Source organism: Ectobacillus polymachus, from assembly GCF_048159605.1.
Lineage (GTDB): Bacteria > Bacillota > Bacilli > Bacillales > Bacillaceae_G > Ectobacillus > Ectobacillus polymachus.
On the sequence record NZ_JBLREB010000001.1, the window covers coordinates 863,045 to 1,324,417 of the forward strand.

442 protein-coding genes, 2 other RNA genes, 13 pseudogenes, 10 riboswitches and 2 other annotated features (1 of these 469 running past the window's edge) are annotated in these 461,373 nt (G+C 37.0%); of the genes and pseudogenes, 117 read left to right on the forward strand and 340 right to left on the reverse strand.

The features are described 5' to 3' along the window. Positions 1 to 589 precede the first annotated feature (589 nt). The 11 genes from ACM5BR_RS04450 (at position 590) to ACM5BR_RS04500 (ending at position 13,382) form a co-directional block, all read left to right on the forward strand. Complete coding sequence (locus ACM5BR_RS04450) at positions 590 to 865, forward strand: hypothetical protein (RefSeq protein WP_416826240.1); 276 nt, start codon at positions 590 to 592, stop codon at positions 863 to 865. A gap of 461 nt (positions 866 to 1,326) precedes the next feature. Beyond that, the gene (locus ACM5BR_RS04455; protein ID WP_416826241.1) at positions 1,327 to 3,837 is read left to right on the forward strand and encodes a sensor histidine kinase; all 2,511 of its coding nucleotides are present in this window, start codon (positions 1,327 to 1,329) and stop codon (positions 3,835 to 3,837) included. Beyond that, positions 3,818 to 4,465: a response regulator transcription factor gene (locus ACM5BR_RS04460; protein ID WP_416826243.1), complete on the forward strand. Its 648-nt coding sequence runs from the start codon at positions 3,818 to 3,820 to the stop codon at positions 4,463 to 4,465. The genes ACM5BR_RS04455 and ACM5BR_RS04460 overlap by 20 nt, the downstream gene beginning before the upstream one ends. Before the next feature lie 154 nt (positions 4,466 to 4,619). Then, positions 4,620 to 5,009, forward strand: coding sequence for a DUF6010 family protein (locus ACM5BR_RS04465; RefSeq protein WP_416826245.1), 390 nt, complete (start codon positions 4,620 to 4,622; stop codon positions 5,007 to 5,009). A gap of 19 nt (positions 5,010 to 5,028) precedes the next feature. Next, positions 5,029 to 5,544: a hypothetical protein gene (locus ACM5BR_RS04470; RefSeq protein WP_416826247.1), complete on the forward strand. Its 516-nt coding sequence runs from the start codon at positions 5,029 to 5,031 to the stop codon at positions 5,542 to 5,544. Positions 5,545 to 5,986: 442 nt separating this feature from the next. After that, on the forward strand, positions 5,987 to 7,366 hold the full coding sequence (locus ACM5BR_RS04475; RefSeq protein WP_416826249.1) for a DJ-1/PfpI family protein: 1,380 nt from the start codon (positions 5,987 to 5,989) through the stop codon (positions 7,364 to 7,366). A 691-nt stretch (positions 7,367 to 8,057) separates the two neighbouring features. Then, positions 8,058 to 8,204: a BH0509 family protein gene (locus tag ACM5BR_RS04480; protein WP_416826250.1), complete on the forward strand. Its 147-nt coding sequence runs from the start codon at positions 8,058 to 8,060 to the stop codon at positions 8,202 to 8,204. A gap of 227 nt (positions 8,205 to 8,431) precedes the next feature. After that, positions 8,432 to 8,540, forward strand: a riboswitch (TPP riboswitch). A 168-nt stretch (positions 8,541 to 8,708) separates the two neighbouring features. Continuing rightward, positions 8,709 to 10,022, forward strand: a complete 1,314-nt coding sequence (locus ACM5BR_RS04485) for a solute carrier family 23 protein (RefSeq protein ID WP_416826252.1) — start codon at positions 8,709 to 8,711, stop codon at positions 10,020 to 10,022. Continuing rightward, positions 10,019 to 11,128 (forward strand): LuxE/PaaK family acyltransferase, encoded by a 1,110-nt coding sequence (locus ACM5BR_RS04490; protein WP_416826254.1) that lies wholly within the window; start codon positions 10,019 to 10,021, stop codon positions 11,126 to 11,128. The genes ACM5BR_RS04485 and ACM5BR_RS04490 overlap by 4 nt, the downstream gene beginning before the upstream one ends. A gap of 14 nt (positions 11,129 to 11,142) precedes the next feature. After that, positions 11,143 to 12,600 (forward strand): acyl-CoA reductase, encoded by a 1,458-nt coding sequence (locus tag ACM5BR_RS04495; RefSeq protein ID WP_416826255.1) that lies wholly within the window; start codon positions 11,143 to 11,145, stop codon positions 12,598 to 12,600. Between the two features lie 14 nt (positions 12,601 to 12,614). Next, entirely contained in the window at positions 12,615 to 13,382 is a 768-nt protein-coding gene (locus ACM5BR_RS04500) for a 3-oxoacyl-ACP reductase (RefSeq protein WP_416826257.1), read from the forward strand. Positions 13,383 to 13,459: 77 nt separating this feature from the next. On the opposite strand, the pseudogene ACM5BR_RS04505 reads toward ACM5BR_RS04500, so the two are convergent. Continuing rightward, positions 13,460 to 14,013 (reverse strand): annotated as a pseudogene (locus tag ACM5BR_RS04505) (IS110 family RNA-guided transposase); the annotation flags it as partial. Between the two features lie 22 nt (positions 14,014 to 14,035). Here ACM5BR_RS04505 and ACM5BR_RS04510 point away from each other — a divergent pair. From ACM5BR_RS04510 to ACM5BR_RS04525, 3 genes are all read left to right on the forward strand, one after another. Continuing rightward, positions 14,036 to 14,176, forward strand: a complete 141-nt coding sequence (locus ACM5BR_RS04510; RefSeq protein WP_416826259.1) for a hypothetical protein — start codon at positions 14,036 to 14,038, stop codon at positions 14,174 to 14,176. Positions 14,177 to 15,432: 1,256 nt separating this feature from the next. Continuing rightward, complete coding sequence (locus ACM5BR_RS04520; RefSeq protein WP_416826260.1) at positions 15,433 to 16,206, forward strand: SDR family NAD(P)-dependent oxidoreductase; 774 nt, start codon at positions 15,433 to 15,435, stop codon at positions 16,204 to 16,206. Between the two features lie 377 nt (positions 16,207 to 16,583). Beyond that, complete coding sequence (locus tag ACM5BR_RS04525; protein ID WP_416826262.1) at positions 16,584 to 16,865, forward strand: hypothetical protein; 282 nt, start codon at positions 16,584 to 16,586, stop codon at positions 16,863 to 16,865. A 143-nt stretch (positions 16,866 to 17,008) separates the two neighbouring features. On the opposite strand, the gene ACM5BR_RS04530 is transcribed toward ACM5BR_RS04525, so the two are convergent. Further along, a complete protein-coding gene (locus tag ACM5BR_RS04530; RefSeq protein ID WP_416826264.1) occupies positions 17,009 to 17,425 on the reverse strand; it encodes a DUF6306 domain-containing protein in 417 nt (138 codons plus the stop codon). A gap of 1,196 nt (positions 17,426 to 18,621) precedes the next feature. Here ACM5BR_RS04530 and ACM5BR_RS04535 point away from each other — a divergent pair. Then, complete coding sequence (locus ACM5BR_RS04535; RefSeq protein WP_416826265.1) at positions 18,622 to 19,551, forward strand: DUF2971 domain-containing protein; 930 nt, start codon at positions 18,622 to 18,624, stop codon at positions 19,549 to 19,551. Between the two features lie 292 nt (positions 19,552 to 19,843). Here the strand turns inward: ACM5BR_RS04535 and ACM5BR_RS04540 are convergent, their stop codons facing one another. Then, positions 19,844 to 20,629: a hypothetical protein gene (locus tag ACM5BR_RS04540; RefSeq protein ID WP_416826267.1), complete on the reverse strand. Its 786-nt coding sequence runs from the start codon at positions 20,627 to 20,629 to the stop codon at positions 19,844 to 19,846. Positions 20,630 to 20,907: 278 nt separating this feature from the next. Then, positions 20,908 to 21,837 (reverse strand): annotated as a pseudogene (locus ACM5BR_RS18640) (site-specific integrase). Here ACM5BR_RS18640 and ACM5BR_RS04560 point away from each other — a divergent pair. The 5 genes and pseudogenes from ACM5BR_RS04560 to ACM5BR_RS04580 form a co-directional block, all read left to right on the forward strand. Beyond that, positions 21,831 to 22,379 (forward strand): annotated as a pseudogene (locus tag ACM5BR_RS04560) (recombinase RecT); the annotation flags it as partial. The pseudogenes ACM5BR_RS18640 and ACM5BR_RS04560 sit on opposite strands and share 7 nt — an antisense overlap. 172 nt (positions 22,380 to 22,551) lie before the next feature. Next, positions 22,552 to 23,424, forward strand: coding sequence for a hypothetical protein (locus ACM5BR_RS04565; RefSeq protein WP_416826272.1), 873 nt, complete (start codon positions 22,552 to 22,554; stop codon positions 23,422 to 23,424). Beyond that, positions 23,372 to 24,228, forward strand: a pseudogene (locus ACM5BR_RS04570) (DnaA ATPase domain-containing protein). Before ACM5BR_RS04565 ends, ACM5BR_RS04570 begins: the two are co-directional and overlap by 53 nt. A gap of 16 nt (positions 24,229 to 24,244) precedes the next feature. After that, on the forward strand, positions 24,245 to 24,415 hold the full coding sequence (locus ACM5BR_RS04575) for a hypothetical protein (protein ID WP_416826274.1): 171 nt from the start codon (positions 24,245 to 24,247) through the stop codon (positions 24,413 to 24,415). Positions 24,416 to 24,468: 53 nt separating this feature from the next. Next, entirely contained in the window at positions 24,469 to 24,603 is a 135-nt protein-coding gene (locus tag ACM5BR_RS04580) for a YgiT-type zinc finger protein (protein WP_416826276.1), read from the forward strand. A 93-nt stretch (positions 24,604 to 24,696) separates the two neighbouring features. On the opposite strand, the gene ACM5BR_RS04585 is transcribed toward ACM5BR_RS04580, so the two are convergent. Next, on the reverse strand, positions 24,697 to 24,906 hold the full coding sequence (locus tag ACM5BR_RS04585) for a hypothetical protein (RefSeq protein ID WP_416826278.1): 210 nt from the start codon (positions 24,904 to 24,906) through the stop codon (positions 24,697 to 24,699). 162 nt (positions 24,907 to 25,068) lie between these two features. Between ACM5BR_RS04585 and ACM5BR_RS04590 the strand changes: the two genes are divergently transcribed. The 6 genes from ACM5BR_RS04590 (at position 25,069) to ACM5BR_RS04615 (ending at position 27,493) form a co-directional block, all read left to right on the forward strand. Continuing rightward, positions 25,069 to 25,269: an XtrA/YqaO family protein gene (locus ACM5BR_RS04590; protein WP_416826279.1), complete on the forward strand. Its 201-nt coding sequence runs from the start codon at positions 25,069 to 25,071 to the stop codon at positions 25,267 to 25,269. Then, complete coding sequence (locus tag ACM5BR_RS04595; RefSeq protein ID WP_416826280.1) at positions 25,266 to 25,721, forward strand: hypothetical protein; 456 nt, start codon at positions 25,266 to 25,268, stop codon at positions 25,719 to 25,721. Before ACM5BR_RS04590 ends, ACM5BR_RS04595 begins: the two co-directional genes overlap by 4 nt. Before the next feature lie 84 nt (positions 25,722 to 25,805). After that, complete coding sequence (locus tag ACM5BR_RS04600; protein WP_416826282.1) at positions 25,806 to 25,991, forward strand: hypothetical protein; 186 nt, start codon at positions 25,806 to 25,808, stop codon at positions 25,989 to 25,991. 12 nt (positions 25,992 to 26,003) lie between these two features. Continuing rightward, the gene (locus ACM5BR_RS04605) at positions 26,004 to 26,483 is read left to right on the forward strand and encodes a sigma factor-like helix-turn-helix DNA-binding protein (RefSeq protein WP_416826284.1); all 480 of its coding nucleotides are present in this window, start codon (positions 26,004 to 26,006) and stop codon (positions 26,481 to 26,483) included. 155 nt (positions 26,484 to 26,638) lie between these two features. After that, positions 26,639 to 27,253: a hypothetical protein gene (locus ACM5BR_RS04610; RefSeq protein WP_416826286.1), complete on the forward strand. Its 615-nt coding sequence runs from the start codon at positions 26,639 to 26,641 to the stop codon at positions 27,251 to 27,253. 60 nt (positions 27,254 to 27,313) lie between these two features. Continuing rightward, the gene (locus ACM5BR_RS04615; RefSeq protein ID WP_416827835.1) at positions 27,314 to 27,493 is read left to right on the forward strand and encodes a sigma factor-like helix-turn-helix DNA-binding protein; all 180 of its coding nucleotides are present in this window, start codon (positions 27,314 to 27,316) and stop codon (positions 27,491 to 27,493) included. Between the two features lie 117 nt (positions 27,494 to 27,610). On the opposite strand, the gene ACM5BR_RS04620 is transcribed toward ACM5BR_RS04615, so the two are convergent. Both ACM5BR_RS04620 and ACM5BR_RS04625 read right to left on the reverse strand, forming a co-directional pair. Beyond that, complete coding sequence (locus ACM5BR_RS04620) at positions 27,611 to 27,763, reverse strand: hypothetical protein (RefSeq protein ID WP_416826287.1); 153 nt, start codon at positions 27,761 to 27,763, stop codon at positions 27,611 to 27,613. A gap of 221 nt (positions 27,764 to 27,984) precedes the next feature. Next, a complete protein-coding gene (locus ACM5BR_RS04625) occupies positions 27,985 to 28,797 on the reverse strand; it encodes a GIY-YIG nuclease family protein (RefSeq protein ID WP_416827836.1) in 813 nt (270 codons plus the stop codon). A gap of 214 nt (positions 28,798 to 29,011) precedes the next feature. On the opposite strand from ACM5BR_RS04625, the gene ACM5BR_RS04630 reads away from it, so the two are divergent. After that, a complete protein-coding gene (locus ACM5BR_RS04630; protein ID WP_416826289.1) occupies positions 29,012 to 29,584 on the forward strand; it encodes a hypothetical protein in 573 nt (190 codons plus the stop codon). A gap of 287 nt (positions 29,585 to 29,871) precedes the next feature. Next, on the forward strand, positions 29,872 to 30,963 hold the full coding sequence (gene xerS / locus ACM5BR_RS04635) for a tyrosine recombinase XerS (RefSeq protein WP_416826291.1): 1,092 nt from the start codon (positions 29,872 to 29,874) through the stop codon (positions 30,961 to 30,963). Between the two features lie 800 nt (positions 30,964 to 31,763). Here xerS and ACM5BR_RS04640 read toward each other — a convergent pair. From ACM5BR_RS04640 to ACM5BR_RS04660, 5 genes are all read right to left on the reverse strand, one after another. After that, on the reverse strand, positions 31,764 to 32,942 hold the full coding sequence (locus ACM5BR_RS04640; protein ID WP_416826293.1) for a thiolase family protein: 1,179 nt from the start codon (positions 32,940 to 32,942) through the stop codon (positions 31,764 to 31,766). A 24-nt stretch (positions 32,943 to 32,966) separates the two neighbouring features. Then, positions 32,967 to 33,821, reverse strand: coding sequence for a 3-hydroxybutyryl-CoA dehydrogenase (locus ACM5BR_RS04645; RefSeq protein WP_416826295.1), 855 nt, complete (start codon positions 33,819 to 33,821; stop codon positions 32,967 to 32,969). Positions 33,822 to 33,916: 95 nt separating this feature from the next. Continuing rightward, a complete protein-coding gene (locus tag ACM5BR_RS04650) occupies positions 33,917 to 35,422 on the reverse strand; it encodes a class I adenylate-forming enzyme family protein (protein WP_416827837.1) in 1,506 nt (501 codons plus the stop codon). Between the two features lie 27 nt (positions 35,423 to 35,449). Then, a complete protein-coding gene (locus ACM5BR_RS04655; RefSeq protein ID WP_416826297.1) occupies positions 35,450 to 36,031 on the reverse strand; it encodes a TetR/AcrR family transcriptional regulator in 582 nt (193 codons plus the stop codon). Between the two features lie 17 nt (positions 36,032 to 36,048). Next, the gene (locus ACM5BR_RS04660) at positions 36,049 to 37,191 is read right to left on the reverse strand and encodes an acyl-CoA dehydrogenase family protein (protein ID WP_416826299.1); all 1,143 of its coding nucleotides are present in this window, start codon (positions 37,189 to 37,191) and stop codon (positions 36,049 to 36,051) included. 446 nt (positions 37,192 to 37,637) lie between these two features. Here ACM5BR_RS04660 and ACM5BR_RS18645 point away from each other — a divergent pair, with 446 nt between their 5' ends. Then, positions 37,638 to 37,862: a hypothetical protein gene (locus tag ACM5BR_RS18645; protein ID WP_465245456.1), complete on the forward strand. Its 225-nt coding sequence runs from the start codon at positions 37,638 to 37,640 to the stop codon at positions 37,860 to 37,862. A gap of 17 nt (positions 37,863 to 37,879) precedes the next feature. Here ACM5BR_RS18645 and ACM5BR_RS04665 read toward each other — a convergent pair whose 3' ends face one another. From ACM5BR_RS04665 to ACM5BR_RS04705, 9 genes are all read right to left on the reverse strand, one after another. After that, the gene (locus ACM5BR_RS04665; protein WP_416826301.1) at positions 37,880 to 38,998 is read right to left on the reverse strand and encodes a GerAB/ArcD/ProY family transporter; all 1,119 of its coding nucleotides are present in this window, start codon (positions 38,996 to 38,998) and stop codon (positions 37,880 to 37,882) included. 24 nt (positions 38,999 to 39,022) lie between these two features. Continuing rightward, positions 39,023 to 39,250, reverse strand: a complete 228-nt coding sequence (locus ACM5BR_RS04670; protein WP_416826303.1) for a YczF family membrane protein — start codon at positions 39,248 to 39,250, stop codon at positions 39,023 to 39,025. A gap of 16 nt (positions 39,251 to 39,266) precedes the next feature. Beyond that, a complete protein-coding gene (locus tag ACM5BR_RS04675) occupies positions 39,267 to 40,400 on the reverse strand; it encodes a GerAB/ArcD/ProY family transporter (protein WP_416826305.1) in 1,134 nt (377 codons plus the stop codon). A 17-nt stretch (positions 40,401 to 40,417) separates the two neighbouring features. Beyond that, positions 40,418 to 41,638, reverse strand: coding sequence for a Ger(x)C family spore germination protein (locus tag ACM5BR_RS04680; protein WP_416826307.1), 1,221 nt, complete (start codon positions 41,636 to 41,638; stop codon positions 40,418 to 40,420). Continuing rightward, entirely contained in the window at positions 41,635 to 43,212 is a 1,578-nt protein-coding gene (locus ACM5BR_RS04685; protein ID WP_416826309.1) for a spore germination protein, read from the reverse strand. The genes ACM5BR_RS04680 and ACM5BR_RS04685 overlap by 4 nt, the downstream gene beginning before the upstream one ends. A 234-nt stretch (positions 43,213 to 43,446) precedes the next feature. Beyond that, positions 43,447 to 44,268, reverse strand: a complete 822-nt coding sequence (locus ACM5BR_RS04690) for a nucleotidyltransferase domain-containing protein (protein WP_416826311.1) — start codon at positions 44,266 to 44,268, stop codon at positions 43,447 to 43,449. A 66-nt stretch (positions 44,269 to 44,334) separates the two neighbouring features. Then, positions 44,335 to 45,297 (reverse strand): aromatic acid exporter family protein, encoded by a 963-nt coding sequence (locus tag ACM5BR_RS04695; protein ID WP_416826313.1) that lies wholly within the window; start codon positions 45,295 to 45,297, stop codon positions 44,335 to 44,337. A 505-nt stretch (positions 45,298 to 45,802) separates the two neighbouring features. After that, positions 45,803 to 46,033, reverse strand: a complete 231-nt coding sequence (locus ACM5BR_RS04700) for a hypothetical protein (protein ID WP_416826315.1) — start codon at positions 46,031 to 46,033, stop codon at positions 45,803 to 45,805. Between the two features lie 252 nt (positions 46,034 to 46,285). Continuing rightward, positions 46,286 to 46,879, reverse strand: coding sequence for a class I SAM-dependent methyltransferase (locus tag ACM5BR_RS04705; RefSeq protein ID WP_416826317.1), 594 nt, complete (start codon positions 46,877 to 46,879; stop codon positions 46,286 to 46,288). 229 nt (positions 46,880 to 47,108) lie between these two features. Further along, positions 47,109 to 47,293, forward strand: a riboswitch (cobalamin riboswitch). 150 nt (positions 47,294 to 47,443) lie between these two features. Here ACM5BR_RS04705 and ACM5BR_RS04710 point away from each other — a divergent pair. Then, entirely contained in the window at positions 47,444 to 48,244 is an 801-nt protein-coding gene (locus ACM5BR_RS04710) for a HoxN/HupN/NixA family nickel/cobalt transporter (RefSeq protein ID WP_416826319.1), read from the forward strand. A 267-nt stretch (positions 48,245 to 48,511) separates the two neighbouring features. Beyond that, positions 48,512 to 49,123 carry a YkoP family protein gene (locus ACM5BR_RS04715; protein ID WP_416826321.1) on the forward strand — a complete coding sequence of 204 codons (612 nt, stop codon included), beginning with the start codon at positions 48,512 to 48,514 and terminating at the stop codon, positions 49,121 to 49,123. Between the two features lie 120 nt (positions 49,124 to 49,243). Here ACM5BR_RS04715 and ACM5BR_RS04720 read toward each other — a convergent pair whose 3' ends face one another. The 4 genes from ACM5BR_RS04720 to ACM5BR_RS04735 form a co-directional block, all read right to left on the reverse strand. Continuing rightward, positions 49,244 to 50,317, reverse strand: coding sequence for an LLM class flavin-dependent oxidoreductase (locus tag ACM5BR_RS04720; RefSeq protein WP_416826323.1), 1,074 nt, complete (start codon positions 50,315 to 50,317; stop codon positions 49,244 to 49,246). A 197-nt stretch (positions 50,318 to 50,514) separates the two neighbouring features. Beyond that, positions 50,515 to 51,870 carry an aminotransferase class III-fold pyridoxal phosphate-dependent enzyme gene (locus ACM5BR_RS04725; RefSeq protein ID WP_416826325.1) on the reverse strand — a complete coding sequence of 452 codons (1,356 nt, stop codon included), beginning with the start codon at positions 51,868 to 51,870 and terminating at the stop codon, positions 50,515 to 50,517. Positions 51,871 to 52,006: 136 nt separating this feature from the next. Beyond that, the gene (locus ACM5BR_RS04730; protein WP_416826327.1) at positions 52,007 to 52,762 is read right to left on the reverse strand and encodes an exodeoxyribonuclease III; all 756 of its coding nucleotides are present in this window, start codon (positions 52,760 to 52,762) and stop codon (positions 52,007 to 52,009) included. 84 nt (positions 52,763 to 52,846) lie between these two features. Then, on the reverse strand, positions 52,847 to 53,152 hold the full coding sequence (locus ACM5BR_RS04735) for a cysteine-rich CWC family protein (RefSeq protein ID WP_416826329.1): 306 nt from the start codon (positions 53,150 to 53,152) through the stop codon (positions 52,847 to 52,849). A 160-nt stretch (positions 53,153 to 53,312) separates the two neighbouring features. On the opposite strand from ACM5BR_RS04735, the gene ACM5BR_RS04740 reads away from it, so the two are divergent. Continuing rightward, positions 53,313 to 53,507: an IDEAL domain-containing protein gene (locus ACM5BR_RS04740; protein ID WP_416826331.1), complete on the forward strand. Its 195-nt coding sequence runs from the start codon at positions 53,313 to 53,315 to the stop codon at positions 53,505 to 53,507. Between the two features lie 146 nt (positions 53,508 to 53,653). Here ACM5BR_RS04740 and ACM5BR_RS04745 read toward each other — a convergent pair whose 3' ends face one another. From ACM5BR_RS04745 to ACM5BR_RS04770, 6 genes are all read right to left on the reverse strand, one after another. Beyond that, the gene (locus ACM5BR_RS04745) at positions 53,654 to 54,574 is read right to left on the reverse strand and encodes a 3-hydroxyacyl-CoA dehydrogenase family protein (protein ID WP_416826333.1); all 921 of its coding nucleotides are present in this window, start codon (positions 54,572 to 54,574) and stop codon (positions 53,654 to 53,656) included. Between the two features lie 73 nt (positions 54,575 to 54,647). Next, positions 54,648 to 55,973 (reverse strand): TIGR00366 family protein, encoded by a 1,326-nt coding sequence (locus ACM5BR_RS04750; RefSeq protein ID WP_416826335.1) that lies wholly within the window; start codon positions 55,971 to 55,973, stop codon positions 54,648 to 54,650. Positions 55,974 to 56,254: 281 nt separating this feature from the next. Further along, positions 56,255 to 57,400, reverse strand: coding sequence for a Ger(x)C family spore germination protein (locus ACM5BR_RS04755; RefSeq protein WP_416826337.1), 1,146 nt, complete (start codon positions 57,398 to 57,400; stop codon positions 56,255 to 56,257). Next, the gene (locus ACM5BR_RS04760) at positions 57,397 to 58,836 is read right to left on the reverse strand and encodes a spore germination protein (RefSeq protein ID WP_416826338.1); all 1,440 of its coding nucleotides are present in this window, start codon (positions 58,834 to 58,836) and stop codon (positions 57,397 to 57,399) included. Before ACM5BR_RS04760 ends, ACM5BR_RS04755 begins: the two co-directional genes overlap by 4 nt. Continuing rightward, positions 58,829 to 59,926 carry an endospore germination permease gene (locus tag ACM5BR_RS04765; RefSeq protein ID WP_416826340.1) on the reverse strand — a complete coding sequence of 366 codons (1,098 nt, stop codon included), beginning with the start codon at positions 59,924 to 59,926 and terminating at the stop codon, positions 58,829 to 58,831. The genes ACM5BR_RS04760 and ACM5BR_RS04765 overlap by 8 nt, the downstream gene beginning before the upstream one ends. Before the next feature lie 139 nt (positions 59,927 to 60,065). Then, complete coding sequence (locus ACM5BR_RS04770) at positions 60,066 to 61,079, reverse strand: MerR family DNA-binding transcriptional regulator (RefSeq protein WP_416826342.1); 1,014 nt, start codon at positions 61,077 to 61,079, stop codon at positions 60,066 to 60,068. A gap of 317 nt (positions 61,080 to 61,396) precedes the next feature. Here ACM5BR_RS04770 and ACM5BR_RS04775 point away from each other — a divergent pair, with 317 nt between their 5' ends. Beyond that, positions 61,397 to 62,569 (forward strand): tyrosine-type recombinase/integrase, encoded by a 1,173-nt coding sequence (locus ACM5BR_RS04775; RefSeq protein ID WP_416826344.1) that lies wholly within the window; start codon positions 61,397 to 61,399, stop codon positions 62,567 to 62,569. Between the two features lie 184 nt (positions 62,570 to 62,753). On the opposite strand, the gene ACM5BR_RS04780 is transcribed toward ACM5BR_RS04775, so the two are convergent. Together ACM5BR_RS04780 and ACM5BR_RS04785 are read right to left on the reverse strand one after the other, a co-directional pair. Then, positions 62,754 to 62,945: a hypothetical protein gene (locus tag ACM5BR_RS04780; protein ID WP_416826346.1), complete on the reverse strand. Its 192-nt coding sequence runs from the start codon at positions 62,943 to 62,945 to the stop codon at positions 62,754 to 62,756. A gap of 293 nt (positions 62,946 to 63,238) precedes the next feature. Then, positions 63,239 to 63,838: a hypothetical protein gene (locus ACM5BR_RS04785; RefSeq protein ID WP_416826348.1), complete on the reverse strand. Its 600-nt coding sequence runs from the start codon at positions 63,836 to 63,838 to the stop codon at positions 63,239 to 63,241. Between the two features lie 216 nt (positions 63,839 to 64,054). Here ACM5BR_RS04785 and ACM5BR_RS04790 point away from each other — a divergent pair, with 216 nt between their 5' ends. Further along, on the forward strand, positions 64,055 to 65,506 hold the full coding sequence (locus ACM5BR_RS04790) for a L,D-transpeptidase family protein (RefSeq protein WP_416826350.1): 1,452 nt from the start codon (positions 64,055 to 64,057) through the stop codon (positions 65,504 to 65,506). Between the two features lie 445 nt (positions 65,507 to 65,951). Here the strand turns inward: ACM5BR_RS04790 and ACM5BR_RS04795 are convergent. Next, a pseudogene (locus tag ACM5BR_RS04795) lies at positions 65,952 to 66,122 on the reverse strand (iron chaperone); the annotation flags it as partial. A 440-nt stretch (positions 66,123 to 66,562) separates the two neighbouring features. On the opposite strand from ACM5BR_RS04795, the gene ACM5BR_RS04800 reads away from it, so the two are divergent. Continuing rightward, positions 66,563 to 67,135, forward strand: a complete 573-nt coding sequence (locus ACM5BR_RS04800; RefSeq protein ID WP_416826352.1) for a DUF7133 domain-containing protein — start codon at positions 66,563 to 66,565, stop codon at positions 67,133 to 67,135. A 96-nt stretch (positions 67,136 to 67,231) separates the two neighbouring features. Continuing rightward, the gene (locus ACM5BR_RS04805) at positions 67,232 to 67,672 is read left to right on the forward strand and encodes a YaiI/YqxD family protein (RefSeq protein ID WP_416826354.1); all 441 of its coding nucleotides are present in this window, start codon (positions 67,232 to 67,234) and stop codon (positions 67,670 to 67,672) included. Between the two features lie 435 nt (positions 67,673 to 68,107). Here the strand turns inward: ACM5BR_RS04805 and ACM5BR_RS04810 are convergent. Continuing rightward, positions 68,108 to 68,206, reverse strand: a pseudogene (locus ACM5BR_RS04810) (hypothetical protein); the annotation flags it as partial. Positions 68,207 to 68,574: 368 nt separating this feature from the next. On the opposite strand from ACM5BR_RS04810, the gene ACM5BR_RS04815 reads away from it, so the two are divergent. After that, positions 68,575 to 69,654 carry an acyltransferase family protein gene (locus ACM5BR_RS04815; RefSeq protein ID WP_416826356.1) on the forward strand — a complete coding sequence of 360 codons (1,080 nt, stop codon included), beginning with the start codon at positions 68,575 to 68,577 and terminating at the stop codon, positions 69,652 to 69,654. A gap of 72 nt (positions 69,655 to 69,726) precedes the next feature. Here the strand turns inward: ACM5BR_RS04815 and recQ are convergent, their stop codons facing one another. After that, entirely contained in the window at positions 69,727 to 71,841 is a 2,115-nt protein-coding gene (gene recQ, locus ACM5BR_RS04820) for a DNA helicase RecQ (RefSeq protein WP_416826358.1), read from the reverse strand. A gap of 260 nt (positions 71,842 to 72,101) precedes the next feature. After that, positions 72,102 to 72,179, forward strand: a riboswitch (glycine riboswitch). A 136-nt stretch (positions 72,180 to 72,315) separates the two neighbouring features. Here recQ and ACM5BR_RS04825 point away from each other — a divergent pair. Next, complete coding sequence (locus ACM5BR_RS04825; protein ID WP_416826360.1) at positions 72,316 to 72,591, forward strand: ACT domain-containing protein; 276 nt, start codon at positions 72,316 to 72,318, stop codon at positions 72,589 to 72,591. A gap of 91 nt (positions 72,592 to 72,682) precedes the next feature. After that, positions 72,683 to 74,044: a PFL family protein gene (locus ACM5BR_RS04830; protein WP_416826362.1), complete on the forward strand. Its 1,362-nt coding sequence runs from the start codon at positions 72,683 to 72,685 to the stop codon at positions 74,042 to 74,044. Positions 74,045 to 74,073: 29 nt separating this feature from the next. On the opposite strand, the gene ACM5BR_RS04835 is transcribed toward ACM5BR_RS04830, so the two are convergent. After that, positions 74,074 to 75,279 carry an MFS transporter gene (locus tag ACM5BR_RS04835; protein WP_416826365.1) on the reverse strand — a complete coding sequence of 402 codons (1,206 nt, stop codon included), beginning with the start codon at positions 75,277 to 75,279 and terminating at the stop codon, positions 74,074 to 74,076. Positions 75,280 to 75,410: 131 nt separating this feature from the next. Here ACM5BR_RS04835 and ACM5BR_RS04840 point away from each other — a divergent pair. Then, positions 75,411 to 76,293 (forward strand): annotated as a pseudogene (locus ACM5BR_RS04840) (LysR family transcriptional regulator). A 72-nt stretch (positions 76,294 to 76,365) separates the two neighbouring features. Here the strand turns inward: ACM5BR_RS04840 and ACM5BR_RS04845 are convergent. Beyond that, on the reverse strand, positions 76,366 to 76,896 hold the full coding sequence (locus tag ACM5BR_RS04845) for a CcdC protein domain-containing protein (RefSeq protein WP_416826367.1): 531 nt from the start codon (positions 76,894 to 76,896) through the stop codon (positions 76,366 to 76,368). 153 nt (positions 76,897 to 77,049) lie between these two features. Here ACM5BR_RS04845 and ACM5BR_RS04850 point away from each other — a divergent pair, with 153 nt between their 5' ends. Then, entirely contained in the window at positions 77,050 to 77,328 is a 279-nt protein-coding gene (locus ACM5BR_RS04850; RefSeq protein WP_416826369.1) for a hypothetical protein, read from the forward strand. 12 nt (positions 77,329 to 77,340) lie between these two features. Next, positions 77,341 to 77,652: a spore coat protein gene (locus ACM5BR_RS04855; RefSeq protein ID WP_416826370.1), complete on the forward strand. Its 312-nt coding sequence runs from the start codon at positions 77,341 to 77,343 to the stop codon at positions 77,650 to 77,652. A 56-nt stretch (positions 77,653 to 77,708) separates the two neighbouring features. On the opposite strand, the gene ACM5BR_RS04860 is transcribed toward ACM5BR_RS04855, so the two are convergent. Continuing rightward, positions 77,709 to 78,332 carry an NUDIX hydrolase gene (locus ACM5BR_RS04860; protein WP_416826372.1) on the reverse strand — a complete coding sequence of 208 codons (624 nt, stop codon included), beginning with the start codon at positions 78,330 to 78,332 and terminating at the stop codon, positions 77,709 to 77,711. A 178-nt stretch (positions 78,333 to 78,510) separates the two neighbouring features. Here ACM5BR_RS04860 and ACM5BR_RS04865 point away from each other — a divergent pair, with 178 nt between their 5' ends. Together ACM5BR_RS04865 and ACM5BR_RS04870 are read left to right on the forward strand one after the other, a co-directional pair. Then, positions 78,511 to 78,930 (forward strand): MarR family winged helix-turn-helix transcriptional regulator, encoded by a 420-nt coding sequence (locus tag ACM5BR_RS04865; RefSeq protein ID WP_416826374.1) that lies wholly within the window; start codon positions 78,511 to 78,513, stop codon positions 78,928 to 78,930. Positions 78,931 to 79,056: 126 nt separating this feature from the next. Continuing rightward, positions 79,057 to 80,253 carry an MFS transporter gene (locus tag ACM5BR_RS04870; RefSeq protein ID WP_416826375.1) on the forward strand — a complete coding sequence of 399 codons (1,197 nt, stop codon included), beginning with the start codon at positions 79,057 to 79,059 and terminating at the stop codon, positions 80,251 to 80,253. A gap of 215 nt (positions 80,254 to 80,468) precedes the next feature. On the opposite strand, the gene ACM5BR_RS04875 is transcribed toward ACM5BR_RS04870, so the two are convergent. From ACM5BR_RS04875 to ACM5BR_RS04910, 8 genes are all read right to left on the reverse strand, one after another. Then, entirely contained in the window at positions 80,469 to 81,557 is a 1,089-nt protein-coding gene (locus tag ACM5BR_RS04875; protein ID WP_416826377.1) for an AbrB family transcriptional regulator, read from the reverse strand. A gap of 76 nt (positions 81,558 to 81,633) precedes the next feature. Beyond that, on the reverse strand, positions 81,634 to 82,929 hold the full coding sequence (gene aroA, locus ACM5BR_RS04880; protein WP_416826378.1) for a 3-phosphoshikimate 1-carboxyvinyltransferase: 1,296 nt from the start codon (positions 82,927 to 82,929) through the stop codon (positions 81,634 to 81,636). Positions 82,930 to 82,943: 14 nt separating this feature from the next. Further along, positions 82,944 to 84,044: a prephenate dehydrogenase gene (locus ACM5BR_RS04885; protein WP_416826380.1), complete on the reverse strand. Its 1,101-nt coding sequence runs from the start codon at positions 84,042 to 84,044 to the stop codon at positions 82,944 to 82,946. A gap of 63 nt (positions 84,045 to 84,107) precedes the next feature. Beyond that, a complete protein-coding gene (gene aroC / locus ACM5BR_RS04890; protein WP_416826382.1) occupies positions 84,108 to 85,274 on the reverse strand; it encodes a chorismate synthase in 1,167 nt (388 codons plus the stop codon). A gap of 113 nt (positions 85,275 to 85,387) precedes the next feature. Continuing rightward, entirely contained in the window at positions 85,388 to 86,479 is a 1,092-nt protein-coding gene (locus ACM5BR_RS04895) for a bifunctional 3-deoxy-7-phosphoheptulonate synthase/chorismate mutase (RefSeq protein WP_416826383.1), read from the reverse strand. A gap of 271 nt (positions 86,480 to 86,750) precedes the next feature. Next, positions 86,751 to 86,979: a binding site (T-box leader), on the reverse strand. 43 nt (positions 86,980 to 87,022) lie between these two features. Then, positions 87,023 to 87,257 (reverse strand) — a binding site (T-box leader). Positions 87,258 to 87,403: 146 nt separating this feature from the next. Continuing rightward, on the reverse strand, positions 87,404 to 89,167 hold the full coding sequence (locus ACM5BR_RS04900; RefSeq protein WP_416826385.1) for an ATP-binding protein: 1,764 nt from the start codon (positions 89,165 to 89,167) through the stop codon (positions 87,404 to 87,406). A 155-nt stretch (positions 89,168 to 89,322) separates the two neighbouring features. Beyond that, positions 89,323 to 90,180, reverse strand: coding sequence for a DegV family protein (locus ACM5BR_RS04905; RefSeq protein ID WP_416826386.1), 858 nt, complete (start codon positions 90,178 to 90,180; stop codon positions 89,323 to 89,325). Between the two features lie 180 nt (positions 90,181 to 90,360). Beyond that, entirely contained in the window at positions 90,361 to 93,069 is a 2,709-nt protein-coding gene (locus ACM5BR_RS04910; protein ID WP_416826388.1) for a GTP-binding protein, read from the reverse strand. Positions 93,070 to 93,804: 735 nt separating this feature from the next. Between ACM5BR_RS04910 and ACM5BR_RS04915 the strand changes: the two genes are divergently transcribed. Further along, a complete protein-coding gene (locus ACM5BR_RS04915; RefSeq protein ID WP_416826390.1) occupies positions 93,805 to 94,314 on the forward strand; it encodes an acyl-CoA thioesterase in 510 nt (169 codons plus the stop codon). Positions 94,315 to 94,523: 209 nt separating this feature from the next. On the opposite strand, the gene ACM5BR_RS04920 is transcribed toward ACM5BR_RS04915, so the two are convergent. Continuing rightward, entirely contained in the window at positions 94,524 to 94,829 is a 306-nt protein-coding gene (locus tag ACM5BR_RS04920) for a YxcD family protein (RefSeq protein ID WP_416826391.1), read from the reverse strand. Further along, a complete protein-coding gene (locus tag ACM5BR_RS04925) occupies positions 94,817 to 95,233 on the reverse strand; it encodes a hypothetical protein (protein WP_416826393.1) in 417 nt (138 codons plus the stop codon). The genes ACM5BR_RS04920 and ACM5BR_RS04925 overlap by 13 nt, the downstream gene beginning before the upstream one ends. A gap of 201 nt (positions 95,234 to 95,434) precedes the next feature. Between ACM5BR_RS04925 and ACM5BR_RS04930 the strand changes: the two genes are divergently transcribed. Beyond that, positions 95,435 to 96,214, forward strand: coding sequence for a DUF1836 domain-containing protein (locus ACM5BR_RS04930; protein ID WP_416826395.1), 780 nt, complete (start codon positions 95,435 to 95,437; stop codon positions 96,212 to 96,214). A gap of 18 nt (positions 96,215 to 96,232) precedes the next feature. Here the strand turns inward: ACM5BR_RS04930 and ACM5BR_RS04935 are convergent, their stop codons facing one another. Next, positions 96,233 to 96,616: a thiol-disulfide oxidoreductase DCC family protein gene (locus tag ACM5BR_RS04935; RefSeq protein WP_416826396.1), complete on the reverse strand. Its 384-nt coding sequence runs from the start codon at positions 96,614 to 96,616 to the stop codon at positions 96,233 to 96,235. A 300-nt stretch (positions 96,617 to 96,916) separates the two neighbouring features. Between ACM5BR_RS04935 and ACM5BR_RS04940 the strand changes: the two genes are divergently transcribed. After that, positions 96,917 to 97,237 (forward strand): hypothetical protein, encoded by a 321-nt coding sequence (locus ACM5BR_RS04940; protein WP_416826398.1) that lies wholly within the window; start codon positions 96,917 to 96,919, stop codon positions 97,235 to 97,237. Positions 97,238 to 97,344: 107 nt separating this feature from the next. Here the strand turns inward: ACM5BR_RS04940 and ACM5BR_RS04945 are convergent, their stop codons facing one another. Further along, positions 97,345 to 97,530 (reverse strand): hypothetical protein, encoded by a 186-nt coding sequence (locus tag ACM5BR_RS04945; RefSeq protein WP_416826400.1) that lies wholly within the window; start codon positions 97,528 to 97,530, stop codon positions 97,345 to 97,347. Between the two features lie 225 nt (positions 97,531 to 97,755). Continuing rightward, on the reverse strand, positions 97,756 to 100,260 hold the full coding sequence (locus tag ACM5BR_RS04950; protein WP_416826401.1) for a U32 family peptidase: 2,505 nt from the start codon (positions 100,258 to 100,260) through the stop codon (positions 97,756 to 97,758). A gap of 261 nt (positions 100,261 to 100,521) precedes the next feature. Here ACM5BR_RS04950 and ACM5BR_RS04955 point away from each other — a divergent pair, with 261 nt between their 5' ends. Further along, positions 100,522 to 101,703, forward strand: a complete 1,182-nt coding sequence (locus tag ACM5BR_RS04955) for an LL-diaminopimelate aminotransferase (protein ID WP_416826403.1) — start codon at positions 100,522 to 100,524, stop codon at positions 101,701 to 101,703. Between the two features lie 102 nt (positions 101,704 to 101,805). On the opposite strand, the gene ACM5BR_RS04960 is transcribed toward ACM5BR_RS04955, so the two are convergent. Next, the gene (locus ACM5BR_RS04960; protein ID WP_416826404.1) at positions 101,806 to 102,198 is read right to left on the reverse strand and encodes a cytosolic protein; all 393 of its coding nucleotides are present in this window, start codon (positions 102,196 to 102,198) and stop codon (positions 101,806 to 101,808) included. Positions 102,199 to 102,417: 219 nt separating this feature from the next. On the opposite strand from ACM5BR_RS04960, the gene ACM5BR_RS04965 reads away from it, so the two are divergent. Further along, positions 102,418 to 102,720 carry a hypothetical protein gene (locus ACM5BR_RS04965; RefSeq protein ID WP_416826406.1) on the forward strand — a complete coding sequence of 101 codons (303 nt, stop codon included), beginning with the start codon at positions 102,418 to 102,420 and terminating at the stop codon, positions 102,718 to 102,720. Between the two features lie 39 nt (positions 102,721 to 102,759). Here ACM5BR_RS04965 and ACM5BR_RS04970 read toward each other — a convergent pair whose 3' ends face one another. From ACM5BR_RS04970 to ACM5BR_RS05020, 11 genes are all read right to left on the reverse strand, one after another. Continuing rightward, the gene (locus tag ACM5BR_RS04970; protein ID WP_416826408.1) at positions 102,760 to 103,008 is read right to left on the reverse strand and encodes a hypothetical protein; all 249 of its coding nucleotides are present in this window, start codon (positions 103,006 to 103,008) and stop codon (positions 102,760 to 102,762) included. A 173-nt stretch (positions 103,009 to 103,181) separates the two neighbouring features. Then, the gene (locus ACM5BR_RS04975) at positions 103,182 to 104,357 is read right to left on the reverse strand and encodes a phosphoglycerate dehydrogenase (RefSeq protein ID WP_416826410.1); all 1,176 of its coding nucleotides are present in this window, start codon (positions 104,355 to 104,357) and stop codon (positions 103,182 to 103,184) included. Between the two features lie 14 nt (positions 104,358 to 104,371). Then, positions 104,372 to 105,451, reverse strand: a complete 1,080-nt coding sequence (serC, locus tag ACM5BR_RS04980) for a 3-phosphoserine/phosphohydroxythreonine transaminase (protein WP_416826412.1) — start codon at positions 105,449 to 105,451, stop codon at positions 104,372 to 104,374. 299 nt (positions 105,452 to 105,750) lie between these two features. Next, positions 105,751 to 105,942 carry a DUF378 domain-containing protein gene (locus ACM5BR_RS04985; protein WP_416826414.1) on the reverse strand — a complete coding sequence of 64 codons (192 nt, stop codon included), beginning with the start codon at positions 105,940 to 105,942 and terminating at the stop codon, positions 105,751 to 105,753. Between the two features lie 130 nt (positions 105,943 to 106,072). Then, entirely contained in the window at positions 106,073 to 106,966 is an 894-nt protein-coding gene (gene phaZ, locus ACM5BR_RS04990; protein ID WP_416826415.1) for an intracellular short-chain-length polyhydroxyalkanoate depolymerase, read from the reverse strand. Positions 106,967 to 107,149: 183 nt separating this feature from the next. Then, positions 107,150 to 107,341 carry a hypothetical protein gene (locus ACM5BR_RS04995; RefSeq protein ID WP_416826417.1) on the reverse strand — a complete coding sequence of 64 codons (192 nt, stop codon included), beginning with the start codon at positions 107,339 to 107,341 and terminating at the stop codon, positions 107,150 to 107,152. A 250-nt stretch (positions 107,342 to 107,591) separates the two neighbouring features. Continuing rightward, complete coding sequence (locus tag ACM5BR_RS05000) at positions 107,592 to 108,305, reverse strand: ECF transporter S component (protein WP_416826419.1); 714 nt, start codon at positions 108,303 to 108,305, stop codon at positions 107,592 to 107,594. Then, the gene (locus ACM5BR_RS05005; RefSeq protein WP_416826421.1) at positions 108,275 to 109,927 is read right to left on the reverse strand and encodes an ABC transporter ATP-binding protein; all 1,653 of its coding nucleotides are present in this window, start codon (positions 109,925 to 109,927) and stop codon (positions 108,275 to 108,277) included. Before ACM5BR_RS05005 ends, ACM5BR_RS05000 begins: the two co-directional genes overlap by 31 nt. Further along, positions 109,900 to 110,772 (reverse strand): energy-coupling factor transporter transmembrane component T, encoded by an 873-nt coding sequence (locus ACM5BR_RS05010; protein ID WP_416826422.1) that lies wholly within the window; start codon positions 110,770 to 110,772, stop codon positions 109,900 to 109,902. Before ACM5BR_RS05010 ends, ACM5BR_RS05005 begins: the two co-directional genes overlap by 28 nt. After that, positions 110,769 to 111,479 carry a DUF4430 domain-containing protein gene (locus ACM5BR_RS05015; RefSeq protein WP_416826424.1) on the reverse strand — a complete coding sequence of 237 codons (711 nt, stop codon included), beginning with the start codon at positions 111,477 to 111,479 and terminating at the stop codon, positions 110,769 to 110,771. The genes ACM5BR_RS05010 and ACM5BR_RS05015 overlap by 4 nt, the downstream gene beginning before the upstream one ends. A gap of 48 nt (positions 111,480 to 111,527) precedes the next feature. Further along, positions 111,528 to 113,207: a DUF4430 domain-containing protein gene (locus tag ACM5BR_RS05020; protein WP_416826426.1), complete on the reverse strand. Its 1,680-nt coding sequence runs from the start codon at positions 113,205 to 113,207 to the stop codon at positions 111,528 to 111,530. 123 nt (positions 113,208 to 113,330) lie between these two features. Further along, a riboswitch (cobalamin riboswitch) is annotated at positions 113,331 to 113,516 on the reverse strand. Between the two features lie 194 nt (positions 113,517 to 113,710). Between ACM5BR_RS05020 and ybaK the strand changes: the two genes are divergently transcribed. Then, the gene (gene ybaK, locus ACM5BR_RS05025) at positions 113,711 to 114,196 is read left to right on the forward strand and encodes a Cys-tRNA(Pro) deacylase (RefSeq protein WP_416826428.1); all 486 of its coding nucleotides are present in this window, start codon (positions 113,711 to 113,713) and stop codon (positions 114,194 to 114,196) included. A 40-nt stretch (positions 114,197 to 114,236) separates the two neighbouring features. On the opposite strand, the gene ablB is transcribed toward ybaK, so the two are convergent. From ablB to ACM5BR_RS05045, 4 genes are all read right to left on the reverse strand, one after another. Then, positions 114,237 to 115,064: a putative beta-lysine N-acetyltransferase gene (gene ablB / locus ACM5BR_RS05030; protein WP_416827838.1), complete on the reverse strand. Its 828-nt coding sequence runs from the start codon at positions 115,062 to 115,064 to the stop codon at positions 114,237 to 114,239. Between the two features lie 110 nt (positions 115,065 to 115,174). Then, complete coding sequence (locus ACM5BR_RS05035; protein ID WP_416826430.1) at positions 115,175 to 117,385, reverse strand: EAL domain-containing protein; 2,211 nt, start codon at positions 117,383 to 117,385, stop codon at positions 115,175 to 115,177. A gap of 721 nt (positions 117,386 to 118,106) precedes the next feature. After that, positions 118,107 to 118,766, reverse strand: a complete 660-nt coding sequence (bshB2, locus tag ACM5BR_RS05040) for a bacillithiol biosynthesis deacetylase BshB2 (protein ID WP_416826432.1) — start codon at positions 118,764 to 118,766, stop codon at positions 118,107 to 118,109. A 12-nt stretch (positions 118,767 to 118,778) separates the two neighbouring features. Beyond that, on the reverse strand, positions 118,779 to 119,126 hold the full coding sequence (locus ACM5BR_RS05045; RefSeq protein WP_416826434.1) for a YojF family protein: 348 nt from the start codon (positions 119,124 to 119,126) through the stop codon (positions 118,779 to 118,781). Positions 119,127 to 119,339: 213 nt separating this feature from the next. On the opposite strand from ACM5BR_RS05045, the gene ACM5BR_RS05050 reads away from it, so the two are divergent. After that, the gene (locus ACM5BR_RS05050; RefSeq protein ID WP_416826436.1) at positions 119,340 to 120,665 is read left to right on the forward strand and encodes an ArsB/NhaD family transporter; all 1,326 of its coding nucleotides are present in this window, start codon (positions 119,340 to 119,342) and stop codon (positions 120,663 to 120,665) included. A gap of 182 nt (positions 120,666 to 120,847) precedes the next feature. Here ACM5BR_RS05050 and ACM5BR_RS05055 read toward each other — a convergent pair whose 3' ends face one another. The 8 genes from ACM5BR_RS05055 to ACM5BR_RS05090 all read right to left on the reverse strand — a co-directional run bounded on the left by ACM5BR_RS05055 (position 120,848) and on the right by ACM5BR_RS05090 (position 131,234). Next, complete coding sequence (locus tag ACM5BR_RS05055; RefSeq protein WP_416826437.1) at positions 120,848 to 121,060, reverse strand: hypothetical protein; 213 nt, start codon at positions 121,058 to 121,060, stop codon at positions 120,848 to 120,850. 83 nt (positions 121,061 to 121,143) lie between these two features. Continuing rightward, positions 121,144 to 122,403: a threonine ammonia-lyase IlvA gene (gene ilvA / locus ACM5BR_RS05060; RefSeq protein WP_416826438.1), complete on the reverse strand. Its 1,260-nt coding sequence runs from the start codon at positions 122,401 to 122,403 to the stop codon at positions 121,144 to 121,146. Between the two features lie 278 nt (positions 122,404 to 122,681). Beyond that, a complete protein-coding gene (locus ACM5BR_RS05065) occupies positions 122,682 to 123,233 on the reverse strand; it encodes a hypothetical protein (protein ID WP_416826440.1) in 552 nt (183 codons plus the stop codon). Positions 123,234 to 123,317: 84 nt separating this feature from the next. Next, a complete protein-coding gene (locus ACM5BR_RS05070) occupies positions 123,318 to 124,949 on the reverse strand; it encodes an acetolactate synthase large subunit (RefSeq protein ID WP_416826442.1) in 1,632 nt (543 codons plus the stop codon). Positions 124,950 to 125,282: 333 nt separating this feature from the next. Beyond that, the gene (locus ACM5BR_RS05075; RefSeq protein WP_416826444.1) at positions 125,283 to 125,885 is read right to left on the reverse strand and encodes a YcnI family copper-binding membrane protein; all 603 of its coding nucleotides are present in this window, start codon (positions 125,883 to 125,885) and stop codon (positions 125,283 to 125,285) included. A gap of 12 nt (positions 125,886 to 125,897) precedes the next feature. Further along, positions 125,898 to 127,532, reverse strand: coding sequence for a copper resistance CopC/CopD family protein (locus ACM5BR_RS05080; RefSeq protein WP_416826445.1), 1,635 nt, complete (start codon positions 127,530 to 127,532; stop codon positions 125,898 to 125,900). Positions 127,533 to 128,027: 495 nt separating this feature from the next. After that, positions 128,028 to 130,088 (reverse strand): thioredoxin domain-containing protein, encoded by a 2,061-nt coding sequence (locus tag ACM5BR_RS05085; RefSeq protein ID WP_416826447.1) that lies wholly within the window; start codon positions 130,086 to 130,088, stop codon positions 128,028 to 128,030. 222 nt (positions 130,089 to 130,310) lie between these two features. Then, positions 130,311 to 131,234 carry an NAD(P)H-dependent flavin oxidoreductase gene (locus ACM5BR_RS05090; protein WP_416827839.1) on the reverse strand — a complete coding sequence of 308 codons (924 nt, stop codon included), beginning with the start codon at positions 131,232 to 131,234 and terminating at the stop codon, positions 130,311 to 130,313. Positions 131,235 to 131,566: 332 nt separating this feature from the next. Between ACM5BR_RS05090 and ACM5BR_RS05095 the strand changes: the two genes are divergently transcribed. After that, a complete protein-coding gene (locus ACM5BR_RS05095) occupies positions 131,567 to 132,979 on the forward strand; it encodes a PQQ-dependent sugar dehydrogenase (RefSeq protein WP_416826449.1) in 1,413 nt (470 codons plus the stop codon). A gap of 132 nt (positions 132,980 to 133,111) precedes the next feature. On the opposite strand, the gene ACM5BR_RS05100 is transcribed toward ACM5BR_RS05095, so the two are convergent. The 3 genes from ACM5BR_RS05100 to ACM5BR_RS05110 all read right to left on the reverse strand — a co-directional run bounded on the left by ACM5BR_RS05100 (position 133,112) and on the right by ACM5BR_RS05110 (position 134,427). Then, a complete protein-coding gene (locus ACM5BR_RS05100; RefSeq protein ID WP_416826451.1) occupies positions 133,112 to 133,264 on the reverse strand; it encodes a DUF6241 domain-containing protein in 153 nt (50 codons plus the stop codon). Next, positions 133,236 to 133,616 carry a DUF6241 domain-containing protein gene (locus tag ACM5BR_RS05105; RefSeq protein WP_416826453.1) on the reverse strand — a complete coding sequence of 127 codons (381 nt, stop codon included), beginning with the start codon at positions 133,614 to 133,616 and terminating at the stop codon, positions 133,236 to 133,238. Before ACM5BR_RS05105 ends, ACM5BR_RS05100 begins: the two co-directional genes overlap by 29 nt. A gap of 241 nt (positions 133,617 to 133,857) precedes the next feature. Further along, complete coding sequence (locus ACM5BR_RS05110; RefSeq protein WP_416826455.1) at positions 133,858 to 134,427, reverse strand: hypothetical protein; 570 nt, start codon at positions 134,425 to 134,427, stop codon at positions 133,858 to 133,860. Between the two features lie 291 nt (positions 134,428 to 134,718). Between ACM5BR_RS05110 and ACM5BR_RS05115 the strand changes: the two genes are divergently transcribed. Further along, positions 134,719 to 135,645 (forward strand): patatin-like phospholipase family protein, encoded by a 927-nt coding sequence (locus ACM5BR_RS05115; RefSeq protein ID WP_416826458.1) that lies wholly within the window; start codon positions 134,719 to 134,721, stop codon positions 135,643 to 135,645. 117 nt (positions 135,646 to 135,762) lie between these two features. Here the strand turns inward: ACM5BR_RS05115 and nfsA are convergent, their stop codons facing one another. From nfsA to ACM5BR_RS05135, 4 genes are all read right to left on the reverse strand, one after another. Continuing rightward, positions 135,763 to 136,515 carry an oxygen-insensitive NADPH nitroreductase gene (gene nfsA / locus ACM5BR_RS05120; RefSeq protein ID WP_416826460.1) on the reverse strand — a complete coding sequence of 251 codons (753 nt, stop codon included), beginning with the start codon at positions 136,513 to 136,515 and terminating at the stop codon, positions 135,763 to 135,765. 79 nt (positions 136,516 to 136,594) lie between these two features. Then, positions 136,595 to 137,023, reverse strand: coding sequence for a DUF2383 domain-containing protein (locus tag ACM5BR_RS05125; RefSeq protein WP_416826462.1), 429 nt, complete (start codon positions 137,021 to 137,023; stop codon positions 136,595 to 136,597). Positions 137,024 to 137,111: 88 nt separating this feature from the next. Further along, positions 137,112 to 138,455, reverse strand: coding sequence for an MFS transporter (locus ACM5BR_RS05130; RefSeq protein WP_416826464.1), 1,344 nt, complete (start codon positions 138,453 to 138,455; stop codon positions 137,112 to 137,114). Positions 138,456 to 138,572: 117 nt separating this feature from the next. After that, the gene (locus ACM5BR_RS05135; protein ID WP_416826466.1) at positions 138,573 to 139,535 is read right to left on the reverse strand and encodes an NAD-dependent epimerase/dehydratase family protein; all 963 of its coding nucleotides are present in this window, start codon (positions 139,533 to 139,535) and stop codon (positions 138,573 to 138,575) included. A 249-nt stretch (positions 139,536 to 139,784) separates the two neighbouring features. Between ACM5BR_RS05135 and ACM5BR_RS05140 the strand changes: the two genes are divergently transcribed. Beyond that, positions 139,785 to 140,243: a staygreen family protein gene (locus tag ACM5BR_RS05140; protein ID WP_416826467.1), complete on the forward strand. Its 459-nt coding sequence runs from the start codon at positions 139,785 to 139,787 to the stop codon at positions 140,241 to 140,243. Between the two features lie 94 nt (positions 140,244 to 140,337). Next, positions 140,338 to 141,405 (forward strand): DUF3900 domain-containing protein, encoded by a 1,068-nt coding sequence (locus ACM5BR_RS05145; RefSeq protein WP_416826469.1) that lies wholly within the window; start codon positions 140,338 to 140,340, stop codon positions 141,403 to 141,405. Positions 141,406 to 142,209: 804 nt separating this feature from the next. On the opposite strand, the gene ACM5BR_RS05150 is transcribed toward ACM5BR_RS05145, so the two are convergent. Next, positions 142,210 to 142,758: a hypothetical protein gene (locus tag ACM5BR_RS05150; protein ID WP_416826471.1), complete on the reverse strand. Its 549-nt coding sequence runs from the start codon at positions 142,756 to 142,758 to the stop codon at positions 142,210 to 142,212. Positions 142,759 to 143,623: 865 nt separating this feature from the next. Here ACM5BR_RS05150 and ACM5BR_RS05155 point away from each other — a divergent pair. Continuing rightward, positions 143,624 to 144,034, forward strand: a complete 411-nt coding sequence (locus tag ACM5BR_RS05155; protein WP_416826473.1) for a ribosomal maturation YjgA family protein — start codon at positions 143,624 to 143,626, stop codon at positions 144,032 to 144,034. A gap of 150 nt (positions 144,035 to 144,184) precedes the next feature. Here ACM5BR_RS05155 and ACM5BR_RS05160 read toward each other — a convergent pair whose 3' ends face one another. From ACM5BR_RS05160 to ACM5BR_RS05300, 29 genes are all read right to left on the reverse strand, one after another. Further along, a complete protein-coding gene (locus ACM5BR_RS05160) occupies positions 144,185 to 144,865 on the reverse strand; it encodes a PIG-L deacetylase family protein (protein ID WP_416826475.1) in 681 nt (226 codons plus the stop codon). 48 nt (positions 144,866 to 144,913) lie between these two features. Beyond that, positions 144,914 to 145,624, reverse strand: a complete 711-nt coding sequence (locus ACM5BR_RS05165; RefSeq protein WP_416826477.1) for a WbqC family protein — start codon at positions 145,622 to 145,624, stop codon at positions 144,914 to 144,916. Between the two features lie 224 nt (positions 145,625 to 145,848). Beyond that, positions 145,849 to 146,454 (reverse strand): sugar transferase, encoded by a 606-nt coding sequence (locus ACM5BR_RS05170; RefSeq protein WP_416827840.1) that lies wholly within the window; start codon positions 146,452 to 146,454, stop codon positions 145,849 to 145,851. Positions 146,455 to 146,934: 480 nt separating this feature from the next. Further along, positions 146,935 to 147,840 (reverse strand): polysaccharide deacetylase family protein, encoded by a 906-nt coding sequence (locus tag ACM5BR_RS05175; protein WP_416826479.1) that lies wholly within the window; start codon positions 147,838 to 147,840, stop codon positions 146,935 to 146,937. A 260-nt stretch (positions 147,841 to 148,100) separates the two neighbouring features. Then, entirely contained in the window at positions 148,101 to 149,057 is a 957-nt protein-coding gene (locus ACM5BR_RS05180; RefSeq protein ID WP_416826481.1) for a beta-propeller fold lactonase family protein, read from the reverse strand. A gap of 353 nt (positions 149,058 to 149,410) precedes the next feature. Beyond that, complete coding sequence (locus tag ACM5BR_RS05185) at positions 149,411 to 150,070, reverse strand: acetyltransferase (RefSeq protein ID WP_416826483.1); 660 nt, start codon at positions 150,068 to 150,070, stop codon at positions 149,411 to 149,413. Positions 150,071 to 150,146: 76 nt separating this feature from the next. Continuing rightward, positions 150,147 to 150,848: an acylneuraminate cytidylyltransferase family protein gene (locus tag ACM5BR_RS05190; protein WP_416826485.1), complete on the reverse strand. Its 702-nt coding sequence runs from the start codon at positions 150,846 to 150,848 to the stop codon at positions 150,147 to 150,149. A gap of 30 nt (positions 150,849 to 150,878) precedes the next feature. Next, a complete protein-coding gene (locus ACM5BR_RS05195) occupies positions 150,879 to 151,499 on the reverse strand; it encodes an acetyltransferase (RefSeq protein ID WP_416826487.1) in 621 nt (206 codons plus the stop codon). Then, positions 151,496 to 152,575, reverse strand: a complete 1,080-nt coding sequence (gene neuB / locus ACM5BR_RS05200; protein ID WP_416826489.1) for an N-acetylneuraminate synthase — start codon at positions 152,573 to 152,575, stop codon at positions 151,496 to 151,498. Before neuB ends, ACM5BR_RS05195 begins: the two co-directional genes overlap by 4 nt. Beyond that, positions 152,576 to 153,244 (reverse strand): PIG-L deacetylase family protein, encoded by a 669-nt coding sequence (locus ACM5BR_RS05205; RefSeq protein WP_416826491.1) that lies wholly within the window; start codon positions 153,242 to 153,244, stop codon positions 152,576 to 152,578. After that, a complete protein-coding gene (locus ACM5BR_RS05210) occupies positions 153,241 to 154,146 on the reverse strand; it encodes a methionyl-tRNA formyltransferase (RefSeq protein ID WP_416826493.1) in 906 nt (301 codons plus the stop codon). The genes ACM5BR_RS05205 and ACM5BR_RS05210 overlap by 4 nt, the downstream gene beginning before the upstream one ends. Further along, positions 154,143 to 155,321, reverse strand: coding sequence for a UDP-N-acetylglucosamine 2-epimerase (neuC, locus tag ACM5BR_RS05215; protein WP_416826495.1), 1,179 nt, complete (start codon positions 155,319 to 155,321; stop codon positions 154,143 to 154,145). The genes ACM5BR_RS05210 and neuC overlap by 4 nt, the downstream gene beginning before the upstream one ends. A gap of 41 nt (positions 155,322 to 155,362) precedes the next feature. After that, positions 155,363 to 155,998, reverse strand: coding sequence for a YveK family protein (locus tag ACM5BR_RS05220; RefSeq protein ID WP_416826496.1), 636 nt, complete (start codon positions 155,996 to 155,998; stop codon positions 155,363 to 155,365). A 117-nt stretch (positions 155,999 to 156,115) separates the two neighbouring features. Continuing rightward, positions 156,116 to 157,708, reverse strand: a complete 1,593-nt coding sequence (locus ACM5BR_RS05225; RefSeq protein WP_416827841.1) for an ArnT family glycosyltransferase — start codon at positions 157,706 to 157,708, stop codon at positions 156,116 to 156,118. A 43-nt stretch (positions 157,709 to 157,751) separates the two neighbouring features. After that, the gene (locus ACM5BR_RS05230) at positions 157,752 to 158,183 is read right to left on the reverse strand and encodes a divergent PAP2 family protein (protein WP_416826498.1); all 432 of its coding nucleotides are present in this window, start codon (positions 158,181 to 158,183) and stop codon (positions 157,752 to 157,754) included. A 17-nt stretch (positions 158,184 to 158,200) separates the two neighbouring features. Continuing rightward, positions 158,201 to 159,163: a lysylphosphatidylglycerol synthase transmembrane domain-containing protein gene (locus ACM5BR_RS05235; protein WP_416826500.1), complete on the reverse strand. Its 963-nt coding sequence runs from the start codon at positions 159,161 to 159,163 to the stop codon at positions 158,201 to 158,203. Positions 159,164 to 159,175: 12 nt separating this feature from the next. Then, positions 159,176 to 159,910, reverse strand: a complete 735-nt coding sequence (locus tag ACM5BR_RS05240; protein WP_416826502.1) for an SDR family oxidoreductase — start codon at positions 159,908 to 159,910, stop codon at positions 159,176 to 159,178. Next, positions 159,907 to 161,271: an FAD-binding oxidoreductase gene (locus ACM5BR_RS05245; RefSeq protein WP_416826504.1), complete on the reverse strand. Its 1,365-nt coding sequence runs from the start codon at positions 161,269 to 161,271 to the stop codon at positions 159,907 to 159,909. The genes ACM5BR_RS05240 and ACM5BR_RS05245 overlap by 4 nt, the downstream gene beginning before the upstream one ends. Positions 161,272 to 161,388: 117 nt before the next feature. Then, positions 161,389 to 162,246: a decaprenyl-phosphate phosphoribosyltransferase gene (locus tag ACM5BR_RS05250; protein ID WP_416827842.1), complete on the reverse strand. Its 858-nt coding sequence runs from the start codon at positions 162,244 to 162,246 to the stop codon at positions 161,389 to 161,391. A 144-nt stretch (positions 162,247 to 162,390) separates the two neighbouring features. Continuing rightward, the gene (locus tag ACM5BR_RS05255; protein WP_416826506.1) at positions 162,391 to 163,860 is read right to left on the reverse strand and encodes an FAD-dependent oxidoreductase; all 1,470 of its coding nucleotides are present in this window, start codon (positions 163,858 to 163,860) and stop codon (positions 162,391 to 162,393) included. Beyond that, positions 163,853 to 164,224, reverse strand: coding sequence for a hypothetical protein (locus ACM5BR_RS05260; RefSeq protein WP_416826508.1), 372 nt, complete (start codon positions 164,222 to 164,224; stop codon positions 163,853 to 163,855). Before ACM5BR_RS05260 ends, ACM5BR_RS05255 begins: the two co-directional genes overlap by 8 nt. 40 nt (positions 164,225 to 164,264) lie before the next feature. Then, positions 164,265 to 165,041, reverse strand: a complete 777-nt coding sequence (locus ACM5BR_RS05265) for a metallophosphoesterase (protein ID WP_416826510.1) — start codon at positions 165,039 to 165,041, stop codon at positions 164,265 to 164,267. 41 nt (positions 165,042 to 165,082) lie between these two features. Continuing rightward, positions 165,083 to 166,207 carry a polysialyltransferase family glycosyltransferase gene (locus ACM5BR_RS05270; protein WP_416826512.1) on the reverse strand — a complete coding sequence of 375 codons (1,125 nt, stop codon included), beginning with the start codon at positions 166,205 to 166,207 and terminating at the stop codon, positions 165,083 to 165,085. Next, positions 166,207 to 167,496: a lipopolysaccharide biosynthesis protein gene (locus tag ACM5BR_RS05275; protein ID WP_416826514.1), complete on the reverse strand. Its 1,290-nt coding sequence runs from the start codon at positions 167,494 to 167,496 to the stop codon at positions 166,207 to 166,209. Before ACM5BR_RS05275 ends, ACM5BR_RS05270 begins: the two co-directional genes overlap by 1 nt. 39 nt (positions 167,497 to 167,535) lie before the next feature. Continuing rightward, positions 167,536 to 168,684 carry a DegT/DnrJ/EryC1/StrS family aminotransferase gene (locus ACM5BR_RS05280; RefSeq protein ID WP_416826516.1) on the reverse strand — a complete coding sequence of 383 codons (1,149 nt, stop codon included), beginning with the start codon at positions 168,682 to 168,684 and terminating at the stop codon, positions 167,536 to 167,538. Between the two features lie 128 nt (positions 168,685 to 168,812). Continuing rightward, entirely contained in the window at positions 168,813 to 170,030 is a 1,218-nt protein-coding gene (locus ACM5BR_RS05285; RefSeq protein ID WP_416826518.1) for an O-antigen ligase family protein, read from the reverse strand. 25 nt (positions 170,031 to 170,055) lie between these two features. Continuing rightward, a complete protein-coding gene (gene asnB, locus ACM5BR_RS05290; RefSeq protein ID WP_416826520.1) occupies positions 170,056 to 172,002 on the reverse strand; it encodes an asparagine synthase (glutamine-hydrolyzing) in 1,947 nt (648 codons plus the stop codon). A gap of 110 nt (positions 172,003 to 172,112) precedes the next feature. Next, entirely contained in the window at positions 172,113 to 173,261 is a 1,149-nt protein-coding gene (locus ACM5BR_RS05295) for a glycosyltransferase family 4 protein (protein ID WP_416826522.1), read from the reverse strand. Between the two features lies 1 nt (position 173,262). Next, complete coding sequence (locus tag ACM5BR_RS05300) at positions 173,263 to 175,548, reverse strand: nucleotide sugar dehydrogenase (RefSeq protein ID WP_416826524.1); 2,286 nt, start codon at positions 175,546 to 175,548, stop codon at positions 173,263 to 173,265. 600 nt (positions 175,549 to 176,148) lie between these two features. Here ACM5BR_RS05300 and ACM5BR_RS05305 point away from each other — a divergent pair. The 4 genes from ACM5BR_RS05305 to ACM5BR_RS05320 all read left to right on the forward strand — a co-directional run bounded on the left by ACM5BR_RS05305 (position 176,149) and on the right by ACM5BR_RS05320 (position 181,853). Then, on the forward strand, positions 176,149 to 178,020 hold the full coding sequence (locus ACM5BR_RS05305; RefSeq protein WP_416826526.1) for a polysaccharide biosynthesis protein: 1,872 nt from the start codon (positions 176,149 to 176,151) through the stop codon (positions 178,018 to 178,020). 191 nt (positions 178,021 to 178,211) lie between these two features. Further along, positions 178,212 to 179,597 carry a GNAT family N-acetyltransferase gene (locus tag ACM5BR_RS05310; RefSeq protein WP_416826528.1) on the forward strand — a complete coding sequence of 462 codons (1,386 nt, stop codon included), beginning with the start codon at positions 178,212 to 178,214 and terminating at the stop codon, positions 179,595 to 179,597. A gap of 121 nt (positions 179,598 to 179,718) precedes the next feature. Continuing rightward, positions 179,719 to 180,768, forward strand: a complete 1,050-nt coding sequence (locus tag ACM5BR_RS05315) for a nucleotidyltransferase family protein (protein ID WP_416826529.1) — start codon at positions 179,719 to 179,721, stop codon at positions 180,766 to 180,768. 74 nt (positions 180,769 to 180,842) lie between these two features. Beyond that, positions 180,843 to 181,853: an NAD-dependent 4,6-dehydratase LegB gene (locus tag ACM5BR_RS05320; protein WP_416826531.1), complete on the forward strand. Its 1,011-nt coding sequence runs from the start codon at positions 180,843 to 180,845 to the stop codon at positions 181,851 to 181,853. Positions 181,854 to 182,053: 200 nt separating this feature from the next. Here the strand turns inward: ACM5BR_RS05320 and ACM5BR_RS05325 are convergent, their stop codons facing one another. After that, positions 182,054 to 183,232, reverse strand: coding sequence for a redoxin domain-containing protein (locus ACM5BR_RS05325; protein ID WP_416826533.1), 1,179 nt, complete (start codon positions 183,230 to 183,232; stop codon positions 182,054 to 182,056). A gap of 174 nt (positions 183,233 to 183,406) precedes the next feature. Between ACM5BR_RS05325 and ACM5BR_RS05330 the strand changes: the two genes are divergently transcribed. The 3 genes from ACM5BR_RS05330 (at position 183,407) to ACM5BR_RS05340 (ending at position 186,313) form a co-directional block, all read left to right on the forward strand. Next, a complete protein-coding gene (locus ACM5BR_RS05330) occupies positions 183,407 to 184,165 on the forward strand; it encodes a TatD family hydrolase (RefSeq protein ID WP_416826535.1) in 759 nt (252 codons plus the stop codon). An 18-nt stretch (positions 184,166 to 184,183) separates the two neighbouring features. Beyond that, positions 184,184 to 184,690: a GNAT family N-acetyltransferase gene (locus tag ACM5BR_RS05335; RefSeq protein ID WP_416826537.1), complete on the forward strand. Its 507-nt coding sequence runs from the start codon at positions 184,184 to 184,186 to the stop codon at positions 184,688 to 184,690. Between the two features lie 210 nt (positions 184,691 to 184,900). Next, positions 184,901 to 186,313 carry an amino acid permease gene (locus tag ACM5BR_RS05340; RefSeq protein ID WP_416826539.1) on the forward strand — a complete coding sequence of 471 codons (1,413 nt, stop codon included), beginning with the start codon at positions 184,901 to 184,903 and terminating at the stop codon, positions 186,311 to 186,313. A 127-nt stretch (positions 186,314 to 186,440) separates the two neighbouring features. Here ACM5BR_RS05340 and ACM5BR_RS05345 read toward each other — a convergent pair. Next, positions 186,441 to 186,779, reverse strand: a pseudogene (locus ACM5BR_RS05345) (PhzF family phenazine biosynthesis protein); the annotation flags it as partial. Positions 186,780 to 187,099: 320 nt separating this feature from the next. Here ACM5BR_RS05345 and ACM5BR_RS05350 point away from each other — a divergent pair. Then, the gene (locus ACM5BR_RS05350) at positions 187,100 to 187,588 is read left to right on the forward strand and encodes a hemerythrin domain-containing protein (RefSeq protein WP_416826541.1); all 489 of its coding nucleotides are present in this window, start codon (positions 187,100 to 187,102) and stop codon (positions 187,586 to 187,588) included. Between the two features lie 159 nt (positions 187,589 to 187,747). Next, entirely contained in the window at positions 187,748 to 188,536 is a 789-nt protein-coding gene (locus ACM5BR_RS05355) for a (S)-benzoin forming benzil reductase (RefSeq protein ID WP_416826543.1), read from the forward strand. 21 nt (positions 188,537 to 188,557) lie between these two features. On the opposite strand, the gene ACM5BR_RS05360 is transcribed toward ACM5BR_RS05355, so the two are convergent. From ACM5BR_RS05360 to ACM5BR_RS05375, 4 genes are all read right to left on the reverse strand, one after another. Next, on the reverse strand, positions 188,558 to 190,219 hold the full coding sequence (locus ACM5BR_RS05360) for a glycoside hydrolase family 13 protein (RefSeq protein WP_416826545.1): 1,662 nt from the start codon (positions 190,217 to 190,219) through the stop codon (positions 188,558 to 188,560). A gap of 53 nt (positions 190,220 to 190,272) precedes the next feature. After that, positions 190,273 to 191,943, reverse strand: a complete 1,671-nt coding sequence (locus ACM5BR_RS05365) for a glycoside hydrolase family 13 protein (protein ID WP_416827843.1) — start codon at positions 191,941 to 191,943, stop codon at positions 190,273 to 190,275. A 431-nt stretch (positions 191,944 to 192,374) separates the two neighbouring features. Further along, positions 192,375 to 192,836: a DUF2231 domain-containing protein gene (locus tag ACM5BR_RS05370; protein ID WP_416826547.1), complete on the reverse strand. Its 462-nt coding sequence runs from the start codon at positions 192,834 to 192,836 to the stop codon at positions 192,375 to 192,377. A 257-nt stretch (positions 192,837 to 193,093) separates the two neighbouring features. Then, the gene (locus tag ACM5BR_RS05375) at positions 193,094 to 193,228 is read right to left on the reverse strand and encodes a YuzL family protein (protein ID WP_416826549.1); all 135 of its coding nucleotides are present in this window, start codon (positions 193,226 to 193,228) and stop codon (positions 193,094 to 193,096) included. 189 nt (positions 193,229 to 193,417) lie between these two features. Here ACM5BR_RS05375 and ACM5BR_RS05380 point away from each other — a divergent pair, with 189 nt between their 5' ends. Continuing rightward, entirely contained in the window at positions 193,418 to 194,902 is a 1,485-nt protein-coding gene (locus tag ACM5BR_RS05380) for an aldehyde dehydrogenase family protein (RefSeq protein WP_416826551.1), read from the forward strand. A 321-nt stretch (positions 194,903 to 195,223) separates the two neighbouring features. After that, positions 195,224 to 195,373: a YfhD family protein gene (locus ACM5BR_RS05385; RefSeq protein ID WP_416826552.1), complete on the forward strand. Its 150-nt coding sequence runs from the start codon at positions 195,224 to 195,226 to the stop codon at positions 195,371 to 195,373. A 38-nt stretch (positions 195,374 to 195,411) separates the two neighbouring features. On the opposite strand, the gene ACM5BR_RS05390 is transcribed toward ACM5BR_RS05385, so the two are convergent. The 6 genes from ACM5BR_RS05390 to ACM5BR_RS05415 all read right to left on the reverse strand — a co-directional run bounded on the left by ACM5BR_RS05390 (position 195,412) and on the right by ACM5BR_RS05415 (position 204,649). Next, entirely contained in the window at positions 195,412 to 195,837 is a 426-nt protein-coding gene (locus ACM5BR_RS05390; RefSeq protein ID WP_416826554.1) for a divergent PAP2 family protein, read from the reverse strand. Between the two features lie 90 nt (positions 195,838 to 195,927). Continuing rightward, positions 195,928 to 196,860: an EamA family transporter RarD gene (rarD, locus tag ACM5BR_RS05395; protein WP_416826556.1), complete on the reverse strand. Its 933-nt coding sequence runs from the start codon at positions 196,858 to 196,860 to the stop codon at positions 195,928 to 195,930. 256 nt (positions 196,861 to 197,116) lie between these two features. Then, positions 197,117 to 200,470, reverse strand: coding sequence for a tubulin-like doman-containing protein (locus ACM5BR_RS05400; RefSeq protein WP_416826558.1), 3,354 nt, complete (start codon positions 200,468 to 200,470; stop codon positions 197,117 to 197,119). Positions 200,471 to 200,482: 12 nt separating this feature from the next. Continuing rightward, positions 200,483 to 202,594 (reverse strand): vWA domain-containing protein, encoded by a 2,112-nt coding sequence (locus ACM5BR_RS05405; protein WP_416826560.1) that lies wholly within the window; start codon positions 202,592 to 202,594, stop codon positions 200,483 to 200,485. 274 nt (positions 202,595 to 202,868) lie between these two features. Then, a complete protein-coding gene (locus ACM5BR_RS05410) occupies positions 202,869 to 203,822 on the reverse strand; it encodes an ATP-grasp domain-containing protein (protein WP_416826562.1) in 954 nt (317 codons plus the stop codon). 62 nt (positions 203,823 to 203,884) lie between these two features. Further along, positions 203,885 to 204,649, reverse strand: a complete 765-nt coding sequence (locus ACM5BR_RS05415; RefSeq protein WP_416826564.1) for a hypothetical protein — start codon at positions 204,647 to 204,649, stop codon at positions 203,885 to 203,887. 155 nt (positions 204,650 to 204,804) lie between these two features. Between ACM5BR_RS05415 and ACM5BR_RS05420 the strand changes: the two genes are divergently transcribed. Continuing rightward, complete coding sequence (locus ACM5BR_RS05420) at positions 204,805 to 205,290, forward strand: hypothetical protein (RefSeq protein WP_416826565.1); 486 nt, start codon at positions 204,805 to 204,807, stop codon at positions 205,288 to 205,290. Positions 205,291 to 205,347: 57 nt separating this feature from the next. On the opposite strand, the gene ACM5BR_RS05425 is transcribed toward ACM5BR_RS05420, so the two are convergent. From ACM5BR_RS05425 to ACM5BR_RS05440, 4 genes are all read right to left on the reverse strand, one after another. Next, positions 205,348 to 206,061, reverse strand: a complete 714-nt coding sequence (locus ACM5BR_RS05425; RefSeq protein ID WP_416826567.1) for a class I SAM-dependent methyltransferase — start codon at positions 206,059 to 206,061, stop codon at positions 205,348 to 205,350. 109 nt (positions 206,062 to 206,170) lie between these two features. Continuing rightward, entirely contained in the window at positions 206,171 to 207,832 is a 1,662-nt protein-coding gene (locus ACM5BR_RS05430; RefSeq protein ID WP_416826569.1) for a peptide ABC transporter substrate-binding protein, read from the reverse strand. A gap of 484 nt (positions 207,833 to 208,316) precedes the next feature. Continuing rightward, entirely contained in the window at positions 208,317 to 209,936 is a 1,620-nt protein-coding gene (locus ACM5BR_RS05435) for an ABC-F family ATP-binding cassette domain-containing protein (protein ID WP_416826571.1), read from the reverse strand. Positions 209,937 to 210,116: 180 nt separating this feature from the next. Beyond that, positions 210,117 to 210,344, reverse strand: coding sequence for a helix-turn-helix domain-containing protein (locus tag ACM5BR_RS05440; RefSeq protein WP_416826572.1), 228 nt, complete (start codon positions 210,342 to 210,344; stop codon positions 210,117 to 210,119). Between the two features lie 260 nt (positions 210,345 to 210,604). Between ACM5BR_RS05440 and msrA the strand changes: the two genes are divergently transcribed. Continuing rightward, positions 210,605 to 211,138, forward strand: coding sequence for a peptide-methionine (S)-S-oxide reductase MsrA (gene msrA / locus ACM5BR_RS05445; protein WP_416826574.1), 534 nt, complete (start codon positions 210,605 to 210,607; stop codon positions 211,136 to 211,138). A 97-nt stretch (positions 211,139 to 211,235) separates the two neighbouring features. Here the strand turns inward: msrA and ACM5BR_RS05450 are convergent, their stop codons facing one another. Next, positions 211,236 to 211,589, reverse strand: coding sequence for a DUF4870 domain-containing protein (locus tag ACM5BR_RS05450; RefSeq protein ID WP_416826576.1), 354 nt, complete (start codon positions 211,587 to 211,589; stop codon positions 211,236 to 211,238). 204 nt (positions 211,590 to 211,793) lie between these two features. Between ACM5BR_RS05450 and ACM5BR_RS05455 the strand changes: the two genes are divergently transcribed. Next, complete coding sequence (locus ACM5BR_RS05455) at positions 211,794 to 213,014, forward strand: NAD(P)/FAD-dependent oxidoreductase (protein WP_416827844.1); 1,221 nt, start codon at positions 211,794 to 211,796, stop codon at positions 213,012 to 213,014. Between the two features lie 244 nt (positions 213,015 to 213,258). Further along, positions 213,259 to 213,549 (forward strand): SAV0927 family protein, encoded by a 291-nt coding sequence (locus tag ACM5BR_RS05460; protein ID WP_416826578.1) that lies wholly within the window; start codon positions 213,259 to 213,261, stop codon positions 213,547 to 213,549. A gap of 49 nt (positions 213,550 to 213,598) precedes the next feature. Here the strand turns inward: ACM5BR_RS05460 and ACM5BR_RS05465 are convergent, their stop codons facing one another. Next, complete coding sequence (locus tag ACM5BR_RS05465) at positions 213,599 to 213,913, reverse strand: YckD family protein (protein WP_416826580.1); 315 nt, start codon at positions 213,911 to 213,913, stop codon at positions 213,599 to 213,601. Between the two features lie 300 nt (positions 213,914 to 214,213). Between ACM5BR_RS05465 and ACM5BR_RS05470 the strand changes: the two genes are divergently transcribed. After that, a complete protein-coding gene (locus ACM5BR_RS05470) occupies positions 214,214 to 214,792 on the forward strand; it encodes an HD domain-containing protein (RefSeq protein WP_416826582.1) in 579 nt (192 codons plus the stop codon). A gap of 247 nt (positions 214,793 to 215,039) precedes the next feature. On the opposite strand, the gene ACM5BR_RS05475 is transcribed toward ACM5BR_RS05470, so the two are convergent. From ACM5BR_RS05475 to ACM5BR_RS05485, 3 genes are all read right to left on the reverse strand, one after another. Further along, positions 215,040 to 216,380, reverse strand: a complete 1,341-nt coding sequence (locus ACM5BR_RS05475; RefSeq protein WP_416826584.1) for an MFS transporter — start codon at positions 216,378 to 216,380, stop codon at positions 215,040 to 215,042. A gap of 425 nt (positions 216,381 to 216,805) precedes the next feature. Next, on the reverse strand, positions 216,806 to 218,017 hold the full coding sequence (locus tag ACM5BR_RS05480) for an acyl-CoA dehydrogenase family protein (RefSeq protein WP_416826585.1): 1,212 nt from the start codon (positions 218,015 to 218,017) through the stop codon (positions 216,806 to 216,808). Positions 218,018 to 218,029: 12 nt separating this feature from the next. Further along, positions 218,030 to 219,217, reverse strand: a complete 1,188-nt coding sequence (locus tag ACM5BR_RS05485) for a CaiB/BaiF CoA transferase family protein (RefSeq protein WP_416826587.1) — start codon at positions 219,215 to 219,217, stop codon at positions 218,030 to 218,032. 463 nt (positions 219,218 to 219,680) lie between these two features. Here ACM5BR_RS05485 and ACM5BR_RS05490 point away from each other — a divergent pair, with 463 nt between their 5' ends. The 3 genes from ACM5BR_RS05490 (at position 219,681) to lhgO (ending at position 222,557) form a co-directional block, all read left to right on the forward strand. Next, on the forward strand, positions 219,681 to 219,998 hold the full coding sequence (locus ACM5BR_RS05490; RefSeq protein ID WP_416826589.1) for a DUF3870 domain-containing protein: 318 nt from the start codon (positions 219,681 to 219,683) through the stop codon (positions 219,996 to 219,998). Positions 219,999 to 220,374: 376 nt separating this feature from the next. Next, on the forward strand, positions 220,375 to 221,310 hold the full coding sequence (glaH, locus tag ACM5BR_RS05495) for a glutarate dioxygenase GlaH (RefSeq protein WP_416826591.1): 936 nt from the start codon (positions 220,375 to 220,377) through the stop codon (positions 221,308 to 221,310). A 32-nt stretch (positions 221,311 to 221,342) separates the two neighbouring features. Further along, a complete protein-coding gene (gene lhgO, locus ACM5BR_RS05500) occupies positions 221,343 to 222,557 on the forward strand; it encodes an L-2-hydroxyglutarate oxidase (protein WP_416826593.1) in 1,215 nt (404 codons plus the stop codon). 93 nt (positions 222,558 to 222,650) lie between these two features. On the opposite strand, the gene ACM5BR_RS05505 is transcribed toward lhgO, so the two are convergent. Then, positions 222,651 to 223,466 (reverse strand): polysaccharide deacetylase family protein, encoded by an 816-nt coding sequence (locus ACM5BR_RS05505; RefSeq protein ID WP_416826595.1) that lies wholly within the window; start codon positions 223,464 to 223,466, stop codon positions 222,651 to 222,653. Positions 223,467 to 223,743: 277 nt separating this feature from the next. Here ACM5BR_RS05505 and ACM5BR_RS05510 point away from each other — a divergent pair, with 277 nt between their 5' ends. Continuing rightward, a complete protein-coding gene (locus ACM5BR_RS05510) occupies positions 223,744 to 224,592 on the forward strand; it encodes an alpha/beta hydrolase family protein (protein WP_416826597.1) in 849 nt (282 codons plus the stop codon). 29 nt (positions 224,593 to 224,621) lie between these two features. Here the strand turns inward: ACM5BR_RS05510 and ACM5BR_RS05515 are convergent, their stop codons facing one another. The 5 genes from ACM5BR_RS05515 to cspD all read right to left on the reverse strand — a co-directional run bounded on the left by ACM5BR_RS05515 (position 224,622) and on the right by cspD (position 228,361). Further along, positions 224,622 to 225,317 (reverse strand): ABC transporter ATP-binding protein, encoded by a 696-nt coding sequence (locus ACM5BR_RS05515; RefSeq protein WP_416826599.1) that lies wholly within the window; start codon positions 225,315 to 225,317, stop codon positions 224,622 to 224,624. Beyond that, positions 225,317 to 226,126, reverse strand: coding sequence for an ABC transporter permease (locus ACM5BR_RS05520; protein WP_416826601.1), 810 nt, complete (start codon positions 226,124 to 226,126; stop codon positions 225,317 to 225,319). Before ACM5BR_RS05520 ends, ACM5BR_RS05515 begins: the two co-directional genes overlap by 1 nt. Before the next feature lie 36 nt (positions 226,127 to 226,162). Continuing rightward, a complete protein-coding gene (locus tag ACM5BR_RS05525; RefSeq protein ID WP_416826603.1) occupies positions 226,163 to 226,669 on the reverse strand; it encodes a nitrous oxide reductase accessory protein NosL in 507 nt (168 codons plus the stop codon). 2 nt (positions 226,670 to 226,671) lie between these two features. Beyond that, positions 226,672 to 227,937 carry a right-handed parallel beta-helix repeat-containing protein gene (locus ACM5BR_RS05530; protein ID WP_416826605.1) on the reverse strand — a complete coding sequence of 422 codons (1,266 nt, stop codon included), beginning with the start codon at positions 227,935 to 227,937 and terminating at the stop codon, positions 226,672 to 226,674. 226 nt (positions 227,938 to 228,163) lie between these two features. Further along, entirely contained in the window at positions 228,164 to 228,361 is a 198-nt protein-coding gene (cspD, locus tag ACM5BR_RS05535; RefSeq protein WP_416826607.1) for a cold-shock protein CspD, read from the reverse strand. Positions 228,362 to 228,782: 421 nt separating this feature from the next. Here cspD and ACM5BR_RS05540 point away from each other — a divergent pair, with 421 nt between their 5' ends. After that, positions 228,783 to 229,946 (forward strand): amidohydrolase, encoded by a 1,164-nt coding sequence (locus tag ACM5BR_RS05540; protein WP_416826609.1) that lies wholly within the window; start codon positions 228,783 to 228,785, stop codon positions 229,944 to 229,946. A 120-nt stretch (positions 229,947 to 230,066) separates the two neighbouring features. On the opposite strand, the gene ACM5BR_RS05545 is transcribed toward ACM5BR_RS05540, so the two are convergent. Beyond that, entirely contained in the window at positions 230,067 to 230,330 is a 264-nt protein-coding gene (locus ACM5BR_RS05545) for a MutS N-terminal domain-containing protein (protein WP_416826611.1), read from the reverse strand. A 193-nt stretch (positions 230,331 to 230,523) separates the two neighbouring features. Between ACM5BR_RS05545 and ACM5BR_RS05550 the strand changes: the two genes are divergently transcribed. Together ACM5BR_RS05550 and ACM5BR_RS05555 are read left to right on the forward strand one after the other, a co-directional pair. After that, entirely contained in the window at positions 230,524 to 231,276 is a 753-nt protein-coding gene (locus ACM5BR_RS05550; protein ID WP_416826613.1) for a sulfite exporter TauE/SafE family protein, read from the forward strand. Positions 231,277 to 231,913: 637 nt separating this feature from the next. Beyond that, entirely contained in the window at positions 231,914 to 232,687 is a 774-nt protein-coding gene (locus tag ACM5BR_RS05555) for a CsxC family protein (protein WP_416826615.1), read from the forward strand. Between the two features lie 221 nt (positions 232,688 to 232,908). Here ACM5BR_RS05555 and ACM5BR_RS05560 read toward each other — a convergent pair whose 3' ends face one another. Continuing rightward, complete coding sequence (locus tag ACM5BR_RS05560; protein WP_416826617.1) at positions 232,909 to 233,490, reverse strand: O-methyltransferase; 582 nt, start codon at positions 233,488 to 233,490, stop codon at positions 232,909 to 232,911. A gap of 99 nt (positions 233,491 to 233,589) precedes the next feature. Continuing rightward, positions 233,590 to 233,696, reverse strand: a riboswitch (SAM riboswitch). 265 nt (positions 233,697 to 233,961) lie between these two features. On the opposite strand from ACM5BR_RS05560, the gene ACM5BR_RS05565 reads away from it, so the two are divergent. Beyond that, entirely contained in the window at positions 233,962 to 234,663 is a 702-nt protein-coding gene (locus ACM5BR_RS05565; protein ID WP_416826618.1) for an MgtC/SapB family protein, read from the forward strand. 175 nt (positions 234,664 to 234,838) lie between these two features. Here ACM5BR_RS05565 and ACM5BR_RS05570 read toward each other — a convergent pair whose 3' ends face one another. Then, complete coding sequence (locus ACM5BR_RS05570; RefSeq protein WP_416826620.1) at positions 234,839 to 234,997, reverse strand: hypothetical protein; 159 nt, start codon at positions 234,995 to 234,997, stop codon at positions 234,839 to 234,841. A 315-nt stretch (positions 234,998 to 235,312) separates the two neighbouring features. Here ACM5BR_RS05570 and ACM5BR_RS05575 point away from each other — a divergent pair, with 315 nt between their 5' ends. From ACM5BR_RS05575 to ACM5BR_RS05605, 7 genes are all read left to right on the forward strand, one after another. Continuing rightward, entirely contained in the window at positions 235,313 to 235,516 is a 204-nt protein-coding gene (locus ACM5BR_RS05575; protein ID WP_416826622.1) for a DUF1657 domain-containing protein, read from the forward strand. Between the two features lie 197 nt (positions 235,517 to 235,713). Then, on the forward strand, positions 235,714 to 236,106 hold the full coding sequence (locus tag ACM5BR_RS05580; RefSeq protein WP_416826624.1) for a YhcN/YlaJ family sporulation lipoprotein: 393 nt from the start codon (positions 235,714 to 235,716) through the stop codon (positions 236,104 to 236,106). Between the two features lie 22 nt (positions 236,107 to 236,128). Then, on the forward strand, positions 236,129 to 236,605 hold the full coding sequence (gene spoVAC, locus ACM5BR_RS05585; protein WP_416826626.1) for a stage V sporulation protein AC: 477 nt from the start codon (positions 236,129 to 236,131) through the stop codon (positions 236,603 to 236,605). Continuing rightward, positions 236,606 to 237,619, forward strand: coding sequence for a stage V sporulation protein AD (gene spoVAD / locus ACM5BR_RS05590; protein ID WP_416826628.1), 1,014 nt, complete (start codon positions 236,606 to 236,608; stop codon positions 237,617 to 237,619). 5 nt (positions 237,620 to 237,624) lie between these two features. Beyond that, on the forward strand, positions 237,625 to 237,972 hold the full coding sequence (gene spoVAE, locus ACM5BR_RS05595; protein ID WP_416827845.1) for a stage V sporulation protein AE: 348 nt from the start codon (positions 237,625 to 237,627) through the stop codon (positions 237,970 to 237,972). 11 nt (positions 237,973 to 237,983) lie between these two features. Continuing rightward, positions 237,984 to 238,190: a DUF1657 domain-containing protein gene (locus ACM5BR_RS05600; RefSeq protein ID WP_416826630.1), complete on the forward strand. Its 207-nt coding sequence runs from the start codon at positions 237,984 to 237,986 to the stop codon at positions 238,188 to 238,190. An 8-nt stretch (positions 238,191 to 238,198) separates the two neighbouring features. After that, positions 238,199 to 239,068, forward strand: a complete 870-nt coding sequence (locus tag ACM5BR_RS05605; RefSeq protein WP_416826632.1) for a DUF421 domain-containing protein — start codon at positions 238,199 to 238,201, stop codon at positions 239,066 to 239,068. A gap of 3 nt (positions 239,069 to 239,071) precedes the next feature. Here ACM5BR_RS05605 and ACM5BR_RS05610 read toward each other — a convergent pair whose 3' ends face one another. Beyond that, on the reverse strand, positions 239,072 to 239,398 hold the full coding sequence (locus ACM5BR_RS05610) for a thioredoxin family protein (protein ID WP_416826634.1): 327 nt from the start codon (positions 239,396 to 239,398) through the stop codon (positions 239,072 to 239,074). A 238-nt stretch (positions 239,399 to 239,636) separates the two neighbouring features. Here ACM5BR_RS05610 and ACM5BR_RS05615 point away from each other — a divergent pair, with 238 nt between their 5' ends. Then, positions 239,637 to 240,098 (forward strand): DinB family protein, encoded by a 462-nt coding sequence (locus ACM5BR_RS05615; protein WP_416826636.1) that lies wholly within the window; start codon positions 239,637 to 239,639, stop codon positions 240,096 to 240,098. Positions 240,099 to 240,289: 191 nt separating this feature from the next. Beyond that, complete coding sequence (locus tag ACM5BR_RS05620; RefSeq protein ID WP_416826638.1) at positions 240,290 to 241,807, forward strand: FAD-dependent oxidoreductase; 1,518 nt, start codon at positions 240,290 to 240,292, stop codon at positions 241,805 to 241,807. 94 nt (positions 241,808 to 241,901) lie between these two features. On the opposite strand, the gene pgmB is transcribed toward ACM5BR_RS05620, so the two are convergent. After that, the gene (gene pgmB / locus ACM5BR_RS05625; protein WP_416826640.1) at positions 241,902 to 242,570 is read right to left on the reverse strand and encodes a beta-phosphoglucomutase; all 669 of its coding nucleotides are present in this window, start codon (positions 242,568 to 242,570) and stop codon (positions 241,902 to 241,904) included. A 125-nt stretch (positions 242,571 to 242,695) separates the two neighbouring features. On the opposite strand from pgmB, the gene ACM5BR_RS05630 reads away from it, so the two are divergent. Next, entirely contained in the window at positions 242,696 to 243,022 is a 327-nt protein-coding gene (locus ACM5BR_RS05630) for a DMT family transporter (protein WP_416826642.1), read from the forward strand. A gap of 43 nt (positions 243,023 to 243,065) precedes the next feature. Here ACM5BR_RS05630 and ACM5BR_RS05635 read toward each other — a convergent pair whose 3' ends face one another. The 6 genes from ACM5BR_RS05635 to ACM5BR_RS05660 form a co-directional block, all read right to left on the reverse strand. Further along, positions 243,066 to 245,234 carry a DNA topoisomerase III gene (locus ACM5BR_RS05635; protein WP_416826644.1) on the reverse strand — a complete coding sequence of 723 codons (2,169 nt, stop codon included), beginning with the start codon at positions 245,232 to 245,234 and terminating at the stop codon, positions 243,066 to 243,068. Between the two features lie 546 nt (positions 245,235 to 245,780). Continuing rightward, a complete protein-coding gene (locus ACM5BR_RS05640; protein ID WP_416826646.1) occupies positions 245,781 to 246,875 on the reverse strand; it encodes a GerAB/ArcD/ProY family transporter in 1,095 nt (364 codons plus the stop codon). Positions 246,876 to 247,019: 144 nt separating this feature from the next. Continuing rightward, positions 247,020 to 248,141 (reverse strand): Ger(x)C family spore germination protein, encoded by a 1,122-nt coding sequence (locus ACM5BR_RS05645; RefSeq protein ID WP_416826648.1) that lies wholly within the window; start codon positions 248,139 to 248,141, stop codon positions 247,020 to 247,022. Next, on the reverse strand, positions 248,138 to 249,232 hold the full coding sequence (locus ACM5BR_RS05650) for a GerAB/ArcD/ProY family transporter (protein ID WP_416826649.1): 1,095 nt from the start codon (positions 249,230 to 249,232) through the stop codon (positions 248,138 to 248,140). The genes ACM5BR_RS05645 and ACM5BR_RS05650 overlap by 4 nt, the downstream gene beginning before the upstream one ends. Then, positions 249,213 to 250,736 (reverse strand): spore germination protein, encoded by a 1,524-nt coding sequence (locus ACM5BR_RS05655; RefSeq protein ID WP_416826651.1) that lies wholly within the window; start codon positions 250,734 to 250,736, stop codon positions 249,213 to 249,215. The genes ACM5BR_RS05650 and ACM5BR_RS05655 overlap by 20 nt, the downstream gene beginning before the upstream one ends. A gap of 197 nt (positions 250,737 to 250,933) precedes the next feature. Next, the gene (locus tag ACM5BR_RS05660) at positions 250,934 to 251,848 is read right to left on the reverse strand and encodes a DNA-binding domain-containing protein (RefSeq protein WP_416826652.1); all 915 of its coding nucleotides are present in this window, start codon (positions 251,846 to 251,848) and stop codon (positions 250,934 to 250,936) included. A 669-nt stretch (positions 251,849 to 252,517) separates the two neighbouring features. On the opposite strand from ACM5BR_RS05660, the gene ACM5BR_RS05665 reads away from it, so the two are divergent. Then, the gene (locus ACM5BR_RS05665; RefSeq protein WP_416826654.1) at positions 252,518 to 253,915 is read left to right on the forward strand and encodes an amino acid permease; all 1,398 of its coding nucleotides are present in this window, start codon (positions 252,518 to 252,520) and stop codon (positions 253,913 to 253,915) included. A 75-nt stretch (positions 253,916 to 253,990) separates the two neighbouring features. On the opposite strand, the gene ACM5BR_RS05670 is transcribed toward ACM5BR_RS05665, so the two are convergent. From ACM5BR_RS05670 to ACM5BR_RS05690, 5 genes are all read right to left on the reverse strand, one after another. Next, positions 253,991 to 255,541, reverse strand: coding sequence for a solute symporter family protein (locus tag ACM5BR_RS05670; protein WP_416826656.1), 1,551 nt, complete (start codon positions 255,539 to 255,541; stop codon positions 253,991 to 253,993). After that, positions 255,538 to 255,882, reverse strand: a complete 345-nt coding sequence (locus ACM5BR_RS05675) for a DUF485 domain-containing protein (RefSeq protein WP_416826658.1) — start codon at positions 255,880 to 255,882, stop codon at positions 255,538 to 255,540. Before ACM5BR_RS05675 ends, ACM5BR_RS05670 begins: the two co-directional genes overlap by 4 nt. A gap of 234 nt (positions 255,883 to 256,116) precedes the next feature. Continuing rightward, positions 256,117 to 256,401, reverse strand: a complete 285-nt coding sequence (locus ACM5BR_RS05680) for a hypothetical protein (protein WP_416826660.1) — start codon at positions 256,399 to 256,401, stop codon at positions 256,117 to 256,119. A 15-nt stretch (positions 256,402 to 256,416) separates the two neighbouring features. Beyond that, positions 256,417 to 257,046, reverse strand: a complete 630-nt coding sequence (locus ACM5BR_RS05685) for a LysE family transporter (RefSeq protein WP_416826662.1) — start codon at positions 257,044 to 257,046, stop codon at positions 256,417 to 256,419. Positions 257,047 to 257,222: 176 nt separating this feature from the next. Then, complete coding sequence (locus ACM5BR_RS05690) at positions 257,223 to 257,963, reverse strand: YqcI/YcgG family protein (RefSeq protein ID WP_416826663.1); 741 nt, start codon at positions 257,961 to 257,963, stop codon at positions 257,223 to 257,225. A gap of 159 nt (positions 257,964 to 258,122) precedes the next feature. Between ACM5BR_RS05690 and ACM5BR_RS05695 the strand changes: the two genes are divergently transcribed. Continuing rightward, on the forward strand, positions 258,123 to 258,371 hold the full coding sequence (locus ACM5BR_RS05695; RefSeq protein ID WP_416826665.1) for a DUF2564 family protein: 249 nt from the start codon (positions 258,123 to 258,125) through the stop codon (positions 258,369 to 258,371). 268 nt (positions 258,372 to 258,639) lie between these two features. Here ACM5BR_RS05695 and ACM5BR_RS05700 read toward each other — a convergent pair whose 3' ends face one another. Then, the gene (locus ACM5BR_RS05700; protein WP_416826667.1) at positions 258,640 to 258,816 is read right to left on the reverse strand and encodes a zinc-finger domain-containing protein; all 177 of its coding nucleotides are present in this window, start codon (positions 258,814 to 258,816) and stop codon (positions 258,640 to 258,642) included. Between the two features lie 6 nt (positions 258,817 to 258,822). Beyond that, positions 258,823 to 259,479: a reverse transcriptase-like protein gene (locus ACM5BR_RS05705; protein ID WP_416826669.1), complete on the reverse strand. Its 657-nt coding sequence runs from the start codon at positions 259,477 to 259,479 to the stop codon at positions 258,823 to 258,825. Between the two features lie 267 nt (positions 259,480 to 259,746). Between ACM5BR_RS05705 and ACM5BR_RS05710 the strand changes: the two genes are divergently transcribed. Both ACM5BR_RS05710 and ACM5BR_RS05715 read left to right on the forward strand, forming a co-directional pair. Further along, the gene (locus ACM5BR_RS05710; protein WP_416826671.1) at positions 259,747 to 260,154 is read left to right on the forward strand and encodes a reverse transcriptase-like protein; all 408 of its coding nucleotides are present in this window, start codon (positions 259,747 to 259,749) and stop codon (positions 260,152 to 260,154) included. Further along, on the forward strand, positions 260,147 to 261,028 hold the full coding sequence (locus tag ACM5BR_RS05715) for a DMT family transporter (protein WP_416826673.1): 882 nt from the start codon (positions 260,147 to 260,149) through the stop codon (positions 261,026 to 261,028). The genes ACM5BR_RS05710 and ACM5BR_RS05715 overlap by 8 nt, the downstream gene beginning before the upstream one ends. 2 nt (positions 261,029 to 261,030) lie before the next feature. On the opposite strand, the gene ACM5BR_RS05720 is transcribed toward ACM5BR_RS05715, so the two are convergent. From ACM5BR_RS05720 to ACM5BR_RS05815, 20 genes and pseudogenes are all read right to left on the reverse strand, one after another. Next, positions 261,031 to 261,288: a DUF6123 family protein gene (locus ACM5BR_RS05720; protein ID WP_416826675.1), complete on the reverse strand. Its 258-nt coding sequence runs from the start codon at positions 261,286 to 261,288 to the stop codon at positions 261,031 to 261,033. A 215-nt stretch (positions 261,289 to 261,503) separates the two neighbouring features. Further along, entirely contained in the window at positions 261,504 to 262,370 is an 867-nt protein-coding gene (locus ACM5BR_RS05725) for a 5'-3' exonuclease (protein ID WP_416826677.1), read from the reverse strand. A 46-nt stretch (positions 262,371 to 262,416) separates the two neighbouring features. Beyond that, positions 262,417 to 262,591: non-coding RNA, 6S RNA (gene ssrS, locus ACM5BR_RS05730), on the reverse strand. A 61-nt stretch (positions 262,592 to 262,652) separates the two neighbouring features. Beyond that, positions 262,653 to 263,492, reverse strand: a complete 840-nt coding sequence (locus tag ACM5BR_RS05735) for a sulfurtransferase (RefSeq protein ID WP_416826679.1) — start codon at positions 263,490 to 263,492, stop codon at positions 262,653 to 262,655. A 13-nt stretch (positions 263,493 to 263,505) separates the two neighbouring features. Then, entirely contained in the window at positions 263,506 to 263,769 is a 264-nt protein-coding gene (locus ACM5BR_RS05740) for a YpbS family protein (RefSeq protein WP_416826681.1), read from the reverse strand. 121 nt (positions 263,770 to 263,890) lie between these two features. After that, a complete protein-coding gene (locus tag ACM5BR_RS05745; RefSeq protein ID WP_416826683.1) occupies positions 263,891 to 267,538 on the reverse strand; it encodes a dynamin family protein in 3,648 nt (1,215 codons plus the stop codon). A 420-nt stretch (positions 267,539 to 267,958) separates the two neighbouring features. After that, complete coding sequence (locus ACM5BR_RS05750) at positions 267,959 to 268,504, reverse strand: isoprenylcysteine carboxyl methyltransferase family protein (protein ID WP_416826685.1); 546 nt, start codon at positions 268,502 to 268,504, stop codon at positions 267,959 to 267,961. After that, on the reverse strand, positions 268,501 to 269,592 hold the full coding sequence (locus ACM5BR_RS05755; RefSeq protein ID WP_416826687.1) for a type III polyketide synthase: 1,092 nt from the start codon (positions 269,590 to 269,592) through the stop codon (positions 268,501 to 268,503). The genes ACM5BR_RS05750 and ACM5BR_RS05755 overlap by 4 nt, the downstream gene beginning before the upstream one ends. Positions 269,593 to 269,778: 186 nt before the next feature. After that, positions 269,779 to 269,854 (reverse strand): annotated as a pseudogene (locus ACM5BR_RS05760). A 221-nt stretch (positions 269,855 to 270,075) separates the two neighbouring features. Then, positions 270,076 to 271,377, reverse strand: coding sequence for a xanthine permease PbuX (gene pbuX, locus ACM5BR_RS05765; protein ID WP_416826689.1), 1,302 nt, complete (start codon positions 271,375 to 271,377; stop codon positions 270,076 to 270,078). Then, the gene (locus tag ACM5BR_RS05770) at positions 271,367 to 271,969 is read right to left on the reverse strand and encodes a xanthine phosphoribosyltransferase (RefSeq protein ID WP_416826691.1); all 603 of its coding nucleotides are present in this window, start codon (positions 271,967 to 271,969) and stop codon (positions 271,367 to 271,369) included. The genes pbuX and ACM5BR_RS05770 overlap by 11 nt, the downstream gene beginning before the upstream one ends. 124 nt (positions 271,970 to 272,093) lie before the next feature. After that, positions 272,094 to 272,196: riboswitch (purine riboswitch) on the reverse strand. Between the two features lie 126 nt (positions 272,197 to 272,322). Next, positions 272,323 to 273,831 (reverse strand): carboxypeptidase M32, encoded by a 1,509-nt coding sequence (locus ACM5BR_RS05775; protein WP_416826693.1) that lies wholly within the window; start codon positions 273,829 to 273,831, stop codon positions 272,323 to 272,325. Between the two features lie 63 nt (positions 273,832 to 273,894). Further along, a complete protein-coding gene (locus tag ACM5BR_RS05780; RefSeq protein ID WP_416826694.1) occupies positions 273,895 to 275,826 on the reverse strand; it encodes an ATP-dependent DNA helicase in 1,932 nt (643 codons plus the stop codon). Between the two features lie 64 nt (positions 275,827 to 275,890). After that, positions 275,891 to 276,070, reverse strand: coding sequence for a hypothetical protein (locus ACM5BR_RS05785; protein ID WP_416826696.1), 180 nt, complete (start codon positions 276,068 to 276,070; stop codon positions 275,891 to 275,893). Positions 276,071 to 276,126: 56 nt separating this feature from the next. After that, the gene (locus ACM5BR_RS05790) at positions 276,127 to 277,269 is read right to left on the reverse strand and encodes a THUMP domain-containing class I SAM-dependent RNA methyltransferase (RefSeq protein WP_416826697.1); all 1,143 of its coding nucleotides are present in this window, start codon (positions 277,267 to 277,269) and stop codon (positions 276,127 to 276,129) included. Positions 277,270 to 277,378: 109 nt separating this feature from the next. Next, an RNA gene (rnpB, locus tag ACM5BR_RS05795) (RNase P RNA component class B) lies at positions 277,379 to 277,764 on the reverse strand. 62 nt (positions 277,765 to 277,826) lie between these two features. Beyond that, on the reverse strand, positions 277,827 to 278,153 hold the full coding sequence (gpsB, locus tag ACM5BR_RS05800) for a cell division regulator GpsB (RefSeq protein WP_416826698.1): 327 nt from the start codon (positions 278,151 to 278,153) through the stop codon (positions 277,827 to 277,829). Between the two features lie 123 nt (positions 278,154 to 278,276). Further along, entirely contained in the window at positions 278,277 to 278,828 is a 552-nt protein-coding gene (locus tag ACM5BR_RS05805) for an SLOG family protein (protein WP_416826699.1), read from the reverse strand. A gap of 91 nt (positions 278,829 to 278,919) precedes the next feature. Beyond that, entirely contained in the window at positions 278,920 to 279,441 is a 522-nt protein-coding gene (locus tag ACM5BR_RS05810) for a CotD family spore coat protein (protein WP_416826700.1), read from the reverse strand. A gap of 465 nt (positions 279,442 to 279,906) precedes the next feature. Beyond that, positions 279,907 to 280,278: a YppG family protein gene (locus ACM5BR_RS05815; RefSeq protein ID WP_416826701.1), complete on the reverse strand. Its 372-nt coding sequence runs from the start codon at positions 280,276 to 280,278 to the stop codon at positions 279,907 to 279,909. 193 nt (positions 280,279 to 280,471) lie between these two features. Between ACM5BR_RS05815 and ACM5BR_RS05820 the strand changes: the two genes are divergently transcribed. Beyond that, on the forward strand, positions 280,472 to 280,666 hold the full coding sequence (locus tag ACM5BR_RS05820) for a YppF family protein (protein ID WP_416826702.1): 195 nt from the start codon (positions 280,472 to 280,474) through the stop codon (positions 280,664 to 280,666). A gap of 83 nt (positions 280,667 to 280,749) precedes the next feature. Here the strand turns inward: ACM5BR_RS05820 and ACM5BR_RS05825 are convergent, their stop codons facing one another. Together ACM5BR_RS05825 and ACM5BR_RS05830 are read right to left on the reverse strand one after the other, a co-directional pair. Then, positions 280,750 to 280,983 (reverse strand): hypothetical protein, encoded by a 234-nt coding sequence (locus ACM5BR_RS05825; protein WP_416826703.1) that lies wholly within the window; start codon positions 280,981 to 280,983, stop codon positions 280,750 to 280,752. 383 nt (positions 280,984 to 281,366) lie between these two features. Then, on the reverse strand, positions 281,367 to 282,368 hold the full coding sequence (locus tag ACM5BR_RS05830) for a DUF2515 domain-containing protein (protein ID WP_416826704.1): 1,002 nt from the start codon (positions 282,366 to 282,368) through the stop codon (positions 281,367 to 281,369). A 107-nt stretch (positions 282,369 to 282,475) separates the two neighbouring features. Here ACM5BR_RS05830 and recU point away from each other — a divergent pair, with 107 nt between their 5' ends. After that, complete coding sequence (gene recU / locus ACM5BR_RS05835; RefSeq protein WP_416826705.1) at positions 282,476 to 283,072, forward strand: Holliday junction resolvase RecU; 597 nt, start codon at positions 282,476 to 282,478, stop codon at positions 283,070 to 283,072. A 64-nt stretch (positions 283,073 to 283,136) separates the two neighbouring features. Continuing rightward, a complete protein-coding gene (locus ACM5BR_RS05840; protein ID WP_416826706.1) occupies positions 283,137 to 285,707 on the forward strand; it encodes a PBP1A family penicillin-binding protein in 2,571 nt (856 codons plus the stop codon). A 17-nt stretch (positions 285,708 to 285,724) separates the two neighbouring features. On the opposite strand, the gene ACM5BR_RS05845 is transcribed toward ACM5BR_RS05840, so the two are convergent. The 17 genes from ACM5BR_RS05845 to ACM5BR_RS05925 form a co-directional block, all read right to left on the reverse strand. Further along, positions 285,725 to 286,243, reverse strand: coding sequence for a YpoC family protein (locus ACM5BR_RS05845; RefSeq protein ID WP_416826707.1), 519 nt, complete (start codon positions 286,241 to 286,243; stop codon positions 285,725 to 285,727). Beyond that, positions 286,240 to 286,896, reverse strand: coding sequence for an endonuclease III (nth, locus tag ACM5BR_RS05850; RefSeq protein WP_416826708.1), 657 nt, complete (start codon positions 286,894 to 286,896; stop codon positions 286,240 to 286,242). The genes ACM5BR_RS05845 and nth overlap by 4 nt, the downstream gene beginning before the upstream one ends. Before the next feature lie 76 nt (positions 286,897 to 286,972). After that, a complete protein-coding gene (locus ACM5BR_RS05855) occupies positions 286,973 to 287,677 on the reverse strand; it encodes a DnaD domain protein (RefSeq protein ID WP_416826709.1) in 705 nt (234 codons plus the stop codon). Between the two features lie 154 nt (positions 287,678 to 287,831). Then, the gene (gene asnS / locus ACM5BR_RS05860) at positions 287,832 to 289,124 is read right to left on the reverse strand and encodes an asparagine--tRNA ligase (protein ID WP_416826710.1); all 1,293 of its coding nucleotides are present in this window, start codon (positions 289,122 to 289,124) and stop codon (positions 287,832 to 287,834) included. Positions 289,125 to 289,225: 101 nt separating this feature from the next. Further along, entirely contained in the window at positions 289,226 to 289,696 is a 471-nt protein-coding gene (locus ACM5BR_RS05865; protein WP_416826711.1) for a cell wall elongation regulator TseB-like domain-containing protein, read from the reverse strand. Between the two features lie 7 nt (positions 289,697 to 289,703). Next, on the reverse strand, positions 289,704 to 289,856 hold the full coding sequence (locus ACM5BR_RS05870) for a DUF4264 family protein (protein WP_416826712.1): 153 nt from the start codon (positions 289,854 to 289,856) through the stop codon (positions 289,704 to 289,706). Positions 289,857 to 290,118: 262 nt separating this feature from the next. Next, on the reverse strand, positions 290,119 to 292,896 hold the full coding sequence (dinG, locus tag ACM5BR_RS05875) for an ATP-dependent DNA helicase DinG (protein ID WP_416826713.1): 2,778 nt from the start codon (positions 292,894 to 292,896) through the stop codon (positions 290,119 to 290,121). Positions 292,897 to 293,028: 132 nt separating this feature from the next. Beyond that, positions 293,029 to 293,412, reverse strand: coding sequence for an aspartate 1-decarboxylase (gene panD / locus ACM5BR_RS05880; RefSeq protein WP_416826714.1), 384 nt, complete (start codon positions 293,410 to 293,412; stop codon positions 293,029 to 293,031). An 11-nt stretch (positions 293,413 to 293,423) separates the two neighbouring features. Then, positions 293,424 to 294,269 carry a pantoate--beta-alanine ligase gene (gene panC / locus ACM5BR_RS05885; RefSeq protein WP_416826715.1) on the reverse strand — a complete coding sequence of 282 codons (846 nt, stop codon included), beginning with the start codon at positions 294,267 to 294,269 and terminating at the stop codon, positions 293,424 to 293,426. Further along, positions 294,260 to 295,105: a 3-methyl-2-oxobutanoate hydroxymethyltransferase gene (panB, locus tag ACM5BR_RS05890; protein ID WP_416826716.1), complete on the reverse strand. Its 846-nt coding sequence runs from the start codon at positions 295,103 to 295,105 to the stop codon at positions 294,260 to 294,262. The genes panC and panB overlap by 10 nt, the downstream gene beginning before the upstream one ends. A gap of 205 nt (positions 295,106 to 295,310) precedes the next feature. Further along, a complete protein-coding gene (locus ACM5BR_RS05895; RefSeq protein WP_416826717.1) occupies positions 295,311 to 296,288 on the reverse strand; it encodes a biotin--[acetyl-CoA-carboxylase] ligase in 978 nt (325 codons plus the stop codon). Continuing rightward, positions 296,273 to 297,457, reverse strand: coding sequence for a CCA tRNA nucleotidyltransferase (locus ACM5BR_RS05900; RefSeq protein ID WP_416826718.1), 1,185 nt, complete (start codon positions 297,455 to 297,457; stop codon positions 296,273 to 296,275). The genes ACM5BR_RS05895 and ACM5BR_RS05900 overlap by 16 nt, the downstream gene beginning before the upstream one ends. Beyond that, positions 297,444 to 298,586, reverse strand: coding sequence for an N-acetyl-alpha-D-glucosaminyl L-malate synthase BshA (bshA, locus tag ACM5BR_RS05905; protein ID WP_416827846.1), 1,143 nt, complete (start codon positions 298,584 to 298,586; stop codon positions 297,444 to 297,446). Before bshA ends, ACM5BR_RS05900 begins: the two co-directional genes overlap by 14 nt. Then, positions 298,583 to 299,284 (reverse strand): bacillithiol biosynthesis deacetylase BshB1, encoded by a 702-nt coding sequence (bshB1, locus tag ACM5BR_RS05910; protein ID WP_416827847.1) that lies wholly within the window; start codon positions 299,282 to 299,284, stop codon positions 298,583 to 298,585. Before bshB1 ends, bshA begins: the two co-directional genes overlap by 4 nt. Positions 299,285 to 299,291: 7 nt before the next feature. Continuing rightward, entirely contained in the window at positions 299,292 to 299,684 is a 393-nt protein-coding gene (gene mgsA / locus ACM5BR_RS05915; RefSeq protein ID WP_416826719.1) for a methylglyoxal synthase, read from the reverse strand. Positions 299,685 to 299,699: 15 nt separating this feature from the next. Continuing rightward, positions 299,700 to 300,500, reverse strand: coding sequence for a 4-hydroxy-tetrahydrodipicolinate reductase (dapB, locus tag ACM5BR_RS05920; RefSeq protein WP_416826720.1), 801 nt, complete (start codon positions 300,498 to 300,500; stop codon positions 299,700 to 299,702). A 2-nt stretch (positions 300,501 to 300,502) separates the two neighbouring features. Then, positions 300,503 to 300,835: a nucleotide pyrophosphohydrolase gene (locus tag ACM5BR_RS05925; protein WP_416826721.1), complete on the reverse strand. Its 333-nt coding sequence runs from the start codon at positions 300,833 to 300,835 to the stop codon at positions 300,503 to 300,505. Positions 300,836 to 301,107: 272 nt separating this feature from the next. Here ACM5BR_RS05925 and ACM5BR_RS05930 point away from each other — a divergent pair, with 272 nt between their 5' ends. Continuing rightward, positions 301,108 to 301,983, forward strand: a complete 876-nt coding sequence (locus tag ACM5BR_RS05930) for a YitT family protein (RefSeq protein WP_416826722.1) — start codon at positions 301,108 to 301,110, stop codon at positions 301,981 to 301,983. 54 nt (positions 301,984 to 302,037) lie between these two features. Here ACM5BR_RS05930 and ACM5BR_RS05935 read toward each other — a convergent pair whose 3' ends face one another. Beyond that, positions 302,038 to 302,958 carry a branched-chain amino acid transaminase gene (locus ACM5BR_RS05935; protein ID WP_416826723.1) on the reverse strand — a complete coding sequence of 307 codons (921 nt, stop codon included), beginning with the start codon at positions 302,956 to 302,958 and terminating at the stop codon, positions 302,038 to 302,040. Positions 302,959 to 303,280: 322 nt separating this feature from the next. Then, positions 303,281 to 303,988 carry a Crp/Fnr family transcriptional regulator gene (locus ACM5BR_RS05940; RefSeq protein WP_416826724.1) on the reverse strand — a complete coding sequence of 236 codons (708 nt, stop codon included), beginning with the start codon at positions 303,986 to 303,988 and terminating at the stop codon, positions 303,281 to 303,283. A 149-nt stretch (positions 303,989 to 304,137) separates the two neighbouring features. Here ACM5BR_RS05940 and ric point away from each other — a divergent pair, with 149 nt between their 5' ends. Further along, a complete protein-coding gene (gene ric, locus ACM5BR_RS05945; protein ID WP_416826725.1) occupies positions 304,138 to 304,836 on the forward strand; it encodes an iron-sulfur cluster repair di-iron protein in 699 nt (232 codons plus the stop codon). Between the two features lie 2 nt (positions 304,837 to 304,838). Then, on the forward strand, positions 304,839 to 305,150 hold the full coding sequence (locus ACM5BR_RS05950) for a metal-sulfur cluster assembly factor (RefSeq protein ID WP_416826726.1): 312 nt from the start codon (positions 304,839 to 304,841) through the stop codon (positions 305,148 to 305,150). Positions 305,151 to 305,381: 231 nt separating this feature from the next. Here the strand turns inward: ACM5BR_RS05950 and ACM5BR_RS05955 are convergent, their stop codons facing one another. From ACM5BR_RS05955 to ACM5BR_RS06070, 24 genes are all read right to left on the reverse strand, one after another. After that, on the reverse strand, positions 305,382 to 306,059 hold the full coding sequence (locus ACM5BR_RS05955) for a zinc metallopeptidase (protein WP_416826727.1): 678 nt from the start codon (positions 306,057 to 306,059) through the stop codon (positions 305,382 to 305,384). Between the two features lie 95 nt (positions 306,060 to 306,154). Beyond that, positions 306,155 to 306,904 (reverse strand): sporulation protein YpjB, encoded by a 750-nt coding sequence (locus ACM5BR_RS05960; protein ID WP_416826728.1) that lies wholly within the window; start codon positions 306,902 to 306,904, stop codon positions 306,155 to 306,157. A 66-nt stretch (positions 306,905 to 306,970) separates the two neighbouring features. Next, on the reverse strand, positions 306,971 to 307,564 hold the full coding sequence (lhaT, locus tag ACM5BR_RS05965) for a lipoprotein heptaprenylglyceryl N-acetyltransferase LhaT (protein ID WP_416826729.1): 594 nt from the start codon (positions 307,562 to 307,564) through the stop codon (positions 306,971 to 306,973). A 174-nt stretch (positions 307,565 to 307,738) separates the two neighbouring features. After that, entirely contained in the window at positions 307,739 to 308,506 is a 768-nt protein-coding gene (locus ACM5BR_RS05970; RefSeq protein WP_416826730.1) for a menaquinol-cytochrome c reductase cytochrome b/c subunit, read from the reverse strand. 34 nt (positions 308,507 to 308,540) lie between these two features. Next, positions 308,541 to 309,215 carry a menaquinol-cytochrome c reductase cytochrome b subunit gene (gene qcrB / locus ACM5BR_RS05975; RefSeq protein WP_416826731.1) on the reverse strand — a complete coding sequence of 225 codons (675 nt, stop codon included), beginning with the start codon at positions 309,213 to 309,215 and terminating at the stop codon, positions 308,541 to 308,543. Then, on the reverse strand, positions 309,205 to 309,726 hold the full coding sequence (locus ACM5BR_RS05980; protein WP_416826732.1) for a QcrA and Rieske domain-containing protein: 522 nt from the start codon (positions 309,724 to 309,726) through the stop codon (positions 309,205 to 309,207). The genes qcrB and ACM5BR_RS05980 overlap by 11 nt, the downstream gene beginning before the upstream one ends. A 194-nt stretch (positions 309,727 to 309,920) precedes the next feature. Next, a complete protein-coding gene (locus tag ACM5BR_RS05985) occupies positions 309,921 to 310,457 on the reverse strand; it encodes a ReoY family proteolytic degradation factor (protein WP_416826733.1) in 537 nt (178 codons plus the stop codon). 75 nt (positions 310,458 to 310,532) lie between these two features. After that, entirely contained in the window at positions 310,533 to 311,795 is a 1,263-nt protein-coding gene (locus tag ACM5BR_RS05990) for a tetratricopeptide repeat protein (RefSeq protein ID WP_416826734.1), read from the reverse strand. A 209-nt stretch (positions 311,796 to 312,004) separates the two neighbouring features. Further along, the gene (hisC, locus tag ACM5BR_RS05995) at positions 312,005 to 313,108 is read right to left on the reverse strand and encodes a histidinol-phosphate transaminase (RefSeq protein WP_416826735.1); all 1,104 of its coding nucleotides are present in this window, start codon (positions 313,106 to 313,108) and stop codon (positions 312,005 to 312,007) included. A gap of 112 nt (positions 313,109 to 313,220) precedes the next feature. Beyond that, positions 313,221 to 314,303, reverse strand: coding sequence for a 3-dehydroquinate synthase (aroB, locus tag ACM5BR_RS06000; protein ID WP_416826736.1), 1,083 nt, complete (start codon positions 314,301 to 314,303; stop codon positions 313,221 to 313,223). Between the two features lie 312 nt (positions 314,304 to 314,615). Next, complete coding sequence (ndk, locus tag ACM5BR_RS06005) at positions 314,616 to 315,062, reverse strand: nucleoside-diphosphate kinase (protein ID WP_416826737.1); 447 nt, start codon at positions 315,060 to 315,062, stop codon at positions 314,616 to 314,618. 91 nt (positions 315,063 to 315,153) lie between these two features. Beyond that, entirely contained in the window at positions 315,154 to 316,116 is a 963-nt protein-coding gene (gene hepT / locus ACM5BR_RS06010) for a heptaprenyl diphosphate synthase component II (RefSeq protein WP_416826738.1), read from the reverse strand. A gap of 29 nt (positions 316,117 to 316,145) precedes the next feature. Further along, positions 316,146 to 316,853 (reverse strand): demethylmenaquinone methyltransferase, encoded by a 708-nt coding sequence (locus tag ACM5BR_RS06015; RefSeq protein WP_416826739.1) that lies wholly within the window; start codon positions 316,851 to 316,853, stop codon positions 316,146 to 316,148. Positions 316,854 to 316,888: 35 nt separating this feature from the next. Further along, positions 316,889 to 317,623, reverse strand: a complete 735-nt coding sequence (locus tag ACM5BR_RS06020) for a heptaprenyl diphosphate synthase component 1 (protein ID WP_416826740.1) — start codon at positions 317,621 to 317,623, stop codon at positions 316,889 to 316,891. Positions 317,624 to 317,742: 119 nt separating this feature from the next. Next, entirely contained in the window at positions 317,743 to 318,306 is a 564-nt protein-coding gene (gene folE / locus ACM5BR_RS06025; RefSeq protein ID WP_416826741.1) for a GTP cyclohydrolase I FolE, read from the reverse strand. 231 nt (positions 318,307 to 318,537) lie between these two features. Beyond that, the gene (locus ACM5BR_RS06030) at positions 318,538 to 318,813 is read right to left on the reverse strand and encodes an HU family DNA-binding protein (protein WP_416826742.1); all 276 of its coding nucleotides are present in this window, start codon (positions 318,811 to 318,813) and stop codon (positions 318,538 to 318,540) included. Between the two features lie 407 nt (positions 318,814 to 319,220). Continuing rightward, complete coding sequence (spoIVA, locus tag ACM5BR_RS06035) at positions 319,221 to 320,699, reverse strand: stage IV sporulation protein A (protein WP_416826743.1); 1,479 nt, start codon at positions 320,697 to 320,699, stop codon at positions 319,221 to 319,223. Positions 320,700 to 320,961: 262 nt separating this feature from the next. Further along, positions 320,962 to 321,159 carry a DUF2768 domain-containing protein gene (locus ACM5BR_RS06040; RefSeq protein WP_416826744.1) on the reverse strand — a complete coding sequence of 66 codons (198 nt, stop codon included), beginning with the start codon at positions 321,157 to 321,159 and terminating at the stop codon, positions 320,962 to 320,964. 222 nt (positions 321,160 to 321,381) lie between these two features. Further along, positions 321,382 to 321,639, reverse strand: coding sequence for a stage VI sporulation protein F (locus ACM5BR_RS06045; RefSeq protein ID WP_416826745.1), 258 nt, complete (start codon positions 321,637 to 321,639; stop codon positions 321,382 to 321,384). Between the two features lie 305 nt (positions 321,640 to 321,944). Then, positions 321,945 to 322,979, reverse strand: coding sequence for an NAD(P)H-dependent glycerol-3-phosphate dehydrogenase (locus ACM5BR_RS06050; RefSeq protein ID WP_416826746.1), 1,035 nt, complete (start codon positions 322,977 to 322,979; stop codon positions 321,945 to 321,947). 19 nt (positions 322,980 to 322,998) lie between these two features. Continuing rightward, positions 322,999 to 324,309 (reverse strand): ribosome biogenesis GTPase Der, encoded by a 1,311-nt coding sequence (der, locus tag ACM5BR_RS06055; protein WP_416826747.1) that lies wholly within the window; start codon positions 324,307 to 324,309, stop codon positions 322,999 to 323,001. Between the two features lie 120 nt (positions 324,310 to 324,429). Further along, a complete protein-coding gene (locus tag ACM5BR_RS06060; RefSeq protein WP_416826748.1) occupies positions 324,430 to 324,615 on the reverse strand; it encodes a capping complex subunit for YIEGIA in 186 nt (61 codons plus the stop codon). Beyond that, on the reverse strand, positions 324,612 to 325,499 hold the full coding sequence (locus tag ACM5BR_RS06065) for a YIEGIA family protein (RefSeq protein WP_416826749.1): 888 nt from the start codon (positions 325,497 to 325,499) through the stop codon (positions 324,612 to 324,614). The genes ACM5BR_RS06060 and ACM5BR_RS06065 overlap by 4 nt, the downstream gene beginning before the upstream one ends. Next, complete coding sequence (locus ACM5BR_RS06070; protein WP_416826750.1) at positions 325,496 to 326,101, reverse strand: YphA family membrane protein; 606 nt, start codon at positions 326,099 to 326,101, stop codon at positions 325,496 to 325,498. Before ACM5BR_RS06070 ends, ACM5BR_RS06065 begins: the two co-directional genes overlap by 4 nt. Positions 326,102 to 326,208: 107 nt before the next feature. Between ACM5BR_RS06070 and ACM5BR_RS06075 the strand changes: the two genes are divergently transcribed. Next, a complete protein-coding gene (locus tag ACM5BR_RS06075) occupies positions 326,209 to 326,337 on the forward strand; it encodes a YpzI family protein (protein WP_416826751.1) in 129 nt (42 codons plus the stop codon). Positions 326,338 to 326,390: 53 nt separating this feature from the next. Here ACM5BR_RS06075 and fni read toward each other — a convergent pair whose 3' ends face one another. The 3 genes from fni to cmk form a co-directional block, all read right to left on the reverse strand. Beyond that, positions 326,391 to 327,452 carry a type 2 isopentenyl-diphosphate Delta-isomerase gene (fni, locus tag ACM5BR_RS06080; RefSeq protein ID WP_416826752.1) on the reverse strand — a complete coding sequence of 354 codons (1,062 nt, stop codon included), beginning with the start codon at positions 327,450 to 327,452 and terminating at the stop codon, positions 326,391 to 326,393. Between the two features lie 12 nt (positions 327,453 to 327,464). Next, on the reverse strand, positions 327,465 to 328,607 hold the full coding sequence (gene rpsA / locus ACM5BR_RS06085; RefSeq protein WP_416826753.1) for a 30S ribosomal protein S1: 1,143 nt from the start codon (positions 328,605 to 328,607) through the stop codon (positions 327,465 to 327,467). Between the two features lie 442 nt (positions 328,608 to 329,049). Further along, entirely contained in the window at positions 329,050 to 329,721 is a 672-nt protein-coding gene (gene cmk, locus ACM5BR_RS06090) for a (d)CMP kinase (protein WP_416826754.1), read from the reverse strand. Between the two features lie 306 nt (positions 329,722 to 330,027). Between cmk and ACM5BR_RS06095 the strand changes: the two genes are divergently transcribed. Next, positions 330,028 to 330,996: an asparaginase gene (locus ACM5BR_RS06095; RefSeq protein ID WP_416826755.1), complete on the forward strand. Its 969-nt coding sequence runs from the start codon at positions 330,028 to 330,030 to the stop codon at positions 330,994 to 330,996. A 116-nt stretch (positions 330,997 to 331,112) separates the two neighbouring features. Here the strand turns inward: ACM5BR_RS06095 and ACM5BR_RS06100 are convergent, their stop codons facing one another. The 10 genes from ACM5BR_RS06100 to ACM5BR_RS06145 all read right to left on the reverse strand — a co-directional run bounded on the left by ACM5BR_RS06100 (position 331,113) and on the right by ACM5BR_RS06145 (position 340,218). After that, complete coding sequence (locus ACM5BR_RS06100) at positions 331,113 to 332,087, reverse strand: YpdA family putative bacillithiol disulfide reductase (protein ID WP_416826756.1); 975 nt, start codon at positions 332,085 to 332,087, stop codon at positions 331,113 to 331,115. 132 nt (positions 332,088 to 332,219) lie between these two features. Next, complete coding sequence (locus ACM5BR_RS06105; protein ID WP_416826757.1) at positions 332,220 to 332,444, reverse strand: DUF3961 domain-containing protein; 225 nt, start codon at positions 332,442 to 332,444, stop codon at positions 332,220 to 332,222. A 186-nt stretch (positions 332,445 to 332,630) separates the two neighbouring features. Next, entirely contained in the window at positions 332,631 to 333,908 is a 1,278-nt protein-coding gene (locus tag ACM5BR_RS06110) for a Glu/Leu/Phe/Val family dehydrogenase (RefSeq protein WP_416826758.1), read from the reverse strand. Positions 333,909 to 334,132: 224 nt separating this feature from the next. Beyond that, positions 334,133 to 334,738, reverse strand: coding sequence for a genetic competence negative regulator (locus ACM5BR_RS06115; protein WP_416826759.1), 606 nt, complete (start codon positions 334,736 to 334,738; stop codon positions 334,133 to 334,135). A 70-nt stretch (positions 334,739 to 334,808) separates the two neighbouring features. Next, on the reverse strand, positions 334,809 to 335,702 hold the full coding sequence (locus tag ACM5BR_RS06120; protein ID WP_416826760.1) for a MerR family transcriptional regulator: 894 nt from the start codon (positions 335,700 to 335,702) through the stop codon (positions 334,809 to 334,811). Between the two features lie 26 nt (positions 335,703 to 335,728). After that, positions 335,729 to 336,475 (reverse strand): metallophosphoesterase, encoded by a 747-nt coding sequence (locus ACM5BR_RS06125; RefSeq protein WP_416826761.1) that lies wholly within the window; start codon positions 336,473 to 336,475, stop codon positions 335,729 to 335,731. 145 nt (positions 336,476 to 336,620) lie between these two features. After that, the gene (locus ACM5BR_RS06130) at positions 336,621 to 337,076 is read right to left on the reverse strand and encodes a LysM peptidoglycan-binding domain-containing protein (RefSeq protein WP_416826762.1); all 456 of its coding nucleotides are present in this window, start codon (positions 337,074 to 337,076) and stop codon (positions 336,621 to 336,623) included. Further along, the gene (locus ACM5BR_RS06135; RefSeq protein ID WP_416826763.1) at positions 337,069 to 337,650 is read right to left on the reverse strand and encodes a CPBP family intramembrane glutamic endopeptidase; all 582 of its coding nucleotides are present in this window, start codon (positions 337,648 to 337,650) and stop codon (positions 337,069 to 337,071) included. The genes ACM5BR_RS06130 and ACM5BR_RS06135 overlap by 8 nt, the downstream gene beginning before the upstream one ends. Next, positions 337,643 to 339,172 carry a RecQ family ATP-dependent DNA helicase gene (locus ACM5BR_RS06140; protein ID WP_416826764.1) on the reverse strand — a complete coding sequence of 510 codons (1,530 nt, stop codon included), beginning with the start codon at positions 339,170 to 339,172 and terminating at the stop codon, positions 337,643 to 337,645. Before ACM5BR_RS06140 ends, ACM5BR_RS06135 begins: the two co-directional genes overlap by 8 nt. Continuing rightward, entirely contained in the window at positions 339,169 to 340,218 is a 1,050-nt protein-coding gene (locus tag ACM5BR_RS06145) for a YpbB family protein (RefSeq protein ID WP_416826765.1), read from the reverse strand. The genes ACM5BR_RS06140 and ACM5BR_RS06145 overlap by 4 nt, the downstream gene beginning before the upstream one ends. A 233-nt stretch (positions 340,219 to 340,451) precedes the next feature. Here ACM5BR_RS06145 and ACM5BR_RS06150 point away from each other — a divergent pair, with 233 nt between their 5' ends. Beyond that, complete coding sequence (locus tag ACM5BR_RS06150) at positions 340,452 to 340,700, forward strand: ferredoxin (protein ID WP_416826766.1); 249 nt, start codon at positions 340,452 to 340,454, stop codon at positions 340,698 to 340,700. Between the two features lie 184 nt (positions 340,701 to 340,884). Here the strand turns inward: ACM5BR_RS06150 and ACM5BR_RS06155 are convergent, their stop codons facing one another. After that, entirely contained in the window at positions 340,885 to 341,460 is a 576-nt protein-coding gene (locus ACM5BR_RS06155; protein WP_416826767.1) for an ECF transporter S component, read from the reverse strand. Positions 341,461 to 341,605: 145 nt separating this feature from the next. Beyond that, positions 341,606 to 341,739: riboswitch (FMN riboswitch) on the reverse strand. 160 nt (positions 341,740 to 341,899) lie between these two features. Between ACM5BR_RS06155 and ACM5BR_RS06160 the strand changes: the two genes are divergently transcribed. After that, complete coding sequence (locus ACM5BR_RS06160) at positions 341,900 to 342,583, forward strand: hypothetical protein (RefSeq protein WP_416826768.1); 684 nt, start codon at positions 341,900 to 341,902, stop codon at positions 342,581 to 342,583. 108 nt (positions 342,584 to 342,691) lie between these two features. Here ACM5BR_RS06160 and ACM5BR_RS06165 read toward each other — a convergent pair whose 3' ends face one another. From ACM5BR_RS06165 to ACM5BR_RS06230, 14 genes are all read right to left on the reverse strand, one after another. Continuing rightward, entirely contained in the window at positions 342,692 to 343,297 is a 606-nt protein-coding gene (locus ACM5BR_RS06165; RefSeq protein ID WP_416827848.1) for a peptidoglycan DD-metalloendopeptidase family protein, read from the reverse strand. 99 nt (positions 343,298 to 343,396) lie between these two features. Further along, positions 343,397 to 343,984 carry a cob(I)yrinic acid a,c-diamide adenosyltransferase gene (locus ACM5BR_RS06170; RefSeq protein ID WP_416826769.1) on the reverse strand — a complete coding sequence of 196 codons (588 nt, stop codon included), beginning with the start codon at positions 343,982 to 343,984 and terminating at the stop codon, positions 343,397 to 343,399. Between the two features lie 186 nt (positions 343,985 to 344,170). Continuing rightward, positions 344,171 to 345,934, reverse strand: a complete 1,764-nt coding sequence (locus ACM5BR_RS06175) for an ATP-binding protein (RefSeq protein WP_416826770.1) — start codon at positions 345,932 to 345,934, stop codon at positions 344,171 to 344,173. Beyond that, positions 345,934 to 346,650, reverse strand: coding sequence for a response regulator transcription factor (locus tag ACM5BR_RS06180; protein WP_416827849.1), 717 nt, complete (start codon positions 346,648 to 346,650; stop codon positions 345,934 to 345,936). The genes ACM5BR_RS06175 and ACM5BR_RS06180 overlap by 1 nt, the downstream gene beginning before the upstream one ends. Before the next feature lie 270 nt (positions 346,651 to 346,920). Then, positions 346,921 to 348,078 carry a c-type cytochrome biogenesis protein CcsB gene (gene ccsB, locus ACM5BR_RS06185; RefSeq protein WP_416826771.1) on the reverse strand — a complete coding sequence of 386 codons (1,158 nt, stop codon included), beginning with the start codon at positions 348,076 to 348,078 and terminating at the stop codon, positions 346,921 to 346,923. Continuing rightward, entirely contained in the window at positions 348,062 to 349,705 is a 1,644-nt protein-coding gene (gene resB / locus ACM5BR_RS06190; RefSeq protein ID WP_416826772.1) for a cytochrome c biogenesis protein ResB, read from the reverse strand. Before resB ends, ccsB begins: the two co-directional genes overlap by 17 nt. 37 nt (positions 349,706 to 349,742) lie before the next feature. Then, the gene (gene resA / locus ACM5BR_RS06195) at positions 349,743 to 350,267 is read right to left on the reverse strand and encodes a thiol-disulfide oxidoreductase ResA (RefSeq protein ID WP_416826773.1); all 525 of its coding nucleotides are present in this window, start codon (positions 350,265 to 350,267) and stop codon (positions 349,743 to 349,745) included. Positions 350,268 to 350,400: 133 nt separating this feature from the next. Further along, the gene (rluB, locus tag ACM5BR_RS06200; protein WP_416826774.1) at positions 350,401 to 351,129 is read right to left on the reverse strand and encodes a 23S rRNA pseudouridine(2605) synthase RluB; all 729 of its coding nucleotides are present in this window, start codon (positions 351,127 to 351,129) and stop codon (positions 350,401 to 350,403) included. Positions 351,130 to 351,359: 230 nt separating this feature from the next. Continuing rightward, positions 351,360 to 351,890, reverse strand: a complete 531-nt coding sequence (locus ACM5BR_RS06205) for a spore maturation protein (RefSeq protein ID WP_416826775.1) — start codon at positions 351,888 to 351,890, stop codon at positions 351,360 to 351,362. Further along, positions 351,887 to 352,486 carry a nucleoside recognition domain-containing protein gene (locus ACM5BR_RS06210; protein ID WP_416826776.1) on the reverse strand — a complete coding sequence of 200 codons (600 nt, stop codon included), beginning with the start codon at positions 352,484 to 352,486 and terminating at the stop codon, positions 351,887 to 351,889. The genes ACM5BR_RS06205 and ACM5BR_RS06210 overlap by 4 nt, the downstream gene beginning before the upstream one ends. Then, on the reverse strand, positions 352,479 to 353,588 hold the full coding sequence (locus ACM5BR_RS06215) for a D-alanyl-D-alanine carboxypeptidase family protein (protein ID WP_416827850.1): 1,110 nt from the start codon (positions 353,586 to 353,588) through the stop codon (positions 352,479 to 352,481). The genes ACM5BR_RS06210 and ACM5BR_RS06215 overlap by 8 nt, the downstream gene beginning before the upstream one ends. Before the next feature lie 170 nt (positions 353,589 to 353,758). Further along, a complete protein-coding gene (locus tag ACM5BR_RS06220; RefSeq protein ID WP_416827851.1) occupies positions 353,759 to 354,673 on the reverse strand; it encodes a superoxide dismutase in 915 nt (304 codons plus the stop codon). Positions 354,674 to 354,860: 187 nt separating this feature from the next. Next, positions 354,861 to 355,364 carry a DUF3907 family protein gene (locus ACM5BR_RS06225; RefSeq protein WP_416826777.1) on the reverse strand — a complete coding sequence of 168 codons (504 nt, stop codon included), beginning with the start codon at positions 355,362 to 355,364 and terminating at the stop codon, positions 354,861 to 354,863. Positions 355,365 to 355,408: 44 nt separating this feature from the next. Next, positions 355,409 to 355,792: a hypothetical protein gene (locus ACM5BR_RS06230; RefSeq protein ID WP_416826778.1), complete on the reverse strand. Its 384-nt coding sequence runs from the start codon at positions 355,790 to 355,792 to the stop codon at positions 355,409 to 355,411. Between the two features lie 225 nt (positions 355,793 to 356,017). Here ACM5BR_RS06230 and mprF point away from each other — a divergent pair, with 225 nt between their 5' ends. Then, entirely contained in the window at positions 356,018 to 358,582 is a 2,565-nt protein-coding gene (mprF, locus tag ACM5BR_RS06235) for a bifunctional lysylphosphatidylglycerol flippase/synthetase MprF (protein ID WP_416826779.1), read from the forward strand. Between the two features lie 50 nt (positions 358,583 to 358,632). Here mprF and ACM5BR_RS06240 read toward each other — a convergent pair whose 3' ends face one another. Together ACM5BR_RS06240 and ACM5BR_RS06245 are read right to left on the reverse strand one after the other, a co-directional pair. Beyond that, positions 358,633 to 359,400, reverse strand: coding sequence for a hypothetical protein (locus tag ACM5BR_RS06240; RefSeq protein ID WP_416826780.1), 768 nt, complete (start codon positions 359,398 to 359,400; stop codon positions 358,633 to 358,635). 112 nt (positions 359,401 to 359,512) lie between these two features. Then, positions 359,513 to 359,650 (reverse strand): hypothetical protein, encoded by a 138-nt coding sequence (locus ACM5BR_RS06245; protein WP_416826781.1) that lies wholly within the window; start codon positions 359,648 to 359,650, stop codon positions 359,513 to 359,515. A gap of 153 nt (positions 359,651 to 359,803) precedes the next feature. Here ACM5BR_RS06245 and deoD point away from each other — a divergent pair, with 153 nt between their 5' ends. The 4 genes from deoD (at position 359,804) to ACM5BR_RS06265 (ending at position 363,435) form a co-directional block, all read left to right on the forward strand. Next, positions 359,804 to 360,508: a purine-nucleoside phosphorylase gene (deoD, locus tag ACM5BR_RS06250; protein WP_416826782.1), complete on the forward strand. Its 705-nt coding sequence runs from the start codon at positions 359,804 to 359,806 to the stop codon at positions 360,506 to 360,508. A gap of 190 nt (positions 360,509 to 360,698) precedes the next feature. After that, positions 360,699 to 362,507 carry a sensor histidine kinase gene (locus ACM5BR_RS06255; RefSeq protein WP_416826783.1) on the forward strand — a complete coding sequence of 603 codons (1,809 nt, stop codon included), beginning with the start codon at positions 360,699 to 360,701 and terminating at the stop codon, positions 362,505 to 362,507. A gap of 116 nt (positions 362,508 to 362,623) precedes the next feature. Beyond that, a complete protein-coding gene (locus ACM5BR_RS06260; RefSeq protein WP_416827852.1) occupies positions 362,624 to 363,154 on the forward strand; it encodes a tyrosine-type recombinase/integrase in 531 nt (176 codons plus the stop codon). Positions 363,155 to 363,240: 86 nt separating this feature from the next. Then, on the forward strand, positions 363,241 to 363,435 hold the full coding sequence (locus ACM5BR_RS06265; RefSeq protein WP_416827853.1) for a DUF3924 family protein: 195 nt from the start codon (positions 363,241 to 363,243) through the stop codon (positions 363,433 to 363,435). Positions 363,436 to 363,720: 285 nt separating this feature from the next. On the opposite strand, the gene ACM5BR_RS06270 is transcribed toward ACM5BR_RS06265, so the two are convergent. Then, positions 363,721 to 364,566 (reverse strand): DUF72 domain-containing protein, encoded by an 846-nt coding sequence (locus ACM5BR_RS06270; RefSeq protein WP_416826784.1) that lies wholly within the window; start codon positions 364,564 to 364,566, stop codon positions 363,721 to 363,723. Between the two features lie 392 nt (positions 364,567 to 364,958). Between ACM5BR_RS06270 and ACM5BR_RS06275 the strand changes: the two genes are divergently transcribed. From ACM5BR_RS06275 to ACM5BR_RS06285, 3 genes are all read left to right on the forward strand, one after another. Beyond that, positions 364,959 to 365,513, forward strand: a complete 555-nt coding sequence (locus ACM5BR_RS06275; RefSeq protein ID WP_416826785.1) for a hypothetical protein — start codon at positions 364,959 to 364,961, stop codon at positions 365,511 to 365,513. A gap of 284 nt (positions 365,514 to 365,797) precedes the next feature. After that, positions 365,798 to 366,418 (forward strand): DUF47 domain-containing protein, encoded by a 621-nt coding sequence (locus ACM5BR_RS06280; RefSeq protein ID WP_416826786.1) that lies wholly within the window; start codon positions 365,798 to 365,800, stop codon positions 366,416 to 366,418. A 20-nt stretch (positions 366,419 to 366,438) separates the two neighbouring features. Beyond that, the gene (locus ACM5BR_RS06285; protein WP_416826787.1) at positions 366,439 to 367,443 is read left to right on the forward strand and encodes an inorganic phosphate transporter; all 1,005 of its coding nucleotides are present in this window, start codon (positions 366,439 to 366,441) and stop codon (positions 367,441 to 367,443) included. 315 nt (positions 367,444 to 367,758) lie between these two features. Here the strand turns inward: ACM5BR_RS06285 and ACM5BR_RS06290 are convergent, their stop codons facing one another. Then, positions 367,759 to 367,983 carry a hypothetical protein gene (locus ACM5BR_RS06290; RefSeq protein WP_416826788.1) on the reverse strand — a complete coding sequence of 75 codons (225 nt, stop codon included), beginning with the start codon at positions 367,981 to 367,983 and terminating at the stop codon, positions 367,759 to 367,761. Between the two features lie 174 nt (positions 367,984 to 368,157). Between ACM5BR_RS06290 and ACM5BR_RS06295 the strand changes: the two genes are divergently transcribed. Next, positions 368,158 to 368,658: a Crp/Fnr family transcriptional regulator gene (locus ACM5BR_RS06295; protein WP_416826789.1), complete on the forward strand. Its 501-nt coding sequence runs from the start codon at positions 368,158 to 368,160 to the stop codon at positions 368,656 to 368,658. Positions 368,659 to 368,868: 210 nt separating this feature from the next. On the opposite strand, the gene ACM5BR_RS06300 is transcribed toward ACM5BR_RS06295, so the two are convergent. Beyond that, positions 368,869 to 369,393, reverse strand: coding sequence for a hypothetical protein (locus tag ACM5BR_RS06300; protein ID WP_416826790.1), 525 nt, complete (start codon positions 369,391 to 369,393; stop codon positions 368,869 to 368,871). A 332-nt stretch (positions 369,394 to 369,725) separates the two neighbouring features. On the opposite strand from ACM5BR_RS06300, the gene ACM5BR_RS06305 reads away from it, so the two are divergent. Continuing rightward, a complete protein-coding gene (locus ACM5BR_RS06305; protein ID WP_416826791.1) occupies positions 369,726 to 369,926 on the forward strand; it encodes a hypothetical protein in 201 nt (66 codons plus the stop codon). A 466-nt stretch (positions 369,927 to 370,392) separates the two neighbouring features. On the opposite strand, the gene ACM5BR_RS06310 is transcribed toward ACM5BR_RS06305, so the two are convergent. From ACM5BR_RS06310 to abc-f, 9 genes are all read right to left on the reverse strand, one after another. After that, complete coding sequence (locus tag ACM5BR_RS06310) at positions 370,393 to 370,806, reverse strand: transporter (protein ID WP_416826792.1); 414 nt, start codon at positions 370,804 to 370,806, stop codon at positions 370,393 to 370,395. A gap of 129 nt (positions 370,807 to 370,935) precedes the next feature. Next, the gene (locus tag ACM5BR_RS06315; RefSeq protein ID WP_416826793.1) at positions 370,936 to 371,568 is read right to left on the reverse strand and encodes a response regulator; all 633 of its coding nucleotides are present in this window, start codon (positions 371,566 to 371,568) and stop codon (positions 370,936 to 370,938) included. Further along, positions 371,565 to 372,620: a sensor histidine kinase gene (locus tag ACM5BR_RS06320; RefSeq protein WP_416827854.1), complete on the reverse strand. Its 1,056-nt coding sequence runs from the start codon at positions 372,618 to 372,620 to the stop codon at positions 371,565 to 371,567. The genes ACM5BR_RS06315 and ACM5BR_RS06320 overlap by 4 nt, the downstream gene beginning before the upstream one ends. Continuing rightward, positions 372,620 to 373,351: a cell wall-active antibiotics response protein LiaF gene (gene liaF / locus ACM5BR_RS06325; protein ID WP_416826794.1), complete on the reverse strand. Its 732-nt coding sequence runs from the start codon at positions 373,349 to 373,351 to the stop codon at positions 372,620 to 372,622. Before liaF ends, ACM5BR_RS06320 begins: the two co-directional genes overlap by 1 nt. Before the next feature lie 98 nt (positions 373,352 to 373,449). Next, positions 373,450 to 374,088, reverse strand: coding sequence for a PspA/IM30 family protein (locus ACM5BR_RS06330; RefSeq protein ID WP_416826795.1), 639 nt, complete (start codon positions 374,086 to 374,088; stop codon positions 373,450 to 373,452). A gap of 21 nt (positions 374,089 to 374,109) precedes the next feature. Further along, positions 374,110 to 374,454 (reverse strand): lmo0954 family membrane protein, encoded by a 345-nt coding sequence (locus ACM5BR_RS06335; RefSeq protein ID WP_416826796.1) that lies wholly within the window; start codon positions 374,452 to 374,454, stop codon positions 374,110 to 374,112. Positions 374,455 to 374,774: 320 nt separating this feature from the next. Beyond that, the gene (locus tag ACM5BR_RS06340) at positions 374,775 to 376,040 is read right to left on the reverse strand and encodes a cation:dicarboxylate symporter family transporter (protein WP_416826797.1); all 1,266 of its coding nucleotides are present in this window, start codon (positions 376,038 to 376,040) and stop codon (positions 374,775 to 374,777) included. A 447-nt stretch (positions 376,041 to 376,487) separates the two neighbouring features. Next, positions 376,488 to 376,952, reverse strand: a complete 465-nt coding sequence (locus ACM5BR_RS06345; protein WP_416826798.1) for a GNAT family N-acetyltransferase — start codon at positions 376,950 to 376,952, stop codon at positions 376,488 to 376,490. A gap of 80 nt (positions 376,953 to 377,032) precedes the next feature. After that, entirely contained in the window at positions 377,033 to 378,631 is a 1,599-nt protein-coding gene (abc-f, locus tag ACM5BR_RS06350) for a ribosomal protection-like ABC-F family protein (RefSeq protein WP_416826799.1), read from the reverse strand. Positions 378,632 to 379,157: 526 nt separating this feature from the next. Between abc-f and ACM5BR_RS06355 the strand changes: the two genes are divergently transcribed. After that, on the forward strand, positions 379,158 to 380,399 hold the full coding sequence (locus ACM5BR_RS06355) for a murein hydrolase activator EnvC family protein (protein ID WP_416826800.1): 1,242 nt from the start codon (positions 379,158 to 379,160) through the stop codon (positions 380,397 to 380,399). Between the two features lie 31 nt (positions 380,400 to 380,430). On the opposite strand, the gene ACM5BR_RS06360 is transcribed toward ACM5BR_RS06355, so the two are convergent. The 12 genes from ACM5BR_RS06360 to lysA form a co-directional block, all read right to left on the reverse strand. Beyond that, entirely contained in the window at positions 380,431 to 381,036 is a 606-nt protein-coding gene (locus tag ACM5BR_RS06360; RefSeq protein WP_416826801.1) for an NAD(P)-binding protein, read from the reverse strand. Continuing rightward, entirely contained in the window at positions 381,005 to 381,763 is a 759-nt protein-coding gene (locus ACM5BR_RS06365; protein WP_416826802.1) for a sirohydrochlorin chelatase, read from the reverse strand. The genes ACM5BR_RS06360 and ACM5BR_RS06365 overlap by 32 nt, the downstream gene beginning before the upstream one ends. 1 nt (position 381,764) lies before the next feature. After that, a complete protein-coding gene (cobA, locus tag ACM5BR_RS06370; RefSeq protein WP_416826803.1) occupies positions 381,765 to 382,541 on the reverse strand; it encodes a uroporphyrinogen-III C-methyltransferase in 777 nt (258 codons plus the stop codon). Between the two features lie 15 nt (positions 382,542 to 382,556). After that, on the reverse strand, positions 382,557 to 382,766 hold the full coding sequence (locus ACM5BR_RS06375) for a DUF3906 family protein (RefSeq protein WP_416826804.1): 210 nt from the start codon (positions 382,764 to 382,766) through the stop codon (positions 382,557 to 382,559). Between the two features lie 4 nt (positions 382,767 to 382,770). Beyond that, on the reverse strand, positions 382,771 to 384,387 hold the full coding sequence (locus ACM5BR_RS06380; protein WP_416826805.1) for a nitrite/sulfite reductase: 1,617 nt from the start codon (positions 384,385 to 384,387) through the stop codon (positions 382,771 to 382,773). Between the two features lie 38 nt (positions 384,388 to 384,425). Beyond that, complete coding sequence (gene cysC, locus ACM5BR_RS06385) at positions 384,426 to 385,016, reverse strand: adenylyl-sulfate kinase (protein WP_416826806.1); 591 nt, start codon at positions 385,014 to 385,016, stop codon at positions 384,426 to 384,428. Positions 385,017 to 385,028: 12 nt separating this feature from the next. Continuing rightward, entirely contained in the window at positions 385,029 to 386,177 is a 1,149-nt protein-coding gene (gene sat / locus ACM5BR_RS06390) for a sulfate adenylyltransferase (RefSeq protein ID WP_416826807.1), read from the reverse strand. Beyond that, positions 386,174 to 387,241 (reverse strand): inorganic phosphate transporter, encoded by a 1,068-nt coding sequence (locus tag ACM5BR_RS06395; RefSeq protein ID WP_416826808.1) that lies wholly within the window; start codon positions 387,239 to 387,241, stop codon positions 386,174 to 386,176. Before ACM5BR_RS06395 ends, sat begins: the two co-directional genes overlap by 4 nt. A gap of 2 nt (positions 387,242 to 387,243) precedes the next feature. Further along, a complete protein-coding gene (locus ACM5BR_RS06400) occupies positions 387,244 to 387,957 on the reverse strand; it encodes a phosphoadenylyl-sulfate reductase (RefSeq protein ID WP_416826809.1) in 714 nt (237 codons plus the stop codon). Positions 387,958 to 388,064: 107 nt separating this feature from the next. Further along, positions 388,065 to 388,181 carry a YezD family protein gene (locus ACM5BR_RS06405; protein ID WP_416827855.1) on the reverse strand — a complete coding sequence of 39 codons (117 nt, stop codon included), beginning with the start codon at positions 388,179 to 388,181 and terminating at the stop codon, positions 388,065 to 388,067. 105 nt (positions 388,182 to 388,286) lie between these two features. Then, a riboswitch (SAM riboswitch) is annotated at positions 388,287 to 388,391 on the reverse strand. Positions 388,392 to 388,477: 86 nt separating this feature from the next. Further along, entirely contained in the window at positions 388,478 to 388,999 is a 522-nt protein-coding gene (locus ACM5BR_RS06410) for a cysteine hydrolase family protein (protein ID WP_416826810.1), read from the reverse strand. A gap of 137 nt (positions 389,000 to 389,136) precedes the next feature. Continuing rightward, positions 389,137 to 390,468: a diaminopimelate decarboxylase gene (gene lysA, locus ACM5BR_RS06415; protein WP_416826812.1), complete on the reverse strand. Its 1,332-nt coding sequence runs from the start codon at positions 390,466 to 390,468 to the stop codon at positions 389,137 to 389,139. Positions 390,469 to 390,578: 110 nt separating this feature from the next. Then, positions 390,579 to 390,761, reverse strand: a riboswitch (Lysine riboswitch). Positions 390,762 to 391,122: 361 nt separating this feature from the next. Between lysA and pssA the strand changes: the two genes are divergently transcribed. Then, positions 391,123 to 391,830 carry a CDP-diacylglycerol--serine O-phosphatidyltransferase gene (gene pssA / locus ACM5BR_RS06420; RefSeq protein ID WP_416826813.1) on the forward strand — a complete coding sequence of 236 codons (708 nt, stop codon included), beginning with the start codon at positions 391,123 to 391,125 and terminating at the stop codon, positions 391,828 to 391,830. 64 nt (positions 391,831 to 391,894) lie between these two features. On the opposite strand, the pseudogene ACM5BR_RS06425 reads toward pssA, so the two are convergent. From ACM5BR_RS06425 to ACM5BR_RS06505, 17 genes and pseudogenes are all read right to left on the reverse strand, one after another. After that, a pseudogene (locus ACM5BR_RS06425) lies at positions 391,895 to 392,125 on the reverse strand (transposase); the annotation flags it as partial. 280 nt (positions 392,126 to 392,405) lie between these two features. Continuing rightward, the gene (gene yfmH / locus ACM5BR_RS06430; protein ID WP_416826814.1) at positions 392,406 to 393,689 is read right to left on the reverse strand and encodes an EF-P 5-aminopentanol modification-associated protein YfmH; all 1,284 of its coding nucleotides are present in this window, start codon (positions 393,687 to 393,689) and stop codon (positions 392,406 to 392,408) included. Position 393,690: 1 nt separating this feature from the next. Further along, entirely contained in the window at positions 393,691 to 394,953 is a 1,263-nt protein-coding gene (yfmF, locus tag ACM5BR_RS06435) for an EF-P 5-aminopentanol modification-associated protein YfmF (protein ID WP_416826816.1), read from the reverse strand. A gap of 137 nt (positions 394,954 to 395,090) precedes the next feature. After that, a pseudogene (locus tag ACM5BR_RS06440) lies at positions 395,091 to 395,304 on the reverse strand (ABC transporter permease); the annotation flags it as partial. 51 nt (positions 395,305 to 395,355) lie between these two features. Then, a complete protein-coding gene (locus ACM5BR_RS06445) occupies positions 395,356 to 396,417 on the reverse strand; it encodes a BMP family lipoprotein (RefSeq protein WP_416826817.1) in 1,062 nt (353 codons plus the stop codon). An 80-nt stretch (positions 396,418 to 396,497) separates the two neighbouring features. Beyond that, the gene (locus ACM5BR_RS06450) at positions 396,498 to 397,223 is read right to left on the reverse strand and encodes a GntR family transcriptional regulator (protein WP_416826818.1); all 726 of its coding nucleotides are present in this window, start codon (positions 397,221 to 397,223) and stop codon (positions 396,498 to 396,500) included. Positions 397,224 to 397,415: 192 nt separating this feature from the next. Then, positions 397,416 to 397,516, reverse strand: a riboswitch (purine riboswitch). A gap of 136 nt (positions 397,517 to 397,652) precedes the next feature. Next, positions 397,653 to 399,998, reverse strand: coding sequence for a DNA translocase FtsK (locus ACM5BR_RS06455; RefSeq protein ID WP_416826820.1), 2,346 nt, complete (start codon positions 399,996 to 399,998; stop codon positions 397,653 to 397,655). Between the two features lie 392 nt (positions 399,999 to 400,390). Further along, positions 400,391 to 400,597 (reverse strand): YlzJ-like family protein, encoded by a 207-nt coding sequence (locus tag ACM5BR_RS06460; protein ID WP_416826821.1) that lies wholly within the window; start codon positions 400,595 to 400,597, stop codon positions 400,391 to 400,393. Next, on the reverse strand, positions 400,594 to 401,322 hold the full coding sequence (locus ACM5BR_RS06465; protein ID WP_416826823.1) for a ClpP family protease: 729 nt from the start codon (positions 401,320 to 401,322) through the stop codon (positions 400,594 to 400,596). The genes ACM5BR_RS06460 and ACM5BR_RS06465 overlap by 4 nt, the downstream gene beginning before the upstream one ends. Before the next feature lie 140 nt (positions 401,323 to 401,462). Further along, on the reverse strand, positions 401,463 to 403,133 hold the full coding sequence (locus ACM5BR_RS06470; RefSeq protein WP_416826824.1) for a ribonuclease J: 1,671 nt from the start codon (positions 403,131 to 403,133) through the stop codon (positions 401,463 to 401,465). 191 nt (positions 403,134 to 403,324) lie between these two features. Continuing rightward, positions 403,325 to 404,203, reverse strand: coding sequence for a 4-hydroxy-tetrahydrodipicolinate synthase (gene dapA / locus ACM5BR_RS06475; RefSeq protein WP_416826826.1), 879 nt, complete (start codon positions 404,201 to 404,203; stop codon positions 403,325 to 403,327). Between the two features lie 17 nt (positions 404,204 to 404,220). Beyond that, entirely contained in the window at positions 404,221 to 405,441 is a 1,221-nt protein-coding gene (gene dapG, locus ACM5BR_RS06480; RefSeq protein ID WP_416826828.1) for an aspartate kinase, read from the reverse strand. Positions 405,442 to 405,462: 21 nt separating this feature from the next. Beyond that, the gene (gene asd / locus ACM5BR_RS06485) at positions 405,463 to 406,509 is read right to left on the reverse strand and encodes an aspartate-semialdehyde dehydrogenase (protein ID WP_416826829.1); all 1,047 of its coding nucleotides are present in this window, start codon (positions 406,507 to 406,509) and stop codon (positions 405,463 to 405,465) included. A gap of 133 nt (positions 406,510 to 406,642) precedes the next feature. Continuing rightward, positions 406,643 to 406,834: pseudogene (gene spoVFB / locus ACM5BR_RS06490) on the reverse strand (dipicolinate synthase subunit B); the annotation flags it as partial. Between the two features lie 159 nt (positions 406,835 to 406,993). Continuing rightward, the gene (locus tag ACM5BR_RS06495; protein WP_416826830.1) at positions 406,994 to 407,347 is read right to left on the reverse strand and encodes a YolD-like family protein; all 354 of its coding nucleotides are present in this window, start codon (positions 407,345 to 407,347) and stop codon (positions 406,994 to 406,996) included. Continuing rightward, positions 407,344 to 408,618, reverse strand: a complete 1,275-nt coding sequence (locus tag ACM5BR_RS06500; protein ID WP_416826831.1) for a Y-family DNA polymerase — start codon at positions 408,616 to 408,618, stop codon at positions 407,344 to 407,346. Before ACM5BR_RS06500 ends, ACM5BR_RS06495 begins: the two co-directional genes overlap by 4 nt. 529 nt (positions 408,619 to 409,147) lie before the next feature. Then, positions 409,148 to 409,330: a hypothetical protein gene (locus ACM5BR_RS06505; protein WP_416826832.1), complete on the reverse strand. Its 183-nt coding sequence runs from the start codon at positions 409,328 to 409,330 to the stop codon at positions 409,148 to 409,150. Positions 409,331 to 409,513: 183 nt separating this feature from the next. Here ACM5BR_RS06505 and ACM5BR_RS06510 point away from each other — a divergent pair, with 183 nt between their 5' ends. Beyond that, positions 409,514 to 411,025, forward strand: a complete 1,512-nt coding sequence (locus ACM5BR_RS06510) for a recombinase family protein (RefSeq protein ID WP_416826833.1) — start codon at positions 409,514 to 409,516, stop codon at positions 411,023 to 411,025. A 31-nt stretch (positions 411,026 to 411,056) separates the two neighbouring features. Here ACM5BR_RS06510 and ACM5BR_RS06515 read toward each other — a convergent pair. The 46 genes and pseudogenes from ACM5BR_RS06515 to rnc all read right to left on the reverse strand — a co-directional run. Continuing rightward, positions 411,057 to 411,482, reverse strand: a pseudogene (locus ACM5BR_RS06515) (dipicolinate synthase subunit B); the annotation flags it as partial. Then, positions 411,479 to 412,378, reverse strand: a complete 900-nt coding sequence (dpaA, locus tag ACM5BR_RS06520) for a dipicolinic acid synthetase subunit A (protein WP_416826834.1) — start codon at positions 412,376 to 412,378, stop codon at positions 411,479 to 411,481. The pseudogene ACM5BR_RS06515 and the gene dpaA, both read right to left, overlap by 4 nt. Positions 412,379 to 412,712: 334 nt before the next feature. Then, positions 412,713 to 412,964: a YlmC/YmxH family sporulation protein gene (locus ACM5BR_RS06525; protein WP_416826835.1), complete on the reverse strand. Its 252-nt coding sequence runs from the start codon at positions 412,962 to 412,964 to the stop codon at positions 412,713 to 412,715. Positions 412,965 to 413,023: 59 nt separating this feature from the next. Then, positions 413,024 to 414,268: a M16 family metallopeptidase gene (locus tag ACM5BR_RS06530; RefSeq protein WP_416826836.1), complete on the reverse strand. Its 1,245-nt coding sequence runs from the start codon at positions 414,266 to 414,268 to the stop codon at positions 413,024 to 413,026. A gap of 285 nt (positions 414,269 to 414,553) precedes the next feature. Next, entirely contained in the window at positions 414,554 to 415,408 is an 855-nt protein-coding gene (locus tag ACM5BR_RS06535) for a polysaccharide deacetylase family protein (protein ID WP_416827856.1), read from the reverse strand. Positions 415,409 to 415,619: 211 nt separating this feature from the next. Further along, positions 415,620 to 417,734, reverse strand: a complete 2,115-nt coding sequence (gene pnp / locus ACM5BR_RS06540; protein ID WP_416826837.1) for a polyribonucleotide nucleotidyltransferase — start codon at positions 417,732 to 417,734, stop codon at positions 415,620 to 415,622. Positions 417,735 to 417,897: 163 nt separating this feature from the next. Further along, complete coding sequence (rpsO, locus tag ACM5BR_RS06545; RefSeq protein ID WP_416826838.1) at positions 417,898 to 418,167, reverse strand: 30S ribosomal protein S15; 270 nt, start codon at positions 418,165 to 418,167, stop codon at positions 417,898 to 417,900. A gap of 129 nt (positions 418,168 to 418,296) precedes the next feature. Further along, positions 418,297 to 419,238, reverse strand: a complete 942-nt coding sequence (gene ribF / locus ACM5BR_RS06550) for a bifunctional riboflavin kinase/FAD synthetase (protein ID WP_416826839.1) — start codon at positions 419,236 to 419,238, stop codon at positions 418,297 to 418,299. A gap of 122 nt (positions 419,239 to 419,360) precedes the next feature. Next, on the reverse strand, positions 419,361 to 420,284 hold the full coding sequence (gene truB / locus ACM5BR_RS06555) for a tRNA pseudouridine(55) synthase TruB (RefSeq protein ID WP_416826840.1): 924 nt from the start codon (positions 420,282 to 420,284) through the stop codon (positions 419,361 to 419,363). Between the two features lie 50 nt (positions 420,285 to 420,334). Beyond that, entirely contained in the window at positions 420,335 to 420,691 is a 357-nt protein-coding gene (rbfA, locus tag ACM5BR_RS06560; protein ID WP_416826841.1) for a 30S ribosome-binding factor RbfA, read from the reverse strand. Between the two features lie 99 nt (positions 420,692 to 420,790). Beyond that, a complete protein-coding gene (gene infB / locus ACM5BR_RS06565; RefSeq protein WP_416826842.1) occupies positions 420,791 to 422,887 on the reverse strand; it encodes a translation initiation factor IF-2 in 2,097 nt (698 codons plus the stop codon). Between the two features lie 4 nt (positions 422,888 to 422,891). Beyond that, positions 422,892 to 423,203, reverse strand: coding sequence for a YlxQ family RNA-binding protein (locus tag ACM5BR_RS06570; RefSeq protein ID WP_416826843.1), 312 nt, complete (start codon positions 423,201 to 423,203; stop codon positions 422,892 to 422,894). After that, a complete protein-coding gene (gene rnpM / locus ACM5BR_RS06575; RefSeq protein WP_416826844.1) occupies positions 423,200 to 423,466 on the reverse strand; it encodes an RNase P modulator RnpM in 267 nt (88 codons plus the stop codon). The genes ACM5BR_RS06570 and rnpM overlap by 4 nt, the downstream gene beginning before the upstream one ends. A 12-nt stretch (positions 423,467 to 423,478) precedes the next feature. Then, complete coding sequence (nusA, locus tag ACM5BR_RS06580) at positions 423,479 to 424,561, reverse strand: transcription termination factor NusA (RefSeq protein WP_416826845.1); 1,083 nt, start codon at positions 424,559 to 424,561, stop codon at positions 423,479 to 423,481. An 18-nt stretch (positions 424,562 to 424,579) separates the two neighbouring features. Beyond that, positions 424,580 to 425,050, reverse strand: a complete 471-nt coding sequence (gene rimP / locus ACM5BR_RS06585) for a ribosome maturation factor RimP (RefSeq protein ID WP_416826846.1) — start codon at positions 425,048 to 425,050, stop codon at positions 424,580 to 424,582. Between the two features lie 251 nt (positions 425,051 to 425,301). Further along, positions 425,302 to 429,609 carry a PolC-type DNA polymerase III gene (locus ACM5BR_RS06590; protein ID WP_416826847.1) on the reverse strand — a complete coding sequence of 1,436 codons (4,308 nt, stop codon included), beginning with the start codon at positions 429,607 to 429,609 and terminating at the stop codon, positions 425,302 to 425,304. A gap of 178 nt (positions 429,610 to 429,787) precedes the next feature. Further along, positions 429,788 to 431,488 carry a proline--tRNA ligase gene (locus ACM5BR_RS06595; RefSeq protein ID WP_416826848.1) on the reverse strand — a complete coding sequence of 567 codons (1,701 nt, stop codon included), beginning with the start codon at positions 431,486 to 431,488 and terminating at the stop codon, positions 429,788 to 429,790. Positions 431,489 to 431,545: 57 nt separating this feature from the next. Then, positions 431,546 to 432,799 carry an RIP metalloprotease RseP gene (rseP, locus tag ACM5BR_RS06600; RefSeq protein ID WP_416826849.1) on the reverse strand — a complete coding sequence of 418 codons (1,254 nt, stop codon included), beginning with the start codon at positions 432,797 to 432,799 and terminating at the stop codon, positions 431,546 to 431,548. Positions 432,800 to 432,815: 16 nt separating this feature from the next. After that, positions 432,816 to 433,958 carry a 1-deoxy-D-xylulose-5-phosphate reductoisomerase gene (gene dxr / locus ACM5BR_RS06605; RefSeq protein ID WP_416826850.1) on the reverse strand — a complete coding sequence of 381 codons (1,143 nt, stop codon included), beginning with the start codon at positions 433,956 to 433,958 and terminating at the stop codon, positions 432,816 to 432,818. Positions 433,959 to 433,972: 14 nt separating this feature from the next. Continuing rightward, on the reverse strand, positions 433,973 to 434,761 hold the full coding sequence (locus ACM5BR_RS06610) for a phosphatidate cytidylyltransferase (RefSeq protein ID WP_416826851.1): 789 nt from the start codon (positions 434,759 to 434,761) through the stop codon (positions 433,973 to 433,975). 18 nt (positions 434,762 to 434,779) lie between these two features. Continuing rightward, positions 434,780 to 435,550: an isoprenyl transferase gene (locus ACM5BR_RS06615; RefSeq protein WP_416826852.1), complete on the reverse strand. Its 771-nt coding sequence runs from the start codon at positions 435,548 to 435,550 to the stop codon at positions 434,780 to 434,782. Between the two features lie 80 nt (positions 435,551 to 435,630). Then, complete coding sequence (gene frr, locus ACM5BR_RS06620; protein WP_416826853.1) at positions 435,631 to 436,188, reverse strand: ribosome recycling factor; 558 nt, start codon at positions 436,186 to 436,188, stop codon at positions 435,631 to 435,633. 2 nt (positions 436,189 to 436,190) lie between these two features. Beyond that, complete coding sequence (gene pyrH / locus ACM5BR_RS06625; protein ID WP_416826854.1) at positions 436,191 to 436,913, reverse strand: UMP kinase; 723 nt, start codon at positions 436,911 to 436,913, stop codon at positions 436,191 to 436,193. Positions 436,914 to 437,031: 118 nt separating this feature from the next. Next, positions 437,032 to 437,919 carry a translation elongation factor Ts gene (tsf, locus tag ACM5BR_RS06630; RefSeq protein WP_416826855.1) on the reverse strand — a complete coding sequence of 296 codons (888 nt, stop codon included), beginning with the start codon at positions 437,917 to 437,919 and terminating at the stop codon, positions 437,032 to 437,034. A gap of 265 nt (positions 437,920 to 438,184) precedes the next feature. Beyond that, complete coding sequence (rpsB, locus tag ACM5BR_RS06635; protein ID WP_416826856.1) at positions 438,185 to 438,886, reverse strand: 30S ribosomal protein S2; 702 nt, start codon at positions 438,884 to 438,886, stop codon at positions 438,185 to 438,187. Positions 438,887 to 439,421: 535 nt separating this feature from the next. Continuing rightward, positions 439,422 to 440,201, reverse strand: a complete 780-nt coding sequence (gene codY, locus ACM5BR_RS06640) for a GTP-sensing pleiotropic transcriptional regulator CodY (protein ID WP_416826857.1) — start codon at positions 440,199 to 440,201, stop codon at positions 439,422 to 439,424. A 72-nt stretch (positions 440,202 to 440,273) separates the two neighbouring features. Further along, complete coding sequence (hslU, locus tag ACM5BR_RS06645; RefSeq protein WP_416826858.1) at positions 440,274 to 441,668, reverse strand: HslU--HslV peptidase ATPase subunit; 1,395 nt, start codon at positions 441,666 to 441,668, stop codon at positions 440,274 to 440,276. 16 nt (positions 441,669 to 441,684) lie between these two features. After that, a complete protein-coding gene (gene hslV, locus ACM5BR_RS06650) occupies positions 441,685 to 442,227 on the reverse strand; it encodes an ATP-dependent protease subunit HslV (protein WP_416826859.1) in 543 nt (180 codons plus the stop codon). A gap of 145 nt (positions 442,228 to 442,372) precedes the next feature. Further along, on the reverse strand, positions 442,373 to 443,269 hold the full coding sequence (xerC, locus tag ACM5BR_RS06655; protein WP_416826860.1) for a tyrosine recombinase XerC: 897 nt from the start codon (positions 443,267 to 443,269) through the stop codon (positions 442,373 to 442,375). Between the two features lie 67 nt (positions 443,270 to 443,336). After that, the gene (trmFO, locus tag ACM5BR_RS06660; RefSeq protein ID WP_416827857.1) at positions 443,337 to 444,641 is read right to left on the reverse strand and encodes an FADH(2)-oxidizing methylenetetrahydrofolate--tRNA-(uracil(54)-C(5))-methyltransferase TrmFO; all 1,305 of its coding nucleotides are present in this window, start codon (positions 444,639 to 444,641) and stop codon (positions 443,337 to 443,339) included. A gap of 47 nt (positions 444,642 to 444,688) precedes the next feature. Next, positions 444,689 to 446,767 carry a type I DNA topoisomerase gene (topA, locus tag ACM5BR_RS06665; protein WP_416826861.1) on the reverse strand — a complete coding sequence of 693 codons (2,079 nt, stop codon included), beginning with the start codon at positions 446,765 to 446,767 and terminating at the stop codon, positions 444,689 to 444,691. A gap of 152 nt (positions 446,768 to 446,919) precedes the next feature. After that, positions 446,920 to 447,792: a DNA-processing protein DprA gene (gene dprA / locus ACM5BR_RS06670; protein ID WP_416826862.1), complete on the reverse strand. Its 873-nt coding sequence runs from the start codon at positions 447,790 to 447,792 to the stop codon at positions 446,920 to 446,922. Between the two features lie 71 nt (positions 447,793 to 447,863). After that, entirely contained in the window at positions 447,864 to 448,766 is a 903-nt protein-coding gene (gene sucD / locus ACM5BR_RS06675; protein WP_416826863.1) for a succinate--CoA ligase subunit alpha, read from the reverse strand. Between the two features lie 12 nt (positions 448,767 to 448,778). Next, on the reverse strand, positions 448,779 to 449,939 hold the full coding sequence (sucC, locus tag ACM5BR_RS06680) for an ADP-forming succinate--CoA ligase subunit beta (RefSeq protein ID WP_416826864.1): 1,161 nt from the start codon (positions 449,937 to 449,939) through the stop codon (positions 448,779 to 448,781). A 279-nt stretch (positions 449,940 to 450,218) separates the two neighbouring features. Continuing rightward, complete coding sequence (locus tag ACM5BR_RS06685) at positions 450,219 to 450,986, reverse strand: ribonuclease HII (protein WP_416826865.1); 768 nt, start codon at positions 450,984 to 450,986, stop codon at positions 450,219 to 450,221. A 95-nt stretch (positions 450,987 to 451,081) separates the two neighbouring features. Continuing rightward, complete coding sequence (gene ylqF / locus ACM5BR_RS06690) at positions 451,082 to 451,936, reverse strand: ribosome biogenesis GTPase YlqF (protein WP_416826866.1); 855 nt, start codon at positions 451,934 to 451,936, stop codon at positions 451,082 to 451,084. A 13-nt stretch (positions 451,937 to 451,949) separates the two neighbouring features. Next, on the reverse strand, positions 451,950 to 452,507 hold the full coding sequence (gene lepB / locus ACM5BR_RS06695) for a signal peptidase I (RefSeq protein ID WP_416826867.1): 558 nt from the start codon (positions 452,505 to 452,507) through the stop codon (positions 451,950 to 451,952). Between the two features lie 68 nt (positions 452,508 to 452,575). Then, a complete protein-coding gene (gene rplS, locus ACM5BR_RS06700; RefSeq protein ID WP_416826868.1) occupies positions 452,576 to 452,920 on the reverse strand; it encodes a 50S ribosomal protein L19 in 345 nt (114 codons plus the stop codon). 161 nt (positions 452,921 to 453,081) lie between these two features. After that, complete coding sequence (trmD, locus tag ACM5BR_RS06705) at positions 453,082 to 453,810, reverse strand: tRNA (guanosine(37)-N1)-methyltransferase TrmD (RefSeq protein ID WP_416826869.1); 729 nt, start codon at positions 453,808 to 453,810, stop codon at positions 453,082 to 453,084. Next, on the reverse strand, positions 453,807 to 454,325 hold the full coding sequence (gene rimM / locus ACM5BR_RS06710; RefSeq protein WP_416826871.1) for a ribosome maturation factor RimM: 519 nt from the start codon (positions 454,323 to 454,325) through the stop codon (positions 453,807 to 453,809). Before rimM ends, trmD begins: the two co-directional genes overlap by 4 nt. 171 nt (positions 454,326 to 454,496) lie before the next feature. After that, positions 454,497 to 454,769 carry a 30S ribosomal protein S16 gene (gene rpsP, locus ACM5BR_RS06715; protein WP_416826872.1) on the reverse strand — a complete coding sequence of 91 codons (273 nt, stop codon included), beginning with the start codon at positions 454,767 to 454,769 and terminating at the stop codon, positions 454,497 to 454,499. A 127-nt stretch (positions 454,770 to 454,896) separates the two neighbouring features. Beyond that, entirely contained in the window at positions 454,897 to 456,240 is a 1,344-nt protein-coding gene (ffh, locus tag ACM5BR_RS06720; protein ID WP_416826873.1) for a signal recognition particle protein, read from the reverse strand. Between the two features lie 12 nt (positions 456,241 to 456,252). After that, positions 456,253 to 456,582 carry a putative DNA-binding protein gene (locus ACM5BR_RS06725; protein WP_416826874.1) on the reverse strand — a complete coding sequence of 110 codons (330 nt, stop codon included), beginning with the start codon at positions 456,580 to 456,582 and terminating at the stop codon, positions 456,253 to 456,255. Between the two features lie 119 nt (positions 456,583 to 456,701). Then, complete coding sequence (gene ftsY / locus ACM5BR_RS06730; RefSeq protein ID WP_416826875.1) at positions 456,702 to 457,682, reverse strand: signal recognition particle-docking protein FtsY; 981 nt, start codon at positions 457,680 to 457,682, stop codon at positions 456,702 to 456,704. Between the two features lie 15 nt (positions 457,683 to 457,697). Continuing rightward, positions 457,698 to 461,261 (reverse strand): chromosome segregation protein SMC, encoded by a 3,564-nt coding sequence (gene smc / locus ACM5BR_RS06735; protein WP_416827858.1) that lies wholly within the window; start codon positions 461,259 to 461,261, stop codon positions 457,698 to 457,700. Between the two features lie 52 nt (positions 461,262 to 461,313). After that, positions 461,314 to 461,373 carry the final stretch of a ribonuclease III gene (gene rnc / locus ACM5BR_RS06740; RefSeq protein ID WP_416826876.1) on the reverse strand. Its footprint extends 678 nt past the window's final position, so 60 of the gene's 738 nt are visible here — the last part of the coding sequence; its start codon lies off the right edge, out of view; it ends in the stop codon at positions 461,314 to 461,316.

Sequence of the window (461,373 nt, forward strand, 5' to 3'; positions counted from 1 at the left end):
GTCGAAAAATACTACTAATAAACTATCTCATTTCTTCTCCTGCAAAAACGACCTTTAAACCTTGAAATTTGAAAGATAAATAGATATCTTGGAAATAAAATGCGATGGTAATTAGATTGAATGGCAAGGAAAATACGGTGAGCTCCTGGGCTGCCAGCAATTATCCCGAGTAGGGGTAGCGTCAGGAAAATGAGGATTTACAACGTTAGGTATCGATCCTTATTTCAATAGTGTTTACTCTATTGAGATTGTGAAGGTTTCTATTTAAACTAAAGAGCAGTTTAGTTTAACAAGCACACTGCAACCACACTTAATCATAGACGATTAAGAGAAAGTGTTTTACCGAAAAAATTGCTAAAACTCAGCTACCATTTTTTGTGTTATGTTAAAGCTATAAAAATACAAATGAGGTGGTAGCTTTGAAGATTACTATGGAGATGAGTAAAGGTGCTGCCCTTTTAATTTTTTGATAGAACAGAAAAAAATTTGTCGTTCAGGAGAAGAATTGACAAAATTTTTAACTATTGTTGTTTAGAATGGTATATATCAGCTTGAGAATTAGTGAAATAACAATATTAGGGGGATTACTATGTTTAAAATTATACAAACGAATCAGTATGATGGCTATTATAATATTGTGTTTACATTTAAAGATGAGTGTTTCTTGGCTGCTGGGGAGTATGAGAATGATCAAATCCAGTTACATATTCTTGATTCTATTGATCAAAAAGATATAAAAGAAAATATGCTTAAAACTGATTATATCTGTTATTATTCGTTATTTTACGATGTAGAAGGCCATGAGGTGCTTCAATATATAGAAGAAGTATTATCGACAGGATTGGATCAAGAACTTGTAAGTTAATAAAATTATACAATTCGAACTCTTCGCTTTCTATCAGGCTGTCGAGAACTCCTCGACAGCTATTGTTTTCATCTAATCACCGATTCACTCTCTATTCAAGATGTAGTTTCCATAGGAAAACTGGCATTGGCGCTTTCCTGTAATAAGGAAAGTGCTTTTTCCATTTTATGGCCAGATTGTGGAAGAACATTTTTATTTGCGTTGTGAAGATTGTGAAGAAATACACTTAAGCTAACGGAGCAAGTGCGATCAGATGTTATCTCCCCTTTGGATAGCTAAATCAAACCAGATTTGATTCAGAATGCAATAATTGAATTTTTTAACCAAATGGAACTGTTGGTTCTAAATTGATAATTAGAATTGCGGAGATTCCACATATATTTGCGTGATTAGGGGAGGATCTCGGCTTATAATGAGACTAACAGGATAAATATGGAAAGAATTTCCGAAAGGAGTATTCAATGAATCAAATCAAAGATTTTATTGCAAGTGCCTGGCAGATACTGCAAAACATGACTGATCCGATGTATATCATCAGTCCTGACAATCAAATATTGTGGATGAACGATACATTTGAAAACCAATTCGGTTCAGACGTTCATCATTGGAGCAGTGCGCTAGACCAGCTGATTTTTTCAACCAAGGAAGATCTTGTCCATACAATAGTACATCTAAAAGATGGCTCCAGTACTGAAGTACAGCGGCAGCTTGTCCCAATTTTAAACGATGGGGAAGCAGTTATAGCCTATACAGGTATCTTAAAAGAGTCTCAAAAGTCCAAAGATGACCAATATGCTATGTTTAAAATTGTAGCGGATAATACTTTCGATGTTATTGTTCTGGTAGATAATGGAGAAATGTTGAGGTACGTATCGCCATCCATTGAAAGATTACTTGGATATGCCAGTGAACAGTATGTAGGCAAAAATGCTTTTGGGCACATTCATCCGGAAGATATTGATTTTGTAAGAAAATCTCATTACCAAGCTGTTCAAACGAAGACCCCCATTCATTTAGAATACCGGATGGTCCATGAGAAAGGCTCAACAGTTTACGTTGAGACCAGTGTAAAACCCGTTTTGGACAGTTTAGGGAATTTCAAATATATCGTTGGAGTTGTTCGCGATATCACTACTCGGAAACAAACAGAACAACTGCTCGAAAATATTTTGGAAAGTGTCAATGCGGCTGTTTGGTCGACTGATAAAGATTTTAACTACTATAACTATTGTTCAAAGAGTATTGAAAAAATATCAGGAATTCCAAGAAACGAAATTATAAATAAACCGATCAGACTGCACGATCATATTCACCCTGAGGATAATGCCATGATGATAGGTGAAATGAAGCCGCTTTTGGATAGGGGGATACCTGCGAACAAAATTATCCGCTACATTCATATTGAAGATCAAACGAAATGGGTTAATTTGCTGGTCCGGCCTTATAAGAATCATGAAGGAAAAGTGGAACGGCTCGATGGCATGCTTTTGGATATTACTGAGAAAAAGCAAGCGGAGTTAGCATTAGAAGAAAGCGAACAGAGATATAAATCTTTATTTGAATATAATTTGGATGGTGTATTTTCCATTGATTTATATGGTGATTTTGTCGATGCCAATCAGACGTTTGAAAAAATAACCGGCATCCAAATGGAAAGCCTAAACGATCGTTGTTTTATTGGATTGATTTATGATGAAGACCATATTCCGGTTTATCAAGTATTGTCTGAAGTTATGCAACAGAAGGAACCACGGGATGTCGAGTGCCGAATTACCCGCGCTGTCAATGGGGTGCAGAGAATTGTCAGTATTACATTTGTGCCTATACTGCTTTCTGGTGAACTAAACGGAGTCCATGGCATCGTCAAAGATATTACGGAGCGAAAACAGGAGGAACAGGAACTAATTCTGAGTGAAGAACGATACAAAACACTTCAGCAAAGTATAAACCGTTTTTCAAACGACCTTGTCAACGTCATGAAAGTCGCCGAATTGGAAAATCGACTAATTGATGAGGTAAAGAATGTTTTGCCTATTTCTTATGTATCCATTGAAGAAATTATGAGAGATAAGGAGTCCTTACTTGAAAACAGCCATGAAACGTGGATGAAAATTGCCGAAAAAGAACTGCTGGTCTATTTAAGAATTACCTTCCAGCAACCCTTATTAAAAGTGGAACAAGAATGGCTGGAAACCGCAGTTCATTATGTTTCCCTTCTATATGATAATCTGCAGCTCATTGAAGATTTAATGCAACGTGTAGAAATCATGGTATCTGACAACCAAACGCCAAAATGGATGTTAAGACTTTTGTTTAGATTATCGGAGAAGGAACGAGCATCCCTGTCCAGTGATTTGCATGACTCTGTTTTGCAGGATTTAATCATTTGGTATCGTAAACTGGAGTCTCTTAGATCTTCTTCGTCTTTCAGTAATGAAACAAAAGAGGAATTAATCCAAATTGAAGAGGGACTGCTGGATGCCATCCATCAAATTCGCATTACTTGTAATGAACTCCGCCCTCCGTTTTTGTTAAAAATGGGCCTGGTTGAATCGTTGAAAAGCTTGTTCTCCTATGCCCGGATGTTTTCTAACTATGAGATTGAATTTAATTCTGGAGATTTACAACATCCGCTCAATGAGGACCAAATTCTCGGGTTGTATCGGATTGTTCAAGAATTACTCAATAACGCCAACAAACATTCTAAGGCTGAGAAAGTCACCATGAGTTTATCCTGCCCTAAAGACCATTTTTATTTTTCGTACATGGATGATGGAGTTGGTGTCGATTTATCGGACCTAAAAGAAGGTACGTTCAAACATATGGGGATTGCTGGTATTGAAAATCGTGTTCTCAGCTTGGATGGTAAGATGGAATTGTATTCTGCACCGCAGGAAGGGTTGCAGGTTGATATATATATTCCGTATTCGAAAAAACAAAAAGGTGATAACTATGGAAATATTGTTGGTTGATGATCATAGGTCCGTCGTCGAAGGAACGAAAATGTTAATCGAATCAGAACCTGACATGATTGTCACCGTGGAAACAGATGTCTTTGTTGTCACGGATTTGGTTCAGCTAAAACAGTTTGATGTGATTTTGTTTGATTTATATATGCCAAATATCAACGGAGCAGATTTGGCCCGTAAGGTACTGGAAGTGGTCCCGGATGCGATTATTCTCATCTACTCTGGTTTTGATATTGCCCCGCATTTTAATTTGTTGATGGAATCCGGTGTCTCTGGTTTTATTGCCAAAACATCGACACTGGAGCAATTGATTCAGGCCCTCCGTTGTGCGGCCAGAAAAGAAGCCATAGTCCCAATGCAGCTTTTAAAGCAGCTCAGACGTCAGGAAATTGTCGTACAAGGAGATAAAGAAAATGAAAAAACGACAATTGGCAAAAAGGAAGAAAAGTTGCTCCGGGAATTAGCAAAGGGACATAGCAACAAGGAGATTTCTAAGACACTATTAATCAGTCAACGCTCATTGGAATACAGTTTGACAGAGCTGTTTCAAAAACTTAATGTGAATTCTCGGGTGGAGGCAATTAAAAAGGCAAAGCTCCTGGGAATACTGCCAACAGAGGATCTATACTAAGGAAAGGCCGGAGATACCGGCCTTTTATTTTTCAATATAATCAATTGCGTGAAACACGCAAATGATTGCGGGGAAGCCATCTTTGTTTGCGGTTGGCAAAGTCTCCTTCTGTTTTATGATGGTATTAATCCAATAAATGGAAGGGGATTTTCTAATGGAAACAAATGTTAAAAGTATAATGGCAGGGATTTTACTGTCGTTATTGGTAATCCGACTTTTTTACTCGTTTGCATTCCCAGTTTCCTATCAATTATTTACGCTTTTTCTTGCCTATACTGCTTGTGTTTATCCCGGAGCTGCATTATCAGACTCACGGGTTAAATGGATTTCCATCGAAACTTTAGTGTCACTGGTTATTTTTTATCTAGCTTTTTTGGGGTTGGTATATTCCCCAATCTGTGTGGCATTGGGCTTTTTGCTTCACGGAATTTGGGATATGCTGCACCATCCGAAAATAGTGAAAACAAGCGTTGTCAAATGGTTTCCACCATTGTGCGCGGTGTATGACGTTATTTTTGCCATTTTTATTATGCGGTTTTATTAAAAAAGGGGGATGAAATGAGATGAATACATTATTGCTGCAATGGGGATTATTCTCCTTCATGATCGGTCTTGCACTTTCGCTGCCATTGGCGGCTGTTCACTATCAAAAGAACTCGCCATTGAAAGGGATATTCACGAACTATCGAAAACTAAAATCAGCGCACTTGGATTACTTCATGCAGGCGTTAAGCGCAGCATTTGTTTATTTAATAGGGGTTGCTGCCAATATCGAGTTTGCAGGGTATATCCTGGTTCCGTTTATTTTTGGTGTGATTATGAATCCAACGATTTTGTTATTAGAATCGACACCGTTTGTCCGGTCGGGTTGGATGAGGTTCATTTACCAATGCTTGCGGGCAACCAGCCCTGTTTTCCTTCTGTTTGCCTGGTTGGCGATTGCCTTTTTATCCTTGCCAACCTATATGACAATCATATTTTTAGCCGTGATTCTAATTGGTGGAATCGGTATAATTTCTTTTCTTATCAAGCGAGGGAGTCGGAAAGAAGACGGTGTAAAGATTATTGAGGTCGAATAAAGTTAAGGACATCTTAACATTTTGTTAAGGTGTTTTCTTTTTTTTAGAGTTGAGAGGAACAATCGAAATACTCTTTAGTTAGGAGAAAAAGACATATATCCGAGATTGATGCGGCGCAAATCGAGAGTAATGTCTTTTTTTCTGTTCCCATCATTATTTTTATACATGTTGATTTTAAAGTACCAATTAGTCATATGAAGTAAATATGTATTTCCAACAGTAGATTGCCAATTATTGTACTTTAACGGGTGCTTTTGTTTAACAAAGGGTTGCATGGAATCAAGATAACAAAAAATACCATGCGGGGGTGCCACGAAATTTTGCGGTAATTCCCAAAAAGAGTGCGGTTTTTATCATGTTCAAACGAAATACAATGTGACAAAAGGATAGTCAATAACAAATAATCACATTTTGGTGTTAAAAAATTGAGGAGGGATATAAATTGAAAAGGTTAGTAGTACGTTTAGCTGTTTATGTATTGATTTTCGCCGTATTTGTGGGAGGGATCGGGTTGTATGGCTTTAAACGGCATCAAAAAGATTTCTACTTAAACGTCCGCCATGAGCCAGTTCCTTCACTACAAGGAGTGAAAGTCCCTCAGTATGACCCCAATAAACCAACTGTGGCAGTTGTGATGGCAGATTCAACAATACCAACTGAAGATTTCGATTTTCTCATTCCATACACACTGTTTTCTATGACGGATGCCTACAATGTATATGCTGTTGCACCGGACAATAACATCAAGTCGTTATCAGGAGGTTTGGATGTGGTTCCACATTACTCTTATAAAGAATTAGATGAATTATTAGGTAAAAGTCCTGAAATTGTCGTGGTCCCTCTCATGCCAGGCGTTGATGAAAAAAAATATCAACCAACTCGTAAATGGATTCAGAAGCACTCTAATGATAAAACCACTTTTTTAAGTATTTGTGGCGGTTCAGAGAATCTTGCTGATGCAGGCTTATTAGAAGGAAAATCAGCCGCCTCACACTGGCAAGCGATTCCAGTATTGAAAAAACAGTATCCTGACACACATTGGGTAGAAGACGTGAGGTATGTTCAAGAGGGTAATACGATAAGCACTGCTGGTCAAAGCGCAGGTATCGATGGTGTGCTGTATTTGATAGCACAACAGTTAGGAGAACCTATGGCAGTAAAAATTGCGAATGAAATCAATTATCCTTCTTATCACTTCGTTCAAAATCCAAGGGTGGACCACCCTTTTAACGTGGATTTAAAATTTGCAACATATTGGCTAAATCTTGGATTCCATTGGAATAAGAAACAGATGGGCGTCCTTCTATATAATGATATGGACGAATTATCCTTATCTTCTATTTTTGATTCTTATGGAGACACCGGAACGACACAGGTATTAACCATTTCAAATTCAGATGCTCCTATTGCAACTAAACATCATCTTAATATCGTGGCCCGACATCAAATATCGAATGCACCAAAATTAGATAAAATGATCATCCCCGGCGGCAATGCTAAATCAATCGCTAATGCAGATATAAAACTTTGGAGTGAAAAAGGTAATGCTAAAGAAACGCTTTTGATTCATAGTAATTCACCAAACAGATTTGTATTTGAAGCACCATTGGAAGACTTAGCTAAACAAGAAGACCTTTTGACTGCCAAACATGCGGTGAAAAGATTCGAATATCGTGCGAATGGTATCCATCTCGAGGGCAAACCATATCCTCTTGAAACTTACGGCAATGTACTTCTAACCGGTTTACTAGCTTTGTTGGTAGCTTTCTGTATTGACAGACGATTCATTATGAAGAAAACAATTTTCAAATCGTATAAATAAGTCAGTAATCACTACCGCCTTCGGGCGTTTTTTTATTCTCACCATTTCGATAACTATCATTATATTAAATTAACGAACCATGGAGACCCGACATTCCACCAACTCCGCTATCCTGCCCGTTTGAGGCGCTTACCTGGGAAGTTGTGAAAGTAAGCTGAACAGTCGAAGTCAGCAGAGGTCATAGTACCAATCTTAAAGCGAAAGATTGGGAAGGACTGAATCATGGAAGAGTGTGGAATAAAATCAGCGTTCATGACATTCGTTGAAGCAGACAATCCTATAAGAGGACGTACTCTAAGAAACACGTGGTGAATTCTACGAAAAGCTTGGAGAGGGCTGAGAATAGTTATGGCACAATGAATAGAAAAGCATAACGGACCACGAGATACAAAATCGTGGTCCGTTTGATTCCATGAAACCGCCGTATACGGATATTTAAAAAAGTTGAAAAATCATATTCTGGCAGCCAATGCCTTTTCTCCTGCTATAAAATACGTGTTTATAAGATATTTTTAATCAAACTTTATTTTAAACCTACAATTCTTGATGATTAAGAAAAAACAGTTTCAAAGACCCTTATAAAAATATTTCAAGGTTTTTTAAAATTTTGTGTTGCATCTTACTTTTTCTGTTATATAATAGAATTAACACAAACAGAACTGTATTAATACAATAAAGGGAGGAATTAAAAATGGCTAGAAAAGAACGTAAAAACATGATCGAGTTTATTGCAATGAATAAAGGTTTACACAAAGATACGTTAATATTCATGACAGATGCTGAGATTGAACATATTTATAATGTAACTTATTTTCATCTTCAAGAAATTGCAGAATAATTAAATACGAATACTAAGTAAAAAAGTTGCACCGTTTTACCCCTTGAACTGCTCCCTGTCAAGTAGACGGTGGAAATAATAAAAATACGTTAAGCGGCTTGAGTTCTGAATTCTAAAGGGCTCAGGCCGTTTAATCGTTTCTGGTAGCATAACCAAAATGATCTTTACAACCAATTTAAAAGTTGCGGTATTCTTTAGTAAGGTATAAGATTAAAGAACTAAAGTGAATAGACTACTAGGGGTGCCATTTATTTGGCTGAGAGAAAAACTCATTGTTTTTTAACCCTTTGAACCTGATCTGGAAATACCAGCGTAGGAAAGTAGTGGAAAAATTAAATTTTTCTCTACCTTTAAAGCCAGGTCCAATAGTGGATGTGGCTTTTTATTTTGGGGAAAAACGGAAGGGCTGGTTTATAGGATACGAAAAGAACAAAATCCGAGTTTGTGAAACTTAGGACAGCTGAAATGGTGACAACATCTGATACAACAAAAGGGGAAAAAAGAATGGAAACAGAAAGAATAAATAATTCATTAGAAGAGGGAATTGATACAAAATTACCGCCAGTTAAAGGGATTTTGTACGGCTTACAGCATGTGTTTGTTTCAAATGTGTGGCTCGACCCTATTTTTGTTGCAGCAATGATTGGGCTCCCTTTATCGTTATCTGCAAATATTGTGAATGCAATCTTTATCTCTGCAGGGCTGGTAACTCTTGTCCAGGCAACAAAGCTTGTTCGTTTACCGATTGTTCAAGGACCTTCTGCAGCATTCGACTCCATTATGATTTCTGCGGGGAAGGCGAACGGTCTTGCTGCAGCGAGTGGAGGTATTTTTCTTAGTGCTATTATCTTTTTTATCTTGTCTATTACTGGAGTAATTGGAAAATTAAAAGCCTTGTTTACACCGGTCATTTCGGGAACGGTTATTTTTATTGTAGGTATTTCCTTATCAAGCTTTACCTTGTTTGAATTTTTAGGCGGAACACCTGGTATGGCTACTTTTGCACAACCAACTACGTTACTTATGTCGATTCCAACCGCAGCGATTGTTGTCCTTTTATCCCTTTTTGGCAAAGGAACATTAAAATCATTCTCATTTCTGATTGCCTTAGTGGTCGGGGATATCATTGCCTTTTGTCTGGGAAAAACAAACTTTTCAGCTATCGCTGATAAAGCTTGGTTTGGGCTGCCACAGTTTCTTCCATATGGGCATTTAGCCTTTCATTGGAGTACCTTTATTACATTTTTCGTCGCCTATCTGGTTGCGGTTATTGAAGCGATGGGCGTTTATCAGGCTGCAGCCGAAATGCTGAAGATTGATCTTGATTCGAAAAGGATTAGGAATGGATTTGCCGGGGAGGCAGGCGGCTCGTTGCTATCCTCGCTGATTGGGGGATTTCCAACGACTGCCTTTGCCCAGAATGTTGGTCTTTTACGATTAACCGGTGTAGGCTCAAGACAGCCTGTCATGATTGCTGGTATCATCTTTTTGATTTTAGGTTTTGTGCCAAAGGCAGGGGCATTACTTGCTTTAACTCCTGACGCAGTGGTTGGGGGCATCTTTTTACCGGCTGCAGCCAGCTTGATCTTTACCGGTGTCTCTTTAATTGGAAAAATGGAAAAAACAGATACGAATTATATGATCACTGGTCTTTCTATTTTGCTGGCGGTTAGTCTACCAACCTATTTCAAGGATGTTACAGGAACAGTAGGAACATTTCTTTCCAATAGTATTTTAATTGCTGCGTTCTCATCAATTATCCTTCACGTCATGCTTATTAATATACCTCGTTTATTCAAAAAGGAGACAAGCAAATGAGAGAGGATTCGGTAAAAATTACGACTGAGATCATTGCGTTTATTGAACGATACAAAGAAGAAGATTCTTCTGATAAAGATTACAACGACATCGCTTTAAAGCTTTTTAAATTTCAATTTCAATATAATCAACCATATAAAAAATTTTGCCAGGCAAAACGAAAAACACCGTTAACGGTGAAACACTGGAGTCAAATTCCTCCGATCCCTATTCAAGGATTCAAGGAATTAACGTTATCGTGTGAGCCGGCAGATGAGGTCAAGGCTGTTTTTATGACAAGCGGGACAACCAATCCAAATTCTAAGGGGAAAAATTATCACCCGACATTTGAAGTCTGGGATCGGTCAATGAAATACCCTTTTAAGAAATTTGTGCTGCCGGATTGTGAAAAAATAACCACCTTTGTCTTGTCACCTGCAGAGGACCTGAACAAAAACTCATCCCTGTCACGCTATTTATCCAATGCTGTTACCTTCTTTGGTACAGAAAACAGCCGGTTTTTTTTCCATGAAAATGGCTTAGATATGAAAGGATTAACGGAAGCATTACGGGAATGTGAGGAGCGGAAGGAACCTGTTATGTTACTGGGGGCTACCTTTGCTTATGTTCATTTACTCGATTATTTAAAAGAAGCGAATCTTCAGTTTAAGCTGGGAAGCGGCAGCCTTATTTTTGATACCGGCGGCTTTAAAGGTCAATCGCGTGAAGTGGAAATGGAAAAATTATATGAAGATTTTGCGGAATTTTTTCAGGTTGGAAGAACCAAGTGCATCAATATGTACGGGATGACGGAGTTATGCTCGCAAATGTATGATCAAACCATTCTTTCATCCTATTTGGACGGAGAGGTTATTTTTGATAAAGCTGGCCCTGCCTGGGTTAAAACGCTTGTACTTGATACGAATACACTAGAACCGGTCAAAGATGGAGATGTTGGGGTCATTGCTCACTATGATCTGGCGAACTGGAATTCATCTCTAGCTATTTTAACAGAAGATATTGGATACAAAACAAAAAACGGGTTTGTTTTACTAGGAAGAGTAAAAGGATCGGAAGCAAGAGGATGCTCGATTGCAGTCGACCAGTTAATCCAAGCGAACAAATGAGGGGGAACGGCATCTTGGACATAGAAGAGATTCCTGCTTATTGGCTGCCAAAAGAGGTACAATTAACCTCTTTTCGCGAAGAAACCATTGCGACAGCAGACAGATCATTTCTATTAAAATATCCACTTTTAACAAGTGAACAAATCCAAATGATCGGGAGTACCGTGCAAAAGAACCGGGACCACTATTTAGCGAAGCTGGGAACAAATGAAATTATTGAAAAAATTGATCAGGCAGTCTCCAAATGGCTCGTTCCAGAATACCCGCTGCGAAAGTTAGCAGAGGCGCTTATTCCAATAGTTACTGGCTATGATGCGGAAATGGTCCGACTTGAATTAAAAAGGTATATCCGGACGTTTCGGAAGAAGGAATTATTACGCTTTCTTGATGAAGAGTTTGACCAGCCTGCCATGCTGGATGAGTTTCGTCCTCGAAAATCAGGAGGATTCACGCGGGCATATGGACCAAAGTCGATTTTTCATGTTTTTTCAGGGAATGTTCCAGGTGTCCAAATTTGGAGTTTACTTATGGGGCTTATTCTGAAATCTGCCAATCTTGGCAAGACTTCAACCTCTGAGCCTCTGTTTCCAGTCTTGTTTGCAAGATCACTGGCAGAGGTAGATGAAAAACTTGCAGAGGCGATTGCAATTTTACCTTGGAAAGGCGGGACGAGCGAGCTTGAGGAAGCAGCGATCGATTTTGCAGAATCGGTTATCGTCTATGGGTCTAATAAAGCCGTCGATGGGATTCAAAAAATGGTTCCGCCTTCGAAAACGTTTTTAACATACGGTCATAAAATTAGTTTGGCGGTAATTGGGAAGGAAGCACTAACGCCAGATCATTATTATGAAACAATTTTTAAATTGGCTGAAGATATGTCCATTTATGACCAACAAAGCTGTATGTCGCCACAATCCGTTCTTGTTGAAACAGGAGGAGCCATCAGTCCGAAGCAATTGGCACAAATGCTTGCAGCAGAACTTGAACGGTACAATAAAAAAAGACCAAGAGCAAAGCTTTCAGATGAAGAGGCCATGTCCATTCATCGGCTTAGGCACCAGTATGAACTTCAGGCAGTTAGCGATCAGAAAGTTTCTGTCTATGCCAGCCAGCATAACACAGCCTGGACGGTTTTTTACCATAATGAACCAGACTTTGCTGGATCTGCGTTAAATCGGACCATCCATGTGTTTTCATCTGAAGAATTGGAAGAGGATCTTCAAAAAATGCAGCCATTAGAGCAGTACTTACAATCATGCGGCATCGCAGTTTCACCAGTTCGGCTTTTTAGGATGGCAGAAATGCTCGGGAATTTAGGTGTCAATCGAATTTGTTCAATTGGTGAAATGAATCGCGCCAAGCCGGGCTGGCATCATGATGGCAGATTTAACTTACTTAATTTGGTCCGGATGGTGGATATTGAGCGGAATGTGGAAGAAGACATTGAACAGTATGATCCGGATGTGGAGTAGAAAGAAGGCTGACTATGAATTTACAAGATAAAATTGTCTTAGTAACAGGTGCGAGCAGGGGGATTGGGGCTGCAATTGCGAAAAAATTTTCTGCTGAGGGTGCTTTTGTGGTCGTAAATTATTTAAAAAATCAATCCCTTGCAGAGGCTGTGGTCACTGAAATTGAATCACTTGGGGGGCAAGGAGCTGCCATCCAGGCAGATGTTCGGAATGCCGACCAAGTAAATGAGATGATGGGACAAATCATTGATGAATTTGGCGGTATTGATGTAGTGGTCAATAATGCCTTAAGCCACTATACGTTTAATCCGAAAACACGGAAAACAGCATGGGAAATGGAATGGGAAGACTATGAGGAACAGCTTCAGGGGAATGTCCACGGCGCCTATAACATTTGCAAGGCGGCGCTGCCCTATATGAGAGACCGTTGTTCAGGAAGAATCATTAACATTGTCAGTAATTTAATGGATTTTCCCGTGATTCCCTATCATGACTATTCAACAGCGAAAGCGGCCCTGCTTGGCTTTACCCGGAATCTTGCAAAAGAGTTAGGCGCATTTGGGATTACCGTCAACGCGGTTTCACCGGGCCTTACCTATCCAACCGACTCCAGCTATGAAACGAAGGAGGACGTAAGAAATTCGATCATCCAGTTAACCCCGATGTGCCGTTTGGCTATGCCTGAGGATATTGCCGGTGCTGTATTATTCCTCGCCTCTGATTGGGCATCGTTTATTACTGGGCAATGCATCAATGTTGACGGTGGATTGGTGATGAAATAACATCAGGCAACAAATAAAAAACTCCTTCATTTTAGGAAAGGAGTTTTTTACTGTTGTATAGCCAGTTGGCTGCTATTTTAAGCCAACTCTTGGAAAGTATTTTGCTCTTTAATAGTGTATAAATCAAGTGTAAAAGCTTATTAACACAAGCAACTATCGCTACTCTATAAGGTTTACCTTCATCGCATTTTTTATCGTAAAACTCTCTTAATTATTTGTTTCGAGGTATAACGGTATCGCTCGTCTTTTGTTTACGGGCATCTCGAATTCCACAGTACACAGCCATATATAACGCTTGCCTTAACCTTCTAGATCCTCTTTTCGTTATGCGATTGTTGGTCGCTGTAAACCTTCCAGAAGAGTAAACACTAGGATCTATTCCTGCAAAGGCAACTAACTTTTTAGGATGATTGAACCGATCTATTTCTCCAATTTCGGAAATGATTGTTGCCGCAATCTTTTCTCCGATACCAGGGATAGACTGATAATCTTATATTCTTCAATTTCTTTAGCGAGGGCATCTATTTCAGTTTCTAGTTGTGATAAGATGCTCTTAATATTGAAGAATAATGGTAATAAACATTTTTAGGTTAAAAATATGACTTTCATACAAATTGTTAATGAAGTGGTTATTATCTAGGGAGGTAAAAACGATGAGAGAACTTATAGGGAAATGTAAATGCTGTCAAAAGGAAGTTTACTGTATGGACGGGTTTTTTAACGGGGTTGTTCTAGAAAATGGGGAGATTGTTTGTTTTTCCTGCGAGGATGAGAAGGAATTAACTAGCTTGTAAACTTAAAAAATAAGTAATTCTGCAAAAAGGCTAAGTATATTTCCATCTCTTTGTTCCTAAAAATTGGCTTAAAGTATGTTTTGAGCTTTTAGTAGGTAGGACCCCTTAAAGAAAAGATATTTTATTCAACAAAAGGGCGCATTTCCTAAATAGGAGATGCGCTTTTATAAATGTTTAGGCCCAAATTGTGGAATATGTAAAATAATTATTTTATTGATCAACGGTGTGATCTTATTGGTCACTTATCTGCTAATGTTTACTTCAATATAGGGATTTTGTTTGAGGTGCACGAACTTTTGGAGTTTAAGCTTTCAACATAACAAGAATTTTGTTGAAAGCTTAATAATCTGGAAAAAGAGTCAGATCTATATATGCATAATGTTCCGGTAAGACCGTCACGGAAGGAAACTGTCTCACTAATGCTAATCCAGAATTAACCAAAGAATTGCATCCAACTAAAAATGGAGACTTCACACCTAAAGAAGTAACTAATGGGTCCGACAAAAAAGTACGTTTGTGTTTTTCTATAGTTAACATAATATATATTAGGTTTGAAGGAAAATAGATTTATTGTTTAGTTCCTATAATTATTGGGTGGTTCCTTTAAGTTATTTGGTGCATCCCACATAGTTAGGTTCTATTTCTAAAGAAACTATAACTGATAATAATTATGTCCCATTGGGTTCACTTCATCATGGACTGGGTTTGTTGTTTTATCGAATATCAATATGTCTTTCTTCTCCTCATCGATTTTTATCTAAAAGTGAAGGTAGAATCATTCTAATAATTGCCTTTAGGATACTAAGAAACCTTGTTGAAACAAAAGAGCCAGACTACTTACTCAATTCCAAGAAAGTAAGTGAACTAAAAATATCTTCTTTCCCCGAATTGATGGTATTTCCGGTAAAAGCTATAGTCGCTTTTAGACATGATTATCCCTATGTCAAACTGCAATTGTCATATATCTCTGCTCCTTATAAACGAGCATAGGAGTGACCAGCCCCTTTTGAGGAAACTACTCGATTGTACAAGAGAAAATAAAAGGCCGATACATTTTACTTAGGTATCGGTCTAATTTTCATTATTTACAAAATAGCTTTTTCTATTTTAGATTAATACTTAACTACAAATTAAAATTTTTAATTTTATTTAATTATAATTTATCTGTAGAATCAAAAATAGAAATGATTCAATATTCCAAAGACCAACTTTCGGGTTTAGTCTTTTACAGTTAAAACAAAACAGGAGGTTGAACTATGGACTTAAAGTTATCTGGGAAAAAAGCACTTATTGTTGGAGGAAGCCGGGGGATTGGTAAAGCTACTGCCCGTCAATTAGCTCTGGAAGGTGTAGATTGTACGATTTGTTCAAGAAACGAATCCTCATTAAAAATGGCTGCAGAGGAATTAGCTCAAGAAACAAACAGAAATATCTATCCAATTGTCGCAGATACCACTGATCCCGATTCTATTCTAAATTTAGTTAAAAAATCAGCAGCAGCGATGGGAAGCATTGATATTTTAATCAACAGTGGAGCCCGTGTTGGCGGTTTTGAGCCAGAGGATTTTAATAGTATTAAAGATGAACTTATTTTGAAAGATTTTGAAGAAAAATATATGGGCTATTTTCGTTGTATCCGAGCTGTAGCTCCTTATATGATAGAAAATAATTGGGGACGTATTATAAGTATAAGTGGCCTGGCTGCCAGAATTGGTGGCAATTATTTTAGTTCCGGTCCGCGTAATGCATCTGTTGTCCATTTAACGAAATCCGCATCAATGGAATTAGGAAAGCACGGAATTAACGTCAATGCTGTCTATCCAGGGATTGTTGATACGGAAATGTTTAGAAACCGAGTCACTAACGAAGAGGCTGTGCGTCAAATGGCATCACTCAATGCACTCGGCCGCTTGATTACAGTGGAAGAAATTGCTAATGTCATTACCTTCCTAGCTTCACCTTTGGCGGCATCGATTACTGGCGATGTCATTTCGGTAACCGGCGGAATTGGAGATACCGTTTTTTACTAAAAAGCTAGGATTGATATTGTAACGGTATCATAGATTACCAATAATAGAGTATTAAAGTAAACGTAATGTAACTCCAAAATATACAATACTGCGGTTTTATGGACTTATCTCGGACTTACCCCTATCTGTTTCATCCTCAAGGGAAGGATTACCCAAAAACTTGAAAGGAAATTCTTGTCGAAACTGACTTATAGAGGAAAGCAGTGAAAAAAGCGAACTCGTAAGAAAAGTGTAGATGAGGCCCTTTTTAGTTTTTGATAGAACAGAAAAAAATTTGTCGTTCAGGAGAAGAATCGACAAATTTTTTTACTATTGTTGTTTAAAATTATATATATCAGTTAGAGAAATAGTGAAATAACAATATTAGGGGGATTACTATGTTTAAAATTATTCAAACGAATCAGTATGATGGCTATTATAGTATTGTGTTTTCATATAGAGATGAGTGTTTCTTGGCTGCTGGGGAGTATGAGAATGATCGAATCCAGTTACATATTCTCGATTCTATTGATCCAAAAGATATAAAAGAAAATATGCTTAAAACTGATTATATTTGTTATTATTCGTTATTTTACGATGTAGAAGGCCATGAGGTGCTTCAATATATAGAAGAAGTATTATTGACAGGAATCCGATTGAATCAAGAACTTGTAAGTTAATAAAATTATGCAATTCGAACTCTTCGCTTTCTATCAGGCTGTCGAGAACTCCTCGACAGCTATTGTTTTTTTCCTATTTCTTCATCTAATCACCGATTCACTCTCTATTCAAAGATGTAGTTTCCATAGGAAAACTGACATAATCAATGTTGAAGTAAATATTTATCCATTTCACCAATATTAGTGTGATGCTTGTCTTTCATTTCTTTTAAGAATTCTTTTGTCTCAGGTTGTGTACCGTAAGCAATTGCTTCGTCAATTTTACGAGCGACCCACGCTTGACCTTTGTTGAGGAGGACCAGCTTTTCCTTTAGTGTTTCTAGTGCGATTATTTTATCAACAAATGCACCTACTTGCATACTTGGTTCGCCACCTTCTCGCAAAATTGCCTTATGAAGACCGGCACAACTCCAAGCCTCATCTTTTTTTACCTGTTTATACTGAGCATCCAATTCCTTTGATGGATGATGGTTTAGTAGATGATTCGCCGTCTCCACGCCAGCGCGTTCTGCCTCAAGTAATGCATTCAAAAGATTAATTAATCGTTGCTTTTCACTCATTTTCTTTTTCCCCCGTATCATACTAATTTTTTTGATCAACCATTTATATAAATAGTATCTATCAATTCATTTTCACTAGTAAACACATTTAGAATAAGGTTCTCTCTTTTAAAAACAAAAGCCTGTCCATAATGCTGGATAGCTTTCTAAGATAATCTATTTACAAAATAAAAAGGACCTACCTCTATAAGTCCTGTTCCCCTTGGTACCAGCTCCACCTACGCTATATACCTTTGACAGCCACGCTTGCCATCCAACCTAATTACTATCATAACAGAAAATATTTACATCTTGTTGGTTAGTCCTTCGTCAAATCCTGCTATTCACATGTCGAAACATGTACGCAACAAAATAAAAAGGAACACACTGCCCATAAGGCATCTTATGTAAAGGAACAAGCGAGATCTGGATGAGATTTCGTTTTTTGTTTATATGGCCCAGTTCCAGCGTTGCTGCAACGAGGGGCAAAGTAAGCAATAGAATAGTGAAACTACAAGTAACTTTAGATGTATCACAAAGGATTTTAACTAAGTATTGTTACAAAATAATTATGTGACTGTATTTTGATACACCGTATCTGGCGTAAATGGTGGTAAATATAGTGCGAGTTGGCACTGTACCTAAACAGACCGTGTTACTGTAAAATCAGCAACTTTCCATATAAATTATGCCTGATTGATTATTATAACGAGGCATTCCCAAAAGATCTGAAATCAATTTGAATAACGGTTAATTAATAAATTTTATAGTAGAAATATTTAATAAATCAATTCGTTAAGTAGGGTATTTCAAATAATAACAGCGTTACGAAAGACCCTTTAATTAAAAGGGTTTTTATGTTTCTGTATTAATGACACCGACTGGTCTCGAACCAGCGACCTCCACTCTGTCAAAATAGCTTCATGCTATAACGCTAGTTTATGACATTGGAAGAAAGTACGATTTATCAAGGTTTTCAGAATATTTCAGTTTCCTATTTTTACTCTAAATAACGCTATTTAATGATAGCGTGTGGTCAAATATGTGGTCAAATGTAGGCAAAGTCATTTTTGTTTTTTCATAGAAAATAAGCCGTGTTTATATTGAGTTTAAGCACCCTATAGTATAAGATACATTACTTAACAATCTCTGATTTAAAATGTTGTATAATAGAATTTAGCAATGAAAGAAATTACAAAGGATGTGAAAAGAATATTATGCAATTTACGGAAAAGGATTTTATCGAATCTTACCCGATTTATATGAGTTTATGCAGTTATGTTTTTGAAAAACACCTTAATGTTTTGCATGAAAGAGTTGATACACTATACCATTATACCAATCTAGAAGGTCTCTTAGGAATTATTGAAACCCCGGGATTTTGGGCAACTCATATACAATACATGAACGACTCCAAGGAATATCTACATGGTTTATCATTATGTAATGACATCATAAAAGAAATTACAAATCAAGTTTCTTCTAATAATAAAAAGGTTCAATTTTTAGAAAAGGTTTATGAGAAATTAAATACTGTTGATTCAGAGGATTTCGTTGTATCTTTTTGCCCTGATGGTGATTTATTGAGTCAATGGAGAGGTTATAGCAGAGGACAATACGGTGTTTCCATTGGATTTAATGTCAGAGAACTGGGGGAATTTAGAACCCCAAGAGATAACGAATATTTCTATCCTAGACAAGTCATTTATGACCTAGAAATTCAGAGGACAGTCATAATTGAGATGTTACAAATGTCTTTACTACATATTGATTCTGATTCTGTACCATTGGATTTAGAATTTATCCCAGCAGAAGTTGCCAGAGCATTAAAATATTATATTCCTTTGTTTAAAGATTCTTCTTTTTCAGAAGAAAGAGAGTATAGATTATTTACTACAAACTTTGCCCAGTCAAATGGAGGACATAATTTAGCATTTAGGGCAAGAGGTAATGTCATCCTGCCTTATGTAAAGTTAGAGCTTGAAAACTCCCATAGAAATGAAGAAGTAAACCTACCTATTAAGAACATTATAGTGGGTCCTTCAGATTCTACACAATTTACAATAGACAGCATTAAATATTACTTAAAAGAAAAGAAATATAAAAATTACAATGACGTAGTCCCATCAAAAATTCCTTATAGATAAAAAACACGCACTCTTGCGTGTTATCTTTTATTTTTCTTAATACCGGACTACCTCAATCACACAGTTATGTGGAGTATCAAAGGGTAGACAGACTTTTACCAAGGGAGTTTCGGGAACACCTGTTTTTTCATCATAAAAGACTTATCCAAATCAATCAGTCAAGCCTAGGAAAATCTATCTGACGCACCCTCGTATGTGAAGAGATTCGCCAAAATTCCTCCAAAGAATTTGAAGTTCGTTCCAATCGACAACAAATATATTTTGAGATAACCTTAGAAAAGCCCCGATTTAATTATTCCCTTCCGTAATTCAATTCTGAATACTTGCTTGACAATGATTTATCAATTATAGGTACACCTTTACTTGTGGTTTGCGTGACTAACAAACTTGAATATTCAAATAAATATTTCAATATTTTCATGGAAATGAAATCAATCCTAAAGAGTTTATTCTGTATGTTTACATTTCTAATCTTTCTAATTAAATCAAGTTCATCCAAATCTTGAATTAGTGGGTAGATATCTAAAAGTAGAAATTCACCTTTTTCTTCAAACAATGGTATAAAGCTAAAAATATTATCACTTCTTTTTTGTGGAAAATTCGAATTTTGATAATGTTCGGCTTCATAAATAGTATGTGCTGCCTCATGCTGTTGCCATTTAGCTCTAGGGGCAATAAATTCTTTATACAAGCTATCAGATTCTTTATATGGGTAATTATCTCTAAAATTTCTTGAAGGTTGGAATCCATCTGATTGACCTAACCAAGCATATTTTTGTTTTACTACGAAAACAGTGTCAACTAAGAGAGCAATTCTTCTTTGGGAAAAAGTACAAAATATGAAAATTGATTGTTTTGCTGTATCTTGTGGTGTGTTTGCATTTCTACAATAACCATAAAACCAAGGTTGGTGGAATACGTAAGGATCAATGTTCGGTGGGGGAGGATCAGTTGGAATAATTACAGTTTCTTCAATTTCTTCATTTACCCACTCACCATCTACTTTTCTGATTATTTTACATCTTTCTCGAACAAACTTTCTTTCTGTATGAAGTAGTAAATAATCATATTTCGGCATAATCTCCCCCTTTCATGAGACTTTTTATATAAAACGAATTCAACTGTATTGTAACAAAATGTAAAAATGACAAACCATATCAATTTCGTAATTCAATGTTAATATTAAGGAATCCTGCTTATTTAGCACAAAAAGAAAATGAGCTACCACAGCACCTCATTCAAGCACCCGTTAGTACAATAAGCATAACTTCACAAATTTACATAATAATGCACTTTTTTTAAGCATAATAACAAACAAACGAAAATTAAATGCTAGAAACAGGCAAAGCCCACAATCTAATGACTATAGATGTCTAACGTTACACCTACACGGCTATGGCAAAGACGTTCAGATACGATTTTTGGATTTTCGCTGAGAGAGAGAAGAATAGTAGCATGAGTATGGCGTAGATCATGAAAACGGATCCTTGGAACACCAGTTTGTTTAATCATAGAATAAAAATTTCGCAGCAGATTTCTTGGATGAATGGGCTTTCCATCCTCAGTGCTCACTACAAGATCAAGGTCATTATATCCAGGACCCAAGCGTAGTTTATTTTGATTTTGCTTGAGTTACTATTACGTTTTCAGAAATGGTAACAGATCGTTTGGACCCTTTTGTTTTTGGTTCTTGAAAGACTAATTCTTTGCCAATGCTATTTAAGGTTTGCCTAATACTTATTCTCCCTTGTTCTAAAGCACAGTCTCTCCAACGAAGTCCAAGAATTTCTCCTCTTCGCATACCTGTATAAATAGCTAATACATATGCAATATGTAGATGTTTTCCTTCAGTATATTCTAAGAAGTGGGTAGCTTAAATGCTTTCCTAAGGACACTATGCATCGTTCTATCATAGTCAGCACTTAAATTTTCTTTTTTTATTAGATCATTATAAAATTTTTGAACGATAGCAGGAGTTAATTCATTCATTTTATAGGTTCCAAGCATAGGTATGATACGTCTGATTATAAGTTCTTTTCTATTTTGAAATGTTGATGCACGTAAAGAATGGCTTGCAATAAGTTCAAGCCATTCATGAAGAAATTCAGATACGGTTTTATTAACGGGTTCTATATAATTCCCTTTGTTAACTTGATTAATTAGTTCATTACAAGCCTTTTCTGCTTCTTTTTTGGTTTTAAATCCAGTTAATGTTTTTTGCATCCGCTTTTTTGTAACTGGATCCCGTCCCAAATCAACTGTAAATGACTCATAAGGCAGCACAATTTCAACTTGGCTATAAAGGATATATTCAGTTAGCTTTACGAAGCGGTCAGTATAAGGGAATTAATGTGATAGCAATACGTGAAGGTGAGCTGATTAAGTGGAATCGCCTCACTGAAGAAATAGAACTTGATCTTGAAGCAGCAACTAATGAAAAGGTTATTGGCTATTGTGGTTATTTTAAGCTTATCAATGGTTTTGAAAAGACCGTCTACTGAACGAAAGATGAGATAGAGGCACACCGTATTAAATTCAATAAAGCGAAACATAAAAAGAGCTTAAATAATGTTTGGAGATCTGATTATGACGCTATGGCCATGAAAACGGTCATGCGGAACATGTTAGGTAAGTGGGGAATATTATCCATCGAAATGCAAAAAGCGGTTATAGAGGACGAGCAGGAACGTGAAATCAAGGATATTACGGATGAAACTATTCAATTTGAAGATGATTCCGACATTATCGACATATCAGACGGCTTTGAGTCAAATGAGAGCAAACAAGATGATTCGAAAGATGATTTCAACCAAGGATCTCTCCTTTAATGTAAATGGAATATACAGTTCCTATTCCATATTGTTATAAATGGTTGGCTGCTGGGAACAAAGAACTCTATATACGCTACATAAGGGGATACGTTGCCAGCAATCATCCTGATCTAAAGCCAATTCGTATTCAAGATATGGTTGCTATTTGTAAAAAGAGGTAGGTGATACGATGCCCGACAGTTACCCATTTAACACATATTCTGGATTACTTACACCAGATCACTATAAAAAGATAGGGAATGCTATATGGTTGTTCCTTTGGTGCATAAGCTCCACTACAGCAGAAAAAGAGAAGGATGGTGTTGTGTGGGGCATCGTAAAAGGAAATCAACCACAAAAATATTCCGAACTTGCTCTAATATTTGGAATCACCGAAAGAACGTTAAGCACATGGGCAAAAATTTTAGAGACCAATGAATATATCAGAATTACACGAGCTCCATATGGATTAATTTTTTCAGTGAAAAATTCTAAAAGAGGTTTTTTGAAGAGATCGGAAGAAAACTTCCACTCTCTCAAATCAGATAGGAAAGAAACTTCCGATCACATTAAGAGAACAGAAGAAATTTTCCGCTCTAGACCGGAAGAAAACTTCCGATCTAATAAGGATATTATAAGTACTACTAATAATTTAGATCCTGTTGATGAAATTGCAAATCGGTATACTGATTTACAAACCATACAAGAAGGGCATCAAACTTTTCCTAGCGCAAAAGCTTATCAAGCAATCGCCCAGATAGTCGCTCAGGGAGTGCCGTCATCCCGAACTATCGAATTGCTTGAACAGCGTTTTAAGGAGTTGGAGGAACACAGCCCAGGAAAGAAAATAAAAGCATTTAGCTATTTCGTAGACTACATTCTCGAACATCATGAAAGGTTACAGGCTAGAGAACAAGCTAAAGAGAATGCTAAAAAGCTAGCGAAGAGGAGGTTGCCTGAGCATGACAACAAAAACAATCAGCGAAGCAATAGCAAGAATCCGCCAAAAGATGACTCCATCACAGGTGGACAAGTCGGGCGACTCCGTAGAAAAAAAGTATGAGTGCCTGAAATGTAAGGATAAAGGATTTTTATTCTTTCGGGTCCACAAAGATGTTGAATGGGTTGAGGATGATGATTATAAAACGCTTGTCCCAAAAGAAATGGTTTCAGAAGAGGACTTCTTGTCCGGCAAGGTATGTAAGCCCGAAGATGCTTGGGAATGGCGAAGCACCTATTCACGAGTTTGTATATGTGCCGAGAAAAAGAGGATTGAACGGATGCTGAAATCAAGTGAGATCACTGATGAGTTTAAGAAACTTGATTTTAAAAATTTCGCTACGAAAGGTAAGCCGTTAGTTATCAAAGATACTTATGAATGTGCTCTTGAGTATTTTCAAGAATTTGAGCATGTACGTCACGAACGAAGAAATAGTATTGCTTTATTCGGCCAGCCTGGATCCGGAAAGACACATTTACTCACGGCTGTATCCAATCACTTAATAAATGATCAAAAGGTACCCGTACTTTATTTTCCATATGTGGAAGGCTTCAATGATCTGAAAGATGATTTTGATTTGCTAAAGGCAAAAATGAATCGTATGAAAAAGGTTGATGTATTGTTTATCGATGACTTGTCAAGCCTGTTGGTCGTGATAGAAAACCAAGAGCAACCGATTGGCAGATTGAACAAATGTATGCGGTTATCAACTATCGATATTTAAACTATTTACCAATTCTCGTTTCATCTGAACTTACACCTGATGAACTGGCAGACGTTGACGAGGCATTAGGAACACTGATCTATCAAATGTGCCAAGACTTTATTGTGGTGATTAAAGGAAATCGTAAACTACTAAATCATTGATTGGAAGGATTAGAGGATGTGTAAACAATGTGATGACAATGGACGTGTTTATAAGGAATTGTTCCCAGGGGTGCTTACATTCGAGGCTTGTACTTGCGAAGTAGCTGAGCAAAACATGCGCAATTTTAAAAAGCGTATGAAAGCGTGGAGAAATCAAATCAATGCTGCTAATGCGAAATTTAGCTAGAAAGCAGTTTGAAGCAAATAATCATTTTGTAGGAAAGTGAGGTATTGACCATCATGGGTGATAGAATTTGTCCTAATTGTGGAGAAGAAGATTTAGTTGTAAAAGGTTTAGAAATGTGGAAATGTCTCAGTTGCGGAGAGGAATACGAAGGTGAATATCTAGACTTAGACATAGAAATAGAAGATTAAACCCAAAATCCATTCGATAAAGAAAACACAATTACTGGCCTGTTAACAAAAACGGCGGGTACATTAGTACTCGCCGAATAAGCTGAGTGAAGGTTAAATCATTCTAAAATAGCGGAAGGTTTCTTTAATATCATTTTGTTTTTCTGGAGGACATGGGTAGGCCCTTGAATCAGGAGAAATTCTGTTTGTTGACATTCTAAGCTTAAGTCCACACACTTCTTTCATGTGCGCAATCCAACATGTTTTAGGTGAATACCCATATTTTTGTTTAATGTATTCTTGAATTTGTTTATATGTAGCCATATGTTCGCACTCCAATCCCTTAATGACTATTTAGGGAAATTGTACAGTTTTTTCTATATTTTCGATATGAATTTATCAATAAAAACTTGATTTAATAAAAAAGCCAGGATTCCTCCCGGCAACAATCGATGAAATAATTATACCATACCTGGGAGGATCCTTATGAGATTAGAAAATATAGAAATAAATCCCTCTACTATGAAATTAGAAATTGATATAATGAGATATAATAATAGCTTTGCAATTGTAGTATGCGACGGTAAGGCGAAGATAACTTGTTTGCCGGAACATGGTGAAACAAAGATTGTGACACATCAGGGGAAGGTGAAGAGGGTTAAATTTGATGAGGGGGAAGAATTTTGAAAGAGAGCAGTCGAATTCGATCAAGTCATGGTGCTATAGGGGAATATCTAGTATTAGCGGAACTTCTAAAAAGAGATTTCATGGCTTTTTTAGCTCAAGGAGATACTCAAGTTGATTGGGACATTATATTGTTTAATACTAATAATAGTGTAAAAAAAGTACAAGTGAAGGCTATTAATATTACTATTAATAATAGTGCTGTTAATATAAATCCGGAATCAATAAAAAATATTGATTACTTAGTAATAGTTTTATTAAATATTCCATCAGAGGAAGAATTTGATGAAAATAAAGCAAGTGAATTTTTTATAATTCCGTCGGAAAATATAAATGAATTATTTGGAAAAACTGATGAAAATAGAAAGGATAACAAACGTACTATAACAATAAAAATAGATAAATCAAATATTAAGGATTATAGAAGTAAGTGGTCTCTAATTAAAAAGAAGTAGTTCTACCAGCCATCTGGAGGACACTGAATGACGCATGTAGCGTTGTTCGGTGTCTTTTTTATTTGACAAAAATGAGGTGATGAAATGAATCCAAATTTAATAGAACAGCTAAAGGAGTGGAGACAGAAGCATCCGATTCCTCAAGTTAAGAGGACCCGAACAAAACCAAAAAAGAAGAAAAAGGAACTCTCTCAACGAGACTTGCTGGATTTAATGGATGTGAACCGACCAACTTATAAGCGTCACAAAGGTGCATTTCGTCAAAAATAGAGGAGGGAGCTTATGCAGGATTTAATTCAACAATATAGACAAGCTCTACACCAAGTAAATCAAGCAAAAGAAACAGCTACTGAGGCAGATAAAAAAGTATTTTCGATTATGGCTAGTGATTTGCAATATGCTTTGGAATGGATGAAAACGGCTTGGCGTCCAGGTAATCGAAGGGGGATTGAACGCCGAGCTGCATATCAGCGTAGTATACCTGCAGATCCGCAGCTTTTACAAGTACTCATTTCAGTTATAGAACAAGAAGATAGGGATATAGGAGATTGGAATCGATTTTTGATTGAAGATGCAATGAGTACTTTAACGGAACTGGAAAAGAAAGTTTATATAATGTCGAGGGTGGGGAATCTGTCGTATAAAGAAGTTGCGAAATGTCTAAGAATCTCAAAGAGTGCTGTACAGATTATGATCGTTCGAGCGCAAAAGAAAATAGCAAAGCAAGTAAAGGAAAGCCTCTTCTGCCAATTTAGTCAATGATATGACGATTATGTTCAATACAAGTTTTTTATTACCGTTTAGAAAAACATAAATAAATTTGTCTATTATTAGTTAAAAATATTGTATATTTTTAATATTAGAAAGAACAAACAAATTTAGTTTTTCTAGAAATATAGCAAAAGGAGATGGTTTACTTGAAAAAAAACTACAGCTATAAAATTCGTTATCTTACATTTGGAATACTCATTGTTATTTTGATTTTATTGATTGTTGCTCATAATAATTTAAGATTGGGTGACATTGATTTATTAGCATTTGTTGGCGCAATCATTGGCGGTCTCATTACATTATTTGGTGTCCAATATTCAATTCAAGCATCTTTTGAAGCGTTAGAGTTATCCTTAAAAAAACAAGAGGATGACAAGTTCTTAGAAAGAATTGAAGTAAAATTAAATAGACTATACAAAGTTAAAGACATAATATTTACAGCAGATCGGATGCTTTCGAATAAAAAATTTGGATGGAACAAAAATTATGAAAAAGCAGAAGTGGAAGAAATAAATAGGGGATTAATTACATATTTTCTACCTCAATTAAACATTTTATTAGAAATTTCATCATCTGTAGATTATGAATTTTTTAATGAAATAAAAAAATTTGTAGATGATACTAGATCTTATTTTTTTGATTTCTCTGAAGAGGATTTTTTTAAAATTACAAATTCTATTGATCAATTAACTAAGAAAATTGAGGATCATGAATCAAGAATTTGTAATATATATGAGGAGATTTCAAAGAAAACTAGATAGATTATATTTAACTTAGCTTATTAAGGGGAAGAGGGTCATTGATTGAAGATTCAATGAGGTATCAGAACTGGAGAAAGAAGTCTATATCATTTAGAAAATTTGTTGTATACAGAGATTGCTAGAAGTTTACATATCTCAAAGAGTGCAATACAGATTATGATAAAGAGAGCGGAAAAGAAAATTGAGAAACAAGTCAAGGAGAGTATATTTTGTAGCAAAATTAAGGTAAAGGTACAATAATATATTAATTTTGGGCATAAGAGTTGGAAGTAAATTTAAACAAGATTTTTTAGATCCTTCTATTAATTGATTCTCTATGTTTTATGATCATAAAAAAATTCAGGCATTAAACCTGTATTAATCAAAACTAAAATTATTGGTTTGTAACGCAATTAGAGCTTCTTGTTGGTTAGGAAATGATTCTTTAGAAATTTTACCTGGACTAGGTACACCACAAGTAATTCTCCAATCACCAGGCGATATTTCTTCAACAACATATAAGTGAGACATAATTTCAACCCCCTTAGTAATTATTGTATTCAAACTAGAAATAAATAAATCATTATATCTGTGAAGGCCTTTCAACTGTTGGAAGGATTTTTCTTTCATATTTGCTGTCATATAAGTGTAAGTATTTATTGTAATGTTAATGTATTTGTAGTTTAATTCAATACTTAACTATTTAAAATAAATCGGATAAAATAAGTGCTTATATAAATAAGTTGGGTATTTTAATGCCATTTTTTCTTTTTGGACAGATAATTTTCTTTCATTATTAAATCATATAAAAACTTGTCATATAGTTCTGATTCCTTTAATGCATCTGAGAAGGAAATACCGTAAGTTAGCATTCTATCCCTTACAACATGTAGAAATTCTTCAAAGTGGATACTCATAGGATTAGCTTTAAGTTCTCTTATAGTACAATTAGCAACTAATGCAGATTCCTGTTTATTAGTAAAGCTCCTCACTATATCATAATTGCCTTCAGTTGAACGGCTTTTACCTACTAAACTCCCAGATCTCTTATTCCAAGGTGGTAGACTTCCATTCTTTATTCTATATGCTTCTATTAATATTCCCTCAACAATCTTTAAATCCCTCTTGAAATGTTCATTTGCGAAATCTGATAATTCTACTTCTTCATCATAAATTTTATGTACGTTTTTCTTGATAACAGGTTGGCTTATTGGTGACATTGTAAGTATCGAATAACCCAATTTTTCTTTTTGATTAAAGTAACTTTTAATATTCACAAACTTGCAACTTTCCTTTTTCATAGGTAAAATCCCATTATGTTGTTTAAATCTTTCGCCTAAATCCACGGCTAATCCAATATATAAAACTTCTTTTGTTTCATAATCCCAAAAACAATAAACACCAGAGGATGCCCACCCATAGCCATCATTTGGATTACATACATGGTCTAATGCATTAACAATATCTTTAGTGTCTTTCATTTTATATGCATCTTGTATAACAGTTCCAAACATAGTTTTAGCTACAACATTGGTGTTCAATCTAATTTGATTGATAAAGTCCATATCCAACATTTATCCCCTTTTTATATTAGTAATAATTTCCAAATAGTATTTCTATAATATCTCATAATTAAAGTTTTTACAAACACACTACGATGTAAAAAGGGGGAACAATATTATGATAATGACCATACAAATTATTATATCTACAGCAAAGACAGTAATTTTACAACGTGGCAGCTTCCATTAAGAGATAGGGAGTCACAGAATACTATTTTTGATAGGTTGGGTAAAATCCTCATCGGGGGCATTATCAAATAGGATTGAGATATATCATAACAGGTTAAATACAAAAGGATCTCATATAATTAAATATGAAGAACTATTTTTAGAAGATGGGGAAACACCTAAATGGATTGAACATCCAACTCTTGGTCCCAAAGTGGATTTTGTTGCAATTCCCTTAACAGATTTAGATAAGGCACAGGTATATCCTTATTATTTAGATATTGGTGAGGATATAATAGTTGGAGTTACAGATACAGTAGGTGTAGTTGGATTCCTATTTGGCATTCAGGTTGGAAGCAATGCAGCCATTTGGGCAACGGGAACTGTAGCATCTGAACCTGATATTAATTATAAGGATTTACCATTATTTTTAATTGATTGTAGAAGTAGACAAGGACAGTCAGGTTCTCCAGTTATTGCATATCGTTCAAATGGTGATGTAAAATTAGGAACTGATCTTGCAATCTTTGGTGGACCTGTTAAAAAATTTTTAGGTATCTATAGTGGAAGGATTAATAAGGAATCGGATTTAGGTTTGGTTTGGAAAGCTTTAGCAATATAAGAATTAATAGATAGTATTTGAACCAAAGATAAAGTAAGTGTTTGAGTACTGCTTTTTAAAACTAACTGAGCATGATACTGTAATAACGAAGGGGCGCTTTTACAGCAGCTTAGTTGAGGAATATTTCAATTCCTTATGAGTCCTTTTATATAAAGGCAATGGCCAAATTTTTTGATTGCATTTCAATAGAAGAAGCGAACTACAGATTATTACGTAAAATATAAATTTGACGTAATAATCTATAAGTTTTAAGATATATATATATTTTTAGTCTGCGAGGTAACAAAATGATAAATAAAACAAATTTAAAAAACTTTAATAATACACTTGCATTACTAAATGATTTACCTTGGTATGTAGAAGAATATATTAATCATAAGAAAAGAAAACTTTCTGCTGCAACCTTACTTAATTATTGCCATGATTATAAAATCTTTTTTACTTGGATGATAAATAAACATATATGCAATTGTAAGGAAATGAAAGAAATTTCTCTAGGTACTTTAGAGAAAGTCACGGTACAACAGGTTGAAAATTTTTTAAGTTTCCTTCATTATGAGTTAAATAACAAAGAAATAACCGTTAATCGCAAATTATCAGCTTTAAAATCCCTATTTAATTATCTTCAAAACATCGCTGAGACACCAGATTTAAAATCATATATAAGTAGAAATGTGATGGCAAAGATTGAATTCAATGAAATAAAAGAAAGTATGGAAACACTTGCAAACAAAATAGAAGGAAAGATTTTACTCGGTGATGAATATGAAAAATTTAGATCATTCATAGCCTATGATTACGGTCAAATTTGTAAGGGCAATAAAAAATTATTCAACTTTTATAATCTAAACCGTGAACGTGATACAGCAATTGTGTCATTAGTGTTGGGATCTGGTCTTCGCCTTTCTGAATTAGTTAACTTAGATTTAGATGATATTGATTTTAGTAAAAACTCAGCAAGGGTTATTAGAAAAGGTAATAAAGAACAATATGTTTACTTTAGCCAAGTAGCAAAAACAGATCTTCAAGAGTATCTATCAATCAGGTCAAACAGATATCATGTGAACAAAAGTAATAAAGCTTTGTTCATATCAGCACCAATGGGACCTAAAGGAAAATCAAGAAGATTAACCAATCGCTCAGTAGAAAAACTAGTTGAAAAATATGCAATAGCATTTGGTAAACCGGCTCTATCAGTACATAAGCTAAGACATTCGTTTGCAACAAGATACCATTCAGAAATAAATGATGTACCAAAACTAAGAAGACAATTAGGCCATTCATCCATACAGACTACTATGATATATACACACATAAGAAATGATGATTTAAAAACTGCTGTAGATAAAATGGATATGTTAAATGATTATAACGAATAGAATTTAGAAATAAATGTAGGCAAATTCTTAATAAATAGGACTATTATGTAGGTGAATTTATGTCAATTAAGGACATTATGTAGGCAAATTTATGTCGTTAATTTTGTAGTGTTTAGTCAATGAACCGGAGGATAACAAGTTATATAGTTCAATTAGTAGTATGTAGGCACTTTTACGTCATTTATGTAGGTAAATTCATGTCGACGTACAAGAAGATAAAGGATTTGTTATTGGTACATTTGTATTTTTTTCTAGTTAACATAATATATATTATAGGAAGTAAAATATCAAAACCTATTTTTGTCTCATTTCATAAGTATACTTTAAATATTGAGACAAAATCAAAATTTGAGATAAAATAATAATCGACTTAAACAGATTACTTTTAATTTTATTAAGTCCAATCATATATTAAGGACCAGGTGAATCTTGAGTCTATGTTAACATTGATCCAAACGAGATTTTATATATAGATATTTTAAACATGACATTCTAATTAGATTTAAATATGCTCTTCCAAGTTTTCTGTTTTCCTATATTTTAACCTCTACTACCTTTTTCTGTTAGCTATATAATCTTGTCTAACTTAACGATTTAGGTGTTATCCTAGTAATTTGTTTTCTTCGTAATTATATTAATATAGCTAAATAGTACAAAAATGAAAAAAATCACGGTGTTATATCAACAAATTATTATTTCGATATATCTATCCCCTCCTTTTGCTTTATTTTTGGTTAAAATAAATAAAAGCGACCTTTGAATCGTCGCTTTTATTTGGCAAATAATTATTGAATGTTTAACTAAAGAGCCTCAATTACCATTGCTGCAGCTGGACCGCCTCCACTACAAAGCGAGGCACAGCCATATTGGACACCTCGTCGATGCATTTCATTTATAAGGGAAATCAATAACCGTATACCCGTGCTGCCAACAGGATGACCCAACGATATACCGGATCCGTTTGCATTTACTTTGTTCATATCCAATTTCAGTTCACGATTTACCGCTAAAAACTGAGATGCAAAAGCTTCGTTTATTTCCCAGTATCCGATATCATCTTTTTGTAGGTTCGCAAATCGTAGTACTTTTTCAACAGCTGGGACTACTCCAATCCCCATTATTTTAGGATCTACTGACGCGGATGCCGTTGCTACTATACGTGCTAATGGCTTAAGTCCATATTCTTTTGCTTTTTCAGCTGTCATTGCAATCAATGCTGCTGCCCCATCATTAATGCTTGAAGCATTTCCTGCAGTAACCGTTCCATCCTTTTTAAATGCAGGACGCAAGGCAGCAAGTGCTTCTATGTTTATATCAGACTTAGGATGTTCATCCGTATCAAAGATAACTGTACCCTTTTTTGTTTTAATTTCGATAGGAACGATCTCTTCCTTAAATTTCCCCTCTTTATTTGCTTTACATGCACGTTCATGACTAAGTAAAGCAAGATGATCTTGTTCCTCTCGAGATATGTCGTAACTCTCAGCAAGGCTTTCTGCAGTAATACCCATGTGGTAATTATTAAAGGCATCAAATAAAGCATCGTATAATAAAGAATCTAGCAACTCTCCGTGACCCATTTTCAATCCATTTCGAGCTTTTGGAAGCAAATAAGGTACGTTTGTCATACTTTCATAACCTACAGCAGCACCTACGTCTACCTTTCCTAACATAATTTCCTGCGCCAAAATTTCAGTTGCTCGTAATGAGGATGCACACTGTTGATTAATAGTTGATGCAACTGTTTGTACAGAACAATTTGCTCCAAGAGCAACCTGCCGGGCCGTGTTCCCTTTGCAGCCTGCTTGATAAATATGACCTCCTACCACTTCCTCTATTTGATCAGGGTTTACGCCTGCTTTACTAATCGCAGCTTTTAGTGCAGTTACCCCTAAGTCTACTGCTGAAAAATCTTTTAACGCCCCGAAAAAATCTCCGATTGGTGTTCGTGCAGCACTTACAATGACAACCTCTCTCATATACACAACCCCTATCTTTTATAATTATGAATAACTATAAAATCCTTTCCCTGTTTTTCTGCCAAAGTGTCCAGCACGTACTAGTTTCTTTAACAATGGACAAGGACGGTATTTCGAATCGCCAGTCTCTGTGTATAACGTTTCAACAACGAGGAGCAATGTATCTAACCCGATAAGATCAGCTAACGCTAATGGTCCAATTGGATGGTTGGCACCTAGCTTCATTCCTTCATCAATATCCTCAGCAGTGGCTGTCCCCTCAGCTAGTACGAAGATAGCCTCATTAATCATGGGAACCAAAATTCGGTTCACAGCAAAAAGGGGCGCATCATTGACCGTAATCCCAACTTTTCCAAAGGATTCTACTAAACTCTTTGCTAATTGGTATGTCTCCTCAGATGTTTCTTGTCCTTTAATGACTTCTGTTAACTTCATGACTGGAACGGGATTAAAAAAATGCATTCCAACAAATCGATCAGGTCGATTTGTAGACGCTGCAATTTCTGTAATGCTTAAGCCAGAGGTATTCGTAGCGAAAACGGCTGTTTCTTTACAAATTGTATCAAGCTCTTGAAAAAGGGCTTTTTTCGGCTCCATCTTTTCAATAATAACTTCGATGACTACGTCGGCATCGGCCAAGTCCTGTAGGTCTACAGTACTACGGATTCTCCCTAATATTTCCTGGGCTTTTTCTTGTTCCAGCTTATTTTTCTCAACTGCTCGGTTAAGGTTTTTTTGAATTGTACGTATTCCCTTTTGTACAAATTCCTCCGTCATATCTCGTAAAATTACTTGATATCCTGCTTCTGCAGCAACTTGGGCAATTCCGTTCCCCATTGTTCCTGCTCCTACCACGCCAATTGTTTTAACAAAAGTCATACGTATTTCTCCTCTTTTCTTTAATATGATTCTTAGATCGGTTTCAACTGCAATTTGTCATGTAAGCCCTTCTATCATTATTCAAGAAGCTTTCCTTAAACACTCTTCTCTTTTCGTAACGTTTGCTTTAATACTTTTCCACTCGCATTACGAGGGAGAGAGTCAAGAAAATCTATTTCTACAGGCAATTTATATTTTGCTAGTTTCTGTTTACAATAGGAAATCACATCTTCCTCCGTATATGTCTGGCCATTCTTCAGCACAATGAATGCTTTTGGCACTTCACCGTATACTTCATGAGGAATACCAATTACAGCGGCTTCTAGTATTTCCGGAATCTCATATAAGACTTCTTCTACCTCCACTGGATACACATTTTCACCGCCGCGAATAATCATGTCTTTTTTTCGATCTACAATGTATAACAACCCGTCTTCATCAAAGAAGCCTAAATCACCACTATATAGCCAACCGTTTTTAATCGCATGTCGGGTTGCTTCTTCATTTCTTAGATACCCTTTCATAACTTGTGGACCTTTTACAATGATTTCCCCTACTTGTCTAGTTGGCAGCTCATCTCCAAACTCATCAACAACTTGAACTTGTGTAAGAGGGAGGGGCTCGCCGACAGAACCAATTTTTTCTAAGGCGTACTTGTCTTTTAATATCGTCGAACCAGGCGAATTTTCCGTTTGACCATATAAATTTTGAACTTTCACGTTAGGATAAAGGGATTTCACTTTTTTTACTAACTCATATGGCATTGGCGCAGCACCATATGCAAACAGACGTAGATGCGATAAATCCATCTTTCTCATTTTTGGCGTGTTTAATAGAATACTATACATAGCAGGAACCCCAAAGAAAATCGTTACGTTTTGTTTTTCCATCGTATCTAATGTTTGTTCTGGAGAAAATGCTTCTTCAATGACCACAGTACCTCCTCTAAGTATGGTAGGAACCGTAAAACAATGAATCGCTGCACAGTGGAACAGTGGGGTAACGATATGTGTTCGGTCGTCTGATGTCATTTCCATCCCCTCAGACCAAATTTGTGCAGCAGCTCGAACATTACCAGCTGATAGCATGACACCCTTTGGTTTTCCAGTCGTACCGGATGTATAAAAAATTACCGCTGTATCATCTTTATCGATCACTGGCTGTGTAAATGAAATGGAATCGTCAGACATGACAATCGAAAGCCATTCCTCTTCCCCAACTACTAGACGATCTTCAAATTTATCAAGAGATGAATCCAGTTGATCTAAGAATTCGTGAAAGCGAATGTCATAAATAATAGCTTTTGGTTTCGAATAGTTGAGAATATACTCGGCTTCTGGCGCTGCTAGTTTTGTATTTACGGGTAATACAGAAAAACCGCCAATCTGACAAGCATAATAACAAACTAGGAAATAATCCGAATTGTGTAAATAAAGCGCAATAATATCATCCTTTTTATACCCTCTTGCTTGGAAATATCCAGCTACATTTTTTGCCTGTTTGTAAAAATTTGAATAGGTTGTGTCTCTGCCTTTATAGGACGTGATTACTTTTTCAGGTTGTAATTTTGCATGTTCTGCTAATTGTTCAAAAATAAACATCATGTACAACCCCTTTACGAATCGTATTTATTTGACTAACTTTACTAAATAGTCCGCATAACTCGTCTGGATTTCTTCTTTCGTCATCATTCCTTCTGGACTGTACCATTGTTGGATCCAGTTCATTGCACCTAGTAAAATCATTCGTACGATTTTGGGCTCTGTTATTGTAAATTGATTTGTCTCGATACCACCTAGAATAACTTGATCAAAATAGCTTGCATAAGCATGTCGTTTCTCTAATATCGGGTTTAGCTTCTCAGAAAACGTTTCATTTGGTTTGATAATTAAATTAAACGTTTCTTGTTCTTCGATCGCATAATGAATATGTGTTATAATCATCTTCCTTAATCGTTCCTCATAAGAAACTGGTTCTTCTAGATGTTCTTGTAATTCGGCCATAGCTCTTGATAAAACCATCTCATGACACTGGAAAATTAAATCCTCTTTGTTTTTAAAATAGTAATATAATGATCCCTTTGTCATTAAGAGTTCGGCTGCAATTTCTTCCATGGTTGCGGCTTGGTAGCCCTTGTGATTTACGATTTTTATTGCGGATAAAATAATTTCTTCTTTTTTCTTTAATACCTTTTTTTTTGATAATTTCATGCAATCCTGTCCTATCTTTATAAGTCTAGTTGTTTTGCAATAATCTGCTTCATAATTTCGGTTGTACCAGCATAAATGCTTGCAACTGGTATATCTCGATAACGTCTTGCAATCTCATACTCTTCCATATAACCGTATCCTCCATGGAGTTGAAGACATTCAGAAGCAACCCGTTTGGCCATCTCACTAATCCACCACTTTGCCATAGATACTTCTTTAATTAATGTTTCACCTTTCACATGACGATCTGTAATATCATTAATATACGTTCTACCAAGCTCGATTTCCGTTGCCATTTCCACTATTTTAAATTGTGTATTCTGGAATTTACTAATAGACTTGCCAAAGGCCTGTCTCTCTTTTACATAATCTATTGTCAAACGTAACATCTCTTCTGCTTCAACCTGACACTGTAACGCTACGACAAGACGCTCTTGCTGCAGATGTTCCATTAAATAATAGAAACCTTTCCCTTCTTCTCCTAGCAAGTTGGAGACAGGAACTTTCGCATCCTCAAAAATTAGCTCGCCTGTATCGCCGCTATGCATGCCAATTTTGTTAAGCTTTTTCCCTTTTTTGAATCCTTCTGTCCCTTTTTCCACAACGATTAAACTAATCCCTCGGTGTGAAGCTTGAGAATCCGTTTTGCAAACAACAATAGCTATATCTGAAGCAATTGCGTTGGTGATAAATGTTTTTTCACCATTTAAAACATAATAGTCACCCTCACGTTTAGCTGTTGTTTTGACTCCGGCCAAGTCTGAACCTGCACCTGGCTCTGTCATAGCAATGGAAGATATAATCTCACCACTTATACAACCAGATAACCACTTACGCTTCTGCTCTTCTGTTCCTAACGATGCTATGTAAGGGGTTACAATATCAGAGTGCAAACACATGCCACTACTAAGTCCTTGACCCACTCGCTCTAATTCTTCAATTAATATCTTTGAATAAGAAAAATCTAATCCTAATCCGCCATACTCTTCATCTACCCATGGACAAAGAAATCCATTCTCCCCCATTTTTAACCAAAATTCTCGCGGGATTTCACGATCCGTTTCCCATTGTTCAAAATACGGATACGCTTCCTTTTCAAGCATTTTACGTAAAGATTCTCGAAACATCACATGCTCATTCGTTAAAATAGATGTACTCAAGTTTAAACCTCCTTAGAAATGCTAGATATTAATATAAATTACAGTAACTGGTAATTTAATTATAAACGAGGTTTGCTGTTCGTCAACCATTTTTTAAACGACGTTCAATAATTAAACGGGAGTTAATGTAATAAAATTATGATTATATAGTGATTTATGATGATTGAAATATGAATAGGGAATTCTTATTCTTGAATCTTAGAGGGTAATATTGCAGTATCTATAAAGGATAGTAGAGGAAAAGCGGATAATAGATAGAGAAATGAAAGTGAAAAGCGGTGTATAGACATACGATCCATTCTCTCAATGAGAACGAACCGTTGATTTTTAGTTTCATGATGAATGTATAAATTCTTTGTTTGAAATAGATGCTAATAAAGCATCGGAAAGCGGTTTTAGATGAAATGATTATTTGAATGTATCATTGAGATTAAGGTGATTCTAAATTGAAAATTATTCTACTCTTTCTCTTATTATTCTTACTAAGCGTAACTTTCAATATAACCATATATATGCTTACATCTGAAAAATTCCAATTAACAAATATATTAAGTTATTTTGAACTGATGTCTTCAACAGAATATATTATCCTGTTTGTGCTATTATTTATTTTATTTATACCCCCTATTGTTTCTTATTTTAGAAAAGTGACAAAAGGAAAAACAAATTAAGTCTACTACCATTCTTCTTATACAGGAGGATCTGGGGAAGAATGTCGAGACCTTATTCGCTTTTGAATAATAGAAGTCATTAAAAGAATGAAAGGAAGTACTAATGAAAAAAGGATAAAAATAGATTTTAGTGCAAATTCACCTTGTGCAAGATGTTGTGAAAAATTATTTGCAATCATCATGGATGAGAACAGAATTATCATTCCAATAGGTACAACCACATCCCTGTGTTTTTTAATATGGAACAAATCTGTTACCCCAATAACAGCAGCATAAAAAAAGATGGCTACTTTGAAGAAATCCCCCATGATTAAAGCTAAGACTACGATAAAATCTAGCCGTTGCAGAAAATTAGCGATATTTACTTTACTAATTGTAGCTAATAAAGGGAACGTTGTTCGATTGGCGATATCCACTCCTAAAACAGTTATCTCTACTAGCGTAATTAGAGATAAAATCATACCGCTAAATACCATAGCAGATATCCCTATCTTCATTCCAAATTGAGGCTTGTCGAGATTTGAAAGAATCATCGTAAAACAAATTGTTTCACCGAACGGAAACATAAACATTCTCGGATATGCAGCAGTCAAAACCGGAAACCAGCCTTTTGAAAGAATTGGCTGTAAATTCTTTATATCAATAATGCCGGAAAATAATATCAGAAGAAGCCCTATTATACCCAATAGAATCATCAATATAAGATAAATCTCGCCGGTTCTTGCTAATACGTTTAAACCTTTGTACAAAACATAAGCAATAGCAGCTAACATTAATACGTTCAGGATAAATAATGGGGTTTGGTCATACATAGAGGTTTGCAAAAATTCTCCTCCATCACGCAAATCTCGTGCCGCTCCATATATAAAGAACAAAATATAGAACAAGCTAATGAAAGAACCTATATATTTCCCAAAAATTTGTTTCGTGTAGCTTGTTAAAGGCATACCTATATATCGATTTGATAGAAGCCCATAAAAAAAGAACAAAACAATTCCACCAGCCAAACCAAGAAGAACGGCAATCCATGCATCTTGTTTGGCTACCAAACCTAAAGGAACTACAATAGCCGTACCTAATTCAAACAGTACCACTAAACAAAACAGTTGTGTGCCATTAATCTTTACGTTCTCCATGATAACTACACCTCTCTTTATACTTCATTTCTTTTTTTTCATCTCTTCCTGAATATAAAAAGAAACTTCATTCATACCCCAAATGACAAGTAAAATTAATAGGGTTAATACTCCTGTTCCGACTTTTACTCCAAAAGGATGTAGAAGATTGTCTAAGGATTGATTCAGGGGCATTCTGGTTAGCACATCCAGCAACATATTCATGCTCATATTTAAAAGATAAAGAAAAAGAAAAATACCAAATATTCTCAAATTCACTAGCTCCTTTTCATAATGAGTTATCATTTTTAGAAGCATTATTAGGATGCTCGGCGTTTAACCGTTTTCTAAACCATGCAATGATAAGAAGCAACAAAGGAATTCCTGTTTGTAAGGGTAGATGCAGATAGATGGGTACTACCTTTAATCCCTCAAATAAATGTTCTGTGAAGTTGCTTGCTATCTGTACGGAAGAAAATAGGATAATCATCCCAATAGGAAATATGAGTGTTTCATGTCTCTTTACCTTAAACAGATTGCTGGTTCCAATAACCGCAGCATAAAAAAAAAGCGATATTTTAAAGAATCCACCAATAATTAAGGTTAAAATAACAATAATATCCAATCGTTGCAAAAAATTAAGGATATTAACTTTTTCAATTGTAGCAAGTAAGGGAAAAGCAGCCCTGCTTGCAATATCCACACCTAAAGCCGCAATATTAACAATGGATGTCAAAATTAATAATAAGGCACTTCCTGTCAACGCAGCCCACCCAATTTTTATAGCTTGTTGTGGTTTGGTTAAATAAGGAAAAATCATTGTAAAGATTATCATTTCTCCAAAAGGAAAAGTATAGGTAAGAGGAAACGCTGTTTTTAATACGGGCTTCCATCCTTTTTCAAGAATCGGAAGCAGGTTCTTCATATCTACTAATCCGGATATGAAGACGAGTGCATTTCCTAAAATCCATAGTATAAGAAATAGAGTAAATAATAACAATCCTGTTCTAGCTAGTACAATCATTCCTTTACGTAGGACGTATATGATGGTTACAATCATCAAGCTATTAATTACGAACAAAGGGGTTTGATCATATGCTGATCCTGATAAGAGTTCGCCAAAATCTCGTAATACGCGTGAAGAAATATAAATGAAATATAGGATATAGATTAAACCCAAGATAGTTCCTATATATTTTCCTAATATTTTTTGTAAATAGCCTGTTAAAGGAAGATCCGGATAGTGACGAAATAGGGAACCGTAAATGAAATATATCATCATACCTCCTGCCCATCCGAGCAAGATGGCTAACCAAGCATCTTTCTTAGCTTCCATCCCTAATCCAACGACAAGAGAGCTTCCAAGTTCAAATAAAGTCATCATTGCGAACAATTGCTCACTGGTAACCTTGGTTTTTTCCATAGATGTTATCCCCTTGTTCACTCTTTCTTCTGTTGTTCCTCTAGTATATAAGGCTTCGTTCTCATACCTGGTCTACGGATAAACGCTGTTACATCCACTTCTACTTGCATACTGGAAAACCTGCCGTTCCAGTTGTTTTTCATGTTCTCCCATTCCTTCGGGTTTTCACGATTTATCACTTCTCCAAAGCCAAAGATATCGCTTTTCTCTTTTTGGGCAATCTTTACTGCAGAAATAATTTCATTCTTAGTTTCCTCCACCCATTCCTTCTCTAAGCTTGAAATCTCATCAGGTTTACTTAAATCTGCCGCACATTTCATTTCTGCCACATCTCCTTCTTCTCGAACATTGATGTGGATAATCGGCTCACTGTCTCGTAACGTAGCCTTCACACTTGTTTTCGATCCCGTAGTTTCAATAGCTATGCCCCCTTGTTTTTCCTTACAATTTAACCGAACTATCGTACTATCCATCTTGTTTTTCACTAAAATAACCCCACGTGCATCCTCATCGTCCATCCATCTCTGTAGTTTTCCATCTTTAAATAAAGCAATTCCATTTATCTCAATCAAAGCTATTGACTGTGTGCGTTCAACATTCGATTTGTCTATTCCTTTGTTAGGATTCCCTATTATGCTAACGCCGCTAATGGTTGGTTGGCTTCCTGTACTAACTAGTGCACTGATTACATCTCCCATTTCCGTTTTTACATTTTCAGATAATATTTTTTGCGTGGATTCTAATTTATCAGCAGTACTATATCCTGAAATTTTTTCTAATGGTGTGATCATACTAATCACGGATTCTGCGGAAGTCCCCCTAGCGATGAGAATACTTGTCGTTAACCTGGCTTCACGTGATCTTTCAAACAAATCGAATAACTCGCTAATTCCCTCTTTTGCAAGCTCTTCCCCAATGACAACAAGTCTAATGTGTGCAAAGAACAATTGTCGTGGGACTTTACGTGACGCCTTACGAATGGCTTCAAAAAGGGTAGATCCTGTTTCTGTAACAACATGTACAGGCGTAGCCTTTCCTCCTCCTCCTCCTGTTGTCCCTGCTGCATTTTCACTCGGATTAACAACTTGAAACGAGACACGATATTCATTGTTATTAGCAGATTTATCAACTCCAATTGCAGAAACGATGGCCAACTTGGACAGTTCTCTACTATTCCAACAGCCTGTTAGTAGCGTGCTACATAACATGAGAACGATGATGAAACGAATATCTTTCATTCTTTATTCTCCTTCTTACTTTTTATCTCGTTTCTGCGCTTATCGAAAGCTTTGTTTTTCTGATTATTCGAGTGTTTTCGCGTCAAAAGAAATTTTAAGGGGATACGAAAAATGGCATCCTTTTGATCAGATAGTACAAATGGAGAAAAGGGAGTTAAGTAAGGAATGCCAAAGGATTGTAAACTATTCAAATGAGCAATGATAATAATCATCCCCAATGCGAGTCCGTAAAAGCCGAACGTTGCAGCTAATGTCATTAAAAGAAAACGAATGAGACGTGCTGAAATTGCAATATCATAAGCAGGAGTGGCAAAGCTGGCTATTCCGGTAATAGCAACAATGATTACCATCTGAGGTGATACGATTCCTGCTTGGACAGCCGCTTGTCCCAAAACAAGAGCTCCTACGATTGATACAGCTTGTCCTATAGCCCGCGGCATACGAATTCCCGCCTCGCGTAGCAATTCAAAAGTAGCCTCCATAAGCAACGCCTCTACAAACGCAGGAAACGGAACCCCTTCTCTAGAGGAAGCTAGACTAATTAAAAGTGTAGTCGGAATCATCTCCTGATGAAATGTAATGGCTGCTATATAAATAGAAGGAGCTACTAATGAAATAACAAAACTTACATATCGCAATACCCGTAAGAAGCTAGAAATGTCGTAGCGATGAATATAGTCGTCAGGAGATTGAAAAAACTGTACAAATAAAGTAGGTACAATTAGGACAAAGGGGGACCCATCAACGAGTATAGCGACCCGTCCTTCTAACAAGTTTCCGGCTGCACTATCTGGTCTTTCCGTATTGTAAACGGTCGGAAAAGGACTGAACGTATGATCCTCAACAAGGTGCTCGATATAGCCTGAGTCTAGAATCCTGTCAGTCTTAATCTTATGTAAACGCTTTTTGACTTCTTGTACGATCTCATCATTAACCGTTTTTTTTATATACATAATCGCAACGTTTGTTTGTGTTTTTTGACCTATTCTCATGGTCTCAACCCATAAATTTGAGCTGGCAATCCGACGGCGAATAAGCGATATATTTGTTCCAATAGATTCATTGAAACAATCCTTTGGACCGCGAATTACAATCTGCGTCGTCGGTTCGGTAATTCCCCGCATTTCCCCCCCTTTTGTCTCTCCACTAATGGCTTCTATCCTGCCGTCAATTAAAATAATCGTGTCACCCGATAAAAGTGATAATATTAACTCGTTCCAATCATAGATGACTGTTACTTTTTGAACTGTTAAGGCGTTATTTTTTATAAACTCAAAAATATTTTCCTTCGAAATCGTTTTCTGCTTCTCTTCAAGCATCAAAGAACGATTGATAAAATCCCCAACCAAGTCAGTGTCAACTAGACTTTCCATGTAGATTACTACGACTTGTACTTGCGAATGAACCAAATTAAAGTCGCGGATAACGATATCTGAACTGTTCCCTAGTACTTCTTTGATTTGTTGCACATTCGTACTTAAATTAGATGAAATAAAATAATTATTATTTTCTTCTGTCTTAGTCTGTTTGTTACGATTCTGTTCGTTATATAAACGCCTCCACATACTCTTCATTTGAATTCCCTCATTCGTTTTTTATACATAACAATTATTTGCAGTTGTAATTGAAACTATTCATGTTCAATCGTTTTACCATAATTCCGAGAGAAGTCTTCTTCCTCAAGACAAAGCGGTAATGGGGATGTTTGTATATTTATGATAAGATTTCTACTTATTCTTGCTATGTATGTGGTCAAATGAAAAAACAGGGGTCACGCTGTAGAGCGTAACCCCTGTTTTTTCTACTATTTAGTCATTTAGGTTTAGACTTTCCTTGCTTATAAGCTTGTCTAAATGATCAACCAGCTTATTTATTTCGACTAAGATACTTTCATCAAAATTAGAAGCACTGTTCAGTAAATTATTTATATTTTCTTCCATATTGAAAGGAAGTTTAGTTGCCTTTTCTTTTAATTTTTTTACTACTTGTTTTTCTCCAGGATGCGGCATTTCATTTATTGCAAATAAAATATCAAAATAGCTTGCTAACAAAGCTGCTACTCTATGGTTAACACTTACATAATCGTTTCTTTTCAGTGCTTTTTTTATTTGAAAATAATAAGCAGGCATCTGTTCTCTTAATAACGGATAATTTTTTTTTATAATATTTAACTTTAATTTTTCAGGGTATTTTATATTGTATTTTTGTTGAAGTTTTCTAGCTTTTTCATGTTTATCGTACAATATAACGGATGTTATGAAATTACTCCAAAAACAAGTTGTATATCCAACATCTGCTTGGCATTGCAATACTGTTCTTTCAAGTTGTGTATCAATCCAATTAAAATCTCGGTATATAATCTCAATTGGGATATTACCTTCTCTTATGACTCCATCATCTTCTGTCTCCCAAAATTGATTATTCATTTCCATATAGTCACAAAATTTTCTTGTGATTTCTTCTCTTTTTATGATAGGAACTTCTTTGTTTGCATAAATATATAAATCATAATCAGAGTTTTCATCTTGCGTGTTAGTTGTATGAGAACCCGAAAGTAGTATAGCTTCCACTTCTTGTAATTGTGAAAACTCGTTTACTATAGCGTTTAATATTGCATGCTCTTCAAACATTTCTCTGACACCCTCTTTATATATTCAATGTATTCTACACTGAGTGAATCTACCTAGCTTTTTTGTTTATCCTATATTTTTTATCTTTTGCTGATAATATTTACTCTTCGTTGTTAAATACAATTCCATCTCATTCATAAGATGATATAAATTAGCTCTCGTTTCGAATTCTATTCTTGTTGTCGGTAAGTCTAGTTTTTTCATGTTTTCGTGTAGTTCATGCAACTGCTCTAATGATTCTTCGGTTTTGTTATATGATGAGACGTTTTCGCTTAGATAATACAGAAATGAGGCAAACATATGTCGTTGCGGTACGTCTTCAGATAGTGTTGAAATAATTGGGAGTATTCGTTTAATAATTTCATATTGTTGTTGTCGCATTTCAAAATAGAAATAATAATCTTCTTCTTTTTTCCCTAATTGATTTTCAATATCCGCTCGTGCCGTCATTCTTGCTTGATTCAGAGATTCATCCAATTGTAGCAGCTCTGTTCCTAACCAGCCTTGATCCCCTTTATCTAAATAGGATGCATATTCAAATAGGATTTTCTTTATATATTCCTCGACTTGGTCTCGGTATTTTAGTACCGCTGGCTTTAAATCTGGAATATAGCTATTAATGATTAACGCAACGCCAATACCTATAAAGATAACTTGAAACTCATTCCAAAGAATGGCCACTGTTACTGATTTTAAAATGAAAAGGTGCAGCGCAATTACAGAACTAAAGATAAGTGCTTCTTGCATTTTCAATCGATTCAACAATGGGATTACAATTAGTAAGTATACTGTAAAAGCGACAGCGTGATAGCCAAGTATGGTAAAACATATTGCTCCAACTGCTAATCCTAAGATACATGCAACTAGACGTTTAACGGTAGCTTGAATAGAACGCATTCTTGTACGTTCAATACATAATATCGTTAATATTCCTGCTGATACATAAAAATTCAAGTGCAGTAGCATGGCAATCCAAATAGAAATTCCTGCTCCAACTGCGGTCTTTACTGTTCGTATACCTATTTTCATGAAAGCTCTCCTTTGATTTGCAGTTGATTTTCTCTTTTCTAATCAGAATAATTATAAACAAACTTTTAAACCTTCTTTTTTATGTATAGACGTACTAGTGGAAATTACAAATTATTATGACGTAACAAAGCGAAAGTCAAAACAATCTTCCGTCCCACATTTAAATATTTCCATTCAAGTTAGCTCAAATTCATACTATGTCTAAGATAGCCAGAAATCGAAAAGAATCAAGTACTGTGTTTCTTTTGTTTGTAATAGAATAACAAAAGAATATCCAATCTGTATACAATTTACTTTAAACTAGCAAAGAAGTTCTACTACCACTTAACATAAAAAGTAATCTTCATTACAATACTATCAAAATATTTACAAGTCTTTATTAGAAAAAATGAAGAATATATGAAAAAGCTTCTAAAGATGGTAATTCACCTTACATTATAGATCATTCACAGATATATAAAAAAATAGAAGGTTTAATAAGCCTTCTATTTTTCGGGAACTTAAATTAAAATCCACGCCCATATAAATTAGGTTGGTTCGGCACATTTGGTTGATTCGGCAAATTCGGAAGATTGCTTAGAGCTGGTTGAACATAGGTTGGCTTTACATAAGCGGGTTGGACATAAGTTGGTTGAACATAAGTAGGATGGTGACAAGTCGGAAAGATCGTTGTACAGCAAATTTGCTGTGGTGGATATGGCATAAATGGTGAATAAAAAGGATTATGATAAAACATATTAACACCCCTTATTTCGTTTCACTATAGTATATATAAAGGGGTTAAGCTACGAGCCTGTCCTACCCGAAAAATTACGCCTAATTCCTTCGATAAATTGTTAAGGTGCAGGTATTATTTAGAAAAGCGATTCAAATTAAACGTAAGAAACAATTTCGGGATACATATGTATTTTATTACATCCATTTTACCAATTTATTAGTTTACATAACTATGTTATTGTTAAATTGATGTGAGTCGCGATATCGATGGCTAATCCTTCTTATTTTTCCCCTCTAAAATAAACATAGCGTTTCCGTAGTGAAATTGAATAGACTCCGTTATAATCTCAGCCTTTTGAATATCCAGATGTGTGTTTCGATTTAAGCAACACCCACCACAAAATCTTTTGGAAGCTGGTGTTAGCAAGTCCTGAATTTTCCCGATAATTGGTTGCTGCACGCGGATGTGCTCTAAAAACAACATGGTACCATTTGGTTTACATATACGTCTTAGCTCAGTAATTGCCTGGTTTACGTTTGGAACCGAACATAGGACAAGTGTGCAAACGACTGAGTCAAACGTATTGTCGGGAAACGGTAAGTACTCTACAGTCCCTTCTATTACCGAAATGTTTGCATCTGCAAGCTGCGCTCGTTGTTTTGCTTTTTGTAGCATCTTAGTATTAGGGTCAACTGCAGTTACTAGAGCAGCAGGAGTGTAAAATGGAAAATTTAGACCTGTACCACACCCAATCTCTAATACATGTTTTGTAGCTTTTCCAATTAAATCTTTACGAAAACGCTGCAGCCCTCTATTTTCTAAGGGTTTTATTGCTGGATCATATATTTTGGAAAATAAGGACATTTCCATGCACTCCTTCTAATATAAAATTTACTATCGTAATACTAAGAGCTGCTTTTTTGTAGTGATATTTTTATGTAATACTATTCGTAACCTATTATAGCATCAGTATTTTTACAAGTATTGAATTAGAATATAAATTTTACATTTTATAGTAATAAATCTATATATCTATTGACAATTCAGTAGAATGTAATTTATTCTTACTCATAATGTTACTTTTCAAAATATTATATACTCATGTCAACTAGGTGCCCTTTTTTTAAAGGGGTAACAGGGAATCGGGTGAAAGTCCCGAACGGTCCCGCCGCTGTAACCGGTTAGTTCTCATTCTATTATGCCACTCGAGTATTCGGGGAAGGTGAATGAGCACGATATTCCGGAAGTCAGAAGACCTACCTAGATTGCACACCAAAACATACCTTCGCGGAAAGGATAGGTGAACGAAAATGATGCGTCAATACGGTTCTACATATTGTCGTATATGAACACGTGCCTATGGTCCCAATCGTTATAAGGTTGGGGCTTTTTTGTATGAATTAGAAAAGGATTAGGAGGAAATTGCTAATGGAAAATGTATCTCTTATTGTTTTTGTATTCATATTAGGTATTCGTCACGGGCTAGATGCAGATCATCTTGCTTTTATAGATGGACAAACCCGCTACAATTGGCGAATGGGAAGTCGAATTGCTCGTTGGATTGGTACACTATTTTCATTTGGACACGGATTGGTTGTAGCAAGCATATCGATCATTATTGGGCTCTTTATGAAGAATTTTAAATTTCCCGATTATTTTGATACCCTATCAACATGGGTAGCAATTACTTCTTTATTTATTATTGGTACACTAAATATCTATAATCTTCTTCGTACGAAATCTACTCAAAAAGAGTTTCAGCTTAGTGGAATTAAAGGAAAGTTTCTTCCTCGGTTTATTAAGGGGACAACCAATCCATTCTTTATCATTTTAATTGGCGGTATGTTTGCTCTGGCTGCTGATACGGTTAGTCAAACATCAGCATGGGCCCTTGTAGCTGGCGGTGCTGGAGGATATATGTCTGTAATCGTAGGAATAGTCTTTATGTTTGGGATGATGTTGACAGATACGATCGATTCTTTTATTACTTATCGAATCATTAGTCAATCAGGAAAGATCGGACAATCCGCCTCCAGAGTGATTGGCTGGATTATTGTGATATTAGCATATGGGGTTTCCTTTTATGAAGCCTTTACATACTTCTATCCAGTTGTTAATTTAGATTTCGAAATTGTAGGAATTACCAGCTTTTTATTGTTAGTCCTTTGCTTTACTATAGTAAGTCTACGAGCAAAGTCTAAGTCAACGATTAGTCAGTCTAGCAATTGATAAATATCAACAAATTATATTTCAATATATAGGTTAACTCTAAACAATGCAAAATCACGATAATCTTTTCGTGATTTTTGCATTGTCTTTGAATTATTTTGTTTTAGAGGTTTGATCATACTTGATAATGTTTAAATAGGGACAATGGTATAGAAGGATAAACGTAAGGGATATTCTATAAATAGCTTAATATAAACTAAAATATTGGAGGATAAAACGATTACATCTAAGAGTATTAAGAAATGGTTTCTTACAAGAGGTATACTTTTGAAATTAGGTCAACATGTATCACAATCAGAAGTTAGTAAGAAAAAGTTAGTAATAATTTCTTTATGGATCAAATGGGAAAGCCTATTAAATAGGTTATTTCATATTCAGCCTATTGATAAGAGTCATCCATTCTTTAAAGCAAGAGTATGTACTTATTGTGGTAAAACAATTCAGTTGTTGGATGGGGAGAAAATTCAAAGAGGAGATCGGGTGCTGGAACTTCACTTTAATAATGAAATGCTTTTTAAAATGGGTATACATTCTCGTTCTCCTATTCAGTTAGCCCTCCAAATGATTCGGTCAACTGAACAATTATTACCGAAGGCTCTACAATTAATCCTTAACCATCCAGAAAATGAAAAGATTAAAGGTTTATATGGGGTTTCTATCATCCATCGCGGAACAAAACAATTCGGGTTTACCGTTATTGACTTACCAAAAGGGTTATTCTTTTTCCTAACCAAGATCTATTTGCGCCTATTATTGCTAGTTGTACATCCTCAAGGAAAACAAAGGTTACAAACGAAAGGGGAACTTCTTGTCCCAAAGATGATTGCTATTTCAACAAAGGAATTTATGCGAAGATATCACACTTTGAATGTTCCTTAAATAGTAAGTAAATATAAGGTTCTCTCAAGTCTTTTGGAATTGAGGAAATGTGAAAAGGCAGATACAAATGAAAATAGTTTCGATTGTATCTGCCTCAATATACCTATCCTATTTTTGTGTTTACTTGCTTGTTTCTCGGCGTATTACAGGTGCCACTTCTGTTGCAAGTAATTCAATTGCCTTTACGACTTGCCGGTATGGCATATTACCGATGTCCATCTGTGCGATAAAGCGTTGATGTCCAAATAATTCGTATTGATACAGTATTTTCTCAATGATTTGTTGTGGACTGCCTATACATAGTTGCCTGGAGAGCTCTTCGAAGTCGTTACGAGTTATATTTGATTCGATTCCATGCATGAGTTTCATTAAGTAACCAAAGTAGTTAGCGTATGAAGGATAAAATTCTTCTTTCGCTTGCTGTGAAGTTGTTGCAATGTATGCGTGCGTTGTTACTCCGACTTTAAGCTGCTCTAAATCATGACCAGCTAGCGTTCCTGCTTTTCTGTAGACATCCACTAATGGTTTGAAACGATCCCCATTCCCGCTCAGAATTGCTAACGCCATTCCCGTTCCAAACTGCCCTGCTCTTCTCGCACTTTCGGGTGTTCCTCCAACTCCAATCCAGATTGGCAGTTTATCTTGCATTGGATGTGGTGTGAGTTCCACTCTATCTAGAGATGAACGAAATTTTCCGTGCCAGGTAATAGGCTTATTTTCATTAAGCTTAAGTAATAATTCAATTTTCTCTGCAAACAGCTCGTTATAATCATTTAAGTCATATCCAAAGAGTGGAAACGATTCAATAAATGCACCGCGACCAGCTAAAATTTCTGCACGTCCATCTGAAATGAGATCAAGTGTTGCAAAATCCTCGTAAATTCGCACTGGATCATTAGTACTAAGAACTGTTGTGGCAGTTGTTAGTCGAATCTGTTTTGTTTGCTGTGCAATAGCAGCTAAGACAATCGCAGGTGCACTCACTGCAAAGTCATTACTGTGGTGCTCACCAATCCCAAAGATATCTAATCCCGCCTCATCTGCTAGTTTAGCAGCTTCTATTATCTCTTTAATTCGTTGATGAGAATTCCTTCTTTCCCCTGTTTGTTTATTTTTAATGACATCTCCAAATGTATATATACCAATCTCCATTGCTTTTTTTGAAGTGTTAATCTTACTTTCGTTTGCTTTCATTTTTACCTTCCTTTAACTGATAGATAAAATAACAAGCTCATAGGGATATTATTTAATTACTATTTATAATCCACTATACTATTTAAAGTTAGACAAAGCAATTCTTTTCTTTCATGAAAAAGGCTTATGTTCACTGTATAAACATAAGCCTTTCTTTGCTATTTCATTTTTTCGCCTAATTATCGAAGTGTGTATCGTTAATTGTTAACAGTAAAGAGATGTTTCTTTTCAAAGTTACTCAATACGTTTTCAAAAATATCCATAGCTTCATGTAGTTGTTGTTCGGTTATTATAAGCGGCGGTGCAATGATCACGCTAGATTCATGAGAATAGGTGTAAAAACCATTTTCAGATAGTAAACTTACGAATTTGTTCATATATCCGACTTGATCTTTTCCATAGTCCATTCCATAAGAAATGATTGGCTCTTTCGTTGCTTTGTCTTTTACTAGCTCAACCGCTGCAAATAAACCGATAGAGCGAACCTCTCCTACAGAATCCATTTGCAGCAGTTCCTCTAATCGCTTTGCAAGCACATCCCCTAGCTTTGCAGCATTTTCAATAAGTTTTTCGTCTTTATAAATATCAAGTGTAGCGCAGCCGATTTGTGTAGAAACCGTATGACCACTATAGGTGAGTCCAGTCATTAATACATGATCATCGAAATAACTAGCTACTTTTTCACTTACAATGACTCCTCCAAGCGGACTATATCCACACGTTACCCCTTTTGCGAACGTCATAATATCTGGCTTGAAATCATAGTGCTGTACAGCAAACATTTTCCCTGTTCGTCCAAACCCTGTCATCACTTCATCACAAATCATTAGAATTCCGTAACGATCGCAAAGTTCTCGTACCCCTTCTAAATAGCCTTTAGGCGGTATGAGAACGCCATTACTACCAGGAATAGGCTCGATAAAAATGGCAGCAATGGATTCAGGACCTTCATATTGAATTTGGTTATGTAATCGATTTAAATAAAACTTTGTTGCTTCCCCTTCACTTGCAAAATCAATTACTTCTCGGTATAAATATGGCGTGTCGAATTTGATAAATCCAGGTAATCCGGGCTCTACTGTAAAGCGGCGCGCTTCCCCGGTTAAATTTCCTGCACCAAATGTTGCACCGTGGTAAGAACGGTAACGGGAGAAAATTTTATATCGTCCTGTTGCCATCCGCGCAATTTTTACGGCATGATCATTAGATTCTGCTCCGCCGTTAGTGAAGAATACTTTTGCCATATTGTCTGGTGAGACTTCAATTATTTTTCGAGCTAGCTCTGTTTTGGATGCAGTAGCAAAAGCTGGTGCTGCAATAGGAATTTCACCTATAAGCTTAAATTCTTCCAGTAATTTTGGATGCTGATGACCAACATTTAAATATACAAGCTGTGAACACATATCATAATATTTTTTACCCGTTTCATCCCAAAAGAATATACCTTCTGCTCTTTTTATAATTTTAGGATTTACATTTTTTTGTTTAGACCAGGAGTGTAGGATATATCGCTTATCATCACTTTTAATTTGTGCATCGTCGATTGATTTCATTTCATCACCCTCTCTATATAATTTCTGAATTATTAGATAATTGAATTATACCTTGTTTTCTAACTTTAGGCGAGAAAACGAAAAAACAACTGTATTAAAAACAGTTGTTCTTCTTTGTATAATGTAATTTTTTATGTTATACATTTATTTCTAAGACGATTGGACAATGGTCGCTTCCCATTATGTTTGAATGTATATGAACATCTTTTATTACGTCTTTTATCCGTTCTGAAGTGAGAAAATAATCAATACGCCATCCAATATTTCGTTCTCTTACTTTATTCATATAGGACCACCACGTATAGGAATCTTTCTTATCAGGATAAAGAAAGCGAAATGTGTCAATGAAACCAGATGCTAATAAAGTACTCATTTTCCCTCTTTCTTCATCTGTAAAACCAGAGTTTCCTATATTCGGTTTCGGATTTTTCAAATCGATTTCTTGATGGGCAACGTTTAAATCACCACATAAAATCACTGGTTTTTGTTGATCCAATTCTAGTAGATAATTTCGTATTTTATCTTCCCAATCTAATCTTACATCTAGCCGAGCTAAATCTCTTTGCGAATTAGGAGTATATACATTCACTAAGTAAAAGTTTGTGAATTCCAAGGTAATGATTCTTCCCTCTGGTTCCTCTTCTTCCAATCCTACGCCATACTTTACGGACAAAGGATTATGTTTAGAAAATACTGCCGTACCGGAATATCCTTTTTTGATAGCATAATTCCAATATTGATAGTAATTCTCTAAATCTAATTCTATCTGTCCCTTCTGTAATTTTGTTTCTTGAATACAAAAAATATCTGCATCCATTTCATTAAAATAGTCTAAAAATCCCTTTCGAACACACGCTCGAATACCATTTACATTCCAGGAAATCAATTTCATAGTAGGCTACGTCTCCTCGTTGCTTCGTTTGCTTATTTTGCTATGTAAGTGCAAGTCTTTTAGGAAGGATTGTAAAATGCTTGATTAAATCTCTTGATGTAATTTGAATTTAGTAAGACATTCTTTACATATGCAGGCTTTTCTTAACTGCTCTGGTGGAACCATTTCAAATATTTCTTTTGGAAAGGATTCATCATTACACCAGCAAGTTCCATGGGGTTTTCCGGAAATATTCCCACAATTATTATCCTTACCACAGAGAGGACAGCAATTTGCATGAGTAGATTCCTTTTTCAAAATGTAACTACACCTCACTTTTTTTGCTTTACATACACGAATAGATTCCTGCTCTAATGCTAGGAAATCTCTATATATTTGTAATTCTAACACAATACAGTTGTCAATCTATCATCTAGTTTTCTTATTATGACTTTGAAATTAAGGATCTGTAAAATTTTACCGCTATATTTTGGCTATTGTTCATATATTACTATTTGAATTATCGGAAAACAAAGAGTATACTAGAAAAAAGTAAAGGAGTTGATTTCCTATGAATAAGTATTTTCTTAATCAACCTCAATTTGATGAAAATGTTACAGATGCTCAATTTGCTGAAATGGTGTTTGATAAGGTTCTACATGATGCTAGAAAAGCAAAGCTTCTAAAGGAAATCGACCAATCATTACTAACTAAAAATAAAGAAGAATTTTTACGATTAACTGAGGAGTTAAAACGTATTTCATAATTAAATTTTGGATAGTAGTTTATATAGTAAAGAAGCCCCTTCTTTTATAGATAAGGGCTTTTTTTGTTTAGTCGCTAATCATTCACTTTGACTAATCTTGTTTTATCCCGCTTTAACGGGCAGTAAGACCCCCACTGATGGAAGTTTCACTTTATTTTTAATAGTTGAATAAAATTTTCATTCCTTCTTTTTAATCTAGATTCTACAGAAACATTACTATAATCATATATTCCGCTTTCTGTTTTTACGCCAAGATGATTTTGTTCAACTAGAAGTCGAATAAGTTCTGGGACATCATTTGCTAACTCTGGAGAGAGATTATCGAGTACTCGTTTCCATGTATCAAGCCCACCATAATCGGCCGTTTCCAATGGACCAATAAAAGCCCATCGAAATCCAGGACCGCTTTTTATTACCGTATCGATCTCTTTTGCATCAGCTACCCCATTTTGTAATAGATGTAGCGCTTCACGTAGAAGAGCTGCTTGCAAACGATTCGCTATAAATCCAGGTGTTTCCTTTTTCAGTAATACAGGTGTTTTGCCGATACTCACAATCAATTGCATTGTCATATCGATCACATGTTGTGCTGTTGTTTCATGTTTTACAATTTCAACGAGTGGTACTAAATGCGCTGGATTAAAAAAGTGAGTAATAATAAAGCGCTGCGGGGTGCTTACGTATGTAATTAGTTTTGATAATGGTAAAGTAGACGTATTAGAAGCGATAATGACATTTTCATTAACCATTGATTCTAATTCTTTAAATAAATTCCATTTTAACTCAATCACTTCAGGAATTGCTTCAATAATGAACTGTGCCTCCTTCACACTCTCCTGCAGATCGACACTTGTAAGAATACGTTTTAATGTTTCCACTTTTTCTTCAGCAGTAATCATTTCTTGTTCAACGTAACTATCTAAGTTATTCTGAATTGATATAGTAGCTTTTTCCAAAAACTCCTCTTTTAAATCATATAATTGAACCGTATTTCCAGCAAGGGCACATGCTTGTGCAATACCATGTCCCATAATTCCTGCACCGATGACAGTGATCCGTTTTTCCATAAGTGATCGCTCCTTTTATATAAAGAGGAAGTTTCAAAGTCCGAAACTCCCCTTCTATCAAACTTCTATTTTATTAGAAAAATGACAAACCAATCGCAAAGATAATTCCTGAAACAAGCAATGTCGTTACACAATAACCCATAATATCTCTAACTCCTAGTCCAGCGATAGCAAGTGCAGGGAGAGCCCAAAACGGCTGAGCCATGTTCATCCATGCCTCTCCGTAAGCAATTGACATAGCTGCAACACCTGGATCGACCCCAAGATGTTGAGCCGCTGGCATAATAAACGGTCCTTGTACGACCCAATGTCCTCCTCCGGAAGGAACAAAGAAGTTAACAATTCCTGAGCTTATAAATGCCAAGAATGGGAATGTTGCAGGTGTAGATATAGAAATAAAAGCATTCGTGATGTCTCCACCTAATCCTGACATTTCCATCATGCCTTGTATTCCAGCATAAAAAGGAAATTGAATCATGATTCCAGCTGTTCCTCTTGCAGCATTTGTAACAGCATTCATATATGAAAGAGGTGTACCATGAAGAAGTAGTCCAGTTGTAAAGAAAAGTAAGTTTACAGTGTTAATATCGATTTTAAAGCCATTTGTTGTTATGTAATAAATAAGATACGAGTATCCAAGCAATGAAATAAGGATGCTGAGAAATCGACTGTTTTCCATATAAGTAGCGAATGTCTTTTTCGCTGGAATTGCTACAGTCGTAGCTGCTATTTCATCTTCAGCTAGAAGCTTCGGGTCGATGCCTATTACGTCTTTACCTGTTGGCATCATCCATCTTGTCATGATTGGAAGAATAACGAGTAGAGCAATTGTGATAAAAAGATTAAATCCTGTAAAAATGGTATGTGTTAGTGGAATCAATCCAACTGTTTTCTCCATTGGATTTCCAGCTGTAGCGGCCACCAGTGGAATGGAACCAGAAAGTCCTCCATGCCATGTTAGGAATCCAATGTAGGCGCACGCAATCAGGAAACGATAATCTGAACCTGATATTCGTTTTGCAACTTCTTTGGCGAACAAAGCTCCGACGATTAATCCAAATCCCCAGTTGATAAAGCTTGCGATTCCAGAACCTAATGTAACGAGGACAACCCCTTGTGCTGGTGTTTTTGCCACACCAGCAAGCTTTACTAACCACTTTTTCACAAAAGGAGAACTGGCAAGAGCATGACCTGTAACGAGGACTAGACTCATTTGCATTGCGAAAGCTAATAGATTCCAAAATCCTTTACCCCAATATTGAATCATCTCAATCGGACCATGCGGAGTAAATGCAATTCCTGAAATGAATAAAACTAAGGTTAGAAGAAGTGCGAATACAAAAGGATCTGGTAAGAATCGTTGAACAATAGCTGTAAAGAAATTAGATAACGTTTTCATTTCATTCCTCCTATTTTATATTTACTTTTTCGATATATAGAAATTTGTTAACAGCTACACCCTCCTTTCTGTGCCAGGAATCAATAAACATTTATAACAAAATTATACATAACATTACTATAAATGGTAAATATTTATTTTTATATATTTTTTTAACATTACATTCAATTCGTTTTTTGCTGATTGGTAGAAGGATTAGATATTATAAACTAGATCAGGTTCTTAAACGAAAGTAACTAGGAAATAAATAATGCCTCCGCTTTTAAGATGAAGCGAAGGCATTATTTAACAGGACGAAGCTTTCCAGAATGTTTAATTAATAACGATATATTTACAGAAATAGAATCCTCTTCTAAAGGCACTCTTCCATTTTCATTTAGCTGTTTCCAAAGTTTATTGTTTTTTTTATGCAATACTTCACCTAATTCATAGATATCACCATTAATAGCAAGCGCTTTCGAATATGTATGTATGATGTCCTCTTTTATTTGAGCAGCTGCAGCTGCTGCTAAATCATTTACCTCTATTTGCTGATTTAGTTCATTAATAAGTCCGGAATACTTAAGGTTGATCGTAAAATGTATCTTATCACCTATCAAACTTGGCTTAATATTCACTTTACTTTTTTCAATTACTACTGTAGCCATTGGTTGGCCATCTTTCTCAACGGTAACTCCACTACGTTTTGATTTCTCTGTTACCCATTGATAGCCTCCAATGTCATCATCAGTTAGAAAACCAAGTAGTTTCTCTTTTGTTACTAGTGCCATTCCACTAACGTCAATGGCGGGCAAGTTTTTATGGTCTTCCTGCCACATGTCCTTTTGGGTTAAACTAACTTGGGGAAGAAGTCCATTCTGTCCTGGTTGTTGGATGGCAATTAAAAGTTCACGCATGTTTTTGGGTTGAAGTAAAGAGTTTTGTTTGTAACTATTTATGGGCTCCCCCAACTCAGTAAGGGTAGAAGTAATTTGTAAAGGCTGATAGGTATGTAATACTTCTTTAATATCTTCTTCGGTAGAATACATCCAAATGCGATAGCGGGTCTCGCGATAGCGGTCAAATAAGTCCAATACTTTCTCTAATCCTTTATTTTCCAATGCTGCCTTAGAAATGACGATATACTTCAAATGTCCCCAAAAAACCCGAATTTGTGTTGAAGGATAAACGTTAAACATTGCTTCATCTATATTTCTTCCAGAAACGTGGCCAACTTCAATTTTCTCCTTACTCGGAGCCGCTGCACTCTCAGATTTTGCAAGACTTCCGACATTTATATATTGCAGATAGCCATGAAATTTTCCATCTTTATAATCAATACCTAATCCATGCAAATACACCATACGTTCTGGTTCATTCGAATCAAAGCAGCCACTAAGAAGCGGACAAAGGATAAAAAATAAAAGAATCATCCTTCCTCTTTTCATTTTTTCTTTCTCCCAGTGCGTGTATTGTCATTAGATTTTGGAGTAAAAGCATGCGGACGAATCGTATTTACTTTAGCTGGTAAACGAAAAATCTCATGTACTATATTCCTAAAACTTATACGTGTAGCAATTTCAAGGTAAGGAACCCCAAATGTTCGGATGCGTGCTAAATACAAGAGAATAAAGAATAGAGCTATAAAAAAGCCTGGAAATCCAAATAAGCCAGAAAAGAGAAGAACCCCAAAACGTAACAAGGAGACTGTTCCAATAAGAGCTTGGTTGGCAAGAGTAAATGTTGCGACGGTTGAAGCACCAATAACGACAAGCATCAATGCACTTGTTAATCCAGCACGGATAGCCGCATCACCTATAATTAATCCACCGACAACACTTAATGTCTGTCCAATGGGAAGTGGCATTCTTAGCCCAGCCTCTCGAAATAATTCAAATAAAAGCAACATTAAAATCGCTTCTAAAGCACTAGGTAGCGGAACACCTTTTCTAGATTCTACTAAGGTAGCAAGCAACGTAAATGGAATTTGATTTTGGTGAAAAGACGTGATTGCAACCCAAAACCCTGGTAGAAGAGTAGAAAATACTAATCCTACAATTCGCATAGTACGTTCAAATGAATTATATAAATATGATGTCTCCGAGTCTTCACCTGTCTTTAGTGTGAAAAATAAATTAGCAGGTGTAAGAATTGAATAGGCAACACCGTCAATCAGTACCGAAAACCGGCCGCTAAGCAATGATTGAACGACAAAGTCAGGACGCCCGGTATATAGACTTTGCGGAAAAATCGCAAATGGTCTATCATCGATAAGTTCTTTCAACTGATTTCCGCTGTAAATACTATCTATATCAACAGATTGCAATTTTTTCATAAGTTGTTTCAGAATGGATTGATCTGCAATATCCTGAATATAGAGAACAGCAACCTTTGTCTTGGAGCGCTTTCCAATTTCTAAAGATTCTACGCAAAGAGAAGTAGTTCGTAAGCGTTTCCGAATTAGTCCAATATTTATTGTAAGATCCTCAATAAAATTATCTCTCGGTCCTTGTATCGTGACTTCTGTTTTCGTTTCTTCTGGTTTTCTATTTGGAATATTTGCTATGTCAATAGAAAAAACACTATTGATTTCTTCTATTACTACTACAGCTTTTCCAGAAAATATAGCAGACATAATTTTATCTTTATTATCAACCCATTCTAACCCCGTAACAGGGAAATATTCCTGAATCACTTCTTTTGAAATGTCTTTATAGTCTTCGATAAAATTTTTTAATTTTATAAAAATGACAGAGTCGAGCATTTCTTTTTTGACCATTCCTTGACAAAATGCAAAAAGGATTTGATACCCTGAAAAAGAAACATTTTGGATTATAACATCTCCACATTTTTGAAAAAGAGACCGAAATTTTTTCTCATCCATTTTTTGCTTTTCCTCCTTTAAGTCGAGTAACGAAAGCGATGATTCCAAGCAAAAAAGTGAAGCTAATAAAAAGAGTAGCAGTTGTAGGAAGTATAGTGGATATGTAAAAGTTATAAAACATTGCATCACTAAATGGAATATAATTTACAATTGTTATGATTAGAAATGTAATAACAAGTACCCATTTTTTTACTTTTTCATTTTTTATATTCAATAGTTCTATTAGAATCAATAGAAGCAATGAGATACGAATATAGGCGCCAGACATCCATTGATAAATAGATAAGAAATCAAAGTGTTCAATGAATTGTCCCATTTGAACAAGACCCCATTCCTCATATGCTGGATGGCGTTGTTTCGCGGCCTCTTCTATACCAAATTCTGCTACTGCTGCAACGAGGGGACCTAATGTTAAAAATGATAGGTTCAAAATATTATAAATGAAGTCACGGTAACGATAAGGTCTTTCAATTTTTTGCTGTAGAAATAGAAAAAATAGGAGTTCGACGAGTGCTCCAACTTGATAAACACTACCTTTTAAAACAGGTAAGAATCCATTTTCTAAGATTGGAAGTAATAATGAATAATTTTTTACTTGTATGTTAACAATCGCAACAAGAAATCCGAATACTATTACCATTATTAATAGAAAAAAATTAATGATTGATAATGTTCGTAGACCGGATGCTGCGGTTAACAGACAAAGAACTGCAAGAAGTGTGACACCCATCCATTCCGGCGTTGTTGGCAAAAAGGTAATCTTTACCCACGTCATAGTTTCTCGCATCGCATAAGAAGCTATAGTTAATATGTACATACAAAAAATACCTATTATCAATACAGTAAAGAATGTTCCAATATGCTGTTTTAACCAAATGGCTATATGCTGTTGTTTCATTTCCTTGTGAATAAAAAACAATAAAATACACCAAATACTCACAACAACAACTGCAAACAATACCGACATCCATGCATCACGTCCGGCAGTTTGAAGTAAAGGCGGGATAATCGTAACATGTGTTTTAAAGCCTATAGCCGTCATCACTATAAATGAAAGTTGAAAAACAGTGATGCGATCAGCATTTTTCATTATTATCACCCCTCTACTTCATGGCTTTAAGTATATATTTCCCATATCAAGAAATGGTATGTAATCCATTTACTAAATTCGAAAATTGAAATACTTTTCAAAAATAAAAACTAGAACGAAAGCGTCCTAGTTCTAGTCCTTATTCTAACTCGTTTTTATTTTGTAAATGAGAAACGATAATCTTTTTTATCCAGCTTTCTAAACCAATCTTATCTTTTTCTGCCTCTTCTTTCATCCGTTGTTTCATAGTCCTTTCAACATAAAATGAAACCGGCTCAATATCACTTTCAATATATACGCTGTTATTACGTACTGAAATAGTACCTTCTTCAATATGTTTGGCTAAAAACTCAATTTCTGCCTTATGCTCTCGTACATCAATTTCTAACGTTAACGGTTTTACTTCTACATGAATCATTTGCCCCTGTTCCTCAATTTTCACATTTGCTGCCCCTCCAAATTGATAAAGCCATTCAATAATGGTATATGCAACTGCCTGAACAAACTGAGGCTTTCGAAAGCTAAATTGTGCTTGCCCACGTTTTGTACTGTGACGCTTTCTTTCTATTATATATGTCGAATGAAATCCGCGAGAAAACAGTTCTTCTAGTGGAAACATTTCTTCTCGTTCCGTGATCACCTTTCCAGTATTGTTATCTAGCGACATAATACGTGCTTGTTCATGTGTAGTTTCATGATAGAACGATTGGTATAAAAATACTTCCTTCCCTTCTACCGTTGCAGATAGTTTCCGTTTCACAGATCGATGTGAAATAAGCGTTGGTAAATTTTTCAGAATGCGTTCTGCTTCTTGTTCAGAAATAAAATACGTGTTTCTTCCATTATATATAGTTTTATTAGCATGTAATGTACCAGCTTGAATCCATTTCGAAACTGTAGAATGAGATACACCTGCTTTATCAGCAATTTCTTGAATAGTAAACCCGGGTTTTCGCAGCGATTGAACGATACTTAATACTTCTTCTTCATAAAACATTTTCGTTCCATCTTTTCGCCAGTTATCTTTATAAACCGAAGAAAGCTTACCTTCCTTTTCATACCGATAAATCGTTGCTTCTGTTACCCCAAGCATATGGGCTGCTTCTTTCGTTGTTACTTTTGGCTTATCATCGAATAATACATCCTCTAACATAATTCTAACTCCTTATATATATTCTTGTAATTAACTCTATATTTTATCAATACATGTTATCTATAAATGTTAATATAAATCTTGTAAAAAGTTACATTTAAATTTAATCTATCTTAATAGTAACATATATATTCATTATTATGTAAATATTTATTATAAACGAAATATATATGTTCAATATAAAAGAATAGAGCATTATTACATATCTTACATACTATTTCAGTTTATATATTGATTAGTCTCATGTATTTTGTATGTTATAATAAAAATGTATTATATATAGTTAGTATCGTGTAGATAATTAAGGAGTTGAAGTTATGAATAATATAGATGAATCAACAAGTTTACCTTCAACATCAGGAAAATATACATCTTCCTATATATTAAAAAATATATCTATACATAACACAGAACTACTATTGAATATAGAATATATACATAAATTAGAAGAAGTTATTGATCTTGCGGAGAAAGAACAGCAAACTAAGTTTGCTTATTTTAATGATATGGAAGTTATCTATTACTTTGTTCACCTCGAAAAGGATATGGACAAAACGAAACATAGAAAGCTAAGTACGAAGCGAGTCTATCTTCATGAAATTTTAACGTTCTGCCAAAACCTATTGAAGTTTGCCAAAGAGTTTGATTTACAGACAGAAGCCATACACTCCAATTCCTCTCTCTTACAAGCAATACAGCCATGGAATATAAGGCGGTATGGGACGTATCTGCAGCAAGCTCCCTTAGGTAGAGATGGACAACCATATAAAGTAGCCAGTCTAGCAAAAAAGACAACCATTATAAGGTCTTTTCTAAAGTTTTTATATGAGCAGAAATATATAGAGAAACCACTGCATCAAGAATTAAAGAAAAGCAGCGTTCGGAGCGAAGATCGTCCGAATCGAGATTTAACCTTTTCAGAAGTACAAGAGATTTTAAACTATTATAAACAACAAAATCATCTTGTGAATTATACGATTCTCCTATGCTTAGCTACAACTGGCCTACGTATTAAGGAACTTGCTTCTGCGAAAGTGAAAGATTTGCAGTATATGGAGGGAAAATATTGGCTACATGTTGTCGGCAAACGAGATAAAGAACGGCAAGTCTACATTTCACCCCAACTATTAAAAGCCCTTATTCATTTTAGAAAAAATCGTGGGTATGATACAAAGCTTAACAGCGGGGATGAGTCACCTTTACTGATGACCTTGCGAGGAAAGCCTTATAATTCGAATCAACTATCGAATCAAGTAACAAAAATGGTACATGACACGAACCTTCCTTTTTTGCAGTATCGAGAGAATCCTGTCACAGCTCATACATTTCGCCACTTCTTTGCGATTGCAGCTGCAGCTAGAGGAGTAGAGATAACAAAAATTCAGCGTACATTAGCACATGATTCAATCTTGACGACACAAATCTATCTAGAGAAGCATTTGAAACGTCAAGATAATGCAGCATTAAGTTTTGCGGATGATTTGGATTAAGAAAAATAGATTGAAGACAAAACAAATAATCAAATCACGATGACTTTTTCCGTTACGCAAGCTTTTGTAATCCTTAACAATGTCAAAATTCTGGACAGAATATAGAAAAAGAACAGAAACTATATCATTTCTGTTCTTTCAGATTTTGAAAGATCAACTAATGCAAATTCCCTTTCAACCAAGGCTAATACTGATGGTAATCAATCGGGATTTGGATTAAGATCGTTTTTTCTTCTGCGCCCAACTTATACATTTCATCACACACGTTTGCATCAAATTCAAGAAGCAGGTGTCCTCCTAGTCCTAGGGCAGTAATTTTTGGTACAGGTAGGCCTGCTTTGTTGAATGCAATATCATCTGTATCATGCATATTCATTTGAATTAAAATCGCATATTCTACAGTTTTTCAGACGTAATGATTATAATGAACTACCGTCAACTCAGTAGTAATTGAGCCAACTAAGTCAATAGAAATGAATAGCGCTCTAATCCCTTGAATCAATACGGGAGTCATAACGGTCTATTGTTTACATAATATAGTTATGGTAATTTTACAGAAAAATCACTAATAGGGGTACCGTCACATGCCCATCAATCTAATATACCCACTTAATACGTGATATTGTACAAATATGCTATCAAAGTTTTTATTTCTTTTTCTAATGATCATTAATTGTATACACTTATATATTTATTCGGAATGATAATTCCCGAACCCTCCCTAGTAAGTTGCACTACTGGAGCGATATGTCCACCTTTATAATTATCAGCTGGAATATAAGAATGCACATAAGCATGTGTTACCTCTTTCCCCGATGAACAATCATAGCCTAAATTTAGAGACGATCCTTCATTTTTATCTAAGAACTTACATTCAAGAATATGAGCATAGTCGGCTATGTAGATTGACGAAAATCCTTTTGGTATCTCAATCTGTAATATAATATTACCTACAAATTGTTCTATTAAATCTTTTCCTAAATTTCCGAAATACTCATTGTTTGTAAGCCAATTTGGTGTTGGAGATAGGAAACCCTCTATAAGGAAATGATTTCGTAGGTAAGTTGGTACCCTGGGGCATGTCACTGGTCTATATGCATATAAACCACTATCTTTTGCGAAAATCTTATTTAAATGTTCTTTATAAGTGTAATGATAAAAGATTAAATTCCCTTCACTGCCATACTGAATTTCTGTTTTTTCAGTTTTATACCCCAAAACGCCCAAGTATAGTCTTTTTTGATGAATGAACGGTTTACACTTCCTCATTTGCTCATCTCCTCAAAATATATCTATATATGCTATACATACTTTATGTGCATTTGAACTATGAAAAAGTATATCTTATAAACTAATCCTAATTCTTACTTAATTATTCACAATAAAATCTGGTCAAAAATAATGAAAATTTTAGAAAAATAAGGTAAACTTATCAATAGTTTTAGTTTAAAATCGTTTGACGTGATATATACGGAGGAATAGTCTATGAAGAACAACACAATAAATGAATCAGTTGATGAAATTGATAAAAAACGAGTAAACTCAAGCCATCGTTTTAAAAATTGGGAGTTTATCACAGTGGGCGGTGGTGTTGTTATAATTGCACTTCTAATTGGGGGAGTGAGTTATTATCAGGCAACTCGTTTCAATTCACAGGTTACGATTAATGACACAAAAGTCGGCGGTCTGACTGCTGATCAAGCAGTGAAAAAATTAGGAACATCTGTACTAAAAAACAAAGTCTATGTTGGCCAACAACAAATATTAGATGAAAAAGATACGGAGACAGGACTTAAAGATGAAGATTTGCCTAAAGTTAAGAAACTACTAAAAAGCCAGTGGACATTTTTCCCTTCCTCAAAGGAAAAAAACTATTGGCTGCTACCAGAACAAGCAGAGCAGTATCAAAGTGAAACGATGAAACAACTTGTAGAAAAGAAACTCACATCTATGAATAATAGTTTAAAAGCGCCTCAAGATGCTATGGCGAAGCTCGAACAGGGAAAAGTTGTTATTTCAAAAAGCGTTGACGGAGAACAGTATGATGTCGCTAGTCTATTGAAGGATTACGACAAGCAGAAGTATAAAAGTGAAATCCATCTGAATCCTGTATACATGCAGCCTATTAAAGAAAACGATCCGATTGTAAAAAAAGAGGAGCAAATGCTACAGGATCTTCTGCAAGGGACCATTGATTATAAGGTACAGAATGAAGTTTACTCTTTAAAAGCTCAAGATCTAATTAAAAACGCCTCTATATCAAAAGATATGAATGTTTCAATCGACCTAAGTGACATTAAGAACAAAATTGCTGAAATTAATAATTCTCAAGCAACATTAAATAAAGACTTCACATTTAAAACCCATTCTGGCTCGGTCATATCAGTAAAAGGACAAGGCTATGGCTGGGCAATAGATGTTGAAAAAGAAGCAAAACAAATCCAAGAAGCCTTCGAAAAAGGAGAAAAAACGCTTTCTGCTTCTAATATTTACGGAAATGGCTGGGATAATAAAGGCATCGGTTATGATACAACAGCGAATAATGGCATTGGAGACACGTATGCTGAAGTGTCAATTGCAGAACAGAGTATTTGGATTTACAAAGATGGTAAATTGGCAGACACAACGAATGTAGTGACTGGTAAACATAGCACCAATGAAGATACATCACCGGGAGTGTGGTACATCCTCTATAAACGATCACCGTATACACTCAAAGGCAGCGCAGTAGGTAAACCCGATTATTCTGTTAACGTAGATTACTGGGCTCCGTTCACAAACAGCGGACAAGGTTTCCACGATGCCGGCTGGCGAACAAACTGGGCAAATAATGCCTATCTAACAGCAGGTTCAGGCGGATGTGTCAACCTCCCTCCTAGTATTGCGAAAAGCGTGTATGATAATCTCAGTACTTATGAACCGGTTATCGTATACTAGCAAATAACAGTCTCTAATGAAGTGATGAATGTATCCAGAACTAAAAAAGTATTTTCTTTGTTTTTATTATTTATGATACACACTTCTCGTGTGCGGGGTGGAGAAACAGTTATATACGTTAACGTAAATACATAAAGTCATAAAATCATAATTTCATGACTTGTAAAAAAAGAGCGTTACGTGGTGAGTTGTTAAAAAGAAAATAGCCTAATAAAATAGGCTTAGGAATAAAGATTGCTAGTCCTAAATAAAACATCATAAATAATAGACTAAAAGCGGGCTGAAGATAAACCGTGACGATAGCTTGTAAAATAGCAATTATGACAGAAGCTATAATGAAGCGAACTATAAGTATTACGTTGATTATTGAGAAGGTTGGCTCGTTCATAAAAAGAAAAATAAAAAAGGTATCAATCATAAATAATACGACAAAAAAACGTGTAGGGACCGGCTTAGTCCACGGAATTCGAAACAAGCCTTTGGTAGCGCTGTAGCCAGCTTGGGCAATGTCATCGGTAAAGTGCGTATGCCTACTTCTTCGGGTGAAACGCTCAAATGATGCTTCGCTTGTGGATAAGCCGATGATAAATGTGCCGTGATCGGAAAACATTGGCGTCATTTCCGTCAAAAATTCGAATTCTCGCCCTTCTCCTTATATTGAATAAATTACATCGTTGTAGGGTCTATTGATCAGGAAAGTTACTTATTTGTTTCGTAAGTTCTTTAAATTTCTTGTTTTCTTCATCGTCAGATTCCCCTTTACCGATGATTCTAAAAAGCATCTAATCGGGAGCATGTCTTAGGAGATAATTGCTGAGAGGTTTCCTGATAAAAATGCTTTTCAAACGTATCAATGGCAGAATCAATCAATCGCTTTAAGCTTCCTCTAGAAGGTGGTTCAACTTCCACTTTCGAAAAAGATTATATGCTTGGTTTGTTAAATAGTCTGTATCAACAAAGGCCTTGAATTGTAAAGGTAATGCAGATTGAAAGGAGTATAAACATTATTTTTGATGAAACTTACACACTGTCTAATACATTTGACGAGGAGATTCTATGATGCGGACATTTTATTGGCTATTGATACTTACCGTACTGCTACTCACCGCCTGCAATGGCCGTCAGCAGGTGAACCCATCCAAGGGGGCAGCGTCGTCTCTGGCGACACCAACGGCCCCCGCCAAAGCTCCGGCCCCGGTGTCGGTTCAAGTTCCGACCCGCTATCAGGGCGCGTACCCCGGCGGCGATCGGAAGCTCCAGGTGCCGCCCGGCTTCACGATCCAGGTCTTCGCAGCCGGGCTGCAGAGGCCGCGGCATATGGCGCTCGGACCGGACGGAGCGATCTATGTGGCGAAGATGGGCGCCAACCGGGTGAGCCGCCTGGCCGATACAGACGGTGACGGCGTGGCCGACTCTTCCGAGATATACGCCTCGAACGTAGAGAGTGCTCACGGGGTAGAATGGCACCAGGGGGCGCTCTATGTGGGTGCCACGGACGGAATCTACCGCTTCGACGGCAAGGGCGCATCTCCAGTTCTATTCCTGACTCCTCCAAGGCGCGAAGTATCTCCTGTTTATCAACAATTGGACTATTCAACTTCACATCTCCTATACTTATATTATGCTTAGAAAAGGTTTTTGCTAAAGCATCTTCATCATTTGACAAAATCCTAATCACCCATTATTATCACTATCAATTCGAACTGTTTTATGGGAGAGATAAAGATGAAAATTTATGTTGATGCAGATGCTTGCCCGGTAAAAGATATTATTATCACTGAAGGTACGAATGCGGAAATTCCTGTTATCCTTGTTACTAGCTTTTCTCATTTTTCTAATGCGGAACATCCATCAGGAGTGGAAACCATTTATGTTGATTCCGGAGCAGATGCTGCGGATTATCGGATTATGAAGTTAGTAGAAAGAGGAGATATAATTGTTACGCAAGATTATGGGCTTGCTTCGCTAGGTTTAGCAAAAGGATGTACAGTTCTTCACCATAAAGGGTTTAGCTATACAAATGAAAACATTGACCAATTATTACAAACACGTTATTTTAGTGCAATGGCTCGAAAAAGCGGAACGCGTACAAAGGGTCCAAAACCATTTACATCAGAAGATAGAGAGAAATTTAGGGGGCTATTTAAAAGAGCGATTACACGATAAAAATAACCGTCCATTTTTAAGAAAAACCTAGAAAAATAATATTGTGACATGTATTTCAGTTCTTTTTAAACAAAATATTTCTAATTACATAGTGCCTCGCTTCACTTTCAAATAATCTTCCACAAACTGGCCTTTAACATAAAGGAAGAGCGCAATTCTTATTCTGGAATTGCGCTCGATTATAGAATATTACAAAAAATCTTCAGAAATGACCACTCAGTTAATTTAATAAAGTACTCTATAGTTTCGTACAATTCTTCACAATCTTACATAGGAACAAAAAAAGAGTTCATATTTTGTTTACATAATATTATTATAGTAACTTTTAAAAGAGATACATAACCCTGGTTCTAACTCGCTCTCATTTTCTTACTTAATTATCGCATAAAAATTATTTATTATCCCATATCCTTACATCGTTGTAGGGTCTATTAATCAGGAAAGTTCATTTATTTGTTTCGTAACTTCTTTAAATTTCTTGTCGAGTTTGGTGTACGCTTCATCATTTGGAGTCATAAAGCTAAGTTTTCCTAAAAACAAACTCATTCCCTAAAACATACAATTTATTTATCGATAACAAACACCCTTTTGGGATCCTCCCCTTTCTGTACGTATCTCGATGGACCTCCCTTACATTCATATTGGTAATCTTTGTAATGTTTTTTTGTTTACATAATATAATTATTGTTTGCTTTTATAGGTGAATCCTAATTATTAATTTATGTTAAGCTAATGTTAAGGAATGTACTCCATACTAGCAATGTAAAAACAAAAGACAACGTGATGTAGATCTCATTCTCTACCTAAACATGTATATAATCGTATATTAAAAAAACATTTGTTTCTCTCATCCAGCAAAAGGATGTTATTATAAAACCATTGTGTTAAAGGAGGATGCTAAAATGAAAACAAAACAACCACGTCTGCAACTCGTGCAAGCTTCGAGAGCAATCGTTCCTTTATTGGTTATCTTGTTTCATACTAGTTTTGTTTCAAATCAATATTTTAATTTTAATCTTCTCGGACTCACTAAGCTTTCTAGAATAGGTGGAGCCGATTACTTTTTCGTGTTAACTGGATTTATGATGTATTATGTATATGCAAAGGATTTTGGAATTAAAGAAAAATTCCGCCCGTTTTTAATCAAACGGTTTACACGGATCATTCCTTACTATTGGTTACTTACAATCGTAATGATTGTCTTCTTCTATTTTGTGCCTATTGGTTATGGGTACGGAAAAAATTTGCAAACGATGTTAAACTCATTCCTGCTATTGCCATCTCAAGACTTTCCTATTATTTATAGTGCTTGGTCTTTACGATATACGTTACTCTTCTACTTTGTATTTTCATTATTTATTTATTCGAACAGCCGATTTATGAAAACTGTTGTAGGTTTATGGATTGCTTCCATTCTCTATTTCAGTATTACATCTACTACCTTTTCAAATGATTTCCTAGCCATGATATTTAATAAAATAAATCTCGAGTTCGTAGCAGGAGTCTGCTGTGCATATTATGCTATGCATCGAACGATTAAACATGGTATGGTATTTCTTATAGCCAGTGCAATTGGGTTTGGGTATACGTGGATAAGTGGAGTATATAATTTGTGGAGATTTGATGAAACCTTTATGTACACAATATGTGCTACCGCTCTTATTCTCGGTATCGTTTCGATTGATATGACACGACAAATAAAGCTTCCGCGTATATTTAACTATCTCGGAAATGCATCATTTTCGATTTATCTCGTACATCCTCCTTTTCTAGGGTTTGTAGCCGCTATGCTTGTCAAATTAGGAATTACAAGTGTTATTGGTAGCGTAGGTTCTATAATAGTTACCATGATTACGGTAACAATTATGGGATGTCTTGCTCATTCATATATTGAGAAACCTCTAGTAGCAAGTATGAAAAATATGATTCCTAAACCTAAGAGTGCCCCATTGCTTTTACGTGAAACATCTGCAAAGTTATAAAGAAAGGGCGAACATCATACTGTACAAGCATGGCACAGTATGATGTTCGCCTTTTTACCTATTACTCTTCAATTAAGATGTCCCTAATTTTTGCTTACAAATTACTGCTTTTATCATAAAATAACTAATTTCATCCGGAAGTTTATCTTTAATCGGCTTAAGTTTTTCCATACCGATTTGTGCAATGATTTCTTCTACCATTGCTTCATATGTAGATGGAACAATCTTGCACCAATCTAATTCCATACCTTCTCCTGCACATTGTAAGAGATGATTTTCAATAGTGATACATGATAATTCTCTCTCATTTGCTATCTCTTGAATCGATTTTCCTTGTTCGTACAAAGTATAGGATACAAGATGAGAATTTTCGATACGTTTTTTATTCTTTTTTATTGATGGCGTCCTTTCAAATTCAGGATGCCCTGTAATATACTCTTGTATGATCTGTAAAAATCGTTTACCAAACCGCTCTTGCTTTTGCATGCCAATTCCCTTCACTTCTAACAATTGCTCAGGTGTTTGTGGAAGTATATTGCACATGTCTCGTAAAGTTTGATCTGAGAAGATGACAAACGGAGGTACCTTTTCTTCGGATGCAATTATTTTCCGTAATTCACGAAGCTGCTCAAATAATTCATGATCAACTGAAAACTGTGTTGCCTCCATCTGTTGCTTTCTCATCACCTTTTGGTTTCCAAGTAAAATTTCTTTTCCATTGTTTGTCACAAATAAAACAGGATATTGTCCTCCTGAAATACCGATATATTGATCAGAGGTGAGAAAATCAATAAACTCCATGATATTTTTTGCTGACTTTTGTTTCAGTATTCCGTAAGTGGAGAGTGTATCAAATTTCATTTCGCGTATTTTTTTATTTGCGGAACCGGATAGCACCTGACTAATTATTGTTTTTCCAAACCGTTCACCCATACGAATGATGCATGATAAAACCATTTGTGCTTCTGTGGTCACGTCAACCGAATTTCGACTATCCGTACAATTGCTACATTGTCCACATGCAACGGAATTGTCCTCACCAAAATATTGCAATATATAAGATTGTAAGCATCCTTCTGTATGGCAATAGTCTTTCATTAGCTGAAGCTTATTAATTTCGTTATTTTTTTGTTCTATATTCGTTATTTGCTCAATTAAATATCGTTGAACTTGTACGTCTTGTGCTGCGTATAATAAAATACACTCACTGTTAAGGCCATCTCGTCCGGCACGCCCAGCTTCCTGATAATAGCTTTCTATGTTTTTCGGCATTTGATAATGAATAACATACCGAACATTTGATTTATCAATGCCCATCCCAAATGCATTGGTTGCAACCATAACGGATATATCATCTTGTAGAAATAAATCTTGTGAAGCCGTTCGATCAAGAACACTCATTCCAGCATGATATTTGCCTACTTTAATCCCTTGTTTTTTTAAATATTCATAAACATGATTCACTTCTTTTCGCGTTGCAGCATAAATAATGCCAGCTTCCCTTTTATTTTTATTTACATAATCCATTACATAATTAAGGCGGTCTTGCCCTTTTATAATTTTGAATGATAAGTTACTTCTCTCAAATCCTGTAATGACCACATCTTCCATTGGAATATGTAATAAACGACATATATCATCCCTTACCTGAGGAGTAGCAGTTGCTGTCAATGCTAAAACGATAGGCGTAGGTTGTAATTGTTGTATAATTGTTTCAATTTTTAAATAACTAGGACGGAAATCATGTCCCCACTGTGAAATACAATGTGCTTCGTCTATGGCAACAAGTGATAAGGTAAGCTCCTGTAATTGTTCTATGAACTGAAAAGAATCTAATCGTTCTGGGGCTATGTATACAATTTTATATTCACCTTGTTGTATTTCTCGCATACGGTTTGCTTGCTCTGCAAAGGATAATGTGCTATTTAAGTATGTTGCGTGAATACCGACTTGTTCTAAACTATCGACTTGATCTTTCATTAATGATATAAGCGGTGAAATAACGATGGTAACACCAGGAAACAAAAGCGATGGAATCTGATAACAAATCGATTTCCCTCCGCCTGTTGGCATGATACCAGCAGTACTTTTCCCTGCTAACACACGTTCAATAATCTGTTCTTGCCCTTGGCGAAATGTGTCATATCCAAAATATTGTCGTAAATAAGTCTTTGCTTTCGTCAACATCGTCTACACTCCATTCATACTTGAATTATAGCATATAGAGATAGAACATCACTCTCTTATAATTTGACACTGTTTTTGTATCAAATTTGCAAAATCTATATCACCAAAATAAGCCAAACGAAATGTGTTCATTTTTCAAAACGATGGCAGTGTAAACACAAGGGTTTATCTACTTGTATTGACCAATATCCAAAATATTGTTAAAATCGATATAATATTTAAATATTGCCGCGATGATCGTTATGGGTAAATCTATAACAGGAGCAGCTTCTGGAGAGACTGTATATTTACAGCGCCGAAGGATTCACAATCTCAGGCAAAAGGACAGAAGAGTAACTCATGAATGATTTGTGTTATTCTCTTGGGTTGTCTGAGATTGGAGGAAAACTCCAATCTTTTTTTATTCCATTTTTTAGTTGACTGTTTATATAGACAATCGACATGTATTTCTACCAACATAAAGAGGTGAACAGCGTGACACAAAGAAGAGCAGTAGTTAGCGTAATCGGTAAGGATCAAGTAGGAATCATTAGTAAGGTAACTCATGTATTAGCAGAAAATCACGTAAATATTTTGGATATTAGCCAAACGATATTACAAGACTTTTTTACGATGATGATGATTGTTGATGTATCTGCAATTGAAAATTTAGAAACACTACAAAATCAGTTTGATTCAATTAGTGAAACGATGTCATTGAAAATAAACATTCAGCTTGAGGAAATCTTTCATGCCATGCACCGTGTTTAATAAATATTTGCAACCAGCTAGCATAAAAGTATCCTAACCTAACTCTTTCATTAAAGAGCGTCGCGTTAGTTCCAGTAGAGGAGAGAAACATATGGCTATTGCACTCGATGAAATGCTTGAAACGATCCAAATGGTTCAAATGGAGAACTTAGATATACGGACTGTTACAATGGGAATAAGCTTATTAGATTGTGCAGACTCCGATTTTGAAAAGATGAATACCCGTATTTTTAATAAGATAATGAAATATGCAAGCCGTTTGAAGGAAGTAGCAGAGGATGTTGAACGAGAATACGGGATACCTATTATTAATAAACGTATTTCTATTACACCAATTGCAGAATTATTAGGAACTGCAACTCCTATGCAAGCAGTTGAATTAGCGAAAACACTTGATAAAGCTGCGAACGAGCTAGGCGTTGACTTTATTGGGGGATTTTCTGCTCTCGTTCATAAGGGAATTACAAAAGGAGATCAAACGTTACTCGATGCCCTTCCAGAAGCTTTAACTGTAACGGAGCGTGTTTGTTCTTCCATATCTGTTGCAACAACGAGAACCGGAATCAATATGGATGCTGTACGTATTGTAGGCGAAATTATAAAAGAAGCTTCTGAACGTACCAAAGATAGAAATGGTATAGCATGTGCGAAGTTGGTTGTTTTTTGTAACCCTGTTGAAGATAATCCCTTTATGGCTGGCGCGTTCCATGGTGCTGGCGAGGGTGAAGTTGTTTTAAATGTTGGCGTAAGCGGACCAGGTGTCGTGTTACATGCGTTAAAACGATACCCAGAGGCTGATTTAGGTGAAGTAGCAGATATCATCAAAAAAACCGCATTTAAAATAACTCGTGCTGGCGAATTTATTGGAAGAGTTGTTGCGAAGCGGCTTGGTGTTCCATTTGGTATTATGGATTTATCTCTCGCACCGACCAATGCATTAAATGATAGTGTTGCTGAGATTTTAGAAGAAATTGGTCTTGAACGTGTAGGAACTCACGGAACCATTGCAGCACTTGCTCTGATGAACGATGCAGTAAAAAAAGGTGGAGCGATGGCTAGCTCTTATGTTGGAGGATTAAGTGGTGCCTTTATTCCTGTTAGTGAAGATAACGGAATGATACGAGGGATTGTTGATCAGTCCTTAACGTTGTCTAAGCTAGAAGCAATGACCTGTGTATGTTCAGTAGGACTCGATATGATTGCAATTACAGGTGACGTTTCCCCCGCTACCCTTTCCGCTATGATAGCTGATGAAGCAGCCATTGGAATGATTAACAAAAAAACAACTGCAGTTCGTGTCATTCCCATTTCAGGGAAAAAAGAAGGAGACATGGTTGAGTTTGGCGGTCTTCTTGGAAGAGCTCCTGTAATTGGAGTAAATCCATTCAGCTCCGAGAAACTCATTCGACGCGGCGGCCGTATACCCGCTCCTCTTCAAGCATTAATTAACTAGCAAAGGCCATTTAAGCCTTTGCTTTTTTCTTATCTGTGTCCCAATCTAGGAGATGATTGATATTTCTTATAAGCCGCAAAAATAAGTGGATATCCGCATAATAGTATACATACAATTAGCAAAATAACTCCTGGCCATTTATAATCCGTCCAGAATATTCCGCCTATCGACCCAACAATACTGGATCCTACATAATATAGCAGAAGATATAAAGAAGATGCTTGAGATTTATTTACATCAGCCCTTGCTCCCACCCATGAGCTGGCAACGGAATGACTTCCAAAAAATCCAAATGTAAATACCGAAATTCCTAGTAGCTTTATGATGAAGTTAGGAATAAGTGTAAGGATTGCTCCGCAAATCATAATACATAGAGATATTTTTAAAATAAGTGGACGTCCATAATGGTCTGCCTTTTTTCCCATATACATGGAACTATACGCTCCCCCTAAATTAACAAGAAATAAAAATCCAATCACCGTTTGGCTTAAATTATAGGGAGGCTCCATTAGCATAAATCCAACGTAGTTATACAATGTAACATAGCCACCCATTAGTACAAACCCCATACATAACAGAGGGATTAATGATTTATTATCAAGATGTATTTTATAAGCTTGTAATGCAGGCTTCCACTGAAAGGATTGTTTTCTATGATGGACAGGTGAAGGAAGCAATCTCCAAAATAGTAGACTCATCAGTATGGCAATGATTCCAAGTGTAGCTAGTGCAACCCGCCATGAAAATAAATCAGTAAGGATTCCCGTTAATATTCGACCTGCCATTCCCCCAATACTTGTTCCAGCTATGTATAGCCCCATTATCTTTCCGAGCCCGCTAGGATGAAACTCTTCACTCGTATAGGCCATCGCAATTGCTGGAACTCCTGCTACAGCAAGACCAAGGATTCCACGAAGCACAATAAGTGTAACGTAATTCGGACTGAACGCTGTTGCTAAACCTAGAATGGAGGTAATAATCATAGATAATATCATGATTTGTTTTTGTCCAATTGTATCTGACAATGGTGCTGCGAAAAGCATTCCTACAGCTAAGGCCATCGTTGATAATGATAATGTTAGGCTTGATGCTGCTGCAGAAATATGAAAATCCATTGAAAGAATTGGCAAAATAGGTTGTGTAGCATATAAAGTTGCAAATGATACAAAGCCAGCAAGGAATAATGATATACAAGCATTTCGATATTCCCTGCTTCCTCTTTCAAAAAAAGTCATGGTTCTTCTCCTCGTATTATTTATCTAGTAATTTCAACTTTTATGTTACTCTTTTCTTTTCTATGCGTCTAATTTATAATTTGCATAAATATAATAACCTTTCGTTATTAATCGGAAATAGGTGGTCATATATGGAATGGCATCAAATAGAAAATTTTATTGCGGTAGCTGAGCTCAAACATTTCACAAAAGCAGCAAAAAAACGATTAATTTCACAACCAGCGTTAAGTCGGTCCATTATCAAATTAGAGCAAGAATTAGGTGTTCCTTTATTTATACGTAATGGGAAAACGATTACGTTAACAAGGTACGGAATTATGTTTTTAGAAAAAGCAGAACAAGCACAGGCACGAATTCGCGAAGGAATGGAAGAAATTCGGGAAATCACTTCACCTGATGGTGGAGAAATCTCTGTAGCATTCTTGCATACTCTAGGAGCAAATGTAATCCCCCAACTCATTGGAGATTATAAAAAGATATATCCTAATGTTACGTTTCAATTATTTGAAGGAGCTACCAATTATTTATTGGAAAAGGTTGAGAAAGGATTGGTCGATCTTTGCTTAACTTCCCCTCCAGTCAAGGGAAAATATTGAATGGACTACTTTAACAACCGAACCGTTGTATCTTGTAGTTCCTTACCATCATCGACTAGCTAAGCAATCAAGTGTTTTATTCCGTTCATTAGAAAATGAAGATTTTATTTGCTTTAAAAAAGGCTATGGTCTGCGTTATATTTTCGATCAAATGTGTACACAGTTACAAGTAAAGCCTAATATTACATTTGAAGGTGAAGAAGTTCCTACTATTGCCGGCTTTATCGCTGTTGGACTTGGAATTGCTGTATTACCAAAAACAAAGGAATTAGATGAATCGAAAATGAGACTCCTTCCTATAAACGATTATCCGTGTCAACGAACGATTGCACTTGCGACATTATCTGAGCACTATCTATCCCCTGCTACTCGGAAATTTAAATCGTTTGTAATAAATTACTTTTCAAAGTTAATGTAAACATTAAGATGCTTATGAGGACAATGAAAAAGAGACCATTCTAGAAATAGTACGGTCCCAACAAAAAAGAATTTATAATGATAGGTTCGAATCTCTAGATTCATGTAAGATTCTTTTCCCGCGTTGCAGGACAAAGGAATAATAACCAATATAATATACAGCTAACAAAAAGAACACGGCATAAGTTAACGGGTCTTTAGCGAAATTTTGGTTCAATTGCGAAGAAGATTGTGAGCTGGAAATAGAAAAAAGGTATATAAGGCGATAAAAGAAACGACTTAAGAACAAGAAAAGTACAATGGATTCGATCCAAATATGAGTTCGATAAAACAAAGCTTGTTCTCTTAATTCAAATAAGCTATGTTTCATTGCATACGTTGCTAATACGCCTCCAACTACTATTCCTGCTAAATCATACAGGTATGAAATTGGATGAGTGGCACTCATAGCTAGAAGAACAAGAATGAGTATAGAAAAAATAATAATTCTTATTATAAACTTTCGAACTTTAAAAGGCTGAAACCCAATTGATCGTTTCACTCTTACATATAAAATAAGAAGAATGAATAACACAGGATACATATTTTCTACAGTAAAATTCATTTCACTCCTCCAATTATCAAAAGAATCACCCAGCACCTCAGATATTACCATTAAATATATGCACATCGTACAATATTTTATGAAAACTTCAAATTGGAATAAAAAGCGAACCATTTACGAACAATAAAAAAGAAAATAAAGGAGGGATTTACAATGAAGCCGTTAACATTTAAGGAAATGGAATACATCGTTGATAGTATGTCTAACGAAGATCTATTAGTAAAACAATGTATTACAACTGCATCTCATTCGCAAAATACACAAGTTCAGAATTTATGCCGACAATTCGTATCTAAGCATCAACAACATTATCAAACATTACTCGGAGTACTACAACAACATAATTCTCTTGCTCCTAGTGCAGGGCCGGAAAATCAGTGGATTGGAATGCAAAAGAATGCAAATCAACAAGAACAATCTTTCATTCAGTAGGGAGAGAAAACAATGATGCAACAACCGATATTAAAAGATGAAGATTTGTTATATACCATTCTAGCCGATTTGAAACGAACGTCAGGTGAATATGCAACTGCCGTAACGGAATCAAATTGTCCTGTAGTCCGGCAACAATTCCAAGGATTATTACAGGATTCCTTAAATCTTCAAGATCAGTTATATACGTTTATGTCGAATAACGGTATGTATACCGCCTCTTCTCCAGCCATTTCATCCGAGATTACAAAGCAGATTCAGCAATGTAGTCAAACTCAAAACGAAACGAATCAACTGATTCAGCAGCATATTGGAGTCCAATAAAAATAGCAAGACGTTAGTATGTAACCATCAGATGGAGGAATATCCCTCACTGATGGTTACTTTTCTTTGTTTGTGATATCAATAAAGTGCTTTAAAATTCGAGCCGTTAATCCCCAAATCACTTTTTCCTTATAGTAGTAAAAATATTCATGTATCTCGTTCACTTGCCAATTATAATTCTCACCATTATGTATTAAGTGGTAAGGAAATCTCTTCTCGGGTTCTACTCTATAAGTAATCGTATAGGATTCGGGCGGTGTGTTTTGAAAATACGAAAGTGGTACAGTGAATATTTCAGCAACTTCTAAGGGGTTATAATTGATTTGTTCATAGTTCTTTAGAACACCTACAAAGGGATATATAATAGAACCGAAGAATGAAGGAATGTAATCTAACGGAACTACATTTTCAATACTCTCTCTTCGTATCCCTAATTCTTCCATTGTCTCACGAATTGCCGTATCGGATTCATTTTGATCATCCTCTTCAATTTTGCCACCAGGAAAACAAATTTCACCAGGCTGTCGTCGTAGCTCATATGCCCTTACTTCAAATAATACATGAATAATCCCATTTATTTCGATAAGCGGTAATAGTACCGCATATTGGGAGGCATATTTACTGCCTAATATGTTTGGGTTTCTATGTTGTAATTTCATCATCACTTCTTCTATTTTCACTACTATTCACCTCCAGTTTGATCTACCATTCTTGTATCGTAATTGTAAAGGATTCTTCAATTATTCACAATCATATTGTGTGTTACAATATAGTTTGCTGTTGTAACAAAATTCTTTACTTATATATTGCATTGCTATAAAGTATAGAAAATATATTTACCTAGGTAAGGATGAGAATATGAATTCAACTAGTCTTTTGATGCATGAATTAAATCAAAAAATTCGATTATTAACGAAAGAAATGAACGAACGATTATCGAAGCACGGGCTTTATCATTCACAATGGATGATATTGTTTTGTCTACAGAAATACGGGAGCATGACACAAACCTCATTATGGAAATACTTAAATGTGGAAGCTCCAACCGTTACAAGAACTCTTACTCGTCTTGAAAAAAGTGGCTGGGTAATAAGAAAACTAGGAACAGACAAGCGTGAGAAAGTTGTCGTATTAACAGAAAAAGCAAAAGAAACATTACCTGATGTAGAGCAGACCGTTCGTACATTTGAACAGGATATGACAAAACGATTAAGCCAGGAACAAATAACAAATTTACGAGAGCTTCTCGGTATGCTTGGAACCAATGAAACTGAGTAAAGTGAAAACTTTTTTCATCCCCTCCTTTTGGGTTCGGAATAGTAGGCATATTCATTTACGGGAAGGTATTCCTTGTGAGAAAAAGCACTATATATGATTGGGGTATAGATAGAAGGTGTAGTAATTTTGAAATGGAAAAAAACGTTATTAGTATTATGGATATCAAACTTTGTTGCAGCAATGGGCATGAGTATTATTCTACCTTTTTTACCTTTGTATATTGAACAATTAGGTGTTCATCAAACAGCCGATATTGAGAGATGGACAGGATGGATTTTTGCTGCTCAATTTGTATTTTCTTTTATATGTCAGCCTATCTGGGGGACTATAGCAGATAAACACGGCCGAAAGCTTATGCTGTTACGTGCTGGATTTGGAATGGGAACTATAACTACCTTAATGGGTTTTGTTTCTAGTCCCTGGCAATTGCTTGTCCTTCGTATTTTTAATGGGATCTTCTCTGGATTTATTTCGATGTCAGTTTCTCTGCAAGCTTCTGTTACTCCTGATGCGCAATCAGGGCGGGCACTTGGTATGCTGCAAACTGGTTCTATCTCAGGAGCATTGCTTGGACCTTTGCTTGGAGGGATACTTGCTGAAAATATGGGATATCATTCCGTATTCTTTTTGACGGGTGCATTGCTTTTCATTGCAAGTTTTATCATTATCTTTTTTGTTCATGAAGATCATCATGAACAAAGAAGAAACGAAACTAGCTCTATTAAAAAACAATTTTATTTAATGAAGCCGTTACTTCCAATATTTATTGCATCATTCGTAACGAATGTAGGAATGATGAGTATTGAGCCATTAGCGACCGTTTATGTAAAAACCTTTTATCAAGGCGTACATCTTGAATTTCTCGCAGGGCTAGTCGTTTCGATAACGGGTGTTGCGAATTTACTAGGAGCACCTATTTTGGGAAAAATCGGAGATACCATTGGACAGCGAAAAGTATTGGTATTTTCTTTATTCATGGCAGCCATGTCATTTATTCCCCAAGTCATGGCTAGTAGTATTACAATGCTATTAGTTGGGCGTTTTGCTCTTGGATTATTTGTTGGTGGTATGATTCCTTCTTTGAATGTGCTCGTGAAAAAACTTGCACCTCCAGAATTACAAGGCACTGCTTTTGGGTTTAATTCTTCTTCCTTGTTTTTAGGAAACTTCATTGGACCGCTTATGGGAAGTGAAATTGCAGCAGTGTGGAATATCCATACGATCTTTTATGTGACCATGCTTATTCTTATTTTAAATTCACTGATGATGTTTTTGAATCATTCCATTGATCTTGTTCCGAAGCATGAAAATAAGGTAGCCTAGAAAAAGGGATAAAAAGCAAGGAATATAATACCTGCTTTTTATCCCTTTTTTTATTTAAGATTTAGACTAATGTTGGTAGGATAAATCTGTGTGTTCTTTATCTTTCTTTTATAGATCTTATTTGTATTTTTTATAAAAAATTCGGTATGTGAAATTTAATATGTAGTGCTAATAAAAAAAATCCAGATCGTTATCTGGATTGAATTACAAAGGATCTAACCACACTTTTTCACTTTTTTGGTCATTCCTCTCAATATATAACTTAACAAAGGTGTGACAAATAGCAATATAAAAAAGACTCTAAACAAATGAAAGCTAATTACGGTTGCTAAATCAGCATGCATAACAATCGCAGTTGTGCCCATTTCAGCAATGCCACCCGGGGCAAAGCTTAAAAAGGTGGATAATAAACTACTATGTACAAATCCCTTAAAGAGAAATGAAGAAATGAGAGCGAAAGATATAAGAAGCATCGTTCCAATTATGTAATAAAATAAATTCTTTTTTGCTTGTTTTATACTTTCGATGTGCAGAGTTGCACCTAAATGAGTTCCTACAAAAAGCTGTGCAAGTAGTGTAATAGAATAAGGCATAGCTGGATGAGAAAATCCATTTAACACAAATATCGATGTAACGATCATTGGCGCTAATAAGTATGGCGTCGGAAGATGAATACGTCGTCCAATCCAAATTCCAATCGCGATACATACAATATACAACATCATATGGAAAATAGAATAGCTACTTGGATTTTCTTCAAGATGCATATTTAATTCCTGACCAACCGGAAACAAGGATGCAATAAACGGAACGAGTCCAACAATACCCATGATTCGAATGGTCTGCATAAGCATAACATTCGCTATATCAACACCTGGGATTTCTTCTGCTAACGTGGCCATTTGCGAAAGTCCCCCAGGAATACAGCCAATAATTGTAGTACGAAATGACGCATTCGTAACTAACGATAATAACCAAGCGATAATGGTACTGGTTACAAGTAATAATAGCGTGTAAGAGAAAATAAGTGGCAATTGATGCTTAATATGCTGTAAGGCATCATTTGTAAATGATGTACCTAGCGTATAACCAAGAATAATGAGTCCGCTACTTCTAAAGTAAATGGGCCAGACAACTTTCATCTTCCATATCCATTTTGCTAGAACAATAAAAATGATAGGACCTAACATCCACGCAAGCGGTAAGTGCATCCAATTAAATACCCATCCTCCTATTGTATCCGTAACAAAAGTAAACAGCACACTTTGCCAAGCATGATTCTCTTTTCTTGTTGGATGTTGCAAATGAGAGCATTCCTTTCTTATGTCTTTTACATAGGAAGAATGTATAGTACAAAAAGACTCTATTACGATATTTTATTTAAACGCTGCCATTTTTTTTCAATGCTTGTAACGTTTCAAAAAAACTAGGAAATGAAACATCAATCGCATTAGCACCTTCAATGATCATTTCACCTTCTGCAATGCAGCTAGCAATAGCAAGCATCATACCAATACGATGATCACCATGGCTATTTACGGTAGCACCTTTTAATGGTGTTTTGCCGTAGATAATCATTCCATCCTCAGTCGGCTCAATTTTTGCACCTAACTTTGTTAGTTCTTCTACAACCGTTTGGATACGGTCTGTTTCCTTTACTTTCAATTCAGCTGCATCTTTAATAATCGTAATCCCTTCGGCTTGCGTTGCTGCAAGCGCAATAATAGGGATTTCATCAATTAACCTTGGGATTTCGTCTCCCTTTACTTCCGTTGCACGTAATATTGATGTTTGGATACGTAAATCTGTGCTTGGTTCAAACGAACTAGTATTACTATTCAGTTTTTCAATATTTGCTCCTATTCGTTCTAATACATCTAAAATGCCAGAGCGGGTCTCGTTCACCCCAACATTTTTAAGCAAAATATCACTATTTGGTGTAATTGCTCCAGCAACTAAGAAGAATGCAGCTGAAGAAATATCGCCAGGCACTTCAATATTTGTTGCTTGTAATTGCTGTCCACCCTCAATCTTTACGGTCGTTCCTTCTCTTTCTACATGAACTCCGAAGGCTTCCAGCATTCGTTCTGTATGGTCTCTTGATATATGTGGTTCTGTAACAGAAGTTGTTCCCTTTGCACGTAATCCGGCAAGTAGAATAGAAGACTTTACTTGTGCACTTGCTACCGGTGATTGGTAAGAAATACCCTTTAGATTACCTCCACGTATAGAAAGTGGTGTATACGTTCCCTCTTCCCTACCATCTATAGATGCCCCCATTTGCCGTAAAGGATTGGTAACACGCTTCATTGGTCTTTTTGCAATCGATGCATCACCTTGCAAGCATGTATGAAAGGGTGTTCCTGCTAGTATTCCAAGCATAAGCCTAATTGTTGTTCCAGAATTACCGACATCTAACATTTCGTTTGGTTCTTTCAATCCATCGATTCCTGTTCCCATCACTTCTACTTCATCATCATGTCTTGTGATGGTTACACCAAGCTTCTGAAAGCACGAGATGGTACTCAGACAATCAGCTCCCGGTAAAAAGCCCTTAATTTTCGTTGTTCCCTTTGCAATACTTCCGAACATAACTGCACGATGTGAAATTGATTTATCTCCAGGTACACGTACCTCGCCTTTTAATCCATCTTCAAAACTATGTAACACTCGCATACATCCACTCTCCTTTATAATACTTCGTATGTTTGGTACTGTTCAGATTCTAGATTTGACTTGGCGGAACTACGATCTTTCTCAGATTGCAAACTAATTCGTAAAACACCTAATAAGCCTTCTCTAACTTCTAGTATTTGCAAATTGCTCACACTAATATCATGCTTAGCTAATATCGATGTAATATCAGCCAAAGCGCCAACTTTATCAATAACATCTACATACAAATCAAAATAAGATGGAATTGCACCGGTTGTATTTACAGGTAAAGAGTCACGATATTGCTTTGATCGAAAAAAGAAATCATAAATACCCTCTTTATTTTCGCATTCAATCATTTCTTCCACTTGTTTCATCTCGGTAATCCATTCCTGTATTAAATGAATTAACTGTGTACGATTTTGCATGACAATATCCGTCCACATCTTCGGACTACTTGATGCAATACGCGTGATATCCCGAAATCCTCCAGATGCAAGAGCGGTCACAAAATCATTCTCATCAGCATGTTTCTTAATGAGCTTAACCAATCCAGACGCAACAACATGCGGAAAATGACTTACGATTCCCGTTACATAGTCATGCTCGTTTTGGTCAAGTATTAGAAAATGTGCACGTGTCCCTTTTAGTAACTCCTTCATTTGATCGATACTCTCTTCTGGTGTGTTAGGGAAAGGAGTTAAGATATAAAATGCATTTTCAAACAAATGGGCCCTTGCGCTTTCTACTCCCGTTTTATGAGAACCAGCCATCGGATGACCACCAATAAATGTAATACCACGGTTTGCAAGCTGAGATGCTGCACGCATAATTTCCACCTTCGTGCTACCTACGTCTGTTAAAATGACATGTTCGCGTAATGAACATGTTGCTAGTTGTTCTAACAAAGTAACAGTAACTTCCACTGGGGATGCCAAAATAATAATATCAGCTTTTTCAGCTTCTTCTAGCAAATGATTACCAATTTCATCTATAACGCCAATTTCTTTCGCTCGCTTTACTTGTTCTTCATTTATATCGTATCCTACTATATAAACGTCGTGTTCTTTTTTTATAGCTAGCGCAATTGAGCCACCTATAAGACCTGTACCAACTAAAAGTACTTGTTTTTGCATGGTAATCATTCCTTCGCTTATTTCCATTATTATCAAAAGAATTCTTATAAAAAAGGAAAAGAACTAAAATGTTTTACTGTATTCACGATGCTTCTTAATATTTTCTGAAATTAAGTCCATTCGATCTACTCCAAATTGTTCAACTAACGCATTTGCAAGCTCCCATGCTACAACAGATTCTGCTACAACACTTGCTGCTGGAACGGCACAGCTATCCGAGCGCTCGACACTTGCTTGAAAAGGCTCTTTCGTATCAATGTCAACCGTTTGCAGAGGCTTATATAACGTAGGAATTGGCTTCATTACTCCGCGAATAACAATTGGCATTCCTGTTGTCATTCCGCCTTCTATACCACCTGCACGATTCGTTTTTCGACTATATCCATTATTCCATATAATCTCATCATGCACTATACTTCCCGGCTTTTTTGCAGCTTCAAACCCAATCCCAATTTCTACCCCTTTAAATGCATTAATACTCATCATTGCAAAGGCAAGTTTTGCATCTAGTTTTCGATCATAATGTACATAGCTTCCTACACCAATTGGCATTCCTTCCGCAATAACCTCGACTATTCCTCCGATGGAATCGCCATTCGCTTTCGCATCATCAATCGCTTTCATCATTTTTTCTTCAGCTTGTTTATCTAAACAACGAACAGGTGATTCTTCCGTTATACGTTGAAGTTCTTCAATAGATTCATAATTGACAGATTCAGCTTCTACTCCACCAATTTCTAACACGTGACCGCCAATTTGTATACCTAGCTCTGTTAATACTTTTTTTGCAATCGCACCAGCTGCAACACGAACCGTAGTTTCACGAGCAGATGAACGCTCTAACACATTACGAATATCTCGATGATCATATTTAATGGCACCATTTAAATCCGCATGCCCAGGACGCGGCTTTGTAATAACTCGCTTCATTTCCTCTAAATCTTGCTCCGATACTGGTTCAGCACCCATTATTTGAGTCCAATGAGTATAGTCCTTATTTTCTACCACCAATGCGATTGGTGAACCAAGCGTATATCCATGTCTAACACCGCTTACAATTTTCACTTGATCCTTTTCAATTACCATTCGTCTTCCTCGGCCATGCCCTTTTTGCCTTCTGCTAAGCTCGTTATTAATATATTCTGCAGTTAACGACAAACCTGCTGGAACACCTTCCACAATGACTGTTAACTGTGGACCATGGGATTCACCTGCTGTTATATATCTCATTTTTTTACCCCCTTAAAAATAACATTTTGTCAGCGGAGACATTCTCCATTTTACCTATATTATATATATTCCTCCTTCCACTATAGGAAGGAGGACGCTTTTAATCAGATAATTTATCGTACAGATTTTGAAGGTGCTAATCTTGAATGAAATTCTTTTAATTCCGTCATGAATTCATTAAACTGTGGAATGTTCATTTGCTGTGCAGAATCAGATAATGCTACTGCAGGATCAGGATGTACCTCAGCCATTACTGCATCTGCTCCAATTGCAAGTGCTGCCTTAGCTGTCGGAATAAGGAGATCACGTCTGCCAGTAGAATGCACAACATCAACAAGCACTGGTAAATGTGTTTCTTTCTTTAGAATTGGCACTGCAGAAATATCAAGTGTATTTCTCGTTGCTTTTTCGTATGTTCGAATACCTCGTTCACATAAAATAATTTGATCATTACCTTGCGCCATAATGTACTCAGCAGCGTACATGAATTCCTCAATCGTTGCAGACAATCCGCGTTTTAAAAGGACAGGTTTCTTTACTCTACCTGCAGCTTTTAACAAATCGAAGTTTTGCATATTTCTTGCCCCGATTTGAATCACATCAACATAATCAAGCGCCATTTCGATGTCATTTGGATTTAATATTTCACTAATGATACGTAAATCAAACTCATCTCCTACCTTACGAAGGATTTCTAGGCCTTCTACACCTAATCCTTGGAAATCATAAGGTGAGGTACGAGGTTTGAATGCGCCGCCTCTCATAAGCTTTAAGCCTTGTTGTTTAATCGCTTGTGCAACCTCACGAACTTGCTCGTAGCTTTCAACTGCACATGGTCCCATAATAAATGTTTGCGATCCATCACCAATTTTAACGCCCTTAATATCAACAACCGTATTTTCAGGTTTCTTTTTTCTAGATACAAGTAGAGCTTTACGATGGTCATCTTCTTGTAGCTCTAAGCTCGCTTTGAAAATGGTTTTGAAAATATGTTGTAATGTGGATGTTTCGAATGGTCCTTCATTATTCTCAGCTATAATATCAAGTACTTGACGTTCTCTTACTGGATCAAATCGTTTTACACCATGTACTTTCTTTTGTTCACCAATTTTTTGTACTACCTTTCCACGTTCATTTAATAAGTGTAAAAGTTGCAAGTTAATTTCATCTACTCTGTCCCGTAATTTATCTAATTCATGTGTCATTGTATTACCTCCTAATTTTATATGGAATGTATTTTTTCAATTGAAGACTTACAATTCAAACACATTGATTCATCATAAAATGAATATTGCCTTTCCTTCTAAATTGTAGTATTATTTAGTTTTGGGAAGAAAATTTGTTTGATATGTTTGAATGCTTTTAATAAGAATGTGCGAGATTCTTATGTCGTTTGAACGATCTCTGTACATCTTCTCCTTTCCTATTACTATAGTAGCACTTTCTAAGATTATAAAAAACATCCCTGTCATTTGTGACAGGGACGATTATTATCGCGGTACCACCCTATTTGCAGACAAAGCCTGCCACTTTCCATTGATATCGATCTCATACGACCGTTCTCCCCTCAATAGCAACAAAGACTATTTCGAAAAGAATGCTCAAGGACTGTAATTCATGATTCTCTATATACTGATTTACACCGACCATCAGCTCTCTGCAACAGTGAGAAAACCACTACTCTTGTTCCTATCAACACAATTATGAAATTTTATATTACCTAATAAAAAAGTCCCTACTGATTGCTCAGTAGGGACGATTGTTTATAATCGCGGTACCACCCTATTTGCAGACAAAGCCTGCCACTCTTACTTGATAACGATCCTATAGGACCGTCTTTCCTAATATAAAGATATAAATCTTTATTTAGAAAAAGATGCTCGAGGATTGTACTTCGCTTCTATCTCTGTACTGATTTGCACCAACCACCAGCTCTCTATAACAAGAAGATAAAAACTACTTTGTTCCCTTCGTCGCAATGTTATAAATTTTTGGAATTACTATGATTTGTATTATAGATTGTTATTCCTTACACTGTCAAGGGCATTTTTTTCTATTAGCCAAAAAAAGGACCCAGCACATATTAGGTATTGGGTCCTTAACATAATAAATTATTTTACAATACTTACCTATGCAATTTCTCGTATAGGTAATATAACAGTAAATGTTGTACCAACGTTCAATTCGCTATCAACCATAATTCTTCCATTATGTCCTTCAATAATTTTAAAGCTCACCATAAGACCAAGTCCGTTTCCATTTTTCTTTGTCGTGAAAAAGGGCTCTCCAATTTTTTTAAGTTTATCCTTTGGAATTCCAACACCGGTATCTTGGATGGATATATGAACAAGACCAGCATCAACACCAAGTTTCAATCGAATCTCTCCGCCATTTGGCATGGCTTCGATACCATTCTTTATAAAGTTAAGAAATACTTGTTTTAATCGATTTTCGTCACAGTCCACAACAATGTTTTCATAGTTATAATCCAGTATAAAGCGAATTCCTTTTTTTCTTGCATCAAACTCCATTAGAGCTAATACATGTTGAACAATTGCTACGATATTTTGGCTCTTAAGCTGTACGACCTTAGGCTTTGCTAAAACCAGAAAATCTTCTACGATTTCATTTACACGGTCTACTTCATCCAAAATGATAGCAAGATATTCCTTGCGTTCTTCATCATGTTCATCGAGCTGTAAAAATTCTGTATATCCTTTCATAGATGTTAAAGGATTTCGTATTTCATGCGCAATTCCTGCTGCCATTTGCCCAATAGCAGCCAGTTTATCTTGCCGTCTTAGCATTTCTTCTGCTTTTTTACGTTCCGTTATATCATTTCGGATAGCTAGATACTGATAGGGCTTATTATTCTCATTTAAAAAAGGAACAATTGTAGTATCTACCCAATAGAGTGTACCATCTTTCGCACGATTTCGAATTTCTCCATGCCATACTTTTCCATTTCCGATTGTTTTCCACATACCTTTAAAAAATTCCTTCGGATGTTGGCCAGAATTTAAAATACTATGATTTGCTCCAATAAGTTCATCACGTCTATACTTCGATATCTCTACAAATTTATCATTCACATATGTAATGAAACCTTTAGGATCTGTAATAGCAACAATAGAGGAGGCATCAAGAGCATATTCAAAATCCTTTAAATACATGTCTCTCGTACTTAAACGCTTACTAATTATTGTTGTAGAAACGACCAGACTCCCTAGAATAAGTATCGACGCAAAAAGCATCATGTACATTAAAATATTTCCTTGCGTCATGCCCGTCATATTTACTTCGGTTTCAGGAGATATGGTAGAACGCATCAAAAGAAAGTGGGTTTCAATAATAGCAGCTGTGACTATACATGCACCAAGTGGTTTTAGCCATAGGTGACTGTCCTTTCTTTTGTTAGCAAGAAATAGCATCCATAACGATATAAAAAATGCAATGAATATCATAATACTAGACAAAATAAATACTAATATGTCCGCATGAAAGTCGATGTTCATCCCATACATACTGCTAACAAAGAGAAACAAAGCGGTTACTGTCATGATAATACTCGTAATAAGTACATCAACAAGTCGAATCATACGTTTTCGAATCCAATAAAACGCTACTCCTGTTAATAGGACTCCTATAAGAGCTGATCCGGCGAAAATTAACAAGTTATAAAAACCGAGACTATTCAAATCACGTGCAAGTACGCCAAAGAAGTTTGTAACCCATATTCCAATCCCCATTGAAAAAATACTACCTAAAAACAGAAAACGCTTGTTTCTTTCAGACGTTTTTAATAGCACTAACAAATCAAACGAAGTAAAAGAAGCAATAACTGTTAAAATGATTGCAATAAACATAAGCATCGGATTTGCAATTTCGTTCATATCACTTACTTCCTTTTCTAATAGTTTGCACTATGATTGTATAGGAAAATACTCTATCAGAAAAGAGCTGTTCATCATAATTATGAAAATATCTCTGTATTTACAGAAAAAACCAGAAACAAGAATTATACTACTAAAATAAATTTATCTCCATTTTATTCTTTATTTAAGAAGAATAGAGCTAGCGTTCCTGGGCCTGAATGCGCACCTACTGCTGCCCCTATGTTACCGATAATAAAATCAGTACAGCCGAATTTTTCTTGAATCATATTTTTTAATGCTGTAGCACTTTCGATATCATCACCATGACTAATGCCAATGAGTTGGTCCGACACATTCTCTCCTCTTTGCTCCATTACTTCAACCATACGATGAAGCACTTTTTTTCTACCACGTAGTTTTTCGATTGGAATAAGTTTGCCGTTATCTACATGAAGAAGGGGTTTAATATTAAGTAATCCACCAATAAATCCCGCAACTCGGCTTACCCTTCCCCCACGAACAAGATATTGTAAATCATCTACGGTAAAGATATGCTCCATATGGCTAGCATAATCGCAAATAAATGGTAATATCTCATCTTTTGTCGCACCTTGTTTTGCAAGCTGAGCTGCCTTTAAAACAACGAGTCCCTGTCCCAAAGAGGCACATTTTGTATCAATAATATGTAAATCAAAATCCGGGTAAGCTTCTTTTACATCTTCCTGTACTAATTGTGCAGATTGAAACGTTCCTGACAGTTCAGAGGAAAAGGCAAGGTAAATACATGTCATTTCCTTCTTTGCATATTCCAAAAACACTTGATGAATCGTTTCATAGGAAGGTAAGGATGTTTTGTATACCTTTCCTTCTCTCATATTATGAAATAAGTCATTTGCATTTAGCGTAACCCCATCAAAGTATTCTGTTTCTTGCTCATCATATACACGGAGCGGCAAAACTTCAATGTCATACTGCTGCGCTAACTCCTTTGGTAAATCCGAAGCACTATCTGTTAAAATCTTGACGGTCATTTTCGTTCACGCCCTTTCTAAAAAATCATACTATGTGTAAAAATAATAAAATGAGTTCCTGTTACATTATATATGGTATAGAGAAAATGGGAAACTTATTGCCTCTTTTTTAGAATTTAGAAAAAATGACTGCAGAAATATAACAAATCTGCAGTCATGTTAGTATAAGCATTCTATTTATTATAAGGAATCTACGGGTGTTTCAGCTGCTTTCGGAAATTTTCCTACATTCCAGATCATTTCTTGTTGACGTAATTGTATTTCAAATAAAGTAATCGGGTCATGATATGTTTCAGGATTAGCCTTCATCTCATTTAATGTATCACGATTTTGTTGGATCACAATATGCGTTTCTTCAACTGTTCGTTTTAACTCACCGATAGCATCACGATAGAATAATGCTACGTCTTGCTCAATTCCACGTTCAAACAATTCGAATTCAGCAAAAAATCTTCGAATAACTGCGTCTGTTATTTCTGTATAGTCCTTTTGTTCTACATAATTTTTAAATTGATTTGATAGCATTGTTTTGCTTCGCTCGAAACCGCCGAATAATCTTCCTGTACTAGTTAATACAAATTGTGTTGTAGTATACTTCAACATGATATTCATTTGATCAATACGGACCCTGCGCATAATGCGATCTACATCTCTTCTCCAATCATCTAACACCTTGAAATCGCATTGTAAAATCAGTCGATCTTGCTCGTATAAAGTGTTAAATGTTTCTTTCGTTTCATCCAGATAGTCTTGACTTGTAATGAGTTCTTCTTTCGTGTTATGAATCCAATTTAGCATTTGATTAACGAATATAGGCATTACATGTTCATTTACATAATTTTGTATCCGTTCATTCATGTTGTCGTTCAATTGCTTAGGAAGTTCTTTAAAGTCGCTGTCTATACTGACTAGATTACTGCTCTCCTTCAATATTTTAGGAATTTGCTCAGATAAAAGAGATGAAATTTTATCTTTAATATCCTTATATGATTGGAAGATATTGATACTTTTTTCTTTTTCTAATGCTACAACATTATTAATAAATCCATTTAATTTCACTACAAGTTCATCATTCCACGTAATCGATTCTGCAATTGCTTTTTCTTCCTCTACACGGCTTCTAAGTATATATGTCAATAAATTTCGTATCATCCGTAACAACTGGCCAGTTCGTTCTGTCAATAGATCACGACCACGATAATCGTTTATAAAACAATTAGCTATATCGGATATATTCCCTTCTTTTGTAAAAGGAATGATAGCAGCATTTGGGAAATACGAATGAATACTCTCTTTTAACTCTTCAAGGTTATCTAGAAGTATTTCAGCTTTATTTACTAGAAAATGAATGTGCGTATGTGGTGCTATCTTTTCAATATAAAGTAAGTTATCTCGTTCTTGATCAGTAAATGGCATATGGGCATGTAGTACATATAAAATCGTGTCAGAAAAAGAAAGCTTATTAAATCCTTCTTCTTTTTCAACCTGTATCGTTGGCATATCGATAAGGACAACATTATTTCTATTTAAAAATCGGTTTGGAAGGTGATAATCAATAATGCTATTTCCTATTGTATTATTAGAAAGTACGTAATCCTCTTCATTCTCATCCGTAATTTGCTGTGCGAATGTACGTGTATCATCGCGGAAATACGTTATATTAGAAGAAGGTTCATTCTCCACCATTTCACCCAAAATTGTATTCAAAATTGCTTCCTTACCACTAGATTTCATACCTAAAATGGTAACATAATGTGAATTGAAATCCAGAAGTTGCTGCATATACCATTTCCATTTATATGAAATGTTTACGTTCTTTTGTTCCGCCCAAGTTATAATATCATCAACCAAATGTAAGCTATCCTGTAAGCCTTCTTCATAAGCACCTGATTCATACATAAGCTGCTCAGCATACTGAATCATTTGTTCATTTATACTACTTGGAAATGCTTGTTCCCAAGCTAACAAAGCCGATGAAGCAAATAAAGATTCCGATGAATCCGAAAGCTTAAGCCAGTTTTCCAAATGAATAGGCATAACATGTTTAAATATTTTAATAAATCTTGTTCCAGCAAGAAGTTCTCGGTAGGAGTCAAGATATTGATGAACAACGATATGCCAAGATTCATAAGGATGTACTTCAATTTGTGAGAATACTTGATTCACTGTTTCTATCCATGATATGTATGTTTCTTTCCTTCTAAAATTCTCCCAAAATGAGACGACAAGCATCTTAAATCTTTCATCAGCAACTTTATATAGTGATAATAGTACTTGCGTAAAATAATTTGGTTCAATTGCAGACAAATGATTATCTTCAACGTATTGCTTAAGAATGTCTGCCCAGTACACAGCTTCTGTACGAATCAATTCCGTAACAGCTAATTCAACAGCACTATTCCAATCTTGATGTTTTTCATAAAATACTTTTGCTACGGATGTAACATTTGGATAATCAGGAGCAAGTTTTACAGCCTGCTTAATTATTTCATCAGCTTTCGGATATTCTTCCTTTATTATATAAAGTGAGAACAACTGTAATAAAATTTCTATTGTTAATGATATAGATTCAGTTGTAATCGATTTGTATTTCTCTTCTGCATCTACTAATTTTCCTAATTCAAATAATGAGTCGGCGATATTCTTTTTTGCCCAATCTTGCAAATCATTTTCTACTTGTTCCCATTTGAAAATAGCACTTTCAAAATCTTTATTCTGATAATACACTTCCCCTTGTGCAAAGCGAATATAGGCTAACTCTGTATCTTCATTGCCCAGTTCTTTGTAATATTCTTCCCCTAAAGCTTGAACAGGATGAATCCGTTCTCCATCCTTCAAAAACGTTTCGTAGTACTTTTTTTCAATTAACTGTTTTTCTAGTATCATCATTTTCACCTGCTATTTTTTATTGCTTTCCTTCCCTAAGAGAATTATTTGCTTTCTATTTCATTTTATCAAAATCTTGTTAGTAAATAGTTGCAATTTCATTTCATTTTTACGACAGCAGATTAAATATACGTATTAAAAAATGTCTGATTATTATATATACAATTAGCCATTGCGAGACTGTTTACCTGTATAAATACGTTAATTTATAAACAGAATATATTGATAAGAGTAAATCAAACTTCGATGCAATTTTAAACCACATTTTTGATGTGTTATTTACATTTCATTTCAATAATCTATGTAAGTTATTCCTTATTACTGTTATACTATGATATCGGTATTTCATTAAGACAGAATTTGCAACGCATTACAAATTCATTCTTTTAAAGTCCATTCATTTGTTTTTATATAATAATTTCCTGGAATTAAATGGATTTCTTTTCCTATTTGATTCTCATTTTCAATTATTTGGATTCGTGTCAAATTTACAAAGAAATTGTTTCATTAAGCCTATCTCCTTATAACTACTTGTTTGTATCCGTTTTCAATTACTTTCTGAATATTTTTATACAATCAAAATAGTAGACTTATATCAGTATAACTAATAATATATAAATAGTGTGAGTACAGTATTTTTCACAAGGTATTTATTCAAATAGTTTTTGAAACACTTTATTGAAGAAAAGTAGTACAATGTCATCGCATTACACTATAAGATATTGAGGTGTATTTAAAATGAAAACAAAATTTTGTAAAGAAAGTAAATCGATAAAAACAAGTCGCGTATTTCCAAATGATACGAATAGTCATAATACATTATTTGGTGGACGCTTAATGAGCTGGATCGACGACGTTGCATCTATTGCAGCATCTAGACATTGTAGACACACTACTGTTACAGCATCTACTGACTCTGTTGACTTCTTATGTCCGATTACAAAGGCCGATGCAGTTTGCCTAGAAGCATACGTAACATGGACAGGCAGAACATCAATGGAAGTATTTGTGAAAATCACAGCTGAAAATCTTATTACTAGCGAAAGAAAAATTGCAGCTACTAGTTTTCTTACTTTTGTAGCAATTGATGAGAACGGAAAACCTGCTGAAGTTCCAACTGTTGTTCCTGAAACAGAGGAAGAAAAATTCTTACATGATACAGCAGAAGAACGCGCAAAGAGACGGAAAGAAAACAGACTGCATAGTAAGAAATTAGCTGAATACATCAATGTCCAAAAACCATGGTAATTATCCTTGTCTATTGAATTTTTCCTCAGTGATTCATTCTGTCCGAATGTAGGCTAAACAACCCTTATATTTATTACGCCAGGTAGCCCCCTACTTTAGGCTTCATAAATTTTCTCTAACATTGGACGGCATAAATGAGAATAAAAAATAGCAATGCATATGCATTGCTATTTTTTATTCTGAAAGAAAAGTACAACGATTTTTCCTTCTTACATGGGTTCATTATGAAAACTTGCTAAAGCAATTATACCTTCTGCATCTTCAAGTACAAGCTGCAAGCGAGCAGCAAATGGATCAACACCACGTTCATCAAGCCACATACGCAGAGCTTCCATTATGTTAGCCTGAATCAGTATTTGCGAGCGCCCATTTACTTCTATTTCAGCTGAGTACCCGTATTCATCATCATACATAAGTTCTACGATTACATCTTGCGCTGAAATGTGCCTTTTATCTGCAATATAAACACAAATTGCATTTATTATTTCCTGTTCTGAAATTTTTATCGTTTCCATGCTTCTTGTTCCTTACGTCGTTTTTGATAAGCTTTAAATAAGTTAACCATTAGCATAATAACCCCTGCAAACAATAACAGATTAACAAGTAGAGCTAACCCCGTCCCAACTGGTCCTAAATGAGAGAATAAACTTCCCATAAGAAAGCCTCCAAGTCCACCAAGTAGAATTCCCTTCATGAAACCTCCCTTGTTAGAAGTAGGAGTTGTATTCGTTGATTTCGCTTGGTTTGATTGCTGTGTACTAGAGTTTTGACTTCTGTTAACTGTTTGATTTTTACTAGGTGAATAGGATCCTTTTCCTGATGAATATCCTTTTGCTTCTGCCACATTAGAAGATGTAAAACTAAATGTAGCGAAAATGAATGCAAATGCAGTTAGAATTGCAATTATTTTTTTCTTCATACCCTTGTCCCCTTTTACCTTAGGAATTTAATATTGATGAAATCTAATTTTCAAGTTCTTATGAACCTATTGTATGAACTTAATCCTGTTTTTGCAAGGGAAATATTTTTTCTCTTGTAACAAATATAGATACATTGACATTATAGTAAGCAAAGAATAATATATGTTCATTAGAACTTACTTCAATGGAGGATCGCATATATGAAAGCTTTTCACCTCACTAGAAAAGAGATGGCTCACCTCCTTCTCTCATTAAAAGGATGGCATTCGAAGTCGCCTCTCGCTATCCTACAAGATGCTTGGAGAAAAACCCCTATGTTACAGCAAAATATGGAATCATTACAAAAAACAATAGAAATAGATTCTATTCCACCAATTTTTGAAAAAATAATGAAATATGATAGCAAGGATACTGGATTTTCTTTAAACGAGATAGCTGCCCTTGGTAATCAAATTGAAAATACATCTTTTTCTATTACAGCTATTCAAAACTGGGTGAAACGCGACATCAAAGATATGATTGGCTCCCCGCAAAAAGGGAAAAAATATTCAATAGAGCAATCAGCCCTATTATTTATTGTAGAGGATTTAAAGACAGCACTAGACTTTGATTCTATTCGAAAACTACTGCAGCTTATTGTAAATGATCCTGCCGATCAGGAGGATGACCTGATAAATCCCGTACAATTATATTCAGCCTACTCATCGGTATTTGAAGAATTAAATACAAATTATTCTTATTTATATAAAAACGAAAATTATGATACTGCCATTCAAAGAATTGAGATAGCCATCGAAAAAAAAGCGAAAGATCTTGCATATACTTTTCATCATGCAACAAAGAAACAACAAGAAGCAATTACAAATGTAATTGTAATCGCCTCTCTCTCCGTACACACGGCCTATTTTCAAATGATGGCAAAACGTTATTTATCAGCAACCTTATTTCTTCAAAACCTTGAAGATACATCTATAAACTGAAGAGTCGCTGTATATTACTTAATCTAAGAATCTTTTCCTCATTTCTTGAGATGGGATCACGCAGCTATTTCTAGTCCATTGATAGCGATGTGCTGCAACAAAATCGTAAATATAGTTACGAATCGGCGCAGGGATGATGACAAACATATATAACCAGCGATACATACCATGTAGATGCTTACATATTTTTAGAACAGCAGTTGACTTCGAATACACCAACTTATCTTCGATTAAGATGACACTGTCCACATTTGCTTGAATATCATAATGCATGAACAGCTTTTTCCCTATTTCACCTTGCAAAGAAGCAAATTTAAACGTTTCATCTTTATCGTGTTTGATAATAAACATAACACTTCGATTACAAAACCCACAACTGCCATCATATAATATGATTGCCATCCATTCACCTTCTTTATTTATATATACTCATTTTTTCCTTAAGGATAACTAAGTAGCATAATAAAACGTTTGTCTCGTTACGGGAATGATTATACTTAGGAAATAAAAACCTTTTATTTCCTAGGCAAGCGCAGAAAAAGACAATTAGTGAGAACATTTTGTTAGATGATACATGTCAGATACCGAATATCTTTGTCACTAGGATGCAAAAACTATGTATAATAAGAGAGGATGATGTATAATTTTATCAAATAAACTTATCCACCCCTATACTTACAATTATTTTAAAGGAGATTTAATATGACGAAAATACGTGTTTATCAACCGATAGAAAATCAGCTCGCTAATGTAAAACATGTTATTGTTGATGAAGAACAAAATCCAAATAATGAAATGCTACAGAATTTGTATACATGTATTCTTGATACAGAAGACATGTCTTTACCTGATTCATACATAGAGGAAGATATTCTCATTGATTCGATAGAAGGAATCGTAAATGCATCAGCAAGTAAATTGCGTAGCCTTGGTGCGTTTGATGTTATTGAAGTGAAACATAAGGGGAAACAAACGATGATTCTTCTTCTTGAAGATGATGAGTATGAAATCATTTCCGAATGATCAGATAGTAAATATGAAAGCTATTCTGTAATCTATGTTACTCTCGTAAAAGGTTGGTTTCTTTGTAGAAGCCGACCTTTTTTGACTGCCAAAAAAATAACTAAATTTTATTTCTGATTTTCTTTATCTATTAGTTTTTGAACATGTGCTTTAGGTTGCCAACAATGAAATTGATAGGTTGGTTTCGTTTCATATTGCAGTCTAGCACAAGTATAAGACGTTTTTTCTTCACGTTTTTCTGCTCGAAAATGGATACATGTTGCGCAGCAATGAAATCGACCATAACTAACCAATGTACTCCCCCTCTATTCATTTCTCTAGCAGTGATTCATTTCAGATCATACATTTATTTTACACTATGTAGTAGTAACAATGAACTTGTGTTTTATTTTATTTACCATTACGGTATGTGAAATTATTAATTGCATTGTAGCAAAACCCCACCTCTTATTATGAGATGAGGTTTTGCTGATTCTCTTTTTTAGTAGGAATTTTGTTTGTACAACTCCCTACAAGACCTACTTTTTATTTGTCGTACGAGTAACATTTTCCTTTTTTACAAGCTGGCCGCGTGTTACGCCAAGCTGATTTGTTGCTTTAAGTGCTCTCCATACACTTGTTCCACTGCGCTGTCCGTTAAGTGCTTCACGATATAATTGAATAACCTTGCGTACTTCCTTGCCATCCTCCTCTAAAAACTCAATCCGGAAATGACCTACACCTTCTTCTAAAAAGTGGGAAATATATTCTGCACCTGATTGTTCAATTGCATTATAAACAGTGTTGCGGCATCCCACATCAACACGTACAGGATGTTTCATACCAATTCTGTCCTGAAGGGATATACGATGCTTCTCACAAGGACGGCCACAGTTCGTAAAGTCAGTACCTTCACTTAAAAACGTACAATATACACAATGCTCGGTATGGAACATAGGTAAATGCTGATGAATTACAAGTTCAAGTTTATCACTGTCCGATGCAGAGAGCATATCCATCATCTGTTGAATATTTAAGTCATAGGACGGTGTAATACGAGTTAATCCATGATTTAAGAAGGCAGAAACTGCTCTATGGTTTGCAATATTAAGTGAAAAGTCTCCAATAAGCGGAATATCCTTGCCTTTATAATATTGTAATGCACCTAAACTGCGAACAAGAATACCGTCAGGGTTTGCTCTTACTATACTGTTTAATATTCCATTTTCTAAAGGCATGTGAATTCTTGGTGTTGCGAGTGCAATTTTTTTACCAAATTCATGTGCAATTTGAACAGCTTGCGGATAATCAGTAGTGAACTCGAAGTCTGCATATAAGTAGTCTATATCCGTTTGGGCTGCAGATTCTATCTGCTCAATTGTTCTACATAGCGCAATAAGCTGCGGCTCTAAATTGGCAGGAGACAATTGTTTCACTGGTGAAATTTCTACATTTGTCTTTTTGTATACAGGCGGTGCCATGCGAAGCTCTAGTAGCTTTTCTACTGCTTCTCGTCGCATACGATTTAGTTCCTTCACTGGTAGCATTACTTCACTGCTAACATTTAATTGAATATCCTCAAGTTCAAAAATCGTTCCGCCAAGTCGTCCCCATTGATCCCCCAAATACTCTTCGGTTAGCGGATGCTTTCTTGCATCTTGCATCATTTCTTGTGATTGAATTGTTACACGATTATCCGTCTTTCGATCATGCCATACAGATATAAGAGGCTGACCTGATTTTCCATAAGCCTGTACGGAAACAGGAAACAATCGATGAGCCCTTTCTTCCTCGAACGTTTTCTGTAATTGTCTAGAAAGCTCTTGGTCACTCGTCTTCCAAATTCGATCGCCTACATGTACTTTTGTTAAATTAACATTTGAACGACCAGGTACAATTTCAACGAGTCCATTTTCAGCTTGACCTTCTATTTTTCGACCATTTTTACGTAAATCATATACTCTTCCACCCTCTTCTTTTTCTTCAGGGCGCCCTGCATCAAATACAATGCCATCTCCGCGCTTAAGCGGGGCTTCCAAGTTACATACTACGGCATCTTTTAATACCTTCCGAACCGTTCCAAGATATACGCCACGACTTTTCGGATACGTTCCATCAAGTAATTTTTTATTATTCGTACCTTCTAAAAAGCCGTGTGTAAAACCTCTACTAAAACTTTGCTCAAGCTCACGTATTTCTTCTTTTGACGGGTGATACTCTTTACCAGCAATATATTCATCAATTGCATTCCGATATTTACTCACAACATTCGCAACATATTCAGGTGATTTTAAACGTCCTTCGATTTTAAATGAAGAAACACCAGCTTCAATCATTTCTGGAATAATATCTATAGCTGCTAAATCCTTAGGAGAAAGTACATAAGCAATATTGCCCATCTCTTTCTTTTGTCCATCTACCATAAGATCGTATGGCAAACGACATGCCTGTGCGCACTCACCGCGATTTGCTGACCGGCCTCCCCACATTTCCGATGTTAGACATTGGCCTGAATAGGATACACAAAGCGCTCCATGAACGAAAACTTCTAGGGGCATGGTTGTTTTATTTGCTATCGTTTTAATTTGCTTTAAATTATTTTCACGGCCAAGAACTACCACTTCTAAATCGTAAGGATTAAAAAACTCAATTGCCTCAGGTGAAGTGATCGTCATTTGTGTTGATCCATGAATCGGAAAATCAGGTGAAATTTCTCGAATGAGTTGGACAAGTCCTACATCCTGCACAATCAATGCATCTACACCAGCATCTATACACGCTTCTACTAACATTTTCGCATCGTTCAATTCATCTTCAAAAATTAAAATATTAAGTGTTACATAACCTCGTACATTATATTTATGCAAATATGCCATGATGTCAGGCAACTCTTCCATTTGAAAGTTTTTTGCCCGAACCCGCGCATTAAATTTTTCTACTCCAAAAAATACAGCATCTGCACCATTTGCAACAGCTGCCCGTAAACATTCCCAATTCCCTGCTGGTGCAAGCAATTCAATTGTATCTCTCGTAATACGTTTCAAACGTCTCAATCCTTCCTACTTACCATAGAGTTATTCATTTCTTACTATCCTGCCTTAAAGTTGTCTTTCTTCCCCAGGATAAATACACACTTAAATATTTTATCATTTCGTTCTTGTCATTTCAGCTTAATCCTTCATTTTTTAAAGAATAAAAGCTAGAAATCGCTTTCAATAATCCATTCTGTACCAAATATTCTTATTTCAACGAGTTAACTGTGATAAAATAGGAATATTACATAGGAATAGAGGAGCGTTTCATCTATGAAAGTATCTTTATCTACGCGAATGCAAGCATTTCAGCCTTCAGTATTTAGTGAATTTGATACCTATAAAAAGAAGAAAATAAAACAAGGCTATAATATGATTGATTTAAGTATTGGCAGTCCTGATTTAGCTCCCCCGCAGTTTGTAATAAATATTCTAGAACAAGCAGCTGGTGAGCATGGAAGCTATCGATATACAATGACCGGCACAAAGGAATTTCATGAGGCTGTCGCATCATATTATCACGCTCATTTTCACACTTCCCTTTGTACAGATAAAGAAATCTGTCTTATGATGGGTTCTCAAGACGGCCTTGTACATATTCCAATGATTTTTGCGAATCCAGGTGATTACATTCTTGTTCCAGATCCTGGATACACAGCCTATGCGACTGGGATCGCAATGGCAGATGCGATTCCTTATTTAATGCCACTACGTAAAGAAAAGAATTTTTTACCGGACTTTAGCTCTATATCTGAAGATGTTGCACAAAAGTCCAAGCTAATGCTTTTAAACTTTCCAGGCAATCCTGTATCTGCATTTGCAGATGAAGCATTTTTCAAGGAAGCTATTTCTTTTGCAAAGAAATACGATATTATTATTGTGCATGATTTTGCTTACGGTGAATTATATTTCGATGGAAAGAAACCGACTAGCTTTCTATCAGTTGAAGGTGCAAAGGATGTAGGGATTGAAATCAATTCTTTATCAAAAAGTTTTAATCTAGCCGGATGTCGAATTGGTTACGTAGCTGGTAATAAAGAGATTATTAAAGCGATTAATCAGTTCAAATCAAATATAGATTATGGTGTATTTCTCCCAATTCAAAAAGCAGCGGCAGCCGCTCTCTTACATGGCAGCTCCTTCTGTGAACAAAGTCGCAGTATCTATCAGAAGCGTAGAGATGTACTTATAGATGGTCTTGGTCGCATTGGCTGGAACATACAGAAGCCATCTGGCAGTATGTTTATATGGGCAAAAATACCAAGTGGATGGACTTCTACCGAGTTTGCATATGCCCTCGTAGACCAAGCAGGAGTTGTTGTTGTTCCAGGCCAAGCTTTTGGTCCTTCAGGAGAAGGCTATGTGCGTATAGCTCTCGTAGAAAACGAAGAGGTTATGAAACAGGTTGTGGAAAGAATAGATAAAAGTAATATTTTAACATCCGTCAAGGCATAAAAGAAAAGACGTGCAAACTGTTAACAGCTTGCACGTCTTTTGGTGTCATTTATGCGATGGTACCTAAAAACGGACCTTAGAAGCTTCCGCTTAGCAACTTTTTTATACTTCAACCGTTTTTGCTTCTTCAACGATATGAAACATAAGATGTGCGAGGTGATGCAATGGTCCATAGCTATCTTCGTCGTCTTCTGTTTCATCAAAGTCTAAGTCATTCAAATACAAAGCAGAGAATTCATAAAAATCTTGTAAGGAGAAAGAGTAGCATGCGCTAGCATCTTCATTGTCTTCTTCATATTGAAGAACAAGATAGGATTCTTTCCCTTCGCTGTCAACCGCATCAAAATATACGAAAAAGCCAACATTCGTATCTAACTCAAAAAGATGACGAGTTCCTCCTGCAGTTGCAAGGTTAAAGTCGTCTTCACTCAGCTTATCTACTTGCATGTCTTGTACTTGATCTTCACTATGAAAATGCACAGTAAAAGATTTCATTCCAATCACCTCCAAATTATGTATGTACCTAGCATAACAGATGTTACCAAATTTCACAAAAAGAAAAAAAGCAAAGATTCATACTTAAATCCTGCAAAAGATTTCTAGGCTTTCTTGCAGATTCATACAAGCTTTTTTATTCCTGTTATATCCTCCATATAGTAAACTAATTATGGCAGAAGACATGCTCTACTATTATAAAGCAAAGAAGGTGAATATATGCATGTAATCCTAACAGAGAAAGCAGAAACAATGCTTCGTTCATATGGCACCCCAGCAGTTATTACAATCCGTATCCTTCCATCATGCAGTTGCAGTGCCACTGCCTACCTTGAATTGATTCAAGATGAAATACATACGAATGATATCATTTTTGAAAAGGAAGGATTATTTCTTCAATGTAATTCCTATGCCAAAGAATGCATAGGCCCAGAGCTACACATTGAGTATAAGACAGGATTTCGGCTCTATACGAAAAACGAAACCCTTGCCTATGGTTTATCTGTTCAAGGAGGCCACTGAAACGAATAAAGGACGCAAAATGCGTCCTTTATTCAGTTTTCAGGCTTCATGTAAAAACCTTGTAAGTACATCTCTTTTCATTTGTACCTCTGGATCCCTTAACGATTGTATATAAAGAAGCAATGGACGTTTAGCAGAAGGATTAAACCTCGCTTCCTCAGCAAGTTGCTGAAGTGATTCTGGAAAATAAAAAAGAATTTCATTTTGTCTACCGATTAAGTCAGCACCAACATAGCCTTGCTTTTCTAAATCTTGCACGATCCACTCTGAAAATGAAATACCGTTCATACACAAATTCCTTTCCCCTTGATACTACTATTGTACATGCAAGCATGTATACTTAGGAAACTCAATAAAGACTAATAGATACTATTTATCTACTAAGCTAGCATATTCACATATACAAAGAAAGGACCGTTATATATTCATATAACGGCCCTTTCTGAAGGAAGTACGAATCATTATCTAATAATACGAACTGCAGCAACACCTGGAATGCTTTTGATTTTTTCTTCAATACCGGCCTTAATATTGCTATCAAAGCCATTATCAACATCGATAATTGTATATGCATAAGTACCCTTACTTCTATTTACCATGTCGGCAATGTTAATATTGTGTTCTGCTAATGCAGCAGACATTCTACCAACCATGTTCGGTACGTTTTGGTGTAATACAGTAATCCGCTTTTTACCTACGAATGGTAAAACGGTATTCGGATAGTTAACAGAGTTCCGTATGTTCCCTGTTTCTAAATAATCCTTTAACTCACGAGCAGCCATTATCGCACAATTTTCTTCAGATTCAACCGTAGATGCTCCAAGATGAGGAACAGGAATAACATTGTCCATATTTATAACACGTTCATTAGGAAAATCAGTTATATATTTTGCTACAATACCTTCTTGAATTGCTTTCTCTAACGCATCTTCATTTACGAGTTCACCGCGAGAGAAGTTAAAAATACGAACACCTTTTTTCATCATTTGGAAGGCATTTTCATCTAACATTCCTCTTGTAGAATCTAGTAATGGAACATGAATAGTAATATAATCACATGTTGAGAATATTTGATCTATACTAGTAGCACGTTGTACTTGACGAGATAATCTCCAAGCAGTTTCAACAGATACATATGGATCAAATCCCATTACTTCCATATCTAATGCTAAAGCATCATTTGCAACCAATCCACCAATTGCACCAAGTCCAATAATTCCAAGACGTTTGCCTTTAATTTCAGTTCCAACAAACTTCTTCTTACCTGCTTCTACTAGCTTTGGAATTCCATCTTGACCTTGCAATGATTTTGCCCAAGCAACACCTTCAATCATATTCCGTGAAGAAGCAAACAAGAAACCAAGTATTAATTCTTTTACCGCATTTGCATTTGCGCCTGGTGTATTAAATACAACGATACCCTTTTCCGTACATTTGTCTACAGGTATGTTGTTTACTCCAGCTCCAGCTCTAGCAATTGCTTTTAATGTACTTGGCAATTCTAATTCATGCATGTTAAAACTGCGGACAAGGATACCATCCGGTAATTCTGCTTCGTTTGTAATCGTATAATTGTCCTTTGGTAACTGCTCTAACCCATTCTGTGCAATATTATTTAGCGTTTGAACTGTAAACAAAATGAATCATCCCCCTATCGATTGTTTGCTTCAAATTCTTTCATATACTGTACAAGCTTTTCTACGCCTTCAACCGGCATCGCATTGTAAATACTTGCACGCATTCCTCCTACAGAACGGTGACCTTTTAATGTTTGAAGACCTCGTGCTGTTGCTCCTTTAATAAATGCAGCATCAAGCTCTGCTGAAGGAGTTACAAATGGAATATTCATGATAGAACGACTTTCAGGTGATACAGGTGATGTAAATAGCTTCGATTCATCTAAGAAATCATATAGAATGTTTGCCTTCTTATTATTGATTTCGGCTATTGCGGAAACACCGCCTAATTCTTTTAACCATTCAAACACTAATTTTGCAATATAAATACTATAAGCAGGAGGTGTATTGTATAAAGAATTATTTTTAGCATGAATATTATAATCTAGCATAGTAGGGCAGATATCGGATGCATTTCCTAGTAGATCTTCGCGAATAATAACGACTGTAACACCAGCAGGCGCAATATTCTTTTGAGCTCCAGCATAGATTACGCCAAATTTAGAAATATCATAAGGCTCAGATAAAATATTTGATGACATATCTGCTACGAGAGGAATATCTCCTGTTTCTGGAGTAAACGGAAATTTCGTTCCTTCGATTGTATTATTGGTAGTAATATGAACATAATCTGCATCTTTATTAATCATATCCGGTGTTACTTGAGGAATATATGTAAACTTACTTTCCTCTGAAGATGCAATGATAGAAACATCTCCGTACTTTTTCGCTTCAGCAGCTGCTTTTTTTGACCATGATCCTGTAATCACATAATCTGCTTTTTTGTTTTTAAACAAATTTAGAGGCACCATCGCAAATTGTGTCGATGCTCCCCCTTGTAAAAATAACACTTTATACTGATCTGGTATGTTCATTAATTCACGCAAAAGTTTTTCTGCACTCGTTATTATGTCTTCAAATGCAGCAGAACGATGGCTCATCTCCATCACTGACATTCCAGTATCCTTGTATGTAGTTAGCTCAGCCTTTGCCTTCTCTAAAACTGGCAATGGAAGCATTGAAGGTCCTGCAGAAAAATTGAACACTCTCTCCATCCTGTTCTCTCCCCTTTTTTATAAGAACAATAATTTATAAAATTTAAACTTTCTGAATTATAACTCATGTTGCCTATGTTGGTCAACGCATTCATCACTATTTTACTAAAACGTCTTGGAACCGTTATCAACCGTAGTACAATTTGTAACAGATTTTAACATATTTATAGTAATAAAGCCTAGCACTTCAAAAATCTTCATCACAATATATCTAAATTTATAATTATTATAGAATAAAAAAGGAAAGAGACCTAATACGGTCTCTTTCCTTCTCATTAATAGGAAGAATCATATAATAGCTAATTATGTTTAGAAAAATAAACAAATAATTGATAGATGGCTGATAGACCCACGAGCCAATAAATCGTCGTTACAAGGACTGGTACGGAACCAAATAGTTTTTCAACTACATTAAACTGAAGAGCAACAAATAGCCAATTCAATGCCCCGACGAAAACAAGAAAACCAGTGAGACAAGACAGAAATTTCATGTTGTCACCTCCTGATGAATTCTGTTTTGAAACCCCTTACATTACCAATATATGCTTTATCATTCCTTGCTATCTCCGCGGTCTATAATTTTTTTACTTTTTACATAATGATTACTCTACGAAAATTGTTTTAGCTTATGAATGCCTTTATATGTTGAATTAATTCTTCTAAGCAATCTACAAGCGGTGAATGTCCGCAATTACGAAGAAGTACAAATTTTGCTTGTTGAATTGTATTTGCAATCTCTTCGCCCATTGCTTGCGGTACTACATAATCTCGATCCCCTTGTAATACTAGAGTTGGTGCTGTAATTTGATAGATTTCGCCAGTACCGTTTGTTACTCCATTTGTTTCATTCGATATATTAAATGTGACAAGTGCATAATCTACATCAACCAGATTTCGCTGTGTAAACATGTCCTCTATATATTCATCGTATTTTTCATTATTGGGTTGATTCTGTGTATAAATAAGATGATTCCACAGCATACGGTAAAACTCTTTATCTCGTTTTTCAAGCGCCTTTAGGACAGGAAGAACCTGTATAGGGTCCTTTGCAATTTCCTCTTTTGAAGAGAGAAACTGTCCGGCTATTGGCTGACCCAGCTCATCTTTTTTTAATATCGGATATCCCTTTATCCCAACAGATTCGATTAAAATTAGCTGTTCAACAAATTGAGGGTAATTACTTGCAAATTGCATGGACACGCCGCCACCCGTTGACCAACCAACTAAGGAAAAGGAACGAATGCCTACTTGTTTTACAAATTGGAGGAGGTCTTCTGAAAAATCGCGCAGTGATTCAATTGGTTCATTGTACGAAGAAAAGCCAAATCCTCTAAGATCAATCGCAAACAGTTTATAGGAATCTTGCAATCTTTCCATAACAACATCCCAATGCTTAGAGGATGACATATTGCCATGAATCAGAATAATAACCTTCTTACCGGATCCTGCCTCGCGATAAGAAATGGTTTCTCCATTAGGTAATGTAACCGTTTGTAAGGAAACATCTAACGTCATTCGTATCCCTCCTCATAATTGAAAGCGCTTAAGATTAATAATACCATAAAATGGTATTATGTATAGTTACATTTGAACTATATATTGAGGAATAGCTTAGATACATAAAAAAACGATCAATAAGACGTTCAGACGAAATAGGTACCCTTAACAATGATACCTATTTCGCCTTATGGACCTTTACTATTCTTGTGAAAGAGCTTGTTCCGTACTTATACATTGGGAGATTGCGCTCTGCACCGCCTGTAAAGAAGATTCAATCCGCTGGCGATTATGCGTTTTCTCAACTGTTTGCAGTGCATCTTGTAAGCATGAAGCTGCATTGTTTAGCGCTTCGCAAGAATCTTGCACGTATCCTCTAGCGTTTTTTTGCATCCAAATTCCTCCCTTCCTAGGTTTCACTTCTAGTATGAGCGAATTGATGAAATTCATGACATGAAAGATGATTGCCCTTATCTAATATGGCAATTGTCTGCGCTTCAGTAAAAAACTAGCTTACCCAGATGTTTCAATCTTACGGTTGTTATATTCCTGCGATAAGTTATACAGAAATAACAAAAAGGACTGAAGTATATCAGGATTTACATATCCTAAAGAACTTCGGTCCTCTTATTTCTTTATTATGTTATTGTTTCAGTTTTATGGCAGCCTGTGATTCTTGGAGCATCCCATACTTTCCTTTAAATCTCGTCAATATTTTAATCCACTCGGTACTGAATAGTCCAAGGAAAAATATATTGGAGAGTGCGTGCGCTAAATCAAAGTAAAAGCTGGAGATATATACCCCTATCACTGTAGACCACGTGATACTATCCGTAAAGCCAAGAATTACCCAAATATTCATAATCCATCCGAAAACAAAGCCTGCTATACCGCCATAGATCATTCGTCCCCATACCTTTTTCATGAGAAATGTATTACGTAGTAGTCCTGCAAATAGTCCCATCAATCCCCAGCATACCATTTGCCACGGTGTCCACGGTCCTTGTCCTAAAAATACATTAGAGACAATAGCAGCTGTTGCTCCAATTAAAAAGCCGGATTCTCCGCCAAATACGATAGCTGAGACTATGATGACAAAGGATGTTGGCTGAACACTCGGTAACATACTAAAAGGCACACGGCTTACTGCCGCAATAGCAGCCAATACAGATAGTAATACAACCTCTCGTGACGCAAACGCCTTTCGTTCAAATCGAATGTAAAATGGTAGCATAATAAGGATTAAAAATAAAAAACTAATCCATAAGTAGTATCGATCATTCATGGAATTAAAAGCAAGAATCCCTAAAATCATTAAGGCAGATACTAGGATTGCAAGGAAAGATGATTTTCGCATGTTATCACATCCTCCCAAGTTAGAGCATACGGCATTTGCTTTCGCACTAGACGATTTATTGATGTCGTGTAAAAGAAATTCTCGCTAAAAAAGCGTTGTGGTGTCTCTTCCATTATAAGCTGACCGTCAAATAGTATCACACATCGATTTACATATTTCGCCGCAAATTCTATATCATGTGTTGCCATTACAATTGTTGTTCCACTGCGCTTTAGCTTAACAAGATGCTTTCCTAACACTTCCTTTTTCTCAGGGTCTAACCCCTTAGTCGGTTCATCAAGAAGAAGCATGCGCGGCTTCGCGAGAAGTGCAAGACAAATTGCCACTAGCTGCTGCTCTCCTCCACTACAATCATGAGGATGACGATTCTTCGTCTCTTTTATGGAAAACTGCTCTAGTATTTCCTCTACTACTATTTCAGGATTTTCATACTTGCAATCCTTCGCACGGTTTAACAACTCTTTCCAAACAGTATCGAACGTGAAATGGTAATATGGATGCTGCGATACGTAGCCAATCTCTTCATAGCGCTGCAATACATCTATCTTTTGAAGTGAAGTTCCATCCCATCGTACTTTCCCTCTTCTAGGTATTACTAACCCAGCTAATACTTGTAGAAAAGTAGATTTACCTGTGCCATTCTTCCCAACTAATCCAATCCAATCACCTTTATGTACCTGTAAAGAAACATTTTGTAAAACCATGGCACTATTTTTTTCATATTGAAATGTAACATGCTTTGCCTCAAGCTGAACTTGTTCTTGTGATTCATCAACACTCGTACAATTTTCACTGTAAAAGCTCGGTAGTATTTTCTTCCCTTCATGAACCGTAAATGGCGGATGTTCTGTCCCCCATTCTAAAAATAGACGAGGGATTTGCGGAATGTAGCATCGGAAGTATTCGTGCTTCCAAAGTTCCTTTACAACCTCATTTGGATGATCATCATACAAAATATGACCATTTTCCATAAATACAAGGCGATCCGCAAGAGATAAGACTTCATCAAGCCGATGTTCACTCATTATGATTGTAATACCAAGTTCTTCATGAATACGTTTTAATAATGTTAAAAATTCCTTCGCTGCTACTGGATCTAACTGCGCCGTAGGCTCATCTAATAAGAGAAGCTTAGGCTGCAAAATAAGTACAGCAGCTAAATTCACAATTTGCTTCTGACCACCGGAAAGAGTATGAACAGACTCATGCAGCAAATCTTGAAATCCTAGAAAACTGATTAGCTCGGCAATCCTTTTTTGAATAACTGCTGAATCATAACCTAAATTCTCTAGTGAAAAAGCAAGTTCTTGAATAACTGTATCCATTACCATTTGATTTTCAGGATTTTGAAATACAATACCAATGTCTTGAGCACTGTTAACAGAAGGTAGATGAAGAAGCGGCTCCCCATTATACAAGATTTCACCCGAACGTGTACCAATCGGAAGAAGCTCCTTTTTAAAATGATGAAGCAACGTCGTTTTTCCAGAACCAGACCGTCCTGCTAGCACAACAAATTGCCCTTCAGGAATGGTTAATGAAACGGAAGATAGCGCTGGATACTCCTCATTCCCATATGTAAATGTTACTGATTTTAATTGTGCGTGTGCCACCAAACCCATTCCCTTCCTTCTACCAATAACGGTACACTTATATATAATAGAAATGATGCATAAGCCAGCCAATCGATTTGAAACATATTATGTAGTCTTGGATAAACAATTAAGACACCTTGACCGTTGCTAATGGCAATCATGCAGCTTATAAAACATACGAGCAAAGCAAGTGCTATGATCCAATCCCGGTACTCAAAGTGATAACGAATATAGGTGCTTCTTTTTTTTGTACCAAAACCACGTGCTTGCATGGAATCAGCCGTTTGCAGGGCTTCTTCTAATGAACATACGAGTAATACAGAAAGAAGCTTCATCCCACTACTTGCCCTACTTTTTAAGGAACCTTTCTCTGTCTGAATCCCTTTCGTTTTTTGAACAAGCTGAATTTGTGTCAAGCGACGAATAAATAATGGTACGAAGCGAATCGCAATCATCGTAAGTAATGCAATTTTCGGAGAAAATCGCGAAAATACGTACAAAAATTTATGACTTGATATAATCGTTTGATACGAAGAAAAGGAGAGTGCAATGGCAAAGAAGGAAAGCGCCATTATGATGCCATACACAATGGCCTCAAGCGTTACAGGATTATCAAACAAATAAAACAGCATTGTACTGCCTCTGTGCGTTAATATTGGATTCATAATTGCTATAAACAATGCTAAAGTTAGCGATGCACGAAGCAACCTTTTTAATGATTTCTCATTCCCATGCGCAATGTTTAAACAGAGGAGCAACAAAATGGCTGATAATAAAAAGATAGGTTGGAGCATCGTCATACATAAGATGATGACTCCAACATAATACAAAAATGAAATGATAGGATGAACAGACGCAAATGCTGACCTCACGGTTGTTCTCCGTTCGTTGTATATACCCACTCTATTTTATCTCCATTTTTTACTGATGCTGCTCCTGCACTAACGTTTAAATATGCTCCATTCACACGGTACATCCAACCGCTTTTTGGACCGCGATCTTTCTCATATAAATTATTAATTCCCATTACATAAGCAGATGGACCTGCTCCCTCTGATTCCATTTGGATATGTTTACTTTTTACCGTTCGTGATAAAACAGAATAAACCGTATCATTACCTGTAAGTTCCACTTCTGTTGTATTTAAGAACATGCCGTTATCTGAACGTATGGAAAGCGTAGCAACATTTTTTTGTGGAGCTGGCTCAGATTTTGAAGCTGCAGGTGCAGACGCTACTTGTTGAGATTGGGATTGTGACTGAGCTTGAGATTGACCAGATTGTGTTTGGGCTGGCTTTGCATCTGCTGCTGGGGCGGATGCATTCGATGATGCATTACTTTGCTGATTTGAAGACTGCTGGCTTGATGAGGATCCATCTTGCTGATTTGCTGCGTCTTTCTTTTGCTCCTCTTGTTGTCCTTGTTGTGCTTGTTGTTGTTTTTGGTCATCTTGTTTTTGTCCGGCTTGTGCTTGTTGCGTATTTGCAACTGCACTTTGATTCTTTGCTGGTTGCGTTGAACAGCTAACTAATAGTGTAAGCATGGTGCAACATACAAATAGCATCTTTACATATTTCATGTGTTCACGTCCTTTCAAAAAGGGTAGGAGCAAAAAGCCCCTACCAATCTATCTCATCACTTTATTTCTTAAAGCTAACATTGCCCCGCTGATAAAGATTAATCCAACAATGATAGAACCCCAAAAATCATTTCCGATTAATCCTGTATCAGGTAATTTTTTATTTGGTTGGTTATTAACTGGAGTCTGTCCCTGTTGTGACTGTACGGATTCATTATTTCCCTTTGAATCAGCTTGTTGCCCTTGCTGTTGCTGTACTTGCTGTACCTCTTGCTGTCCTTGCTTTTGCTCTATCTGCTGACCATCCGAAGATTTTGGCTGATCAGTAGATGATGAAGGATTATTCCCTGGGTTACTTGGCGTAGTAGGTGCGGTTGTCCAGTGAAAAATAGACCCTTTTCCATCAAGAAAATATTTATATTGAACAAGTGCATAGAATGCTTGATCAAATGACATGCTATTATTTGCAGTATCACTAGATACCCATTTAAATCCACCATCAGACAACTGGAAGGTAATTAAATTTTGTAATGCAGAATTTGTTTTAGTAAAGTCTGATCCATTTGGATCGATTCCGAGCATCGAAAGTGCAGTTACAACAACAGCTGCACTGTTGGAATTCTCATTATTAAAAGATTGAAATCCGCCATCAGGCAATTGCATTCCTTTTAATAGATCCACAGCTGGCTTAATAGCATTCGCAACATCTGGATTATCCTTATGAGAAGCTAATGCCATTAATACCATTGCATTCGTATCGGGATCATCTGCCCATTTTCCAGGAGTAACTTGGGCTTTTAATATAGCAGAAATTAGCTTATCTTGGTTCCATAACGCATCGTTTGGAATCGTATAATCATTGCTATCTAACGCAAGAAGAGCATACGCATAGGAATAAATATCACCAATACTTGCATCATTATAAAGCTTTGAAACTAAGTTTTGGCCGGCAATATTCGTTGCATCACCGCCTACAGCATTTATAGCCAATATTGTACTTGCTAAATATGTACCTTTTAAACGACCGCTTGTTTGCACCCGGTCAGTTAACTGCTGTAAGTAACTGTTTTTCATTTCACTAGATACATCATTCTTCGCACGAGTGAGCGCAATAGCTTGCCAGTCTGATTGAATTCCATTGTTTAAGGTAAATGTGATTGCTTTATTCAACGCCTCATCAAAAGAAGATGGAACAACAGATTGACCTGGGTCTTTCGTCGGTGCTTGCGTAGATGAATCTGAAGAACCTGATGATGATTGGTTTGTACATCCTCCAAACGCCTTTATACTGTCATTTACCGATTGCTTTTGTAAATCATTTCCCCAGTCAAGCGTATAACGATAGGCAATTACATCATTATTCTTTACTAGGTAATCAGATGCACCAACTTGTGCAGATTTCCCATTAATTTCATACAGCCAACCACTTTGTTGCCCGTCATCAAATTCTTTTAACCCATCAATCCCAGTTACATACGGCTTCCCATCAAAGGAACTAGCTGTTGCTGTTACTTTATCACCAAGCGCTTTCTTCAGCATATCGTATGCGTTTTCATTTGGATCAATATTCACAACTGTAGGACATAGAATCACCTTTTTCTGTGAATCGCCCACTACAATCAAAGTAGCTTGATTCCCTTCAGCGAATGCTAACGTACCTCCATTTGTAAATGATAACAGAACCATGAAAACTATCATCAAACACAATGAAATTTTCTTTTTTAACATTTTTCTCCATTTCCCCCCTTACCTATTATCTACGCAAAAAACGCCCTTCCATTAGGAAGGGCGTGCGTATACGTCTTCTTTCAATCATCCGTCTACACAACAACACCTAATTCCTCGTAGGTTTGTTTGTGAATACTATCGGCAGGTCTCCTGACTTGTGAGTCGTTAAAATCGTGCGCCTTCCCAATAACCAGTGGCATGTTGCACGAGTTCTCTTCACTTACAGTGGCGGGACCGTGTCGGATTTTCACCGACTTCCCTTTTAAACATAATGAAATGTCATTATATACCAATAGTTCTAGTTTAAATTCTATGTAATTTTACTACAAATTTCAATATTTGTCGATAATATTGTAAGATTTTGAAAGAAACCTAGTTACATATTAACCCAATTTCTCTACAATAAATGTCGATGCACAATAGAAACAAAAAATAAACTTTCGTACATGCCTTTCTCCCCCCTTAATTTTTTGTATACTAGTATAAGAAAGGAGCTGTGTCATTTGGCTAATAAAACGATTGCTAGTAGGATTTTGGATCGAAACCATATTTCCTATAGCTTACACGAATACGAATGGGATGAAGAACATTTAAACGCTGAGCATGTTGCAGACCAAGTCGAATTATCACTTGAACAAGTATTTAAAACACTCGTACTTCGAGGGGACAAAACAGGGATCATCATGGCTTGTATCCCTTCACATACAGAATTACGTTTAAAAGCGTTAGCTGCAGTTAGCGGGAATAAAAAAGTTGAAATGGTGCATGTAAAAGAAATCCAAGCACTTACTGGTTATATCCGCGGCGGCGTTTCTCCTCTTGGGGTGAAGAAAAATTATCCGCTTTACCTTGATAAAACATCAGAAAATTTGAATCCCATTAGTATTAGTGCTGGTAAACGAGGATTACAAATTTTCATAAGTGGAGCGGATTTAATGAAAGTAACAAACGCAATTCCCTGTTCCATTACAGAAAAAGATGCAGAATAACCTGCATCTTTTTTTATACCATCTATTGAACATCATCCAGTTAGATTGACAAATCTTTTACCCAAACATTCATATCCTCAAGCTTGTCATAAATATAACAATTGTTTGTAAGTCTTCCTTGATATTGATAGCCTAATTGTTGAAAGGTAGCGTTTATTCCATAGGATAAAGAACGTGCAATCGAGAAGATACAGAAAATTGATTTATGTACAAGCTCCTCTTCAAGGCTTTTTACTAAAGCTTTCATCAACCCTTGCTTACGATGCTCTTGTAAAGTAGCACAATTTGTAATTTCGGCATTCCGTTGCAATGAATTTATTTCAGCTGAGGCAGTGCTTACGATGACTCCATCCTTCTCCACTACAAAGTAATCCGTGTCACTCGTCATCGTTTTTCGTATATAATTCACATCGTGTAAGGGGGTAGGATAAATTTGAAAAACAGTTCTGTATAGACTAGCTAGCTCATCGCAGTCTGCTGTAGTCGCTTTTCTTACTTTATAATCTAGCGGAATCGAACCGTCTACCGTACATACCAGTTGCCGAACAGAAGCTAGAATCTCTTCTTCCTTCAACCAATAATTACTATTTCGTCTATCATTCGTACGATATTTTGCTAAATAATATCCATCGCTACCTAGAAAATAACCAGGTATAATCGCCTCAATCATATACCCTACACGTAAAAAGGAAAGTAATTGCTCCTTTCTTACTTGAAGGATTTGTTTTGTAGCTTGGATTTCCATCGTGAGTTTATCTACAACCTCTACCAATGTATTTCCATTTCCACTATACGTATCAATACGTACGCGTTCATTATAGTAATCGATAACTCCTTCATAGATAACATCCTGTTCTTTCACTTTCATATATTCATAATATGGCTTTACTTTCACGATTCGTAACACCATCCACGTAGTATAGTATCATTACATAAAACCGTATTCCTCTTCATACGAAAAAGAATATGGTTTCTATCTTACAATTGAAGCCGCTTTGCAAACTCTTCTTCATCCATAGGCTTTCCGAATAAAAAGCCTTGTATATTCCAACATTCGTGAAAATTTAGAAATTCTAATTGCTCGTCCATTTCGACACCTTCGGCAATAATCGTAAGCCCAAGTTTTTTGGCGATAACTATAATCGCTTCTGTTATATTCTCACTCTTGCTGTTATTCCCGATTCGCCATATAAACGATCTATCAATTTTTAAAATATCGACCTGATAATCTTGTAAATAGCTAAGAGATGAATACCCTGTTCCAAAGTCGTCTATAGCAACAGAAACACCTATTTCTTTTAATTCACGAATGACCTGGGTTACATATGTATTATGATTGATGGAAATATTTTCAGTAATTTCAATTGTTATATATTTTGGTTCTATGTCGGTTGCTTGTAAAACGAGTTGGACCTTTTTAACAAAATCCCTATGTAAAAATTGCTTGCTAGACACATTAATGGAAATCGGTATTTTCGGTAGGCCTTCATCTTGCCACTTTTTATTTTGCAAACAAGCCTTACGTAAAACATACTCATCCATTGCAAAAATAAGACCCGTCTCCTCTAGCAATGGGATAAACATATTTGGATAGATGAGACCGTGCTCACTGTGTTTCCAACGAACTAAACATTCTACACCAATTATTTTCCTCGTCCTACTATCAACCTGTGGCTGATAGTGCAGAATAAATTCTTCATTTTCGAAGGCTTTATGTAAATCATTCAACAAACCTAAGTCATGATTGTTATCACGTTCCATCTGCTCGGCAAAAAATTCATGTCTATGTATTCCCTGCTGCTTTGCTCTTCGCATCGCAATATCTGCGTATTGAATTAAACTGTCAGAATTGGATGCATCCGAAGGAAATAAGCTAATTCCAATAGATGGAGCTAAAAACAATTCTTTAGAATTAAAGATAATTGGTTTTTTTGCTACTTCTAATACTGCATGTGCAATATGCTCCACCTGTGATTTTTCTTCAAATGGAAATAAAAACACAAACTCGTCAACTGCATATCTGGCAATTTGGATAGGGATTGTATGATCGAATGCTTTGTTCAAACGTTCTGCAAATTTTCGAATGACTGTTTCACCAACAGCATGTCCATATTTATCAATAACCAGCTTAAACCGAGCTAAATCCAAAAAAAGAACTGAACTTTTTTGATTATTTCTTACAAATGAATGCAGCATACCGTCCATTATTTGAAATAGCAAATTTTGATTCATAAAGCCTGTTTCTGTATCAAAATAGGCCAATTTAAAAATACGTTTATGTGAAGTGACATACTCCATTGCTATCGTTGCAACCTGAACCGCCTTTTCAATTAATTCTAAATCGTACATTTCAGGCTTCCTAGGATAATGAAAATAAAGGGCAAATGTACCAAGTACTTCACTTCTATTGCGATTAAATATAGGAAAAGACCAGCAAGCTCTCAAATGATGGCCTTCTGCAAATTTCCGATAATGATCCCATAATACATCCGTTTGTATATCTTCCACAATAATCGGCTTTTTAAAGTAAGCAGCGGTTCCACATGAGCCTTCGTTTGGACCAATAGGAACACTATTTATATTTTGATTATACTCATCAGGCAAAGTAGGAGCTGCTCCTAAACGCAGACTATTCTTCTGTTTATCCACTTCTAAAATAGAACACTTTGCATCATAGTGAAACGTTTTCTCTACTAATTCGCATAAATTCTTGAAAATGGCATGAAGATTTTTCCCTTCATAAATGGTTTGTAGCGTTTTATTTAAAGCATTCAGCATATGCTCAGACTGCTTTCGTGCGGTTACATCATGTTGAATACTAAAAAAGTACAAAAGCTTTCCTGTAGCATCATGAATAGGGCTTATAAAAATAGAATTCCAAAAGTGAACACCGTTCTTTTTATAATGTAAAAGCTCAATATGAATGGATTTCTCATTTTGCATCGCTTCGTTTACTTTTTCTAAATCATACGTGCTGGTTAAGGGACCATTCAAAAACCGACAATTTTTCCCTACTACCTCATCTTGCGTATATCCCGTATTCGTAGTAAAGCATTCATTAACAAACACAATCGGATTATCAGCTTGATTCGGATCTGTAATAATGATGGAAGAAATGGTTTGGTTAGAATAGTTTTCAATTAAATTAATAAATCTAGTTCTAGCCAATTTTTGTACTGCTTTCATCATAACGAAAATCTCCTTATATGCATGTTCTGTAGTCGTTTAATAGGATAAAGTCTTATGAAATGCATGTTTAATAAACTTGTAATGTAAGGATGATTTCATGATGAATTGTACTGGACTGCTATGAATGAGTTATGGTAGGTATAGCTATTTATATATTGTATTCGTTTTTTATGTATTCTTTCCATTTCATCTCATCATTAGATTCTTGATGTCTACTTTTTTCTTATGTTATCCGTACAACTCTTCAAATATTCCCTCTTTTCTTGCTACGTTATTCCTTACAATATCGGTATTGTAAAGTGAGAAATTTCAGACTTTCGCCCCTCCTCTTTAAAAACATTCTCACTTTCGAAATATTACTTTTTGAGTAACGTTAAGTCTTTTTATAATTTGCAACTAAACACAATCCCCTCTCTTTCAATCATCGTAGAATATTTTTAACAAAAATACAATCATGTATATTTTATAATTATTACAATATTTCAATCATTTTGGATTCAAATAAGGAAAAAGATAATATCATTCCGAACATCACATTTTTTATATCAGGACGAATAGACAACATTTCATTTCATCTCAAACAGGCGGCTCCTAATCCATATATCGGGAGAGAAATGAAAACGTTTAGTTATCTACCAACAGGCGAGAAACACTTTTACACACAAAAAAAGGAAGAAATCGTTCTTCCTCCTTTTTTCATTCTAAAACTGGATTCTTTTTTCTAAAAAGAATAGGTCCAAAATTTTTCGAATCGTAGCCAATTGATTGTTTTAGGATCCTTTTCTTTTATTTTCTTGTCCATTTCCTCTAGCATGGCTTCTGTTTGTGAACGGTGAGCATGAAGTGCAGCTAGCTTATTATCAAATACATCTTGTATATCAATTGAAACGTCTGGCTCTCCTAACACTTCAATACGATTTTTCGTAATAGCCATCGCATATACAGTTGGACGCGTTTCTTTTGGCATACGGGCAACTGCAGCAATCGTTGCACGTCCAAATGCATCGTGATCAGGGTGAACACCGTGTCCAGGATAAAACGTAATAATAAGGGAAGGATTGACATCTCGGATTACTTCTTCAATTTTATCTGCTACGAATTCTACATCCTCAAATTCTAGCATCTTGTCATGAAAGCCTAATAAACGAAGATCTTGAATCCCCATATGCTTACATGCTTCTTGCAATTCCTTCTTACGTATTTCTGGCATAGTTTCTCGGTTTGCAAATACTTGTACTCCCATATTACGTCCCATTTGTCCTAATGTTCCGCAGGCATACGTTACTGGAACACCTGCCTTAGTAAAGAGTGAAATCGTCCCACCTGCGCCAAATGATTCATCATCCGGATGAGGAAGGGAAACTAACACATGTCGTTCCATTATTTTACCTCCTTAAAACGGTGTTTTACTTAACTCAAGAGCAACTGCAAGCTGACCCTTCTCATTATGACCAGCAAGAAGAAGTCTTCCTTGTTCATCCTTCTCCCAATGCGTTAAACCTTGTGCATATACCCAGCCTTGTTCCATTTTCAAGCCGATTCGGAATGGATCTTCACCTGCAACTGATCCTCTTTCAAACCGGATTCTGGTATTTCGGATAAAAGCTCCTACTGTCATCGTTTTTTCATTTACATGAGATGCATAAGCTCCGTTCGTTGTCTCTAAATGAAGATAAACGTCTTCATTTGCAAACGATTCAATTTCTTTTTGCAAGATTGCCTTATCTATAATACGCTCCAATTTTCATACCCTCCTTCTCCGTTACTCCTAAAACCTTGTTTGCTTCTTTATACAAGCTTTACATATTTTTCGTCTTTAATCAATTTATTCGTACTACCATTACGGTATATGAAATTATCAATTCACTCTGCTTCATTTTCTTATGTTAAGTAATTTGCTACAATAATAAGTATTGAATTCATTTATTTTAATAGATATAGGATGGTGTATTCCATGGAACAAACGGTCAGTCATATTAGTAATCTACAATATTATATGGCCATTGCAATTTTTTTATTTACATATGCAATTCTCATTACAGAGAAGATGAACCGAGCTGTTATTGCTCTTCTAGGTGGATCGTTAATGGTCGTCTTTGGGATTGTGGAAACGAAGGCTGCATTTACCACTCACATCCAATGGGAAACGATTACCCTATTACTTGGTATGATGATTCTTGTCAATATTTCAAGTAAATCAGGGGTATTTGAATTCCTTTCGATTTATGCAGCAAAAAAAGCAAAAGGAAAACCAATTCGTATTTTGATCATTTTATCTTTACTTACTGCTTTAGGATCAGCATTTTTAGATAATGTAACCACGGTTCTGTTGATTGTTCCTGTTACTCTTTCTATTACGCGAATTTTGGAAATAAGTCCTATGCCTTTTTTTATTTCTGAAATATTATTCTCTAACATCGGGGGAACGGCTACATTAATTGGTGATCCTCCAAATATTATGATTGCTTCAGCGAACAAGCATCTGGATTTTAACTCTTTTCTATTTAATCTTGCTCCTATCATTATAATTATTGCACTTGTTAGCCTTGTCCTTCTTTACATTATCTATTCTCGAAGCATAAAAACCTCTAAACATCTAGTTGAAAAATTAATGCAACTTCATGAACAAGATTATATTAAAGACCGTAAGTTACTGATACAATCACTTTCGGTACTAGGTGCAACCATTATTGGATTTACCTTGCAAAGTGTTATTCATGTGGATGCTGCTGTTATAGCAATAACAGGGGCGACTATATTAATGGCTATTGCTTTAAAACAACATGAAGTTGAAGATGTGCTTTCACAGATCGAATGGACTACGATTTTCTTTTTTGCTGGTTTGTTCGTTCTAGTAGGTGGGCTGGTAGATATAGGTTTGGTTCAGATGCTCGCTCAAAAAATGATTGGGATGACAAACGGAAATATTCAAACTGCTGCAACATTTATCTTATGGGGTTCGGGAGTTGCTTCAGCAATCGTTGATAATATTCCATTTGTTGCAACCATGATTCCGCTTATCCAAAACTTTGCCGTCGGACTTGGCATGCAGCCGGATGCACCACAAATGGAAGTATTATGGTGGGCCTTATCTCTTGGTGCATGTCTAGGAGGAAACGGAACCATTATCGGGGCATCTGCAAATGTGGTAGTAGCAGGCATCGCAAATCGGGAAGGACATGGTTTTGGTTTTATGGACTACTTAAAAATTGGACTTCCTCTGACGATTGTGGCACTCTTGCTTTCTAATGCATATCTATATATACGCTTTTTTCTGTAATAAAGTGAAACTTCCCTCGGTGGGGGTTTTCTCTCATCCCCCACCGAGGGTTAGTTGAACGAATCGGACTTTTACGGGCAGTTGTCCCCCACTTACTTCTCCGATCTCTCTAAGCCTTGAAGTGGGGGTCTTACTGCCCGTTAAAGCGGGATAAAAAAAGCTTGCGGCATTTGCCGCAAGCTTTACCTTCTCCAAAAGATTCCGATTAATACGATTGCACCTAATATAAGACCACCAATTTGTCCAATTGTAGCAGGCGTCCATTGGAATTTTTTCTTTTCATAGCGAATTTCCCAAAGTTCCTTCTGAAGAATATTTACATTTTGCTCCAGACTCGCTATTTTTTCTTTTAATTCCGTTACTTCTGATTCAACTAAGCTTTTTTCCTCAGACATGAAGCTCACTCCCTTCATAGCTTATTCCTATATCTACCTCTTATTTCATAATAAGCCAAGAAGCATTGCAGAACAATATAAACCTAAATCAATAGACTAAACAGTGTTGGATTTTGCGTAAATTCCATATAACGTACACCTTGTTCTTCCATACGGCGAATAAGCGGTTCATAATCTTCTCTCGCTTGAAGTTCAATTCCAACAAGAGCAGGTCCGTTATCCTTATTGCTTTTTTTCGTATACTCAAAACGAGTAATATCATCGTTCGGGCCAAGAACATTATCTAAAAACTCACGAAGTGCACGTGGTCGCTGCGGAAAATTAATAATAAAATAGTGTTTTAGTCCTTCATAAAGAAGAGATCGTTCTTTCATTTCCTGCATCCGATCAATATCATTATTGCCTCCGCTAACAACACATACAACATTTTTTCCACGAATTTGTTCCCGATAAAAATCTAGGGCTGCAATCGGCAAAGCACCCGCAGGTTCTGCTACAATCGCATTTTGATTATACAAATCTAAAATGGTACTGCAAACCTTTCCTTCCGGTACGACTACAACATCGCTTAATGTTTGTTTACAAATGTTAAACGTAAGATCTCCAACACGCTTGACAGCTGCCCCATCTACAAATGAGCTAATTTTCGGCAAGGTTACTACATGACCTTGTGTAATTGCTTCTTTCATCGAAGCCGCACCATCAGGCTCAACACCAATCACTTGCGTAGAGGGACTTACTCCTTTTATATACGTACTAATACCAGAAGCTAATCCCCCGCCTCCAATACCGACAAACACAAAATCAACAGTACGATCGATATCATGTAAAATTTCAACACCAATCGTTCCTTGTCCTGCGATAACATTAGGATTATCAAATGGATGAATGAATGTTAACCCATTTTCTTCACAATATGCAACTGCTTCCTGATACGAGCTATCAAATGTATCTCCTACAAGAACAATTTCAACCGTTGATCCACCAAAAAAACGCACTTGCGATACCTTTTGATTTGGCGTAGTTGTCGGCATGAAAATTTTCGCTGGAATTTGCAATTTTCGGCTCGTAAACGCAACACCTTGTGCATGATTGCCGGCACTTGCACAAACAACTCCTTTTTTCAGCTGCTCCATCGGTAAACTACTTATCGCATTATAGGCACCTCGAATCTTAAAGGAACGCACGGCCTGTAAGTCTTCACGCTTTAAATAAACATTGCAATCATATTGTTCAGATAGAATTGGATCTAATTGCAACGGCGTATGAATTACAGCATCCTTAATGCGTTGATATGCAACTAGAACATCCTCGATTTTAACCTCTTCTTTTACATCTTCCATTTGTGCTAACCTACCTCATATTTGACTTATGTCTCATATTATACAATTTTCTGAATATATTTTAAATTCATTTTTATTAAAAATTAAGAAAAAGGACGTGTTAGGGAGGTTACCCTCCTCTTTCACCTCCTTATATGTTTTTATTTGTAAAGTTTGCCAATACTTATACAATTGATATGCTAGACTATTTACAAGCAACATTTTCACAAACATAAATAGTCGAATAATTAATTCCTTTTGCAATATAATGTATAACAATCCTTTGGTTACGTAAGCAATTATCGGGTACTCTCAACAATCCCTTTCAGTCGTTTAAACATAACTACAGTTAGTTCAACCCATATCCAACTGTAAAATAATGAAAATAGGGCAAGTGGAATCATCGAACCACCAAATGGTCCTAATAGAGGGAACCGAAAGACATGTAAAACGAACAGAATCCCGCTTAACAAAAATACACCGCCTGTCATAATGAGACTTAGGCGTCTTTTCCATACATGACAAGCAATGCCAATGCCAATCCCTAACAATCCAGTAGTAAAAGCAAAAATAATTACTTCACTTGGTTGAATAAGAACGAGAAGAAATATGGTTAATAAGTAACCGATCATACCATATCTTGCAGATAAAACCACACTAATAATAGATGGTGCCGTTGCAAGGGGGCTAATGAACAAACCAGCTATCGGAATCCATCCGCCAGCTGACTGGAGAATAGCTGCTATAGTACTTAGCATTGTAATGACCATGATCTTTCTTGATATAGAGAATTCTTTATTAAAGGAATGATGGACCTTTTTCATATGATTCGCAATTGGATGAAGTAACAATTCATGCTCCTCCTTCACTCAATCTTCATGCATACTATATTCGGCTTCTTTTCCTTTATTAAAGTTTTAGATAAACAGGTAAGACTATTTATGTGAGTCATTTAAACGTTCACTCAACCTGAAATTTTCTTGATAATCAACCTCACACTCAACAATTACTGGCCCCTCTTCTACTATTGCTTTTTTCAAGATTGTCGTTAGTTCATCCACTTTCTTGACCTTGTAACCTTTCGCACCATATGCTATTGCAAGGGTCACAAAATCCGGATTGTTAAATTGGATGTTGCTTGAATGACCTAACTTATTTTTTTGTTCCCATTCGATCATCCCGTATCTGCCATCTCGCCAAATCATAATTACTATAGGTACTTTCAAACGAACTGCTGTTTCAAGCTCTGCTAAAGCCATGATAAAAGCCCCATCGCCGCAAATAGCCATTACCTTTTTATCTGGAAAGGCAAGTTTTGCACCAATTGCTCCTGGTAATGCGATTCCCATTGAGGCTAAACCATTTGATATGATACACGTATTTGGCTTTAATGCCTCATATTGTCTGCCAATCCAGAGCTTATGAGCTCCAACATCAGAAAGTAAAATAGCATCATCTGGAAGAATTTCTCGTATTTCATTAATAATACGCTGAGGAGCCATTGGGTATGAATTACTTGTTGCATTTATTAATCGATCTGTCATTACCGCTTCCTTTACATTACGATAAAATGGATCCATTTCTTCCCTTTGTTCCATAAGTTCATTTAATCGTAAAAGATTTGCAGTTATGTCACCAACAAGAGACGCTTTAACCGGATAATAAGGATCTAACTCATGGGATTGTACATCGATATGAATGATTGGTTTCAGTAAAAGATTCCACTTTTTAGGTTCATATTCGATTGGGTCATATCCGATAACAATGACGAGATCTGCTCGAAGAAATGCTTGATTCACAATATCACCATTAGGAAGGCCAATTGTTTGTAAGTGCAGAGGATGCTTTTCGGAAACGACGCCTTTTGCCATATATGTTTCTGTGAATGGGGCCTGAAGCTTTTCAATTAGCGATACTATTTCAGAAGATGCACCGCTTTTTGAGGCATTATTCCCTATTAAAATAATTGGGAATTTTGCTTGTTTGATAACGATAGCCGCTCCATCAATAATATGCTGAGATGACAGTAGTTTTATGTCATAGCCTTGAGTTTGTAAAGGTTCTCCTTGTACGAGTGAGGAGGCGATATCATTCGGAAACTCAATATGTATGGCCCCTGGCAAATCATTTACAGCCAATGCAAAAGCTTTCGCTACAATTTTGGGAATCACAGAACCATCGTGAATGGATGCGCTCCATTTTGAAACTGGGCGGTATAAATCGAGAAGATTTATATATTGGTGCACACCCTTATATTGCATGGCGAGATCAGTTTGTGCTGTAATCGCAATTAGGGGCATTCGATCCAAAGTAGCACAGGCAACCCCCGTTACCATGTTAGTAGCACCGGGTCCAAGTGTTGACAAACAAACCCCTGGTTTTCCTGTCAACTTACCCATCATTCCTGCTATAAACGCTGCTCCCGTTTCATGCCGGCAAACGACAAACTGTATATTCGACTTATTTATCGCATCTACTAGACCTATGTTTTCTTCTCCTGGCACACCAAATATATATTCGACACCTTGATTCTCTAAACATTTTACGAAAAGCTCCGCTGCCTTCAAACGAATATCACCTTCCCATAAAAACCTACTTATTAAATTATTTGAACACTACTTTTTATCTATCCCCTTACTGGATGGGTTTATACGGATGGGTTTATATTAATTACCTATCTTATTTTTTTGTTTCGTAAAACGGTTATAAATCCACAATGTTATTCCTATTGAATCCATCAGTCTTGGCATACCCTACCATCTTAGTAGAATTACATTATCACAGGAAATCATAAAAGTACCCTATCGCGTAGTCTTTTTAAGAGACTACTCAATAGGGTACAGTCACATTCGAAACTATTCTTTATAGAACATTGCATCTGTGATTAATGCAATTTTGCATTATTTTTTACGACGCAAAGACATAATCAGCGCCACTACTGAAAGCAATAGAGCTGCAATGGAAGCAACGGTTGTCGTTGTTTGTAATCCAGTGTTTCCTTCCTTTACAGGTGTCGCTGTGTCTTTTGCAGCCCCGGCTTGGATTGTCGTAACAGAATGAGGCGTATCTGATCCCTCATTACCCGTCCATTCTACGATACTGCCATCTTTATAATACTGGTAAGCATTCCAAGGGATTTTTTGTGTTGCATCTGGATTTTTTGAAATAAATGTAAACAATTGAAATTGATCAGGTAGGATTCCTTCACCAGTAGCTGTCCATGTAACAGCTGTAACCTTTCCATCAGAACCTTTTTCTGTGCTAACTGTCCATCCAGTTAACGATTCATATTGTTGAAATTCTGCTCCAGCAGGCATTTTCACAGTAACCTTTGTTGTTGGTACATCCTTTTCATCTGGCACTTTAACAGTATACATTTCCTCCTCACCTGTTATAGAAGTATTTGGTGTTACTTCTACATGTGCACTAGCAGGAACAGTAAATAATATAATACCTAGTATTGTTGAAAGTGTAACTGTCGATAGTTTATACATTTTTTTCATGTTTTTGCTCCTTTACTTTCCGTATGAAGTACTTACTTGTGTATCATAATCTATCGTAAAATCATCAAGAGATGATGTTAACCCGTGAACAGTGATTCTCCATTTTCCTTCCATGTTAAGCTGCATCCCTTGTACTTCAAACTTTCCTGGCGATATCATAGGAACTTTTACCGTATTTCTTCCCATCTCCATATCGAGTGAATAAGCAGTTATGGTGAGTTGGGCTAGATTCGTTACTGGTTGTCCATTTTTATCTTTTATTTCAATATCAAATGTATTTGGTCCGACTGCATTTGGACTAATATGCAAAGTAATATCATACCCATTTACCTGCTTTGTTTCGTTCAAAGGTACGGGTGCTGGTAACGGAGGTGTTGCTAAATTGGACAAAATACCAGCGATAAGCAAAATAATAATACCTATACTAAATTCTGTTCCAGCTGTCAAACCAATCCCTTTATCTCTCCTTAACTTACCCTTCACAAGATGAACGAGACCAAAAATCCCCATAATGATAAATAAAACAATTTTAATAGCTAATACTTGTCCATATCGTGTTGCAAATAGTTTACGTATATCTGGAATAAAGATTGTGCTTGAAAAAATCCCTGTAAAGAAAATAATAGCCACAGCAGTCATTGCCCAAGGAGAGAAGCGGCGAATCGCATCCCAATACAAAGTCCAATCTTTTTTATGAGATTCTTTTACACTTGTCGGTAAGAGAAAGACAATAGCGGATAGCCCTCCAACCCACAATGAAGCTGCACTTAAATGTAGAAAATCCATAAATACAGCAATTTCTTTATACTTTGAAGCCATCGCATGTCCGTTTAATGTCTTTGTTATCAGAAGTCCAGTGAAAATAAGAATAGGTACGATCCATGCTTTTATAGAGGAAAAACTGCCATACTTAATAGCCAAATAGGTTGCTACCGCAAAGAGTAATAGGAGGATCACCTGTGTAATCCAAACGTACCCGAAGGTTGGAACACTAAGCGTTTCTTTCCATAATGAAAGATGAAAGGATTGTGACCATGGTACATTTCCATAAATTTTTGCCTGTAGCGGAAGATTCCATAGTAAACTACATGTAATAGCTAGTACGGAAAACCAAACTATTTTCTTGCTTCTTGATTGTGTCCTTTCTGAATAATCATCTTTCCTATAAAGAACGAGATGAAACAGCATGACACCTAAATACAATGAAAATCCAGTATATAACAGACCTCGTTCGATAATCATATCTGCTTGTGGAACGTAACCCATCGTGTGTACTTGTGAATCGGAATTGGCTATCCCTGTACCAATACGAAATGGAATCGTACCTTGAACAGGATGACCATCTGCCGAAACAACTTTCCATTGGATTGTATACGCACCATTTGGTAAATTAGACTTTACATCGGTTTCAATAATATTTGGATTTTCTTTATTAATATGAGTCGTGTTACCATCTACACGTTGCCCCAACGAATCAATAACCGTTAAGGAATCAAATTTAGGTTGAATAGCTTCATTAAATTCCACGCTTACAAGAGAGGGCGGCTTATTTAATGTTTCATTTTCCATTGGAGTTGATTTAATAATATATGCATGGGCTGAAGTGTTTGTAGGTACAAGCAATATACATACGTACAACAACAGCATGAATACACTACCTTTTTTTATTATGTTCAAATAGGATCATCTCTTTTTCTTGTGAAGTAAACACTGTAGCACACAATTTCCTAGTAAGCGTACAAAATTACTTAATTATCATATTAAAAGTGTTTTATAAAAATAAGAATATACCGTGAATAATTTGTGAATAATTTGTGAAATCACCTACAACTTCAAGGAAATGAATAATGCCCGTGTTCATTAATATTATACACATTGTAAAGGTGATAATAAAAAGAATAGGCTTCCGGTGTTTTGATATATATCACAATTTATCCATACTAAATGAAGTAGTATCATAGGAGGATCTAATGAAGTTATTTTAGGAAGTATTAAAAGGTAGAAATTGAGGAATACATACTTTTTAATAATCATAACCCGGTATTAGCCCCCTAGAATGCAGGGCTAATACCGTCTTCGATGTTTTAATTGTTTCCACTGTCTACTTGAAAGGGTACTAGGTTACCCAACGCTTTTACGTCCTTATTTGTTTTCATTTGTTAAACTTGCGATTACTTCTGCAATGGATGTGCTAGGCTGTTTACAAGCAAAGTTTTCACAAATATAAATAGTTGAATGATTATCTATTTGTTTATACTGCGTTGCAAAAGATGCAATCGTACTAAATTGATCTGGCGAGGAAGCTACTAAAACCGAGTAATGAGGAGAAAACAATTGCTGCAACGTGTGAAGCAGCGACTGAACTTCACCCTCCAAATATTCTCCTAAAATAACAATTTCTTTTCTTGGTAACTTTGTGAGTAGTAAGCTTTGCAAAAATTGAGTATGTCCACTTCCATATTGTCCTATTTCATAAAAAGTTGTAAACATCTTTTCAACTTGCCTGCTATAAGACTCTTCCCCTGTCAGATAGGATAAACGCAATAGCTGCACGGCAGCAACCCCGTTTCCAGATGGAATAGCCCCGTCATATACTTCTTTATCTCGTACGAGTAGATTTTCACCATCGTTTCCGTAGAAAAAGAAACCGCCTCTCTCTTCATCCCAAAGAAGAGTATTCATATCATTTGCAATCTGCTTTGCCTTTTCAAGGTAAGAAAGATCAAATGTAGCTTCATACATTTCGATATATGCCCATAATAAAAACGCATAATCATCAATAAATCCCTTGAACTTTACTTCTCCATCCCGATAACGAACCATAACACGACCATCTATAATAAGACGATCTTCAATAAATTGAAGTGCACGCTTTGCCATCTCTATATATTCTGGTTTTTGAAATACTTGGGCAGCCTTTGCTAAACCTGAAATAAACAAAGCATTCCAAGCCGTTAATATTTTATCATCACAATGCGGATACACACGTGTGCTTCGTTTTAGCAAAAGCGTTTCCTTCGCAGCTACTACTTTTTCTTCTAGCTCTTCTTCCGTAAACCCGTAACGTTCAATACGCTCCCAATTCGTATGGATAAGATTTGGGATATTTTCACCTTCAAAATTTCCGTACTCCGTTATATCAAAGATTTCTGCAATTAACTCACCCATCTCGTCTCCGAGCGTTTGCAAAATTTCTTCCTTTGTCCAAACATAATATTTCCCTTCTACGCCATCACTATCCGCATCCAGTGCCGAATAAAATCCACCATCTGCACCTGTTAATTCCCGTTTCACAAACGTAATGATTTCATCCACAATTTGTGCATAGCGCTTATCTTTAAGCAATTGATACCCTTCTGCATAGGCATGCAACAATAAGGCATTATCATAGAGCATCTTTTCAAAATGCGGGACAAGCCATTCTTCATCAGTCGAATAGCGTGCAAATCCCCCTCCTATATGATCGTAAATACCCCCATTTGCCATACCATCTAGCGTTTTCTTTGCGTAATGCAACGCCTGCTCATTGCCCGTAAGAAGATGATATCTGTATAAAAACGTAAGCATGTGCGGAATCGGAAACTTCGGTGCACTCCCAAATCCACCGTAAGTACGATCAAAACTGTGAGCAAGCTCATCAAATGTTTTATGTAAAGACGAATCATCTAATTGATTAGAAGAAGGAGCAGCCTTCTGCCTTAATGCCTCCGAGATTTGCTCTGTAATTCCCGTAATCCGCTGCGCGTCCTTCGTATAAGAATCATATAGTTGAACAATAACATCCTTTAAGCCTGGACGACCAAACCGGCTCTCCTTCGGAAAATACGTCCCTGCATAAAATGGCTTTTGATCCGGTGTTAAGAACACATTCAACGGCCAACCACCCTGACCCGTCATCATTTGACAAACCCGCATATATATTGAGTCAATGTCAGGACGCTCCTCGCGATCCACCTTAATCGCAATAAATCGGTCATTGATAAGCTTTGCTACTTTCTCATCCTCGAATGACTCGCGCTCCATGACATGACACCAATGGCAAGTTGAATAGCCAATACTAACAAACAACGGCTTATTTTCACGTTTTGCCTTTTCAAACGCTTCTTCTCCCCATGGATGCCAGTTGACAGGATTGTATGCATGCTGAAGTAAATAGGGAGATTTTTCTGTAATTAATTTATTGGGTTTCTTATTAGTCGGCATTAGACCACCTTCTTTCTTATAAAAAATTGTCCTTGCAATTAATTTTACCCTAAATAAAAGAAAAGACACTAAGCTTATGCTTGTGTCTTACTTGTTACATTACATTTTAAATATTAATACGTTTCATAAACCATGCAACCAATGAAATCTGGCTGCTTTTATTTATTCAGAAAGTTATCTAACCCAAAGCAGGGGGATGAAGCCCCCTGCTTTGGGGAAGTTTTATTTTATTGCCAAACTATATTCTTCTGAAAGTTTGTCGATGATGTTTTGGACAGATAAAATTTCTTTCACTTCATGGACTCTTGCACCCGCAAATACTAGTCCATTTTCTATATCACCTTTAACAATTTTGTACAAAGAATCTAGTGTACAAAAACGGTAAGAACAATTTTTAAGGCATTTTTGACAATTATTTATTTTCAATTTGTTTGTACCAGTAATACTATCAGTAAAAGAATTAGCAATGGCTCTTCCTTGTAGGCCCACAGACGTTTTAACTAGAAGAATATCTTCCTTTCGCGCATCGATATATTTTTGCTTAAAGGCCAAAGGAGCATCACATTCGTGACTTGCTACAAACCTAGTTCCCATTTGTACTCCAGATGCCCCTATTTCAAGGGCTTTTGCAATATCCTCGCCAGTCATTATCCCTCCTGCAGCAATGACTGGTATGGAAACAGCTTCCACTACTTCTGGAAGAATATCAAACATAGGTCTGTCTGTTCCAAGATGTCCACCAGCTTCAAATCCTTCAACCACAACGGCAGCTGCTCCAAGTCTTTCAGAAATTTTCGCTAATTTTGCAGAAGAGACGATGGAAAGAACCGGAATTCCTGCTTGTCTTCCCCATGAGTACATATCTCTTGAAATCCCTGCGCCAGAAATAATGAAATCTACTTTTTCTTCTAGTGCGACTTTCATTTTTTCAGCAAAATCATTCATGGCAAATAACACATTGACGCCAATATATCCAGATTCTTTTATAGAGTTTTTAGCTTTTCTAATATGACTGCGCAGTTCATCAACCGAAATTCCTGTACCAGAAATAATGCCGATACCCCCAGCATTTGCTACAGCTGAAGCAAGCTTACTTAGGGAAATACCGACACCCATCCCTCCTTGCATAATAGGAACTTTTGGCATGATATGTCCGATTTTTAATTGGGGAAATTTCAAAGTAATTCCTCATTTCAAATGGTTTTTTAATAATTATTTTGAAGTTTAACACGATATTATTTTATCGAGTAGTGACGTTTGTCATTATGTGAAGTAAAACGATTATTACCCTATTTACATAGGGTTAATAAAGAAAATACACGTAATGAATTTCATGATTGGAACATGTTTTAGGGGTGTATTTGAGTATGTTTATTAAATAGGAATTTCCCCAAATTCCCTGGCCCTAATTTGGTACTAATAGAACAACCCTACTCATATTCTTATAAAAGAAAACAATAAGAAGGAGTGTAAAGTTGTTGAAAAAAGTTAAGGCTAATTTACGGCCCATTGTAAGTCAGATAAATTTACCCACTATTTTGAAAACAACTATACTTCCGGGTGACTCAATGGAAAGATTATTTATTGCAACTCAGGTAGGAGAGATCTTTTACATAGGAAACGGAGGTTTAAGGACTTTTTTAGATATTCGCCCGCGAATCATAAAACTAGGTAGTTCTGGTGGATATGATGAACGTGGATTGCTAGGGCTAGCGTTTCATCCCAAATTTTATTATAACGGTCTGTTTTATCTTCATTATTCAGTGGCTGGAACACAAGGTCCAGGTGCTCTTGCTGAATCTTTTGAGCCTAACCCGTGTGATTCCAAAACCTTAAACCTGAAGTGGATAAATAGAGAAACGGGGTATGATCATATTGATACAGTTGAAGAATGGATTTTACAATCAAATGGTCAACCTCAAAAACGACGGACATTACTTAACGTAAGAAGACCATTTTTAAATCATAATGGTGTCAATAGCTTAAACTTTTCACCTGAAACAGGAAAACTTGTTTTAACAACCGGAGATGGTGGATCAGGCTATGATCCATTTAATTTAAGCCAGGACGATATGGAAATCGCCGGTAAAATAATTGAAATTGATGTAGTAAAGAATCCATTTATCGATAATCCACCCGTAGTCACACGCTTTAATGAACTTCCCTCATCTATTCAGGAAACGCTTACGGTAATTGCCAAAGGGGTTCGCAATATACCCGGCATTTCATTTCAAAAATTTTATAATCAGTATATCAAGTATGTAGGAAATGTCGGACAAGATTTGGTAGAGTCCATTTTTTCATTCATTCAATATAAACCGATACCGGTTACTCAGCTTATTCAAGCTTCTTTAATGGGATCTGAACCTGACCAAGAAGGATTAATTAACTTTGGCTGGCGAGGATGGGAAGGTGCTTTTCCTACTTCAATGATAAGGGGCTGCATGGCAAATCCAACTTTGTATGAAAAAACAATTGTTTATGACAACGAAGCAGTAAAAACTTCAGTGCGGCGTCTTCAGCCTCTAACTAGTTATTATCATAAAGATCAAAGGCCCGATAAGTTTGGAGGAACTGCACTTACAGGAGTTCAGTCATATATGGGGAATGAAATCCCTAATTTAACGGGAAGCGTTGTGTTTACCGATCTTGCCCGGATTGAAGAATCCGGGCCACCGATTAGAGGGGTTTTAGCTTATACCAGAGTAAGAACAGATTGTAAACTAAATGATTTTAGTGTGATTGAAACCAATTATAATTTTGGGTCTCAATCAGCTTATTATGTTAGCTTGGGAACGAATCTAAATCAAACCAGATTATATTTAGGGGTTTATGGCTCTATGAAAGTGGCTGATTTTAACCAAGGTACTGTTTTTGAAATTGTTCCATGATTCATATCTCTTTCTTGTATTAATTGAATCGAAAATAAACAAACAAGACACAAAAAATGATTCACCGGCTTGTTTACATTTTTATTTTATAAATAATATAAAAGAAAAAGACGGTCATTTTTGTCCGTCTTATTATCGGAAGTTTTCTGCAATAAATCTGTTTTCTTCATCAGCTGTCAACAATCTTGTAGCCGCCCCAATGTTACCACCTTGCCAATTCCAAATTTTATTGTGAACATCAACGGAGTTTGAAAAATCACCTTTTTTCCAGTGATAATACTTCAATGTAGAAGTCCTTATTTTTAAATTTAGATTCTTTCGCCACCTTCAACATTTCGTCAATCTTTTCGTCAGTTATTCTCTCCAAACCCCATTTTTCTTCGGCATAAACTTTTTGGTGCGTCATTTTATGAAGTGTCTGCTGAAACTCATATTCACTCGCCTCCGATTCTTTCGATACTGGCTGAAAGTTTGACGCAACTGCTGTTTCCGGCGGGGATTCAACCTTTGCTTCTGCCTTTCCTTCACCATTACTCGTAATCACATGATAGGCAAACTTACCAATAAAGAAAATGCTGACAACTATTACAAGCGAAAGAACAATAATGCCAGCCCAATTCATTATTTTGTCAAACAAACAAATATCCCCCTTTGTCAACTTGTATACTTATCGCCATTTTATCATTCTTTCTTTCAACATTTATTAAATGTTACCTTTTTTTACAATTTTTTTATTATTCATTAAGTACGATCATGCCCTTTCAATATTTTAGTTTACATAATTATTTTATGCTCTACTAATTATATACACAAAGAAAAGACGAGGCTATTTCCCCGTCCTTTCCTCTTCTTACTTGTATGTATGACCGTAACTTAACTTATTTATTAGCTGCCTCCATTAACATAGCAATTTCTGCTGGAGAGAAATGAGAAAGTACTTCAGCCTTTGCAGCTTGTTTTTGTTCTTGAGTTAGATTCTTCCTGTTGTTATATAGTTCAATACTATGCATGATCTGGGATGGAGATAATCTTTTTTCAACAAATTTAACGGCATCTTGTTTTGTCTCAACTTTATCTTCTTTTGCTATTGCTGTAACTGTCGCTTCATCTACTTTTTGAGAATTAGGAACTTTATTGTCAGAAGTGCCATTTGATGCATTCACAGCTGATATACTATTGCCGCTACTAGTAGAATTTGTTGCATCGGGTGATGAACTTGATGGTGTGCCAGGTCGTTTGTCAGATTGTTTTGTTTCCGATGAAGTCTTTACATTTGCTAATACTTGTTGTTCTAGTTTCTGATTTTTTAATTCATCTGATAGCCCTTGTGATTTTACTGTCGATAAAATATTTTTACTTACAGTCTCTTCTATATAATGTTTTGCATAGAAACCACCCATTCCTAAAATGGTAACAATTCCAAGTGAAATAAGTACTCCTTTTTTCACCTTATGTCTCCCCTGTCCTTATTAGCTTTTTATGTTAAACATTGATTGTATTAACATTTCTCTTATTAAGTATATAAAATATTTTATGATTATTATATTATTTTTTGATTATTTTTTTTATTATTATATAATTAATAATTGTTAAATTTATAAAATGAAGCTACCACTACTCGCTTCCCTTTATACCTATTTTTCAAATCTCTTTTATTTTCCATTTTTTTATTATGCATGATAGAGGTCATTCCACCGTATGAATGTTACATAAGAAGAATTAGCGGGGAGGATAAAGGAGTGCCAAGATATCGAATACTTTCGTTTGATGGCGGTGGTGTTCGCGGGGTATTGTCTGCTGTTTTGCTCGAAAGATTATGTAAAGAGTTTCCTGAGCTCGTTAGCACAAGTGACCTTATTTCAGGTACATCTGTTGGTTCTTTTCTCGCTCTTGGCTTAGCTATTAATCAATCTCCCTTTGATTTACTACAGTTATTTTCCAAAAAGAATCTTACAAATGTATTTCAGGCTGGTATCCGCTGGCCAATTCTACGCCCGAAATACAGCAATGCTAGATTAAAGAAAATACTCCGTGCAATATTCCCTGATCAGGTAAAGCTATATGAAATACAAAAACATGTCCTCGTCACCGCTTTTGATTTGTCAGGTGTAACCCGTTCTAATTGGCGACCCGTTTGGTTTCATAATTATCCTAGTTCAAACACAAATCATGTAAATGTACTTGATGCTGCTTTAGCAAGCGCTGCTGCCCCAATCTATTTTCCTTCGTACATGCAGCTAATCGATGGAGGAGTCTTCGCAAATAGTCCGACCGTTGCCTCTATCGCCGTTTCTGTAGATGAACGCTATGGAAATCGGAATCTCGATCAACTCGTTATGCTTTCTATTGGAACAGGTGCTGAAAAACTAATGATTACACAAGATACAAGTGAATGGGGTTTTCTACAATGGGCATTTAATCCTCCAGAAAAACAGAATCCTGGAGAGCCGAACTTTCCATTACTTTCCGTTATGTTAAACGGAACAACTGAAGCAAACGTGATGTACAGCCAAAGCTTACTCGGCACCCGGTTTCATCAAATAAATCCACCGTTACCTGAAAACGTAGCACTCGATGATATAGATGCGTACGATTTACTCGTAGAGACTGCCATGAATACAAATATAAACAAGACCATAGAATTTTTGCGAAAAGAGTGGTATTAAAAAAAGGAGAATAAGAATGGGAGAATTCTAGCTGAAATATAGGTAGATATTATTTGAAACTTTATTATTTACTCATGGCATACCAGAATAAAAAGCCGACAATGTCGGCTTTTTGATTTATTTTACATTCATTCCTTGCCCTTTGACATAGTCCTTCATGTATTCACGAGATTTACTTGATAGCATTTGAACCACTTGGCTTGTCCATGTGTCAGATCGTTTTCCGCCCGTACGATTTATGTAGTAGTCTTGAATGACTTTATTGTATTCCTTTAAATTTTCATTTCCTTCATCTAAATTATCATTATATCCATCTTCATGATAAATTTCTGTAAATGGTAAGCGTGGTTTAACACTTCCTTCATGCAATGGATATCCAACTGTAAGTCCAAATAGAGGAATAACACGAGATGGGATGTTAAGCAGGCTTGCAACTTCCTCTAAATTGTTACGAATCCCACCTATGTAACATATACCTAACCCCATAGATTCTGCTGCAAGCGCGGCATTTTGAGCAGCAAGTGCAGCATCAATAGTCGCCACCATGAAATTTTCTGTGCTTCCTAAGAATGAGGAAAGATCAACTCCTTCTATCTTCTTTCCTAACACTTCATGGCGATGCAAATCTGCACAAAAAATGAAGAAATGACCATTCGTTTCTACATAAGCTTGATTGCCAGCTATTTCAGCTAGTTTTTTCTTCTTTTCTTTATCCCTTACCCCGATAATCGTATACGCTTGCACATAATGAGAAGTTGCAGCAGCTTGGGCACTTTCTACAATAGTACGAATTTGTTCATCTGATAATGGTCGATCTTCGTATTTTCGAATAGAGCGATGACGTTGAATCGTTTGTATAACTTCGTTCATGAAATATCCCCCTAAAAAATTTCTCTCTTTAATAGTAACGAATTTACAATGAAAAAGACACTAATTTTATAGTGTCTTTTTAATGTATGAGATTTTTTAAGGTCTCCGTATGCTTACGGTCTTCGTTAATAATATGATGGATAATAACTTTGCTTTCTTGGTCTAAATCGCCTTTCAGTTCCTCCGATATTCCTGTAGCTAAATTTTCTTCGTTTTTTATCGCTGTTTTGATAATATCATCATTTGATTCGGGATAGCCTTTGATATCGCTAAACAGTTCCTGCACCGAACTAATAAAGCCTGCATCACGGACAGGTATACCACCTAAATTCTGTATACGTTCAGCTACAGTGGCAGCATGTTGTTTATGATTTTGCTGAATACGCTGCAACGTTATCTTTACCTCCGCATCCTTAGCATTATGAATCAAATGCTCATAAGTATGAATTCCCATATATCGCCCTTTTATAAAAGCGTTCAGTTCCTTGATTGCGACTTCCTGCTCCATCCTATCTGTCCTCTCTCATAGTTTCGTCTATATGATGCCACCTATAAGAAAAATTATGTAAAAAAAAAGTATGCGATCGCATACTTTCTCAGGCTTTTTCTTTCATTGGAATCGGAACTGTTTTGACTTCATTATGAATCAAAAAGGATGTAAGAAATGCAAGGATACTACCAATCAGACCGAATAAAAATAAATGCTGAATACCAAGCAAGAAATCACTAGAAGTTGTTAAGAACGATCCCATAATTGTTACACCAATGGCCGTTCCGATATTACGTGAAAACAAAATAAACGATGTAGAAATTCCCATTTCATGACGTGCAACAAGCTGCTGTGAGCCTAACAAACTTACGGTTGAAATTAACCCGAACGCCAGCCCTTGAACAATCATCGAAAAGAAAACGTAATAAAAGCCAGATCCAGCATTCAAAAGTGCAAGTTGAATCCCGGATACAACGAGTAAGGCATTACCTATGATTAGAAGTGTGCGATACCCAAAACGTACGATTAAATTCCCCGCAGGTACAGCTGCAATCATCCACCCAATTGACATACCGAGCAAAGCAACACCACTCATAACTAAAGATTGATTCGCTACTTTTTGTAGAAAAAGCGGAATATAGCTAGATGTTCCGAACAAAGCGACACAACCAACGAATCCGTTCACATTCATCCACTTAATTGTTGGATTTCGAACGAGAGAAAGCGGAACAATAGGAGATTCTTGTTTCTTTTCATAAAAATAGAACCCGACTAAGATAAGGGCACCTATGATTCCGTATACGACTTGGTTGCTACGTACAATTGTAACAAGTAACACAAGACTTACCCCAACTGCAAAAATAATTGCACCGATATAATCGACGCTTGCCTTTTTCGGAGTATACACTTCCTTATATGGTAAGAGAGCCAACAGTGAAATTAGGCAAAGTGGAAGGTTTACGAAAAAAATCCATCTCCACGTCATATACTGGACGAAGAACGCGCCAAGTAAAGGAGCTAACACAGCAGAAAGACCCCACATAGCCGTAAAGAACGCTTGAATTTTACCGCGTTTTTCAATTGGAAATAAATCTCCTGCAATAATCGCTGGAAACGGCATCATCACACCTGCTCCAATCCCTTGCAAGGCACGGAACAGAATTAACTGAACCATATTCTGCGACAATCCGCAAAGAAATGATCCGCCAAAAAATAAAATAATACCAGCTGCAAAGACATGCTTTCTTCCAAATAAATCGGATATTCTCCCTGCAACAGGAGAAAGAATCGTACAAAAAATCATATACGATGCAAACGACCATGCGTAAAGCTCAAAATGTCCTAGCTCCTTAGCAATAATCGGCATCGTCGTATTCATAATCGTCGAATCCATCGACGCAACAAGCATCGCAATCACAATGCTCACCATAACGACTGTTCGATTTTTCACATTACTCCCCCATTCTATAATAGAGAAATTATACACTACACAAGGTGCTATGCTCAAAGAAATTTGCTTATGAAAAAGGGGAGTTCCACACATTCGAAATATAAGGAATATTTAAACTTATACATAAGCACGGACAACATCATCTATATGTTTCATCGCTCGATCCTCTAAAACAGGCCGAAAATCTATATAATATTGATAGGCGAAGCAAAGACCAGAAAATAGATCGATTGTTGGCGTATACAAACCATCCTTCTGTAATTTCTGACAGTCTAATAAATAGGTTATATTTCGAAAAGGAAAATAATTTCTCGTTACAAGATTCATATCAGAGATCAAGCTCTCATCAATTTTACTTGTATACGCTCGCTTCTTAACAACCCTTTCCGCAGTTGAAATAAGTGTCTCCCAAGTAATTGGATCCGGATAACTGAGATTATAAGCTTGGCCATTCGATTCCTTATTAGACATCACACTCTCTAAAACACGAACGGCATCGCGAATATGAATAAATTGTACATGGGAGTTACCTGATGGATAAGGTATAGGAAGCTCCTGCTCGATTCGATTAAAAAAATATGCCTCTCGGTTCAAATTGTTTCCTTCTCCATATATGTAAGACGGTCTGAAAATGGTAATAGGTAATCCATTATCCTTATGCATTCGAAATAAAAACTGTTCAGCCTCTTGCTTTTGTAATCCGTATATACCCCAATTTATATTTTCTCCGCATGGAAAATCTTCTTTTATAACAGATTTCGATGGTTTATATACAGCTCCCGAACTGAAAAATACATATCGTTTTAGCTTTTCCGTTTGGATAAATGGAATCAGCTTCTCTACCTGATCACGTGTATAAGCAGAAATATCGAAAATAAAATCATATTCCTTATATGCTAGATTGTCTTTTAAATCATCAGGATTATTACGATCACCAATGAAATGCTTGCGATACCCCTCATAATCTATCTGCTTCAACCCTCTTGTAAAAATATCAACAGTATAGCCTAAGTGAATAAAATGCTTAGCTAAGGCTTTACTGACAAACTGACTTCCACCCATCACTAAGATTGTAAACATCGATTCATCTCCTAATCATTTCTGATAAACGTTTTTCTTTCCTGATCCACTTTATATAATAAATCACCCATTCATTATTCATATTTTACCATGGTAAATTATTGATATGAAGAATGTTCTTTATCATGATTCTCATATATTTATACTATCTCTTAGAAAGGTACTCCTTATTACATCTCAGTTCATGCCTTTATTGTTATTTTTTTATTTATTCATAGATGAAAAGAAAAGCCAGGGAGGAGCATGGATATGACACAATGTAATCCACCAAAATTAGCGGTAAAATATGTCCGACCAGCCAATGACGAAAAGCCTGTACACGGCCGTAAATATACACTAATCCATTCAAATGGAACAGGAGATCTTTTATTAACTATTAATTACAGCTATGACCTTGAAACAATTGATGAAAAGATGCGCGATGAAGTTCTTGCCGAATGGATGATTGCTCCGGACCACGTCCCTGCTTTATTTGGAGTCGTACTCGTAAGTAACGGACAATTTTCAGAAGAGATAGCAATGCAAAGATTTACCATTTTCGAACAAGAAATGACTACTTCCCTGCAAGGAATTATACAGGGAGATGAGAAATTCTTTAGAACCTACCCAGCATTGCAAAATGCCCCCATTTATATTTATTTTCAATCTATTTATCCTGCCTATGCCGGATTATATTATTATGGAACACCTAAACAATACCTTTCATAAGACCTTCAAGACTCTTTCCGTTTCGTTCATTGACGAATGCTTCGTTCGTTTTTATACTAATAAAAGCAATTATAGTTAGGATTAGGTGATACCCATGGATTTTCAAATACACTATCTCTCCTTTTACGTCGTTCAAGTGGAAGGTAAAGGAGAGCAAACGACGAAGTATTATAAACATTTTCAAACATTAGATCATGCAGAATATGAAGACAGTGCTTTAAAGACTTTTTTGGATGGTGAACTGATGAAAATTTCAAAACGTAAGGTAGATCGCCATCCAAAGTCCGAGCAAGTACCAACGAAAATTGGCTATTTTATTGTGGAACCAGGTCATGAGCTTGCTTCCAATCCAAACCACAACATGTTACAACGTGTCCGATTTGCAGAAAACAAAGAAGATTTTCGCACGTGCAGTGAAGCGGTCGTAGCCTCCTATGTAGACACAAGCGCTGTTCGCGGTGGGGTATTTCTTACTGTTACTGCAACATTACGTGAATATTTCGACGCTCCTTTTTTATTTCTATTAAAATGTGATTTTGAACCAAAGGTTGCCTCCATTTCAGACGAAGCAACGCTTATCAACAACGTAGAAATGGCAATCACAACGAAAAATATGAAATCCATCCAATACCCCTACATGCCAGAAGAAGGCATGATAGAAGAACGAGAATTGAAAATACATCAATCCTCTCACGCCCGTTATTTTGAAGACTTCTTAAAGTTTGTCGAGTATGAACAATCAATGCCAGAAATTATGAAACGTGAAGTTATGACGATGGTATACGACGAAATCGAGGAAGTATTTCAAGAAGGCAGCGAGGAACGAGAAAAATTCGACGAATCAATGGAAATTTGGGCTGCCAGTCCAAAACGTGAAATTCAAGAACATTTTAGTACGGAAGAAGTAATCGAAGCATCTGCTCAAATCGCCCAGCGTGCGCCAGACGTGGAGTTAAAACTAAAGGCAGACCATATAGCTGTGAAGGGATTGCTGACAGACTTTGGAGAGCAAATCCATATTGCCAAGGTGAATGAACGATATGTCGTCATGATTGAGGCAGATTCTCTTGTATTTGAGAAGGGATTTTCTCCAATTGAGTTTTTAAAGCCAGATGAAATTGGAACGGTGATGGAGCGGATTGTAAGGAAAAAAGAAAACTGATGTATGTGATCACATTTGTGACCACAAATCACTAAAATTTACGGTTTTAACATTGAATAAAAGCTTACAAAATACTATTTTAACGAATGCCAATATAAGGCGTTCGTTTTTTTACTTGTAAATATACAACTATATTGTGATGACTAAAAATATATGGATACTAAAACAGTTGAATTATAGTTTTACAACCAAGTGATGCACAATATTTTTTAGTGTCATATGTATCACTTCTCAAAGTTGTGCAATATTAAAAAACGCTCTTTATTTTAATCTAGAAGAGCGTTAAATGCAATTTTAAATAATTCATCTACATTTTTTCAACAAGATGAAATCGTCTCTGTCTTTGTGAACAAGTTATTCACACATATATTATCCAATGCTCAATATGGTAATTGAAATTTTGTAAATCACCAAACTTTGATAACTCAGCATATTGTTCAATGTTTCCTGACTCCATCCTTTTCCCCTCCTTTCCTTAGGCATAGTTAAAGAAAGGTACACCTTATTTAAACGAGTTTGAAGGCGTACCACTGTTGTACTCAATCATATGTAAATCTGGATCAATATTCATCTTACATGTTTCTCAAATGCACGACCTAACTCTACATTCCAGTCATGAACTTAAATGACTTATCCATTATTCTTAATTAAAGTTAATATAGCTTGAGCAATTACAAGTTCATTAATCTCACAATCTGCTTTATAAAGTGCTTCCTCATGTGATGCTGCTTTCACTATCAAAGAAATTAGAATAGTGATTCGATAGCACCCTTCAAAAACTGTTTCAATGAGTAAAAGTTATATTTATTTTAAGGCATAGTAAGGATTTTCAACCAACGGAATTCCTGTTGTTTCATATCTAATGAATTGATTTTCACCGTCCCATTCTTCATCAACGCACATTACTCTTCTTAAACCAAATCCATCTAATTTTTTATCTTCTTCCTTTGTTATTAGAGCTGTAAAGTAATACTTTAATAGAATATTATAGATATTGTCTCCATCTGGTGACTCTTTTTGTAATTCTTCGATTATGTCTTTAAAATAAATGTTTTTACAAACTACGTGTTCTTTTATAAACGAAGTTTTTTTCTTAGCTTCATATATTTGTAGTGCGGTTAGCGAAATGTATTTATGTACCCCCAAGCCACTCCAATCATAATTTATATCTAAAATTTCTTTTGCAGAAGACTTTAGGCATCTATAAACAAATCCTTGAATGAAGTTTGTACTATTATTAAATGTATGTACGGATTCTGGGTCCATTAATTTTATTGCTTTATAATTTCTAATTAACCATACTGATGCCTTCTTATAGACTAGCTTCTCAGCAGAAGTTATATATTTTAACATTTTTAATCCCTCACAAATCAAAATATAAATAATTCGTTTTTTCATTATAAAAAAATAATTTCATTTTATCTAGGTATTCACATACTCCATAACAGCCATAATCCCCATATAAAGTTCCTACCACTCATTCACCTTTAATTTTTCAGTACATAGTTTTTAATCACAAACCGGACTGAATCTTAATAATCTTTTTACAAAAAGAAAGGCCACCAGCAATTTTTATCATATAAATAAGAGTCCTAAGAATGGTAAAGCAAGAGGTATACAATTAACTACTTCACTCACAAATTTACTTCAGGAACTTAAAGTACAGAATAATAAAAGAAAAAAATCCTTGGAAAACCTACAATCCTTTAAATCTTGTCTTTTGTAATTCGAAGGAAAATATCTGTGCACCATCGGAGATAACAAGAGCTATGAAGCGAGCATTAAAAGCCGTAAATCTTCCTAACATTAGGCTTCATGATTTACTCCATACTCACGCAACAATCTTATTGCAGACAGGTATCCACCCTAAATTTGGTAGTTAGGGATTAGGGCATACAAAAATCGGTATAACTTTGGTTACATATTCAGAAGTAACTAGTACTATTGATGAACAAGCAGTTGATACTTTAGAATATATGTTAGATTAGAATTTAGGGAAAAATATCCAATACTTTCGCGGCACACAAAAACAAAAAAGACTGAGTGCCCTCTGGTCTATAAAAAAAGAAATTCATGATATCCCTTGATATAAATGCCATGGCGGGACTGCGTAGGAATCGAACACATCAGCGACTACACCAACGGCTCAAGCGGTTTTGAAGACTGTGGGGACAATAATAGATTATCCACTCATTAATGTTTGAAATGAGGTTTTAACATGACTTACAAACGGAATAGATTGTGGTATGCAGTTATGATCATAATTGTGATCGTTGCAGGGTTATATTCAAGAAAGATGGCTAAGGTTATACCAGATTTTTTAAATACATATTTAGGTGACGCTCTGTGGGCTTTAATGATTTTTATTGGTTTTGGTTTTATTTTTAGAACGATGAAAACAAAGTTCGTTGCATTACTAGCATTATCATTTTGCTATCTTATAGAATTCAGCCAATTGTATCATGCTAATTGGATTGATCATATCAGGGAAACAACTTTAGGCGGTTTGGTATTAGGATATGGATTTTTATGGAGCGACTTATTCTCTTACTCTATAGGAATTGGAATAGGTGTAATGATTGAGCTTTTATTTGCAGTAATTCGAAGACCTAAAGAAGCAAATCAGTAAAATCAAAAAAGCCATCATAGAAAGTCATTTTTACTGACTTTCTAGACAACCTATTCTTACTTTCTAATACTATTTAAAAAAATGAAGAACTTGTAATGGAATTAACCTGTAACATTGGTATGAACTGATCTTCTACACAATTGTTTTTACTTAAACTTCTCCCTTCTCTATTTCTCTTATTAACATGAATGGTTCGGCGGCATCTACGCCAATATGCTTCCCCCAGAATTTTGCCACCTGATTTAATGATTCTAACGATCGTGGATGAGGATAACTCCGAAGTTCGCTTTGATATTGTCTCATTGCTTCTAATTTTTTCGGTAAATAGTCAGTTATGTCGACATAAACATTTGGTAAGAAGGCATTGTTTGAAGTTTGAGCACTCCATTCTGTAGAAGATGGGGTATTATAGGCCAATACTCTCCTAACAGAATAGTCGCCTATTGGCCTTACGGCAACCATGGTCGCTTCGAATACAACTTGATGATCATTATTAATATCGCCATAAAAATGTGTATACACAATTTCCGGTTTTATATTTAGAGCAGCCTTTGCTACTTGTTCATTTAAGTCTGCTTTTGGAATAGTATCTAGTTTCATATCTGGAAGATCAAGATAGATAACTTCAGTAATTCCTAGAGTTTCTTTTACTTTTTCTAATTCCAATTTTTTTTGCTGTATTTTTCCAACTTGGTTTTTATACTGGGTTGATGATCCTTCGGTTACCATCAGAATAAAAACTTCATCTCCCTTATCTACATGCCTGGCAATCGTACCTCCTACCCCCAACACCTCATCATCTGGATGTGCAGCTATTATTAACACGCGCATTATCGCATCCCACCTTTGTATGAATTCCTTACAAGTAAATCAAAAATATCACCATAAAAAGTTCTCAGCATATTTCATTGCCTCATTAGGAGCTTCGAAATAAAAATCTAATGCCGTACACCCTTTGACAAAATTCCCGCCATGGCTCTGAGGGTACTCTGGCTGAGTAAATTGTTGATATTCAACTTTAATCCCGGCATTATCGAAAATCTCATCCCTCATATACCCTTTTGCTCCCATACCAGAAAGATAAATATCACCGTCTACTTCCTTTGTAATATTTAGCATAAGCTCATCTTTTGTTCCTCTTGTGTTAAGATCAGAAGCCTTTATATACGTAACATCCATTTTATAGAGGTCAAACGTAAACAACATGGATTCGAAAATAAGATCATATACGGTGTTGTAATGACTTTCTAGCAACAAATGGTGCAAACGATCTTTACATTGACTCCAACCCGGTGTCTTATTGTATCGATGCCTTAAAGTCTGAAAATGGTGCTCCAATATTATGTTCTGAGACTCAGCAAATAAAAGATTTCTTATTTCAAGATGATCAATTTGATGATTTTTTGCATTAACAGGAATAGTCAAATATTTTGGCCCTTTTTGCGTAGAATACATACATCGATGTTGGTAATCACGTTTCGTAAATTGAACGTTATCTAAGATGACAAATAGATCACTATTGGCTATTTTGTGCAATAATCCTAACCATGTAAAGTATTGAGGTTGATGGATTGAAACTTTTTTTGTCAATATTCTCTCCCCCTTAACATGTCAACGTTCCTTCCAATTCCATTACTGTACTGATTTCGCTACTTTATAACATGAGAGAAGAGGTGATTTCACAATTAGGAGAAGTTCCACAGATCATTTGTATGAAGAAAGGAATATGTTTATTCTTTTGTTCTGTTAATCATATATTTACACGAACCGAGAATGATAGAATGCAATTATCTATTAGAAAAGAATAGTAGTTATTAATCTTTCACATCGCTACGATTCCCTTTAAAAACTGGCATAGTAGCGTGACCTGCTTGATTAATTCCTTCTGATTTAAAAACTATTATTGCTGTTAACAATAGGATCTTTAAATCAAGAAACAAAGACCGATTGTTAACATACCATACATCTAATTTAAACTTTTCTTCCCATGTGATTGCATTCCGTCCATTTACTTGAACCCAACCGGTTATCCCTGGTCTTACTTCATGACGTCTTGCTTGTTCTGGCGTGTAAAGAGGCAGATATTCCATCAATAAAGGACGTGGACCTACGAAGCTCATATCACCTTTGACTACATTAAAAAGTTGCGGAAGTTCATCAATACTGTATCTCCTTAGAAACTTACCGAAAGATGTTAATCGCTTCTCATCTGGTAATAGTTTCCCGATACTATCTTTCTTATCTGTCATCGTACGAAACTTATATAAATAAAAGGGTTTTCCATTTAACCCTGGGCGTTGTTGTTTAAATATTACTGGTTTACCCATATTAATAAGAATTAAAAATGCTGTTATTATCATAATCGGAAGTAAAAGTATTAAGCCAATGAAAGAGGCAACGAAATCAATTATTCTTTTCATGTTATAGCACAGAACACCTGTGACTTCAGTCATGGGAGGAATGTGCGTTGGCGCACGCCAAAACACTCCTGTGCTGCCTCCTTTCGTGATATAATTTAATTTAGATAAAGGAGAAAACCGTTGAATATGGAAGGCACTCCCTTACTCGTTTTGCTCTTTGACAAGATATGAGGTTGTTACAAAAAGTCGTTTGTAGCGTAAAATCTTAGACGCATTCGTCTGCTTAGTTGGATGTGGAAGTTAAGTACTGCCACTAGGCAACACCGCCTGCGTAACGGTTGCTATTTGGGTATATCCCTTGTAGTAGGGTAGCAGTCAATCTGCCCACGATGTAACACCACCCTAAGGAAGGAGTCAAAAGACGTTTGTACTTCTGGGTAGTTACAAGCTTGCGACTTCAGTCGTTAGTAATTGACGATGTTCCTCTCAATCAAAATTAAATTCCAGAATCAATTCAGAATATAATTAACGGAAAATAAACTACAGTAACTTCAAATCTATGTTTCGAAGAGGTGGTAATTTATTACAATCAAATCGTTTTAACCAGAAATTCAATAAACCATTGTTTAACCCTTCAATAGTTATAAACCCACCTAAATATCCATTTTCTTTTAATACTGGCTCTAAATCAGAAATCATTTCTTTGTATCTTTCTCCACCACCGAAGGCAGAGGTATACCATTTTGGTTCGATTCCTAACTCTTTCTTTATAAAATCCCCACACGGTTCAATTTCACTTTTATAAAAATTTAAAGGGTTACCACAATACGGTCTATGGTTCACACCATGGACACCGATAGTCATTCCAGCTTGCTTCATAACTAAAAATTCCTGTTTAGTTATATAAAACTCATCTATAAAATTTTGAACGGACCTAATTTTCGAAATAACCCTTTTCTCTAAAAATTTCCGACTTGTCTCTTCATCTAGCAAAAAATTTAGAATATATTTATTATATCTACGCAATTTGTCTTGTTCATAACTATAGATGGTACTTATCTTATCTATTTCTTTTATATTAAATTCTTTATTTAAATCATTCCAAATTTCTTTGTCTGAATACTCAGATAAAACCACTTGAACTAAATGAAAAATTGGAATAACTCCATTTACGATTGGTCCTGACAAGACAGTGAAATACGCCGGTAACCCTTTCCTCTTTAAAATTTCATAAGCAATTGTATATTGGTCTTTGGTAGCATCATCAAATGTTAATACGCATTTTGGTTTACTACTTATTTTATTTAAATCATTAGGACCAACAATCTCATAATGCTTGGATAATATATCTAATTGAACTTCAAATGTATCTGGAACTAATGGTTGTATCCCATTCCAACCTCTTCGGTTTCTTACATAATGATACATTACTGCAATATCTCCCACTCTTAACACACCTAATAAAATAATATTTATGAATCTATACTTAGTCTATTCTGAATTGTAATTCCATACTGATTTATTATAAAAATATTATCTCCACACATCATTTTTCAACTATTCGTACAACTTCAATGACGACGGTTCAGAATCTGTAAATACTCCCCCTGATATAAAAGTGAATTCTTACTCGCGATAATTGAAAGCATGGAACAATAAACAGTATCTCTTTGCGCTTCTATATTACTGTAATCTGGCGGAATCACTCAAACTGTAGGCGGTAATGTAATCGGTGTGATAGCGATCCCCCTAGGTGCTACTTCAACCAAAATGGGAGAACCGACGACTGTGTTTGTGGTCGTATTGATGACGAAGACCCTATCAATATTACCATTCGTTACATAAGCCCGATTACCATCGGGTGTGATCGCGATCCCCTGAGGACTGGATCCAACCGAAATCGGAGAACCAATGACGGTGTTTGTGGACGTATTGATGACGGAGACTGTATTATCTACACCATTCGTTACATAAGCCCGGGTACCATCGGGTGTAATGGCAATCGCATTAGGATTTGTTCCAACCGAAATCGGAGAACCAATGACGGTGTTTGTGGTCGTATTGATGACGGAGACCGTATTATCATCAGCATTCGTTACATAAGCCCTGGTACCGTCGGGTGTAATGGCGATCGCATTAGGATTTGTTCCAACCGAAATCGGAGACCCGATAACGGTGTTCGATGGAAGAAAAATGACGGAGACCGTATTATCACCAACATTCGTTACATAAGCCCGGAGACCATCAGGTGTGATCGCTATCCCCTGAGGACTGGATCCAACCGAAATCGGAGACCCGATGACGGTGTTTGTGGTCGTATTGATGACGGAGACCGTCTTATCACCAGAATTCGTAACATAAGCCTGGAGACCATTAAGTGTGATGGCGATCTCCTGAGGACTTGTTCCAACCGAAATCGGAGACCCGATGACGGTGTTTGTGGTCGTATTGATGACGGAGACCGTCTTATCAAAAATATTCGTAACATATGCCCGGAGACCATCAGGCGTGATCGCTATCCCCTGAGGAATAGATCCAACGGAAATCGGAGACCCGATGACGGTGTTTGTAGTCGTATTGATGACAGAGACCGTATCAGAATGAGAATTTGCAACATAGGCAAAAGGAATGACGGTAAACGAAACAATATTATCAATCGCCACCTCCGTTGTCCCATTGTCATTAGTGATAACCACTGTCCTATTACCTGAATCAATCCGAGATAGCAGACCTTCAACCCTGTCGCTTGATACGAGAAGTAAAGATAAGGTTCTATTCTTAAATCTTTGTAAATCCGTTAATAAATTGGACAAAATACATCCCTATCCTTTCGATTATTGTAGGGATTCAACGAAAATAACTAGGAGTGAATATGATAAACCCCTCATTTATACTATGATCGAGTATTCAAACACGTATAAACGAATGATAGGGACTAACTTCACTATTTTTGAGACTATTTCTATTTATTATGAGTTATTCCGGTTGTAAAACAGGATGTCTTTGCACCTCTATATTATGGCTTATGAACCTTAATCACCTTTGCTGGAACTCCTACTGCTGTACAATGCTCGGGTAAGGATTTCGTTACAACTGTACCAGCACCTACAACCGTATAACCTCCAATTTCAACCTTTGGAATAATAGCTGCCCCTGTTCCAATATCTACTCCTTCATGCAAGATAACATTTCCAGAAATATTAGCTCCTGGAAGAATAGTTGCATAATCTTCAATGATTGAGTCGTGACCAATTGTTGAAGATATATTTATAATAACGTGATTGTTGATTTTTATATTAGTAGTGATAACATTACCTGCACATATTATGCTGCCCGCCCCTATATACGTTCCATCTCCTATTACTGCAGTAGGGTGAATTAAAGTTGCGAACTTAATCGTATTGTTTAATTGAATTGCTTTCTCGATAGTTGTTTTCTTCATATTTGGATTTCCGAAGGCACATACCACATATATATCATTATAATTATCGTTCTCTAATAAGCTTATGGGACCAATTACTGGAAACCCATTTCGAATCTCTCCATGACTCGATGGATAATCGTCAAAATATCCAATTAACTCCCACTCATAATTTGACTCATTAATATCTTTAATAAGTTGAGCGACTTCCCTACCAAATCCATTTGCACCCAAGATTACAATTTGTTTTATCATAAGCAATCCTCGCAATTCTAATTAGTAAACACTATATGTGTTTGGTAACTTAATAACCAAATTCTATTACTAGGCTTCATTCTTTCTCAAAGTTTTGAGCAGCTTTTATTACAGTTGCTAAGCTAAAGTCCCACTCTGTATCAATATCTAATGAACGCTCCTTAGGCATAGGAAATCCAACCGTCTCTGATGATAACAGTGATTTCTTTTCTTGAAACCACTTGCACCTTGCTAAATAAATGGCTCCGTTTAAGGAATATACTTTTGGTAAATCCTGACGTCTTACAGCTGTTTGATTCGAATCGATTATGTTTTTCAATTTTGCTTCTTCATCCATACAATACATCCAAAACGGGCTTTTTTCGGTTTCAGTTACGGATACGCAAGAATTGGCATTTTTCTTTATACAATATTCAATACATTGATCAATATCGTTTGCCAAACGGAATGGAGAAGTCGGTTGAAGTAAAATAAACCAATCATATTCATCAAGATGGTGAAGACAATGCAAGACAACCTCAACGCTTGACGATTCATCTAAAGCCAGTTCTTTGGGCCTTATAAAAGGGACTTCGCAACCATATTTTTTAGCCACTTCCATTATTTCTTTATTTTCCGAAGATAACACCATTCTATCAATATATTTGGATTTTTTAGCTTCTTCAATAGTCCAACTCAATAAAGGCTTACCTGCTAATAGTCGTATATTTTTACGTAGAATTCCCTTTGAACCGCCCCTTGCTGGTATAATCCCCAGTATGCGTTCCCCATTAATCATATGCCCCCTCCTGAGATTGAATTTCTCCGGTCATACCTCCCTTGCTGGTACGCCAAGAACTTTTGCTCCTTTTCTTACGTGTTTATTCACAAGAGCCCCTGCCCCGATTAATGCATCTTTTCCAATATGAATTTCTTGAATAACAGTTGCACCTGTTCCAATATGACAGCAACTTTCAACATGAACATTTCCTGATAAAGTAACACCTGGTGCGACATGAACATGTTTACCAATTATACAGTCATGGTCAACGGATGCTTTCGTATTGATGATTGAATTTGCTCCAATAACTGCGCCCGGTTGAATCACCGTGCCTGCCATGATTTGAATACCTTCTTCTAATACAACATTTGATGCAATAATAGCTGAAGGGTGAATAATACTTTCAAAAGTATAACCTAATTTTTTGAATTTCTCATACACTTGTTCTCTAATCTTAGTTGATGCAACTGAACCTACTCCATTCACCAACTTGATTTCATCTGGTTTGTAATCTAAAACCTTCTTATCATTTCCTAAAATGTTTCCTAAAGAATTTCTGACCGGGTTATCACCGATATAACCTAAAATGGATTGTTGCTTAAGATTCAAAATGTCTGTTAATACAAAAGCATGATCTCCGCACCCGATAATAATCAGTGGCTTATTCATAAGAAAACCTGCTCATTTTTTTGATACGTTTTATTCGCTGTTTTCCCTAAATATCCCCAATACCAAAATGGTGAAACCCCATCTCCCGGTCTTTTTACAGTAAGGTTATCGCTTGAAAATGTTTCTCCTTTTTTTATTTGTTTAGAAGCTACAATACTCTTTCGTATAACAGATTTGTTTTTCAGTTCAGATAAAGAAGGGATTTTAACCGATTGACCAAGAGAAGCTTCGACCTGACGAATGGCGGAAACCATCTCGGTAAAATCATCTGCATTAAGTGATGCCTTATGGTCAGGACCAGGTAGGTCACAATCCAATGTGATATGCTTTTCAATAACGACAGCTCCCTTTGCTACTGCGGCTATTGGAACGGCAATACCTTTCGTATGATCTGAATACCCAACAGGAAGGGCAAATGCCGTTCGTAACGTATCGATCACATTTAAGTTAACCTCATCAAACGGAGCAGGATATTCGGTCGTGCAATGCAGTAACGTCACGTTAGCTTGTAAAAGTTTCTGTCCATCTTCACTACAAAACGCTTTTTCAAACGCTTCAATCGAAGGCGCTTCCTGGGGATCTGATTGATAACCAAAGGCCAGAACACCTAATGCTTTTTCGATATCTGCAATGGAACTCATCCCAGTGGATAAAAGAATTGGTTTTCTCGTCTTTGCCATTTTCAGCAAAAGCGGAGCATTTGTAATTTCACCTGATGCAACTTTTAATTTAGGGACATGAAAGGTGTTGACTAACAAGTCAATACTTGGTTCATCAAACGGAGTAGATAGAAACTGGATGTTCGTCTTTTTACAATGCTCCATTAGTTCTTCATGCATTTTTTCGCTTAATTCTAATTTTTTTATCATTTGGAATTGTGATTCGGCTGGGTCTGTATACTTCGTTTGGTAATTAGCTTTTGACGCCGTTTCCGTTACACATAAGTCTGTTATAAACGTTTGAAATTTTATAGCATCCGCACCGGCTTTCGCCGCGACATCAATTAGTTTTTTCCCTAATTGAATGCTTCCATTATGATTAACTCCTGCTTCAGCTATGATAAAGGTCTTACCCATTTAAATCACTTCCTTTATCAACATAAATCCTTCTGCAAACTGAAACCCGGAAGATGAACCCCGATAAGCAGATAGCGCCCTTATCGCTTCTTCACTTCTTGGGAATGGAAATTCTCCCATTTCACTCTGGAAAACCTTCATGATTTCAATTTTTCGATCAAGGAAACTTGTTATATCTACATATACATTTGGGCTAAACTTTGTATGAGAAGGATTGATTCCTAATTCCGTTTCTGACAGTGTTTCATAGACGAGGATGCGTTTTATAAAAGGATAACGAAACCATTTTGTACAAGACATCCCGCTCTCAAATACAAATTTATGATCGCTGTGAATGTCTCCAGGGTGTGGAAGATAGACGGTGTCAGGACGGATGTTATGAAACGTTTCTCCTATTTTTTGAACCATCTTTTTCATCGGCGCGGTATCTAATTGTGCTGTAGGAAAACCAAGTATAGAAACAGAGTCAAACCCATACAGATCAGCAACTTGCGTCATTTCTAATTTTCTTTTATCAATTTGTTGTTGAGTAAAACCACCCTCAGTGGTTATTTCGGTAACAATTAACCAGTGGATGACATCTCCGTCATTTTTATGTCTGAGTAAAGTTCCTCCGCACCCTAACGTTTCATCATCGGGGTGCGGGGCTATTACTAGAATTGTGCTCATAAATAACTCCCTTCCTTAGGAAGATCATTAAATTCATGCTCAATAAGCTTTATTGCACCATCCCCACATTTAACGATTATAGTTGCATCATCTGATTTTAAAATTTTCCCAGGTTCTAAATTTTTTATTTTGGAAGTAAAGGCTGCGTCTTCTATTATATTAGCCTTCCATATTTTAACTTCCGTGTTATTATACATACAATGTGCGCCAACGTAAGGATGCGTTAATGCTCTTACAAGATTATAGATTCCTTCAGCATTCATTCTCCAATCGATTTCACCATCTTTTATGGATCGCTTTCTCCAATGATTCACATGTGAATTGTTTTGGGCCAATCTCAATAAAGTTCCGGCAGAAAGCTGCTTTGTAAACTCCGTTATTTGTTCCAGTGCTAAACCCTGTAATTTTTGATATAAAGTTCCTGCGTCATCTGTTTTATCAATCCTAACAAAACGTTGATTAATAATCTCTCCCGAATCTGCGCCTTCGTCCATAATGAAGAAAGTGGATGCTGTTTCTTCTAAACCAAGTGCAAGAGCCCATATAATTGGGTGCCTCCCCCTATTTTGAGGTAACGCTGCAGGATGATATCCTATTACTCCAAGTTTAGGAATACTCAAAATCTCTTTCTTCAATAAATAGGACCAGCCAAAACAATAAATTACATCCGGTCTTTTTTCCTCTAACCATCTGGTCATAGGAAGTTGATTATTCCCTTCAGCAATAAAGCAGGGTATATTGTGTTCATTTGCTAACGGTTCTAATGAACAAAAATCAGAATTGAATTTTGATTGTCTCCTTGTAATAACTCCTATCACCTCTATTGATGAACTTTGCATAGACAAGAGATGTTTTAGAACTTGATGACTATAATGAACACAACCAATTACAATTATTTTCATTCGCATTGCTCCAGGTCATAAAATTTTTTCATCAGTACATCTTCAAGGGAGACTTCCTTCAAAACCCTTTTAATTTTTTGAGCAACTTTTCCAGTACCATATGGGGACGATATATGTTTCAATTTTTGTTGAAAATCTTCTGATATTGCTTTTGTAATAGCTAAAATAATATCATCAGAATTCTCTTTACAATCGATGATTGATTCAGCTTTAAGTCTCCCCTTCTGACGGTCGCCTAAATTAACCGTTGGCTTTTGAAAAAAAGGAGCTTCAACCAATCCACTGGATGAATTCCCAATAACCACATCAGAGTGCCTGATAGCACTTAGATATCGTAATTGTCCCAGAGAGGTATAGGCTATTGATCGTTCAGGATTCTGCTGGACAAATTCATCAATCATTTGATTAATAAGCCGACCCTCTGTATCAGAATTCGATTTCGTAAAAATAATCTGGGCATCTTTATAGGTATCTAGTGCTTTTAGAAGCTCTTTCATGGCGCCTAATGGCCCCATTTTATTTAATGTTACTGGATGGTAAGTAACAAGGAAAGTTTTTCTTCTTAATGGAAATTGAATAGCATTCTCAAATTCTTCTTTTTCCAATAGTTTCAAACGATGGATATTGTCGATGGCAGTTGCACCTACATTCCAGACTCGCTCAGGGTGTTCCCCTAGTTGAATAACCCTTTTTCGATAAGGTTCAGCCGCCACAAAATGGAGATGGGCCATTTTTGTCACCGAGTGCCTGATGGCTTCATCGATTAATCCCTCTGTGGTTTCTCCTCCATGTATATGGGCAATAGGGATTCTTGCTACCATCGCTGCCTGCGCAGCAGTTAATATTTCGTACCGATCACCTAACACGACAAGTAAATCTGGGCTTAACTGTTCAAATACCTCTGCAAACCCCATTGTTGCGACACCCATAGATTTAGCAATACCAACTGGTGTATCGCTCGAAAGAAGCATTTCAACTTTTCTATCAATCTTAAATCCATCCTTCTCGATTTCTCGATAAGTCAAGCCAAATTCAGGTGATAAGTGCATACCCGTTACAACAATTTGCAGAGATAAATCAGGATCTTCATCAATTTCCTTCATTAGCCAATATAACAATCCATATTCTGCTCTTGTACCCGTGACCACGCATATTTTTCTTTCATTCACAAACATCACCCGATTTTTAAAATATAAAGTTAAATATTCACCTTATTTTATGAATGGATTTTATTCCCTATCACTGTTTTTTTTCGTAGTCTTTTTGGATCACCCAGCAAAAAAATAATCAATATAGAAATCATGATTCCTAAAGCAAAGGCGATGCTTATATTAAAGATAGGGTCAGGTTTTACCGGTGTACCATTACTTTGGGCTGCAGAAAGGAGTTGCACATTATTGGTTTTCATTAAGTCGTGAATATTATTTTGAAAATAATTAGCATAAGTATTGGCGATTAGAGCCGCTGTACTAGGTGATTCATTTTGGACGGTAATTTTAATTACTTGTGTATCTTTTACATTCTCAAATTGCACCTTTTGATCAAGGTTCACATTATAACCTTTTTTAGCAACTTCACCCTCAACTCCATCCATAATACGCGGGCTTTTTAAAATTTCTATATACGTGCCGACTAATTTCAATTGCTGATCAAGGTTGATTAATTGCCCTCCGTTTTCATTATTCGTCTCATTTACTAAAATTTCTGCCTCCGCTTGATAGGTCGGTTTTATCACGTAATAGGTCACAGCTGCACTTGCTACAGTAAAAAGCAAAGTAATTAAGACAATAATCCACGAATATTTCCACAACATTCGAGCGTAATCTTTAAAAACAATTGTCTTATCTTCCATTTTAGAAATCCTTTCTTTTCTTTTTTTCTTTATCAACTTATGCATTTTCAAAATCGATTGATACTTTAACCTCACTCGTTTTAGATCAGATTCTTCTTTTTACCCTTTAGGATGAGTTTATTTTTGAGATGGAACCTCTTCTATTTCATAAACTACTGCCTCATTTGACTGATAAACTAATTTAAAGTTTGAAGGGACTTGTGCCGAGTTAGGATCAAACAAAAAAGAAAACTGGGGAAGATACTTACTTGCATACCGATCATAGATAAGATAGTCGCTTTTTACAGGCGATGTGAGTGGACTAGCATACGAATTGGGTGCATGTTGAATCACTTTCTCATCAAGAGCTTTGTAGGAATTTATCCCTTCTACGTTTCCTTCATAATATAAGGGAATCATTAAAAACTGTGTACCTAAGTAGTAAGCCCTTGCTGGATGTACTGCCATTATTGTTTTATGCTCGATATTCGGATCATAAGCTTTAAGTACTTGAGTAATGGCTTTCTGATCGGCTAACTCTCCGTCATCATAACTGTCTCCTTGAATGTATTGATACGTTACAAAAAAAGTTACCATGAATCCAAAACATAGCAGCGTAGGTAGTAACCATTTTTTCACCACTGTTAAAAATCGATGATGTCTTTCATATCTGGTTAAAAGGGTACTGATAAAATCAATCGATAAAATAGTAGATATAACAGTCCAGCTAAGAAATACCTTTGCAAACACAAATGCCTGGGAAACTAAAAGAAAATATAAACATAATCCAGTTACTAGGCTCACCCAGTATATCCTCTTGATTGAAAACCAACTTCCTATCCATGCAGGGATCACAAAAGGACTTAAAACAACGCATGTTTTCAACAAAAGCAAGAGACTGTTCCACAAATTATACAGTACATGTTGGTCATATGATCCAGGATTGGCCAAAATTATATCTCCAATCCCGTTATAGTTAGCATGAAGGTTCCACCACCACAATGGACTTAGATCAAATACCCCATATCCGATGTTTAAATATTGCCATGTAGCAAATGGAGAACCACTTTGTATAGTGTTCATAATCCACCATGGCAAAGAAACTATGGAAAAAGATAAGGCAAACCAAAATAACGGTTTCAGTGCTTTTCTCCAGTCTAATGCAATAAATATGGTTAATGCGACTAATGGAACAAGTGTATAACTCGTATACCTCGATAATCCTGCCAATCCAGCAATCAATCCTAATACAATAAACCGTTTCGATTCAGGAACTTTCAAAGATTGTAACAATAGTAGAATACTTGATACGAAAAATAGTGAATCCAACATGTTATTTTCAGCCTGAATGGAGAGTAGTAAAAAGAGGGGGTTTACGACTAAAAACAGTTGTGTTAACAAGGCAATTACTTTCTTTTGCGTTAGCTCAATAGCTAACTTATAAGCCACGTAAAGGAGCAGAACCCCCGCAACGAGCGAAATTAGTTTAGAAGCTAAAAAACCCGACATAAATAATTGAAGGAATCCTACCAGCAATGAATACAAAGGAGGCCAATAATGAGAAGTCCATCCCGCATAACTCTGTCCGCTAAAAATAGCACGACCTGCAAATACTTGCATTACCCCATCCCATTCTTCGAAGCTAGTATGAAAATATGATAGTGGGATTATAAGGATGGCAAAGAGAATAGGAATAACGAATTCAATCCTTAGTTGAATAAATTTCTTCATGTTCTCCACAATTAATTTTTCTCCTTCCCATTTCGTATTCTTTTTATAAAATGAAACTTTCAAGAGAATTCAAGAGTAGACCAAGAAGAAATCCGAGTATAATCCCCCCAATAACCTCTATTTTTGTATGCCCAACCTCTTCTCTTAATGAATCAAATTTATCTACATTTATATAAATTTGATTCATATTGTTTAATCGTTTCGCATGATCACCGACATATCTTCTTAATTCTATAGCATCAATACCCACAACCCATAAAATTGTTATTCCTAATCCAACAAGAGGACTAAAAAACCCTTCGTTAAACCCGATTAAGGTTGTAGTAGTCATGACGACCGTTGCATGGGTACTTGGAAATCCACCATTTCCTATTTTCCTTAACGCATGCTTATAACCGTATTGATAAAAACGAATAAGAAATTTCATTGCCCCGGAAACGAGCCATCCAATAAAAGGTGCTAGGAAATACAACATTTCTCATCATCCTCCATTTAAAGCTGATACCGTTTTCTTGTTCTTACATAAACGATCAACCCGATTAAAAATCCTAGCCACAAGGTGACGAAACGAATCAATATTGTTACTGAAACAGAGGTCGACTTATCTATTCCATAATAAAGTAACATTCCTGTTAAGCTGCCCTCTGCAACTCCCAATCCGCCTGGAATCATCGATAATGCTCCAGCTAATGTTGAAAACGAGAAAATAAAGATAGCATGCAGAAGATGAAGATCTATGCTCAATCCTTTAAAGATAATAAACATAGACACGCATTCTAAAAACCACGCCATTATACTTAATCCAAATGAAAACAATAGATTTTTTATACCTATTAACCGATACATACTGTCATAAAACTGCAGCAATTGTTCTTTATGTTTTCGGATAATAGGAAACGAGGCCATTTTTTCAATTATCCACGTAACCATTTTTCTAGATTGTAAAATGACTAGCAGCATAATCGTTCCAATCAAAACTGCTAAAAAAAAGAGAAAACCAAATTGAAAAATGACAACCCCTAACGCTGCCAACATAACCATTGCAAGAAAATCGGATAATAAATCTGCAAAAATAACTGGAGCTGATACATGAACCTCTATCTGAAAACATCTTTTTAGTGAATATGACTTAATAAATTCCCCTACTTTTCCAGGCGTAATAGACATGCAGTGACCAATAAACCAAATGTTAAAACTGTCTTTAATATTTAAATCAATTTTTAGTTGGTTAAGTAGGTAATGCCATTTCACAAACCGAAAAACATAACTACTAAGAGTGCATAGAATAGCTAAACCAATTACAGTCCAACCGATAGAAAACACCTTTCCGCTTATTTTCTGAACATCTCCCCAAAGAAGAAAGACAGAAAGGGTTACAACACCCATTACGATTCCAGTTACAAGTTTTGATGATAAGCTTCTTTTCCTTTCCAACTCTTTTTTTTGTATGAACATAGTTGCACACCTTTACCATTTCATTCGTTTAAATAGTTTTTCAGGAATCAATCGAATAATCTTCATGATATAAAACCAATACCATGGCGTGTAGAGAATCTCTTTTTTCTTCAAAATAGACTGATAGATTGATGCAGCAACTTTTGCGGGACTTGCTACTAAAATCGTTGGCTTAATCAAACCATAGGTCATTTTCGTATCGACAAACCCAGGTTTTACGGTTAGTACATTTACCTTTGAATTGGCCAGTCGATTTCTTAGCCCTTGTAAATAAACAGTCAAGGCTCCCTTCGAAGCTCCATAAATGTAATTACTCCGTCTGCCGCGATCTCCAGCAACGGATGATATTGCACAAATACACCCTTTTTGCTTTTTCTCAAAATACCGGGCTGCTTCTTCAAGAAGGATAATGGTCGACGTATAATTAATATCCGTCATTTCACGAATCAAGGAACCGTTCCGTTCCATTTCTTTTTGATCATACATGAGCCCATAGGATACGATCATACCATCTAAATCACCGGCTAGTTGTATACACCTTTCAAAAAAAGTGTTTTCTTCTTTTAATGCGTCAAAATTAATAGTTTTTGCATGGATTTCGTATCGGATTTCAAGATCAGATGCCAACCTTCCTAGTTCTTCCATGTCCCTTCCCGCAAGAATAAGATCTACCTTTTTGGAAGCAAAATGATAAGCTAAAGCTTTTGAGATTCCAGACGTTGCACCTAAAATGAGTACCTGTTTCACAGACAATCCTCCGTTATCCCAAGTCTTCTAGACATCGAGGATGAAAAAATTCCTTTTGGGTCGACTTCTTTTTTTATCTTTATAAATTTATCAAGTTTTGGATACATCGCTTTAAAAGTGGCAGGTAGCATAACTGAGTCTTTTGCAAGGTATATTCGCCCTTTATAACGAAGAACTAACTCATCTAGTTCTTTTAGAAACGGAAAGATCGTTTGATCCTTAATTGGAAAATCTAAAGCCAATGTATGCCCTTTGAAAGGGAAGGAAAGCAATCCTTCATTTTGTGTACCGAAACTTTTCAATACCGCTAAGAAAGAAGCTCGTTTGGAATGACTTAGGTTTTTTAGCATTTCTGTTAACCCTGCAAGACTCGTTTCTTCCGGAAAAACCACCTGATACTGAATAAATCCTTTTTTTCCATAAAGGCGATTCCAATTCAGAATGGAATCCAACGGGTAAAAATACGAATTGTAATCGATGATTTTATTTGATCCATCTTTGAAAGAGTTGTAATAAAAATGATTAAATCCTTTAATTGTTAATGAGTTCAATGGTGATGTAGGCAATTCAATAGGGATATTCCATTTGAATGGTGATTTTGATTGCAACGAAGATTTTGATTGCAATAGAGGTTTTGTTTTTGATTGAGGAGAATGGTTCCCTAACATTAAGACAGAACGACCTAGTGACTTACCTGTTGCCAAACAATCGATCCAAGCAACAGAATAGTCATACTCGTGATCATGTTGACGGAACAATTCGAATGCTTCCTCAAGATTTGTAGCTTTTATATAGTCTACATCAATCATGGCACTATCGATTCGAATCAATTGAATCCGCGCACTTATTATAATTCCGGTAAGTCCAATCCCTCCTACCGTTGCCCAGAACAGTTCGTTGTTTTGGTTCCTTGAACAGTTCAGAATTTCTCCTGAAGCCGTCAGCAATTTTAAATCAAGAATATGTTGCGAAATGCAGCCTGCTTTGTGATGGTTTTTTCCATGAACATCATTTGCAATCACTCCACCAATGGTGACGTATTTTGTCCCTGGAGTAACGGGAAGGAAATAACCCTTTGGTAAAAAAAATTCAATGATTTCCTCTAACATCGTCCCTCCTTCACATTCTAAAATTCCTTTTTCAGAATCAAATGAAAGGAAACGATTTAATTTTGTTAGCAGGAGAAGGGAATGGCCATCATTTAAGGCTGTATCCCCATAGCTTCTTCCATTTCCCCTTGGAATTTTCAACTCCTGGCATTCAACCAGTTCCCGTAAATCGCTCCATTTTTCTGAACGATAAACAAAACAATCTGCTAGTGGGTAATTCCCCCATCCACCTATTTTTTCTTTACGAAACATTTTTTTGTTCCTTTCATTCGAATTATATTTCTTAATAAATATTTATAGGATTGGAGATTTCAAAATTAATGATTACTTAATACATTTTTATGATCAATTATCTCTATAAATCTTATGTTAGTATAGGATGACAATCATGAGCACAACATACATAACAACTGTTACTAAAATATGCTTATCTTCCAATAAGATCTGCTCGGGTTTTCCCCCTTTCCCCTCCTGTTGAATTAAATATAGATATCGACAGATTCCGTAAAGTACGAAAGGAATGCTCCACATTACCAACTCGGCATGTGCTGAATTAAAGGCGAAAAGGGAGTAACTCAGGATGGTACATGTAGCAAATATTCCATTGTATTGATCAAGTAATGCTATTGAATAATAGTTTAATACTTTACGATGTGCTCCTTTTTTATTCTGTAATAAATAAAGTTCATGCCTCCTTTTACTTACTGTCAGAAACAGCGATAACCATAACGTGCAAAGTAAAAACCATCCTGTCATTGGGACATTGATAACAAGTGCACCCCCAACGGCTCGTAATACAAATCCAGAGGAAACTAATAAAATGTCGATTATGACAACATGTTTTAAAAGAAGGGAGTAGAACACATTTACCGTGAAATAGATAATCAGGCATAGAGCATAAAGAACATGAAACAAAGTAGCTACCCATATCGAAGCAACAAGAAGAAAAAACCCAAATGTTAGTGCCCAATAAGGATTTAAAGCTCCAGATGCCATGGGGCGAAGCATTTTTTCCGGATGCTGCCTGTCAGATTCGCGATCTATAAAATCATTAAGAATATATACACAACCAGAAACAAAACAAAATAAGAAAAAGCAAATTAGAGATTTTAAAAATACACCTGGATAGGATAGTTGCATGGAATAAAGAGGAGCTGCGAAAACAATTAGATTTTTAGTCCATTGTTTAGGACGTAATTGTTTAAAGAGAAGATACATTACCTTCATATGGTTAGACAGATTCACGTATAACCACTTCATTGTTATAGACCATTTGTATGCCCCCATAGTTGAATATATAGCATACTATGATTATCTAAAAAAATTGTAACAGTTATCCGGGAATATAGACAAACTCCTAGACACATTTTATTAAAGTTTTCCTAGGAATTTAAGAACGTTCCTCCTTGAAATCGCCATGATGGAACCTTGTGGATTTACCCCTGGAGCCGTACACAATAAACTGGCATCAGATATATATAGATTCGAAAATCCATGCACCTTTCCAAAGGAATCTGTTGCGCAAATTTCTTTCCTTTCCCCCATTGGACAGGATGAAAACAAATGAATCGTCATTAAATTTGTTTTCGACTTTGGAAGAATCTCCGGTATCTTCTTCAATTGTGACAAATTACTAAACCTGTTCATGCCAACTATGCTCGGATGAACAGCAGATGCTCCCCCTTCGAAAAGCAAGGAAGATACCTTATAGAGACCATCAGAGAGATCCTTTAAATCTTCTTCCGTAAGATGATAGCGTACTACTGGATCTCGAAAACCAGGTATGGTTCTTATCGTTCCTTTTCCATGTCCTGTTATCATCGCATAATAAACAGCCATATTTTCCCAATTATGGACTATTTCATTCAAATAATCAGGATGATCAATCATTCCGGTTGCGAGATAGGATGGAGAGCTTACAGAACAGCCGAAACTAAGTCTAGGAGCAAAGTTTTTGACTTGAAAAACGGGTACCCCCAGTTCCAAATCATTCACTTTCTCGTCAAACTGTGCGATTACCTTAAGGGTCGGATGGACCTGCAGCGAGTTGCCAATATTCTGTTTGATTCCGCTTCTTCTTAATAGCGCAGCTGTTTGTACAGCTCCGCAACAAATGAATACATGTTCTGTTTCAATTTTTATTTCTCTTTGGGATTGATGTTTCCCATATAAAACCCACTTTGCTCCATTTTGCTTAATAGACTTAATCCAAGTCTCCGGCAGAAGTTTACAGCCGTGTTCGATTGCTTTCGGTATATACGTTTTTGACATAGATTGTTTATGGCTAATAAATCGCCCATATTGATCTCGCCTTTGACTATAAGTAAAACATCTTGGAACTTCAATCGCTTCCCATCCCAGCTTATCTGCTCCCTTTTTTAACTTTAATGATGGTTTTGATGGTTCATAAGGTTGATAGGATACTGATAATGCCTGTTCACATGCTTTAAAATGCGGAAGCATATCCTTTAAAGATAAAGCATCAACGTCAAAATTCTTTTTCCACTCTTCTAACATATAATCAGGAGTGCGGTGATATAGTCCGCTGTTAACTTCACTCCCTCCTCCAACAACCCGCCCTTCCACATATACAATTTTAGGAGAGCCAAACATTGGAGTAAGGCCTCCATTTCGGTATTTCTCTACCATTTCCTCAGTTGAAAACGATTTAGTCGATTCCAAAGGCTGTAATGCTCCTTCTTCAATCAACAGCACATCCCTTCCGGATTCAGCTAGATAACAGGCTGTTAATGCTCCTCCAGGGCCAGATCCAATCACAACAATTTCATTTTTTAATTCTTCTGCAAAATGAGGAGAGACGGTAATTATATGATTACTCATAAAAAATCTCTCCCCTTTCTTCTTTTACTTCTGAAAATAAACGTAAAAAAATAAGACTTTCATAAAAACGGATAAAATCTCTAAATAAACTTATTTTCGAATATTTCCAAGCTTTAATTTGACGAATTTTCATGTCCTCTGGAAGGTATGGAAACAGTTTACCACCAATAAAAATACCATAAAATCCAAAAAATATAGTTGCTAAAAATAGTGAGAGCTGTAAATAAGCTGCCATTCTTTGAAATTGCTCTATTACAAAGTCTGTCAATTCTTGGTGGAAGGGATATGCCTCAATTGTTTGCTTGACTGGAAATGGTATAGACTGTGTTAAAGCGGAAACCACTTTATTAAAAAGAATATTCACTAGCCATGTCCCCTTTTTAAAATTCTTCTACAAATGATGTTTAAACTTTATGAATCGTCATCTCGCTTCGAACTAAGAAACGAATATTCCATTTGGTTTGACCAAGCCCGTTTGAAATGTAAAGTTCCCCGTTGGCTAAATGATGCTTACCAGTATAAATCCCTTTTGCAGGTAAAGGGCCCATTGGCCTCAATTTAAAAAGGATAGGAATGTTTATTTGTCTACCATGAAAATGCCCCGCTAATCCAAGTGCAAATGTAAGCCTAATGTAATCAAAATAATTAGGGTCATGACAAAGAATGATGAGTGGTTCGTTATATGGATGTTCTCTATATTTTTGAATGACTTGATTCCATTTTCCTCTATAGGGATCTATACCTAACAGAATAAAACCGTCCAATGGGACAGTCTCGTTTTCAAGCAGCTTAATATGATACATGTCGAATAGTATTTTCAAAGAATCAATGTTAGAGAGACGGTAATCATGATTACCTAAAACAGCAAATACTGGAATAGTTGATTCCTTCAAGACGTTTAAATAAGACTCTAATTTGGAAAGTGCCCACATTTTGTCAATATAATCACCCGTTAAAAAGATGTAATCGATGTTTTCTCTCTTGATGAACTTTTGTAGACGTTTAGGTGACACTCTTAATTTCTCTACGTGCAGATCACTAATTTGAAGAATCGTTTTATTCAATCCTAAAGGTGTTTTCACTCGTACAATTTTGACCCACCAAGTTGGGAAGACCAATAACAAATAGCAGGTAATGAAAAAAAGTGTTAACAAAAGTAACAACCACATCAACCACATCATTATTTTTCATGCTCCTTCCCCTTTAAAGCGTTGCCATAAAGCTAACGAAACAATGCGGTTACGAATTGTTGATAGCTAAGTTCTGTCTCTTCATGAAGTTGAAGTGGATCGATTCTTTTAGTTGAATATTCTTTAATCAAATCATCTAGTTTGACTAAATCTTTTACAGAATGGCCTTTCAATTCATAATCTATGTTGAGTTTTTGTTTTAATAACAGCTCATGTACATACAACACGGGAATATGAAACCAGGAGCTCATATTGTCAGCTGCTGAAGAGAAAGGAGTGACGACACTAATGACTGAAAGAAAAAGAGGGATTACTTCCGCAGGTAGACTATTTGATAACAGTGTCAATTCGTTCTCAAATCCGCTAAATTTATCCAGATTTTCATCAGGATGCGGTTTAACAACTAGTTTGAGACCATTCTTTTTTGTAAAAAAAAGAAGATTTTGAAGAAAAGCAATTTCATCCTCAAGCTTTGCTAGCCCAAACTTAGATAAAGGCTGACCAATATATAACAGGCTGGCTGAATGTCCTCTTAAAGGCTGAAGCATTTTATCAGGGATAAATTCGGAATAGGTTCTCAATAAATGATACGGAGGTGCGATTTGAGGAATTTCTATCAATTCTTTGGACTGCTTTTTAATAGGTGGAAGCTTTTCAAGATCAGTAGCAGCAATTGTTTTCACTTTTGGATTCAAACCTTGTGTATAATTGTAAACCCACGGATAGCCCAATAATATAGGAACTTTCATTCTCAACCATTGTTTGACATTCGGTTCGGTATTCTTGTAGATTCCAACTCCCTCTTGAACAAGAATAATGTTTGACCCTAATCGTGATGCTGATTCAATTACCTGGCACGTTAAAAAATCATTATCCTTAAACAAAATAACAGTTGCTGGTGATTCTGTGCAGACGATATCCGCTACCTTTTTAAACAGTTTTCTATTATCGTATACCATTCCTTTCACAGATTGCTTCAAATAAGGTAAGAACCAAAATTTATTTTCCCCTGCAGCTTTAATAGCGATGTCATTCACTTCTGCATTTTCCGAATCGAGGATAAGGTATTGAACCTCACCATTCATATAATGGCTTATAAAATAAGCAAACATCATTTGAAAATTGGAACTAACGACAAATAACACTTTTGTATTCATCAAGTTGAGCCTCCGTATTTTTCAGGATTGCCCTTTGTTATACATGAAGAACGTTTTATTCGTTTTAACCACAATATATTAAAACTTAACCGTATAAATTCAGCTGCTAGTGTAGAAACTACCGCCCCCCACACTCCAATAAAAGGAATAAGAGCAAAATTACCAACAATGTTGATTGCCGCTGCTATAAAACTACTTGATGAAACACTACCCGTTTTTTTAAAATATAGAAGTTTAGTCGCAATAATATAGTTAACTCCCTCAAGCATTTCTCCGATTAATAAGAAAGGGAGAAATCTCTGTGCAGGGTAGTATGACTGGGATGTTAGCATCCGTAATAAAAATCCTGAACAAAAGATGGCTAGAAATCCCGTAACCAAAATGATGACCAAAAAATAAGCATTCATCTTTTCAACTGGTTTTCCTTGTTTTTGTAACAAGTTATATCTTGGAACATAAGCACTGTTAATACTCATATAAAGCATCCGCAGAACAGTCGACATCTGGGCAGCTAAACCATAATAACCTAACTGATCTAACGAAATAAATTTTTCGAGAATTACACGATCCGAAGCAACGATAAACCAGTTACTTAACGTATGCGGCAAAAGTGGAATACTGTACACTAAACTCATCCAAACATAGGATTTCGAAATTGAAAAAGTCATATCTTTTTTGCAAATAAAGAAATAAACAAGTAGAATGGCACCTTCAGTAATAATACTAGCAAGTAACGCACCAGATGCTCCCATATGCAATTTGATAATAACAAGAAGGGAAATAAAAAGAAGCAGGAAACCTTTAAGAGTATAACCTATCATAAAAGACCATGGTCGCTCTTTTACTCTTATAATAGAAAGAAAGAGTGAAGAAAGAGATGTAACAAAAGATAAAATGATAAAGTAAAAATAAAAGGGATCAAGAGGAATACTTTTTAATAATAAATTTCCAATTAGTGGTTTTAAAACGAATAGAAAGATAGAAAGAGCACTTGAAAAGAGGAGTACAAATAGAAAAATTGATCCTAAATATGCTGCTTGCTCTTTTGGTTTTTCTATAAACTCGTAATAAAGCCTTGTAATTGCACCATGAAGGGATAGTAACATAATTAGCTGCAAGACACTTACCAGTGCTTGAATGGTCGTTATAGTTCCATATTCTCCTGGTGTCAAATACAATGTGTATATGGGTAGCAAAATTAACCCCATTGCGGGAGTAATCATGGAACCAATTGTATAGATAAGAGCATTTCCTAAGAAGGAGGAGCTGTTTGAGGAACGTTTTTGCATTTTGGCCTATACTCTCTTTCGTACATTTTATGATGTTTTCTATTTAGAATTAAGGAAATTCTTCATACAGTTAATGACCCGACTTTGTTCATCAATTGAAAGATTGGATCCTGATGGTAAACAAATCCCTTTGTTGAACAAACGATTTGATACACTTTCATTCGGCTGGTGACTGTAATAACGATACCCTTTAAATAGAGGCTGAAGATGCATAGGTTTCCATACTGGCCGTGCTTCGATGTTTTCTTTCTCGAACTTATCAAATACATCATTCAGTGAGACCCCTGTTACCTCTTCATCAACTGTCATTGCGGTAAGCCATCTGGTTGAACGACCGAATGGTGCTTCAGGCATAAATGTTACTCCCTTGTAGTCAGATAATGCATCAAAATAATGATGAAAGACTTGCCTTCTCGCATTCACACGATCTTCTAGAACACGAACCTGAGCTCTTCCGATACCGGCAGATATATTGCTTAAGCGATAATTATATCCGATTTCTTTATGTTCATAATGTTTGGTCTGTTCTCTAGACTGAGTAGCCCAAAAACGGGCCTTTTCAAGAGCCTCTTCATCATCCGAAACTAACATACCACCACCCGAGGTAGTAATGATTTTATTGCCGTTAAATGAATAAACCCCGAATTTCCCCATTCTCCCGCTTGCCTTACCTTTATAAGTGGCACCTAGCGATTCGGCGGCATCTTCTATGACAGGTACATCGTATTCCTCACATATCGATAACAATGGATCCAAATCTGCGCTCTGTCCGTATAAATTAACGATAATAACGGCTTTTGGTAGTTTTCCATCTTTTCTTGCATCTACAAACGCTTGCTTTAACGCGTAGGGGGACATATTCCATGTATTAGGCTCTGAATCTATAAAAACGGGGGTTGCCCCCTGGTAAAGAATCGGATTGGCACTTGCCACAAACGTAAGCGTAGAACAAAACACAATATCATCTTTCTCTACATTTAGCAATTTTAGCGCAAGGTGAATACTTGCCGTACCAGAACTAACAGCAACTGCACCCTTAGCTCCTACGAATTCAGATAGTTCTTTTTCGAATAAATTGACATGCGGTCCTAAAGGAGCGACCCAATTTGTAAGAAAGGCGTCTTTTACATAATCGATTTCTTTTCCGCTCAAATGAGGTGAGGACAAAAAAATTCTCTCTTTCGTCATTAACGATTCTCCTAACATCTAACATACCGGTCTCTTTAATTTATTCAGTATAAAAACATATGTGCCGATATATTTTCCATTGGGCTAATGCTGACAAGTTTATTGGAGTCGAAGATAGAGGAGCTTCTTTAATCTTTTACAGTTGATTTTTCTTGATCTATACTAATTGAGAGTATAAATAACAAATAAAACCAATAGATCGGATGTCGTATAATAAAATGAAACAGATTAAAAAACATGACAGTAACTAGGCCTGTAAATAAAACAACCTCTTTTTTTAAAATTAATAAATAAGAAATCCAACATAGAAGTCCAATATATAAAATCAATCCTACCAGACCTATGTTGGTCCCAATATCAACAAACGTATTATGAGCTTCCATGCCTTGAAATGGAGCAGTACCCCCTGAAAAAGCACCTGGACCCAGCCCGAATATAGGAGAGGTTTCCATGGCTTTCAGGCCATTTTCCCATAAAGCTACCCGCAAATCCCCCTTATCCCCTTGCGAGTAATAAATGGTTGACACATTCTGATTTACTCCTTTATAAATCATGGAACCAAAAATCAATACCGTAAAACATATCATTATAGGTAACCATACTTTCCACCATGCTCCTGTCCAATACCCCATTTGAGAATTCGTAATCTTCTTTAGCCAGAAAGTGATGAATAAAATGGAAAAGCCCACTGAAAAAGCGGTAAATAGGGCGTCACTTTGCGTTTCAATTCCAATCCAAACGCAAGCCACAGCCAAACCGAAATACCAGGTCTTGAGGAGATAAGTTTTCGCAATCGTACTTAAATAAAGACTCAAATAAAGTAGGATAGAGGAATCCAAAGCGAGTTGGTTGTCTATCGCCCATCCTGCAAATCTTGGGCTGCTATGCCAACTATTAATTGGTCCAATTGAACCATCCTTCGTGCTAAATATAAGCAACAACAAAGATACAAGTACCGTTATCGAAACCAATATTTTCGCAATCGTTATTACTTTTATTTTCAAATTTCTTTCGAAGGATAGAACGATAATCAGGAGACAGCTAAAGAGATAAGCAAAAAAGCTATGGGCGGCAAAGGGATACAATATACCGAGGTAAGCGGAACACAAAGTCCCGATAGTTAAAAATAAAAACAGAAAAAACCAAAAGAAGGTGAGATTTCTTGATAATGGTGTTAGAATGACTTCCTTCTTCTTAAAAATCCAAAAAATTTTAATAACAATCCAAAGAAAAAGCATAATCTCTCCTGGTCCTATTGGTAATCCATGTATTCTAAGCTGTGTGGCTGTGGTGAAACATAGTCCAATCGAAAACCAGATAATCGAAAAGTCCACCTTTTTCTTCATTGTTCTACACCAACTTTGCCGTCTTTTATTCTTGGGACCGTTTTTCTTTTTCCAGCCATGTTTGAAACATTAAAATATCCCATAGAAGGTGATGCCAATTACGTTTCCCTGTTACATGCTCTTCCCATTTCTGCCTGATAGGTAAAGGATGAAAATACCCTTCCGAAAGCAAACGTCCCTCGTCTAATAATTCCTCAGTCCATTCCTTTAATGGTCCGCGAAGCCAATGACCGATTGGTACACCGAATCCGAGTTTGGGACGGTCTATCAATTTCCGAGGAACATGCCTGTATAACAACTGTCGAATTAACCATTTGCTCTCGTTTTCCTTTATTTTCATTGATAACGGAATACGCCATGCGAACTCTACGACATTATGGTCTAAAAATGGAGCTCTTGTTTCAAGACTGACACTCATACTGGCACGGTCTACTTTTACCAGAATATCGTCTGGAAGATAATGCATCATATCAAGGTACATAATCGTCTCAGTAAGCGTTGGAAATATAGTGGAAGAATCATAGTGAAGCGAATCAAGTAATAAGTGGTTCTTTACTACTTGTTGGGGTTTCTTCCAATGAGAGGTTAATGACTGGTACATATCAGTAAACGAATTAACTTGGAGGATATCAGCGAATTTGTGTAAATATTCACCGAGAAAACGATTTTTATATTTAGATGGAAGGAACCAACTATTCTCTAACTTCTGAGGTGAAATTTTCCCAAGCGACAAGGCAGCCATATGCCGTATACTTTTAGGTACATATTTTATATTTTTCCAAATTTTCTCTCCCCAGACATGTCGATTATAGCCTCCAAATAATTCATCACCCCCGTCGCCGCTTAAACATACGGTTACGTGTTGCCGTGCAAGTTCCGAGACCAAGAAAGTCGGAATCTGGGAAGAGTCGGAAAATGGTTCATCATATATGAAAGGTAGCTTCGGAATCACTTCCATGGCTTGTTGCTCTGTTACATACAGTTCTGTATGGTCGGTTTTTAGATAGGAGGCAACTTCTTTTGCATACCCGGCCTCATTGTATTCCTTCTGGTGATATCCGATTGTAAAAGTCTTAATTGGTCGGCTGCTCTCACTCTGCATAAGTGCTACGATCGTAGAGGAATCAATTCCTCCTGACAGAAACGCTCCAAGCGGAACGTCCGAAACCATCTGTTGCTTTACTGCCTTACGTAATACTTGATCTAAATGGGAAACCGCTTCTTCTTCCGAGCAATTAATCGGGTACTGAATACCGTTCTCTGCTGCACATTTAACCGACCAATATGAAATTGGGTCTGAAACATAGGAAGGTTTATCAGGATTAATAATGAGATAAGTTGCAGACATTACTTTAGAAATATTTTCGTAAATAGAAAAAGGCGCAGGGATACAGTTATAACGTAAATATAGTGGCAATACATCCTTGTTCACATTCCATACGAATTCAGGATGTACTTTTAACGCCTTTAACTCAGATCCGAATAAAAAAGTTTTACCCATCCAACCGTAATAAAGAGGTTTTTCGCCTATACGGTCTCTAGCAAGATACAGTAATCGCTCTTTCCGATCCCATAAAGCAAACGCAAACATCCCCGTAAATTTTGTTAATGCCTTTTTTATCCCCCACTTCTCAATACTTTCAATCATAACCTCTGTATCAGAACGTCCTTTAAATGAAACACCTGATACTTCTAGCTCTGAACGAAGAGCAACATAATTGTAGATTTCACCATTGAAGACTAAAACGTACCGTCCGTTCTTTGAAAGCATTGGCTGATGCCCTTCCGGGGACAAGTCAATGATTGACAGACGACGGTGGCCAAGCGCGATACCGTTTTCTTCATCTACCCAAGTACCACTATAATCTGGTCCTCTTGATTGCACTTTGTCAGTCATGCGCAAAACGGTGGATTGGAGCTTGTCGTTACCTGTTTGGCATAATGAATCAATATACCCTGCTATTCCGCACATATTAATCTCACCCTCTTGTTCCTTACCATTTTTTCTACCAATGGTTGGTGATAGGAGTTAGGTTCGAAAAGATTTTTCGTCAGGAGTCTCTTACTATATACATAGTAAGCCTATTCTAACTGATTAATTAGATCACATTGTTTTTTCAATATGACATTCTCATCAAAATCCTGTATAGCTAATTCTCGGCTGTTTTTACCAAAAATCTTTCGTATTCCTTCGTTTTCCACTAGATCATTTAGCTTTTCATAAAGATCCAGATAATTTCCTTTTTCAAACAAATAACCATTCACTCCATGCTTAACTTCTTCACGGCATCCCCTAATATTACTCGCTATGACAGGCTTTCCCATCGCCATAGCTTCAATTATGGAACGAGGAAGCCCTTCGCGGTAGGAAGGCAAAACAACAATATCGCTTATTGTCAATAATTCTGGAATATCTTTTCGATAGCCAACATTTATTATGGAAGGGTTCTCTAGAAATCTCTTTTCCAGGGCGTTATTACTTTCTATATCTCGTTCACTATTCGAAATGCCCCCTATCATCAATAGTTTTACATGATTGTGTTTTTCTCTTAACAATTGAAAACTATCAATTAATTCAAAGATGCCTTTTTCTTTAACGAATCTTCCAATAAAGGTAATCACAATATCTTCATTACTGATGAAAAGTTGTTGTTTTAACTCCTCTGTTCGTTTTAAATTTATTCGATCAGGGTTAAATTTAGTTGTAATATCTACACCATTCCCAATGTGAATAATATTAGGAATGGATGTAAAGGCTTGAGATATACTTAAATCATAGTCCTCTTTACTTTGATGAAGCATCCAATCCGTGAAATGACGAGCAAAAAACTTTTCGAGCCAGTAAAAAAAATTGTATTGGATACGATGCATCCCTTCGTGAAAGTAATAACCGTGGGCAGTATAGATTACCGTTTTTATTCCGGCTAGTTTCGCAGCAATTCTACCTAACACCGACGCAACTGGGGTATGCACATGAACGATATCATATTTTTCTTTTTTCATTAAAGAATGCAATCGAAGAACCGTTTTAAAATTTGACCAAGGTTTTATTTTTCGCTCAATCGGCACTTCGATAACATGCAAATCCTGTTCCCTTAATTCTTTTATCATTCCAGTATTGGAACAAGCAATATGAACAATATGTCCTTCAGAAGTCAGTGCTAAAATCAGTGGTTTTAAAAGATGTTCGACAGAAATATCTACCGCACAGATCTGTAATATTTTCTTCATATTACAATCTCCATAATTGAATATTTTTAGGGCAGGTATTCTTATCTAATACCCCTTTAATATCCATAAAAATTCCTTGTTGATCATGTAATAGTTGGATTAAATCTTGCCATTGCTTTTCGATATATTGTCTGTGAGGAACTGCTAAAACCACAGCATCCGATTTTTGCAACTCTTCCCATGATGTCATGTGGAGATCATATTCTTTTTCAACCTCTTTTGAATCTGCGAACGGGTCATTCAGCTGTACTTCCAGCCCAAAGTGTTTAAGCTGCTGGATAAGATCCATTACCTTTGAATTTCGGATATCTGGTACGTTTTCTTTAAATGTTAATCCTAAAACGGTTACTCTTGAATCCTTAATAGGATTCCTTTTTTCAGCCATTAGTTTAATCAAGGACGTAGCAATGAATGTCGCCATATAATCGTTAATCTTTCTTCCAGCTAAAATCACGTCTGGAGAATAACCTAATTTTTCAGCTTTATACGTAAGATAATATGGGTCTACTCCGATGCAGTGACCTCCCACCAACCCAGGTTTAAATGGCATAAAATTCCATTTTGTGTTAGCCGCTGAAAGAACTTCATTTGTATCTATTTTTAATCGATTACAAATAAGGGCTAATTCATTCATCAAAGCGATGTTCAAATCTCTTTGGGTATTCTCAATGACTTTAGAAGCTTCCGCTACTTTAATAGAAGAAACTGGATAAACTTTGGCATCAATCACACTGCTGTACATCTCAGCCATTCTGTTTAGCGTCTTTTCATCTTGACCCGCTACGACTTTTACAATGTTTTTAAAGGTATGATTTTTATCTCCCGGATTGATCCGTTCAGGAGAATAACCGATTGTAAAATCCTTACCTGCTTTTAAATGAGAATTGCTTTCGAGAAGAGGCAAACAAACCTCTTCTGTTGCCCCTGGATAGACCGTTGATTCATAAACAACAATACTTCCGGTTGAAAGATTTCGTCCTACGGTTTCTGACGCCTTTATCAGTGGAGTAAGATCTGGATTTTTTTTGCTGTCAATTGGTGTTGGTACTGTAACAATAATAAAATCACATTCACTGAGTTTTTTTTCATTTGTGGTAAATTCAATATAAGAAGTTTGTAGCTCATTAGACGAAACTTCGCCGGTACGATCAATATGCATTTTTAACTCTTCTATTCTTTTTGAATTAATATCAAATCCTACAACAGGAAATATTTTTCCAAAGGCTAGTGCAACTGGCAGCCCAACGTAACCGAGTCCGACCACACCTACTTTTCGCTTGTTAGTTGAAATTTTATAATAAGACTTATACCACTGTACAAATTGTTCAATACCTCTATCAATTGGGGTATTTGGTCTAAATCCTACGTCCTGCATTAAATCGTCAATATTCGCATATGTCTCCGGTACATCTCCAGCCTGAATGGGTAAATAGTTCTTTTTCGCTTTCCTTCCCAGTTTGTCTTCAAGTACTGAAATAAACTTCATTAATTCTACAGGCTGATTATTTCCGATATTGTACAATTTATAAGGAACTACCGGTTCTCCAAGGGACGTTTTTGCACCATCTTTTTTGATGAGACGATAAATCCCTTCTATTATGTCATCAATATAAGTAAAATCACGTTTCATTTCACCATGGTTGTAGACATCGATTTCCAGGCCCTCTAGAATCGATTTCGTAAATTTAAAAAGGGCCATATCGGGTCGTCCCCATGGTCCATACACAGTAAAAAACCGTAACCCTGTCGTCTTTAAGTTATATAAATGACTGTACGTGTGAGCCATTAATTCATTTGCTTTTTTTGTTGCTGCATACAAACTAATGGGGTTATCTACACGATCTTGGACGGAGAAAGGCATTTTCGTGTTGGATCCGTAAACAGAACTAGAAGAGGCATAAATGAGATGCTCAACATGATGATGTCGACAGGCTTCTAAAATATTCATAAAACCGACTATATTGGAAGAAATGTAAGCTTCAGGTTTTTCTAAACTATAGCGAACACCCGCCTGTGCAGCTAGGTGAACAACGATGGGCATCGAGTGTTCTGAAAAAATCTTTTTGATAGCTTTATCGTCTTCTAACGAAGCTTCAATAAAAGTAAAATTTTCATTCTCTTTTAATATGGATAACCTTTCATGTTTTAAAGAAACATCATAATAATCATTAAGATTATCCAAACCAATTACTAGATCACCTTCCTTTAATAATCGATTGGCAAGATGAAAGCCTATAAAACCTGCGCATCCTGTCACTAGTATTTTATTTGAACTAGACGTAGACATAGGCAAAAATCCTTTCTAATGGTGTTAAGATAATACTTTATATATGAGTAAGTTTTTGAATGGGTTCCATTAGAGGATAAAAATAGGTATGTAAACACCTATTGAAAAGAGGCTATAACCTCGCTCTGGCAGTCAATTTAATTTCTTTTTTTCACATCCGTCTTTTAAATATTCAAATTTCTTCATTGGATATCATAAACGTCAAACCAACATATAAATTCGACATAATGGCAATCTTATTCCTTAAAAACTTCATTACATCCTTTATATAAAAAGATGGAGCAGATTCAAAAGGGAAATGGTTTTCTCCCTTTTGAATCTGCTCCATTGTTTTTCTATGTCTTGCAAATACTCAATTTTGGAATGATTGAAGACCCCACTACAATCACAAATTACAGTACTGCCAGAAACAAGAATGATCCTGTTCCCAAAAAACCAATCCATTCAAAATAGTTACTCTCCTTTGGTTTTACTACCCATTTTCTATAAAAATGTGCCATCTATCTTATCCTTTACATAACAATATATTAGATTTTCAAAAAGAAAATTAGGTCATAGTCCAATCGTTAATTATCATAATAAGTTAGTGGAGGAATAAAATTGAATACTCGCAATGATAAAGTCAAGTTACTAATTATAGATACATTCATTATCCTAGTTTCCGTCATTTTTAGCTTCCTGATTATCTTTAACGGTGTTGTTCCGAAAGTTTATTTTCCTGGGATTCTTTTTGTATTTTTATGTCTTTGGCTGGTCCATCTTATTGTCTTCTATTCTTTTAAAATCTACCAACGGATATGGATTTACAGCGGTCCAAGTGATTTTATTTCAATTATTAAAGCTACATTAACCGCCAATGCAGCTGCAGGGTGCTTACTTCTGTTACTTTCCCATTATGAGTTAATTGCTACCCTGCCTCTTTCAGTCTTCGTAATGAACTGGATGTGTATATCAATGGCCACGGTTGGCATTCGCTTTCTTCAAAGATTTCGCCGTGATCTTAATCTAAGCCTCCCTCCCTCTCATATACGAGTTTTGATTATTGGAGCTGGTAATACAGGGAGCTTCGTTGTAAAGTTGATTCGCAATTCACCTAACACTCCGATGAATCCGGTAGCTTTTATCGACGATGACCATTCTAAACTCCATAAAAAACTCTTTGACCTTCCGATTATCGGAACAAGAGAAGATATACCAAGAATTGTAAAAGAAATGAACATCCAAATGATTATTATTGCTATGCCTTCTGCCCCCAAGAAAGAAATTTCTGAAATTATTAAGATATGTAAAGAAACAAAAACAAAAATTAAACTTTTCCCACACTTTAGTGAAATTCTTCAAGGTGAAATTTCATTAAATATGATCCGAGATGTAAAGGTAGAAGATTTGTTAGGTAGAGAGCCAATAGAGATTGATTTGAATGAAGTGGCCAGCTTTCTATCAAATAAAACCATTCTTATCACAGGTGCAGGAGGTTCTATTGGAAGCGAACTTTGCAGACAAATCGCCAAATTAAGCCCTGAAAAAATGCTTCTAATTGGTGCCGGCGAAAATAGCGTTTTTAACATTACAACTGAACTGAAACAAAAATACCCGTCCATACAGTGTTATAGCCTTATTGCTAACATTCAAGACAAAGTGAGAATTGAAAATATTTTTGCAACCTATAAACCGAACATCGTATTTCATGCTGCTGCATATAAACATGTACCTTTAATGGAAAGTAACCCAGTAGAAGCTGTCAAAAACAATGTGTTTGGTACAAGGAATGTTGCTGAAAGTGCTCATCGTCATCAAGTTGAACGGTTTGTCCTTATTTCAACCGATAAAGCAGTCAATCCTTCAAGCATAATGGGTACCACGAAAAAAATGGCGGAAATATTGATTCAACAAATGAACGAAATAAGTGAAACGAAGTTCACTGCTGTGAGGTTTGGTAATGTACTAGGCAGCAGAGGTAGTGTTATTCCATTGTTTAAGAAGCAAATTGCAGAAGGCGGTCCGGTAACTGTCACTCATCCTGAAATGATTCGCTATTTTATGACGATACCTGAAGCGGTACAGCTTGTAATACAAGGAGCTGCCATGTCAAGTGGCGGAGAAATTTATGTCCTTAATATGGGGAAACCCGTTAATATTACTAAACTCGCAAACGATTTGATTCGCTTGTCCGGCTTTGAACCCGGTAAAGATATTAAAATTATATATACAGGCACGCGTCCAGGTGAAAAACTAAGAGAAGAATTGTTCACCTCAGAAGAAAGCCGGTCAACCACAAAACACAACCTTATCTACATTGCTAAACAAGTTTCGTATCCTTCTGAAAAATTTTTCTCGATGCTAAGTCAAATCCAACAACTTATCCTTAATGAATCTATTACGGAATCCCCAAAAGAATTAAAGTCTCTTTTAGCGGAAATTGTCTCATTCTACTCAGACTCTACTTTAGACGAAAAACACCCGAACATATAGCCAGTTTCATGCATATAACAATTACAGGTTAGGAAGATCAATTTATATGTATTTTGTTACTATGCCTATCCATGTATTTTGGAAATCTTATTGTTTTCTTATTTCTAGATAAATTACAGTAGTTTATTTAACTGGTGATAGTTGTATTTAGCCAAACGAATACAATAAATCAATAAGAGTCGGTGGTTAGAATGAAACGATTATTTGATTTTATATTTTCCCTTTTCTTATTTGTGTTGGCTCTTCCCCTTTTCTTTTTTCTTACGATATTAATCATGTTAACTATGGGTACACCTGTTTTTTTAAAACAAACCCGTATTGGAAGGCATCAAAAGCCATTTCAGATCATTAAATTTCGTACTATGAAAATCAGACGTGATAAGAACGGTAATCGTTTGTCTATGCAAGAAACGAAAGTTGGAAAGTTTTTAAGAAAACTACACTTGGATGAATTACCTCAATTGGTTAATGTTTTAAAAGGCGATTTAAGTTTTGTAGGACCTAAGCCCTTATCAGCAAAATATTTGCCGTTTTACACCAAATATGAAGAAAAACGATTTTTAGTAAGACCAGGTATTACCGGATTGTCCCAAATATCTAAGTGGAAACTACTAAGTTGGGATAAACGGCTTAGATTGGATATTCAATATGTTAATAAACGGTCTGTTTGGCTAGATATCAAAATTCTACTTAAAACATTTGTTCAAGCGTTCAAACTGGATAGAATAAATGATACGCAAGAGGAATTAACGATAGATTTAGATGAAGAGAGAAGAGCAATTACGATTGATCCGGCTTCTTTCACCAAAATAAGACCATTAACGGCTTCAGATAGTGATCAGGTCATCTTACTGATTGAAAATGGTCTTCCTGCTCCTATTTTTCAATGTACAATCTATAGCTGTCGAGGCTACCAATCCTATTTAGAAGCGTTATTAACAATATCCCAGTTCTCCCCAGAACAAACAATGGTTCATTTCATTGGGGCATACAAACGAGATGAATTGGTCGGTTTTTCAGAGTGGAGAATCGAGGGAAGTAATCTCCATTTAACCAATCTTTTTGTTAAACCGGAAATGAGAGGTTCTGGTGTCGGTTCAAAATTAGTGCAAACAGGTGTAGAAATGACTTGTGAGCTAGGTTTAAGATCAATTACACTTGATGTTTTTGAGTCTAACAAAGGTGCGATATCTTGGTATAAACGCTTAAGATTTAAAGAAGTGACAACAACTTATTGGTATGTTGGTACGAATCCTGTTTCATCTATCCAAACAGACCTTTCCTATAAAATCATAAACTATGCTACAACTAAAGCATCACATCTAAAATACGATTTTTCAACTTTAGTAATCAAAACGCAGCACCAACTATATACTGTAGGCCTACTGAATAAAACATTCTTCAAGATCACCAATCAGTCCGCTCTCGATGATATCGCCTTATTACAAGCACTTTTCTCTCTTGACCCAGTTCGTTCCATTTTGGTTTTGAGTCCTGGTCCATTAGGTGAAGAGTTCCCAAATTTAAAATTGCTAAATAAATCCATTCGCCTAAACTATCATGTATCAAGCAAGTAGGTAGTCTCCATCTATAAAAATAAGCACGAACTAAAGAATAAGACCTATGTTAACTTACACAAACAATTGTTTAAAAGAATATGAATATAGCAACCTTTCACATTCTAATGAGGTGAGATTTTTGAATGACTACAGAAAAATATTGGTTTCACCATCTACAACTATAAAAGAAACCCTACAAATCATTGATAAAGGTGCCCTGCAAATCGCCCTTGTTGTTGATGAACAGAATAAATTACTAGGAACTGTTACAGATGGAGACGTGAGAAGAGGTATTTTAAAGGGCATTTCTTTGGATCAGTCTATTTTACTTATTATGAATCCCAATCCTGTAACCGTTTCGCCTACGATTGATACGAATCAATTACTAGCCTTATTAAAAGTAAAGAAGCTGCAGCAACTTCCAATTGTAGATCAGAACGGCTGTGTAATTGGTTTAAAACATTATAATTCGATTATTCAAGCTCCTACTAGAGATAATATCGCCGTTATTATGGCAGGGGGACTTGGAACACGTCTAAGACCCTTAACAAATGATTGCCCTAAACCATTATTAAAAATCGGAAACAAGCCCATTCTTGAAACCATTATAGAAAGCTTAATTGAACATGGGTTTACTCGTTTTTACCTTTCCGTTAATTATAAGGCTGAACTCATTCAAGATTATTTTAAAGATGGTTCGAACTGGGGAGTAGATATCCAATATATCCATGAAGATAAAAAGATGGGAACCGCGGGTTCTTTAGGGTTACTTCCAGAAAAGCCAGATAAACCTTTTCTTGTGATGAATGGGGATATTCTAACAAAAGTAAATTATCAGTATTTACTTGATTACCATGAAAACCTTAAAGGAATGGCAACAATATGTGTAAGAGAATATGATATTCAAGTGCCTTATGGAGTGGTAAATGTTGATAAGCAGCGTCTGCTATCAATAGAGGAAAAACCAGTATATCAATTTTTTGTTAGTGCAGGAATTTATATTTTAGAACCGGAAGTATTAGAATTTGTACCTGAGAACAGTTATTTTGATATGCCGGATTTATTCAGAAAATTAATCATTCAAAAAAAAGACACCTCCATCTTTCCACTTAGAGAATACTGGCTAGATATTGGAAGAATGGATGATCTCAAGCGAGCCCAAGGAGAATTTTATCAAGAATTCACTTAGTTCCATGGACAGAAATATTCGGCTTTTTGTGCTGCAAAACATATTCTTATGATAAAAAAGGGAGGGAATAGAATTTGGAACTGCAGAATAAAAAAATACTTGTTACTGGTGCGGATGGATTTATCGGTTCCCATCTAACCGAAGAGTTAGTTAGAAGAGGATTAGATGTTCGTGCTTTTGTCTATTATAATTCGTTTAACTCTTGGGGATGGCTTGATCATTCACCAGACGATATAAAAAATGCATTAGATGTGTTTACAGGTGATATCCGAGATCCATATGGTGTAAAAACCGCCATGAAAGGTTGCGATGTTGTTTTTCATTTAGCTTCCCTGATTGCAATTCCATATTCATACCACTCTCCAGATACTTATATTGATACAAATATAAAGGGAACCTTACATGTTCTCCAAGCTGCTAGAGAACTAGAAGTTGAAAAGGTTGTCCACACCTCTACAAGTGAAGTATATGGAACAGCAATGTTTGTTCCTATTACAGAAGACCATCCTCTTCAAGGGCAGTCTCCTTATTCTGCTTCAAAAATTGGAGCAGACCAAGTTGCAATATCCTTTTATAAATCCTTTAATACCCCTGTCTCCATTATTCGCCCTTTTAATACTTACGGACCTAGACAATCAGCCAGAGCTGTTATTCCTACCATTATTACGCAAATTGCTAACGGTAAAACAAAAATTAAACTAGGAGCTCTGCTCCCTACACGTGATTTTAATTATATTAAAGACACTGTACAAGGTTTTATAGCTGTAGCCAAGGCAGATAAATCAATTGGAGAAGTAATAAATATAGGAAGTAATTATGAAATTTCAATAGGCGAGACGGCTAATCTTATTGCAGAAGTTATGGGAAAAAATATTGAAATTGAAACAGAGAACGTCAGATTACGACCTAAAAAAAGTGAAGTTGAACGCCTCTGGGCTGATAATTCTAAAGCTAAGAGACTGCTAGAGTGGGAACCTGCTTACGGAAACCGTAATGGATTTAAAAAAGGATTAGGTGAGACAATTGAATGGTTTACAAACACTGAAAATTTAAAACATTATAAGGCGGATATATATAACCAATAAAAGGTTTATCTCATTCTATCGATTTTAAAAAATGGTAAGCATCAAATAATTCCTGCCTTTTCATGAACTGCACAAACAACGTTTGATGCAGTTTTTTTATATTGTCAGTTTCTTGTCATAGAAAAACGATCTATCGCCTTGATAAATCGTTTTTCTATTTCAACTGCTATTTGTTTCAATTCTTGGTTATTATCCAATTATCAATTTTGTATTTTTGATACAAAATTATTCATCATTTCATACGACATTGCTCCTACATATTTATCTTGGATCACACCATTTTTATCGATAATATAAGAGGTCGGAATCGTCATCATTTGATACAATTGACCAATTTCTCCTTTTTCATCAAGTAAAATAGGAAAGGTCATAGAATTGTTCTTTACAAAATCCATTACAGAACCGGGATTACTTTCGCTTTTCGTAAGATTTACTCCTACAATTTCTACATTTTCATTCTTTTTCATTTCATAAAACTTTACAAATTCCGGAATCTCTGCCTTACATGGCGGACACCAGGTAGCCCAAAAATTTAATATGACTACCTTCCCGCGGAAATCAGACAACTTCATTTTTTTTCCTGATATAGATGGAAGCTCGAAGTCTGGAGAAGCTTGTCCCTTATTTAGGCCTATGGCAACAGCAGTAGCTGGTGTAGAAGCTTGCATATTCTCAGTACCTTGCCCACTGGATAGAAAACTTACTATAACAAAACTTGCTAAAATAATACCTATTACGAGATTATTTGTTTTACGATACGCCTTTTGATCTACTTCATTCTCACGTTTTAACCAATACAAAGCAAAAAGGGAAATTACGATTAACAAACCATAAAACAAAACTTCCGGAGATACTAGTCCTGCATAACTATATTGATGTTTAGAAAGTGCTAACTCAAATTCAAGCAAGTGAAACCAAATAAGGAGCTTAATAAGTCCTAGCTCTGTCTTAATACGAGAAGCGGCAATGAAAAAGGCGATTGAAACGATTGCTTGAAGCAGTAAAATAATATTTTTTACATCCTCACTTACATGTACGAGTAGAAACGTACTAACAAATCCTAAATAGACGGGAATAATAGCTATTATGTAAGAACGAAACGAAATGTTGGCTTTTTTTATTCCAAGCCATGAATAGATAATAACAAAAGCAGTTGCAATCCCAATCCCTGCTGTTCCGCCATTAAAAAACAAGATACGAATCGGATTATTGAATACAGTTTGAGGATGCAAGATAACATAGCTGAATTTCCATATTAATAACCCATATAGTAAGCTGTTAAAAAGTAAATCCATTATTTTTCGTTCTATTTTTAAAGCCTTTGTTCCAAAAAAATACAACACTATACTTATGATCAAACTGCTGATCAGGTATTTCAACCTATACACCTCCATTTTTTAGCATATATTTTTATTATAACAATATACTCACATTGCAAAACAGCAAATCATTTTACAGGTAACACATTTTATTGATACATGCCCCCTATTACTTTTCCTACTAATCTATGTTACAATATTTTTCAATAAATGAGCATGTTTGGAGGCACTATCATGTATGATGCACACATTCATCTCGATCAATATGAATATATAAGCAGAAATATTGAACATTGGAAGCGTGCAGGTGTTACAGGTGTTGTTGCGGTTTCGACTGATCTTCGGTCAAGCTATAAAACGTTAGCTTTGAAAGAAAAGTTTCCTGATTTTATCTTTGCTGCTGTTGGGTTTCATCCAGAGCAACCTTTGCCCAATGAGAGCGATGTACAGGAATGGAAACATTTAGTACAAAGGGAACGTCATCTTATATCTGCAATTGGTGAAGTAGGACTGCCCTACTATACGATCTCACAGTATGAAAACATAACAATTAATCAATATATTCATTTTCTTGATCGTATGGTAGCAATCGCTGCACATGAACAATTACCGATTGTCTTGCATGCTGTCCATTCACATGCCCCTATTGCCTATGAACTTTTAGTCAAGCATAAAATTAAGAAGGCTCATTTTCATTGGCTGAAAGCAGAAGAAGTGGATGTTATGCGTATTATTCAAAGTGGTTATTACATATCCGTTACACCTGAGATTTGCTATCGAAATCGAGATATGATTCTTGCTAGACGTGTACCCTTGCAGCAATTGTTAGTAGAAACAGATGGTCCTTGGTCATTTTCCGGTCCTTTTGATGGTAGACCTACTTCTCCTCTATTTCTCCAAGATGTGGCAAAGAAGATCAGTGTTGTAAAAGGACTTCCATTACAAACTGTAATTGCACAGCTTACAAAAAATACCCTTGCATTATATCAATAGTAGAAAGAGATGAAACATATGTTAAAAGAAATTGTGGTTAGAGACGCACGAATTGAAGATCTACCTTTTATTGTAAATATTTATAATTCTACAATCCCTAGCAGAATGGTAACAGCTGATACTGAGCTAGTTTCTATAGAAAGTAAAGAAGCTTGGTTTCATGAACACATTCCAAATTTCCGTCCTCTTATGGTTATGGAACATAACGGTACCATTTGCGGATGGCTTAGCTTTCAATCCTTCTATGGCCGTCCAGCATATAACGCTACAGCAGAGATAAGTATATACATACATACTGAATATCGCGGCCAAGGATTAGGGAGCTTTGCATTAGAGTATGCAATCTCCTATTGTCCAAAGTTAGGACTACATACCCTGCTTGCCTTTATATTCGGTCATAATGATCCTAGCTTACGCCTGTTCCAAAAATATGGTTTTGAAAACTGGGGTCATTTCCCTCGTATTGCAGAATTAGACGGGATAGAACGTGACTTGATCATTTTAGGAAAACGAATTGACTCCTAACTAAAAAAGTGACTCAAGTCACTTTTTTAGTTTTCCCCTTTGAAACAATCATGATTGTCGTTTCCATAATATTTCCCCTATTTATTTTCAAAATTATTTTATTTTAAATTTTCTTACTATTCTAACTTTACAAAATATTAAAATTACGATAGAATTAACCTCATTAACCAACAAGTTTCGACATCTGATATTAGAAAGAAGGAGATTTTTATGAGTTTGTTTCGAAAGAAAAGTATTTCGCAAATGCTTGAAAACGAAAAAGCGAAAGCATTAAAGAAAGATTTAGGTGCTTTCGATTTAACAATGCTAGGCATTGGCGCTATCATTGGAACTGGTATTTTCGTATTAACTGGGGTAGCAGCTGCTGAACATGCAGGACCAGCACTAATTATTTCCTTTATTATTTCCGGTCTTGCTTGCGTATTTGCCGCTCTTTGTTATGCTGAATTCGCTTCTACTTTACCAATATCCGGAAGTGCATATACGTACAGCTATGTAGCGTTTGGTGAACTCTTTGCTTGGATTCTTGGCTGGGATTTAATTTTAGAATATGGTCTTGCTTGTTCAGCCGTTGCTTCTGGTTGGTCTGGCTATTTCCAAGGTTTATTAGATGGGTTTGGCATTCATCTTCCAACTGCATTATCTAGTGCTTACGACCCGCAAAAAGGTACCTTGATTGATCTTCCTGCAATTGTTATTATCTTTCTTCTTACGTTCTTATTAACGCGAGGAATTAGAGAATCTGCACGTATTAACAGCATCATGGTTATCATTAAATTAGCTGTTGTTGTTCTCTTTATTGGAGTTGGTGTATGGTATGTAAAACCGGCAAATTGGACACCTTTTATGCCATTTGGATTTCAAGGTGTAGCCACTGGTGCTGCAACAGTATTCTTTGCATATATTGGATTTGACGCTGTGTCTACTGCAGCTGAAGAAGTTCGCAATCCACAACGTGATATGCCAATTGGTATTATTGCTTCATTAGCTGTAGCAACTGTGCTGTACATTGTTGTTTCTCTTATATTAACTGGTATCGTCCCTTATACTCAGTTAGACGTAAAAAATCCGGTTGCTTTCGCACTTACTTATATTCATCAAGACTGGGTAGCTGGTTTCGTTTCTCTTGGTGCAATTATCGGGATTACAACCGTTCTACTTGTTATGCTTTATGGACAATCTCGTCTCTTCTATGCAATCAGCCGTGATGGACTGCTTCCAAAAGTTTTCTCACGCGTAAATGAAAAAACAAAAACACCAGTTATGAATTCTTGGTTAATTGCAGTATTGGTATCTATTTTTGCTGCTGTTGTTCCTTTGAATAAATTAGCTGAACTTACAAACATCGGTACACTATTTGCTTTTATTACCGTATCAATTGGTATTTTGGTTATTCGTAAAACTCAACCAAATTTAAAACGTGGCTTTAAGGTACCATTAGTTCCGCTTATCCCTATCTTGGCTATTTTATTCTGTGTGTATCTCGTACTTCAATTACCAGCTCTAACTTGGGAAGCATTTGCTGTATGGTTAGTGCTCGGTTTGGTTATCTACTTTACTTACAGCAGAAGACATAGTAACTTGCAGCATGAACAAGATCAGCAATCACACAGAGCTGGATAATTGATTTTCGAAGAAGAACTCGTAAATGAGTTCTTCTTTTTTATTGGCTTTGTTAAACTTGCCTGTTGATTTTCGATCTAGGCTCTCTAATCAACGTTGTGGCAATATAAACAATGAGCTTTAACATTACACGAATATTTATTTTACTATTTTCAAAATAACGATATTTAACCAAGTAAGCAGCTAAACAACCATTAGAACTCCCAGTAGCAGCATCTTCGGGAACACCATAATACTCTGCAAAATCTCGCACATTTAATTCATTTTCCGAATGATATGCTTCTGGAGAAAAAACTAAAATTGCTTTTGCATCCGTATGTTCAATTAACTCAAAATATTTTTCTTTATTTATCTTTACTTTTTTAACCGTATCTAAAGATTTTAAAGGCACCACAATTACAGGAAGTCCAGTTGATACTTCCTGGATAGGAAATCTTTCATCTATGTATACCTTATCTAGATTTAAACGTAAAAACATCAACAATTGAATAGTTAATCTTCTTCATAATTATCTACTCATTGTTTTGGATATTTTAAGTACATATACTCTTTAAAACAAAAACTGTTTTAGAATAAACAAGAAATCTTTACTCCTTTTGCCGTTACCTATGCCAGTTTCGCCGTTAAACCTCCTGTTTTCACCGTTTAATACATCAGTTCCGAAAACCCAATTGTTCTAGACCAACAGTTAACAAGTCGTCACATAATTTACATATGTTAGGCATTCCATTTCGTTAAAAAGAGAGAAAATAAGAGTGAAGATAATAAGAGTAAGGAGGAATAACAATGACTACTACAAGTTATCAGCCTTCTTCAATCAACAAATTATTAATGAAATGGTTAGCTGAGCACCGCCAGTTAATTGCCTTCAAACAAGAATTACTTAACGCATGTTCACCTATATTACAAGGACAAAGCAACTACAATCTAGCACTGCTATCTTTATATCGTAAGGTACAAGAATTTTCTAAGCTATGGACAAATCACGTGAAAGAAGAGGAACAGACTTTAATGCCAGTTTTAGCAAACCTTCTTGGTGAAGAAAGAGGCATGTTAGCAGTCCTAAACTGCGAGCATGAACAAATTGCATTTCATCTTAAAGCCTTTTTAAGCTGTGCAAGACCAAGAGAAACGGTTATTCCACTTCCTGCAGCCAAAAGTCTAGTATTTCACATCTTAGAAATAGATAAACGGCTAAATTCCCACATAAAAAAAGAAGAGAGTATTATTTTCCCTATTTTACAAGATCATCAGCGAGATTCACTCCTAGAGTAAAACAAATCAAACGGATGTCCGTTTGATATTTTTTTGTTTCATCCCCCTTTCTATATCTTACTTTCCTATTTCCGACAAATTAACAGAAAAGATTAGGTTTTATTAATTTACTTGTGCAGAATTTTCTGTTATCTTGGAAAAAAGGAGGGAAATTCTCAAGTGAGATATGCGATAGTTACAGGATCATCACGCGGTCTCGGAGAAGCGATTGTTCGTCATCTCCTTGCAAAAAACGTAATCGTTTTCACAATATCTAGAAGCAGAAATACAGAATTAGAAGAAATAGCAAAGGAAAGCGATACACTTCTTTATCCGTTCAGCTATGACCTTTCAAACTTTGAGGAACTAGAAGAGTTAATGAATGAGATTTTTTCTTTAATAGATTTAGATTGCGCTACTGCTATTTATCTGATTAATAATGCAGGCACCATTGATCCGATTAAACCGGTTGAAAGAGCTGAGCTAAATGAGTTAGTTGAAAATGTAAATGTGAATTTACTGGCTCCCATGCTTATCGTTTCCTCATTTTTAAAACGATGTGATGATGCTCCGTGCGATAAACGAATTATCAACATTTCATCCAGTGCTGGAAAAAAACCTTACTTTGGCTGTGGGGCTTATTGTACAGCTAAAGCTGGAATTGATATGCTTACACGTTGTGTTGCAGTTGAACAGGAAGAAAAAGAATATCCAGTCAAAATTATTTCTTTCTCACCTAATGTTATAAACACGACGATGCAATGTATAATTCGTAATACAAAGGAAGAGGATTTCACACAACGAGAGCGATTTCAATCATTGAAAAAAGAAGGAAAATTACATACTCCTGCATATGTTGCAAAGGCAGTTATGGAATTGTTAGAATCCAACTCATTTTTGCAAGGCGGAATTATTCAAATTGATGATACTGATACTGAAACTGAGAAAAAAAGGGATCTACATGTGTAAAGTAGACCCCTTTTTCTAGTGTTAAAACATATATATTCGAGCTTCATATGGTTGTAATATACAAGAAACAATACCATCATGCGCCTTTACTTTATAATTTGCTAATACAAGATGCTCGGAAGAAAGCTTATGTTTATAACAATGATAATGGGCTGCTTGATCTGATAAATTTGTGATAATAACAGCTGTATCCTTCCCTAATGTTCGAGTATATGCATAAATTTGCTTGTCTTCTGGTAAAAGCAAATCATATGTTCCATACACAAACAATTCATGCTGTTTCCGTAACCTAATCATTGCTTTGTAAAACTGAAACACAGAATTTGGGTTTTCTATTTCCATTTTTACATTAACCGATAGATAGTTTTCATTTATACCCATCCATGGTGTTCCAGATGTAAAACCAGCATTCTTCGAACAATCCCATTGCATTGGCGTTCGTGAATTGTCTCTCGCACTATTCCATATAACTTCCATAATCTCTTCATGGGAGAGACCTTTAGCACGCTCCAGATAATAGTAATTTTTAATTGCCACATCATCGTATTCTTCAATCGATTGGAATTTTACATTTGTCATGCCAATCTCTTGACCTTGATAGATGAATGGCGTTCCTTGCATAAAGAAATACATCGCTCCAAATGCCTTGGCACTTTCAGCGCGATATTGTTTATCATTTCCCCAAGTCGAAACAACACGTGCCTTATCATGATTTTCGATAAATAATGCGTTCCATCCTTTATTCTCTAATCCTTTTTGCCATTTTGTTAACGTTTCCTTCAATGATAATACATCAATTTCGCCAACTTTACTTTTGTCCCAAAGGTCAAGGTGCTCAAATTGAAACACCATATTAAATTTACCGTTTTCTTCTCCTACCCACTCGTCCGCTTCTTCTACCGTTACGCCATTGGCTTCTCCCACTGTCATAATATCGTATTTATCAAACGTGTGCTCCTTCATTTCCTCTAAGAAAGATTGAATCCCCAGTTGGTTCATATGACAATCGAATGAAGACACATATTCCAACGCTTCCGGATTTGGTAAGTTAGGAAATCCCTCCCGTTTTTTAATATGAGAGATGGCATCAACACGGAAGCCGTCAATACCCTTATCCAACCACCAATTCATCATATCGTATAAAGCGAAACGAACCTCTTTGTTCTCCCAATTTAAATCAGGCTGTTTTTTTGAAAATACATGTAAGTAATATTGGTCTGTCGTTTTATCATACTCCCAAGCTGAACCGCCAAAAATACTTTCCCAGTTATTTGGTTCTTTTCCTTCTTCCCCATCACGCCATATGTACCAATCACGTTTGGGATTATCTATAGAAGAGCGTGATTCTATAAAAAATGGATGTTCATCACTTGTATGATTAATAACAAGATCAATAATAAGCTTCATTCCTCGTTTATGAACTTCGTCTAATAATTCGTCAAAATCCTTCATTGTACCAAATACATCCATAACACTACGATAGTCACTAATATCATAGCCATTGTCATCATCAGGAGACTTATAAAATGGACATATCCATATGGTATCGATTCCAAGTTCAGTTAAATAATCTAATTTAGTAATAATACCTTGCAAATCTCCAATTCCGTCTCCATTTGAATCCATAAAGCTTCGTGGATAAATTTGATAGGGTGTCGCTTCTTTCCACCAATGTTTTTTCATCTTTATTCTCCCTGTATTTTTTCTAGATCGTCTTAACATAGTACTGTTCTTTTCTATTTTTTATATACGATAGCCTCATAAGGTCGTAAAGTAAGTGTATCTGCAGATACATCCGTATAGTTTGCTATAAGAATACTCATTTGCGAAATTTCATCCTCTAGCTTTTTATCTTGAAGTTTAACGATTTCATCAGAAAAATTACAAAGCACAACTAATTTTTTCTTCATCCAAGTACGTTCATAGGCAAAAACTTTTTCATTCTCACGATGTAGAAGTTGAAAATCTCCTTCTGTTATGATAGGAAGTTCCTTACGAAGTCGAATCAGTTTTTGATAATGATAAAAAATAGAATCCTTATCTTCTAGGGCTTGCTTCACATTTATTTCCGGATAGCGAGGATTCAATCCAATCCAAGGTTTTGCTTTTGAAAAACCAGCATGTAAACTGTCGTCCCATTGCATAGGTGTCCGCGCATTATCACGTCCTTTTGCATAGATGGATTCCATAATATCACGCGCCGCGTATCCCGATTGAATTCGTTCTTGGAACATATTTAATGTCTCTATATCACGATATTCATCTAAGCAATCAAATCGAACATTCGTCATCCCAATTTCTTCCCCTTGATAGATATAAGGAGTTCCTTGCATCATGTGCAGGCAAGTTGCAAGCATCTTAGCAGAGGTTACACGATATTCCTGGTCATTGCCAAAGCGTGATACAACACGAGGCTGATCATGATTATTCCAATATAAGCTATTCCAGCCTTTTCCGTGAAGATTCGTTTGCCACTTTGTTAAATTATCCTTTAAATCTATCAATGATAGCGGCTTAAGGTTCCATTTGCCTCCTGGAGCACTATCTAAATCCATATGCTCAAAAGTGAAGATCATGTTTAACTCATGTCGCTCCTCGTTTGTATATTGAATAGCATCTTCAGGAGTTGCTCCTGGCATCTCTCCAACTGTCATACAATCATACTTCGACAACACTTCTTGATGCATTTCTTGTAAATATTCATGAATTCGAGGTCCATTGACATAATACTTTCCACCATCACAATATCGTTGACCCGTTTCCTTCACTCCATCAGGTAAACCCTCTACCTTTGAAATTAAGTTAATCACATCCATCCGGAATCCATCTATTCCTTTATCTAGCCAAAATTTCATCATATTATAGATAGCATATCGTACCTCTTTGTTTTCCCAATTCAAATCTGGTTGCTTGCGAGAAAATAGATGCAAATAATACTCATCTGTTACTGAGTCATATTCCCATGCAGATCCGCCAAAGACTGAACCCCAATTATTAGGCTCTTTCCCATCTTTAGATTGGCGCCAAATATAATAATCCCGATATGGGTTATCCTTGCTGCTCCGCGATTGTTTAAACCAATCATGTTCATCGCTAGAATGATTGACAACTAAGTCCATAACAAGCTTTAACCCACGTTTGTGAACTCCATCCAATAGAAGATCAAAATCTTCCATTGTCCCAAACTCTTTCATAATTTCTTCATAATTACGAATATCATACCCATTATCATCATTTGGAGAATCATAGATAGGACTTAGCCAAATTACATCAACACCTAGCATTTTTAAATAATCCAGGTTTGCAAGAATTCCTTGTAAATCACCGATGCCGTCTCCGTTATTATCCATAAAACTACGAGGATATATCTGATAAATGGTAGCATTTTTCCACCATTTTACGTCCATTTTAGCAAACGTTTGCATAACTACCTCTCCTTTTCATATTGTATATTATTCTTTTAACATTTTTAAATGAGTGCAATCATTTGCGCAAGTGTTTATAAAGAATATACTTATTATACATACTCCTTCTTGCATAATGAAAGCGGTTAATTTTTATCGTATATAAAAGCTTCGTTTTTCAAATACAATGTTAGTTTAACGTAGTTTGATATAAGATACAAGAATGTAATTTGAACTTTTATTATCAATTTTTAATTCTATGATCATTCTGCTAGCTATTTTACACAAGTAAAGAAACAAGCTAGCAACTTTGCTAGCTTGTTCTACATCCCTTACTATTATTAATTAGTATGTAAATTCCCCTTGTTCGATACTCTAAATTTGGATTTTCCTTTGGTCATGCTCTGCGTACTTTTCTACCCATTGGCTTGAAATTATTTAGGCGGGTTTACCAATGTGTCATTTACTTTTACACCAACACCATCACTATATACCATTTTTCCGCCGAAATAACCTACAGAATAAACAAGTATAAGAGAAGCAATGGATACTACAAGGTAAGGCACTACAAATTTTTTAAATAAATCCTTACGTTTCGTTACGCCAGCCCATATGCGATACACAGTAAGTAACGTAACAAACAAGGCAGTTAAATCTGCTAGCTTAGAGTGTAAAGAAATATAGATTGTATTCCCTCTAGCTGCATCTTCCGGACCTGTCCATACAGCAAGCCAAGCACTAATAACAACAACAATCCAAAGCGCTAAGCCTTTACTAGGTTTAAATTCATCTTTCTTCCATGCAATCCATACATCATATAAAACAGCAACTGTGATAAGCGCGATTGGAAAGTGCACAAGAATAGGATGAATATGAGTTGTAATTTCTTGGAACATTATGATTGCCTCCGTTTATTGGGATTCTTGTATCTTTTCTTTTCTGCTTTCAAACATAAAATCCACCTAATAGAATATGTACGCAATATTTATTATACAGGATATTTCTTAAAATTCTTTTAAAATAAACAATTTCACCATGATCCGTCTAACATCTAAATACTCCAAAAAGAATTTAGTCATATCAAATCAATATGTTCAAGCAAAATATAGAAACGAAAAATTAATATAAAAAACGAGGAGAGACCATACTCTCCTCATCTTGATATTTTTTGTTTATGCCTTGAAGAACTTGCTTCTCTCGTACCGGTTTCCATATTGGTCGTACCTTGTCCTTGTACGTTCGGTGAATCGAGTTTAGCGCGTGATGGGTCTTTTTTCGTTTTACTCATTTTTCTCACCTCTATATTACATTTCCCTATAAAGCAAAGCACTATTCTGCATTGAATTAATATTACAAATATTACCATGCTGTAAACAATTTGAAATTTGAATTTTCATTCCCTGCATTTTACTATGAAAAAGAGAGAATCTTCCAGAATCTACAACTTCTTATCCATATTTATTAAGGAGGTTGTTCAATGGGTCAAGTAACCGTGCAAATCCGAGAAAAAGTTATTGCTTTTTTACAGGGAACGAAAAAACTTTTTATTAACGGAGAGTTTATCGAAAGTGTTTCCGGAAAGACATTTGAGACACTGAACCCTGCCACCGGCAAACGACTTGCGGTTGTCTATGAAGCGGGACGTGAGGATATTAACCGCGCAGTAATGGCTGCACGGCAAGCATTTGATGAAGGTCCTTGGTCAAAAATGAGTGCTTCAGAAAGAAGCCGAATTATGTACAAGCTAGCTGATTTAATGGAAGAAAATAAAGAGGAGCTTGCACAGCTCGAAACTCTTGATAATGGAAAGCCTCTTAAGGAAACGATTCGAGCTGATATTCCGTTAGCAATTGAACATATTCGATATTACGCCGGCTGGGCAACAAAAATTGTAGGTCAAACCATCCCAGTTAGCGGAAATTATTTTAACTACACACGGCATGAACCTGTTGGTGTAGTTGGACAAATCATTCCTTGGAATTTTCCTATTCTTATGGCAATGTGGAAACTCGGAGCTGCCCTTGCTACGGGTTGCACAGTAATATTAAAGCCAGCAGAACAAACACCTTTATCCGCCCTATATGTTGCAGAGCTTATTCAAGAAGCCGGATTTCCAAACGGCGTTATCAATATTGTTCCTGGATACGGAGAAAGTGCTGGGCAAGCAATTGTCAAACATCCGCTTGTAGATAAAATTGCTTTTACTGGTTCTACCGAAGTTGGGAAGATCATTATGAAACAAGCTGCAGAAAGTTTAAAACGCGTTACACTCGAACTTGGAGGGAAATCACCCAATATTATTTTACCAGATGCAGATCTGAGCCGTGCCGTGCCAGGTGCATTAACGGGCATAATGTTTAATCAAGGTCAAGTTTGCTCTGCAGGCTCACGTTTATTTATTCCTAAAAAAATATTTGACAATGTTATTGCTGATCTTACTACACATACTACAGCCTTAAAACAAGGTGCAGGTATTGATCCGCAAACCTCAATTGGTCCTCTCGTTTCTGAACAGCAGCAAAAACGAGTTCTGGATTATATTGATAAAGGTATTGATGAAGGAGCAGAGGTAGTTGTGGGAGGTACAAAGCCTTTTGAAAATGGATACTTCGTCTCTCCTACTGTTTTCGTGGATGTTCGGGACGATATGACGATTGCAAAAGAAGAAATTTTCGGTCCAGTTGTCGCTGCTATGCCATTTGATGACATAGACGATGTTATTGAGCGAGCTAATCGTTCGAACTATGGCTTAGCAGCTGGAGTATGGACCGAAAACATAAAACATGCACATTACATTGCTAATAAGCTTCGTGCTGGTACTGTTTGGGTAAATTGCTACAACGCCTTTGACGCAGCATCTCCTTTTGGCGGTTATAAACAATCTGGTATTGGACGTGAAATGGGATCCTATGCTTTGCAAAACTATAGCGAAGTAAAAAGTGTATGGGTGAATATGAAATAAAAGAGTGGAGCTAACTCAAAAGGGAGAAAACCATTCCCTTTTGAGTCAGCTCTCGAAATAGGCTGTCATGAAGAATCCAGTAAAATCAGTGATTTCTGAGACAGCCTATTTCGCATGCTTAGTATTATTTTTGTTTTTAGACAGCCCCATCTTTATGTCCATCAGAATTTCTGCTGCTCTATATCTTTTTCTGTGCTTTAAGTTTATTCGTTTACCACTTTACCTCACTTCTCATACAACTAAAGTGCAGAAAACGAAAAGGAATAATTCCTCTCTTGCTAGACACACTAAAATCATGATCAAACAAGGAGGTAAATGACAATGACTGGAAAGAAAGAAATGATACCAGACGGACGTGACATTCTCTTCTCAGAGAAGGAGGCTGACCAAGATGATCGAATTGCAATGGCACGCTCAAATGCTGCAGATGAAAGACAAAAAAGGCTAATAAGAAAAGAGGAGAAGGAATAATTCCTTCTCCTCTTCTGAAACTTGTTAAGTAGCATTGCTTATTGATAATATAAAACTGCCACTATAATGCCTAAAATAGCACCGATAATAACTTGGTAAGGCGTATGTCCAACGAATTCATTCAATTGTTTATAGTCTCTTATTTTCCCATGAAAAAAATCATTTAAAATTTTCGCCTGTTTACTAACGGCAAGACGAACGCCAGAAGCATCATACATTACGATTATCGAAACGATGACAGTAATTGCAAATAAAGAGCTATTAACTCCCTCCACAATTCCAACAGCCGTAGCAAGTGCTGTTACAGTTGAAGAATGTGAACTCGGCATTCCACCGGATGAAAAAAACTTCGCAAAATCGATTTCCTTCGTTTTTATATATCCAAGAACGAGCTTTGCGAATTGTGCAACAAACCAAGCAATACAGGCACACATAAGTGGGCCATTTGCTAGAAGCATATTCATAATAAGCCTCCTAATTACAATGAAATATAGTTAATATAATAGTGTCTGAATGGAAAATAAGCAAATCTTTCTTCAACATAAGCACACCAATTAGGATGCCTTTACTGCTTCATTCTTACTAAGCTTAGACTCCAGTTTCACCATTAATCTCGTTTTTGCTAAGGAAAATACGACGAGAGCAATCCAAATAAATAGAAAGGCTGTCATATGTGCCTTTGTAAAATGCTCATGATAGAGAAATACTCCTAGAAAGAGCGAAATCGTCGGTGAAATATACTGAAGAAATCCAACCATAGAAAGTGGGATTAACTTTGCCCCTTTTGCGAAATATAAAAGAGGTACGGCAGTAGCAATTCCTCCTCCTATCAGGAGTATAGATGTTGTTAGATTTGTACCAAAAGCAACATGTCCTGTGAAAAGCAAATACAATATGTATAAAATAGCTAAAGGAGTAATAACGAGTGTTTCTAGAGTAAGACCTATTAAAGAATCAAAGTTCGTTAATTTTTTTACTAAACCATAAAGACCGAAAGTACATGCTAAAGATATAGAAATCCATGGAAAAGAACCATATTCAATCGTTAAGACACCTACGCCAATAGCTGCAAGTATGACAGCAAAAATTTGCCAAAGCGATAATCGTTCCTTTAACACAAGCATTCCTAACAAAATACTAATAAGCGGATTAATATAATATCCTAAGCTTGCTTCAATAATACGATCATGATTGACTGCCCAAATATAGATGTACCAATTCGTTGAAATTAAAAGGGATGCTGCTACTAGTCCGAAGAAAATACGGGGACGATGTAATACCCTCTTCCATTCTGCTCTGAATTGGTTGAATCGGTTGGCAAAGACAACAAGAATCATCATAAAAACAAATGACCAAAGTATCCGATGTGCGATAATTTCATCAGATGCAACTGTATCAATCATTTTCCAATAAAGTGGAAAAACACCCCACATAATATACGATGCTGCGGTGTATACGATTCCCTTTTTACGTGTTTCACTCTCCATGTAATTTCTCCTTATTATCTAGTTCTATTTTTTTTATAAACCTCCTGCATCCTATTCGCATTCTCCACCATATGCTGCCAATCTTCAATTTATTCTGGTTTCTGTAATCTTCTCCATTTTATATTGTACCATTGTAAGGCCATTTGTATAGATTTTATTTTACTTATCACGCTGCAGATGCATCCTTGCTATTTTCATATAATATAGGATAAACAAAGCAGAGCAGCAGGATTGTACTCCTGCTGCTCTGGTTCAATTACACATTCGTTTCTTCTTCAGCCGTTTCTTGAATACCAAGCATATATCTCCATTTTTTATAGGAAGCGCTATTTTCATCCATATAGCTTTTTGCGAAAGAGCGATTCCATAGATGATCTATGAAAATAGAAACTTCCTTACGTGCTGTTCCATCTGCTCCTATTCCATAATAGCTCTTAAAATATCTTTCGATTTCATCTACTAGTAGACGTAGCAATTCATCTGAGGTTTCTTCTAATAATACATCCCGTTTCGCTTCAGACGTATACATTGTCACAACATCTAAAATATTATGAATTTTCTCCTTTTTTATCCATTTTATGTCCTGTGCACCCATTATGAATTCATGTGTATACAAATGTCCACCTAGTTGCATGGCCTTTTCCTTCTGCTGTTCAAATCGCGAAATGATATTCTCGTAAATAAAAGGATTGTGGAGGAGGGCACGATGTAATTTATATCCTTCACCCGATACATTTTTCCCCATAGACTGAATAAGCTGTGTTCTTCCTAAGCCATTATATTGATAAACGTACCTGTCATCTACTTTCACAAGATCAATCCAACGATATATATATGCATATAAAAAAGCACGATTGCATTTTTCGTAATCCAGCTTCGTTTGTGTTGCATTTAAGTCAGGCATAAATGCAGGTAAATGCCAATATTTATCCAAATGTGGAGTTACATTTGTCTTTTTTAAAATCAACTTATTAATACGTCGATAGTAGGCTTGAAAATAGTCTCCTTTCCCATCTAACAATACATTTGACGTATGACCAGAAGAGAGCTTCGGAAAATCTTGAAGAGATAAACCATAATGGGCTCGGTAGCATACAATCTCAAACGGGGAAAAGGCTGTATCAACTGTTTCTTTTTCACAAAAGACATCTTGACGTAATTCTTCATGAAATGCACCGTACACAGATGGGTGTATTCCCCAGTATTGGAGCTCTCGATGATGTGTAACTTTCGGTATAAACGGACTTGCTAAATGAATCAATTCATTGATTCGTTCTTTTACATATGTTTCACTATCCACATGTTCAAACTCAGCTTCTTTGCTAAGTGCTTCGACAACATGAAGTTCAATCTTATCACGATACCGGGTTCGTAGTTCTTCACGACAATAGGATAAAATGTGCTGGCGATAAAAATCTTCTACTTTTGCAGGATGCTCATCTCCACCAGCTTCCCTTACAAACTCCCGGTACAAGTTCAAATATATTTCTGCAGATATTTCATTAGGGAGAACTCCACTGTCAACACTTTGATAAAGCTGGTTCCACATTTTTTTCATATATTTTTCATCTGTTAGTACATATACATTTGTCGGATTTGTTCTTCCATCATACTCCTTTTCACGTTTCGCAATTTCCAAAAGTAAATTTTCTCTTGTTTCATGTAGGTGATTGAAAAATCTTTCCCAATGACGAATCATTTGATCCACTGCCTGGAAAATCGCCTGATACACAAGCTCAAGCAATAAATCCTTTCGAAATTCATTCAACTTATTAACATATGACGTAATAATATCTTGAAATTCTCTTCTAAATTCCCTTTGCTCATTATGAAAGAACTTTCCAAACCAGCTTTGCTGCTGCACTAGCTCTACGCGTCTTACAGCAGTCATTGTTTCGTCTTCTCTCCCAAGGTTAAACTTTTTATCATAGTTACGGATAAGCGATCGTTTTTGTTCATTATTTTCCTGTATTCGTTTCATACGTTCCCTAACTATTTTTCTAATTTCATATAACATATAGCGGGCTGCAACCGGATGAACGGGATTCGGCTTTTTTAAGAACAGTGTATTAAATTGGTACGATTGTCCTTCCGCTCCGCCAGGTGAATACTGATCTGCCTCGATTATGTCATATACAATTGTTGTCACATGCTCATGTACTCGACTTGGAATTGTATAGGCATACAATCTGACCGCATGATCAACACGAGCTACTTCTCCCTTCATCTGCTCGGTTACTTTCAATTTATTAACTTGAACTTTGCATTCACGCTGCAAACGATTTAATTCATCGTCTTTCTGTACTGTTCGATGAACATAGCTTTCAACCGCTTCTAGAAATTGTCGTACTTTTGAAACTCCTGTTTTCCCGCCTTCCGCACCATCTCGTGTTTCTCCATACATTTGTTTATAAAACGGATGCGCCCGTTCTGGTCTCGTTGCCAAATGCTCTAAATCTTCTAAAAAGCTGCGGCCTCTTTTTGGCTTCTCACGTTGAACACCGCGTCGTATATCCTGCTCATAGCGACTCTTTTTCTCATCATATAATCGATCTAAGTGAAGCCATGATTCGTCTAAGCCTTGAACAGCCCATTTTAATGAACAATATTCCAGTACATGTTCATAAGGGTACACGAGTTTTGCTGCGCCTGCCCCGCAATAACGTGCTTTTCCATTAGAATCGGCAAGCTGTTGAATTTGATTGTCTTCTTGGGCAAAATGCGAGGAAGATAGTGGACTAAAAAGCTGCAAATATATAGTATGCGTCATTTGGTCAATATAATCTGCTAACGATTGTAAATGATGACCGTGTAAATTTTCATAGTCATATAAAAAACAGTAGTTGTAAGGTAGATGCTTTTGCATAATACTATAATTACTTCGCCCTTCATCATCCACCTGATCTGGTCTGTATTCAAGCTCAATTGTAACACCACTGCGATGGGATAATTCCCCAGAAGCTCCAAGTGTAATGGCATGTAATTCCTTTAATGCTGCATATCCGTTCGCATGTACCGTCTCAAACTCATTTGTACTCACCGTACGTGTTTTCACGAGCACATCTGGAAGAAGAAATGCCCCACGAATAATAATATTATTATGATGGAGTTTTTTCCGCAGCATTTCCCGTAAGTATAAAGCTATTTGTAAATACATACCTGATCCAGTACCACCTGCGAGAGATGTAATGACGATAACACGTACGCCATATTCGGTCGTGTCACTCGTTACGGGAAAAATACGTTCAATTTCTTGCCAGAATGTCGTCAGTTTATCTTCCTTCATTGCAGCCCGGAGAGCTAATCTAGATATAACTCGAATTTGTCCGGCTCCTTCTGTTAGCGGTTTATCCAAAATCGTTGCATCATCTGGAAACCAATCTGTAATTGTTGCATCTTCAGCAATATAGTCACGTGGAGTTTTGCTTGAGCTCGTTTGTGTCACAAATTTCCGATTTTCAAAGCGACTAATTGTATTTACATCTGTATCGAATACGTGCATCGCTACCTTCTTTCGTAGCTCCTTCGGAATTTTCTTATACACCTCCTGCGTTACAGTACTTCCAATCCCTCCAAGCCCCACTAAAATCGTAGGAACGTATATACTCATACTCCTCACTCCCTATTCGCATTCATATTTATACGTTTCTTTACCGTAGCCTCGATCAATCATAATTGTCTCGTTTGGATAGATCGTTCGAAGGGCTATCCCCACTTCTTCCCTTTCTAAAATAGAGCCTTCAATAATCATGCCTTCACATTGAGATTCTTTGGCAATACATACTGCCTTCGTTCGCCTCTTCGCAATAAATGTTATCGATTGTACAGTACGGCGCTCTGCTCGAAAAGGTAAACCTATATAATGTTTCCACCACGAGCCTGGCAAAGGTTCTGGTTCCGCCGTATGAATCCATTCATCTGCAAATGACTGATCAAATTCAAAGGTAATACATGCACTTTTGTGAAAACGGGCTCTCGTGATCCACCCCACAATTACGATTACGAAAAAAAGAAAAAGAAATAAGAGCGGAAGTACTTGCTGAAATAATATGTTATTTCGCTGCCAAAATGATACTTCCGTTACTTCGAAAGGAATATCAACGCTTGCTTTACCATATTTCTCACTTTCCAGTTGTATAGTTGCTTTCATCAAACCTGTTTCTGTGAAATTAAATAACCTAGAGAAATAAGGACGAGGATAGACATATAGCTTCGATCCTTGTTGTTTAACTTCCATGTTTACATGTTTATCGAGAGAAATGGATGAGTGTAATGATGCTACATCTTGTTCCAACATAGGTTTTCCATCTAAAAGAGGCTGTAAGATAATAGGCGGGCTATTTATCAAATTCGAAACATCTTCTTTCCAATTTGAAGTAGCGGTTTGTATAGTAAAATTGGGTTTTAAAACTGGGGTTAGACGAATTTCTTTCGTTTGCTGATAGAATCCTTTAATGCTCATTTGTACATTTCCTCGCATAGGCTTCTCTTCAACTATTTCAGTAAGTTGAAACGCTTTTCGCTCCTCATTCCAAGTCATCTCGCTTGTCTTCCCATTTTGAATATAGGTAGCTGTATAAAAGGATGGTTGAATCGGCAAATCAATTGGCTTGGCCTCAATCATTACCGTACTCCCGGCATAGGGTGAACCATTACTTTCTTTTAGCTCCGTTCCTAGCTTGTCATACACATGTACGGTAAAGTCGAGGGCAGGCTCTACTAATACTTTCACATTTTGATTGGAATCTATAGGTTTATCAAGCTGCAAGGTATACGAACCAGGCGTCATGACCGATCCGTCACGATGGGATACATGAATAACTGTACCATGCAGCATTGGTATTTGCGGTGCACTCATCAAGTACGGTCCATCTAAGCTTGCTGCTTGATCTGACAATTTCACAACATTACTAACATTTCCTTGCTGGACAACTGTAATGCGGCGCATTGGAAACGGTGATACAAAGGAAATGGTAGAATCCTTACTATTTATCTTCAATACTTCATTTATATTTGAAAACGGATCGCGATTTGCAATTAAGGCAGCAGCTTCGTTTACATTTCGAATGATTCCATCCTCACCATCGCTACTAAAAATCATTCCATTTGTTGTTTGCTTCCAGATATCTTTAAACGTATTCATTTGCTGACGTTCCTCATTGCTTATATTCGATTCCATTGTAATAAGGAGACAATGAACAGAAATATGATTGTCGTTCATTAGCTGTATAAAATTATGAAGGGTATCGGTCATCATTTTTTTATTACTTTCATATTGAACCTGATTTGAAACCTGTAAATCGTTAAATGCCCCATCTGTTACGATAATAAACCAATACTCATCACTTTCATTCCCTTTGATTTGGCGTTTCATGGCCTCTATCCCTGTAACAACGGATTGAAATGGCGTATCTTTAAATTTGTCAATGGAACGAATCTGATTCATCTCTTCTTGCCGTTTTTCAAGAGAAATTGCTATTTCTGAAGTTGGATTGCTCATAGCTACATAGGAGAAGCGATCATTTCTATCTAGCAATCCGACGAAACTTTGCAAAGCATAATTGGCATACTTCCAGCGATCAACCGGTCCATTTCCACTCGTTCGCATGCTGCCAGAATCATCATACACAAGCATTACTGATCTTCGTTTCCCTTCCTCTTCTTTCGCATAAGAGTGAAGAGGAATAAGAATAAATAGAAGCAGCACACAAGTGGCAATCAATTGTTTTTTCATTGAAGATGGCGCCACCTTTACATTAGAATAACGATAGACAAAGTCTCTTGATTAAGCTTATGAGTGAAATACAGGGATATGACTTGTATTTTTATCTTAATTATGTAAAGCATCCTCAAAAAATAGATTTTACAAGCAGTTATTCCATACTTAGATTTCTTTGATTTCTCTACCTCCTTAAGTAGGGATCTACTAGAAATAAAAAACGCCTTTAGATAGAATCTAAAGGTCATTATTTCCAAGCACAAAACTATTTAAATTATCGTATAAAGAATTATTGAACACGGGAACCATTCAGTTTTTCTAGTTCACTTCCAAGAAATTTTGCAATTTCTAGCATACCATATTTTCCAGCAATTGATTCTGCATCGGAATTATAGTTTGTATTCGTATTAATATCGTAAGTGTAAATATCTCCTTTGCTATTGCGGATAAACTCAATACCTGCAATAGCAATACCGTTTGCTGCCAATACTTCTTCGTATTTTTGAACAATCGGTTCATGAAATCCGTCAATAATTTGAAATTTTGGTTTTTTGTTAGATTCCTCACCGACTGGACAGAACAAATCTCCTATCTGGCATGCATCAGCAGGACATAGCTGAAATCCTTCAGATGTATCCACACGAACTGCGTAAACGAACTTTCCTCCAACAAATTCGCAACGAGTAATAGAAGACTCTGGCGATTGAATATATTCTTGAATAAGCGTAATACCGTCAACAGGCTCTTCAAATGCTTTGCTCTCCACGTATGCTTGCAAGCTAGCAACAGTTTGAAATAATTGAACACCAAGACCTTTACCAGCACGATTATGCTTTGTGATGAAAGGCTGTCCAACAAAATGTTTTGCTGCCTCCATTATTTGCTCTTTTCCGACTGCTGCTATTGTTCTCGGTGTACGAATGCCTAATTTGTTTAACGCCAAATATTGTGCTACCTTACTAACCTCTAATTGTAAGGCTCGGCTACCATTAAACACCTTTCTATCATGATACTCTAACCATGATAGAATAGCACCTGTTAGCTCCGGAGCAAAACGATGATCACGGGTATGAGAGGAGGCACTCATACGACTGTAGAAGATACCTTCAGGTGGCGTAGCAGTTAAGTCTACTATACCGGAATCTAAATGCCATGCTTCATATGGTAGCTTCAATTCCTCTAACCGTTTTGTTAAGTGGATTGTCCATTCATCATTTTCATGAATAATATAAATTTTCGCCATCTACCATTCCTTCTTTCCTTATCATACAAGCTCTTATGCCCTTCTCATCTGACATTTTACAATTAGGAGCTCCTTGTTGTACTTCTTTTTCTACTCTTTCTCCAAACAATAATAGCAATCAATAATAGGAGAATGATTCCCGCTGCCATTAAGATATGCTGCACATTCGGTACAGTAATTGCCATCGTTACTGTATTCTCCGTTGTAGGATCAATCTGCCATTCCAAATCCTTTCCGTCAAATGATACATTATTTGCATTGGTAGCGATAGCCTTCACAGGCAAAGATACTTTCACGCGTAAATCAAGATTTTGTTTGATTTGACTAGCGACAAAGGAAGGAGCATATTGTGCAACCTTAAATTGCTTATCAATGCTTTGTAATAAGTAATTATAATAACTTGAAATATTTAACTTTCCACTAATGTAATACACTGTATAAAAGTATTTATCATCCTGATCGGTATGGAAGGTGATAAATTCATTTTTTCCAATGGTACCTGGAGACGCAGCATGTGCCACCCCTGATTGATTTGGCTCTATCCCTATCGTTTCAAGATGTTTGGTTGCATAAAATCCAAATTCACTTTGACGATCGAATGATTGAATTGCAAATCCATTTTTATGTAATTCATCTTCTAGCGTTGTAAATGGATTAAAATTACCGATGTAGGCCTTAACTTGTTGTTGAAGTGAAAATGTAAGATTTGCATCAGCACTTCCATTCTCATGAACAATGATATGTGCTTGACCAGACGCGCAACCAACTAATCCAAAAACAAGTACCAGACAAACGATTGCGATAAGACCTTTTCTTTTTTCCTTCATATAATCCCCTCATCGCTTTATAATCGGGTGGATCTTTATTAAACCAAGATCTCCTTACCTTCATTATTTCGTGTGCATACCTTAGTTAAATACACAAGCATTCTGATAACTAGTCCATATAGTATATAGTAGCTCATATGAGGGGAGGAAAAAAGATGAATAATCGAGATTGCTATAATCTTTGTTGCAAATATCACGGAAAAGTGGTTCGTATACACGATAAGTCTGGAAAAACTCACTTTGGTAGAATCACGGATATTACCGAAGAATCTGTTTGGATTGAGCCAGTTTCAAAACGCAAATTCAATGGTGGATTTGGCTATGGTCATAGATTTAGCGATGAAGATATTTTTGGATTTGATAGATTTGATAGATTTGATAGATTTGACAGAAGATCTGACAGAAGGTCTGATAGAAGATCTGACAGAAGATCTGACAGAAGATCCGACATAAGATCTGACAGAAGATCTGACAGAAGATCCGACAGAAGATCTGATAGAAGATCTGATAGAAGGTTTGATAGAAGATTTGATAGATTTGATAGATTTGATAGATTTGATGGTTTCGGCGGCGGAGCTGCAGTTGAACTTGCCTTTGGATTTATAGTAGGAATCTCATTAGCAGCCTTATTCTTCATTTAATAACACAAATAAGAGAGCACTAGACAAACGTCAAGTGCTCTCTTGTCTATTTTGTATTCATACTCGGCAAAGAAAAGAACGATGACCTAAAGTATGTTGATATTTGGCAATGGTTTCTTCATGCTTTGCTAACAAATTATAATAGGAAGGATGAATATCAGGAGATACATCCCAGTTCGGTACTTCCTTTTGTGCATGGATAGAAGCAGCAAAGGTACTACCTTCAATCAACTGTATGGTAGAAAAGCATTTCGTAAGATGTGAATACCACTGCTGCTCAGTAAGAAACTCCTTCGTTCCGTACATGTTGCGAAGTTCCTTCTCCTCGTGCTCTAAAAGTGTCCATTCTACACTCATTTCGATACAAGCGAAATATCCGCCTGGCCTGAGTACTCGTTTACATTCTGCAAGGGTTTGTTTCACATTTGTAAAGGCAATTACTGACTCTGAGAGAACCACATCAAATGTGTCATTTTCATAAGGAAGCGACTCTACCGACCCTTTTATAAGGGAAACGGCCGCTTTTTCATGTAACACACGCCTTGAGGCTTTCGCTATCATAAGCGGATTCGAATCAATTGCTGCCGTCTTACAACCATATTGATTTGCAAGGTAAACTGCCGTTCTTCCAGTACCACATCCAGCATCTAATACAGAGCTTTGGGAAGAGAGCGGTATTAACTTTAGCAAACGTTTCGTATGAGCGAATCCACCAGGATGAGCACTACCAATTCCAAGCTGCGCCAGCATATCTAAATACATATTTTCCATGTATCTATCACCCTTCATACAACCTCCTACCATTTGTATGTAGAGAAAAGGAAAATGTGCAAAAAAAACAGGGAGTAAATTCTCCCTGTCCTTTCAAACTGTATCATTCTTAATGTTCTTCAATATAAGCCCATTTGTAAGTGTAGTCGCCACCAAAGTTATTTCTGATTAGACCTTTCACGTATGGACGTTGAGCGAAAGAATCACCACGTTGGTATACTGGAGCAATTGCTGCATCGTCAAGCAAGATTTTTTCAGCTTTCGCTAATTGATTCAAACGTTCCTTTTGATTCGTAAGCAATGTTGATTTTCCGTCGGCAATAATCTTGTCGTATTCAGCGTTTGAATAGCTCATTTCATTCATTGCACTCTTGCTTTCAAACATATCTAAGAACGTCATTGGATCTGGATAGTCTGGGCCCCAACCAGCTAATGAAAATTCATAATCTTGAGCTGTTTCAAGTTGTAATTTTTGCTTAAATGGTTGTTGCTTAATATTAACAGTTACACCAGGAAGGTTCTTTTCTAATTGATCTTTAATATATTCGCCTGTCTTCTTGGAAACTTCTGTATCATAGTTTAATAACTCAAGTGTAATTTTGTCTGTACCAAGTTCTTTCTTGGCAGTATCAAAGTATTCTTTTGCTTTTGCAGTATCCGTTGGTAATAGGTTACCATATTGGCTACGGAAATCTTTACCGTCAGCACCTTTTACAAAGTTCGCAGGTACAAGGAAATCTGCAGGAGCGGATCCATCATTTAAGATTACGTTTGCCAAGCCTTTTTTGTCGAATGCCATTGCTACAGCTTTACGTAAGTTCTTGTTTGCAAACACAGTATCTTTGCCATTACGTTTTTCATTCATACGTAGGAAATAAGTAGATGGAATAGGCTCTACAACGAATTGATCCTTTTTACCTTTATACTTATCAACAAATTCAGAATTAAGCTGAGCACGATCCACTTGGCCGGATTCATACAAGTTTACACCTGTTGGATAATCTTTCACAACACTTGTATCAATTTCAGTCAATTTAACGGATTTGTTATCCCAATATTGATCATTTTTCTTATATGTCCATCCTTGCTCATGCTTCCAATCAGAAAGGACGAATGGACCATCATATAATGTAGTGCTTGCTTCTAAACCGAATTTATCTCCTTGTGCTTTCACAAACTTTTCATTTAAAGGATCAAATGTTGGGAAAGAAGTTAATTCTACGAAGTAAGGAACTGGGTTTTCCAATTGTACTTCTAATGTATTGTCATCAATTGCTTTCACTCCTAATGTATCAGGAGCAGCTTTTCCTTGATTGATTGCTTGAGCATTTTTCACATCAAACATAATATATGCGTATTCTGCTTTTGTAGCTGGATCAACTGCACGTCTCCATGAATAGACGAAGTCTTTCGCAGTTACCGGGTCACCATTGGACCATTTTGCATCTTTACGAAGCTTGAATGTGTACGTCTTGCCGTCATCACTCTTTGTATACGATTCAGCAACACCTGGGGTTGCTTTTTGATCCTTATCAAGGCGATAAAGACCTTCCATAACATTGTTCATAACATTCAACGATACTTCATCCTTAGCAAGCGTGGAGTCCATTGAAGGAATTTCAGCACGTTCATTCGTTTTTAGCACTTGATTAGCCGCTAACTTTCCTGAACCACTGCTTGCTGTATTGCTGTCTTTTGTACCGCATGCACCTAACGCTAAGCTGGCAACGAGTACAGGCGCAACAATAGCTGCTATCTTTTTCTTTTTCATTTGTGTACCCTCCTTGATTATATGTATCCAGTGACTAGTAGAAATTTTCTTTACTTTCTCTAAAGTTTTACTAGTAAAATTATCAGAAAATTTCTATTACTGAATATTCTACTAAATTTTAAAAATTTGTAAAGTACTATTTCAAAAAAAATAAATTTTTATTTATTTTTCATGACAATCGTCTCATATTTGTAAATAAAAGGAATTGTCGATATGGATTTATGCATATTAACACTTATATTACCTTATATAACATAAAATGGTATATAACATTTTATGTTAATTCAATCATCTTTGGTTGCGCTTTCAAAAATGATATTCTTCCCCCATCTATACTCTTAACTTTACCCGAATCTATTAGAGCTTATGAATAATAGCAGTGATGATTTGTTGGAAATTTCCAATAATAAAAATAAAAGAAGCTAACCAGCTGTGCATATGGTTAGCTTCTTTTCTCATTATAACAGAGCTTTTTCTCTATTATTTAAGCATAAAGTTGTTCTACACTCTTTTGAATCGCTTCATCATCTAAATACTCATCATAAGAAGTTTGTTTATCTACCATTCCATTTGGTCCAATTTCAATAATACGATTTGCAATTGTTTGGACGAATTGATGGTCATGTGAGGTAAATAAGAGAGTTCCTTTAAATGCAATTAAACCATTATTTAACGCGGTTATGGATTCAAGATCAAAATGGTTCGTTGGCTCATCAAATGCTAATACATTCGCACCGCTTAGCATCATTTTAGAAAGCATACAGCGAACCTTTTCTCCTCCAGATAGAACCTTTGCTAATTTCATTACTTCTTCACCTGAAAACAACATTCTACCTAGAAAGCCACGCAGGAAGCTTTCCGATTCATCTTGAGGGGAATATTGACGTAGCCATTCTACTAACGTTAATTCATTGTTTTCAAAGTAAGCAGCATTATCTTTCGGGAAATACGCTTGTGATGTCGTTACACCCCACTTAAAAGTACCTTGATCCGGCTCCATTTCACCTGATAATATTTTGAATAAGGTAGTGTAAGCAAGCTCATTTCTACCAACAAGTGCAATTTTATCACCTTTATTTACTGTAAAGCTGACATTATTAAGAACTACTTCTCCATCAACAGTCTTCGTTAATCCCTCAACGCGAAGAAGATCATTTCCAGCCTCACGATCAGGAGTAAAGCCTACAAATGGATAACGGCGTGATGAAGGACGAATATCATCTAACGTAATTTTATCTAATAACTTTTTGCGTGAAGTTGCTTGTTTGGCTTTCGATGCATTCGAACTAAACCTAGCAATAAAGTTTTGTAATTCTTTCATTTTTTCTTCTTTTTTCTTATTTGCTTCCTGCGACAATTTCAGTGCCAGTTGACTAGATTCATACCAGAAATCATAATTCCCTACATATATTTGAATGCGACCAAAGTCTAAGTCAGCCATATTCGTACAAACTTTGTTTAAGAAGTGACGATCATGGGAAACGACAATGACTGTATTTTCAAAGTTTAACAGAAAGTTTTCAAGCCATCGTACTGCTTTTATGTCCAAATGGTTTGTCGGTTCATCAAGAAGAAGGATATCTGGTTTTCCAAATAATGCTTGTGCTAACAAGACTTTAACCTTTTCAGCACCCGTTAATTCTGCCATTTTTTTATGATGAAGTTCCTCTTCTATTCCAACACCCTTTAATAGAACCGCAGCATCTGCTTCAGATTCCCAACCATTCATTTCTGCAAATTCAGCTTCCAATTCTGCTGCGCGCATTCCATCTTCATCGCTAAAATTTTCTTTCATATATATTGCATTTTTCTCTTGCATGACTTCATATAGGCGAGCATGTCCCATAATCACTGTTTCAATTACTTCATGGTCATCAAATTCAAAGTGATTTTGCTTTAGAACAGCAAGACGCTCTCCAGGAGTAATAAATATATCTCCGGTATTTGCTTCAATTTCGCCAGATAACACTTTTAGAAACGTAGACTTTCCAGCTCCATTTGCACCGATTAGACCGTAACAATTTCCCGGCGTAAACTTTATGTTTACATCCTCAAACAACTTTCGGTCTCCATATCGTAAACTTACATTGCTAACTTGGATCAATGTTAATTTCCTCCAAACGTTTTGAGTTACATTTATATTGTACTATACGTAGCAAAGAAGCGTAAACTCTATGATAAAATACAAAAAGACATTTATACCCTTGTACAAATGTCTTTTTTTAATCTTGTAATGTGTAAAAATTGCGCATGAGTCAACACCTTTAGTTTTTATTGTATAAAACTATAAATTTAAGGATTGAAAAAACTCTGCTAAACTAATACCTAAAGCGAAACATATTTTTTGCAAAGAAGAAATGGTAGGACCACGCTGTCCTCTTTCTACCATACCTATAAAATTTTTATGCAGGTTAGATTGTTGTGCAAGATCTGCCTGAGATAAACCATTTTTCATTCTTTCTGTTTTAATTGTACTTCCAATTTTCATGAGTAACTTTTCTCCGTTTTCCATTGTAATCACCCATATATACATGATATTACCAAAAACAATACCTGCACTCCTTATAAAAAGTCAGAACACTTTCTCGATTGTCATCAGCAAAAAGTTAACCTATTTACTCCTTTCTTTTTCTGTTTTTCTACGTTAATAATATAACAAACTCTTTTCTATACACAATACTTTGATTGTTAAGATATTCTATAATTAAATAATACTAATCTGCCTATGCAGAATAAAAATAAAAGCCTATGTATACGAAAGGATGAATAGTAATGAAAGATTCTCATTATGAATTTGCTATGTTTGCAGGAGGATGCTTTTGGTGTATGGTTAAACCATTCGACGAACTTCCTGGTATTATACATGTCATTTCTGGCTACGCAGGTGGAAACATAGAATATCCTACTTATGAGCAAGTGAAAACCGGTACAACTGGTCATTATGAAGTAGTACAAATACAATTTAATCCTGCTGTATTCTCGTATGAAAAACTTCTTGAACTCTACTGGCCCCAAATTGATCCTACAGATGAAGGCGGGCAATTTTTTGATCGTGGATCACAATATCGAACTGCAATCTTCTATTATACAGCAGGGCAAAAAAAATTAGCTGAAGCTTCTAGACTCGCTATAGAAAGTAGCACTCGCTTTACAAAGCCTATTGTAACAAGTATCCTTCCCGCTAGTACCTTTTATGAAGCAGAAGAATACCATCAGCACTTTTACAAGAAGAATCCCGAAAAATACAAACAAGAACGAATCGAATCAGGTCGTGCTGCATTTATCAAGGAAAACTGGAAAAAATAGCAGATGATTCTGTTATGGGATATACAAATCAGGGGCTTTTTAGACTGCCCCTACTTTTTATCCTTATATTTCAAAATTCGGCGGGTAAAGACCATCCCTATTTAATAAAGCGAATCGTAATCGGATAATGGAAATGCTGGCCATCATTTGCTTTAACTGCAGCAATTATTGCAATAACAAGTTGAAACACCGCAAGTAATGGGAAGAGTATAAGTCCGATGAGTACAATGGATAATAACCCTGCAGCAATATAATAAATAAGCATCGTAATTTGAAAATTTAATGATTCCTTTCCTTCTTGATCTACAAATGCACTTTCATCCTTCTTAACTAACCATATAATTAATGGTCCTGCAATAAATCCGATAACTGTAAAAAAACCAGTTAAGGATGAAAGGTGGGCAAACATCCCCCACAGTTTTTCGTCTTTTTCTAATTCCTTCTCTGTCATAATCTCACTCCTCATTTCTATTTGCATACATTTTAATAATCATATGGAAAGCCATGTTACTAAATAATATAGAAGTACATGTACAAATATGTATGTAAGTAATGAATTTATCATGTTCTTTTCATGTGAGCACAGGTAAGCGTATACATATGCATATCTATTTCTAATTCGGTAACTATAATGGAGAATGGAGTGGAAATACATTTGATTTTACAATCAGGAACATTCTACTGGCCGACAACATTACCAAATAGACCCGAATATAGCCCCTTAGAAGAAGATATTACATGTGACGTTCTTATTATTGGAGGTGGAATCTCAGGTGCACAATGTGCCTATATCCTTTGTCATACAGGCCTAAAGATCGTTGTAGTAGAGAAACATAAAATTGGGTCTGGAAGCACAGCTAGTAATACTGCACTCATTCAATATTTAGGAGATAAGATGCTACATGAGCTAGTCAATAGCTTTGGCGAAGAACAAGCAATTCGGCACACGATACTTTGCCGCCAAGCAATCAACGAAATTGAGTACGCATCCAGACATCTATCATTTGATCCAAACTTTATACGAAGAGATACCCTTTACTTTGCAAGCTATGAAGAGGATGTTCAAAAATTACAAAACGAGCTATTTTATCTACAAAAACATAGTTTTGCTGTAAGGCTATTAACTGAAAAAGAAATTAGTAAACTATATCCTTTTCAAAAGAAGGCCGCACTTTATCTATATAACGATGCCGAAATCAATCCGTACATCTATACGATTGGACTCCTTGATATGGCAAAACAAAAAGGCTCTAATATTTATGAAAATACAGAGATCATTGGAAAAGTATTTAAACAAGACGGAGTTATTTTCTACACGAAGCACAGACATCGTATTGCTGCAAAACATGTAATTATAGCTGCTGGATATGAAGGATTATTATTTAAAAAAGAAAAGAATGCGGTGATAAGCAGTACTTATTCTGTTGTAACGAATTCCGTTGCAGACTTATCAGATTGGTATAATCGAACTCTAATTTGGGAAACAGCACGCCCTTATCTTTATATGCGAACAACCCATGATAATCGCATTATTATAGGTGGATTAGATGAACAGACCTCAGACCCTCAAGAACGAGATGCAAAGCTGATTCATAAAAAGAAAGCTCTCATTCAAGAATTTAACAAACTATTTCCAAATATTCACGTACAACCAGAATTTACAGTAGCTGCTCATTTCGGAGGCACCCATGACGGCCTACCTATTCTAGGTATATATGATACGAAGCCGAATTGCTACTTTCTATTTGGATACGGAGATAACGGGACAGTATATAGTATGGTTCTCGCATCACTAATACGTGATATCATTACAAAAGGTTCTCATCCTAATATAGATCTATATTTACAAACAAGACCTATGATTCATATAAGGTGAACCTTCCCACCTTTGCTTTTACGGACCCTACTATGAAGTTGGTCTTACTGCCCTTAAATAAGTGCTTAACCAAAATATAAAAAAGACAATTTTGTGACGAAGCAGGAATATAATAGGTATTGTATCGAAATTATATTTTACGTAATAACGTGCACTCTTCAAAATTTTTTTACTGAAGAAAAGCACCTGCTCATGGAATAACCTGTAGCCGATTACGAATAAAGACTACAAAGGAGTGGTGAGGATGAACTTTGATATTTTATCAGAAGAACAAGAAAGGCAAAATATTCATTACTACTGTATTTCCGCTGGAAATCATCGCTATGATTTAACTGTCATTTATTCCGTGAAGTTTTTAGGGAAAGCAATGGTCGTCTCTCTTCAAAGTGAGCGTATGGCTCTTTTATGCGATGACGATATACCAAATACCAATTACTGGGCACCGAAGCTAGGCATAGAACCAGAAGATGTTACGGAAGTAGGAAAGTTTTTAACATATTTATTAGGACAAGAGCTCCATGCAGATCAATATTAAATAAGACATAGATTATAAAGAAAGAGGGTATCCTAAGGACCCTCTTTCTTTATGAATTCATATCTTTCTTATGTTGATGATGCCCATCCCATTTATGAATGAAGCCATTCTTTTCAAGAGTATTGTAACGCTCTTGCAATCGAGAAATGATTGCGTCTCCCTTTTCCTTCGATATCACCCCATATTCTACATATTTAGAAATAACTTTTTTCTTTTTTTCTAAGATGTCACGTTCAAGAGATGAAATCTCCTTTTTTTGTTCAGTCGTAAGAAGTTTTGTGGGCTTCATTTCATTTGCATGTGCAAATCCTTGCCATTGAAATAACAGTATAAGCGAAACAACAATAGAAGTTAAACCTTTCATACTAACACCCCTTTCATGATATCTTTGGTTAGTTTCCCAAAAACGGAGTATACTATTCAAACAGTATATGTTTACGAAAAAATTGAATAATATCCACGTTACTTCTTCTTACATTTATTTCCACTATTTGCTTTAGTCTGTTATAGAAACAAAACCCTTTACGAAATGGTACCAATACAGTACAATGTTCTGAATATATCAAGAATCTTTGCTATCACTTATTATTCATGATTGAAAACTACTCAATTTCTAGAATGTAATGTTAACAATGGAAATCTTACTGCAAGGGAGAGAATGTTTATGCGTAACGTGACATTAGAGCAATTATACAGCCATCGGATTGTACAGAAGTTTGTCAATCGTTCTGGAATGGTACATGCCATATCTGTTGCCTATCATGCGTTTCATTTGGCAAAAGAGCATAACATTTCTGTTGATTTAGCTACCAAAGCCGGATTTTTACATGATATAGGACATTACACATGGTATAGCAATGGTAAATGGGACTATGATTTATATAAAAAGAATGATATTCATGCAATTAAAGGAGCCGAACGAGCTCATAAGCTTCTTATTCGATTAGGAGAAAACCCAAAGGATGCAAAGGAAATTGCACTTGCCATCCTACTTCATACTGATTCTTATCTACCCGATGCCATTATACAAAGAAGTACGTTACAGCAAATTGTAAAAACGGCAGATGAAATGGATGAAGAATTAGGTGGAAGCCATCATTACCGTAGACTCTCTCAGGAGAAAGCACTCGGTGCAATAAAACGGTTAGATGAAATGATAACGGATCATCTTTCAACCACTCTAATGTCTATAAAAGATCTTCCAGATAAACCTAACAACGATAAAAAACTAGTTCATGAATGAAGACTAACCGGGTCCCCCACTTCGGAGTTTCTCTCTAGCCTTAGAAACTGAGGGCAAAACCCCGTTATCTTGGAAGTACAAAGAAGACGGACACTTTTTCTGAGTTAGGTGGGGAAAACTTTTTTCAACATACATCTTAAAAGATTGGTAAACAAAAAGTACTCATAATGAGTACTTTTTGTTGGTTTATAAAAAATCTTTAACGAATTTTTTCGTCCTTTGTGTGCTCATAATATTATATGTAAGACTACCGTGAGCTGGTTTCGCGAACCATTACCGCATCTTTATCCTCTATCTCAGCTTCAATTTGAGAGTTCTTCGAAGACTCTCCCATAGTCCAGTAGACGATCACACCCAATGCACAGCACGCTGCTACGTAGTAGAAAAAGAGTGACTCATGTCCAATACTCTTAAGCCATAATGCAATGAACTCTGCTGTCCCTCCAAATAAGGCAACGGTAATACCATATGGTAATCCTACGCCAAGAGCACGGATTTCGGTCGGGAAAAGCTCGGCTTTTACAATGGCATTAATAGATGTGTATCCAGTAACAATAATGAGAGATACCATCATAAGTAAGAAAGCAATCATAGGGTTCTTTGTTTGTTGCAAAAGTAGGAAAATCGGTACGGTAAGTAACGTTCCAAGGATACCGAAACTAATCAATATTGGGCGACGTCCGATGCGGTCAGACAGCATGCCAACGAGCGGTTGAATGACAACGAATACAAGTAAGGCACTAAAGTTGATCCAACTTACGATCTCTTTAGGAAGGCCAACTGAGTTCACCATGAACTTCTGTAAATACGTCGTGTAGGTATAAAAAGCAACCGTTCCACCGATTGTAAGTCCCACCACTGTTAACACAGCCTTAGGATATTTCATCAACGTCCGAACAGTCCCAGCTTTCTCCCGGGTTTCAGACCCCATGTTAGAGAACTGCTCTGATTCGTCCATCGTACGCCGGAGCCATAATACAGCTAATGCTCCTAATGCTCCAATGACGAAAGGAATTCGCCAGCCCCAGGACTTCATATCTGCTTCGTTCAGCATTTGCTGAAGGATGATTTGCACACCAAGTGCCACTAGTTGTCCGGATACAAGGGTAACGTACTGGAAACTCGAGTAGAAACCACGACGTCCGCTTTTGGCCATCTCAGACAGATACGTTGCTGAAGTCCCATACTCACCCCCTAATGACAATCCTTGCAACAGGCGGGCAAGAACTAGAATAATAGGAGCAAGTATACCAATGGAGCGATAACCTGGAGTGATGGCAATAATGAAAGAACCACAAGCCATTATCGTGATGGAAAGAGTAAGTGCGGCTCGGCGTCCATGACGATCAGCGTATCGTCCCATCAATAAGCTGCCTAGTGGGCGCATCAAGAATCCGACAGCGAAGATGGCTGCTGTGTCGAGCAATTGGTTGGTTGGATTTCCTTTTGGGAAGAATTCTGCTGAAAAATATAGGGCGAAAGCAGAATAGACGTACCAGTCGTACCATTCAATTAGATTTCCAATCGAACCTTTTAAGATATTACTTGTGATGCGTCGCGTCTCTGTGCGATCAATAGATTGTGCCATGATACATCCACCTCTTCCCTTTTCTAATAGTATCAGTAGGTTTAAGTTTCATTTATTCCTTGCAAAAGAACATTTGAAAGCGTCTTCAAATTTTAACGCTTAAACAATAAGAAGAATTATGATTTCGTGCAAAAAACTTAGACAGCTCATTTACTGGCAATTTTCATTCGAAACAAAGTGAAACTTTCTTTCCCAAGTAGAGAGTTTTTTTGTATCCTGTTAAACCCGTATAAACGGGCAGTAAGACCCCCACTTCAAAGACTATAGAGAAATTAGTCTTTAGTGGAGGACTCCGTTATATACCCGATTGGTCGATAAACTAGGAAGAAGGATTATGATTCTAGTACAAAAAGGACAAATTCACAGGTGATGTTCGTTAAAGTAAGCTTTCCTTGAAGTAGGGTTTTCTTCCACCAGTAAAACGCTTAATTTTGAACTTTCACTTCCTCAAAAGGCCATGATGGAAGCATTTTGTTAAGAGGTTTATCTTGTCGATACCCTAGAGCATATTCACCCTGCATGATTGTATGGATCTCTCTTGTTCCTTCATAAATAACTGGAGCCTTCGCATTTCTCAAAAATCTTTCGACTGGATATTCATTGGAATATCCATATGCGCCATGGATTTGAACAGCATCATTTGCTGCTTCAAATGCAGCGTCACAAGCTATCCATTTCGCTAGTGAAGTTTCTCGCGTGTTGCGTTTCCCTTCGTTTTTTAACCATCCGGCACGATAAACTAGTAAGCGAGATATTTCTAGATTGGCAGACATTTTTGCAATCATTTGCTGAACCAATTGATGTTTTCCAATCTCTTTTCCAAATGTCTTACGTTCATGACAGTATTTGACGCTTTCTTCTAAGGAAGCATTGATGAGCCCACAAGCACCTGCTGCTACTGTAAATCTTCCATTATCTAACGCAGCCATCGCAATTTTAAAGCCTTCCCCTTCTTGTCCTAATAAATTTTCTGCTGGAACGCGTACTTCCTCTAGGAATACTTCACCTGTGTTGCCTGCACGAATACCTAATTTCCCTTTAATAGCCTTTGTTTTTACGCCTGGGAACGTACGTTCAACGATGAAACAGCTGATGCCATGGTGCGCCATATCACTATTCGTTTTGGCAAATATTAAAAAATTGTCGGCTACATCGCAAAGGGAAATCCACGTCTTAGAACCGTTTAAGATATAGCTATCGCCATCCCGCTTTGCTGTCGTTTGCATCGCAGCAACGTCAGATCCTGCATTAGGCTCTGTTAACCCAAATGCTCCAACCTTCTGACCACGAGCTTGCGGAACGAGATATTTTTCTTTTTGAAACTCATTTCCCCATTGCAACAATGTCATACTGTTCAATCCAGTATGAACGGATACAGCTGTCCGGAATGTTGTATCTCCGCGTTCTAATTCATCACAAACAATTGCGAGAGTATTATAATCCATTCCAACACCGCCATATTGCTCTGGAATACATACCCCCATCAACTCTAAATCAGCTAATCGTTTTAAAACGCCTGTTTCAAAGTGCCCCTTCTCATCCCATTCTTTAATAAAAGGATTAATCTCACGGTCAACGAATTTACGTACTACTTTCTTAACGGATTCTTGTTCTTCAGTTAGCGCAAAATTCAACATATCAAATTCCTCCTATATAATGTGTTTTGATTTCATTTCTTTAATTTGTTCCTCCGAATATCCTAACTCCATCAAGATATTCTTCGTATGTTCACTATAAAGCGGAGGATGTCTCCTCATCTTTACAGGAGTTCTTGATAGCTTGAGTGGACTGCCGACCAGCTTAATCGATTCTGCAGTTGGATGGTTCATTTCGACAACCATCTCCCTTGCCTCAACTTGCGGGTCTGAAAATAGTTCTTGTAAATTATTAATCGGCCCATTCGGAATCTTAGCTTCTATTAATAATTGTTTCCAATCCTTCGCCGACCTTTGTTTCATCCTGGAACAAATGATTTCGATCAGTTCTTCCCGATGCTTTACTCGATTCGGATTCGTAGCAAATTTTTCATCCTTTGCTAGCTCAGGCATTCCGAGTATAGAAGCAAATTTCTGGAACTGATTATCATTTCCTACTGCAACAACCATATCTTGATCGAAAGTTGGAAAAACTTGATACGGAACAATATTCGGATGCTGATTTCCTAACTGCCCTGGAATATTCCCAGATATTAAATAATTACTCGCTACATTGACCAGTGCTGAAATTTGAGAGTCAAAGAGAGCGATATCAATCTCTTGTCCTACACCAGACTGACTTCTTTCTTGCAATGCTGCTAAAATACCAATGGTCGTGTATAAACCGGTTAATACATCAGCGATAGCTACCCCAACTTTCATCGGACCTGATGCTTTTTCACCGGTAATGCTCATCAATCCAGCCATAGCCTGAATTATGTAGTCATAACCAGGTTCGTCTTTATATGGGCCATTTTTCCCAAACCCTGTAATGGATGCCAAAATGATGCTAGGATTTACTTCTTTCATCACGTCATAACCTAAGCCTAACCTGTCCAGTGTTCCCGTTTTAAAATTTTGTACAACTACATCGGATTGAGATACAAGCCTTTTGAAAATTTCCTTTCCCTCATCCGATTTTAAATTTAATGTTATAGCTTGTTTATTACGATTAGCACATAGATAGTAGGCACTTTCTCCTCCAATATTAGGTGGACCCCAAGAACGTGTATCATCTTTGGATAAAGAGCTTTCTACCTTAATTACATCAGCACCTAAATCGCCTAGAATCATCGTGCAAAATGGTCCTGCCAAAACTCTTGTTAAATCAAGTATCCTAATATTATTTAAAGCGCCTGACACCCCCATCTCCTCCTTTAAAAATGAAAAAGCCAGTCAAACTACAAAGAAACATTTGTAGTTCGACTGGCTTTTTGTTTAAGCTAATGTCTTCTGGTTAAGAAGATCATATTAAACTTAGGCAGTCATATAAGTAATGAAACATAATATGTTCAGATTGATATAGATTTATGGTCCATATCAGTGAACCTTTAACACATTATTACATAAGTTAACTTGTTTGGCAATATATGTTTTTTATTTTTTTAAAAATTATTAAATGATTTTGTAAGCTGAGAATAGCAACATTATGAATGTATACTCCTAGGTTCTCTACCATATGTAACAATAGATAGCATTAATTGTAAATATCAGCAAATAATTGTATAATAATTTAAATATTACTATTATTCAAACTAGCATACGAAGAAACGTGAAAAATTTATTAATCCCCATTTTATATACTATACAAAAGGAGATATTTTCTATGGCCTATACTCATACATATTTTATCGCCGGTCACTCTCGACTCCCTCAAGGAATGGCAGCAAAGAGTATTTTTGATAGCCTTACGATCACTGTTGAAGTAGATACGAAATACGGGGTTATTTTAGAGGCATCTTGTACTTTAGCAACCGAGCATGGAAGGACTTACTTTGGTACACTTTTAAGAGGAATAAGTCTAAAAGATGGTATTGATGAACCAATTCGAATCCTACAAACTCACTATAAAGGACGCGCTGGAAATGCTATAGTCGCTGCAATAAAAGACTTATATACACAGTTTCAGCAATGTAATATTTAATAGATTACATTTGCAACAGAAATAGTATAATGAAAAATTCAGAATAATTTAAAAATATATATTGACAATTGAATATCGTATTCATAGAATAAGAGTAACAAATTGCTTCTAGAAAGGTAACCCCTTTCAGAAACAGCAATATTATCGTTAGAATCGATTTAAACATAACTGTAAAGTCTATGGGACTTCCGTTCAGAAGCCATTAGTAGACTATAGCCAGTTATATCATTTCCATTGGAATGATATAACTGGCTATTTTTATTGTTTAATATCGAAAAGCAAAAAAGCGTCTGCTTGCGGGTCGAATTCGCCTTTCTTGTTCAGTAAGTGAACGAAACGCGGCTGACTTGCTAAACAATCTAAAGGAGGAAGAAAAATGAGTATGATTCAAGAAAAATTAAAGTCGTTTGTTGGAAAGCATAAAACGTTTGAGATAAAAGAGCATCCGCATCATCATCGCCTTTATCACATTGAAGTTGAAAACAAAGCCTTGTATGCATTTTTATCCGAAAATCAGGAGGTCAATGCCCAACAACTTGAATATGTTCCGTATATGAGATTGATATTGGCTGAACGTTTGCATACGATTCTTGGAGAAACATTTACAAAGTCTATTCGAGAGATTTTACATGATCGCAACTCTGGCGGCTTCACAATTGGATTACAAAATCAAACGACAGATGCCGAAGATTATATAAAATTTTCAACAGCTATCACTCATCTAGTTGGAGGAGTGAATCACGATGCAATGTCCGGTACCTATTATGCTAGATTCACAGTTAAGGATACAGACAATAGTGATTCCTATTTACGGCAGGCGTATCGATTATTTACCTTGCATACGGATGGTACATTCGTTGATGAACCAACAGATTGGCTTCTAATGATGAAATTTGCTGAAGAAAATTCCGTCGGAGGAGAGTCACGTTTACTTCACCTAGATGATTGGAACGACTTAGAGAAGTTTTCGAATCACCCGTTGGCTACATGTCGCATTGAATACAAAGCATCAGCTAGTAAAAACACTACTCAATTGGTTTACAATCAAACCTTTTATGAACGAAACGGAAAGCCTTGCATTTGTTTTATCGACCAATTCGCTTATCCAGTTACATTGGAAGAAGCAAAGTATTTAAAAGAGCTTTCTGATTCAATGGAAAACAGCTCAGCAACGCTAGCATTGCCGCTTCCTATCGGTGACTTAGTAATGATTAATAATACGTTCTGGCTTCACGGAAGAGCACCATTTGAAAAGAACAAGAACTTACATCGTGAATTATTAAGACAACGAGGTTATTTTGCAAAAGTATAAATAAGAAGTTTTATTCATAGGAGGAAGATAGAATGGTAGATATTATTGTTATTGGCGGAGGAATCGTGGGCTTGTCGACCGCTTACTCGTTAAGCAGACGCTTTCCCCATGCTCGGCTTGTAGTAATAGAAAAAGAAAATCAGTGGGCCAAACATCAAACAGGAAATAACAGTGGTGTCATCCATTCAGGTATTTACTATAAACCCGGAAGCTTAAAAGCGAAGTTCGCAAATGATGGAAGCAGGCAAATGATTAAGTTTTGCCAAGAAAACGGTGTGAATTATGAACAATGCGGGAAAGTGATTGTTGCGACAAAAGACAACGAGCTTCCGTTGCTTACGAATCTGTATGAACGCGGGCTTGCAAATGGACTCGATATTTCCATCATTGACCACGAAGAGCTAAAGGAAGTAGAACCTTATGTTAAGGGAATGAAAGCGATTAAAGTACCACAGGCTGGGATTGTGAATTATAAACAAGTTTGCGAGACTCTTGTTTCCTTATTAAAAAAGCGGGATGCCGAATTGTATTTAAATACCGAAGTCATAAAAGTGTCAGAACATGATCGAGAGGTAGAAGTCATCACCAATCAAAAGACGTTTACTGCTAGCTTTGTGGTAAACTGTGCTGGCCTGCATAGCGACCGGGTGACAAAAATGGCTGGTGTAAAAGCAGATTTGCAAATTGTCCCATTTCGCGGGGAGTATTATGAATTAAAACCAGAAAAACACCATCTTGTAAATCATTTAATTTATCCTGTGCCTAATCCAGATTTTCCATTTCTCGGCGTCCATTTTACGAGAATGATAGACGGCGGTGTAGAGGCAGGTCCAAATGCTGTACTTAGCTTTAAGCGGGAAGGGTATAAAAAAATGGATATTGATTTAAAAGACATCACTGAAATTTTGCAGTATAAAGGGTTCTGGAAACTTGCCTCAAAGTATTGGAAAGAAGGTGCCAAGGAAATGTGGCGTTCCTTTAGTAAAAAAGCCTTCGTTAAAAGCCTTCAAGAGCTGATTCCATCGATTCAAGAAAATGATCTTGTTCCGGCCCCTAGTGGAGTAAGAGCCCAAGCACTGCAATCAAACGGGGCATTAGTAGATGATTTCTTCATTGTTCCCGGTAAACGCAGCATCCACGTATGTAACGCACCTTCTCCTGCAGCAACTGCATGTCTGCCGATTGGAAAAGAAATTGCTGACAGAGTTCCGGAAATTGAGCTCAAGCCGCGATTAGTTGCTTTTTAGAAGAGAACCATTACTGAAAAAGGGACATGATTTTATAAAAAATCATGTCCCTTTTCCTATGAAGAGTAAATCCTACCATTCAGAATAAACCTACTATAAACGGTTGTCGTGCCAGAAATTAAGACTGAAATGATCCTGTTCATTATACGCTTCAAATTCATAGCCCTTGTCTTTTAGAGCTTTAATAACTTCAGGAAGAGCTGCAAGAGATTGTGGATGAATATCGTGCATAAGAACTACTTCACGATTTCCTTTCGCTTCTGCTACAACATTCTGTACGATAGCTGGAACGGATTTATCAGTAGGGACATTATTATACTTCCAATCTAGTGAATCGACCGTCCAATCCCAAACCTTTAAATGTGCATTCGCTGTTTGATCGCGCAGTTGTTGATTTAATCCAGGCATCGATCCATATGGTGGACGAACAAGATGAGGTTCAGTCCCTGTGATGTTCTTAATAATTTGTTGATCCTCTGTCATTTCACTAACAAAAGAGCCTTGCACATACAACTTTTTATAATCATGAGACATGCTATGCATGCCGACATAGTTACCCTCTTTTACTTCTCGTTGCACAAGATCTTTATATTGTTCAGCATGGGAACCAATAAGAAAAAAAGTTGCTTTAATATTATTTTGCTTTAAAACATCTAATACTTTAGCGGTATACGGACCAGGACCATCATCAAATGTTAAATAAACTACTTTTCTAGTTTGACCGTTATATTTCATCGGTTCTTCTTTTAAAGAATTTGATGTAGGAATCGTTGCTACTTCCTGTACTGTTTGCGTTTTTGATTCACTTGCTGCTGATGCAGTTTTTTGATTATTCGAACATCCTGCAGCAATTGCAAAAACGCTGGTGCTTATAACCGCAAGCATTGCGATCTTTTTCAAGCTAATCATTTTCAATCCCCCTGCTTTTATCACTATGACATGTTACTTATTTATCATACTCTATTCCTATTTTTTTTTGTAGCTAATTAAACAAATTTCATACTATTTATTTACAAATTTTTAGACTATTCATCTATAACGTTCTCAATCTTATATTTATTTTAGCCTTGTTCATTATGTATAGTCCTTGCGATTCGGATTCCATAGAGGTATTGTTCTTAATAGAGCGATTAACATGAATAAGCAAAGACAATCGCTTTATGAAATTTGGCAGGAGATGTATATCATGATTTACCATGTTACATATATTTCAAATGGTTTAAAAATTAAAGGATACTTAGGAATTCCTAATACATTCAATCTTCCTCAATCCCACCTTCAAGATGAACTAAATAAAATATATAATGTGCAAAATCTACCCATTACACAGCTAACCTGTTCTTTACAAAGAGAAACCGAACTGATATCACTTTATAAATTACCGGCAATTATTTATTGTCGAGGCGGCATTTGGAAAGTAGGGAAGGTTCGTACAAGTTGGATCGAAGAATTTACGAACTATGGATATGTTGTGTTTGCACCTGCTTATCAAGGGAACGAAGGCGGAGAAGGCCGAGATGAATTTGGTGGAGCTGATCGACATGATGTTGTAGCGGCCTACCAATTTTTACAACAGCTTTCATTTGTGAATGGTCACATATCTATACTCGGATTTTCACGTGGATCCATTAATGCAACACAGGCGGCTACAGAACTGAACCATGTGCAATCCCTCATACTTTGGGGCGGAGTTGCTGACGTCTCAAAAACATATGAGGAGCGTATAGAACTAAGAAGAATGCTAAAACGAGTATTACATGGAACACCGATAAGAAACCCTTCTGCATACCAGAATCGCTCTCCAATCTATATGGCGCATGAAATTAATTGTCCTGTACTCATTATACATGGTACAAAGGATATCCAAGTGGATTACAGTCACGGACTTAATATGTACAAGACATTACAAGCCCAAGATGTTTTGGTTTCTATGCTAACACTTGACGGCTATGGTCATCACTTACCACAGGACTTTCGGAATGTTACACTGAAGCATATGTTCCAGTGGATCGAACAAACTTACAATCGGAATTGATTGTACTCTCTTCTGATTGTATTCCTTCCTTAGCTTCGATGTAACCGTAATAGCTGTAAAGTCATTTGTTCCTTGTTTTCAATTTGACTAAATTGATGAGCTACTTTTCCCTCATTCAAAAACAAGACCGTATCCGCAATTTCCGCTGCTACGTCCATCATATGTGTTGAGAAAATGGTAATGCCCCCTTCTTCTTTTCTCTCGTTCACCAAGTTCATAAACATTCGAATCCAATAGGGATCGAGACCATTAGTAGGTTCATCGAGTAATAATAGAGCTGGATCTCCGATACAAGCTTGTCCCATTAATAGACGCTGCCTCATTCCTTTTGATAGCTGTTTTATTTTCATATTCTTCTGTTTCACTAAACCGAGCTTTGTAATCCACTCATTGATTCGTTCTCGGTTAACTTGCCGAAAGCAGGCATAAAAATTCAGAAATTCCTCAACACTTAGCGTATCGAAAGCAGTAAAATCATCTGGCATATATCCTATGTGAGAAACATATTGCTTTCGCCCTGCAGCTAGTTCCCATTTGTGTAAGAGAATAGAACCTGTCGATGGTGTTACTAAACCAGCAAGCATTTGTAGTAATGTACTTTTTCCCGCCCCATTTCCACCACAAAGAGCAATAACGGTACCCTTCTCTACTTTCAAAGAAAATGGCTGCAAGGCAACCTTTTGCTTATACACCTTAGAAACCTCATTTATTTCAAGTACCGTCATTAACATTTTCTCCTTTCCAGCTTCCATGAAGAAGAGGCAATGCATATAAAAGCAAAAACAATTGTATATAGAAGTAATAACCACCATCCAATTGGAGATGCAAGAGAAAGTACAATTACATCATACGTTTGTCCAAAGACTGCACCGCCCTGAATGGAGATGACGAACACAACACGCAACAATTCTGCTGGATTAAACAGTAAAACAATTTTTAGTATAGAAGAGATCCATGTATACGGAACAATCGAAAGAATCGAAATAAGGAAAGAAGGCCACATAATGATCAAGAAAAACCATAGTATTACAGACGTAGTAAGTGCTTGCCATCTCGTTCGAACGAACGCTCCTACACAAACTCCAAGTAACAGAAAAAAAAGAATGAGCCAAAGGCTAAAAATATATACTACAACTACCCATTTCAATGAAAGTACAATACCAAACAATAAAGCTATTAAAATACTTATACCATAGCTCATTGTAAATACGATACATTGTGCCGTGAACTGTCCTCCGAATTTTCCAATTACGTACGAAACAGCTGAAATAGGGTAAGTGCTTAATAATCTCCATTGCCCATTTTCCATTTCATTTGCAATTGTAAAGGATCCAATAATTAACATGAACAGCGGAATAATATACAAGATAAGATTCGCAATCGTTCCTGTTACATTCGTATAAGATGTTAACGATGAAGCATTCTTTACGATTTGAAAAAAACAAGAGGTTACAACGACCCAAAACACGAAAAATGCATAGTAGGAACGTTGTCTTATGGCACTGCGCCACTCAGTGCGCCAAATATTCCACATGATCTATTACCTCCAAGCGAATAAGAACCAAAGCTTTTAGTGAGAGTGATTCATCGCATTGTTATCCTTCATCATCTTCATCATCTCTTTATTCATTTCCCATGAATGATTATTTAAATCTTGGTAGGTTAATAGCTGTCCTTTATTTGTTTTTAGATAAGATTCTGCGTCATTTTTATTTTGAAATGAAATTACATTGTAAGCCATTGGAGTTTTAATAGATGCATCATATACATACGTTGCTTTATCAGATGAAACCCATTCTTTGGAATTATAATCCCTTACAAATTTCGCTTGAATTTTTTCACCGTTATTCTTATTCAACCATTTATACATACAACCAATGTCATCAAATTTCATTGTTTTCCCATTTTCTAATATTACCTCTGTTGCAAATTGATCGTTCATAACAGCCATATTACAATTCGCACATTTATCGTTCTTCTCATCAACAGCAGTTGGCTTAACTTCTTGCTTTCCACATGCTGTTGTAATTGTAAGTATGACCAATAATAATACAACTGAAATAAATCCTTTTTTCATTTTTATTTCCTCCCTTTCATATATAAACTTAGACTTATTGCTAGCATTAAAGCGCTTACTATCATTAAGGAAATGGTTGATGTAGATTCCTTTTCATATCCTACTGAAGAATTCATAGCAGGCTGCCAATCTATTAATAATGCTGAATCTGGACTTTTAAAAAGCTTTTGTAATAGAAACATCCCTGGTGACTGAAAAAATACCTGATATTCTGGAACATCACTTGTTAATGTAAGAAAAAAAGGATCTATTTTATATGGAATAGAACTAACTCCTTTTCCTGTCGTATCTAATTTCAGTGATGAATCCCAATAATTAGTAGTGAATTGATTATTTGTACTATTTATCGCTTGTCCTTCCGTCACATTACCAATAAAGTCATTTCCATAAACAGTTTGATTTTGTGAATCTTTCATCTGTATTCCAATAAAATTCCCTTGTATCGTATTCGAATACAATTTGTTACGCTCAGATTGTTCCACATACATACCGACTCTATTGTAAGAAATAATGTTTTGATATATATTCGTATCTTTCGCATGATATAAAAGCAAGCCTTGCGCATTAACGTTATTTGCATTGTATGAAAAGTTATTTTGTGCAACTGTAGTATTGTTCGCTTCCATAATCATTGCACCTGTAACGTTATGTAAGGATGTATTCTTATATAATCCCACATCATTTGAAAACATAAGGTGAACACCATATCTAGATTTTTCGATTACATTTTGTTTGATTACATTTTGATTACTATTTTCTAAATAGATTCCATCTCTAACATGAGAAAGAGTTGTGCCTGCAATCGTATTATTTGGGGATTCCCAAAGATCAATTCCATTATTTTTCCCTTTCCCATTCACGTTACTATTTAAAATTGTAATATCTGATGCTTGATCTAGTTTAATCCCTATTTGTTCTGTGTTCACATAGATAGAATCGAAAGTATGATGATTTCCGGTTGCATATATTGCAGCAGAATTACCATCTCCACATTTTTCTATCGTAATGTTTTTTAACACTACATCTTTGCCTTGAACCGATACGGTTGGAGAATCAGTGCATGAATTAATTTTTCCACCCAAAACACCGTCTAACGTAATTGGTTTTGTAATTACGATAGCTTCGTTGTACACCCCTTTCTTTAATTGAATTGTACTGTACGCTGGAGCCGCGTCGATTTGTGATTGTAATGATGGAGATTCTGCCATAGTTTGTAAAGGGGAAAATAACAACAAAATTATTGTGCATATAGTGTTAATCGCCTTCATCTTTCTATTCCTCTCAAACACAAAGTAAAGCATCTGCAAAATAATGTATCGAAATGATTTGCTCCCTTACTATGTAACATAACAAAAAAATGTGATAGAAATACGAAGGAACCATGTGGATTTTTTGAAATGAAATACAAAAAAAGCGGGGAAAGATTTTAATCCGGCATATAACAAAAAAGCTGGTTGCAAACTAAGTTTGCAACCAGCTCTTTAAAAGTTACAATTATTTTGTAACGTTAGCAGCTTGTGGTCCACGAGCGCCTTGAACGATTTCAAAAGAAACTGTTTGGCCTTCTTCTAAAGTTTTGAAACCGTCACCTTGGATTGCAGAGAAGTGAACGAATACATCGTCTTGACCTTCTACTTCAATGAAACCGAAACCTTTTTCTGCATTAAACCATTTAACTTTACCTTGTAACATAATTATTTTCCTCCTGCGTGGAATCATCCACATTGTATTACCATTCTTGCTCTTCATACTCTGTCAAGACGATGTTATTACAAACACTCTTTCAGTAATATACCGAACAAAAATAATTAACCTTATTATAACAGATGACTCATAAAAAAGAAATAAAGTTATTAAAAAAAATATAAAAACCAAACTATCACCTCATTGCTTCCTATATCATATGGATGGTGAGAATCAAAGCCGTTTCATTTGGACAGTAGTCAAAGATCCACCTTGACTTGTCAGAATAATATGTTTATTATTTATATAATTTCACACGTAAATTAAAGTACAAAAGGCACCTTCCGATATACAAAATGGATAGGTGCCTTATTTTATTTCCATGTATCAATATGAACTACCGTGATTATAATTGAAAGGAGATATTTCTATGAACAAAGCTCCACTTCATACCATTGTTGCAAATTTACAAAATAAGCTAGTAGAAATTCGAAGACATTTACATGAATATCCTGAGTTATCTAGAGAAGAATTTCAAACGTCAGCATACATTAAACAAATGCTAGAATCAGTGGAAATACCTATATTACCGTCATTACTCCAAACGGGTGTTATTGCTGAAATCAAGGGAGAGGAATCAGACGGACCTATCATTGCTCTTCGTGCAGATATCGATGCATTACCGATTTTAGAGGAAACAACCCTCCCTTTTGCTTCAAAAATTCCTGGAAAGATGCATGCCTGTGGTCATGATTTCCATACCGCTTCGATACTTGGTGCAGCCTATTTATTAAAGCAGAAGGAAAAACAACTTCAAGGTACCGTACGATTTATCTTCCAGGCTGCGGAGGAAGATAGCAGCGGTGCTAAAGAAGTTATAGAAGCAGGATTATTAAAAGATGTATCCGCAATTTTTGGCATGCATAACAAACCAGATCTTCCTGTAGGGACCATCGGTATTTCAGAGGAACCGCTAATGGCAAGTGTAGACCGATTTGAAATACAAATTGATGGAAAAGGTACACATGCAGCTATCCCACATGCTGGTATCGATCCAATTGTGGCAGCATCACATATTATTTTAGCCTTGCAATCCATTGTCAGTCGAAATGTAAGCCCTCTTCACAGTGCAGTAATAAGTGTAACAAATCTCCATGCAGGCAATACATGGAATGTAATACCGAAAACTGTCAAATTAGAAGGTACCGTTCGAACATTTCAAGACAACGTACGCAACACCATTTTTGAAAAAATTCAACAAATAATACAAGGGGTCGCATCAGCCTTAGGAGTAACAGCAGTTTTGCGTAGATATCCTGGACCTCCTCCTATTCAAAATAATCCATTGCTTGCAGGACTATGCACACAAGCAGCAAGCTTGAATGGAATTTCCGTTATCGAACCCGTCCCTTCCATGGCAGGCGAAGATTTTGCCTTTTATCAAAGAGAAGTTCCTGGCTTTTTCGTTTTTATGGGAACATCAGGAACAGAAGAATGGCACCATCCTGCCTTCACATTAGATGAACGCGCTCTTTCCATTAGCTCTCACTATTTTGCAACACTAGCAGAAAAGGCACTCATCCAATTGAAATAATAAAATGCAAAATTCGTATTTTCCTATATTAAAGGATGAAGCTGGCTAGGATCATGACCAGCTTCATCCCAAAATAGGATCCTGTCTAGTTCACATAATTTTGATCGACGGTTATGTTTGTTATAAAGAGTCAACATAATTTTTAGCTTCAAGTAATGATAGTTCCAGAACCTCTCGTGCTTTCTTAATAGCTTCAATTTTTTCTCCGTCTTTAACTAACTGACGAAGTTCTTCGTTAATTGCATGTTCCGGAACACCCACTTGTTTAGCAATTTGCTCCAATTTATATTCTGTTCGCTTTAATCTTTTATTGACCCGATTTATATAGTCTGAAATATATAGTATTCCAAAAACAAGTAATGCCATTATCATCCAAGAATTCATATTAATCCCCCTTTTTCAAAATAATTCACTATCTATTTTATAAGAATAAACCATAAATCCCCTTTATGAATAACACATTTATGTGAAGGTAACAGACGTATGGATGGATGAAAGAGCCCGATTTTATCATCCCTTCTGCCCTTGAATATGGTAAAATTTACACAATATTCACTTTTTTATGAGGGGGATTTTCTTGGACACACTGTTTTTTACACTACTTGGGATAGGAATCGTATCTGCATTTATAGGAACGTTAGCAGGTGGTGGTGGATTAATCACCTTACCAGCTATGATGCTCGTAGGCGTACCTATTCAGATTGGGATAGCAACCAATAAATTTTCATCGGGGGTCGCAGCACTGACAAGTATATTTTACTTACTAAAAAATAAGCAGCTACGAATGAAAACAATCATTGTGAATGTCTGTATTGCTTTTACTGGAGGAATTTGCGGGGCACTCATTACCTCTCATATTACAGAACAAACGATGAATATTGTTGCCTTAATCTTATTGATATTTGCTTTCATTGTGACATTGAAAAATAAGCAATGGGTATCTTCTGCCCTGGGACAAGCTAAAACTTCTACTATTGTGAGTAATGCCGTGCCCTTCTTTATAGCTGCTTATGACGGCGGATTTGGTCCTGGATCTTCAACATTTGGAATCCTACACTACATGAATCAAAAAAATACGTATATGAAAGCAGTTCAACTTACAAGAGTTTTAATTTTTGGGAGTTGTTGCGGAGCATTTATCGTATTTTACCAAACAGGATTTGTCCAATGGAATTATGCAATTGCAATGGCAGTCGGATCTGCAATCGGATCGCAAATCGGATTACTTGCATTACCCAGGGTTCCATTAAGAGTTGCTAAATCCTTATTGATTACCATTATTTTTCTACTAATAGGACAAGTAGTATGGGATTGCATAAAGGGTTTCTAATTAGTAGTGCTTATTAAAGCTTCACAAACATGAAATTAACAATGGGACTTCTAAGTTGAACCCCATTACTTAAAAACAAGAATAAAATTTACATAGGATACTCTATGATTTGAACAACAATAATTAATAATGTGGGGCTCAGCCACATCTCCATCAAGCTAAGATACCAAATAGGCCACGCTTTAAGCACAAAAGTAGATACCTGCATTTCTTTATCAACGAAAATAGATGGTTTATCGACGAAAATTACTACTTATCGACGAAAACAGAATGTTTATCGACGACTTTTACCCTTTTATCGACGAAAATGGAATGGTTATCGATTTTTCGTGTTTTATCGACAAAAACCATTACTAGACGAATGGCAGTTCTGAGCAAAAAAGGAGCCCTGGAATACGTTAACAACGCTTTTTCCGAAACTTCCCCTCCCCACTTTCATTATATATCGGAATAAACATACATATCCAACAAGTCCGAGTCAAAGATAATTTATTTAATGATATATGCTTAGAAAAGCCCGTTTCTATAAAAATATATTAATGTCTATTATACATGTCCACTTCTTTAACCATGAAACAGAATACTCTAATCCTGTAAAAGCTTTTACAAAATTATAAGGAGGGAGGAATTTTTTGGTATGAATGAAAATAATCAAGTAAATCAACCCATGGACCCCCCAGGACCTTGTACAGTAAATACAACACCTCTTAGTTCATTTACGAATATAAATACTCCCACAGTTACTGGATTCGCTGTTACGGCATTTATTAAGGTTCCTGTTGTTACGGTAGAGACAACAATCCAAATTCCTTTAGAGGCGACGATTACCCTTACGCCTGCAGCAACTGAAATTAAAAGAGTGAAAAAAAATGTATTTCTGGATCAAGTGAAACTTATTCCAGTTGCATTTACTCGTATTGATGAAACTGACTTTTTTAACGTGAGAAGAGCTAAATTATTTGTAGCAGGGCATATTCGAAAAAATATTGAATATACTACGTCAGGGAGTAGCGCTGGATGTACTACAGCACTTCAAGATAGAGTGGTCGATATTAATTTTTCTGGTTTTACAGACATATTACATTTTAACAATTTTCCAATCATCGGTATTTCTGAAACTGCCGAGGCTAATTTCCTTAGTGAAACAAACAACTTAAATGCTCGTTTGGATAAATTTTTCTTCCAAAATCTTGTCAAATTCAATGAACAGCCATTCGGTGAGTTAGTAGCTGCAAACTTCTTTGAACTTGATTTTTCACCAACGGTGGCAACTCCTGAGGCACCTTTTAGCACGTTGACAGAAAAAATCGTCCTGGAACTTACTATAAAAGTATTACAAAATCAGCAGCTTGCCATTGAAGCTGTTCCAGTAGTACCTAGGCTTGAGGGACTCACTCCTCCAGCATCTTAATGGAGTTTCCTCAACATATTTAAGACAAAAAGGATCCGTTTCTTTTAAACAGGTCCTTTTTGTACTTGCGTTTAAATGCCATATATGTGTGAATGTCTTATAATAGATACTCATTCTTTAAGACAAACGCAAAATACATAGCCTGCTGCTCATTATACTTTCTATACCCGTTTATGTACTGACTCCTTTTTATCTGGTGAAGGGGTTTTTATACGAACCGACTACTCCATTGTCTTTATCGCTAAAAGAATACCTGTTGCCCAATCTACTTCTGTTATGACTAAATCTCTTCTTTCTCTTAATTTATTAAGAAGCTTAGGTGCTTTAATTCTGTATTCCTCAGGTACACTCCTATCCGGAAGTAAATCATGAATGACGTAAAATCCTCCTACGTTTAAATGGTCTAATGTCTTATCCAACAGTTCAAATTTCCCTGGCCATGTATCTGCAAAAATAAAATCGAATGTCTCTTCCATATTTCGAATAAATATTGCACCGTCCTCACATCGAAAAGAAATTCGTTTATCATTCCCTAAATAGGTTTTTGCAATGTCTAACAATTGCGGATTTATATCCACCGTTATGAGCGTACTATCCCCATCCATTCCATCTACAATCCATGCTGCGGATGCACCAGATCCCGTTCCAAGTTCTAAAAATTTCCCCTTTGCTTTTGATGATGCTAATCCTTTTAGTAGATACCCCGTCTTTGGGTCACAAGATTGATGAAATCCCTGTAATTTCGAATGTTCTACAATTTTATCGTAAAGGCTTAGTGATTTCATCAGCGTCTCTTTTTCCATTTTACATAGCCCCTTCCATGAATATTCCTAAGATTCAAGTTATAAAACAAAATAAAAAGTGGCCTCTTTATTAAGAGGCCACGCGTTCACGGATTCGACCTCTTATCTCCCAAAGCATTTGCTCTGCTGGAATTAGCACCTTCCTAACGATATTAGGGGTTGCTGAGGCTTCAAAGGGCCAATCCCTCCACCTCTCTAGATAAGAATTCATATTCAATACAGATATAATTGGATATACTATACAATTAAGTATAATTTATAATAAATCGTTTTGTCACTTTCGTCAATCTGATACTCTACGATTCGAATAACAATAATTAATAAAGTGAAACTCCCCCCTCGCCATTTCCGTTATGCCCTAAACTTGGAATACAGTTGACGTTACAGGACTTATTCGTTCATAATACGTATATTGATTACAAAGGTAATTTCTATCTATCTTACCTATATTTTTCTATGGAGATGAAGCAAATGGCGTGGCAAGATATGACAATTCGGCTGCTTGTAGCTATACTTACCGGTGCATGTATCGGTACCGAACGACAATGGCGTCACCGAATGGCTGGAATACGTACAAATGCTCTTGTTTCCCTTGGAGCATGTTTATTCGTCATTTTATCGGTTATGTCAACAGGAGATAATAGTCCAACTCGAATTGCCGCACAAGTAGTGAGTGGCGTCGGCTTTCTAGGCGGCGGTGTGATCATACGAGAAGGGTTTAGCGTTCGCGGATTAAATACAGCTGCTACTCTTTGGTGTTCTGCAGCCGTTGGTACATTAGTTGGAGCAGGATTTATGAAACTGAGTATTATAGGTGCAATTGGCGTAGTATTAGCAAATGTTCTCCTTCGTCCTATTGCGTTATTCATGAATAGAAAATCAAAGGATCAGTCGCAAGAAAATCTCTTCTATGAAGTGAATATCACTTGTCTACATGAACATGAAACCGTTATACGTACTGCTTTATCTAAAATGATACTTTCAGAAGGAATAGCCTTACAAGAACTGTATAGTGAGGAAATTGAAAGTGGAAGTAAAGTATCCATAATGGCTTTGCTTCATAGCGATCAGTCGAAAGCCCTGCTAATCGAACAAATTGTTAGTAAATTAAAACTTGAACATGATATTATCGCAATTGGATGGAAAACCCTTTCAGAGCAAGAAGGCGATTAAGATGAACATCCGTTATACTTTGTGATCCCTTTCATATCTTAATCCCCTTACTGTCTGCGATAATAACAAAATAGCGAATTCAAAAACAACACCATCTGTTTTTTTCAGATGGTGTTTTCTTAAATAATAGTTTTTAGGTCTTGCGTATTCAAATTTTCCTAATCCTACATTCCTCTTAATACACTTGATATACATAGCCATACATATCATACGGATAATACGGATATGGATAACCATAACCATATCCAGGTGTTAGCAATGCCCCCGTCGCTAATCCCCCAAAGCCTCCGAAAAACGGACGACCAAAACCTCCTATAATTCGCTCATCACTCATTGCTTGTTTCCCTCCTTTTCATTCTTGCATGTTGTATACATAATTACGTTATTCTGGACAATTGTAATAGGAATAGGCAATTTTCTTACTACTACATGAAAAGGACAAGAGAAACAAACCTATTAATATTCGTTTTTCACTACATAGTATCTTTTGCAAAATCCAGACGAATATACTATAAACTCCTCTATACAATCATCTGGTTTTATTTTCCACTTTTACAACTATCCAAATGGAATATTTTACAATTATAGATTTACCAAGAAACGTACATTCTATATTTGACTTTAAATTCACGTAAGGAGGAATTGACGAATGACAGTAATTAATCAATTAAAACAAACGGTTTCTGGATTAAAAAGTGCACAAGCTAGCCTTGAAGGATTTGCACTTGCTACTGATAACCAACAAGCAAAGCAAACCTATAAAAATGCTGCTCAGCAGACCCAAACGGTCATTGATACTTTGGCACCGCGTGTACACGATGTGGAACAAGAAGAGCCGCAATATAAGGCCTAACTTTCTTAAACCATTTTTCGCTTATGGATTATGTATTAATTTTACAAATTAAGAAAAAGGGTGATACATCATCACCCTTTTTCTCCAACCTATCCTGCTATCCTATTACGAAATGGACTGATCGTATGTTAAAAACAAAGCTGCTCCCGTGCTGCGTCATATTTCTACTGTTACCAAGCTTCTTATTAGGATGTGCGATGCAAAAAGAATATAAAACTACAAAAGAAAAAAACATACAAGTATCCAATGTAAGTACAATCGATGACCAATCCCCATCTATGCAGGCGCAAAAACAAATATCTGCCATTAACGGGATTGTAGACGTAAAGGCTGTAAATATAGGAAATAATCTTTATGTAGCTGCTAAACCTACTCAATTTAAACGATTACAATTAAACTCATTGCGAGATGAAATTTCAAAGCAATTAAAGGCATCCTTTCCTACCTACCAATATCACATTAGCTTAGACAGTAAAATTTATAAGTTGGTAGGGCAGCTGCAGAATGATGTGAATAAGAAAGAAGTTAACGCTGTTGTAATTGCAAAAAAAGCAAAAAAAATCGAGTCGGAAATGAATTCTGATACATAACGAATTGGAATGGTGATAGAAAATGGCAAGTAAACAAAAAAATATGACACCTGTGCAGCAAGAATATCAAACGCTCGCAAAGGAGTATGAAACAAAACGACCCATATTCAAAAACTGTGTCAAAGCATTTTTTGTTGGCGGGTTTATCTGTTTAATCGGTCAGTTTATAGCAACATTTTATACAAACTTTTTTGACTTTACGGAGCGATCTGCAGGTAATCCAACAGTTGCAACTCTTATATTTATTTCCATGTTACTAACTGGATTTGGTGTATATGATCGCATTGCACAGTTTGGCGGTGCAGGTACAGCTGTTCCTGTTACTGGATTTGGAAATTCTGTTATTTCCGCTTGTATTGAACATCGTAGTGAAGGATTTGTCTTAGGTGTCGGTGGAAATATGTTTAAATTAGCTGGTTCCGTTATTCTATTTGGAACTTTTTCAGCATTTGTAATTGCTACGATTAAAACCATATTGATTCATTGGGGAGGGTTTTAAATGCAGCTAGGGCATCAAACATGGCATTTTCAGAACAAGCCTACCATCCTCACAACTGGTGTAATTGGTGGTCCATTTGAAGCGAATGGAAAGATAGCTGAAGATTTTGATGCCTTGCATGAAGATCTATGGCTTGGTCAAGATTCATATGAAAAAGCACATCGAGTGCTGTTCGAGGAGGCTTGTAAGCGTGCAACGGAAAAAGCAGACATGCGTACGCAGGATGTTCATTTTTTGCTTGGCGGGGATTTAATTAATCAAATTACTCCTACTAGTTTTACAGGACGTACATTGGGAATCCCTTATTTAGGTCTGTTTGGCGCCTGTTCTACTTCAATGGAAGGTCTTGCTTTAGGAGCTCTCATCGTGAATAGCAATTGCGCAAATTATGTGTTAACAGGGGCTTCAAGCCATAATGCTGCTGTTGAAAAACAATTTCGCTATCCCACTGAGTATGGCGGACAGAAACCACCTACTGCCCAATGGACAGTAACGGGAGCTGGTGTCGCCTTACTTAGCAGTCAAGGAGATGGGCCGTATGTAACAACCGCTACAGTAGGAAGGGTTGTAGATATGGGATTAAGTGATCCATTTAATATGGGTGGAGCAATGGCCCCTGCTGCTGTAGACACTATTATTGCTCATTTTCGTGATCGTCAAATTGATGAAACATATTATGACTTGATTGTAACAGGAGATTTAGGACGTATCGGAAGAGAATTAGCACTTCATTTACTAAAAAAGCAGGGATACTCTATAAAAGATGAACAATTTCAAGATTGTGGTTTATTGATATATAGTGATGATCAGCCCGTAATAGCAGGAGCAAGTGGACCGGGATGTTCTGCTACTGTTGTCTATGGTCATTTATTAAACCGAATGAAAAGTGGAGAGATATCAAAAATGCTCGTCGTTGCAACAGGCGCTTTGCTTTCTCCCTTAACATTTCAGCAAAAGGAAACGATACCGTGCATTGCGCACGCTGTATCCATTGAATACGGAGGTGAACATTAATGGCAATGTTTATTTCAGCATTTGTTGTTGGAGGCTTAATCTGCGTGATTGGTCAGCTCTTATTTGACGTTGCCAAGCTAACACCTGCTCATACTATGGTAATTTTAGTCGTAACTGGGGCTATATTAGATGGCCTTAACTTATATGAACCATTAATTGACTTTGCTGGAGCTGGAGCTACCGTACCTATCACGAGCTTTGGAAATGCCCTTGTTCACGGAGCAATGGCAGAAGGTGAAAAATACGGTCTTGTAGGTGTCGTAACAGGAATGTTTAAAGTAACGAGTGCCGGTATTTCTGCAGCAATCATTTTTGGTTTTATCGGTGCACTACTATTTAAACCAAAAGGATAAGGAGTAATAGGATGACAATTGTAACTGACATTAAAACGTGTTTAGCAAATGTAAAAGGGGCACAATCTAGTTTAAGCTTATTATCACACCATACTGTCGACAACAACGCAAAACAAATGTTTCATGAATCAATGCTCGAATTAGATGATGTAATTTCCGATTTACAAAAAAGAATATCCCACTTAGAAAAAGAGGAACCACAATATAAAGGGATGTAAGAAAGGAATTGATTTTCATGCCAGAATGGATAGTAGTAATCATTCGATGCTTTAGTATTTTAGCTATTCTATTCTTCATTACAAAGCTGCTAGGAAAAAGGCAAATATCACAGCTTTCCTTCTTTGAATATATTGCTGGTATGACAATGGGAGATATTGCTGCAGAAGTATCAACCGGGCTTGAACAAAACTATATACACGGTGTACTTAGTATTGCTGTGTTTTCCATGATTCCATTTTTAGCAGGCCTACTTGCACTTAAAAGTAAAAAAATGCGCGATTTTTTTGAAGGAAAGGCTACCATAGTAATTAAGGATGGAAAAATACTTGAGGACAATTTAAAGAAAGAAAAATATACGAGTGATGAGCTGTTAGAACTACTTCGCAAAAAAGATGTATTTCGTGTAGCAGATGTTGAATTCGCGGTATTAGAAGCCGCAGGTGAGCTTAATGTACTGTTAAAAAAAGAAAATCAGCCTATTACCCCATCTCTTTTAGGATTGCAAATAGCACAAGAGAAGGAAACACACACAGTTATCATGGATGGAAAAATATTGGATGAACCATTAACAGCAAGCGGCCACAATCGAAACTGGTTAATAACTGAACTTAAAAAGATGGGCGTCGCCCTAGACAATGTATTTGTTGGACAAGTTGATACCTATGGACAATTTACAGCTGATCTATATGATGATAAATTACAAGTCCCTTCTTCTCAAGAAAGACCGTTGCTTCTAGCAATGTTGAAAAAATGCCAAGCGGATTTAGAGTTGTTTTCCCTTGCTACAGAATCTCATGCAGCTGCTGATATGTATCGGAACAATTCCTTGCGTATGGAAGCCATCATCAATAAAATATCTTACCTTCTCAAGGAATAGATTTTATTTCCCAATCATTTCGTATAATCGTTCTAAATCTCTTTCAAACTGTCCGAATACAACAAATCGAGATTCTCTCAACATTTCTTTACCTTTAAAGAACACAATTAATGTAGGCGCAGTAAAAACAAGATATTCTCCAGAAACTCTCGGTGTTTCTTCTAAGGAAACAAGGATTGATTTTACTTTTGGAAAACGCTGCAACATGTTTTCCGTTTGTGCTAATACTGCATCACAAACGGAGCATTGTGCAGTTTTAATATAGAGTAAACATAATTGTTCATTAGAAATAATTTCCTTTACTTCATCGATATTTGTTATTTTATTCATTTTCGCATATACTCCTTCTTTTTAACTACAACTATAATCCTTCCTTATTATTGTACGATATACGCTTTCAAACAGGAAATATATTGACTTCTTTACAATGTAAGTCTTTTGTATAGTACTCACGATAATCGAAATTACTATATAAAAATTATTTAAAAAATCAATTGCCCTTTTCCGTTAAATCCTTCTATACTAAAAAAGCGAAGCATTCATTTCTAGATTGAAGGAGAGAATTTGCATGTATGTGCAAGCAGCATTGCATCAGCTACAAATAGCAATTCGTACCATCGTACAAATCCTTGATAAAGTAAAAGATGAAGATTTAGATTTGCGACCAGCCCCAACAAAGCGATCAGTGTATGAATTATTCTCCCATTTATCTTTGTTAACACAAGCAGATTTCTTTATTTTGAATGAAGCAACAAAAGATGAGATAACGATGTATTATGAAGCAAATGAAAAACTAACCATTAAGGAAATGCAGCTCGCATTATTTGATAGTTATAATCGTCTTTCCCATGCTTTTTCAACTTACTCTGAAGAAGAACTGCAAGAAGTAACCACTTCTTATTGGGGTGTGTCCTATACACGTTTTGAATGGCTAATACAAATTGTAGCTCACATGTATCATCATCGTGGTCAGTTACATATCTTGCTTTGCGAGTATAGCACAGACCCACAAATAAAGCTGTTTGAGTAAAACGCGCTTTCAAGTTTCACTCCCACTAATTCAATGTGGGAGTCCTCTTTTAGAACTTTCATTCTAGAAATCTAGTACTTCTCCATAAAATCTATTCTTTTATAAATATTTTACTTACTACTAACCCCTATGTATGTTTCTCCCCTTTTTTTGGAAATATATAGACATCCGTGTCTTAGGAGGACAAACATATGAATAATAACTTTCGTGAAATGCAAGAAAACCCTTTTTGGAGATCCCAACCACAATTTCCATCCTTTCAAAAGCTTTCAACTGATATTCATGTCGATGTTGCAGTTGTTGGCGGTGGAATCTCAGGAATAACAACCGCTTATTTGCTGGCTAAGGAAGGGCTTTCTGTAGCGTTATTGGAGGCAGACACGATTCTTAACGGTACGACTGGTCATACTACCGCAAAGATTACAGCTCAACATAATTTGATCTATAACGAATTAATCCAACATATCGGCGAGGAAAAAGCAAGATTCTATTATGAAGCAAACCATGAAGCCCTTCAATTTATAGAGAAAATGATTCAAAAAAATGAGATACAATGCGATTTCTCAAGAGAAGATTCCTATTTATATTGTACTTCAGCACAGTCTTCTGAACAGTTGTATCAAGAATTCAAGGCTTATGAAAAACTTTCTATTCGAGGAGAATTAGTTGAGAAACTGCCGCTTGCTATACCGATTTCTTCAGCACTCGTTATGCAAAATCAAGCTCAGTTTCATCCAGTTCTCTATTTACTACATATGATTGATCTATTTATAAAAGCCGGCGGATGTGTATATGAACATACCGTAGCTATCGATATACAAGAAGGGTCTCACCCACGAGTTATTACGAAAGACGGTCCTGCCGTTATTTGTAATTATGTTGTTTCTTGCTCGCATTTTCCATTTTATGATAAGGGGCTATTCTTTACGAAAATGTATGCGGAACGATCCTATGTATTAGGTATTAAAACAAAACAACCATTTCCAGGAGGCATGTATTTAAGCATTGATGAACCTGTTCGTTCTTTACGATTTACGCCTCTTAATGGAGAAAGACTAGTAATAGTTGGAGGGGAAAGCCATAAGACAGGACAAGGAATCGATACTGCTGTACACTATGAGGCATTACAAGCCTTCGCAGATGATGTACTAGGTATAGAATCCATTCAGTATAAATGGTCTGCACAAGATTTACAAACGTTGGACAAGATACCTTACATAGGCGCCATGTCTTCCGAAAATCCAAATATATTTGTCGCTACTGGTTATAAAAAATGGGGAATGACAACCGGAACTGCTGCTGCTTTACTCATTCAAGATTTGATTATGGAACGTAGCAATCCGTACCGTGATCTATTTACCCCTTCCCGTTTTCTAGCAGATCCAAGTATTAAACACTTTCTAATGACAAACGGCGATGTAGCAAAACATTTAATAGAGGGTAAGCTAGAGTTTCCCCTCCGCGAGCCGGAGGATCTTATGAACGAGGAAGGATCAGTTGTTCGCTTCAACGGAAAACGTGCGGGGGCCTATAGAGATTGTGAAGGTAAACTGCATATCGTAGATACCACATGCACGCATCTTGGCTGTGAGCTTGAATGGAACGATGGTGATTCCACATGGGACTGCCCTTGTCATGGATCTCGCTTTTCAACCGATGGTGACGTGGTAGAAGGACCTGCAATAAAACCTTTAGATAAATTAACATAAATAAAGGAAAAGACAGGTAGACCCCATCTTTTGGGTCTACCTTCTCTCTCTTTTTTATGCGCAAACGTTTGCTCTTTTGCGTAAAATAAAAATTTCAAGCAGAGAAAACAGCCATAATATTATCAAAGCTTAACTCATTTGTTCCTCTAACAACATAATCTGCTTTTTCCATTGCATCCGGTGTTCCAACTCCAACTGCAAACATACCTGCAGCTTTTATTGCTTCTACACCTGCAGCTGCATCTTCCACCCCTATACATGTTTCATAAGGTAACTGCAGTGCATCTGCCGCTTTTAAAAAGATTTCTGGATTTGGTTTCCCCTTAACAACAGTAGCTGCATCCACAATCGTATCAAAATAAGATTGAATACCCAATTGTTTAATAACAGGACCTGCATTTTTACTTGCAGAGGCTAATCCGATTTTAATTCCATACGATTGCAAGGCTTGTAATAGATTCATAATGCCCGGTAACACATCTTTTTCAGAAATTGTGTCGATTAACGCTTTGTAATGATTGTTCTTCTTTGTGGCAAGTAGCTCTTTTTCCTCCTGTGTAAAATCATGCTCACGTTTGCCGTGTTTAAGAATGAGTTCTAAGGAATCCATACGGCTTACACCCTTCAATCGTTCGTTAAACTCACGATCCATCGGTATGCCAAGTTCATCTGCAAGCTGTTTCCATGCTAAATAATGTAGTTCAGCACTATCAGTAATAACTCCATCTAAGTCAAAAATAAACGCTTTCACTTGTTTTGTCATCCTATATTCCTCACTTTCCAGTTCGTACGATTTTATGCTATCATTTTTTAAGAAGAAATGAAATGAAATCCTTTTCATATTTAAAATTTTCAAAATTAAGACACAGTTTTGTAGGGAGAGAACGAATGAAAGCCTATCTATTTTTAGCTATTGCTATTATTACCGAAATATTTGGAAGCTCTATGCTGAAGGCTTCCGATGGCTTTACGAAATTATATCCTAGTATTGGTGTATTGATTGGATATGTAGCAGCATTCTATTCCCTATCTTTAGCGTTACAGTCCCTTTCACTAAGTATCTCCTATGCGATTTGGTCTGGAGTTGGAACGGCGTTAACAGCCATTGTCGGTGTTCTTATTTGGAAAGAAACAATCACCATTCAAGGCGGGATTGGTATCGGACTGATTATCATAGGGGTTATTATGCTAAATCTAGGAAAATCATCTGTGTAAGAAAAAGACGCAACATGGTAACGTTGCGTCTTTAGAACTTTCATCACTTTTCAAACACAAAATTAATCTTATTATCTTTCCACTCTAGCTTGGCATCAAATGATTTGTCCTTCTTCTTAAACCCTTTAATTAAGTCTGTTTGTTCACCATTTAATAACTTCTTCACATTCTTCTGTGAAATGGTCTTTCCTAATATTTTTTTCGAAATTGTAAAATCACATTTTGTTGTAGAGTAATTCGAGCATCCGTAAAAAGTAGATTTATCAACAATATCTCCATCACATTTTTTACATTTTCCAACTTTTGTTCCTATTGCCAACTTCTTTTTTGAACCTGGTTTACTTTGAAATTGTGTAAGATCAAATTGTTGAAAATCCCATCCTTCACTTTGTTTTTTAGCATCATCAATTAGCTTTAATGTAAGTTTCTTCGTCTGTTCCATAAACACACTTGGTGATGCAGCTCCAGCTCCAATTTCATCTAATCTTTGTTCCCATTTTGCCGTCATCTCAGGTGAAGCTAAAATACTATTACCAATGGCATCTATTAGAAGTACTCCTTTATCAGTAGCTGATACTTGATTTTTCTTAACCTCTATATATTTTCGATCTTTTAAAACACCGATAATACCAGCTCGCGTTGCTTCTGTTCCTAATCCCTCTGTCTTATTTAATACCTTTGTTAACTCTTCATTATCTAAATATTTACCGGCCGTTTTCATTAGCGTAATAAGTTGCCCTTCTGTATAACGCTTAGGAGGTTGGGTTTTCCCCTCTTTTACCGTTACCTCTTGGACAATACCCTGTTCTCCCTTTTCTAGAGAAGGTAAATCTTGTTCGTCCTCATCTTTATGTTTTTCTTTCTTATTTTCATAAATAACTTTACGCCATCCGGATTGAATTTCCTCTTTCCCTTTCGATATAAAGGTTGCTCTACCATCAACTAATGTGTGTACAGTTGTATAGTCAAAAATTGCTTTATCATAGTGTGCAGCAAGTAATCGTCTAATAACTAAATCATATATTTTTTGTTCTTCTCCAGATAGTCTTGACGGATCCGTTACTTGCTCTGTTGGAATAATAGCGTAATGGTCTGTTACTTTCTTTTCATTTACGTAACGTTTGTTTTCCTTAATTGAAGAATAAGGTAATGGAAATAACGAACTGTATGTCTCAATCTTACTTATTTTTTGTAGTATATCTGGAAACATTGACGCTTCTTCTTTCGTCACAAAGCTTGAATCTGACCTTGGATATGAAATGATCCCCTTTATATACAACTTTTGAGCAATTTCTAGCGTTTTTTGTGGTGAATACTTAAAGCGCTTATTTGCCTCAGCTTGCAGGGAGGAGAGGTTAAATAGAAATGGTGGATGAAATTCCTTTCTTTCCTTTTCAAGCTCATGAACTTCAGCAGCTTTTCCTTTACAGAACTGTGCAATTTTATAAGCCATAGCTGCTTCCTTTATTCTGGAGTCATTATCTTTATGCCATTTCCCCATATAGACTTTTCCATCCATATGAAATGTGGCATGAACCTCCCAGAAAGGTTCAGACTTAAAGTTCTCAATATCCTTTTCACGTTTAACAATGAGTGCAAGAGTTGGTGTTTGAACTCTTCCTGTCGAAAACACATCTGAAATACCCTTTTGTTGTAATAAAAGGGTGTATACACGAGAAGCATTCATACCAACAAGCCAATCTGCACAAGAACGGCTATATGCTTCATAGTAAAGATTCCGAGTCTCTTTTTCATCTAGTAAATTTTTAAATCCATTTATAACCGCATTTTGAGTTAATGAAGAGATCCATAAACGCTTCATTGGTTTATTATTTCTACATAACATCAACGTTAACCGAATAATAGCTTCCCCTTCTCGTTCGGCATCTCCCGCAATAATGATTTCATTCACTTCACTACGATGAACTAATTCCTTAACGATATTAAATTGCTTCCATTTTGATTTTGTTACTCTATGACTAAATTTTTCTGGGATGATCGGTAAGGTATGTAAATTCCACTTTTTCCACTTTTGATCATATTCCTCAGGCGGGACTAATTCACATAAGTGTCCAACTGCCCAACTTAAATATGCACCTTGGGGGAATATCTCATTTGGAGCAATTTCTATATACCCATTTCTTTTTTTATGAGAAAAAGGCGCTGCCAGTTTGGCTCCTTGATCTGGTTTTTCAGCGATTATTAATTTCATGTCTTTCTCCTTTGATTTTTAAACCTATGATAGCTATACCTACTAATCTACTTTTTATAATAATTATTTTTCTATTTCTATCTTATTACTCTAATCGTACCTATCATGCTACATATATAATACGTAAAATTACAAGGGAACGCAAAACGAGTTAGATAATATGTGAGAAACATAGTATAGGAAGATAATAAATAGACTGAGATGAACACCTATAGATTTAACCATAAAAAACTGCATCCCAATTGTTAGGATGTGTCTAACAATTGGGATGCAGTTCATTCGTTTGTTAACACCGGACATTTACGATTACGAAAAAGGTAAATTTCACTAGTTTATGATCCCTTTCTTCATAATTTCTACCTGAATCGTAGGAACAAAATCCACTTTTTGATAGTTGCTACCCCAGTCTTTCTTCTGTTTCTTCCAAATTTAGGGATGGAATGCCATGAGTTGTCTGCCGATACCTAATCCGTCACATTGGGCTTCTTGCAACATCCAGTCATGAATAGGAGGATGAAAACAGTTCGTATATAAAGCAGATCCTTTTCATCTAACTGATGTCCTCCTTTTTCTAGTAATGTACGTCAAACAGAGCAGGATCAAAGGAAGTCCAATAATTAATGAGTAATGAGCAATCGCAATCATTCGATCGTATAAATCGCTGATTGCTTGGTCCTGAGCAATCAGCGCCAGAATAAAGAGAATGAATAGGGCATAGGGGACGGCCTTTTTATGTTCGCCGCGGTGAAAGATGCGCCCTAATCCAACCGTTGCCACATATGTCCAAGAAACGAGGGCAGTAGTAACAATAAAGATCCATAACGATAAAAAGATCAAATCGATCCTTTGAATGATCTGAAAGGAAAAACCTTTCAGCATGTAGAGGAGAGGTTCCAAAACCGCAGGCATGACCGCTGGGCTGAAAATGATTAAACAGGTAAACACCTCAAATGTATAAAAAAGGGTAACCACCATATTTCCTAAGGAAGCTGCCTTTATTTTTCCGCTGCTTTTCCCTTCAACAAATGGATATATCACCAATATATTTTCATACCCAGTTAAGGGAAACAATGCATCATTCGCTGTTTTAAAGATATTCCCCCACCCGACTTCTGTTATAGGAAAAATATAACTGAAGTTTACCTTTGCATAACCCATCAAGGATAACACCACCATCACAATAATCGTGAACGTAGAGAGGACAAACAGTCTAGCAATCACTTGAAGGTTTTCTTTAACCAAATACATACAGGTAAGTAGGGAGAGAAGTAACAATGCCCATCTTGGGGTGTCTTGAAGGACCCACCTTCCCACGACATCGGCAAACTTGGCAAGAACCGTTCCTCCAGAAAGCAGAAAATAGCCAATATAAGCAAAGCCAAGCAGATTTCCAAGCAAATTCCCAGTAATCTTTGGTAAGAAACTGTATATCGTATCGGAAGGATATTGTTTGCAAAGAGCACACAGTACTAAAATAATGACTTGTACGGCCAATCCGGCGATTAACATAGAAATCCATGCTCCCCCCTTGGCACTAGCTTGCAATTTATAAGGAAGTGATAAAATTCCCACCCCCACCTGGGACTGTATAACAAAAAACATGAGCTGTCCTTGCGTAATTTTATTCTTTACCGAGATCATCTTGTTCCCACTCCCTTGAATTTTTTTCTTGATTCATCCTTTTTGGATGCGGATCATGGGGGCATTGATTCAAGCTCCAGATAGGAAAACGAATATTAGTTTGTTAACAGCGGACATTTACGATTACGAAAAAGATAAATTTCACTAGTTTATGATCCCTTTCTTCGTAATTTCTACCTGAATCGTAGGAACAAAATCCACTTTTTGATAGTTGCTACCCCAGTCTTTCTTCTGTGTCTTCCAAATCTGGGGATGGAATGCTATAAGTTGTCTGCCGATACCTAATCCGTCACATTGGGCTTCTTGCATTTTTTTAAGAGTGTCTTTTGCTAAATTGGTCATCTCTTTAGAAAGATACTGGTTTAATTGATTGACTACTTTCTTCTCAGTTAATCGATCTTTCGGCCATTCAACGATACTCACTTTCCATTTTAAATCCAGTTTAACCGTAATTTGATCACCTGATTGAATCAGTACTTTCATTTTTTGCTTTGATTTTTCTACATTAAAGCTCAAAAAATCTTGACTAGTTTGATGACCCTTCGGGCTACTTATTTCTCTGGTGAAATCTGCCGTTTTCCCCGTCTTGCCTTTCAAAATTAAATACATGGTAGATTCATCAGGACTTAGTGTGCCTGTGAATTGTTGGTTATGAAACATGGCAATATGGGAAACATCCACTCGTTTCCCCTTTTTTTCAAGATATGGAAGAGTAAAATCTTCGCCAGGGTCCATCATAATAGGGTAAATCTTTTCAATGGTAACCTCAGGAACGGTTGTAGTTACTTCTTTGCTCTTGATTAATTCATCAATTTCTTCTGCAATCAAGACATTCCCAACTTTTTTAAGGGAAAGCATATCTGCCGCCCTCCCTTTCACCACGCCAATCCTGGCATTTAAGGCACTCTTTGGATCACGGTAGAAAATATCGAGAATCGGATAAATATCTTGTTTTGCCAGTTCTTCTCCAATGAGAACAATCCGATTTTTATATGCACGAAGATACCGTGATATCTGATCGTCTGCCTTATCGCGAGCTTCCCTTGGAGAATGGCCAACTGTGAAAATAATATCGTTTTTAGGACTCTGTTGTTCGCTAGTAGGACTGTCCCGTATGACAAAGGTGCTTTGAAGTTTTCCATTAGATGTGAGATCAAACCCTCCTCCATGAATCAAGCGGGCATTCCTTAAAAGATCTTGATCCCAACATCCAGTCATGAATAGGAGGATGAAAACAGCTTCGCATAAAAAGCAGATCCTTTTCATCTAACTGATGTCCTCCTTTTTCTAGTCATGTACGTCAAACTAAGCAGGATCAATGGAAGTCCAATAATTAATGAATAATGAGCAATCGCAGCCATTTGATCGTATAAGTCGCTTATCGCTGGATTTTGAGCTATCAGAGCCAAAATAAAGAGTATGAATAGAGCATAAGGGACGGCCTTTTTATGTTCGTCGCGGTGAAAGATGCGACCAAATCCAACCGTTGCCACGTATGTCCAAGAAACGAGGGAAGTAGTAACAATAAAGATCCATAACGATAAAAAGATCAAATCGATCCGCTGAATGATTTGGAAGGAGAAACCTTTTAGCATGAAGAGAAGATGTTCCGATACCTCAGGCATGACCGCCGGACTGAAGATGATTAAACTAGTAAATACTTCAAATGCGTAAAAGACGGTAACCACGAGATTCCCTAAAGAAACTGCCTTTAATTTTCCTCCACTTTTCCCTTCAACAAATGGATAAATCACCAATATAGTTTCATACCCAGTTAAAGGAAACAATGCCTCATTTGCTCCTTTTATAATTTTCCCCCATCCCGCTTCTGTAATAGGGAAAATATAACTGAAGTTCACATGGGCATAGCCCATCAAGGATAATACCACCATCACAATGATCGTGAACGTAGAGATGACAAACACTCTGGCAATCACTCGAAGGTCTTCTTTTACCAAATACATACAGGTAAGAAGAGCGAGAAGTAATAATGCCCATCTAGGTGTTTCTTGTAGCACCCACTTTCCTACAACATCGGCAAACTTGCTAAGAGCAGCTCCTCCCATAAGCAGGAAATAACCAATATAAGCAAAGCTAAGCAGATTTCCAAGAAAATCCCCGGTAATCTTCGGTAAGAAACTATATAACGTATCGTTAGGAAATCGTTTGCAAAGGGCACAAAGAATCAAAATAATGACTTGTACGACAAATCCGGCGATTAAAGCAGAAATCCACGCTCCCCCCTTGGCGCTTACTTGCAGTTTATAAGGAAGTGATAAAATTCCCACCCCCACCTGAGACTGTATAACAAAAAACATGAGCTGTCCTTGCGTAATTTTATTCTTTACCGGGATCATCTTGTTCCCACTCCCTTGAATTTCTTTCTTGATTCATTCTTTTTGGATGCGGATCATGGGGCCGTTGATTCAAGCTCCAGATAGGAAAACGAATAAATGCATCCTTCAAATCTTTTATTCGAAGAGGCATGACAGGCGCAAAATAGGGTGTACCAAAGCACTCTAATTTACATAAGTGAATTAAGATGAAAAGCAGGCCAAACGTAATCCCGATCAAACCAAACATCGCCGCCAAGATCATAAGCGGGAAGCCAAGAAGGCGCGTTGTCATACGTACTTCATGAGTCGGTGCGACAAAAGAAGAAATAGCTGTTAAGGCGACAACAATCACCATAGGATATGAAATTAATCCAGCCCGTACAATCGATTCACCGATGACCAATCCACCAACAACGCCGATGGTTTGACCTATCCGGCTCGGTAAACGATTCCCTGCTTCACGTAATACTTCTAAGCTAATTTGCATAAAAAAAGCCTCTATAATTGGTGGAAATGGAACCCTGTCTATCGTGCTTTTTACCGAATAAACCAAATTTTCCGGTAAAATTTCAGGGTGATAGCCAATAATTGCAATATATAAAGCAGGTATGAGAGAGGCTATGATAAAGCTACCAACACGGATCAACCGAAGGAACGATCCGATCATCCACCCGCTGTTATAATCACCCGGGGTTTGATAAAAGGCAAAGAAAGTCACCGGTAAAGTCAGGGCAGATGGGTCTCCATCCGATAAAATGACGACACGACCTTCCATGAGATGAGCTACTGCCCGATCCGGTCTTTCCGATAATAACATTTGCGGAAAGAGGGAAAATGGGTTATCTTGAATCATTTCCGCAATGGCTCCAGGCGAAATCGTGGTGTCGATCGAAATGGAACCAATTCTGTGATCCACTTCCATGATCAAATCCGGATTCGCCAGGTCCTCCATATAGAGAAGAGCTAATTTTGTTTTGGTTACCTCTCCAATCTGGTAATAGCGAACGACCAGATTTGGATTCCTAATGCGCTTTCTAACCAAATAAAGATTTGTCATGAGATCCTCTATAAAACCATCATGAGCACCGCGAATAACCCCTTCGTTCGCTGGCTCCAAGATACTTCGTTTATATACTGCAGTTACATTGACAACAATAATTTCTCCAGTACCTTCGAATAACAATACACAATTTCCTTGGACTAAGGCATGGGGCACCTCACCAAGATCCGATTTTTTCGAAATCTCTAAAGAAGTAATGACTTCATCCACGATTCCTTCTTTTTTTTCTTCTATAGGTTGGATGATCTCGTTTTGAATTCTCTGTTGATCAGATAGGGATTCTAAAGAAACAATGAGACCATCCAATTGATTAAACCTAATGCTCCGCCATTTCAGATCATTTGAATGAAACAGCTGGTTTTTAATGTGTTCCATATTTTTTTCTAAAGAAGTATAAACAGGCATTTCCATATGTGGACTTTTTTCAGTCCGTTTGTTCGAAAACAATTTTTTTAAACGTTTCATTCTTCTGCTCCACCTAAGTACAATCCAATTTTTATTAATTTAACCATTTAAATATGGAATATTCCGGCGAGAAGAAGCGTGATTACAATTGGTACATTAATAAAAAACCAAATAGAGTCATACCAAGCAAATTATATAAAAAAACGAAGCACAGATGTGCTTCGTTTTTTTTATTGAAATCTATTAAATTATAGTTATTACATTGTGGACTGCTTTTGCATATTATATACTTCAAGTCGATTTAAATCACGTTTGCATTCATTTACAAAAACAGGAAGATTTTTAATTTGGTCTACATCCGTACTTTCAACAAAAGCTTTAATATGATTGGTTATTCCACGAATTTCACTCATTATTTCTTTATTTTCTCTTTTTAGTCGCTCTGTTTCAATACGAAGCGAATGAACTTCTGAATCTGAATCCATTTTATTTACTTTCATTCCATCTGCCGCCATGCTAGATAACTCAAAAATACCAGCCATTAATTGATGCACTCGTTTTTCATTCTCTGTATCATCACAAATGGCTTGAAAATTACGAACCATGCCTGACAATAAATGAACAAGACTATATTTTGGTTGCTCTGCAACAATTTCTGCTTGCTCTGAAATAAATAGCTCATCCTCAAGATTGATTTCATTCTCTCTAGTATTCATTTTCTTATATTCTTGGCCAGGCTTACGTCCTGGTTTTTGTTTTATTATATTTCCAATAGGAAGTTGATTATTTCTCAACTTGTAATACGTATTTTGCAGTTGATTTTTTGTTTTTGGGAAAACATTTAGACAATTCTTACTAAGTTGATCAGAAATTGTAATTACACTAATACCGTTTTTTTGAAAAAACTGATAGATAAACAGAAGTAAATCTAACTCAGCCTTTAACCATGAATAACCTGACTTTTCATAGGCCTCTAATCCACCAAGTTCTTGTATCTCTTGTTGAAATAACTCCATTTTATTATAAAGTGCTAGTACATCCTCTTCTTCAAGCTGCAAATTATAGGATAATCCTTGCACTTGCTTCGTTTTTTCTTCTATCGTTTCATCTGAACGAATCAGTTTCTCAATAGGAACCATAATCTCTTCAATCATACGACTTTTATCTTGCATATTGCTTCCCCCTAATATATCTCTATTCTTTATAACGAACAACCTATAAGTTCCATATATTACCATTTAAAACGATTTTACTATTTATAATGGTAATAGGTCAATAGCTATAGTCTAATAAGCAGCTTATCATTCTCTAATAAGAACAAGGTTTCGTCTAGGTGGTTATTCTATTAAAATTATATAAAAAAACAGATAAAATATCTACAATATTTCAAAAATATTTAAATAAATAAACATGAATTAATAAATACCATAAAATGTTTATAATGATAAGTTTTTACTCGCTATTTTTAATTGGATTTTTCAAATAAAAACTCATTGCAATTGTGTACAACATCCAGTACAATGTGTGTTGTATGAATTATCTCTTTTCTGAAGATTTATGTAATCATAATTAGGAATAGAGATGAAAGCATTAGCTTGTCTTTAATAAATAAAATTTCTAGATGAGCATAAAAAAGGGAGATTATGAAAATGAACAGCAATACGACATTCATACAACTTCATCACCATACATAACCCTTGAACCTAGCGCAAATTAACGCGTAGGTACAAGGGTTATTTCCATTGTACCTACACTGCTATAAAAGCCATGTAGGTATTTTTATACTTACATGGCTTTTTCTTATGATAGGGATATGTATACAAGAAAAGGAGATTACAAACATGGAAAACAAGAAGTGGGGATTATGGGTTTTAACTGCATTTGTAGTCGGAAACATGGTTGGTGGTGGTATTTTCATGCTGCCTGCAAACCTGGCGAAAGTCGCAAGTCCAGTTGGATCAACAATTGCTTGGATTGCTACTGGCTTTGGAGTATTAATGTTAGCTCTTGTATTTGGAAATTTAGCATTACGTCGTCCTGATTTAAAAGCAGGCCCTCAAAGCTATGCGCAAGCAATGTTTTCTTCTAAAAAAGTAGGTCGTGCTGCAGGATATAGTATTGCATGGGGATATTGGGCAGCAAATTGGCCAGGTACAGCATCTGGGATTATTTTATTTGCTGGATACTTATCAACATTTTTCCCGATTTTATCTTCAAAAGCAGTATTATTTACAATCGGATCATTTCAAGTTAGCAGTGGAAATTTGACAACATTCCTCCTATGTTCTGCTCTGCTTTGGGGATTGCAATGGATTTTAGCTTCTAGTTTTACAAGTTCAGGTAAAATTAATTTTGCAGCTACTGCAGCAAAATTAATTGGATTCGGACTATTTATTATTTTTACTCTATCCATTTTTAATATTGCCAATGCTTCAGGAAGTACGTTCGTAGATACTTCTGGCAAGTCTATTCCACTATTTGATCAAATAAATGGGGCTGCTATTTCAACACTTTGGGCATTTATCGGAATTGAATCTGCAGTCTTGCTTTCCAATCGCGCTAAATCTCAGCATGATGTAAAAAGAGCGACTCTAATTGGACTTATCATTTCAATTATCATTTATATCGCAATTACTCTATTAACAATGGGGGCATTATCACAACAAGCATTGCGGGACTCTCAAAAACCATTAGTGGATGCACTAAGTGTTGCAATTGGACCAAACAGTGCTTCCATACTTGCTGTTCTAGCTCTCATATCCTTATTAGGTTCCACGGTAGGATGGATCGCCGTAAGCGCTGAGGTTCCTTACCAAGCAGCAAAAAACAATCTTTTCCCTACTTACTTTGCAAAAACAAATAAAAACGGCAGTCCGGTTCGTTCTCTCACGATTACGAACATCTTGACACAAGTGTTCTTATTCTCTACCATTTCTGGAACTCTTGCGGATGCCTATAACTTTGCAATCGTCGTAGCAACTTTAGCCTACTTAATTCCATATTTAGTAAGCTCCCTTTATCAATTAAAGTTGGTAATTACTGGAGAAACCTATATTGGAGAAGTAAGCAGTCGTATTAAGGACGGAATCATCGTAAGTATTGCTTTAATTTATTCTCTATGGGTAATTAAATCAGGAACATCTGACCTAAAAACCTTTATGCTAGGTATTGGATTATTTCTAATCGGATTGCTGTTTTATCCATTCATCATGCGAAATCAAACAAAAAGCAGTATATAAAACGAAACATACATTCACAATCAATCAAGACAAAACAAAACTTCCCTCTAGGGGGAAGTTTTGTTTTATAGTAGATTAATGTGCAGAAACATCACTCACACCATGTCCAGTATTGGATTTTACAACGATTTCATCAAACTTTGCTTTGCTTTCTTGTTTGCCAGATAATATTGTACCTAAATAGGCTGCTAAAAACCCAAGTGGAATGGAAACAATACCTGGATTTGCTAAAGAAATGAGAGGTTTTCCTACAAAAATCGCTTTTCCAGCAACTGGATCCCAAACGTTTGGACCGATTGCTACCACAATAATAGCTGATAGGAGACCTACAATCATTCCTGATATCGCTCCAGCTGTGTTAAAGCGTTTCCAGTAGATTGTGAATAAAATAACTGGAAGATTGGCACTTGCAGCAACCGCAAAGGCTAATGCTACGAGAAAGGCTACATTTAGTGTCTGCGCAAATAAAGCAAGTATGATACTAAGTACAGCAACACCAATAGACGCATACCGTGCCATGGCCACCTGTTCTTTTTCAGTTGCATTTCCACGGCGAATAATTTCGCTATAAAAATCATGTGCAAACGCAGATGCCGCTGTTAATACGAGCCCTGCTACAACTGCTAGAATCGTTGCAAATGCTACTGCAGATACAAAAGCGAATAGGAAGTCCCCACCAATCATTTGTGCTAAAAGCGGTGCCGCCATATTCCCTGCAGGGTTAGCTTTCACAATTGCTGTATTACCGACAAAAGCAGCCGCACCGAAGCCGAGAAAAACAGTCATAATGTAAAAGAATCCAATTAGCCATGTTGCATAAACGACAGATGAGCGAGCTGTTTTCGCATCTTTTACTGTAAAGAAACGAACAAGAATATGCGGTAAACCAGCGGTACCAAGAACCAATGCTATATTTAAAGATAGCGTGTCCAAACCATTTTTATACTTCACTCCTGGATTTAAGAATGAATCTTTTAAAGGAGTAGCTGTTTTCATAGCTTGAAACATGTCCAACAAATTATAATTGAATTTAGCAAATACAATAAGTGAAATAACTAATGTTCCAGCCATTAATAATACTGCCTTTACAATTTGCACCCAGCTTGTTGCATGCATTCCTCCAAAAATAACATATACTGTCATAAGTGTACCTACAATCAGCACGGCAGTTGTATAATCAATCCCTAATAGTAGCTTAATAAGAGCCCCTGCCCCTACTAATTGTGCAATCATATAAAAAATCGAAATCGTAATTGTATTCATTGCTGCAACTCCGCGTACCTTTTTCGCATCAAAACGGGCTGCAATCATATCTGCTAACGTATACTTTCCTAAATTACGAAGCGGCTCTGCCACTAAATATAATACAACTAGATACGCAACGAGAAACCCTATGCTATAGAAAAAACCATCAAATCCAGTTAATGCAATTGCACCGGCAATTCCTAAAAAGGAAGCAGCGGACATATAATCACCTGCTATTGCTAGTCCATTTTGCCAGCCTGTAAGACCTCCACCTGCTGTATAAAATTCACTTGCATTTTTGGTTTTTTTAGAAGCAAAGTACGTAATAACTAAGGTACCAAGAACAATAATTAAAAATAATGAAAAGGCCGTCATGTTCATCGCATTTCCTCCCTTTCGTATAGTTGTTTTAGGATTTTCTCTGATAAGCGATCAAAGGTTCGTGCTTTTTTGCTATACCAAATGCAAAGTGTCCAAGTCATAATAAACTGAGCAAAAGCAAAGACCCACGCCCACGTAATTGCACCAATAGCCGGTGTATTTAATATTTTTGTATATGACGTTAAAATAGGAAGTAAGAAATAAAAGCTTAAAAAGAATAGGGTTATAGGAATAATAAATTTTCTTTTTACTCGAAGTAACTGTTTAAATTCGGGTGAAGCAGCAACTCTACTGTAATCGCTTTCATTTATTTCCTCAATTAACTCTTTCTTTACTGCCATACTGTACATTCCTCCCTTTTTTAATATCTTTCTACTCTTACCTATAAAACGATTGATTCACCTCTCATTCTCTGTAACCTGATTAAATGTTACAATTTTCTGAAACTTTATTCTCATTTTATTGGATAATTATGGCATAGGAAAGGGTTTTCTTTCGACAATTTCCGTCATTCTCCATTAGCGGGAACAAAAAAAACCGCATTGCTGCGGTATATTTCGATTATGGCTATCCTATCAATTCGCTACCTGACGTGGAAATGACGGATGATGATACAAATTTTGTTTGTCGATTACGTACTCTACTGAAAAAACAACTACATCAGCACGGACTATATCACCAATAATATAACCTAGCGTATCATCCATAATAGCAAAGCAATTTTTTTCTTCGCACGTAAGCGCATCCTCTGCAATTGATAGAACCGCATTATAAATAGGTCCCCTATCCTTTACTTCTTTAATGAGCTTGAATGATAGCTTGATCAGAATCTCTTGTCCGCAAATTATAGTTCGATACATATGTGTATCCTCCCCTTAGAAAAACTGCATCGCTTTGTAAGCAAAATGAATGCTATAACCAACAAGAATAACACCTGCTATTGCTGTAATATATCCAAGCATTTTTGGTTTTATTACCGTTCGACCAAGATGAACGGTAAAGGCAATGTTTACATTCCAAAGAACAATTCCTACCAATATACACAAGCTATAAAGCATTGCTTCCGTTTTGCTTACGCTTGTTAATAGTGTACTTAAGCTACTCCCGTACACACCAAACCAAAAAACGAGATTAAGCGGATTTGATAAAGCAAGCATAAACCCAGTCGTATAGGACTGACGAATACCTCCTATCTTATCTTTTATATATTCCATTTCATTTTGAAAAATCCCTTGTTTTATGCTTGTAAATCCTAAGTGAAGTAAGAAAAAAAAGCCAATGCAATACATGCATAATTGGACATTCGTTCTCATGAAAAGTGAAGAAAAACCAAAATAGATGAGAAGCATAAATAATAAATCAGCAGTCATACCACCTAATCCAACCATCCATGCATGCCAAAACCCTTTCATAATACCACGCTTCACCATTTCGATATTTATTGGACCTACAGGAGCTGCTAACGAAATACCAAGAACAACTTGTTGAATGATTACTAGTAACATAACCCAATTCCTTTCTATGTATGAATAACAGTAGATGTAGCTTGTCTATAAAATTAAACAACGAAAAAACATATAACATAGCGTAACCTCATATTAAAAAACTATGCAAAAAAAAGGTGATGCAAAAAGGATAACACTTTCCACTATCACCTTTAGGGCAACGATCTATTTCGGATTTATTTTTCTTGCTCCTTAATTTGAAACGGGCAACTTCCTTCTATGGGCTTACAATCATCACCGATAAAATATTGTTTCCATTCGTGATGATTCAAGTCTCCATAATGGCTAATGTTTGGATGCTTAGGAAGTCCATCCCACTTTTCTACGCGCTCTCGAACCGTTTGCCGAGAGTATGCACCTTTTGGACGATTTCCTTCCAACCCCTCAAAAATAATACGTGGCTGAAATCCAATCACAAGGGAATTCCCTAACTGTCTTGTTTTACGTTGTTTATAGGCAGGTGCATTTCCAAATGCAAAAATAGCTTCTCCCCCAAAGGAAAATTCCCATAAATGATGATCAGGATTTGTGGGAATATGCTTCGGCCAAGGATATTCATCATGTTCATGCAAAAACTGAAGCAAATTCCAGAAATAATCACGATAATAAGAAAGCGTACGTTCTTCTTTTTCTGGCTCTACAAACACAAATAACCCTCGACGTACAAGGGGCCGTTCCTGCATCAATTGCAAAAACGCAACCAGAGTCCCCGGTAAACTACTCCAATCCTGATTTGGCACATACGAATACCGTAATTCATCTCGTTTAAAAGCTGTCATCCCAAAGTAACAAGGAAAGGTAGGATCCGAAACTTTCGTAGAAAAAGTTTCAAATTCATTCAAAAACCAAGATGGCACATCTTTTCGTTCGCGAAGGTTTGCTCGTTCAAAAAGAACGGAATAATTAAGATTTTTCAAAGGAAAACCTCCTTCTATCGTATCCAAAATAAAGCTTATTAGAGAAAAGGCCATTCTATGTCTTTCTTTTTTAAGCTTCATCAAAAACCGGACTGTAGTATAGATCATCATTCTAATACAAACACTACACTCAAAATGCTTATGAAGGAGGAATAAAGTATGAGTAACCCATTCACTGAATTTGAGCAAGTATTTATGCAGGTTGAGACTGCCGAGAAGATGGTTGGTTCGGCTACCGTTACGATGGATCCAGAGATGTTACAACATGCTGCAACATCCGTTAATCAAGCGAGGGAACAATTAGAAAAATGTAAGACTAACGCGACAGATTTAGATGAACCCTATCTTCAGAGTCAAGAAAAACGACTTTCTCGCATTGAAAAACAATTATGGGAAGCTAACCGATAATTCCCACGAATTAGTGAAAATAAACGGGGAGAATGACCCTCACTTTGACACACGTCTTAAGTGGAGGTCATTCTCCCCGTTCATGTAAGATAAAGTGAAACTTCCCTAGGTGGGGGTTTTCTCTCATCCCCCACCTAGGGTTAGCCCGCCCAATTCGGACTTTTACGGGCAGTTGTCCCCCACTTAGTCTTCTCTGATTACTAAGCCTTGAAGTGGGGGTCTTACTGCCCGTTAAAGCGGGATAAACTAGGGCAATCTTACTGCGTTTTTAGGAAAGTTCTTTACCATACTTTTTTAATTGTTCGCCAACTGTACATTTCTTAATGCAAAATGTTTGAGCGTAATGTTTTCCGTATTCTTTTCGAAAATAGCTGTTTAAAAAGCATCCGGTACAGTATGTGTCTAACAACTCGTTTACTTCAGTAATAAGTTCCTTTTTCCTCATTACCCCCTACTCCTCTACTGCAGCATGACTATCAATGGCGGTACCATTAAGCGCCTGAGTTGCTAATTGATCGGCTTCACGATTATTTTTACGTGACACGGGCTCGTAGGAAAACTTCCAATGATTCACTTCTTGCTTCTTTTCAATACGCTCCATATATTGATGTAGGTTTTCTTCATAGCATGGCCATCTCCCCGCTAACTGATTCAATACAACCTGAGAATCTCCCCGTAATGTAATGATTTGATAATGCAATTTATTTTCCTCAAGGATTTGCAAACCAAACAATAATGCTGCATATTCTGCTTCGTTATTATTTTCTAATTCATGAAATTTATGATTACGACGGATTCTATATGTTTTTTTATTTTTTGTATAATACAAAGCTACCCCAACGCCAGCTTGTTTTGTCTGCACATCAAAACCACCATCGAAGTATAGTACGATATCCTGTGGTTCCTCATCTTCCTGTTTTCGTAGCTTATCTACTTCTTTTTTAGTCCAAGTTGATCCAAATTCATCCAAAAACTGAATTTCCTTTAACCGACCCGTCTTTTCAAAGTCAGCAGCTAATAATAATGCGTGTTCTAGCTCCATAAAATCTGAATGAAGTACAGTTTCTAAGTGATTACGTTTATATATCCAGCGTATTTGATATTTCATAGTGATACTCCTTTTTTTACTAACAATGAGCTTTAACATAGCCTTCTTATAAAAGAAGGCATTGTTACATTTTCTTTTTTATATTGTATTATTCCTCTTATTTTCTTTCAAAATTATATGAAAAGATCAGTAATTTTTTGGTCATGTTTCCTTTATCATTGTTATAATGATAGAAAAAATAACTTTTTCTTCTATTGCTTCTATAATAGGATTATTGAATAAGAGCAACAGGGTAGAAAATTTGAGTAAAGAGAAGGTGTCCATACATTGATAGAAGTTTATATTGACGGAGCATCGAAGGGAAATCCCGGTCCGTCTGGTGCAGGTATTTTTATTAAAGGTATATCACAGCCGGTTATGTTATCCATTCCCTTAGGTACGATGAGTAATCACGAGGCAGAATACGAGGCATTACTTGCTGCACTTACATATTGCTTAGAGCATAATTATAAAGTAATTTCCGTACGAACAGATTCCCAACTTGTCGAACGCGCAATAGAGAATAAATATGTGAAAAATAAAACGTATTTTCCTCTTCTTCAAAAAGCACTTCATCTTATTGATCAATTTGAACTATTTTTCATAAAATGGATTCCAAGTCTGCAAAATAAAGTGGCTGATAATCTAGCTCGAAAAGCAATACCGATGAATGGGCGGAAACAAACACATGAATAATACATTTTGGGCTCATATAGGATTATTATTTATTACATTCATATGGGGAACAACCTTTGTCGTTGTTCAGCATGCTATTTCTTTCGTGGATCCATTTACATTTAATGCCATTCGTTTTCTCTTAGCAGGTCTTATTCTTCTGTTTATTCAGTTTCTTTATCCTCAAAAGAAGACGAAAAAGTCCATATTACCTGGTGTCTTAATTGGTGTATTTTTATTTGGCGGTTATTTGTTTCAAACGTTTGGCCTTTTGTACACAACCTCATCCAAAGCAGGATTTATAACAGGACTTAGTGTAGTATTAGTCCCTTTATTTTCCTACATTTTCTTTCGTCATAAAACAAGAATGCTTACCATTTTGGGTGTTTTAGTAGCAACAGTTGGTTTGTTTTTACTTATGACAGAAAGATCCTTAGTCTTACAAAAAGGTGATCTTCTTGTGTTACTTTGTGCAATTTCATTTGCACTTCATATTATTGTAAATGGTTTCTTTTCAAAGGAATACTCTCCGCTCTTCTTAAGTACGATTCAAATTTTAACAGTGGCCTTCCTATCATCACTATGTGCGTTTGCATTTGAAGATTATCATCGTTTATTTTCGGTAGCTTTATGGAGCAACGTATTCTTTGTATTTTCTATCCTCCTTACAGCTCTTGTTGGAACAGCGCTTGCTTTTTTCATTCAAACAGCAGCACAAACGTATATTTCACCAACACGAGTTGCAATCATTCTGTCAACGGAGCCGGTATTTGCAGCGCTTACAGGAGTATTTATAGCCAACGAGAAACTTACTCTCTCTGCACTGACTGGTTGTGCTTGTATTCTATCAGGTATGATTTTTGCAGAACTGCCAGCTAAGAAACATCCTGCGTAAGCTCAATGTTCGAGCTTACGCAAAAATACATGTGCATGCTTTGCATCAGCAATCTTTTCCTGATGTAGCCTTTCGAGAAGAGCTATGAAGTAGCTACCATCAAATGTTCTCTGTTGTCTAAGTGTCATTTCAATCGCTACGATTACTAATGCATCGGATGATGCCGTATATTTCTGGCCGAATTCAATAAATCCAAGTGCATCCTTCGACAATCGAAAGCCTTTCGTTCGGAGAAACTGTATGTATTCAAACGTTCTCAAGAAGCCTCATCCCTTTTCCAAAATCCCCTCATAATCATACCGTCTATCTCACTAGAAAAGCAAACATGACTTTTATGCCTTTTCAAGCAAAATTTACTGAAATTCGCATACAAAAAAGAGAAATACCCCAATTATTCTTCAAATTTTGATGCAAATTACTACCCATAATAAAAAATGCAAATGAACGAAAGCTAGGTCATTTGCATTTTTTGATATTATATAAGTGAAAGCAATGATTGAGGACGGTTCCATTCTAGTTCATTGCATATGTGTAAAATATTTTTTTCATTTACGTTCCAAATTGCTTGATCCAATTCACAAGAAATTGGTACTTCGCAATGAATTTGTGCAAGCCATAAAGAAAGCTTCAGATTCTCTAAATCATTTTCAATTTTTGTACGTTGGGCATTAGATAGTATATGTAGGTTATCTAACACACCTTGCACACTTTGAAATTCCTTTATAAGCTTATATGCTGTTTTTTCACCTATCCCTCGTACACCTGGGTAATTATCACTGGTGTCGCCCATAAATGCTTTTGCATGAACTATCTGCCATGGCTGCACACCTTTTTCTACTAAAATAGTATCCGGTGTATAAAAGGAATAATTGCCAACTCCTTTTCGCATTAACATAATTGTCGTGCTCGGATTAGATAGCTGCAGCAAATCTGTATCCCCCGTAAGTACAAACACTTCGCCTTCTAGTTCGTATTGTTTCGAAAGTGTGCCAATACAATCATCCGCTTCATAACCAACCAAACCAATATTCGGAATATGCAACAGATTGGTTATTTCTTTTACAAGGTTAAATTGTGGTATTAATTCATCAGGAGCCGCGCCACGATTTGCTTTGTACTGCGAGAACGCTTCTGTTCGAAACGTGGTACTTCCCATGTCCCAACAAGCAATTACATGTGTAGGTTGAATTTCTTGAATAGCTGTAAGCATATGTCTCATAAAACCGTGAATTCCATTTGTAGGAATTCCTTGGCTTGTTTTCATAAATTGTCCATGAACGCTCGTTGCATAAAAGGCACGAAATAGGACTGCCATTCCATCAACGAGTAAGATCTTATTCAATAATTTCCCCTCCAAAATAAAAAACCTCACGTTTATCGTAAGGTTATGAATCCCCGCCTGTGCCGTCCCCTCATATGTTCAAAACCCGCTCTCGCAGGTGGATGCCCTCACAAAAGACTTCATCGTCCTAAAAAAGGCTTGATGTCGACTTTTAAATATTGAGCTTCCGTAGTCATAACATAGGTTTAAACATAAATCAGTCGCGAACACTGCAGGACTTATATTTGTTCCTATCATAGCATACATTTAATGGACTGTAAAACATCTATTTCTTTGGTGAAATTATTTCTTAGTCGTAGCAATTTCGTTATCTTCGTACGAAATCCAATCACTCCAGCTTCCTGCATATAACTTCACATTCGAAAATCCTGCCTCTTGGAGCATAAGTACATTTGGACATGCTGTCACACCAGAACCACAGTAAACAATCGTTTCTTTTTCCTTATCAAGGTTGGAAAATCGGGCCTCTTGTTCTTCCTTCGTTCGAAATGTTCCATTATCAGCAATGCCTTCGTTCCAAAAATAGTTTACTGCTGTTGGAATGTGGCCCGCTTTTGTATCAATGGTCTCTATGTTTCCCTTATATCGTTCAGGATCTCTCGAATCAATTAGGTTAAATTTCTTACCTTCAAGTACGCGAGTTTTCACATCCTCCATGCTTACAAGAAAATCTTGGTTAAGGCTCTGAACGAACGTCTTCTTTCTGTATACAGGTAAATTCGTTGTTGTTTTATAGTCTCGGCGTATCCATTCCGTCCACCCACCGTTCAGTACAAATGCTTTTTTATGTCCAAGAAAGGTGAGTAACCACCAAAGCCGAGAAGCCATTGCACCCTCTTCGCTATCATAAGCAACAACCGTTGTATATTCATCGATACCTGCTTCAGATAATATTTGTACAAAACGCTCTGTATCCGGTAAAGGGTGACGCCCGCCATGGGCTTGCACAGGGCTTGAAAGATCTTTATTTAAATCAAAATATAATGCATTCTCGATGTGGCCTTTTTCATATTCTGCTCGTCCCCATTGTGGATCGCCTAGATGGAATCGACAGTCGATAATGCGTATTCCCTCATCATGAAGATGCTTGTCTAACCAATCCGCTTCGACAATATGATTCATTTCTATCTCTCCTCTATTTATTTTTAAGGCGAGTTGTGTATTCTTGCACCATTTCTTTTGTCACAAATTTGCGAGTAGGTACAATTCCTTGTTTTGCCAAATCATTTATTTTTTTCGTAATCTCATTTATAGGATCAACTGAAAAAGGACTTTCCTTTTGACATAGTTTCACAGCAGTTTCAATTGCTTTTTCTCTGTCCTGATCTAATTTAAAAAAGGTTGCTACAATATGATGTTGCTTTTGTGAATGGCTTGCAATTGCTTCATGTACTTCCATTATGATCACCTCTTATTGATGTATGTAAGACGGAGCATATCGGGGACAATGAAATCCACTATCCGCGATACACTCGTCTATGTGAAGAAAATAAAGATAGTATTAATAAATATCGAAGTTATTATAACACGTTTAATTCATTTTCGATTAATTTCATAATGTCATATAGCTTTTTTTGTGCAAGTTCATAAGCTGACACATCAATATGTTCTGACAGTGCTGCTACAATTCCCTGATAATATCGTAAAACATCGTCTTGCAATTTTTCTTTCGTACTGCTCCAGATTTTTTCCCATTCTTTCTTGTAATGTTCGGTTATAATCGCTTCTTCTTCTTGTACGTAAGCACTCATCGGTCCATCCAATACTTGTTTCATTTCTTCTTGCATAAGTGCTTTTTCATTTTTTTCAAAGAAACTTTTAGCATTTTTATAATAAGACATTGCCTTTTTAAATTGACCCATTTCTAACTGTCGAAAAGGATCTAGGTGGGTTGCAGATGAAAAGACAAATTCTTCAGTCTTTGTAAACGGAGCATTCTCAGTAATTTGCAAGCATTGTTTTTGGAGTCCCTCGGATGAGAATTGAATTTTCTTACTCATCCAATTCTCAACTCGTAAAGAGGTTGCTCTCATTTCTTGTATGAAATCATTCTTTAGAAAATCAAGAAGCTCTAATACACTATTATACAAAATTTGTTTTACGTCCCCCTTATCGGAACGCAATGTACCTGGATTGATAAATTCGATAAATACATCATGATAACGGAGCATCACTCGTTGTTTTACATAAAAAAGAAGTTCCCGTATTTCCTGAACGAGGGCTTGCTCTTCCGTTAATACACTATAGGTTGAAATGATTTGTACGATTGCTTCCTGTTCCTTATTGTATTGTTTTCGTTTTATCTCCTTTTCTTCTATTCCAGCCTTTGCATTAGAAAGGATATTCGTAACGAAACGATGAGACGATTGAATCTTCGATTGCAAAGATGTTAAAGATACTAACATAAGATCTCGCATGATAAACGTCGTGAATGCTTCTTCAAATGCTTTCATACCGGACTGCTTAAGAACACCATAGGTTCCTTCTTCTTTGATTGTTCCAAGCTTTTCATCTAATGCATATAAGCTTGATAAAGGAAATAAGCGAGGATTGCGAATGCCATATTGCAGGAGCTGCCCTTGAATATAGTCCTTAACCGTTTGCAGTTCCTCCGTTGTTGATGCTAAATCAGCTGCATTAATCATGAAAAACATTTTATCCATCGCAAACGAATCTTTTACACGCCCAAGTTGAATTAAAAATTCTCGATCTGCACGACTAAAAACATGATTGTAATACGTAACAAACAAAATCGCATCTGCATTTTTAATATATTGGAATGAAACATCCGTATGACGTGCGTTTACAGAATCTGCTCCCGGCGTATCTACAATCGTCACACCGTTACGTGTTAGCTCACAATCATAATGAAGTTCCATAAACTCAACGAAGCACGATTTTTCCTCATTAGCAACAAAGGAAGAAAATTCACTCATGTCTGTTGTAATCATTTGCCCTAACTTATTTTTAAATGTCTGGTATCCTGCCTGAACGGCACGTAAAAAACTAAGTGTTGTTTTTTGACGTGTACTCGGTGATGCATGACGCAGAAGCTCATCAATACCTCCAATTGCCTCATCCAACGATGCTGCCTGCTTCTCAAATAATTTATAAATTCGCTGTAAATCTTCCAATAATATGCTTTCTGATTTCAGCTTGATGGTAACTGTTTCATGCGGATGCTCTTTTGTTACTGGAACAATTTTATTAATGGCGGCAGTCGTTGGATTTGGTGAAACCGGTAGAACTTTGGCTCCTAGAAGCGCATTGGCAAAAGAAGATTTACCTGCACTAAATGCACCAAACAGAGCAACTGTAAATTGCTTCGTCTCAACCCGTCGTCGTTTTTCCTCAATCTCCTCATACAAGTGACGAAGTGCAGAAAACGGTTTAAGAATAGCTCCTGCTTCGCGAATATGTTCTGTAATCATTCGGACCTGTTCTTCCGCCGTTCCCTTGGTTTCTATCCGTTCTTCCACTATTTCTACTTCATCATTCTCTACTATATTGTTTTCCTGAGTGAATAACGGATTTTCCAATACTGTTACTTCTTCCTCTTCTAACAGGTCAAGTGAACGCGGCTCGATTTGCTTTCGACCTTCCCACACATTAAACAAATCTTGTACATAATTCGTTACTATACGCCAATTGTCTCTTCCTTCTGTAAGATCACGATACTCCTTCTCATGAACACGTAAATGATTATTTACTTCGTCAAGCTCAGCTTCTAACTTTTTCTTTAAAATTGGAACAATACTCTCGAAAAGAGAAATAGCTTTCGTACGCATGATTGCTTTAATCGCAGCAGCTACATCATTCGTATAGGTGAGTACATAATTTCCAGATAAACCCGCACCGCGCTCGATTGTATCCGTTAGTAAAGATGGAGTAAATGTAGTTGTAATGCTATATATTATATTTCCTAGCTCTTCCGTATAAATATCTTGGGATTGTAAATAGGTTAATAGATATTGCTTTACATGCACATCTAACTGCGTTTCCGTCGTTTGACTTATTTTTTCATGAAAAGCTGTGCGTCTTTGCTCTTTTTCCTTTTCCGTCTTCGACTTTGAAAAGAGGATACCCACTTTAAAATTCGTAAGCTCTGTTTCTAAATACTTTTCTGCTAATTCACGAACTTCATATGGAAGTAAATACGCATTTTGTAGGATATGCTCCAATTCTTTTGAAAATTGAAGCTTGATTGTTTCATCCTTTTGCAATAGCTCTTCTTTTTGTGCATAAAGTTTTTCTAAAGATTGCTCCTTTTCTTCTATAGAATGAGCTGCAACGTCTCCCTTATTCTCAAGAGTTTTTCTAAGCTTGTTTTCATGTTCATGAAGTAAGTACGTTACTTCTTGACGAACACTTTCTTCTAAGTATTCATTTCTTTTTTCCATAATCGTTGCTAACAATTGTTTTAATTGCTTCAGCTCATTGTATGGATGATTTTGATTTCGCAAGGTTGTATAAAATATACCATCGACATGAATATTCCAGTTTAAAAAGGATTGTTTTACACTATCAGCATACGATGGAAAGGATAGTTCCTCCTCTTTATGCTTATCAATTTGATTCACCACTAAATATACGGTTTTATTTCGTTCCTTTAGCTCCTTCACAAATTGTAAATTCACTTGTGATTGAACATGATTATAATCCATCATATAGAAAATTACATCTGCAACATGAAGGGCTGATTCCGTCGCAATCTTATGAGCATCATCTGTTGAATCAATTCCCGGTGTATCAACTAAAATGACACCGTCTGGAAGAGAAGCATCTTCTCTCGTTATGTGGACACCAATTACTTCCTCTCCGTTTTTAAAGAGCTGTTTTAATTGTTCATCCGTGTATGTACCTTCATAAGATTGCTTCATACCTGATTTTAATGTAAGTACTACACGATTGTGACCTCGTTGAATTTCAACAACGTTGGCACTTGTAGGAATCGGACTCGTAGGAAGTAAATCCTTACCATATAATTCATTTAGCATCGTAGATTTTCCAGCTGAAAAATGTCCACAAAATGCTATCATAAACTCATTCTCTACATATTTTTGAATGATATCATGAATCCGCTTACTATTTTCAGTATCCCCTTTGTCTTTCCACATTTCGTATAAGTACAACATTTGATGTACTTGTGAACTTGCAATTTGCACCATCTATCTGTTCCCCTTTACTTTAAGTGACACGTCTATCACCCTAGACGTACTCTCCTATATTCGAAAACGTAACCGTTTCCACTATATATATTTTACTTATGTTCTATCTTACTAAATTTTCGAAAAAAAATCTCATTAAAATGTTGAAAAGTGGAATCGGCTTGTTCAACTCCGGAGGGCAGAGGTTCTATAGAATTACGAAAGACGAAAAAGGGTGAAGCAAAAATGTCTTTTTGCTTCACCCTTCTTAATCTATATATTAGTTAGTAACGTGCTTCAAAACGAATGTTGAAATTACTGCATATACAACTACCGTACCTGCTAGAAAAGCGATTACCATTTTCCATCATCCTTTTTGTGATAATGATTATCATTTCTTGTTTGTATTATAGCATCGCAGAGAATCGTTATCAATACACATTATGGAGTAAATCGTGAAATGTTTATGAACCTTTGTCCATAATTTGTCATCTCTATTAATGCTCGTTCTTCTTCACGAATTCGTAGTGAAAGAACATACGCATTACAAAAACAAAATGTTATAGCGGTTACATACGCTTGAAAGAAAAGAGGAATAAGTAATAATTCACACACAACAACTACATAATTTGGATGCCGAATATATCGATACGGACCTTTCATTACAATATCTTTCTCAGGAAGAACAAGAATCTTTGTATTCCATCGCTCACCTAAAGAGGCCATCGCCCAAATACGTAAACCTTGAATCAAAAGTAGTGTTATCAAAAGCGGTGGCCAAAGTGTAGATAATGTTTTGTGAAGAATCATAACCTCACTTAAAAATGAAAGAAAAAAACAAATATGAAGAAAAACAATAACGATGTATTGCTTTTTTCCATACTCCATTGCCCCCTGTTGTTTCATCTTTCTTTCATTACGTTTCGCAACAAATAATTCTACTAAGCGTTGCAAAATAAAAAAAAGTAAAAAGCAAAAAAAAATCACCCAACTTCCTCCCATTCCACTAACAATAATTCAGAACTAAAACCTGGACCAAGTGCAGCTAATAAATCCGTTTGTCCAGGCTTATTGACTTGCAGTAAATACTTTTCTAGTACATACAAAAGTGTAGCAGAGGACATATTGCCGTACTCCTTTAACACATCAAATGAGATACGAGTTTGTTCTTTATTCATTTCAAGTGATTCCTCATAGACATCCAGTACTTTTTTACCGCCAGGATGTGCAATAAAATGAGAAATATCAGATAACTCTATCCCCTTTTCTCGTAAAAAATGTATCACATTCGGCCGCAGCCAATTGCGAATAATGGTTGGAATATCTTTCGAAAAGATGACGTTTAAACCATTATTGCGAATGTCCCACCCCATTACCTTCTCTGATTCTTTCATTAGCGTTGATTGAGACCCTCTAAACACTGGCAGCACTGACAGAGAAGAAGGAATGGATGCCTCATCACCAGCTATGAGAACGCACGCTACTCCATCCGCAAATAGGGAGGTTCCAATCAAATTACTTTTCGATCGATCGTTACGTTGAAAAGTTAAGCTGCAAAGTTCAACTGCTAATACAATTACTTTTTCCTTTGGAAACGCCTGACAGTACTCAAATGCACGCGATAGACCTGCAGCACCACCTGCACAGCCCAATCCCCATATCGGAATTCGCTTCGTATGCGAAGAAAAAGGTAATGCATTCATAATCTTCGCATCAATTGTAGGTGTTGCAAAACCTGTTGAAGAAACAAAAAAAAAGGCATTGATCTCCTTCATCGGTACAGCTTCCTTTAAAAATCGTTCACTTTGTAAGCAGTTTTGAATCGCTTCAATTCCCAAGGAAACAGCACAATCTATGTAAGTAGCATTTCGTTCTTCAAATGAATGCTCCTCCTGAAACCACTCCAAGCCCTTAGCAAAATGCCTCTTTTCAATTTGTCCATTCGTAAACACATTCAGTAACCTGTTCAAATCTTTAAAAGACCCTTCAAATAAATGAGAAACAAATCTCTCTATAGACTGCTGCGTACATACGTGCGGCGGCGGACAAATTCCAACAGATACAATCTTCGACATGCAGTTCACTCCTAGTGGCATATTGTTCTTACTATGTTCAAATATCGATGAAATATGTAAACAGTTTTGTTTTTAAACGAGGTTATTTTTGGGGGATTTGTTTTAAAATCATTTCAACGTAAAAAAAGCTTAAAACAGGAGCTTTCCAAAATGAACTGCTTGTATAAAGAATTTCTAATAAAATAAACAGGCTAGTTGGAATCGAACCAACGAAACACTTTATCACATAGATAAAGTCGCTCTACCACTGAGCTATAGCCTGATAATGTTAGTTTGCTACTTTCAGCTTACTCCTATACACTTTTATATAAAAAAAGCACCCTCAAATACTCAGATTTTGAGTAAATGATGGTGCTTGTATGTCCAATATACCCTTAATGTAGTACCAACATTCGAACATAGTTTTCATGATAAAACGATGACTACTTGAAGTGAAAATCCCCCGACTTTCTTTAAAAAACTTCCCCTATTTCCCCAATACTATTACGAAGCCAGCTTTGCATCATTCTTTGCTTTTGCTGCTTTTGTTTTTGCATTAAACAAAAGATTCAAAATAATCGCTGTAAAACTTCCTAGCACGATACCGCTATCTGTTAAAATTCGAATGCTCTCTGGAAGCTTTGCAAAGAAAGTTGGTACTGCAGTTACGCCAAGACCGATACCTACTGAACATGCTACGATGAGTAGATTTTCTTGCTTTGTGAAATCTACCTTGCTTAGCATTTTTATTCCATACGCCATTACCATTCCGAACATCGCCAGACTTGCTCCGCCTAGAACTGGATGAGGTATAATTGTTGCTGCAGCTGCGATTTTCGGAACAAAACCAAGCGTAATTAAAAGACCGCCGCATATATAGATGATTTTTCGGTTTTTCACACCAGATAGCTGTACGAGTCCTACGTTTTGAGAATACGTAGTGTATGGAAATGAGTTAAATATACCGCCAAGAATGATTGCAATCCCTTCTGCACGGTAGCCTTTCGCTAGTTTTTTTTCATCAAGCTTCGTGCCACAAATATCAGATAGAGCAAAATATACGCCTGTTGCTTCTACGATACCGACTAAAGCAACAATGATCATCGTTATAATTGGAGTAATCGAAAATGTTGGAGTTCCAAAATAAAAAGGCTGAATGCCATGTACCCAACTTGCATCTGCGACTGGCCCGAGATTTACTTTTCCCATAAAAGCAGCTGCAATGGTACCCCCAATAAGGCCAAGTAAAATACTAATAGCACGAATAAATCCGGAAAATAAACGATTTATGAGAATAATAAATAGTAAAACCCCAAATGCAAGAATAAGATTTTCTGGATTTCCAAAATCTTTGCTTCCTACTCCTCCTGCCATATCGTTCATAGCAACTGGTACGAGTGTAATTCCGATAACTGTTACAACGGTTCCAGTTACAACTGGTGGAAATAATTTGACGAGTCTTCCGAAAAATCCGGAAAATAATACGATAAATAATCCAGCAACAATAATACTACCGTAAATTGCTGAAATGCCGTATTGCTTGCCAATTGCAATCATTGGACCTACAGCTGTAAACGTACAGCCTAACACAACAGGCAACCCAATCCCAAAAAATCGATTGCCCACTGCTTGTAAAACCGAAGCAACACCACACATCAGTAGATCAATGGATACAAGATACGTTAGCTCTTTTTCCCCAAAGCCTAGTGCACCACCTACGATTAATGGAACAATAACCGCCCCTGCGTACATGGCAAGCATATGTTGTAAACCCAGTGAAAACATTTGAAAAGGCTTATTTGTCATGTGTTATTCCTCCTACTTCTGCAAGTTCTTCAAACGTTACCACCTTATCTTCTAGAGAAATAATTTTTGCTAAAGATTCAACCTTCAGTCCCATTTCACGAAGCTTATCGCCACCATCCTGAAATGCTTTTTCAATGACAATTCCTATACCAGCTACTGTTGCACCTGCTTGCTCTACGACATTAACGAGACCTAGAGCTGCTTGACCATTGGCAAGAAAATCATCGATGATTAAAACGCGATCCTCTGCTGATAGATGGTCTTGGCTAATTGCAATTTCGTTCGTTTCTTGCTTCGTAAACGAATACACCTTTGCCGTAAATACATTCTGCAACGTAAGAGACTTTCTCTTTCTTGCAAAGACCACTTTTACCCCCATCATAAGTGCTGCCATCATGGCTGGTGCAATACCAGAAGATTCAATTGTTACAACTTTCGTAATTCCTTCCTCATGAAAACGTTTTGCAAATTCCTTGCCTATCTCTTGCATCAAAACGGGATCAATTTGATGATTCAAAAAAGAATCGACCTTTAAAATTTCATTTGATACTACTTTTCCTTCTTTTCTAATCTTCTCTTTTAACAGTTGCATAGCTAATCCCCTTCTGAAACTTTTTTTCCGAGCACTCTATAAGAAGAAAGCAAAAAAAGGCATTTCCCCACTATCAGTGAGGAAATGCCTTTTCCATCAATGGAATATACAAACTACCATTACAAAGCAAAATGTCCCCACTCATAGTCCAATACATTTACGGTGATTGGGTAGAAACTTGTAGGCCATATTCCTACGATTATATGAGTGCTCATATATAATTAATATGGTAGATTATATCGTATATTTTTTTGTTTGAAAAGTAAAAACTCGAAAAACACGTACAATTCTAATGTATTTTGAATTTTCTGTTCGTTCTTTCGCCTCGGTAAATAGTAAGATGGAAGAAAATATTAAGACAAATGATAAATTTCTTTATATTTCTCTTCTAAATACGTTGCTAAATATGTTGCTTGTAGCCCTTCTCCTGTAACATCTTTGACTATTTCATTCGGATATTTGCTTTTTCCGTACGTATGGACATGAATATGGAGCCATTCAACTACTGGTTCAAGTTCTCCACCTTCTAACAGCTCTTCAAAGTTTGGAATCTCACTTCTCAATTGATGATAAAACTGTGCCGCATACATATAACCAAGTGCATAGGATGGGAAATACCCAAAGTCTCCGCCAGCCCAGTGTATATCTTGCAAAACGCCTTCACGGTCATTTTTCGGACGTACCCCTAAATACTCTTCCATTTTATCGTTCCATACTTCAGGGAGATCTTCTACTTGTAAATCACCATCAAATAACGCTTTTTCAATTTCATAACGAACCATAATATGGAGTGGATACGTTAATTCATCTGCTTCAATGCGAATAAGGGATGGCTTAGATTCATTGATAGCAGCATAAAACTCTTCTAGCGATACGTTGTCAAATTGACTTCCGCCAGCTGCCTGTAGTTGCTTATAATTTTTACTCCAAAAATGCTGATTTCGTCCGATAAAGTTTTCAAAAAATAAAGATTGTGATTCATGAATTCCCATCGATGTTCCTGTACACAAAGGGGTTCCTACCCATTCTGAGTTAATATTTTGTTCATATACAGCATGTCCACATTCATGAATGGTACCAAAGATTGCTTTTCTAAAATCATGTTCATCGTAATTCGTTGTAATTCGCACATCACCAGGATTTAATGCCGTCGCAAACGGATGAATCGTTTCATCAAGACGTCCAGCTTCAAAGTTAAAGTGAAGCTGTTGCAGCAGCATAATGCTAAACTCATGCTGCTTTTCTTTTGAAAAATAAGCATACAACGGTTCTGTTTGCATAATACGATTGCTGCTAGCAATTTCTTTCACGAGTGGTACGATTCTTGTCCGCAACTCAGTAAAGACAGCGTCCAGTATTTCAACCGTCATACCTGGTTCATAGAGGTCTAGGAGTGCATCATATTTATTTGTTTCATAACCCCAATAGGAAATAAACTTCTTTTTAAAATCTATTAATTGTTTTAAATAAGGAGCAAGCATGAAGAAGTCAGAATGCTCCTTAGCCACTTCCCATACGCTTTCTGCCTTAGCTTGAACCTTCACATATTGTTCGTATTCATCCTTTGGTATTTTCTTATTTCGATCATACTGTATTCTGCACTCTTTCACGACTTTTGCTGTTCGATCAGAAAGGTCCTCGGCAGCTTCTAATTTTTGCAAATACGCTGCCATCTCATCGGAAGTGGACATACAAAAGGCTTCGGATGAAAGCATACCTATCACTTCAGAACGCCCATCAACACCTTGTTTCGGTGCACCAGTACGTAAATCCCAAAAAATAAGATTCAATGCTTCTTGATAGTTCATCATTTTCTTTACAAAAGCTAAAAACTCATTTTCAATTTTATTTGTACGCTCCATATCATCACTCCTTTTCCACACTAATCCATTCGATAGAAACCAATGAAGTCCCTGCATACACGTTTATAATGAAATATGTTCTCCTTGAACAGGCAAGATGCGCTTTACATTTTCTACAACGATTGGTTTTTCATTTTCCTCAAGAAAAAGAGTAATACATCCATGGTCCTGACTCGTTCGAATGAGTCGGCCAATACCTTGGCGTAATCGAAGAATCATATATGGCAAGTCAACCTCATGAAACGGATCACTCACATGGCTACGTTTTGCTTCAAAAACTGGATCATTCGGCGGGAATGGTAGTGACCAAATAATAACTTGTGACAAGGATGAACCTGGAATATCAAGGCCCTCCCATAAATGCACAGCGCATAAAACGGTTTCTTCTTCATTTTGAAACTCTGAAACAAGTACACTTATTTCTTTATCCCCTTCATACAAAAATCGGTACGGTACATTTTTCTCTTCTACGGAATGCTTGAAATATCGTAATTCTTCATTCGTTCGGAATAAAACCAATGTTCGTCCTTTTGTTCGTTCAAGAGAGGAGATGGCATACTCTATTTTTTTCTCCTGCTGATTGCAGTAGGTTGGAATATATACCTTCATTTGTTCTTCATAGTCGAACGGAGAGTCAACAGAAAATGAAAGATAATCATCTATTCCCAAATTCTTAGCAATGAATGAGAACGAATTGTTTTCAGATAAGGTTGCAGAAGAAAATACAAATGGAATGTTCTTGGAAAATACTCGTTCTCGTAATACTTCTTCTACTTCGTGCGGCATGATAACTAACGTAAATCCTTCATTTCCCGTTTCAACCCAAGTAATTACGTTTTCGTTCTCTGTAAAGAGTTGTAACGAATGCTCCATCAAATCTAAATGCTCGTCCACTACAGCAAGATCATATTCGTCAATCGTATGCATTTCACTTTCAAATACAATTGAGTTTCCTATTTCCTCTATTCTTTTATAAACTCGCTTTGCATGCTCCGTTAACATCCTTGAACGCTGAATGCTCATACGATGCGAACCTGATATTTCTTGTGCATGCTCGTTTAGAATATGGAAAAAATCAGAGAACTCAGCTATCGTTTCTTCAATTAACTCAGCAAATTCTTCCCGAATATCATTTTGCAACAAACGGGTAAGTAAGTTCTCCATCATATTCTGTTGCAAACGATAGGTCAGTGCCTTTTGCGCGGCATATTCCACCAAATGACCTTCATCAAAAATCACACAGCTTGCTTCTGGTAAAAGCGGTAGTTGTCCTTCACGTTTACGAGCTTCAAAAGTCCAAATGTGCTGCATATAAAAATCCTGCGAACATATAATTAAATCGGTTGCTTTGCGATAATAATCACGTGATAGCGTTTGACCACAACGATGACGCTTTTCACACGAAATACAATCCTGAAAATAGTCAAAGGATACTTGCGACCATTCTTCATCTGATAAATAAGAATATTCTTTGCGATCACCGTAATGCTGGAAGCTTTGCATGGTTCCATGATCAAATACAAATTCAGGTAAACTATCGTAGGCCTCTTCAATTCCTTCTGTGGGAGCGCCTTCTATTACACGATCCATTTTCTTTAAACACAAATAATTTTCCATTGATTTTGCAAGACGAACGTCAATATGTAAAGACAGTGCTTTTGATAGCTTTGCTATGTCTCCTTCTTCTTTTACAAGCTGCTCAATTAATGTCTCATCAGCACAAGCTATAATAGCTGGCTTCCCGATATATCTGGCATATGTGATGGCATACAGTAAATAAGCAATCGTTTTTCCTGTGCCAACCCCAGCTTCAGCAAATAACACTCTTTTTTCCCTAAAAGCACGGTCCATCTGAAATGCCATAAAAATTTGTTCATCCCGCATTTCAAACCCTGCCTCAGGCAAGATATCATAAAAGACGTCTCCAATCCAATCATTTAACCTATCAAAAAAGTTATCTTGTTTCCCTACTTCAAAGGGGAGTGTTCTTGTCACGTCATGTTCCTCCAACTCATATAAATGTAACAAACGAAAAAGTTTTCCGGTAAGGAAAACTTTTTTATTCTAGACTTTGCTTCTTATACGAAAGTAGCAAATTATGGGCAAAGGCTTGTAAATAATGTTGCTTTGCTCGATTGATTGCTTTTCTTGCTGCCATCGATTCGGATTGTTCGATTAAACTCTCTGTATGATCAATTGCTTTTTTTATTAGAATAAATTCTGCTATACGTTCCTTCATTTTCATTTCTCCTTTTTTGTACGCATAATAGACAGTATACGTACAGAAACGGAGATTTATTCTTTATGTTTTGGAGGACGTACCCCAAAGTATTGGTAATAGTCAGTTCGAATCATACCATTAAATAGTTTACGTTTTTTGGAAGCAGGTCTTCCGTAATAGGTTTCAAATTTTTCATGATTTGTCACAACGTATACAGACCATGTAGGATAGTTTCGAAATACGTTGCCCATATCTTTATAGAGCTGTTCAACCATTGATTTTTCACTTAAACGTTCTCCGTAAGGGGGATTCGTCACTACATAGCCATAATCCTCTTTTGTCGTGAAATCTTTTACCTGCATTTGTTTAAAAGAAATCAGGTCGGTAAACCCTGCCTCCCTTGCATTGTCCGTCGCAATTTCTACCAAACGATGATCAATATCAGAACCCATTATATGTAGTGGTTGATCATAGTTAGCCTTATCCTCTGCTTCTTCATAAGCAAGATCCCATTTCTCTTGAGGAATCCACCCCCACTTATTGGCAGCAAATTCTCGATTAAATCCTGGAGCAATGTTTTGTCCAATTAAAGCTGCTTCAATTGGAATCGTACCTGAGCCGCATAAAGGATCAACAAAAGGAAAATCTGGTTTCCAATTGGTGAGCATAACAAGCGCAGCAGCAAGTGTTTCTTTTAATGGAGCTTCTCCTTGCCCAATCCGATATCCTCGTTTGTGTAATCCGATTCCACTTGCATCAATCGTCAAAGTTGCAACGTCTTTTAACAGCGAAACTTGAATACGGTATAAAGGACCATTTTCTTCAAACCATGTTGTTCGTTTATACGTACTCTTCATCTTTTCTACGATAGCTTTTTTTACGATACTTTGACAATCTGATACACTAAATAACGTTGACTTCACAGATTTACCTACTACCGGGAATTCCGCATCTTCCGGAATATAATCTCCCCAAGGTAGCGCCTTCGTCTTTTCAAATAGTTCATCAAATGTCGTCGCCCTAAATTCACCGATTTTTATTTTAATACGGTCAGCAGTTCGAAGCCAAAGATTAGATCGGCATATAGCTGACTCATCACCTTGAAAAGTTACCTTTCCATTGTCTACTTCACATTCATATCCAAGATCACGAATTTCTCTAGCTACTAATGCCTCTAATCCCATTGCTGCCGTTGCAATTAACGTAATGTTTCCCATATTCACTCTCCTAACATAACTTCCATTATTTCCATTAGTCATATATTACCATACAAAAAGCTCTCCTTTTATAAGGAGAGCTATTCGTTATCATTTTTCACTCATAACGTTTTGTAAGCCATGTTCTGTTCCTTAGTACTGCAAACGGCTTTCGCCTCGTACGCCGGTGGTGACCATCTATCTACAGATGTATAATCTGTCCTTCTCCATCGTTCATTTTCTTAGAGAAGATTCCCCTACCATAATTTGGGTTTCTCGCTCGTGGGGTTTACCTCGTTCCACTCCCATCATTTCTTCTGGGACTTCGTCACTGTGGCACTTTCAAGGTAATCCAGCCATATCCAAAGACTTAGGCTGTTTCCCTGCCGTTAGCCTCGCCGCTAGGCCAAGCTACCCTATCTTATGACTTCGCTAGGCACGAACACTACGACCATCTCAGGTCGTGCGAGCATGGACTTTCCTCTACAGCAAAAGCTGCAGCGATCACCCAAACGTTATGACGTGTAATAGTATAATCTAAAAAACTAAAATTTGCAATGTGTATTTTGTAAATTATATTATTCGTACAATTTGCTTCCGAATACTGCTTTTTCTAAGTTAGATAAGCGACGTAATATGTCAGTATTCATATTATTGTAAACAGGCTGAGTTGGTTGAACAGGCTGAACAACAGATGGTTGCTTTCCCTTTTGCTCTTCAAGCGTACGTTTTAAACGAGCATTTTCTTGCTGCAAATGTTCAATTTCTTGATGAAATGTTTCATAGTCTTTAATAATTAAATCCAAGAATTTATCTACTTCTTCTTGTTGATAACCCCGAATACCTGATTTAAAATCTTTCTCTAGTATGTCTTTTGCCGTTAATTTCAGTTTTTCAGAAATCATGTTTTCACCTCATATCTTTACAAAAGCTTCTTCTGTATCATGTTCGTTCATACGAAACCTGATAATTTTTTTAGTAAGCTATGTACATTTTACCATTCTCCTTTTTAATGTACAATCGTTACTTCATAGGCTATCCTCATTTGCAAAAGCCTCCTCATCTATAATATCCTGCAAATCGGAAAAGCGAATGAAATAACATGGATAATGGTCCATTGCTTTGGCTGCCTCAACTATATACTTTGGACTTCCTTCTTTTTCTTCATCGTATACAGCCAAAAGCGCATCACTTTTTTGAATGAAAAATTGGTTTTTTAATCGAAACTGAACAGGGCTTTCATATTTTTTCTTCGTTATGCTATTAACATAATCTGCTTGGGAAAGAATAAATTCATAGTACTCTTTCGTTTCTTCCTTCCACTTCTCCTCCTGTTCAAGGAATGGTGTGAATACAGCAAGCTTTAATTCAGGAAATTGCAATTGTAAATCAAAAACAACTTCCGCCGCCCATAATTCTACACCTACCTGTCCACTTATTATTACCCATTCTAATCCTTCTTCTGCAAACCGAGACAAATAACGATAAATCAACTTTTTTATGTACGTCACACCAGGATGATCATTTGAAAAAATGCTAAGTTCAAATGATTTATACCCTGTGACGGTTAGTATTTTCATTATTATCACCTCACTTATTTTACCATAACATAATCCTCATTCCGTAAAAAAGAGAACTAGCTATATTCAATAACTAGTTCTCTTCCCTTTATTATTTATGCATACCGCCAAGCATTGGATTTGCATTAGGCCCCATGTTTGCACCATAAGGCATTCCAGGCCCTGTCATTGCTCCTGCTACTTGTGAACCGGGACCATAAGGCATTCCAGGCCCCGTCATTGCTCCTGCCACTTGTGAACCAGGACCATAAGGCATTCCAGGCCCTGCCATTGCTCCGGCTACCATAGGCGAAGGTCCCCCATAGGGACTAACAGGTGCGAATGGCCCTGTCATTGCTCCGGCTACTAAAGGTGAAGGACCATAGCCAGGTACATTCGTTTGTTGTACCGTGTTATAAGCAGATTGCGTTTGTGGGAAATAGTGTTGGTTTTGAATCATTTGATGATTAATTAAAGTTGAATGAGTTGGATGAATATGTGGTACAACGGTTGTTGAGAATGTGTTTGTTACACAATGCTTTGTAGGATGAACGACTGGTGGTGTAGTCATTACTGGACCTGTAGCAACTGGTGATACGAATGAAGGTCCTCCCATACAAGATTTACAATACATAGTTTTTTCTCCTCTCCAACATAATGTAGTTACACTTTACAATATGATGAAGAAAAGGTACATGACTAATACAAACACCTATTTACTAAGATAAAATTGTGTACAGGAAGTGCTTAAAACTCGTAAATACAACTACTGTTAACACTACTAATCCAAAGAACATATACAAAATTACATTTTTCACAGATTTCCGCTCCATTTAGATATTTTTTACTCACATCAATTGTATACGTGATCGTTAAAACGAACAATATATTTACGACAAAAACATACATTTTTTTCATTATTGTAATATTTTCACCAATTGTTAATCAAGTTGCAGTTCTACCTGTTCGTTTCAATGAACAGTTTAATAAAATGCTTGGCTTTGGCTATGCAGATTTCTCCGTAGGAGTTATATTGTGACAAAATTCAACAAATCATATTTGTATTATGTAAATGATAAGAGCAACGATGATGTTGCCCTTACTTAAAAAAACCTCCTACTTGTTTCACTATACCTGTTACTTGATTCATGGCATTCATCATTTGTCCTGCTGTATTCATCATCTTGTTAATATCATAATTACCATCACTCGTTTTAAATTGTGACATTATGTTTGAAAACTGACCTTGTTGCTGTTTGTAGTTATTTTTATTTGCTGGATATGGATGATATGGATTCATAGGGTGCTGATAATAAGGTTGTGGCGACGGATAATAGGGCTGTTGTTTTGGCGGATAAAAGGCTGGCTGCTGATTCATAAATGACAATTGAAAAGGCTCATAATAATTCGGCTGATTTGATTGAACTGCCTCAAATGGAAACATATTATACATATGATAATTTGGATACATTAAAATCCCCCCTTTTCCCTAATAGAATATGATGGAGAGCTAGAGAACGTGTAACAACTTCTTTCATTATTGGTTACAATAAAAAAACGTCAAAAGTTGTCGATAGTTTCAATTTTGCAAAAATAAAGAAAGTAATCTATATATGATACGATAAATTTGTAGAAGTTAATTCTTCTCAAGGGGGAATGATGTAATGAAACTTGGAGAGCTACGTTCAAATTTTATTTCTTTACGGCAATATGAACCAGATTTGAATATGTTGTTAGATTTTGCAAGGCAACGATATTTACATGGTTCCATCTGTATTTCAGACTATCGAAATATTATTCGAGAATTAGAAGAAATAGGGGCGACTAAACCTGATTTTTCAGATACTGTTACAAGCTAATCGCTAAAAAAAGAGAGGGGATCCCCTCTCTTTTGTCTTCTAATATAAAAAATGGATTCAATCCTCTTCCTCTACTTAAATCGTTAAACAGCTAACGAATCATACCCTCCCCAATTTCCTTCTCCTATATTCCGAAACTGCTTCGTTTCCATATGACCAACGTAAGACTCAATAATTTCAACAGTATGAATCATCTCATTTTCTTTATTCTTTAGGACATGATTTACTCGCAACGTTACTTGCATTTCTAGCAAATCAAGAGTACTCAGGAGCTCATCAATCGTCGTTACTACCTTTTCCTTGGATACGATTACCATTGCAAATCCCTCCCTTTTATTGTTCATACATTCGCTCATAACAATCGTACTACCTTCTCCTATGACAAAACTAGTATCCATTCGGCAAAGAAAGTGATTTTTCACTGAAAGGTATGAATGTCACTGACATGGCTACAATACGTAAAGGAGGTGAGATAAAAATGGCTAAAAATAAAAAACAAGTGACAAAAGAACAAAAAAAGCAGGATAAAAAAACTGGAAATCCGAAAGTTGATGGACCAAATTTTCCTGCTACATAAAACAATGTAGGAAAAAGTGGGCTGTCTAAAAACAAAAATAATCCGAAGCATACGAACCTATTTCGTGAGCTGACTCAAAAGGGAATGGTTTTCTCCCTTTTGAGTCAGCTCCCTTTTTCCTTATTATAGAAAGGACTTAATAGAAGATAGTAAATGAAGCTGTTTTCTCTTTGATGTAAACCATTCCGTAAGATCAATGTTCTCATCTAATGTAACAGGTTCAAATAATGAAGACATGTCCATATTTATATGAAACCAATCCTCCCTATAATGACGATGATGCATAATAACTGGATATATATTACGTAAAGATGGGGAAGCTTTCTCCTTTTTTTCTGCGTATTGTTCATAATCCATTCTAGATCCTGTATGTTCCGTTTCATCTGAAAATGATGTAAACCTACTTTGATAATCTGAATGAAATAACAGGATAGCTAGCTTCTTCCCTAATTCAATTCGTTTTTTAACATAAATAAAGTCATGGACGGAAAGTCCATATAATTTCCCCTGCAAGGTAGGGAAAATTACTGAACTAAAATGGAATAGCTCTTGGAACTGAAATACGAGTGACTTAAACACATGCTTTTGAAAATAAGGGTGCTCAATGACTGGATGTTGAATAACATGTTGTTCATTTATTATAAGAGCAGTCATCAAACGCCTATGATCTTTCATCTTCCAGTATCTCTCCCATTCTCCTTCCATAAATACGGACACAGAAAAAGCACTTAATAAATGAAATAGAGGTCTTTGAAGTTGAAGAGAATACTCATAAAGCAGGAGCTGGGGAAAAGCATCTTCGAAAATAAGCCAATTTGCTCTTTCATACGAAAGAAATAGTCGGTTTCGAACCGATTCTGATAGTAACTTTGGAAGGTAGTTTCCTTCTAAATCTGTCATATTCCATCCTGCATTACGAGATACCATACTCGCTAGAAATGACCAGAACATATAATTGTTAGCATGATAAAATTTCTTGTATGCGTATGTCCGAGAAATATTATCAACATTATAAAGCTTAACATTCTGTTTAATTTTATAAATAATTGCACTTTCTTCTTTTGTGTACTGTACTTCTTTTCTTTTTTTACGATAACTAAAATAATCTATATTAATTTCTGTCAAGATTCCACCTCCATCTGTAGCTCCATATAAAAAACTTTCTGACCTATTACGTCCTTTTTTTGATATAATCACCTTTGTAAGTAATTCGAATTGGAGAAGAAGAGAATATGACCATCCGTTATCCTAATGGCAAACGGTATTTAAAGAAGCAAGGGAATTCGCCTATTAGCAATCCATCATATAGTAATAGGGGGATGACACTAGAAGAGGAACTAAACGAAACAAACCAATATTATCTTGCCCATGACATCGCATGTGTACACAAAAAACCTATTCCTCTTCAAATTGTAAAGGTTGATTATCCACAAAGAAGTGCTGCTGTCATAACAGAAGCCTATTTTAAACAGCCTTCCACTACGGATTATAATGGTGTATACAAAGGAAAATATGTAGATTTTGAAGCCAAGGAAACCAAAAATAAAACGAGTTTTCCTTTGCATAACTTTCATCCTCATCAAATTAAGCATATGAGGAATGTACTTTATCATGGGGGAATAACATTCGCCATTATTAAATTTACGCAATTAGACGAGATTTATTTTCTAGAAGGCAAATATGTTATTCAATATTGGGATCGACAAGAACAAGGAGGAAGAAAGTCGATTACAAAGCAGGAAATTGAATTAAATGGGCATTTGCTACAATCTGGTTATCACCCGCGTATTCATTATGCTAGTGTACTAGACACGTTGTATTTTTCATGATACATTCAAAAATAAAGCTCATGATTTGATTTTTTTCAGATAGTGAAAGGTAGGAGAAAGGATAATGTCAGACAATTATCGTTCTCGCGAAGAACGAAGACAGGCAGAAAAAGTAAAGCAAGGACAACAAGGACAACAAGTGAATGACGCTAAGCCACGTAAAAAGGGCTCGTTCTTGAAGAAATTTTTAGTAGCCTGCTTACTTATCGGCATTGTAACGTTAGGTGCAGGGGTTGCTACTTTCTTTGCAATGATAAAAGATGCTCCAAAAATAGATGAATCAAAACTTGCTGATCCAGTATCTACAAAGTTTTATGATAAAGATGGCAATCTTATTCATGAATATGGTTCACAAAAAAGAACACCCATTACTTACGATCAAGTACCAAAAGTAGTTGAGGAAGCTTTTTTAGCTACAGAGGATAGCAGATTTTATGAACACCACGGGGTGGACATTATACGAACTACGAAGGCCATTTTAGCGAATGTGAGCGGTGGCTTTGGCTCACAAGGTGGTAGTACGATTACACAACAGGTTATTAAGAACTCTTTCTTATCTTCTGATAAAACATTAAAACGGAAAGTCCAAGAGTGGTATTTAGCTTACAAGCTTGAACAAAAATACAGTAAGCATGAAATACTGACAATGTATTTAAATAAAATTAATCTTGGAAACAAATCATGGGGTCTTGCAGCAGCTGCTAAAAACTATTATGGCATTGATGCAAAAGATTTAAATAAACTAACATTGCCACAGGCTGCAATGTTAGCTGGTCTTCCACAAAGTCCAAATAATTACGATCCAACGAAGCCTGAAAATAAAGATGCAGCCACAAAGCGTCGCAATCTTGTATTGACTATGATGAACAAACAAGGGTATATTACCCAGCAAGAGATGGAAGATGCAATGAAGGTTCCGGTTGATCAAGGATTGCAACCTCCTGCAAAGGATTCTGAAATGCCTTACCAAGCCTTTCTAGACGCTGCGACAAAAGAAGTAGAAGCTAAGCTTCCGGATGTTAATATAGGTACAGATGGTCTTTCCATTTATACAACCCTTGATCCGAAAGCACAGCAATATGCTGATGAGATCGTAAATACACAAGATGTTGTAAATTATCCAAATGATAAATTCCAAGCTGCTTTCGTATTTATGGACTCAAAAACGAGTGAAGTTCGAGCAGTGGGTAGTGGACGAAATGATAATAAAGCCCAATTTAAAGGTAGCAACTTTGCAATTGATATTAGTCGTCAGCCTGGTTCTTCCTTTAAACCAATCTTCGACTATGGTCCAGCGATTGAAAACTTAAAATGGTCTACTGGTCATCAAATTGAAGATAAAGAAACAAAATATAATACAGGTGATCCAATTTCAAACTGGGACAATCAATATCACGGCGTAATGTCAATTCGAAATGCAATTGCTCAATCCTATAACATTCCTGCACTCCTTACAATGCGGGCAGTGGGAAAAGACAAGTCACAAGCCTTTGCACAAGGACTTGGCATTACATTTGATAATAATCAAACATTTGAATCTACCGCTATCGGGGCTAACAATGTTAATCCACTAGAAATGGCTGGGGCATACGGAGCATTTGCAAATTCCGGAAATTACACACAACCTCATTTCGTCCAAAAGGTCGTATATCCAGATGGTAAAGAAGTGAGCTTTAAACCAAAGCCAAAACGTGTAATGAAGGACTACACAGCCTATATGATTACCGATATGTTACGCTCTGTTATTAGCGATGGTACAGGTAAAACAGCTGCAGTTCCAGGCTTAGATGTAGCAGGTAAAACAGGTACAACAAACTTCCCTGCGGATGTAATCAACAAGTACGATTATCCTACTTCCGCTACGAATGACAGTTGGTTCTGCGGGTATACACCACAATATACGATGACAGTTTGGACGGGATATGTTAAAAATGGTCCTGGCATGTATATGGATGGCAATACAACCAAAATTTCACAGAAAATATTCAAAGAAATGTTTGCGAAGTTTGGGACAGATACTTCTACTTTCCAAATGCCAGATGATGTCGAACGAGATCCAGTTACCAATGAACTTAATGTAAAAGGTGGAGAAAAGATCGAAGCTCCAGCTGCCAAACCAGATGTACCTAGTGGTTTACAAGCAAAGTACGATCAGGCATCGAATACAATTTCATTAAGTTGGGCATTTAATTCTGCAACTGTGAAAAATCCGTCCTTTGACGTCAGCTATACGCTAAACGGAGGCGCTAAAACTGCTCTCACTTCTACGAAGAGCATGAATGTAACTCTTAGCAATGTAAAACCAGGCGGTCAATACTCCTTCTCTATAGTTGCTAATTCAAACGGACAAAGTAGTGATGCTGTAACGGTAACCGTAGTTGTTCCTGGTTCGGGATCTGGAAGTCAAAGTCCACCGACTCCTCCTAATCAAGGAAATCAGAATAATGGCCAGTCAGGAACTCCACCAGCTCCGGCAAATCCGACAAACCCGGCTACTCCACCAAATTCGGATTCATCAAATGGATCGAATACTGGCGGTTCGGGTTCAAATACTGGTGGATCTGCACCAGGTGATGGTGGCAATAATCCCGGAAATGGATCAAATAACGGAAACACAACTAAACCATCACATTAAAAGCAAAAAACCATCTCCTATTCATGGAGATGGTTTTTTTTCATGACAATCATTTTTCCAAACAGTTTTCGGGCTTCTTCATATAGCTGTGAAAGCTGAATGAATGAATGATAATGGTCTGGTTGTTCCAATATAAACCTTAGTCGCTCTACAATGTTCACAGGTTTTAAGTCCAATACCTCAATTTCCTTTGCATACTGCTGTAAAGATGATATGTACGTTCCGTTTAACCAGAACAGGATGGATACAAACCGTGCAGTATGCCTAATCATCGGTGCCTTTGCTTCATTTCTCTTTCGTTTGCGAAACAGTGAAGCAATTTCTTCTTGATCCTGTTTCCAAATTTCTAAGATAACTGGTATTGTCTTCTCCTTAACATTCCACGGCTGATATAAATCTATTTCTTCTGCAGCTGCGATCTCAAATATAAACATGTCACCCTCTTCTACACACGTTTCTTTCTCAAACGAAATAATATCCCCCTCTTTATAAAAAGGATCCATAACAAAACGATTAGGAACTTGTATTTGTGTCATTGCTTTTCCTTCTCTTTCATTCGTTTCTTCCCCTCACGGCATAACGTCAGAAGTGGACATGTTTCACATTGCGGCCGCTGTGCCTTACAATGATAGCGTCCAAAAAAAATAAGGCGATGATGAGTAATCCCCCATTCCTCCTTAGGTACCTTTTTCATTAATGTTTGTTCTACTTCCAAAACAGTATCCTTTATACGACATATGCCTAGACGTTTACTAACTCGTTCTACGTGTGTATCGACAGCAATTGCAGGAATATCAAACGCAACAGATACAACGACATTCGCCGTCTTCCTCCCTACTCCTGGTAACTTCATTAATTCATTACGATCCTGAGGAACTTTCCCATCATACTGCTCAATAAGAATTTGGCATAGCTTTTGAATATGTTTCGCTTTATTGCGATACAGTCCAATCGAACGAATATCTTGTTGTAATTCTTCGAGCGATACTGCAAGATAATCTTCTGGTTTTTTATACTTTTCAAAGAGGTCCTTTGTCACTTTATTAACAAGGTTATCAGTACACTGAGCTGACAAGGACACAGCAATAACGAGTTCAAATGGATTCGAATGATTGAGCTCGCAATGCGCATCAGGAAACATTTCACCTATTACATCAAGGCAATATCGAATTTGCTTTAACGTTAACATTCTTTACCTCCAAATTAGAAAAAGCGGACCAAAGCCATGTTGTGTAATCCAGAGGGTTGGTCCGCAGGTCATTACTTTACTGTTCAAGCCAGTTGTAAAACGGTATTTTCCCTGTATATTTTACATCTTGCTTCGGAGAAGATGTTGTTTTTCGATGCGAGCGAAAATTACGTCCGTGTTCTTGTGCTTGTTCAACCGTTTTGACCCCATTCTTTTTCCATTCAAATAAAATGCGATCAATATAACGAAAATTTAATTTTCCACTCATTACCGCTTCTCGAAGGGCAGCTTGAATAATGATTGCATCATGATGATCTTGGTCCTGCCACATCATAAGAGTTTCACATTCGAACGGAGATAGCGGTCTGCCCAGTTCCTTTTCAAAAATCGTATATAAGCTCGATTGCAGCTGCTCCATCTTTTCTTGCTGTTGTTCTGTCGTTTCATGTAATAAAAGTTGTAGCATCTTTTCCCAAAGCGGCTGAAGGGAATATGCTTCTGAAAGAATTTCTTGATTCTTTTTATTCGCTTCAATCATCATATATCCACGTTGAATAAGCTTCCGTAATATTTCTACACATTCTGCGGATGAAATAGTCATTCTATTTGCAATTTCATCAGGAGTTGGAAATGAATTTCCTGACTCTAAAAAAGTATGCACATGCAAAACAACCATAAATTCAACTTCAGTTAAACCAATGTTTTTATAATGGGTCATCAGTAACTTCGGAATTGCAATACTTCCTTGTTCGATCCACTCAACCATTATATTGTGATCCATATCCTACACCTCACTTTCAACAAGCAGTTACGATTACAGTCATACTCTAAAATACAAGTAACATTGAATATCTTATGCTTTTCCTTTTAAAAAAACCTCCCCTGCCCGAACTACATAGGTTCGTTCGAGGGGAGGTCATAGTGTTTTTACATGATCATGGGTAGAGACGGTTTAACAAACGTGGGAACGGAATTGTTTCACGAACGTGTTCTACACCTGATAACCACGCTACCGTACGCTCTAGGCCTAATCCAAAGCCGGAGTGAGGAACAGAACCGTATTTACGAAGATCTAAATACCATTGGTACGCTTCTTCACTTAAGTTATTTTCATCAATGCGTTGTTTTAATAAATCAAAATCATCAATACGTTGGGATCCGCCAATTATTTCACCGTATCCCTCTGGTGCTATTAAGTCTGCACATAATACGACTTCCGGACGATTTGGATCTGGTTTCATATAAAATGATTTTATCTTTGCTGGATAGTGTGTAATAAACACTGGCTTATTAAAGCTTTCAGCAATCGCCGTCTCATGTGGTGCACCAAAGTCTTCTCCCCACTGTATATCTTCAAAACCTTTTTCATGTAAAAGTTTAATTGCATCATCATATGTGATACGTGGGAATGGAGCTTGTATTAATTCCAACTTTGTTGTATCTCTTCCTAGAATTTTTAATTCTAATGCACAATTTTTTAGTACGGATTGAACAATATACGTAACATAGCTTTCTTGAACACGTAAATTTTCTTCATGATCAGTAAATGCCATTTCCGGTTCAATCATCCAAAACTCAATTAAATGACGACGTGTTTTTGACTTCTCAGCACGGAACGTTGGTCCAAACGAAAATACACGTCCCATAGCCATCGCTGCAGCTTCCATGTATAGCTGTCCACTTTGCGATAAATAGGCATCTTCGTCAAAATATTTTGTATGGAATAATTCCGTCGTACCCTCAGGCGCACTACCTGTTAGAATTGGCGGATCTACCTTAACGAATCCATTTTGATCAAAAAATTCGTAAGTAGCACGTATGATTTCATGACGAATACGTAATACAGCATGTTGACGTTTAGAACGAATCCAAAGATGACGATGATCCATTAAAAACTCTGTACCATGTTCCTTAGGCGTTATTGGATAATCCTTTGATTCATGAATGACTTCAATATTAGTAACAGCAAGTTCATAACCAAACGGAGAACGTTCATCTTCATGAACAATGCCTGTCACATATAGAGAAGTTTCTTGTGTTAAAGATTTTGCCTTTTGGAATACTTCTTCTCCAACTTCTGCTTTTACAACTACACCTTGAATAAATCCAGAACCATCACGAAGCTGTAAAAAAGCAATCTTACCGCTAGAGCGCTTGTTTGCAAGCCATGCCCCAATCGTTACTTCTTGATTCACATAGTTTTTTACTTGTTCTATCGTTGTTTTCACCTACGTAGTCCCTCCAACAAATATCTCTATATAATGTGTTTCTTTCTTCACCAGATTATACCAGTACTTCATTCTTTGCACTTATCAAGTACGATACATCTTTATATACTATACTCTCCTTCAAATTTACCATCTGTAAAGTTGACATAATAGTAATGGTAACGATTTTCTTGGTCAATATATGTAATTTCCCAAAGTGGAGTTTCATTTTCAGCACCTAATTTTACTTTCACAATTTGTTTTGGCTGTTTATCTTTCGTAACAATCCCGGCAGCTTGCTCGGAAGAGATACCATCCTTCGTCTGTTTTGATAGTACTTTCCCTTGATCATTAGGCACCCAAACAATCCATTGTTCTCCCGAAAGCTTCGTACCTTCTATTATGGTATAGGAACTTTTTCCATGGTAATAATCAGTAGCAGTAATTTGTGTAAGAGAAGCTTCTTTCTTAGCAATAGCAGTAGCTTTATCTTCTCCTAAACGCTTGTTACTTATCGCATTGTTGTATACATATGCACCGTACGAAATACCCGCTACAATGACTAATATGATTATAAGAATCCACTTTTTCATTCTATCACTACGTTCTATAAATGGTTAATATTTCTTGATTTTTCTCGTTCTCATCTAACGCTAAACCAAATAGGAAATCCTTTTCCTTTAACGTTCGATTCAAGCCATCGACAATTTTATACACACGAGTTGTCGAAAGCACTTCAATCTTCTTGTCCATCAAAACTCCTCCGTTACACAAAATTTCTAATCATATTAGAGCACCATACGGTTACAATATAAGTACATTCTCTACAATGCTTCTACACTCACTTATTATAGCAGGAGATTTTCATCTATTAAAGGCTTAGGCTTAAAGTGAGTCCGTACTTTATAGCCATTAACACTGGCGAATTCCATTATTATGAAAGTAATACTTCAAACGAAAATATTCTCCTACCCACATGAATAGCCTGTATGACAATTTACAGGCTATTTTTATGCTAGCATAGCCTATGCAGTAGCTCTTCAATCGTCTCTTCGTATATAGGGACTGGCGGAATGGATTCGATAAATTGTTTTCCATAATAGGTGCTTTTAATTCGTCGATCTAATACAAAAAATATGCCATTATCATCCTTTGTTCGAATTAATCTACCAAAGCCTTGCTTAAAGCGAATAATTGCTTGGGGTAATGACAGTTCTTGGAAGGGGCTTTTTCCCATTTGAATCAGTTTTTTCGCTTTTGCAGCCATAATAGGAGAGTCTGGCGGAGCAAAAGGCAGACGAACCATTACAAGACAGCTTAGCGCCTCACCTGGAATGTCAATTCCTTCCCAAAAGCTACTCGTACCAAATAAAATCGCTTTGTCAAAGGTCTGAAAATTTTTCGTCATTCTCATGCGGTTCATTCCATTAACACCTTGTGCAAGTAAGGCGTAATCACCTAGAACTTCCATTTCCTTGACCAGATTGTATGTTTCCCGCAGCATATCATATGATGTAAATAGAACAAGCATACGACCACGCATTGCTGTTGCAATAGAAGCAATGTGCTCGGTAATACTAGTTACATACTCCTGTTTGGATACGGATTTAATATTTGGAACAGTCGTTGGTATCATCATTTTAACTTGCGTATCATATCGAAAAGGTGAAGGTACTACCAATGTAGATGTAGGTCGTTTTGTCAAACCTAATACTTTCTTCACATAATCAAATGTTCCATTCACTGTAAGAGTTGCAGATGTTAATACGACGCTTTTTCGTTTGGAAAAAAACATTTGTTCAAGTATAGAACTTACATCAGTAGGCTGTTTAAATAAAATAGTCGAATGAAGAGAGCCCTTCGTATCTGTCTCCATCCAGGTTACACCATCAACTTGCTCCTTTACTAATAAGGAAAGAAGTGCCTGCTTCATACCTGATAAGGAGTCGGATAAGCTTGTAAACTCTTGACCGATTACGTAGCCTCCTAGTTGATTTCGCACTTTGTCAATTAATTGCATAAATCCATTATGTACGCTTTGTAAAAGAGTATCCAATCGATACGCAGATTCTGTAATAGCACTCCATAATTTCCCTTTTTCATGTACTGCATCGTATTTATATTGTATTTTTATATTTTGACTTATGTTTTTCTTCTGATTCCGATCAAAGATAAATGAACGTAGCATTCGGAACAGTTCATCTGATTCAAATTTAATTGTACGTAATCTTTCATCGATCTCTCTAAATTGTGTTATGGATGCAATATGATGGTTATCCATAATTTCGTATAAATGATGAAGTACACCATCTGTATCCAATGTACCAAGTCTTGATAATAATAACTGAAACGACAAACAAGAAAATTGTTCCCCTAGTGCATGACTTGCAGCAGCTTCAATTTGATGCGCTTCATCCAGCACAATATATTCGTAATCAGAAAAAATGGAATCCTCATTTGAACTATCCTGAAATAACATTACATGATTCGTTACTATAAGGTCTGCAAAATACACACGATGCTTTGCATGTTCATAAAAACAACGACTGTTCCACACATTTCGATTACCAGTCTGACTATTTCGATCACAGCAAATACGTTGCCATAGTATTTTCCCGCCAGTTGGCAAATTCAGTTCATCTACATCTCCTGTTTCCGTCTGCAGTAACCAAACTAGTATTTTTGCCTTCGTTAATACACTGTCATAATTCGTATCTTCTTCCTGCATTGCATGTTCAAATTTATTTAGGCATAAATAATGCTTTCGCCCCTTCATAAGCGCTACTTCAAATGAAAAAGGGAGTATTTTCTTTAATAATGGAATTTCTTTGTCCATAATTTGTTGTTGAAGTTGCACGGTATGAGTACTAATAACAACTGGTTTTTCCGCTTTTTTCGCATAAAACATACTAGGAAGTAAATAGGCAAGTGTTTTCCCTGTTCCTGTACCCGATTCAATGAAAGAAATTTTGTTATTTATAAAAGAAGCATACACTTCCTTCATCATCATTCGTTGACCATCCCGCACCTCATAGGCAGGAAGTACAGAACGTAAATGATCATCAATATGTTTTTCAAATTGTTCAAACGATATATGCTCTTCATCAAAAGAAACGGTATACGATTTTTTGCGAAGGGCAATATTTCGAAAGATATCGTATGCTTCACTTGTTTCATTACTTTCTAACTTTTCCATGATCAAAGAAGCAATAATTTCACCGCTATCACTTTTAAAGTTTCTACTTAATTCATATAACGATTGCAGTGTAGCTAAAGGAAAACTACTCATTTTATCTAATAACTTCAAAAATAATTTTGCAGTTACCTCTGCATCACTATCTGCACGATGCGGATGTTCATGAATAATTTCGAATGCTTTAGCTAAATCTGCCAGTTTATAACTATCTGAAGTAGGAAGTAAAAATCTAGCAAGTTCGACTGTATCTATAACTGGACACGATAATGGGTTATATCCTGCAACTGCCATCTCTTCTTGTAAAAATCCCCAATCAAAATAAACATTATGAGCAACAAAGCTAGAACCTTCTAATAGACTTCTTACTTTTGGAACTATCTCTTGAAAAAGCGGAGCACTTTGAACCATTTCATCGTTTATTCCTGTGAGCTCTGTAATAAATGGAGGAATTGGTTTTTGCGGATTGACGAATGTGGAAAACACCTCAGTTATTTCTCCGTCCTCAATCACGACTGCAGCAAATTGTGTAATTTTATCATTTCCATATTTTGATGTATTACCTGTTGTTTCTAAGTCGACGACAACATATCTGTCCATTCTCTCACCTCTTTTACTAAGAAGCATCTATCACATTTTTACTATACCACGTTTTTACTTACCTTTATGAAAATCAGAAAAAGGGCAACACAAAAAGAACATTCTTTTTGGTTACCCTCTCCATTATAACCTTTATAGAATTGTACTTGCTGGTTCATAGCCTAGCATTTGCTCGATGTTATTATGATCATCTAGTACCGCAATTCTAGGTTGGTGGGTTTTTAATTCTTCTTCATTAACCATACCATAGCAAATAACAATGATTTTATCTCCAGGCTGAACAAGTCTGGCAGCCGCACCGTTTAGGCACATAACTTTGCTTCCTCGTTCTCCCTTTATAACGTACGTTTCCAGTCGTGCTCCATTATTGTTGTCAACAATTTGTACCTTTTCATTTTCAACAATTCCTACAGCATCCATTAAATCTTCATCTATCGTGATACTTCCTACATAATTTAAGTTTGCTTCCGTAACGGTTGCACGATGCAACTTTGCTCTCATAACTGTGCGAAGCATATTTGTTCCCCCTAAATTGTAAATGTAATATTATCGATTAATCTGGCACTAGGAAATTTAACTGCAATGGCAATAATCATCGATCCTGTAAGTAAATCTACTTCTGTTAATGCTGGATATGCATAGATTTCAACGTAATCGATTTCCCCATGGGTATTTTCTTGTAAATAATTAGTAATAAGAGAAATAATAGCTTGTGGATTGCGTTCTCCTTCGTCTATTGCCTTTTTCGCTACTTGTAAGCTTTTATATAAATGAGGTGCCTCCATTCGCTCTTGGCTCGAAAGAAATGTATTTCGTGAGCTTTTAGCAAGGCCATCCTCTTCCCTCACTATATCAACCGGATTAATCGTAACAGGAATATTATAATCAGCAACAAACCCTTTAATAACAGCAACCTGTTGTGCATCCTTTAAACCAAAATAGGCATTATGAGGCATTGCAATATGGAATAGTTTTATTAATACAGTTGCAACTCCATCAAAATGACCAGGACGCTTTCTGCCGCACAAAACATTTGTACGTGATGCTACGGTAATTTTCGTGGTAAGTGGCTCTGGATACATTTCCTTGGCACTTGGATAAAACACATAATCAACATCTGCTTCGCGTGCTACTTGTTCATCTCTTTCTTTATCTCGTGGGTAGCGATCAAAGTCTTCATTCGGTCCAAATTGTAATGGATTGACAAATACACTAAGTATGACAATATCATTTTCTTTTCTAGCACGCTTTAATAACGTCTTATGTCCTTCATGCAAATATCCCATTGTTGGTACGAATCCGATTGTTTTTCCCTCTGCACGTATTGATAGGGCAATACTCTGCATCGATTTTATAGTTGTGACTACTTGCATGATAGCTTCCCTCCATAAAGAGCTTGTAATTCTTCTTCTTTCATTGTAAAGGAGTGTTTATCTTCTGGAAACAGACGTTGTTTTACTTCATTCGTATATTGAGTAATACCACGAACAATTTCATCTTGTACAGACACGTAGGATTTCACAAACTTAGGAACCCGTCCAACTCCATACGTAATCAAATCATGATAAACGAGAACCTGTCCATCTACCCCATTTCCTGCCCCAATTCCAATCGTAGGAATCGTAAGAGCAGATGAAACTTCTACAGCTAGCTGTTTTGGAACGCATTCAAGTACTAATGCAATTGCTCCTGCTTCCTCACAGCGGCGCGCATCATCAATAAGCTTGCGAGCACTGGCTGCATCTTTTCCTTGTACTTTATATCCACCTAAAACGTTAACAGACTGCGGCGTTAAACCTAAATGTGCGACTACCGGCACACCTGCATGTGTTAATTGTCGAATCACATCTAAAACTTCATCAGCACCTTCAATTTTAAGAGCATGAGCGCCCCCTTCTTGAATAATGCGCATTGCATTCTTCATTGTATCTTCTTTTGAAACGTGATAGGACATAAACGGCATATCTGTAACGATAAATGTATTGGTTGCTCCGCGTCTTACCGCCTTTGTGTGATGAATCATGTCCTGAGTGGTAACAGGAATCGTGGAATCATATCCAAGTACAACCATTCCAAGAGAGTCACCAACAAGAATCATATCTACATTCGCTTGTTCCGTTAGTTTTGCTGATGGATAATCATAAGCCGTTACCATCACTATAGGTTCACCTTGACGCTTCATTTCCATAAAATCTTTTGAAGTTTTCATTTGTCTCCTCCTCGTTTTTGAATAAGGAAGGGGATGACATAGAAAAATCCTTCTATCCATAAGGAAGAAGGATTGTACATTGTTTTCATCCCTCTGTCCCAGTCCGCTTGGATCCAGGCAGAATCCGCTATAAGTTAAAAGGGTGCAGTTCCTTTGGATACTGCCCATGTTCAACATTATACCAAATTCTTTAGAAAATGTACTACTAGATTTCAATATCAGCTGAGTGAATGTAATGAATGGCTCCATTATGATCTTCTAGAATAAGAACACCATCATCGCGTATCCCCTTCGCTAAGCCGACAAAGGTTTCATTCATCGTTACTGCTTTAATCTCTTTTCCAATGCTTATTGCATAGCTTTCCCAAAGTGCTTTAATAAATGAAAATCCGTGCTGTAAATATTCTTCATACAATTTTTCCATATGTGCAAAAATAGCTTGCATTAAACCAGCACGATTAATTTCGCTTCCTTTTTCCAAGGCTAATGAAGTAGCAATTTGCGAAATTTCAGGTGCAAAATGTTCCTTCTTGTGGTTAACATTTATACCAATGCCGATAATAATGGCTTGAATCTTATCAATTTCTGCTTGCATTTCGGTTAAAATCCCAACGACCTTTTTTCCGTTAATTAAAATATCATTTGGCCATTTAATTCCCACGTTTACTCCTGTGTACATTTCAATTGCCTGAGCTACACTTACTGCTACAAGAAGAGTAAGCTGAGGAGCTTGGTGAATCGGAATATCAGGACGTAAAATGATACTCATCCAAATTCCTGTCCCTTTCGGAGAGTACCATTTACGTTGCAATCTTCCTCGTCCTTCCAGTTGTTCCTCTGCAACAACAATGGTTCCTTCAGGAGCACCTTCATACACAAGCCTTGATGCAATCTTTTGAGTAGATGAGACTGTTTCTTCAAAATGAACATTTCTACCAATATAGGCAGTTTGTAAACCCAGCTGCACCTCATTTTCTGTAACCTTATCTGGTTTACTTGCAATCCGATAGCCAAGTCGTCGAATTGCTTCAAGCTCATAGCCTTCCCGTCGTAAATCCTCCATATGCTTCCAAACAGCTGTGCGAGAACAGCCAAGTTTTTCACTTATTGTTTGTCCTGATACGAACTTTCCATCTGCTTCTGAGAAAATTTCCAAGAGCTGTTTTCTTATAGAAGTTTGCATGAAAGTAGCCACTCCTTAATGTCCTCTTTTACGTTTGCAACACGCCTGTAGAGGACTGCTTTTTCTACTTCTTCAAGTATATTTGCAACCCAAGGACCCGGTTGCATACTACTCCATCCCAGTATATCATGTCCTGTCACTGCGAGCTCTTTACGACTGTGGATTGGAAGCTCCCTACACTTGGATGATATGTCTTGTACTGCAGGATGACGTGAAATGAGGCTGAATAGCTTTTCAACCATAATCGCTGTTTCTTCTCCTGCTTTGTATAACATCATGTCATCCCACTGCTTCTTGCTCCGTTCCCGTAAATAATGAAGAATTTTCCGAATTCGATTCATTTTTTTACTAGAAGGCTTCCATAGTTTTAATACAGCTAATTCGTCTTCTATCCCAAATAAGAAAAGCAAGAACGTCCATGCTTCCACATCCTGTTCAATCATCAACCAATCATAGGTTGCTGCATGTAGAAAGCCATCCTGCTTGTCCTCCAATCCTGGCAAGTAAAGATTCATCTTTACCTCTGTAATAATAGGAAATGCGCTAGTCACAAATTCTCCAAGCAATAATTTTTCAAACTCGGCAGATATTCGTTCGATTGCAATATGTGAAAGTCGGTGCATATTATCTACCATTGCCTGTTTCGTCTCTTCATGAAGGGTGAAACCAAGAGTACTTACAAACCGTACACCACGCATCATTCGAAGTGCGTCTTCTTCAAAGCGTTCATGCGGGTCTCCTACGGTCACAATTTTTCTTTCCTCAATTGCTTTTTGACCGAAAAATGGATCGATTAGCTCACCATCTTTTGTCATTGCAATCGCATTCATCGTAAAGTCTCTACGTTTCAAATCCTCATGAAGAGAGCGAACGAATTTCACTGCTTTTGGATGTCTATAATCCTCGTACCCTTCCTCGACTCGAAACGTCGTTACTTCATAGGGTATTCCTTCTTCAATCACAATAACCGTACCGTGTTCTAACCCTACTGGCACATGATGAGGAAAAATATTCATTACTTCCGAAGGCATCGCAGAAGTAGCTATGTCAATGTCTCCAAGAGGACGCCCTAATAGTAGATCACGAACACTGCCTCCAACAAAATAGGCTTCATGTCCATTTTCATGTAATGTTTGCAAAATAATAGTTGCTTTCTTAAATTGCTTCATGCAATTCACCTAACAGTTCATAATAAATTGCTTCATACTGAGAAACGATGCGATCTGCAGCAAATTCTTCCTTCGCAATCTTTATTGCCTGATGCGACATGTTTTTGTGAAGGGTATGATTATTTAAAATTCGAACTGCTTTCTGACTAATATCTTCAATATCACCAAGTTCACAAATAAAGCCCGTTTCCCCGTGCTTAATTACCTCAGGTATGCCGCCAATATTAGTACCAATACAAGGAACACCACATGACATCGCCTCTAGAAGCACAAGGCCAAAGCTTTCCTGTGCTGACAGCAAAAGCATAAGATCACTAATCGATAATAGATCTTCTACATTATCTTGTTTTCCAAGAAATAATACCTTTTCTTCCAGATTCAACTCTCTTACAAGAGATGTCATCGCACAATATTCAGGACCATCACCTACAAGAAGCAGTTTAGAAGGAACTTCTTTTTGGATCCGTGAAAAAGAATGTATAATATGATCTACGCGTTTTACCTTACGAAAGTTAGAAATATGTATGATTACTTTTTCATGTTCATTTATACCATATTGTTCCTTTAGATGAAGCATTCTCTTCTTATGGTACACACGATCATCAATAAAGTTATATACGGTATGGATCTCTTTATCTGGATGAATTAGTTCCTTCGTTTGCAATGCAAGTGAACGAGAAACAGCGGTAACGTAATCAGATTGTTCAATGCCAAATCGTATTAAATTATTTAGAGTTGAATCATAACCAAGAACCGTAATATCAGTTCCATGAAGAGTCGTGACAATCTTCAGCGGTACTGTTGCCATTTGCTTTGCCAAATAGGCGCAAACCGCATGCGGAATGGCATAGTGAACATGCAGAATGTCAAGCTTTTCTCTCTCTGCTACTTCCGCCATCTTACTTGCTAAAGCTAAATCATAAGGAGGATATTGAAAAACGGAATATTGATTTACTTCCACTTCGTGAAAGTAAATATTCGGATAAAATTTATTTAGCCGAAAAGGTACACCTGATGTAATAAAATGTATTTCATGCCCACGTTCTGCAAGTAGCTTTCCAAGCTCTGTTCCGACTACACCTGAACCACCGACTGACGGATAGCACGTAATCCCAATTTTTAACATTATAATCCTCCTAGCAAGTCTTTATGCAAAACAAGAGGCTTTTTGCTCATAAATCCTTCTGCGTACTTCACGCCAACTTCTTTGCCGAATAATTTTTCTCTTGCAATGACGGATTCCGTATAACCATCTGTAAGCGGCGTCGTTACTCCATCCATTCCTTTCGAAAATTGGCTTTCGTATGCCTGTAATGCCTGAAGCTTTTCATCCATATAATCGCTTATGTCTACACAAAAGGAGGGCTTGTGGAACCCATTAATCATGAAGTAGTACATGGACTGAACACGATGATGTGCTATTTCTGGCATGAATTTGCGAATACCAGAAGAAAACATCGCTTCCTCTACGAGACGCGAACAGGAAGCGTGATCAGGATGACGATCTTCGACATAAGGTGCAAAAATAAGTTTTGGTTTATAGGTACGAATGACCTCTACAAGTTTGCGAATGTATTCATCCTTATATTGTAAGCCTCGATCTGGAAGCCCAAGATTTAGTCTTTTCTTTACTCCCATAATGTCTGCAGCTTTTTGTGCTTCTTGCTTGCGCATTGGCACGGATCCATTCGAAGACAAATCAGCCTCTGTTAAATCACAAATTCCTACTTGAAAGCCAAGCTTTGTATATTTAATAATGGTAGCTGCCATGCCGATCTCTACATCATCGGCATGTGCTCCAAATGCTAGTATATCTAATTCCATAATAATCTCCTTATTTTAACTTTCGATAATCCAAATCTCCCCGTTCGAGAGCATGCATGAGTAGCTCTGCACTAGCCATATTTGTTGCAAGCGGAATCGTATATACATCACATAATCGCAATAACGCATTTACGTCTGGCTCATGCGGTTGTGCAGTAAGTGGATCTCGGAAAAAAATGACCATGTCCATATCATTATTAGCAATCATAGCACCTATTTGTTGATCCCCACCAAGCGGCCCCGATTGAAAACGAGTTACCGGTAAACCTGTTGATTCTGAAACTTTAAGTCCAGTCGTTCCCGTTGCATATAAATCATGCATACATAGAATAGGTGTATATGCCATTGTAAAATTAACCATATCCTGTTTTTTCTTGTCATGGGCTATTAAGGCGATTTTCATATAGCATTTCTCCTCTTAATCTACAATATTTTCCAATCCGTATACGAGCGAATCCACTTTCATTACGGTTTCAATTGCGATTTTCACTCCCGACATAAAGGAAGCCCGGTTATAGGAATCATGACGAAGCGTAAGAAGTTGTCCGTCCCCTCCGAATAATACTTCTTGGTGAGCAATGAGACCTGGTAATCTAACACTATGAATATGAATACCATCTACATTCGCTCCACGAGCCCCTTGAATTTGCTCCTTTTCATTTGGATGACCCTGTTGCTTCGATTCTCTTTCTGTCCGAATTAGCTCTACTGTTTTCATCGCTGTACCAGAAGGTGCATCTAATTTCCGATCATGATGAAGCTCGATTACTTCTACATCGCTAAAATATTTTGCTGCCATTTGTGCAAATTTCATCATCAAAACCGCCCCTATGGCAAAATTAGGTGCAATAATAGCTCCAATTTTCTTCTCTTCTGCAATCTTTGTAAGCTCTTTAATTTCAACTTCTGTAAATCCAGTTGTGCCAATAACGGAGCGAACACCGTTCATAAGGGCCATTTGTAAATGTTTTTTCCCTACTTCAGGAGTAGTTAAATCTAGTACAACATCCGCTTTCACATTTTGTAAGCACTCCTCTAATGTTTCATATATGGGAGCATCTAAAGCAGGAAGACCTTCTAAATCTGCAATGCGTTTTCCGCCATTTTTGTAATCTACTGCTGCTACCAGTTCAAAATGAGCTGTACGTTCCATAAGCAGCACCGCTTCACGGCCCATTCGTCCTCTAGGACCTGCAATAATAACTGAGATTGTATTCATCCTTACTCCTCCTCTTTCCGCGTCCAACGGTCCTTATCTCGGGTACGGAATTTTTCCATTACACGATCATGAGCCGTTTCCAAATCGATATGTAGACTATTCGCCATACAAATAACAACAAACAGTAAATCTGCTAGCTCTTCCTCAATTGTACCTTCTTTTTCCGTATTTTTCTTCGGCTTTTCACCATAATAATGGTTTACCTCACGGGCTAACTCACCTAGCTCCTCTGTTAAACGGGCTGTCATCGCTAAAGGACTAAAATAGCCCTCCTTAAATTGACCTATGTATGCATCAACTTCTTGTTGCATTTCCTTCAATGTTTTATCTTCCATTATCATCACCTCAAATCCTATCTATCATGTTAGCCAATTCCTTTCATTTTGACAAATAATAAGATGAAACTTCCTATAGAAAAGGTGTTTACTTATATGAAGATGCCCCTCTTGTTATGTATGGGGTGTTCCTCCTACGAAAGCTTTATTTGTCCATGACTTTAAAGCGAATTCAAAAGCCACTTTTATCAAGAAATAGCTAGAACACGTTTGCCTCGAAATAAAGGATACACTATAATATATTGTTGGAATACATATCAAGGGGGAAGATTATGCAAAACATACATACGCGTAACATCATTTTTATCCTAATTGGTGCAGCCATTTTTTCTTTTGGTATTGTGAATGTTAATATTGAAAACCATTTAGCGGAAGGCGGATTTACAGGTATTACTCTAATGCTGTACTTTTTATTTCATCTCGATCCGTCTTATACAAATTTACTATTAAACATTCCACTTTTTTTTATTGGGTGGAAGCTGCTAGGAAGAACTACCTTTATCTATACGATCTTAGGAACAGTCGCTGTATCCGCTTTTTTATGGGTATTCCAGCGTTACTCCATTTTTCAATTGCATTTAGAATTACAAAATGATATGACGCTAGCGGCCTTATTAGCTGGGGTATTTATCGGGATTGGACTCGGTATTATCTTTCGATTTGGAGGAACAACTGGCGGAGTCGACATTATTGCAAGGTTAGCTCATAAATATGCTGGATGGGGCATGGGAAAAACAATGTTTATATTTGATGCCATCGTTATTTCCCTTTCTATCGTTACCTACTTATCTTATAAACAAGGGATGTATACTTTAATTGCCGTTTTCGTTAGTGCTCGTGTGATTGATTTTATGCAGGAAGGAGCATATGCAGCGAAGGGTGCTACCATTATCTCCGATAAAAATGAAGCAATTGCTGCTAAAATTTTAACTGAAATGGAACGGGGCGCTACTTTCTTAAAAGGTATGGGAACGTATACGAGGCTTGAACGCGATGTGCTATATTGCGTTGTAGCAAAAAATGAAGTTTTTAAACTTAAGAGCATCATTATATCCATTGATCCTCATGCTTTCGTTGCAGTAAGCGACGTACATGATGTATTAGGTGAAGGTTTTACATTGGATGACGAAAAGAAACCACTGCGTTAACAAAAAAAGAGCTGATTCAACTACTTGAGTTGAATCAGCTCTTTTTCATAAGAATTATTTATCATATACAGGCGTACAGTAATGCGCATATTTCGGATTTTTTCCGATTGTTAAGTCAAAGAATAATTCCTTAATCTTTTTACATACTTCCCCTTGATGTCCTGTACCGACAACGCGATGATCCACTTCTACAACCGGTGTTACTTCCATAGCTGTTCCGCTAAAGAATACTTCATCCGCTGCATAAAGCTCTGTTCTAGCTACACTACGTTCAACTACTTCCATTCCTAAGTCTTCCTGTGCAAGCTGCATAACCAACTCACGAGTAATCCCTTCTAGAATATTATCAGAAGGCGGCGGTGTAATTAACTTTCCTTTCTTATACAAAAAGATATTTTCCCCTGGACCTTCGCATACATGTCCGGTATTTGTAAGGAAAATTGCTTCATCAAAGCCTGCTCTATGAATTTCAAGCCCAGCAAGTGCAGAGTTAAGATATGCTGCTGTTGCCTTTGTACGAGGCGGCAACATATTGTCTTCTATGCGTTTCCAAGAAGTTACCCCAACGCTTAATTCAGATTTACCAGCATACTTGTTTAGCGGCTGTGTATAGATTACAATTCGAGGATCTGGATGTGTTAAAGAAGGACCAATATCTTGTGCATCATTATATACAATAGGACGAATATAAGTTGTTTGTTTGCAATTATTTTTCTTAAGAAGCTCTACTGTTGCTTGGCATAATTCATCAACAGTCATACCAAAATCTAAATTCACAGTTTTTGCAGATTGAAGCAATCTTATGTAATGGTCTTCTAGTCGAAAGCCGTACAATTGTTCCTTTTCATCATCCCAATAAGCTCGAATCCCCTCAAAAACTCCTAAACCATAGTTAAATGCTTTACTACGGATTCCAATCTTCACTTCTTCTTCCTTTACAAGTTCTCCTTGATAAAATACGTATGATTCCGTCATAAAACTACCTCCTTATTTATAATACAGTTACGGTTTTTAATAAATGAAATCGTAACGATTAAGTAGATGATTGTTTTGTTGAATACGAGTAAAAGGTATAACTCCTTCATTACTGTATCTCTACTTGTTCATATAATACCACAAAAATCGACATTTTTTAAATAATCTAAATATATTGAGTAGTCAAATTATTTTATCTGTATAGCATACGATGTTTTTTTAAATTATTCAAGTAGAAAATATCATTTACATCATTTTTGCTTGATCCTTTATTTCGCAAAAAGGTCGTGGAACGTGTGGAACGTATAATGTGCGCACTCCCCTATTTCATTTCTTGAAAGGCAGATTCATTTTTCACAACAAGCTCTTTATTTCCAATGAATGAAATAAGACCTAAGTCTTCAAATTTACTTAGTTTACGACTCATCGTTTCTCTAGTCACACCAACATAGTTTGCCATTTCTTCTCGTGTTAAGGGTAAATGAATGTGAATCCCTTCCTTATCAGTTTCTCCATATTTTTCACAAAATTCTATGATCATTTGGGCGATTCGTATTTCAGGATCCTTCGTTGCTAATTGCTCCACTAATTTTTCAGTATGTGCTAGCCGTTTTGTTATAGCTTGTAGAAGTTTTACTGTTATTTCCGGGTTAGCTTCTATAATACAATCCATATCCTGCTTTGTTATTATACAAATATCCGACTCTTTCATGGCATGGGCACTAAAATTCATTACTTCATCGCTATTAAATAAATGAAATTCCCCAAAAAAATCACCGGTTGTAAGAATACGTAAAATTTGTTCTTTCCCTTGTGCTAGCATTTTTGATAATTTAATTTGTCCCTTACTCACAATATAGAGAGTCGATGAAATCTCACCTTCACGAATAAGTACTTGCCCCTTTTGATATCTTTTGTGTTTTGCCATCGTAGCAATTTTCACTATCTCTTCATGGGATAAAGCTTCGAAAATAGGGACCTTTCGTGGACAAAGATCAGTGCAAACAGAATGATTTTCTATATTTTTCATCTTTCATCACCTTATGATTCCAGTAACATAGACCTCTCTCTGGAATTTATATTTTAGAAACAATTATCGCAAACTGTGATTTCAATCATATTTATGGGTGTTTTCTTTCTATATACTAAGGGCATACAAAAGAAAAAGGAGTGAATAAAATGAATTTTATTATTGAATCTTCTAATAAAACAGGAGATATCGTAACAAAACTTCCAGCTGCAAGCAAGCTTTTCAAACAATATAAAATTGATTTCTGCTGTGGTGGAGATCGCCCAATTGGGAACGTGCTAGAAGAAAAAGGATTAGACAAAGCATACATTCTACAACAATTAAATGATCTATATGCTTCTAACAATGAAAGACAAGAAATCGATTGGGAAACTGCACCCTTACATGTGATAGTTGATCAAATTATTACTCACTATCATGTATTTACAACTGAGCTTCTTGCTGAATTAAGTCCGTTCGTCATGAAAATTTATCGAGTTCACGGTGATACCCATGTCCATTTAAAAGAGGTGTATCAACTATTTTCACAACTAAAAGCTGAACTTGAGCCACATCTAATTGATGAAGAACGTGATGTATTCCCTCACATTGTGTCATACGAAAAGTCTGGTTCCCAAACCGATTTAGCTCAAGCAAAACAAGAAATTGCGAAGCTAGAATCCGAGCATGAAGCAGCAGGAGCTCTTCTAAAAAAACTAAGAACGGTTACAAATGATTATCAATTGCCTGAAGAAGCTTGCAACACATATCGGCTAACCTATTTAAAACTAGAAGAACTAGAATCCATGACATTTGAACATATCCATTTAGAAAATAACATATTATTTCCAAGGCTCATGAGAAGCTGAACATGGCGAATATTACAAAAGAGCAAATTTATGAAGAACTTGAAAATGTAATGGATCCAGAGCTCGGCATTGATATTATTAATCTTGGTCTTGTATACGATATCTTGTTGACTGACAATCATGTACGTATCACGATGACAATGACATCTATAGGCTGTCCTCTTGCAGGACAAATTATTGCTGACATAAAGGAAACGTTGTCTCTTTCCCTTCCTTCATTGCAAGGGATTGATGTAAACATCGTGTGGACTCCATCCTGGACGAAAGAACGTATGTCAAGATATGCCAAAATCGCACTTGGTGTACATGGATGAAAGTCTGATTCTAGTTTTCTAATTCGTATATCGGACTTTTCATTAAACAAGTATCCCAATACATGACGTGAAATTTTAGGTTTTCTATAACCATTTCTAGTATTCCGAGGCTGTATACGTAAGATATACTCTGAGAATGCAACATACTATACTGGCAGTACAAAAAGACCACCTGGTTCAAATCTTATGTTATAAGATTTGACTAGGTGGTCTTATAAATGCCTCAATAGCTTAATCGTTTCTTTGCATTCCCGTATAGATTAATATAAGACGAATCAACTCAGAAACTGCTACAGCTGCTGCTGCAATATATGTAAGAGCAGCTGCATTCAATACTTTGCGAGCATATTTTTCTTCGTCATGATCCACAATTCCTAGCGTGGAGATTTGTTTCATTGCTCTGTTTGAGGCATCTAATTCTACTGGCAAGGTAATAATTTGAAATAATACCCCAGCTGCCATCAAAATAATTCCGAGAAATAACATATTCGTTAAGCCCGCAAATATACCAATCATAATGAAAATCCATGACATATTACTTCCTATATTTGCTACTGGAACGAGTGCGTGACGAAAACGCATAAAGGAATAGTCATTTGCATCTTGAATTGCGTGTCCTACTTCGTGGGATGCAACCGCTGTACCAGCTACAGATTGGCTATAATAATTGTTCGTAGATAAACGTACTGTTTTCGTACGCGGATCATAATGGTCAGACAAGGTTCCAGGTGTTTCTTCAACTGCTACGTCATACAATCCATTAGCATCTAATATTCTACGTGCAACTTGTGCTCCAGTCATCCCTGACGTTGAGTACACTTCAGAATATTTGCTATAAGCCCCTCGAACTCTCGCTTGCGCATACAATGGTACAATCAAGATTATCAAGAAGTAAAGTAGGTACAACATAATCTCCTCCAATGATATTGTAATACTATACATTGTATTTTCAGTATCATTTCTTGTCAAATGAAATGATGACTTTACCTTCTATATAAAAAGCATTAATTCTTTGATTTTACACGTTTTTGCTTCTCCTGCTCTGCTTTATACTTTTTATAGCCTACATATGTTAATGTAAGAATAATAATTCCACCTGTCATAATCGTCATCCAAATGAAAGATAAGTCATCCCGTTTTGGATACTTAAACACGGTCTCTATATCTTTTCGAATAAGTTGCATTTGTTGCTTACTATCACTTTGCTTAACTATCTCATTACGGGTCCGATCTAAATAGGAAAGATCCTCATTCAATTTCTGCAAATCAGTTTGTGACAAATCAATGGACAAACTCGGATAGATTATATCTAGTTGATGCAAAAATTGATTGAGTGCGTATTGAAATTCGATACTATTTTGTTTTTCTAAAGATGACTCCATTCCATTAAAGGCGTCTATGACGTTTGCCTCACGATTTAACCATAGCGGCTGCAAAGATGAGCCTTCTGCATCTATTACAAGTCGAAGTGCAAGCAAATTATCTTCCTTATCCTGCTTGCTCCCTATATCCATCGCTTGTAAAGCCTTGTCATAGGCCATTGATATGACACGTGAATGTTCTGGTGATGATACCGTGACAGGAAATCCAGTTGCAGATGATAACATCTGTTTAGCTTTCTCGTATTCATCCTGTTTTACGAGTTGAAGCGAATCGTCTACCAACTGGTTCCACTCATTCCATTCCTGTGCAAAGGCATGAAATGGATATAATAGAAGAACGAACCACATGACCATGCCACAGACTTTTTTCATTCGAGTCCCCCCTAAAACTACTACTACATTGTATGAAGGGATGGACAAGAAAAGACTAAGTTTTCATTACCGAAGCGGTAAGGTAAGATGCTTTTCACGGATACAGAGTGCATATGCAATGAAAATAGAAAGAATAGTTAGCCAAAATGTTGCATAACCAATCGGTTGATAGTACTGATCCAAAATGCCGTACTGCGGCATTTGTTTATATACATAATCAATAATTACGTCATGCAATACCCATATAGAAGCAACAGCAAGATGCCATTTTTTTATGCGATAAAATGGTGCATACAGAAGACCTTCAATTGCCATTGCACCATGAGAAAACATTAGCATATAGCCTGTCCAATCGAGGTCACCCGTAACAAATAAATAAAGTAAGTTCATCCCAACCGCCCAAACACCATACTTAAACAGTGTAACAATTGCTAACGCTTCAAAAAATCCCCAATTTTTATTCATTAAAAATCCTAGTAAAACGATAACGAAGAATAAACTTGCCGTTGGACTATCTGGTACAAATAAAAGAAATTGTGGAGGTGTTTCAACGAGCTGGTACTGGTACCAAATGTAGCCGTAAATTGTTCCTAATAGATTGATAATAAAGAGTAGCCATAAGAATGTGCGATCACGTAAAATTTGATAGAAAAATGCCAATTTCTTTCCCCCTAGTTTCTATAGTTTCCAAAATTATCTTTATTATATCATGACCGTATGATGGAACATTATTACCTAAAAGGAAAGAAAAAAAATAGACCGTTATAGCAAGCCATTTCGCTACGGTCACTTTGAAAACCCTCAATTTGTTTTACTTCTCAATCATTATTTTTATTACTTTTTGTTATATTGCGAAATGAATTCAGCCACCTTTTTCAACTCTTCATCGCTTCCCTTAAACACACCTTTTGGCATGTTTCCTTTTCCTTCTCTTGCAATAGTCGAAATTTCTTCTGGCTTTAATGTTAGATTTTGCAATGTAGGAGCAGCTGCTCCGCCTTGTAAGTTATCACCGTGACAGGTTAAACATGTATTAGCTTGCATAAGCTTATAACCATCTGCATTCTTATCAACCTCGACTGTTTTTATAATTGCTCCTTGTTTTTTCGCCGCCTCCCAATCATGATTTGCGACCGATTCATACGTTAAAAAAACAATTGCGGCTAAAGCTAGCAGCATAAATCCTGTTGCTAAAGGTCGCTTATGGGGCCTGCGTTCGCTTCCTCGATCAATAAATGGCGCTAACAATAAAGCCCCGCCTGCAATTCCTGGTATGATAAAGGCTCCTATAATCGTATAGGGACCTGAAGCATACGAATATTTTAATAGCTGATATAAAAATAAGAAATACCAATCTGGTAGTGGTATGTAGCTTGTATCTGTAGGATCAGCTGCTCTCTCTAGCGGTGACGGATGTGCAGCGGTTAAACATAAAAAACCTACCAAAAATACTGCGCCTACCATCCATTCTTTTAAGAGAAAATTCGGCCAGAATGCTTCTGTCTTTCCCGGATACTCTGAATAATCTTTTGGTAAATTCGGCTTTCGTTCAGCAGACACGCGCGAATCTCCAACAAACTTCATCCCTTTGCCGCGATGCATAATCTCCCTCCCCTATGTACGATCTCATTCGCTCTTATAGCGGACCCGAAATCCCTTGCTTTCGAATAATTAAAAAATGAGCTCCCATTAGACCAAGCAATAATCCAGGTAAGAAGAAAACATGAATGGCAAAAAAGCGTGTTAAGGTTTGTGCCCCTACAATTTCAGAATGACCGGCCAGCAAGGTTTTGACATACGGTCCGATTAAAGGCGTTTGCTCTGCAATTTGCAGGCCGACCTTTGTTGCAAAAAGTGCCTTCATATCCATAGGAAGTAAGTATCCTGTAAAACCTAAACCCATCATAATACCGAAAATAAGAACGCCTACAATCCAATTTAGTTCCCTAGGCTTTTTATAGGCTCCTTGAAAAAAGACGCGAAGCGTATGCAAGAACATCATAACAATGACTAAACTTGCCCCCCAGTGATGCAGCCCCCGAACAATTTGTCCGTATGCAACTTCATTTTGTAAGTAATAGACGGATTCCCAGGCATTTTTAATATCCGGAACATAATACATCGTTAAAAACATGCCGGAGAGAATTTGAATAACGGTGATGAAGAAGGTAAGACCGCCAAAGCAGTATACAAATGCAGAAAAGTGATGAGCGGGATTTACATGCTCCGGTACCTCATGATCTGCAATATCGCGCCATAGAGGACTTACATCTAATCGTTCATCCACCCACTCATAAATCTTACTTAGCATTTATCCCACCTCCACGAGCTTTTGTCTTTCCTACATACAATGTCCCGTCCTTTACTGTATAATCAAACAAATCTAACGGTGCTAAGGGCGGAGTACCCGGAATATTTGTTCCATCTATTTCATATCTGCCACCATGACATGGACAGAAGTATTGATTCGGATGCCCTTTATCAGCATTCCAATTTACCGTACAGCCTAAATGCTTACAAACAGGTGACAAAGGAACAATGTCTCCGCTTTCATTTTTGTATACCCAAGCAGATTTCGGCTCATCTGACTTATACCATGCATCCACTTGCTTTACTTTAAAATCAAAGCGCTTTGGCTCGTTTGTAATGTCAGAAATTCTAGCAATGGCAACCATGTCTGTTTTGGCCTCTGGCTTTAAGACTGGGTCTAGGGCTGCTCTAACCATAGGTGTCAACATACTAGCTGCCATAAATCCACCTACTCCTGTAAGCGTATATGTAAGAAACTGGCGACGAGTAACCTTCCGTTCATTTTCACTCATAGAAACCCCCCCTGCGTTTTACAAAATACGTTTGTATGATAAGAAAACACATTAGTCCCTATACGGTTTTGAAGTTACATGGGTTAATCTTTTAATGAAAGGTACATAGATGAAGTGGTAGGTGAAGGATAGTAGTGGTTTGTAAAATTTCATATGCATCAGCGGAAATGTTTCCACTGATGCCATTTTTATGGTTATAATTCTTTTAGCTGCTCTGTTAGTTTTTCAAAAGCAGAACGATCTTGCTTATCAAGAGCCTCATCGATTTGCTTTAGCAAGTTCTCACGGGCAAAACTGTAGATACTTTCTTCTAAAAATCGTTCAGCTAATAACCGGTCTTTTTCATTTACTTCCATACTTTTCGGCAGATACGGATTTTCCTCTAATACAGCTACATAGTTGGAATTTTGAAAAGACGATTTGAAATTTAGCTGAATGTAAATATCCTCGTCTCGGTTAAGACGTATGTCATGAAATGATTTTTCAGCATCTGTTGTCATGACATTTTGTTTGTAAAAGCAAAATGGGGTTTCCTTTACACAACTTGTTGACATTACAATACCTCTAGGACAATACTTAGCATGTTCAACAAAGTGTACCTTCTGCATCAACTGATCATGGCTCATTAAATAATTTAGAATCCAAACACATTCTCGCTGCTTCAGCTGGTAGTTACCTAAAAACCATTTGACAAAATCTTTTTTCTCATTCACAGAAACAGGGGTATTCATCTCGTATCAACCCTCCTCTGTCCTTGTTTTGTTTATTTAGTAAAATTCAAGAAACATGTTCTCGTTTCCTTCTCATCACTGAAAATCCTCTAAATTAAATAATAATTCCTCGATGTGCGTTTGTGTCGGATCTAAATCTAACAGCCTTTTGAATACATCCCTCGCTTCTTGTCTTAACCCTTCTTCCAATAAGAAATGGCCATATTCTTCAAGGAAGGTGAAGTTATCTTTAAAAGAAGTATATGCTTCACGGTAATGATTTAATGCATCTGAATACTGTTCTAACTGTTTCTTTGCAAAAGCTAAATCCCATGTCAACTGCGGGTCATCTTCTCCATTTTCCATGGCGATAGTAATGGCAGTAATAATTTCTTCATACTTTTCGTCATGCTTTAAAATATGAATGTATTTTAATACTGCTTCCAGATGACCAGGGTCAAGCGCAAGTGCTTCGAGTAGCGCAGTTTGTGCTTCGTCCATGAACCCAAGTCTTGCAGCAGCTTCCGCTAGCTTAATATGATATCCAACCGAATAGGAATCTGTTTTTAATCCTTCTTTTAGCGTATCATAACACTCCTGCATCATGCCTTCTTCTTCATAGCAATCTGCTAAATATTCATGTAAAGAAGTATAGTGTGGATCCAATTCTTTTAGTTCTAAAAATACAGGAATAGCACGCTGATACATACCTGCTTGATACAAAGTGAAAGCATGACCAAAAAGTGTATGAATATCTTTATGTGATTCAAGACCGCGTTCGTAATACGGAATGGCTTCCTCCCACTGTCCAAGTGAGCTAAGGGCCTCCGCAAGTCGCAAAGGAATAGATACGCCACCAATTTCATTTTGCTCTGTTAGTAATTCTTCATAGTAAGGTACAGCCTTTACAAAGTCTCCTTGACTGCTGTAGAACTCACCTAGACCGAATAAAATAATAGGTTCATCTGGTAATTCTTCATGCGCTAATAGTAATTTTTGTTCAGCTACTTCATCCAAACCTTGTGCTTGGTATAAATCAGCTAACAGCAATAACCCTTGTACATATAAATCGTCATCTCGTTTGATATCATTTAGGATCTCAATCGCTTCATCTTCTCTATCAAAGTCAAGATATAGCTCAGCTAGAAAAAGTGTTAATTCACTTTCTTCTGGATAAAGTGTACTTAAATCTTCCATAATGACGAGTGCTTGTTCTAGAAAACCAAGTGTATGATAATAGCGTGCGGCTTCGTACTTTTCTTCATCAGTACCATGGTCGGTTACCTGTTTTAATAATTGTAATCCTTCCTCTGTTCTTCCTTGTTCAATACACCCAACTGCTTCTTGTAACGTATTCATTAATTTTGACTCCTTTATTTTATACTTCTATTGTCTCATTGTAACTTTCAATGTGCAAATTTTTGCGAAGCTTACCTCTTCATATTTCTGCGGGGATGATGACATATCAAGCAAAAAGAATCTCCTCTTAGTGAGAAGATTCTTTTTCACAGATGTGGTCATACATTCCATACCCCGATCATGCTGAATGAACAAACGGCTAGAAATAATTAGGAACGTTCTTCTACTTTCTCTTCTTCTAGCACTTTTTGTAGTACGTTCAATAGGGCTTCGTTATCCTCTTTTTTTCCAATCGTCACACGAATGCCGGTTGGTAAACCAAGTCCTGCTCCAGAGCGAACAATATAGCCTTCTTCAAGTAAACGTCCAAAAACTTTATTCCCATCTCCAACTTCCATGAAAATAAAATTCGCTTGCGAAGAATAATACGTTATTCCGTTCGCATCACAGAAATCATAATACTGCTGAAGACCTTCTCTATTGTTCTTGATACAAGCTTCAAGAAATTGGGTATCTTCAAGTGCAGCAATTGCTGCGCTTTGCGCTAAAGTAGATGTATTGAATGGCAGTCTTGATGGTTCAATTTGTTGAATGAGTTCAGCACGACCAACAGCATATCCAATTCGTAATGCAGCTAAACCAAAAGCCTTCGAAAATGTATGTAGCATGACTACATTTTCATATTCCTCTACTAAAGCAACTGAATTTGGAAAATCAGATGCAGTTACATACTCACCATAGGCTTCATCTAAAATTACGAGTGCTGTTTTAGGTACACGATCTAGGAAGGAACGAAGCGTCTCCTCGTTAATATAGGTTCCTGTTGGATTATTTGGGTTACAAATCCATACCAATTTCGTTTTTTCATCGATTCGCGCTAGCATGCCCTCTAAATCATGTGTTCCATTCAGTAACGGAACTTCCCTTATTTCTGCTTTTTCAATTACAGCATGATGATGATATTCAGAAAATGTCGGCTTTGCCATTACAACATTTGTTTCTTCGTTAAGAAAAGCACGGCTTAGAATTTGAATCACTTCATCTAGACCGCTTCCGAAGAGAATTTGATCGCCATTTACCCCTAAATGATTGGCAATCTTATGACGAAGTTCGTAGGCTGAACCGTCTGGATAGAGCGCAAATTTATCTTGTAACGATTGAATTGCTTCCATGACTTTCGGGGAACTACCGAATGGATTTTCATTGGAAGCTAATTTAATAATTTTTGACAATCCATATTCTCGTTTTACTTCATCAATGGTTTTTCCTGGGGAATATGCTTTTAACCCAAGTAGTTGTTCTTTTACCTTCATTTTCATTCTCCTCACCACATTTAAATCTGTTTATATTAGCCGATTCTATTCTTTATTAGTATACACATCAATCTATTAGAGCTATCCTTCAATCACAAGATAACCGTTCTTCTTACAACTGTGCATCTCGATCTATAAACTGATCAAGTACTCTGGATATCTCTTCATCTGAAACGGAAACAACTTCTACACTACCAACTTCCCGAAGTAGAACCATTCGTATCATACCAGCATTTGACTTTTTATCTAGCTTCATCTTTTGAATTAAGTTTTCTTTTGAAAGTTTCGGTATTTTTGGATACCCATAAGAGAAAAAGAAATTCTCTAATTGTTTATAATGCAAGTCTTTTTTATAAATTTGCTCACTAAGCATTATAGCAAAACGCATACCTATAGAAATTGCATCTCCATGAGTCATTTTGCCATATCCTAACTCTGATTCAATCGCATGACCGAGAGTATGCCCAAAGTTTAAAAAGGCACGAATTCCCTTTTCGGTTTCATCTGCCGAAACAACTGATGCTTTCACACCAATTGCTACTTTTAATGCATATTGCAGCTTTTCACCACGAAGTGCCGAAAGCGAAGGTACTTCATTTCGGAGCCATTCATAAAAATCATGGTCCCAAATTAGGGCATGCTTAATGACTTCGGCAAAGCCAGAACGCCATTCCATTTCTGGTAGCGTTTCAAGAAAGGTAAGATTATACAAAACGGCTTCAGGCTGATGAAATGCACCAATCATATTTTTACCTAGTGGATGATTCACTGCTACTTTTCCACCTACTGCGCTATCATGGGCAAGAAGCGTTGTCGGTACTTGCACAAATCGAATACCACGCATAAATGAAGCTGCTACAAATCCAGCTAAATCGCCAATCACTCCGCCACCAAGCGCAACAATAAGAGAATTACGATCTAATCGATGCTCAAGTGCAAACGTGATGATATTATAATAGTTTTCGAATGATTTTTCCTTTTCACCGTTTGGTACCACATATGTATATACGGTCCCATCGATGCTTTGTTTTACTTGATCTAAATAAAGCGGTGCTATATTTTCATCTGTTACAATAAGACAGCTAGACACACTCGGTTTCATGTTATCAATAACATGATGAAGTTCGTCCAGAATGTGTTCACCTAGAAGTACAGGATACTGCTTGGATTTCGCTTTGATATGTACACATTCCATGGTAATTCCCCCTCGCATAGTACCTCTCTATCCCTTTCTTTGCAGCGAGATTTTCCTAATCCCGCATGTACGTCCAATGAGAGAGTTAGCACCATTTTCATAGATTCAGATAAAAAAACTAATTTTTCTTTACATTATTTATGTACCAATATAACACATCTGTGCCCCTTTGATAAGCATTCGATAACGAAAACTAATGCAGCGCTATGCTTTTCCACGTCAAACTAAAAATAGACATAACACAGAATAATCTGCATCATGTCTATTTTTCTCAAATACTGTAAAGCGTTTTCAAATTATTTTAAGAAAAAATTAATAAATCCATTGATTCACAATCTTAGTGTATTCTACTAATTCTTCTTTATTAAAGAAAATACCGATTTCACGTTCAGCACTGGCAGGAGAATCAGAACCGTGAATGATGTTTTTACTAACTGTTACACCAAAGTCGCCACGAATTGTACCTGGTAGAGCATCACTTGGATTTGTTTTCCCCATCATTTGACGAGCAGTTGCAATAACATTTTCACCTTCCCATACCATTGCAAATACAGGGCTAGATGTAATAAAACTTACTAACTCACCAAAGAAAGGACGTTCTTTATGTTCAGCGTAATGTAGTTCTGCTGTTTCTTTTGAAACTTGCATTAATTTTGCACCTACTAGTTGGAATCCTTTCCCTTCAAAACGAGAAACGATTTCACCAATAAGATTGCGTTGTACGCCATCAGGCTTGACCATTAGAAATGTTTTTTCCATTACCAGTTTCACTCCTATAAGTTATGTATTTGACCCAAAGAAAATAGTATCATTAGTTTGCCATTTTAGCAATAAATGACTATTATATAGACTAAAATTTCCGTTTCCCAATATATTTTGCAACATTTTGCAATGCTGATTTCGCTTGGCTTTTTGGGAGTGGCCGAATAACTTGCAAGGCTTTTTTCAAATACCGTTCACTAAAAGCAAAGGACTTTTCAATCGCATCACTTTCTTTAATGAGCTCAATAATTTTATTCATTTCTTCTTTGCTCATACCTTCATGAACCTGTACAATTTTTTCTCGAAGTGATTCATCCTGCATCGCGATTAGAGCTGGGAGCGTAACATTCCCCTGTAATAAATCACCACCAGCTGGCTTACCTAAATCTTCCTCTGTTGAAACAAAGTCCAAAATGTCATCAATGATTTGATAAGACATGCCAACAAAGTATCCAAACCAATACAACCGATTCACAATATCACGACTTGCTCCCGAAGCAATTGCCCCAAGCTGACAACTTGCAGCAATAAGCAACGCTGTCTTTCGCTTAATCCGTCGTAAATAAATACGTAAATTTTGATTATAATCGTATTTATCTCGTATTTGATCAATTTCTCCTACACAAACTTCCACAATGGTTTTCGAAAGTGCTATATGCGCTTCTGGCGTTTCAATATTAGTCATGCATTCAAGTGACTTTGCAAATAAATAGTCTCCTGTATACATGGCAACACGATCGCCCCATTTGGCATTTACCGTGGCACTTCCTCTTCTTAGAAGAGCAGCATCAATAACATCATCATGAATAAGAGATGCCATATGAATGAGTTCGAGAGCTACAGCAACGTACTTTATCGTATCTAGCTTGTACGTGCCAAATTTGCCAGAAAGTAAAACAAAAACAGGCCGTATGCGTTTTCCACCTGCCCGAATTAACTGCAATGCCGCATCCTGAAGCATGTGCTGATCTGAAGACACGACAGCTTGCATCTCTTGTTCAATTTTTTCAATATCCGATCGTAAAAAGGAGTACATAACTTGTAGCTTCATATCTTTCACCTTAACTTAGATTCTAATAATCAATTTGGTTTATATCCTAAATGCATTGCTGCTACCCCAAACGTAAACGGTTTAACTTCAACTTTTTCTAATCCCGCTTGCTTAAACATAGTAGCAAGTTCCTTCATACCTGGAAATGTACTGGCTGATTCTTGAAGCCAGGAATATTCATTAAAGCTTCTTGCAAATAGTTTTCCAAACAACGGCATAATATAACGAAAATACAAAATATACAATTGTCTAATTCCAATCGTTGTTGGCTGTGACGTTTCGAGGCAAACAACTTTTCCGCCTGGTTTAACAACTCTCTTCATTTCCCTTAGAACTTGCATATAATCGGGCACGTTACGAAGTCCAAACCCAATGGTCACGTAATCAAATGTATTATCTTCAAACGGCAGTTCCATGGCATTGCCGTGAATCAGCTTTACTTGATCAAGCTGCAGCGCACGAATTTTTTCATCACCAACTGATAACATATTTTTACTGAAATCAAGTCCGTATACTTGACCTTCTTTTCCTACTGCATCCGCAAGTGATATCGTCCAATCACAGGTACCACAGCAAACATCTAAAGCTTTATCACCCTTTTGTACATTCATTTTTTTCATTGTTTCCTTTCGCCATGCTTTATGGCGTTGAAAACTAATAACAGAATTCATAACATCGTATCGCTTGTATATTTTTTCGAAAACATCATGAACTCTTTCTTCCTTGGATTGTTGCATGTAATCTACCCTTCTTTCAATCTGAATGATATGCATTATGTTGTCATTAGCTTAGATAGATCTGCTATATGTTCATTTGAAGCAGCCAATTTATTCAATTGTTGCTCTGACTGTTGTATGTAGGTTTGATAATATGCTTCCATCTTGTTAGGAGTGAAGAATTTTCCCCATGCGGAAAATACAACAGAACGTTCCATACTCCTATATAAAGAAAACTCTCTTTTTATACGCTGTCTTGCTAAAAAATTCGAAGCAAATTGATCAAAATTCGCAATAGCAAAATAACTACATGTTTTCTGTATAAGGGCAGATTCAATTATTTCTATGCTTCGTACTACATCTTCTGCAGAGAAATTCAGCCGTTGGTGAAGGCGAATTTTTTGTTCATTAATTTCTTTAATACCTTTAGCCAGTATACGAATTAAACGAATATCATGCTGCTGTGCTAACAAAAAGTAATACAGACCGCTATAATAGTCACCTGCAAGTGCAGTTAGCTGCCGTCTTTTTAATAAATCTGTCGCTTCTACATCACTTTTATCCGAAACCTTTTCATGTGTATCAAGCGCGACTTGTACAAGCATAATTGTTAGAGCATATCGCTGCTTTTTTTCTATATGTAAATTTGTACGATTTAAAATAGAATATAAAATAAACAGCTTATCTTCATCAATCACCGGCGTGTCGATATAACGCATCAAAAAAGGATGCTGTAATCTCTTCAGCAGGCTTTCCTTTACCGTAGCAAAGCCATAGTTGTCGTTATACACACTAAATCACCCTTGTCCTCCCGAAATCCATACGCAATACGTACGACCTATTATAACACATATACGAACTGTTCTTACAAAAAAAGAAAAGCAGGCTCCTGCTTTCCTATAGGTAGTTTCTACTTAATAAGCGATAATACTTCTTGACGTGCAGTTGCATCGGTTTGCAGCACTCCACGAACTGCAGAAGTAACGGTCTTCGCCCCTGGTTTTTTTATACCGCGCATCGTCATGCACATATGTTCTGCTTCTAGGACAACCATGACACCATGTGGATCTAATACTTCCATAATGCTATCGGCAACTGTAGAAGTAATCCGTTCTTGTAATTGTGGTCGACGTGCAATGGTATCCACCGTACGAGCTAGCTTACTTAAGCCTGTTACTTTACCGCCCCTTGGTATGTATGCAACATGAGCAACCCCATAAAATGGAACAAGATGATGCTCACACATACTGAAAAATGGTATGTCTTTGACCAAAACAAGTTCTTCGTGATTTTCCCCAAATACTTTATGTAAATGTTCTTTCGGATCTTCATGCATTCCGGAAAAAACTTCTGCATACATTTTTGCTACACGTTTCGGTGTTTCAAGAACACCTTCACGGTTTGGATCATCGCCAATTGCTTCTAAGATAAGCCGTACCGCATGCTCTATTTGTTCTAGATTTACATTTGCCATCCGCTGTAGTCCTCCTAAACAATCAAACCTTTTTTCGTATGAACACATTCTAGCATATGTATGATTTCAAAAGCAAAAAACTGGATTCAAAATAGGAATCAAATCTTTATTCTAAGTATTTTTTTACATAAGAAAAAGCTCTTCAATAGAAGAGCTTCTATATCACAGTGCTCAAGGAAATCTTTCGACTTGAAAGCTCCATATGTATTGGGTAAGTTCCCAGTATACACTTTATTGTTGCACAGCGTCTTTAAGTGCTTTACCTGGTTTAAATGCAGGAACCTTGCTAGCAGCAATTTCGATTTCTTCCCCAGTTTGAGGATTACGTCCTTTGCGAGCAGCACGTTCACGAACTTCAAAATTACCAAATCCGATTAATTGCACTTTGTCACCGCTTTTCAATGATTCTAGAATAGAATCAAAAACCGCTTCAACCGCTTTCGTTGCATCTTTCTTAGAAAGTTCACTTGCTTCTGCAACTGCGTTAATTAAATCAGTCTTATTCATGCCATTCACCTCCTCCCAAAGGGACCACTATATACTTAATAAAGTTAGTCTTATCTTCTTTTGTAGGCATTTTTTGCAATTTCTATACTACAAAGTTATAGATAATTCATTATCAAGGCTTATATTATACGATTCTCCTTGAGAATTCAATAATTTTAAAGAAAATGTTACCAAGGATTGCCTAAAATAAAGTGAAATTTCCCTCGGAGGGGGTTTTTCTCATCCCCCACCGAGGGTTAGCCCGCTCAATTCGGACTTTTACGGGCAGTTATCCCCCACTTAGCCTTTTTTGATTTCTCTAATCCTTGAAGTAGGGGTGTTACTGCCCGTTAAAGCGGGATAACTCATTTCTATTCCTTTTTTTAGGTAAAAAGAAAAAAGACCTCCTGCAAGAGGTCTTTTCCATTTTATAAGATAATAGCAATGAGTCCGCCGGAACCTTCATTAATAATACGTTCTAGCGTTTCCTTCAACTTATAGCGAGCATTTTCAGGCATTAGTGAAAGTTTAGCTTGAATTCCTTCGCGAACGATAGAGCTAAGGGATCGACCAAAAATATCAGAGTTCCAAATGGATAGCGGATCATCTTCAAAATCCTGCATTAAGTATCGAACGAGCTCTTCACTTTGCTTCTCCGTTCCAATAATCGGTTCAAATGTAGACTCAACATCCACTTTAATCATATGAATAGAAGGTGCAACTGCCTTTAACTTTACACCAAATCTTGAGCCATGGCGTATGATTTCAGGTTCATCTAAGCTCATATCTACTAATGCAGGTGCTGCAATTCCATACCCCGTCTGTTTTACCATCCTTAAAGCATCTGCTACTTGGTCGTATTCTACTTTCGCATGGGCGAAATCAAGCATAAGCTTTAATAGATGATCCTTACCGCGAATCTCAACTCCTACCACTTCTTTTAAAATTTGATCATATAAATCATCCGGCGCATATAAATCAATTTCTGCTACCCCTTGCCCCATATCAATGCCAGCTAAACTTGCACGATCAATAAATTCATATTGGCTAAATTGCCACACTACGCGGTCAACATCTCGTAGACGCTTAATATCCTTCACTGTCTCTTGCACTGCTTCTTGGTAGCTCTCGCGAAGCCAGTGACTTTCATTTAGCACCATTACCCAACTAGGAAGATTCACGTTCACTTCGAGAACAGGGAACTCATAAAGAGCTTCACGAAGCACACTATGGACATCATTCTCTCGCATTCCTTCGACACTCATTGCTAGAACCGGTATATCGTATTGTTCTACTAAGCTTTGGCGAAGCACCTCTGTGTCAGGATGATGCGGCTGTACGGTGTTAATAACCATAATAAATGGTTTTCCAACTTCTTTAAGTTCATTTACTACACGTGCTTCTGCGTCAACATAGTCACGACGTGGAATTTCCCCAATCGTTCCATCTGTAGTCACAACCACTCCTATGGTAGAGTGCTCTTGTATTACTTTTCTCGTACCAATTTCTGCAGCTTCGTGGAATGGAATTGGTTCTTCATACCACGGAGTAGTAATCATGCGAGGACCGTTTTCGTCTTCATACCCTTTTGCTCCAGGAACTGTATACCCTACGCAATCTACAAGCCGTATGTTCACATCAAGCCCTTCCTCTACATGGACGGAGACAGCTTGGTTCGGAACAAATTTCGGTTCTGTAGTCATAATTGTTCTTCCTGCTGCACTCTGCGGAAGTTCATCTTGCGCGCGTTGCCGATCCCCTTCATTTTCGATATTCGGAATAACAACAAGCTCCATAAACTTTTTAATAAACGTTGATTTTCCTGTTCGAACTGCACCGACTACTCCAAGATAGATATCACCGCCAGTACGTTCAGCAATATCCTTAAATACATCAATCTTTTCCAAGTATGTCCCCTCCCTAAGAGTTGTTGGGAATGTGATTTTGTTCATGTTAGGACATTACATACATATGATTTTGTCCTACTTCATTATGACAAGTTTAATAAAATAGTTTTTCTTCTCATTCGATAGAAAAACAAAAACCCTTCTTTTAGAACTTATTCGAAAACAGAAGGGTTCATACCTTATTGAATGAAAAATATTGATCCTCATTTTAGAACAAAATCACAAAACATACAGGGAAACGTTACATTCAACATCATTACTCTTACGATGGACCGCTTAACAAAACTACGACCATAAGTAAGCCTGCTACGATCAAAATAGAATAAGCAAAAAAAACTGTGATACCTTTCCACCATTTGTTTTCTAGCCTGTATCTGCTAAATAAAATAAGAAAGGCTGCAATGCTCATGCCGGCGATGGAAGATAGGGAAAACCACATTTTCAGAAGAGAAACGGACATACATACCCACCCCATTCCGAAATACTTATATGTACATTTAGAAAATTTTACCTTTTTCTCTCGTATAATTCAATCTTTTTTCACGCAACGAGATAAACCGAAACGAACTGGGGGCTCTTCGCTTCGGTTGACCAGGTTCCCTTATTTAGCTCTTAGGTTGCTTCGTTCGTAGTATCATATGCTCCTTGGTATGCTATTGTTTCTAACTACTTATCTCACGTTCTATTTTTTAAACATATTGCCTAATGCATTTAAATCCGTTGGTAGATTATTATTCATAATTGCTTTCACAATTTGATCTTCTTTTTCCTTCGTCACAGTACGGCCTGCTAATACTCCCACCTGTTGTACGAGCTGACGTAACACTTGTTCATCCTTTAGGTTAGAATTCTGTACGGAAGCAGCCAATTTAAAAATATCCTCTTTGTTTACCTTTGTGTTCTTTTCTACATTATCGAAAAAATTATTATTGGAACTCATTCATTCCACCCTCCCTCTTCATCTACACTTCATCGTATGCAGTTTCGAGGAATGGGTGAATATCACATTTCATAGCTCTTTTTAACAAGTATGACAAGTAAAGCGCAAGCGCCTTGGTCAGCCCCGACAAGCAAATGTTCGCAGGCCTGGGAAGTCGTTCTTTGACTTCATATGGCCCTAGGTTATTTGACCTCGAGGGGCTAGGCACTGGAGCTGGACAATTCTTTAGGTCAAAACTTTTATACTTTCTTATCATGAAAAAAAAGGAGAGGGAACCCTCTCCTTTTTTGTATGAATTCATACCATTAATCTAACGGAAATGACAGTTTCGGAATAGCTTCCATTTCGTGCTTACGAACACGTCCCATTAAAGAATGAACAGCTTCCTTTACATCCTTATTATGAAATAGTACTTCATATAATTCTGATGTTATCGGCATTTCTACATTCATCTTCTGAGCAAGTTGATGCGCAGCTTTAGTAGTTCGAACACCCTCTACAACCATTCCCATACTCTCTAATACTTCATCCAGCGAGTGACCTTTACCTAGCATATTACCCGCTCGCCAATTTCGACTATGAACACTTGTACAGGTAACGATCAAATCGCCCATCCCAGTTAGTCCTGCAAAGGTTAATGGGTTTGCCCCCATTTTACGACCTAGACGAGCAATTTCAGTTAACCCGCGTGTCATAAGAGCCGCTTTGGCATTGTCACCAAATCCCATCCCATCGGTCAAGCCTGCAGCAAGAGCAATAATATTTTTTAACGCCCCGCCCAGCTCCACTCCAATAATATCAGGATTCGTATATACACGAAAATAATGATTCATAAATAAATCTTGCACTGCTTCAGCAGCTTGTATATTTTTAGAAGCAGCGGTAATAGTCGTTGGATATCGAAGCGCCACTTCCTCGGCGTGACTTGGACCAGACAATACAATAATATCTCTTAGAAGATTGGCAGGGAGCTCCTCTTCTATCATTTCTGAAATGCGCTTTGATGTGTCTGGTTCAATTCCCTTACTAGCATGAATAATTGTAATAGAGTGCGAAAGAACATCTTTAACCTGTTGCAATACTTCTCGTATAGCCTTTGTCGGTACTACAAGAAGAATATGTTCTACACCATCAGTAGCTTCTTGTAAAGAGTGATACCCAACAATACTTGAAGGAATCACAACTTCAGGTAGATAACGTTTATTTGTGTGTGTCGTATTCAGTTCTTCGATTTGTTCCTTTCGATTTCCCCAAAGACGTACTTCATGACCATTATCCGCAAGCACAATTGATAATGCTGTTCCCCAGCTACCTGCTCCAATAACTGCTATTTTCGCCATAGCTCTTCACACCCTCCTCTTAGCTGCGCGTTCTTCCAATAATTTTTATAGGTGTTCCGATAAATCCAAATGCATCTCGAATACGATTTTCAAGGAATCGTTCATAAGAGAAATGCAGTAACTCTGTATCATTTACGAAAACAACAAACGTTGGCGGCTTGACTGCAACCTGTGAAACGTAAAATATCTTTAATCGTTTTCCGTTATGAGTTGGTGTAGGGTTGGTTGCAACAGCATCCATAATAACATCGTTTAACACGTTCGTTTGAACACGTATCATTTGATTTTCGCTCGCAACATTAATCATTGGCAATAGTGTATGAATACGTTTTTTCGTTTTTGCTGATAAAAATACAATTGGTGCATAATCTAAAAACAAGAAATGGGCACGTATTTTTTCTTCAAATTCCTTCATGGTTTTCTCATCTTTTTCAACTGCATCCCATTTGTTTACAACAATAATAACTGCTTTTCCTGATTCATGTGCGTAGCCTGCTATTTTTTTATCCTGTTCAATTATTCCCTCTTCCCCATCTAATACGACGAGAACAACATCAGCACGTTCAATAGCGCGAAGTGCACGAAGCACACTATACTTTTCTGTACTTTCATACACCTTACCTCTTTTACGCATACCAGCTGTGTCAATAATTACGTAATCTTTTCCATCCTTCTTATAAGGTGTGTCAATTGCATCACGAGTCGTTCCAGCAATATTGCTCACAATGACGCGTTCTTCCCCAAGTAATGCATTAACCATCGAGGACTTTCCAACATTTGGACGACCGATCAGACAAAATTTTATCGTATCTTCATCATACAAATCCCCATTATCATCTGGAAAATTCTTTGCTACCTCATCAAGTAAATCTCCAAGGCCAAGACCATGTGATCCAGATATTGGGAACGGTTCACCAAAACCTAATGCATAAAAATCATAAATATCCTCTCGCATTTCAGGATTATCAATTTTGTTTACAGCTAGTACGACTGGTTTCTTGGATTTGTATAAAATTTTCGCTACTTCCTCATCAGCAGCCGTAATCCCATCACGTCCATTTGTCATAAAGATAATGACATCTGCTTCATCAATGGCAATTTCCGCTTGCTGACGTATTTGGGTTAGAAATGGAGCATCACCAATATCGATCCCACCTGTATCAATAATATTAAATTCAGAGGTGAGCCATTCTCCCGAACTATATATTCGATCTCGTGTTACTCCAGGAATATCTTCAACAATAGAGACACGTTCTCCCACTATTCTATTAAAAATCGTAGATTTCCCGACATTTGGACGGCCTACGATCGCAACTACAGGCTTTGGCATATGTTTGTTCATCCTTTCATCTACTATGCTATGTAAAAAAACCCTTCTTTTCATCAAGAAGGGATTGACGATTGATCACGGTTTGTTTACATCAAAACAAGTTGATTATATCATAACTTATCAATGTTTCACAATAATATATACATCCTCTTGTAACCGATGGGCAATTCCATCTAATATTGCCTCTAAATTGGAAGCCACAAATTCCATTTCATCAACCGTAGAACAGGTAAAAAAAGGCGCACCCCCTGCAAACTTCCGGGGATCGGTAGTAATTACCGCTAAAATATAATTTTGAATATTCATTCCTTCTCCCCTTTCCCTGCTTTAGAAGACATTCGAATCGCATTTTCAAGGGTTGGTACATTTTTGATAACTGACAAAGCCTTATCTATATTGCGTTCTTGCGGAAGAACGAATACACCCACCCTTCCGTCATTAAGATCTAGCTTTGCAAGCGGCACAAGCGCCGGTGTTCCTGAATCTCGAACCACACCTAAGCCAACCGAAACATCATGTAAAATCGCTTGTCTTTGCCCTAAATTTGCAAGGGTAATCCTTGCATCTGCGGATTTAGGGATTAGTAGGAATCCCATTCCATACTGTAAAATATCTTTCTGTCTTGCTGGTAAACCAATATTCATTATATAAATTGTATCGATATATAAACCAGCCCCGTCAAAACGTATAGGCACATGCTCAATCGTTGCGAGATCGCTGAGCCGTTTACCAGCCATTAAACGCTTTGCTAGAAACAAGCTTACTACCGCGCACAATAAACCTACATAAATCGAATTAACAGCTAAATACGCAAGAGTGGTGATTAGAGCTGTAAAGATTGCCAAATAATTACGGCTTTCAAAGACTAACGCAATCCCTTCGATATACGTCTGTCCACGTGGTACAAGCTCATAATTGTCAAGGGATTGTAATGTATTTCGTTCCATATTGCGAACATCTCGAAACTGTGATGCTGCAAGTGTCAGAAATGTAATAGCTGAAAAATCTTTACTCATAATTGCAGGAATCGCCACTGCTCCAAGTAGGGCAGCAATAAAACCCATTGCAAGATGAACAATCTTCCCATGAAGCCTCGTTGGATATTGCCGTGAATCCGTGCGAAGCAGAATGATTCTCGTCATCATACCGGTTGCAACTCCAACTAATATTGGGTATGTATATGGATTCATAGGCTCCCATTTCCCTCCCTAACGTGTTTTTGCTTAAATGGATGTAGGAAGAATCTACTTTTCCCTACTACAGTGCTAAAGCTAATGAGAACAAATGTACACATCACGATATCGAGAGCTGCAAGCTCTCCAATTCCGGTGAAAAATTGTAATTTTCGAAATACAATTACAAGAATCGCTTCGCCTTGCATAACCCCTACACTAAGAACAATAAGCTTTTCTACATACCCTCGTACTGCAATAATAAGCAGCAGGGCAACGCAGCTACTACAAATCCAAATATACCCTTTCACAAACCAAATAGGGTCATATAAGTCCATGAGCTGCATCGTTGCAAAAACCATAGCAACCAACCCTGAGCAAAATATAAGATATACCTCTTTCCATAATGGGAACTTACAGATCACAAATAAAGAAATAATTAGTATATAGACGCTACTCCCCGATATCCGAACCGTACCAACAGGAATCTGGGTGGCAGAACTTGAAATAAACAAGAGAAAACCTGCTGCAACATAAAAACGTAAGGAAGTTTTCTTCATCAAAAAGGTTGCAAACCACCAACCTAGCCAAGCAAAAGCATAAAAATACATACCTTCCATCCCTTTACCTCCTATCATTTCCATTATGGGTACATTGTATGAGAAATAATCCATAGGACGAATAGAAATGAAAAGAACAGAAACACTTGTTACTAGGGGGTGAGAAAGTGGGTAAAGATCGACAAGAAAAAAAACTGAAGGAATCAAGAAGAGTAGAATCTGACCGTGATCAATCCAATCTTGGATCAACGAGACTAGATACACCAGAACAAGCAAGAAAAAATAATAAACCTTGATTTTCAAAGAATAGTACCGAGGGGATTATGTAACCTAAAGAACACGACATAGCTTAGCTATGTCGTGTTCTTATACTAAATACAGTTGTATCAATGCCCCGCTGTGTTAACCAATGAAAAGTGTGACCACTTATAACAAGAGGTGTCGATTGTAATTCTTTAATGGTTTTGCAACCTAGGGCTGTCATCATATATCGTAAATCGTCATGAATCATATCAATTTCTTGAATCAAACCATCCATTCCATGTTCCATATAAGCCTTCAGAAAATGACCTGCAAACGCAACTGCCGAAGCGCCAAGTGCAAGGGCCTTTATTGTTTCTAATGCTGTTTGCATTCCTCCAGATGCTATAAATGTCGCCTCGCCTTTCACACTTAAAGCTTCAATTAGAGAAACCGCTGTTGGAATACCCCATTCATTAAAATACGAAAGCATACGTTTTCTTCGTTCATTTTCAATGGTAGCAAAATTCGTTCCTCCAAAGCCGCCAACATCAATGATTGCTACCCCAATTTCCGTTAACTGTTTCACTGTTTCTTTGCTCATACCGAATCCAACTTCCTTTACAATAACCGGAACCTCGATTTCTTTGACAATACGTTCAATTCGGCGCAAAGCATTAGTAAAATCACGATCACCTTCTGGCATCGTGAGCTCTTGAATCGTATTAAGATGGATCTGAATTGCATCTCCTTCTAGCATAGCAAGTGCTCGTTTCGCTTGTTCAGTCGTAGCCTCACTTCCTAGATTTGCAAACACAATCCCAGTTGGGTTCATTTCTCTTACAATTTTAAAGGATCGTTCCTCAGAAGGATCCTTTAGCGCAGCCATTTGCGATCCGACTGCCATTGCAATATTTTTTTCATACGCAGCTTGAGCGAGCGCTCCATTTATACGCTCTGTTGCTTCTCCACCGCCACCAGTCATTGCATTTATAAAAATAGGCGAACTTAGAGAAAGTTCGCCTATTTTCGTTTGCAGCGAAACATCTGCAAGCGACATATTTGGTAAGCTTTGATGAACAAATGTTATATCATGAAAGCCTTGTGCTCCAGATTGGCCAGTTGAGAGAGCATATTGTACGTGATCAATTTTCCGCTTTGCTCTCGTCAAAGTTATCACCTATTATTTTTTTAGCTTTTTTAGTTGTTCTCCAATAATATCGCCAAGTTGGAACGATGCTGATTCTGGAGTTGATTGATATTTGCTAAAATCTTCTTCATAATCATTGTTATCTTCCATTGCATCTTTGATACTTAAGGAAATACGTTTTTCTTGCGCATTCACCTCAAGAACTTTTACTGTCACAGTTTGTCCTACTGCTAATACTTCACTTGGGTTTTTAATATGACGGCTAGAAATCTGTGATACATGTACAAGACCCTCTACGGATGGAAGTACTTCAACAAACGCACCGAAAGTTACAAGACGTTTCACAGTACCCTCTACTATATCTCCAGCCTTAATTTTTTCTACAACTGTATCCCAAGGTCCTGGTTGAGCAGCCTTGATAGAAAGAGAAATACGTCCTGTGTCAGTATCAACAGAAAGGATTTTCACCTTAATAGATTGCCCTTCAGAAAGAACGTCAGCAGGCTTTCCTACACGTTCATGCGAAATTTGTGAAATGTGGACTAATCCATCTACACCGCCAACATTTACAAACGCACCGAAATCAGTAAGACGTTGAACAGTACCTTCTACAATGTTACCAGCCTTTAAAGAAAGGATCGCTTCTTTTTTCTTTTCTTCCATTTCAGCTTCCACAACTGCTTTATGAGAAAGAATAACACGATTCTTTTCACGATCAAGTTCAACAATTTTAACCGCTAATGTTTTTTCTTTATAATCTGTAAAATCTTCTACATAATGTGTTTCCACTAAAGACGCTGGAATGAAACCTCGTACGCCAAGATCAACAACTAGGCCGCCATTCACAATATCTTTAACAGTTACCTCGAATGATTCGCCAGCCTCAAATTTTTTATATAAATCTTCCCATGCTTTCTCTGCATCTACTGCACGTTTGGAAAGGACAAGATCATCATCTTCAAACTTGATTACTTTTAATTCTAACGTTTCTCCTTCTTTCACAACATCACTAGCTTTTTCAATGTGAACATTTGCTAATTCACTAATAGGAATAACACCTTCCGATTTATAACCAACATCTACAAGTACTTGTTTTTCTTCTACTTTTGTAATTTGTCCTGTTACAACGCTACCTACTTCTAACACAGTAACCTCTTCATTCATCTTTTCAACCATGGAAATACCTCCCTACTAAAATGGCAAATCATCTTTATGTATATACGAAATGGAAATACTTTTTCCATTTGCATGCTGAATTACGACCTACAATAGTGCGGTTCGAGCATATTAATAAAACCTGTTTGATGACATAGCTACCGCCTTCTATGCTTCACCCCTGCATAACAGTTAGTTTTTATTACAACTACTTCTGCATAAATTGATAGAAATCGATTTCTGAATTAAACATGGCTTACCATTAAATATTTTGAAAATATCTTCCTCTTACTAACTTCTAATAAATCCGGGAATTTGTCAAGTAAATTGTCTCTTTACAAATTGCGCTATCTAACCATAAACTCATGTCATAAAAAGGCGCTACGGCAGGAAAAGATGCAAGAATTCCCCTCTATTTCACCAGTAGAAAAACCTCCAGAATATGGAGGCTTTTCTTCGTTTATTATTTTATTCTTCTATGTATAATATCCATGATTTTTCCTACTACTTCCATTATAGACAAAGAAGTAGTGTCAAGCGTAGCAGCATCATCCGCTTTTTTCAACGGAGCCACCTCACGCTCAGAATCAAGTTTATCTCGATTTGCTATTTCTTTTCTTAACTCTTCTAGATTAGACGGAAATCCCTTTTCCATATTTTCCATATGACGTCGTTTTGCACGTTCATCTACCGAGGCAAGAAGAAAAATTTTCACCTCTGCATTTGGCAATACGTGAGTACCTATATCTCGGCCGTCCATTACTACGCCTCCATTACTTCCAAGAAGCTGTTGACGATATACCATTTCTTTTCGAACAAGGCGATGCTTCGCTACGATGGACACATTATTTGTCACTTCGCGTGAACGAATCACTTCCGTTACATCATCCCCATTTAACAATACGTGTTGAATATCTTGTTTGTTTAAAAATTCAATTCTACAAGATTGCAGCAAATGTACCACACTTGTTTCATCATTTATATTTATACCCTTTACCTTAGCTGCATATGTTAACGTACGATACATCGCTCCCGTATCAATGTAAATATAAGATAGCTGCTTCGCTATGATTTTTGCAACCGTACTTTTTCCTGCAGCTGCTGGTCCATCAATCGCGATTGAAATTTTTTTCATCGTAATCACCCCATCGTAAAGTAGAAAAAGACATACTAAAAAGCAGGCATGTGCGCTGCTTTTGTATGTCTTCTCCATGCTAGCTCTAAATATGAAACTATTGTAGCACAACTATGCCAGGATGCAAAAGCCTTCGATCATCCTAGTTCAAAAATTTACGAATCATAATATTAACCACAAAATTCAAAGTGACAAGATTCATCATGGTGTATTTCTTTCCCATTCTCCAATCTTTTTCTATTGTCTCCAATCTCGTTTCCGTGATATCTTCATATTTGTATGGTTGATTGGAAAGGACGATGAATCTTGAAAAACATTCTAGTATTACACACAGGTGGAACGATTGCCATGGAAGAAGATCATGATACAGGCGTGGTCCTTCAAAAGGGGCAGAATCCTCTTTTGCAATATATTCCCCAATCAGACGAGGTACATTTACTTGTAGAAGATGTATTCTATCTTCCTTCCCCTCATATGACACCGAAGGAAATGCTTGTTTTGCAGCAACTCATCGATAAACGGGCAGAAGTTGATCAAATTGATGGTGTGGTCATTACCCACGGAACGGACACACTCGAAGAAACAGCATACTTTTTAAATATAACGGTACAAGCAAATATCCCAATCGTAGTAACAGGCGCTATGCGATCTAGCAATGAATTAGGTTCTGATGGTCTCTATAACTTTCTCTCTGCAGTAAAGGTTGCAAGCAGTGACGAAGCGAAAGGTAAAGGAGTTTTAGTCGTGCTAAACGACGAAATTCATTGTGCTACAAACGTAACCAAAACACATTCAAGTAATGTCGCAACCTTTCAAAGCCCGCAATATGGACCGATTGGCATCGTAACGAAACGAGGAGTTATGTTCCATCAGGCTCTTTTGCATAACGAGTGCTATAAAGTGGATGCCATTACCAAAAACGTTGTTTTACTTAAGGCATATGCGGGTATGGATGATACCCTTCTATCAGCAATTGAAAACTTGCAAGTGGATGGAATCGTCATCGAGGCACTTGGACAAGGAAATGTTCCACCTACAATAATCCCATCGTTAAAACGTCTGATTGATAAAGGCGTTCCAATTGTACTCGTATCACGATGCTTTAATGGGATTGTACAGGACGTGTATTCGTATGAAGGCGGCGGAAAACAGTTAAAAGATCTTGGAGCTATCTTTACAAATGGATTGAACGGTCAAAAAGCTAGATTAAAACTGCTAGTAGCTTTAGAAGTTACAACATCGATTCCAGATATCCGTAATATGTTTCATTATTAACGATTAAGAGGGTTTCCAAATTTATTAGCAAACCTTTACATTCACAAAAAATACCGTATACAAGGGAATATCCTATCCCATTGTATACGGTATTTTATATACGAAATTACTTACTATTATTTAGAAATATATGTAGCAATTTGCTCGCCATGAAATCTGCCATTTTCAATAAAAATTTCATTTGCATCGTTTCCTGCTGCAATTACTCCTGCAATAAATATACCCGGTACATTCGTTTCCATTGTCTCTTCATTATATTGAGGGCGACCTGTTTGCGGATCGATTTCCACACCCATTTTCTTTATAAAGCTATGATCGGGATGATACCCAGTCATTGCAAATACAAAATCATTCTTAATTGTAACTTCTTCATCGTTGGCAACATAAGTTACAGAATGTTCTTCAATTTTCTTGACATTTGCTTGAAACACCATCTGAATAACCCCATTACGAACCAATGATTCGAACTCTGGTAACACCCATGGCTTAATACTAGAAGAATATATATCTCCTCTATATAATACCGTAACATGAGCCCCCGCTTTCACTAGCTCTAGCGCTGCATCTATGCTGGAGTTTTTCCCACCAATGACAACAACATCTCGGTCAAAGTAAGGATGTGCCTCTTTAAAATAGTGAAATACCTTTTCTAACTCCTCACCGGGAACATTCATATAATTTGGATGATCATAATATCCAGTAGCAATAATAACGTAGCGAGTTTCATACTTGCAGGCCTGTCCATCACGTTTGATTGTATGAACATAAAAGGAGCCATTTTCTTGCTTTTCCACAGCGCGAACTTCTTCAAATGCATGAACGCGAAGCTGCTTACGTTTTACGACTTCTCGATAATAAGCTAGCGCTTGATTACGTACAGGCTTCCGATTTTCAGTAATAAAAGGAACGCCGCCAATTTCTAATCGATCACTCGAAGAAAAAAACGTTTGATGGGTTGGATATCGATAAATAGAATTTACAATATTCCCTTTCTCAATAACTAAAGCATCAATACCAATCGTTTGCATTGCCATTGCTGCTGCTAACCCACATGGACCTCCGCCAATAACAATTACTTGTTCTTTTTGCATTATTCTTTCACTCCCAACCATTCTACCAACCATAATTATGACATGAAACGAATCATCTGTCCAAAAAGAAAAAACCTACTAGCGTAGGTATAGCAACTGTTTTTGATATATTTTATATAAATGCCGTTGTTTTTACTTCATGAAAGCATCCATGATTTGCAATACTACTATCAATACAAATAAAATCGTAAATGAAATGCCGTAAAATCCATAGAACCAATAACGATCTCCCTTTGTTTCCAGTCCAAAAAATGCATCCAAACGTTGAATAAGCTTACGAGCTTTCACTTTCTTATTTGTCTTTTCATGAGTGTAATGCGATGGTAATGCGACAGATTGATTCCAAGCAGCTTTCATCCTCTTCTCCCCTTTTCCTTTATACGAGAGCTCTTCACTGAGAAAAGTATAGCATGAATTCCGAATGCGAACAAGTGTTCTTTTTGCTTTTTTACTGAAAATTATGTATCGAATACATACAAAATGGACCGCAAACAGAACTACCTGCATGCGGTCCATTTTTTTAAATATGTATGGGAAAAAGAATTATACCCATCCTCTAAATCTACTTGCTTCTGCCATCTTTCGAACCCCAATCATATAGGCTGCTAAACGCATATTTATCTTACGTACTTGCGCCGTTTCATAAATAGAATTAAATGATTTTACCATTACTTTCTCAAGACGCTGCTCTACTTCTTCCTCAGTCCAGTAAAAGCCTTGGTTATTTTGCACCCATTCAAAGTAAGAAACGGTTACGCCTCCTGAACTTGCCAGTACATCTGGAACTAGCAAAATACCTCGATCTGTAAGGATTTTTGTTGCTTTAAGTGTTGTAGGACCATTTGCCGCTTCTACTACAATTTTTGCTTTAATATTTGCAGCATTTTCTTCGGTGATTTGATTTTCAATTGCAGCTGGAACTAAAATATCACAATCCAATTCAAGCATCTCTTTATTCGTAATCGTATTTTGAAACAATTTTGTTACTGTTCCAAAGCTATCACGGCGATCCAGTAAATAATCGATATCTAATCCGTTTGGATCATAGAGTGCACCGTACGCATCAGAAATTGCGATTACTTTTGCACCAGCATCATGCATAAACTTAGCTAAATAGCTACCTGCATTCCCAAATCCTTGAATGACAACGCGCGCATCCTTCACAGAAATTCCACGCTTTTTAGCGGCCTCACGTATCATGAAAGTAACACCTTTAGCAGTTGCAGTTTCTCGGCCTTGAGAACCACCTAATACAAGAGGCTTACCTGTTATAAAACCTGGTGAATTAAACTCATCAATTCGGCTATATTCATCCATCATCCAAGCCATAATTTGTGAGTTTGTATAAACATCTGGAGCTGGAATATCCTTTGTTGGTCCAACAATTTGACTAATTGCTCGAACATATCCACGGCTTAATCGCTCCAATTCACGAAATGACATTTCACGAGGATCACAAATGATACCACCTTTACCTCCCCCATATGGAAGATCTACAATCCCGCACTTTAAACTCATCCAAATGGAAAGCGCCTTCACTTCATACTCTGTTACGTTCGGATGAAAGCGGATTCCACCTTTTGTAGGACCAACTGCATCATTATGTTGAGCACGATATCCAGTAAAAATTTTGACATTTCCATCATCCATACGAACGGGAATTTTTACCGTCATCATGCGAATTGGTTCTTTTAACAATTCATACACTTCTTGCGGATAGCCTAATTTTTCTAGCGCTTCTTTAATGACGATTTGCGTCGATTGTAAGAGCTTTAAATGCTGTTCTTGCTGTAGCTTTTGATTCTGATTCTCGGCTACCATGATAATCCCCCTGTACATTCAATTTCTTTCACATTGCCTAGTATACACCGCGATACTTTTGGAATTCAAACCAAACGAATCCTTTGATACATAAGGTCTAAATCTAAGATGTAAACGGTTGCAAAAACAATTATAACACACATTCTAACTTTCTAAATAAGCTTATATTATTTTTATACAAAAATAATTTCACTTTATTATATTCTATGAAAAAAACCTCAACCTTATGAGTTGAGGCCTTTTTTAGCAACAAAATAAGAATAAAGTTGTTCAATTGCTCGTTCCTTCATCAATTCTTTTCCATACTCTACAAGTCGATAAATGGTTATCGTTGCAGAATTGCCGTACTCTGCTAAAATTGCAATCATATTTTCATTATTAAGCGTCATATCTTCGTCTAACAGTACATAAAATCTGTCTTGAAACGAATATAGTTTTCCGCCTGTAACTCCTAATGAATATAGCCGATTAGCTAATGCTATAACATCGTCTAATGAAGAAAATTCATATAATATATCATCGCTTTCATCTAGCGTAACCTGCATTTCAATAAATTCATCACTAAAATCTTCTTCCAGATCATCCTCTTGATGCTCTTTCGTTACGATAACAATCATCCCTTGCGCCTGCAAAGAAAACACTTCGACCGCAATTGGTCCATCTGCTTCAAAGCCAAGCTCACGATTCGCTTCATGCATCATATCACGAAACAGTTGCTGTACTTTCGGAGCATTCTTCCATAAGTCTTCCTTTGTAAGCCCTCGTTCCATTAAATCATCAAAAGTTAGAAAAATTTTAATTTTGTTGTAATTTAATCGTTCCAGCCTCATCTCATACCCTCCTAACATCAACCGCTGCATTTAGATTAGTATATGAAACAGAAATAGGATGGTTCATCGTTCAGGCACGTATGATCCAACGATCCCATTCTTCTTTCGTCGCGCCTACTATATAGTTCTTCACCGCTTCTTTTTCTTGTTCTGGAAGCTTCAATATGGCACCGCCGCCAAGACCAATCGTTAGAAAATCGTACTTTTCACGTAGACGGTTTGCCAATTTAATTGTCGCTACTACATTTCTTTGTAGTGAACAGGAGAGAAAGACAAACTTTGGATGTAATTCTTCAATAACAATATCGATATCGTTTTCTTCAATGCTTGTCCCTAAATAAATAGATTGGTACCCTTTTCTCCGTAAATAAATAGTGAAGATTAAAAGTCCGAGTTCATGAGTTTCATTGGGGCCGCAAACGGTAATTACTTTTGGAAGAACAGTATTTACCGTTAGATTGTGATAGATCATTCCTATCCGTGAGCGAAGAAATGACATAGCAAAATGCTCATGAGCGCTCGTAATTTTATGATTCTCACAAAGCTCTCTAAGTTTGGTTACAACCTCTAATAGTATTTCCGTTGTCACCTTATCTACAGAAAAAATACTAAAGGCTTCATTTAAATACTCGTGAGCTTTAATTTCATCAAATTGTAGCAGAGAATGGAGAATAGAGTCAATTAAAATTTCTTTATGACTAGCCTCATTATCATATACTTTCGTATTAAGTTGACTGCTTTCTAATAAACTAACCGCTTGTCCAATCGTAAACCCTTCATTTACTTTCTCTAATAGCCACTTCAGTATTTTAACATGTTCTTCTGTATATAGCCGATGTCCTGCTTCATTTCGTTTTGGTGCAATAATTTGATATCTTCGTTCCCATGCACGTAACGTACCTGGATGGATACCAAGCATATTTGAAACTGCTTTAATGTTATATTTTCCTTCATAATAATCCATTCCTGTTTCCCACCTTACAAAACGTATCAATAGTCTATTGCCTTTACAGTTACGATACATACTTCTGGAGGACGCAGTCTAAGGAAAGAATACGATGGACTAAATCCATTGCTAATATACTGTTTTGTATGACCCAAATCATATATTCCAACTTTTCCCGATTGATTCTTAGCAACTCCACTTAAAATGAGCGAGATACGATCATCCTTACTTACTTTGTTCTCAATACTACAATCATGGCTGGCAAGAATGCGAAATCCATCCTCTCCGGAGTCGCTAAGGGCTAAATCAAGACGATCTCTCTTCAACACAACATCATCTACGCCTAGAAGTATAAGTTTCTCGCCACTGTAGGATTCAAAGGCAGCACATGTATTATCTAGAATCGTTACTTTGTGATCAAGTAAAAGTGCATCTAGCTCGTGTGCATCTCCTTCATAATCCTTCTCTCCCCAAACAAAATAAAGCGGACCAATTTCACGTAATACCTCAATATTATTCGCTACTCTCTCCAATGGAACACCCTTGTCTGTCAGATTTCCGCCAATGATAACAAAGTCTACACTTTCCTTTACTTGTTCCAATATACGATGGGAAATGACACATCTACGAATATCTGAAATATAAAAAATAGAAACTTCTCCAAAACTTCTTGGAAAGTTAGCAAATGTAATCTCTTGCTTACGAATTATTATCTTATTTGTCTTTTTATATTGATAAAGACCAAGTAGTATAACAGCCCCTATTAGAACTGTCGTTATTAACCAAATCATAGTATACCCCTTATATTAATGTTCTACATTACCTATACAGATAATATCATACTATCGAGTTAAAGAAGAAAGATAATGTATCGCTTCTAGAAGAAATCCTATTCCATACATTGGAACATGCATTGGACACGGCAGTTCTTATCATCTATCGGGATGGGATTTTTAGTACTTGACCTGCTTTCACATTATTATTTTGAATGGTATTGTATTTTAAAATAATAGCTACACCATCTTCATTTGGAAAGTATTGCTTTGCAATGCTCTCTAACGTCTCGCCTTCCTTAACCTTATGGAAGGTAAACGTCCCTGTTTGTCCTGACGTTTTTTGTTGTTCGGGTTGAGTTGTACTTTCAAAGAATATTTTTTCGTAAAGCTGGGAGTTTTCCTCTAGTTCCTTCTCCTTTTGAGTCATATATTGATTTGTAAAATAATAAACAGCAACAGGTAACACAATAAAAACTACAACTAGAAGACGGAGAAACAAATATTGATAACGACGTTTCTTTTTCTTCTTTTTATTCTTTTGATTATGTACCTCGCTTCTTGGAGGTAAAGATTGTAGTTCATTCTCTTGTTCCTTTGATGGTGCTTGCTCAGACATCTTCTTCTCCCTCCGTTACCTTCCTTAAATGAAGTCCCATGATGAAATCAACAAGAAAATGAGCAAATATAGGTACGAGTAAATTACCAGTATATACAAATAAGCAACCAAACGATACACTTATCAATAAAACGAAAAAAAATAAAAATGGCTTTTTTAAGTAACGTACATGTAAAACAGCAAAAATAATACTGGAAGCTACGATTCCGAATTTTGTTTGTAGAATTCCTCGAAATAATAGTTCCTCTGAAAATCCAATACATAACGTTAACATAAAAAGGTAAGGCACGCTAATCCCGCGAAATATTCGATCATTTATGCCTCCATCGTCCATCCATTCCTCTGGTAACAGTTTCGTAGCTACTAGGTCTACTAAAACGATACAACCAGCAATGCCCCCGCCCCCAATTAATATCACGATAGGGTCCCAAACAAATAAAGAATATAGCTTTGAAACGTCATGAAAGAGCATGTATGATAATAGGACACTAAGTGTGATAATGATTGCTTGTGTAATAAGTAAATGTAAGCGTAATTCACGAACGGTCATGTTTTGCTCCTGTTCTTTATTCATGTTCCCTCCACATATTCAAATAAAACAGCTGCCCTAAATGCATTCTCCAATCTTTCTGTTCTTTCTCTTCTTTGTTGTTACTCTTACAATAGTAATTTACATCTATTCCGCACAAATCACAGCAATGGTCTGGATGATGATCAAGCCTATATCCAAACAGCTGCAACAATCCAAGTCTTCTGCATTCATTCGTACTTAACCATCTTTGCATGGCACGTAGCTTATTCATTTTCTGCTGTAGTAAAGTAGCGGCAGCTTCCGATATAGAGCTGGCGGCAGCTAGCCCAAGCTTCTCTTTATCCAGCCATTCTCCCTCTATAATACCTAAGCTTTCAAGTTGAAAGTATACAAACCGCCAATGCTGCTCTGTAAATCCAATTATATTCCTTGCTACTTCTTCAGTACGTTCTAATGATATCATGCTCGTACGTTCTTGTACCAAGGTTGACACGAATCCTTCAATTAATTCAGTTTGAGGAAGCTCACTAGAAATCATGCTGATTGGTACTTCATGATCAGCTGCAGAAAGTAGTACAATTGCCACACTGTCTTGCTGATCACGACCCGCTCGTCCAATTTCTTGCAAATAAGATTCAATATTTGATGGATATTGAAAATGAATAACATATCGAACATTCGGCTTATTTATTCCCATGCCGAATGCACTTGTACATGAAATGATGCGAAGTTGATCATGAATAAATTGTTGCTGAATAAGCATACGATCTTCCTGATCCATCCCCCCATGATAGTGGGAAACTCCCATTACTCCTTCATCACGTAAATAGAGAGCAATTGCCTCCGACCAATAGCGACTTGAACAATAAATAATACCCGGTCCCTCTAGCCGTTTTACGTAGTCTAATAATACTCTCTTTTTTTCTTCTGTGGAATCAACTCTTTCTACACAAAAGGCAATATTCGGTCTGTCAATTGAAAATAGATGTAGCTTTACATCTTTAAGCTGTAAGGTATTTACAATATCATCTAGCATCTCCCGAGTTGCAGTTGCAGTTAAGGCAAGCACAGGAGGTGAATCTAGCTCTGTAATGACATTATGAAGCCTCTGGTAATCTGGGCGAAAATCATAGCCCCATTGTGAAATACAATGAGCCTCGTCAACAACGAATAATGAAATGTTTGTTCGTTTCATTGCCCGAACAAAGATCCGTGATTGTAACATTTCAGGAGATACAAATATAAATTTATACGTTTGTATATTTTGCATTGCTTTTTGTTTTTCCTCATACGTACGGAAGCTATTAAAGGCAATTACACGCTTTTCCCCAATTAACCGTAATTGATCGACCTGATCTTCCATAAGAGATAACAACGGAGAAACAATAACAACTGCTCCTTCGCGCACAAAGGCGGGTATTTGATACGTAATAGATTTACCACCACCTGTTGGCAGCATCGCAACAACATTATGACCATCTAACAAATCCATAATGATTTCCCTTTGTCCTGGTCGGAAGGATTCATATTTAAATTTTTCTTTCAGTACAGCCTCAATATTCATTCACTTCCTCCTAACGATGCAAGTACAAGACGAATAGAAAAATAGTCAATATCGTTACCGACATATTGCTTTAGTACACGTAGCTTTCTCGTTTTAACATCTAAAACGATTTGCCTAATTCGTTTCACATTGTCATTGGAAACAAATTGTTCAATAGGAAATGTCGGAACATGCATAGCAATTTCCACAAGATGATCTTCAATTGTATTTCGTCTTAGCCTTCGTATGATTGCGATTTCCTCTAATTTCTTTCCTTCCATCCACAGAAGATATGTTTTTTGTGTCGAAATACTTAAAACCGTTGCAAGGCCGTCTTGCTTTGGAATTAATTCACGTAACAAAGAATAATGATCGTCCTTTGATAAACTCCAAATCATTTTATGTAGCGTTCCAAGAAACATCATATGAGTATGAAAGGAATCCTGATGTAAAGAAATGGCTAGCTGCTCATTCGTATATCCAATATAATTAGCACCTGTAAAGCGAAAAACAAGATTGGAAGCCTCTTCATCAGGCAGTTCTTCAAACAATTGTACACATTCCGTATAGAGCATATCACGTACTTTCTCTCTTGAATAAGGTAACGATAACAAAAATGACTTAACCCAAGACGTTGTTTCTAAATCCTGTTGAATTGGTAGAAAAGTGGTGTGCGCTTGTAAATTAGAAACAGTTTGTATTAACAATGATAGTCTTTTCCATACAATCTCTGCTACATCTTTATATTGTAATCCATCCAGCCTAGAAGGAAAGGGAGTCTGAATGAGAGCTTCCTTAATCTCTCGTTCCCCCAAGGAAGATAAAACATAAGTATTCTTTTGTATTTTTACAATCCAGTTTAGGTTTAATAATTTGTTAACTTGCTCATCATATACGTGTCGGTTCAATTTCTTATCTATACCAAACAAAAACGATAATTGAAACACGGTACCATCTTGGAGAGTTTGCGAAGAACGCTTCCCTTTTAATAGATGAAAAATCGATGCGGACGTTCTTTCACCATGAATTTGCTTCAATCCGTACAAAATCGTATGTAAGAGGTTCATCACAAAATCACTCCTTTCCTAATCTCATGCCTCTATTGTAACAAAAGATAGCAATAATCGTCATGAATGATAAATGAAAACGTTTTATATAAAAGCTGTCGAATTTTGAAAAAACAAATATTTTCCTAGAGTTTTTAATTGAAAAGTTGAAGAAACCGTTTTACAATAGGGTTAGATTTTCTTTCATTAGGTTTTTTTAACTAATGATACATACATTTGGGAGGTTTTCACTAATGGCAAAGTATACAATCGTTGACAAGGAAACATGCATCGCATGTGGAGCATGCGGAGCTTCTGCACCTGACATTTATGATTATGATGATGAAGGTCTAGCATTTGTAACATTAGACGACAACAAAGGTATCGTTGAAATTCCTGACGTTCTTCTTGATGATATGATGGACGCTTTTGAAGGATGCCCTACAGATTCTATTAAAGTTGCTGAGGAACCATTTGACGGCGACGCTACAAAATTCGAATAATATCGTCAAAAAAGCGTTATTCCCATTGGGAATAACGCTTTTTTTGTTAGGCTTTGTTAAACTTGCCTGTTGATTTTCGCTCTAGGCGCTCCAATCAAAGTTGTGGCAATATCAACAATGAGCTTTAACATAACCTTTAGTTAAGAAAAACGACCTATTCTATTTCTAGGCCGTTTGTTTTAATTTAAGCACTTTTGATTTTTGTAGCCATCCATACTTGGAGACGTGAAACAAGAAGAACGGATACGACAGCAACGAGAACACCCTTAATGATATTAAATGGCAATATACCGGTAATAATCAGCTGTTTCATTGCGCTGCTGGACATAGCTGGTGAATTTAAAAACCATGTGTAAGCAGGTAGAATGAGATAGTAGTTTAATATACTCATGCCAATTGTCATAATAGTTGTTCCTACTACGAGACCAGTTGTTAACCCTTTAACGGAATAATATTTACGGTAAAAATAAGCTGCTGGTAAAATGAAAACACATCCTGCGATAAAGTTCGCAACCTCTCCGACTGGTACACCCATAAAACTTCCTTGGACAACATAATATAAAATATTTTTCGTAGCTTCTACAATCATCATAGCACCAGGTCCAAAAAGAATAGCTGCCACTAGGCCTGGTACATCGCTAAAGTCAATTCGTAAAAATACAGGCAATCCTGGAAACGGAAAATCTAGCATCATAAGTAGATAAGAAATACTACCTAACATAGCCACGGTTACCATTTTCGATACATTTCGATTCTTCATTTTCTCTCTCCCTTTTCCTCCGATCTTCTTATGGAAATGGAAAGGTTCTATCGTACCAATTAAAAATCCCCTTTTCATCGAAAAGGGGAGATAAGATAGTACGGCAAAATGAACGTTTTCATATTCAAAAATGACAACGCCGAACCTCCATCTTCTCCCATCCAGACTATACTGTCGGCTTCGGAATCTCACCGAATCCTGCCAATAACGGCTCGCGGGCTTAAGAGTCAATGCTCTAATACCGCCGGTAGGGAATTACACCCTGCCCCGAAGATAGATCGATATTTTATTTCGTTTATGTAAAAGATTATACATGAATATGTAAGAAATGTGAATGAAAATGCCTTGTAGTTTTAGTTTTTTTCTGGTGTTTATAAATACAAAGTGCTAATATGTTATATTGTGAGGAAAAGGCAGTTCTTTTTCTGGGGGAAATGTCATGAAGAAAACACAAAAACAGACCGTTTATCAATTTATGAAAAAAAGTCTGCGTAAAGAATATTTTTATTTAAAAAGAGATTTGCTTCTCTATTGTCCTATTGAATACGGAGAATTTTCTACAAATGCATACTACGCTGCACTGGATAAGGACGGCATTAGTATTTATCAGTATGACAAAAAAGTTGATAATCGCATAAAATTATTAGAACGCCATCCTTGGAAAACATGGAATCGTGTTAAGATTGACCATTTCTTTAAAAAATCAGAATTTGTTTTTCAAGGCCAATCGAATCGTATTTTTTATTTTCTAAACGATGGAAAAGCCGTACAACGAATCATTGAACAATATACTACTATTGAAGTAGAAGTTGCGACGAGATCATTTTGGCGCAAGTTTCCTGGTTTTCGGTCCCAATCTCCGATTAACATGTACGTAGCTGCTATTGTGTATGCTATCATTCCATCATTTGTACTAAAACTCGTTCTTCCTTATCTCGTACAAAAATTACTTTTCTCTATTTCTGTTTTTACGATGCTGCTTGGTCTACTTTGCTTAGTTATCGGCCTAATTGATCCAACCATTGTACTTTGGAAACAGAAGGAAAAAACGCGTAAAAAAGTTGCGTATTATTTTAGCTATATCACGATTATCGGATTTATTTGTATTTTTATTTTTTGGTAAAAGAGCTTTATCTTACACCTCAGTAGTTTGCAAATAACCCATCCTTTTTTAGGATGGGTTATTTGCAATTTTACATAATCATATCCATTTAAAGCTTATGTATACATATTAATCTATATCTGTTTTCGAGTGTATGATTAATTGCTGGGATGGATAAATTATATCGGTATGCAATTGATTTTGGATCTTAAGCTCTTCAACTGTCATACCGTATTTTACTGCTATACTAGAAAGCGTATCTCCTTTTTGGACAAAATAAGAAGAGGATGATACCATCTCTGACGGCACTATACCTAACACTTGAAGCGGATTAACGGCATTAGACTTCGCAATATTCCAATCTCCATTATGAACTTCAAAATGTAAATGAGATCCATGGGATAATCCCGTATTTCCAACTTCACCAATTTTCTGCCCACTATGTATGTGCTGGCCTACGCTTACGAAACGTTTACTTAAATGCGCATAAACTGCCTCATACCCATTTGTATGCCGAATAAAGATGACATTACCATAGCTTTTACTGTAATAGGATTTCGTCACAGTCCCTTTGCTCGCTGCTACAACGGGTGTCCCAACAGTTGCTGCAATATCGATGCCATAGTGATGACCGCTGCGCGTCCCGAAATAATCGCTCACAGCACCCGATACAGGCCAAATCCATTGCGTATCTGCCTTACTGGGTAACGGCATGAAGAAAAACGAAACGAGCATAAGCTTCCACCATTTCATCTTAAATCCCTCCTACAACTCACCGTATTAGTTTTACCTTTTGATCAAAGAAGTATACGTGAATAAATAGGAGGATGGTTATTACTTTGAAGATTGAGAGTCTTCATCTTTGTTTCGGAAGACAATTGCGCTTCTTTCATATTCCACATCTTTAACACCAAGTCTAGCATTAATAACCCGCGCTACAGCAAATAAGTAATCGGATAAACGATTTATATATTTTAGAACATGATCGTTTATTTCATCTACTTTTTTAAGAGAAACAATATTACGTTCTGCTCGTCTTGTAACTGCTCTTACGATATGTATAGCGCTAGAAGCAGGCGAGCCTCCCGGCAGGATAAATCGTTCAAGCTCAGGTGCTTCTTCAATATAAGCATCTATGCGTTCTTCTAAGAATGTAATCATATCTTCCGTTACTTTGTAAGGGAGTTTTTTATTTACAATTGCTAAATCCCCGCCGCAATCAAATAACTCATGCTGAATCTTTTCTAACTCTTGGTATAGACTGTGTAGTCTTTCATCATTCATCAGCGTCATGGCTTGCCCTAAAAAAGAATTCACTTCATCAATCGTTCCATAAGCTTCCACACGAGCGTGATTTTTATCGACTCTTCCTCCGACTAAACTCGTTTTACCCTCATCGCCAGTTCTTGTATATAATTTCATGTATACCCCTACCCTTCCTTTGTTTTGCCCTTAGTTTTTCTATAAGCACTTCACATACTCCTTTATTTTATCAGGAAATTGTTTTACATCTCCCCTAGGAGACTTCTTTTTAGAAAAACGTTAAAAAACTCTTACGACTTCCTTTCCTAAAGAAATCGTAAGAGCTTTTCATAGTGCAGTTACATTTTATTTTGACTGAGGTAAAAAAATGGAAAAGGTCGTGCCTTCATTTACAACGCTATGCACCGAAATACGGCCTCCGTGTCCTTCAACAATATTTTTTGCAATGGCTAAGCCAAGTCCAGTACCACCTGTTTTTCCACGCGTTCTTGCTTTATCACCTTTATAAAATCGTTCAAAAATAAACGAAACGTCCTCTCCCTGAATGCCGATGCCAGAGTCCTTTACCTCAAAACGTGCTCCCTCTTCATCCTTATTAACAGTTAGAACCACTTCACCACCTGCATCGGTATGACGAACAGCATTATCAATTAAATTCGTGAACACTTGCTCCATTCGATCTGGGTCAAATACAAGCGATTTCACATCAGATTGAATCACTGCATGTAAACGAACTTCCTTTTCCTTGGAAATCCCTTGAAATTTCCGAATTATTTTATCAACAAATGGTGCAATTTCAATGGTTTGTTTAAACAGCTCGGTAACTCCGCTTTCCATCCGTGCTAAGTCAAGCAAATCATTAACGAGACGACCTAAACGAACCGATTCGTCATAAATAATTTGGATAAACTCATGTACCTCTTCTTTACTCGAAACAACATCATCTAGAATTGCCTCACTGTACCCTTGTAGCATGACCATTGGTGTACGGAGTTCATGTGACACATTGGCAATAAAGTCACGGCGCATTTTCTCAAGTCGTCGCTCTTCCGTCATATCTCGCAGGACAGCTACTGCACCGCGTACATTCGTTTGATTGTAAAGAGGTGTCATAAGCACGACATAATTACCGTTTTGTACATTCACTTCCACTGCTTGCTGTTGTTCACTTTCTACTACTTTTTGAAATAAATGTGTTAGCACAACAGGTATGTTATTCGTATTCTTTGAAGGATTGTGATCATCATTCCAAAGTTCTACGAAACGTTCTGCAGGAGGATTAAGCATAACAGCTTCGCCATCATGATTAAGAGTAATGACTCCATCGGCCATACTACTTAAAATGCTGGATAAATGCTCCTTCTCCTGCTGCAGTGCGTTCATATTAAATTTAAGCTGTTTGCCCATTTGATTCAGGGCTGTAGCAAGCTCCCCAATTTCATCTTGCGAAACAGCTTTTGCTTTCGTATCAAACTTCCCACGCGCTACTTCGAATGCAACCTCCCTCATTTTGCGAAGCGGGGCAGTAATTCGAGTAGACAGGAAGAAAGCAAAAAACGTCGTCAAAATAATCGCAATACCTGCCGATAAAAAAATGAACTCTGTTGTTTTATCCATCGCTTGATTGGAAACTTCCAGGGACTGATAGACAAATACAGCCCCTTGATCTTGTTTGATTGGAATTCCCACAATCATAATTTGATTGCTTGGATTTCCAGTATTCTGTGGTACATTCAACTTCTTTTTTACCGTTTTCTTTTCCGTAATAACAGTGTTAAGGTCACTATCCTTTTTCAGGTCGTCAAGCGTTAAACTAACCAAACCTTCCTGACCAGGCGAATAGGAAATGTTTCCCCCATTTTTTACTACAACAATTTGCGAGAGAGGATCTACAAATTGATAAGCAATATTCTCAATTGTTTTTTCATCCATTCCTTCATCAATCATTTGAGAAATTTGCGTTGCAAAATGAGTAAGTCGCGTCTCGCTCGTCTTATCATAATACGTTTGAAAAAATTGATGTAATAATAGCATAACAAAGCCCAGTACAAAGGAAACGAGAAGCAAAATGGTAATCCATAGTTTCCCTACGACACTCCGCCAAAGCATTAGTCGTTCACTACCTCAAATTTATATCCAACACCCCATACAGTTACGATCATTTTGGCTGCATTCGCTGATTTTTTGTTAAGTTTTTCGCGTAGACGCTTAACATGTGTATCAACCGTACGTAAATCGCCAAAAAATTCATATTGCCATACTTCCTTCAACAGTTGTTCCCGATCAAACACTTTATCAGGGGACTTTGCAAGAAATAGAAGAAGTTCATATTCTTTTGGTGTCAAACCAACTTCCTCTCCATCTGCTACAACACGGTGAGCATCATTATCAATTGTAAGGTGCGGAAATACGATAACATCCTTTGAAGTTGTTTCATTTGAGAAAAAAGTATTTGAAGTCGAACGGCGAAGTAGAGCCTTCACTCGAAGGACAACTTCGCGCGGACTGAACGGTTTTACGATATAATCGTCCGTACCCACTTCAAAGCCCTGTACGCGGTTTACTTCCTCTCCCTTTGCTGTAAGCATAATAATTGGAGTCGCTTTCTTTTCACGAATTTCCTTACAAGCTTCAATTCCATCTTTTCCCGGCATCATAATATCAAGAATAATTAAATCATAATCACTTTGAAGTGCCTTTAAAACGGCAGTTTCTCCATTATCTGCTTCATCAATTGTATAATTTTCGCGCTCTAAGTACATTTTTAAGAGGCGGCGAATTCTTTCTTCATCGTCAACTACTAAGATTCTTGCTTCATTTTCCATTGTCATTCCGTAAGAAGAAATACATTCTTCTCCGGATTCCACCTGCCTTTCATCTTACTTCTCTAAATTTTACCAATACAACTTTTGTTTATTCTTTTAAAATTTCATAATAGCAACAAACTATCGCCATAGCTTTGCTATAGAAATGGCATCTTATTGTATAAAACAAGAAACCCTCTTCAACATTTTACAGAAGGAAAGTCAAATTTGCTATGATTTTTGTATAATTGAAGAAAAGTTGACAAAATTACTAACAAATCGTGACAATTTCTATGCATAGGAATGTAAACCTACAATAACAAGATTTACTGCTACGAGATTAAACATAATGATAGCAAACCCGATAACAGCAAGCCAAGCCGACTTTTCCCCGTGCCATCCTCTAGAAAGACGCAAATGTAAAAAGGCTGCATAAAACAACCAAGTAATGAGTGCCCAAACCTCTTTCGGATCCCAACCCCAAAAACGAGTCCATGCTACCTGTGCCCAAATCATTGCAAAAATAAGAGCCCCTAATGTAAATATAGGAAATCCGATTGCAACAGAGCGATAGCCAATTTCATCTAGTAAATCGTAATTTGCTTTTTTCATAAATGGCTGCAGAGCAGCTGCAATGCGTTTTCGAAGGATTAGCCGAAGAATACCATATAAGACAACTCCAAGTAGAAGTGACCATAGGAAGGTGTTCATTTTCTTTGCATCAATAACAGCTGGTACATAAACTATCGGCTGTATTCTGCTATTTGTTAGAGCCTTACCTTCATGCGGTCCAATTAGTGGGGGCATGGTATAGACAGCCTCTACAGTATCATTGTTTCTGTTCGTCCATTGAAATTTCGCTTCATAGGAACTAGCAGAAAACACTGTTGTAATAATGATAAATCCAATTGTTGATAGTATACAGTACATAATAAACTCGAGCCAAAACGTTCCTGCACTCCGCATTGTTTGATCAACGTGTTTGAGCAAAAAAATCAGACCCGCTACTGCGCTAATTGCAAGAATAGACTCCCCTGCAGCTGCGGTCGTAACATGAATTTGTAGCCAATTACTTTTTAGTGACGGGATTAATGGCGTAATATCACGTGGAAACATACTTGCATAGGCAATCACGAGAATAGCGACAGGCAAGGCAAACAGCCCTAGCACACTGGATCGATACATAAAATAGATAATAATGAAGGAGAGAACAAGCATCATCCCAAAAAACGTCGTAAACTCAAACAGATTACTAACGGGAGCATGCTGTGCTGCAATCCAGCGTGTAATAAAGTAGAGGAGCTGTGAAGTAAAACCAATGATCGTAATCGTAATACCAATATTCGCCCATTTGCTTCCTTTTGCCCTAATAGCTCCTCCAAAAAACAAAGTACCTAGTAAGTACAATATAAAAGCAGCAAATAAAAATATACTACTTAGCTCCGTCACTCTGACCCCCGCCTTTCGTTTCCTTTTGCCACACTTGATCATTCATATCTTCTATAGACGTTCCTTCTATTAATTTCTTATACTCATTTTTGAATCCAAACCAGTTTTTGTTCGTATAGCCGGCAAACCACCATTCATCATTCACTCGCTGTATCCAAATGCGCCGATGATTCCAATACATGCCCTGTGTTACACCTATCATAAAAATAAGACCACCTAGTGCATCCACCCAAAGCGTTAGATCCTTGCGAACCGTTAACGCAGTAGCATTACGTACTTTCATTCCAGCAAATGATATTTTATAGAGGTTTTTTCCATCGGTTTCGATATTTTGTTTAATCCCTACAAAGCTAACTTCACCATTTGGGGTTTCGGGTGTTTTCATTTTAAAAACAAATGCAGGATTATTCGGAATTTTCGTTTTCGTGTTTGGCTTCCCTTGTTCATCTAAATAAAAATCTGGAAAATAGCTTAATAGTTCAGCATAATAGCCATTTCCTAGATCATAGCTTTCTTTCGGATTTGCTAAATCCACTTCAAATGGTCCCCATTTTTGCTTTGTATCTTTGTTCTCGATGTTAAAAGACATTTTACTAAATTCGCCCTCTTTATAATCAACCTGATATAGAGAGTAATCTCCAAATTTTAACGGATCATTTACGTGAATAGAATAGTTCTCTATTTTTTCTAGCTGTGGCTGTTCTCCAGCTACTGTCTGATTTTTCACTTTGTATAAAACGGCATTGGTTTGAAAATTTTTCGGAATCATATCGTTGCCGACACGATTAATAGCACTTTGAAAAACTTTATCATCCTTCTGATTGTTATATACTTCTTTAATAAATGATTCATTTTTCAAATAATATTGCCCGTTCGTACCCGGAATTTCCTTCGTCTCGCCTTCACGCAGCCAAAGCAGTTCATCTACATACATACCTGGTACAAGTCGCAGCATAATACCTATTAAAAAAATAATAATACCCAGATGATTAACGTAGGGACCCCATCTCGAAAATCTCCCTTTTTCTGCTAATATATTCCTGTTTTCCATGCGGATCCGATAATGTCTACGTTCCATATTTTCTCTTAATCTATGGATGTCTTCTATCGATACGTTTGCTTTATTAAATAAACGTTGCCTAATTAGAAAGCTAGGATGTCTCGTTACCCCTTGTTTGGTAAGCGCTTTATAAAGTGGGATAACACGGTCTAAGCTGGCAATCACTAGAGAAATTCCAATAGAGGCGATAAGTAGCATAAACCACCATGAACTGTACAAATTGTGAAAGCCAAGGGCATAATAAATCTTCCCTAGCACTCCATATTGATTTGCATAGAACTCACTTGGTACTGCAGTGGGTGGAATATACATTTGCTGGGGAAATATCGTTCCAATTGCAGCTGCAAGAAGCGTAATAATGATTAACCAAACACCGACCTTTACAGATGAGAAGAAGATCCAAATTCTATCAACCATTGTTTTTGTCTGTATCTTTGAACGTCTTGCACTGCCTTCATATTTCATATCTAGCAATCCTTCATCTTGCATAAAAGGCTTGCCGCAGTTCTCGCAAAAGGATGTTCCGACAGGGTTCAAGTGTCCGCATTCACATGTCACGTATTCCATGCTCTCACCCCAATTCTTGTCATGTAAAGGTTTTCTATTATTTATATGCGATTTCCTTTAAATATCCTTCAATTTGTTCTTTCGTTTGCGTACCTGTTATTTGTTTTAAAACTTTCCCATTTTTATCAATCAAGAATGTAGTTGGGAGAGGTCCTACTCCGTATGTATTGATTACTTTTTGTCCTTTATCAATGGCAATTGGGAATGTTAAATTATATTGCTGAGCAAAGTTCTTCACAGCAAGGTTCGTTTCATCAGCATTTAAAGCAACAATTTCAACACCCTTATCTTTATATGTTGCATATAGCTCATTCATGAAGGGCATTTCCTCTTCACAAGGCTTACACCATGTCCCCCAGAAATTTAAAAATACACCTTTTCCCTTAAGACTCTGTAAAGTAATTGTATTGCCGTTCATATCTGTTAATGAGAAATTCGGAGCTGGTTTTCCAATTTGTACCTTTTCTTTGTTTGCGAAAAAATTTTCGTAAAAGGTAAAACTTAATGCACCAATTAAAATAAGAAGAATACTAGAACGAAAGAGTAGTCTCTTGTTTTTCAATTTATTTCCCCCTATTTCAGCACTTGCAGCTAGCATTTCTATACTAGTTCCATATATTCTAAATCATTTCCTTTTTCTTTCCCAACATAAGAGAATCTTTTTGTGGCGGTAAACCACAAAAAGATTCAAGCCGTTATTTTATTGATTTCATTGCTAGTGTACGTAGCTGCTTTACCTCATGAGGAGATAACTGTCTTGCATCACCAGGACGTAGTATCCCTAAATCTAAAAAGGCATATTGCTCTCTTTTTAGCTTTACAACTTTACATCCTACCGCTTCCAACATTCTTCGTACTTGGCGATTTCTTCCTTCATGTATCGTTAACTGCACGATAGCTGTTTCTTTTCTACGATCTCCCCCAAGTAGCTTAACCCTGGCGGGAGCTGTTTTTCCATCCTCTAGCATGACTCCCCTTTCTAGCATATTTAATTTTTCTCTATCAAGAACTCCTTTGACCTTTGCAATATATATTTTTTCAATTTCATGTTTTGGATGCATTAATAAATTAGCAAACTCACCGTCATTTGTCATTAAAAGGACACCTGATGTATCATAATCTAACCGTCCAACGGGAAATAAACGTTGCTTAATAAACGGAAAAAAGTCGGTAACCACTTTTCGTCCTCTATCGTCACTTACACTCGAAATAACTCCGACTGGTTTATATAGCAAAAAGTATACTGGCTCTTCTTTTTCAATTTGTATCCCATTTACTTCAATACGGTCTTGTCTTGTTACTTTTGTTCCTAGTTCTTTTACGACCACGTCGTTGACTTTTACTTTTCCTTGCTTAATTAGCTCTTCCGCATTGCGTCTTGATGCAATGCCGGCCTGAGCGATAACCTTTTGTAATCGTTCCATTGTGATTATTCACCTCAAATTCATCTTATAGCCATGTGAAAGTGAATTCAAGCTATCCCTTTCTCCATACCCGTAATCACTTCACACTTTTTCATTTTTTCGTCAAATTATTATCAAAGAGTCACATGAAAAAACCACTACTAGGCTCATTTCCCTTAATAGTGGAGCTTTCTCATTATACTAGAATTTAATGTGAAAGGAAAATAGAGGCGTGAAAATTTGTACGTATTTTATGAAAACATAAGTGAAACAAATACAATGCTACAAATAATGCCGATTAAATCAGCAAACAAACCGACCTTTAGTGCATCTCCCATTTTTCGAATACCTACTGCTCCAAAATACACGGTAAGCACATAGAAGGTTGTATCTGTGCTTCCCTGCATCGTTGAAGCAAGTCTCCCAATAAATGAATCCGGTCCATATGTAGCAATAAGATCAGTTGTGATACTTAGGCCCGCCGATCCAGATATCGGACGAATAAGTGCAAGAGGAACAATTTCTGCCGGTACGCCAATTCGATCTAGGATTGGCTTTAAAAACGATACGAATGCATCTAGCGCTCCCGATGCACGAAAAATAGAAATCGAAACGAGCATACCAACCATAAACGGCAAAATCGAGACGGCAATCGAGAGACCTTCCTTCCCTCCTTCGACAAACGATTCGTAAGTAGGGACTTTTTTCCACGTTCCATACAGTAAAATGAAGCCGATTATACAAGGAATGAGCCAAAGGGAAATCGTATTTACAACATTCATTTCTTTTTGCCCCCTTTTTTGGAACGCCTATAATAAAAATGTCGGTCAATCCATATTGCTCCAATCATCGATAGAACTTGTGCAATGAAGGTAACTCCGACAATTTCGGTTGGATTGGCTGAACCGTACGTCATACGTATAGAAATTACCGTCGTGGGAATGAGGGTAATAGCAGATGTATTCAGAGCAAGGAATGTAATCATTGAACGACTTGCTGAATCTTTTCCTCCATTTAACTCCTTTAGATGCTCCATTGCCTTTATTCCCAGTGGTGTTGCTGCATTGCCAAGTCCAAATAAATTGGCCATCATATTTGATAGAATAAATCCCATAGCTGGATGATTTTTCGGTATATCCGGAAATAATTTCTTTACAATTGGCATAAACAACTCTACTAGTTTTTTTAGCAATCCTGCTTCTTCCGCAATTCTCATTAGTCCAAGCCAAAACACGAGTACACTAACAAGGCCAATACAAATCGTAACAGCCTGTTTTGCTCCATCAAAAACAGCTTTATTTACTTCCTCCATCGTTCCATTAATCATAGCAAACAATACGCCAATGACCGTCATCAGCACCCATATAATATTAACCATTGTATGAAACACCTAACACCGAAGTAAACACCTGACAAAAATCACGCCAAAGGTCCCCTGTAACGGACACGAGAAGTCGTTTACTATAAAGTAGATTTCGTTCGCCAATCTTCTGTCCATCTAAGGAAATAATCACCTTTCCTACGATTTCTCCTTCTTCTACCCCTCGTTTCTTATACCACTGAGTTGTTACCGTTACTTTCTGGCTTTCTTCGTTTGTTAACGGGTACGTAAAATCTTGCAGCAAATAGACATGCCGATTAAGATCTGTTTCATGTACTTCGTATGCCCCTTTTTTAAGAATAGAGACCATTTTATAGTCTTGAAAGGCTTGTTCGAATAAATTTGTATGATCGTCCCAATCATTCGAATCATTAAGGGTTACTACAATTAAATCCATACCATTTTTAGACGCTGTCGTAACGAGAGTTCGCCCAACTTTCTTTGTAAATCCGGTTTTCCCGCCTGTAGCAAATTCATAGAGGGAAGTCACTAGTTTATGTTTGTTGTTCCAAGGATAATCCCACGCACTTGAGCGATATGTTTTGGTACCGAATATCTTCTGAAAGGTTGTATTTTGCATAGCATAGCGAGTAAGAAGAGCCATATCATAGGCAGACGAATAATGCTGTCCATCGCCATCAAGGCCACTCGGATTAGAAAAATGCGTATCTGTCATTCCAATAGAAGCTGCCTTTTGATTCATAAGATATACAAACCCTTCCATACTTCCGCCAACATATTCAGCAATGGCCTGAGCTGCATCATTGCCTGATCGTAGCATTAGGCCATATACCAAATCCTCCAATTTAACTTGGTCTCCAGCCCTTAAATAAATGGAAGATCCCTCAACACGAACAGCCTGGTCGCTAATGGTTACTGTATTTTTCAGCTTACCAGATTCTACAGCTAAGATCGCCGTCATAATCTTAGTAATACTTGCAATTCCCTTGGATTCGTTCGGTAGCCTCTCATACAAAACTCGTCCAGATTGCTGCTCCATTAACACCGCATTATGTGCACTTACACTAAACGCATATGTAGGAAGGGGAACCATACAAAAGCATGCTAGGCACATCAAAAAAACATACTTGCGCCACATTTGCACCAACCTCACGTCCTTTGTCAGACTAATTTGTACAAGTATATGCAAAAAAAAAGGATTCATGCCTTAAAAGCAGAATCAGCCCCTTCAGCTTCAGAGGTCCTTTCATGCGAGAAACGTAAGAGAAAGAAAGCCTAACAAAAACAGACGCATCTCTGTGCGTCTGTTTAGTATGGCTGCCATTCCACCTTTTCGGCTTTTGCAAGTCTTTCCGCAACGTTATTCCAATTTACAATGTGCCACCAGTTTCGTATATATTCATCTTTTTGATTCTTATACTGTAAGTAATAGGCATGCTCCCAAACATCAAGCGCGAGAAGGACAAGCGTATCCAATTGTGAAAATAGATGATGAGAAGTAGTTTGTAAAATTTCTAACCGCCCAGAACGAGGTGACCATACGAGAAGGGCCCAACCAGAACCTTCCACTCTATTTGCTGCTTCAGTAAAATGTCTTTTAAACCATTCAAAACTTCCAAAATCTCTTTTTAATAAGCGCAAAAGCTTTCCTGATGGCTGCCCACCTCCCTGCTGCATGTTGTTCCAAAAAATGGTATGCAGGTAGTGTCCTGAGCCGTGAAAAGCAGCTTCTCTCTCCCAATGCTTGAGGAGATCATAATCTCCACTCTCGCGCGCCTTTTCCATCATTTTTTCGGCTTTATTTAATCCCTCAACATAGCTGCGATGGTGCTTATCATGATGGATTTGCATTATCTCCTTCGAAATATATGGTTCAAGTGCCTCATACGGATACGGTAATGGCGGAAGTACATGGGAACCAATTGGTACCGAACGGACTTTATCAGCTTGAATCCCTCTTGCATATTCCTCGTAATGACCTGAAGCGAAAACCTCTTGGAATTGATTTTCGATACTTTCCACATCATTACTTAATTCATATACGAAATCTATATCATAATCGATGTAATTTTCCTGCAACCGATCCAATAACGTTTGTATTCTATATTCGAGCATTTGCACATCATATATTTCAACAGCTCGGCTATCCAATATATGCAAAACACTTTCACACCAATTTCCAACTTCATGAATATAATGATCCAATACTTCGCGCTGCAATATCTAACCCCCCCCTCGCAATACCTTCTATATATCTATTCGTATTCGGATGTACCTATACCTAATCCACATCTTAACCAAATGTAAGAAAAGCAAACCACCTCGTTATGAATCCGAAACCTTAATCAAAAGAGGGTATACCAAATTGTTTTGGTATACCCTCTTTTTTTGCGCGAATATTGTCGTTAGGTTAGCTTCGCATAAATTTAGGCTGCATGGTCTTCGTTTTATAGTCCGTTTCGTAATATTCCAGCTCTTCGCGTATAGACTGAAATTTACCTTCAAGTTGTTTCATCATCGCTTGTAATGAAGGCGGTGGCGTTTGCGGAAACGCAATCGCATTTTTTCCCGTATAGGCAGAACGACTATTTTCATACCAATAATCATTTTTCGGTGAAAAGAATTCTGAGATCACTTGATGATAAATTTTATACAACGTATTTTCAGCGGCATTTTTACGGAACGGGCTACTCTTTAGAAGAACACGGCATGCATCCAATCCCTCTTCGCAAAAGACGAGCAGGCGTCGGTTAGCAGAAAGGAGTCCCTCAAAATATGCTTGATCAGCTTCGCTCACTTCTTCAACAAGAGACGTGATCGTATGATGATTAAGATAATCTGTTAGAACGTAAACGACTTCCTGTAAAAATTCTTCAACCTGCTTCGTTTGGTTTTCTACAATGGAATTTGACATTCCGAATCCTCCCTATATCTCGAGTTTTTAAGCAAGAGATTGTATTATTTCACCTTTATCCCGCTTTTCAATTGCTCGATTGCTTTCTTCAGTTGCTGCACATTGTTTTCATCAAAATAAGAAGCTAATTCTTCTTTTGAATTTATATATATTCGCTTGCGCTCTACAAAGCTTGGATTTTTAAGCAAACAAGCAAGTGCAACAATCTCTTTAAAGGTTACATCTTCTCCTCCAATTTGAAAGACAGGATCATCTGTGAACGGAGAAATTTCACTTAATTGTTCTTCATAAAAACGTAAGTACAATACGTGTAACGTTTTCTCTACTCCTTCGTTTTCGTACGTAACTTCAGAACGATTAAAGAAATCTTCAGATGTATTAGGTAGGGCCTTCTCTAGTTCATATCCTTTTATCTGCTTCAGGATCATGCTCTCACCTCTATTCTATTTCATTACTTGTATCTTATCATAAATACTTTTTAATTTATGCACATTTTTCTAAATAGTCCGCTTTCTATAAGGTTTTTTTATTAGATATATGATAAGGTTTCTCCTCCTTTTTTCCACAGTTTTACTATATTTAATAACAAAGTTCCTTTTTATTTCTTTCTTCTTTTGTCATAATAAGAATACGATTGGGGGAGGATTACATATATGAATGCGAATTGGAAAAAATTACTTAACATAGCAAAAATAATCATACCATTTGTAATATTGATAATCGTATTCTTTGAAGGAAAAAAGGAACTCACTCACCTTTCCATCCATCAAGCTGTTTCTGTAATAAAACAAATTCCGAACGGAGGATTTTACTTAGCTATTATTGTAGGTCTTCTGGCTGTTTCAACCATGTTCTTTTATGATTTCGTTATGCTACGTTCTGTAAAAGCCCCTGTCTCCATTAAAAAAGTCTTTCGAATTTCATGGATTGCTAACTCCTTTAATGGGATATTTGGGTTTGGCGGTTTAATAGGTGCTGGAGTTCGTACCATGCTCTATCGTCCTTATATAAAAGAACAAGGAAAGCTTGTCAAAACCATTGCATGGATGACAACTGCCTTCATTATGGGGCTATCGTTCCTATCTATATTTGGCTTACTTGGCATTTTACAAACAAGCTTTATTTTATCAGAAAGACCATGGCTATGGCCTGCACTCATTGGTTTTTCTATGATAGCTCCCATTTACATCATTGTTTCCAAGCTAAAACTAGGGAGAAGAACATTTGCAACTGATGTTAACAATCCAACATTACTCTATTCCATTGTATCGCTCGTAGAATGGACATCTGCAGGTGTTGTTATATTCGTTATTCTCAGGCTGCTTGGTGTAGAAATAGACTTTCGGCAAGCATTAGGTGTATATGTGATTTCTGCCATTGCTGGTAGCCTTAGCTTAGTGCCAGGTGGACTAGGCTCCTTCGATTTAATCTTTCTAAGAGGAATGAATCAATACGGTATTACAACGGAAACAACACTATCAGCTTTGCTTCTATACCGATTGGTCTACTACATCATTCCATTTGGAGTAGGCCTAGCCTTCGCCGCCTTTGAAATGTCAGGAGTTGCACGGAAGAAAATCGAATCTAGACAGATGTTTGTACCTGCTCTAGAAACGACAGGAGTTCTTGTTACTATACAACGACAACTTTTTACCAAAATGGAATCATGGGCTCTTGCTGCCCTATCAGCTCTTACTGGTGTTGTCATTATATTTTCTGTATTATTTCCAATATCAATTGAACGTTTTCATATTCTACGAATTTTTATACCGAAACCACTTATACAAGTATCGTTTGATTTATCTTTATCCGTCGGTATTTTGCTAATTCTACTTGCGAAGCCCATATATGAACGAACAAAACAGGCATATGCTATGACGATAGTCGTTCTTATGGTAGGGATTATTTTTAACGTATTAAAAGGAATTGATTTTGAAGAATCATTGCTACTACTGATTATCCTTGCTATCTTTTTTATGCTTCGGAAACGATTTATACGTGAGCAAGTTTCCTATACGTATGTCGACGGTATCAAGACAGGCTTACTCATCTTCTTATTGCTATACGCCTATCAATATTTTGGAACATGGCTTGGTGCACATCATCTAGATTTCCTTCCAAGCTACGTTGTTCGCCCAAGTAAAATGGTGATGCGAACTACATATATAACCGCAATACTCGTTCCCCTTTCGTTGTATATAGCAGCATTCTTACGAAATCGAACGGGAACAAGAGTACCTGGGCGCGTTGCTTCTTCCGAGATGCTTCAACAATTTTTACAACAATATGGAGGGAATGTATTAAGCCATCTTGGATTTTTAGGTGATAAACGTATATTTCTTAGCAGTGATGGAAAAGCACTTCTTCAGTTTGCAGTAACAAAGAAACGTCTTGTTGTTCTTGGTGATCCTATCGGAGTGCCTTCCTCTTATCAAGCTGTCATTGAAGAATTTCTGGACGAGTCAGAGCGTCTAGGATATGTCTGTATTTTTTATCAAGTGGAAAGAAGATGGTTGGGACTATATCATGACTTTGGATATAATTTTTTAAAGCTTGGCGAAGAAGCAGAAGTAGATCTTTCCAGTTTTTCTCTTACCGGGAAAAAAAAAGCGAGTTTACGTTCAAACTTGCATAAATTTGAAAGAGAAGGATATGTATTTTCTGTTCACGAGGCTCCTCATTCAAAAGCCTTGCTGCAGCAATTGAAGCAGGTATCAGATGATTGGCTGCAAGGAAAAAAAGAAAAAGGGTTCTCATTGGGATATTTTGATGAGGAGTATTTAAACCGAAGTCCTGTCGCTACACTATCTAATAATAAAGGGAAAATTGTCTCTTTTGTTTCCATTTTACCTGTTTATCAGCCAAACAAAGTAGCGATTGATTTAATGCGTTATTCGCATGATGCGCCGTCTGGTGTAATGGATGCTATGTTTCTTCATTTATTTGAATGGGCAAAAAACAATGGCTATATGCAATTTAATATGGGAATGGCTCCTCTTTCCAATGTTGGCATTTCTCCGCACTCCTTTTGGATGGAACGAGTAGCCGCTGCCGTTTATAATAATATACGCTATATGTATAGCTTTAGCGGGTTACGTCAATTTAAAGAAAAGTACAATCCTACATGGAGCGGTAAATATTTAGCCTATCGTAAAAACAGATCCTTATTTGCAACGATGCTTGTTATAACAAGACTAATTGGAAATAAGAAAAAATAAAAATAACTAGACCATCGTAGTATAGCGATGGTCTAGTTAATGGCTTCTTGTTATCTCTTTCCCACATTCACGACATAAGACTTCGTATATATGCTTCCATTTACGTAAAATGTACCAACCATTTTGTATATTCCGTCCTCAGGGAATGTAATGAGAAAAGAAAGCTGCTTGCTGCTCTTATTCATTTGCGGAACAGCCGAAATAAAATGTGTAAGTTTTTCATTTACAATTAAAAAACGTGAAAGCTCACCCGTAGGAGCGGTAAAGATAAGATTGTCCTTGCTTTCAAACTGAAGCATGATATTCTCATTTCGATTTGCTTTTAATGCACTAAATTGTAAGGATGCATCATAAGGACCAATTTTTGATGTTAACAAGGCATCAACAGTAATTGGTGTTTGCTTTGCATCTCGCGTTTCAACTACAATCTCCTTTTTAGCTAATTCTTGTCTCGTTTCATTGTCTTTTATGTATAAAAAAAGTGTTGTAGTTTGTTTGAATGGATACTGAAATGTAAAGGTACCCTTCCCAATGTATGTCGGTTTTATCTCTTCATATTGTGTAAGACCATTGTTTACAGCATAAATAACCATTTGATTTTGCTGGTTTTCACCAATGCCTCCTAGCGGTTCTCCCTTTTCATTCTGCAATACAAATGTACCGCTCCCCTTATCCTTATCAATATTCCAAGTGACGAGAGCATTTGATAACGCATAAGCTTGATCAGGATGAAATAAAATACCGTATTTACTTTGGATGGTAAACATAGCAACTAAAATAAGAAAAAAGCATGCAATACCAAATTTACGAATTCGCATATCTTTCTCCTTTTTACACAATAGTAACATATTTCCATCTTTATGAAAATGAATTTTAAATTTTCAATTTAAAAAAGGACTCTTCTTAGAGTCCTTTCGTAATCATTCCTTGTTACTGTTCTACATCCTCATAAGCGACAAGAGCGATTCGCTTTCCAAGCTTTTGTTCGATTTCCTCTTCAAGCTGTTTTAGCTCGTTATTAATATCATCAGAAATATGGGCAATTACAAAAGACTTCTTCCGATCCATACTTTTCTCTCCCTTCTCATTCCTTTTCTTTCAGCTAGTAGAGTTACCCATTTATCCCTTCTTTATTCTTCTTCCATAACAACTTAAAAACATTTTGGAATAAGTGATAAGTACGATATAATTCAAGTACTATAACAAAAAAGGAGAAAGAACATGAGTATACATATTGGTGCAAAGCAAGGTGAGATCGCTGAAGCAATTCTTCTACCAGGTGATCCCCTTCGCGCAAAATTTATTGCAGAAACATTTTTAGAAGAAGCAACTTGCTACAATACGATTCGTGGCATGTATGGATTTACGGGAACCTATAAAGGAAAAAAAGTTTCTGTACAAGGAACAGGTATGGGTGTACCATCTATCTCAATCTACACAAATGAATTGATTCAAAGCTACGGAGTGAAAAAACTACTCCGTGTCGGTACTTGCGGTGGTGTTCAAACTGATGTTCACGTTCGCGATGTTATATTAGCTATGACTGCTTGCACAGATTCCAATATAAATCGTCTTACCTTTCCTGGATTTGACTATGCACCTTGCGCAGATTTTGCATTATTAAAGCAGGCATATGATGCTGCTAGTAGCAAGAACATGAACGTAAGCGTAGGGAATGTATTAACTGCTGATGTTTTTTATCGTGAAAGCATGGATATGGTGAAAAAACTGGGCGATTACGGAGTTCTTGCAGTGGAAATGGAAACAACAGCTCTTTACACCATTGCTGCTAAATACGGGGCACAAGCTCTGTCAATCTTAACAGTTAGTGACCATATTTTTACAGGTGAAGATACAACAGCACAGGAACGACAAACAACATTTAATGATATGGTTACCATTGCACTTGATGCTGCTATTAAATAAGATTTGAGCAGGAGTAACCACTATTACTCCTGTTTTCTTACACATTCCTCTTTTTTTTCCTTCATAAAAGACAAGTTTCCCAATGATGGAACACAAGTTTTGTATGCTTCTTTGTTATAATATAAGAAACCTCCATCTTACTGTGAGATGATAGTGGGATAAAGGCTAGATTAAGTTTAGAGGTGCGCACGTGACACGAAAAAGTATTGTATTTAAATTATTCCTTTTAACTTTCGGTTTTTTTACGTTAACATTTGTTTTGTTTTTTGTCGGTCAGTCCCTTTTTTTAGAAAAATTTTATATAAATAAAAAGGTAAGCGGAGTAACAAAAGCGTTTGAGACGTTCGTAGATGATTATTCCAAAAGTGATCAAAACTTTGATACCGTCAAAAAATTAAAGCAAAAATTTTATGATACTACGAATGCCCAGCTTATTTTGCTCGATCAAAATGGGGTGATTCAGGATGTACATGATTACTACATTGATGTCCATGATGAAAGCAATAATACTGAATATCATATTGCATTAAATAACATCTTGACCGGTCAAGAATATAGCAACTTTATGAAACTCGCTTTACAAAATAATGAAAGTATTTCTGTGCAAGGAATTCGCAAAAAGGATACGATCATTCCTATTTCCATTATATCTCCCCACGGTACATGGACAAATGGAAACATAGTCAGTGACCTTAAGTCCTTCGGAATAAGTTCAAATGATGTAAATGCTGATCCATCTTCTCGGAATTTACTTATTCAAATTAAAGGTACTGTAACAAAAATGAGTTTACCTTCTAAAGCCGATCTACAAGTCGCCAACAATATTGATACCCTTATTCAAGGTGTGCAGCGCTGGGAAATATCTGCAATTTTAGGAGAAATTGATCGCAATACGCTAACTACCTATACATTTAGCGATGAAAAAGGTAAAAATCAAATGTTTGTAAAGCCGATTGTTCAAAACAATACGATTACCGAGTTTGCCTTTGCTATGACATCATTTCAACCCGTAAACGAAGCAATGATTGTTCTCAAGGATTACTATGTTTATGCCATGATTATCGTATTTCTTGTGATTATTTTGCTTTCTTTTTACTATTCGAAAATCATTGCAAAGCCACTTATTCGTGTGAATCGAGTTACAAAAAGAATGGCAAATTTTGATTTCTCAGAGACCCTTCCAGTCACATCCAATGATGAAATTGGAAGCCTATCAAAGAGTATCAATACGATGTCTGTTACATTAAAGGATCGCATCGAACAGCTTCATGTCGCTAACGAAAAACTGCAAGAAGATGTGGAAAAAGAAAGAATGCTAGAAAGAACAAGAAAAGACTTTATTTCTGGGGTCTCTCATGAACTGAAAACACCTTTAAGTGTGATTCGAAGCTTTGCAGAAGGTATTAAAGACGGTGTTAGCAACAATACAGATTACTATACGGATGTCATTTTAGAAGAAGTTGATAAAATGAACACGCTAATCGTCGATATGCTCGAGTTAGCAAAGTTGGAGTCAGGTACTTACAAACTAGAGGTTCAAACATTTTCAATTGATTCACTTATCCATCAAGTAAACACAAAGCTTCTCTTTAGCATGGAGGAAAAAAATTTATTTGTTACCGTTAATGCAGAGAAGGATTTAGTAGTAGAAGCAAACCGTAATCGTATTGAACAAGTTATTATTAATCTGCTAAGCAATGCGATTCGCTACACACCAGTAGGAAAAATGATTACCATTTCCGCTCTAGATCAAGGAGATCGTGTATACGTCTCCATCAAAAATGATGGAGAACCTATTCCAGAAGAAAATCTAAACAAAATTTGGAATCGTTTTTACCGTCTAGACGCATCGCGAAGCCGTAACACCGGAGGAACAGGGCTCGGATTGTCTATTGTGAAAAATATTTTAGAGCTGCATCATGCCCCGTATGGAGTACGAAATGAAGAAGATGGTGTTTTGTTTTACTTTTCACTGAAGAAAGGAGACAAAAAGGAATAGTTTTTTCCCTTTTCACGTAAAGTTCACATGAAGTACACACTGCCCCAGTATATTGAACGTGTAAATTCTTTCCTTATGGATTGTAATGGAGGAGAGTGGAAATGATGATAAAACAAGTGAAACAAATGGGACAACCTATTCAAAGTGAAAAGCAATTGCAACAAATGAAACACATACTACTTCAAAATTCTAAACGCGACGGGCTATTATTTGCTCTTTCTATTAATTCAGGTTTAAAGGTCAGTGAAATTCTACAATTAAAAATTTCAGATGTTATGGATGTAAACGGAAACGTTCGACACTCTATTCTATTTAATAACGAAAAAACGAAAAAGCAAAAGTGGTTCGCCGTCAATCATGAACTAGAAGAAGTCATTAAATCGTATATGAATGAACGAAAAGGATTTCGACGAAATGAGTATTTATTAAAATCACAAAAAGGCAATGGACCAATTACACGTCAGCACGCTTGGTTTATATTAAACAAAGCTGCAAAAGAAGCTGGACTTGATGGCATAAGCTCTCATACACTTCGTAAAACTTGGGGCTATTGTGCTTACAAATCGGGTGTGGACATCGCATTTTTGCAGCATTTTTTTGACCATAGCACCCCTTCGAAAACATTAAAATACATCGGGATTGCTTAGTATGACATATTATTGAATTACCCCCTATTATGTTACCTATTCACGAAAATTATGATATGATACATAAGGGGGAATTCATAATGAGTATATCAAAATTAACAATCGAATTACCGAATGATACGTTAGAAAAATTATCTCTATTGAAACACAGCTATAAAAAGAGAAAAGGGATCGCCGTATCCGATACAACTCTTATACAAACACTTATAACAAGAGAATTTATTCAAGAGATCACACCGTTTGACTTAAATGATTATCTTGGAGAAAAGGAACAGCACTAATGCTGCTCCTTTTTTATTTCCAATTATGGAGGATAGCTCCCTTGCTAGCTTATTTTCGTTACTGTCCCTCTTTTTTACGGAACGGACAAACGAGATATGCCTTCCTTCAATTTCAATCGTTCGAATGATTTTCACAAGGCGTTTACGATCTTCAGTGGAATTCGTAATGATACCAAACTTTAATCAGTGTTTCCATTCATTCTTTAAAGGAAACACCCTGTATTTCCTTTACCAAGGCTCGAACAGCAACATACAATGGATCTTCCCGTATATTGTACCCCCTTGTCAGAATAACTTCATTTGTAAGGTAGAATGGGCTTCATAGGAAAGATGAAGCAGCCGCATGAGCTGTTTCGCATTGTCTGCTGCATCGCCGCCAGAATTGTTATTAAATAAAACCACAATTTCCTTTGAATGTTTCTGCAAATTTTCGATATGAGCAGCCCAATCCTTTAGCTGTTCTTCACTGTACCGATACAAGCAACGAACAGCTCGCCAATTTTCTCTGTTTCCTCGTAGCCAACCGTGCACATTCCGTCCATGCAAACGAATCAAGGTTACATCAGAATGAGTTGCCTCTAGTACAATAGGTATAGATCCAGTCTCCGTTTGCGGTTCATCACATATGGTATGCATCCATTTCGCATGTTTTAAATAGGATAATGTTTGTTGCATATACTCTGGCATAAACCAAGTTTCGTTTCGAAACTCAATTGCAGACGGAATTCCCTTCATTTTTTCCTTCGTATAAAGGAGCATATCAACATGCTTCGTTTGACAATCAAACCATGGTGGATATTGAAATAAGACCGTAGTTAGTTTTCCGGATTTTTCAAGAATTTCAATTGACTGCTTAAATGTTTCAAACATTTCATCTACATTCGTAAATGGAATATCTCCACGCATATGGCCTGTCATCCCTTGGTAGGCTTTTACAACGAATCTAAAATGATCAGGCGTTTCCTCGATCCATTTCTTATAATTACGTTCCGGCTGTATAGCATAAAAGGAGCTATCAATTTCAACAACTGGAAAATGATTGCTATAGGTTTGCAGCTTCATCTTGCTAGAACGCAAATCTCGATACAGGGAATCATGATCTCCCCACCCTGTTAGTCCTATGTTTATCATGCTAGACACCCTTCACATCGATTTCTACTAGCTCTTTAGTCCATATATGTATGTTACATAGTGAAGCTTTCCAAAAGTAACAGGATACACTTTAAACGTAACTTCTTCCTATTATTTTATCAAAACAAAATTTTTTTGTCGAAGAAGTCTAAGTCTATTCCATCGGAATCGATGCTACTATTACCATTTTATATATCCCTTTAGACTACCTATCTTCTTTGTATTCTCTGAATCTTGAGATAGGAATCTTACTGATCGATAAGAAGTTACGCAAAATCTTTTTTCCTTAACCAGACATTTTTATCTTATGTAATGAAAAATCCCATACCTTGTCTATCTAGAATGAATACAATATCATGAATTCATTTCACTATAATCAAAGGAGGAACAGCATGTATAACGCTCAATTCCCATACCAACAAGGGTCAGTCATTCACGGATTAAAAGATTATACGGGTGAACAAATTCAATTAAACTTAGGCGGCCCTGAAAAAGGAATAGGAACCCTATTAAAAATGGGCTTAGATTATTGCGCTCTAGAAACGGAAGAAGGCATTTACTATTACCAACTACACCATATTAAAAGTTTTACTCTCTTATTAGGCCAAAACGAAGAAAATAAGAACAAGGAAAATAAAAGTAAAGGTAGCAGAAAGAAAAAATCGGACAAAAATCAAGACCAGAAAAAAGAGAAGAATTCGGAAGCTGATTATGAAGACGAAAAAGAAAACAATCAAAACAAGAAAGCACCTATTATCTTTGGAAGAACCTTCCTCTCTATAATTGATCGCTTACGAGGAGAAGAGATTCAAATTAATCGCGGAGGGCCGCAAAAGGTGACCGGGGTATTAGAAGGACGAGATAAACAATACATGCTACTATCAGCAAATAAGGATCTACTATTTATTCCGATTTTTCACATACAAAACATTTGTTGGAAATACTAGAGCGATCATAATAATACGTAAATCCGGGATTCTAGCTATTTTAGCCCTAGTTATGTAGAAAAAGACTATCTTCCGTTGATAGTCTTTTATTGTTTACATATCATGTTTTATTATGGTCGTTAGCCTTATACAAACGTAAATTTTTATATTTTTAATAATTTTTCTACACTTTTATTGTTAAGATTATGTTAATTTTTTAACGAATTCTATCTTAAGTGTTGTAATTTTTGTTAGAATTGAAAAGCCAATACAAAGTATCGATAATTTTTGGTGGGGGTTACTAGATGAGTATTCTAAACAAAAAAGACAAATGTTCCACTCTAATTTCCAATATTTCAGAAAATGTTAAAGAAAGTGCTCAATTTTTCATGGAATATAAATTAGAAAATTCAAGTGAAGTCCGGAGAATAGCAAAACGCATGAAGGAGTACGAAGCAAAAGGTGATACGTATATTCATGAACTTATTTTAGAACTAAATAGAGTCTTTATCACACCTATTGAACGAGAAGATATACTTCAAATCGCCTTAGGTATGGACGATATATTAGATTCACTTGAACTTTGTTCAGCACAATTTGAAATGTTTGAAATCACTAATGCCAATCCATACATGAAGCGATTAAGTACCGCAATTTATTCGTGTGTTAGTGAAATGGATGCTGCTATTAAGCGAATTCATACAATGAAGCTTATCGACATTCGGACAAACGCAATCAAGATGAAGGATTATGAATCTACATGTATGAGTATTCTACGTGAAGCAATTCAATACCTCTTTGCACATGAAAAAAACCCAATTGTCATTTTGAAATACAAAGAAATATATGATACATGGGACAAAATTGCGAAAAGCTGCCAACATGTTGCAAACCTTCTAGAATTAATCGTAATGAAAAACGCATAATAAGGAGTACAACTTACACAATGAACACTCTGTTTTTCTTAACTACTTTGATTGTGTTGGGAGCTATTCTATTTGATTTCATTAATGGCTTCCATGACACAGCGAACGCCGTGGCGACATCTGTTTCAACAAAGGCACTGAAACCTCGTCAAGCTATTGTACTTGCAGCTTTTATGAATATGCTTGGTGCCCTCTCGTTTACGGGTGTCGCAAAAACGATTACAAGCGGAATTGTTGATCCATTTCAGCTTCACAACGGATCCCTCGTTCTTATTTCAGCATTGCTTGCTGGAATAGGCTGGAATTTAATTACATGGTATTATGGAATTCCTAGTAGTTCCTCCCATGCAATTATTGGCGCTATTGCAGGAGCATCAATTGTTGCGTCAGGTGTACAAGCAGTAAATTTCCGTGGATTCATTAAAATTATTGAATCTCTTATCATATCACCCGTTCTTGCTTATGCGTTAGGATATATTGTATTTATCATTCTCAAAAACATTTTTCAAAATTGCAACCTAATAAATATGAATCGACGATTTCGTTACTTACAAGTTCTAACAGCAGCTTTACAGGCTTTCACACATGGAACAAATGACGCACAGAAATCGATGGGGATTATTACGATGGCACTGCTAACGGGTGGCTATATCAAATCAGATACAATCCCTTTTTGGGTTCAACTAGCTTGTGCACTAGCGATGGGAACGGGTACATTTGTTGGTGGCTGGCGAATTATTAAAACAGTTGGCGGTAAGCTTATGAAAATACGTCCTATTAATGGTGTTGCCGCTGATTTAACAGGAGCATCCATCATTTTCGGTGCAACTTTACTCCAATTACCTGTTAGTACGACCCATGTTATCTCTTCATCCGTATTAGGAGTCGGTTCTGCACAGCGTATTAAGAGTGTACATTGGAGAACAGCACAGCGCATTATTATCACTTGGTTTATAACACTTCCGCTCTCGGCTTTATTCGCTGGAATTATATATTATTTGTTACACACATTATTTCCAATGTAAGCTATGTTTAAATTCATATATGAAAACCATATACTTCACATAAAAAATAAACGGTACGATTCCTATGACGAATCGTACCGTTTTATTTTCTAATGTAAGCATCTATATAAAAACATTCCAAAAGGTATAAGAATGAATAAAAAGGCTAGTAATAAAAAAACATTTGAAACATACCATTTTTGTGTCATCATTTTCCCCCATTCTTCCTACGTTCATCATAAACGATACGAAGAAGAAATAGGTTAAAAACAGATTACATCATTTTTACAATCAAAAGACAGATATAAAGCACAGTCTTACCTTCGAAAGAATGAGTTAATGAAGAAGCTTCCACCCCATGAGGTCATCATGCACCTGTCTTGCACGCTTATCATTACGATCATATAAAACACCATAGCTATCGTCTTCTTCATCATACGCCATTGTGAAAATAATTTGGCCCTCTATTTCTACGGACAAAACAATTCCGCCCTTCATTTCTTCCACACGAACGACAGCATCTTGTGGAAGCTTCGCTTCAACCAACATTCTCTCAAACATAGCGATTCCTCCCTAGCTTACCATTGCAGTTTTATACTATACACAGTATACTACCAAACAGTAGAAAAAAAATAAAGTGAAACTTCCTTGCGGGGGTGCTCTCCCCTATAGGTTCATTTCGCTACCAAGGTTTGTCTTTTTGATTTACATATACGAAAAAGAGGTGTACTTACAATGATTCTACATAAAGGGGAAATTTTATTTCGACAAGGTGAGGAGGGGCCTCTTTATCATATCCATAGCGGTTTGTTAAAAGTTGTACGTCTACAAGAAGACGGGACATCCTTTTTATTTAACATTATTGTCCCAGGGGAAACGATCCCCCATCATTCCTTGCTTTCTCCCAAGGAATATCATGGAACCGCTATTGCGCTTGTACATACTGAAGCGGAACCGATTTTACCTCAGCAATGGTATGAACAATTACAACAAGAACCGCAAGCTTATGCAACTATTGCTATGCAGCTCCAATCTAAGCTGCGCATGATGCAAGAGCGAATTGATCAGCTTACCACTGTTTCCTCCAAGGAACGTGTTGAGCGATTGCAACAATGGTTTTCCACTTACTTAGGAGATATCCCAATATACGACATTCTTACACAGACTGAAATCGCGCAGCTCGTTGGACTACGGCGCGAAACCGTAAATCGGATTCTTCGGGAACAAATAAAGTGAAACTTCCCTCGGTGGGGGTTTTCTTTCATCCCCCTACCTTGGGTTAGCAAAGGCCAATCGGCTTTTACGAGATGAAATGATAATCTCATTTATCTGTGATAGAACGAACAAGGGGTTAGACCTTGCTCGTCTTCTTTGCTTCACCCTGCATAAAGTCGTAGAATGCAATTTTAAATAAATAGATAGTTCATTTCACCAAATTCTAATTCGTTAGCTCTTTTTGAATTTTGCTAATTCATCTTCCACTACTTTAACATTCGCTCCATTTCCAAACTCGGTATAACCCCAAATATTTTGTTCCTTTTGATTATGATTGATAATAATATCAAGATCATGATAGATACGATGACCATAGATAACATATTGAATATTTGTTGTTTCAATACCTTGCTTTGTGATTTCATAACTTCTTCTTACATCCTGCTTCAACTTTTCATTTTTCACTTGTTTTTCCAAGTCTTTTAGTTCTGATTCTTGACCATTAAACCATTGCTTTAGATATTTCCAGTCCCCATCCGTGTAATGATCAGCCTTTCCATAATTCAAATACCCATTAAAGCTTTCATGCGTCTTAGCAATAAACTGCTTTACTTGTTCTGTTTCCTGCACCTTTACATTAGCCAGAGCAGGGCGATCTAGCGGTCGATTCGCAATATAGAGAAACGCATTCGTTAAAAGGAAAAATGCAGCCGCCATTAGCAGGATTAAACCGAAAATACCGAATACTTTTTTCATTTGTTATTCTCCTTATCCTACACATTTTGTATTACATATTTTACCTATTCACGTTATATATGTAACATTCGTTAGGATAAGCACTTTCCCTCTTGTGTTCCTTCGCATAATTTCGACAATATAATGAGGCCTCCCTCATTAAGGGTTATATTATCTCCTTTGATTAGCGAGATCCGCTAGTTAATCCCTACTCAAGATTCTTCTCAACGGTTAAGTGGTGGGATTACTTCTCTTTAATAGCGGAATAAACTAACGATTCATCGTTAATTTTTTTGTAAAGTAACGTTTATTTCACTATTTTTAACCAATACTACGAGGTGAGGAGGTGAATCATGAGGATACAATCTATTGTTATGGGACTTCTTTCTTTTCTTGCATCTATATTTATTATTTATTCGGTTGGCAGCATTTTATCGATTGATTGGCTTCAATTCAATGAACAACAATCGATACTATCTGCAGGATTTTGGCTTCCCTTTTCATTAGCATGCATAATTGGTTATGTAATTGTTCAAAAAACAAGACTGGGATAATTTTTCACTTTCCTCAGTGGACATATTTCCTATCCGCTGAGGATTTTCCTTAAACAAACGACGAGAGCCCCTAAATAGAGGCTCTCCTAGTTTATAAACGTGTACCACAACATTCTTGATATCCTCCATTTCTAGCATGTGCATGGCCACACTTTGTACATACTAAGAAATGAGATTTCCTTACTAAGTTACCCTTCCCACTAAGCAATACTCCTACTTGCTTCCAAGATCGAAGATAGACATAATATACAAAGAATACGACCGTACTTACAACAAGTAACAGACTGGCAATGAACACTGCCTTCACCTCTTCATATAATTTCATCCATGTCATGTAAATGGATTGTATAATAAATTTCTATAAATAAAGCTTAATATCCTCCCTTAATTTTCAAAAAAATATTATTTTTCCCTTTAACTACATATTATTTCAATCATTAAGAAAAAAGCCTCCTCTAGGAAGCGATTACGTGCATGCAAAATGTTCAATGGACCGTAAGTCAAATCCCGTGTAGATCCAACGATAGCGGCTTGGGCTCCAGCGGTAACCTGCAATGGAATTTCTACCTAAATATACTGGATAGAACCAAAAGCTTCGACCATTTGTTAACCATATATACGTATAGTGGTACATACAGCGTCGAATCGCACCTGGGTCAACTGCATAAGGTGCTACTTGTGGTTTTTGAGGAATCACTGCAGGAGGTGGTGATTGTGGTGGTCCACCTTGTTGCATAGATGGAATGTCTCCACCTTGACCAGGTGGATATGATGGATAAGAGCTTGGCGGAGGATATCCTCCCTGACCAGGCGGATAAGGTGGGAAAGGACTAGGTTGGTACTGCTGTTGTCTATTGTTATACCAATTCGGATCATACATACCAGATTCACTCCTTTTCATGAACACACGATATTCATTCTAAATGTATGTAGGAGAAACTTGGTCAAATCCTTTTTTTCATAAATTTATACCGTCTATGAAGAATGTTACCTGAGGATGTAACACGTTCTACTTCGTTATTTGATGACGAAATGCATAAATAACTGCTTGTGTTCGATCACTAACATTAAGCTTGCTTAAAATGCTACTCACATGAGTTTTAACGGTTTTTACCGTAATATAGAGCTCCTCTGCAATGTCTTGATTGGATTTCCCTTCAGCTATTAATAACAAAATTTCCAACTCACGTTCCGTTAAATCTTCATGGAGCTGATGGGCATCCCTTTGTCTCATTTTTGACATCATTTTACCGGCTATTTTCGGTTCCAGAACAGAATTTCCTTTATATGTAGAACGTACTGCTTCTACAATATCACTTGCACGTGAAGTTTTTAATATATAACTAATTGCACCTGCCTCAATCGCAGGATACAGCTTTTCATCATCTAAAAAGCTTGTCACTACAATAATTTTAGCTACTGGCCATTGTTTAATAATTTCCTTTGTGGCTTCAATTCCATCCATTTCATCCATTACTAAATCCATTAAAATAATGTCGGGTCTATAACGTAATGCCAGCTCCACACCTGTTTTTCCGTTATCTGCCTCTGCTACTACTTCTATATCAGACTGCGTTCCTAAATAGGTTCCTACTCCAAGCCGAACCATTTCATGATCATCTACAAGCAATACCGTAATCATGGTACCATTTCCTCTCGTTTTAAAATGGGAACCTTCACTTCAATTTGCGTTCCTTTATTCGGCAAGCTTATGATCTTCAACGTGCCGCCGATTTCTCGCACGCGCTCTTGAATGGATGACAGACCATAGGAACCTGCCTTCCGAACATTTACATCAAACCCAACTCCGTCATCAATTAATTTCAAAATGGCATACTCCTGTATTTCCCGCAAGCGAAGTTCTATATGCTTTGCTTTCGAATGACGCAAGGTGTTTGATATTACCTCCTGTATGATGCGGAATAGATGATCCTCCACTCCTCTTTCTAATTCTATTGGTTCCACATACCAATCAATTTTCATTTGCTGTTTTGCTGAAAGCTCTTCCATTAGCTCTTTAATACCTTCTACAAGCTTTTTTCCTTCCAGTTGAACAGGACGTAAATGAAGGAGTAAAGCCCGCATTTCGGACTGGGCATTCACAATCATATTCTCTACAAATGCTAGCTGAGCTCTCACATCTTGCGACAACGAATCTTGCTGTTCATTTATAGCTGACATCATCATCGACATGGCAAAAAGCTGCTGACTTACTGAGTCATGGAGTTCCCGTGCCAATCGATGCCGTTCCTGAGAAATAGCCTCCTGTCTCATTTCTTCATTCCACGTTGCACGCTCGTTCGTCATCTTTTGAAACATGCCAGCTTGCTCCTCAAATTGTTTGCCAAGTGTATCGATGCGCTTAGCAATTTCATCAAACTCATCATTATGGGATAACAATCCGGCCATACGATAATTTCCCCGCTCTATATCTAATAGCGAAACAGATAGCTCGTGAATGCGTCGCTTCATAAATTGCGTAATCGCATATCCTATGACAAGTCCAAACAAACAGCTGCTTCCAAATACAAACAAGACAGTCGGAATGCCGGCTACTTTTTGTAGAATAAGAAAATCATACACATTCTGTCCACTCTGCCACGTATAAACAAGAGTTGCAAGGAATGCCACAACTATACTTAAAAGGAACGAATAGTTTAAGGAAATGGAAGTTATGTTTCGTTGCCTATTCATCATGAGTATCTCACCTCTGTATCCCCTACTAGAAGCGAAGTCATAATTTTAATTCGTCTTGTCGCAAGACCATATCCTTCCGTTCTAAGAATCACATTCTGATTCCATCCTTTTTCTTCTTCACCTAATACGACAATGTTTCCAACCATTACAGAATGATGTACAGATAGCTCTAAATCATATGGAACAAAAAGGGTTATATTCCCTACAAGTCCATGAATAATAATAACGGTCTCACCCTCAGGGATCATCGCGTTCGTTAAATCAATGACCACATCACCTAATCCATACCGAATATTAATATCTTGTAATTCATATGTCTCATTTATTATTCGATAATTTCCATTTAGCATATTTTTTAGAAATGGTTCATGCCTTACTATCCGTTCATTTGGCATATCTTCTTTCAATGCTACCTTTATAGATGACGGACGATCACTGCTTGTATACAACCGATAGCCGATAAATACTAGTATACTTACAAGCAGCATTTGAAAGGCGGTAGAAGAAAAAATCGTACCAATGAAAAAGAAAACACTTATAACAAGAAATATGTTACCACGTGCACGTTTTCCTTTTTTTCGAAAATGCCGGCCGAGGATGAGGAGGATAGCGGAGAAAAAGAGACCAAAAGGCTGAAAACGATGAAAGATAATATCAATAAACATTCCAATTGCAAAAATAATCATAAAAACCGCTAACACTTGTGTTTTTGTATATATTTTTTTCATGTTCACATCCTCCTCCCCTTATACATAGTTAAGAAAAGGCATGGAATCCCAATACCTTTTCCTATTTACTATATCATAAGCTTCCTATTTCATGTACTCTATTTCCCTACCGCCTCATTTCTCATTTTTTCAAGCTTCGCAATCTTAGCATCAAATGTATCTCGTTCGTAATCTTCATTAATTCGTCGCTCTAAGTTTGTAATGTACTCTTCAATTTCTTCAAATCGCAAAAATGGACTATCATCAGAAATTTTTGTTAACGCATCATTGATTCGTCGGTTCGCATGAGCGACATTCTCGCGCGCCATTAGTTCCATTCGCTTTGCATGCATTTCCTTCAGCTTATTCTTCATTTCTTGTAGACGTTGTTCTAATTCTTCAATTTGCTGAATAGATGTATTGTACATGCTCTCTAGTCGATCACCTTGCTGTTGATAGTATTCTGCTTCCTTACAAGCACGCTCCTCTAATTCCCTTTCTCCTGCTTCATTCGCAATAACAGCTTGATGATTCCGTTTTTTCTCCATATACCGTGACTGCTCTAGCTCTTTAAAGAAATTGGTTTTCAATACTTTTTGACGTTCGATTAATTTCTCAATCTTCCGAACCTCTCCTTCTCCGTCTCGAACGTATTGATTTAGTAAAGCAATTGGATTTTTCTTTTCTTGCTCATCTAATACTTGGTGTAAATCAGCTAATACAACATCTCTCACTCGTGAAAATATAGAACGTTTCATCGAAATCTTCCTTTCCTTTTCTTATTTTTTTGCCATCATTTTGTCCCATTCTTCATCAAAGTTATGATAGGAATGGTATTCTCTTTCTACTTGTTTCTTCCTATTCCATTTACGAAACAGAAGATATAGAAGCAACACAGCTCCAATACCTATTAATCCTGGAACATTACCAAGCACTAACATAATAGAGACGATACCAAGCAGGCTCCAGCCAATCTTACTAAAGGTAGAAGTGGATCTCATAAAGGAGCGAAAACTCCAATACAGCAGCCCTATGCCTAAACCGAGTAGGACAATATGGCCAAAGCTTCCTATAACAAGCAACGCTAACAAACCAGCACCTATAAAAAATAGTATATGTTTCACTACGTTTGCCTCCCTTCGTTTTGATATCTTTATTTTAACGAGAATGCCTACTTGCTAAAACTGGCGGAAGGATGGTCTTTGTATCCGACTTTAGACCGAGACAAGTATAAGACTACAAGAAAAGCGCAAGCGCCTTGGTCAGCCCCGACAAGCAAATGTTCTCGACCATAGGAAGTCGTTCTTTGACTTCATATGGTCGGGGTTATTTGACCTCGAGGGGCTAGGCGCTGGAGCTGGACAATTCCCTAGGTCAAAACTTTTATACTTTCTGATACAAAAAGGCCCCACGCTTTACGCGTGAGGCCTTGGTACATTATCTATTAAGATGCTTGTTTTATTTCTTCTAAATACTTAGCTGCAGCTTTTTCATCAAATTGTTTTTCCCATTTCGACATGACAACCGCTGCCAATGAATTACCAATTACATTTACGACGGTACGAGCCATATCAAGAATACGGTCAATACCTGCGATAAATGCTAATCCTTCTAGCGGAATTCCTACTGAACCGAGCGTTGCAAGCAATACTACAAATGATACTCCCGGAACACCTGCAATACCCTTTGATGTTACCATCAACACAAGAAGAAGCGTAATTTGCTGGGAGATTGGCATATGAATGCCGTACATTTGCGCCAAAAAGAGAGCTGCAATTGCTTGATATAGTGTGGAACCATCAAGATTAAAGGAGTAGCCAGTTGGAATAACGAACGATACGATCGCCTTAGGACAACCGAACTTCTCCATTTTCTCCATAATTTTAGGTAAAACGGCCTCTGAGCTCGCTGTAGAGTAAGCTAGAATAATTTCATCTTTAATAATGCCAAAAAATCTGAAGATATTAACACCTGCAAACTTCGCAATAAGACCAAATACAACAATAATAAAGAAGAACATCGCACCATACACAACGAGTACAAGCTTTCCTAACGGTACTAGCGAACCAATACCAAATTTTGAAACTGTCACGCCAATTAAAGCAAATACCCCAAAAGGAGCAAATTTCATAACTTGGTTCGTAACATAAAACATCGCTTCAGATGTTCCTTTAAAGAAACGAAGAACAGGAAGCCCTTTTTCTCCAATAGCAGCAACACCGAGACCAAACAACACAGAAAAGAAAATAATAGCTAACATATCGCCCTTCGCCAATGCATCGATAATATTCGTTGGCACGATATTAACAAGTGTGTCAGATAACGAATGCGTTCCTACTTGATGTGCTGTGGTTACATAGGAAGTAATATCCGTCTTTTGTAAGCCATTCATATTTACTCCAACACCAGGCTGGAAGAAATTCGCAAAAAGTAATCCTAATACAATCGCAAATGTTGTAACAATCTCAAAATACAAGATGGTTTTTCCACCTAGTTTTCCGAGTTTTTTAATGTCACCTACACCTGCTACCCCTACTATAATACTTGAAACAACAATTGGTACAACAATCATCTTAATAAGATGAATAAAAATATCGCCAATCGGCTGTAAAAATTTTACTAAATGTGGATTACCATAAAACATGGCACCTACAATAATACCTAAGATGAGACCAATTAAGATTTGCCAAGCTAACCCAATTTTTCTCATACTGACTCCCCCCTTAATCATTATCTATAGACTCAGGATAAATATATTGAATTTTCTAGTATTTTCATATAATTTTAGGTCCTTCAATATTTTTTATCCTTAAGAAATAATAATAATAAATATTTTACTTTCTGACAATAACTTAATTACTATATTCACTGAAAATCCCTAATTAGGCAATGTTATTTTCTGTAAAATGGAAAACCCACCAATAATAGAGATTCCTATTTCCCTATTTTTAGTGGGTTACTAGTTCCAAACGCGAACGATTAGGATAAGCCGCTATTTTTATATAACTCCTTAAATAATATATTCATTATCTTAATAGAATAAATAATCTAATAATTTCTAACATTCTTACTTTATTGTTTTCGAAGAGCTTGCACGGCAAAATCAACAAAATGTTGTTGTTTCTATAATATTTTTCATGTGTCTTCTCCTTATTTGTTATTCTTCTTTCGTCAAGTTTACTTCTTTTACAAATTTCGTAAGAGAGACTTGTTCCGTAATCATAATCATCTCCTTTTGTACAAATCCGAATTTTTTATAAAGAGAAGTGGCAGGCACATTTGCAGTTCCCGTATGGACAACATATGTTGTTACGTCACGATCCATTTGCAGTACGAAGCGAAGTAAAGCTGTAGCAATCCCCTTCTTAAAGTGGTCTGGATGCACAACCATTCGGCATATCTCAAGCACATGCTCCTGTTTTACAAACGAAATACATCCAACAAGTCGATTATCGAAGAAATATCCATAAAAAGTTTCCGGGCAACTTTGGATGTCCTCAACCGTATCATATAAACGCGGAATCCCTGTAAATTTCATAATATCAGCTTCAACTTGATACGAAAGAATCTGAAGACGTAATATTTCTTTCGCATCTTTTTCCGTCTCTAGTAATACAATCAATTTTCTCCCTCTACTTTCTATTTTACGAGCTGACTCAAAAGGGAATCGTCTTCTCCCTATTAGGCCAGCTCCATTCTCAATCATTTATTTCGATAAGCCTTTATTTGTTGCAGCACGTCCTCGTATTCCCTTTCCAATGCTGCTTTTTCCTTCTCATTTGTAGCAGTGCACAATCTGCCAAGCACACAGCTAAGACGTGTTTCCAGCTGCAGTAAGTGAAGTTTACGATCATCATTCTTTCTCGATTGTCCCTCTTCAAATTCATGCAAAGTTCCAATAAACTGTGTAACCTTCCCGTTTTCTAATGATAAAATCTCTTCTGCTACTCTCTCGACAAAGGTATGATCATGGGAAACGAACAAGAGCGCCCCGCCATAGTCTGTCAATACATCCTCTAGTGCTTCAATTGATGCTAGGTCCAAATAATTCGTTGGTTCATCTAAAACAAGCACATTACAATCACTTAGAAACACTTTCGCAAGCGCTGCCTTCACGCGCTCTCCCCCGCTCAATACATCAATTTTCTTATATACATCTTCCCTCTTAAAGAGCAGACGAGCCAAAATCGTGCGAATCCATTGCTCATTATACGAGCTTGTTTTCATCACATTTTCAAGAAGGGACATGTCCTTCTGTAATATGTTTAGATTTTGACTAAAATAGCCGATTTTCACACCGTTTGCACATTCGACTGCACCATGCCCTTGTACAATCATGCGTAGTAAGGTTGATTTTCCACTTCCATTCCTTCCGATTAATGCCGTTCGTTTTTTATTTCTTACTGTGAAAGAAGTATCTTGTAATATGCGCTTCTCGCCAAATGATTTATTCGCATTCTTCACCTGCAGGACGTATCTTGCATGTAGCTGTAAATACGATGGTATATCCATTTTCGTTTGTGGAAGTTCCTTTAGCTTTTCTATTGTTTTTAGTTTATCTAATCTCGATTGGATGGATTTTGCAGCACGTTCTACACTCGCACGGTTTGATTTCTTTTTCCCCTCATACAAATGATATTCCTTCGGGTTCATTCTAGCAGGCGGGCGACCCATCGTTTTTGCCCGTGACTCCATTTTATATTTTGCAGCTAGCAACTGTTCCCGTTTCTTTTGATATTGTTCATATTCTGCTTGATGTCGACTGCGATTTTCTTGCTTTTGCTTGACATACGGATCATAATTTCCGTTATACATTACTACCTTACCATCTTCAATTTCCCAAATTTTTGTGGCAACCGAACGAAGCAGCCTACGATCATGTGAAATGAACACGAGTACCCCATGAAATCTAAGCAGTTCCCCTTCGAGATCAGCAATCCCTTCCATGTCTAAATTACTAGTCGGTTCATCGGCAAATAAAATGCGTGTATGGGATTCTAGAGCTGCTGCTATTTTCGCCCGTGTCCATTCTCCTCCGCTCCTATTCGCTCCTACCTGTGTATCCGAAAACTCTCGAGTCATTACACCTTCTTCTTCTAACTGAGGAATAAGAGAATGCGAACCATATCGTATAACCCCTGTATGATTACTAGCCAGCATGGTAAGAAGTGTTGTTTTCCCTGCTCCATTGTTTCCCACAATGCCTATCCGGTCTCCTTCATACAATTTAGCATGAGAAAGTTGAAATAATACCCGCTCTCCAATCATTTCCTTTACGTCATTTACTTCAAGTAATAACATAATAAAACCTCCCTGTTCACGTTCCAGAGAGGATAGCCATAACGAAAGAAATGTGAAAAACATATACGGAAATCGTACATATCATCACAGACTTTATTAGCATGGACACCTATAAAAGGGCAGACCTATCCTATCTAGAACAAAAGAATAAAATATTCATTTTGATCGAAAGAAATAGGTTAGTTATCCATCGCTATAAAGTTCATCCCTTTCCATATTTTATAATTCCATTTTATGAAATATGGAAATATTTTTCAAGCCCTTTATCAGCGATAATTGATTTTTTCACCAAGTACTAGCTCATTTCATTCTTTGATTCGTTATATAACTATCATTATTATAGAATCGTTATTATAATTATTTTTATATTTTAATAATCTAATAGTCCATATTTCACCTTCATTTCTATCATTACCTTTCTTTTATAATAAAGAATTATTAAAATATCATTAAACTTTCTTAAAATAATAGAAACTGTCTTTTTTACCTGTAAAATGGATTATGTACAGAAAGGAGACAGTCATTCATGAAAAGAATACATACGCTTGTGAGTTTACTTACAGCTGGAACGCTAGTCGTTTTACCTAGTTTAGCCTCTGCCGAATCGAATCAAAGCCAGCTAAATAACATTGATTCCCAGCTGACTAGTAAACAACAAGACTTGCAAAACAAACAGCAGCAAAAGTCCCAAATTGAAACAGATATCTCATCTTTGCAAAAGAAGCTCGAGGAATTACAAACAGCCGCAACTACAAATGAACAACAATTGAATGCAACGAAAAACGATATTCAGCAAACGCAAAATCAAATTAAAGAAAAGCAAAGTCGAATTGTAGCATTAGAGGAACAAATTGCTAAACGTCAGGACCTAATTAAAAAACGCCTGCAAGCCGTACAGGAGCAACCGCGAACGGACTTGATTACCGAAGTAGTTGTGAACTCTTCTAATATTGCTGATTTAATCGAAAATTTGTATTCTGTAACACTTATCTTAAATTCTGATAATGACATTTTAAAAGCACAAGCACATGATCAACAAGAAGTAAAAGATGAGAAAGCTGCTATTGAAGGAAAGCAGAATGATTTAAAGAAGTACGAGGAAACATTGAAGCAAAAACAGCAAGACCTTGATGCAAACAAGCAACAACAACAATCTGTCATGAATGCATTAAACGACAAATTAAAACAAACAACAGAAGATATTATGAGTACCCAAGAAGCACAATCTTTATTAGAATCACAAAAACATGCACTCGAACAGGCCATTGCCTTGGAAAAAGCAAATGCAGCAAATAGCGCTTCCTCAACTCCAGCTGCGAACGGTTCAAGTGGTGGATCAGGAAGTGTCAGCAACAATCAGCCATCCCATATTGGTGGCTTCATAAAACCTGCTCAAGGAGTAATTTCTTCTGGGTTTGGACCACGTGACGGGGGTCAAATGCATTTTGGCGTAGACATAGCTGCTAGTGGTACAGTCCCAATTGTTGCAGCTGCTGATGGAGTAGTCATTAAATCCTATTTATCTAGCAGCTATGGGAATGTTGTCTTTCTAGCTCATAGCATCAATGGAAAAACATATACGACTGTTTATGCACATATGCAAAACCGAATGGTTTCAGAGGGACAAGTTGTAAAACAAGGGCAACAGCTTGGTTTGATGGGTAGTACCGGGGAATCAACCGGACAGCATCTTCATTTTGAACTACATATCGGAGAGTGGAATATGGCAAAAAGCAATGCCGTTGATCCATTGCCATATATACAATAATGCAAAAAGGGTGACGAAAAAGTCACCCTTTTTATATTCCCTTATCTAACTTCTGATAAAACTGTTTTCGCTTTTCCTTATCGATTCGATACTCATCCTGCAGCACTTCTTCTAACAATTGCCGCTGCAAAGCCTTATCATTATATTTTTTTATTTTCATTCGGCATTCATATAAGAAATCAACATAGGCTTCGTAGGATTCATCATAAATCGTCGTCAAATGATCTCGAATTTTTTTTGTAAGCTTTGGGCTAGCTCCGCCGGTAGATACCGCCATAATCAATTTTCCTCTATGGAGTGCAGCTGGGAAATGACAATTCCCACGCTCGGGATCCGTTACAACGTTCACGAGCTGATTTGAGTCTGCTTCTTCTTCCACTCGTTCATTCAAATATTTATCATTTGTCGCTGCAATAATAAGAAAGGCCGACTCAACATCGCTCCGCTCGTATTCTTTTTGCAGCCACTGCACTTTGTTTTGATCAACAAGACTTGCTAGGCGAGAGTCAAGCTCAGGACTAATAACCGTAATAGCAGCACCCTCTCTTAGTAGCGATTGTATTTTAAAATAAGCTACCTTTCCGCCCCCTACAACACCTACTTTCTTATCTTTCATACGAATCGTAATGGGATACACAAACCTCACCTCCAATTGCTTCCTCAGTACGCTGCCTGAGTACATCTACTAATCTAGGATGATAACCTAAGATTGAGCATAGCACAATATTCCTTCTACGTAACTGCTGTATTGTCTGCTCTATTCTCATCATAAGCTTACCAGTAAACAACAAATACGGAACAATAAATACCTGATTATGCTGGTTCGATAATACTCGCTCTAAGCCTTCTTGAAAACTTGGCTTGGCTGCTGCTAAATAACACACGTCTACCTTTTGGAATGGATAGGCATTCTCTACTAAAGATGCAATATGCTGCAAGTCTCTCCCTACGTCAGGATCGCTACTGCCTCTTCCAACAAGAAGTACGATAGCATCGCGTTTGATTCTTTCTTTACCTATTCTATCTAGTAATATAGTAGGAATTTGTTCATGTACACCAATGGGTCTCCCATAGGAAATAGAGACTTGTGGGTATCTGTTTTGCAATGCCTTTAACTCATTTGGAATGTCTTGTTTTGCATGTATTGCCGTTAGCAGTAGAACAGGAACGACAGCAATTTTCGTTGCTCCTCTTTCTATACAACGTGCAAAGCCTTCTGCAATAGAAGGATGCTCTAGCTCTAGAAAGCATATTTCTTGAAGAGACACATTCACTGCCTTCATACATTGCTTGATAAAAAGCTTAGCTTGCCTCCCAGCTTCTTTCACTCTACTTCCGTGGCATACATAAAGAACAGCTTGCATGTTATAATGCCTCGCCTATAATATTAGGCTGCGGCGGCTCTTGCATGAACCATTTGATTTTCTCACGAAAACGAACAACCTCACCAATAATAATCATACTCGGATTTTGCACAGCTTCCTTTTGGGAAATCGTGACAATTGTTCCAAGAGTTCCAGTAATGGTTCGCTGATTGATTGTAGTCCCCCATTCAACAATGGCAACGGGTGTATTCTCATCTTTACCATAGGCTAACAATTGGCCGCATATATAAGGAAGATTACCTACTCCCATATAAATAGCAAGTGTATCAATTCCGTTCGCTAAACTTTCCCATTTCGTTGCCTCTTCCTTCCCGCTCAGGCGATGACCGGTAACAATAGCAAAGCTAGAACCTACCTCCCTATGGGTAACTGGAATGCCTGCATAGGCAGAGGCGGCAATCCCGGCTGTAATACCTGGGACAACCTCAAACATAATCCCGTTTTTGGCAAGCACCTCTGCCTCTTCTGCCCCTCTTCCGAAGACGAATGGGTCTCCGCCCTTAAGACGGGTTACAATCTTCCCGTTTTTCGCATGCTTTACGAGACAGGCATGAATTGTTTCCTGCTGCATGGTATGATTATTCGGCAGTTTCCCACAATAAATTAAATCGGCAGTTGGCTTTGCATACGAAAGCAGTTGTTGATTTACAAGACGGTCATACAATATTACATCCGCCTCTCGAATACACGTCATTCCTTTTACCGTAATTAAATCCGGATCGCCCGGCCCTGCTCCAACAAGATACACCTTCCCCATGTGACAATCCTCCCATTAATTTTCCATTTCGTCTATTACAAATCCAGCACTTCCTCGCACCCGTTTCTTTTCATATAACGTAATATCACAAATAATTGGCAAACGCAGGAAATATTTTTCTAGTTCAACTTCTACTGATTGAAATGCCTTTTCTTCATTTTCAGCCACAATTACAACGGGAATAACCTTATCTTCTGTTTTCACTTCAAATCGATACAATTCCATCTTTTCACACCGTTACTTCTTCTAGAATTTGATTAAGCTTTTCTTGCAGTGGTTGAATCCCTACGCGGCCAATAAATTGATAAAAGGTTTCCCCCGCTTGCTTTTCGTCCTTAAAGAAAGTTAGAAAGGATAGCAATACGTCTGGCAATTCTTCCCCACTTATTTTTCCTTTAAGCTTTTCATTAAACTTCCCACCATCTATAAGCGTTCCTCCCACATACAATTCAAACGCCTCAACTAATCCTTTCTCTCCTTTCATCTTTACCCCTTGCAAGCCGATATCTGCTATTTGTCGTTGACCGCACGAATTCGGACAACCAACCATATGAATACGAACCGGGACATCAATCGTCAATTGCTCATCCAAATAAGTGGCAATGGCGCGAAGACGGTTTTTCGTTTCTACTAATGCAAGATTACAATATTCGATTCCTGTACAAGACACCGCGTAGCCGATAAAGGATTGAGGTTTCGTTGTAATATTTTGAAAGAATGACAGCCGGGATAGCTCCTCTACCTTTTCTTTTGGTACATTAGGAATAATAAAATTTTGTGAATTACACGTTCTTACATCACCATTTCCGTACTTTCTAGCAAGTGCTGCTATTTCAAACAGTTCCTTTGTATGCAAGCGTCCTACAGGAACATGAAAGCCTGCATAATAATAACCCGCTTGCTTTTGTTCATGAATACCATAGAAATATCCTGCGTTCCATCCTTTGGATGCATCTTCCCCTCTTGAAGGCAGAGGACCGGTATATTCAAACAGTTTTTCTTTAAATGTATCCACTCCCCAGTCTGCAACTAAAAATTTCAACCGCGCATAATGACGTTTTTCGCGATAGCCGTAGTCACGGAAAATGGTTGTAATCGCAATCGCCACATCCTTTACTTGTTCAGGAAGAACAAACACATCTAGTAACCTTGCTAAATAAGGACGTGCAGACAATCCCCCGCCAACCTTTACGTTAAATCCAACTACATGTTCTCCATCTAATTCCTTTGTAGCTGGAATAAAGGAAAGACAGTTTATTTCCGCATTGGATGCATTACATACATTCGCACTAATAGACAACTTATACTTACGAGGTAAATTCGAAAACTCTTCATTCATTTGGAAATACTCATATACTTCCTTTACGATAGAAGTTGTATCAAACAATTCATCCTTATCAATGCCAGCTAGTGGATTTCCAACGATATTTCTTGTAATATCTCCGCAAGCACCAGCACTTGATAAGCCAACGCGCTTAAGGCGTTCAAATATATCCGGGATCTCCTCAATTCGTAGCCAGTGAAACTGAATTGCCTGCCTTGTTGTAATATCAATGACATCTCGGCCATAATCACGAGCTATTCCTGCTAGCGTTTCAACTTGTTCATTTGATAAAATGCCAGATGGAATATTTACACGCATCATAAAGTACCCGTCTTCTTTCGGGCGCTGTAAATACAGTCCCGCCCACTTAAAGGAATCCCATTCCTCTTTCGGTATAGAATCGAAACCGTTTTGTGCATAAAATGGAATATCATTAAAAATCTCCAAGCCATCCTTTATTAATTTCTTTTTCTCTGATGCATGTAAATTCGGACGATCCTTCCATATTTTTTCGTATGCCATCCTTTTCTCCCCCTTATTTTCTATTCATACCAACTTCGTTATCTTAGTAATCCTTTATCATGTAAGTACTGAATCATCTGATCTACACATTCATCCACACTACTTTTATGCGTTTGAATTGTAATTTCTGGATTTTCTGGTTCTTCGTATGGAGAGTCAATTCCTGTGAAATGCTTTACCTCACCGCTTCTAGCCTTTTGATAGAGACCCTTTGGATCACGCTTTTCACATTCTGCTAGCGGACATTGAACGAACACTTCAATAAACTCTTCCGGTCCAAGAAGTTCCCGTACATAGTTGCGATCTTCACAAAAGGGAGAAATGAATGCCGTTAAAACAATCGTGCCGCTATCGACAAACAACTTTGCTACTTCTCCAATACGGCGAATGTTTTCCTTGCGATCATGCTCAGAAAATCCTAAATCTTTATTAAGACCGTACCTGATGTTATCTCCGTCTAACACATAACAGGAATGTGATTCAAATAATTTTCTAGCTAACGCATTTGCAACAGTTGATTTTCCCGATGCTGATAAGCCTGTAAACCAAAGGACGAAGCTTGAATGGCCATTTTTCTTCCGCTGCTCCTCCCTTGTGATAGATGCTTCATGCCATGTTAAATTCTTCATCTAATTTCCCCCTCACCGTGAAATTTCCTCTTGCTTTATACCGCGAATGAGTACTTCTACGACTTCCTTTCGGCTAAATGTACTCGGTGGTATTTCGCCGTTACGGAGCATAGTCCGTACCTTTGTTCCCGACAAAATAATATGATCCTCAGATCCATGAGGACATGTTTTGGACGATGTCATCGCTTCGCATTTTGTACAGTAAAAGCTGTGCTCGAAGAAAAGCGGCGTAATACCTAGCTCTTCTTTCGTGAAATTTGCAAAAATCAATTGCGCATCATATGTTCCATAATAATTTCCAACTCCTGCGTGATCACGCCCAACAATAAAATGCGTGCAGCCGAAGTTTTTGCGAACAATAGCATGGAAAATTGCCTCGCGTGGGCCTGCATATCGCATTGCTGCTGGAAAAACAGCGAGAAATACGTGAGACTTTGGATAATAGTTTTTCAAAAGCACTTCATAGCTCTCCATCCGAACATTAGCTGGGATATCATCCGATTTTGTTTCGCCGACTAATGGATTTAGAAACAATCCATCAACAATTTCGAGTGCTGCCTTTTGAATATATTCGTGGGCACGGTGTACCGGATTTCTTGTCTGAAAGCCAACTACCGTATTCCAGCCAAGCTCGGCAAACTTCTGGCGGGTTTGAATGGGATCTAAGCGATAGGAAGTAAACGTGTCCTTTGGTACCTGATGAATAAGAAGGATAGACCCTCCAACATACACCGGTGAACGTTCCATCAATTTTTTCACACCCGGATGCTCTTCATCCGTGGTTCTATAGATAAGCTCTGCTTCCTTTTGTTTATTAGGGGTGTAAATATCTTCAATTTTAATAGTTCCGTATATAACTCCATCCTTTACTAGCTTTACTTCTTCACCCACTACTAACTCTTTCGCCTTATCTGTCGATACAGGAAGTGTGATTGGGATACTCCACACTGTCCCACTAGCTAATCGCATCGTTTCCACAACGGCGTTATAATCTGTTTCTGTTAAAAAACCAGTAAGCGGGCTATATGCTCCTGTGGCAATTAATTCAAGATCACTAAGTGCGATAGCATCTAGTTCAACTTCCTTTTGTAAATGTGCTACGTTACAGCCTTCCTTAATACGATTAATTAATGTTCCTCCGTGGGGTACAATTTGACTCATCGAATGATTCCTCCCATTTCATTTTTTTTGTGTCGTTTTTTTTCCTTTCCTAGGCTTGCAACTCCCAATGTGGCAAGTATGCCAACAAGTACAATGAATATATAGTAAAAATCCTTTTCCATGATTATTTTGATGAAGGAATACGAGAGTATCATGGAAAGAAACGGCGCTACAATCCACATCCTTAACATTTGGGATACAGCTTTTTTTCGAAATACATGTACTCCTTGTGACAATCCCATTCCAATCATGGCGGATGATGTAATTTGAGCAATCGGTAAAGGAATCCCAAACAACGCCGCACCAATGACGAGACTAGAGCTTGTTGATGAAATCGTAATGCCTTCCAATAGCGAAACGGATGTGATTTTCTTTCCGTTCGTCTCTAGTACTCTCGTTCCTAGTAGAAATGCTCCTGCTGCAACCGAAAGACCTCCTAATAGGGTTGCTGAATTCAAAGGTAGTAAATGGGCACCAACTAATGGGGCAATTGCATTCGCTACATTTTTCATACCGGCTGAATAGGCTTCAAAAAATCCTGCTACAATGACAAGTACTTTTAATATAGACCTCCATTTACCTATTTCTAAATGCGGATACTTGGAATTAAAATAATGAATTAGCATGCCCGCACCATACGTAATCGTACACGCAACAACAGGAGTTACAAACCAAAAAGATACGATAAATAAAACCTTACCTACATATAAAACATTGTAGGCAATTCCTACCCCTACAACCGATCCCACTGTTATTTCACTTGTTGATAGGGGGATGCCAAGAATATTTGCTAGTAATAACGAAACAGTAGCAGCTAATAGGGTTATGATAACTACTTCTATCGTAAATACATTTTCAGGAATAATGCCTGAGCTAATTGTTTTGACAACCTTCTGTCCACCAAGAATGGAACCTCCAACTATGGCAATACCGCATAATAACAGTGCACCATACTTGCTCTTAATCGCTCCGGATGCATAGGTTACTCCCATTGATGCTGCTGCCCCGCTTGCTCCTATGTTAAGAGCGAACAAAAACGCCATTAGAAACGCGGTCACAATCATATTTAATCCTCTCCCTTATGATGAAGACCACATTCCGTTTTCGCAATGCCAGCCCATCTTCCAGATCGCGAATCTCTGCCTTCTTGAACAGGTCGCGTACACACTTCACAACCTATACTTGGATATCCTTGGTCATGTAACAGGTTATATGGCAAATGATGCTCATATACATAGCGCCATACATCCTTATTCGTCCAATGAATAAGAGGACAAATTTTTATCGAATGGAACTTATGATCTTGATTAATAAATTGCACATGCTGTCTTGTTGAAGATTGCTCTCTGCGAAGTCCGGAAATCCAGGCTTTCCCTTTTGATAAGACCTCGCGAAGCGGTTCTATTTTTCTTATCCCACAGCAACGATTAGGATCCCGATTCCATAATGCGGAGCCGTACTGTTCTCCCTGCTCTTCTAAGCTTAGCTTCGGTGTTTTCATTTCAATTTGTAATTGCGGAAAGCGTTCCTTTACTTTTTCAATGGTTTCGTACGTTTCTTGAAAATGTAGATTGGTATCCAAAAACACAATGCTTGCATCTGGCTTTACTTGCTGAATGAAATCAATAAGGACAATACCTTCAATACCAAAGCTACATGCGTACACAACGTCATCGCCATATTGCTTATAAGCCCACTGCAAAACCGCAAGTGCTCCTTTGCTTTCATCTTGATTTGAAAAAGAAATATCACATTCTTCCCACGTTTCATACGTCAGCATCGTCATTCTCTCCTTTTCTCGTGTAACATACATATGCCAAATAAAAAAGGCAGCCTATCCTGTAATAGATAAGACCGCCTCTAGTTTCTCTAGTCAGCTACTGTATGTTATTTAAATCGGACTTTTTCACTCTTCTCCAATTGAATGACTTTTCCATCCTGTACGACAAGTGTGATTGATCCATATTTCATTGTATCTAGCATTGTTTTAATGGTGTCTGTCACTCGTTTGAACTGTTCATCTGCTACCACAACAGCAAACCCCCTTTTATTCCCAATTAAAAACAAAAAATCTTTTCCATTTCGAAAAGACTGTTGAGGTAACGATATACCTTATCTTTCAAAATGGGCCCATTTTGCTGGAAGTAGCACCTTGCCTATTAGCAGGTTGCCGGGTTTCATCGGGCCAGTTCCCTCCACCGCTCTGGATAAGTTTTTTATAATTTTACCACAATTCAAAAAATAATCAATCTAATTTTTTCAATATGTTTAATGGGATATCCCCTCATGCCCTTTCTTTCTTAGATAAATATATCATGAAGCGTACAGACATTGATTCCCTCCTTTACGAAATCATGACAGATATTTTTTTTCTTCTCCAAACTTGCACTTGCAATTGCATCTGCTATAACAGTTACGTACATACCTTTCTTTTTTGCTTGGTGCGCAGTACTTGTAATACTCGTTTCTGCCAATAGGCCGACTAATATGACATGAGAAATATGATATTCCCGCAAATGAATAACTAGCCTTTTACTAGAAAAAGCACTATGCTGTTTTTTTGTAAATACGAGATCATTTATGATTTTCACATGGTAATCCAGCATAACGCTTCCTTCGGTAGCTACCATATGATTTCGATTCCACAAATTAGCTTCAAATGGTGTTACGACATATAGAACCATAATATTGTGATGATTCGCCTGTTCAATTGCCCTATTTATGGTATGAACCCAAGCAGGTGGATCATTATATTCTATAGGCGTTACAGCATTTATATAATGACGTTGCATATCCATGACTAAGAGCGCTGTATTCCGCATATCGACTCTCCTAAAATAAAAAGGGTTGCTACCATTATATGATGAGGTACGCGAGAATATCCTTTAGATACAAAAAGGCGAGATAGGAATCATCCTACTCGCCTTGTAAAATTTTTATTATAGACTTTTAGGCCTTGTTACCGCGAGGATTGCGGTGCGAGGTTGTTCGATAGCATCCGATCATTCTTCACAAGGTCAGCATAACTTTCTCGTTCTACGACGATTTCTGCCTTTCCATCCTTTACAAAAACTACAGCTGGTCTCGGAATACGATTATAATTACTTGCCATCGAATACCCATAGGCGCCTGTACATGATACAGCTAGTACATCCCATGATGCAACTTTCGGCAGGACAATATCCCAAATCAGCATATCACCGCTTTCACAGCATTTTCCAGCAATTGATACCTTTTCTGCCGGCTGGTCGTTCGCACGATTCGCTAGCATTGCCTCGTAAGATGCCTGATAAAGGGCTGGTCGTATATTATCTGTCATACCACCATCTACGGCAACATATTTCCGAATACCTGGAATTTCTTTAATCGAACCAATTGTATACAGAGTCGTTCCGGCATCTCCTACAATGCTACGACCTGGTTCAATCCAAATTTCCGGCAGTGGATAATTACGGCTTACAAACTGTTTACGTACTGTGTCCGTCATCTCTTTGACATAGGTTACAATCGGAAGAGGTGTATCTCCATCTGTATACCGTATACCGAAACCGCCGCCTAAATTTAAAATGGTCATGATTTCACCTGTTTCCGCACGGACTAAATCGAGGAAGGCACTTAATATTTCAATGGCACGTACAAATCCATTTGTTTCAAAAATTTGCGAACCAATATGAGAATGAACACCTAGTAGATGAAATGACGGCTTTAATAAAGCTATTTTCATGGCTTGCAGTGCTTGCCCGCTCGTAATACCAAAGCCAAATTTTGAATCATCCTGTCCTGTTGTAATATATTCGTGCGTATGTGCTTCAACGCCAGGAGTGACACGTAGCAATATATTCACAATTTTGCCAGATTCCTTTGCAAGATCATGTAGAATTTCAAGCTCGAAAAAATTATCAACCACGAAGCAACCGATATTTGCATCAATTGCCATACGAATTTCTTCCTCTGTTTTATTATTTCCATGAAAATGAATTCGTTCTGCTGGAAAACCTGCTTCGAGTGCCGTATACAATTCGCCCCCAGATACTACATCAAGCGATAGATTTTCTTCCTTCGCTAGTTTACCCATTTCTAAACATAAAAACGCCTTGCTCGCATAGGCGACTTGATAGGAGAACCCGCTCTCCTTAAAAGCAAGATTAAACGCGCGGCTTTTCTCACGTATGAACGCTTCATCATACACGTATAATGGCGTTCCGTAGGTTTTCACTAGCTCAGTGGTATCACAGCCTCCTATTTCTAAATGTCCTTGCTCATTTATGCGGCTTGTTCCATGCAAATACATTGTTACTCCCCCTAGTTTTGTGTAAGAAAAAACGCGTAGAACCAAATGTTCATACGCGTTTCTATAAAATGAATTTCAAACCATCATTTTTTACAAGAAACCGCATCAACATCTCTAATAGTTCTCCACAAGCCCTTACTTGTGACAGTCCTGCACTTATTCAATGCAAGCCCAATGAAATAGTATTCAGGCTACTAGTTCACTTCGGCAACCATTTCCTTTTGTACTATGATCTTAGACCCCAGAAAGTCTCACATAGACTACTAATAAATGTTGCAACCTCTATTCATGAGATTAGATGAGGCTGTTATATAATTATTAACGTGATATATTGCTTTTAACAATACCAGACGAAAAACAAATTTGTCAATCCATTTTATATTTTTACACAAATTCTAATTATTATTCAATAAAAATGTAAAACTTGTACACGATTATTACAACGTTTACAGATAATATACATATTCAAAATGTATGAAAACAATGCTTTATATCGATTGTTTTGTGGTATGATAGAAAAGAACGTCTTTTATATGTTTAATCTTCCCATTATCTATTCAACCAGATATTTACCCAAAATCACCATAATCCTTACTTGTAGGATTTATAATAGTGGGATAAAAAGAATCTAAAAGGAAAGTAAGGGATCATAATTTGTACAGAGCAGCTATTCCGAATTTATTTACACTCGGAAATTTATTCAGTGGATTTCTGTCCATCGGATATGCATCCATTGGACATTATCGCTCCGCAGCAATATTAGTTTTAATCGGCATGATGCTCGATAGTTTAGACGGTAGACTCGCTCGTTTACTTCGTGTGGATTCACCAATTGGCAAAGAATTGGACTCATTGGCGGACATTATTACGTTCGGCGCCGCGCCTGCACTTTTAATGTATTATACATATTTTGATAAATTTGGGATAATAGGCTTATATATAGCAGGTTTGTTTCCACTGTTTGGGGCCTATCGACTAGCTCGGTTCAATGTTACGCCAACTTCGACCTCCTTGCATTACTTTACAGGAGTTCCGATAACAGCCGCTGGTGGAATTATGGCTTTTCTGACCTTGTTCTCACATATAATTCCACACATTATTCTCGTTGTCCTATACATTGTCTTCGCCTTTCTCATGGTAAGCCGCATTCAAATCCCTAGTTTAAAGGAAGTCCCTATTCCAAAGTATAGCATTATCGTTACACTCTTTTTACTCGGGATTATTATTACTATGTATACGCGAAATTTCGGGAGAATTCCAGAATTTTTATTCGTAGCTATACCACTCTATGTCGTTTATATGCTTTCACAGTTTTTACGTCAACGTCACTTTGACCGTATCAAGGATCAAGATGAGAAATAATGTTTTATTATAGAAAAGGCATCCTTCGTTGAAGTGACCCCAAAAAGTTAGACATTTATTTTCATTAGACAGCTTCTAAGGTTTGAGTTCGGTATTGCACGGGACTCAAACCTTTTAGTTTTGCCTTAATTCGTTTGTTATTATAGTAATCTATATATTTTGCTAATTCTTGTTTAAAATCCTCAACACTTTCAAATTCCTGTGTATATAATAATTCTGATTTTAAGGTACCAAAGAAGTTTTCCATTACAGCGTTATCATAACAGTTACCTTTACGGGACATACTCTCATTCATATAATTTAGTACGTCTAGTTTAAACTGTGTCGAGTAACTTGTATATGATTTTTTGAATAACCCTTCTTCTCCATCATGCTGGTACTGCCTTACCCAGTTCATTATCAAAGCTTTAGATGTACCTATGGACGCCCCCCAATCGAAGCATAACTCTCTCTTCCATCTAAATAACGTTGAACTGCCGCTAATTTATCTTCTACTGTAAATTTAGTCATAAAAAAACTGCTCCCCCAATTATTAGACTCTGTCTAACAATTGGGGTGCAGTTCACTCCTATTAACTATTTTGAAACAACTTGACAAATACTAATCCGTTTTTCATCCCTACATTCATTTGCCGCAGCTACAATATCCTGTACTGAAATTTCTTCAAGAATAGAAAGGGCATCAAATAAGTTTGAACCATTAAATGCATAGCGTGTAAACTGGTTTGCAATAAATTCTGGTGAATTTAACGACCGTAAGAAACCACCAATTTTTTTCTTCTTCGCACGATCTACGACGGCATCTGACAACGTATTTTCATTCGTTTGAAGCAAGATATCAATGATTCGTTTCGCTAATTCATCTGGATCCTTTGTATCCCCGCCGATCATTGCAAAACCAAAACTACTTTCTTCGGTGTAATCATACGAAAACGTATCATCAATGAGCCCATCGTTGTAAAGTTGCTCATAATTGCTTGAGCTTTTTCCAAATAGACAGTCTAATAAAAGAGATATCGTAATTTCGTACTTTAACTTTTCACGCCCTGTGTGTGCCTTATCTTTTCCCTTTATACCGACTAAGCATTTTGGCGTTTGTACTTGCATTGGAATGACAAGCTTTTTCGTTGCAACATGTTCTGGTTCTTCTTCAAACCATCGCTTAATTTCTGGCTGCTTGCTATAATTCTTTTTCACTTGGTTATTACGAACTAAATCCATAAGCAAAGCAGGGTCAACAGGACCTACAATAAATAAAAGCATATTACTTGGGTGATAAAATGTATGGTAGCATTCGTACAACAAATCTTTCGTAATACCGCTAATGGATTCTATCGTCCCAGCAATATCTATTTTTACAGGATGTTTCTCATACATACTATCAATTAAACCAAAATATAAACGCCAATCTGGATTATCTTGATACATTTGTATTTCTTGACCGATGATACCCTTTTCTTTCTCAACCGTTTTTTCTGTAAAATACGGAGATTGAACAAAGTCAAGTAATGTGTTCAAATTTGTTTCTACATTCGATGTACAGGAAAACAAATACGCAGTTCGAGTAAACGAAGTAAAAGCATTGGAAGATGCACCTTGTTTACTAAACAGTTGAAATGCATCATGATCTTCTTTTTCAAACAGTTTATGCTCAAGAAAATGAGCAATTCCATCAGGAACATGTGTATATTCACTTTTCTCTAGCGGGACAAACACATTGTCAATGCTACCATATTTCGTCGTAAACGTTGCATACGTTTTATTAAATCCTGGTTTTGGCAAGATGTATACGTCCAAGCCATTTGGCAGTTTTTCATAAAATAGCTCTTCTTTTAATTGATCAAAAGAAATGGTATTCATCTTATACCTCCTCTAATCCACGTAGTAGATACACGGTATCCATCTTTATGTTCTTCGCAACCGCAATTATTTCATCTTTTGTTACCTTATTAATGGCTGGAATCCATTGTTCAATTGGAATATCAACGTTAGCAACAACATTATGGTAAAGAATTTCAATAAGCCCCCTTGGCATATCTATTGTTTCTAAAATCTGATTCGCAATGACAGCCTGTGTTTGTTTTACATCTTCATCTGTAAAATCTCCGTTTTGCATGGCTGTCAGCTGCTCCTTAATGATGGCCAGTGCTTTTTCGTAATTCTTGGATTGAATACCTGACATCACAAAGAGCAAACCTTTGTGACTTTCATAGCGTGATGCAGCATAATAGGCAAGGCTGTTTTTCTCACGTACATTCACAAATAACTTAGAATGAGAGAATCCACCGAACAAACCATTAAAAACTTGCAAAGCAAAGTACGCTTCATCCTTGTATGTTATATTGGTACGATAGCCAATATGTAATTTACTTTGCTTGAGATCTTGCTTCTCTATTATTTCCTTTGCTTTTGTTACATCGGTCCGTTCCTTATCATTTTGCTTCCGAATATTTCGTTCTGGTAAATCAAAATATTTTTGTACAAGCGAGATTGTCTCATCTGGTAAATCTCCAATGAGATACAGATCGATTTCATCCTCAGCAAGTGCCTGCTGATAATAGTCATAAAGGGATCTCGGCGTAATACTAGCTACTTCCTCTTTCTTTCCATTCGCACTAAGACGATAGTCCTCATTCTGGCACATCTCTTCGATAAGACGTTCACTTGCATATCGCATTTTGTCATCATACACGGAATCAATTCGCTGAATTAATGCACGTTTTTCAGCTTCAACGATAGCAGGTTGGAATGCACCATTTTGGAGCGAAGGGCGTTGCAACACATCGGATAACATCTGGATTGCTTTTTCTAATAGAGGCGGAGCATTATGCAAATAGATTTCATTTGCAACATCCATATAAATAGAAATGATGTGTTCTTCCCCTTTTTTACCGACATCTACCGCCAAGGATGCTCCGTACATTTCTTCTACATATTCTCTTACATCTTTCACCGTTGGAAGCGTTTTCGTTCCGCTTTGAAGAACATAAGGAAGAAGAGCACGATACGTTACAGTGCTTGAAGCGAGTGGTGCCTTCATTCGAAGTACTAGTGTATTTGTTTTATATTTTACAGTACGAATTGTATGAACGGTTAATCCAGCGATTTTCTGAACATGTTGCATATGTATTCCTCCTTTTTCAAATAGTCATTTACAATATACCGTTTTCTAACATTCATTTGCAACTTGACTATGTTACAGCTAGTATATGCAAAAAAACTCGCGTACATTTCGCGAGTTTTTTTGCAAAGCGTATGATATTATCGTTTTCCTTTTTCATACGGTGTTCCAAGCGCTTTTGGAGCTTCAGAGCGTCCAACAAATCCAACTAAGGCTAAATATAGTAAGGACATAAGGTAAAATCGTTAATAACACAGATGGTACTCCTTGAAGAAACGGAAGTGTCCCTCCTGTTATAGCCAGAGATTGCGCAAAGCCAAAGAATAATGAGGCTCCAAGCGCTCCAATTGGATGCAATATGTAATCGAGATGAATCGTATTACAAAAATATTTCCAGGTATTAATTTATTTTTGTAGAGAAGCTTCATATGTCTTATAATCTTGTTCTGTTGCCGGTATCTTAATCGTACCATTTAAAATTTGTTTTTTAAATTCGTCAACTTTTGCTAACGCTGCTTTTGATACATTATCTTGGGTAGGAGCGATATCAACACCTTTGTCCTTTAAACCAAATTCTTTTACACTGCCACCTTTAAGTGTGCCGTCTTTTGCCTCTTTTGCTACATCAGCTACTGCAACGTCCACGCGTTTAACCATGGAAGTCAATGTTACATTTTCAGGCATACCTTCTTGGCTTTGGTCACGGTCAACACCGATTACCCATACCTGTTGTCCTGCTTTCTTACGGTTTTTCGCTTCGGTAAATACACCGTTTCCTGTTGCACCAGATGCATGATAAATTACGTCAACGCCTTGACCGTACATCGCAGATGCCAATACAGAACCTTTTTCTGGTTTATCAATCGCATCTGCATATTCAGATACGATTTCAATTTTTGGATTTACTGATTTTACACCTGCCATAAAGCCATATTCAAATTTTTGAATTAACGGACTTTTCACTCCGCCAATAAAACCAACTTTATTCGATTTTGTCGTCATCGCTGCTACTACACCAACTAGGAATGATCCTTCATTTTCCTTAAAAGTAATGCTTGTTACATTTGGCTTATTTACAACACTATCTACAATCGCAAATTGATTATTTTTAAATTGATCAGCTATTTTTGCAACTGAATCTTGCATTAAATATCCCATACCGAACGTTAAATTATAATTTTGTTGTGCCAATTTCGTTAAGTTCGGCTCGTAATCGGAACTTTGCGTTGACTGTAAATAACGATAGCCTTCGTTTTCTTTTAAACCATTATCTTTACCGAATTGCTTTAAACCTTCCCATGCAGATTGGTTAAATGATTTGTCATCTACTCCACCTACATCTGTTACCATACCTACTTTAAAACTAGTGGACTTGTTTACATTACTTGAATTTGATGTTCCGCAAGCTCCTAAAACGGCACTTACAGCAAGCGTGAGTGATAAAAAAAGCGCTGCCTTTTTTTTCATACTAACATCCTCCTTCATTGTCTATAATCGTTGACTGTCCCTTTTGAAAGATTGTCACCTACTCAAAAAGAACAGGGACCTTACAAACGTTTTCTTAAAACATGAAAGCTAAATGTGTCAGCACGAAAATAATTAATGGAATATAGGATTGGTTCATCACTTTGATCATAATGCATTTGCTTTAATACGAGTAAAGCTGTTTCTGGGTCACATTCTAATATAGGTGAAACCTTGGGATGATAGCCTAGAGGTTCAATATATGCGACTGCATATGTAATACGTTTATTGGTCTTCTTATGAATAATATTTAACAGTGATTCTTCTTTATACTCTGATAAATCCGGCAAGATATGCTGCGGAAGCTTGTCCACACAATACACAACTGGCTCTCCATCGGCTGTACGGACACGCTCAATTGTAAACATTTCTATTTCATCTGTGCTTTTGAACTTTTCTTGCTCCTCATCCGTTAGAGCCATAACAGAGGAAGAAAGAAAAATCGTACCTGGACGTTTTCCTGCTTCGGTAATCATATCTGTAATACTGGAAAGCTGTTCAATTCCAGATGAAAAAATCGGTTTCGTATTCACAAATGTTCCTACTCCGTGACGACGAACGACGACATTTTCTTCTTCTAAAATACGAAGTGCCTCTCTAAGCGTTGCTCTGGAAACTCCTAGTTCTTTTGCTAAATCAAATTCAGACGGCAATTTTTGTTTTTCTTTATATACCCCTTTTGTAATATCTTCTTTAATCCGGTCTATGACCTGTAAATAAAGATGGCGATTATCGGATCTAATTGACATGCTAATCCCCCAGTATTTCTGTTATTCGACATCTGATGTAAGACGTCCTATTGTAGATGTTCCTATAATTTAAATATAAAATTAACAATTCTCATTACAATTGTAAGCGTATTCTTATATATTCGTAAAAAAAAGCACTCTTACTTTCCCATATTGAGAGAAAATCAGAGCACATGTACGAAAGCAATGCGAATGTGTTAAACTTTCCCTCATAGTCTAGCAATGACGGCTGCTAGGTAGATACTTTGGGACCATTTTACCAAGATTGTATGAGGAATATTAGACATTTAATAAAAAATATGTTCCGACTATTTTCGTGATAAATCGTAACATGTGGTCGCGAACTATGTCAATAAAATTCAGAGAAATCAAACTTGTAATTGTTACAAAAATACAAACGGAAGGGGCTATCCTTCCGTTTACACTATTCTATGAACTTTTTTCTTGAACCTCTTTTAACAACACCGTTCTCGGTTTACTACCTTCGTACGGACCTACAATACCGTTTGCCTCCATAGCATCAATGAGACGGGCAGCTCGTGTATATCCGATACGAAATCTTCGTTGTAGCATACTTACCGATGCAGATTGTATTTCCACTATTAGCCGAACCGCATCTTCATATAACTCATCTTCAACCTCTTGCATTGCTTCAGATGCTTGAGGAATCATGTCTTCTTGGTACTGTGCCTTCTGCTGTGAAATAACATAATTTACAACGTTTTCTACCTCTTCATCGGACATGAAAGCTCCTTGTACACGTACCGGCTTAGAAGCCCCTACAGGTAAGAACAACATATCTCCGCGACCTAATAGCTTTTCAGCGCCGCCAGAATCCAATATCGTACGTGAATCGGTTTGTGAAGAAACGGCAAACGCAATACGCGATGGAATGTTTGCCTTAATGATTCCTGTAATAACGTCTACCGAAGGCCGCTGCGTTGCAATAATTAAGTGAATACCAGCAGCACGTGCCATTTGCGCAAGTCGCATAATAGAATCTTCTACATCTGACGAAGCAACCATCATCAGATCAGCAAGCTCATCCACAATCACTACAATATAAGGCAGTAAAGGTTGTTGTCCTTCTGCTTGTTCATTATATTGTTTCACATGATCATTATATCCTTCAATATTACGTGTTCCAGTATGGGCAAACAGCTCATACCTACGTTCCATCTCACCTACTACTTTTTTTAATGCCTGCGATGCTTTTTTTGGATCGGTTACAACAGGAACAAGTAAATGGGGCACACCGTTGTACACATTCAGTTCCACCATTTTCGGATCAATCATCATTAGCTTCACTTCGTGCGGCTTTGCTCTCATTAAAATACTGGTTATAATGCCGTTAATACATACACTTTTCCCACTGCCTGTTGCACCTGCTACTAGTAAATGCGGCATTTTATTCAAGCGAGCCATTACTGCTTCACCTGCTATGTCCCGCCCAAGGCTAATTAGCAGTTTCTCGTCAGGACGATTATTCCCTTTCGAATCCAACACTTCACGCAATGTAACGATTGCAATCTCTGCATTAGGTACTTCAATGCCAATTGCAGATTTTCCAGGAATCGGTGCCTCAATTCGAATGTCCTTTGCAGCAAGTGCAAGTGCAATGTCATCGCTTAAGCTTACAATCTTACTTACCTTTACACCTAAATCTGGATACACTTCATATTTTGTTACGGCTGGTCCTCTATGTACTTTCGTTACTTTCGCTTTTACACCGAAGCTTTTAAATGTTCGTTCTAGCTTTCTTGCGTTTTCATAAATAAGATCATTTTCGTTTGAAATATGCTTATTTTCAGGAAGACGAAGCAATTCAAGCGAAGGCAATTGATAGTCTTTATTTTCTATATCAGTAAAATTCATAGGTGGTTCTATATCTATGGAATCAACGGATTCACTTTCCGTGCTCCGTTTTTCCTGTTTTTCAATGGGCGATTCCATATGTGCTGGTTCCATAGAAGGCAGCTCCGTACGCTCTGCAAAATTAGAAATAATAGGTGGATCGATTTCTTCCTCTATTTCCTCTATTTCCTCTGTTTCCTCTATTTCGTTTTGCTCTATCGGCGCTTCATGACGCTCGCTTCGGGATCTCATCACTTTTTTCTTTTCCGTTTGTTTAACTGCTCTGCTATTCTTCCATCCTTTTATATCATTAGAAAATGCATTCAGTTGTTTGCGAATTAAAAAAACAATTGGCGCTAGTACTTCCCCAATATGTTTGTTCGTAATACTTAAAATGCCTAATATAATAAGAATGCTACCTATAATATAAGCTCCTGTTTCATCAAACAAAAAAAAGCACATGGCGAAGGAGATTGCTCCAATCATACCGCCGCCTAAATTGACGGATCCTACTTTACTTTTGGCCTCCAACATAAATAGGTCCTTTGTGTTTACAATAACAGAAGGATTCGTAAATTGACCGTTCTTGGATAGCTGTTGTACTAACGAAATATGACTAAACATGAGTATGGCAATTATTATAAGATATACGCCGATTAGGCGTTTATGAAGCAAATTGGGCCATTTTCGTTGTACGACAAATGCAACGGACAGAGCGATGAGCAAAATGACACCAATCATATACCACTCTCCAAAGAAAAAACGAAAAAATAGCACAAACGCTTTTCCTACAATACCTAACTGTAAAATCGTAATGAGAGAAAGAGCAAAAAGAGTCAACCCAATAATTTCGTAATACATAGAAGGTCGAACATTTTGTTTTTCTTTCGTTTTTCTTCCTCTCGGCTTTTTCTTAACCATTTTTTCACCTCTATTTTCAGTGAACGGACTTCTAGTTCTTTCGTCATCCTATCCACTACTTTTCATTTAATATTATTGTACAAAAACAATACACCCATATTCGAAGTGAAAATTAAACGTTTATCCCGCTATTTAAGAGCAGTAATACCCCCACTTCAAGCTTAGAGAAATCAGAAAAGGCTAAGTGGGGGATAACTGCCTGTAAAAGCCGATTGGCCTTTGCGAACCCTCGGTGAGGGATGAGAAAAAACCCCCACCGATGGAAGTTTTACTTCATGCGATGATGTTTCATATTTGTCTACTATTACAGAAATGGAAGAAAGCAGCCGATATAGGCTGCTTTTTCTTTTTCTCGTATAGTATACCATACCTAACCATCAATTTCCTGCTTTTCAATGCATCGGAATACTTTGACCAGGAGAAAGAGCAAGGAAATGCTGTGGATCACTGCTCATAATTCTTACAACTATATATTCCCCGCTCTCTCCTTGCCTTACAATCATATCAATGCCTCTGTACGAAATTTGTTTTTGTTCATAATAAACCGACTCATCTTGTGGATAGACAACATGCTCTGGCATAATCGTATACAGGATCATGATAGCATTCCCTCTTCCCCATGCTTATCCATCATCTCATTTAGCTTTTTAATCGCTTCTCCGATTCCCCCTACTTCATTAATAAGTCCATACTTTACACAATCCGCTCCTACTACATTCGTACCAATATCACGAGTTAAATTTCCCTTTGCGAACATTAACTCTTTAAAACGAACATCTGTAATATTAGAATGCTTGGTCACAAACCGAATAACACGTTCCTGCATTTTATCTAGATATTCAAACGTCTGTGGAACCCCAATAACGAGACCTGTTAATCGAATTGGATGAATAGTCATCGTTGCAGTTTCTACAATAAACGAATAATCCGTAGAAACCGCAATTGGAACCCCAATCGAGTGCCCTCCTCCTAATACAATCGATACAGTCGGCTTGGAGAGAGAAGCAATCATTTCTGAAATTGCTAATCCCGCCTCTACATCGCCCCCTACTGTATTAAGTAATACGAGCAATCCTTCGATTTTGGGATTTTGTTCAATTGCAACAAGCTGCGGAATTAAATGTTCGTATTTTGTAGTTTTATTTTGAGGGGGAAGCTGTATATGCCCTTCAATTTGGCCAATAATCGTTAAGCAATGTATACGTGACTCATTCATTTGCGGAAGATTCGTTTGTCCTAGCTGCTGAATCTTTTCAACGAGAGAATCCTTTGCCTCTTGTCTTGAATCCATATCATCATTATTTATGTAATCATGATCTCCCATTTCATGTACCCCTTTCATGAGTATATCCTTAGTATTGTTAAGGACTCATGTTTTCATTCGAAAATGAAAAAATCATGAACAAGTTTACATATGATAAAAAAGAAAAAGGAGTGTGCAATTCTTATGCACACTCCTTTTTCCTATACTTCCATAATAATCGGTAAAATCATTGGTCTACGCTTCGTTTTTTCAAATAAGAATTGACTTAATACTTCTCGGATGCTTTGTTTAAGAGATGACCATTCCAAGCTATTGGCTTTGACAGAAGCTTCAATAATATCCTTTGCACGCTTTACAGACTCTTCTATGAGCTCTTCAGATTCTCTAACATAGACGAATCCACGTGAAATAATTTCAGGTCCAGACACAATTTGCTTCGTTGCTTTGCTAAGAGTAATGACAACAACGAGTATACCATCTTGTGAAAGTAATTTACGATCCCGTAATACAATATTCCCCACATCACCAACACCTAAACCATCGATGAGGACATTGCCTGCATGAACCTTACTAACACCTTTATGCTTACCTTCTTGAAATTCAATTACATCGCCTCTATCAATGATAAAAATATGATCATCATCGATGCCGATTTCTTTCGCTAATTTCGCATGTGCGTTTTGCATACGAAATTCACCATGAACCGGCATGAAGTATTTTGGTTTCATCAAATTTAGCATAAGTTTTAATTCTTCTTGGCTACCGTGACCGGATACATGGATTTTTCTTTGTCCGGAATAAATAACATTGGCACCAGCCCGGAATAATAAATCTATCGTTTTGGAAACAGATGTTTCATTACCTGGAATTGGTGAGGCTGCAATAATAATCGTATCAGTCGTACGAATAGAAACTTGTTTATGTGCCTGCTTCGCCATACGAGACAATGCAGCCATTGGTTCTCCCTGGCTTCCTGTTGTTAAAATCGCAATTTTATGTTCAGGATACTTATCAATTTCTTGGGTCGAAATTAGCATGTCTTCAGCTATATGTAAATAACCAAGCTTACTTGCGATGTCTACAACCTTTACCATACTTGTTCCTACTACTACTACTTTACGATCATTTTCATAAGCCGCATCTAATACTTGCTGAATACGGTGTACATTTGATGCAAAGGTCGCAATAATAATCCGGCCTTCTGCACTACTAAATACTTTCGAAATTTCTGCTCCTACTGCCTTTTCTGATCCTGTATAACCAGGACGTTCGGCATTAGTACTGTCTGATAGTAAGCAAAGAACACCCTCGTTACCGAGCTGAGCCATTTTCCCGATATCTGCACGATAGTTATCAACGGGCGTTTGGTCAAATTTAAAATCGCCTGTATAGACAATTGCTCCTTGCGACGTGTTAATCGCAACTCCTACGGAATCAGGAATGCTATGGTTCGTTCTAAAAAATGATACAGATGCTTTATCAAACATAACAATTGAATTCGCATCAATTGGCTTTAATGTGACACGCCCTAGCAATCCTGCTTCTCTAAGTTTTTCTTCAACTAAACCTAATGTTAAACGAGTCCCATAAACGGGAATTTGCAGCTTCCTTAGTACGTATGAAATGCCGCCTATATGATCTTCGTGACCGTGCGTTAAAAATAATGCTTTTACTCGTTCTTTATTTTCTTCTAAATATGTAATGTCTGGTATAACAATATCAATTCCGAACATTTCTTCTTCCGGGAACTTAAGACCGGCATCTACAATAAAAATATCAGAATCTACTTCTACTCCATACATATTTTTCCCGATTTCCCCTACTCCACCTAGGGCAAATACTCTTACTTTTTCTATCTCTTTACTTCTCACCTTGTAGCCTCCCCATGATGGGCATAACCGTACTAAGTCACTTACGAGTATTATAACTGATACAAGAAATAGAACACAAGTTAAAATCTTGACAGCAGCAAATACATAAGATGGAAAATGAGGTTTTCTCCTGCTTTTTTGCATAAAAAAACCACAGTGACAAGCACTGTGGCATAACGAATTTATAATTGCTAATGAGAAATAGAATGAATGACTTGCTCAAGACGACTTTGCTCTTCATTCGTTAACGGTATAAGAGGCAAACGAACAGAGCCAACATCGATTCCAATCATAGTAAGGGCTGCCTTTACAGCTGTTGGATTCGGAGCCATAAATGCTGCTCTTGTCACGCGTAGCAACAACTGATGAAGAGTTTGCGCCTTTTTATAATCCCCTGCGTAAAAAGCAGAAATCATTGCTTGAATTTCATTTCCGATAATATGCGCGGCAACCGAAATAACACCATTTGCTCCAACTGCTAGCGCTGGAAGTGTTAATCCGTCATCACCGCTGTATACAGCAAAATCATCATCTGTTTGCTCAATTACTTCGGTCATTGCTAACATATCGCCGGTAGCATCCTTTAGTGCGACAATATTTTCGATATGGGAAAGTCGTACAATGGTTTCCACTGACATTTTTACAACCGTACGGCCTGGAATATTATAGAGAATAACAGGGAGCGCTGTACTTTGTGCTATTGTACGAAAATGTTGATACATGCCTTCTTGAGATGGCTTGTTATAGTACGGTACGACGAGCATAGCCGCGTCTACACCAGCTTCTTCTGCCTTTTTTGTTAACTCGATAGAGGCACGTGTATTATTGCTTCCGGTACCAGCAACGACAGGCACTCGGCCATTCACAGCATTTACCACATGGCGAAATAATGCTACCTTTTCGTCTGTCGTTAGTGTCGGGGATTCACCCGTTGTACCACATACGACCAATGCAGTTGTTCCATGTTCAATCAAATAATTAACCAGTTCTGTTGTTTTTGCAAAATCAATATTTCCATCGCGATCGAATGGAGTTACCATAGCGGTTGCGACTCTACCAAAATCTATCATGCTCCCACTCCTTGACTTTATGCTTCTTTTGATAATGCAAAAGCGTCATGTAAAGCGTTCACGGCTGTTACGAGATCACTCTCATTTACAAGCGTCCAAATTGTCGTATGACTGTCAGCCGATTGCAAAATTTGTACTCCAGCTTCGGATAAAGCAGTGACAATGATAGAAGTTACACCAGGTACTCCTGTCATTCCCGCTCCGACAATGGATACTTTTGCACAATGTCTTGTGACACTCGGTTCATAGCCAATTCGATGAAGAACCTCAACTGCCCGGTCTGCTACGTCGTCGTTTACAGTGTATGCAACGCCATTTGGAGAAATATTGATTAAGTCTACACTAATCTGTTCATTAGCCATTTCTTTAAAAACCTGGGCTTGTAAATTATAGGGTGCATCTTTTACGTAAACTTTGATTTGCGTTACATTTGATACATGTGCAATTCCCGTTACCGTTCGTTCCTTTACATCTCGCCCACGGCTAGCACCTTCATAGTCTGTTACAAGAGTTCCTGTGCTATCTGAATATGTTGAACGAACCCGTAAAGGTACTTTCCCATGCATTGCGATTTCAACGGCGCGAGGATGGATAACCTTTGCTCCTTGATAGGCCATATTACAAATTTCACTATATGTCATCATATCAAGTGGTCTTGCATCTTTCACAATACGGGGATCTGCTGTCATAATTCCTTCAACATCTGTGAAAATATCAATGTATTCCGCACGAAGAGCAACACCAAGTGCAGCTGCAGATGTGTCGCTTCCTCCTCGTCCCAACGTTGTAATATCACCATTTACGGTTTGCCCTTGGAATCCTGTTACAACCACAACATCGCATTGCTTCAGCTCTTCTAGAACACGATCACATTTCATTTCAATAATTTTTGCGTTCGTGAAATCTTCGGTTGTAATAAAGCCAGCCTGCGCACCAGTTAGCGCTGATGCTTGAACGTCCGCTCCATTCAACATATCCGAGAATACAATGGCTGAAATAAGCTCACCGCATGATAGAAGCAAATCCTTTTCTCGGTTGGAGAGATAGGATTGTTTATCGTGGACGAGACTAAGAAGCGTATCGGTAGCATACGGCTCTCCTTTTCTCCCCATTGCAGATACAACCGCAACTACTTTGTACCCTTCTTGAAGCGCTTTGGAAATGTGGTGAAGCGCATGTTTTCTTCCTTTTTCGTCGCGTACAGACGTACCGCCGAATTTTTGTACAATAATCTTCATGTTGGCACCTTCTTTAAAAACTTACACAAGACCTAATGCTACAAGACGCTCTGCAATTTGTACAGAGTTCCATGCAGCACCTTTTAATAAATTATCAGACACAACCCAAAGATGGAATCCTTTATCATTGTTTAAATCTTTGCGAATGCGTCCTACAAATACTTCATTTTTACCAGTCGCATATAGCGGCATTGGATATTCTTGTTTAGCTGGATTATCTTGCACGACAATACCAGGTGCATCTGCTAATAGAGTTCGAATGTCATCTGCTGTTACGCCCTCTTTTTCTACTTCAATATACACAGATTCAGAATGACCTGCTACGATTGGAAGTCGAACACAAGTAGCTGCCACTTCGAGCTCTGGCATATGCATAATCTTTTTCGTTTCGTTAATCATTTTCATTTCTTCATAGGTGAAACCATTATCTTCAAATACGTCGATTTGTGGAATCGTATTAAAGGCAATCGGATAATGCTTTTCTCCACTCTTTACCGGTAAAATATTCGCTTGTACGTCTTCTCCGGTTAACATTGCTTTAGCTTGTGCTTTCAATTCTTCAATAGCTGTGATGCCCGCACCTGAAACTGCTTGATACGTGCTTACGATTACTTTGGATAATCCGTATGAAGCACGAATTGGTTCAAGTGCCGCTACCATTTGAATTGTAGAGCAATTTGGGTTAGCGATAATGCCATTATGAGAAAAAACGTCCTTTTCGTTTACTTCTGGTACAACAAGTGGAACGTTTGGATCCATACGAAATGCACTCGTATTATCAACAACGATAGCACCACGCTTCGCTGCTTCCGGTGCTAACACTTTTGAAACAGATCCACCAGCACTAAAGAGGGCAATATCTACACCTTCAAAGCTTTCAGGAGTTGCCTCTTGTACTGTTATGTCTTCTCCTTTAAAGGAAATTTTCTTACCAGCAGAACGCTTAGAAGATAACAACGTTAGTTTTTCTATTGGAAAATTTTGTTTTTCTAACGTATTTAGCATTTGTTCACCAACTGCGCCGGTTGCTCCAACTACAGCGACATGAAAAGATTTTTTCTTTTCCATCACTATACCCCTTTCTACATACATCCTGTACTTATAAAAAGATGAGGTCGTACTCCATCTTTATGAAATCAATAATACCACATTGTAAGGTATGTTTGATGTTTTTTCGAAAAATTCCTCATGTTAAAAATGATTAATTATTCATGTATTTGAATTTTTCCACAATCACTGGCTGAATTTGTTTGCCCTCTAGTGCAAAACGAATTGTATCACGTAAAAGCTCCATACGTGCCACCATTGAACTCGGTTTCTTTTCAGGTGCATCCTGACCAAATGGAACAAAATACATATTTCTTGCTGACATAAGGCGCATTAAATTAACACCAACATGATGTCACCCAGTTCGTTATTTCTTTCCTACCGAGCATACAAGCTAATGTATAAAGTTAGAATACCGATAACGTTTTGATCAATTGAATTATTTATAAAGGAAAAATACAAAAAGAGATGTCTCATATAGAGCAAATGAAATTCTTACTATCCTCTACGAGAAGTCGACGTCTACAATATCTACATAAGGAAATATTCGATGTTCGCCTACTGTTGTTTTGACTTCAATGCATCGATAAACCGTACTGATATTTTCTAACCATCCCTCATATTGATGAAAAAAACCATTGTTATAATATGTAACGCTAATTGCTAATTTTTTATTATATGCTTGTGCCAATGTACGATTGATCTCATCAATCTTATTCTCATCTAGAATCGGACGTACTGCTTTCTGTTGTTCTTGGATAATTCGTTTCACACCTTCAAACTGTGGTGTGATGGCTTGAAAGGCTGCCCATTTTTTCATGCCTCGTTCGTTTATTTGCATAGGTAATATTCCTTTCATTCTGATTTATGACCACCAATTAATGTGTTTCGATGTCTTGCAGTAGAACCTCTTGTATAAGAAACCGCCCGCAGTAAGGCGTTCTTTCCATAATTCCGTCGTATTTCATCCATAGCAAAGGCTAACTTTTCTTCCTTCACTCGTTTACAAGTATCATCGAAAATGGAAATCTGCCGTTCATCATCATTGATAAAATTAGTTAAGGACATGCCAATTTGACGGACAGGAGATTGATCGTAATAAGTTTCAACCATGTGCAAGCAAACCTTATACAACTCCATGGTGATATTGGTAGGCTCAGTCAGTGTATAAGAATGAGAAAATCCTCCACCTACTGTACGACTGTATCCGATGCTTATATGAATCGTGCGGCATAGCTTTCTCATACATCGCATGCGAAAGCACACCTCTTCCAGTTGTTCAAGTATTAACACTTTAATTTCTTGTACATCTATATAATCACGCATCAAAATTTGTGACTTCCCGATTGACGAGGAAACCGGTGTATACGGCTCATCAATTTGACTTTCATCTATCCCATTTGCATGTTGCTGCAATTCTAGTCCTACAACACCAAGCTCCTTCTTTAAAGGCTCAGCTGGATGCTTCGCAAGCTGATGTATACTGAAAATCCCCATTCGGTTTAATCGACGCTGGGTTCTTACGTTAATTCCGTACATTTCCGTTAAGGGTAACGACCATAACTTCGTAGGCACATCCTGTATCGTCCATTCCGCGATTCCTTCCCTTACTTTTTTTGCACCGTATAGCGCCATTTTTGATAGAAAAAGATTAGGACCAATTCCAACAGTTGCTGTAATCCCAGTTGTATCAAAGATATCCTTCTGAATTACTTTCGCTAATTCCCAAGAAGACATTTTATACAATCTTTGATATTTAAAATCAGAAACATCTAAAAAGCTCTCATCAATCGATAGCGTATGCAAGTCACATGGTGCTACATATTTTAAAAAAATTTCGGTAATGTGATTTGACGTCAGAACATACTCTGCCATTGATGGATTCACAATGATAATATCTTTGGATAGCGGTATTTCATACAACCGCGAACCCGTTTTAATGCCTAATTTTTTTAGTTTCGGTGTAGCGGCTAAAACAACAGAACCTTGCCGATCCGTACTACCTACAACTGCTAATTTAACGGTTAAAGGATTTAATCCGCGCATAATAGAAGAAACGGAAGCGAAAAATGATTTTAAATCAATACAGAAGATTGTACGCTTTTGCTGATGAGTATGATTTGAATACATTTTCATCTCCTCTAAAACAGAACGTTTGTTCTTATTTTTACTAATACTATATGCCAATTGGAAAGAAAATAAAAGTGGAATTTTAGGGAAATAGACTTATTTCCTAAAAAAGCTTAGAAGCGGGTGTCTTTCTGCTATTACATACCAAGATAATGACTATTTTTTTATTGCTTGCAGTTATTTGATATTTTATTATTTTATATTTGTCCATACTAAATCATTGAGGTGATTGATTTGGCTGAGTGGATTTATTCGCATTTTATTAACACACTATTTTTTGTCCTTTTCGTGTTTGGTCTTGTCATTTTTGCACTCGTATTGTTAATTCGCAGCGCTATTAAAAAGAATTAGGCATCAAACATGCTTCTTTACTTTATCCCTCTATTTAAGGGCAGTAAAACCCCCACCTCAAGATTCAGAAAGATGCAAAGAAGATAGGTGGGGGGGGACAACTGCCCGTAAAAGCCCGAATTGGGCGGGCTAACCATCAGTGGGGGATGAAAAAACCCCCACTGATGGAAGTTTCACTTTATATATCATCTTGTTTGTTCTGTTCCTGCATGATGAGTTCTTCTATAATTGCCCAGCCAGCTGTATGATATTCAAGAAGTGTATGTTCCACTTCTTCTTCCGTCATAGAAGGCGGCGCTACGATATGGACGGTTGCATTCCCAACCTTATAAGTGGCTGCATATTTATTAATCTTAGGCATAATACCAACACCTTTCGTAGTTGTTGGTTTATATGTATGCAGCCCTTCTTGACGAACAAACTCTAGAGTTGCTGACACTTTATGTTTAAGACCGAAGGAATCCTATAACACTTACTCACAGAACCCGTACATAGGTTCTTTTTTCTTTTTTTTTTCATATGTTTCGATAATGAGGTGATACCAATGGACCGTGTTGCCATATATTTGCGGAAAAGCCGTGCCGATATCGAAGCAGAAGCACGCGGAGAATGTGAAACCCTTTCAAAACATAAAGAAATCTTATTCAAATTCGCCAAGGAACATTGCCTGAATATTATTTCTGTTTATCAAGAGATTGCTTCCGGAGAAAGCCTAGTGCATCGTCCCGAAATGCTGCGGCTGCTTGCGGATGTGAAACATAATATCTACCAGGCCGTTTTATGCGTAGATATGGATCGTTTAGGACGTGGGAATATGAGAGAACAAGGGCTGATTCTTGAAACGTTTAAAACGGCTCGTACGAAGATTATAACCCTTCGTAAGACCTACGACCTTAACGATGAATTCGACGAGGAATACAGCGAATTTGAAGCATTTATGGCACGGAAGGAATTAAAGATTATTACAAGACGTTTGCAGCGAGGACGCATTTTATCTGTAGAAAAAGGAAATTACCTAGGTACGTACCCTCCATATGGATATACAATCATAGAAATGAAAGACAGCCGAACGTTAGAAATCCATCCAGAGCAGGCTGAAATAGTCAGAATGATATTTAATCAATACACAAATGAAGATCCATCTAAACGTACGGGTGCAGGATTAATTGCTAAAACATTAAATGAACTTGCATTTCTAAGTGCCACAGGGAAGAGATGGAACAATTACAGTGTTATCGATATTTTAAAAAATTATATATATATAGGAAAAGTAACTTGGAACAAAAAGACGCATAGCGGAAAGCGAAAACCGCGGGAGGAATGGATTATAGCAACTGGAAAACATCCGCCAATTGTTTCAGAAGAAGTATTTAATAAGGCGCAAGAAATCATGACAAAACGTTATCATATTCCTTATAACACGAAAATGAGCAATCCCCTTGCTGGAATCATAAAATGCGGAAAATGCGGTGCAAACATGCTGCAGCGCTATCCAAGAAGTAAGCAAAAAGCAATGACTTGTCCAAATTGTGATACGAAATCTTCTTATACGCATTATATAGAATCCCATATTATTTCTGCCTTAGAAAGGTGGTTAGTTGCATACAAGCTGGACGTGAATTTTCCAGCTAAAACTAACAAAAAGAATGAAGAAATCCAAATATATCATGGAATTATGAAACAAATTCAAAGTAAGCTTGAGGAAACAGAAAAGCAAAAAGAACAACTATACGACTTTCTCGAGCGAGGAATCTACAATGAACAAATCTTTATGGAGCGGACGAATCGATTAGACAAACGTATAGATGAGCTGCATATATCCTTTGAGAAGGCAAACCAAAAATACCAATCGGAACGAAAGCGAAAACATGCATACGAACTGGCAATTCCAAACGTAGAAAAAGTGATTGATTTGTATTTTAAAACAAATGATGTAGCAAAGCGAAATTTTCTTCTTAAAGCAGTATTAAAAAAAGTTGTCTATTTCAAAGAACGCCATCAAGTATTAGATGATTTCTCAATTGAAATCTATCCTAAACTTCCTTTTAAACATTAGGATTTGCACCTTACTGCAATCATGTTGGGGTCAATAAATTCACGCCATTTAAACCGAGTGCATCATTTGTTGAAATCGCTAAAACGACGGGCTTCCAATTACGCAAGGTTGCCTTCGTTGCCATTAGCACAGGGGAATCTGTTTGAGCATTGGCAAGCTTGCTCATTGAATTACCTGTTAACGGCGCAATAACCATACAATCAAGAGGAATTTTCGGTCCGAGCGGCTCTGCATTAACAATGGTGTCAATTACAGAGCGACCTGTAATGCTTTCGATGCGTTCAATCCACTTTGCTCCTTCTCCAAAACGTGTGTCTGTCGTTTTTAATGTATACGAAATAACAGGAAGCACCTCGGCTCCTTCATCAACTAGCTGCTGAATATAGGGCATAACCTCTTCAAATGTACAATGGGAGCCCGTTAAGCCAAACCCAATAACCTTCCCTTTTAAACTCATTGTTTGTTCTCCTTTCTCTCTTTCACTTCAGCTAATAAACCTGTTAATACATTTGCTAGTATTTTCCCTGCCGTTTTTGGTGCAACGATTCCCGGTAATCCTGGTGCTAAAATAGCTTTGATCCCACGTTTTTCTGCATAGCGAAAATCGGTGCCGCCCGGCTTGGAAGCTAGATCAATAATTAACGTATTCGTAGGCATTTTTGAAATAACACTGGCTGTCACAATAAGAAAAGGAACTGTATTAATGACGATGTCAACATTTTCAACAGCTTCTTGCAAGTCTTTTAAATGAAAAGGTTCAAGCGACATTTCTGCGATACGCGCCAAATGCTCAGAACGTCTTGCTCCAACCTTTACCTTTGCACCTAATGATTGAAATGCCCGTGCTACACTCATTCCCGTTCTACCAAAACCGAGCACAGCAACTTTTGATCCATGAATTGTATAATCTGTATGTTGAATAACCATCATAATCGTTCCTTCGACAGTAGGAATACTGTTATAAATCGCTACATCATCACGCTCGAATAACTTGATAAGCGATCGCTTGCATGTGGAAGCTATATCATTTAAGTATGCATTACTAATTCCAGAATATATCGTAAAATGCGGTGGTGTTTTTGTAATTTGGTCCTTCGTTAACACGACCTTCTCATTAGAAAATATCGTTTCAATTTGTCCTTCGTCATTTGTACCGGCCACAGGCAAAATGACCGCATCAAGATGGGAAAATTGTAATGCATGTATCTGCTCTTTTAAAGCTCCGGTAAATCCATGATCTAGCTGATCAAATCCTACTAAGCTTAGCTTGGCATCTTGTTCAACTAGTTTGCGGATGACCTCTAATTGTCTGGCATCCCCTCCGATTACGGCAATATGCATATCTGTTAACATACCTATCTTCACCTTCTTTGCAGTCTAGTAAGGTCAATGGCTTTGTTTTTCAAAACATCATATGAACCGTACAAGTGCTAGGTGCCAACGAAAAGTGTAATCGGCTCGTTTAGCTCCTAAGGCAGAGGTTCTTTCCTCCAAAGGCGCTTTTTTTGCCTTTGTGGGGAAAGGTTCTCTGACCGCAAGGAGCTAGCCGATGGAACTGGCCATCAACGAAAAGTGTAATCGGCTCGTTTAGCCGATGGAACTAGCCACCAACGAAAAGTGTAATCGGCTCGCTTGAAAAAGGGTTGTCCAGTGTATCCATAAAAAAAAGCGACCTGTTTCGGTCGCCTTACACGTTTTCTGTCTCAGATAGATCAAAAATAATCATATCCTGTCCAACCTTTTTAATATTGCTCCAAGAAATGCGAACCTCCTGCTGCTGGGAACGTCGAAATGCTGTCCATTTTCCAACTGGAATGATTAAGGAATGAATACGTCCATTACTCTCATCAATTTCTAAATCCGCATGTCCAAGGACACCCATTCTCTCAGCCCGTTCTAAATCAACAATTTCTTTTCCACTTAGCTCACTTAATCTCAAAAAACAATCCCCCCTTACTTAGACCGTATGTAAGGAGGGATGGAAACATACCAATAATATTATCTGTTCGCGATTGCCTTTGGTAATTGTCCAGTTGGACTAATGAGAGAAACTGAGAAATCATCCGTAAAAATGGTACGAATCAAATGATCTACACTCGTTTTCGTTACTTGATTAACACTTTCAATCATTTCATCAAGTGAACGATGACGTTGTAATAAAAGTTCATTTTTCCCGTTGCGGCTCATTCGACTATTCGTACTTTCTAAGCTAAGCATTAGACTACCTTTTAGTTGCTCTTTACTATTTTGTAATTCTTTTTCTGTAATACCTGTATCCTGTAACGTTTGAAGCGTTTGTTGGATTGTTTCATACAATTTATCTAATTGTTGATTTCCTGTTCCTGCGTAGATCGTAAGCATTCCTGCATCTTCATAAGAAGAATGATAGGAGAATACTGAATATGCTAAACCACGTTGCTCACGAACCTCTTGGAACAAACGGCTACTCATACTTCCGCCTAATATACTATTTAAAACGATTAAGCTGTATATTTTTTCATCACCAGCAGGCAGTCCTTTAAAACCAAGGCAAAGATGTGCCTGTTCTGTATCTTTCGTCCGTGAAATCGTATTGCGGTGAAAAACAGGAGTATGTATAGATTCCCGCTTTGTTGTTGCTTCATACGAACCAAAATAAGCCTCAACTTTATGAATAAACGACTCATCTACATTTCCCGCAATGGAAATGACAACATTTTCAGGCGTATAAAAATCCTTTACATATTGGTTAAGCGTTTCGCCAGAAAATGTAGATAACGTCTTATCTGTTCCTAAAATCGGAAAGCCAAGCGGGTGCGTTTCATATGTAACCTTCGTTAATAAATCATGAACGATATCATCTGGTGTATCCTCATACATTTTAATTTCTTCCAACACAACATTTTTCTCTTTTTTTACTTCCTCTTCCACAAATACTGAATTAAAAAACATGTCAGATAATATATCTAACGCATACTCTCCGCGCTCATCTAATACTTTGGCATAGTAGCATGTGTATTCCTTAGATGTAAAAGCGTTCACTTGACCGCCAATTTTATCAAATGATTCTGCAATATCTCGCGCAGAACGAGTGGTTGTTCCTTTAAACAGCATATGCTCTAAAAAATGTGAAATTCCGTTGTTAGATGGATTTTCATTACGTGATCCCGTATGAATCCACACGCCAATTGCAACGGAACGGACAGTTGGGATATTTTCAAATACTATTCTTACTCCATTTTTACAAGTATATTTATTGATCAATTGCCATCCTCCTAAAAGTGAAACTCCCATCAGTAATTCTTCCCCACTTCTGTCTTGTATTTCTCCTCATTTAACTAAGAGGTTACACCCATAAAGTGGAGTACAATTTATGCGTACACCTTTCCTAATAGAGTATCTCAAAACCATCATTGTAATACTATAAATCTAAGCATTTAAATGAAGAGCTAGTACTTTAAGATCCTTAGGTAGAGAGTATTTTTGTACGTTATAACGCATTCCCATTCCTCTATCATATCAATTTTACGAACAACTGTCATGTATATCTCAAGAATCTATTCTTTTTTCATCAACAAGAGTAGAGATACTGCCTAGTTGATACCCTTGTTTTTTTAGCTGAACGATAAGGGAATCTAATGATTGAGATGTTGGTTCAGTGGGATGCATTAAAACAATAGCACCAGGATGTACTTTTTTCGTTACCCGTTCAATAATCGTACTAGGTGCTGGGCGTTGCCAGTCAATCGTATCTACCGTCCACATAATTGTTCCCATTCCTAGTTCTGCTGCCGTGGTAACTGTGTCATCGCGAAAACTACCGCTTGGCGGTGCAAACCATTTTACTTTTTTTCCGGTAGCAGCTTCGATAATATCATTCGTTTTCACAAGCTGTTCACGGGTAGCGTCTAAAGATAGTGTTTTCATATCCGGATGTGAGTAGGAATGGTTGCCAATTTCTTGCCCGGCGTCTCCAATCATTTTTGCAATAGCCGGATTTTCTTTTGCCCATCTTCCTTCCAGAAAAAATGTAGCAGAAACTTGATGCTTTTTTAATGTTTCTAGTATAGAAGGAATATATTCATTTCCCCATGCAACATTTATAGTAAGAGCCACCATCTTTTTATCCGGATGTCCTCGGTAAATTGGAGCAGGTGATAAATTTTCTAAGTGTACCGTAGGTGGCACCTCGATAAACACAAGCTTATTCTCATCAAATATTCCACTTTTTTTCATATTATTGTACGAAGCTTGTATATCAACTATGCGTCCATTGTATCCAGGCGTTGCCTTCCAAATTTTATCTACCACTGCATTTTGCGCCGGTATATTAATCTGCTTTGCACGTTGTTCAATTTCATTACGTAACGAATCAGTCGGATTAAATACATGTACGGTTTTCATTTCAACATGCACGGTTTGCTTCATTTCGCTTATATAAGCAGAAGTATATGGGTTTTGAACGACGAGCAAGCAGCCTGCGGACATACATACGATTATCATTACATGATGCATTCTTTTCATGCCATTCCCTCCTCGTAACACAATATGTACAAGGTGTCATAGCTAGAACAAAAAAAGCAGGGAACATGTCCCTGCTTTTTTTAAGCCTTTATTAGTTTTTTGCTTCTTGTTCTTTCTTTTCCTTCAAAAGAACCTTTCGAGACAAGTTCACACGTCCTTGCTTGTCAATTTCAATGACTTTTACTTCAATTTCATCACCAATTGAAACGACATCTTCTACTTTACCAATACGTTCTTCTGCTAATTCAGAAATATGAACAAGGCCGTCTTTTCCACTGAACAGTTCAACGAATGCACCGAATTTTTCAATACGTTTTACTTTTCCAACGTATACTTCGCCAACTTCTACTTCTCGAACAATATCCTCAATGATTTTCTTAGCCTTTTTATTCATTTCTTCATTTGTAGAAGAAATGAATACTCTTCCATCTTGTTCAATATCTATTTTAACGCCAGTTTCTTCGATAATTTTGTTAATTTGCTTACCGCTTGGTCCAATGACATCACGGATTTTATCTGGATTAATGGACATCGTTAAAATCTTAGGTGCATAAGCTGATAAATACGTACGTGGTTCTTGAATCGTTGTAAGCATATGTCCTAAAATTTGCATACGGCCTTTTTTCGCTTGTTGCAATGCTTCTTTCAATATTTCACGAGAAAGCCCGTCAATTTTAATATCCATTTGCAGCGCTGTAACACCTTTTGCCGTACCTGCAACTTTAAAGTCCATATCACCAAGGTGGTCTTCCATCCCTTGAATATCGGTTAAAATTGTGTAATGTTCACCTGATTTAACAAGTCCCATGGCGATTCCAGCAACAGGCGCTTTAATCGGAACACCAGCGTCCATCATAGCAAGGGTGCTTCCGCAAATACTTGCTTGAGAAGTAGAACCATTTGATTCCAATACTTCTGATACAAGACGAACCGTATATGGAAATTCTTTCTCGGATGGGATGACTGGTTCTAATGCACGTTCTCCTAGAGCACCATGTCCGATTTCACGACGACCAGGACCTCTCATCGGTCCAGTTTCTCCAACGCTAAATTGCGGGAAGTTATAATGATGCATAAATCGCTTTGTTTCTTCAATACCGAGTCCGTCTAGAATTTGCACATCTCCAAGTGCACCTAATGTACAGATACTAAGCACTTGCGTTTGCCCACGTCGGAATAAACCAGATCCGTGCGTACGTGCAAGCTTCCCTACTTCGGAAGATAACGGACGGATTTCGTCAATTTTACGTCCATCAGGGCGGATTTTCTCAACCGTGATAAGACGGCGAACTTCTTCTTTGACAATTTTATGAAGAATTTCATTTGCCTTTCTTATCATGTCTTCGTCAATTTCTTCCGCTTGTAATTGTTCAATCACTCGTACATTTACTTCTTTAATTGCTTCATCGCGTGCATGTTTTTCATGTACTTGAATAGCTGCCTTCAAGTCTGTTTCTGCTAAATCACGAATATGCTTTTCAAAATCAGCATCAATCTCATATAATTCTACTTCACGTTTTTCTTTTCCAACAGCTCGAACAATTTCTTCTTGGAAGCTAATAATACGTTTAATTTCTTCATGACCAAACATAATAGCTTCTAGCATTACTTCTTCCGGTACTTCTTGTGCACCGGCTTCTACCATATTAATCGCATCTTTCGTACCTGCAACGGTTAGGTTGATATCGCTAAGTTCAGCTTGTTCTAATGTTGGATTAATAATAAACTCACCGTTTATGCGTCCTACAACCACGCCTGCGATAGGGCCCTCAAATGGGATATCTGAAACAGATAATGCCAATGAGGATCCAATCATCGCTGCAATTTCAGAAGAACAGTTTTGATCAACACTCATTACAATGCTTATGACTTGCACTTCATTTCGAAAGCCGTCTGCAAAAAGCGGACGAATTGGACGGTCAATTAAGCGGCTAGCTAAAATAGCTTTTTCGCTTGGACGTCCTTCACGTTTGATAAATCCACCTGGAATTTTACCAACTGCGTATAAGCGTTCTTCATAATTTACCGTTAATGGGAAAAAGTCTACATTTTTAGGCTCTTTGGAAGCAGTTGCTGTAGCGAGAACAGCAGTGTCACCGTAACGAACTAATACGGCACCATTTGCTTGTTTTGCGAGCTGCCCTGCTTCTACGACAAGCTCTCTCCCAGCTAAATCTATCGAAAAGACTTGCTTTTCTTGATCCATGAAAGTACCCCTCTCTATTCCTATATAAACAATCTTCTATGTAAAAGTAGAATATACGTCGATTATACCCTTCTCTAGTATTCCCGGAAAGATGAAAAGCTATGAAAAGAAAACATTATATTTTTTTCCTAATAAAAAAGCGGGAATAATCCCGCTTTTTTACCTATCGGCGTAAGCCGAGTCTGTTAATTAACTCACGGTAACGTGTAATGTCATTGTTACGAAGATAGTTCAATAAGTTACGACGTTTACCAACCATCTTCAAAAGACCACGACGTGAATGATGATCTTTCTTATGAACACGTAAATGTTCATTTAATGTATTAATCTGTTCCGTTAGGACAGCGATTTGAACTTCAGGAGAACCAGTATCAGTTTCATGAGTTCTAAATTGAGCAATAATCTCATTTTTACGTTCTTGTGCGATAGCCATCCTATTCACCTCCTTTATGTCAATCCCCTGTTTCCTAGCAAGCGTTGGTGAATCGCAATGCCAAGAAAAGGTTGTATGAAAGTACGTATTATAGAATACTACGTATTTCAATGAAAAGCAAGTAAGTTCTTACTGTTCTTTAAAATATTCTAAGGCCGTTTGTTTATCCTTTGCAATTTGAGCTACAAGTTCTTCCACACCGTTAAACTTTTTCTCAGAGCGAATCCGAAAACGCCATTCAATTTCAACCTTTTCATCGTAAATGTCATCTTGAAAAGAAAGAAGGTGGACTTCAACTGTTAATGTTTTCTCGTTCTTTTTAAAAGTCGGCTTATAGCCAACATTGCACACACCATTATGCCAAACATCCTTTACTTTCATCCGTACAGCATACACACCTGTAGGAGGTAACATAAATTCAGACGCCACTTCAACATTTGCCGTTGGAAAGCCAATTTGTCTTCCTCGTTTATCTCCATGTACCACTGTACCTTCTACCCGATACCATCTCCCTAGGATTGTAGGGATATTATCCATTTCTCCTTGTTGTATAAGCTTACGTAATAAAGTAGAACTCACTTTTTCCTCATGAAACTCAACTTTTTCAATCACAGTATGTGTAAACTCCCCTCTGGAATGAAATGGCATGGTCTCCATCGTGCCCTTTCCGAGACGACCATACGTATAATCAAATCCAGCAACAACATGTTTAATATGTAAGCCAATTACATATTCATCAATAAACTGCTGCGGCAAGAGCGCAGCAAATGTCTTGTCAAATTTTACAACATACATTATGTCTATACCCATCTCTGCAAGCATTTTTTCCTTTATAGATAGGGGTGTAATCAATTCGACATGTGCTTTACTTTTACCTAGCACAACGGATGGATGCGGATAGAACGTCATAACAGCACTCTTATAACCTAGCTGATCTGCTATCCTCTTAGCCGTCATAATTACCTTTTGATGCCCAACATGAATGCCATCAAAGTACCCTAATGCCATAACGGTAGGCTCTAAATCAAGGAGTTCCGTATTTGCAGGATGAGTCAAATGAATTACCTTCACACGCAGGATCCACCTTTACTAATAGTACAGCTACTTCAATGGAAAAACTCCATATTGCCGCCAAATGTAACGAATTATTATTTCATTCTACTAGAATTCCATACAAACGTATCTATTGCTCATTATATCTGTAATTCTTGATTGTTCACAAGAACTTTTAACGGCTTTAACATGTCTGGCTTCTGAGGATGCTGTTCATAGATTGCTAAGCATCTGCCCGCTTTGTCAAAAACGAGGGAATACCCATTATATTCTGGCATCGTATTTGGAAGAAATGCTCCATTCATTACCTTCTCTGCTTGTTCTTCGTGAACAATGATTTTTGGAAAACCCGGTAGCGATTGTTCGATACTATATAAAATATCTTGTACTGTATTAGTCTGCACCTTTTCTTCCAATTGTTCAAATGTTACGCACTGAGGCAACGTAAACGAACCAGATGCAGTACGCTTTAAAACAGACATATGAGATGGATAGCCAAGTCTCTCTCCAATCATGACAGCCAAAGTTCTTACATATGTACCTTTACTGCATGTTACGCGAAATGAAAATGAAGGGGTAGGTCCCGTCAGTTCTCTAAAATCATCTAACAAAACAAATTCATGAATTGTAACTTCTCGCACAGGGCGATCAACCTCTACCCCTGCACGTGCATATTCATATAATTTCTTGCCATTCACTTTTACAGCAGAATACATTGGTGGTACCATCTTCATTGTGCCTGTGAGAGAAGCTAACACCTCGTTCACTTCTTCTCGTGAAATCGTACGTGAAACATCTTCTTGTTGCACCACATCTCCAGAAGCATCCTCTGTTGTTGTAGAGTATCCGAGTGTTACTTCACCTTCATACGTTTTCGTATCACTCGTTATAAATTGAGCAATTTTCGTAGCACGTCCAATACAAATTGGAAGAACACCTGTTACATCTGGATCTAATGTTCCTGTATGTCCTACACGTTTCTCCTTTAGAAGCTTTCTCACTTTAAACACACAATCATGAGACGTCAGCCCTTTTGGCTTATTAAGCAATAGAACTCCATTCATCTTTCCACCTCATCTGGTTATAGAAAAAATGGATAGACAGTGTCTATCCATTATTCTTCAATCTTATCTTGTTTGTTTAAATCAATCAGCAACTTTTCAATACGGTTGCCGTAGCTAATGGATTCATCAAATTCAAAGGTAATTTCAGGTGTTTTTCGCAAACGGATACGCTGTCCGATTTCTGAGCGGATAAATCCCGTCGCTTTTGCCAAACCCTTCAATGTGTTCTGTTTTTGTTCTTCATCACCTAAAACAGAAATATATACTTTTGCGAGTTGTAAATCACCACTCACCTGTACGTCTGTTACAGTGACAAAACCAATGCGGGGATCCTTAATTTTGCGACCAATAATATCGCTCATTTCTTTTTTCATCTGTTCTCCCACGCGATTCGCACGTAGCTTCATACTATCACCTCGCCTGTGTACCACTCTCTTATCGGAATATAGACAAGAGTAGACTCATCAGAATCATTCGTGATTCAGTTCTTCCCTGTTACAACAACATTATTTACGTTCAATCTCTTGCATAACAAACGCTTCGATGATGTCGCCTTCTTTAATATCGTTATATTTCTCGATAGTAAGACCACATTCGTAGTTTTGCGCAACTTCCTTCACATCATCCTTGAAACGCTTCAATGTGTCAAGTTGTCCTTCATAAATCACAATACCATCACGAATAACACGTACGCTACTATCACGAGTAATTTTACCTTCTGTTACGTAGCAGCCTGCGATGGATCCTACTTTCGATACTTTAAATACCTGGCGTATTTCTGCTTGTCCGATAATCTTTTCTTCATATTCTGGATCAAGCATACCCTTCATAGCCGATTCAATTTCCTCAATAGCGTTATAAATGATGCGGTGCAGACGAACATCCACATTTTCCGTTTCTGCCGTACGCTTTGCGTTTACATCAGGTCGAACATTAAAGCCAATAACGATTGCATTAGATGCAGATGCAAGAATGATATCAGATTCTGTAATCGCACCTACTCCGGTATGAATAATTTTTACCTTCACGCCTTCGACTTCTATTTTTTGCAACGATCCAGCAAGTGCTTCAACAGATCCTTGTACATCCGCTTTTACAATCAAATTAATTTCTTTCATTTCATTTTCTTGTATTTGCTGGAATAAATCTTCTAAGCTTACCTTGGCTTTACTACCACGTTGTTCCATTAAAGCTCGTTGTGCCCTTTCTTCCCCAACCTGACGAGCTTTCTTCTCATCAGAGAACACGATAAAACGATCGCCCGCTTGTGGTACTTCATTTAAGCCTGTAATTTCAACAGGAGTAGATGGACCTGCTTCTTTTACACGTCGGCCGATATCATTTACCATAGCACGTACACGACCGAATGAAGTTCCGACAACAATTGGATCCCCAACGCGAAGTGTTCCGTTTTGAACAAGTAAAGTAGCGATAGGACCTTTTCCTTTATCAAGCTTCGCTTCGATTACGGTTCCAATTGCTAAACGATTTGGATTTGCCTTCCATTCTTCTACTTCTCCTACAAGTAGAATCATTTCTAACAATTCGTCGATTCCATTCCCTGTACGAGCAGAAAGCTGTACGAAAATAGTATCGCCACCCCAAGCTTCTGAGACCAAACCATATTCTGTTAATTCTTGCATAACACGATCCGGATTTGCCTCCGGTTTATCCATTTTATTGACTGCCACAATAATCGGTACTTCTGCAGCCTTTGCGTGGTTAATAGCTTCAATGGTTTGTGGCATTACCCCATCATCAGCTGCGACAACCAGAATGGTAATATCTGTTACGAGTGCACCGCGAGCACGCATCGTCGTAAATGCAGCATGTCCTGGTGTATCTAAAAATGTAATTTTCTTACCATGAACTTCTACTTGATATGCACCGATATGTTGCGTAATACCACCTGCTTCGCCTTCCGTTACCTTGGAATGACGTATGCTATCAAGGAGTGTTGTTTTCCCATGGTCAACGTGCCCCATAATCGTCACAACAGATGGACGCTCCACAAGATTTTCTTCTTCATCTGGTTCATCGATAAAGGTTTCGAAATTTGTTTCATCAAAAACAACGGTTTCTTCTACTTCTATACCGTATTCACCTGCAATTAATTCGATTGTATCTTTATCTAAATCTTGGTTAATCGTTGCCATAATTCCAAGTAAGAAAAGTTTCTTAATAATTTCAGAAGGTTCTTTTCCTAATTCTTTCGCTAGTTCTCCTACCGTAAGTGAACCAGTGAACGTAATTTTATCCGGTACATCTACTGTAGTATTTGTTTTACGTCCCATTTGAGAAGTAGCATAACGATCAAGACGTGTATCAGATGATTTTCTGTCTTTTTCTTTTTTCTTTTTCTTGTTGCTGTTTTTCTTAGCAGTCCGGACTACTTCTGCATTTTCAGCTTCATCAAACTCTTCTACGATAGAAGATTTTTTGACATCCTTGTTATATTGTTTATCTAATTGATTTACTACTTCTTCATCTAACATTGCCATATGATTAGAAACCTCAATATTCATTTCTTTTAGTTTTATAATAATATCCTTCGTGGATACGTTTTGCTGTTTGGCATATTCATACAATCGAATTTTAGCCATACTTTCACCCCCGATATGTTGTATCGAGCATGCTTAGCAACTTTTTCGCAAAGCCCTCATCCAGAACCGCAACAACTACTCGCTCATCTCTCCCGATTGCATGCCCTAATATGTACCGGGATTCGACTGTTTTGAGTGGTACTTTATAGTAGTTCGTCTTGTCCGTGATGCGTTTTGTCGTGTTTGCTGATGCATCCTTTGCGAGCAATATTAGCTTTGCTTTGCCGCTTCGAACTTCCTTTAAAACGAGTTCCTCACCCGATATCACCTTACGTGCACGATTAGCTAATCCTAAGAATGATTCCCAATTGCTCATTTGGCATTTACCAATTCGAGCAATTGATCATATAAAGAAGGATCAACCTTAGCCTTTAGGCTATTTTCAAGGACACTTTTCTTCCTAGCAAGAAGAATCACTTCTTTATCTTTTGATAAATAAGCTCCTCGGCCTGATTTCTTACCCGTTTCATCAATAAATACTTCGCCATCTTTTGAACGAACGATACGAATGAGTTCACGTTTTGGTTTCATTTCTTGCGTTACAATACACTTGCGTAAAGGAACCTTTTTGATGCTCACAGTATCTCACCTCTATTCAAGAGAAGAATCTATATCGTCAGCCTCGTCTAATAAACCGGCCTTCTTCGCGTCTGTTTCACTCTTAATATCAATCTTCCAGCCAGTGAGTTTAGCCGCTAGACGAGCATTTTGACCACGTTTACCAATTGCTAATGACAATTGATGATCTGGAACGATAACTGTCGTAGCTTTTTCTTCTTCATTTACAATAACCTTTACTACTTGAGAAGGACTTAAAGCATTTGCAACATATTCCACAGGGTCATTGGACCAGCGAACAATATCAATCTTTTCACCTTTAAGCTCATTTACAATACGTTGTACACGCTGTCCTTTTGGTCCTACACAAGAACCAACCGGATCCACATTCAAGTTATCAGAATGAACGGAAATTTTTGAACGGTCGCCTGCTTCACGTGCTACGGAACGAATTTCAACCGTTCCATCATAAATTTCAGGAACCTCTAACTCAAACAATCGTTTCAAAAGTCCAGGATGTGTTCTTGAAACAAAAATTTGTGGTCCTTTCGTCGTCTTTTCTACTTTCGTTAAGAAGACGCGAATTCGCTCGTGCGGCTTGTATTGCTCATTAGGCATTTGTTCATTCAGCGGAAGCAAAGCCTCAACTTTACCTAGACTTACATAAATGAAACGAGAATCTTGCCGTTGTACGATTCCGACCATAATATCTTCTTCACGATCGCTGAACTCAGAGTAAATTACGCCTCGTTCTGCTTCACGTACACGCTGAGTTACGACTTGCTTTGCTGTTTGTGCAGCTATACGGCCAAAGTCTTTCGGTGTAACTTCAAGCTCTACAATATCACCAATTTGAAAATTCGAATTGATATGGTGTGCTTCATCGATAGAAAGCTCCAAACGTGGATCAAAGACGCTTTCAACCACTTCTTTTCGTGCAAATACTTGGATGGTACCTACATCTTGATTTAAGCTTACTCTTACATTTTGTGCTTGATTAAAATTTCGTTTATAAGCAGAAATAAGAGCAGCTTCTATCGCATCAATAATAACTTCTTTTCCTATTCCTTTTTCTTTTTCTAAAACGAGCAATGCATCTAAGAATTCAGTGCTCATGGAGATCCCCCTTCTAAACTAAAACGCAACGGCAAGACGTGCGCTTGCAACTTTACTCATTGGAATTTGTACTTCTTTTTTGCGTGTTTTTATCATAATAGCTATTGTAACTGTTTCTCCGTTATAGGATAGAAGTTTTCCTTCAAACAATTTTTCACCATCAATCGGTTCATAGGTTTTAATAGCTACTTGTTTCCCTATTGCCTTATGAAAATCCTGCTCTTTTTTTAGAGGACGTTCTGCACCTGGAGAAGAAACATCTAAAAAATAAAGGTGAGGAATTGGATCCTGCTTGTCTAACGCTTCACTCAAGCGTTCACTCACTGTACCGCAATCTTCGATATCAACACCAGTTTCAGAATCGATAAAAACACGTAAAAACCAATCCTTACCTTCTTTTACGTACTCTACATCAACTAGCTCTAGGTTCAATTCATCTATGATTGGCTGTGCTAATTCTTCTACTACTTCAGTCACTTTTTTACTCATGAAGTTCCTCCTCTCTACTATAAAAATGAGATAACAAAAGCCTCTGCAAGATACAGGTAAGGGCCTTTTGGTACTAAATAGTGTAGCGCTGATAGACAGTTTATATGTAGGCGAACGGCTCACTCACTTAAATAGTGGAATAAAATAGAGTAAAACGAAAGAGTGGGTTTCCCCACTCTTTTTTCACAAAATATACTGTCCGAGATTACCCTCAAGTATTGTAGCATATTATACTGCGATTTGCAAAGGTGTTAGAAGAGAGAGAGCTGATTCTGATCTGGCAATGACTCTAAGCATCCTTGACTATCCAAAGTAGCAATAATTGTTTTTGGAATTTTAGATCGTTGCTGTAAATCTTCTTTTGACAAAAATTCTCCTTCTAAGCGTGCCTTTACAATGTTCAATGCAGCATTCGTTCCAAGTCCATCAATAGCATTAAACGGTATAAGCAACGATTCTCCATCAATGATAAAATCCGTTGCACTCGAACGATATAAATCCACTTTCTTAAAGGTAAATCCGCGTTCACACATTTCCAATGTCATTTCAAGAACCGTAAGTAAGCTTTTTTCTTTCGGCGAGGCCTCTAATCCTTTTTGTACAATTTCATCAATTCTTGCCTGAATCGCAGTAGAGCCAATAACCATTGCTTCTACATCAAAATCATCTGCCCGTACTGTGAAATACGCAGCATAAAACAAAAGTGGAAAATGTACTTTAAAATAAGCAATACGTACTGCCATTAATACATATGCAGCAGCATGGGCCTTTGGAAACATGTATTTTATTTTTTTACAGGAATCGATATACCAACCAGGAACATTATTTTTTTTCATTTCCTCTTCCCATTCAGGCGGTACACCTTTCCCTTTACGAACGGATTCCATAATTTTAAAAGCGATAGAAGGCTCTAATCCTTGATATATTAAATACACCATAATATCATCACGACAACCGATTACATCGCTCAGTGAGCAAGTGCCATCGTAGATTAGTTCATTGGCGTTTCCTAACCATACATCCGTTCCATGGGATAGTCCAGAAATTTGTACAAGCTCGGAAAATGTCGTAGGCTTTGTTTCTTCAAGCATTTGCCGGACAAACTTTGTACCGAATTCCGGAATACCAAGCGTTCCTGTTTTACAATGGATTTGCTCTTCCGTAACTCCAATAGACTCTGTTGATGAATAAATTTTCATCACTTCTGGATCATCGGTTGGAATTGTTTTTGGATCGATTCCACTTAAATCTTGTAGCATACGAATCACAGTTGGATCATCGTGTCCGAGAATGTCTAGCTTTAAGACATTGTCATGAATAGAATGGAAATCAAAGTGTGTCGTTCTCCATTCTGCCGTTATATCATCAGCCGGGAATTGGATCGGTGTAAAATCAAAGATGTCCATATAATCAGGCACAACGATAATGCCCCCTGGATGCTGACCCGTCGTTCGTTTCACACCGGTACATCCCATTGCAAGCCGTTCGACCTCGGCATTTCGTATCGTAAGATTGTTATCATTCGCATATCCTTTTACATAGCCGAAAGCCGTCTTATCTGCAACGGTACCAATGGTTCCTGCACGATAAACATAATCTTCTCCGAATAATACTTTCGTATAATTATGGGCTCGAGGTTGATATTCACCGGAAAAGTTTAAATCAATATCCGGAACTTTGTCTCCTTTAAATCCTAAGAAGGTTTCAAACGGGATATCATGACCATCTTTTTTATACTTTGTTCCACACTTTGGACAATCCTTATCTGGTAAATCAAATCCAGAGCCAACAGAGCCATCATGGAAGAATTCCGAATTTTTGCAATTTGGACATATATAATGCGGCGGGAGTGCGTTCACTTCCGTAATTTCCATCATCGTTGCGACTAAGGAAGAACCTACTGAACCACGTGAACCTACCAGATAACCATCAACAAGTGATTTTTTTACTAGTTTGTGCGCAATAAGATAAATGACAGCAAATCCGTGCCCAATAATACTTTTCAATTCTTTCTCAAGACGCTTCTCCACAATTTCCGGTAGATTTTCTCCGTAAATGCTTCGTGCACGTTCATAGCTCATTTGACGCGTTTCTTCTTCCGCCCCTTCAATTCTTGGCGTATAAAGTTCGTCCTTCACTGGCTTTACTTCCCCAATCATATCCGCAACCACATGTGTATTCGTCACGACAACTTCTTTTGCGAGTTCCTCTCCTAGAAACGAAAATTCTTCTAGCATTTCATTGGTTGAACGAAAATAAACCGGCGGCAGTTTATGACGATTAAGGGGATTAGCCCCGCCCTGTGAATTGATTAAAATTTTCCGATAAATAGCATCTTCTGGATTCAAATAATGAACATTTCCGGTAGCGACAACTGGTTTATTTATTTTTTTCCCTAAGTTCACTAAATTGGTTAAAATCGTTTCTAATTGTCCTTGATTTTGCACAAGCTCCATTTCAAAAAGGTGCTTTAAAACGGACGGTGGCATCACTTCAATATAATCATAAAATTGTACAAGCTCTTCTACTTCTTCTGGTGCTTTTTGCATCATCGCCTCAAATATTTCACCTTTTTCACATGCTGTTCCTACGATTATCCCCTCTCGATATTTACGTAATACAGAACGTGGTAGCCGCGGAACACGATAGTAATATTTCAAATGTGATAAAGAAATAAGCTTATATAAATTTTTTAATCCATCTTGGCTTGTTGCAAGTAAGGTAATATGACTTGGTCTGCTACGCTTATAAGAATCGCCTTGCCCCATACTATTGTTAAGCTCATCATGATAAAGTATTTCTTTTGTAATCGTTTCTTTAATCATTTTAGCAAGCAGATAGCCTGTAGCTTCTGCATCATAAATCGCACGGTGATGCTGGACCAATTCAATCTCAAGTTTTTTACATAACGTATTTAATCTATGATTTTTCAATTCAGGATAAAGAAAACGTCCTAGCTCTAACGTATCAATGACAGGATTTGTTGGCTTTTTTAAGCCATATCGTTTTGCACCGACCTGCAAAAATCCCATATCAAATCTAGCATTATGAGCAACAAGTGTATGATCACCGCGCCACTCTTCAAATTCGCGCAACACTATATCTGCATCAGGTGCATCTTTTACCATATCATCGGTAATGCCAGTTAAATTAATGGTTGTTGCAGATAAAGGATGATGTGGATTAGCAAATCGCTCAAATCGATCAATCACTTCACCTTTATGAATTTTCACAGCTGCAAGTTCAATAATGGTATCGTATACCGCTGAGAGTCCCGTTGTTTCAAAGTCAAATACAACGTAGGTTTCATCTTCGAGTGTACGATGAACTTCGTTATATGCGATTGGTACACCATCATCTACAAGGTTTGCTTCTACCCCATAGATTACTTTTACACCAGCCTTCTGGCCAGCTGCATAAGCCTCTGGGAACGATTGAGCCACGGCATGGTCAGTTACAGCAATAGCGGGATGTCCCCACTTGCCAGCTTGGGCAACAAGCGCAGACACGGGGGTTACTGCATCCATTTGACTCATTGGCGTATGGAGATGGAGTTCAATCCGCTTTTCCCCTTCTGGAGCTGTGTCTTTACGAGTAGGAGCCTTTAACTCGTTCACATCATGAGCAATCATCACGAGATCACGTACAAACGTGTCATCTTGAAAAGAACCGCGAACCTTTACCCACATTCCTTTTTTCATTCTTTGGAACGCTGGAACGTCTTCTTTGTCCCTCGAGAACATCTTAACCATGATAGAGTCTGTATAATCGGTAATTTTAAAGGTTAATAACGTTCGTCCGCTGCGAAGTTCCTTTGTTTCAACGTTGAATATATATCCTTGAACGGTTTTTCGTTTTTCTTCTTCTTGAATTTCATGAAGAGGTGTAACCTCTTCCTCTTGCTTAATAACAAGCCCGATAATGAGCGGCTGATCGTTAGGAACAGATTCTCCCTGTTCTTTTTTCGTTAGCTCTTCCATCGCTTCCATTGCTTCCTGTACAATTTTGCGATCTTCTTGCTCTTTTTCTTCCTGAAATTTTTGAAACTCTTCGGTATTTTCCTCTATGACGGTTTCCAATTGAAACCGCGGAAAACCAATTATTTCATATTGGTCACAAACAGACTTTGTGAGATTTTTCTTTATGGTCATAGATTCCAATTCGTTTTTGACTGTAACGAATAATTTCAATCCTTGCATCGTTGGCGTCTGATTACGAATGTAAGCAAACATAGGTGAAATAGAAATCTTATTCGTACATACTGGCCAATAAGCTTGCACATCTTCCTGCGTATACTGCAAATCATGCGCTTCTATTCGAAACGAAACGTCTGCAATATGAGAAAAAGAAGCGAAAAGCTGTCTTTCTAGTAACTCATATACGTTTGCTGGTAATAAAGATGGAATGGAAAAGTAAAAGCACCAGCTTTTCTGTGTCTTGTCGACAACCAGCTTTTGCAGACTGCCGCCTTGTAAATAAGTCTTCACTAGGTTTTCAGGAAGCCCAAGCTGTTCTAGCAGTATATGAAAACGCTCCTGCTGTTCTTTCGTAATTGTCACGACATATAATCCTCCCTTCAAACAAGACCCGCATTCAATCACGTTGCCCGTTAATAGAAGAAGGTGACTGAAAAAGGAAAAAGGATTCCCTTTTGCGTCACCTCATGAAATGACCATGATCCTTGTGAATGACACGTATTGCCACGTATTGCCATTCTACTAATGGTCAACCTTACTTTTATTTTAATATAGATGCGATATAAGTGGATAGTTCTTTCATCGGTATTTCGATCAATTCATTTGTTTGACGAGATTTTACTTCTACTATACCTTCTCCGATTTTCTTACCAACCGTCACACGAACAGGTATTCCAAACAAGTCTGCATCTGCAAATTTTACACCTGCACGTTCGCCGCGATCATCGAGTAGCACCTCATAGCCATGCTCTTGTAACATTTCATAGAGCTCTTCTGCTTTTTGACGTTGTTCATCCACTTTGATATTAGCTGGAATAATATGAACTTGAAATGGAGCAACAGCAACGGGCCACTGTAAGCCACGATCGTCATTAAATTGTTCTGCAATAGCAGCAAGCATACGAGAAACTCCTATACCGTAGCAGCCCATAATAATCGGCTGTGTTCTTCCTGTTTCATCTAAGTATGTGGCATTCATCGCTTCGCTATATCGTGTACCTAGCTTAAACACATGTCCAACTTCGATTCCTTTTGCGAATTGAATCGTTCCTTTACCATCAGGAGATGGGTCACCTACTTGAATAAAGCGTAAATCAGCATATTTCGTAACTGCAAAGTCACGTCCTGGATTTACATTCATATAGTGAACGCCTTCTTCATTAGCACCACAGCATCCATTTACAAGTGCTTCGATTGCGAAGTCCGCAATAATTTCAACATCTTTTGGCGCACCGATTGGTCCAAGAGAGCCAACAGAACAATTCATTAGTTTCTTCACTTCTTCTTCATCAGCCAATTCTACAACAGAAGCTCCGTAAATATTTTTTAATTTTACATCATTCACTTCATGATCGCCGCGAACAAGAGCAAGAACAAGCTTATCATCAACTTTAAATACGAGTGTTTTAAAGCAATGCTTCTCATCAATCCCTAGATATTCAGACACCTGCGTAATCGTTTTTTGATTTGGTGTGTCAACCTTTTCAAGTGGCTTCGCCTCTTCATTAGAATGCTCATAGGAAGCGACTACAGGCGCCATCTCAATGTTGGCTGCATAATTCGATTCATTAGAATACGCAATTGTATCTTCTCCGATTTCGGATAGAACCATAAACTCATGCGTATCCTTACCACCCATAGCACCAGAATCAGCGATAACCGCACGGAAGTTTAATCCACAACGACTGAAAATGTTACTGTAGGCTGTAAAAATATGATTATATACTTCATCCAGACTTTCCTGTGATGCATGAAAAGAATAAGCATCTTTCATTAAAAATTCTCTTCCACGTAACAAACCAAAGCGTGGTCGTTTCTCATCACGAAATTTCGTTTGAATTTGATATAGAGTTAGCGGGAGTTTTTTATAAGATTTGACTTCATCACGAAGAAGAGCTGTAATCATTTCCTCATGAGTTGCACCTAACGCAAATTCACGATCATTACGGTCTCTTAAACGCATAAGTTCAGGACCATAGGAATACCATCTTCCTGATTCTTGCCAAAATTCTGCTGCTTGCAGCGCTGGCATAAGCAGTTCAATTGCCCCTGCCTGTTCCATTTCTTCGCGGATAATGCGTTCGATTTTATGTAATACTTTCAATCCAAGTGGTAAAAAGGTATACACACCGGAGGCATTTTGCCGAACGAAGCCAGCACGTAAAAGGAGCTGATGGCTTTTTACATCTGCATCTGCAGGTACTTCACGCAATGTAGGACTAAACATTAAACTCTGTTTCATTTGTTACCACCTCTTTAGTATTAAGCCGCGCAACAACATGCACGGCTTGTTCATTCATTATAGAAAGAATTTTTTAATATCGTTCCAAGTAACGACGAGCATCAAAAGCATTAATAGCGCAAATCCAATAAAATGAACCAATCCTTCTTTTTGTCGATCAACAGGCTTCCCACGTAGGAATTCGACTAGGAAAAACATGAGGCGGCCACCATCTAAAGCAGGTATTGGTAATAAATTGAAAATCCCAAGATTAATACTTAGAGCTGCTGTTAAGCCTAGCAGGTTAATAACTCCAGATGCAGCTACTTTACCAGTTAAATTGTAAATTCCAACAGGACCAGATAATGCGTTGATAGAAAAATGTCCAGTCACAAGCTGCACAAGTGAATCAAAAATCAGCTTTGTCCACTTATATGTTTGCTCAAAGCCGAGTTGTAGGCTACCAAGCAATGATTTTTCAACGGGTGGATATACACCGAGTCTTCCGATTTGTTGGTTACCTTCCTTTTCAGCTGTCGGTGTTACTTTAATTGTAATAGGTTGGTTGTTCCGTTGTATCTTCATATTCAACTCAGTTGAAGGACTTTTACGAATGCTATTCGTAACATCCGACCAAGTTGTCATTTGCGTTCCGTTAATAGATGAAATCACATCGCCTTGCTGAAGCCCAGCTTTCAATCCAGCTCCGTCTGGAACCAGCTGACCGATAATAGGTTTGTCAACAGGAATACCTTGTACAAGCCCAATGATAACAAATAGTAAAAACGCTAAAACGAAGTTCATAGCAGGACCTGCAAAAATAGTGAGTGCACGTTTACCTAATGATTTAGCTGCGAACTGACGATCATAAGGTGCAATTTGCATCTCATCTCCCGCTGTAATATAAAACGCCTTCTCATGAACAGGGAAGATTTGCAATTCACTTTCATACTCTTCATATCCAGATATAGTAAGAGCATGTTCTAAATCGGCTTGTTCCACCTCAATTACTTTCGCAGCGGGATACTTTTCAAGGTTGTCCAAAACTATTTTCGTAACTAAGTTATTTTCCATTACAAGTGCAACTTTCGTACCTGGCTTTAATTCTATGGTTTCTTGATCTTCGCCAGCCATACGAACATAGCCACCAAGTGGAAGCAAACGAATCGTATACTTCGTTTCATTTTTCATAAAAGAAAACAACTTTGGTCCAAATCCAATTGCAAATTCACGGCATAAAATACCGGAACGTTTTGCAACGAATAAATGACCTAGTTCATGGAAAAAGACGAGTGCACCGAAGACTAAAATAAAGGCAATCGCTGTATTCATTCCATAACCACCTTTTTTAAATTTGGTCCATCACAAACCTTCTAGTTGCTTGATCAATTTCCCGAATTTCTTCTAGGCATGGATGCTTCACTACACTGTGACGGAGCATCGCTTTCTCAATTAAATCTTCAATTGCTAAAAAGCGAATACGTTTTTGAAGAAAAGCAGCAACCGCAACTTCATTTGCAGCATTCATAACCGTTGGTAAACTACCGCCTGTTTTACCTGCTTCAAAAGCAAAACCTAGAGAACGAAATCTCTGTAAATCCATTTTACTAAAATGAAGCGTCCCTAATTCCCAAAGTTGTAGCTGCTTTGTTGCGGGAAGAGCAAGCCGATCTGGATGTGTGAGCGCATATTGAATCGGAACTCTCATATCTGGCGAACCAAGCTGAGCAATCACACTTCGATCACAGAATTCTACCATAGAATGAATGATGCTCTCTTTATGAAGAAGTACATCAATCTGCTCATAAGGAACTTGAAACAACCAATAGGCTTCAATTACTTCTAATCCCTTGTTCATCATTGTAGCAGAATCAATGGTTACTTTCGAACCCATCGACCAGTTTGGATGCTTTAGAGCATCTTCTACCGTAACATTAGCAAGCTCTTCGCGTGATTTATCTCGAAAGCTTCCCCCAGAAGCAGTCAAAATTAGCCTAGAAATCCGCTCCGGACGTTCTCCCTGTAAGCATTGAAAAATAGCAGAATGTTCACTATCAACAGGAAGTAAAGACACACCGTTTTTTTCAGCTGCTTCAGTAATAATATGCCCAGCTGTAACGAGAGTCTCTTTATTAGCAATAGCAATCGTTTTCTTCGCTTCAATGGCCCGAAGAGTAGGCAATAGTCCAACGCTACCTACTACAGCAGTTAAAACCACATCTGCTTCCTGATCAAGAGCAACTGCTAACAATCCTTCTTCACCATATACAATTTTCGTATGTTTAGCGGATAATTGCAACCGCTCTGCATCTTCTTTATGTTGAACCGATACGATATTCGGAGAAAATTCCTCTATCATTTTTGCAGCAAATTCAATGTTTTGACCAACCGAAAAAGCAACAAGCTTAAACTGTTCAGGATGCGTGCGAATCACATCAATCGTTTGCGTTCCAATGGAACCGCTCGCCCCTAAAAGACTAATTTTTTTCATAGATTTCGCTCTCCTTACACAAAGTGCAGAAAATGTAAAAGTGGCAGAACGAACAATAGGCTATCGAATCGATCTAAAATCCCTCCATGGCCTGGTAAAATATAACCAGAATCCTTCACACCATAATGGCGTTTGAATGCAGATTCCACAAGATCTCCAATTTGTCCAAAAATCGCCACTAATACCGTAACAGCTATTAGATAGACAATATTTTCGCTTACTGGTTGGAACATATTATATACTAATCCAACGGCAACAGCACAAAAAATGCCTCCTATCGCACCTTCTACCGTTTTATTTGGACTAATTTCCGGCCAAAGTTTTCTCTTGCCAAAAGCGCGCCCAATAAAATAAGCTCCTGAATCTGTTGACCAAATCACAAACAGCGTATAAAACAAATATCGTAATCCTTCTATTCTTGTTTGACGTAAGTAATAAAACCCCATCCCTATATAAAGCGTCGCAAAAAGCAAGAAAGCAGCATCATCAATGGTAAACGTATTCTTCGATAGCACAGTATATGATAAGAGAAGCATCACAATGACAAAGGTCAATTCAACTTTAGATAATCCAATTGGACCGAACGTATAAGCCAAATTACTAGAAACTAATAGTAAGCTTAACAATATTCCTACCAGTAGAGTTGGTATAAAAAAGATCGGGCTCTTCTTCATATGTATGAGCTCGTAGAGTCCAATATATGCAAGAAAATAAACTAAAACGGTGAAAGGGACTCCACCGTAGAAAGCAATCGGAATAAATAATGCAGCCGCAATAACTGCTGTAATTACACGCTGTTTCACCAGTAACACCTCACTTTTTTATACGCCTCCAAATCTTCGTCCTCTCCTCTGGAAGTTTACAATAGCTTCTAGCAAGTGTTCCTCAGTAAAATCAGGCCAATAAATATCTGCAAACCAAAGCTCTGAATAGGCAATTTGCCAGAGCATAAAGTTGCTAATACGTATTTCTCCGCTCGTGCGAATTAAAAGATCTGGGTCTGGTAGACTCTTGGTCATCAAATACTCAGAAAACAATTCTTCAGTAATATCATCTACTTTTATTTTTCCTTCGTTACTATCTCTAACCAATTTTTTCATTCCATAAACCATTTCATCGCGACTACCGTAGTTCAAAGCAAAGTTTAAGATGAGACCTGTATTTTGTTTTGTTGCTTCTATTGCTTTTTCAACTGCTTTGCGTGTATGTTCTGGAAGTCTCTCAAACTGCCCCATCACACGAACTTGCACATTTTCTTCAATGAGTTCTGGTAAAAACGTTCCTAGAAATTCTTGTGGAAGCTTCATAATATATTCGACTTCCTGTTGTGGACGCTTCCAGTTCTCCGTTGAAAATGCGTACAACGTTAATACTTGTACACCGAGTTCACTCGCAGCCTTCGTTATTTTACGAACAACCTTCATTCCTTCATGATGTCCAGCTATACGAGGCAATGCCCGTTTCTTAGCCCATCTTCCATTTCCATCCATAATAATTGCGATATGTTTTGGAATATAACCTTTTTTCACTTCTTGCTTGAGCTGGTCAAACGATGAAGACTTATCTTTTCGAAAGAATAACTTTTTCAACATGTTCGAAACCCTCCACGAGCACAGGTATCCTTAAAAGTGTAAAAAGGCCCCCTTACACAGAGGGCCGTGCATCTAACGAACTAAACTTCAAGGATTTCTTTTTCTTTGATCTTTGTGATTTCATCAATCTTTGCGATATGTTTATCCGTTTCTTTTTGAATCGTATCAGTGTGTCCCCGTAACTCATCTTCCGTAATTTCGCCATTTTTCTCAAGCTTTTTCAAATCATCGTTTGCATCTCTACGTACATTACGTACAGCTACTTTTGCTTCTTCCGCATACTTCTTAACAACCTTCGCTAATTCGCGACGGCGTTCTTCTGTTAAAGCAGGGAACGCAATACGAATAATTGTACCATCATTCGATGGATTTACACCTAAATCAGACTTTAAAATAGCTCTTTCAATATCGGATAAAATGGACTTATCATACGGCTGAATAACGAGTAGTCGTGCTTCAGGTACTGTAATGTTTGCTAATTGATTAATTGGCGTTGGCGCACCATAGTATTCGACTGTTACATTTTCCAATAAGGAACTATTTGCACGCCCTGCACGAACTGTACCTAATTCACGCGAATAAGAAGAAATTGCTTTGTTCATTTTTTCTTTTGCAATGTTCAAAATCTCCTGAGCCATCATTATTTCCCCCTTACGATTGTTCCGATATTTTCACCAAGAACAGTACGTTTAATATTTCCTTCTTCCATAACTGAGAATACAATTAAAGGAATATCGTTATCCATACATAGAGAGGAAGCGGTAGAATCCATTACAGCAAGCCCTTCTTTTAAGACGTCTAAATACGTTAATGTTTCGTATTTAGTTGCAGAAGCATCTATAGTTGGGTCTGCACTGTATACTCCATCCACATTGTTTTTCGCCATAAGAATAACATCTGCTTCAATTTCTGCCGCGCGAAGAGCAGCCGTCGTATCAGTAGAGAAATAAGGGTTACCTGTACCTGCTGCAAAAATAACGACGCGTTTCTTTTCTAAGTGGCGAATGGCTTTTCGTCTTATATACGGTTCAGCCACTTGACGCATTTCAATTGACGTTTGTACACGCGTTTGTATACCTAAATTTTCAAGGCTATCTTGAAGAGCAAGGGAATTCATTACCGTTGCTAGCATTCCCATGTAATCAGCAGTCGCACGGTCCATTCCCATTTCACTGCCTATTTTACCTCTCCAAATGTTTCCACCTCCAACAACTACTGCAACTTCAACATCAAGCTCAACGATTTCCTTGACTTGTTTCGCAATAGACATAATAATGGATGGATTTATTCCAAAGCCGCGCTCCCCAGCTAAAGCTTCTCCACTTAGCTTTAGGACAACGCGTTTGTATTTTGCTTGACTCATAACGAACCTCCATTTGCTTGAATGATACTACCCTAGAATACGGAATCGTATCAGTACGATTTTCTAAAGTATTATTCTAAAAAAGGGAACACGAAGTGTTCCCTTCTCTCATTCGAAATTAGTTATTGCCTTTTACTTGGTTCATTACTTCTTCAGCAAAGTTATCTTGGCGTTTTTCAATACCTTCACCAACGCTGTAGCGAACAAAAGTTTTTACTGTTGCACCTTTAGCTTGTACATATTTACCAACTTTAACATCTGGATCCTTAACGAAGCTTTGATCCACTAAGCAAATTTCTTCGAAGAATTTATTAAGACGACCTTCAACCATTTTCGCTACGATTTTTTCAGGCTTGCCTTCATTTAATGCTTGTTCTGTTAAGACTTTACGTTCGTGCTCGATTTCTGCTTCTGAAACCGCGCTGCGATCCGCATATTTAGGATTTACAGCAGCAACGTGCATAGCAACATCTCTTGCTATTGCTTCATCAGAAGTGCCACCAAGAACAGTTAAGGTACCAATACGGCCACCCATATGAAGATATGCACCGAATGCATCTCCATCTTCTTTTGAAAGAACTTCAAAACGACGAAGAGTTAACTTTTCACCGATTTTAGCAATAGCAGCATTAATATATTCTTCAACAGTCGTTCCCGTTGTCATCGTTTGAGCAAGGGCTTCTTCTACTGTAGCAGGGTTTGCTGCTAAAATATGATCTGCTAATTCTTTTGTTAGTGCTTGGAATCCTTCATTTTTTGCAACGAAGTCCGTTTCAGAGTTTACTTCCAAAATAACAGCTTTGTTACCATCCGCTTTAATAAATGTTAACCCTTCAGCAGCAATACGATCTGCTTTTTTGGCAGCTTTTGCAATACCTTTCTCACGTAGAAAATCAACCGCCTTATCCATATCGCCATTCGTTTCCGTTAACGCCTTTTTACAGTCCATCATACCAGCGCCAGTCGTTTCACGAAGTTGTTTTACCATTTGAGCTGTAATCGCCATTATCATCATCCTCCTATTGTGTATGTATACATAAGAAAGCAAAATCGGCTAACTTAGCTCCAATGGATAGAAGTTCTTCCAACTAAAAAGATTTATTTACCTTCTTTTAGAAGGAAGGTTTTCCACCCGATGAAGCTAGCCGATGCAACTAGACATCTCCGAAAAGCGGAAACCATTTACTTTGTCCCACTTCAAAGCATGTATTTATTTCTTAAAAAAAAGGTGATAAAAGGCCTTAACCCCTTATCACTTTTTTCATTCTTACTTACGCAGTAACAGTTTCTTCCCCTTGTTTTGCTTCAAGGATCGCATCTGCCATTTTAGCAGTAAGAAGTTTAACAGCGCGAATTGCGTCATCGTTAGCAGGGATTACGTGGTCGATTTCATCTGGATCACAGTTTGTATCAACAATTCCGATTAATGGAATGTTCAATTTGCGTGCTTCTGCAACAGCGATACGTTCTTTACGAGGATCCACGATGAAGATTGCATCTGGAAGACCTTTCATATCTTTAATACCGCCTAAGAATTTTTCAAGACGTTCTAATTCTTTTTTCAATTGAACAACTTCTTTTTTAGGAAGTACGTCGAATGTTCCATCTTCTTGCATTCTTTCGATGTCTTTTAAACGTTTAATACGTTTTTGAATTGTTTGGAAGTTTGTTAACGTTCCACCCAACCAACGTTGGTTTACGAAATACATTCCAGCGCGCAATGCTTCTTCTTTAATTGCATCTTGCGCTTGTTTTTTCGTACCAACGAAAAGCACGTTTCCGCCATTTGCTGCGATTTCTCTCATTGTGTTGTATGCTTCTTCAACCTTTTTAACGGTCTTTTGAAGGTCGATGATGTAGATACCGTTACGTTCTGTAAAAATGTAACGTTTCATTTTTGGGTTCCAACGGCGAGTTTGGTGACCGAAGTGAACACCTGCTTCAAGCAATTGTTTCATTGAAATTACTGACATGTATAGTTCCTCCTGAATGGTTTTTTTCTCCTCCGTTCACTTCAACTTTGCACGCAACTGCAAAGGCAGCACCAGCATACAAATCAGTGAACGTGTGTTGTGTATTCACACCAGAGATTACTATAACATAACACGATATCACAATCAAGTCGTAATTAAAAAGAAAAGCAAAATCGACTTGTTCAGGCCCATAGGGCAGAAGTTCTCCGCACAAAAAGGCGTCTTTTGGCCTTTATGGGCGGAGGTTTTCTGACCGGAGGGACTAGTTGATTTTGCTAGACAACTCTAGAAAAGCAAAATCGACTTGCTCAGCCCCGTAAGGCAGAAGTTCTCCGCACAAAAAGGCGTCTTTTGGCCTTTATGGGCGGAGGTTTTCTGACCGGAGGGACTAGGCGATTTTGCTAGACAACTCTAGAAAAGCAAAATCGACTTGCCAACACCCACAGGGCAGAAGTTCTCTGCCCAAGGTCGGGAGGTTCCAACTAATAAAAAACCCTCTTTGCCTATTGCAAAGAGGGGGAATGCAAGATTAAGATTAATTTGATTTTAGCTTTGCTAATTCAATTAAGAATTTATTATTTAATACTTTGATGTACGTACCTTTCATTCCAAGTGAGCGTGATTCAATTACTCCGGCACTCTCTAGCTTACGAAGTGCATTTACAATAACAGAACGAGTAATACCTACACGATCCGCAATTTTACTTGCTACTAGAAGGCCTTCAGTACCATTTAATTCATCAAAAATATGTTCAATTGCCTCAAGTTCACTATATGATAAAGAACTAATGGCCATTTGTACAACAGCTTTGCTTCGTGCTTCTTCTTCAATTTCTTCTGCTTTTTCGCGTAAAATTTCCATTCCGACTACTGTAGCCCCGTATTCTCCCAAAATCAAATCATCATTTGAGAAAGAATCAGTTAAACGAGCTAATACAAGCGTACCTAATCGTTCTCCACCTCCGACAATTGGAACGATTGTCGTTAAACCTGTTTCAAATAAATCTTTATTCTCAACAGGAAAAGCAGTATAAGGACTGTCAATTCCTAAGTTAGGAGAAGTTTCTGTAATATTAAACAAGTTTTTTGTATATTCTTCAGGAAATTGACGTTCAGCAAACATTTTTTTAATACGATCATTTTCTATTTGTTGATAAACCTGGTAGCCTAGTAGTTTACCGCGGCGGCTGACAATAAAAACATTTGCTTCAATTACTTCACATAATGTATCAGCCATTTCTCTAAAGTTCACAGGTCTTCCTGCGGTTTGCTGCAGCAAAGCATTTATTTTTCTTGTTTTTTCTAATAGTGCCATTATTCTTTTTTCCTCCCAAAATTCAGGTTCATTTCTATTACTCGGAAACCAGGACGAAACACCTGTATATTTTTATAGTATAAATTGACTTACATCTTTGTCTTTTGCAATAGATGCCAGTTTTTCATCAACGTATTGTGGCGTAATTACTATTTTATTCATCGTAATTTCTGATGCTTCAAATGATAAATCCTCCAAAAGTTTTTCCAAAATTGTGTGAAGTCTTCGAGCACCAATGTTATCTGTATCCTGATTCACTTGATATGCAATTTCTGCAATTTTACGAATAGCATCGTCAGAAAATTCAATTTCTATACCTTCTGTTGCTAACAAAGCAGTATATTGCTTAAGAAGTGCATTATCAGGCTCGATTAAAATTCTCTCAAAGTCTTCAACCGTAAGTTTTGACAACTCCACACGAATTGGAAATCGCCCCTGCAATTCAGGAATTAAGTCTGATGGCTTTGACATATGGAAAGCTCCAGCTGCAATAAACAGAACATGATCTGTTTTCACAGAACCGTATTTCGTAACAACGGTCGATCCTTCTACAATTGGAAGGATATCACGTTGCACTCCTTCACGCGATACATCAACACCTCCGGACTGTTTACCGGCAATTTTGTCAATCTCGTCGATAAAAATAATTCCAAGCTGTTCTGTACGGTAAACAGCTTCTTGTGCAACTTCGTCCATATCAATTAAGCGCTGTGCCTCTTCATTTGTCAATACTTTTCGAGCTTCTTTAACAGAAAGTTTTCTTTTCTTCTTTCGCTTTGGTAAAAGATTTCCAAGAGCATCTTGAAAATTCATCCCCATTTGTTCCATACCTGTGCCTTGCAGCATGTCAAACATAGAGGATTGTTGTTCTTCTACTTCAATCGTTATGATTTCATCCTCAAGTAGTCCTGCAGCAAGTTTTTGTTCTATTTCCTTACGACGCTGTTGGTTTCCATCTTCCTCTTGCTCATTATCACTTTTCGTATCTGTATTTTGATAGCCCCCGAATAACATATCGAGCGGGTTCTTAAAGCTTTGTTGTTTTTTGGAGCTCGGAACTAAAATGTCAACAATACGTTGATTTGCTTGTTCTTCCGCTTTATCTTGTACTTTATCTACTTTTTCTGACTTTATTATACGAACAGACGTCTCCATTAAATCGCGTATCATAGATTCAACATCACGTCCGACATAACCGACCTCTGTAAATTTCGTAGCTTCTACTTTAATAAATGGTGCACCTACAAGTTTTGCAAGTCTTCTAGCTACTTCTGTTTTCCCTACCCCTGTTGGACCAATCATCAAAATATTCTTAGGTGAAATTTCGTCGCGAATGTTCTCGTCAAGTAAACTTCTACGATAACGATTTCGAAGAGCTACAGCAACTGCCTTCTTTGCAGCTTTTTGACCAATAATGTATTGATCTAGCTTCTCTACAATTTGACGCGGTGTATAATGTAAATGCATTACTGTATACCTCCCTTTACAATTCCTCAACAATAATGTTTCCATTTGTGTATACACAAATTTCGCTAGCAATTTCAAGACTTGCCTTCGCTATTTCACTAGCAGATAGATGGTCACCTGAATACCGTTTTAGAGCCCGACCAGCAGACAGCGCGTAATTCCCACCCGAACCTATGGCTAAAATGCCATCATCTGGTTCAATCACTTCACCTGTTCCAGATATTAGAAGCATGTTTTCTACATCCATTACAATAAGAAGGGCTTCTAACTGACGCAGCATTTTATCACCGCGCCATTTTTTTGCCATTTCAACGGCTGCTCGCTGTAAATTACCATTATACTCTTCAAGCTTTCCCTCAAACATTTCGAATAAAGTAAAGGCGTCTGCAACAGAACCAGCGAAACCAGCTAGTACTTTCCCTCGAAACAAACGGCGAACTTTGCGTGCTGTATGTTTCATTACAACTGCATTGCCCATCGTAACTTGGCCATCTCCTGCCATTGCACACTTACCATTATGATGAATTGCAAAGATCGTTGTAGCATGAAAGGTTCCCATACGTATTCTCCTTTATCATTAAAATTACACAGATTCCATATACACTTTACATGAATAATCATTACAAAATAAGAACCGTTAGCATTGATTAGTTTTTTTTACCAACCACAATACATTATATGAGCATTTTCTATTTCTAGCATCATTATGCTCTTGGATGATGTTCCATATAAACCGAACGCAGCCTTTCCTTCGAAACATGCGTATAAATCTGGGTTGTGGATAAGTGAGCATGTCCAAGCAATTCCTGCACCGTTCGTAAATCAGCACCTTCATTAAGCATATGAGTAGCAAATGTATGACGAAGCATGTGAGGACTTATGTGTAGATTGAGAGCAGTTTTACCCATCATGTCATTTAAGATATAACGGACGCCTCGATCAGTTAATGGATGTCCCTTACTATTTAAAAATAGAGCACCCTTTTCCAGTTGATTATGTAATAACACTTTTCTTCCTTCTTGTATATACAGATGTAACATTTCTTGTGCGTAGCTGCCGAACGGAACAAAGCGTTGTTTATTTCCTTTTCCTGTAACTAAAATCGTTTCCATTTGAAAATCAATATCTTGTAAAGACAAGCTACAACATTCACTTACACGAATCCCGGTAGCATATAAAAGTTCAAGAATTGCTTGATTACGCTGGCCTAGCGGAGTATGAATATCCGATATTTCAAAAAGCTTAGCTATCTCTTCTTCATATAAAAAATGCGGGATTACTAATTCTTTTTTAGGTAGTGATGCAAGAAGAAACGGATTCTCTTTACAATATTCCTCTCTCATGAAAAAGCGATATAAACTTCGCATACATGAAATCTTTCTTGCAACAGATCGTCGCGCTAGCTTTAAATCATGCAGCTTTGTCAAATATAAACGAACATCGCTATAGGTAACACTTTGAAAGGAAGGGATACATTCACTTTTCATAAAGGAAACAAATTGCTCGGAATCTTCCCGATAACTTAAGATTGTAAGTTTTGAATAGTTACGTTCGATTTGCAAATACTCAAAAAATTGATGAAGACTTTCTTGATTGTCCATTATCTCCCCACCTAAAGCAAAAGCTACTAAATACTATCACAGTTTAGTAGCTCTTGCAAGAATCTAATTAAATATTTACAAAATTTTGAATCGTTTCCAAAGCTCGGTTGCTATATGCTTCATACCGTTCTAACTTTTTCTTAATTTTCGTTTCCAACGGCGGAAATAAACCAAAATTCGCATTCATCGGTTGGAAATGTTTCACATCCGTATTCGTAATGTAATGGGCCATACTTCCCATAGCTGTTACAGGAGGTATAACGACTGGCTCTTTCCCTTGTACAAGTCTAGAAGCATTTATACCTGCAAGCAAGCCTGATGCAGCAGATTCTACATACCCTTCTACTCCCGTCATTTGACCAGCGAAAAATAAATCATCGCGTCCTTTAAACTGATAAGTTGGTCGAAGAAGCTTCGGAGAATTCAAGAATGTATTTCGATGCATTACACCATACCTAACAATTTCTGCTTGTTCCAATCCTGGAATAAGACGAAATACTTCTTTTTGTGCTCCCCACTTCATGTGTGTTTGAAATCCTACGATGTTATAGAGTGTTCCTGCTGCATTGTCTTGGCGTAATTGGACAACTGCAAATGGCGTTTCACCAGTTCTCGGATTTTCTAATCCAACTGGCTTCATAGGACCGAATAATAACGTTTGTTTACCACGTTTTGCCATTACTTCAACTGGCATACAGCCTTCAAAATAAACTTCCTTCTCAAATTCTTTCAAAACAGCTACTTCTGCAGTAACTAATGCATCATAGAATCGATCAAACTCTTCTTCTGTCATGGGACAATTTAAGTATGCCGCTTCCCCTTTATCGTATCTTGACTTTAAGTATACTTTATTCATATCGATGCTCTCTTTTTCAACAATTGGAGCCGCAGCATCATAAAAATAAAAATAATCTTCCCCGGTCAATTTCTTTAACTCGTCAGCAAGTGCTTTAGAAGTAAGCGGGCCCGTTGCAATTACGGTTGCTCCCTCAGGGATTTCTGTAATTTCATCGTTAATAACAGTAATATTGGGATGGTTTTTGACGTACTCTGTGACTCTCCCTGCAAATTCGTGTCGATCTACAGCAAGTGCACCACCTGCTGGTACAGCACATTCATCTGCCGCTCGAATGATTACTGAATCAAGACGACGCATTTCTTCCTTTATCACTCCGACCGCATTTGTTAGTGAATTCGCACGAAGTGAATTGCTACATACAAGCTCTGCAAATTTATCAGTATGATGAGCAGGCGTCTGTTTTACCGGTCTCATTTCATATAGACGAACCTCGACGCCGCGCTTTGCAATTTGATAGGCTGCTTCGCTACCCGCTAAGCCAGCTCCTATTACATTAACTACAACCATTACTATCAATCACCCTTCTTCTAAATATCCGAAAAAAATGTGAGCTGGCTAGCTCACATTTGCTGTATTTCTTTGTAATCACACGAAACACATTGTACTTGAACACCTTTTTTCAGCTTTTTCTCTACAAGCATCCCATCACATTTTGGACATGTACGCGGAAGTGGCTTATCCCACGATACAAAGTCGCAAGATGGATACTCGCTGCAGCCATAAAAAATACGTTTTCTCTTATTACTGCGGCGTTCAATGATTTGACCCTTCTGACATTTAGGGCATGTAACCCCAATTTCTTTTACGATTGGTTTCGTATTTCGACAATCAGGAAAATTCGAACAAGCCATAAATTTTCCATAGCGTCCCATCTTAAATACCATAGGACTTCCGCAAATATCACAATCTTCACCTGCTGGTTCATCTTTTATTTCCACTTCTTGCATCTCTTTTTCTGCTATAACTAGATGCTTTTCGAAGCTTCTATAAAATTCATCAACCACATGTACCCAGTTTTCTCTACCATCCTCAACTTCATCTAAGCTATGTTCCATGTTAGCCGTGAATTCAATATTAATAATTTCTGGAAAAAACGCTAGGATGAGTTCAATTACAATTTCTCCAAGCTCTGTCGGTACAAACCTTTTATTATCTAAGGATACATAACCACGTCTTTGAATCGTTTCGAGCGTAGGAACATAGGTTGATGGTCGCCCGATACCAAGCTCCTCTAATGTTTTTACTAATCGTGCTTCTGTATATCGTGGAGGCGGCTGTGTAAAATGCTGCTTCTGTTCAATTTCTCCCGCACTTACCACTTCCTCTACTTCCATTGGTGGGAGCAGGCGATCCTTTTCCTCCCGTTCATCATCAGTAGATTCCACATACACTTTCATAAAGCCAGGAAATTTTACAACTGATCCGTTTGCACGAAATTGTACCGACTGATTCGTAAGTGAAACCGTAACTGTATCCATTATAGCAGGAGCCATCTGACTCGCAATAAAACGCTCCCAAATCAATTTATATAAACGGTATTGGTCACGACTTAACAATGCCTTCACATCGTCAGGAGTGCGCAGCGTAGAAGTAGGACGAATCGCTTCGTGGGCGTCCTGTGTATTATTTTTTTTCACTTCTTTACGTTTTTCTGCATTTACATAGGCTTCTCCATAGCGTTCGATAATATACGAACGAGCCTCAGCTTGTGCTGTATCTGAAATCCGAGTTGAATCCGTTCTCATATATGTAATAAGACCAACCGTTCCTTCTTTCCCTAGATCCATTCCTTCATATAGTTGTTGTGCGAGCATCATCGTTTTCTTTGCTCGCATATTAAGCTTCCTCGCTGCTTCCTGTTGTAAAGAAGAAGTAGTAAACGGCAAGGCAGGATTACGTTTCCGTTCCTTACGAGTTACGTTTTCAACTATAAATTGCTTTGTTTTTAATTGAGAAAGTATGTCCTTTACATCAGATTCACTATGCAATTCTTTCTTTTCTCCGTTCACACCGTAAAAAGAAGCTTCAAAGACTTCATTATCTTTTTCAAATTTTGCTTTAATCGTCCAAAATTCTTCCGGTATGAAAGATTTTATTTCTCTTTCCCGTTCCATAATAAGACGTACAGCAACGGATTGTACACGACCCGCACTTAGCCCCTTTTTCACTTTCTTCCACAATAGTGGACTCATATTATAGCCAACTAAGCGATCCAGTACTCTACGTGCTTGCTGTGCATCTACTAGATCCATATTAATGGCACGAGGGTGTTTAAATGATTCCTTGATTGCATCTTTTGTTATCTCATTAAAAACAACGCGGCAATCTGAAGATGTATCAACTTGAAGCATATTTGCTAAATGCCAAGCAATTGCTTCTCCTTCGCGGTCGGGGTCAGCTGCGAGATAAACTTTCTTCACTTTTTTTGCAGCTAGCTTTAAATCTCTTAATACCGGTCCCTTCCCACGAATTGTAATATATTTAGGAGTATAATTATTGTCTATTTCAATGCCCATTTGACTTTTTGGTAAATCACGAACATGTCCCATGGATGCTATTACTTTGTATTTTTTTCCAAGATATTTTTCTATTGTTTTCGCCTTGGATGGCGACTCTACAATTACGAGGTAATCTGACATTCTAGTGCCTCCTTAAGAGGGGAATTCAAGTATTCATTAGTATTATGGATTCGCCTTCTTTTAATAAATCAAGAATGAATATAAAATAACATAGATAAGGAGGGACTTGTCAACCATTCTTTTCATAAAAGTTAAAAAATGTTTAATATCGACTAGTTTCGTGTCAATTCTTCGACAATATCCGTAGAATGGATAACAAGTTTCGCTCCCTGTTGAATAAGTCGATTACTTCCGACAGTAGAGGATAGATGGATAGGTCCTGGTACAGCAAATACTTCTCGATTTTGTTCTAAAGCACAATCTGCTGTAATAAGCGATCCACTTCGCTCTTGTGCCTCTACAATCAAGACCCCTAATGATAGTCCACTTATAATACGATTTCTCTTTGGAAAATACCATTTTTGAGGGGGAAAGGAAGGGGGATATTCACTTAGGAGAAGAAGGTTTTTTCCCCACTTCTGTAATGCTTTATAATTCGCTAAAGGGTAGATATGTGATAATCCTCCTCCTAGCACAGCAATTGTACTTCGATCGTGCTCTAGTGCGGTCATATGTGCCACTGTATCAATTCCGTAAGCCAATCCGCTTACAATAAGCCAATCTTCCCGCAGTAACGAACGAAGAATGGCGCGTAAGCTATTTAACCCATTCGTAGACGGCCGTCTCGTCCCAACCACAGCTAACGTATTCGTGTGCTTCAAAAAATCCTGGTTTCCTTTCCCATATAGCACAAATGGCGGATCAGGTATTTCTCGAAGCAGCGTTGGATAATTGTCATCCCATATCGTTACGTAAAAAACGTTCTGCTCTTGTAATGTTTCCTCAACCTGAGATGACGAAGTAGAATGGAGATGATGGTAGAGGCGATCTGCTTTTTGAGGAGTAAGCTGAAGATAAGAAATCATTTCAGATGGAGTTAGCAAATACATAGTTTCCAATTGTGAATCCATTCGAATAAGCTTCGCAATCAAGTGCCAGTCATCTGCTAATAAAGAATGAACATGGAGAAGATGCTTTCGTTTCATAAAGGGCTCCTTTCTAAAGTACAACGATTGAAAACAAAATGGTGCCTTAGGTTGGGCACCATTCTATCCCTTTAACGCACTTTACACGTTTCCAATATTCCATTTTCCTTCAAAACGGCAATAAGTGTTTCACCCATAACAGATGGAGTTGGTGCGACTGTTATACCACACTCGTTCATCACTTTAATCTTTTCAGCAGCCGTTCCCTTACCACCTGAAATAATTGCTCCAGCATGTCCCATACGCTTTCCTGGAGGCGCGGTTTGACCACCAATAAAACCAACAACAGGTTTATTCATATTTGCACGCACCCACTGTGCTGCCTCTTCCTCTGCTGTTCCGCCAATTTCTCCAATCATAATAACCGCATGCGTATCTTCATCTTCATTAAATGCTTTCAGTACATCAATAAAATTCGTTCCGTTAACCGGATCTCCTCCAATTCCAACTGCAGTTGATTGGCCAATTCCTGCTTGTGTTAGCTGATGAACAGCTTCATACGTTAATGTACCAGAACGAGATACGATTCCAACATGACCTTTCGTATGAATATATCCAGGCATAATTCCAATCTTACATTCATCAGGTGTAATAATTCCTGGACAATTCGGGCCAAGTAATCGTGTTTTTTTACCTTGCATATATTTTTTAACTTTAATCATATCTTGTACTGGAATGCCTTCCGTAATGGCAATAACTAAATCAAGATTCGCATCTACTGCCTCCATAATGGCATCTGCAGCAAATGCAGGCGGAACATAAATAATAGAAACGTTAGCTCCCGTCTCACTTACCGCCTGGCTAACTGTATGAAATACAGGAACCCCAGCTACAACTGTCCCACCTTTTCCAGGAGTGGCACCACTTACTACCTTCGTCCCATATTCAAGCATTTGCGTTGTATGAAATAAACCTTGTTCACCTGTAATGCCTTGGACAATAACTCTTGTATCTTTATTAACGAAAATACTCATTATTTTCCCCCTTTAGCCTACTAGCGCAACAATTTTTTTTGCGCCATCAGCCATGGATTCAGCAGCAGCAATATTTAATCCAGATTCATTTAATAGCTTCTTCCCTAATTCTACATTTGTCCCTTCTAAACGAACAACAAGTGGAAGTGTAAGACCCATTTGCTTTGTTGCCTCAATAATTCCAGCAGCAATCACGTCACACTTCATAATGCCACCAAAAATATTAACAAAAATACCTTTGACATTATGGTCTGATAAAATAATTTTAAATGCTTCTGTAACTTTTTCAGCGGTTGCTCCACCGCCAACGTCAAGAAAATTAGAAGGATCCCCGCCGTAATGCTTGATAATGTCTAATGTTGCCATAGCTAGACCGGCTCCGTTAACCATGCATCCAATATTCCCATTTAAGGAAATATAGCTTAAATTAAACTTAGATGCTTCAATTTCTTTGGGATCTTCCTCATCTAAATCACGGTATGCAAGAATATCTGCTTGACGGTATAACGCATTGGAATCGAAGTTCAGTTTAGCATCCAACGCCAACACATTACCATCTCCCGTAACAACTAAAGGATTAATTTCTGCTATCATACAGTCTTTGTCCACAAATACTTTATATAAACCTATCATAAATTTTACTGCTTTATTAATGAGAGAATTCGGTATGTTGATATTGTATGAAATACGACGAGCTTGAAATTCTTGGAGTCCAACTGCTGGATCAATGTATTCTTTAAATATTCTTTCAGGCGTATGTTCTGCTACCTCTTCAATTTCTGTACCGCCTTCTTCAGACGCCATTAAAACAATTTGAGATGTAGAACGATCAAGAACAAAACCGACATAGTATTCTTTCTGAATATCGCACCCCTCTTCAATAAGTAAGCGCTTTACTATTTTGCCAGATGGTCCCGTTTGATGCGTAACAAGATTTAGCCCTAGCAGTTGTTCTGCATATGTACGAACCTCATCTAGATTTCTCGCAATTTTCACGCCGCCAGCTTTGCCGCGTCCCCCTGCATGAATTTGCGCTTTCACTACTACTACATTTGAACCTAAATCTTTTGCTGCTTCAACAGCTTCTTCTACTGTAAAAGCAACTCTACCATTGGGTACGGATACGCCATACTGTCTAAGAATTTCTTTCCCCTGATATTCATGTATATTCATTTCCCCCAGCCCCCTTTGCTGTCGTAAAATAAATTTACTCAATTATATTCTATTGTAAAAGCACGGGACTGTCTAGAATATAATGACAAAAATGATAAAAAATATGTAAATAAATAGGATGATTTCAAATTTTTCTTACATTTGAGTTCTTTACTGCATTCTTGAAACTCGTATTTCTTCCTATATTATTTAACATATTTTTTTATGCTAATTATGAAATAAATTCTGTTACTGTTTCTTACAATTGAGACAGAAAAAAATCATAGAATAGTAGATTTATCAGTCTAGCATGTCTTTAATAGGTGCAAACGACTTACGATGAAACGGCAAGATGCCATGCTTATGTATCGCCTCTAAGTGTTCCTTCGTTCCATACCCCATATTTCGTTCAAATCCGTATGAAGGATATTCTTTCCCTAGCTTCTTCATCATTCGATCTCGCGTTACCTTGGCTACAACGGAAGAAGCTGCTATCGAGATACTTTTACAATCACCTTTAATAATCGACGTTTGCATCAATTCGACAGGTAGCTTCATAGCATCAATAAGAAGATGCTCAGGTGTAATAGACAGATTAGAAATTGCTAGCATCATAGCTTGCTTTGTCGCTTGATAAATGTTAATTTCATCTATTCGTTCTGCAGGGACAACACCAACCCCTACAGCAATAGCATGCTCTTGTATATAATCAAAAAATTGGTCTCGTTTTCCTTCACTTAATTGCTTGGAATCATTTAAACCAGGAAGGAAAAAAGACTCAGGCAATACTACCGCTGCTGCAACTACCGGACCAGCTAATGGACCTCGTCCGACTTCATCTATTCCTGCAATCCAATTTACACCTTGGCTATGTAGGGAAGCTTCATACTTTGTCATCTCAATAAAATGATCTTGCATTGCTAGATCTTTCTCTTTCCTTTTACGCCATCTCTTTACAAGGGTCTGTACTCCTTTTCGTTCATCTTGCAACAATTCCATAAAACGCTCATCTTTCTCCGACGTTATATCTTCTAAAAGAATCCCGATATCATGAATGGTTTTCCCCATAAAAAAATCCTCCTCTATCTATAACAAAACGGCTCTGAAAAACGCCGATTTTTATTATTAACTAAAAAAAGAAAGGCACGCCTATGCGCACCTTTCTATGCTGTTGCTTCCGGCCCTTCTAACGTTAGACGTCCCAATTTCCCTGCCCGAAGCTCTCGTAGAACGAGCTCCGCGGTTTTATCATAATCTACAATACCACCACTCATAATACACCCTCGATGTTTCCCAATTGCATCAAAGAGCTCAACAATATCATCTGGTATGTCAGTTAATTGATAGCGCTCCATCAGTTGATTTGGATAATGCCCGGATAAAAACCGGAGAGCATACACGGCGATGTCCTGCAAATTAAGAATAGCGTCTTTAATCGCCCCTGTCGTTGCAAGACGATAACCAACAAGCTCGTCTTCAAACTTCGGCCATAATACCCCAGGTGTATCTAAAAGTTCCATCTCTTTCCCAACCTTTATCCATTGTTGAGCAGTCGTTACACCAGGGCGATCTCCTGTTTTTGCAATGTTCTTTTTTGCAAGCTTATTAATTAATGTTGATTTTCCTACGTTAGGAATACCTACGATTAATGCACGTACAGCACGGGGCTTTACGCCCTTTGCAATCAACTTTTCAAATTTTTCTTTTACTAACTCTTTTGATGCAGCCGTTATTTCCTTCATTCCTTGACCTGCTTGTACATTTAAAGCAATTGCTTTAAAACCTAAGCCATGAAAATATTGGATCCATTTATTCGTCATTCGTTCATCCGCTAAATCGGCTTTTGTCATAACAATAAGACGCGGCTTATTTGCTAAAATATCATCAATCATCGGATTACGTGAAGACATTGGCAAACGTGCATCAACTAGCTCGATTACAATATCAATAAGCTTTAGTTTTTCTACTATTTGTCGTCTTGCTTTTGCCATATGACCTGGAAACCATTGAATCGTCATTCGCGCTTCCTCCCTACGGATGTTGAATTATGCGAGCATCTGAAAACGGCCAATAAACGATACTCGTTGTCCCAATAACTTGATCAATCGGCACCGTTCCAATCGTTCGACTATCCTTGCTAAATCGACGATTATCTCCCATTACAAATAGCTGTCCTTGCGGCACTGTTTTCTGCCCTGTAATTTCCTCTAATTTAAAATCATAGGTGAGGGGCCCATCTTTCACTTGCTTTTTATATGAATTAAGATATGGTTCTTCATATGGTTTTCCGTTTATATAAAGGACATCATTTTTATACTCGATCGTGTCTCCTGGTAAACCAATAATGCGTTTGATGTAGTCTTTGTCTACAGTCGCTTTAAATACAATGATATCAAAACGCTGCGGCTCACCTATCTTATAGCTAAATTTGTTCACTATCATACGATCATGGTTATGTAATGTTGGCATCATTGAAGTACCATCAACTAAAATGGGGGCCAAGAAAAAATAGCGGATAATAGCCACAAATGTGATTGCTGCAACAAATGCTTTTATCCATTCCCATATTTGGTTTTTTTCCTTTGCCATGAACGCCCCTCCACTACTTGCTGTTATTGGAAAAAGGGAGCTTGCTATCACAAGCTCCCACATGTTCATTATCGAATTTCTTTAATTCTAGCTTTTTTACCGCGAAGGTTACGTAAGTAGTACAATTTAGCACGACGAACTTTACCGCGGCGAATTACTTCTAATTTCGCAATACGTGGTGTATGAACTGGGAATGTACGTTCAACTCCAACACCGTAAGATACTTTACGAACGATAAACGTTTCACTAATTCCGCCTCCGCGACGCTTAATAACTACGCCTTCGAAGATTTGAATTCTTTCACGAGTACCTTCTACTACCTTCACGTGTACGCGAACTGTGTCACCAGGACGGAATGACGGTAAATCTGATTTTAATTGGCCCTTTGTAATTTCATCGATTACATTTTGCATATTATTTTCTCCTTCCAAACGGACGCTCTTACAAGCCTATTCGCAATTGCAGCGGAACATCCTGGTTAACGACTTATATAAGTCACAGATGATATCATAGCATATTATATATACAGATGCAATAGCATACAAGTATGATTTATTAGAACTGTTAAGGATTTTTACTTGTCTAATTTAAACTCTTGTAGCCATGCTCTTTCTTCGGCTGTTAATTCGCGTTTTTCCAATAAATCCGGTCGGCGTAAATACGTTCTTCGAAGCGACTCTTTGTGACGCCATTGCTCTATTTTTTGATGGTTACCTGAAAGAAGAACGTCTGGTACCCTTAATCCACGAAATTCAGCTGGACGCGTATAGTGAGGATGCTCAAGCAGTCCTGTACTAAATGAATCTTGGACAGAAGATTGTTCATTTCCTAGCACCTCCGGCAGAAGACGGACGACACTATCTGTCACAGTCATAGCAGCTAGCTCTCCACCCGTTAATACAAAATCGCCTATTGAAATTTCATCCGTGACTTTCATCCGTATCCGCTCGTCATAGCCTTCATAATGACCACAAATGAAAATTAAATGCTCTTCACGAGCTAGTTCTTCCGCTTTCTCCTGCGTGAATCGTTCTCCTTGTGGACACATCAAAATAACGCGAGGCTTCTTAGACGATTCAGATAGGCTTTCTACAGCATCAAGAATAGGCTGAGGTGCAAGGACCATACCCGCTCCGCCGCCGTATGGATAATCATCAACGTTATTGTGTTTATCATTGGAATAATCACGAAAATTAATAACATTGAGTGAAACTGCCTGTTTCTCCTGTGCCTTTTTTAAAATAGAAGAACCAAATACACCTGTAAACATCTCAGGAAATAAAGTTAAAATATCTATTTTCATTCTAACAATCCTTCCATCAATGCAATTGTCACAAGCTTTTCTTTTGGCTTTATTTGTAAGACAACTTGATCAATATATGGTATATATACTTCTTTCCCATTCTTTTGTTTTACAACCCAGACATCATTTGCACCTGGTGATAGAATTTCGGTAATGGTACCAATTTCTTCTCCGCTTTCGGTACTAACACGGCAGCCGATTATTTCATGATAATAATATTCTCCCTCATCTAATTCTACTAGCTGCTGATCTGACACCTTCAATAAAGCACCTTTAAATTGTTCCACATCATTCACGTCATCATAGCCATCAAATGTGAGTAGATCAAATGCCTTATGAACACGATGGGAAGTTACCGTTACTTCAATTGGCTCAAAGCTAGTTTCCTTAAACACAAATAACTTGTTGCCAACCTTATAGCGTTCCTCTGGAAAATCAGTACGTGACATAACACGAAGTTCCCCTCTAATACCGTGGGTGTTTACGATTTTTCCTACATTCAACCATTTTGCCATTGTATTCACTCCTGTTAAGGTTTATGGCTTTATTATTTATTAAATCAAAACATTTTAATAAAAAAGGGAGAGGAACACTCCCTCACCCTTTTTATTATACATTTCGAATGTACATTCTGAATTCGTTCCTTTAAGACAGGATACATACATTCCTGTTTCTCAAGAATCTTCTTATTTATTTAATTTAGATAAGTGGAATTTTTCAAGGATTCCTTGGTTAGACAAAATGTTACGAACTGTATCAGATGGTTTTGCACCATTTTTTAACCATTCTAATGCACGTTCTTCATCGATTTTTACCTCTGCAGGTTGTGCAACTGGATTGTAGAACCCAATTTCTTCAATGAAGCGTCCATCACGAGGAGAACGAGAATCTGCTACTACTACACGATAGAAAGGAGACTTTGTTGCTCCCATACGTTTTAAACGAATTTTAACTGCCATTTATAAAGCACCTCCGAATTTGTTTCACACAGATAATTATATTATCAAATATGGTATTCCTTTGTAAAGTATAAATTCTTAACAGAACATTATTTTCTGTTTTTTTTTCAAATTCCAAGCCAATCAATTACATAAATGGAAATTTAGGCATGCCTTTTTTCTTACCCTTTTGCATACTCGTCATAGATTTCATCATTTTTTTCATGTCTTCAAACTGCTTTAATAGACGGTTTACTTCTTGAACAGACGTTCCGCTACCTTTAGAAATTCTCTTTTTCCGACTTGCATTAATGATTTCTGGCTGCTCCCGTTCTTTTTTCGTCATAGAACGAATAATAGCTTCTACATGTCCAATTTGCTTATCATCCACTTGAACATTTTTGAGGCCCTTCATTTTATTAGCACCTGGAATCATATTTAAAATTTCATCAAGAGGACCAAGTTGTCGAACTTGTCCTAGCTGTTCAAGAAAGTCATCCAATGTGAATGATTGAGAAAGCATTTTTTGTTCGAGTTCTTTTGCCTTTTCTTGATCCACAGCAAGCTGTGCTTTTTCAATTAATGTTAGCACATCACCCATACCTAAAATACGAGAAGCCATGCGTTCAGGATGGAATGGCTCTAGTGCATCAAGCTTTTCGCCTAAACCGACAAACTTAATTGGCGTATTCGTAACAGCTTTAATAGACAACGCTGCACCGCCACGCGTATCCCCATCAAGCTTTGTTAAAACAACCCCTGTTAAACCAAGTTGTTCATGAAAACTCTCGGCAACATTTACAGCATCCTGACCTGTCATGGAATCGACAACAAGGAAAATTTCATCTGGTTTTGCTACTTCCTTTACCTGCTTCAGTTCATCCATAAGCTGTTCATCAATATGCAATCGACCTGCAGTATCAATAATTACATAATCATTATGATCTTGTTTTGCCTGTTCAATTGCTTGCTTCGCGATTTCAACCGGACTCACTTTGTCACCTAAAGAAAATACAGGCATACTAAGCTGTTTACCAAGGGTCTCTAGCTGTTTGATAGCTGCTGGCCGATAAATATCTGCTGCTACAAGAAGAGGGTTGCGGTTATGCTTCTTGCGCAATAAATTAGCAAGCTTCCCAGTTGTAGTTGTTTTACCAGCACCTTGCAGTCCTACCATCATAATAACCGTAGGAGGACGATTGGAAACAGCAATCTTACTCTGCTCACCACCCATAAGCTCTGTGAGTTCTTCTTGTACAACTTTAATAACTTGTTGTCCAGGTGTTAAGCTTTTCATTACTTCTTGTCCAACAGCACGTTCAGATACTTGCTTGACAAAGTTTTTTACTACTTTAAAATTAACGTCTGCTTCTAATAGGGCAAGACGAACTTCACGCATCATTTCTTTTACGTCGGCCTCGGATACTTTCCCTTTACCGCGAATTTTTTGCAATGTCAGTTGAAGTCGGTCGGCCAATCCCTCAAATGCCATAGTGCCGCCCTCCTACTCTAAATTTTCAATTGCTTCAACAATTTGTAGTAGCTCTTGTTTCGGACTGTCTTCATTAATGAATGATTTCAGCTGTTCGATTAGACGTTTCCGCTCTTGAAACTTCTGGAGCAGAACGAGCTTTTCTTCATATTCTTCCAGCATAGTCTCCGTACGCTTAATATTATCATATACAGCTTGGCGGCTTACCTGAAATTCTTCAGCAATCTCGCCAAGAGATAAATCATCTAAATAGTAAAGAGACATGTAGCTTCTTTGCTTCGGGGTTAACAACGATTGGTAAAAATCAAATAGATAGTTAATTCTCGTTGTTTTTTCGAGCATGCTTCATCATCCTTTGTTAAGTAAATTACCTTTACAAAACTAGTTTACAAAATCTTATTTGTACTGTCAAGTACTTTCCCTTTCATAGTAGATTCTAACAAGGGAAAATCAACTTATCTTTATTCTGCATCAATTAAATCAGCAAATAACCCATACACATATTGCTGTGGATCAAATTCCTGCAAATCGTCCATTTGTTCCCCTAGTCCTACAAGTTTAACCGGTACATCCAATTCTTTACGGATTGCTAATACGATACCGCCCTTTGCCGTACCATCAAGCTTAGTTAGAACAATACCCGTTACATTGGTAGCTTCGCGGAACGTTTTTGCTTGGCTTAGCCCATTTTGGCCGGTTGTTGCATCCATAACTAGCAATACTTCATGTGGAGCACCTGGTACCTCACGTTCAATGACACGCTTTACCTTCTCTAATTCCTTCATTAAATTCACTTTATTTTGGAGCCTTCCAGCTGTGTCACAAAGCAATACATCCATTTTACGAGTTTTAGCTGCTTGAATAGCATCAAACATAACAGCTGCTGGATCCGATCCTTCTGATTGTCTAATTACATCTACACCGACACGTTCTCCCCATACTTCAAGTTGCTCAATCGCTCCAGCACGAAATGTATCACCAGCTGCAAGTAGAATAGATTTTCCATCCTGCTTAAGCTTATGTGCCAGCTTTCCAATTGTCGTTGTTTTCCCAACACCATTAACTCCGACAAATAAAATAACCGTTAAACCCTTATCTTGGATATTTAATTTGTTTTGGAATGACCCACCTTCATAAATTTCCACTAGTTTTTCAGAAATCGTGCTTTGTATCTCACGTGGATCTTGAATGTTGCGACGTTTTACTTCCTCTTTAAGCTGATCAATGAGCTCCATTACAGTTGAAACTCCTACATCTGCACCGATTAAAATTTCCTCTAATTCCTCAAAGAAATCTTCATCAATTTTCCGATAGCGGTATACAAGATCATTTACCTTACCAGCAAAGGAATTTCTCGTTTTTTGCATACCTTGTTTAAACTTGTCTGTTACAGAACTTGTCTGTTGTGAGATTTTTTCTTTTAGTTTATTAAAAAAACTCATATGCACCTTTCCTTTCTACTCTGCAAATACCTGATCTTTTTCATCAAGTCTAACTGATACAAGCTTAGATACACCTGATTCTGGCATCGTAACCCCATATAGCACATCGCACTCTTCCATCGTTCCTTTTCGATGGGTAATGACGATAAATTGAGTGGCATTACTAAACTGTTTTAAATATTGTGCAAATCTAGATACATTGGCTTCATCAAGTGCTGCCTCTACCTCATCGAGGATACAAAAAGGAACAGGACGAACGCGTAAAATAGCAAACAGTAGTGCAATGGCAGTGAAGGCACGTTCTCCTCCTGATAATAGCCCTAAATTTTGCAGCTTCTTACCTGGTGGCTGTGCAACAATCTCAATACCTGTTGAGAGTATATCATTTCGATCTGTCAAAACAAGATCTGCGTGTCCCCCACCAAATAATTCGCGAAATACAACTTGAAATTGGGATCTAATGGCTGTAAAAGTATGTGTAAATCTCTTCTTCATTTCCTCGTCCATCTCACCAATCACCTGGTATAGCGTTTCCTTTGCCTCTTGTAAGTCGCTCTGCTGTTCTAATAAAAAGTTATATCGCTGCGAAATACGATCGTATTCATCAATTGCACCTAAGTTTACTGTACCAAGTTCCTCTATGCTTGCCTTTATCATTTTGACTCGTTTCCTTGCGTCATCTGCAGGTATTGTCATCAAATATTTCGCCTTTGCAGCTTCAAAGGAAATAGAATAGGATTCCTGAAGTTCCTTCAAGCGATTATCCAATTCTACATCTAAGCGGTTTACCTGTACTTCTTGTTCTTTCATAACTTGCAGTAAATATTTTTGCTGACGCTTTTCTTCCTTTACCTCTTGTTCTAGCTTTTCTTGATTTTCCTGAAGAGTAAAACGCTGCTCTCGACGTTTGCTAATCAACTCAGTCGAACGATTGCGCTCGGAAGTCTTTACTTGAATCATAGCAGAAAGTTGCTCTTCTCCGCTAGAATTCGAAGTCATTTCTTGCTCTAAAAAAGATAAATCTTCTTTCGTTTGTACAAGCAATTGCCTCATGGAATGATCATCATCCTCTAGCCGAGCTACTTTTTCTTGCTGGTTAGCAAGGCGTTGCTTTTGCTTTGCTAATTCTACTTTTAATTCCGTTATTTCACTTTGCATTGCTTCTTTCGAGGCGGCTTGTTCATTTTTCTGCTTGGAAAGTTTCTCTATTTCATCGTCGTACGTAACAAGGGTATTCGCTAAATGCTGTAGCTTTTCTTCCAATTCTTGTTTTCGCTTTTCAATGTTGGATTGATCTTGTAAATAGCCTTCCATTTCAAGATCATAGATAGCTAAGCGGTCATTTACACGATGTTCCTCAGCCTCTACTTGCGTTATTTGATTCGTTAGTTCTTGATCATTATGACGCATAGCATCCCATTCATTACGATATTGGATGATTCGATTTTCTTCATCCGTTATCTTTTGTTTTAAGGCACGAACATGATGTTCTAAGCTGTTCGTTTTTTCTTCCATTTCATGAAGTTTAACAGAGACAGTCTCTAATTCTCGCTGTCGGCTTAACAGAGACGTTTTCGCCTGTTTAACCGCCCCGCCGGTCATTGCACCGCCTGGATTTACAATATCCCCCTCTAACGTTACAATGCGATAACGATAGTGTATGAGTCGTGCCAATTCATTGGCACCCTTTAAATCTCGTGCTACAAGTACCGTACCGAGAATACTTTGAATGATGTTCTCAAATCGCTTCTCAAACTGAATCAGATGAGCGGCAATACCTAGGAAAGATGAATGCCCTTTTGCCGCATACAATGCTTCCGGTGTAACACTTTTTCCTTTAATAATTGATTCCGGCAAAAACGTTGCACGTCCATATTGATTACGTTTTAAATAGGAAATTGCATTTCTTCCATCCTCTTCTGTTTTCACAACTATGTGTTGCATAGCTGCACCAAGAGTAGTTTCAATTGCTACCTCATACTCAGCCGGTACCGAAATAAGCTCTGCAACCGCTCCTTCTATCCCATGCAGATCATTTCGAGCCTTCAGTACTTCACGAACGCCTTGATAAAAGCCTGTATAATCCTCTTGCATCTCTTCCAGCATTTCTTTACGCGAACGTGTTTTTTGTAAAAACTGATATGCCTGATATAGCTTCCCTTCACTATCATTTCGTTCACGCTTTAAACGTTCAAGCGTTTCCTCTGTTTCATGCAGACGTGCTTTATGTTTCTCTAGCTTCGTTTTAAGCTCTGTATAGTTTTGTAACAAGCTTTGTTTGCGTGCTTGAATTTCAGAACGCATATGTACATATTTTTCATTTTCTTCATCTAGCTTTTTATTTTTAGACTCTCGCTGTTTCGTCTGTTCTTCGATAAGGGAGTGCTCATTTCGCAGACCAGCTTGCTCATTTAATAGCTCAATATAATCGCCCTTTAATGTTTCGATACGTTCATCTAAATTATGTTCAAAGGTTTGGATAGCTGTAAGCTTTGCTTGCAATCGTGTTTGTAATTCTGTAACTTGCGTCGTTAATTCTTGAAATAGCCCACGTTCACCAGCAATAGATTGTTCAGATTGCGAAAGTTTTTCTGTAAGCTGAAGGATTGTTTCATTAAGCTTTGAACAGTTTTCAGTACCATTTTTTTTGCGTTCCTTTAGTAATTCTCGCTGTCCCTCTAACTTTTCTAATTCTTTACTAGAAAGAAGCAATACTTCCTGCAATGCTTGTATCGACTCATCGATAGCTTGGGTGTCAGCTCGCATTTTTTCAACATTCGCTTCATCACTTTGCAGCTGCGAACTTAAAGCCAGTTCTTTATCCTTGTTTCCCTCTAGTTGCTTTAATAATGTTTCCCATTTTTCATGCAAATCCTCAATTTCAAATACGATGAGGGCCGCTTCTACTCGCTCTAATTCTTCCTTTTTTTCTAAGTAGTCTTTGGCTGCTGATGCTTGCATAGCCAGCGGTTCTATTTGATCGCTTAGCTCATGAATAATATCTTCAACACGATTTAAATTATCTTGCGTTTCTTCGAGCTTACTTTCCGCTTTCTTTTTACGTGTTTTATATTTTAGTACGCCGGCCGCTTCTTCAAAAATACCACGACGATCTTCTGGCTTACTGCTAAGTATTTCCTCGACTTTACCTTGACTTATAATAGAAAATGCTTCACGTCCCATACCTGAGTCCATAAATAAGTCGACGATATCTTTTAAACGACAAGATTGCTTATTAATAAAAAAGTCGCTGTCTCCCGAGCGATACACACGTCTTGTTACACTGATTTCATTATAGTCAATTGGAAGACGTTGATCTTCATTGTCAAGTGTTAGCGTAACTTCCGCCACATTTAATGGTTTTCGCGTATCACTTCCAGCAAAAATAATATCTTCCATCTTTGCTCCTCGAAGTGACTTTACCGACTGTTCACCTAGCACCCAACGAATTCCGTCCGTAATATTGCTTTTCCCACTTCCATTCGGTCCAACAACAGCCGTTACGCCTGGAACAAAATCAATGGATACTCTGTCTGCAAATGATTTAAATCCAATGATTTCTAATCTTTTGAGGAACATCTCTACTCCCCCTTTATGCATAATGAATCCCCCTACCTCTAGGGGGATTCTGTTATGGATGTTCTTTCAATTTTTTTAATGCTTCTGATGCTGCATGCTGTTCTGCTTCCTT

Excerpts from the sequence above, each read along its gene's own strand:
- ACM5BR_RS05650 (WP_416826649.1), bottom strand. The coding sequence starts at position 249,232 with ATGATCCCGGTAAAGAATAAAATTACGCAAGGACAGCTCATGTTTTTT.
- topA (WP_416826861.1), bottom strand. The coding sequence starts at position 446,767 with ATGTCAGATTACCTCGTAATTGTAGAGTCGCCATCCAAGGCGAAAACA.
- ACM5BR_RS04640 (WP_416826293.1), bottom strand. The coding sequence starts at position 32,942 with ATGAGAGAGGTTGTCATTGTAAGTGCTGCACGAACACCAATCGGAGAT.
- ACM5BR_RS06455 (WP_416826820.1), bottom strand. The coding sequence starts at position 399,998 with ATGGTTAAGAAAAAGCCGAGAGGAAGAAAAACGAAAGAAAAACAAAAT.
- ACM5BR_RS04705 (WP_416826317.1), bottom strand. The coding sequence starts at position 46,879 with ATGTCCTTATTTTCCAAAATATATGATCCAGCAATAAAACCCTTAGAA.
- ACM5BR_RS05205 (WP_416826491.1), bottom strand. The coding sequence starts at position 153,244 with ATGAGCACAATTCTAGTAATAGCCCCGCACCCCGATGATGAAACGTTA.
- ACM5BR_RS06065 (WP_416826749.1), bottom strand. The coding sequence starts at position 325,499 with ATGAATCCATATACATACCCAATATTAGTTGGAGTTGCAACCGGTATG.
- ACM5BR_RS04690 (WP_416826311.1), bottom strand. The coding sequence starts at position 44,268 with ATGTTTGAAGAGCATGCAATATTAAACGCTATAGTAAACGAGTTTTCA.
- ACM5BR_RS04645 (WP_416826295.1), bottom strand. The coding sequence starts at position 33,821 with ATGACTTTTGTTAAAACAATTGGCGTGGTAGGAGCAGGAACAATGGGG.
- resB (WP_416826772.1), bottom strand. The coding sequence starts at position 349,705 with ATGGAATACGTGACATGTGAATGCGGACACTTGAACCCTGTCGGAACA.
- neuB (WP_416826489.1), bottom strand. The coding sequence starts at position 152,575 with ATGGGTAAGACCTTTATCATAGCTGAAGCAGGAGTTAATCATAATGGA.
- ACM5BR_RS06150 (WP_416826766.1), top strand. The coding sequence starts at position 340,452 with ATGGCAAAGTATACAATCGTTGACAAGGAAACATGCATCGCATGTGGA.
- ACM5BR_RS05160 (WP_416826475.1), bottom strand. The coding sequence starts at position 144,865 with ATGCGCGTGTTAATAATAGCTGCACATCCAGATGATGAGGTGTTGGGG.
- ACM5BR_RS06110 (WP_416826758.1), bottom strand. The coding sequence starts at position 333,908 with ATGGTAGCCGAGAATCAGAATCAAAAGCTACAGCAAGAACAGCATTTA.
- nfsA (WP_416826460.1), bottom strand. The coding sequence starts at position 136,515 with ATGAACGAAGTTATACAAACGATTCAACGTCATCGCTCTATTCGAAAA.
- dprA (WP_416826862.1), bottom strand. The coding sequence starts at position 447,792 with ATGAAACGAAAGCATCTTCTCCATGTTCATTCTTTATTAGCAGATGAC.
- ACM5BR_RS04785 (WP_416826348.1), bottom strand. The coding sequence starts at position 63,838 with ATGAGGAAGTGTAAACCGTTCATTCATCAAAAAAGACTATACTTGGGC.
- ACM5BR_RS04510 (WP_416826259.1), top strand. The coding sequence starts at position 14,036 with ATGAGAGAACTTATAGGGAAATGTAAATGCTGTCAAAAGGAAGTTTAC.
- ACM5BR_RS04585 (WP_416826278.1), bottom strand. The coding sequence starts at position 24,906 with ATGGCTACATATAAACAAATTCAAGAATACATTAAACAAAAATATGGG.
- ACM5BR_RS05940 (WP_416826724.1), bottom strand. The coding sequence starts at position 303,988 with ATGAAAAATATAGAAAATCATTCTGTTTGCACTGATCTTTGTCCACGA.
- ACM5BR_RS05470 (WP_416826582.1), top strand. The coding sequence starts at position 214,214 with ATGCGTAACGTGACATTAGAGCAATTATACAGCCATCGGATTGTACAG.
- ACM5BR_RS06495 (WP_416826830.1), bottom strand. The coding sequence starts at position 407,347 with ATGAAAGGAATATTACCTATGCAAATAAACGAACGAGGCATGAAAAAA.
- ACM5BR_RS06135 (WP_416826763.1), bottom strand. The coding sequence starts at position 337,650 with ATGAATAAAGAACAGGAGCAAAACATGACCGTTCGTGAATTACGCTTA.
- ACM5BR_RS06300 (WP_416826790.1), bottom strand. The coding sequence starts at position 369,393 with ATGAAAAAAGTATTCGGTATTTTCGGTTTAATCCTGCTAATGGCGGCT.
- ACM5BR_RS06115 (WP_416826759.1), bottom strand. The coding sequence starts at position 334,738 with ATGAGGCTGGAACGATTAAATTACAACAAAATTAAAATTTTTCTAACT.
- ACM5BR_RS04730 (WP_416826327.1), bottom strand. The coding sequence starts at position 52,762 with ATGAAATTGATTTCCTGGAATGTAAATGGTATTCGAGCGTGTGTTCGA.
- ACM5BR_RS05255 (WP_416826506.1), bottom strand. The coding sequence starts at position 163,860 with ATGAGTAATCATATAATTACCGTCTCTCCTCATTTTGCAGAAGAATTA.
- ACM5BR_RS05935 (WP_416826723.1), bottom strand. The coding sequence starts at position 302,958 with ATGACGGAATCATACGTATTTTATCAAGGAGAACTTGTAAAGGAAGAA.
- ACM5BR_RS06105 (WP_416826757.1), bottom strand. The coding sequence starts at position 332,444 with ATGAAAGCTGCTTGGAATCAATCTGTCGCATTACCATCGCATTACACT.
- smc (WP_416827858.1), bottom strand. The coding sequence starts at position 461,261 with ATGTTCCTCAAAAGATTAGAAATCATTGGATTTAAATCATTTGCAGAC.
- ACM5BR_RS06615 (WP_416826852.1), bottom strand. The coding sequence starts at position 435,550 with ATGTTGAAAAAGTTATTCTTTCGAAAAGATAAGTCTTCATCGTTTGAC.
- rplS (WP_416826868.1), bottom strand. The coding sequence starts at position 452,920 with ATGCAAAATGTAATCGATGAAATTACAAAGGGCCAATTAAAATCAGAT.
- ACM5BR_RS05970 (WP_416826730.1), bottom strand. The coding sequence starts at position 308,506 with ATGCATCGCGGCAAAGGGATGAAGTTTGTTGGAGATTCGCGCGTGTCT.
- ACM5BR_RS05015 (WP_416826424.1), bottom strand. The coding sequence starts at position 111,479 with ATGAAATATGTAAAGATGCTATTTGTATGTTGCACCATGCTTACACTA.
- aroB (WP_416826736.1), bottom strand. The coding sequence starts at position 314,303 with ATGGAATGTGTACATATCAAAGCGAAATCCAAGCAGTATCCTGTACTT.
- ACM5BR_RS04930 (WP_416826395.1), top strand. The coding sequence starts at position 95,435 with ATGAAAGCTTTTCACCTCACTAGAAAAGAGATGGCTCACCTCCTTCTC.
- ACM5BR_RS05150 (WP_416826471.1), bottom strand. The coding sequence starts at position 142,758 with ATGTTAAAATATATAACTTCTGCTGAGAAGCTAGTCTATAAGAAGGCA.
- ACM5BR_RS05430 (WP_416826569.1), bottom strand. The coding sequence starts at position 207,832 with ATGAAAAAGAAAAAGATAGCAGCTATTGTTGCGCCTGTACTCGTTGCC.
- ACM5BR_RS06725 (WP_416826874.1), bottom strand. The coding sequence starts at position 456,582 with ATGCTCGAAAAAACAACGAGAATTAACTATCTATTTGATTTTTACCAA.
- ACM5BR_RS05080 (WP_416826445.1), bottom strand. The coding sequence starts at position 127,532 with ATGCTGTTGTTGTACGTATGTATATTGCTTGTACCTACAAACACTTCA.
- ACM5BR_RS06040 (WP_416826744.1), bottom strand. The coding sequence starts at position 321,159 with ATGTCCGTTTCTCTTCTGAAAATGTGGTTTTCCCTATCTTCCATCGCC.
- ACM5BR_RS04845 (WP_416826367.1), bottom strand. The coding sequence starts at position 76,896 with ATGAATTTTACTGTAGAAAATATGTATCCTGTGTTATTCATTCTTCTT.
- ACM5BR_RS06165 (WP_416827848.1), bottom strand. The coding sequence starts at position 343,297 with ATGCTCGTTTCGTTTTTCTTCATGCCGTTACCCAGTAAGGCAGATACG.
- ACM5BR_RS05865 (WP_416826711.1), bottom strand. The coding sequence starts at position 289,696 with ATGAAAAAGTGGATTCTTATAATCATATTAGTCATTGTAGCGGGTATT.
- ACM5BR_RS05050 (WP_416826436.1), top strand. The coding sequence starts at position 119,340 with ATGGAACAAACGGTCAGTCATATTAGTAATCTACAATATTATATGGCC.
- msrA (WP_416826574.1), top strand. The coding sequence starts at position 210,605 with ATGAAAGATTCTCATTATGAATTTGCTATGTTTGCAGGAGGATGCTTT.
- serC (WP_416826412.1), bottom strand. The coding sequence starts at position 105,451 with ATGGAGAGAGTGTTCAATTTTTCTGCAGGACCTTCAATGCTTCCATTG.
- pbuX (WP_416826689.1), bottom strand. The coding sequence starts at position 271,377 with ATGACAAATAAGCCTTTTCAAATGTTTTCACTGGGTTTACAACATATG.
- ACM5BR_RS05250 (WP_416827842.1), bottom strand. The coding sequence starts at position 162,246 with ATGAAGGTAATGTATCTTCTCTTTAAACAATTACGTCCTAAACAATGG.
- ACM5BR_RS05785 (WP_416826696.1), bottom strand. The coding sequence starts at position 276,070 with ATGAAGGAACGTATAGCAGAATTTATTCTAATAAAAAAAGCAATTGAT.
- asnB (WP_416826520.1), bottom strand. The coding sequence starts at position 172,002 with ATGTGCGGAATAGCAGGGTATATTGATTCATTATGCCAAACAGGTAAC.
- dapG (WP_416826828.1), bottom strand. The coding sequence starts at position 405,441 with ATGAAGATTATTGTACAAAAATTCGGCGGTACGTCTGTACGCGACGAA.
- lepB (WP_416826867.1), bottom strand. The coding sequence starts at position 452,507 with ATGGCAAAGGAAAAAAACCAAATATGGGAATGGATAAAAGCATTTGTT.
- ACM5BR_RS04675 (WP_416826305.1), bottom strand. The coding sequence starts at position 40,400 with ATGGAAAAAACCAAGGTTACCAGTGAGCAATTGTTCGCAATGATGACT.
- ACM5BR_RS06365 (WP_416826802.1), bottom strand. The coding sequence starts at position 381,763 with ATGCAAGCTGTTCTTTATGTATGCCACGGAAGTAGAGTGAAAGAAGCT.
- ACM5BR_RS05840 (WP_416826706.1), top strand. The coding sequence starts at position 283,137 with ATGTCAGACAATTATCGTTCTCGCGAAGAACGAAGACAGGCAGAAAAA.
- ACM5BR_RS05960 (WP_416826728.1), bottom strand. The coding sequence starts at position 306,904 with ATGAAAAAAGTCTGTGGCATGGTCATGTGGTTCGTTCTTCTATTATAT.
- ACM5BR_RS04695 (WP_416826313.1), bottom strand. The coding sequence starts at position 45,297 with ATGAAAATAGGTATACGAACAGTAAAGACCGCAGTTGGAGCAGGAATT.
- aroA (WP_416826378.1), bottom strand. The coding sequence starts at position 82,929 with ATGCGAGTGTTACATAGTTTTGAAGATGGATTAAAAGGCGAGGTACGT.
- yfmF (WP_416826816.1), bottom strand. The coding sequence starts at position 394,953 with ATGCAACATGTTCAGAAAATCGCTGGATTAACCGTTCATACAATTCGT.
- ACM5BR_RS04855 (WP_416826370.1), top strand. The coding sequence starts at position 77,341 with ATGATGCAACAACCGATATTAAAAGATGAAGATTTGTTATATACCATT.
- ACM5BR_RS05635 (WP_416826644.1), bottom strand. The coding sequence starts at position 245,234 with ATGAAATTAATAATCGCTGAAAAACCAGATCAAGGAGCCAAACTGGCA.
- ACM5BR_RS06290 (WP_416826788.1), bottom strand. The coding sequence starts at position 367,983 with ATGTTTGAGAGAATGTTGGTTGAAGCGAAGCTTCCACAAGATGCTGTC.
- ACM5BR_RS05900 (WP_416826718.1), bottom strand. The coding sequence starts at position 297,457 with ATGAAGCAATTTAAGAAAGCAACTATTATTTTGCAAACATTACATGAA.
- pyrH (WP_416826854.1), bottom strand. The coding sequence starts at position 436,913 with ATGAGTCAAGCAAAATACAAACGCGTTGTCCTAAAGCTAAGTGGAGAA.
- ACM5BR_RS06045 (WP_416826745.1), bottom strand. The coding sequence starts at position 321,639 with ATGAGTTCCAATAATAATTTTTTCGATAATGTAGAAAAGAACACAAAG.
- ACM5BR_RS05235 (WP_416826500.1), bottom strand. The coding sequence starts at position 159,163 with ATGTTCATACAAAAAAAAGAGTTGGAAAGGAAAAGAAGCTTATCATCA.
- ACM5BR_RS06500 (WP_416826831.1), bottom strand. The coding sequence starts at position 408,618 with ATGTATTCAAATCATACTCATCAGCAAAAGCGTACAATCTTCTGTATT.
- ACM5BR_RS04470 (WP_416826247.1), top strand. The coding sequence starts at position 5,029 with ATGAATACATTATTGCTGCAATGGGGATTATTCTCCTTCATGATCGGT.
- ACM5BR_RS05645 (WP_416826648.1), bottom strand. The coding sequence starts at position 248,141 with ATGAAAAGGATCTGCTTTTTATGCGAAGCTGTTTTCATCCTCCTATTC.
- ACM5BR_RS06340 (WP_416826797.1), bottom strand. The coding sequence starts at position 376,040 with ATGAGAAAAATTGGGTTAGCTTGGCAAATCTTAATTGGTCTCATCTTA.
- ACM5BR_RS05675 (WP_416826658.1), bottom strand. The coding sequence starts at position 255,882 with ATGGCAGTAAAGAAAGAGTTAATTGAGGAAATAAATGAAAGCGATTAC.
- dxr (WP_416826850.1), bottom strand. The coding sequence starts at position 433,958 with ATGAAAAAAATTAGTCTTTTAGGGGCGAGCGGTTCCATTGGAACGCAA.
- ACM5BR_RS04680 (WP_416826307.1), bottom strand. The coding sequence starts at position 41,638 with ATGAAAGATATTCGTTTCATCATCGTTCTCATGTTATGTAGCACGCTA.
- ACM5BR_RS05440 (WP_416826572.1), bottom strand. The coding sequence starts at position 210,344 with ATGGAAAACGGAGAAAAGTTACTCATGAAAATTGGAAGTACAATTAAA.
- ACM5BR_RS06070 (WP_416826750.1), bottom strand. The coding sequence starts at position 326,101 with ATGGAAGGTATGTATTTTTATGCTTTTGCTTGGCTAGGTTGGTGGTTT.
- ACM5BR_RS05090 (WP_416827839.1), bottom strand. The coding sequence starts at position 131,234 with ATGCCAAAAGTTCCTATTATGCAAGGAGGGATGGGTGTCGGTATTTCC.
- ACM5BR_RS04500 (WP_416826257.1), top strand. The coding sequence starts at position 12,615 with ATGAATTTACAAGATAAAATTGTCTTAGTAACAGGTGCGAGCAGGGGG.
- dapB (WP_416826720.1), bottom strand. The coding sequence starts at position 300,500 with ATGAATACAATCTCAGTTATTATTGCAGGTCCTAGAGGACGAATGGGC.
- rpsA (WP_416826753.1), bottom strand. The coding sequence starts at position 328,607 with ATGGTTGAAAAGATGAATGAAGAGGTTACTGTGTTAGAAGTAGGTAGC.
- ACM5BR_RS05655 (WP_416826651.1), bottom strand. The coding sequence starts at position 250,736 with ATGAAACGTTTAAAAAAATTGTTTTCGAACAAACGGACTGAAAAAAGT.
- ACM5BR_RS05775 (WP_416826693.1), bottom strand. The coding sequence starts at position 273,831 with ATGGAGCGTACAAATAAAATTGAAAATGAGTTTTTAGCTTTTGTAAAG.
- ACM5BR_RS05410 (WP_416826562.1), bottom strand. The coding sequence starts at position 203,822 with ATGGCGAAAATTTATATTATTCATGAAAATGATGAATGGACAATCCAC.
- ACM5BR_RS04850 (WP_416826369.1), top strand. The coding sequence starts at position 77,050 with ATGAAGCCGTTAACATTTAAGGAAATGGAATACATCGTTGATAGTATG.
- ACM5BR_RS05140 (WP_416826467.1), top strand. The coding sequence starts at position 139,785 with ATGACACAATGTAATCCACCAAAATTAGCGGTAAAATATGTCCGACCA.
- ACM5BR_RS05930 (WP_416826722.1), top strand. The coding sequence starts at position 301,108 with ATGCAAAACATACATACGCGTAACATCATTTTTATCCTAATTGGTGCA.
- ACM5BR_RS04535 (WP_416826265.1), top strand. The coding sequence starts at position 18,622 with ATGCAATTTACGGAAAAGGATTTTATCGAATCTTACCCGATTTATATG.
- ACM5BR_RS05190 (WP_416826485.1), bottom strand. The coding sequence starts at position 150,848 with ATGATTAATGGGGAACGCATACTGGGGATTATACCAGCAAGGGGCGGT.
- ACM5BR_RS06155 (WP_416826767.1), bottom strand. The coding sequence starts at position 341,460 with ATGAAGAATCGAAATGTATCGAAAATGGTAACCGTGGCTATGTTAGGT.
- ACM5BR_RS04750 (WP_416826335.1), bottom strand. The coding sequence starts at position 55,973 with ATGAAAACGTTATCTAATTTCTTTACAGCTATTGTTCAACGATTCTTA.
- ACM5BR_RS06015 (WP_416826739.1), bottom strand. The coding sequence starts at position 316,853 with ATGCAACAATCCAAGGAAGAAAGAGTTCATGATGTTTTCGAAAAAATA.
- gpsB (WP_416826698.1), bottom strand. The coding sequence starts at position 278,153 with ATGATTTCTGAAAAACTGAAATTAACGGCAAAAGACATACTAGAGAAA.
- spoVAE (WP_416827845.1), top strand. The coding sequence starts at position 237,625 with ATGTTTATTTCAGCATTTGTTGTTGGAGGCTTAATCTGCGTGATTGGT.
- spoVAD (WP_416826628.1), top strand. The coding sequence starts at position 236,606 with ATGCAGCTAGGGCATCAAACATGGCATTTTCAGAACAAGCCTACCATC.
- ACM5BR_RS05055 (WP_416826437.1), bottom strand. The coding sequence starts at position 121,060 with ATGTCTGAGGAAAAAAGCTTAGTTGAATCAGAAGTAACGGAATTAAAA.
- ACM5BR_RS06125 (WP_416826761.1), bottom strand. The coding sequence starts at position 336,475 with ATGATTTGGTTAATAACGACAGTTCTAATAGGGGCTGTTATACTACTT.
- ACM5BR_RS04835 (WP_416826365.1), bottom strand. The coding sequence starts at position 75,279 with ATGACTTTTTTTGAAAGAGGAAGCAGGGAATATCGAAATGCTTGTATA.
- ACM5BR_RS06160 (WP_416826768.1), top strand. The coding sequence starts at position 341,900 with ATGAAGAAAACACAAAAACAGACCGTTTATCAATTTATGAAAAAAAGT.
- ACM5BR_RS05955 (WP_416826727.1), bottom strand. The coding sequence starts at position 306,059 with ATGTTGTACCTACTTTACTTCTTGATAATCTTGATTGTACCATTGTAT.
- ACM5BR_RS04815 (WP_416826356.1), top strand. The coding sequence starts at position 68,575 with ATGAAAACAAAACAACCACGTCTGCAACTCGTGCAAGCTTCGAGAGCA.
- ACM5BR_RS04800 (WP_416826352.1), top strand. The coding sequence starts at position 66,563 with ATGATGCGGACATTTTATTGGCTATTGATACTTACCGTACTGCTACTC.
- trmD (WP_416826869.1), bottom strand. The coding sequence starts at position 453,810 with ATGAAAATAGATATTTTAACTTTATTTCCTGAGATGTTTACAGGTGTA.
- ACM5BR_RS04565 (WP_416826272.1), top strand. The coding sequence starts at position 22,552 with ATGCCCGACAGTTACCCATTTAACACATATTCTGGATTACTTACACCA.
- rpsO (WP_416826838.1), bottom strand. The coding sequence starts at position 418,167 with ATGGCTATCGCACAAGAACGTAAAAATGAGATTATTGCTCAATTTAGA.
- ACM5BR_RS04805 (WP_416826354.1), top strand. The coding sequence starts at position 67,232 with ATGAAAATTTATGTTGATGCAGATGCTTGCCCGGTAAAAGATATTATT.
- ACM5BR_RS05350 (WP_416826541.1), top strand. The coding sequence starts at position 187,100 with ATGACTACTACAAGTTATCAGCCTTCTTCAATCAACAAATTATTAATG.
- ACM5BR_RS04650 (WP_416827837.1), bottom strand. The coding sequence starts at position 35,422 with ATGTTTATTTTTGAACAATTAGCAGAACATGCAAAATTACAACCTGAA.
- bshB2 (WP_416826432.1), bottom strand. The coding sequence starts at position 118,766 with ATGGAACGACATGTGTTAGTTTCCCTTCCTCATCCGGATGATGAATCA.
- ACM5BR_RS05870 (WP_416826712.1), bottom strand. The coding sequence starts at position 289,856 with ATGGACAAGAAGATTGAAGTGCTTTCGACAACTCGTGTGTATAAAATT.
- ACM5BR_RS05615 (WP_416826636.1), top strand. The coding sequence starts at position 239,637 with ATGTATGTGCAAGCAGCATTGCATCAGCTACAAATAGCAATTCGTACC.
- ACM5BR_RS05700 (WP_416826667.1), bottom strand. The coding sequence starts at position 258,816 with ATGAGGAAAAAGGAACTTATTACTGAAGTAAACGAGTTGTTAGACACA.
- ACM5BR_RS05525 (WP_416826603.1), bottom strand. The coding sequence starts at position 226,669 with ATGAAAAAAGGATTTATTTCAGTTGTATTATTATTGGTCATACTTACA.
- ACM5BR_RS05770 (WP_416826691.1), bottom strand. The coding sequence starts at position 271,969 with ATGCAACTGTTAAAAGAGAAGATTAGAAAAGAAGGAAAAGTAGTATCA.
- ACM5BR_RS04600 (WP_416826282.1), top strand. The coding sequence starts at position 25,806 with ATGAATCCAAATTTAATAGAACAGCTAAAGGAGTGGAGACAGAAGCAT.
- ACM5BR_RS04575 (WP_416826274.1), top strand. The coding sequence starts at position 24,245 with ATGTGTAAACAATGTGATGACAATGGACGTGTTTATAAGGAATTGTTC.
- ACM5BR_RS05505 (WP_416826595.1), bottom strand. The coding sequence starts at position 223,466 with ATGATTAGCTTGAAAAAGATCGCAATGCTTGCGGTTATAAGCACCAGC.
- ACM5BR_RS04910 (WP_416826388.1), bottom strand. The coding sequence starts at position 93,069 with ATGATGATACTAGAAAAACAGTTAATTGAAAAAAAGTACTACGAAACG.
- ACM5BR_RS06030 (WP_416826742.1), bottom strand. The coding sequence starts at position 318,813 with ATGAATAAGACTGATTTAATTAACGCAGTTGCAGAAGCAAGTGAACTT.
- ndk (WP_416826737.1), bottom strand. The coding sequence starts at position 315,062 with ATGGAAAAAACATTTCTAATGGTCAAGCCTGATGGCGTACAACGCAAT.
- ACM5BR_RS04760 (WP_416826338.1), bottom strand. The coding sequence starts at position 58,836 with ATGGATGAGAAAAAATTTCGGTCTCTTTTTCAAAAATGTGGAGATGTT.
- ACM5BR_RS05335 (WP_416826537.1), top strand. The coding sequence starts at position 184,184 with ATGTTAAAAGAAATTGTGGTTAGAGACGCACGAATTGAAGATCTACCT.
- ACM5BR_RS05565 (WP_416826618.1), top strand. The coding sequence starts at position 233,962 with ATGGCGTGGCAAGATATGACAATTCGGCTGCTTGTAGCTATACTTACC.
- ACM5BR_RS06100 (WP_416826756.1), bottom strand. The coding sequence starts at position 332,087 with ATGCAAAAAGAACAAGTAATTGTTATTGGCGGAGGTCCATGTGGGTTA.
- folE (WP_416826741.1), bottom strand. The coding sequence starts at position 318,306 with ATGGCAAATGTAAATCTAGAACAAATAGAGCATGCGGTACGGCTTATC.
- ACM5BR_RS05275 (WP_416826514.1), bottom strand. The coding sequence starts at position 167,496 with ATGCAAAAACGTTCCTCAAACAGCTCCTCCTTCTTAGGAAATGCTCTT.
- ACM5BR_RS05265 (WP_416826510.1), bottom strand. The coding sequence starts at position 165,041 with ATGATGTGGTTGATGTGGTTGTTACTTTTGTTAACACTTTTTTTCATT.
- ACM5BR_RS06505 (WP_416826832.1), bottom strand. The coding sequence starts at position 409,330 with ATGCCTAAGATTAATAAATATGCAGCCACTTATAAGGTTGGGAATGCA.
- ACM5BR_RS05810 (WP_416826700.1), bottom strand. The coding sequence starts at position 279,441 with ATGTATTGTAAATCTTGTATGGGAGGACCTTCATTCGTATCACCAGTT.
- ACM5BR_RS04455 (WP_416826241.1), top strand. The coding sequence starts at position 1,327 with ATGAATCAAATCAAAGATTTTATTGCAAGTGCCTGGCAGATACTGCAA.
- ACM5BR_RS04885 (WP_416826380.1), bottom strand. The coding sequence starts at position 84,044 with ATGCAAAAACAAGTACTTTTAGTTGGTACAGGTCTTATAGGTGGCTCA.
- cysC (WP_416826806.1), bottom strand. The coding sequence starts at position 385,016 with ATGAAGAATTTAACATGGCATGAAGCATCTATCACAAGGGAGGAGCAG.
- ACM5BR_RS04745 (WP_416826333.1), bottom strand. The coding sequence starts at position 54,574 with ATGGAAAAACGGATCACTGTCATCGGTGCAGGAATTATGGGACATGGT.
- xerC (WP_416826860.1), bottom strand. The coding sequence starts at position 443,269 with ATGGACAATCAAGAAAGTCTTCATCAATTTTTTGAGTATTTGCAAATC.
- ACM5BR_RS05560 (WP_416826617.1), bottom strand. The coding sequence starts at position 233,490 with ATGGAAAAAGAGACGCTGATGAAATCACTAAGCCTTTACGATAAAATT.
- deoD (WP_416826782.1), top strand. The coding sequence starts at position 359,804 with ATGAGTATACATATTGGTGCAAAGCAAGGTGAGATCGCTGAAGCAATT.
- sucC (WP_416826864.1), bottom strand. The coding sequence starts at position 449,939 with ATGAATATACATGAATATCAGGGGAAAGAAATTCTTAGACAGTATGGC.
- ACM5BR_RS05220 (WP_416826496.1), bottom strand. The coding sequence starts at position 155,998 with ATGGAAGATAAGACAATTGTTTTTAAAGATTACGCTCGAATGTTGTGG.
- ACM5BR_RS05465 (WP_416826580.1), bottom strand. The coding sequence starts at position 213,913 with ATGAAAGGTTTAACTTCTATTGTTGTTTCGCTTATACTGTTATTTCAA.
- ACM5BR_RS05790 (WP_416826697.1), bottom strand. The coding sequence starts at position 277,269 with ATGGGAAACATTACGTTAATTGCAACGGCAGCAATGGGATTAGAGGCA.
- ACM5BR_RS05820 (WP_416826702.1), top strand. The coding sequence starts at position 280,472 with ATGAAACTTGGAGAGCTACGTTCAAATTTTATTTCTTTACGGCAATAT.
- pgmB (WP_416826640.1), bottom strand. The coding sequence starts at position 242,570 with ATGACAAAACAAGTGAAAGCGTTTATTTTTGACTTAGATGGAGTTATT.
- dinG (WP_416826713.1), bottom strand. The coding sequence starts at position 292,896 with ATGGACAGATATGTTGTCGTCGACTTAGAAACAACAGGTAATACATCA.
- ACM5BR_RS04700 (WP_416826315.1), bottom strand. The coding sequence starts at position 46,033 with ATGTTTTATCATAATCCTTTTTATTCACCATTTATGCCATATCCACCA.
- ACM5BR_RS06215 (WP_416827850.1), bottom strand. The coding sequence starts at position 353,588 with ATGTGGCGCAAGTATGTTTTTTTGATGTGCCTAGCATGCTTTTGTATG.
- xerS (WP_416826291.1), top strand. The coding sequence starts at position 29,872 with ATGATAAATAAAACAAATTTAAAAAACTTTAATAATACACTTGCATTA.
- ACM5BR_RS04540 (WP_416826267.1), bottom strand. The coding sequence starts at position 20,629 with ATGCCGAAATATGATTATTTACTACTTCATACAGAAAGAAAGTTTGTT.
- ACM5BR_RS05735 (WP_416826679.1), bottom strand. The coding sequence starts at position 263,492 with ATGAATCATATTGTCGAAGCGGATTGGTTAGACAAGCATCTTCATGAT.
- ACM5BR_RS06460 (WP_416826821.1), bottom strand. The coding sequence starts at position 400,597 with ATGATCCTGTATACGATTATGCCAGAGCATGTTGTCTATCCACAAGAT.
- ACM5BR_RS04655 (WP_416826297.1), bottom strand. The coding sequence starts at position 36,031 with ATGAAATTATCAAAAAAAAAGGTATTAAAGAAAAAAGAAGAAATTATT.
- ACM5BR_RS05365 (WP_416827843.1), bottom strand. The coding sequence starts at position 191,943 with ATGGACGTAAAATGGTGGAAAAATGCTACCATTTATCAGATATATCCT.
- sucD (WP_416826863.1), bottom strand. The coding sequence starts at position 448,766 with ATGAGTATTTTCGTTAATAAAGATACAAGAGTTATTGTCCAAGGCATT.
- ACM5BR_RS06240 (WP_416826780.1), bottom strand. The coding sequence starts at position 359,400 with ATGCGAATTCGTAAATTTGGTATTGCATGCTTTTTTCTTATTTTAGTT.
- panB (WP_416826716.1), bottom strand. The coding sequence starts at position 295,105 with ATGAAAACTTCAAAAGATTTTATGGAAATGAAGCGTCAAGGTGAACCT.
- hisC (WP_416826735.1), bottom strand. The coding sequence starts at position 313,108 with ATGAAGGTAAAAGAACAACTACTTGGGTTAAAAGCATATTCCCCAGGA.
- panC (WP_416826715.1), bottom strand. The coding sequence starts at position 294,269 with ATGCAAGTAGTCACAACTATAAAATCGATGCAGAGTATTGCCCTATCA.
- ACM5BR_RS04465 (WP_416826245.1), top strand. The coding sequence starts at position 4,620 with ATGGAAACAAATGTTAAAAGTATAATGGCAGGGATTTTACTGTCGTTA.
- ACM5BR_RS05380 (WP_416826551.1), top strand. The coding sequence starts at position 193,418 with ATGGGTCAAGTAACCGTGCAAATCCGAGAAAAAGTTATTGCTTTTTTA.
- ACM5BR_RS05400 (WP_416826558.1), bottom strand. The coding sequence starts at position 200,470 with ATGAGTATATACGTTCCTACGATTTTAGTGGGGCTTGGAGGGATTGGA.
- ACM5BR_RS04485 (WP_416826252.1), top strand. The coding sequence starts at position 8,709 with ATGGAAACAGAAAGAATAAATAATTCATTAGAAGAGGGAATTGATACA.
- ACM5BR_RS06130 (WP_416826762.1), bottom strand. The coding sequence starts at position 337,076 with ATGTCTGAGCAAGCACCATCAAAGGAACAAGAGAATGAACTACAATCT.
- ACM5BR_RS05000 (WP_416826419.1), bottom strand. The coding sequence starts at position 108,305 with ATGCGAAAATCATCTTTCCTTGCAATCCTAGTATCTGCCTTAATGATT.
- hepT (WP_416826738.1), bottom strand. The coding sequence starts at position 316,116 with ATGAAGCTACAAGTTATGTACTCCTTTTTACGATCGGATATTGAAAAA.
- ACM5BR_RS05740 (WP_416826681.1), bottom strand. The coding sequence starts at position 263,769 with ATGGAAGTACATGAAGCAATTGCAAGCCATTCACAAAAGCAACATCAT.
- rseP (WP_416826849.1), bottom strand. The coding sequence starts at position 432,799 with ATGAATACAGCGATTGCCTTTATTTTAGTCTTCGGTGCACTCGTCTTT.
- lysA (WP_416826812.1), bottom strand. The coding sequence starts at position 390,468 with ATGTATTTGCATGGAACAAGCCGCATAAATGAGCAAGGACATTTAGAA.
- ACM5BR_RS04450 (WP_416826240.1), top strand. The coding sequence starts at position 590 with ATGTTTAAAATTATACAAACGAATCAGTATGATGGCTATTATAATATT.
- ACM5BR_RS05510 (WP_416826597.1), top strand. The coding sequence starts at position 223,744 with ATGATTTACCATGTTACATATATTTCAAATGGTTTAAAAATTAAAGGA.
- pnp (WP_416826837.1), bottom strand. The coding sequence starts at position 417,734 with ATGGATCAAGAAAAGCAAGTCTTTTCGATAGATTTAGCTGGGAGAGAG.
- rpsB (WP_416826856.1), bottom strand. The coding sequence starts at position 438,886 with ATGTCAGTAATTTCAATGAAACAATTGCTTGAAGCAGGTGTTCACTTC.
- ACM5BR_RS06445 (WP_416826817.1), bottom strand. The coding sequence starts at position 396,417 with ATGAAAAAAAAGGCAGCGCTTTTTTTATCACTCACGCTTGCTGTAAGT.
- ACM5BR_RS06510 (WP_416826833.1), top strand. The coding sequence starts at position 409,514 with ATGGACCGTGTTGCCATATATTTGCGGAAAAGCCGTGCCGATATCGAA.
- ACM5BR_RS05490 (WP_416826589.1), top strand. The coding sequence starts at position 219,681 with ATGGCCTATACTCATACATATTTTATCGCCGGTCACTCTCGACTCCCT.
- ACM5BR_RS06570 (WP_416826843.1), bottom strand. The coding sequence starts at position 423,203 with ATGAGCAATTGGGAATCATTCTTAGGATTAGCTAATCGTGCACGTAAG.
- ablB (WP_416827838.1), bottom strand. The coding sequence starts at position 115,064 with ATGAAAGTGAAAGAACAGGATGTTATCTATGAAGGAGTTATCGATTAC.
- ACM5BR_RS05555 (WP_416826615.1), top strand. The coding sequence starts at position 231,914 with ATGAATGAAAATAATCAAGTAAATCAACCCATGGACCCCCCAGGACCT.
- ACM5BR_RS04520 (WP_416826260.1), top strand. The coding sequence starts at position 15,433 with ATGGACTTAAAGTTATCTGGGAAAAAAGCACTTATTGTTGGAGGAAGC.
- ACM5BR_RS05420 (WP_416826565.1), top strand. The coding sequence starts at position 204,805 with ATGAATAATCGAGATTGCTATAATCTTTGTTGCAAATATCACGGAAAA.
- ACM5BR_RS04740 (WP_416826331.1), top strand. The coding sequence starts at position 53,313 with ATGAATAAGTATTTTCTTAATCAACCTCAATTTGATGAAAATGTTACA.
- ACM5BR_RS04995 (WP_416826417.1), bottom strand. The coding sequence starts at position 107,341 with ATGCAAAAAAACGCTAGAGGATACGTGCAAGATTCTTGCGAAGCGCTA.
- ACM5BR_RS04895 (WP_416826383.1), bottom strand. The coding sequence starts at position 86,479 with ATGACACATGAATTAGATAAATTACGGGACAGAGTAGATGAAATTAAC.
- ACM5BR_RS06275 (WP_416826785.1), top strand. The coding sequence starts at position 364,959 with ATGTATAACGCTCAATTCCCATACCAACAAGGGTCAGTCATTCACGGA.
- ACM5BR_RS05125 (WP_416826462.1), bottom strand. The coding sequence starts at position 137,023 with ATGGAGCAGGAAGTCGCAATCAAGGAACTGAACGCTTTTATAAAAGGG.
- ACM5BR_RS05685 (WP_416826662.1), bottom strand. The coding sequence starts at position 257,046 with ATGTTACTAGTAATCATTCAACAAGTTGTTCTTGGTATTTCGTTAGCA.
- ACM5BR_RS05515 (WP_416826599.1), bottom strand. The coding sequence starts at position 225,317 with ATGACGGTACTTGAAATAAATGAGGTTTCTAAGGTGTATAAGCAAAAG.
- ACM5BR_RS05370 (WP_416826547.1), bottom strand. The coding sequence starts at position 192,836 with ATGTTCCAAGAAATTACAACTCATATTCATCCTATTCTTGTGCACTTT.
- nusA (WP_416826845.1), bottom strand. The coding sequence starts at position 424,561 with ATGAGCACTGAATTCTTAGATGCATTGCTCGTTTTAGAAAAAGAAAAA.
- dpaA (WP_416826834.1), bottom strand. The coding sequence starts at position 412,378 with ATGTTAACAGATATGCATATTGCCGTAATCGGAGGGGATGCCAGACAA.
- ACM5BR_RS04925 (WP_416826393.1), bottom strand. The coding sequence starts at position 95,233 with ATGAAGAAAAAAATAATTGCAATTCTAACTGCATTTGCATTCATTTTC.
- ACM5BR_RS05310 (WP_416826528.1), top strand. The coding sequence starts at position 178,212 with ATGAAACGATTATTTGATTTTATATTTTCCCTTTTCTTATTTGTGTTG.
- ACM5BR_RS04530 (WP_416826264.1), bottom strand. The coding sequence starts at position 17,425 with ATGAGTGAAAAGCAACGATTAATTAATCTTTTGAATGCATTACTTGAG.
- aroC (WP_416826382.1), bottom strand. The coding sequence starts at position 85,274 with ATGAGATATATAACAGCAGGTGAATCCCATGGTCCACAGTTAACAGTC.
- ACM5BR_RS05575 (WP_416826622.1), top strand. The coding sequence starts at position 235,313 with ATGACAGTAATTAATCAATTAAAACAAACGGTTTCTGGATTAAAAAGT.
- ACM5BR_RS05950 (WP_416826726.1), top strand. The coding sequence starts at position 304,839 with ATGGCGAATATTACAAAAGAGCAAATTTATGAAGAACTTGAAAATGTA.
- ACM5BR_RS05035 (WP_416826430.1), bottom strand. The coding sequence starts at position 117,385 with ATGATGAAAGCAGTACAAAAATTGGCTAGAACTAGATTTATTAATTTA.
- ACM5BR_RS05450 (WP_416826576.1), bottom strand. The coding sequence starts at position 211,589 with ATGACAGAGAAGGAATTAGAAAAAGACGAAAAACTGTGGGGGATGTTT.
- ACM5BR_RS06380 (WP_416826805.1), bottom strand. The coding sequence starts at position 384,387 with ATGGCATACGAAAAAATATGGAAGGATCGTCCGAATTTACATGCATCA.
- ACM5BR_RS05855 (WP_416826709.1), bottom strand. The coding sequence starts at position 287,677 with ATGGATCACAATATAATGGTTGAGTGGATCGAACAAGGAAGTATTGCA.
- ACM5BR_RS05520 (WP_416826601.1), bottom strand. The coding sequence starts at position 226,126 with ATGTGGAATATTTGGCGCACTGAGTGGCGCAGTGCCATAAGACAACGT.
- ACM5BR_RS06450 (WP_416826818.1), bottom strand. The coding sequence starts at position 397,223 with ATGTCAATTAGATCCGATAATCGCCATCTTTATTTACAGGTCATAGAC.
- ACM5BR_RS04720 (WP_416826323.1), bottom strand. The coding sequence starts at position 50,317 with ATGAAAGCAAACGAAAGTAAGATTAACACTTCAAAAAAAGCAATGGAG.
- ACM5BR_RS05425 (WP_416826567.1), bottom strand. The coding sequence starts at position 206,061 with ATGGAAAATATGTATTTAGATATGCTGGCGCAGCTTGGAATTGGTAGT.
- ACM5BR_RS04625 (WP_416827836.1), bottom strand. The coding sequence starts at position 28,797 with ATGGACTTTATCAATCAAATTAGATTGAACACCAATGTTGTAGCTAAA.
- ACM5BR_RS05815 (WP_416826701.1), bottom strand. The coding sequence starts at position 280,278 with ATGTATCCAAATTATCATATGTATAATATGTTTCCATTTGAGGCAGTT.
- ACM5BR_RS05340 (WP_416826539.1), top strand. The coding sequence starts at position 184,901 with ATGAGTTTGTTTCGAAAGAAAAGTATTTCGCAAATGCTTGAAAACGAA.
- liaF (WP_416826794.1), bottom strand. The coding sequence starts at position 373,351 with ATGAAAAAAATATATACAAAAACACAAGTGTTAGCGGTTTTTATGATT.
- ACM5BR_RS06270 (WP_416826784.1), bottom strand. The coding sequence starts at position 364,566 with ATGATAAACATAGGACTAACAGGGTGGGGAGATCATGATTCCCTGTAT.
- ACM5BR_RS05145 (WP_416826469.1), top strand. The coding sequence starts at position 140,338 with ATGGATTTTCAAATACACTATCTCTCCTTTTACGTCGTTCAAGTGGAA.
- rimP (WP_416826846.1), bottom strand. The coding sequence starts at position 425,050 with ATGAGTAAAAAAGTGACTGAAGTAGTAGAAGAATTAGCACAGCCAATC.
- ACM5BR_RS04915 (WP_416826390.1), top strand. The coding sequence starts at position 93,805 with ATGAAAACAAAATTTTGTAAAGAAAGTAAATCGATAAAAACAAGTCGC.
- ACM5BR_RS05695 (WP_416826665.1), top strand. The coding sequence starts at position 258,123 with ATGAGTAACCCATTCACTGAATTTGAGCAAGTATTTATGCAGGTTGAG.
- ACM5BR_RS05460 (WP_416826578.1), top strand. The coding sequence starts at position 213,259 with ATGAACTTTGATATTTTATCAGAAGAACAAGAAAGGCAAAATATTCAT.
- ACM5BR_RS04900 (WP_416826385.1), bottom strand. The coding sequence starts at position 89,167 with ATGAACGAAATTGCAAATCCGATGCTTATGTTTATTGCAATCATTTTA.
- ACM5BR_RS05270 (WP_416826512.1), bottom strand. The coding sequence starts at position 166,207 with ATGAATACAAAAGTGTTATTTGTCGTTAGTTCCAATTTTCAAATGATG.
- ACM5BR_RS05300 (WP_416826524.1), bottom strand. The coding sequence starts at position 175,548 with ATGTCTACGTCTAGTTCAAATAAAATACTAGTGACAGGATGCGCAGGT.
- neuC (WP_416826495.1), bottom strand. The coding sequence starts at position 155,321 with ATGTTTGTGAATGAAAGAAAAATATGCGTGGTCACGGGTACAAGAGCA.
- ACM5BR_RS06210 (WP_416826776.1), bottom strand. The coding sequence starts at position 352,486 with ATGGTTAATATTATATGGGTGCTGATGACGGTCATTGGCGTATTGTTT.
- codY (WP_416826857.1), bottom strand. The coding sequence starts at position 440,201 with ATGGCACTATTAGAAAAAACAAGAAAAATAAATGCTTTGCTGCAGCAA.
- abc-f (WP_416826799.1), bottom strand. The coding sequence starts at position 378,631 with ATGTTATTACTTGAAGTAAATGACGTAAAGGAAATGATTGGAGAGCGG.
- ACM5BR_RS05825 (WP_416826703.1), bottom strand. The coding sequence starts at position 280,983 with ATGGTAATCGTATCCAAGGAAAAGGTAGTAACGACGATTGATGAGCTC.
- ACM5BR_RS05245 (WP_416826504.1), bottom strand. The coding sequence starts at position 161,271 with ATGTTTCGTAAAGAAAAAATAGGTGGATGGGGGAATTACCCACTAGCA.
- hslU (WP_416826858.1), bottom strand. The coding sequence starts at position 441,668 with ATGCATTTACATTATACACCGCGTCAAATTGTAGAGAAGCTAGATCAA.
- ACM5BR_RS05925 (WP_416826721.1), bottom strand. The coding sequence starts at position 300,835 with ATGGAAGATAAAACATTGAAGGAAATGCAACAAGAAGTTGATGCATAC.
- ACM5BR_RS06245 (WP_416826781.1), bottom strand. The coding sequence starts at position 359,650 with ATGGATCGGAAGAAGTCTTTTGTAATTGCCCATATTTCTGATGATATT.
- ACM5BR_RS05475 (WP_416826584.1), bottom strand. The coding sequence starts at position 216,380 with ATGGCACAATCTATTGATCGCACAGAGACGCGACGCATCACAAGTAAT.
- ACM5BR_RS05715 (WP_416826673.1), top strand. The coding sequence starts at position 260,147 with ATGAATAATACATTTTGGGCTCATATAGGATTATTATTTATTACATTC.
- ACM5BR_RS06400 (WP_416826809.1), bottom strand. The coding sequence starts at position 387,957 with ATGCTGACGTATGAAACGTGGGAAGAATGTGATATTTCTTTTTCAAAT.
- ACM5BR_RS04775 (WP_416826344.1), top strand. The coding sequence starts at position 61,397 with ATGAATAATATAGATGAATCAACAAGTTTACCTTCAACATCAGGAAAA.
- ACM5BR_RS05280 (WP_416826516.1), bottom strand. The coding sequence starts at position 168,684 with ATGACGAAAGAGAGAATTTTTTTGTCCTCACCTCATTTGAGCGGAAAA.
- phaZ (WP_416826415.1), bottom strand. The coding sequence starts at position 106,966 with ATGACGTTAGATGTTTCCTTACAAACGGTTACATTACCTAATGGAGAA.
- ACM5BR_RS04770 (WP_416826342.1), bottom strand. The coding sequence starts at position 61,079 with ATGTTAGAGGATGTATTATTCGATGATAAGCCAAAAGTAACAACGAAA.
- ACM5BR_RS05755 (WP_416826687.1), bottom strand. The coding sequence starts at position 269,592 with ATGTCGAAGATTGTATCTGTTGGAATTTGTCCGCCGCCGCACGTATGT.
- ACM5BR_RS05005 (WP_416826421.1), bottom strand. The coding sequence starts at position 109,927 with ATGGGTTTGGTGGCACACGCACAATTAAAATCAGTAACATTTACATAT.
- rarD (WP_416826556.1), bottom strand. The coding sequence starts at position 196,860 with ATGGAGAGTGAAACACGTAAAAAGGGAATCGTATACACCGCAGCATCG.
- ACM5BR_RS06225 (WP_416826777.1), bottom strand. The coding sequence starts at position 355,364 with ATGTCAAATTCCATTGTAGAAAACCAAACGAAGCAGGTTGAAGAATTT.
- ACM5BR_RS06170 (WP_416826769.1), bottom strand. The coding sequence starts at position 343,984 with ATGAAATTATATACAAGAACTGGCGATGAGGGTAAAACGAGTTTAGTC.
- ACM5BR_RS06280 (WP_416826786.1), top strand. The coding sequence starts at position 365,798 with ATGAGTATTCTAAACAAAAAAGACAAATGTTCCACTCTAATTTCCAAT.
- der (WP_416826747.1), bottom strand. The coding sequence starts at position 324,309 with ATGCCAAAGCCTGTAGTTGCGATCGTAGGCCGTCCAAATGTCGGGAAA.
- ACM5BR_RS06060 (WP_416826748.1), bottom strand. The coding sequence starts at position 324,615 with ATGAATATTCAAAATTATATTTTAGCGGTAATTACTACCGATCCCCGG.
- ffh (WP_416826873.1), bottom strand. The coding sequence starts at position 456,240 with ATGGCATTTGAGGGATTGGCCGACCGACTTCAACTGACATTGCAAAAA.
- ACM5BR_RS05580 (WP_416826624.1), top strand. The coding sequence starts at position 235,714 with ATGCAAAAAGAATATAAAACTACAAAAGAAAAAAACATACAAGTATCC.
- ACM5BR_RS05155 (WP_416826473.1), top strand. The coding sequence starts at position 143,624 with ATGACTTACAAACGGAATAGATTGTGGTATGCAGTTATGATCATAATT.
- ACM5BR_RS04725 (WP_416826325.1), bottom strand. The coding sequence starts at position 51,870 with ATGAAATCAATCGACGATGCACAAATTAAAAGTGATGATAAGCGATAT.
- ACM5BR_RS05620 (WP_416826638.1), top strand. The coding sequence starts at position 240,290 with ATGAATAATAACTTTCGTGAAATGCAAGAAAACCCTTTTTGGAGATCC.
- hslV (WP_416826859.1), bottom strand. The coding sequence starts at position 442,227 with ATGGGAACCTTTCATGCTACAACGATCTTTGCAATTCATCATAATGGT.
- ACM5BR_RS06140 (WP_416826764.1), bottom strand. The coding sequence starts at position 339,172 with ATGAATATTGAGGCTGTACTGAAAGAAAAATTTAAATATGAATCCTTC.
- sat (WP_416826807.1), bottom strand. The coding sequence starts at position 386,177 with ATGAGTCAAATTGTACCCCACGGAGGAACATTAATTAATCGTATTAAG.
- ACM5BR_RS05570 (WP_416826620.1), bottom strand. The coding sequence starts at position 234,997 with ATGAGTGATGAGCGAATTATAGGAGGTTTTGGTCGTCCGTTTTTCGGA.
- ACM5BR_RS05630 (WP_416826642.1), top strand. The coding sequence starts at position 242,696 with ATGAAAGCCTATCTATTTTTAGCTATTGCTATTATTACCGAAATATTT.
- ACM5BR_RS05135 (WP_416826466.1), bottom strand. The coding sequence starts at position 139,535 with ATGTTTACAATCTTAGTGATGGGTGGAAGTCAGTTTGTCAGTAAAGCC.
- ACM5BR_RS05665 (WP_416826654.1), top strand. The coding sequence starts at position 252,518 with ATGGAAAACAAGAAGTGGGGATTATGGGTTTTAACTGCATTTGTAGTC.
- ACM5BR_RS06145 (WP_416826765.1), bottom strand. The coding sequence starts at position 340,218 with ATGAACCTCTTACATACGATTTTGTACGGATTGAAGCAAATTCATGGT.
- ACM5BR_RS05745 (WP_416826683.1), bottom strand. The coding sequence starts at position 267,538 with ATGGTGCAAATTGCAAGTTCACAAGTACATCAAATGTTGTACTTATAC.
- ACM5BR_RS06205 (WP_416826775.1), bottom strand. The coding sequence starts at position 351,890 with ATGAATGTTGTAAATACGATTTCCCTTTGGCTCATTCCTTGTATAATC.
- ACM5BR_RS06410 (WP_416826810.1), bottom strand. The coding sequence starts at position 388,999 with ATGCGGAATACAGCGCTCTTAGTCATGGATATGCAACGTCATTATATA.
- ACM5BR_RS04780 (WP_416826346.1), bottom strand. The coding sequence starts at position 62,945 with ATGAATATGCATGATACAGATGATATTGCATTCAACAAAGCAGGCCTA.
- ACM5BR_RS05985 (WP_416826733.1), bottom strand. The coding sequence starts at position 310,457 with ATGAATACCCCTGTTTCTGTGAATGAGAAAAAAGATTTTGTCAAATGG.
- dapA (WP_416826826.1), bottom strand. The coding sequence starts at position 404,203 with ATGATAGATTTTGGTAGAGTCGCAACCGCTATGGTAACTCCATTCGAT.
- ACM5BR_RS04940 (WP_416826398.1), top strand. The coding sequence starts at position 96,917 with ATGACGAAAATACGTGTTTATCAACCGATAGAAAATCAGCTCGCTAAT.
- ACM5BR_RS06465 (WP_416826823.1), bottom strand. The coding sequence starts at position 401,322 with ATGGGAGATCATGATTACATAAATAATGATGATATGGATTCAAGACAA.
- ACM5BR_RS05375 (WP_416826549.1), bottom strand. The coding sequence starts at position 193,228 with ATGAGTAAAACGAAAAAAGACCCATCACGCGCTAAACTCGATTCACCG.
- lhgO (WP_416826593.1), top strand. The coding sequence starts at position 221,343 with ATGGTAGATATTATTGTTATTGGCGGAGGAATCGTGGGCTTGTCGACC.
- ACM5BR_RS04985 (WP_416826414.1), bottom strand. The coding sequence starts at position 105,942 with ATGAAATTTCTGTCTTGTCTCACTGGTTTTCTTGTTTTCGTCGGGGCA.
- ACM5BR_RS06355 (WP_416826800.1), top strand. The coding sequence starts at position 379,158 with ATGAAAAGAATACATACGCTTGTGAGTTTACTTACAGCTGGAACGCTA.
- spoVAC (WP_416826626.1), top strand. The coding sequence starts at position 236,129 with ATGGCAAGTAAACAAAAAAATATGACACCTGTGCAGCAAGAATATCAA.
- mprF (WP_416826779.1), top strand. The coding sequence starts at position 356,018 with ATGAATGCGAATTGGAAAAAATTACTTAACATAGCAAAAATAATCATA.
- ACM5BR_RS04710 (WP_416826319.1), top strand. The coding sequence starts at position 47,444 with ATGGAAAATGTATCTCTTATTGTTTTTGTATTCATATTAGGTATTCGT.
- ACM5BR_RS05170 (WP_416827840.1), bottom strand. The coding sequence starts at position 146,454 with ATGAAAAGAATAATTGATTTCGTTGCCTCTTTCATTGGCTTAATACTT.
- ACM5BR_RS06050 (WP_416826746.1), bottom strand. The coding sequence starts at position 322,979 with ATGGCGAAAATAGCAGTTATTGGAGCAGGTAGCTGGGGAACAGCATTA.
- ACM5BR_RS04905 (WP_416826386.1), bottom strand. The coding sequence starts at position 90,180 with ATGACCGTCAAGATTTTAACAGATAGTGCTTCGGATTTACCAAAGGAG.
- recQ (WP_416826358.1), bottom strand. The coding sequence starts at position 71,841 with ATGTTGACGAAAGCAAAGACTTATTTACGACAATATTTTGGATATGAC.
- ACM5BR_RS06305 (WP_416826791.1), top strand. The coding sequence starts at position 369,726 with ATGAGGATACAATCTATTGTTATGGGACTTCTTTCTTTTCTTGCATCT.
- ACM5BR_RS05415 (WP_416826564.1), bottom strand. The coding sequence starts at position 204,649 with ATGAAGGAAAAAAGAAAAGGTCTTATCGCAATCGTTTGTCTGGTACTT.
- ACM5BR_RS05680 (WP_416826660.1), bottom strand. The coding sequence starts at position 256,401 with ATGTATCGAACTATAATTTGCGGACAAGAGATTCTGATCAAGCTATCA.
- ACM5BR_RS04590 (WP_416826279.1), top strand. The coding sequence starts at position 25,069 with ATGAGATTAGAAAATATAGAAATAAATCCCTCTACTATGAAATTAGAA.
- ACM5BR_RS05545 (WP_416826611.1), bottom strand. The coding sequence starts at position 230,330 with ATGAATTCTTGGATGATAATGGCATTACTTGTTTTTGGAATACTATAT.
- ACM5BR_RS05990 (WP_416826734.1), bottom strand. The coding sequence starts at position 311,795 with ATGAATACGTTACAAGAAGCAGTTGGGTGTATTGAACAAGGAAGAACA.
- ACM5BR_RS04580 (WP_416826276.1), top strand. The coding sequence starts at position 24,469 with ATGGGTGATAGAATTTGTCCTAATTGTGGAGAAGAAGATTTAGTTGTA.
- nth (WP_416826708.1), bottom strand. The coding sequence starts at position 286,896 with ATGTTAACGTTAAAGCAAATTCGATATTGCCTTGATGTAATAGGTGAA.
- ACM5BR_RS06285 (WP_416826787.1), top strand. The coding sequence starts at position 366,439 with ATGAACACTCTGTTTTTCTTAACTACTTTGATTGTGTTGGGAGCTATT.
- cobA (WP_416826803.1), bottom strand. The coding sequence starts at position 382,541 with ATGGGGAAGGTGTATCTTGTTGGAGCAGGGCCGGGCGATCCGGATTTA.
- ACM5BR_RS04920 (WP_416826391.1), bottom strand. The coding sequence starts at position 94,829 with ATGGAAACGATAAAAATTTCAGAACAGGAAATAATAAATGCAATTTGT.
- ACM5BR_RS04620 (WP_416826287.1), bottom strand. The coding sequence starts at position 27,763 with ATGTCTCACTTATATGTTGTTGAAGAAATATCGCCTGGTGATTGGAGA.
- ACM5BR_RS04830 (WP_416826362.1), top strand. The coding sequence starts at position 72,683 with ATGGCTATTGCACTCGATGAAATGCTTGAAACGATCCAAATGGTTCAA.
- ACM5BR_RS04970 (WP_416826408.1), bottom strand. The coding sequence starts at position 103,008 with ATGAACGGTATTTCATTTTCAGAGTGGATCGTGCAAGATTTAGAAAAG.
- ACM5BR_RS05405 (WP_416826560.1), bottom strand. The coding sequence starts at position 202,594 with ATGAAAAAACAATTGATTGCCACTTGTGTGCTGCTTCTATTTATTCTT.
- mgsA (WP_416826719.1), bottom strand. The coding sequence starts at position 299,684 with ATGAAAATCGCCTTAATAGCCCATGACAAGAAAAAACAGGATATGGTT.
- ACM5BR_RS06685 (WP_416826865.1), bottom strand. The coding sequence starts at position 450,986 with ATGGGGAAAACCATTCATGATATCGGGATTCTTTTAGAAGATATAACG.
- ylqF (WP_416826866.1), bottom strand. The coding sequence starts at position 451,936 with ATGACGATTCAATGGTTTCCAGGTCATATGGCAAAAGCAAGACGACAA.
- ACM5BR_RS05185 (WP_416826483.1), bottom strand. The coding sequence starts at position 150,070 with ATGATAAAACAAATTGTAATCTTGGGTGCAAATGGATTTGGTAGGGAA.
- qcrB (WP_416826731.1), bottom strand. The coding sequence starts at position 309,215 with ATGCTAAGTAAGATTTATGAGTGGGTGGATGAACGATTAGATGTAAGT.
- rpsP (WP_416826872.1), bottom strand. The coding sequence starts at position 454,769 with ATGGCAGTTAAAATTCGTTTAAAACGTATGGGAGCAACAAAGTCTCCT.
- infB (WP_416826842.1), bottom strand. The coding sequence starts at position 422,887 with ATGGCTAAAATTCGATTGTATGAATATGCCAAACAGCAAAACGTATCC.
- ACM5BR_RS05805 (WP_416826699.1), bottom strand. The coding sequence starts at position 278,828 with ATGAAAATACTAACCGTCACAGGGTATAAATCATTTGAACTTAGCATT.
- ACM5BR_RS05670 (WP_416826656.1), bottom strand. The coding sequence starts at position 255,541 with ATGAACATGACGGCCTTTTCATTATTTTTAATTATTGTTCTTGGTACC.
- ACM5BR_RS06375 (WP_416826804.1), bottom strand. The coding sequence starts at position 382,766 with ATGGAATTGTATCGATTTGAAGTGAAAACAGAAGATAAGGTTATTCCC.
- ACM5BR_RS06395 (WP_416826808.1), bottom strand. The coding sequence starts at position 387,241 with ATGATTGTGACCGCGTTTCTAATGGCGTTTTTGTTCGCTCTTAACATA.
- truB (WP_416826840.1), bottom strand. The coding sequence starts at position 420,284 with ATGAATGGAGTTCTATTGCTTAATAAGCCAAAAGGGCTGACGTCTCAT.
- ACM5BR_RS04955 (WP_416826403.1), top strand. The coding sequence starts at position 100,522 with ATGAAAGTATCTTTATCTACGCGAATGCAAGCATTTCAGCCTTCAGTA.
- ACM5BR_RS05390 (WP_416826554.1), bottom strand. The coding sequence starts at position 195,837 with ATGAATATGCTTCTAGCAAATGGCCCACTTATGTGTGCCTGTATTGCT.
- ACM5BR_RS05360 (WP_416826545.1), bottom strand. The coding sequence starts at position 190,219 with ATGAAAAAACATTGGTGGAAAGAAGCGACACCCTATCAAATTTATCCA.
- ACM5BR_RS05295 (WP_416826522.1), bottom strand. The coding sequence starts at position 173,261 with ATGAAGAAAATATTACAGATCTGTGCGGTAGATATTTCTGTCGAACAT.
- asd (WP_416826829.1), bottom strand. The coding sequence starts at position 406,509 with ATGGAAAAGAAAAAATCTTTTCATGTCGCTGTAGTTGGAGCAACCGGC.
- ACM5BR_RS05330 (WP_416826535.1), top strand. The coding sequence starts at position 183,407 with ATGTATGATGCACACATTCATCTCGATCAATATGAATATATAAGCAGA.
- ACM5BR_RS06175 (WP_416826770.1), bottom strand. The coding sequence starts at position 345,934 with ATGCTTTGGCGGAGTGTCGTAGGGAAACTATGGATTACCATTTTGCTT.
- ACM5BR_RS05075 (WP_416826444.1), bottom strand. The coding sequence starts at position 125,885 with ATGAAAAAAATGTATAAACTATCGACAGTTACACTTTCAACAATACTA.
- ACM5BR_RS05610 (WP_416826634.1), bottom strand. The coding sequence starts at position 239,398 with ATGAATAAAATAACAAATATCGATGAAGTAAAGGAAATTATTTCTAAT.
- ACM5BR_RS04960 (WP_416826404.1), bottom strand. The coding sequence starts at position 102,198 with ATGAAATCTTTTACTGTGCATTTTCATAGTGAAGATCAAGTACAAGAC.
- ACM5BR_RS05530 (WP_416826605.1), bottom strand. The coding sequence starts at position 227,937 with ATGAAGGCGATTAACACTATATGCACAATAATTTTGTTGTTATTTTCC.
- ACM5BR_RS05640 (WP_416826646.1), bottom strand. The coding sequence starts at position 246,875 with ATGATCTCGGTAAAGAATAAAATTACGCAAGGACAGCTCATGTTTTTT.
- rimM (WP_416826871.1), bottom strand. The coding sequence starts at position 454,325 with ATGGCAAAATGGTTGAATGTAGGAAAAATCGTAAACACCCACGGTATT.
- ACM5BR_RS04460 (WP_416826243.1), top strand. The coding sequence starts at position 3,818 with ATGGAAATATTGTTGGTTGATGATCATAGGTCCGTCGTCGAAGGAACG.
- recU (WP_416826705.1), top strand. The coding sequence starts at position 282,476 with ATGACCATCCGTTATCCTAATGGCAAACGGTATTTAAAGAAGCAAGGG.
- ACM5BR_RS06310 (WP_416826792.1), bottom strand. The coding sequence starts at position 370,806 with ATGTATGATCCGAATTGGTATAACAATAGACAACAGCAGTACCAACCT.
- ACM5BR_RS06315 (WP_416826793.1), bottom strand. The coding sequence starts at position 371,568 with ATGATTACGGTATTGCTTGTAGATGATCATGAAATGGTTCGGCTTGGA.
- ACM5BR_RS05020 (WP_416826426.1), bottom strand. The coding sequence starts at position 113,207 with ATGTTAAAAAAGAAAATTTCATTGTGTTTGATGATAGTTTTCATGGTT.
- ACM5BR_RS06595 (WP_416826848.1), bottom strand. The coding sequence starts at position 431,488 with ATGAAACAGAGTTTAATGTTTAGTCCTACATTGCGTGAAGTACCTGCA.
- ACM5BR_RS05660 (WP_416826652.1), bottom strand. The coding sequence starts at position 251,848 with ATGCAAGATAAAAGTCGTATGATTGAAGAGATTATGGTTCCTATTGAG.
- ACM5BR_RS05480 (WP_416826585.1), bottom strand. The coding sequence starts at position 218,017 with ATGTTGAATTTTGCGCTAACTGAAGAACAAGAATCCGTTAAGAAAGTA.
- ACM5BR_RS05845 (WP_416826707.1), bottom strand. The coding sequence starts at position 286,243 with ATGACACAAATACAAGTTCCTAATCGTTTTGTTATGGATCCTTTTTAT.
- cspD (WP_416826607.1), bottom strand. The coding sequence starts at position 228,361 with ATGTTACAAGGTAAAGTTAAATGGTTTAATGCAGAAAAAGGTTTCGGT.
- rbfA (WP_416826841.1), bottom strand. The coding sequence starts at position 420,691 with ATGAAGCTACGTGCGAATCGCGTGGGAGAACAGATGAAAAAAGAAATG.
- ACM5BR_RS04525 (WP_416826262.1), top strand. The coding sequence starts at position 16,584 with ATGTTTAAAATTATTCAAACGAATCAGTATGATGGCTATTATAGTATT.
- ACM5BR_RS04765 (WP_416826340.1), bottom strand. The coding sequence starts at position 59,926 with ATGAAAAATGCTGATCGCATCACTGTTTTTCAACTTTCATTTATAGTG.
- ACM5BR_RS04480 (WP_416826250.1), top strand. The coding sequence starts at position 8,058 with ATGGCTAGAAAAGAACGTAAAAACATGATCGAGTTTATTGCAATGAAT.
- ACM5BR_RS05895 (WP_416826717.1), bottom strand. The coding sequence starts at position 296,288 with ATGCAAACTTCTATAAGAAAACAGCTCTTGGAAATTTTCTCAGAAGCA.
- ACM5BR_RS06320 (WP_416827854.1), bottom strand. The coding sequence starts at position 372,620 with ATGAATAGGCAACGAAACATAACTTCCATTTCCTTAAACTATTCGTTC.
- ACM5BR_RS05385 (WP_416826552.1), top strand. The coding sequence starts at position 195,224 with ATGACTGGAAAGAAAGAAATGATACCAGACGGACGTGACATTCTCTTC.
- glaH (WP_416826591.1), top strand. The coding sequence starts at position 220,375 with ATGAGTATGATTCAAGAAAAATTAAAGTCGTTTGTTGGAAAGCATAAA.
- ACM5BR_RS05980 (WP_416826732.1), bottom strand. The coding sequence starts at position 309,726 with ATGAGTGAAAATGAACGGAAGGTTACTCGTCGCCAGTTTCTTACATAT.
- ACM5BR_RS06535 (WP_416827856.1), bottom strand. The coding sequence starts at position 415,408 with ATGAAAACCGTACATGTATTTAATCCGACTGATTCGTTACGTAATGAA.
- ACM5BR_RS04935 (WP_416826396.1), bottom strand. The coding sequence starts at position 96,616 with ATGGCAATCATATTATATGATGGCAGTTGTGGGTTTTGTAATCGAAGT.
- frr (WP_416826853.1), bottom strand. The coding sequence starts at position 436,188 with ATGGCTCAGGAGATTTTGAACATTGCAAAAGAAAAAATGAACAAAGCA.
- ACM5BR_RS04755 (WP_416826337.1), bottom strand. The coding sequence starts at position 57,400 with ATGAAAAGAGGAAGGATGATTCTTTTATTTTTTATCCTTTGTCCGCTT.
- ACM5BR_RS05705 (WP_416826669.1), bottom strand. The coding sequence starts at position 259,479 with ATGAAATATCAAATACGCTGGATATATAAACGTAATCACTTAGAAACT.
- ric (WP_416826725.1), top strand. The coding sequence starts at position 304,138 with ATGAATTTTATTATTGAATCTTCTAATAAAACAGGAGATATCGTAACA.
- ACM5BR_RS06180 (WP_416827849.1), bottom strand. The coding sequence starts at position 346,650 with ATGGAAAATGAAGCAAGAATCTTAGTAGTTGACGATGAAGAAAGAATT.
- ftsY (WP_416826875.1), bottom strand. The coding sequence starts at position 457,682 with ATGAGTTTTTTTAATAAACTAAAAGAAAAAATCTCACAACAGACAAGT.
- panD (WP_416826714.1), bottom strand. The coding sequence starts at position 293,412 with ATGCTTCGCACAGTTATGAGAGCAAAGTTGCATCGTGCAACCGTTACG.
- ACM5BR_RS05085 (WP_416826447.1), bottom strand. The coding sequence starts at position 130,088 with ATGCCGACTAATAAGAAACCCAATAAATTAATTACAGAAAAATCTCCC.
- ACM5BR_RS04965 (WP_416826406.1), top strand. The coding sequence starts at position 102,418 with ATGCATGTAATCCTAACAGAGAAAGCAGAAACAATGCTTCGTTCATAT.
- ACM5BR_RS06330 (WP_416826795.1), bottom strand. The coding sequence starts at position 374,088 with ATGAAACGTTCTATATTTTCACGAGTGAGAGATGTTGTATTAGCTGAT.
- cmk (WP_416826754.1), bottom strand. The coding sequence starts at position 329,721 with ATGAAAAAAATTTCAATCGCGATTGATGGACCAGCAGCTGCAGGAAAA.
- ACM5BR_RS04665 (WP_416826301.1), bottom strand. The coding sequence starts at position 38,998 with ATGGAGAACGTAAAGATTAATGGCACACAACTGTTTTGTTTAGTGGTA.
- ACM5BR_RS05285 (WP_416826518.1), bottom strand. The coding sequence starts at position 170,030 with ATGAAGAAAAAGGTGGACTTTTCGATTATCTGGTTTTCGATTGGACTA.
- ACM5BR_RS06120 (WP_416826760.1), bottom strand. The coding sequence starts at position 335,702 with ATGGATTATTATGAAGGAAAATATAACATTAAAGCAGTTTCAAATATG.
- ACM5BR_RS04790 (WP_416826350.1), top strand. The coding sequence starts at position 64,055 with ATGAAGAACAACACAATAAATGAATCAGTTGATGAAATTGATAAAAAA.
- ACM5BR_RS06230 (WP_416826778.1), bottom strand. The coding sequence starts at position 355,792 with ATGATCCTGAAGCAGATAAAAGGATATGAACTAGAGAAGGCCCTACCT.
- ACM5BR_RS05195 (WP_416826487.1), bottom strand. The coding sequence starts at position 151,499 with ATGAATAAGCCACTGATTATTATCGGGTGCGGAGATCATGCTTTTGTA.
- ACM5BR_RS04685 (WP_416826309.1), bottom strand. The coding sequence starts at position 43,212 with ATGAAGAGTATGTGGAGGCGTTTATATAACGAACAGAATCGTAACAAA.
- ilvA (WP_416826438.1), bottom strand. The coding sequence starts at position 122,403 with ATGGAAGATGTAAAAGAAGAGGTTAAAATCGAGGATGTTCTAGTTGCA.
- tsf (WP_416826855.1), bottom strand. The coding sequence starts at position 437,919 with ATGGCGATTACAGCTCAAATGGTAAAACAACTTCGTGAAACGACTGGC.
- ACM5BR_RS04490 (WP_416826254.1), top strand. The coding sequence starts at position 10,019 with ATGAGAGAGGATTCGGTAAAAATTACGACTGAGATCATTGCGTTTATT.
- rluB (WP_416826774.1), bottom strand. The coding sequence starts at position 351,129 with ATGGAACGATTACAAAAGGTTATCGCTCAGGCCGGCATTGCATCAAGA.
- ACM5BR_RS04865 (WP_416826374.1), top strand. The coding sequence starts at position 78,511 with ATGAATTCAACTAGTCTTTTGATGCATGAATTAAATCAAAAAATTCGA.
- ACM5BR_RS05600 (WP_416826630.1), top strand. The coding sequence starts at position 237,984 with ATGACAATTGTAACTGACATTAAAACGTGTTTAGCAAATGTAAAAGGG.
- ACM5BR_RS05230 (WP_416826498.1), bottom strand. The coding sequence starts at position 158,183 with ATGTTGTATTTCCTAGCACCTTTTATTGGATGGCTCGTTTCCGGGGCA.
- ACM5BR_RS04605 (WP_416826284.1), top strand. The coding sequence starts at position 26,004 with ATGCAGGATTTAATTCAACAATATAGACAAGCTCTACACCAAGTAAAT.
- ACM5BR_RS05225 (WP_416827841.1), bottom strand. The coding sequence starts at position 157,708 with ATGAAGAAATTTATTCAACTAAGGATTGAATTCGTTATTCCTATTCTC.
- ACM5BR_RS06295 (WP_416826789.1), top strand. The coding sequence starts at position 368,158 with ATGATTCTACATAAAGGGGAAATTTTATTTCGACAAGGTGAGGAGGGG.
- yfmH (WP_416826814.1), bottom strand. The coding sequence starts at position 393,689 with ATGAATACCATTTCTTTTGATCAATTAAAAGAAGAGCTATTTTATGAA.
- ACM5BR_RS05540 (WP_416826609.1), top strand. The coding sequence starts at position 228,783 with ATGAACAAAGCTCCACTTCATACCATTGTTGCAAATTTACAAAATAAG.
- ACM5BR_RS05210 (WP_416826493.1), bottom strand. The coding sequence starts at position 154,146 with ATGAAAATAATTGTAATTGGTTGTGTTCATTATAGTCATCAAGTTCTA.